The organism is Geosporobacter ferrireducens (assembly GCF_001750685.1).
Lineage (GTDB): Bacteria > Bacillota > Clostridia > Peptostreptococcales > Thermotaleaceae > Geosporobacter > Geosporobacter ferrireducens.
Genome location: NZ_CP017269.1, coordinates 749,729 through 1,211,101, shown reverse-complemented (window position 1 = coordinate 1,211,101; position 461,373 = coordinate 749,729). Strand labels below are relative to the sequence as shown.

General features: G+C 38.1%; 458 protein-coding genes, 22 tRNA genes, 3 rRNA genes, 2 pseudogenes, 10 riboswitches and 6 other annotated features (1 of these 501 running past the window's edge). Of the genes and pseudogenes, 398 read left to right on the top strand and 87 right to left on the bottom strand.

Annotated elements, in window-relative coordinates; all coding sequences use genetic code 11:
• Positions 1-221: 221 nt before the first annotated feature.
• The 31 genes from Gferi_RS06170 to Gferi_RS06025 all read left to right on the top strand — a co-directional run bounded on the left by Gferi_RS06170 (position 222) and on the right by Gferi_RS06025 (position 27,581).
• A complete protein-coding gene (locus tag Gferi_RS06170; RefSeq protein ID WP_069974751.1) occupies positions 222-566 on the top strand; it encodes a hypothetical protein in 345 nt (114 codons plus the stop codon).
• Positions 563-826: a zinc ribbon domain-containing protein gene (locus tag Gferi_RS06165; RefSeq protein WP_069974750.1), complete on the top strand. Its 264-nt coding sequence runs from the start codon at positions 563-565 to the stop codon at positions 824-826. The genes Gferi_RS06170 and Gferi_RS06165 overlap by 4 nt, the downstream gene beginning before the upstream one ends.
• Positions 823-2,250: an ATP-binding protein gene (locus tag Gferi_RS06160; protein WP_069974749.1), complete on the top strand. Its 1,428-nt coding sequence runs from the start codon at positions 823-825 to the stop codon at positions 2,248-2,250. Before Gferi_RS06165 ends, Gferi_RS06160 begins: the two co-directional genes overlap by 4 nt.
• Complete coding sequence (locus Gferi_RS06155) at positions 2,247-3,614, top strand: sigma-54-dependent transcriptional regulator (RefSeq protein ID WP_069974748.1); 1,368 nt, start codon at positions 2,247-2,249, stop codon at positions 3,612-3,614. The genes Gferi_RS06160 and Gferi_RS06155 overlap by 4 nt, the downstream gene beginning before the upstream one ends.
• Positions 3,615-3,895: 281 nt before the next feature.
• Positions 3,896-4,321, top strand: a complete 426-nt coding sequence (locus Gferi_RS28595) for a zinc ribbon domain-containing protein (RefSeq protein WP_069974747.1) — start codon at positions 3,896-3,898, stop codon at positions 4,319-4,321.
• Between the two features lie 14 nt (positions 4,322-4,335).
• Positions 4,336-4,713, top strand: a complete 378-nt coding sequence (locus Gferi_RS06145) for a hypothetical protein (protein WP_069974746.1) — start codon at positions 4,336-4,338, stop codon at positions 4,711-4,713.
• 235 nt (positions 4,714-4,948) lie between these two features.
• Complete coding sequence (thiS, locus tag Gferi_RS06140) at positions 4,949-5,164, top strand: sulfur carrier protein ThiS (RefSeq protein ID WP_069974745.1); 216 nt, start codon at positions 4,949-4,951, stop codon at positions 5,162-5,164.
• Positions 5,154-5,963: a HesA/MoeB/ThiF family protein gene (locus Gferi_RS06135; protein WP_069974744.1), complete on the top strand. Its 810-nt coding sequence runs from the start codon at positions 5,154-5,156 to the stop codon at positions 5,961-5,963. Before thiS ends, Gferi_RS06135 begins: the two co-directional genes overlap by 11 nt.
• Positions 5,964-5,990: 27 nt before the next feature.
• Positions 5,991-6,401 (top strand): M67 family metallopeptidase, encoded by a 411-nt coding sequence (locus Gferi_RS06130; RefSeq protein WP_330389604.1) that lies wholly within the window; start codon positions 5,991-5,993, stop codon positions 6,399-6,401.
• Positions 6,402-6,421: 20 nt separating this feature from the next.
• Complete coding sequence (locus Gferi_RS06125; protein ID WP_069974743.1) at positions 6,422-8,716, top strand: sulfurtransferase TusA family protein; 2,295 nt, start codon at positions 6,422-6,424, stop codon at positions 8,714-8,716.
• Positions 8,717-8,730: 14 nt separating this feature from the next.
• Positions 8,731-8,877: a hypothetical protein gene (locus Gferi_RS27995; RefSeq protein WP_156782334.1), complete on the top strand. Its 147-nt coding sequence runs from the start codon at positions 8,731-8,733 to the stop codon at positions 8,875-8,877.
• On the top strand, positions 8,856-10,088 hold the full coding sequence (locus Gferi_RS06120; RefSeq protein ID WP_069974742.1) for an O-acetylhomoserine aminocarboxypropyltransferase/cysteine synthase family protein: 1,233 nt from the start codon (positions 8,856-8,858) through the stop codon (positions 10,086-10,088). The genes Gferi_RS27995 and Gferi_RS06120 overlap by 22 nt, the downstream gene beginning before the upstream one ends.
• 49 nt (positions 10,089-10,137) lie before the next feature.
• Complete coding sequence (locus tag Gferi_RS06115) at positions 10,138-10,731, top strand: hypothetical protein (protein ID WP_156782333.1); 594 nt, start codon at positions 10,138-10,140, stop codon at positions 10,729-10,731.
• Positions 10,732-10,743: 12 nt separating this feature from the next.
• Positions 10,744-12,174 (top strand): SLC13 family permease, encoded by a 1,431-nt coding sequence (locus Gferi_RS06110; protein WP_069974740.1) that lies wholly within the window; start codon positions 10,744-10,746, stop codon positions 12,172-12,174.
• Between the two features lie 11 nt (positions 12,175-12,185).
• The gene (cysC, locus tag Gferi_RS06105) at positions 12,186-12,785 is read left to right on the top strand and encodes an adenylyl-sulfate kinase (protein WP_069974739.1); all 600 of its coding nucleotides are present in this window, start codon (positions 12,186-12,188) and stop codon (positions 12,783-12,785) included.
• A gap of 44 nt (positions 12,786-12,829) precedes the next feature.
• Positions 12,830-14,518: an adenylyl-sulfate reductase subunit alpha gene (locus tag Gferi_RS06100; protein ID WP_330389603.1), complete on the top strand. Its 1,689-nt coding sequence runs from the start codon at positions 12,830-12,832 to the stop codon at positions 14,516-14,518.
• Complete coding sequence (locus Gferi_RS06095; protein WP_069974737.1) at positions 14,502-14,816, top strand: 4Fe-4S dicluster domain-containing protein; 315 nt, start codon at positions 14,502-14,504, stop codon at positions 14,814-14,816. Before Gferi_RS06100 ends, Gferi_RS06095 begins: the two co-directional genes overlap by 17 nt.
• A gap of 14 nt (positions 14,817-14,830) precedes the next feature.
• Entirely contained in the window at positions 14,831-15,712 is an 882-nt protein-coding gene (cysD, locus tag Gferi_RS06090; RefSeq protein ID WP_069974736.1) for a sulfate adenylyltransferase subunit CysD, read from the top strand.
• Positions 15,713-15,777: 65 nt separating this feature from the next.
• Complete coding sequence (locus Gferi_RS06085; protein ID WP_069974735.1) at positions 15,778-17,616, top strand: GTP-binding protein; 1,839 nt, start codon at positions 15,778-15,780, stop codon at positions 17,614-17,616.
• 369 nt (positions 17,617-17,985) lie between these two features.
• Complete coding sequence (locus tag Gferi_RS06080) at positions 17,986-19,149, top strand: radical SAM/SPASM domain-containing protein (protein ID WP_069974734.1); 1,164 nt, start codon at positions 17,986-17,988, stop codon at positions 19,147-19,149.
• Complete coding sequence (locus Gferi_RS06075) at positions 19,146-20,141, top strand: radical SAM/SPASM domain-containing protein (protein WP_069974733.1); 996 nt, start codon at positions 19,146-19,148, stop codon at positions 20,139-20,141. Before Gferi_RS06080 ends, Gferi_RS06075 begins: the two co-directional genes overlap by 4 nt.
• Before the next feature lie 12 nt (positions 20,142-20,153).
• Positions 20,154-20,603, top strand: coding sequence for a siroheme decarboxylase subunit alpha (gene ahbA / locus Gferi_RS06070; RefSeq protein ID WP_069974732.1), 450 nt, complete (start codon positions 20,154-20,156; stop codon positions 20,601-20,603).
• 18 nt (positions 20,604-20,621) lie between these two features.
• The gene (gene ahbB / locus Gferi_RS06065) at positions 20,622-21,107 is read left to right on the top strand and encodes a siroheme decarboxylase subunit beta (protein ID WP_069974731.1); all 486 of its coding nucleotides are present in this window, start codon (positions 20,622-20,624) and stop codon (positions 21,105-21,107) included.
• 41 nt (positions 21,108-21,148) lie between these two features.
• Entirely contained in the window at positions 21,149-21,847 is a 699-nt protein-coding gene (locus Gferi_RS06060; protein ID WP_069974730.1) for a response regulator transcription factor, read from the top strand.
• A complete protein-coding gene (locus Gferi_RS06055; protein WP_069974729.1) occupies positions 21,848-23,242 on the top strand; it encodes a sensor histidine kinase in 1,395 nt (464 codons plus the stop codon).
• Positions 23,243-23,637: 395 nt separating this feature from the next.
• On the top strand, positions 23,638-24,804 hold the full coding sequence (locus Gferi_RS06050; RefSeq protein ID WP_069974728.1) for a hypothetical protein: 1,167 nt from the start codon (positions 23,638-23,640) through the stop codon (positions 24,802-24,804).
• 61 nt (positions 24,805-24,865) lie between these two features.
• Positions 24,866-25,699, top strand: coding sequence for a double zinc ribbon domain-containing protein (locus tag Gferi_RS06045; RefSeq protein WP_069974727.1), 834 nt, complete (start codon positions 24,866-24,868; stop codon positions 25,697-25,699).
• Between the two features lie 17 nt (positions 25,700-25,716).
• On the top strand, positions 25,717-26,229 hold the full coding sequence (locus Gferi_RS06040) for a cytochrome b/b6 domain-containing protein (protein ID WP_069974726.1): 513 nt from the start codon (positions 25,717-25,719) through the stop codon (positions 26,227-26,229).
• On the top strand, positions 26,207-26,518 hold the full coding sequence (locus tag Gferi_RS06035) for a hypothetical protein (RefSeq protein ID WP_069974725.1): 312 nt from the start codon (positions 26,207-26,209) through the stop codon (positions 26,516-26,518). The genes Gferi_RS06040 and Gferi_RS06035 overlap by 23 nt, the downstream gene beginning before the upstream one ends.
• Positions 26,508-26,852: a hypothetical protein gene (locus Gferi_RS06030; protein WP_069974724.1), complete on the top strand. Its 345-nt coding sequence runs from the start codon at positions 26,508-26,510 to the stop codon at positions 26,850-26,852. The genes Gferi_RS06035 and Gferi_RS06030 overlap by 11 nt, the downstream gene beginning before the upstream one ends.
• A gap of 15 nt (positions 26,853-26,867) precedes the next feature.
• Entirely contained in the window at positions 26,868-27,581 is a 714-nt protein-coding gene (locus tag Gferi_RS06025) for a hypothetical protein (protein ID WP_069974723.1), read from the top strand.
• Between the two features lie 215 nt (positions 27,582-27,796).
• Here Gferi_RS06025 and Gferi_RS06020 read toward each other — a convergent pair whose 3' ends face one another.
• Together Gferi_RS06020 and Gferi_RS06015 are read right to left on the bottom strand one after the other, a co-directional pair.
• A complete protein-coding gene (locus Gferi_RS06020; RefSeq protein WP_069974722.1) occupies positions 27,797-28,114 on the bottom strand; it encodes a hypothetical protein in 318 nt (105 codons plus the stop codon).
• 28 nt (positions 28,115-28,142) lie between these two features.
• Complete coding sequence (locus tag Gferi_RS06015) at positions 28,143-29,288, bottom strand: ParM/StbA family protein (RefSeq protein WP_069974721.1); 1,146 nt, start codon at positions 29,286-29,288, stop codon at positions 28,143-28,145.
• A 224-nt stretch (positions 29,289-29,512) separates the two neighbouring features.
• Here Gferi_RS06015 and Gferi_RS06010 point away from each other — a divergent pair, with 224 nt between their 5' ends.
• On the top strand, positions 29,513-29,779 hold the full coding sequence (locus Gferi_RS06010) for a zinc ribbon domain-containing protein (RefSeq protein ID WP_069974720.1): 267 nt from the start codon (positions 29,513-29,515) through the stop codon (positions 29,777-29,779).
• Positions 29,780-29,809: 30 nt separating this feature from the next.
• Here Gferi_RS06010 and Gferi_RS06005 read toward each other — a convergent pair whose 3' ends face one another.
• Positions 29,810-30,037: an SHOCT domain-containing protein gene (locus Gferi_RS06005; protein ID WP_069974719.1), complete on the bottom strand. Its 228-nt coding sequence runs from the start codon at positions 30,035-30,037 to the stop codon at positions 29,810-29,812.
• A gap of 659 nt (positions 30,038-30,696) precedes the next feature.
• Between Gferi_RS06005 and Gferi_RS05995 the strand changes: the two genes are divergently transcribed.
• From Gferi_RS05995 to Gferi_RS05895, 23 genes are all read left to right on the top strand, one after another.
• Positions 30,697-30,948, top strand: a complete 252-nt coding sequence (locus Gferi_RS05995) for a hypothetical protein (protein WP_156782332.1) — start codon at positions 30,697-30,699, stop codon at positions 30,946-30,948.
• A 99-nt stretch (positions 30,949-31,047) separates the two neighbouring features.
• Entirely contained in the window at positions 31,048-31,806 is a 759-nt protein-coding gene (locus Gferi_RS28590) for a peptidoglycan-binding domain-containing protein (protein WP_069974716.1), read from the top strand.
• 149 nt (positions 31,807-31,955) lie between these two features.
• Complete coding sequence (locus Gferi_RS05985) at positions 31,956-32,282, top strand: nitrous oxide-stimulated promoter family protein (protein WP_069974715.1); 327 nt, start codon at positions 31,956-31,958, stop codon at positions 32,280-32,282.
• A 131-nt stretch (positions 32,283-32,413) separates the two neighbouring features.
• On the top strand, positions 32,414-32,923 hold the full coding sequence (locus Gferi_RS05980) for a hypothetical protein (RefSeq protein ID WP_069974714.1): 510 nt from the start codon (positions 32,414-32,416) through the stop codon (positions 32,921-32,923).
• Between the two features lie 364 nt (positions 32,924-33,287).
• Positions 33,288-33,665, top strand: a complete 378-nt coding sequence (locus tag Gferi_RS05975) for a hypothetical protein (protein WP_069974713.1) — start codon at positions 33,288-33,290, stop codon at positions 33,663-33,665.
• A gap of 47 nt (positions 33,666-33,712) precedes the next feature.
• Entirely contained in the window at positions 33,713-34,135 is a 423-nt protein-coding gene (locus Gferi_RS05970; RefSeq protein WP_156782331.1) for a hypothetical protein, read from the top strand.
• A 397-nt stretch (positions 34,136-34,532) separates the two neighbouring features.
• The gene (locus tag Gferi_RS05965) at positions 34,533-35,042 is read left to right on the top strand and encodes a DUF2318 domain-containing protein (protein ID WP_236932703.1); all 510 of its coding nucleotides are present in this window, start codon (positions 34,533-34,535) and stop codon (positions 35,040-35,042) included.
• An 82-nt stretch (positions 35,043-35,124) separates the two neighbouring features.
• Positions 35,125-36,762, top strand: a complete 1,638-nt coding sequence (locus Gferi_RS05960) for a multicopper oxidase family protein (RefSeq protein ID WP_069974711.1) — start codon at positions 35,125-35,127, stop codon at positions 36,760-36,762.
• Positions 36,763-37,286: 524 nt separating this feature from the next.
• Positions 37,287-37,457: a hypothetical protein gene (locus Gferi_RS27990; RefSeq protein ID WP_156782330.1), complete on the top strand. Its 171-nt coding sequence runs from the start codon at positions 37,287-37,289 to the stop codon at positions 37,455-37,457.
• Between the two features lie 266 nt (positions 37,458-37,723).
• Positions 37,724-38,287, top strand: a complete 564-nt coding sequence (locus tag Gferi_RS05955) for a class I SAM-dependent methyltransferase (RefSeq protein ID WP_069974710.1) — start codon at positions 37,724-37,726, stop codon at positions 38,285-38,287.
• A gap of 97 nt (positions 38,288-38,384) precedes the next feature.
• A complete protein-coding gene (locus tag Gferi_RS05950; RefSeq protein WP_069974709.1) occupies positions 38,385-39,005 on the top strand; it encodes a class I SAM-dependent methyltransferase in 621 nt (206 codons plus the stop codon).
• Positions 39,006-39,103: 98 nt separating this feature from the next.
• Entirely contained in the window at positions 39,104-39,433 is a 330-nt protein-coding gene (locus Gferi_RS05945; RefSeq protein ID WP_069974708.1) for a hypothetical protein, read from the top strand.
• Positions 39,430-39,669 carry a zinc ribbon domain-containing protein gene (locus tag Gferi_RS29415; protein ID WP_069974707.1) on the top strand — a complete coding sequence of 80 codons (240 nt, stop codon included), beginning with the start codon at positions 39,430-39,432 and terminating at the stop codon, positions 39,667-39,669. The genes Gferi_RS05945 and Gferi_RS29415 overlap by 4 nt, the downstream gene beginning before the upstream one ends.
• A gap of 19 nt (positions 39,670-39,688) precedes the next feature.
• Positions 39,689-41,122 carry a two-component system sensor histidine kinase NtrB gene (locus tag Gferi_RS05935; RefSeq protein ID WP_069974706.1) on the top strand — a complete coding sequence of 478 codons (1,434 nt, stop codon included), beginning with the start codon at positions 39,689-39,691 and terminating at the stop codon, positions 41,120-41,122.
• Positions 41,100-42,446 (top strand): sigma-54-dependent transcriptional regulator, encoded by a 1,347-nt coding sequence (locus Gferi_RS05930; protein WP_069974705.1) that lies wholly within the window; start codon positions 41,100-41,102, stop codon positions 42,444-42,446. Before Gferi_RS05935 ends, Gferi_RS05930 begins: the two co-directional genes overlap by 23 nt.
• Positions 42,447-42,996: 550 nt before the next feature.
• Complete coding sequence (locus Gferi_RS28980) at positions 42,997-43,125, top strand: LDCC motif putative metal-binding protein (RefSeq protein ID WP_250637337.1); 129 nt, start codon at positions 42,997-42,999, stop codon at positions 43,123-43,125.
• Positions 43,126-43,940: 815 nt separating this feature from the next.
• Positions 43,941-44,450, top strand: a complete 510-nt coding sequence (locus tag Gferi_RS05925) for a hypothetical protein (RefSeq protein WP_069974704.1) — start codon at positions 43,941-43,943, stop codon at positions 44,448-44,450.
• 170 nt (positions 44,451-44,620) lie between these two features.
• Positions 44,621-45,778: an ABC transporter substrate-binding protein gene (locus Gferi_RS05920; RefSeq protein ID WP_069974703.1), complete on the top strand. Its 1,158-nt coding sequence runs from the start codon at positions 44,621-44,623 to the stop codon at positions 45,776-45,778.
• A 71-nt stretch (positions 45,779-45,849) separates the two neighbouring features.
• On the top strand, positions 45,850-46,728 hold the full coding sequence (locus Gferi_RS05915) for a branched-chain amino acid ABC transporter permease (protein WP_069974702.1): 879 nt from the start codon (positions 45,850-45,852) through the stop codon (positions 46,726-46,728).
• Between the two features lie 10 nt (positions 46,729-46,738).
• Positions 46,739-47,764, top strand: coding sequence for a branched-chain amino acid ABC transporter permease (locus tag Gferi_RS05910; RefSeq protein WP_069974701.1), 1,026 nt, complete (start codon positions 46,739-46,741; stop codon positions 47,762-47,764).
• The gene (locus Gferi_RS05905) at positions 47,703-48,464 is read left to right on the top strand and encodes an ABC transporter ATP-binding protein (protein ID WP_069974700.1); all 762 of its coding nucleotides are present in this window, start codon (positions 47,703-47,705) and stop codon (positions 48,462-48,464) included. The genes Gferi_RS05910 and Gferi_RS05905 overlap by 62 nt, the downstream gene beginning before the upstream one ends.
• 4 nt (positions 48,465-48,468) lie before the next feature.
• Complete coding sequence (locus Gferi_RS05900; RefSeq protein ID WP_069974699.1) at positions 48,469-49,173, top strand: ABC transporter ATP-binding protein; 705 nt, start codon at positions 48,469-48,471, stop codon at positions 49,171-49,173.
• A 27-nt stretch (positions 49,174-49,200) separates the two neighbouring features.
• Positions 49,201-49,683, top strand: coding sequence for an L-2-amino-thiazoline-4-carboxylic acid hydrolase (locus Gferi_RS05895; RefSeq protein ID WP_069974698.1), 483 nt, complete (start codon positions 49,201-49,203; stop codon positions 49,681-49,683).
• 114 nt (positions 49,684-49,797) lie between these two features.
• Here Gferi_RS05895 and Gferi_RS05890 read toward each other — a convergent pair whose 3' ends face one another.
• Positions 49,798-50,937, bottom strand: a complete 1,140-nt coding sequence (locus tag Gferi_RS05890) for an aldo/keto reductase (RefSeq protein WP_069974697.1) — start codon at positions 50,935-50,937, stop codon at positions 49,798-49,800.
• 206 nt (positions 50,938-51,143) lie between these two features.
• Here Gferi_RS05890 and Gferi_RS05885 point away from each other — a divergent pair, with 206 nt between their 5' ends.
• The 4 genes from Gferi_RS05885 (at position 51,144) to Gferi_RS05870 (ending at position 53,865) form a co-directional block, all read left to right on the top strand.
• Positions 51,144-51,611 (top strand): NUDIX domain-containing protein, encoded by a 468-nt coding sequence (locus Gferi_RS05885; protein WP_069974696.1) that lies wholly within the window; start codon positions 51,144-51,146, stop codon positions 51,609-51,611.
• An 81-nt stretch (positions 51,612-51,692) separates the two neighbouring features.
• The gene (locus Gferi_RS05880) at positions 51,693-52,121 is read left to right on the top strand and encodes a nucleoside recognition domain-containing protein (protein ID WP_069974695.1); all 429 of its coding nucleotides are present in this window, start codon (positions 51,693-51,695) and stop codon (positions 52,119-52,121) included.
• A complete protein-coding gene (locus Gferi_RS05875; protein WP_069974694.1) occupies positions 52,115-52,576 on the top strand; it encodes a nucleoside recognition domain-containing protein in 462 nt (153 codons plus the stop codon). Before Gferi_RS05880 ends, Gferi_RS05875 begins: the two co-directional genes overlap by 7 nt.
• Before the next feature lie 263 nt (positions 52,577-52,839).
• The gene (locus tag Gferi_RS05870; RefSeq protein ID WP_069974693.1) at positions 52,840-53,865 is read left to right on the top strand and encodes a S66 family peptidase; all 1,026 of its coding nucleotides are present in this window, start codon (positions 52,840-52,842) and stop codon (positions 53,863-53,865) included.
• Between the two features lie 147 nt (positions 53,866-54,012).
• Here the strand turns inward: Gferi_RS05870 and Gferi_RS05865 are convergent, their stop codons facing one another.
• The 5 genes from Gferi_RS05865 to Gferi_RS05845 form a co-directional block, all read right to left on the bottom strand.
• Complete coding sequence (locus Gferi_RS05865; protein WP_069974692.1) at positions 54,013-54,384, bottom strand: GerW family sporulation protein; 372 nt, start codon at positions 54,382-54,384, stop codon at positions 54,013-54,015.
• A gap of 198 nt (positions 54,385-54,582) precedes the next feature.
• Positions 54,583-55,494, bottom strand: a complete 912-nt coding sequence (locus Gferi_RS05860; RefSeq protein WP_330389600.1) for a pseudouridine-5'-phosphate glycosidase — start codon at positions 55,492-55,494, stop codon at positions 54,583-54,585.
• Positions 55,494-56,585 (bottom strand): PfkB family carbohydrate kinase, encoded by a 1,092-nt coding sequence (locus Gferi_RS05855; protein WP_069974690.1) that lies wholly within the window; start codon positions 56,583-56,585, stop codon positions 55,494-55,496. Before Gferi_RS05855 ends, Gferi_RS05860 begins: the two co-directional genes overlap by 1 nt.
• A 302-nt stretch (positions 56,586-56,887) precedes the next feature.
• Positions 56,888-58,000, bottom strand: coding sequence for an FAD-binding oxidoreductase (locus Gferi_RS05850; RefSeq protein WP_069974689.1), 1,113 nt, complete (start codon positions 57,998-58,000; stop codon positions 56,888-56,890).
• 140 nt (positions 58,001-58,140) lie between these two features.
• Complete coding sequence (locus Gferi_RS05845; RefSeq protein WP_069974688.1) at positions 58,141-58,347, bottom strand: hypothetical protein; 207 nt, start codon at positions 58,345-58,347, stop codon at positions 58,141-58,143.
• Between the two features lie 193 nt (positions 58,348-58,540).
• On the opposite strand from Gferi_RS05845, the gene Gferi_RS05840 reads away from it, so the two are divergent.
• The 3 genes from Gferi_RS05840 (at position 58,541) to Gferi_RS05830 (ending at position 62,674) form a co-directional block, all read left to right on the top strand.
• Positions 58,541-59,392, top strand: a complete 852-nt coding sequence (locus Gferi_RS05840) for a cyanophycinase (protein ID WP_069974687.1) — start codon at positions 58,541-58,543, stop codon at positions 59,390-59,392.
• A gap of 17 nt (positions 59,393-59,409) precedes the next feature.
• The gene (cphA, locus tag Gferi_RS05835; RefSeq protein WP_069974686.1) at positions 59,410-62,046 is read left to right on the top strand and encodes a cyanophycin synthetase; all 2,637 of its coding nucleotides are present in this window, start codon (positions 59,410-59,412) and stop codon (positions 62,044-62,046) included.
• Between the two features lie 202 nt (positions 62,047-62,248).
• A complete protein-coding gene (locus Gferi_RS05830; RefSeq protein WP_069974685.1) occupies positions 62,249-62,674 on the top strand; it encodes a metal-dependent transcriptional regulator in 426 nt (141 codons plus the stop codon).
• An 18-nt stretch (positions 62,675-62,692) separates the two neighbouring features.
• Here the strand turns inward: Gferi_RS05830 and Gferi_RS05825 are convergent, their stop codons facing one another.
• Both Gferi_RS05825 and Gferi_RS05820 read right to left on the bottom strand, forming a co-directional pair.
• On the bottom strand, positions 62,693-63,121 hold the full coding sequence (locus Gferi_RS05825; RefSeq protein ID WP_069974684.1) for a ferritin-like domain-containing protein: 429 nt from the start codon (positions 63,119-63,121) through the stop codon (positions 62,693-62,695).
• A gap of 7 nt (positions 63,122-63,128) precedes the next feature.
• Positions 63,129-63,569, bottom strand: a complete 441-nt coding sequence (locus tag Gferi_RS05820; protein WP_069974683.1) for a hypothetical protein — start codon at positions 63,567-63,569, stop codon at positions 63,129-63,131.
• 228 nt (positions 63,570-63,797) lie between these two features.
• Between Gferi_RS05820 and Gferi_RS05815 the strand changes: the two genes are divergently transcribed.
• The 5 genes from Gferi_RS05815 to Gferi_RS05795 all read left to right on the top strand — a co-directional run bounded on the left by Gferi_RS05815 (position 63,798) and on the right by Gferi_RS05795 (position 67,316).
• The gene (locus Gferi_RS05815; protein WP_069974682.1) at positions 63,798-64,157 is read left to right on the top strand and encodes a LytTR family DNA-binding domain-containing protein; all 360 of its coding nucleotides are present in this window, start codon (positions 63,798-63,800) and stop codon (positions 64,155-64,157) included.
• Between the two features lie 150 nt (positions 64,158-64,307).
• A riboswitch (cobalamin riboswitch) is annotated at positions 64,308-64,486 on the top strand.
• A 155-nt stretch (positions 64,487-64,641) separates the two neighbouring features.
• On the top strand, positions 64,642-65,391 hold the full coding sequence (locus Gferi_RS05810) for an energy-coupling factor ABC transporter permease (RefSeq protein ID WP_069974681.1): 750 nt from the start codon (positions 64,642-64,644) through the stop codon (positions 65,389-65,391).
• A complete protein-coding gene (locus Gferi_RS05805) occupies positions 65,388-65,684 on the top strand; it encodes an energy-coupling factor ABC transporter substrate-binding protein (protein ID WP_069974680.1) in 297 nt (98 codons plus the stop codon). The genes Gferi_RS05810 and Gferi_RS05805 overlap by 4 nt, the downstream gene beginning before the upstream one ends.
• Positions 65,681-66,448, top strand: a complete 768-nt coding sequence (cbiQ, locus tag Gferi_RS05800) for a cobalt ECF transporter T component CbiQ (RefSeq protein WP_069974679.1) — start codon at positions 65,681-65,683, stop codon at positions 66,446-66,448. The genes Gferi_RS05805 and cbiQ overlap by 4 nt, the downstream gene beginning before the upstream one ends.
• Before the next feature lie 31 nt (positions 66,449-66,479).
• Positions 66,480-67,316, top strand: coding sequence for an energy-coupling factor ABC transporter ATP-binding protein (locus Gferi_RS05795; protein ID WP_069974678.1), 837 nt, complete (start codon positions 66,480-66,482; stop codon positions 67,314-67,316).
• A 12-nt stretch (positions 67,317-67,328) separates the two neighbouring features.
• Here Gferi_RS05795 and Gferi_RS05790 read toward each other — a convergent pair whose 3' ends face one another.
• Positions 67,329-68,243 (bottom strand): mechanosensitive ion channel family protein, encoded by a 915-nt coding sequence (locus Gferi_RS05790; protein ID WP_069974677.1) that lies wholly within the window; start codon positions 68,241-68,243, stop codon positions 67,329-67,331.
• A 377-nt stretch (positions 68,244-68,620) separates the two neighbouring features.
• On the opposite strand from Gferi_RS05790, the gene Gferi_RS05785 reads away from it, so the two are divergent.
• From Gferi_RS05785 to Gferi_RS05775, 3 genes are all read left to right on the top strand, one after another.
• Positions 68,621-69,808 (top strand): ABC transporter substrate-binding protein, encoded by a 1,188-nt coding sequence (locus Gferi_RS05785; RefSeq protein WP_330389598.1) that lies wholly within the window; start codon positions 68,621-68,623, stop codon positions 69,806-69,808.
• 152 nt (positions 69,809-69,960) lie between these two features.
• Positions 69,961-70,803 (top strand): hypothetical protein, encoded by an 843-nt coding sequence (locus Gferi_RS05780; RefSeq protein WP_069974676.1) that lies wholly within the window; start codon positions 69,961-69,963, stop codon positions 70,801-70,803.
• An 89-nt stretch (positions 70,804-70,892) separates the two neighbouring features.
• Entirely contained in the window at positions 70,893-71,381 is a 489-nt protein-coding gene (locus Gferi_RS05775; RefSeq protein ID WP_069974675.1) for a hypothetical protein, read from the top strand.
• Positions 71,382-71,469: 88 nt separating this feature from the next.
• On the opposite strand, the gene Gferi_RS05770 is transcribed toward Gferi_RS05775, so the two are convergent.
• Positions 71,470-73,404, bottom strand: a complete 1,935-nt coding sequence (locus Gferi_RS05770; RefSeq protein WP_069974674.1) for a type I glutamate--ammonia ligase — start codon at positions 73,402-73,404, stop codon at positions 71,470-71,472.
• 235 nt (positions 73,405-73,639) lie between these two features.
• Positions 73,640-74,707: a sporulation integral membrane protein YtvI gene (ytvI, locus tag Gferi_RS05765; RefSeq protein ID WP_069974673.1), complete on the bottom strand. Its 1,068-nt coding sequence runs from the start codon at positions 74,705-74,707 to the stop codon at positions 73,640-73,642.
• Positions 74,708-74,951: 244 nt separating this feature from the next.
• Here ytvI and Gferi_RS05760 point away from each other — a divergent pair, with 244 nt between their 5' ends.
• The gene (locus Gferi_RS05760; protein WP_069974672.1) at positions 74,952-75,377 is read left to right on the top strand and encodes a universal stress protein; all 426 of its coding nucleotides are present in this window, start codon (positions 74,952-74,954) and stop codon (positions 75,375-75,377) included.
• Positions 75,378-75,520: 143 nt separating this feature from the next.
• The gene (locus tag Gferi_RS05755) at positions 75,521-76,402 is read left to right on the top strand and encodes a YitT family protein (protein WP_069974671.1); all 882 of its coding nucleotides are present in this window, start codon (positions 75,521-75,523) and stop codon (positions 76,400-76,402) included.
• A gap of 31 nt (positions 76,403-76,433) precedes the next feature.
• On the opposite strand, the gene Gferi_RS05750 is transcribed toward Gferi_RS05755, so the two are convergent.
• Together Gferi_RS05750 and Gferi_RS05745 are read right to left on the bottom strand one after the other, a co-directional pair.
• Complete coding sequence (locus Gferi_RS05750; protein WP_069974670.1) at positions 76,434-77,435, bottom strand: hypothetical protein; 1,002 nt, start codon at positions 77,433-77,435, stop codon at positions 76,434-76,436.
• Between the two features lie 35 nt (positions 77,436-77,470).
• A complete protein-coding gene (locus tag Gferi_RS05745; RefSeq protein ID WP_069974669.1) occupies positions 77,471-78,103 on the bottom strand; it encodes a metallophosphoesterase in 633 nt (210 codons plus the stop codon).
• Positions 78,104-78,186: 83 nt separating this feature from the next.
• Between Gferi_RS05745 and Gferi_RS05740 the strand changes: the two genes are divergently transcribed.
• Entirely contained in the window at positions 78,187-78,621 is a 435-nt protein-coding gene (locus Gferi_RS05740) for a putative ABC transporter permease (protein ID WP_236932702.1), read from the top strand.
• Between the two features lie 45 nt (positions 78,622-78,666).
• Here Gferi_RS05740 and murI read toward each other — a convergent pair whose 3' ends face one another.
• From murI to Gferi_RS05725, 3 genes are all read right to left on the bottom strand, one after another.
• A complete protein-coding gene (gene murI / locus Gferi_RS05735) occupies positions 78,667-79,491 on the bottom strand; it encodes a glutamate racemase (RefSeq protein WP_069974668.1) in 825 nt (274 codons plus the stop codon).
• 145 nt (positions 79,492-79,636) lie between these two features.
• Positions 79,637-80,896, bottom strand: a complete 1,260-nt coding sequence (locus Gferi_RS05730) for a [Fe-Fe] hydrogenase large subunit C-terminal domain-containing protein (protein ID WP_069974667.1) — start codon at positions 80,894-80,896, stop codon at positions 79,637-79,639.
• A 12-nt stretch (positions 80,897-80,908) separates the two neighbouring features.
• On the bottom strand, positions 80,909-81,247 hold the full coding sequence (locus Gferi_RS05725) for a hypothetical protein (RefSeq protein ID WP_069974666.1): 339 nt from the start codon (positions 81,245-81,247) through the stop codon (positions 80,909-80,911).
• A 209-nt stretch (positions 81,248-81,456) separates the two neighbouring features.
• Here Gferi_RS05725 and pepF point away from each other — a divergent pair, with 209 nt between their 5' ends.
• The 7 genes from pepF to Gferi_RS05690 all read left to right on the top strand — a co-directional run bounded on the left by pepF (position 81,457) and on the right by Gferi_RS05690 (position 88,770).
• On the top strand, positions 81,457-83,280 hold the full coding sequence (gene pepF / locus Gferi_RS05720) for an oligoendopeptidase F (RefSeq protein ID WP_069974665.1): 1,824 nt from the start codon (positions 81,457-81,459) through the stop codon (positions 83,278-83,280).
• A 124-nt stretch (positions 83,281-83,404) separates the two neighbouring features.
• The gene (locus tag Gferi_RS05715) at positions 83,405-84,001 is read left to right on the top strand and encodes a DsbA family oxidoreductase (RefSeq protein WP_169832970.1); all 597 of its coding nucleotides are present in this window, start codon (positions 83,405-83,407) and stop codon (positions 83,999-84,001) included.
• A gap of 129 nt (positions 84,002-84,130) precedes the next feature.
• A complete protein-coding gene (locus Gferi_RS05710; RefSeq protein ID WP_069974663.1) occupies positions 84,131-84,562 on the top strand; it encodes an FHA domain-containing protein in 432 nt (143 codons plus the stop codon).
• Between the two features lie 12 nt (positions 84,563-84,574).
• A complete protein-coding gene (locus tag Gferi_RS05705; RefSeq protein WP_069974662.1) occupies positions 84,575-85,822 on the top strand; it encodes an FtsW/RodA/SpoVE family cell cycle protein in 1,248 nt (415 codons plus the stop codon).
• Positions 85,794-87,200: a peptidoglycan D,D-transpeptidase FtsI family protein gene (locus Gferi_RS05700; protein WP_069974661.1), complete on the top strand. Its 1,407-nt coding sequence runs from the start codon at positions 85,794-85,796 to the stop codon at positions 87,198-87,200. The genes Gferi_RS05705 and Gferi_RS05700 overlap by 29 nt, the downstream gene beginning before the upstream one ends.
• Before the next feature lie 42 nt (positions 87,201-87,242).
• A complete protein-coding gene (gene fabI, locus Gferi_RS05695) occupies positions 87,243-88,016 on the top strand; it encodes an enoyl-ACP reductase FabI (protein ID WP_069974660.1) in 774 nt (257 codons plus the stop codon).
• 328 nt (positions 88,017-88,344) lie between these two features.
• Entirely contained in the window at positions 88,345-88,770 is a 426-nt protein-coding gene (locus Gferi_RS05690; protein ID WP_069974659.1) for a hypothetical protein, read from the top strand.
• A gap of 59 nt (positions 88,771-88,829) precedes the next feature.
• Here Gferi_RS05690 and Gferi_RS05685 read toward each other — a convergent pair whose 3' ends face one another.
• Positions 88,830-89,933: an MGDG synthase family glycosyltransferase gene (locus Gferi_RS05685; RefSeq protein WP_069974658.1), complete on the bottom strand. Its 1,104-nt coding sequence runs from the start codon at positions 89,931-89,933 to the stop codon at positions 88,830-88,832.
• A gap of 138 nt (positions 89,934-90,071) precedes the next feature.
• On the opposite strand from Gferi_RS05685, the gene Gferi_RS05680 reads away from it, so the two are divergent.
• On the top strand, positions 90,072-91,682 hold the full coding sequence (locus tag Gferi_RS05680; protein ID WP_083273399.1) for an ATP-binding protein: 1,611 nt from the start codon (positions 90,072-90,074) through the stop codon (positions 91,680-91,682).
• Positions 91,679-92,380 carry a response regulator gene (locus Gferi_RS05675; protein ID WP_069974657.1) on the top strand — a complete coding sequence of 234 codons (702 nt, stop codon included), beginning with the start codon at positions 91,679-91,681 and terminating at the stop codon, positions 92,378-92,380. Before Gferi_RS05680 ends, Gferi_RS05675 begins: the two co-directional genes overlap by 4 nt.
• A 7-nt stretch (positions 92,381-92,387) precedes the next feature.
• On the opposite strand, the gene Gferi_RS05670 is transcribed toward Gferi_RS05675, so the two are convergent.
• Positions 92,388-92,897 carry a D-glycero-alpha-D-manno-heptose-1,7-bisphosphate 7-phosphatase gene (locus Gferi_RS05670; protein ID WP_069974656.1) on the bottom strand — a complete coding sequence of 170 codons (510 nt, stop codon included), beginning with the start codon at positions 92,895-92,897 and terminating at the stop codon, positions 92,388-92,390.
• 172 nt (positions 92,898-93,069) lie between these two features.
• Here Gferi_RS05670 and Gferi_RS05665 point away from each other — a divergent pair, with 172 nt between their 5' ends.
• Positions 93,070-93,702: a hypothetical protein gene (locus Gferi_RS05665; RefSeq protein WP_069974655.1), complete on the top strand. Its 633-nt coding sequence runs from the start codon at positions 93,070-93,072 to the stop codon at positions 93,700-93,702.
• A 42-nt stretch (positions 93,703-93,744) separates the two neighbouring features.
• Here Gferi_RS05665 and Gferi_RS05660 read toward each other — a convergent pair whose 3' ends face one another.
• The gene (locus Gferi_RS05660; protein ID WP_069974654.1) at positions 93,745-94,035 is read right to left on the bottom strand and encodes a hypothetical protein; all 291 of its coding nucleotides are present in this window, start codon (positions 94,033-94,035) and stop codon (positions 93,745-93,747) included.
• 118 nt (positions 94,036-94,153) lie between these two features.
• On the opposite strand from Gferi_RS05660, the gene Gferi_RS05655 reads away from it, so the two are divergent.
• From Gferi_RS05655 to Gferi_RS05640, 4 genes are all read left to right on the top strand, one after another.
• Positions 94,154-94,714, top strand: a complete 561-nt coding sequence (locus Gferi_RS05655; RefSeq protein ID WP_069974653.1) for a hypothetical protein — start codon at positions 94,154-94,156, stop codon at positions 94,712-94,714.
• A 13-nt stretch (positions 94,715-94,727) separates the two neighbouring features.
• A complete protein-coding gene (locus tag Gferi_RS05650) occupies positions 94,728-95,999 on the top strand; it encodes a sensor histidine kinase (RefSeq protein WP_069974652.1) in 1,272 nt (423 codons plus the stop codon).
• A 1-nt stretch (position 96,000) separates the two neighbouring features.
• Positions 96,001-96,900 carry a response regulator gene (locus Gferi_RS05645; RefSeq protein ID WP_069974651.1) on the top strand — a complete coding sequence of 300 codons (900 nt, stop codon included), beginning with the start codon at positions 96,001-96,003 and terminating at the stop codon, positions 96,898-96,900.
• A gap of 137 nt (positions 96,901-97,037) precedes the next feature.
• Positions 97,038-98,315 (top strand): dicarboxylate/amino acid:cation symporter, encoded by a 1,278-nt coding sequence (locus Gferi_RS05640; RefSeq protein WP_069974650.1) that lies wholly within the window; start codon positions 97,038-97,040, stop codon positions 98,313-98,315.
• 45 nt (positions 98,316-98,360) lie between these two features.
• On the opposite strand, the gene Gferi_RS05635 is transcribed toward Gferi_RS05640, so the two are convergent.
• Entirely contained in the window at positions 98,361-99,173 is an 813-nt protein-coding gene (locus tag Gferi_RS05635; protein WP_330389595.1) for an NAD(+)/NADH kinase, read from the bottom strand.
• A gap of 128 nt (positions 99,174-99,301) precedes the next feature.
• Here Gferi_RS05635 and Gferi_RS05630 point away from each other — a divergent pair, with 128 nt between their 5' ends.
• From Gferi_RS05630 to Gferi_RS05620, 3 genes are all read left to right on the top strand, one after another.
• Positions 99,302-99,781: a (deoxy)nucleoside triphosphate pyrophosphohydrolase gene (locus Gferi_RS05630; RefSeq protein ID WP_269466096.1), complete on the top strand. Its 480-nt coding sequence runs from the start codon at positions 99,302-99,304 to the stop codon at positions 99,779-99,781.
• Positions 99,782-99,810: 29 nt separating this feature from the next.
• Entirely contained in the window at positions 99,811-100,725 is a 915-nt protein-coding gene (locus Gferi_RS05625) for an RluA family pseudouridine synthase (RefSeq protein ID WP_236932701.1), read from the top strand.
• Between the two features lie 54 nt (positions 100,726-100,779).
• Positions 100,780-100,855 (top strand) — tRNA-Ala (locus tag Gferi_RS05620).
• Positions 100,856-101,232: 377 nt separating this feature from the next.
• Here the strand turns inward: Gferi_RS05620 and Gferi_RS05615 are convergent.
• From Gferi_RS05615 to Gferi_RS05600, 3 genes are all read right to left on the bottom strand, one after another.
• Entirely contained in the window at positions 101,233-101,589 is a 357-nt protein-coding gene (locus Gferi_RS05615) for a L,D-transpeptidase (protein WP_083273398.1), read from the bottom strand.
• 138 nt (positions 101,590-101,727) lie between these two features.
• Positions 101,728-101,931 (bottom strand): hypothetical protein, encoded by a 204-nt coding sequence (locus Gferi_RS05610; protein WP_069974647.1) that lies wholly within the window; start codon positions 101,929-101,931, stop codon positions 101,728-101,730.
• Between the two features lie 455 nt (positions 101,932-102,386).
• The gene (locus Gferi_RS05600; protein WP_069974645.1) at positions 102,387-102,755 is read right to left on the bottom strand and encodes a hypothetical protein; all 369 of its coding nucleotides are present in this window, start codon (positions 102,753-102,755) and stop codon (positions 102,387-102,389) included.
• A 147-nt stretch (positions 102,756-102,902) separates the two neighbouring features.
• Between Gferi_RS05600 and Gferi_RS05595 the strand changes: the two genes are divergently transcribed.
• The 8 genes from Gferi_RS05595 to ilvB all read left to right on the top strand — a co-directional run bounded on the left by Gferi_RS05595 (position 102,903) and on the right by ilvB (position 110,384).
• Positions 102,903-103,520, top strand: a complete 618-nt coding sequence (locus Gferi_RS05595) for a hypothetical protein (RefSeq protein WP_069974644.1) — start codon at positions 102,903-102,905, stop codon at positions 103,518-103,520.
• Positions 103,521-103,617: 97 nt separating this feature from the next.
• Positions 103,618-103,920, top strand: coding sequence for a hypothetical protein (locus Gferi_RS05590; protein ID WP_069974643.1), 303 nt, complete (start codon positions 103,618-103,620; stop codon positions 103,918-103,920).
• A gap of 158 nt (positions 103,921-104,078) precedes the next feature.
• Positions 104,079-104,492, top strand: a complete 414-nt coding sequence (locus Gferi_RS27985; RefSeq protein ID WP_069974642.1) for a hypothetical protein — start codon at positions 104,079-104,081, stop codon at positions 104,490-104,492.
• Between the two features lie 336 nt (positions 104,493-104,828).
• On the top strand, positions 104,829-105,134 hold the full coding sequence (locus Gferi_RS29410) for a DUF5658 family protein (protein WP_069974641.1): 306 nt from the start codon (positions 104,829-104,831) through the stop codon (positions 105,132-105,134).
• Between the two features lie 225 nt (positions 105,135-105,359).
• Positions 105,360-105,636 (top strand) — a binding site (T-box leader).
• 66 nt (positions 105,637-105,702) lie between these two features.
• Positions 105,703-105,969, top strand: coding sequence for an ACT domain-containing protein (locus Gferi_RS05575; protein ID WP_069974640.1), 267 nt, complete (start codon positions 105,703-105,705; stop codon positions 105,967-105,969).
• Between the two features lie 56 nt (positions 105,970-106,025).
• Positions 106,026-107,018 carry a ketol-acid reductoisomerase gene (gene ilvC / locus Gferi_RS05570; protein WP_069974639.1) on the top strand — a complete coding sequence of 331 codons (993 nt, stop codon included), beginning with the start codon at positions 106,026-106,028 and terminating at the stop codon, positions 107,016-107,018.
• A 12-nt stretch (positions 107,019-107,030) separates the two neighbouring features.
• Positions 107,031-108,689: a dihydroxy-acid dehydratase gene (gene ilvD / locus Gferi_RS05565; RefSeq protein ID WP_069974638.1), complete on the top strand. Its 1,659-nt coding sequence runs from the start codon at positions 107,031-107,033 to the stop codon at positions 108,687-108,689.
• Between the two features lie 39 nt (positions 108,690-108,728).
• On the top strand, positions 108,729-110,384 hold the full coding sequence (gene ilvB / locus Gferi_RS05560) for a biosynthetic-type acetolactate synthase large subunit (protein ID WP_069974637.1): 1,656 nt from the start codon (positions 108,729-108,731) through the stop codon (positions 110,382-110,384).
• 160 nt (positions 110,385-110,544) lie between these two features.
• On the opposite strand, the gene Gferi_RS05555 is transcribed toward ilvB, so the two are convergent.
• Together Gferi_RS05555 and Gferi_RS05550 are read right to left on the bottom strand one after the other, a co-directional pair.
• Complete coding sequence (locus Gferi_RS05555) at positions 110,545-111,294, bottom strand: TSUP family transporter (RefSeq protein ID WP_069974636.1); 750 nt, start codon at positions 111,292-111,294, stop codon at positions 110,545-110,547.
• A 136-nt stretch (positions 111,295-111,430) separates the two neighbouring features.
• Positions 111,431-112,342 (bottom strand): radical SAM protein, encoded by a 912-nt coding sequence (locus Gferi_RS05550; RefSeq protein WP_069974635.1) that lies wholly within the window; start codon positions 112,340-112,342, stop codon positions 111,431-111,433.
• Positions 112,343-112,695: 353 nt separating this feature from the next.
• Here Gferi_RS05550 and Gferi_RS05545 point away from each other — a divergent pair, with 353 nt between their 5' ends.
• Genes Gferi_RS05545 through Gferi_RS05535 form a run of 3 tightly spaced genes read left to right on the top strand, consistent with a single transcriptional unit; the run spans position 112,696 to position 114,691 of the window.
• Positions 112,696-113,520, top strand: a complete 825-nt coding sequence (locus tag Gferi_RS05545; protein WP_069974634.1) for a motility protein A — start codon at positions 112,696-112,698, stop codon at positions 113,518-113,520.
• On the top strand, positions 113,504-114,208 hold the full coding sequence (locus tag Gferi_RS05540) for an OmpA/MotB family protein (protein WP_069974633.1): 705 nt from the start codon (positions 113,504-113,506) through the stop codon (positions 114,206-114,208). Before Gferi_RS05545 ends, Gferi_RS05540 begins: the two co-directional genes overlap by 17 nt.
• Before the next feature lie 21 nt (positions 114,209-114,229).
• Positions 114,230-114,691, top strand: a complete 462-nt coding sequence (locus Gferi_RS05535) for an NUDIX hydrolase (protein WP_069974632.1) — start codon at positions 114,230-114,232, stop codon at positions 114,689-114,691.
• Between the two features lie 48 nt (positions 114,692-114,739).
• Here the strand turns inward: Gferi_RS05535 and Gferi_RS05530 are convergent, their stop codons facing one another.
• A complete protein-coding gene (locus tag Gferi_RS05530) occupies positions 114,740-115,690 on the bottom strand; it encodes an MraY family glycosyltransferase (RefSeq protein WP_069974631.1) in 951 nt (316 codons plus the stop codon).
• A gap of 231 nt (positions 115,691-115,921) precedes the next feature.
• On the opposite strand from Gferi_RS05530, the gene Gferi_RS29115 reads away from it, so the two are divergent.
• The 8 genes from Gferi_RS29115 to Gferi_RS05490 all read left to right on the top strand — a co-directional run bounded on the left by Gferi_RS29115 (position 115,922) and on the right by Gferi_RS05490 (position 125,830).
• Positions 115,922-116,467, top strand: coding sequence for a gamma carbonic anhydrase family protein (locus Gferi_RS29115; protein ID WP_069974630.1), 546 nt, complete (start codon positions 115,922-115,924; stop codon positions 116,465-116,467).
• A gap of 597 nt (positions 116,468-117,064) precedes the next feature.
• Positions 117,065-118,909 (top strand): ABC transporter ATP-binding protein, encoded by a 1,845-nt coding sequence (locus Gferi_RS05520; protein WP_069981316.1) that lies wholly within the window; start codon positions 117,065-117,067, stop codon positions 118,907-118,909.
• A gap of 16 nt (positions 118,910-118,925) precedes the next feature.
• Positions 118,926-120,755, top strand: coding sequence for an ABC transporter ATP-binding protein (locus Gferi_RS05515; protein WP_069974629.1), 1,830 nt, complete (start codon positions 118,926-118,928; stop codon positions 120,753-120,755).
• A 135-nt stretch (positions 120,756-120,890) separates the two neighbouring features.
• Positions 120,891-122,447: a spore germination protein gene (locus Gferi_RS05510; protein WP_236932700.1), complete on the top strand. Its 1,557-nt coding sequence runs from the start codon at positions 120,891-120,893 to the stop codon at positions 122,445-122,447.
• Between the two features lie 6 nt (positions 122,448-122,453).
• Positions 122,454-123,608, top strand: a complete 1,155-nt coding sequence (locus Gferi_RS05505; protein WP_236932746.1) for a Ger(x)C family spore germination protein — start codon at positions 122,454-122,456, stop codon at positions 123,606-123,608.
• A gap of 3 nt (positions 123,609-123,611) precedes the next feature.
• Complete coding sequence (locus tag Gferi_RS05500) at positions 123,612-123,824, top strand: hypothetical protein (protein ID WP_069974627.1); 213 nt, start codon at positions 123,612-123,614, stop codon at positions 123,822-123,824.
• A 16-nt stretch (positions 123,825-123,840) separates the two neighbouring features.
• Positions 123,841-124,947 carry a GerAB/ArcD/ProY family transporter gene (locus Gferi_RS05495; RefSeq protein ID WP_069974626.1) on the top strand — a complete coding sequence of 369 codons (1,107 nt, stop codon included), beginning with the start codon at positions 123,841-123,843 and terminating at the stop codon, positions 124,945-124,947.
• Positions 124,948-125,011: 64 nt separating this feature from the next.
• Positions 125,012-125,830 carry a divergent polysaccharide deacetylase family protein gene (locus tag Gferi_RS05490; RefSeq protein WP_156782329.1) on the top strand — a complete coding sequence of 273 codons (819 nt, stop codon included), beginning with the start codon at positions 125,012-125,014 and terminating at the stop codon, positions 125,828-125,830.
• Between the two features lie 49 nt (positions 125,831-125,879).
• On the opposite strand, the gene trhA is transcribed toward Gferi_RS05490, so the two are convergent.
• Positions 125,880-126,533: a PAQR family membrane homeostasis protein TrhA gene (trhA, locus tag Gferi_RS05485; protein ID WP_069974625.1), complete on the bottom strand. Its 654-nt coding sequence runs from the start codon at positions 126,531-126,533 to the stop codon at positions 125,880-125,882.
• A 222-nt stretch (positions 126,534-126,755) separates the two neighbouring features.
• Here trhA and Gferi_RS05480 point away from each other — a divergent pair, with 222 nt between their 5' ends.
• The 8 genes from Gferi_RS05480 (at position 126,756) to Gferi_RS05445 (ending at position 137,951) form a co-directional block, all read left to right on the top strand.
• Positions 126,756-128,375 carry an S-layer homology domain-containing protein gene (locus Gferi_RS05480; RefSeq protein ID WP_069974624.1) on the top strand — a complete coding sequence of 540 codons (1,620 nt, stop codon included), beginning with the start codon at positions 126,756-126,758 and terminating at the stop codon, positions 128,373-128,375.
• Positions 128,376-128,638: 263 nt separating this feature from the next.
• Positions 128,639-130,516, top strand: a complete 1,878-nt coding sequence (locus tag Gferi_RS05475) for a sigma-54 interaction domain-containing protein (protein ID WP_069974623.1) — start codon at positions 128,639-128,641, stop codon at positions 130,514-130,516.
• 229 nt (positions 130,517-130,745) lie between these two features.
• On the top strand, positions 130,746-132,092 hold the full coding sequence (lysA, locus tag Gferi_RS05470; RefSeq protein WP_069974622.1) for a diaminopimelate decarboxylase: 1,347 nt from the start codon (positions 130,746-130,748) through the stop codon (positions 132,090-132,092).
• Positions 132,093-132,293: 201 nt separating this feature from the next.
• Entirely contained in the window at positions 132,294-132,914 is a 621-nt protein-coding gene (locus tag Gferi_RS05465) for a nucleoside recognition domain-containing protein (protein WP_069974621.1), read from the top strand.
• A gap of 11 nt (positions 132,915-132,925) precedes the next feature.
• Positions 132,926-133,465, top strand: a complete 540-nt coding sequence (locus tag Gferi_RS05460; protein WP_069974620.1) for a spore maturation protein — start codon at positions 132,926-132,928, stop codon at positions 133,463-133,465.
• 78 nt (positions 133,466-133,543) lie between these two features.
• Positions 133,544-134,473, top strand: a complete 930-nt coding sequence (locus Gferi_RS05455; protein ID WP_069974619.1) for a S66 peptidase family protein — start codon at positions 133,544-133,546, stop codon at positions 134,471-134,473.
• A gap of 165 nt (positions 134,474-134,638) precedes the next feature.
• The gene (locus tag Gferi_RS05450) at positions 134,639-136,402 is read left to right on the top strand and encodes a M3 family oligoendopeptidase (protein WP_069974618.1); all 1,764 of its coding nucleotides are present in this window, start codon (positions 134,639-134,641) and stop codon (positions 136,400-136,402) included.
• A gap of 172 nt (positions 136,403-136,574) precedes the next feature.
• Positions 136,575-137,951, top strand: a complete 1,377-nt coding sequence (locus Gferi_RS05445; RefSeq protein ID WP_069974617.1) for a polysaccharide deacetylase family protein — start codon at positions 136,575-136,577, stop codon at positions 137,949-137,951.
• A gap of 49 nt (positions 137,952-138,000) precedes the next feature.
• Here Gferi_RS05445 and Gferi_RS05440 read toward each other — a convergent pair whose 3' ends face one another.
• Both Gferi_RS05440 and Gferi_RS05435 read right to left on the bottom strand, forming a co-directional pair.
• The gene (locus Gferi_RS05440; protein ID WP_069974616.1) at positions 138,001-138,765 is read right to left on the bottom strand and encodes a protein-glutamine gamma-glutamyltransferase; all 765 of its coding nucleotides are present in this window, start codon (positions 138,763-138,765) and stop codon (positions 138,001-138,003) included.
• The gene (locus Gferi_RS05435; protein WP_083273396.1) at positions 138,762-139,946 is read right to left on the bottom strand and encodes a hypothetical protein; all 1,185 of its coding nucleotides are present in this window, start codon (positions 139,944-139,946) and stop codon (positions 138,762-138,764) included. The genes Gferi_RS05440 and Gferi_RS05435 overlap by 4 nt, the downstream gene beginning before the upstream one ends.
• Before the next feature lie 177 nt (positions 139,947-140,123).
• Between Gferi_RS05435 and Gferi_RS05430 the strand changes: the two genes are divergently transcribed.
• The gene (locus Gferi_RS05430; protein WP_083273395.1) at positions 140,124-141,035 is read left to right on the top strand and encodes a CAP domain-containing protein; all 912 of its coding nucleotides are present in this window, start codon (positions 140,124-140,126) and stop codon (positions 141,033-141,035) included.
• A gap of 142 nt (positions 141,036-141,177) precedes the next feature.
• On the opposite strand, the gene Gferi_RS27980 is transcribed toward Gferi_RS05430, so the two are convergent.
• Positions 141,178-141,354: a hypothetical protein gene (locus tag Gferi_RS27980; protein ID WP_156782328.1), complete on the bottom strand. Its 177-nt coding sequence runs from the start codon at positions 141,352-141,354 to the stop codon at positions 141,178-141,180.
• Between the two features lie 278 nt (positions 141,355-141,632).
• Positions 141,633-141,758, top strand: a riboswitch (cyclic di-AMP (ydaO/yuaA leader).
• 116 nt (positions 141,759-141,874) lie between these two features.
• On the opposite strand from Gferi_RS27980, the gene Gferi_RS05425 reads away from it, so the two are divergent.
• The 7 genes from Gferi_RS05425 (at position 141,875) to Gferi_RS05395 (ending at position 148,101) form a co-directional block, all read left to right on the top strand.
• Positions 141,875-143,725 (top strand): ATP-binding protein, encoded by a 1,851-nt coding sequence (locus tag Gferi_RS05425; RefSeq protein WP_069974614.1) that lies wholly within the window; start codon positions 141,875-141,877, stop codon positions 143,723-143,725.
• Positions 143,726-143,743: 18 nt separating this feature from the next.
• Entirely contained in the window at positions 143,744-144,115 is a 372-nt protein-coding gene (locus Gferi_RS05420) for a response regulator (protein WP_069974613.1), read from the top strand.
• 2 nt (positions 144,116-144,117) lie between these two features.
• Positions 144,118-144,801, top strand: coding sequence for a sigma-54-dependent transcriptional regulator (locus tag Gferi_RS05415; protein WP_069974612.1), 684 nt, complete (start codon positions 144,118-144,120; stop codon positions 144,799-144,801).
• On the top strand, positions 144,791-145,234 hold the full coding sequence (locus Gferi_RS05410; RefSeq protein ID WP_069974611.1) for a potassium channel family protein: 444 nt from the start codon (positions 144,791-144,793) through the stop codon (positions 145,232-145,234). The genes Gferi_RS05415 and Gferi_RS05410 overlap by 11 nt, the downstream gene beginning before the upstream one ends.
• The gene (locus Gferi_RS05405; protein ID WP_069974610.1) at positions 145,231-145,896 is read left to right on the top strand and encodes a potassium channel family protein; all 666 of its coding nucleotides are present in this window, start codon (positions 145,231-145,233) and stop codon (positions 145,894-145,896) included. The genes Gferi_RS05410 and Gferi_RS05405 overlap by 4 nt, the downstream gene beginning before the upstream one ends.
• A gap of 1 nt (position 145,897) precedes the next feature.
• Positions 145,898-147,388, top strand: coding sequence for a TrkH family potassium uptake protein (locus Gferi_RS05400; protein ID WP_069974609.1), 1,491 nt, complete (start codon positions 145,898-145,900; stop codon positions 147,386-147,388).
• Between the two features lie 62 nt (positions 147,389-147,450).
• Positions 147,451-148,101: a potassium channel family protein gene (locus Gferi_RS05395; RefSeq protein WP_069974608.1), complete on the top strand. Its 651-nt coding sequence runs from the start codon at positions 147,451-147,453 to the stop codon at positions 148,099-148,101.
• Positions 148,102-148,177: 76 nt separating this feature from the next.
• Here the strand turns inward: Gferi_RS05395 and Gferi_RS05390 are convergent, their stop codons facing one another.
• Together Gferi_RS05390 and Gferi_RS05385 are read right to left on the bottom strand one after the other, a co-directional pair.
• Positions 148,178-148,759 (bottom strand): response regulator, encoded by a 582-nt coding sequence (locus Gferi_RS05390; protein WP_069974607.1) that lies wholly within the window; start codon positions 148,757-148,759, stop codon positions 148,178-148,180.
• Between the two features lie 41 nt (positions 148,760-148,800).
• A complete protein-coding gene (locus Gferi_RS05385; protein ID WP_083273393.1) occupies positions 148,801-150,642 on the bottom strand; it encodes an ATP-binding protein in 1,842 nt (613 codons plus the stop codon).
• 337 nt (positions 150,643-150,979) lie between these two features.
• Here Gferi_RS05385 and Gferi_RS05380 point away from each other — a divergent pair, with 337 nt between their 5' ends.
• Both Gferi_RS05380 and Gferi_RS05375 read left to right on the top strand, forming a co-directional pair.
• A complete protein-coding gene (locus Gferi_RS05380) occupies positions 150,980-151,609 on the top strand; it encodes a hypothetical protein (RefSeq protein WP_069981312.1) in 630 nt (209 codons plus the stop codon).
• Positions 151,610-151,716: 107 nt separating this feature from the next.
• Positions 151,717-152,325: a DNA-3-methyladenine glycosylase family protein gene (locus Gferi_RS05375; protein WP_069974605.1), complete on the top strand. Its 609-nt coding sequence runs from the start codon at positions 151,717-151,719 to the stop codon at positions 152,323-152,325.
• 120 nt (positions 152,326-152,445) lie between these two features.
• Here the strand turns inward: Gferi_RS05375 and Gferi_RS05370 are convergent, their stop codons facing one another.
• Positions 152,446-152,658 (bottom strand): hypothetical protein, encoded by a 213-nt coding sequence (locus Gferi_RS05370; protein ID WP_069974604.1) that lies wholly within the window; start codon positions 152,656-152,658, stop codon positions 152,446-152,448.
• 207 nt (positions 152,659-152,865) lie between these two features.
• On the opposite strand from Gferi_RS05370, the gene Gferi_RS05365 reads away from it, so the two are divergent.
• The 22 genes from Gferi_RS05365 to hcp all read left to right on the top strand — a co-directional run bounded on the left by Gferi_RS05365 (position 152,866) and on the right by hcp (position 176,187).
• A complete protein-coding gene (locus Gferi_RS05365) occupies positions 152,866-154,089 on the top strand; it encodes an FprA family A-type flavoprotein (protein ID WP_069974603.1) in 1,224 nt (407 codons plus the stop codon).
• Positions 154,090-154,468: 379 nt separating this feature from the next.
• The gene (locus Gferi_RS05360; protein ID WP_069974602.1) at positions 154,469-155,170 is read left to right on the top strand and encodes a Crp/Fnr family transcriptional regulator; all 702 of its coding nucleotides are present in this window, start codon (positions 154,469-154,471) and stop codon (positions 155,168-155,170) included.
• A gap of 169 nt (positions 155,171-155,339) precedes the next feature.
• On the top strand, positions 155,340-155,597 hold the full coding sequence (locus tag Gferi_RS05355) for a hypothetical protein (RefSeq protein WP_069974601.1): 258 nt from the start codon (positions 155,340-155,342) through the stop codon (positions 155,595-155,597).
• Between the two features lie 241 nt (positions 155,598-155,838).
• Positions 155,839-156,087, top strand: coding sequence for a hypothetical protein (locus Gferi_RS05350; protein ID WP_069974600.1), 249 nt, complete (start codon positions 155,839-155,841; stop codon positions 156,085-156,087).
• On the top strand, positions 156,087-156,449 hold the full coding sequence (locus Gferi_RS05345) for a spore coat protein (RefSeq protein ID WP_069974599.1): 363 nt from the start codon (positions 156,087-156,089) through the stop codon (positions 156,447-156,449). Before Gferi_RS05350 ends, Gferi_RS05345 begins: the two co-directional genes overlap by 1 nt.
• Positions 156,450-156,640: 191 nt before the next feature.
• Positions 156,641-156,847: a DUF1657 domain-containing protein gene (locus Gferi_RS05340; RefSeq protein ID WP_069974598.1), complete on the top strand. Its 207-nt coding sequence runs from the start codon at positions 156,641-156,643 to the stop codon at positions 156,845-156,847.
• A 144-nt stretch (positions 156,848-156,991) separates the two neighbouring features.
• Positions 156,992-157,147 carry a hypothetical protein gene (locus Gferi_RS27975; protein WP_156782327.1) on the top strand — a complete coding sequence of 52 codons (156 nt, stop codon included), beginning with the start codon at positions 156,992-156,994 and terminating at the stop codon, positions 157,145-157,147.
• Positions 157,148-157,406: 259 nt separating this feature from the next.
• Positions 157,407-158,135 carry a GntR family transcriptional regulator gene (locus tag Gferi_RS05335; protein WP_069974597.1) on the top strand — a complete coding sequence of 243 codons (729 nt, stop codon included), beginning with the start codon at positions 157,407-157,409 and terminating at the stop codon, positions 158,133-158,135.
• Positions 158,136-158,265: 130 nt separating this feature from the next.
• Positions 158,266-159,516, top strand: a complete 1,251-nt coding sequence (kamA, locus tag Gferi_RS05330) for a lysine 2,3-aminomutase (protein ID WP_069974596.1) — start codon at positions 158,266-158,268, stop codon at positions 159,514-159,516.
• A gap of 6 nt (positions 159,517-159,522) precedes the next feature.
• A riboswitch (cyclic di-AMP (ydaO/yuaA leader) is annotated at positions 159,523-159,656 on the top strand.
• Between the two features lie 63 nt (positions 159,657-159,719).
• Positions 159,720-160,352: a GNAT family N-acetyltransferase gene (locus Gferi_RS05325; protein WP_069974595.1), complete on the top strand. Its 633-nt coding sequence runs from the start codon at positions 159,720-159,722 to the stop codon at positions 160,350-160,352.
• A gap of 399 nt (positions 160,353-160,751) precedes the next feature.
• Positions 160,752-160,879, top strand: a riboswitch (cyclic di-AMP (ydaO/yuaA leader).
• 127 nt (positions 160,880-161,006) lie between these two features.
• Positions 161,007-161,453 (top strand): CBS domain-containing protein, encoded by a 447-nt coding sequence (locus tag Gferi_RS05320; RefSeq protein ID WP_069974594.1) that lies wholly within the window; start codon positions 161,007-161,009, stop codon positions 161,451-161,453.
• Between the two features lie 247 nt (positions 161,454-161,700).
• On the top strand, positions 161,701-162,351 hold the full coding sequence (locus Gferi_RS05315; RefSeq protein WP_069974593.1) for a potassium channel family protein: 651 nt from the start codon (positions 161,701-161,703) through the stop codon (positions 162,349-162,351).
• Between the two features lie 271 nt (positions 162,352-162,622).
• Complete coding sequence (locus tag Gferi_RS05310) at positions 162,623-162,928, top strand: PadR family transcriptional regulator (RefSeq protein WP_069974592.1); 306 nt, start codon at positions 162,623-162,625, stop codon at positions 162,926-162,928.
• Between the two features lie 39 nt (positions 162,929-162,967).
• A complete protein-coding gene (locus Gferi_RS05305; protein ID WP_069974591.1) occupies positions 162,968-164,761 on the top strand; it encodes an ABC transporter ATP-binding protein in 1,794 nt (597 codons plus the stop codon).
• Entirely contained in the window at positions 164,761-166,557 is a 1,797-nt protein-coding gene (locus Gferi_RS05300) for an ABC transporter ATP-binding protein (RefSeq protein ID WP_069974590.1), read from the top strand. Before Gferi_RS05305 ends, Gferi_RS05300 begins: the two co-directional genes overlap by 1 nt.
• Positions 166,558-166,568: 11 nt before the next feature.
• Positions 166,569-167,987, top strand: a complete 1,419-nt coding sequence (locus Gferi_RS05295) for a sensor histidine kinase (protein WP_069974589.1) — start codon at positions 166,569-166,571, stop codon at positions 167,985-167,987.
• Positions 167,968-168,606: a response regulator gene (locus Gferi_RS05290; protein ID WP_069974588.1), complete on the top strand. Its 639-nt coding sequence runs from the start codon at positions 167,968-167,970 to the stop codon at positions 168,604-168,606. The genes Gferi_RS05295 and Gferi_RS05290 overlap by 20 nt, the downstream gene beginning before the upstream one ends.
• Positions 168,607-168,756: 150 nt before the next feature.
• The gene (locus Gferi_RS05285; RefSeq protein WP_069974587.1) at positions 168,757-169,107 is read left to right on the top strand and encodes an FMN-binding protein; all 351 of its coding nucleotides are present in this window, start codon (positions 168,757-168,759) and stop codon (positions 169,105-169,107) included.
• Between the two features lie 73 nt (positions 169,108-169,180).
• Complete coding sequence (locus tag Gferi_RS05280) at positions 169,181-170,590, top strand: FAD-dependent oxidoreductase (protein WP_069974586.1); 1,410 nt, start codon at positions 169,181-169,183, stop codon at positions 170,588-170,590.
• Between the two features lie 903 nt (positions 170,591-171,493).
• Positions 171,494-173,194 carry a bifunctional diguanylate cyclase/phosphohydrolase gene (locus Gferi_RS05270; RefSeq protein ID WP_069974584.1) on the top strand — a complete coding sequence of 567 codons (1,701 nt, stop codon included), beginning with the start codon at positions 171,494-171,496 and terminating at the stop codon, positions 173,192-173,194.
• Positions 173,195-173,596: 402 nt separating this feature from the next.
• Positions 173,597-174,298, top strand: coding sequence for an iron-sulfur cluster repair di-iron protein (gene ric, locus Gferi_RS05265; protein ID WP_069974583.1), 702 nt, complete (start codon positions 173,597-173,599; stop codon positions 174,296-174,298).
• Between the two features lie 227 nt (positions 174,299-174,525).
• Positions 174,526-176,187 carry a hydroxylamine reductase gene (hcp, locus tag Gferi_RS05260; RefSeq protein ID WP_069974582.1) on the top strand — a complete coding sequence of 554 codons (1,662 nt, stop codon included), beginning with the start codon at positions 174,526-174,528 and terminating at the stop codon, positions 176,185-176,187.
• A gap of 61 nt (positions 176,188-176,248) precedes the next feature.
• Here the strand turns inward: hcp and cooS are convergent, their stop codons facing one another.
• Positions 176,249-178,381, bottom strand: a complete 2,133-nt coding sequence (cooS, locus tag Gferi_RS05255) for an anaerobic carbon-monoxide dehydrogenase catalytic subunit (protein ID WP_069974581.1) — start codon at positions 178,379-178,381, stop codon at positions 176,249-176,251.
• Between the two features lie 182 nt (positions 178,382-178,563).
• Here cooS and Gferi_RS05250 point away from each other — a divergent pair, with 182 nt between their 5' ends.
• The 4 genes from Gferi_RS05250 (at position 178,564) to Gferi_RS05235 (ending at position 181,016) form a co-directional block, all read left to right on the top strand.
• On the top strand, positions 178,564-179,781 hold the full coding sequence (locus Gferi_RS05250; protein WP_069974580.1) for an NAD(P)/FAD-dependent oxidoreductase: 1,218 nt from the start codon (positions 178,564-178,566) through the stop codon (positions 179,779-179,781).
• Positions 179,782-179,803: 22 nt separating this feature from the next.
• On the top strand, positions 179,804-180,016 hold the full coding sequence (locus tag Gferi_RS05245; protein ID WP_069974579.1) for a DUF1450 domain-containing protein: 213 nt from the start codon (positions 179,804-179,806) through the stop codon (positions 180,014-180,016).
• Positions 180,017-180,236: 220 nt separating this feature from the next.
• Positions 180,237-180,578: a CGGC domain-containing protein gene (locus Gferi_RS05240; protein ID WP_069974578.1), complete on the top strand. Its 342-nt coding sequence runs from the start codon at positions 180,237-180,239 to the stop codon at positions 180,576-180,578.
• 99 nt (positions 180,579-180,677) lie between these two features.
• The gene (locus tag Gferi_RS05235) at positions 180,678-181,016 is read left to right on the top strand and encodes a cupin domain-containing protein (RefSeq protein ID WP_069974577.1); all 339 of its coding nucleotides are present in this window, start codon (positions 180,678-180,680) and stop codon (positions 181,014-181,016) included.
• A 76-nt stretch (positions 181,017-181,092) separates the two neighbouring features.
• Here Gferi_RS05235 and Gferi_RS05230 read toward each other — a convergent pair whose 3' ends face one another.
• Positions 181,093-181,773 (bottom strand): Crp/Fnr family transcriptional regulator, encoded by a 681-nt coding sequence (locus tag Gferi_RS05230; RefSeq protein WP_069974576.1) that lies wholly within the window; start codon positions 181,771-181,773, stop codon positions 181,093-181,095.
• A gap of 207 nt (positions 181,774-181,980) precedes the next feature.
• On the opposite strand from Gferi_RS05230, the gene Gferi_RS05225 reads away from it, so the two are divergent.
• The 9 genes from Gferi_RS05225 to sstT all read left to right on the top strand — a co-directional run bounded on the left by Gferi_RS05225 (position 181,981) and on the right by sstT (position 193,806).
• Positions 181,981-186,030: an acyl-CoA dehydratase activase gene (locus Gferi_RS05225; RefSeq protein ID WP_069981311.1), complete on the top strand. Its 4,050-nt coding sequence runs from the start codon at positions 181,981-181,983 to the stop codon at positions 186,028-186,030.
• A 1-nt stretch (position 186,031) separates the two neighbouring features.
• Positions 186,032-186,748, top strand: a complete 717-nt coding sequence (locus Gferi_RS05220; protein WP_236932699.1) for an ABC transporter ATP-binding protein — start codon at positions 186,032-186,034, stop codon at positions 186,746-186,748.
• A gap of 29 nt (positions 186,749-186,777) precedes the next feature.
• Entirely contained in the window at positions 186,778-187,788 is a 1,011-nt protein-coding gene (locus Gferi_RS05215; RefSeq protein ID WP_069974574.1) for an ABC transporter substrate-binding protein, read from the top strand.
• Positions 187,763-188,515: an ABC transporter permease gene (locus Gferi_RS05210; RefSeq protein ID WP_069974573.1), complete on the top strand. Its 753-nt coding sequence runs from the start codon at positions 187,763-187,765 to the stop codon at positions 188,513-188,515. Before Gferi_RS05215 ends, Gferi_RS05210 begins: the two co-directional genes overlap by 26 nt.
• 64 nt (positions 188,516-188,579) lie before the next feature.
• Positions 188,580-188,701: riboswitch (molybdenum cofactor riboswitch) on the top strand.
• A gap of 136 nt (positions 188,702-188,837) precedes the next feature.
• Positions 188,838-189,089 (top strand): hypothetical protein, encoded by a 252-nt coding sequence (locus tag Gferi_RS05205; protein ID WP_069974572.1) that lies wholly within the window; start codon positions 188,838-188,840, stop codon positions 189,087-189,089.
• 178 nt (positions 189,090-189,267) lie between these two features.
• Positions 189,268-189,401: riboswitch (molybdenum cofactor riboswitch) on the top strand.
• Between the two features lie 257 nt (positions 189,402-189,658).
• Positions 189,659-190,360, top strand: coding sequence for an ABC transporter permease (locus Gferi_RS05200; protein WP_069974571.1), 702 nt, complete (start codon positions 189,659-189,661; stop codon positions 190,358-190,360).
• A complete protein-coding gene (locus tag Gferi_RS05195) occupies positions 190,361-191,095 on the top strand; it encodes an ABC transporter ATP-binding protein (RefSeq protein ID WP_069974570.1) in 735 nt (244 codons plus the stop codon).
• 17 nt (positions 191,096-191,112) lie between these two features.
• On the top strand, positions 191,113-192,246 hold the full coding sequence (locus Gferi_RS05190) for a substrate-binding domain-containing protein (protein WP_083273389.1): 1,134 nt from the start codon (positions 191,113-191,115) through the stop codon (positions 192,244-192,246).
• 327 nt (positions 192,247-192,573) lie between these two features.
• Positions 192,574-193,806, top strand: a complete 1,233-nt coding sequence (gene sstT / locus Gferi_RS05185) for a serine/threonine transporter SstT (RefSeq protein ID WP_069974569.1) — start codon at positions 192,574-192,576, stop codon at positions 193,804-193,806.
• Positions 193,807-194,042: 236 nt separating this feature from the next.
• Here the strand turns inward: sstT and Gferi_RS05180 are convergent, their stop codons facing one another.
• Complete coding sequence (locus tag Gferi_RS05180) at positions 194,043-194,432, bottom strand: ACT domain-containing protein (protein WP_069974568.1); 390 nt, start codon at positions 194,430-194,432, stop codon at positions 194,043-194,045.
• Between the two features lie 275 nt (positions 194,433-194,707).
• A riboswitch (guanidine-I (ykkC/yxkD leader) is annotated at positions 194,708-194,804 on the bottom strand.
• Positions 194,805-195,203: 399 nt separating this feature from the next.
• On the opposite strand from Gferi_RS05180, the gene Gferi_RS05175 reads away from it, so the two are divergent.
• From Gferi_RS05175 to nadR, 3 genes are read left to right on the top strand one after another with little or no spacing between them, the layout of a single operon-like run.
• On the top strand, positions 195,204-196,121 hold the full coding sequence (locus tag Gferi_RS05175) for an NUDIX hydrolase (protein ID WP_069974567.1): 918 nt from the start codon (positions 195,204-195,206) through the stop codon (positions 196,119-196,121).
• Positions 196,122-196,153: 32 nt separating this feature from the next.
• Positions 196,154-196,873, top strand: coding sequence for a nicotinamide riboside transporter PnuC (pnuC, locus tag Gferi_RS05170; protein ID WP_207645798.1), 720 nt, complete (start codon positions 196,154-196,156; stop codon positions 196,871-196,873).
• The gene (gene nadR, locus Gferi_RS05165) at positions 196,866-197,894 is read left to right on the top strand and encodes a multifunctional transcriptional regulator/nicotinamide-nucleotide adenylyltransferase/ribosylnicotinamide kinase NadR (protein ID WP_069974566.1); all 1,029 of its coding nucleotides are present in this window, start codon (positions 196,866-196,868) and stop codon (positions 197,892-197,894) included. Before pnuC ends, nadR begins: the two co-directional genes overlap by 8 nt.
• A gap of 20 nt (positions 197,895-197,914) precedes the next feature.
• On the opposite strand, the gene Gferi_RS29405 is transcribed toward nadR, so the two are convergent.
• On the bottom strand, positions 197,915-198,076 hold the full coding sequence (locus Gferi_RS29405; protein ID WP_207645797.1) for an AraC family transcriptional regulator: 162 nt from the start codon (positions 198,074-198,076) through the stop codon (positions 197,915-197,917).
• Between the two features lie 106 nt (positions 198,077-198,182).
• Between Gferi_RS29405 and dpaL the strand changes: the two genes are divergently transcribed.
• The 3 genes from dpaL (at position 198,183) to Gferi_RS05150 (ending at position 201,480) form a co-directional block, all read left to right on the top strand.
• Positions 198,183-199,409 carry a diaminopropionate ammonia-lyase gene (gene dpaL, locus Gferi_RS05160; protein ID WP_069974565.1) on the top strand — a complete coding sequence of 409 codons (1,227 nt, stop codon included), beginning with the start codon at positions 198,183-198,185 and terminating at the stop codon, positions 199,407-199,409.
• A gap of 26 nt (positions 199,410-199,435) precedes the next feature.
• Positions 199,436-200,608: a YgeY family selenium metabolism-linked hydrolase gene (locus tag Gferi_RS05155; RefSeq protein ID WP_069974564.1), complete on the top strand. Its 1,173-nt coding sequence runs from the start codon at positions 199,436-199,438 to the stop codon at positions 200,606-200,608.
• Positions 200,609-200,979: 371 nt separating this feature from the next.
• Positions 200,980-201,480 carry a GNAT family N-acetyltransferase gene (locus Gferi_RS05150; protein ID WP_069974563.1) on the top strand — a complete coding sequence of 167 codons (501 nt, stop codon included), beginning with the start codon at positions 200,980-200,982 and terminating at the stop codon, positions 201,478-201,480.
• Between the two features lie 34 nt (positions 201,481-201,514).
• On the opposite strand, the gene Gferi_RS05145 is transcribed toward Gferi_RS05150, so the two are convergent.
• Complete coding sequence (locus Gferi_RS05145; RefSeq protein WP_069974562.1) at positions 201,515-202,393, bottom strand: PHP domain-containing protein; 879 nt, start codon at positions 202,391-202,393, stop codon at positions 201,515-201,517.
• 201 nt (positions 202,394-202,594) lie between these two features.
• Positions 202,595-202,658: riboswitch (Fluoride riboswitch) on the top strand.
• Positions 202,659-202,788: 130 nt separating this feature from the next.
• Here Gferi_RS05145 and Gferi_RS05140 point away from each other — a divergent pair.
• The 3 genes from Gferi_RS05140 (at position 202,789) to Gferi_RS05130 (ending at position 205,863) form a co-directional block, all read left to right on the top strand.
• Positions 202,789-204,546: a dynamin family protein gene (locus Gferi_RS05140; RefSeq protein WP_069974561.1), complete on the top strand. Its 1,758-nt coding sequence runs from the start codon at positions 202,789-202,791 to the stop codon at positions 204,544-204,546.
• A 16-nt stretch (positions 204,547-204,562) separates the two neighbouring features.
• Positions 204,563-204,952 (top strand): hypothetical protein, encoded by a 390-nt coding sequence (locus Gferi_RS05135; RefSeq protein WP_069974560.1) that lies wholly within the window; start codon positions 204,563-204,565, stop codon positions 204,950-204,952.
• A 71-nt stretch (positions 204,953-205,023) separates the two neighbouring features.
• Positions 205,024-205,863, top strand: coding sequence for a hypothetical protein (locus Gferi_RS05130; protein WP_069974559.1), 840 nt, complete (start codon positions 205,024-205,026; stop codon positions 205,861-205,863).
• 80 nt (positions 205,864-205,943) lie between these two features.
• On the opposite strand, the gene crcB is transcribed toward Gferi_RS05130, so the two are convergent.
• Entirely contained in the window at positions 205,944-206,369 is a 426-nt protein-coding gene (crcB, locus tag Gferi_RS05125; protein WP_069974558.1) for a fluoride efflux transporter CrcB, read from the bottom strand.
• Between the two features lie 60 nt (positions 206,370-206,429).
• A riboswitch (Fluoride riboswitch) is annotated at positions 206,430-206,492 on the bottom strand.
• A gap of 597 nt (positions 206,493-207,089) precedes the next feature.
• Here crcB and Gferi_RS05120 point away from each other — a divergent pair.
• The 6 genes and pseudogenes from Gferi_RS05120 (at position 207,090) to Gferi_RS05100 (ending at position 210,049) form a co-directional block, all read left to right on the top strand.
• Complete coding sequence (locus tag Gferi_RS05120) at positions 207,090-207,383, top strand: HTH domain-containing protein (protein WP_069974557.1); 294 nt, start codon at positions 207,090-207,092, stop codon at positions 207,381-207,383.
• 8 nt (positions 207,384-207,391) lie between these two features.
• Positions 207,392-207,529, top strand: a pseudogene (locus Gferi_RS29400) (helix-turn-helix domain-containing protein); the annotation flags it as partial.
• Positions 207,530-207,631: 102 nt separating this feature from the next.
• Positions 207,632-208,837, top strand: coding sequence for a BglG family transcription antiterminator (locus Gferi_RS05115; protein ID WP_236932698.1), 1,206 nt, complete (start codon positions 207,632-207,634; stop codon positions 208,835-208,837).
• 106 nt (positions 208,838-208,943) lie between these two features.
• Positions 208,944-209,351 (top strand): NUDIX hydrolase, encoded by a 408-nt coding sequence (locus Gferi_RS05110; protein WP_236932697.1) that lies wholly within the window; start codon positions 208,944-208,946, stop codon positions 209,349-209,351.
• A 60-nt stretch (positions 209,352-209,411) separates the two neighbouring features.
• Positions 209,412-209,639, top strand: a complete 228-nt coding sequence (locus tag Gferi_RS05105; RefSeq protein ID WP_069974554.1) for a hypothetical protein — start codon at positions 209,412-209,414, stop codon at positions 209,637-209,639.
• A gap of 32 nt (positions 209,640-209,671) precedes the next feature.
• Complete coding sequence (locus Gferi_RS05100; RefSeq protein ID WP_069974553.1) at positions 209,672-210,049, top strand: hypothetical protein; 378 nt, start codon at positions 209,672-209,674, stop codon at positions 210,047-210,049.
• 146 nt (positions 210,050-210,195) lie between these two features.
• Here Gferi_RS05100 and Gferi_RS05095 read toward each other — a convergent pair whose 3' ends face one another.
• Both Gferi_RS05095 and Gferi_RS05090 read right to left on the bottom strand, forming a co-directional pair.
• The gene (locus Gferi_RS05095) at positions 210,196-211,464 is read right to left on the bottom strand and encodes an IS110 family RNA-guided transposase (RefSeq protein WP_069974552.1); all 1,269 of its coding nucleotides are present in this window, start codon (positions 211,462-211,464) and stop codon (positions 210,196-210,198) included.
• A 345-nt stretch (positions 211,465-211,809) separates the two neighbouring features.
• Positions 211,810-213,516, bottom strand: a complete 1,707-nt coding sequence (locus Gferi_RS05090) for a diguanylate cyclase (protein WP_330389591.1) — start codon at positions 213,514-213,516, stop codon at positions 211,810-211,812.
• Positions 213,517-214,140: 624 nt separating this feature from the next.
• On the opposite strand from Gferi_RS05090, the gene Gferi_RS05085 reads away from it, so the two are divergent.
• From Gferi_RS05085 to Gferi_RS05070, 5 genes are all read left to right on the top strand, one after another.
• Entirely contained in the window at positions 214,141-215,031 is an 891-nt protein-coding gene (locus Gferi_RS05085; protein ID WP_069974550.1) for an SPL family radical SAM protein, read from the top strand.
• A gap of 121 nt (positions 215,032-215,152) precedes the next feature.
• Entirely contained in the window at positions 215,153-215,308 is a 156-nt protein-coding gene (locus Gferi_RS29395; RefSeq protein ID WP_169833047.1) for a hypothetical protein, read from the top strand.
• A gap of 8 nt (positions 215,309-215,316) precedes the next feature.
• Positions 215,317-215,499 carry a hypothetical protein gene (locus Gferi_RS05080; protein ID WP_069974549.1) on the top strand — a complete coding sequence of 61 codons (183 nt, stop codon included), beginning with the start codon at positions 215,317-215,319 and terminating at the stop codon, positions 215,497-215,499.
• Between the two features lie 174 nt (positions 215,500-215,673).
• Positions 215,674-216,585: a bifunctional helix-turn-helix transcriptional regulator/GNAT family N-acetyltransferase gene (locus tag Gferi_RS05075; protein WP_069974548.1), complete on the top strand. Its 912-nt coding sequence runs from the start codon at positions 215,674-215,676 to the stop codon at positions 216,583-216,585.
• Positions 216,586-216,772: 187 nt separating this feature from the next.
• Complete coding sequence (locus Gferi_RS05070; RefSeq protein WP_069974547.1) at positions 216,773-217,735, top strand: D-aminoacyl-tRNA deacylase; 963 nt, start codon at positions 216,773-216,775, stop codon at positions 217,733-217,735.
• 39 nt (positions 217,736-217,774) lie between these two features.
• Here Gferi_RS05070 and Gferi_RS05065 read toward each other — a convergent pair whose 3' ends face one another.
• The gene (locus Gferi_RS05065) at positions 217,775-218,746 is read right to left on the bottom strand and encodes an arsenic resistance protein (RefSeq protein WP_069974546.1); all 972 of its coding nucleotides are present in this window, start codon (positions 218,744-218,746) and stop codon (positions 217,775-217,777) included.
• Positions 218,747-219,319: 573 nt separating this feature from the next.
• Between Gferi_RS05065 and Gferi_RS05060 the strand changes: the two genes are divergently transcribed.
• From Gferi_RS05060 to Gferi_RS05040, 4 genes are all read left to right on the top strand, one after another.
• Complete coding sequence (locus Gferi_RS05060; protein WP_069974545.1) at positions 219,320-220,477, top strand: iron-containing alcohol dehydrogenase; 1,158 nt, start codon at positions 219,320-219,322, stop codon at positions 220,475-220,477.
• Positions 220,478-220,792: 315 nt separating this feature from the next.
• Complete coding sequence (locus tag Gferi_RS05055) at positions 220,793-221,140, top strand: PadR family transcriptional regulator (protein ID WP_069974544.1); 348 nt, start codon at positions 220,793-220,795, stop codon at positions 221,138-221,140.
• Positions 221,127-222,494 (top strand): FtsW/RodA/SpoVE family cell cycle protein, encoded by a 1,368-nt coding sequence (locus Gferi_RS05050; RefSeq protein WP_069974543.1) that lies wholly within the window; start codon positions 221,127-221,129, stop codon positions 222,492-222,494. The genes Gferi_RS05055 and Gferi_RS05050 overlap by 14 nt, the downstream gene beginning before the upstream one ends.
• A gap of 390 nt (positions 222,495-222,884) precedes the next feature.
• On the top strand, positions 222,885-223,379 hold the full coding sequence (locus Gferi_RS05040; protein WP_069974541.1) for a GNAT family N-acetyltransferase: 495 nt from the start codon (positions 222,885-222,887) through the stop codon (positions 223,377-223,379).
• Positions 223,380-223,428: 49 nt separating this feature from the next.
• Here the strand turns inward: Gferi_RS05040 and Gferi_RS05035 are convergent, their stop codons facing one another.
• Positions 223,429-224,322 (bottom strand): AraC family transcriptional regulator, encoded by an 894-nt coding sequence (locus Gferi_RS05035; protein ID WP_069974540.1) that lies wholly within the window; start codon positions 224,320-224,322, stop codon positions 223,429-223,431.
• A gap of 110 nt (positions 224,323-224,432) precedes the next feature.
• On the opposite strand from Gferi_RS05035, the gene Gferi_RS05030 reads away from it, so the two are divergent.
• Both Gferi_RS05030 and Gferi_RS05025 read left to right on the top strand, forming a co-directional pair.
• A complete protein-coding gene (locus Gferi_RS05030; protein WP_069974539.1) occupies positions 224,433-225,614 on the top strand; it encodes an MFS transporter in 1,182 nt (393 codons plus the stop codon).
• Complete coding sequence (locus tag Gferi_RS05025) at positions 225,607-226,521, top strand: PHP domain-containing protein (RefSeq protein WP_069974538.1); 915 nt, start codon at positions 225,607-225,609, stop codon at positions 226,519-226,521. The genes Gferi_RS05030 and Gferi_RS05025 overlap by 8 nt, the downstream gene beginning before the upstream one ends.
• 303 nt (positions 226,522-226,824) lie before the next feature.
• Here the strand turns inward: Gferi_RS05025 and Gferi_RS29390 are convergent, their stop codons facing one another.
• Together Gferi_RS29390 and Gferi_RS05020 are read right to left on the bottom strand one after the other, a co-directional pair.
• Positions 226,825-226,977 carry a helix-turn-helix domain-containing protein gene (locus Gferi_RS29390; protein WP_169832969.1) on the bottom strand — a complete coding sequence of 51 codons (153 nt, stop codon included), beginning with the start codon at positions 226,975-226,977 and terminating at the stop codon, positions 226,825-226,827.
• 26 nt (positions 226,978-227,003) lie between these two features.
• The gene (locus tag Gferi_RS05020) at positions 227,004-227,243 is read right to left on the bottom strand and encodes a helix-turn-helix domain-containing protein (protein WP_069974537.1); all 240 of its coding nucleotides are present in this window, start codon (positions 227,241-227,243) and stop codon (positions 227,004-227,006) included.
• Between the two features lie 191 nt (positions 227,244-227,434).
• Here Gferi_RS05020 and Gferi_RS05015 point away from each other — a divergent pair, with 191 nt between their 5' ends.
• Together Gferi_RS05015 and Gferi_RS05010 are read left to right on the top strand one after the other, a co-directional pair.
• Positions 227,435-228,973 carry an AbgT family transporter gene (locus Gferi_RS05015; protein ID WP_069974536.1) on the top strand — a complete coding sequence of 513 codons (1,539 nt, stop codon included), beginning with the start codon at positions 227,435-227,437 and terminating at the stop codon, positions 228,971-228,973.
• Positions 228,974-229,096: 123 nt separating this feature from the next.
• On the top strand, positions 229,097-230,308 hold the full coding sequence (locus tag Gferi_RS05010) for a M20 metallopeptidase family protein (protein WP_069974535.1): 1,212 nt from the start codon (positions 229,097-229,099) through the stop codon (positions 230,306-230,308).
• Positions 230,309-230,403: 95 nt separating this feature from the next.
• Here Gferi_RS05010 and Gferi_RS05005 read toward each other — a convergent pair whose 3' ends face one another.
• Positions 230,404-230,592 carry a hypothetical protein gene (locus Gferi_RS05005; RefSeq protein ID WP_069974534.1) on the bottom strand — a complete coding sequence of 63 codons (189 nt, stop codon included), beginning with the start codon at positions 230,590-230,592 and terminating at the stop codon, positions 230,404-230,406.
• Positions 230,593-231,101: 509 nt separating this feature from the next.
• Between Gferi_RS05005 and Gferi_RS05000 the strand changes: the two genes are divergently transcribed.
• The 23 genes from Gferi_RS05000 (at position 231,102) to Gferi_RS04890 (ending at position 257,903) form a co-directional block, all read left to right on the top strand.
• On the top strand, positions 231,102-231,698 hold the full coding sequence (locus Gferi_RS05000; protein WP_069974533.1) for an LptM family lipoprotein: 597 nt from the start codon (positions 231,102-231,104) through the stop codon (positions 231,696-231,698).
• Between the two features lie 282 nt (positions 231,699-231,980).
• The gene (locus Gferi_RS04995) at positions 231,981-233,036 is read left to right on the top strand and encodes a C45 family autoproteolytic acyltransferase/hydolase (RefSeq protein ID WP_069974532.1); all 1,056 of its coding nucleotides are present in this window, start codon (positions 231,981-231,983) and stop codon (positions 233,034-233,036) included.
• Between the two features lie 447 nt (positions 233,037-233,483).
• Positions 233,484-234,032: a CD3072 family TudS-related putative desulfidase gene (locus tag Gferi_RS04990; protein WP_069974531.1), complete on the top strand. Its 549-nt coding sequence runs from the start codon at positions 233,484-233,486 to the stop codon at positions 234,030-234,032.
• A 344-nt stretch (positions 234,033-234,376) separates the two neighbouring features.
• Entirely contained in the window at positions 234,377-234,946 is a 570-nt protein-coding gene (locus Gferi_RS04985; protein ID WP_069974530.1) for a hypothetical protein, read from the top strand.
• A gap of 663 nt (positions 234,947-235,609) precedes the next feature.
• Positions 235,610-235,906: a hypothetical protein gene (locus Gferi_RS04980; RefSeq protein ID WP_236932696.1), complete on the top strand. Its 297-nt coding sequence runs from the start codon at positions 235,610-235,612 to the stop codon at positions 235,904-235,906.
• Between the two features lie 124 nt (positions 235,907-236,030).
• Positions 236,031-237,494, top strand: a complete 1,464-nt coding sequence (locus Gferi_RS04975) for an Msr family ABC-F type ribosomal protection protein (RefSeq protein WP_069974529.1) — start codon at positions 236,031-236,033, stop codon at positions 237,492-237,494.
• Positions 237,495-237,774: 280 nt separating this feature from the next.
• A complete protein-coding gene (locus Gferi_RS04970; RefSeq protein ID WP_069974528.1) occupies positions 237,775-238,491 on the top strand; it encodes a tyrosine-protein phosphatase in 717 nt (238 codons plus the stop codon).
• Positions 238,492-238,860: 369 nt separating this feature from the next.
• Positions 238,861-239,457: a DJ-1/PfpI family protein gene (locus Gferi_RS04965; protein ID WP_069974527.1), complete on the top strand. Its 597-nt coding sequence runs from the start codon at positions 238,861-238,863 to the stop codon at positions 239,455-239,457.
• 319 nt (positions 239,458-239,776) lie between these two features.
• Positions 239,777-240,625 carry a site-specific tyrosine recombinase/integron integrase gene (gene xerA / locus Gferi_RS04960; protein ID WP_069974526.1) on the top strand — a complete coding sequence of 283 codons (849 nt, stop codon included), beginning with the start codon at positions 239,777-239,779 and terminating at the stop codon, positions 240,623-240,625.
• Positions 240,618-241,805 (top strand): IS91 family transposase, encoded by a 1,188-nt coding sequence (locus Gferi_RS04955; protein ID WP_069974525.1) that lies wholly within the window; start codon positions 240,618-240,620, stop codon positions 241,803-241,805. The genes xerA and Gferi_RS04955 overlap by 8 nt, the downstream gene beginning before the upstream one ends.
• A gap of 703 nt (positions 241,806-242,508) precedes the next feature.
• A complete protein-coding gene (locus tag Gferi_RS04950) occupies positions 242,509-243,102 on the top strand; it encodes a hypothetical protein (protein WP_069974524.1) in 594 nt (197 codons plus the stop codon).
• A gap of 352 nt (positions 243,103-243,454) precedes the next feature.
• Positions 243,455-244,321 carry an aminoglycoside 6-adenylyltransferase gene (locus Gferi_RS04945; protein WP_069974523.1) on the top strand — a complete coding sequence of 289 codons (867 nt, stop codon included), beginning with the start codon at positions 243,455-243,457 and terminating at the stop codon, positions 244,319-244,321.
• A gap of 300 nt (positions 244,322-244,621) precedes the next feature.
• Positions 244,622-245,254 (top strand): hypothetical protein, encoded by a 633-nt coding sequence (locus Gferi_RS04940; protein WP_069974522.1) that lies wholly within the window; start codon positions 244,622-244,624, stop codon positions 245,252-245,254.
• Positions 245,255-245,611: 357 nt separating this feature from the next.
• Positions 245,612-246,073 (top strand): hypothetical protein, encoded by a 462-nt coding sequence (locus Gferi_RS04935; RefSeq protein ID WP_069974521.1) that lies wholly within the window; start codon positions 245,612-245,614, stop codon positions 246,071-246,073.
• A 189-nt stretch (positions 246,074-246,262) separates the two neighbouring features.
• Entirely contained in the window at positions 246,263-247,102 is an 840-nt protein-coding gene (locus Gferi_RS04930) for a GNAT family N-acetyltransferase (protein ID WP_083273382.1), read from the top strand.
• Between the two features lie 121 nt (positions 247,103-247,223).
• The gene (locus Gferi_RS04925; RefSeq protein ID WP_069974520.1) at positions 247,224-248,933 is read left to right on the top strand and encodes a sensor histidine kinase; all 1,710 of its coding nucleotides are present in this window, start codon (positions 247,224-247,226) and stop codon (positions 248,931-248,933) included.
• 3 nt (positions 248,934-248,936) lie between these two features.
• The gene (locus Gferi_RS04920; protein ID WP_069974519.1) at positions 248,937-249,602 is read left to right on the top strand and encodes a response regulator; all 666 of its coding nucleotides are present in this window, start codon (positions 248,937-248,939) and stop codon (positions 249,600-249,602) included.
• A 164-nt stretch (positions 249,603-249,766) separates the two neighbouring features.
• Complete coding sequence (locus Gferi_RS04915) at positions 249,767-251,104, top strand: radical SAM/SPASM domain-containing protein (protein ID WP_069974518.1); 1,338 nt, start codon at positions 249,767-249,769, stop codon at positions 251,102-251,104.
• A 24-nt stretch (positions 251,105-251,128) separates the two neighbouring features.
• Complete coding sequence (locus tag Gferi_RS04910) at positions 251,129-251,359, top strand: Nif11-like leader peptide family natural product precursor (protein ID WP_069974517.1); 231 nt, start codon at positions 251,129-251,131, stop codon at positions 251,357-251,359.
• 60 nt (positions 251,360-251,419) lie between these two features.
• A complete protein-coding gene (locus Gferi_RS04905; protein WP_069974516.1) occupies positions 251,420-252,364 on the top strand; it encodes a radical SAM protein in 945 nt (314 codons plus the stop codon).
• Positions 252,365-252,406: 42 nt separating this feature from the next.
• Positions 252,407-253,243 (top strand): hypothetical protein, encoded by an 837-nt coding sequence (locus Gferi_RS04900; protein WP_069974515.1) that lies wholly within the window; start codon positions 252,407-252,409, stop codon positions 253,241-253,243.
• A 5-nt stretch (positions 253,244-253,248) separates the two neighbouring features.
• The gene (locus Gferi_RS04895; RefSeq protein ID WP_083273381.1) at positions 253,249-255,396 is read left to right on the top strand and encodes an NHLP family bacteriocin export ABC transporter peptidase/permease/ATPase subunit; all 2,148 of its coding nucleotides are present in this window, start codon (positions 253,249-253,251) and stop codon (positions 255,394-255,396) included.
• 191 nt (positions 255,397-255,587) lie between these two features.
• A complete protein-coding gene (locus tag Gferi_RS04890) occupies positions 255,588-257,903 on the top strand; it encodes an NHLP bacteriocin export ABC transporter permease/ATPase subunit (protein ID WP_169832968.1) in 2,316 nt (771 codons plus the stop codon).
• Positions 257,904-257,945: 42 nt separating this feature from the next.
• Here the strand turns inward: Gferi_RS04890 and Gferi_RS04885 are convergent, their stop codons facing one another.
• Positions 257,946-258,632: a Crp/Fnr family transcriptional regulator gene (locus Gferi_RS04885; protein WP_069974513.1), complete on the bottom strand. Its 687-nt coding sequence runs from the start codon at positions 258,630-258,632 to the stop codon at positions 257,946-257,948.
• 97 nt (positions 258,633-258,729) lie between these two features.
• On the opposite strand from Gferi_RS04885, the gene Gferi_RS04880 reads away from it, so the two are divergent.
• The 13 genes from Gferi_RS04880 (at position 258,730) to Gferi_RS27970 (ending at position 268,896) form a co-directional block, all read left to right on the top strand.
• Positions 258,730-259,053: a cupin domain-containing protein gene (locus Gferi_RS04880; protein WP_069974512.1), complete on the top strand. Its 324-nt coding sequence runs from the start codon at positions 258,730-258,732 to the stop codon at positions 259,051-259,053.
• A gap of 10 nt (positions 259,054-259,063) precedes the next feature.
• The gene (locus Gferi_RS04875) at positions 259,064-259,546 is read left to right on the top strand and encodes a permease (protein WP_069974511.1); all 483 of its coding nucleotides are present in this window, start codon (positions 259,064-259,066) and stop codon (positions 259,544-259,546) included.
• Complete coding sequence (locus tag Gferi_RS04870; RefSeq protein ID WP_069974510.1) at positions 259,543-260,271, top strand: permease; 729 nt, start codon at positions 259,543-259,545, stop codon at positions 260,269-260,271. Before Gferi_RS04875 ends, Gferi_RS04870 begins: the two co-directional genes overlap by 4 nt.
• A 490-nt stretch (positions 260,272-260,761) precedes the next feature.
• Positions 260,762-261,337 carry a GNAT family N-acetyltransferase gene (locus Gferi_RS04865; protein ID WP_069974509.1) on the top strand — a complete coding sequence of 192 codons (576 nt, stop codon included), beginning with the start codon at positions 260,762-260,764 and terminating at the stop codon, positions 261,335-261,337.
• A gap of 104 nt (positions 261,338-261,441) precedes the next feature.
• On the top strand, positions 261,442-262,278 hold the full coding sequence (locus Gferi_RS04860) for a prenyltransferase/squalene oxidase repeat-containing protein (RefSeq protein WP_069974508.1): 837 nt from the start codon (positions 261,442-261,444) through the stop codon (positions 262,276-262,278).
• Positions 262,279-262,468: 190 nt separating this feature from the next.
• Positions 262,469-263,050, top strand: coding sequence for a hypothetical protein (locus Gferi_RS04855; protein WP_069974507.1), 582 nt, complete (start codon positions 262,469-262,471; stop codon positions 263,048-263,050).
• A 370-nt stretch (positions 263,051-263,420) separates the two neighbouring features.
• Entirely contained in the window at positions 263,421-264,035 is a 615-nt protein-coding gene (locus Gferi_RS04850; RefSeq protein WP_069974506.1) for a dienelactone hydrolase family protein, read from the top strand.
• Positions 264,036-264,702: 667 nt separating this feature from the next.
• Positions 264,703-265,185 (top strand): cysteine hydrolase family protein, encoded by a 483-nt coding sequence (locus Gferi_RS04845; protein ID WP_069974505.1) that lies wholly within the window; start codon positions 264,703-264,705, stop codon positions 265,183-265,185.
• Between the two features lie 114 nt (positions 265,186-265,299).
• On the top strand, positions 265,300-265,629 hold the full coding sequence (locus Gferi_RS04840; protein ID WP_069974504.1) for a hypothetical protein: 330 nt from the start codon (positions 265,300-265,302) through the stop codon (positions 265,627-265,629).
• A complete protein-coding gene (locus tag Gferi_RS04835) occupies positions 265,630-266,502 on the top strand; it encodes a hypothetical protein (protein ID WP_069974503.1) in 873 nt (290 codons plus the stop codon).
• A 127-nt stretch (positions 266,503-266,629) separates the two neighbouring features.
• Positions 266,630-267,286, top strand: coding sequence for a GNAT family N-acetyltransferase (locus Gferi_RS04830; RefSeq protein ID WP_069974502.1), 657 nt, complete (start codon positions 266,630-266,632; stop codon positions 267,284-267,286).
• A gap of 416 nt (positions 267,287-267,702) precedes the next feature.
• Complete coding sequence (locus Gferi_RS04825; protein ID WP_069974501.1) at positions 267,703-268,089, top strand: hypothetical protein; 387 nt, start codon at positions 267,703-267,705, stop codon at positions 268,087-268,089.
• Between the two features lie 633 nt (positions 268,090-268,722).
• Positions 268,723-268,896 carry a hypothetical protein gene (locus Gferi_RS27970; protein WP_156782325.1) on the top strand — a complete coding sequence of 58 codons (174 nt, stop codon included), beginning with the start codon at positions 268,723-268,725 and terminating at the stop codon, positions 268,894-268,896.
• A gap of 147 nt (positions 268,897-269,043) precedes the next feature.
• On the opposite strand, the gene Gferi_RS04820 is transcribed toward Gferi_RS27970, so the two are convergent.
• Positions 269,044-269,412, bottom strand: a complete 369-nt coding sequence (locus Gferi_RS04820; protein ID WP_083273378.1) for an ABC transporter permease — start codon at positions 269,410-269,412, stop codon at positions 269,044-269,046.
• 451 nt (positions 269,413-269,863) lie between these two features.
• Between Gferi_RS04820 and Gferi_RS04815 the strand changes: the two genes are divergently transcribed.
• From Gferi_RS04815 to Gferi_RS27965, 9 genes and pseudogenes are all read left to right on the top strand, one after another.
• Positions 269,864-270,565: a lysophospholipid acyltransferase family protein gene (locus tag Gferi_RS04815; protein WP_069974500.1), complete on the top strand. Its 702-nt coding sequence runs from the start codon at positions 269,864-269,866 to the stop codon at positions 270,563-270,565.
• 559 nt (positions 270,566-271,124) lie between these two features.
• Positions 271,125-271,583 (top strand): VOC family protein, encoded by a 459-nt coding sequence (locus Gferi_RS04810; protein WP_069974499.1) that lies wholly within the window; start codon positions 271,125-271,127, stop codon positions 271,581-271,583.
• 372 nt (positions 271,584-271,955) lie between these two features.
• Complete coding sequence (locus Gferi_RS04805) at positions 271,956-272,495, top strand: nitroreductase family protein (protein ID WP_069974498.1); 540 nt, start codon at positions 271,956-271,958, stop codon at positions 272,493-272,495.
• A 350-nt stretch (positions 272,496-272,845) separates the two neighbouring features.
• Positions 272,846-273,364, top strand: a complete 519-nt coding sequence (locus Gferi_RS04800) for a methyltransferase family protein (protein WP_069974497.1) — start codon at positions 272,846-272,848, stop codon at positions 273,362-273,364.
• A gap of 60 nt (positions 273,365-273,424) precedes the next feature.
• The gene (locus Gferi_RS04795; RefSeq protein WP_069974496.1) at positions 273,425-274,144 is read left to right on the top strand and encodes a metallophosphoesterase family protein; all 720 of its coding nucleotides are present in this window, start codon (positions 273,425-273,427) and stop codon (positions 274,142-274,144) included.
• Between the two features lie 212 nt (positions 274,145-274,356).
• A pseudogene (locus tag Gferi_RS27475) lies at positions 274,357-274,803 on the top strand (IS1595 family transposase); the annotation flags it as partial.
• 94 nt (positions 274,804-274,897) lie between these two features.
• On the top strand, positions 274,898-275,407 hold the full coding sequence (locus Gferi_RS04785) for a 2'-5' RNA ligase family protein (RefSeq protein WP_069974495.1): 510 nt from the start codon (positions 274,898-274,900) through the stop codon (positions 275,405-275,407).
• Between the two features lie 186 nt (positions 275,408-275,593).
• On the top strand, positions 275,594-276,151 hold the full coding sequence (locus Gferi_RS04780; protein ID WP_069974494.1) for a class I SAM-dependent methyltransferase: 558 nt from the start codon (positions 275,594-275,596) through the stop codon (positions 276,149-276,151).
• Between the two features lie 51 nt (positions 276,152-276,202).
• A complete protein-coding gene (locus Gferi_RS27965) occupies positions 276,203-276,385 on the top strand; it encodes a hypothetical protein (RefSeq protein ID WP_156782324.1) in 183 nt (60 codons plus the stop codon).
• 151 nt (positions 276,386-276,536) lie between these two features.
• Here Gferi_RS27965 and Gferi_RS04775 read toward each other — a convergent pair whose 3' ends face one another.
• Entirely contained in the window at positions 276,537-276,905 is a 369-nt protein-coding gene (locus tag Gferi_RS04775) for an ABC transporter permease (RefSeq protein WP_083273377.1), read from the bottom strand.
• 347 nt (positions 276,906-277,252) lie between these two features.
• On the opposite strand from Gferi_RS04775, the gene Gferi_RS04770 reads away from it, so the two are divergent.
• The 4 genes from Gferi_RS04770 (at position 277,253) to Gferi_RS04755 (ending at position 280,476) form a co-directional block, all read left to right on the top strand.
• Positions 277,253-278,005: a flavodoxin family protein gene (locus tag Gferi_RS04770; protein ID WP_069974492.1), complete on the top strand. Its 753-nt coding sequence runs from the start codon at positions 277,253-277,255 to the stop codon at positions 278,003-278,005.
• Between the two features lie 243 nt (positions 278,006-278,248).
• The gene (locus Gferi_RS04765) at positions 278,249-278,710 is read left to right on the top strand and encodes a flavodoxin family protein (RefSeq protein ID WP_069974491.1); all 462 of its coding nucleotides are present in this window, start codon (positions 278,249-278,251) and stop codon (positions 278,708-278,710) included.
• Between the two features lie 676 nt (positions 278,711-279,386).
• Positions 279,387-279,701 (top strand): Imm50 family immunity protein, encoded by a 315-nt coding sequence (locus Gferi_RS04760; RefSeq protein WP_083273376.1) that lies wholly within the window; start codon positions 279,387-279,389, stop codon positions 279,699-279,701.
• A 247-nt stretch (positions 279,702-279,948) separates the two neighbouring features.
• A complete protein-coding gene (locus Gferi_RS04755) occupies positions 279,949-280,476 on the top strand; it encodes a GNAT family N-acetyltransferase (RefSeq protein WP_069974489.1) in 528 nt (175 codons plus the stop codon).
• 420 nt (positions 280,477-280,896) lie between these two features.
• Here the strand turns inward: Gferi_RS04755 and Gferi_RS04750 are convergent, their stop codons facing one another.
• The 5 genes from Gferi_RS04750 to Gferi_RS04730 all read right to left on the bottom strand — a co-directional run bounded on the left by Gferi_RS04750 (position 280,897) and on the right by Gferi_RS04730 (position 284,948).
• Positions 280,897-281,736: an ABC transporter permease gene (locus tag Gferi_RS04750; protein WP_236932695.1), complete on the bottom strand. Its 840-nt coding sequence runs from the start codon at positions 281,734-281,736 to the stop codon at positions 280,897-280,899.
• A complete protein-coding gene (locus Gferi_RS04745; protein WP_330389587.1) occupies positions 281,726-282,025 on the bottom strand; it encodes a hypothetical protein in 300 nt (99 codons plus the stop codon). The genes Gferi_RS04750 and Gferi_RS04745 overlap by 11 nt, the downstream gene beginning before the upstream one ends.
• 31 nt (positions 282,026-282,056) lie before the next feature.
• Entirely contained in the window at positions 282,057-282,815 is a 759-nt protein-coding gene (locus tag Gferi_RS04740; RefSeq protein WP_069974487.1) for a hypothetical protein, read from the bottom strand.
• Positions 282,808-283,353, bottom strand: a complete 546-nt coding sequence (locus Gferi_RS04735; protein ID WP_236932694.1) for an RNA polymerase sigma factor — start codon at positions 283,351-283,353, stop codon at positions 282,808-282,810. The genes Gferi_RS04740 and Gferi_RS04735 overlap by 8 nt, the downstream gene beginning before the upstream one ends.
• A 173-nt stretch (positions 283,354-283,526) precedes the next feature.
• On the bottom strand, positions 283,527-284,948 hold the full coding sequence (locus tag Gferi_RS04730; RefSeq protein ID WP_069974485.1) for a recombinase family protein: 1,422 nt from the start codon (positions 284,946-284,948) through the stop codon (positions 283,527-283,529).
• 193 nt (positions 284,949-285,141) lie between these two features.
• Here Gferi_RS04730 and Gferi_RS04725 point away from each other — a divergent pair, with 193 nt between their 5' ends.
• Entirely contained in the window at positions 285,142-285,939 is a 798-nt protein-coding gene (locus tag Gferi_RS04725; protein ID WP_069974484.1) for a lipid II flippase Amj family protein, read from the top strand.
• An 86-nt stretch (positions 285,940-286,025) separates the two neighbouring features.
• Entirely contained in the window at positions 286,026-286,715 is a 690-nt protein-coding gene (locus tag Gferi_RS04720) for a DUF421 domain-containing protein (protein WP_069974483.1), read from the top strand.
• A gap of 16 nt (positions 286,716-286,731) precedes the next feature.
• On the opposite strand, the gene Gferi_RS04715 is transcribed toward Gferi_RS04720, so the two are convergent.
• Positions 286,732-287,448 (bottom strand): ABC transporter ATP-binding protein, encoded by a 717-nt coding sequence (locus Gferi_RS04715; RefSeq protein ID WP_083273374.1) that lies wholly within the window; start codon positions 287,446-287,448, stop codon positions 286,732-286,734.
• Positions 287,449-287,716: 268 nt separating this feature from the next.
• Between Gferi_RS04715 and Gferi_RS27960 the strand changes: the two genes are divergently transcribed.
• From Gferi_RS27960 to Gferi_RS04705, 3 genes are all read left to right on the top strand, one after another.
• Positions 287,717-287,890, top strand: coding sequence for a hypothetical protein (locus Gferi_RS27960; protein ID WP_156782323.1), 174 nt, complete (start codon positions 287,717-287,719; stop codon positions 287,888-287,890).
• 107 nt (positions 287,891-287,997) lie between these two features.
• Entirely contained in the window at positions 287,998-288,501 is a 504-nt protein-coding gene (locus tag Gferi_RS04710) for a MarR family winged helix-turn-helix transcriptional regulator (RefSeq protein WP_069974482.1), read from the top strand.
• 35 nt (positions 288,502-288,536) lie between these two features.
• The gene (locus Gferi_RS04705) at positions 288,537-289,115 is read left to right on the top strand and encodes a hypothetical protein (protein ID WP_069974481.1); all 579 of its coding nucleotides are present in this window, start codon (positions 288,537-288,539) and stop codon (positions 289,113-289,115) included.
• A gap of 36 nt (positions 289,116-289,151) precedes the next feature.
• Here the strand turns inward: Gferi_RS04705 and Gferi_RS04700 are convergent, their stop codons facing one another.
• Positions 289,152-290,327 carry a dicarboxylate/amino acid:cation symporter gene (locus tag Gferi_RS04700; protein WP_069974480.1) on the bottom strand — a complete coding sequence of 392 codons (1,176 nt, stop codon included), beginning with the start codon at positions 290,325-290,327 and terminating at the stop codon, positions 289,152-289,154.
• 260 nt (positions 290,328-290,587) lie between these two features.
• On the opposite strand from Gferi_RS04700, the gene Gferi_RS04695 reads away from it, so the two are divergent.
• The 13 genes from Gferi_RS04695 to Gferi_RS04635 all read left to right on the top strand — a co-directional run bounded on the left by Gferi_RS04695 (position 290,588) and on the right by Gferi_RS04635 (position 304,608).
• Positions 290,588-292,573: a molybdopterin-containing oxidoreductase family protein gene (locus Gferi_RS04695; protein WP_069974479.1), complete on the top strand. Its 1,986-nt coding sequence runs from the start codon at positions 290,588-290,590 to the stop codon at positions 292,571-292,573.
• 363 nt (positions 292,574-292,936) lie between these two features.
• A complete protein-coding gene (locus tag Gferi_RS04690; protein WP_069981304.1) occupies positions 292,937-293,857 on the top strand; it encodes a cation diffusion facilitator family transporter in 921 nt (306 codons plus the stop codon).
• An 89-nt stretch (positions 293,858-293,946) separates the two neighbouring features.
• The gene (locus Gferi_RS04685) at positions 293,947-294,699 is read left to right on the top strand and encodes a tRNA threonylcarbamoyladenosine dehydratase (RefSeq protein ID WP_069974478.1); all 753 of its coding nucleotides are present in this window, start codon (positions 293,947-293,949) and stop codon (positions 294,697-294,699) included.
• A gap of 234 nt (positions 294,700-294,933) precedes the next feature.
• Positions 294,934-295,767, top strand: a complete 834-nt coding sequence (locus Gferi_RS04680; protein ID WP_069974477.1) for a peptidoglycan-binding domain-containing protein — start codon at positions 294,934-294,936, stop codon at positions 295,765-295,767.
• A gap of 783 nt (positions 295,768-296,550) precedes the next feature.
• Complete coding sequence (locus Gferi_RS04675; protein ID WP_156782322.1) at positions 296,551-296,964, top strand: hypothetical protein; 414 nt, start codon at positions 296,551-296,553, stop codon at positions 296,962-296,964.
• A gap of 16 nt (positions 296,965-296,980) precedes the next feature.
• The gene (locus Gferi_RS04670; protein ID WP_069974475.1) at positions 296,981-298,165 is read left to right on the top strand and encodes an FprA family A-type flavoprotein; all 1,185 of its coding nucleotides are present in this window, start codon (positions 296,981-296,983) and stop codon (positions 298,163-298,165) included.
• A gap of 111 nt (positions 298,166-298,276) precedes the next feature.
• Positions 298,277-299,179, top strand: a complete 903-nt coding sequence (sleB, locus tag Gferi_RS04665) for a spore cortex-lytic enzyme (protein WP_069974474.1) — start codon at positions 298,277-298,279, stop codon at positions 299,177-299,179.
• Positions 299,180-299,191: 12 nt separating this feature from the next.
• A complete protein-coding gene (gene ypeB, locus Gferi_RS04660; protein ID WP_069974473.1) occupies positions 299,192-300,538 on the top strand; it encodes a germination protein YpeB in 1,347 nt (448 codons plus the stop codon).
• Positions 300,539-300,659: 121 nt separating this feature from the next.
• Positions 300,660-301,862 carry an MFS transporter gene (locus tag Gferi_RS04655; RefSeq protein WP_169832967.1) on the top strand — a complete coding sequence of 401 codons (1,203 nt, stop codon included), beginning with the start codon at positions 300,660-300,662 and terminating at the stop codon, positions 301,860-301,862.
• 86 nt (positions 301,863-301,948) lie between these two features.
• Positions 301,949-302,767 (top strand): methyl-accepting chemotaxis protein, encoded by an 819-nt coding sequence (locus tag Gferi_RS04650; RefSeq protein ID WP_069974472.1) that lies wholly within the window; start codon positions 301,949-301,951, stop codon positions 302,765-302,767.
• A gap of 134 nt (positions 302,768-302,901) precedes the next feature.
• Positions 302,902-303,186, top strand: a complete 285-nt coding sequence (locus tag Gferi_RS04645; protein WP_069974471.1) for a hypothetical protein — start codon at positions 302,902-302,904, stop codon at positions 303,184-303,186.
• Between the two features lie 205 nt (positions 303,187-303,391).
• The gene (locus tag Gferi_RS04640; protein ID WP_069974470.1) at positions 303,392-303,757 is read left to right on the top strand and encodes a demethoxyubiquinone hydroxylase family protein; all 366 of its coding nucleotides are present in this window, start codon (positions 303,392-303,394) and stop codon (positions 303,755-303,757) included.
• Positions 303,758-303,771: 14 nt separating this feature from the next.
• Complete coding sequence (locus Gferi_RS04635) at positions 303,772-304,608, top strand: family 1 encapsulin nanocompartment shell protein (RefSeq protein WP_069974469.1); 837 nt, start codon at positions 303,772-303,774, stop codon at positions 304,606-304,608.
• 210 nt (positions 304,609-304,818) lie between these two features.
• On the opposite strand, the gene Gferi_RS04630 is transcribed toward Gferi_RS04635, so the two are convergent.
• Complete coding sequence (locus Gferi_RS04630) at positions 304,819-305,016, bottom strand: DUF378 domain-containing protein (protein ID WP_069974468.1); 198 nt, start codon at positions 305,014-305,016, stop codon at positions 304,819-304,821.
• A gap of 226 nt (positions 305,017-305,242) precedes the next feature.
• Here Gferi_RS04630 and Gferi_RS04625 point away from each other — a divergent pair.
• A tRNA-Gly gene (locus tag Gferi_RS04625) sits at positions 305,243-305,316 on the top strand.
• Between the two features lie 129 nt (positions 305,317-305,445).
• Here Gferi_RS04625 and Gferi_RS04620 read toward each other — a convergent pair.
• Positions 305,446-306,015: a glycerol-3-phosphate responsive antiterminator gene (locus Gferi_RS04620; protein ID WP_069974467.1), complete on the bottom strand. Its 570-nt coding sequence runs from the start codon at positions 306,013-306,015 to the stop codon at positions 305,446-305,448.
• 370 nt (positions 306,016-306,385) lie between these two features.
• On the opposite strand from Gferi_RS04620, the gene Gferi_RS04615 reads away from it, so the two are divergent.
• The 17 genes from Gferi_RS04615 (at position 306,386) to Gferi_RS04535 (ending at position 328,352) form a co-directional block, all read left to right on the top strand.
• On the top strand, positions 306,386-307,162 hold the full coding sequence (locus Gferi_RS04615; RefSeq protein WP_156782321.1) for an SDR family NAD(P)-dependent oxidoreductase: 777 nt from the start codon (positions 306,386-306,388) through the stop codon (positions 307,160-307,162).
• Positions 307,163-307,218: 56 nt separating this feature from the next.
• Positions 307,219-308,652, top strand: coding sequence for an FGGY-family carbohydrate kinase (locus tag Gferi_RS04610; protein ID WP_069974466.1), 1,434 nt, complete (start codon positions 307,219-307,221; stop codon positions 308,650-308,652).
• Positions 308,653-308,926: 274 nt separating this feature from the next.
• Entirely contained in the window at positions 308,927-310,372 is a 1,446-nt protein-coding gene (locus tag Gferi_RS04605) for an FAD-binding oxidoreductase (protein ID WP_156782320.1), read from the top strand.
• Positions 310,373-310,384: 12 nt separating this feature from the next.
• Positions 310,385-311,209, top strand: coding sequence for an electron transfer flavoprotein subunit beta/FixA family protein (locus Gferi_RS04600; protein WP_083273369.1), 825 nt, complete (start codon positions 310,385-310,387; stop codon positions 311,207-311,209).
• The gene (locus tag Gferi_RS04595; RefSeq protein WP_069974464.1) at positions 311,206-312,162 is read left to right on the top strand and encodes an electron transfer flavoprotein subunit alpha/FixB family protein; all 957 of its coding nucleotides are present in this window, start codon (positions 311,206-311,208) and stop codon (positions 312,160-312,162) included. Before Gferi_RS04600 ends, Gferi_RS04595 begins: the two co-directional genes overlap by 4 nt.
• Before the next feature lie 12 nt (positions 312,163-312,174).
• On the top strand, positions 312,175-313,653 hold the full coding sequence (locus Gferi_RS04590) for an FAD-binding oxidoreductase (protein ID WP_069974463.1): 1,479 nt from the start codon (positions 312,175-312,177) through the stop codon (positions 313,651-313,653).
• Positions 313,654-313,689: 36 nt separating this feature from the next.
• The gene (locus Gferi_RS04585) at positions 313,690-314,478 is read left to right on the top strand and encodes an electron transfer flavoprotein subunit beta/FixA family protein (protein ID WP_069974462.1); all 789 of its coding nucleotides are present in this window, start codon (positions 313,690-313,692) and stop codon (positions 314,476-314,478) included.
• A 47-nt stretch (positions 314,479-314,525) separates the two neighbouring features.
• Complete coding sequence (locus tag Gferi_RS04580) at positions 314,526-315,722, top strand: electron transfer flavoprotein subunit alpha (protein ID WP_069974461.1); 1,197 nt, start codon at positions 314,526-314,528, stop codon at positions 315,720-315,722.
• Positions 315,723-315,904: 182 nt separating this feature from the next.
• On the top strand, positions 315,905-317,470 hold the full coding sequence (locus Gferi_RS04575) for a BCCT family transporter (RefSeq protein ID WP_069974460.1): 1,566 nt from the start codon (positions 315,905-315,907) through the stop codon (positions 317,468-317,470).
• Between the two features lie 465 nt (positions 317,471-317,935).
• The gene (locus Gferi_RS04570; protein ID WP_069974459.1) at positions 317,936-319,678 is read left to right on the top strand and encodes a sigma-54 interaction domain-containing protein; all 1,743 of its coding nucleotides are present in this window, start codon (positions 317,936-317,938) and stop codon (positions 319,676-319,678) included.
• A gap of 479 nt (positions 319,679-320,157) precedes the next feature.
• Positions 320,158-320,958, top strand: a complete 801-nt coding sequence (locus Gferi_RS04565; RefSeq protein ID WP_069974458.1) for a methyltetrahydrofolate cobalamin methyltransferase — start codon at positions 320,158-320,160, stop codon at positions 320,956-320,958.
• An 18-nt stretch (positions 320,959-320,976) separates the two neighbouring features.
• On the top strand, positions 320,977-321,612 hold the full coding sequence (locus Gferi_RS04560; RefSeq protein ID WP_069974457.1) for a cobalamin B12-binding domain-containing protein: 636 nt from the start codon (positions 320,977-320,979) through the stop codon (positions 321,610-321,612).
• Positions 321,613-321,698: 86 nt separating this feature from the next.
• A complete protein-coding gene (locus Gferi_RS04555) occupies positions 321,699-322,916 on the top strand; it encodes an NAD/NADP-dependent octopine/nopaline dehydrogenase family protein (protein ID WP_069974456.1) in 1,218 nt (405 codons plus the stop codon).
• A gap of 38 nt (positions 322,917-322,954) precedes the next feature.
• A complete protein-coding gene (locus Gferi_RS04550) occupies positions 322,955-324,391 on the top strand; it encodes a trimethylamine methyltransferase family protein (protein WP_069974455.1) in 1,437 nt (478 codons plus the stop codon).
• Between the two features lie 112 nt (positions 324,392-324,503).
• Positions 324,504-325,292 carry an aspartate/glutamate racemase family protein gene (locus Gferi_RS04545; protein WP_069974454.1) on the top strand — a complete coding sequence of 263 codons (789 nt, stop codon included), beginning with the start codon at positions 324,504-324,506 and terminating at the stop codon, positions 325,290-325,292.
• 40 nt (positions 325,293-325,332) lie between these two features.
• Positions 325,333-326,934 (top strand): BCCT family transporter, encoded by a 1,602-nt coding sequence (locus Gferi_RS04540; RefSeq protein WP_069974453.1) that lies wholly within the window; start codon positions 325,333-325,335, stop codon positions 326,932-326,934.
• Complete coding sequence (locus Gferi_RS04535) at positions 326,934-328,352, top strand: trimethylamine methyltransferase family protein (RefSeq protein WP_169832966.1); 1,419 nt, start codon at positions 326,934-326,936, stop codon at positions 328,350-328,352. Before Gferi_RS04540 ends, Gferi_RS04535 begins: the two co-directional genes overlap by 1 nt.
• 255 nt (positions 328,353-328,607) lie before the next feature.
• Here the strand turns inward: Gferi_RS04535 and Gferi_RS04530 are convergent, their stop codons facing one another.
• Genes Gferi_RS04530 through Gferi_RS04505 form a run of 6 tightly spaced genes read right to left on the bottom strand, consistent with a single transcriptional unit; the run spans position 328,608 to position 333,880 of the window.
• Positions 328,608-328,871: an HPr family phosphocarrier protein gene (locus Gferi_RS04530; protein ID WP_069974451.1), complete on the bottom strand. Its 264-nt coding sequence runs from the start codon at positions 328,869-328,871 to the stop codon at positions 328,608-328,610.
• 40 nt (positions 328,872-328,911) lie between these two features.
• Entirely contained in the window at positions 328,912-329,589 is a 678-nt protein-coding gene (locus Gferi_RS04525) for a transaldolase family protein (RefSeq protein WP_069974450.1), read from the bottom strand.
• A 38-nt stretch (positions 329,590-329,627) separates the two neighbouring features.
• Positions 329,628-329,825: a hypothetical protein gene (locus Gferi_RS04520; RefSeq protein WP_069974449.1), complete on the bottom strand. Its 198-nt coding sequence runs from the start codon at positions 329,823-329,825 to the stop codon at positions 329,628-329,630.
• A 19-nt stretch (positions 329,826-329,844) separates the two neighbouring features.
• Complete coding sequence (locus tag Gferi_RS04515; RefSeq protein ID WP_083273367.1) at positions 329,845-330,714, bottom strand: SDR family oxidoreductase; 870 nt, start codon at positions 330,712-330,714, stop codon at positions 329,845-329,847.
• Positions 330,715-330,734: 20 nt separating this feature from the next.
• Complete coding sequence (locus tag Gferi_RS04510; RefSeq protein ID WP_069974447.1) at positions 330,735-331,577, bottom strand: glycyl-radical enzyme activating protein; 843 nt, start codon at positions 331,575-331,577, stop codon at positions 330,735-330,737.
• An 11-nt stretch (positions 331,578-331,588) separates the two neighbouring features.
• Positions 331,589-333,880, bottom strand: coding sequence for a formate C-acetyltransferase (locus Gferi_RS04505; RefSeq protein WP_249762094.1), 2,292 nt, complete (start codon positions 333,878-333,880; stop codon positions 331,589-331,591).
• 373 nt (positions 333,881-334,253) lie between these two features.
• Between Gferi_RS04505 and Gferi_RS04500 the strand changes: the two genes are divergently transcribed.
• The 7 genes from Gferi_RS04500 to Gferi_RS04470 all read left to right on the top strand — a co-directional run bounded on the left by Gferi_RS04500 (position 334,254) and on the right by Gferi_RS04470 (position 341,617).
• Positions 334,254-336,284, top strand: a complete 2,031-nt coding sequence (locus tag Gferi_RS04500; RefSeq protein ID WP_069974446.1) for a BglG family transcription antiterminator — start codon at positions 334,254-334,256, stop codon at positions 336,282-336,284.
• Positions 336,277-336,723, top strand: a complete 447-nt coding sequence (locus Gferi_RS04495; RefSeq protein ID WP_069974445.1) for a PTS sugar transporter subunit IIA — start codon at positions 336,277-336,279, stop codon at positions 336,721-336,723. The genes Gferi_RS04500 and Gferi_RS04495 overlap by 8 nt, the downstream gene beginning before the upstream one ends.
• 381 nt (positions 336,724-337,104) lie before the next feature.
• Positions 337,105-338,172, top strand: coding sequence for a PTS fructose transporter subunit EIIC (locus Gferi_RS04490; protein WP_069974444.1), 1,068 nt, complete (start codon positions 337,105-337,107; stop codon positions 338,170-338,172).
• A 33-nt stretch (positions 338,173-338,205) separates the two neighbouring features.
• On the top strand, positions 338,206-338,523 hold the full coding sequence (locus Gferi_RS04485) for a PTS fructose-like transporter subunit IIB (RefSeq protein ID WP_069974443.1): 318 nt from the start codon (positions 338,206-338,208) through the stop codon (positions 338,521-338,523).
• A gap of 104 nt (positions 338,524-338,627) precedes the next feature.
• Entirely contained in the window at positions 338,628-339,656 is a 1,029-nt protein-coding gene (locus Gferi_RS04480) for a Gfo/Idh/MocA family protein (RefSeq protein WP_069974442.1), read from the top strand.
• 284 nt (positions 339,657-339,940) lie between these two features.
• On the top strand, positions 339,941-340,831 hold the full coding sequence (locus Gferi_RS04475; protein ID WP_069974441.1) for a Cof-type HAD-IIB family hydrolase: 891 nt from the start codon (positions 339,941-339,943) through the stop codon (positions 340,829-340,831).
• Positions 340,832-340,855: 24 nt separating this feature from the next.
• Positions 340,856-341,617 (top strand): DeoR/GlpR family DNA-binding transcription regulator, encoded by a 762-nt coding sequence (locus tag Gferi_RS04470; RefSeq protein ID WP_069974440.1) that lies wholly within the window; start codon positions 340,856-340,858, stop codon positions 341,615-341,617.
• A gap of 16 nt (positions 341,618-341,633) precedes the next feature.
• On the opposite strand, the gene Gferi_RS04465 is transcribed toward Gferi_RS04470, so the two are convergent.
• Together Gferi_RS04465 and Gferi_RS04460 are read right to left on the bottom strand one after the other, a co-directional pair.
• Entirely contained in the window at positions 341,634-342,914 is a 1,281-nt protein-coding gene (locus Gferi_RS04465) for an ArsB/NhaD family transporter (protein WP_069974439.1), read from the bottom strand.
• A gap of 207 nt (positions 342,915-343,121) precedes the next feature.
• Positions 343,122-343,604 (bottom strand): hypothetical protein, encoded by a 483-nt coding sequence (locus Gferi_RS04460; protein WP_236932693.1) that lies wholly within the window; start codon positions 343,602-343,604, stop codon positions 343,122-343,124.
• A gap of 188 nt (positions 343,605-343,792) precedes the next feature.
• Between Gferi_RS04460 and Gferi_RS04455 the strand changes: the two genes are divergently transcribed.
• Entirely contained in the window at positions 343,793-344,434 is a 642-nt protein-coding gene (locus tag Gferi_RS04455; RefSeq protein WP_236932692.1) for an MBL fold metallo-hydrolase, read from the top strand.
• 39 nt (positions 344,435-344,473) lie between these two features.
• On the opposite strand, the gene Gferi_RS04450 is transcribed toward Gferi_RS04455, so the two are convergent.
• Positions 344,474-344,617 carry a polynucleotide phosphorylase gene (locus Gferi_RS04450; RefSeq protein ID WP_069974437.1) on the bottom strand — a complete coding sequence of 48 codons (144 nt, stop codon included), beginning with the start codon at positions 344,615-344,617 and terminating at the stop codon, positions 344,474-344,476.
• Positions 344,618-344,752: 135 nt separating this feature from the next.
• Between Gferi_RS04450 and pepT the strand changes: the two genes are divergently transcribed.
• Positions 344,753-345,970, top strand: a complete 1,218-nt coding sequence (pepT, locus tag Gferi_RS04445; RefSeq protein ID WP_334292698.1) for a peptidase T — start codon at positions 344,753-344,755, stop codon at positions 345,968-345,970.
• A 125-nt stretch (positions 345,971-346,095) separates the two neighbouring features.
• Complete coding sequence (locus Gferi_RS28445; RefSeq protein WP_169832965.1) at positions 346,096-346,272, top strand: hypothetical protein; 177 nt, start codon at positions 346,096-346,098, stop codon at positions 346,270-346,272.
• A 156-nt stretch (positions 346,273-346,428) separates the two neighbouring features.
• Here the strand turns inward: Gferi_RS28445 and Gferi_RS04435 are convergent, their stop codons facing one another.
• Both Gferi_RS04435 and Gferi_RS04430 read right to left on the bottom strand, forming a co-directional pair.
• Complete coding sequence (locus Gferi_RS04435) at positions 346,429-347,709, bottom strand: MFS transporter (RefSeq protein ID WP_069974434.1); 1,281 nt, start codon at positions 347,707-347,709, stop codon at positions 346,429-346,431.
• A gap of 124 nt (positions 347,710-347,833) precedes the next feature.
• The gene (locus tag Gferi_RS04430; RefSeq protein ID WP_069974433.1) at positions 347,834-349,066 is read right to left on the bottom strand and encodes a MerR family transcriptional regulator; all 1,233 of its coding nucleotides are present in this window, start codon (positions 349,064-349,066) and stop codon (positions 347,834-347,836) included.
• 122 nt (positions 349,067-349,188) lie between these two features.
• On the opposite strand from Gferi_RS04430, the gene Gferi_RS04425 reads away from it, so the two are divergent.
• The 7 genes from Gferi_RS04425 (at position 349,189) to Gferi_RS04395 (ending at position 355,074) form a co-directional block, all read left to right on the top strand.
• Positions 349,189-349,707 (top strand): sigma-70 family RNA polymerase sigma factor, encoded by a 519-nt coding sequence (locus tag Gferi_RS04425; protein ID WP_069974432.1) that lies wholly within the window; start codon positions 349,189-349,191, stop codon positions 349,705-349,707.
• Positions 349,704-350,990 carry a DUF4179 domain-containing protein gene (locus Gferi_RS04420; RefSeq protein ID WP_069974431.1) on the top strand — a complete coding sequence of 429 codons (1,287 nt, stop codon included), beginning with the start codon at positions 349,704-349,706 and terminating at the stop codon, positions 350,988-350,990. The genes Gferi_RS04425 and Gferi_RS04420 overlap by 4 nt, the downstream gene beginning before the upstream one ends.
• Before the next feature lie 200 nt (positions 350,991-351,190).
• Positions 351,191-351,946, top strand: a complete 756-nt coding sequence (locus tag Gferi_RS04415; protein ID WP_069974430.1) for a DeoR/GlpR family DNA-binding transcription regulator — start codon at positions 351,191-351,193, stop codon at positions 351,944-351,946.
• 13 nt (positions 351,947-351,959) lie between these two features.
• Positions 351,960-352,889: a 1-phosphofructokinase gene (pfkB, locus tag Gferi_RS04410; RefSeq protein ID WP_069974429.1), complete on the top strand. Its 930-nt coding sequence runs from the start codon at positions 351,960-351,962 to the stop codon at positions 352,887-352,889.
• Positions 352,890-352,904: 15 nt separating this feature from the next.
• Complete coding sequence (locus tag Gferi_RS04405) at positions 352,905-353,351, top strand: PTS sugar transporter subunit IIA (protein ID WP_069974428.1); 447 nt, start codon at positions 352,905-352,907, stop codon at positions 353,349-353,351.
• Between the two features lie 26 nt (positions 353,352-353,377).
• The gene (locus tag Gferi_RS04400; protein ID WP_069974427.1) at positions 353,378-354,736 is read left to right on the top strand and encodes a PTS fructose transporter subunit IIC; all 1,359 of its coding nucleotides are present in this window, start codon (positions 353,378-353,380) and stop codon (positions 354,734-354,736) included.
• A gap of 74 nt (positions 354,737-354,810) precedes the next feature.
• Positions 354,811-355,074, top strand: a complete 264-nt coding sequence (locus Gferi_RS04395; RefSeq protein ID WP_069974426.1) for an HPr family phosphocarrier protein — start codon at positions 354,811-354,813, stop codon at positions 355,072-355,074.
• Positions 355,075-355,122: 48 nt separating this feature from the next.
• Here Gferi_RS04395 and Gferi_RS04390 read toward each other — a convergent pair whose 3' ends face one another.
• Positions 355,123-356,121, bottom strand: coding sequence for an ABC transporter substrate-binding protein (locus Gferi_RS04390; protein ID WP_069974425.1), 999 nt, complete (start codon positions 356,119-356,121; stop codon positions 355,123-355,125).
• 244 nt (positions 356,122-356,365) lie between these two features.
• On the opposite strand from Gferi_RS04390, the gene Gferi_RS04385 reads away from it, so the two are divergent.
• The 13 genes from Gferi_RS04385 to Gferi_RS04325 all read left to right on the top strand — a co-directional run bounded on the left by Gferi_RS04385 (position 356,366) and on the right by Gferi_RS04325 (position 368,443).
• Positions 356,366-356,557 carry a hypothetical protein gene (locus tag Gferi_RS04385; protein WP_069974424.1) on the top strand — a complete coding sequence of 64 codons (192 nt, stop codon included), beginning with the start codon at positions 356,366-356,368 and terminating at the stop codon, positions 356,555-356,557.
• A gap of 114 nt (positions 356,558-356,671) precedes the next feature.
• Positions 356,672-357,577: a helix-turn-helix transcriptional regulator gene (locus tag Gferi_RS04380; RefSeq protein ID WP_069974423.1), complete on the top strand. Its 906-nt coding sequence runs from the start codon at positions 356,672-356,674 to the stop codon at positions 357,575-357,577.
• A 101-nt stretch (positions 357,578-357,678) separates the two neighbouring features.
• Positions 357,679-358,095, top strand: coding sequence for a pyridoxamine 5'-phosphate oxidase family protein (locus Gferi_RS04375; RefSeq protein ID WP_069974422.1), 417 nt, complete (start codon positions 357,679-357,681; stop codon positions 358,093-358,095).
• A 960-nt stretch (positions 358,096-359,055) separates the two neighbouring features.
• Positions 359,056-359,400 carry a hypothetical protein gene (locus Gferi_RS04370; RefSeq protein ID WP_069974421.1) on the top strand — a complete coding sequence of 115 codons (345 nt, stop codon included), beginning with the start codon at positions 359,056-359,058 and terminating at the stop codon, positions 359,398-359,400.
• A 16-nt stretch (positions 359,401-359,416) separates the two neighbouring features.
• Positions 359,417-359,905, top strand: a complete 489-nt coding sequence (locus Gferi_RS04365; protein ID WP_069974420.1) for a flavin reductase family protein — start codon at positions 359,417-359,419, stop codon at positions 359,903-359,905.
• Positions 359,906-360,067: 162 nt separating this feature from the next.
• Entirely contained in the window at positions 360,068-360,838 is a 771-nt protein-coding gene (locus Gferi_RS04360) for a hypothetical protein (protein ID WP_156782319.1), read from the top strand.
• Positions 360,839-360,863: 25 nt separating this feature from the next.
• Entirely contained in the window at positions 360,864-361,586 is a 723-nt protein-coding gene (locus Gferi_RS04355; RefSeq protein ID WP_069974418.1) for a PRC-barrel domain-containing protein, read from the top strand.
• Positions 361,587-361,760: 174 nt separating this feature from the next.
• Positions 361,761-362,291 (top strand): CDP-diacylglycerol--glycerol-3-phosphate 3-phosphatidyltransferase, encoded by a 531-nt coding sequence (gene pgsA / locus Gferi_RS04350; protein WP_069974417.1) that lies wholly within the window; start codon positions 361,761-361,763, stop codon positions 362,289-362,291.
• Positions 362,292-362,340: 49 nt separating this feature from the next.
• Positions 362,341-362,564, top strand: a binding site (T-box leader).
• A 49-nt stretch (positions 362,565-362,613) separates the two neighbouring features.
• A complete protein-coding gene (locus Gferi_RS04345; protein WP_069974416.1) occupies positions 362,614-362,856 on the top strand; it encodes a hypothetical protein in 243 nt (80 codons plus the stop codon).
• Positions 362,838-365,501: a valine--tRNA ligase gene (locus Gferi_RS04340; RefSeq protein WP_069974415.1), complete on the top strand. Its 2,664-nt coding sequence runs from the start codon at positions 362,838-362,840 to the stop codon at positions 365,499-365,501. Before Gferi_RS04345 ends, Gferi_RS04340 begins: the two co-directional genes overlap by 19 nt.
• Before the next feature lie 135 nt (positions 365,502-365,636).
• Positions 365,637-366,938 (top strand): bifunctional folylpolyglutamate synthase/dihydrofolate synthase, encoded by a 1,302-nt coding sequence (locus Gferi_RS04335; protein WP_236932691.1) that lies wholly within the window; start codon positions 365,637-365,639, stop codon positions 366,936-366,938.
• Positions 366,939-367,048: 110 nt separating this feature from the next.
• Positions 367,049-367,252, top strand: a complete 204-nt coding sequence (locus tag Gferi_RS04330; RefSeq protein WP_069974413.1) for a hypothetical protein — start codon at positions 367,049-367,051, stop codon at positions 367,250-367,252.
• A 258-nt stretch (positions 367,253-367,510) separates the two neighbouring features.
• Positions 367,511-368,443: a YncE family protein gene (locus Gferi_RS04325; protein ID WP_169832964.1), complete on the top strand. Its 933-nt coding sequence runs from the start codon at positions 367,511-367,513 to the stop codon at positions 368,441-368,443.
• Positions 368,444-368,474: 31 nt separating this feature from the next.
• On the opposite strand, the gene Gferi_RS04320 is transcribed toward Gferi_RS04325, so the two are convergent.
• Complete coding sequence (locus Gferi_RS04320; protein WP_069974411.1) at positions 368,475-369,002, bottom strand: DUF4364 family protein; 528 nt, start codon at positions 369,000-369,002, stop codon at positions 368,475-368,477.
• Positions 369,003-369,142: 140 nt separating this feature from the next.
• Entirely contained in the window at positions 369,143-369,346 is a 204-nt protein-coding gene (locus Gferi_RS04315; protein ID WP_069974410.1) for an alpha/beta-type small acid-soluble spore protein, read from the bottom strand.
• A 339-nt stretch (positions 369,347-369,685) separates the two neighbouring features.
• Here Gferi_RS04315 and Gferi_RS04310 point away from each other — a divergent pair, with 339 nt between their 5' ends.
• Entirely contained in the window at positions 369,686-370,375 is a 690-nt protein-coding gene (locus tag Gferi_RS04310; protein ID WP_069974409.1) for a 4Fe-4S double cluster binding domain-containing protein, read from the top strand.
• Between the two features lie 38 nt (positions 370,376-370,413).
• Here the strand turns inward: Gferi_RS04310 and Gferi_RS04305 are convergent, their stop codons facing one another.
• Positions 370,414-370,602: a hypothetical protein gene (locus Gferi_RS04305; protein ID WP_069974408.1), complete on the bottom strand. Its 189-nt coding sequence runs from the start codon at positions 370,600-370,602 to the stop codon at positions 370,414-370,416.
• Between the two features lie 199 nt (positions 370,603-370,801).
• Between Gferi_RS04305 and Gferi_RS04300 the strand changes: the two genes are divergently transcribed.
• Complete coding sequence (locus Gferi_RS04300; protein ID WP_069974407.1) at positions 370,802-371,896, top strand: polysaccharide deacetylase family protein; 1,095 nt, start codon at positions 370,802-370,804, stop codon at positions 371,894-371,896.
• 25 nt (positions 371,897-371,921) lie between these two features.
• On the opposite strand, the gene Gferi_RS04295 is transcribed toward Gferi_RS04300, so the two are convergent.
• The gene (locus Gferi_RS04295) at positions 371,922-372,851 is read right to left on the bottom strand and encodes a Na/Pi cotransporter family protein (protein ID WP_069974406.1); all 930 of its coding nucleotides are present in this window, start codon (positions 372,849-372,851) and stop codon (positions 371,922-371,924) included.
• Between the two features lie 156 nt (positions 372,852-373,007).
• On the opposite strand from Gferi_RS04295, the gene Gferi_RS04290 reads away from it, so the two are divergent.
• The 10 genes from Gferi_RS04290 (at position 373,008) to hpt (ending at position 385,376) form a co-directional block, all read left to right on the top strand.
• Positions 373,008-373,784 (top strand): polysaccharide deacetylase family protein, encoded by a 777-nt coding sequence (locus tag Gferi_RS04290; protein ID WP_069974405.1) that lies wholly within the window; start codon positions 373,008-373,010, stop codon positions 373,782-373,784.
• Between the two features lie 109 nt (positions 373,785-373,893).
• Positions 373,894-374,093 (top strand) — a binding site (T-box leader).
• A 111-nt stretch (positions 374,094-374,204) separates the two neighbouring features.
• Positions 374,205-375,713 (top strand): sodium-dependent transporter, encoded by a 1,509-nt coding sequence (locus tag Gferi_RS04285; RefSeq protein WP_069973765.1) that lies wholly within the window; start codon positions 374,205-374,207, stop codon positions 375,711-375,713.
• Positions 375,714-375,970: 257 nt separating this feature from the next.
• Positions 375,971-376,825 (top strand): Mur ligase family protein, encoded by an 855-nt coding sequence (locus Gferi_RS04280; RefSeq protein WP_069974404.1) that lies wholly within the window; start codon positions 375,971-375,973, stop codon positions 376,823-376,825.
• 129 nt (positions 376,826-376,954) lie between these two features.
• Positions 376,955-377,605, top strand: a complete 651-nt coding sequence (locus Gferi_RS04275) for a single-stranded DNA-binding protein (protein ID WP_069974403.1) — start codon at positions 376,955-376,957, stop codon at positions 377,603-377,605.
• A 140-nt stretch (positions 377,606-377,745) separates the two neighbouring features.
• The gene (locus Gferi_RS28440; RefSeq protein WP_169832944.1) at positions 377,746-377,883 is read left to right on the top strand and encodes a hypothetical protein; all 138 of its coding nucleotides are present in this window, start codon (positions 377,746-377,748) and stop codon (positions 377,881-377,883) included.
• 108 nt (positions 377,884-377,991) lie between these two features.
• A complete protein-coding gene (locus tag Gferi_RS04270) occupies positions 377,992-379,860 on the top strand; it encodes a TaqI-like C-terminal specificity domain-containing protein (protein ID WP_069974402.1) in 1,869 nt (622 codons plus the stop codon).
• 100 nt (positions 379,861-379,960) lie between these two features.
• Positions 379,961-380,893, top strand: a complete 933-nt coding sequence (gene pfkB, locus Gferi_RS04265; protein ID WP_069974401.1) for a 1-phosphofructokinase — start codon at positions 379,961-379,963, stop codon at positions 380,891-380,893.
• 61 nt (positions 380,894-380,954) lie between these two features.
• Positions 380,955-382,724, top strand: coding sequence for a sigma-54 interaction domain-containing protein (locus tag Gferi_RS04260; RefSeq protein WP_069974400.1), 1,770 nt, complete (start codon positions 380,955-380,957; stop codon positions 382,722-382,724).
• Positions 382,725-383,406: 682 nt separating this feature from the next.
• Positions 383,407-384,693, top strand: a complete 1,287-nt coding sequence (locus Gferi_RS04255; RefSeq protein WP_069974399.1) for an L-cysteine desulfidase family protein — start codon at positions 383,407-383,409, stop codon at positions 384,691-384,693.
• A 152-nt stretch (positions 384,694-384,845) separates the two neighbouring features.
• A complete protein-coding gene (hpt, locus tag Gferi_RS04250; protein ID WP_069974398.1) occupies positions 384,846-385,376 on the top strand; it encodes a hypoxanthine phosphoribosyltransferase in 531 nt (176 codons plus the stop codon).
• 52 nt (positions 385,377-385,428) lie between these two features.
• On the opposite strand, the gene dapD is transcribed toward hpt, so the two are convergent.
• From dapD to Gferi_RS04225, 5 genes are read right to left on the bottom strand one after another with little or no spacing between them, the layout of a single operon-like run.
• Positions 385,429-386,166 (bottom strand): 2,3,4,5-tetrahydropyridine-2,6-dicarboxylate N-acetyltransferase, encoded by a 738-nt coding sequence (dapD, locus tag Gferi_RS04245; protein ID WP_069974397.1) that lies wholly within the window; start codon positions 386,164-386,166, stop codon positions 385,429-385,431.
• A 40-nt stretch (positions 386,167-386,206) separates the two neighbouring features.
• A complete protein-coding gene (dapB, locus tag Gferi_RS04240; protein WP_069974396.1) occupies positions 386,207-386,962 on the bottom strand; it encodes a 4-hydroxy-tetrahydrodipicolinate reductase in 756 nt (251 codons plus the stop codon).
• A 13-nt stretch (positions 386,963-386,975) separates the two neighbouring features.
• Positions 386,976-387,857: a 4-hydroxy-tetrahydrodipicolinate synthase gene (gene dapA / locus Gferi_RS04235; protein ID WP_069974395.1), complete on the bottom strand. Its 882-nt coding sequence runs from the start codon at positions 387,855-387,857 to the stop codon at positions 386,976-386,978.
• 60 nt (positions 387,858-387,917) lie between these two features.
• The gene (locus Gferi_RS04230) at positions 387,918-388,916 is read right to left on the bottom strand and encodes an aspartate-semialdehyde dehydrogenase (RefSeq protein ID WP_069974394.1); all 999 of its coding nucleotides are present in this window, start codon (positions 388,914-388,916) and stop codon (positions 387,918-387,920) included.
• A gap of 29 nt (positions 388,917-388,945) precedes the next feature.
• Positions 388,946-389,713, bottom strand: coding sequence for a DeoR/GlpR family DNA-binding transcription regulator (locus tag Gferi_RS04225; protein WP_069974393.1), 768 nt, complete (start codon positions 389,711-389,713; stop codon positions 388,946-388,948).
• 282 nt (positions 389,714-389,995) lie between these two features.
• Positions 389,996-390,188, bottom strand: a riboswitch (Lysine riboswitch).
• Between the two features lie 255 nt (positions 390,189-390,443).
• Here Gferi_RS04225 and Gferi_RS04220 point away from each other — a divergent pair.
• The 18 genes from Gferi_RS04220 to thrS all read left to right on the top strand — a co-directional run bounded on the left by Gferi_RS04220 (position 390,444) and on the right by thrS (position 402,728).
• Positions 390,444-391,640 (top strand): M20 metallopeptidase family protein, encoded by a 1,197-nt coding sequence (locus tag Gferi_RS04220; protein WP_083273363.1) that lies wholly within the window; start codon positions 390,444-390,446, stop codon positions 391,638-391,640.
• A 13-nt stretch (positions 391,641-391,653) separates the two neighbouring features.
• The gene (locus tag Gferi_RS04215) at positions 391,654-392,604 is read left to right on the top strand and encodes a type II CAAX endopeptidase family protein (RefSeq protein WP_169832962.1); all 951 of its coding nucleotides are present in this window, start codon (positions 391,654-391,656) and stop codon (positions 392,602-392,604) included.
• Positions 392,605-392,836: 232 nt separating this feature from the next.
• A complete protein-coding gene (locus Gferi_RS04210) occupies positions 392,837-393,370 on the top strand; it encodes a mismatch-specific DNA-glycosylase (RefSeq protein WP_069974391.1) in 534 nt (177 codons plus the stop codon).
• Between the two features lie 59 nt (positions 393,371-393,429).
• A complete protein-coding gene (locus Gferi_RS04205) occupies positions 393,430-393,642 on the top strand; it encodes a small, acid-soluble spore protein, alpha/beta type (RefSeq protein ID WP_069974390.1) in 213 nt (70 codons plus the stop codon).
• An 81-nt stretch (positions 393,643-393,723) separates the two neighbouring features.
• The gene (locus tag Gferi_RS04200; RefSeq protein ID WP_069974389.1) at positions 393,724-394,416 is read left to right on the top strand and encodes an SOS response-associated peptidase; all 693 of its coding nucleotides are present in this window, start codon (positions 393,724-393,726) and stop codon (positions 394,414-394,416) included.
• Positions 394,417-394,459: 43 nt separating this feature from the next.
• The gene (locus Gferi_RS04195) at positions 394,460-395,200 is read left to right on the top strand and encodes an SIR2 family NAD-dependent protein deacylase (protein ID WP_069974388.1); all 741 of its coding nucleotides are present in this window, start codon (positions 394,460-394,462) and stop codon (positions 395,198-395,200) included.
• 12 nt (positions 395,201-395,212) lie between these two features.
• Entirely contained in the window at positions 395,213-395,953 is a 741-nt protein-coding gene (locus tag Gferi_RS04190; RefSeq protein ID WP_236932690.1) for a class I SAM-dependent DNA methyltransferase, read from the top strand.
• A gap of 110 nt (positions 395,954-396,063) precedes the next feature.
• Positions 396,064-396,264, top strand: a complete 201-nt coding sequence (locus Gferi_RS04185) for a cold-shock protein (protein ID WP_069974387.1) — start codon at positions 396,064-396,066, stop codon at positions 396,262-396,264.
• A gap of 149 nt (positions 396,265-396,413) precedes the next feature.
• A complete protein-coding gene (gene hslO / locus Gferi_RS04180; RefSeq protein ID WP_069974386.1) occupies positions 396,414-397,298 on the top strand; it encodes an Hsp33 family molecular chaperone HslO in 885 nt (294 codons plus the stop codon).
• A gap of 141 nt (positions 397,299-397,439) precedes the next feature.
• A tRNA-Val gene (locus Gferi_RS04175) sits at positions 397,440-397,515 on the top strand.
• A 7-nt stretch (positions 397,516-397,522) separates the two neighbouring features.
• Positions 397,523-397,599: transfer RNA gene (locus tag Gferi_RS04170), tRNA-Asp, on the top strand.
• A gap of 4 nt (positions 397,600-397,603) precedes the next feature.
• Positions 397,604-397,679 (top strand) — tRNA-Phe (locus tag Gferi_RS04165).
• A gap of 17 nt (positions 397,680-397,696) precedes the next feature.
• A tRNA-Gly gene (locus tag Gferi_RS04160) sits at positions 397,697-397,771 on the top strand.
• A 4-nt stretch (positions 397,772-397,775) separates the two neighbouring features.
• Positions 397,776-397,850 (top strand) — tRNA-Cys (locus tag Gferi_RS04155).
• 85 nt (positions 397,851-397,935) lie between these two features.
• A complete protein-coding gene (locus Gferi_RS04150) occupies positions 397,936-398,688 on the top strand; it encodes a DUF6873 family GME fold protein (protein ID WP_083273361.1) in 753 nt (250 codons plus the stop codon).
• A 93-nt stretch (positions 398,689-398,781) separates the two neighbouring features.
• A complete protein-coding gene (gene ytxC / locus Gferi_RS04145; protein WP_069974385.1) occupies positions 398,782-399,693 on the top strand; it encodes a putative sporulation protein YtxC in 912 nt (303 codons plus the stop codon).
• 135 nt (positions 399,694-399,828) lie between these two features.
• Positions 399,829-400,431 (top strand): DUF445 domain-containing protein, encoded by a 603-nt coding sequence (locus Gferi_RS04140; RefSeq protein ID WP_069974384.1) that lies wholly within the window; start codon positions 399,829-399,831, stop codon positions 400,429-400,431.
• Between the two features lie 82 nt (positions 400,432-400,513).
• Positions 400,514-400,729: a binding site (T-box leader), on the top strand.
• Positions 400,730-400,814: 85 nt separating this feature from the next.
• Positions 400,815-402,728: a threonine--tRNA ligase gene (gene thrS, locus Gferi_RS04135; RefSeq protein ID WP_207645796.1), complete on the top strand. Its 1,914-nt coding sequence runs from the start codon at positions 400,815-400,817 to the stop codon at positions 402,726-402,728.
• Between the two features lie 45 nt (positions 402,729-402,773).
• Here the strand turns inward: thrS and ftsH are convergent, their stop codons facing one another.
• Positions 402,774-404,342, bottom strand: coding sequence for an ATP-dependent zinc metalloprotease FtsH (ftsH, locus tag Gferi_RS04130; protein ID WP_069974383.1), 1,569 nt, complete (start codon positions 404,340-404,342; stop codon positions 402,774-402,776).
• 146 nt (positions 404,343-404,488) lie between these two features.
• On the opposite strand from ftsH, the gene pepV reads away from it, so the two are divergent.
• The 20 genes from pepV to Gferi_RS04030 all read left to right on the top strand — a co-directional run bounded on the left by pepV (position 404,489) and on the right by Gferi_RS04030 (position 427,204).
• On the top strand, positions 404,489-405,886 hold the full coding sequence (pepV, locus tag Gferi_RS04125) for a dipeptidase PepV (protein WP_069974382.1): 1,398 nt from the start codon (positions 404,489-404,491) through the stop codon (positions 405,884-405,886).
• Between the two features lie 325 nt (positions 405,887-406,211).
• The gene (locus tag Gferi_RS04115; RefSeq protein WP_069974380.1) at positions 406,212-407,372 is read left to right on the top strand and encodes a DUF3798 domain-containing protein; all 1,161 of its coding nucleotides are present in this window, start codon (positions 406,212-406,214) and stop codon (positions 407,370-407,372) included.
• A 115-nt stretch (positions 407,373-407,487) separates the two neighbouring features.
• A complete protein-coding gene (locus tag Gferi_RS04110) occupies positions 407,488-409,095 on the top strand; it encodes a sugar ABC transporter ATP-binding protein (RefSeq protein WP_207645795.1) in 1,608 nt (535 codons plus the stop codon).
• Complete coding sequence (locus tag Gferi_RS04105) at positions 409,092-410,135, top strand: ABC transporter permease subunit (RefSeq protein WP_069974379.1); 1,044 nt, start codon at positions 409,092-409,094, stop codon at positions 410,133-410,135. Before Gferi_RS04110 ends, Gferi_RS04105 begins: the two co-directional genes overlap by 4 nt.
• Position 410,136: 1 nt before the next feature.
• Positions 410,137-411,435, top strand: coding sequence for an ABC transporter permease subunit (locus tag Gferi_RS04100; protein WP_236932689.1), 1,299 nt, complete (start codon positions 410,137-410,139; stop codon positions 411,433-411,435).
• Between the two features lie 221 nt (positions 411,436-411,656).
• Positions 411,657-412,187 (top strand): translation initiation factor IF-3, encoded by a 531-nt coding sequence (gene infC, locus Gferi_RS04095; RefSeq protein WP_069974378.1) that lies wholly within the window; start codon positions 411,657-411,659, stop codon positions 412,185-412,187.
• 23 nt (positions 412,188-412,210) lie between these two features.
• The gene (gene rpmI / locus Gferi_RS04090; RefSeq protein ID WP_069974377.1) at positions 412,211-412,408 is read left to right on the top strand and encodes a 50S ribosomal protein L35; all 198 of its coding nucleotides are present in this window, start codon (positions 412,211-412,213) and stop codon (positions 412,406-412,408) included.
• A gap of 27 nt (positions 412,409-412,435) precedes the next feature.
• Entirely contained in the window at positions 412,436-412,795 is a 360-nt protein-coding gene (rplT, locus tag Gferi_RS04085) for a 50S ribosomal protein L20 (protein WP_069974376.1), read from the top strand.
• A 218-nt stretch (positions 412,796-413,013) separates the two neighbouring features.
• Complete coding sequence (locus Gferi_RS04080) at positions 413,014-414,318, top strand: TrkH family potassium uptake protein (RefSeq protein WP_069981293.1); 1,305 nt, start codon at positions 413,014-413,016, stop codon at positions 414,316-414,318.
• A 12-nt stretch (positions 414,319-414,330) separates the two neighbouring features.
• The gene (locus Gferi_RS04075) at positions 414,331-414,981 is read left to right on the top strand and encodes a potassium channel family protein (protein ID WP_069974375.1); all 651 of its coding nucleotides are present in this window, start codon (positions 414,331-414,333) and stop codon (positions 414,979-414,981) included.
• 18 nt (positions 414,982-414,999) lie between these two features.
• Positions 415,000-415,803 carry a TrmH family RNA methyltransferase gene (locus Gferi_RS04070; RefSeq protein ID WP_083273358.1) on the top strand — a complete coding sequence of 268 codons (804 nt, stop codon included), beginning with the start codon at positions 415,000-415,002 and terminating at the stop codon, positions 415,801-415,803.
• Positions 415,804-415,920: 117 nt separating this feature from the next.
• Positions 415,921-416,013, top strand: coding sequence for a YqzL family protein (locus Gferi_RS29385; protein WP_083273357.1), 93 nt, complete (start codon positions 415,921-415,923; stop codon positions 416,011-416,013).
• A 10-nt stretch (positions 416,014-416,023) separates the two neighbouring features.
• Positions 416,024-416,244: a binding site (T-box leader), on the top strand.
• 106 nt (positions 416,245-416,350) lie between these two features.
• Entirely contained in the window at positions 416,351-417,370 is a 1,020-nt protein-coding gene (pheS, locus tag Gferi_RS04065) for a phenylalanine--tRNA ligase subunit alpha (RefSeq protein WP_069981291.1), read from the top strand.
• A 27-nt stretch (positions 417,371-417,397) separates the two neighbouring features.
• Positions 417,398-419,794 carry a phenylalanine--tRNA ligase subunit beta gene (gene pheT / locus Gferi_RS04060; protein WP_069974374.1) on the top strand — a complete coding sequence of 799 codons (2,397 nt, stop codon included), beginning with the start codon at positions 417,398-417,400 and terminating at the stop codon, positions 419,792-419,794.
• 247 nt (positions 419,795-420,041) lie between these two features.
• The gene (gene zapA, locus Gferi_RS04055; protein WP_069974373.1) at positions 420,042-420,614 is read left to right on the top strand and encodes a cell division protein ZapA; all 573 of its coding nucleotides are present in this window, start codon (positions 420,042-420,044) and stop codon (positions 420,612-420,614) included.
• 91 nt (positions 420,615-420,705) lie between these two features.
• Positions 420,706-423,180 carry a DUF3656 domain-containing U32 family peptidase gene (locus tag Gferi_RS04050; RefSeq protein ID WP_069974372.1) on the top strand — a complete coding sequence of 825 codons (2,475 nt, stop codon included), beginning with the start codon at positions 420,706-420,708 and terminating at the stop codon, positions 423,178-423,180.
• Positions 423,181-423,218: 38 nt separating this feature from the next.
• The gene (locus tag Gferi_RS04045; protein WP_069974371.1) at positions 423,219-425,597 is read left to right on the top strand and encodes an endonuclease MutS2; all 2,379 of its coding nucleotides are present in this window, start codon (positions 423,219-423,221) and stop codon (positions 425,595-425,597) included.
• A 19-nt stretch (positions 425,598-425,616) separates the two neighbouring features.
• On the top strand, positions 425,617-425,982 hold the full coding sequence (locus tag Gferi_RS04040; protein WP_069974370.1) for a hypothetical protein: 366 nt from the start codon (positions 425,617-425,619) through the stop codon (positions 425,980-425,982).
• Between the two features lie 144 nt (positions 425,983-426,126).
• On the top strand, positions 426,127-426,591 hold the full coding sequence (locus Gferi_RS04035) for a DUF523 domain-containing protein (protein WP_069974369.1): 465 nt from the start codon (positions 426,127-426,129) through the stop codon (positions 426,589-426,591).
• A 31-nt stretch (positions 426,592-426,622) separates the two neighbouring features.
• A complete protein-coding gene (locus Gferi_RS04030; RefSeq protein WP_069974368.1) occupies positions 426,623-427,204 on the top strand; it encodes a GerMN domain-containing protein in 582 nt (193 codons plus the stop codon).
• A 31-nt stretch (positions 427,205-427,235) separates the two neighbouring features.
• On the opposite strand, the gene Gferi_RS04025 is transcribed toward Gferi_RS04030, so the two are convergent.
• On the bottom strand, positions 427,236-428,666 hold the full coding sequence (locus tag Gferi_RS04025) for a rhomboid family intramembrane serine protease (protein ID WP_069974367.1): 1,431 nt from the start codon (positions 428,664-428,666) through the stop codon (positions 427,236-427,238).
• Positions 428,667-428,788: 122 nt separating this feature from the next.
• Positions 428,789-429,009: a binding site (T-box leader), on the top strand.
• Positions 429,010-429,067: 58 nt separating this feature from the next.
• On the opposite strand from Gferi_RS04025, the gene argS reads away from it, so the two are divergent.
• Both argS and Gferi_RS04015 read left to right on the top strand, forming a co-directional pair.
• Positions 429,068-430,768, top strand: a complete 1,701-nt coding sequence (gene argS / locus Gferi_RS04020; protein WP_069974366.1) for an arginine--tRNA ligase — start codon at positions 429,068-429,070, stop codon at positions 430,766-430,768.
• A 54-nt stretch (positions 430,769-430,822) separates the two neighbouring features.
• Entirely contained in the window at positions 430,823-431,689 is an 867-nt protein-coding gene (locus tag Gferi_RS04015; protein ID WP_069974365.1) for a radical SAM protein, read from the top strand.
• A 51-nt stretch (positions 431,690-431,740) separates the two neighbouring features.
• Here the strand turns inward: Gferi_RS04015 and Gferi_RS04010 are convergent, their stop codons facing one another.
• Positions 431,741-431,935, bottom strand: a complete 195-nt coding sequence (locus tag Gferi_RS04010) for a hypothetical protein (RefSeq protein WP_069974364.1) — start codon at positions 431,933-431,935, stop codon at positions 431,741-431,743.
• A 190-nt stretch (positions 431,936-432,125) separates the two neighbouring features.
• Entirely contained in the window at positions 432,126-432,725 is a 600-nt protein-coding gene (locus tag Gferi_RS04005) for a zinc dependent phospholipase C family protein (protein ID WP_069974363.1), read from the bottom strand.
• Positions 432,726-432,906: 181 nt separating this feature from the next.
• Between Gferi_RS04005 and Gferi_RS04000 the strand changes: the two genes are divergently transcribed.
• The 31 genes from Gferi_RS04000 (at position 432,907) to Gferi_RS27955 (ending at position 452,349) form a co-directional block, all read left to right on the top strand.
• On the top strand, positions 432,907-433,422 hold the full coding sequence (locus tag Gferi_RS04000) for an amidase domain-containing protein (RefSeq protein WP_069974362.1): 516 nt from the start codon (positions 432,907-432,909) through the stop codon (positions 433,420-433,422).
• A 144-nt stretch (positions 433,423-433,566) separates the two neighbouring features.
• Positions 433,567-435,327 (top strand): B12-binding domain-containing radical SAM protein, encoded by a 1,761-nt coding sequence (locus Gferi_RS03995; protein WP_069974361.1) that lies wholly within the window; start codon positions 433,567-433,569, stop codon positions 435,325-435,327.
• An 11-nt stretch (positions 435,328-435,338) separates the two neighbouring features.
• Positions 435,339-436,091 (top strand): hypothetical protein, encoded by a 753-nt coding sequence (locus Gferi_RS03990; RefSeq protein WP_069974360.1) that lies wholly within the window; start codon positions 435,339-435,341, stop codon positions 436,089-436,091.
• Positions 436,092-436,144: 53 nt separating this feature from the next.
• Positions 436,145-436,969 (top strand): NAD(+)/NADH kinase, encoded by an 825-nt coding sequence (locus Gferi_RS03985; RefSeq protein ID WP_236932743.1) that lies wholly within the window; start codon positions 436,145-436,147, stop codon positions 436,967-436,969.
• Between the two features lie 11 nt (positions 436,970-436,980).
• Positions 436,981-437,466, top strand: coding sequence for a GNAT family N-acetyltransferase (locus Gferi_RS03980; RefSeq protein ID WP_069974358.1), 486 nt, complete (start codon positions 436,981-436,983; stop codon positions 437,464-437,466).
• A gap of 50 nt (positions 437,467-437,516) precedes the next feature.
• Positions 437,517-438,656 (top strand): tetratricopeptide repeat protein, encoded by a 1,140-nt coding sequence (locus tag Gferi_RS03975; protein ID WP_069974357.1) that lies wholly within the window; start codon positions 437,517-437,519, stop codon positions 438,654-438,656.
• 242 nt (positions 438,657-438,898) lie between these two features.
• Complete coding sequence (locus Gferi_RS03970) at positions 438,899-439,810, top strand: bifunctional enoyl-CoA hydratase/phosphate acetyltransferase (protein ID WP_069974356.1); 912 nt, start codon at positions 438,899-438,901, stop codon at positions 439,808-439,810.
• A gap of 24 nt (positions 439,811-439,834) precedes the next feature.
• Positions 439,835-441,610 (top strand): indolepyruvate ferredoxin oxidoreductase subunit alpha, encoded by a 1,776-nt coding sequence (iorA, locus tag Gferi_RS03965; RefSeq protein ID WP_069974355.1) that lies wholly within the window; start codon positions 439,835-439,837, stop codon positions 441,608-441,610.
• 1 nt (position 441,611) lies between these two features.
• A complete protein-coding gene (locus Gferi_RS03960; RefSeq protein ID WP_069974354.1) occupies positions 441,612-442,190 on the top strand; it encodes an indolepyruvate oxidoreductase subunit beta in 579 nt (192 codons plus the stop codon).
• A 325-nt stretch (positions 442,191-442,515) separates the two neighbouring features.
• Positions 442,516-443,217, top strand: coding sequence for a cysteate racemase (cuyB, locus tag Gferi_RS03955; RefSeq protein WP_069974353.1), 702 nt, complete (start codon positions 442,516-442,518; stop codon positions 443,215-443,217).
• A 551-nt stretch (positions 443,218-443,768) separates the two neighbouring features.
• A 16S ribosomal RNA gene (locus Gferi_RS03950) occupies positions 443,769-445,287 on the top strand.
• Between the two features lie 108 nt (positions 445,288-445,395).
• Positions 445,396-448,458: ribosomal RNA gene (locus Gferi_RS03945) — 23S ribosomal RNA — on the top strand.
• Between the two features lie 133 nt (positions 448,459-448,591).
• A 5S ribosomal RNA gene (gene rrf / locus Gferi_RS03940) occupies positions 448,592-448,708 on the top strand.
• The 16S, 23S and 5S rRNA genes sit together here with 15 tRNA genes alongside, the layout of an rRNA operon.
• A 9-nt stretch (positions 448,709-448,717) precedes the next feature.
• A tRNA-Asn gene (locus tag Gferi_RS03935) sits at positions 448,718-448,792 on the top strand.
• Between the two features lie 6 nt (positions 448,793-448,798).
• Positions 448,799-448,886 (top strand) — tRNA-Leu (locus tag Gferi_RS03930).
• 8 nt (positions 448,887-448,894) lie between these two features.
• Positions 448,895-448,970: transfer RNA gene (locus Gferi_RS03925), tRNA-Met, on the top strand.
• Between the two features lie 5 nt (positions 448,971-448,975).
• Positions 448,976-449,052, top strand: a tRNA-Met gene (locus Gferi_RS03920).
• A gap of 10 nt (positions 449,053-449,062) precedes the next feature.
• Positions 449,063-449,137 (top strand) — tRNA-Glu (locus tag Gferi_RS03915).
• 7 nt (positions 449,138-449,144) lie between these two features.
• Positions 449,145-449,220, top strand: a tRNA-Val gene (locus Gferi_RS03910).
• A 7-nt stretch (positions 449,221-449,227) separates the two neighbouring features.
• Positions 449,228-449,304: transfer RNA gene (locus tag Gferi_RS03905), tRNA-Asp, on the top strand.
• Between the two features lie 19 nt (positions 449,305-449,323).
• Positions 449,324-449,398: transfer RNA gene (locus Gferi_RS03900), tRNA-Thr, on the top strand.
• A gap of 9 nt (positions 449,399-449,407) precedes the next feature.
• Positions 449,408-449,492, top strand: a tRNA-Tyr gene (locus Gferi_RS03895).
• A gap of 5 nt (positions 449,493-449,497) precedes the next feature.
• Positions 449,498-449,571, top strand: a tRNA-Gly gene (locus Gferi_RS03890).
• An 8-nt stretch (positions 449,572-449,579) separates the two neighbouring features.
• Positions 449,580-449,655, top strand: a tRNA-His gene (locus Gferi_RS03885).
• A gap of 10 nt (positions 449,656-449,665) precedes the next feature.
• Positions 449,666-449,741 (top strand) — tRNA-Gln (locus Gferi_RS03880).
• 4 nt (positions 449,742-449,745) lie between these two features.
• Positions 449,746-449,821, top strand: a tRNA-Lys gene (locus tag Gferi_RS03875).
• A gap of 5 nt (positions 449,822-449,826) precedes the next feature.
• Positions 449,827-449,901: transfer RNA gene (locus Gferi_RS03870), tRNA-Cys, on the top strand.
• A 19-nt stretch (positions 449,902-449,920) separates the two neighbouring features.
• A tRNA-Arg gene (locus Gferi_RS03865) sits at positions 449,921-449,997 on the top strand.
• A 269-nt stretch (positions 449,998-450,266) separates the two neighbouring features.
• Positions 450,267-451,160, top strand: a complete 894-nt coding sequence (locus Gferi_RS03860; protein ID WP_456297975.1) for a ParA family protein — start codon at positions 450,267-450,269, stop codon at positions 451,158-451,160.
• A complete protein-coding gene (locus tag Gferi_RS03855) occupies positions 451,153-452,058 on the top strand; it encodes a ParB/RepB/Spo0J family partition protein (RefSeq protein ID WP_069974351.1) in 906 nt (301 codons plus the stop codon). Before Gferi_RS03860 ends, Gferi_RS03855 begins: the two co-directional genes overlap by 8 nt.
• A gap of 108 nt (positions 452,059-452,166) precedes the next feature.
• Positions 452,167-452,349, top strand: coding sequence for a hypothetical protein (locus tag Gferi_RS27955; RefSeq protein WP_156782318.1), 183 nt, complete (start codon positions 452,167-452,169; stop codon positions 452,347-452,349).
• A gap of 205 nt (positions 452,350-452,554) precedes the next feature.
• Here Gferi_RS27955 and Gferi_RS03850 read toward each other — a convergent pair whose 3' ends face one another.
• Positions 452,555-454,018, bottom strand: a complete 1,464-nt coding sequence (locus Gferi_RS03850; RefSeq protein WP_069974350.1) for an ISNCY family transposase — start codon at positions 454,016-454,018, stop codon at positions 452,555-452,557.
• 168 nt (positions 454,019-454,186) lie between these two features.
• Here Gferi_RS03850 and Gferi_RS03845 point away from each other — a divergent pair, with 168 nt between their 5' ends.
• The 10 genes from Gferi_RS03845 to Gferi_RS03805 form a co-directional block, all read left to right on the top strand.
• The gene (locus Gferi_RS03845; RefSeq protein WP_069974349.1) at positions 454,187-455,170 is read left to right on the top strand and encodes a DUF3991 and TOPRIM domain-containing protein; all 984 of its coding nucleotides are present in this window, start codon (positions 454,187-454,189) and stop codon (positions 455,168-455,170) included.
• A 21-nt stretch (positions 455,171-455,191) separates the two neighbouring features.
• The gene (locus Gferi_RS03840) at positions 455,192-455,968 is read left to right on the top strand and encodes a BRO family protein (protein ID WP_236932688.1); all 777 of its coding nucleotides are present in this window, start codon (positions 455,192-455,194) and stop codon (positions 455,966-455,968) included.
• Between the two features lie 80 nt (positions 455,969-456,048).
• Entirely contained in the window at positions 456,049-456,525 is a 477-nt protein-coding gene (locus Gferi_RS03835; protein WP_069974348.1) for a PcfB family protein, read from the top strand.
• Positions 456,522-458,291 (top strand): VirD4-like conjugal transfer protein, CD1115 family, encoded by a 1,770-nt coding sequence (locus Gferi_RS03830; protein ID WP_069974347.1) that lies wholly within the window; start codon positions 456,522-456,524, stop codon positions 458,289-458,291. The genes Gferi_RS03835 and Gferi_RS03830 overlap by 4 nt, the downstream gene beginning before the upstream one ends.
• A gap of 163 nt (positions 458,292-458,454) precedes the next feature.
• Positions 458,455-458,670: a Maff2 family mobile element protein gene (locus tag Gferi_RS03825; protein ID WP_069974346.1), complete on the top strand. Its 216-nt coding sequence runs from the start codon at positions 458,455-458,457 to the stop codon at positions 458,668-458,670.
• A gap of 11 nt (positions 458,671-458,681) precedes the next feature.
• Positions 458,682-459,545, top strand: coding sequence for a VirB6/TrbL-like conjugal transfer protein, CD1112 family (locus Gferi_RS03820; RefSeq protein ID WP_069974345.1), 864 nt, complete (start codon positions 458,682-458,684; stop codon positions 459,543-459,545).
• Positions 459,546-459,606: 61 nt separating this feature from the next.
• Positions 459,607-459,816 (top strand): hypothetical protein, encoded by a 210-nt coding sequence (locus Gferi_RS03815; protein WP_069974344.1) that lies wholly within the window; start codon positions 459,607-459,609, stop codon positions 459,814-459,816.
• Positions 459,817-459,854: 38 nt separating this feature from the next.
• The gene (locus Gferi_RS28760; protein ID WP_236932687.1) at positions 459,855-460,283 is read left to right on the top strand and encodes a hypothetical protein; all 429 of its coding nucleotides are present in this window, start codon (positions 459,855-459,857) and stop codon (positions 460,281-460,283) included.
• Positions 460,284-460,327: 44 nt separating this feature from the next.
• Positions 460,328-460,777 (top strand): PrgI family protein, encoded by a 450-nt coding sequence (locus Gferi_RS27465; protein WP_083273353.1) that lies wholly within the window; start codon positions 460,328-460,330, stop codon positions 460,775-460,777.
• Positions 460,659-461,373: the 5' portion of a VirB4-like conjugal transfer ATPase, CD1110 family gene (locus Gferi_RS03805; RefSeq protein WP_069974343.1), read on the top strand. The gene runs 1,757 nt beyond the window's last position; the window shows 715 of its 2,472 coding nt (coding positions 1-715); its start codon is at positions 460,659-460,661; its stop codon lies beyond the right edge, outside the window. Before Gferi_RS27465 ends, Gferi_RS03805 begins: the two co-directional genes overlap by 119 nt.

Below are 461,373 nucleotides of genomic sequence, written 5' to 3'. Positions count from 1 at the left end.
AAATATGGGCACATGTGTTTAATCTCCTCATTTAATTATAAATTTGAAATGTAGTATTTGAATTGGCATGATTATTGCAAGATAATTATCTAAGAGAGCAATTGATTGTGGAATATTATGCTTGATTTTTATACTATTTAAATAGGGACAATTTAGATATATAGAGATTAGGATTATTATGGAAGTATTTACTTATAAGATAAATGAGAGGAGGCGTTTTAATGAATGGGCGAAGGTTGATATTGTTTACGCTATTATTCATTCTTGTTATTATATTTATCTATAATTATCTATTCACACCGCTGTATTTTCAATATGGAGGGAGAATGGGTATGGGTATGCATGGGAGAATGGGAATAAATAGTACCTATAAGTACTATGTAGATTTTAGATATATATTGCTAATTGCGATAATCATCGCGGGAATGCTGCTATTTGATTTTCTTCAGTCGCAAAGTACAGTAAATAAATGTAGAAGATGTGGATTTGAAATTGAAAGTGATTTATGGAAAATATGTCCCATATGCGGAGCAAGCCTAAAAGGAAATCGGGGGGATGTTAAATGACTTTATTGTTTTTAATAGTAATTTCTATTCTAATATACTATGTCTTTATTTATAGAGACAATAATATGGATTTTTTTTCAATAAAGAAGGTCAAGAGATGTCCTAACTGTGGAAATACCGTAGAGAAAACATTTAACGTCTGTCCAATTTGTAAAGAAACGCTAAAGAAGAGTTGTGTAAATTGTGGAGAAAAAGTGGATGTTTTTTGGAAATACTGTCCTTATTGTGAAAAAGAAATTGAAAAGGGGATAAATGAATGAAGTCATTTATCAGAAGGTTTGCCTATGAAATTATCATCTTTATTCTCATGACAGCTGTAAGTATCATTCATTTTTATGCAATCGATTTTAGTGGAAAGCCATTTCATAATTTTTATAGACTCTTATATACCATTCCAATACTTTTAGCAGCTTTCAAGTATGGTTTTAAAGGTGGTGTTATCACCCCCATTATAACAGGACTGATATATTCTCCACACATCTTGCTGTCAACAGGGATTGGCAGTCAGACATATAATGAACTCCTTGACATAACACTTTTCTTTGTAGTGGGTATCATAACAGGAACCTTGGTTGAAAAGCGAAATATCAGGCTTATGAAACTGGAAAATCAACTGAAACAATATGTATTACTGGAAGAATATACAAATGGTATTATAGAAAGCATCAAATTAGGTGTGATTGTTGTGAATAATGATATGCTGATTACAATTATAAATCAAGGAGCGAAGGAAGTATTAAATATAAATGAAGACTATTTGGGAAAGGATTTGCATGAAGTTTTTATCTGTTGTGATCGTATAAAGGAGAAAATAAAAACAGCGATTCATCAGAATCATATAATCGAAAATAATGAATTTGTTGTTAAAAAAGAAGAAGAAAAAGAATTAAATATCAAGGTTAGTGTATTTCCTTTAACCTTTCAGGATATTAGCAAGGGAGCAGTTATTACTGTTGATGATATAACGGAAATGAAAAAGCTACAGTATCATATTCAAAGAAATGACAAATTAGCGGCACTAGGTGAATTGTCAACTGGAGTTGCTCATGAAATCAGAAATCCTCTGGCAATTATTAAAGCAGTAGGACAGACAATGAAAAGCGAAATACAAGATAATAAGGAAGCTTTGAAGGAGTTAGAAATCATTGATGAGGAAGTAGAAAGAGCAAATAAAATTGTTACTACATTAATGAAGTTTGCAAAACCAAATAAGAATATAATGGAATATTGCATGATCAATAATGTTATAGATGACATTTTGATGATTATGAATAAATATATTGTACAGAATGAAGTAAGTATTGTATTTAACAGAATGGCTGATTCCCAAGAAATAAAGGTTGATAAAGAATTGTTGAAACAAGCTTTCATGAATATAATCTTTAATGGGGTAGATGCTATGGCAAGAGGCGGTATTCTTAAAATTGCTACTGAGAATCTTGAAAACAAATGGATTAAAATCCGATTTGAGGATACAGGCATGGGTATTGAAGAAAAGCATTTAGAAAAAATATTTAATCCTTTTTTTACTACAAAAGATGAAGGGACCGGCCTCGGTCTTTCTATTGTTCATAGAATCATCGAAGACCATAATGGGCTCATAAATGTTTCCAGCAAAGCAGGACAAGGAACCATTTTTGAAATATTGCTGCCTGCTGGAGAGGGGGTAGGATCTAATCGATGAAGAAAATATTGATTGCAGACGATGAAAAGAATATGCGATGGGTTTTAGCCAAAAATTTAAAGGAAGTCGGACTTGCTGTGATAGAAGCAAAAGATGGAGAAGAGGCCTTCCATCAATTTTTAGATACAGAACCGGATATGGTAATCGTAGATTATAGGATGCCTAAAATTGATGGAATGGAAGTTCTACGAAGAATTGGCACGATTAATGAAAAAACTCCTGTGATTATGATAACGGCTCATGGTAATATGGAAGCGGCGGTTGAAGCCATGAAGCTAGGGGCTATTGATTATGTCTCTAAGCCCTTTGATATCGAAGAATTGATGATCAAAGTAAAGAAAGCACTCAATCTAAATGAATTAAACCAAGAGATTACCTATTTGCGGAACACCATTGCAGAGACCTTTGATAAAAAGATAATCGGCAGCACTAAAAGAATGTATCAGATTTTTGAATTGGTCGAAAAAATTGCAGATACAAATGCAACAGTACTCATTACAGGGGAGAGTGGAACAGGAAAAGAGCTCATTGCCAGTGCAATTCACAATAAAAGTTCCAGAAAAAACAAGCCCTATATTCGGGTTAACTGTGGCGCAATTCCGGAAAACCTCTTAGAAAGTGAATTGTTTGGATATGAGAAAGGCGCTTTTACAGGTGCGATGAATAGGAAACAGGGACGATTCGATAGGGCTCAAGGAGGAACAATATTTCTAGACGAAATTGGGGAATTGAGTATGGCGCTCCAGGTTAAACTTCTCAGGGTTCTGCAGGAAAGGGAATTTGAAAGGGTAGGAGGAACTGAGCTCATCAAGGCAGATGTGAGAATCGTGGCCGCAACCAATAGAAATCTGGAAAAAATGGTTGAAGAAGGCAGTTTTCGCGAAGATTTATTATATAGGTTAAAGGTTATACCGATACAGATCCCTCCTTTGAGAGAAAGAAAAGAAGACATTCCTGTGCTTATTGACTTTTTTATCGATAAATACGCAAAGGAAATGAATAAAGGAGATGTTCAGTTGAATAGAGATGTTATGGAAATACTTATGAACTATGACTTTCCGGGTAACATCAGAGAACTTGAAAATATAATTGAACGAATGGTAATACTGTCATCGGGAGGATGTATTACTACAGCTTTGCTGTCTGTGGAAGTCGTTAAAGGAGCATATTTAAATAAACAGGATATTTTTATACTCCCGGAAGAAGGCATTATACTGGAAGAACTGGAGAAAAGTTTAGTTCGGCAAGCATTGGAACGGGTTGGCGGTAACCAAACACAGGCAGCGCGTCTACTAGGCATATCCAGACATGCATTAATCTACAGGATAGAAAAATTTAATCTTAGTAATGGCGAAAGCAGCTAATAAGCTGCTTTTTGTTATTCTTTAGCACTATATTGGATATGTGGATTTTTCTACAGAGGGGTGTGCAAATTTGAACACTCGATAAATTTAGCATTAATAAAAAACTAGTTAGCAAAATCTATTTTGTAGATAAGCGGAATATAAGCACTGGTGAATCTCAGAAATAAAGTATTTTACTTATGATTATGAAATTAACAAATAATTTTTCAGCAGTTTTACAGTTGGCATGATTGTTGCGATAGTATATCGTCGTAAAAGATTAGTCCAAAGGGGGTGAAAAAATGAATAAAAATCCTTTTGTAAAGCTGATTGTGGTTGTATTGCTGGCGATTTTAGGACTATGGCTTATACAAGCCGTACTATATGGTACAGGCTTTGGATTTGGCGTAGGGTTTAGAGGGAACTATGGAGGTGGTCATATGTACATGGGGACAGGTTATGGCTATGGAGGATCCAGTGCTTATTTATTAATGCTTATGATTAAAGTGCTGTTTGTCGTATTTATTGTAGCATTAGCAGCAGGGGTTATCCTTTGGATTAAAAGCAATCTATTTACATCAGAAGATGTAGCGATTATCAAAAACAGTTTTTCAGGCAACCGAAACCTTATCAGCAAAGAAACTTGCAGCATTTGCGGGAAAGAATTGAATGCTGAGTGGAAGGTATGTCCACACTGTGGAAAAGAAAAAGAAGCAAAGGACGCATAAAGGAGGGAATGATTATGGAAAGAAATCCATGGCTTAAGCTTGCAGCAGTTGCGCTTATAGGAATACTCATCAGCTTTGGAATACTGTGGGGAATTAATGAATTTAACAAGAACTATTATTATGGCGGAATGCATACGGGATATGGCTATAATATGAATAGGATGTCGAATAATGATATGTACTACATGAATACGAACGGCATGAATATGCAAGGAAACATAAACATGAATGGTATGGCAATGATGCCTATGAACGACATGAACATGCAAGGAAGCGTGAATATGCAGGGCAATATGAATGGAATGGGCATGATGCCTATGAATGGTATGAACATGCAGGGTGGCATGGGCATGAAAGGAATGGGTATGATGGGCGGTATGAAAATGCACTAGCAGTAACTGAAACCTGGTATATTCCAGGTTTCTTTTTTTAAAAGAGTAGACTATAGTTTATGCGTCTATCCATAACATTCAAAAAATATTTTCTCTGTTGCTATATGTATTGTTTTTTTTTTATAAAAAGTTTTCTCAATTACATTGACAATGTTTAGAATTGGTGATAAATTCTATTAAATAAATCAAACTAAACAGATAAGAAAAGTCGGAATTAATTTGAGGAGGTCTTTAAATGAAAATTATTGTTAACGGAGAAGAGAAGAGACTTGAAAAAGAAGTGAATATATTAGAAATTCTGAAGATACAGGATGTAAAGATGCCAGAGACGGTCTCAATAGAATTGAATGGAGAAATTGTTGATAGAGATGATTTCACTAACACGATCGTCAAAGAGAATGATACAATAGAGCTTCTATATTTTATGGGAGGTGGCTCTATTGGATTTTAACGATCAGCAAATAGAGCGATATTCAAGACATATAATTCTATCTGAGGTTGGTGCAGAAGGTCAGCAAAAACTATTGAATTCTAAAGTCCTTGTGATAGGAACTGGAGGTCTCGGTGCACCTGCAGCTATGTTCTTGGCAGCAGCTGGAATCGGTACGATAGGCTTAGCAGATGGTGATAAGGTAGAGCTATCAAATCTGCAGAGACAGATTATCCATCAAACTAAAGACGTAGGCAAATTAAAGGTGGTATCTGGAAAAGAGACGATCAATGAAATGAACCCAGATGTAAATACAATTACCTATGACACATTTGTAAATGCCTCAAACATATTGGACATCATTAGAGATCAAGAATATGACTTCGTCATTGATGGCACGGATAACTTTGCTGCTAAATTCTTAATTAATGATGCCTGTGTTATTGGAAAAAAGCCCTTTTCCCATGCAGGAATTATAGGATTCAATGGTCAGCTAACGACCTATATTCCAGACAATAACACGCCTTGCTATCGGTGTATTTTTAAAGAGCCACCACCAGAAGGTGCTGTTCCTACCTGTAGCCAAGCGGGTGTATTGGGTGTTATGGGTGGTGTGATCGGTACGCTTCAAGCTACAGAAGCAATTAAATATATAGTAGGACTTGGAAAAAACTTAGCCGGATATCTGTTGACCTATGATGCTATTCATATGGAATTTAGAAAAATACGGATAAAACATAATGCAAGGTGTGGTATATGTGGTAAGGAACCTGCTATAAAAAGTCTGATAGATTACAAAGGACCTGTTTGCGGCTTTTAAATAGATACCTCGAAAGGGTGAGTTCTCATGATCGTAAAAATATCAAAAGAACACTATAACCAAATCCTAGAACATGCAAGAAATGAATTTCCACTGGAATGCTGCGGACTGCTGGCAGGGGTTAAAACAGAAAATGAAACTTCAATAGAAAAAATATATCTATTGAAGAATATAGACCAAAGCAGTGAGCATTTTTCTATGGATCCGAGGGAACAGTTTGCCACCCTTAAGCAAATGAGGACAGAGGGATATATGCTAGTAGGTAATTATCATTCCCACCCATATACACCCTCTAGACCCTCCGAAGAAGACAAACGATTGGCATATGATCCAAATATGATTTACGGAATACTCTCTCTGAAGGGGGAGCCTGTACTTAATTTTTTTAAAATAATAGAGAATAAATCAGTAGAAAAGCTAGTGTGTTTACCTATCTAGTTTATGAAGGAGGCAGTGCCGTGATAAAAATACCTCAGCAGGTCATAGAAGAAGAAAAAAATTACAGAGCTAAAGTAGAGGATCTAAAGAAGGGCCTCATAGAACCAGAAAGATTCAAACCCTATAGAGTTTCAATGGGAATATATGAACAAAGAGATAATGATACTTACATGATTCGCACGAGAATTCCGTCGGGTGTGATTCAGTTAAGCCAATTAAAAAAAATCAGCGAATTAGCTAAAGCATATTCACATGGATATATTCACTTTACAACAAGACAGGACATTCAATTTCATAAGGTCACTATAGAAGATACAGTAGAAATTATGGAAGCCCTCTTAGAAGTAGGAATCGTTACAAAGGGAACTGGCGGGAATACAGCAAGAAATATAGCATGCTCACCACTATCAGGAGTTTCTAAGGATGATGTTTTTGATGTGACATCCTATGCACTTGCTGCAACAGAATATTCCCTTAAGGATCCTACAATATTTAATCTTCCTAGAAAATACAAAATAGCCTTCTCAAGTTCGCCAGAAGATACTGGAAATGCAACAATTGCAGACTTGGGATTTATAGCTAAAACACTAAATGGTAAGAAAGGTTTTGAAGTATATGGTGCGGGAGGACTGGGTGGAAGTCCAAATGTATCTATAAAATTAGAAGATTTCATTCCAATTTCAGAAGTTTTGTATCATGTGCAAGCTATGAAAGATCTATTTGAAGAGGAAGGCGATAGGACGAATAAAAATAAGGCACGTATCCGATATATTCTGCAAAGATTAGGTGAGGAAGGATTCAAAGCAAGGTATCAAGAGATTTTGCAAAAGGTAAAACTTGAGAAAAATATAAAAGTCTCAATTTATGAGGAAATTCCGAGTAAATCGATAGGAAAACAAGTAAATGTTTTAAATCCTTTAGTAGTGGAGCAAAAAGCAGAGGGATTCTATTCTATATATGTTCATCCACAAAATGGAAATCTTCCGGTAGAGAATCTTGATAAAGTGATTGAATTTATTGATGCACTAGAATATGAACCTTCAATCCGTCTAAGCAATACACAGGGTTTTTTTGTTAGGGATTTAAAGGGTAGTGACGCTGAAAAACTGCTGGATATCATTCTAAAATTCAATACACCTTTTAACATTGACAACTCTATTGCATGTGCAGGTGCTGCCACTTGCAAGCTTGGCTTAGGACTGTCACAAAATCTCCTAACAGCCATTGTAAAGAGATTTAAGGATGAAGAGGAAGATATAAAAGCTCAGCTTCCAAAAGTATTTATATCAGGATGTCCAAACTCCTGCGGACAGCATCAAAAAGGTGAAATTGGACTTTATGGGAAAGCGAAAAGAGCAGTGGATGGACTTGTACCTATGTATGGAATATCTTTTGGAGGTGCTGTGGGGGTAGGAAAAGCAGTTTTAGGTACAGAATATGGGTCAATTCCAGCCAAAAAGATACCGGAGTTCTTCTATCAATTAGCCTATTTAAAAAGTAAGAAAAGAATAATAAATTTCACAGAATTTGTAGACCGAAACTTGGAAGAGGTAAAGGAGCTTATTCAGCAGTTTTCCACTATAGAATCCGAATCTGAAAATCCTGACCTTTACTATGATTTTGGGGCAGATGAAAAATTTTCTCTGAAGGGCAGAGGACCAGGAGAATGTAGTGCAGGAGTCTTAGATGTCATCAAGTTAGATATCGCTAATGCCCAATCTCATATCAATGATTTCATAAAGACGAAGAAATCTGCAAAGCTTTATGAAGCCAGTGTTTCGGCGACAAGAGCACTTCTTATATTAAAGGGTATTGATACTGCGAAGGAAAGATTAATTTTCAAAGAATTTGTACAGCATTTTATAGATACAGGTTATGTAAAAGAAGATGTAAAAGTCCTCATAGATCATCTACTGGACTACAAACTTGGCGATTTGAATAGTGTAGAAAGCCATTACGAAGATGTAAAATATTTAATCGATAGGGTAAGTCAGATGTATGAGTCATTAAATTCAAAACTTGAAATTACCTTACCCAAAGAAAAGGAAACTCTAGAAATAAAAGAAGCTGCTGGGAATAACAAAGAAAAATCTCTTCATGTGGTTGATTTGAAAGGGATAAAGTGTCCGATGAATTTTGTAAAAGCCAAAATAGAAATATCCAAAATTCAGTCTAAGGAGACCATCGGTTTTTATTTAGATGATGGTCATCCTATAAAAAATGTTCCTAATAGCCTTGAGGCAGAAGGCCATGAAATTGTTGAAATCAATGAAAACTTCGAGAGATATAATCTATTGGTTGTTAAGAAAAAGTAGGGAGGAGATGCTGTATGCTTTACGATAACATTCTTCAGACGATGGGGAATATACCTACAATTAAATTAAATAACCTGGCAGGAAGTGATGCTGCAGATATCTATTTAAAACTTGATTTGAGGAGTAAGAAGGTGAAAAGATGGAATTTCAAACAAAATTAATTCATGGTAATTGGAGTGGAGACAGCAAAACAGGAGCGACAAACGTACCTCTTTATTACTCAAATGCTTTTATCTATAAATCTGCAAAAGAACTTGAAAATATTTTCGCAGGCAGGGAAACGGGCTATGTATATAGTCGTATCGGCAATCCTACTGTGGAAGCCTTTGAAAAAAGAATTGCAGCTGCTGAAGACGGTGTGGCAGCTGTAGCCACATCCTCGGGGATGTCTGCGATATACCTTGCTATGATGAATATTTTAAAACCTGGAGATGAGATGATTGCATCTTCAGGAATATTTGGAGGAACCTATAATCTTTTCAAACATCTAGAAGACTATAGTATTCATGTAAAATTTTTAGGGAAGCTTGATGAGGAAACATTAAACAGTGCAATCACAGACAGAACAAAAGTAGTATTTGCTGAAACTATTGGTAATCCAAAGCTAGATGTTTTAGATATTGAGACTGTATCAATGATCTGTCAAAAAAAGAATGTGATCTTTGCTGTAGATTCAACAATAACTTCACCTTATCTTATGAGACCTATTGAATATGGAGCGGATATTGTCATTCACTCTACATCTAAATATATCAATGGAAATTCAAGTGCTATCGGAGGAATTGTTGTAGATGGTGGAAGCAAGAAATATAGGGACGATAAGTTTACAGGTTTCCAGCAGTATGTGAAACGTTATGGCAAGTTTGCATATACAGCGAAACTTCGAAATGAAATCGGAAAAGATATAGGTGCGGTAATGTCGCCTATGAACAGCTTTCTAAATCTAGTGGGAATTGAATCCCTAGGATTGAGAATGACAGCTCACTGTCAAAATGCTATTGGGCTGGCTGAGTATCTGCTTACACATGACAAAATTCTTCATGTGAATTATCCGCTGCTAGAACATTCAAGTTATTATGACATTGCTAAGAAGTATTATAAAAAGGGAGCAAGTGCAATCCTAACATGTAGATTAGGAAGCAAAGAAAATGCTTTTAACTTCATCGATAATCTTAAACTTATTTCGAACTTAGTAAATATAGGTGATGCTCGAACGTTAATTGTGCATCCGGCTTCTACTATCTGTATCCATAATACTTATGAAGAAAAAGAACAAATGGGTGTTTATGAGGACTTAGTAAGAATATCTGTGGGAATAGAAGAACTGACAGATATTTTAGAAGACATCGATCAGGCGCTTAAAAAAGTATAGTGGGAGGAAGCGTATAATGCACACCATTAATATATATGGGAAGACACCCATGGAATCAATATTAAGTTCTGCTGAAGATGTAATTACGAAGTACCAGGCTAATTATATACTCTTATCCTTCCAATATGATGTAGATCACACAGACAGAAAAAAAACTGTAGAAACGATAAAAAAGTATTTTGACATTTTTCTGCTTTTAAAATCGGATATACCTAACGATAAACAACGCATAGAGGAATATTTTTCATATGGTGTGCATGGAATTTATTTTGATATTAGCGTAAATATCTACACAAGGGAGCAGGCCGAGATCATGAGCTTTGCTGTAGAACTATTTACCCGTGGATGGATTTTTGCAAGCTCAAGAAATGATGAGACTATGATTGAGGAGTTATTATCACTAAAAATTGTACCTATAATTTCCAGGCACGATGATAGGCTTATTGAGTTTATAAAAACCCACGAAGATTTTAATAAACTCTCTCCTGGTCTATTAAAATCAATACCCTTGTTTGATCAGAGTCAGAGTGAATACTCTTTGACAGACAAAATTAAAATGAAAATGCTTTTAGAAACGCTAAACTTAAGACAAAAGCTTATGATCAAAAGTGTTGATGAGTCCTTAAGCTCTAGTGGACTTTAGGAGGACATAATCGTGAATAACAAAGTCTATATAGACAGAAGGCCATTAATTACATTGTTTTTAATAGAATACAAGAATGCGATTTTACTGTTATTTTCCTTTGTATTATTCTTTATATTTGTTACAAGTAAAAATATTCCAGAAGGGATGTCCATACAAGCCTATCAGGCATTAGTAATTTTTCTATTTGCCAACTTTCTGTGGATAACCAATGTAATCCCTCTTGCCATTACAAGTCTTATGGTAATGGGGCTTTTAGCCACATTTAATGTACTGGCAGAAGATAAGGTGTACTCCTTTTTTGGAAATAAAGCCGTCTTTTTTATCATAGGTGCCTTTATTATATCCGCTGGTATTACAACCTCCGGGCTCAATAAAAGAATTTCCTATTATATATTATCAAAATTTGGGAATAAACCCCATACACTGGTGCTTTCGATTTTTTTCTTATCAGCTTTTCTATCCCATATTATGCCGGAACATGCTGTGGCAGCCATGCTTTTTCCTATATTAATGTCAATCAGTAAGCGGTTGGAGCTAAAACGTGATTCTATATTGGGAAAATATATGTTTTTTTCATTGGCATGGGGGAGTGTTCTGGGGGGGGTTGTAACCTTCCTAGGAGGGGCAAGAAATCCCCTTGCTATAGGGATATTGGAAGAGACTACAGGGCAGAGCATAGGATTTTTAGAATGGATGGTGGCCGTTGCTCCGCCCATCTATCTTATCATGGGAATGGTTGCTATATACCTTAAGAAGAAGGTAAGTGTGTCAACAAGAGATATAGAAATATTGAAAGATTTATTTTCAGAGGGTGGAGAAAGAATAAGTAAAATTCATTTAAAAGAAATAAAAGCCCTTATTATATTGGCTGGCACCATTTATATGTGGATATTTGAAAGCAGCCGCTTTGGTATAGCCAATGTGGCACTTATCAGTGCAGCACTGTTTTTCGTATTAAATGTAATCAGCTGGGAAGATGCTAGGAAAGAGATTAATTGGGGCGCAATTTTTATGTATGGTGGGGCTATTGCGCTAGGCAAAGCTTTAGAGCAAACTGGTTTATTAGAATATATCAATCAAAACTACATTTCAAATATGAAATTTTCCACTTTAGGATTTATGATGGTCGTTTTTTCATTAAGTGTATTTCTTACAGAAGGAGTTTCAAACGCAGCAGTTGTTGTAATTTTACTGCCGGTGGTTATAAAAACGGCAATTTCTCTTAGCTTTCCCCCAGGTCTAGCCGTATATTTAGTAGCTTTACCATCTGGATTGGCTTTTATGTTTCCTATGAGTTCACCGCCTAATGCGATAGCCTTTTCTTCTGGTTATATAAAATCCGGTGAGACCCTACGAATCGGATTTGTTTTGAACATTATCTCGATAGTCGTTGTTACTGTCTTTGCTTTAACTTATTGGCGTATAATTGGCGTATATTAGGAGGTTTATTCATGAGTGACATTAAAAATATTCTTTGGCATGATACAAGTATAAAAAGGGAAGATCGTGAAGCTGTTCTAAAGCAAAGAGGTACTGTATTATGGTTTACCGGTTTATCAGGTTCAGGTAAATCTACAGTAGCCAATGCTGTGGAAAAAAGGTTATTTGAAGAACGTAAATTAACCTATCTTTTGGATGGCGATAACATCCGACACGGTTTAAATAGAGATTTGGGCTTTGACGTTGCTGACCGAATGGAAAATATCAGAAGAATTGCTGAAGTTAGTAAGCTTTTCATAGATGCTGGCCTGATTACGCTGACTGCTTTCATTTCCCCATTTCGTGAAGATAGGAATAAGGTGAGAGAACTTCTTGGAGAACGGTTTATAGAAGTGTTTGTGGATTGTCCTTTAGAGGTTTGTGAAGATAGAGATCCAAAGGGACTTTATAAAAAAGCCAGAGCAGGGAAAATAAAAGATTTTACAGGTATAGATTCCCTATATGAAAAGCCTACAAGTCCTGAAATAATTATTCGTACAGATGCTTTAAGTGTGGATGCATGCGCAAATGAAATTATTCATTACTTAGAGGTAAAGAAATTTATTAGATGAGGACTACGCGCTAAGGTATGCATTTTGAAAAAGGAGTGATTGTCTTGGAATTCGATGTAAGAACTATAGATATGGATATACTTATTATCGGCGGAGGAACAGCTGGATGCTTTAGCGCACTCACCATTACTGATAATTCTAATCTAAAGGTAGTTATTGCGGATAAGGCTAATATAAAAAGAAGCGGCTGCTTAGCCGCAGGGGTAAATGCGTTAAACGCGTACATTGGTAAAGGTGAGACCGCGGAGTCCTTTGTGGAATATGTAAAAAAGGATGCTGAGGGTATTATTCGTGAGGATTTAGTTTATAGCATTGCAAAACGGCTCAATGAAGTAACCAAGCATCTTGAAGTACTTGGGCTTCCTATTCTGAAGGATGAAAAGGGTGCGTATGTGCAGAGAGGAAAAAGAAGCATTAAGATTAACGGCGAAAACATTAAGCCACTTCTTGCCAAAGCAGTTATGGAAAGAGAAAATGTTACCGTTTTAAATCACATAAATATTGTGGACTATCTACTTCAAGAGGGCCATGTAATCGGTGCTATAGGTTTTGCACTAAAAGAAAATGTTATTTACGAAATATATGCTAAAAAGACAATATGTGCAACGGGTGGTGCTTCCGGACTTTATAGACCTAACAATACCACTTTTTCCAGACATAAAATGTGGTATTGTCCCTTTAATACAGGTGCTGGATACGCAATGGGCATCCGGGCAGGGGCTGAAATGACCTCCTTTGAGATGCGATTCATTGCGTTAAGGTGTAAAGATACCATAGCACCTACGGGTACAATCGCACAAGGAATAGAAGCAGTACAAGTGAACGCCAAAGGTGAAGCATACGTAGAAAAATACGGAAAACCTACAACGCATATGAGACTGTACGCTACCGTTATGGAGAATTTAAAAGGAAATGGGCCTTGTTTTTTGAAAACAGAAGGAATAACGCCTGAACAGGAAAAGGAATTATACAGGGCTTATTTAAACATGGCACCAGCTCAAACCTTAAAATGGCTCGAAAACAATAGGGGGCCAGCTCATGAGAATGTTGAAATTGAGGGGACAGAACCCTACATTGTAGGAGGTCATACAGCAAGTGGCTATTGGATAGATGGGGATAGAAAAACTACATTAAAAAATCTCTATGCCATAGGAGATGTAGCGGGTGGAAGTCCTAAAAAATATGTAACAGGATGTCTTGCTGAAGGTGAAATTGCTGCAATATCAGCTTTGAATACGATTGAAGATGTGCACATCCGTAAACTGGATAGGAAAGAGATAAGTGAAAGAGTTGCGTATTTTTCTCATTTTTTTTATAACAATGAAACTTTATATAGCATTGAAGAAGTGGAAGAGGCTATGCAAAAGATGATGGACGAATATGCTGGCGGTATATCCACTGCTTATATGTATAACACCACAAAATTAGGCATTGCAGAAAAGCGTATTGAAGAGCTTCTGGGCATAGCAAATACCCTAAAGGCCAGCAGCTTGGACGGATTATTAGCTATATTTGAAATCATCGATCGGTTATATGTGTGTAAAGTACTGATTAAGCACTTGGAAGCTCGAAAAGAAACAAGATGGAGATGTTATCAAGAATATATTGATTTTCCACAAAAAGATAACGAAAAGTGGATGCAGTATGTCAACTCTGTTTATAAAGAGGGAGGGGTAGAAATTATTTTCAGGGAATTAGTTAGGAGGGACGAAGCTTATGAGCATAAAGATTAACAAAGATAAGTGTATGTCCTGTAGCAAATGCTACAATGTCTGTCCGGGCAGCCTTATCGATCAAGATGATAGGCGCAAGGCTTTTATAAAATATCCGCAAGCATGTTGGGGATGTACGGCCTGTCTAAAGGAGTGTGCAGCAGGTGCAATCCAATATTACTTAGGCGCAGATATTGGCGGTAAGGGCGGCTTTCTGTATACATCGGACCATGGAGAAACCTTGGATTGGCATATTGTAAGCCCGGAGGGTAAAAAACATCTTATAAAACTTAATAAGAAAGAGTCTAATCGATACTAAGAGGGAGAATGAAAATGGATCATCTGACTAAGCTAGAAAATAAATCTATTCATATTTTAAGAGAAGCCTATGCAAATTTTAAGGACTTAGGAATGCTCTGGTCTATTGGTAAAGACAGTACAGTTTTACTGCATCTCGCCAGAAAGACTTTTTTCGGACATGTTCCATTTCCGTTGATTCATATAGATACCCATTATAAAATCCCTGAAATGATAGCCTATCGGGATAACTATGCAAAACAATGGAAGCTGGATATGATCTATGGAGAAAATACAGAAGCCTTAAAGTCTAGAATGACCTTTCCGAATGGAAACTGTTCCAGATTGGAGTGCTGCAGACTATTAAAAGCTGAAGCCCTAAAATCTACTCTAAACGCAACAGGAACAAGATATAGATTAAATCATGAAATAGGTGAATACGAAATAGAAAAAAATCCGAGACCTTTCACAGGAGTTATTGTAGGTGTGCGCTCCGATGAGGAAGGATCGAGATCGAAGGAGCGATATTTTTCCCCTAGGGATCACAAAAATGATTGGCATATTGGAGATCAACCGCCCGAATTTTGGAACCAATATAAGACAGACTTTGCACCAGGCACTCATGTGCGCATACATCCTCTTCTGGATTGGACGGAATTAGATCTCTGGGAATACATTCAAAGAGAAAATATACCCATGGTATCTCTTTATTTTGATAAAGGGGAGGGTAAGCGATATAGATCTCTTGGCTGCTGGACATGTACCCAACCGGTGGAATCGACGGCTCGTACAGTAGAAGAAATTGTTGAAGAACTAAGATCGGGCAAATTTTCTAATATTGCTGAGAGAAGTGGAAGGGCTCAAGATAAAGAAGATGGTGGAGGTTTAGAAGAGCTAAGAAAAGATGGATATATGTAAATAAAATTCAAAGTATATTTGAAAGAGATCTCACGTTATCATAATAAAAAGGGATGGGATTGATCATGCACAACAATCAAAATAGAAGCGAATCTGCAAAAATAATAAATGAAAACATGAATATCGTTATCGTTGGACACGTAGACCATGGGAAAAGTACGATCATTGGGCGGCTTTTAGCCGATACCAACTCACTGCCAGAAGGAAAGTTAGAGCAGGTAAAAGAAACCTGTAGACGAAATGCCAAGCCCTTTGAATATGCTTTTTTGTTAGATGCCTTAAAAGATGAACAGGCACAGGGAATTACCATAGATACTGCCAGAGTGTTTTTTAAAACTAAAAAAAGAAAATATATCATTATAGATGCGCCTGGACATATTGAATTTTTAAAGAATATGGTTACGGGTGCAGCCAGAGCCGAAGCTGCCCTGCTGGTTATAGATGCACAGGAAGGTATCATGGAGAATTCCAAGAGGCATGGATATCTCTTATCGATGTTGGGTATCAAGCAGGTTGTGGTTTTAGTCAATAAAATGGATCTAATTGATTATAATCAGAGGAGATACGAACAAATAGTAGAAGAGTATAGGGCTTTTCTTTCACAAATTGGTGTAGAAGCAGATTTGTTCATTCCTATTAGCGGTTTTATGGGAGATAATGTTGCCTCAATTTCTAATAAAATGCCATGGTACAATGGAAATACGGTACTAGAAAAATTAGATTTACTGAACAATCAAAAGGGTGTCAAAGACCAAGTATTTAGAATGCCTGTACAGAGTATATATAAGTTTACAGCTGGTGGAGACGATCGAAGAATTATCGCTGGAACGATTGATACAGGAAAAATAAGGGTAGGAAATGAGGTGATTTTTTATCCTAGCGGGAAAAAATCTAAGGTAAAGTCCATTGAGCGTTTTAATGCCTCAAGAATAAATGAGGATATAGCTGGAAGCGCCACTGGTTTTACGCTTGAGGAACAGATATATGTTACAAGAGGAGAACTGGCCTGCATCATCGATGAAAGAAAACCGGAAGTGTCCACAAGAATAAAGACAAAGCTATTCTGGTTGGGAAAAGAGAACTTGAGCAGCAACAGAGGTTACTATATAAAAGTAGGTACCCAAAGAGTCAGAGCCGATCTTGAAGAGGTTATAACTGTATTGGATGCATCTACCTTATCGACCACAACACGGCAATATGTACAAAGACATGAGGTGGCGGAAGTAATTTTTAAGCTGGAAAAAGAGATAGCCTTTGACAGGGCCGAAAATCTAACAGAAACCTCAAGATTTGTACTTGTAGATAACTATGAGATTTCCGGTGGAGGAATTGTTGTAGATAGTTTAGAAGATGGAAAAGACTGGTTAAGAGAAAAAGTAGACAGAAGGAACATAAAGTGGATTGAAAGCGCTGTTACAAAGGAAGAACGAGGGATTCGATACGCACAAAAACCCATTATGATACTGATTTCCGGTAAGAAGGAGTTAGGTAAGAAGGATATTGCAAGATATATTGAAAGAGGGCTTTTTATAGAGGGAAGAAATGTGTATTATCTTGGCATCGGAAATGTTCTCTATGGAATAGACGCAGATATAAAGGAAGAAAATTCCATGGAGGATAGGGAAGCGCATTTTAGAAGATTTGCTGAAATATCGAATATAATGCTTGATGCAGGGGATATATTGATTGCTACAGCGGATGATATACAGGAGAGTGATATGAATATCATCAATACGGTTATCGATTCAAGTGATGTAAAACTGTTATGGGTTGGAGCTGTAAACGATCACAATCTTCCAATTGCTCTACATGTAGAAGAAAATGAAATAAAAGAGGAGATATATTTAAAAGTTAAAAAGATGTTGCTAGACGCTAAAGTACTTTTTGATCCTTTGAATTACTAAGTATTGTAATAACGATGATAAGTGAAATCGTTATTGGGATATAAATTAATATACAACAGAAGACCTAGGGGGTTCCTAGGTCTTCTGTTGTATATGCTACAGTTAGTGATTGAAATTTAACAGTTAGATATCTAATATAAGAACCATTCGGCTTAAATTAAAGCTTGATTATGCTGGCACAATCATTGCATTGTAAGTGCTTAGTAATGAAGGGCGCTTTATTACATTGGGTTTAATGATAACTCCTCAAAAAGGGGGCTGATTATAGTGGAGCCTCCATAATATCTCCACATCTTTATATTATAATAAGTTGGAATGTGAGAAGAATATAATATGGTAAAGATTAGGCAATAGAATAGGAGAATGAACATGTTGGATATAACGAAAATATTATCTGGAAATATAGAAGATGACTCTGAACGCTATTCAAGAGATTGCAATAAAACAGTATCTGGAACGAGAAAAAACTTCGGACCAGTGGTAGCATGGAATATAACCCAGCGATGCAACTTTCGCTGCCAGCATTGCTATTCCAGCTCAAACTGTGAAGAGGATGAAAGTGTATTAACATTAAATGAAATAAAAAGAATAATAGACGAGTTTAAAGAAAATAATGTGCCCGTTATCTTACTCTCAGGCGGAGAACCCCTTATGAGGGAAGATATATTTGATATTATAGCGTATATAACCACAAGCGGTATACGCGTAAGTCTTTCAACAAACGGAAGTTTAATTGATAAAGATACCGCCATGAAATTAAAAAAAATGGGAATTGGTTATGTTGGAATTAGCATTGATGGAACGAAAGAAAACAATGATTTTTTTAGAGGCGTGCCTGGGGCATTTGACAGTGCAGTGAAAGCGATTGAGAACTGCCATGATGTAGGCCAGAAAGTAGGCATTCGGTTTACAATGCAAAAAAACAACTATAAAGAGATTCCCAATGTTTTTGCCTTAGTAGAGGAAATGAAAGTAAATAGAATATGCTTCTACCATTTGGTTCCTTCTGGAAGAGGGAAAGATATAACAGACCAAATGCTATCTTATAAAGAAACCAAGGAGGCAATAGATTTCCTTTATGCCTATTCAAAAAAAACAGTTGAAGGAAAAAGCAGCATTAAAGAAATTTTAACGGTTGCCAATCATGCCGATGGTCCATACATTTATCAGAAGGTTCAAAAAGAAAATCCGGAAAGAGCAGAAAGTATATTAAAACTGTTAATGAGAAATAGAGGCAATAGATCCGGTATGGCTATTGCAAATGTAGATTGGCAGGGGAATGTTTATCCTGATCAATTTAGTCGATTTTTAAAGCTAGGAAGCCTAAGAGATAGTAGCTTTTCAAATATATGGAATGATGATCAAGCGATCCTGACTCAGCTTAGAAATAGAGAAAAGTTAATCAAAGGGAAATGTTCTGATTGTAGATGGTTTGAAATTTGCAATGGAAATCTAAGAGCAAGAGCCTATCATATCTTAGGAGATACTTGGGCTGCAGATCCAGCTTGTTATTTGGAGGATGATGAAATTTGATAATATCATGGAATATCACAAAGCGTTGCAACCTTTATTGTGATCATTGTTATCGTGATTCAAGCTCAGACTATTTCACCGGAGAATTGAGCACTAAGGAAGGAAAGAAGCTTATCGAAGAAATTTCAGAAGCAGGATTTAAAATCTTAGTTTTGAGTGGTGGTGAACCGCTCATGCGAAAGGATGTATTTGAGCTTGCTCATTATGCTAAACAAGTGGGATTAAAGCCGGTGATGGGGACAAATGGAACTTTAATTACACAAGACACTGCTAAGCAATTAAAAAACTCAGGGATTGAGGCTGCAGCGATTAGTATTGATCACATTTGTGAAGAAAAGCATGATTTATTTAGAAACGCTGCAGGTTGCTTTCAAAAAGCACTGGAAGGTGCGAATAACTGTATTCAGGCAGGTATCAGAGTACAAATTAATACAACGATCACAAAAGAAAATAAAGATTATATACTAGATATAACCGACTTGGCTAGAAAGATAGGTGCTACATCCCATCATCCGTTTTTTCTTGTAGAAGTCGGAAGAGGAGAACAGATTAGTCATGTATCTTTAGAAAATAATGAGTATATACAGCTGATAAATTCAATTTTGGATAAGCAGTTAGAAACAGATATAGAATTAAAGCCTACTTGTGCACCACAATTTATGGCCTTTGCAAAACATAGGGAAATGAAAATGAGGTTTTCCAGAGGATGTATTGCAGGTATAGGGTACTGTTGTATTCTCCCAAATGGAGATGTGCACATTTGTCCTTATTTGCCTGTGAAAGCCGGAAGTGTGAAAGAGTTACCCTTCGACCAGCTTTGGAAGGATAGTACGGTATTTAACAGTTTAAGAAATTTTGATAACTATAAAGGAAAATGCGGGAACTGCGCAAATCTTTCAGTTTGCGGAGGATGTAGAGCAAGAGCTTACACAAAAACAGGAGATTATTTAGCAGAAGATCCTGTTTCTAACTATTGTTTTATGCGTAATTAAGGAGATGGTAGAATGACAGAGATAGAAAAATTGGTTTTGAACGAGCTGCAAAAGGGAATTCCCCTGGTTGAGAGGCCTTTCATGATAATAGGTGAGAAGCTTCGTATAAGTGAAGACGCGGTTATTGATATTGTTAATGTTTTGAAGCGGAAAGATTACATTCGACGTTTTGGCGGAATTCTAGACGTAAACAAGCTGGATGTTAAAAGCATCCTCATTGGAATGAAGGTTGAACCTCAGGATATAAAAAGAGTGACGACTTTGATTAATGCATATAAGGGGGTTACGCACAACTATGAACGTAAAGATGACTATAATCTCTGGTTCACATTAATGGAACAATCGCAGAAGAAATTGAATGAAACCATAGCGGAAATAAGAGTGAAAACCGGAGTGAAAGAAATGTTATGTCTACCCTCTATTAAAAAGTATAAAACCAGTGTATTTTTTAGATTTGACTAGACAATGAAAGGATGATGTATGCTGGATAAATTAGATAAAAAAATATTAACCGAGATTTCAAAAGATCTTAGCATATCAAAAGATTTTTTTGGGGAAATAGCTTCGAAACTAGGAATTTCTAAAGGCGAAGTAATAGAACGTTTAAAGCGAATGCAGTATGCCGGTATCCTTAAAAGAATAGCACCCGTGGTAAAACATTATAACACAGGATACGTATTTAATGCAATGATCGTGTGGGCTGTCGATGATGAGACGGATAAAAGTAAAATTAGCATGCTAATGAAGGCATATGAAAACATTAGTCATGTTTATGAAAGAGAAAAAGGTCCGAATTGGCCCTATAATATGTATACCATGATACATGGTAGAAGCTGTGAAGAGATTAAATCGGTTGTTGCAGCATTATCTAAATGTATTGATAGTGAAGTTTATAAGGTTTTATTTACGAAAAGACAATGGAAAAAAGCAAGTCCGGATATGGAATACCTTTTTTCAGATGAGTGATAGATATATTTTTCAATAACACGATAATAGGGAGGCTGGTTATGGCGTCTTCGAATATTAAAATACTTGTGATAGAAGATGAAGAAAAACTTTCTGATGTTGTGAAATCATATCTTGAAAACAGTGGATATTCAGTAAGAACAGCTTATAACGGCAAAGAAGCGCTAAAGATGTTTGATCAAGTAAATCCTTCTTTGATAATATTGGATTTAATGCTGCCGGATGTTTCTGGTGAAGAAATTTGTCGAACTATAAGGCGAAAATCTACAGTTCCTATTGTTATGCTTACCGCAAAAGTAGAGGAAGAAGATATTATTGCAGGTCTTGATATTGGAGCTGATGATTATATTACAAAACCATTCAGACCCAGACAGTTGGTTGCTCGAGTAGCTGCACTTCTTAGAAGAAGTTTAATTGATAAAACTGATAGAGCTGAGATTTTAGTATTTAATGAGGATTTAGTTGTGGATAGTCAGAAGCACGAAGTTAAAAAACAAGGAAAGGCCATAAATCTTACACCCAATGAATATAAAATTCTATTAACTTTAATTAAGAATAGCCAAAAAGCTTTTACAAGAGAGGAACTAATATCGATAGCGCTAGAAGGAAATTTCGAAGGTTTTGACAGAACGATTGATTCTCATATAAAAAATTTGAGGCAGAAGATTGAAACAAATCCAAAACAACCTCAATATATTTTAACTGTTCACGGAGTCGGGTACAGGTTTGGTGGTGAATAAATGAAATTTGGCTTGAAAGCAAAACTGTCTCTGTCCAACATTATCCTTGTGACAATATGTGTAGCTTTGATCAGTATATTTGCGAATATCTTTTTAGAGGAGCACTTTATTGAATATATTATGCAGAATCAAGAGCATAAGATTGAGCATGTTGTTAGTTTGATTCAAGACCAATACGAAGAAAATATCGGATGGAATCAGAAGTCGATTACTAAAACCGGTATCAATGCATTAGAGCAGGGATTGATTGTGAAAGTGAAGGATGATAAAGATAACATCATATGGGATGCTGTCAGTTATGATCCAGTACAGTGTGAGAATATCCTATCACATATGTCAGAGAATATGAACAGTCGGTACCCTAAATGGCAGGGTGGATATGTGGAAAAGCAATATCCGGTGTATTTTGAACAAGAACAGGTAGGTATTGTGGAAATCGGATACTATGGCCCCTTTTATTATACGGATAATGATTTGCATTTCATCAGGAAAATTAATAGAATGCTCATCAGTATAGGGACATTATCCCTAATTTTTGCACTATTCGTGGGAAACTATATGGGGAATAGATTGATTACTCCCATTTTGAGAGTCATTAGGACTGCTCAAATGATTGCTAAAGGATATTTTGGAGACAGAAGCCGTGAAAAATCTAATACAAAAGAAATTAATGAATTGATTAGAGTCATAAATGATCTTGCGGAAACTCTAGAAAATCAAGATCGGTTGAGAAAAAAAATAACTGCTGATGTAGCCCATGAACTACGAACACCTTTAGCAACGCTGCAAAGTCATATGGATGCTATGATAGAAGGTATTTGGGATATTAATGTTGAAAGATTGAAAAGTTGTAACGAAGAAATCAGCAGACTCATCAATATGGTTGGAGATTTACAAGAGCTTGCAAAGGTAGAAGGGGAGAATTTAATTTTAAATAAGGTAGAATTTGATATTTCAGAATTAGTACAGAAAATGATTATGAATTTTGATAAGCAGTTTAAAAATAAGCAAGTAGAAATAGAGTTTTTTGGGGATAAAACAATGGTTGTTGCAGACAAAGATAAAATAAGTCAGGTAATTATCAATCTGATGTCAAATGCTCTAAAATACACACAAACAGGAGGAATGGCCGCCATATGGATACACAATAACGATGAAATAATATCGTTACGGATAAAAGATAGTGGAATCGGGATTTCCAAAGAGGACCTCCCACATATCTTTGAAAGATTTTATCGCGCGGAAAAATCTAGGAACCGCCTAACTGGTGGTTCTGGGATCGGTCTTGCAATTGTAAAGGCCATTGTGGAAGCCCATAAAGGAACCATCATGGTACGAAGCAATTTGAATCAGGGTACAGAATTTGTCATAACGCTCCCGAAACAGGTAAACTAGTAGATTTACCTGTTTTTTATTGCTCGGAAAAAGGTTAAGAAAACTTAACAACATACATACTTAGATGGGACAAACTGTCGAAATTAATAAAAAAAAAGAAAAGTTTGTCCCAAAATCCATAAAATCTCCACATAAATTTTGTATAATGGGGACACATCCAATTCGAAGAGATTATACTAGGATGCAGAATAGAAAGGAGGAATCATGCTATGAATAAGAACATAAAAATATTAATTGCTGTTGCAGTAATTGTAGTCATAGCAGCCGTAGGATATGCTATTCACCACGCACTAAATCCTACTTCAATGCCAATGTAATGATATGAATAACTCTTAAAAGGCAGTATTGATCCAATAGTATTTGCTAATCTAAAAGCTTGAGGAGGAAAATACATTATGAAAAAGTTTCTAAACGGGCTTCTGGTGGTGTTTCTATTGGTGATTATTATTGGTGGAATAGGATATATCGGATATAGCACCTTGTTTATGAACCATGGAGGAATGAATGAGTCGCTAGATAACACGAGTGCATCAAATAGCACTGCAGACAACACTCCCGCCAATCAAAACCAGCAAAATATGCAGCATGGCTCCATGAATAACACCCCTCAAACCAATAATAATCAGCAGACAAACAGTAACCAAGGAGTACCCGAAATTGTAAATATTACTTTGCAAAATAAGGAAAGCCTAAAGAAGACAATATCTTTGCTAAATGAATCCATTAGCTATATGACATTAGATCCCTATGCACCTACTTCAAAAACACAGGAAAACATGGGAAAGATGGCAAATAATCAGTCGCAGACTGGTAACCAGGCAGAAAGTAATCGGGGCAATGAAATGCCTGCAGAAACTAACGCCGGCGGGACAACTATTAATATCTTTCCTCCAGGGAGTGCAGCTGCCAATCCGGCAGATCTCCAGAATCAGAACAATATGATGAATAATATGGGCACGACCTATGATCCAAATAAGATGGAACAATTACATTCAGGTCTATATAAACTAGCTGTTGGGATGCAGTTATTGACACAGCTGGACAATGAATTATCTTTTCAAGCGGAACAGGCTAGCGTAAATGTGCAAATACCTATGCAGTATTATTCAACGCAATATACATTGACATTGCAAAATAAAAGTAAGTTAAATCAGGCATTAGGATATATTAACGAGTCTGGAAATTTAGTAAACATCAACCCATATGTTTCTGAAAATGGTCTTATATATGACAAGGATAGAATGCAGCAGATTCATCAAAGTGTATTTAAACTAGCGCAAGGTGTAGGGCTGCTGAACAAACTCAATGACGACTTCATGAAACAGGCTGTGGTGATGAGCAATATGGCGCAACAATATGCTAACAATAACAACTCAGCTGCTATAAGCCATGGGTCTGTCCCTTCAGGTCTGTTGGATGGAATATTTAACAATATAAATGCATCTATGATTATCAATATCATTCTTATTGTATTCATCGCCGCATTTCTGTTTGGTATATTAGGTTTTGTTTTTAGTTTAGTAAAAACCTCAAATATCAAAACAAGGGAAGATGAAGCTTAACAACGAGGTATTAAAACTGACATCGTTTATGCTATGGTGACAGGAGAGGAGATGAGAAAGAATGTGGGAGACAATAAAGAATGATCCCCTGTTGAAAGTCATAACGATCCTAATCTTTGGTGTTTTGGGATTTGGATTTGCATTCAATATCATGTTTGGTAGAAATATTGGAGGCATGGGGCATGACGGTATGGGAGGAGCTTATCCTTTAGAGAATACATTGGCTTATATATTATCAATCGCTGTAAAGATACTGCTTATTGCGATCGTATTAGCAGCAATCATCACAGTATTTAAGGCAAGCAAAAAATATTTAGTTGAAGGGAATGCTATAAAAATGCCTGAATCCTTTAAAAACGATCCAGTACTCAAAGGGGCGTCTGTTTTATTACTTTCCTTGCTTGCTTTAGGAGTAATAACGGTGCTATTTAACAGTATGTTTGGTTTTAGTCCTCGATTTTACTACGCGCAAGGTAATGGATATGGATTTGGTGGAACCAGTCTAATGTTTATTTTAGCAAGATTACTGCTGTTGATATCCGGTATTGGATTCGTGGTGGCAATAGTTTTCTCCCTCAGAGAAAACCATAAAAAGCTGAATATAAAAAATATAAGCTTATTAAAATCTAAGGAACAGGCCCAGGTGATATGCAGCACTTGTCAAAACAAGACAGTAGAAGAACATGAATTTTGTCCAAACTGTGGAAAGAAACTTAAGGAAAAATGCAGTAACTGTCAGTCTGAATTGAAAGCAGCTTGGAAATGCTGCCCTAATTGTGGAAATGAAAGACTGGAAGATGGTATTTTGAAGGATTTAAATATTCAAGACAGCATGAATGCAGCACAAGTAAAGTCAAATACAACGGAAAAAGCAGAAGAAAAAGAAGATCAATAAACTGAGGGGTAATGACTATGAATATACGATTTGACTTTGTTATGCACTGGATATTTGCCATTGTTTGGGCGCTGCTGGCAATAAGCGGATTTGCAATGGCAGGTGCTAAATATGGATGGATTGTAAACTTTGATTATGTGACCGCTGACTATGTACATCGCTTAGCAGCTGCAATATTCGTGGTTATTACACTCATATCAATTTTTTATGAAATATACAGAGCTATGAAAAACGATACAAAATATCTGGCATGGTTTATTATCGGTAAGAGCGGATATCAATTGTTTACCTTTGTAACATCGCTAATACTCATCGTCACAGGTATTTTAATCTGGGTACATGAAGGTATTGGCATGGCAGGAATGGGTTTTGCGTTGTTCATCCACGAATATGTATCTTATATAGCTTTGGCAAGCGTAATCTGGCACATTTATAAAAAATGCCATGTGCTATTACCTCTGAAAAAGGCAGAAGGAAAGAAAACGAATAAGCAAGGGGGTAAGGCAGATGCTGCAAAAGATTTGGGTTAGACTCTTTATATGGTTTATGACAATCTTCTTCTTCTTCCTTGCCTCAGCTGTAATAATTTCTATGTTTAAGCCCGGTCCTACAGAAAATGAAGTCATGCTGTTTATGATGGGAATGATGAGTGCTATGGACAATTCTATGATGGGAGCAGCAATGAATATTATTCATGATAATCTCCTATTATCTGTTATCAATTTAACCACAGCAATGGCATTACCCATTATCATATTTTCTATCATGGTAGGCTTAGGACTGAGATTGACGCTGCGGAGGGATAGCAATGCTTCATAAGAAAAAACTCTATTTTTGGAGATTAGCCTTTATATTTGCTGCATTCGTTGTTATCACACTGGTTTTATTATGGAGCCAACCTCAAGCTGTGAATTCTGCTATGATGAATGAAAGCATGGGAGATACAATGAAAAGCATGCATGCTTCAAACATTACGATTTATAATTTGTTTACAAGAGCTGAAATACAAGACAAGATGCAGGAGATGCATAGTCATCATCAAAATCAGGCAACTCTTGTCTACAAGCTACACTTTCTGACCACCAGTACAGTATTTCTTTTGCTTCCACTTATTATAGGTGGTTCAATAATTTTGGCAATAGTCTGGATATGATGCGAGGTGATGTGGGTGAATATATTAGGTTCATTGGGACAAATATACATGTTCGTCCTATTAGCACTATTGTTTTTAGGTACCGGCTTTGCCATCTGGGGATTTCTACAATTCTTTGGAGAGAAAAATAAGAAAAAACCAAACGTAGGAGGAGGTATTCCGGCAGGCAAACCACAAGATAATCTTCTAAAGGGAGAAAACACAACAACAATGAAAAAGGGAGGTTTTATCATGGGTAACAATGGATGGTTTAAATTAGCAGTATTTTCTTTTGTGGGAATATTAATTAGTGTAGCCGTATTAGGCTTAGTTTCTGCAAACGGATCATCAGCAAACAATATTCACCTGCAACATCAGCAGCAAGACCAGTATCAGAATGCAATGGGCAGTATGAATAATGGCATGCCGATGGGTAATATGAGTGGTAATATGCAGATGCAGGGTGGTATGAGCGTTAATATGCCAATGCAAGGATATATGCCGACACAAGGGAATATGCCAATGGATTATAATACAATGATGATGCAGCAAATCTATCAAATGCAAATGCAGATGAACCAAATTCAGCAGCAGTTAAATATGATGAATGGAAACACGCAGATGCAAGGCGGAATGAGCAGTACGCCTCAGAGTGGAAGTATGAGTAGTATGCCTTCAGGTGGAGGTATGGGTATGATGAACATGGGTGGTATGTCTTCCGGTGGCGGCGGAGGCATGGGAATGATGTAAATCCTCAAAAAGATAAGCCTTTTGGTTTTCCTTTTTGCCATAGAAGTTATTACCTGAAAATGTATTTAATGATACCAAAAAGTGAAATAGAGCTGATTAAAATGCCTAGCTTCATAAAAAAGACCTAACACCTTTGTAATATTGATAGGGTGTTGGGTCTTTTTAACGAATTGATTTCAGCTATAGAATTATATGATTTACAAAATTGACTAGTATTATACTGAAAGCATTTTTTTCTTTTCTTTCTGCTCTTCTTTAAAAGCAGCAAGATTTGATTCTTGCCAATCATATAAACTATCCAAAAATGAAGCTTCGTCTATATATTGATTATCTTGGGGAATTTGATTTTTTTCAAAGCTGAGATGCTGTTCAGTGATAGGATGATTATCCTTAATGTAATCATATACCAACATAACAAGTTCTTCAGCTAATCTTTGATCATCCTGCATTCTTTCAAACCATTCAATAACTTCTTTAGAAGTAGAAGAAGGCAAGGTTATAGTGTAGTTATATTTGGAGAATCTTTCAAACATAGATAACCTCCTTTGTGCATATCCAAAATTAGTCCACCATTGTAGCAGCTGCAAATCCGAGAGCAGAATTATTATGAATTTCATTTTTAATTTTATTTGCATTTTTCCATGCACCGATAGCATTTAACATAACCGCATTATTACTGAAGATCATAGGTATTCTGTGCAAATGCTTTTGAATCATTTCTTTAAAGAGTAAGGAACCACCGCCGCATAGAATGATTAATCCAATGTCCGGCAGTTGAATACCGGATGCTGCTGTTTTTGAAGTAAACTCTTCGACGAGTTGTCTGCCCTCATAATCAATCAGTTGCTTACAAATTTCATGGAGATTCGAAATTTCTTGGCCGTAAATCAGTAATTTTTCATTACGAATGATAGTATTGTCCAGTTTATGTCTAGGGACGGTTACCTTATATTCCGTTTTTAAATAATCTATAATTCGGTTTAATGGGTCAATGGTTCCTTTGTCAATTCCGAAAAAAGTTCTGAGCTCAAAGTTTTGAATAACTGTGATATCGGAGGTTAATGCGCCCACATCAAATCCAAGGATTGTTCGTTCAGAATAGTTTCTCTCATATTCATCCAGCAGTTCACCGCTATCGTCGTACATAATTGCATTGATTGCACATAAACCTTCCGGTTGAACAGTTATACCGACGATTTCAAATTCAACCTCAATACTATTGAATATAGGGTTTAAGAATTTTACAGAATGCGTTCCTTTAAGCTTTTGCTCTAGTAGAGAAACACTTTCTCTATTATTTTTAAAATATTCTTCAGTGGGAAGCATGGTACCTAGAACAATTTTTTCGTGAATTTTTCTCGTATTAGGTTTTAACAAAGAGAGTGCTATGGATGTAAGAAGAACAATCAGTGTGTCTGTGTCATTGGCTTTGCCTGTATGGCGGTCTGCAACGGTTCGTTCTTTTAAGATGCCTTTATTAAAATTGTAAGCCATTCCTCCAACAAAATACTTACCAAGGTATTCGTTTTTATTTTTAACTTCTACCTCTAATAAATTCAAAGGATATCTTGTATCTTCCTGTACAATCCTTCTTTCATGCCAAGGAGCAAGAATATTCATGATAAATAATTCTCTTTTGGAAGGCCCTATGATTTTAAATGCATCATTTCCCAGATCGGCCCCTACTGTTAAAATGTTGTTTTTCATTTGCTACTCCCCCTTCTATTACCCAATGTTAATTAACTAAAACTTGATAGGAATATTATACATTTTATAATAAGGCCAATCAATATTTTAGAAATTAAGTTAAAATTTTACAAAATAAAATAAAAGATGTTATTTAGAAACAAAAAAAGACAAGAATCTCTTTTGACTATCAGAGAAAAAAAAAATATACTATAGTTAAAGTCAAATTTTCAGGGGGGAATATTGTGGAAAAACAGCAAAAAATGCAAAAAAGTTTTTTGCCTAATGTTTGTACCAATTGTGGTGAAATGCTGCAAGAAGATTGGAGCTTTTGTCCCTTCTGTAATAAAAAAGTAGAAAAAAAGGCGTGTAAATTTTGTGAAATGGAATTGAGAGCAAGTTGGAGCTATTGTCCCTACTGCAGCAAGAATCAGAACGAGACGGATAAGCATAAATATGAATATGGTAATGAGTGGTTACGAGAAATACTCAATAACAATAACGACCATTAAAAATGACGGGGTATATATCCCGCCATATTTTTATTCAAGATTTCTTTTAATTTTTAAATACTCTTCTTCAGATATTTCTCCTTTAGCATATCGCTCTTTTAGAATTTCCATAGGTTTATTTGCAATTAAATTAGGCGCATGAGGGTGATCATTATTATAGTTATTTAGCTCAGTTGGTTTTTGGGGAAAAGCGACTCTGAGTAAATAAACAAACCCCCATATAATTAGAATTGCAAAAAGAAGAGGAAAAAGAAACATACACGAACACCTCCTTTGCTTAAATCTTTTCTTTATTATAGAGGATTAATATGGAGATTTTATGAACATGAAAATAAATTATTTAAATTATACGATATACTTTAATAAGTATATCAAACAATAAGTTTGCACGAGTAGTAAAAAAGCAAAGAAGTCTTAAGTGGCTTCTTTGCTTTTTTGCTTTATATGCTACAGTAAGTGATTGAAATTCAACAGTAGAATATTTGATCTGAAAGTTACTTAGCAAAAACACCCCAACATCTAAAGCATGAGTACCTTGGCACAAAACTTGCTTTATTATACTAAAGCAGCATCACCTATATATCTATTTATTGTCAGCCTTATCACCATTATTACACAAATCAATATTGGGAGGATCATCTTTTTGACAAGTGGATATGGACTATTAGGAAAAATGATTATAAGTGGACTTGTAATATTTCCTATGGAATTTTTTATATAATAGGAAAGTCCTACTTTTCCTATTATATAAAAAATAGGGGTTGTAGGGGATGAAATCCCCTGCCGTACTAAAGAGGGTACTCAGACTGCGATAACAGTCGTCGAAGGGAACCTAGGGTTTAATGTAAGCATTTTGGCTGGAGCAGGTATATATTTATTTCTATTTATTTATGATCCATTGAAAAAAGGAGGCGAGTATGATGGTTAAGATTTTTATTTGTACAGAGTGTAAAAGCAATAAATGTGGTCAAGAGAGAGCGATTGAAATATATGAAGAATTTAGAAACTATACCCATGCAGTTGGGGAAATCGAGTTGATTATGACGAAATGTCAATGCAAAGAAGGTTGTAAAGGACATACTATTCAGATTGATCAAGAGCTGTATGTCGGTATTGAGGCAGATGAGATTAAAGAACTGCTGTATCTTCACTTTGGGCAAAAAAGATAAGAGAAGAACGTGATAGGTAAATAGCAATGTAATGAAAATCTGGAAAGGAGGTGATGGACAAGCAGACTAGGAAATATCTGATAAGAATAAGGGGGAAAAATGAAAAAGAAGCAACTATTAACAGGGATGATAAGCCTTGTTTTACTCATCAATCCAATTGAAGCAGCCAGTACTTATGCAGCGGATAAAACTGCGGAAAATAGCACATTGCGATCAGGTATGAAGGGACAAGCCGTTGTAAATCCCCAGCAAAAGCTTAAAGAACTAGGTTATTTTGAATATAAAGTAACGGGTTATTTTGGAGAGATTACAAAAACATCAGTGAAAGATTTCCAAGAGACTCAAAACCTGAGAGTAGATGGTATTGCAGGCTCAGCAACTCTAATGCTTTTAAACAGCAATGGCAAGAATAATCCGGTCATAGTATCAAGAGGCATGGATACTTCAAATGTTTCTGAGTGGAGTTGGTTTGGAAAGATTAAGAATATAGTTCCGAGGGGTACTGTTTTTAAAACTATCGATGTGGAAACTGGTAAAGAATTTAATGCAAAACGCACCTATGGGACAAATCATGCAGATTCTGAGACATTAACTAAAGAAGATACAGCTATAATGAAGGAACTATATGGCCAGAAATGGTCATGGGATAGACGAGCTATTATTGTCGAGATAGGAGATCAGAGGCTTCCAGCTTCTATGGCGGGAATGCCTCATGGAACACAGTTTATAAAAGATAATAACATGGAAGGTCATTTTGACATACATTTTCTAGGAAGTAAAACCCATGGAACAAACAGGGTTGATCCATGGCATCAGAAGACAGTTCAAACTGCTCAGAGTAATATAGATAAGAAGTAAGACTAATGAATACCTAGATTTTGTGGAAACAAAATCTAGGTATTCATAGGATGAAGTTCAGATATCTAATAATGGTAATTCCGATGAAGCTAAGAAATCCTTAGATTTATGATTACTTAATAATATGATAGTATGGGGTAGATGCAGAAATGAAGAAAGATATATCTATACTGCTTGATTTTATTTATGTTTACTGTGAACACATTCATGGAGAAGCAAAGAAGTCTCCTGTCCTGTATAAAAATTTGGACTTAGAAAAAACGGTATGTCTTTGTAAGGAATGTAGCGATTTAGCTATATATGCAATAGATAGACGTATGGACTGTCCATTTATTCATAAACCACCTTGCAAAAAATGTGAAATCAGATGCTATTCTGAAGACTATAGAGAGGAAATCAGAAAGGTAATGAGATACTCAGGAACTTACTTTATTAGAAGAGGAAGAATTGATTATCTCATAAAATATTTTCTTTAACTTGAGATTGATTTTATGCTATGATTTAAGATTTATACTAAATCAAAGCTATGATAGCGTAAGCCAATTGAACACAAGTTTTCAGCCTAATAATGTTTACAAGGCAACATTTAGGTGAATCTCAGCGGCAGATGAGTGTCCAGAATAAAGTAGATAATAGTAACGTACAATGTTTAAACTGTGGACAACTATTAGAACATAACCACAAGTTTTGTCCGATCTGTGGCCAAGGCGTAAAAATTCTGGTTACGGATAAAGATTCTTTTATACATCTATCAGATAGGAAAGTTAATATCATAAGCAAAAAGTCTGAGAACAAAGAGGAGTTGAAAAAGGCTGAAATCAGTGAATCTACAGATGATTTTTCAGAACAAGATCAAGGTGCGTTATATGAGGCGCCATCTGATATACAAGAGAACAATGAGATGAATGACCTAAAAGATACAGATTTAAAACAAAGCGGAGATGGAATAGCAAGAGAGACCTACGACAATATCTTTAATATTTGTAGTAGCGAAGATATCGACGAAAACCAGGAAATAGTGAGAGAGAATACCATATTAAAAGCAGAGGAGCTACAAAAAAGCTATAGAGGTAAAACGAGCAATAAGAAAAATAGGCGTAAGGAGCCGTTAAAATAAGATAAATTTCATATTAGAATACATGTCCTGGTAGATATCTGCCAGGTCTTATTTTGAAAATTTCTTCTTTATAATACAAGCTGTTATATCAGATAATGTGTTGAATATTCCACAGGCTTCTGTAGAAATTTGTACAGGAGAGATTTTATAGGCTGAAAGATAAGACAGTAGGTACTAAAGATTTTGAAAAGGAGGAATTGAAATAAGTACGAATCTAAGACGACTTTATAATGAATATTAGTGTTTCCAAAGGCTTTAGGATATAGAAGGGAAAAAACACTTATAAGCATTAAAATTGGCATGACTATTGCTACAAATGTAATCGTAATCAGAATGATCTAGGGAAAGGAGGTGAAGGTAAAGAATGAAAGGAAATGCTTTTATTAAGATGGCTGTAATTTCTTTGGTTGCAATCCTAGGATTGTGGGTGCTTCAAGGAGTATTATTCAGTCCAGGAGTAAATGTAGGGTATAACATAAGAGGACATATGGGAGGTGGATATATGTATATGGGAACAGGCTTTGCATACGGAGGTACAATATCATATTTACTATTGCTTATGGTGAAAGTACTGTTTGTAGTGTTTACTATCAGTTTGGTAGCAGGAATAATCCTTTGGATCAAGAACAACTTGTTTACAAGGGAAGAGATAGAGACAATCAAAGGGACCTTTACTGGGAACAAGCAGATAGCTAATATACAAGATAGCGTAATCCAAAGTCATGAAGTTAGCGTTGAATAGAAGATTTACTTTATTATAAAACAAAAAATTACAAAATGGGAGGAATAATGATGACAAAGAATCCATGGTTTAAACTAGCTGCAATATCTCTTACAGGAATTGTAATTAGCTTTGCTGTATTATGGGGTATCAATGAATTTAGCAGATATAACAACATGAATATGGGTTATAACAACATGAATGCAGGGTATGGCAATAACATGAATATGGGCTACGATAACAACATGAATATGATGCCAATGAACAATGTGAACGGCATGAATATGCAAGGCAACATGAACATGCAAGGTGGTATGAATATGAACGGCGGAATGAATATGATGCCAATGAACAATATGAGTGGCATGAACATGCAAGGTAGTATGAGCATGAACGGCGGAATGAATATGATGCCAATGAACAATATGAACGGTATGAACATGCAAGGTAGTATGGGTATGATGGGCAACATGATGGGCGGCATGATGTAAGTTAATAAGAAAGAAATAAATATACTTGGCGGGTTACAGCTAAGTATATTTATTTTTCAAGATAAAATATCATTAGTAAGTTCAAACTGAATGAATAAGCACCTAATACAAACAACCAACAGATGGGTCAAATGCCGTTATATTATATTTATACTGCCAATGAAGATAATGTTCCAATATCTTATAATAAATGGACGATTGACAGGAGATTTTAAAATATTGGAGTTTTTGTTTTACAAATTATGTCGTAAGCTTAATGTAATATTTTTATATTATAGATATTTCATTATTTTTTATGAAAAATTTAGCAAAAGATTTTCTATACCCCTTATCTCCATATAATCTCCATATATTTTTAATATAATATTTGCAAACTAGAATTTAGGAGGCGAGAAAAATGAAGAAAGAGACGAAGAACTATAAGAAAAGTAAATCTACGAATTTATATTTCATAATAGCTTCTATTATATTGTTAATAGGGGTAGGATACTACACTTCTAACATTAAAACCGATAAGGCAATTGAAATATCCATGGATTTCGCAGGAAACTTGATTATTAAAAAGGTTGAGATATCAGAAAAAGTGAGTTTCTATCCTTACAAAGATGGAGATACCTATATGGAAGTATTAGCTGTTAAAGCATCCGATGGTACCATTAGAACAGCGTTGAATACATGCCAGATATGTTTTGATTCGGGTAGAGGCTACTATTTACAACAGGGAGATACAGTAGTCTGCCAAAACTGTGGAAATGTATTTAAGATAGATGATATAGAAAAGGTTAAAAATGGTTGTAATCCTGTTCCGGTTATGGATGAAAATAAAATAGAGGATGGAGAAATTATAACAATTGCTAAAGAGTTTTTGAGTGAGAATAGGGAGTTTTTTATCAATTGGAAGAAATAGTAGCTGCATTATAAAACACCTATCATACTAAGAAAAATTAAATAGGACAGAAATGTAATTAAATAAAAACGGGGGAGTAGAAATGAGCAACAGATTAATTACTGTGTTAGCAATAGCAGCAACCATCGTCATGTTTTTTTCATTTGTTACATTCCAGCGCAATCAGGCTTTAATGGTCAACCTAAAAATGGGACAATATAATTATCAAATCAATAATAATACAAATCAAGATAGGGTTGGAGATCAAGGAAAAACCTCTCAACTGAATACTTTGAATAGTCATGATTATTCTAAAGGGATTGTTAAACCTAAGGAGGGGCAAACTATAAAGAGATTTTTGCTGGTAGCCAAGGAAACGAATCTTGAAATAAAAGAGGGAGTTACTATCCCTGTATGGACATATAATGGGACCGTTCCTGGTGAGGAGATCCGAGTAACAGAAGGTGATTTTGTTCAGGTTGAGTTAAAGAATGCACTAACTGAACCAGTGACAATTCATTGGCATGGATATCCGCTAGATTCGGTCATGGATGGGGTACCAGGTTTTAATCAAGATGCAGTAAGGCCTGGAGAAACCTTTGTATATGAATTTTCTGCTGATGTACCCGGAACCTATTGGTATCACTCTCATCAGGAAGGATCCAAGCAGGTTGATAAAGGATTATACGGAGCATTGATCGTAGAACCTAAAAATAAGAGTAAGATAGATAAAGATTATACCTTGATTTTGGATGAATGGATGGAGAATTCCATGGAAGAAATGAGTGGGATGGAAAACGATGGCGGTCATGGAAGTATGGATATGTCTAATTCTGAAGAAAATGATCCAGTTATGGAAGAAGAGGAAATGATGGCCTATGCCTATGATATCTATACTGTTAATGGGAAGTCGGGTGGATTAATCAAACCAATTGGTGTAAAGAAAGGCGATGTAGTAAGACTCAGATTTATTAATGCTGGATATAGATCCCATGGAATACACATTCCAGGTCAAGATATAAAGATTGTAAGTACAGATGGACAAGATATTCATGGCGCAGATTTAATTAAGGATCAGATAATCTTAATAGCTCCTGGAGAAAGATATGACATAGAGTTCACAGTCACATCCGATGAAAACTTTATCATTGATGTACATGATGATAACGCATATAATGATCAGCTACAAATCCCCGTAGTGATTGCTGATGGAAATGGAATGACAAGAATAGAAGAAGAGTTGGTGGAATATTCTCTGTTTAGTTTAGAGAACTATGGCCAATTTGGAACAGGAAGATTTACATTAGATCAATTATATGATATTGATTATACGGTTCAGTTAGATGCTTCAGGAAACGACAAAGGGATGAGATACACAATTAATGATAAGACTTTTGATGAACTGCCATTGCTTAAGTTAAGAACAGGAAATACGGTGAAATTTACCTATGTTAATAATAGCAAAGTGGATCATCCAATGCATTTGCATGGACATTTTTTCCAAATCCTTTCGAAAAATGATATTCCAGTTGCCGGTGCTGCTATTATGAAGGATACCCTACTGGTAAAACCAGGAGAGAAATTCGTAGTGGCCTTTGAAGCCGATAATTCTGGTAGATGGGTACAACATTGTCATGAATTGCATCATGCTGCTGCTGGAATGATGCAGGGAATTGAATACGAGGATTTTGTGCCAAACTATATATCTAATCCTCAGGATACGTATAATAAACCTGAGTAAGTTTTCACAAAAATAAGGTAGATGACTATTCTTGAATTAGTATGTTAAGTTACTAAATAAGACGCTTTTAAAATAATAAGAGACTCTAGCTAAAACTGGAGTTTCTTATCATTTTGATATAGAAGAGAATGAAGCTATGGAAAATCTGTATCTGTAAAGAAGCTTATTTAAGCTTTTATTTGGATCAACTTATTTTCTTTAATTATACCTGCTTATTAAATGAAGAAAGATATATTTTTATATGAGAAATTATTACTGAATAAAAAAATGATGAAAAATCCAGCGTATTGTTACTCTTGGTATAATATAAGCAAAAGAGGAGAATAGAGAGTAAAATGGCATGGATATTGCATTGTTTTTATGCAAGTGATTTTGATACTAAAGTAAGGAGATGGACACAGTGGAAACATTCAAAAGAATTGTTGTTTCATCAACGATTATAGTTTTACTCATAGGATTTTCTGTAGGTGTTTTGAATATACACCATTTCATTTAAAGGATAACCGAAGAAAGGAGTGATTAAATTGATTATAGGATTAAGGATACTATATTTATTCTTTATAGGATATATGATTTATCGTATGGTCAAAGGGGGAGGATGTTGTGGTGGACATAGACATCAAGGGCATAAGGATTCAAAGATAGATGAAAAAAAGACTATTACTGAAGAAGAAAAGAAAAAGCAATTGATGTAATTTAGTGAGAGTACAATTTATCCAAAAAAAAGAAATATACAACAGGCAAGTAGTGAAGAAGTTCAATATGCTACAACAGGTGTTGTAAATACCTCAGAATATTCCAGAACTCAATGAAGAATAGCGTGAAATATAAAGATCCATTTGTTTGTAGTATTATTAGCAGTAAAATTTATTAAACTATTTATTGGAAGTATTTTTGCGATTGGAGTTCTAGGCTGCATTTCACTTCGAAAGCAAGCTGTATACAATGTGAGGTGAATGATATGAATTATGAACAAAGGTTATTTTTAAAAAACTTTATACAACAACCTGACATAATAGGATCAATAGCGCCTAGTTCAAAATATCTATGTTTTAGCATGCTGAAAAACATTAACTTTGAAAGCAGTAAATGTATTGTTGAATATGGGTCAGGGACTGGTATATTCACGAAGGAAATAATACGTAGAAAGAAGAAGGATACTTTATTTATATCCTTTGAATTAAACAAAGATATGTTTAGTAGATTGAAAAGTCTACACTCCCCTAAGGATAATATATACATTATAAATGATTCAGCTGAAAATATGATGGATTATTTAACGCAGCAGGGGTTTAACGAGGTAGATTATATTATATCAGGGTTACCCTTTACTGTTTTACCTAGGAAAGTAAGTTTGAGAATACTTAATAATACCTTCCAGGTGCTTAGCAATAAGGGAGATTTTATAACGTTTCAATACTCATTACATTTTTTAAGTACTTTAAAAGAGATATTTCCTAAAGTAAAGCTAGGGATTCAGCTATTGAATATTCCGCCAGCTTTTATCTATTACTGTAAAAAATAGAATCTTCAACTAGCGAATAATAAGAGTGCAATGAAAAGGTGGACTTTGCTATCTTTTGGAATATTATTTTTAATTATGAGAGATTGGTGGAGGTGCGATGAACAGTCAAACTGAGAAAATTAGAAAACGATACAATCGAGTTGCCAGATTCTACGACGTTATGGAAAAACCTATGGAAGCAATGGCGTTAAAATCATGGAGATTAGAACTAATGAAAGAGCTTGATGGAAAAGTATTAGAGGTAGGCGTAGGTACCGGTAAAAACATTGAATACTATCCTTCCGGCTTGGATATCACAGCGATTGATTTTAGCGAGAAAATGCTGGAAAGAGCTAAAAGAAAGGCAAAGACATTAAATAAGAATGTGGAACTCTATCATATGGATGTTCAGAATCTGGAATTTGCTGATGGTACATTTGACACGATATTTACTACCTGTGTATTTTGCTCTGTACCTGACCCAATTCAGGGATTAAAAGAGATGGGAAGAGTATGTAAGTCTGATGGGAAGATTATGATGATTGAACATGTAAGAAGTGAAAAACTGATATTGGGTTTACTGATGGATGTGTTTAATCCGATTGTAGTAAATCTATATGGTGCCAATATTAACAGAAGAACTGTTCAAAATATTCATAAAGCAGGATTCTCGAAAATAGAGGTATCTAATCTATATAGCGACATTGTAAAAAAAATTATGATCTACCCTGAAAGGTGAAAAAATCTCACATTTTAGGGTATTTTTCATATAATTAAATTGTTTTAAAGTTTACACATTTATGTAGCATATCACACATTTTGGGGGGGCATAGTATAATGATCGAATCTATCCACAAAATCAATAAAACAAAAAAATACTCGAAATATATAAAAAAAGCAATATCAATTATTCTAATTGCTATGCTTACTATTTATATAGGCCACAAAATAGATTTCAAATATGGAAGTATATGTGGTACCGGATTTCTTGGAATAAAAATGCTAGGTATAGTCATTGGAATTATACTTTTTACCCTTGCTATATTTGATTTTAATAAGAAGAGATATGAAAAAATATATTGCTTGCAGTGTTCCGCAGAAATAGAAGATAATTGGGAGATCTGCCCTTATTGCGGAATAGAAAGAAGAGGTGAAAATGAAATATGATACTCATTGGAATGATCCTGCTGACTATGGCTATTTACTATATCTATGAAAAACGTTGTAATTGTGATATCCATATAGAAAATACTTTATGCTACAATTGTGGATATGAGATCAAAGAAGATTTTCATTACTGCCCCCAATGTAAAGAATCACTAAAGAAAAAATGTTCCGGTTGCGGCAAAACGATAAATATTCAATGGAGACATTGTCCTTATTGCGATAAAATAGACATATAACTGTTAAGAGGGTGTTTCGATGAAGTCAAAGAATAGATACAAATGGTTTATCGTCTTTAGTATATTTATCATCACTTTATTACATTATTTCACCTTGCCATCTATATGGGCATTCCATGATTTTTATCGCAGATTATATTATATACCGATTATATTGGCTGCTTTTAAATTTAAGCTGAAAGGGGCGTTTCTCTCTTCTATATCTGTAATATTGCTCTATGCACCTCATTTACTAATTTATTTCGGCAAGTTAAATATTAATGTGATTAATCAACTGTTAGAAGCATCTATGTTTATTATCATCGGAGGTATCACGGGCGCACTGGTAGAATCCGAATCAAGGGTAAAGAGACTATTAGAATTACAGATTACCAAATTGACAGATCTTGAAAATTATACAGAAAACATTTTGAACAGTATTTTGGAAGGTGTAGTGGCAATTGATGGAAATTTAAAGATCCAATCTATCAACAAAGAGGGAAAGCATATATTGTGTTATGAGGAAAACCTAAATAAGAAATATATTTATGAGTATTTTGAAGAAGCGGAGAAGATTAAAGGAATTTTATCAAAAGCAATGGAATATGAAGGACAAATTCAAAAATATGAAACCTATAATTATAAAAATAGGGATCAGAAGATAATACTGAAAATCCATGGATATCCACTATTGAATAACTTAAACAAATTAGAGGGTATGGTACTGATTATTGAAGATATAACACAAATTGAAAAGCTTGAGCATCAGATACGGCGTGCAGATAAATTGTCAGCTGTAGGAGAATTAGCATCAGGAATTGCCCATGAAGTCCGTAATCCTCTTGGAATTATTAAAACCATAACCCAAACCATCTCTAAAGAAATTAAAGATGAAGAAATGAAAGAGGGTCTGCAAATCATTGAATCAGAAATAGATCGGGCCAATAAGGTGATCCAAGGACTATTAGATTTTGCCAAACCAAGTGTTTTTCATAGCAAGCACCAAAGCATCGACAAGATTATTACAGATGTAGTAAGGATCGTCAATAAATATGCGGAGCAGCATAAAGTAAGAATACAAAGTGAATGTGTGAAGGATGAGATCATTTTTGTTGATGCGGATATACTGAAACAAGCTTTCGTCAATATTATAATCAATGGAATACAGGCGATGTCACAAGGTGGAAAATTTAGTATTAGATTAAATTCAGATGAAAACTGGGTTAAGATTTCTTTTACAGACGAGGGGCTTGGGATAGATGCTGAAAAATTGGAAAAGGTATTTGAACCATTTTTTACAACAAAAGAAAAGGGAACGGGTTTAGGATTGGCCATAACGCATCGCATCATTGAGGAGCACGGAGGATATATAGAGATTGAGAGTACAAAAGATGTAGGAACGACTATAGATGTTTATTTACCCAAGGATCGAATACAAGGAGATGAGATAGATGAAGAAAATACTAATCGCTGATGATGAAAAAAATATGATTTGGGCGATGAAAAAAGCACTAAAAGATGAGAGATATCGACTGATTACTGCTTCGGATGGAGAAGAAGCAGTTAAGACTGTACAAGCTGAAGAACCGGATTTAATCTTATTAGATTTACGCATGCCAAAGATGGATGGCATGGAAGCATTAAGAGAAATAAGAAAAATCAATGATAAGATACCGATCATCATGCTAACTGCCCACGGAACAATGGAGAGTGCCATTGAAGCAATGAAACTGGGAGCATTAGATTATCTATCGAAACCATTCGATATTGACGAATTAAAAATAATTATTGAAAAAGCCCTTAATATTGGGAATATGCAGCAGCAGATAGAATTTTTAACAGAGGAGCTGCAGCGAAGTACTGGAAAAAGCATTATAGGTACCAGTGATAAAATAAAGGCTGTACTGGAGATCGTAAATCGGGTGGCTGTTAGCAATGCAACGGTACTGATTACCGGTGAAAGTGGGACGGGAAAGGAGCTCATTGCCAATGCAATCCATCACAATAGTAATCGAAAGGACAAGCCATATATAAAAGTAAACTGTGGAGCACTGCCTGAAGGATTATTAGAGAGCGAACTTTTTGGACATGAAAAAGGAGCTTTTACCGGTGCGATTGCAAGAAAGCCGGGGAGGTTTGAAAGGGCGGAGGGAGGTACAATTTTCCTAGATGAGGTAGGGGAGCTTACACCAGCTGTACAAGTAAAACTTCTTCGTGTATTACAGGAGAAGGAATTTGAGCGGGTTGGCGGAGTAGAAACCATAAAGGCAGACGTACGGGTGATTGCTGCAACAAATAGGGATTTAAAAGAAATGGTAGCACAGGGAACTTTTCGGGAGGATTTATTCTATCGGCTGAATGTTATACCTATCGAACTGCCGCCTTTACGTGAGCGGAAGGTAGATATACCGCCGCTGATTGATTATTTTGCAGAAAAACTTTGCAAAGAAATGGGGAGAAGCAAGATTCGCTTTGATCAAGAGGCTATAGATATCTTAGTAAATTATCCATGGCAAGGAAATATTAGAGAACTTGAGAATGTGATTGAAAGAATTGTTATTCTGAATCAAGGAGAACAGGTTGTAAAAGAAGTATTACCTAAAGAAATAATATTTCAGAATAGTGAAGTGAAAGATTTTATACTGCCTGAAGAGGGAATTCAGCTAGAACAGCTTGAGAAAAGTTTTATTGAACAGGCACTTGAACGAACAGATCATAATCAAACACAAGCAGCAAAACTGTTGGGAATAACAAGGCATACCCTAATATATAGAATGGAGAAGCATGGAATTAAATAAACTTATTTGCTTTAGAGGTTTGTTTAGAATAAAGTTCGATATAATTTCTGCTTATATTATGAAGTGATAATGTTTTAAAGGTCTTCATTTTAAAATATGTATATGTAGCTAGTGAGCTTTTCACTAGCTTCTTTTTATGTGGAAGTCTTTAAATATAGAGCGGTTGTTTGCTAAATGAAGGATATCGGAGGACAATCAAACAAATGCAGCATATGGCACAATGGATGTGGGATTGGGGACGAATAAAGAAAATAGAATCTCAATAACGCATTTGAATATATGAGAAAGAAATTCATTCGGTTGCTTCGCGTTGCGATTTTATGGGCTAACAGGCAGATAATATGAAAAAATCTGGATCAAAATGATTTTGGCGCAGGTATTGCATTGTAGATATGCAATACCAAAAGGAGAATGATTCTGAGCGAGAGGCCAAAAAGGATCATGGGATCATCTAGTTATCTATATATGGTTGTTGTATTGACGATATTTGTCCTTACTGCGAATATAAAATAACAAATAGAAAAGTGAATATCACAAAGGAGGGACTAAAATGAAAAAATGGTTTAAGAACTTTCTCAAAAAGCTGGAGGAGGTAAACCAGAAAAACTTTGGTAGCAAAAGATTAGATTGCTGTAATGTAAATCAAAAGAGTAGTCAGTCAAAACCTAGCAAACAATAATCTTTTAAGAATGAAGAAAAATTTTCTTACGAGATTTCCAATTGTATTCGGGACAGGATTGCATGTTCATAAGGAATGTTTTAAAGCATTAAAGAACAAGAATCCTAATATGGATGTTTTAGTAACATTGGGTTCATTACCACCTTATACTCTAGCTTTTTATAGGGTCTTACTATCTCTATATTCATTATAATTTTCATTTTATCTTCTAATATAGTTCGTACAAAGTTTTGCCTTCTAAAAATCGGTACATGGAAATGTGACCTTTCTTGAGTCATTTCCTATGTGCCGTTTTTTTTCTTTAACAGCAGTTTAGAGATTTATATGTAGCGGAGAAATAAAGCTGGATCGGATAACTGTAGGAAATCCTACAATCAATGTGGCAAATGCCTATTTGGATCTACAGTATTTAATATGAATCGTATGAAATAAAACAGAAATCCATATAGTACTACTCTACTATGGCAGAAACAGAGAGATTTACAGCAATGAAATATAAAATCAAGAAAAAATATATTTTGGCATAGGTTTTGCTAGTGCATATAGATGTGTGATTGAGGATCCTGATTTATATTTGGAACGACGAGGGCGTCGATCCCTATATCCCCATATTAGACTTACGTAGTGAACGGTGCCCTCATCGTTCCGCTGAATCTTAGATTTCTCAGTCATACACCTATGTACAAGAATTATTTAGCCGCTTTGAAAGGAGGACACAACATAGAATAAGAAGTAGAGACTGTTCCAATACAAGTAATTTAAATTATAGGATACAACAGTAGACGGTATAGTATAAAAACTAGGAGGAAAAATACATGCTCAAAAAGTTAATTCCGATGTATATCATTTATGTTATTTATTTTTTAGGGATTGGTATGGTTTCAAGCGGTATCGTACTGATGCCTTTTAATTATGTCCGGTATTCCATTATACTGTCAACTGGATTGATACTATTCAGTTCGGGATCTTATATTAATGAGTTTATCATCGACAAGAAAGAAGCATCATTAGGGAAAGTAATACGCCTGATTATAGTTTCTCTTACTTTGGCAATCGGGATCGGTATGATCAGTGGAGGAATCTCTCACTTTAAAGAAAGTCCTGTTTATGTGTCCTATCTTATTCCGCTGGGAATCGTGATATCCTTTATCAGTTATACCATTAAGAACGGCTATGCACTCAATAAGAAGGAAAGAATGATATTCATTACTGGAATCCTGACTGTTGGATTGGTTGCTCATGTAGGTCTATCTACTATGGCAAATAACTATTTAGCGAATACGGATGCACCGCAAGGCGGAGATGTATTTATGAAAAAGCATTAGAGGATAAGATATAATTTTCTATTTGCTACATCCTCTATCCATTAAAAGATTTCAATAACAAAAATTTATAGTTGACTGAATCATTTTTCGCTGATAAAATAAAACCATTATTTCCGATTGGAATAGTATAAATTAATGAAACGGCAAAATAAAATTAGGAGGATGAAGTCATGAAGAAAACCCGTAAGTCCATTATTTTCGTTACACTCATATTAATCATGTCGCTGGTACTGGCGGCCTGTTCCCAACCAAGCAATACTTCCGGTGGGGAGAAGGATGCAGCGAAAGAGAGCATCACCATTGCAGTTACAGGCCCCTTATCAGGTGATTATGCACAGTATGGTGAAGCTTTTAGAAAAGGAACCGCATTAAAGGTAAAAGAAATCAATGAAAATGGTGGAATTGATGGAAAAGAAGTAAAAATTCTTCTGATGGACGATAAAAACGATCCGAAAGAAGCTGCAAATGTTGCACAACGCCTTGTGGAAGATAAAAATGTAGTAGGGGTTATTGGCCACTTTTCAAGTACAGCCAGTTTAGCAACAGCTCCTATTTATCAAAAGGCAGGATTGGTAGAATTCTCCCCGACAGCATCACATCCTGATTTTACAAAACAGGGAACGTATATGTTCAGAAATATTAATACACAAGCGATTGAAGGCCCTATTGTAGCAGATATGGTAGTCAATGGCATGCAGGGCAAGAAAATTGCAGTGATCTACATTAATAATGACTGGGGGATTACAGCAAAGGATAACTTTACCAGTGCGGCGAAGGAGTTGGGTGCTGAAATCGTAGCAGAGGAAACTTTCATCGGTGGCCAAACAAAAGACTTTACACCAACGCTGACTAAAATCAATGAAAAGAAGCCGGATGTATTATTTTTAGCAGCTTTTTATTCAGAAACAGGGATGATTGCACAGCAGATGAAGCAGCTAGGATATGATATCCCTATGGCAGGTTTGAGTTCTCTCTATAATGAAGAGTTAATTAAATTAGCTGGTGATGCAGTAGAAGGCTTATACTTATCTACGAACTTCTTCCCCGGAGATACCAATCCATTGGTTCAGGATTTTATAGCAAACTTTAAGGCTGGTTATAATGCGGATCCGGATCAATTTGCAGCAGTTGCTTATGATACCATGGGAATGATGATCGAAGCGATTAAAACAGCAGGGACAGATAGAACTGCAATCCGTGATGCCTTGGCGGAAATGAAAGATTATCCGGGTGTAACGGGAAATACTACCTTTAATGAGAATAGAGATGTTGTGAAAAGTCTGAAAGTACTTCAAATAAAGGATGGCAAGTTTACGATTGTTGAATAGATGAAGAAAGGGTTTATCCGCTGAAAAGGGGATAAACCTTCATTCAACTTCATTCAAATGGGAGTGAGAAAATGCTACTACAGCAAATGATTAATGGCATTACCCTTGGAAGTGCATATGCATTAACTGCTATTGGTTATACAATGGTATTTGGTATTTTGGAACTCGTGAACTTTTCTCACGGAGCAGTATATATGTTTGGCGCTTTTATATGTATGATGTTGATTACAGCATTTAAAATCAATTTTTTTATGGCATTCCTTTTGAGCTTAGTAATAACAGGGGTGTTGGGTATACTGATTGATAAAATATGCTTATACCCATTAAGGATAAAAAATGCACCAAAGGTTACAAGCTTAATTAGTACCATTGGAGTCTCTATATTTCTGCAAAACATGGTGATGTTGCTGTGGGGGTCTGAAACCAAAAACTTTCCCATGGTTTTAAATCTTGGAACGACAAATATAATGGGAGTCAAGATATCTTATTTTCAACTATTGATTATGGCCGTCTGTTTTATATTGATGGCCACCCTAACGGTGATTATTCAAAAAACCAAAATGGGAAAAGCCATGCGGGCGACTGCGCAGAATATGGAAGCTGCAAAACTGATGGGAATCCATGTAGATCAGGTAATTTCATTTACATTTTTTTTAGGTGCGGCTCTGGCTGCCGTGGCAGGGATTATGATTGGCATGTATTATCAGACGGTAGACCCTATGATGGGATTTATGACAGGGTTAAAGGCATTTGCAGCTGCTGTATTAGGCGGTATCGGGGTACTTCCTGGTGCAGTGATTGGCGGATTGTTGATCGGGGTCATCGAGACGCTGTCTGCAGGATATATTCATGGAGGCTATCGTGATGCCATCGCATTTGCAATTCTCATTGCCGTGCTGATGGTAAAACCCACAGGACTGCTAGGAAGACAGGTTCAGAAGAAAGTGTAGGTGATTTTCCATGATTGAATATCTCAAAAACAAAAACATTCTGTGGATTCTTTTAATCTTTTTGATAAGTCTGGTTTTCTTCGTTCTTCCTTTTTTAGGACTAAGCAATTTTGTCTTAAGAATGCTTATAATGGTTGGCATTTATATAATTCTGGGCCTTAGTTTAAATCTCATTACAGGATTTACCGGACAGTTATCTCTGGGACATGCAGCTTTTTATGGCATTGGGGCATATACATCAGCTATTTTAAGTACCCGTTATGGAATGGGATTTGGTATCACTGCACCATTAAGTGGCCTTATGGCTGCATTCTTAGGGTTCTTATTAGGAATCCCTACGCTAAAATTGCAAGGGGCATACCTGGCTATTGTAACTTTAGGCTTTGGGGAGATCATTAGAATCACAGCTTTGAACTGGATGCAGTTAACCAGAGGACCGATGGGAATTCCAGGGATCCCTGCCATTAGCATATTTGGATATGAATTGCAAAGCAATTTAGGATATTATTATGTGATTTGCATACTGGCAATGATTACGGTTTTACTGATTTCAAGAATCGTAAACTCTAGAGTTGGCAGGGCCTTTATGGCGATTCGAGAAGATGAGCTGGCCGCGCAATATATGGGTATATATACAACAAACTATAAGATTTTGGCATTTTCGATGGGTGCATTCTTGGCAGGCGTTGCTGGGAGTTTTTATGCCCACTATGTAAGCTATATTGATCCTCAAAGCTTTACTTTTGATGAATCCATACAGATTCTAAGTATTGTCATCCTTGGCGGAATGGGCAGCATTCCAGGGACGATCCTAGGTGCGGCTATTTTAGTGACCGCTCCGGAACTATTGCGGTCATTACAAGATTATCGTATGGTTATCTATGGTCTCATCTTGATTTTGATGATGTTGATCAGACCGCAAGGCATTCTGGGAGGTGTACGATTCACTCAAAGGAAAGGAGGGGAAATTCAAAATGATTCTTTTAGAGGTAAAGAATATCAGCAAGCAGTTTGGGGGTCTAAAAGCAGTAGATAATGTGGACTTATATGTAAGAGAAGGTGAGATTGTCAGCTTAATTGGCCCAAATGGTGCAGGAAAAACGACTTTTTTTAACATATTGACAGGCTTATATTCTCCTACTTCCGGGAGTATCCACTTCGACGGAATTCAAATTGACGGGCAGTCTCCGGAGAAGGTAACGACACTTGGAATGGCTAGAACTTTCCAGAATATAAGACTTTTTCCGAACATGAGTGTTCTTGAAAATGTGATGCTTGGCATGCATTCAAAAACAAAGAATGGCATCCTCGCCAGCATATTACGTACAAAAGCTTTTCAAAAAGAAGAAAAGAGAAGCAGGGAAAAAGCAATAGAACTGTTGACGGCGGTAGGGTTAGAAGAAAAATATGACGAGGATGCAAAAAACCTTTCCTATGGAGAACAGCGAAGACTTGAAATTATTAGAGCACTGGCTTCCGAACCAAAGCTCCTGCTGCTGGATGAGCCAGCTGCAGGAATGAACCCACAAGAAACCTGTGATCTGAATGGATATATCAGCCAAATAAGAAATACGGGTGTTACTGTATTGTTGATTGAACATGACATGAAGCTTGTGATGAATATTTCTGATAGAATTTATGTGCTGGATCATGGAGCAAAGATTGCAGAGGGAACACCCCTGGAGATTCGCACCAATAGAAATGTAATAGAAGCCTATTTGGGAAAGGGGGCGTAAGATTATGCTGGCTTTGTCCAATGTTCAAGCCTTCTATGGAAATATCCAAGCACTAAAAGGGATTTCCCTGGAAATAAAGGAAAAAGAAATCGTAAGCCTGATTGGCAGCAATGGTGCAGGAAAAACGACAATACTAAAAGCCATTGCGGGGTTGATGAAGCCAAGGACAGGGGAAATCACTTTTCAAGGGAAGGAGATCACCAACAAATCTGCTTCAGAAATCGTAAAGCTAGGAATTTCTCTGTCACCGGAAGGCAGGCAGGTTTTTCCCAGGATGACAGTCCTTGAAAATTTGGAGATGGGTGCTTTTACACGAAATGATAAAGCTGAACTTGACGAATCCTTTGAAAGGATTTATGCCTTATTTCCCAGATTATATGAGAGAAAACAGCAGACAGCAGGAACATTAAGCGGTGGGGAACAGCAGATGCTTGCCATTGGAAGAGCGTTAATGAGTAAGCCTAGACTGCTGCTGTTGGATGAACCCTCCTTGGGACTGGCTCCTTTGCTGGTAGAGACAATCTTTCAATTGATTAAGGAAATAAACGAGCAGGGAACAACAATTCTGTTGATTGAGCAAAATGCGAGAATGGCCTTAATGATTGCCCATCGGTGTTATGTTCTGGAAACAGGTAAAATTGTTTTAGCAGATGAAGCAAAAACATTATTAGAGAGTGATGCAGTGAAAAAGGCCTATTTAGGCGAATAAACAGAAACTTAAAGGAGGACAATGACAATGTGTGATAAAATATACTCACAACAAGAGTTAACAGATGCTTTTAGAGCTGCTATTGAGGATCGGGCAAGATGGTTTTATCTGCTGCTGAAATATGCGAAGGAAGAAAATGCGGATGTAGATAAGATCGCGGAGAAAGCAATTAAGGAATTTGGAAATATGAAGGGGATCGCTATTGGAGAAGCAAAAACCGCCTTGGATTTTGCGAATGCCATCCTATCAGGTCATCCGAGAGAAGCCTTTGCCATGGAGCCGGTAAAACTGGATGAAAATGAAAGTGTGATTAAATTTAGGTATTGTGCATTGGTGGAAGCTTGGAAGAAGCTGGGATGTAGTCCGGAGGAAGTAGCAAAGCTGTGTGAATTAGCAAGCTTTGGGGATTACGGTATGATTGAATGTTTCCCTCATTTGGATCTTGAGTTTAAACAACTGCTTAGCAAGGGACAGGACTGCTGTGAAATGGTAATCACGAAGAAAAAATAGGATTTTCATTCTAAAAAATACGCTTAGCATGCCGGCATGCTAAGCGTATTTTTGTAACTTTTTTAATTCGGCCACTAAATTTTTATTTTTTAAAGATACAGCTTCTTAAGCGGACTATTTTTTTGATAGGGTCTTGTGAACATCCTTTAGGTGCTCTATGATATCGATGTTTTGTGGACAGACTTCCATACATTTACCGCAGGCAGCACAGGCGGATGCCCGTTCATTTTCTTTTAACCAGTTGTTATAGGTTTGAATGGAAGGGTCTATTAAATTATACATAAATACGTCATTGTAGAGGGTAAAATTTCGTGGAATGTTCACTCCCACAGGACAGGGCATACAATACTCACAGCCTGTGCAATTCACTTTGATCATCTGCTGGTACTTTTCTTTGACTGCATCAATGATCTTCAGATCTGCTTCGGTTAATGTATTGGGGTAGGCATCCTCTACGATCTTAATATTTTCCTCTACTTGCTCCATTGTACTCATACCGCTCAATACCAGTGTTACCTCTGGTTGATTGCATACCCAGCGCAGTGCCCATTCAGCAGGGGTTCTCTGAACTTCAGACTGTGCCCATAATGTCATGATATCATCCGGTGGATTTATGGTAAGACGGCCGCCTTTTAAGGGTTCCATGATAATGACAGGAATATTTTTATCATTGGCATAGCCTAACCCTTCTATTCCGGCCTGATAAGCAGTATCTGTGTAATTTAGCTGAATCTGACAAAAATCCCAATCATAGGCATCCGCGATTTCTTTGAATAAGTCTACCTCATCATGGAAAGAGAAACCTGCATACTTAATACGGCCGTCTTTTTTTGCTGCATCCAGAAAGTCTAGTACCTCTAGGTTTTTTATTTTTTCCCATACCTCTTTATGTAATCCATGTAATAAATAACAGTCAATCCAATCGGTATCTAGATTTTTTAACTGTTGATTCAGATACTTATCAAAATCTTCGTAGCTATTAGTAAGCCATACCGGGAGTTTCGTTGCCAGATAAACCTTCTCACGATAACCATCTGCCAGTGCTTTGCTTACAAAGCGCTCACTATTACCTTTATGATAAAAAAAGGCAGTGTCCACATAATTTACCCCTAGATCAATACTTTTTCTTAGCATGGATATAGCTTCAGCTTCATGGATCTTGCTATCATCACCATCTAAAATAGGCAGACGCATACAGCCAAAGCCTAAAACAGAAACATCAAAACCTTCTTTTCCAAATTTCCTATATTGCATGATACACCCCTCCAATTCTTATGTGCAGATAAAAACGATCATCGATTATAATATCGTTTTTATACATCTATTTCCAGTATAGCATAACCGAATTTAAAGAAAGATAGGTTTACCAATAAATTAAAGGAAAAAACAGAATATTCTATGGGAAAATGCAGTGATGTGTGGCATAATAAGGATAGGAAAAGGGATAAAGGGTGAGCGTTATGTATATTCGTGTTCGGGCAGCAGCAATAATTTTTAACCGCAATCATGAACTGTTGCTGGTATTTCATCGAGATCCAGAAACAAAAGAGGAGTGGCTGACCCTTCCAGGTGGAGGGTTAGAAGGAGATGAAAGTGTTACAGACGCATTGGTTAGAGAAGTTCGGGAAGAGTGCTGTATTAAGTGTATGCCAGGAAAACTGGTTTATGTAAGGGAATATATTGATTGGAAAAAGAATATCCATCATGTAGGGCTCTTCTTTACGGCAGAAGCAGAAAATGAAGCCGTAAAGACGGGGATTGATCCGGAAGTAGAGGATCAGTTTATTGTTGAATCAAGATTCTATTCTAAAGAGGAAATAGAGAAAACCACTATAGCCGTATATCCTGAAACCATCAAATATCAATTATGGCGGGATGCTGAAAAAAACTTTACTGGGCATACCATTTATCTGGGACAACAGCGATAATTTTGTGGTATAATTTTTTGTAGGGACTCGAAATAATTTTACAATATTATAGTAGGAAAATGTAGAGAAGGGTGAGATCAAATGCTGGGAAATTCGATAAAAAGTGGCTTGAAAAAGGGGTTTGAGACTACCTGGATGCTTGGGAAAATCATTGTTCCCATTTATTTTTTTGTGACCTTTTTAAAGTATACACCGGTTATTGATTGGATTGCAGAGGTGTTTGAGCCACTTATGCAGATTTTTCATTTGCCTGGAGAGGCAGCAATTGTTCTGGTTATAGGAAATGTGTCAACCCTATATGGTGCCATTGGCGCAATGAAAGCCATGAGCTTGACACCGCTGGAGGCGACGATTATAGCAATTATGCTGTCTTTTTCACACAGTTTGTTTATGGAGACAGCGATTACGAAAAAGCTGGGTATGAAGCTGTCAAATGTACTTTTTATAAGAATGGGTTTAGCAGTAATCGCTGGCCTGATTGTATCAAGGGTAGGTGAAATTTTATGGTAGAAGTTTTAAAGGAAGCTATATTGGGGAGCATAAAATCTGTTTATTCCATTGCTAAAATTGTTATTCCCCTGATGGTAGTCATGCAGCTGGCAAAAGATTATAAAGTCCTAGATAAAATTTCTACAGGACTAGATTTTATTGTAAAGCCCTTTCGGATGTCAAAGGAGGCTACTTTTCCATTATTGGTGGGTTTGATCTTTGGATTATCCTATGGCGCAGGAGTTATTTTGCAAAGTGCAAAAGAGGGAAATTTATCAAAAAAGGATACGACTCTGATTGGTGTATTTCTAATTGCCTGTCACGCTGTTATAGAAGATACTTTGATTTTTGCGGCTATCGGAGCCAATGGCTGGCTGCTGCTGGGAAGCAGAACTGCTATGGCTATCCTGGTAACATTAGTAATTTCCAGAACGATGAAGGATCATAAGAATGAACTCAGCAAGAACCCGCTGTAAGATTGACTTAGCAGCGGGTTCCTGTTTTGCGGGGATTTTTTTCAGAGAGCAACTCTCTTTATATAAAAACTTCCAAGTGGAAGTTTTCACCTTGATTATCCGTTAAATTTGCCATACAAATATATAACAAATCTTAATCTTTACTGCATATGTTTATTTAGACGCTATTACTGAGGAAAAGTTGCATAGGATAAAAAAATATCAGATATACAATAAATTCCATTTTTAGTATAATAATTAAAGTGATAGAAAGGAGTGTTAAGATGCTGAGATATCCTGAGCCTTTAAAAAAAGGTGATCTTATTGGAATCATAGCACCATCTTCGGGTGTGACAGGACCCTTTATTCGGAAGCTGGAGTACGGAATTAGACAAATGGTTGCAAGAGGCTATCATTGTATAGAAACACCGCTGGTAAGAAATCAGTACAAGGCTGCCAGTGGATCAGGGGAACAGCGCGCTGCAGAATTTATGAAGTTTTATACTGATCCGGTAACCAAAGCCATCATTCCCCCTTGGGGAGGAGAACTCTTGGTAGATATCCTGCCTTATCTGGACTTTGAGACTTTGAGGGATATGCCGCCAAAGTGGATTATGGGTTTTTCAGATACCAGCACCTTGCTGTTTGTTATGACTTTAAAATTGAATATAGCTACGGCACACGGCCCTAACTTTATGGATTTTAGCAATGAATCTCCCCATGAATCAGTATTGGCTGCTTTAAACATTTTAGCCACAGAAGCAGGAGAAAGTTTCGAACAGCATAGTCTTACCCATTATCAAAAAGAATGGCTGCCTGTTACAGAAACGAAGTTTCCAGCCTATCATTTGACGGAAAAAGTGGAATGGAAAATGCTAGGCAATAAAAAAGAAGTCAAGTTTGAAGGTCGGCTGCTGGGAGGCTGCATGGATGTGCTTTGCAAGTTAATCGGGACACAGTATGCGCCGGTAGGAGAGTACATAGAACAATGTCAGGAAGGTATTGTGTGGTACTTTGAAAGCTGCGAAATGAACGCAACAGATATTTATAGAACTTTATGGCAAATGAAGCAGTGTGATTGGTTTAAAAACTGTAAGGGTATACTCTACGGCAGAGTGGAAGGGTATGCGGATACAGAAGACTTTACCTATGTAGATGCCCTGCAGGCAGCTTTCGGAGAGTTAAACATCCCGGTTTTATATGATACGGATATTGGACACATGCCGCCACAGCTTACTCTGATCAATGGGGCGCAGGCAAAGATACATTATAAATCTGGAAGTGCAAGTATACGTCAATTATTTACATAGGATTTATTATAAGCGTGGTATGGATAAATCAACCGGATTGCATGGTTTGCAACATACATTCCGATGAATTCTCTATATACCAAGCGATAGAGACGAATGAGCGTGTTCCCCTGCTCAATAAAAAGAATAAGCGGAAAAATCTGCCGCTTATTCTTCGCCTTTGGAAATCCCGCCCTTTTTGATCTTTATTTTTGATACAATTTCAGGCACCCTATCCATTAGCTTTTCTAATCCGTTTGAACTCTTGATTGGAAGCATTTCTACGCTGTCACCCTTAATAACGAGAATTGCAGCAGGTGCAACTTTTGCACCGACACCTCCGCCTGCGCCCATTCCCTTAATGCCTTTCTCATCGCTGCCATTGCCACCACCAGTTCCTACGCCGAAGGTTAGATTGATAATAGGAACTAGTGTGATTTCACCGATTCCTATGGCTTCACCTATTACTGTTTTTGAGGTTAAGAATTGTTCCAAATTTTCAAATAGGGTATTTACATTTTCATTTAAATTAAGCGTCATAATATTTTTTCTCCTTCCTTCAAGCTTTTTTCCTTCAAATTAGGGAAGTGGCCAAGCTTGTAACCCCAATCTTTTTTCTTTTCTTCTATTGTTGCCTTATTTTTCTTTTTATTATCTTTTTGTATGGATTAATGGAAAGTATAATAGTCTATTAGAAATTAAATAAAAAAGACTCTTTCATAAGAAGAGCCTTTTTTATTATAGTCTTGCGTAGGCAGCTGCGATTTGGGCACCTACTCTTGCATTATTATAAACCAATTCAATATTTGATTGCAGGCTTTTACCCTCAGTAATCCCTTTGATCTTTGAAAGCAGGAACGGTGTGATTTGCTTTCCTTTGATTCCTTGTTCATTGGCTTCTTTTAATGCATCTGCAATAGCCTGATCAATCAGCTGCCGATTCATCTCATGTTCCAATGGAATAGGATTACCGATAATCATACCGCCATGGAGATTTAAATTCCATTTTGCCTTCATTGCAGCAGCAACTTCTTCAACTGTATCAACACGGTAATCTACCGGATAACCACTTTTTCTTGTGAAGAAGGCCGGGAAATCGGCGGTCTGAAAGCCAACAACAGGAACACCATGGGTTTCCAGATACTCTAATGTTAAGCCGATATCCAATATTGATTTGGCACCGGCGCAGACAACGGCTACGTCTGTGTGGGCCAGTTCCATTAGGTCAGCAGAAATATCGAAGGTTTCCTGGGCACCTCGATGGACCCCTCCGATCCCGCCGGTAACGAATACCTTAATGCCTGCCAGTGCAGCGATGATCATTGTAGAAGCTACCGTTGTGGCACCATTAAGCTCCTTTGCCAGTACGAAAGGAAGATCTCTGCGGCTGACCTTTAGAATATCTTCTCCCTTGCCCATATAATTCAATTCTTCTTCTGTCAGTCCAACCTTCATTTTTCCCTGAAGAATGCCAATCGTTGCCGGAACTGCACCGTTTTCCCTGATTAACGCTTCTACTTTTTTCGCCGTTTCAATATTTTGAGGATAGGGCATCCCATGGGAAATGATGGTAGATTCTAAAGCTACTACTGGCTTTTTATCGGCCAAGGCCTTTTTTATTTCTGATTTTATTTCTAGGTACTTTTCCATTATAGATTCAACTCCCTTAGTTTTTTTTGTACAGTATCAATACTCATCAGTGGATGAATCGTGTCCTCGTGGGATAACGCCACAATAGATGCAGCTGTAGCAAAGTGGGCAGTGTCTTTCAATGACATCTGCTGCGTATGGCAGTAGGCCAAAGCGGCCATGAAGGCATCACCGGCACCAGTGGCATTCACAGGAGAAACCTTAGGAGATTGCAGCAAATATTGCTCTGATGGTTCTCCACAATACAATCCATCTTCCCCCAGTGTAATAAATACCCGCTTAACGCCCTTAGAAAAAAAATAAATGGCTGCGGTTTTCAAATCTGCTTCTGAACGAATGGAGGCACCGGAAAGGATTTCTGCTTCCATGCGATTTGGCTTAATCGTATGAAAGAGACCAATCTTATCTTTTACCTTCTCTGCCTTTGTTGTGGAAACGGGATCTAAGAAAAAATCAGTACTGTGAAAATGTTGAAGCAGGTAGGTTAGGGTATCTTCCGGAAGATTGGTGTCTAAAATGGCAACGGATGCATGGTCAATGATATGAGCTTTTTCACGAATATATTCTACAGATATCTTTTCCTGTATCTTCATATCTGCAATGGCAGCAAACATATCACCATTATGATCAAGTATGCATAAGTAGGTTGAGGTAGGAAAATCCTTGGAAAAATAGCAGTGATCCATATCAATTCCTGATTTTTTACATTCCTTCAGCAGATTTTCTCCATGCAAATCTTCTCCTAAAGCGGACAGCAATTTTACTGCAACACCTAACTTTGAAAGATTTTCAGCGATATTTCTGCCTACACCACCTGGGGAAGTCTTGATATTACCTGGATTAGAGTCTCTAGGAATAAGCTTGATTTTTGGAAAACCATGAATATCTATATTCGCACCACCGATTACGACTACATAATCCTGTGCTTTCAACAGATAACCTTTGCCAAGAATATAGCCTTTCTTCATGAGATTGGTGATATGCACGGCAGCAGAGGACCGGGTAATCCCAAGTATATCTGCCAATTCCTGTTGAGAAATCTGAGGATTTTTTTTGAGTAGTTCTAATATTTCCTTTTCTCTGGATGTCATAGGTCCACCAACTTTTGTTTATTTTATAAGCTAATGCTTAATGATAGTATAGCAGAAAAAATAAGATTTGTGAAGGGGTTTGATGTTTATGGTTTTGGAAAGTCAGGTATGTACTTATAGATTCCTGCATCAGTAGGGACGACCTGTGGTCGTCCGGCGGTGGTATGTATAACGGGCGACCACAGGTCGCCCCTACGGGAAATCTACTTTTGATATTTTTGAGTTCGAAAAGCGGTATTGTAGGGGAGAACAGTGTTCTCCCGGTCATGATATACCCTTTATCAATGATGTAGCAAAAAATGCTAATCAGTTTCAATACCCCCAGATTTTTCCGAAACGAAGGGTCGCAGCAGATAACTGGCTACCTTTAGCGGACTAATACGCTTGGTGTGAAACAGTCGATGACCAAAGGAACCATTTAGCGATTTTACGAAGAAATCATATTGCGAATTGCTCAATTGCTCCATTGTCTTCCTTAAAATAATAGATTGCTCATAACTGCGTTTAAGCGGGATCGTAAGTTTTTCATAGTTGCCTAAGCCACATAAATCATAAGCTGCATAAATACCAGTCAAGAGTGATGTCAGTTGTCCAAATCCAAGAAATGGCATAATAGAGCCAAAGCAATTGCCAACAAAAAAGGTGTTGCCGATGCGGGGAGATTTACAGCTTCCGATAATATAGTTCCGAATCTGAAAACCGTCTACAATTTTTAAATCTTGTTGAAATTCAAAACATATCCTTTGATAAAAGCGTTGCCATAGGGCTTCTATATCCTGTTCCATATTTTCAGGATAATCAGGATATGCAATTACAAGATTTCCTTCTGTATCAGAAAAAGGAATAAAGTATCCGTAGCCTTTTGGGGCAATATGATGATCTAACCAAGCGGCGGTCGTATAACGATCAAATTTTCCTTTAACAATACAGCCTTTGAGTGAGACTGTTAGATCTTGATGATAATTTTGTACTTTTGCTGCATATGCTGCATCTCCTGTAGCCATGATTACATGGGTATACTCTTGAAGCAACTCTTCGTAGGACTTATCGGAATTAAAAATAATCTCTGTTTTTGTTAATTGACCTTCCAGCTGTTTCTCGAAGGAATGATCATGGCGGCCTCTGAGATTATTAAAACCCAATGCTCCTGTAATTAGCGCATGATTATGCTGTGAATGAAGATGCAGAGTTTTGATGTTACCCGTAGGTTTCAAAAAAATGCCGTGCTTTTCGGATAGATAAGCCAGATCATCACGAATGGGTCTAGAAAGTATAGCAAGCATGATCTCACCATTGATAAACCGATCACCCACCTGATTTCTACGTTCAAAGACCGTGGAAAAGAGACCTTGCTTTTCTAATGTGATGGCGCAAGCTAGGCCTGACAAACCTGCTCCCATAATTGCGATTTTCATTTGCAACACCTCCTAATTCACTACTAGTATCTGTACTGTTTTATAATCTATCCCATGTAAAATAATAAAGAAAAAACAAAATAGGCTCAGCTGCATCTATAGATGCAGCTGAGCCTATTTTGAACAATATTTTATTAATTTTATTCTGTAATTTCATAGGTAAAAGGATAGACGGATGAAACATCTTTCTTCAACTTATTTGCAAAATGCTGTGCATCGATTTCCTCAATGACCTTATTATCTTTAAGCACTTTTACATTCCATACTTCTCCATCTTCTTTAACCAGCAATTCCGCTGGATAAACGGAACCATCATCAAATTTTATTTTACCGCGTTTCCAAGGCATGATTGCATCGCTCCCTTCTATCTTTATTATGGAGGATCAATGATGAAAGTATGAATACAAAAATAAGTTATGAAAGTATAGATTAGACAAAAAAGAAAATAATAAATAAATGTATGGAAAGAGCAAAATTTTGGAAAAAATATCAAATAACTGTAGCAATTCAATGCGCATAAGGAGTGCAGGAGGATGAGAAATGATAGTACATAAGGATACTTATCTAGTAGTTATCGGTGGAGCTGAAGATAAAAAAATGGATAAAGTAATCCTGAAAAAATTGGTAGAATTAAGCAATAAAAAAGACCCAAGGTTTGTGCTTATTACTACCGCTACCCAACAGCCCGAAGAAGCGGGGGAACAATACAAAAAAGTTTTTAAAAGTTTAGGAATTGAAACAACGATTGTTTTAAATATTGAAAACCGGGATGATGCCAATGATGATGAAATCAATGGCCAAATGTTAAAGGGAGATTGTATTTTTTTTACAGGTGGAGATCAATTGAGGATTTCTTCTATTCTTGGAGGAACCAAGATCCATGAAAATCTGCATAAAGCTGTAGATCTGGGAAAAGTAATAGCCGGCACCAGCGCAGGTGCATCTATGATGAGTGAAATTATGGTAGTAGAGGGTGTAGACAAAGAAGCACCCAGCCGTTGTACGATCAAGATGGCGCCAGGTATGGGGCTAATCGAAGGGGTTATCATTGACCAACATTTCAATCAACGGGGAAGAATTGGAAGGTTGCTTTCTGCAATTGCCCAAAATCCTCATTCGCTGGGTATTGGCATAGATGAAAATACAGCGATCATTCTGGATAATAAGGGTGAATTTCAGGTTGCAGGTTCTGGTGTAGTTACAGTGATTGATGGAAGATCTATAACATTTACCAATACCTGCGAGCAGTATCCTAATGAGCCTTTGGCGATCACTGAAGTAAAGCTCCATGTCCTGCCTAGTGGATATGGCTATAGCCTGGCTAAGAAATATCCAATCATTAAGACAGAATTTTGCAATAATAAAAAAAAGAATGAAAAAGCTGCACAGTAACTATAGGAGGAATACAGATGAAAATCTTAAATGTAAGAGCATTAAGAGGCAGAAATTTGTATAGTCATAATCCTATCATCAAGATGACGGTAGATTTGGAAGAATTATACGATACGCCTACTTGTGACATTCCCGGGTTTAATGAAAGACTGATTTCTATCTTACCGGGTTTGAAAGAACACAAATGCTCAGAAGGCTACAAGGGAGGCTTTGTAGTCCGTTTAAAAAGAGGAACGTACCTTGCTCACGTAATGGAACATACAGCAATTGAACTGCAGCAATTAATGGGCTATAAAGTTCGATTTGGAAAAGCACGAAGGGAGAGTGCCCCTTCTATATATAACATAATTTATACCTATTATAACGAAATGGCTGGCACAGAAGCCGGATTCATGGCTTTTGAGATTCTTGACCATATTTTGAAAGGATTACCTGTTCAAATAGAAGAACGATTAGAAAACATTCGGAAAAAAGCAGTTGAATTGGACTTAGGGCCTAGTACAGAAGCGATAGAGCTGGAAGCGCGCAAGAGGAAAATTCCTGTAATCAGAATAGGTGATGGCAGCCTGCTGCAGCTGGGTTATGGAGCTAAACGAAAGCTGGTCCAAGCAACCCTGACAGAGCGGGCTAGTTGTATTTCCGTAGATATATCCTGTGATAAATGGATGACGAATTTTTTCATGAGACAAAATGGAATTCCTGTTCCTGAGGGGAGAATTGCAAAAAACGAGTTTGAGGTTCTGGAAGTGGCTAGAGAAATGGGATATCCTGTAGTGGTTAAACCCTATAATGGAAATCAAGGAAAGGGTGTTTCTTTAAATATCAATAGTGATGAAGATGTACTGACAGCCTATCAAGCCGTAAAAGAATATACAGATCAGGCACTTGTAGAAAAGTATATAGAAGGAAGGCATTATCGGATTCTGGTTGTAAAAGATAAAGTAGTAGCAGCTTCAGAAAGAATTCCAGCCCATGTTGTGGGAGACGGAGTTCATACGATTGCTCAATTGATCGAGCAGGAAAATAGAAATCCACTGAGAGGAGAAGGTCATGAAAAACCACTGACAAAAATCAAAGTGGATGAAGTGATGATGCTGCTTCTGAAGAAAAATCAAAGAACTTTAGAAGAGATTCCTTCTGAAGGCGAGCGAGTATACCTACGGGAAAACGATAATCTCAGTACAGGGGGCATTGCAGTAGATGTGACAGACTTTATCCATGAAGATATCAAAACAATCTGTGTGAGAGCAGCAGAATTGATTGAACTGGATGTAGCAGGCATTGATATCACCACAACAGATATTACAAAACCTTTGTCTGTTACAGGCGGTGCTTTAATCGAAATTAATGCTGCACCGGGGATTCGAATGCATCATTATCCTTCTTCAGGGATTTCAAGAAATGTAGCTGAAGAAATTGTTAAATCATTATTCCCGGACGAGAAAGCCTATCATATGCCATTAGTCTCTGTAACAGGAACCAATGGTAAAACAACAACGACACGCATGATTGGTGCTATTTTAAAGGAAGCGGGACATTATGTAGGGATGACTACTACTGGGGGAATCTATATAAATGATCAGTGTATTGAAAAAGGTGATACTACCGGCCCGGGCAGTGCCTTACAAATACTAATGAATAGAAAAGTAACCGCTGCAGTATTAGAAACAGCTAGAGGCGGGATTGTCAATAGAGGCTTAGGATATGACTTGGCAGATGTAGGTGTGATTACCAATATTACTGATGATCATTTAGGGATAGACGGAATTGAAACCATGGAAGATCTAGCTCATACCAAGGCATTAATCGTGGAAGCCATAAAAGATGATGGATATGCGGTTATAAACGCAGATGATGAATACTGCTTATCTGTTCGTGATAAAGCTTATGGGAACTTGATTCTTTTCTCCAAGGACAGCAACAATAAATATGTAGTGAAACATATCAAAGACGGAGGCCGCGTAGTATATATAAAGGATAATATTATCTACTTGGTTACAGACAAAGACAAGATTCCTGTAGTAAATGTAGAAAATATTCCTGCAACCTATGGAGGAATATTAACCCATAATGTTGAAAACAGCTTGGCAGCAGCAGCTGCTGCGTGGGGACTAGGGATCAGTTCAGAAATAATCAATCGTGCATTGATCAATTTCAAATGTGATGAAAATCAAAATCCGGGAAGATTTAATATGTATGATGTAGCAGATTTCAAGGTTGTTGTGGACTATGGCCATAACTTTGATGGCTACAAAAAAGTTATTGAGGGATTAAGAAAAATGAAGATCAATCGCCTGATTGGCGTGATTGGTGTCCCAGGAGACCGGCTGGATGCTAGCATCAAGGAGGTTGGAATTCTTTCCGGACAGAGTTTTGACCATATTTTTATCAAAGAAGATAGAGATAAACGAGGCAGAAATTGCGGTGAAGTAGCAGAAATTCTTTACGATGGCTGCATCAGGGGTGGTGCAGATCCAAAGCGGTTAGAGATTGAAATTCTTGAAGAAGCAGCATTGGAAAAAGCTATGAAAATGGCACAAGCAGGTGATATTGTCATCATATTCTATGAAGATCGGGAGATCGTGATGAAGACCGTTGAAGCCTTTAACCAGAAGCAAACATCGGTGATACAAGCTAGCAGTATGCACAGATAATTTTAATTGTAAAAGTAAAGATGTATGAAGTAAGCATATTTTTTAAAAAAATAAATATCTTTGTAATGGATAGCATTTGATGCATCTGTTCTTTATTCACTCATCCTTGGGGAACTAGCTCCAAGGATGAGTTATGTTATCCCACACAATGCATAACTGTTTTAATTATAAAAAGAAATTCTTAAAGGGGGAGGCTTATAGAATGACACCTGATTTAGAAAGCTATTTAGAGGAAATTTATCAAATGTCACTAGAAAAAACCACCTTTACACCTCGAGAAATCGGAAAGCGCATTCAAGCCACGCCAGCGCTATTGTTTCGAGTTTTAAAAAGACTGCACAGAGAAGGGTACATTCAATACGATCGATATGGTACGATAGGATTGACCAACGAAGGAAAATCATTAGGAAAATTGATTATCAAGAGGAATAGTATTTTGCAGGAATTTTTATTCATCATTAATAGCGGAAGCGATCCATCAGAAGAGGCGGTGCTATTAGAAAGCCATCTAAAAGCAAGTACCATTTATGCTATTGAAAATTTAGTAGAGTTCTTCAAGCAAGAGAAGGATATAATGGAGCGATTTATCCGTTACTGTGAAATACAGCGAGAAAAAAAGGAGGAGTGATAGGCTCCTCTCTTCTGATTATCTACAATAGCGGTTCAATATACCCTCCAGCATTCGCGCATGACGTCCTTCATCCTTAGCGGATTCATTAAAGTAATCTCGAGCAGCGAGCAATCCCAATTCTTCTGCTTTTGCAGCGGCCTTAAGTTTTTCTTCATTTGCAAAAACTTCGCCCTCTAGCATTTGACGAATATTGTCAAAAATATTTTCTTGTATCATACCATTAAGCTCTGCGAAATGAGCTGCATGCTCCGCTTCTTCCCAAGCCATTGTCTTTAAGACTTCAGCTGCTTCAGGATAACCTTGTCTTTGAGCTAAACGAGCCATTGCCAGGTACATTCCCACTTCACTAGTTTCGCCAGTGAAGTTTTGCTTTACAATACGTTCTATTGCTGTACCTTTTGTTTCTCCTAAAGTATTTTCTACTGCTAAATTGATTCTTTCCATGAAACGATCATCCTCTCTTTCTTTTCTGAAAAGCGGCGTAGATCTGATCCGCTATATCGGGCTTTATCTTTTTGATATCATTGAGATAAATAAAGGAACTACCCTTGTATTCTTGTGCGTCGCCCAGTAAAACAACCTCTAAGGCACTTCTAATGATATTAATAACACATTCTTCATCATGATACAGGTTACAGTTTTTGCATTGATGGAGGAGAAATCCCAATACATCGACTAGAACGTCGTCGTCGTATACCTTTGTGTCTTGATAAGGTATTGCATCATAACCTCCATCAATAAATTCGCTTTGTTGTCTGATTGCAATAAGAAGCGATTTCTTCGAATAGCCTATCAAACATTGCTCTTTAGAACAGGTACCGCAGAGATTTTCAGAAAGACAGCACCTGCCTACTTCTTCAATCAATGCTTCAAAGTTTATTGTTTGTGCCAATTTATTTACCTCCTTTATTTCTATGATAAAAATATAACATGAATTATTGGTACCCATTATTTTTACTAAACCTACATATATTAACAAAAAAACTAAAAGTTTTCCAAATTTCACTCGTATGATTAGAAGAAGATTTGCTTTTGATTTAAGTTGTAGCAGTTTTGGGATTTTGATATAATAAGAGAAAATCGGATTTTGTAAGGATGAAAAGCGTAGGAGTTGGATAAAATGGAAGAGATCAAAGAAACAAAATTAATACATGGAAAGGTATGCGTTAAGAGTGGCATGGAACGGCTATTTATGCCGAAGAAAAACATCATTATGTTTGTGAAAAATGGGCGTAAAACAGATATGGTTACTGTGGAAGGTACATATAGTTTAAACACCAGTTTAAATTCCATTGAAAAAAAATTGGATAACCGACATTTCTTCAGATCCCATCAATCCTATATTATTAATCTAATGATGATCAATAAAATTGTTACTACAGAGTTGGAAACCCATGTGGAGATGGAGAATACAGAAGAAAAGGCATTGATCACCAAACAAAATGAAAAGAAGCTATATAGTTTTATAGAAGTTCTATAATCATTTAGATGCATTTAAGGCATATAAAGATGAGAATATGCAAAAAAAACCGTTAAATAGAAGAGAAATTTGGGCAAATAGTAGTCGAAAACAGGAGAATATGCAAGATTGTTGAATAGTTGATTTAAATCCAATATAATAATAGATGAAAATAAAACATCAAATATAGGTGCCTCTTTTGGAGGAGAATAGGGAAATCCGGTTAAACTCCGGTGCAGCCCCCGCTACTGTAAGCGTATACGAAACCTCAGCAGGTCACCCAAGATGGGGAAGACGAGGAAGTAGGATAAAACGCGAGCCAGGAAACCTGCCTATGTTTACTTTGGGACCTTCGGAGGGAAGGAAGTATGGTATAAAATCACATGAAGTGATGAACTATCGTAAATCTAACGCTCCACGTTAGTTTTTTTTATTGTCTTTTTTACAGTTTGAAAGCGGTAAGCTTTCATTACAGATATCTAAAGGAAATGAAGGGGGAGGAAAAATGCATTTTAAAAAGTATATTCGTTACACTTCAGTTTTTGCATTTATTGCAGTATTATTTAGTACACAAAAGGTCTATGCTATGCACATTATGGAAGGGTTTTTGCCACCGATGTGGGCTGCGCTATGGTTGGTTGTATCCTTACCATTTATATGGATGGGGATACAATCTATAAAAAGAATCACCAATGAGAGTGCAAACATGAAAATGCTTTTAGGTCTTTGTGGTGCCTTTGCTTTCGTACTTTCTTCCTTAAAGCTTCCTTCTGTAACGGGAAGTTGTTCTCACCCAACAGGAGTAGGCTTGAGTGCGATATTATTTGGGCCTGCTGCTACCAGTATATTGGCTTTGATTGTTTTGCTATTTCAGGCAATTTTACTGGCTCATGGGGGATTGACAACCTTAGGAGCAAATGTATTCTCTATGGGGATTGCAGGGCCAATAACTTCTTATCTATTGTTTAGAACCCTTAATAAGGCAGGAACATCCAAGGCAATCAGTGTTTTTGCTGCTGCGGCTTGTGGAAACTTAGTTACTTATATAGTTACATCCATTCAATTAGGATTGGCTTTTCCGGGAGAAGTAGGAATGATAGCAGCGATAGGAAAATTCATGGGGATTTTCGCTTTGACGCAGGTACCCCTAGCGATTAGTGAAGGATTATTGACCGTTGTTATTTATAACTTATTAACATCCCATCATGAAAAGGAACTCAATCAATTGACACTGATAAAGGGGGAAAAAGTATGAAGCTCGGGAAGAAAAATATGATTCTACTCCTAATGGTAGTAATAATTTCTATTATTCCACTATTGATTTTGCCTGATGCAGAATACGGTGGAGCAGATGGAGAAGCAGAAGAGATGATTACGATGCTGCAGCCTGATTATGAGCCATGGTTTGAAGCCCTTTGGGAACCCCCCAGCGGAGAGATTGAAAGCTTACTTTTTGCTCTGCAGGCTGCAATTGGAACGGGTATTATTACTTACTATTTAGGTTATATGGCAGGGAAAAATAAAAGCAAAGCGGTGACAAATTCATGATCTCTATTGATCACTATGCTTATATGAATCGATTAAAGCAGATTCATCCGATGGAGAAATTTGCATTGTCTATGGGAACCCTCGTTATATGCATGTTTTTCAAGACATGGTTATTACATTTTTCTGTAATAGCCTTTATGTCGTTTTTGATCCTATATTATGCAAAAATTCCTTTCAAAGCTTACTTTAAACTCATGCTTGTGCCATTGGCATTTTTATCTGTAGGAGTTCTGGGAATTGCTGTAACGATAACAAGAAACCCTTCTCTGCTCACCTATGGCTTCAAAGTGGGAAATTGGATGATTGGAGTGGAGAAGCAGGGCTTTGATCAGGCTGTGCTAACCTTCTCAAGAGCTTATGCGTCAGTGACATGCCTATACTTTTTAGCACTAACGACGCCTATGGTAGATGTAATATGGATATTAAAGCAAATGAGAGTGCCCCGTATTCTTACAGAAATGATGACAATTATTTATCGATTCATTTTTGTTCTTTTAGAAACTGCATCGATGATGTACTTATCACAGGAATGTCGATTGGGATATGCTTCCATTAGCAAAAGTTATCACTCCCTCGGACAGTTAGTATCTAATCTTTTCATAAAGAGCTTTCAACGATCTCAGGAGCTTTTTACTGCTTTATCTACAAGGGGATACACAGGAAGCTTAGAAGTATTAGAGGAAGAATATGTTTACTGTAGCAAAAATATTCGGTTCATTATAATAGCAGAAATATTTTTCATTGGATTGGCAATCTTGTTATAATATATAGGGAAAAAGTAATGGAGGGGATTTTTTGACACAATACATTATTCAGACAAAGGAATTGGAATTTTCATACCCAGATGGAACCAAAGCCCTCAATAATATGTCGATTGCCTTTGAACAAGGAAAAAAAATTGCTATTATTGGCCCCAATGGTGCAGGGAAAACAACCCTGTTTCTAACGTTGAATGGCGTACACAGAGCCACCGGTGGGAAAATATACTATCACAATCAGCCGATTTCCTATGGAAAGAAGGAGCTGCTTGCTTTAAGAAAGAATGTGGGCATTGTTTTTCAGGATCCCAATATTCAATTATTCTCTGCTAATGTTTTTCAAGAGGTATCCTTTGGCCCGATAAACCTCGGTATGCCGAAGGCTATGATTAAGGAAAAGGTAATGGAGGCACTATCTAAAACCGACATTACATACTTAAAGGACCGCCCCACTCATTTTTTAAGTGGAGGACAGAAAAAGCGGGTTTCCATTGCAGATATCCTTGCAATGGAGCCAGAGGTGATTTTCTTAGATGAGCCAACAGCCTTTGTAGATCCGAAAACCAGTGAAGAGTTAATGAATTTTTTTGACCTGCTGAATCATGAAGGCAAAACGATTGTCTTGTCTACCCATGATATAGACAAGGTATACCCTTGGGCGGACTATGTTTTTGTTATGAAGGATGGAACGCTCTTTGCAGAAGGAGTCCCCGAGGAGATTTTTCAAAACGAAAAAGTGCTCTGCGAGGCAGATTTACAGAAACCCTGGATCATAGAGGTCTATGAAGCCTTATTAAAGAGCAAGCCCTATTTGAAAGAGTTTGCAGTGCCAAAATCAAAACAAGAATTGTTTGAATTAATGGAAAAACCTTAATAAAACGGATGATCACTTTTTCGGAAGATCATCCGTTTCAATTTTTTCCAGTAAATCACTTTGCGTATTCAACTCTGTAGAAGTAGGCTGATTTATCCGTATCGTAGGATATGCAATGCGAATTTGTTTTTGACGGAATACTTTTAAAATATGCTCATAGGCCCTGTTGCGTAAAAGCCATTGGGAATGAGGATTAACGACACCTGTAATGATATATTTGGCACCGCCTTCTTTGCCATCCAGAGACATAATTCCATAAAGGCTGAATTCAGCATAGCTGATATTGCCAATGCGATAGAGCTTATCTGCATAGGTTTCATTAATATAACTGCAAACCTCTCTTAACGTGCTCTCCACCAACTGATGATCTTCTTCAAAGGGGACTACCACTTCTAAAATCACCCTGGCTCTCTCTTTAAAATAATTTTTTAAGGTTTTGATTTCCCCATTGGGAATATATACTTTTTTCATAGACCACTCTCGAATAGCAGTGGCCCGTAGTCCAATTTCTTCTACAGTTCCTAAGTATTGCTCATTAATGCTTACAAAATCTCCTACTCTCATTTGCCGCTCAAAAAGAATAAAAAAACCATTGATAATATCTTTAATTAGATTTTGAGCACCCAATCCAGCCACTAATGTAATGATTCCAGCACCGGTAAGTACAGTAGTTTTACGAATTAAACCAAATTCACTCAATATATTTAGTACTGCAAAGGTTAATATAAAGTAGGAAAAGAGGGAGTCAATAATACTTTTGATCGTTTTTTCGCGCTGTTCATTGAACTTTGTGATTTCTATTGCTTTGCTGGTGAGAATCATGACAAACCTTATGAGAAAAAAAGAAATTATCAGTATGAGTAGAGATGTAGCAAAGGGTTTAATATTATCTATAAAGTTGAATTTTTGAATAATTGATAAGTCCATAGATGTCACCTCAAGTAGAAACAGTTGCATATCATCTATATTTTCTGCATTCTCTCAGAAGCCTATTCTGTATATCTTCTCTTTTCTGATGTGCAGGTATATCTAAGGCAAAACCATGCATATATTCTAATGGAAGTGTGTACTACTTGGATAAAAGCGGTATGAATGATTTTATATATAAAATTAATGCTTTATAGGTACATACATATTGCATTTCATTAAACGAATATGCTAAAATACTTTAATAGAATTAATATTTAAGAAATTGTAACATTTTCGTTAAGAATACTTCACAAATAAAGGGGGTATTGAGAACAAAAACGAGAACTGGCTTTACATATACATATAAAGTTTTGAGTGAAAAAGGGGGAGAAAATGTGAAAAAGCTAAACAAAAAGATGTCTTTGATCATTGCATTGATGTTGGTAGTGGTATTGACGTTTACTGGATGTGCAAAACCGGCACCTCAAAGTGCAGATCAACCTGCTTCAGCAGAATCGGATGTCATTAAGATTGGGGTTTTTCAGCCGCTTACAGGAGCAAATGCAGCAGGCGGGGCAATTGAGCTGGAAGGTGTAAAATTAGCTAACGAACTATACCCAACAGTATTAGGGAAAAAAGTTGAATTGGTGATTGTTGATAATAAATCAGACAAAGTTGAAGCGGCTAGTGCAGCGGCTCGTTTGATTGAAAAGGATAAAGTTTCAGCAATCATCGGCAGCTGGGGAAGTTCTTTATCAATGGCAGCGGGAGATGCAGTAAAAAATGCTAAAATCCCTGCAGTAGGTGCATCTTGCACAAATCCATTGGTAACATTAAACAATGATTATTATTTCAGAGTTTGTTTCATCGATCCATTCCAAGGAACAGTTATGGCAAACTATGCAATCAATAGACTTGGTGCAAAGAAGGCTGCGATCATCCAAGAAGTATCCTCTGACTACTCTGTGGGTCTTGCGAAATTCTTCACAGACGCATTCAAAGAGCTCACGGGAGATGAAAATGCTATCGTTGGCAGCGCGAGCTATAACACAAACGATCAAGATTTTACTGCTCAGTTAACAAACATCAAGCAATTAAATCCTGACGTAATCTTTGCTCCAGGAAACTTTACAGAATCAGCGTTATTGATTAAGCAAGCAAAACAGCTTGGCATCAATATTCCGATTCTTGGTGGCGATACTTGGGAAACACCTGAATTTATTGATATCGGCCTAGAAGCTGTAGAAGGAGCTGTATTCTCTACCTTCTTTACTTCTGAAGTACCAATTACTGAGAAATCAAAAGAGTTCTTAGATGCTTATAGAAAGAAATACAACCAGGAGCCTGCATCTGTTACTGCTCTTGGGTTTGATGCATACTTAGTTATACTGGATGCTATTGAAAGAGCGAACACAACAGATTCTGTCGCGATTAGAGATGCTATTGCCCAAACAACAGATTTTATGGGTGCAGCAGGAATTATTACCCTTGATCAAAATGGAGATGCAGTAAAGAGTGCGGTTATCAAGGTTGTAAAAGATGGTAAATTTACTTACCTAGATACAGTTGAACCAGTAAAATAAGATAATAATATTAATAAATAAAAAGTCTCTACAAATCGTAGAGGCTTTTTATTTATTAGGAATCTTTTTCATTCATTAAGGAACCTTTTCATAGGCTCTAAAATAAAATGTATTGAAAAATCTGACAGGAGCCTATAATTGGAGGAATGAAAATGAAGGCAGTGAACAATGGAAATGATTCTATTCTGATAAGGCTGTTCATTGGTTGTATTGTTTCTCTTGTTATCATTCTGCTGATGCTGAATAATCAGTCAGGTATGATGCGTCATTTGGAAGCAGAAACCTATTATAAGTTGCAATCCTCCATGAACAGATTAAAAGAGCAGCCGGACCATTTGAATCAGGAAATTTCAAGAATTATTGAAGAATATCAAGAAAAAAAGGAAGAAATACAGAAAACGACAATCGCAAACAGTATTAGAGGATTTTTGATTACAATCGCAATTATATTAGCTACCGTAAGCAATATTATTAAAAATATTAAGAATATTTTAAAGGAGATTTTGGGAAAAAGTAAAACGGATAAGGAACATGAAAAGAAAGGTGAGCATACCGAAAAAGGAAGAGAATGCCTGATTCCTATGCCTGCAGATAAGGATTGGTATATGTCAAAGGAGATTCAACGGCTTTTAGAGGAAATCAATCGGTTGGAAAAAAGTAAATTATCAGAAGAAATGCAGTTGTTGATTCAACAAACGATCACTTTATTGGTAGGACAGCTGGTACAGATTTTTAACCAAACTTCCAGTTTTACAAAACAATTATCCCATGACCGGGAGAATTTGATCTCCGGAATCACTGAAATGAAGAAAGGAATTGAACAGGTAACACAGGTCATAGAGAAAAAGAATGGTCATAGTACTGAGTATAGTGATGAAGAGATGATTGCAGCCATGGGACAAATGAATACTGTAATAGAAGAGATCGGTGAGCTATTAGTAGGAATGGAACAGAGAATCCAAGATTTGACACAACGGTTCGAACATCATGAGTAGATATTGTTCGGAGGAGGCAAATTTAATAGTATAACTTCTTTTTTACCTTCAAAAACTAAAGATACTATGAAATGGAAGGGGAGAAAGAATTGGAATTTCACGAAATGAATGATCAAAATGTAAGCAGTACCATTATACACGCCTGTAAACAAAATGACAGAAAGTTAAAGCATAAATTAATTGAAGCTAGTGATAGGGATCCTCGAATTCCTGCAAAGGTAGTTGAAAGCCTATATGAGTTGGTAGACTACGACCTTAATTTTGTTATTGATGTCTTAACTCACTGTTCCGAAAGAGAGCATATGTACGTATTAAAGGAGGCCCAGGATCCGGAAAATATTATAAAACTATTTGATGAATATAGTCGAAAAGAATTAGAAAATCTGAAGCTGGAAGATATCGTAGAGGGCAGAGACGTAGATGTGATCTGGGAAGTGAAAGAAGGACTGCAGATAGATGCGCTTAGCAGAGCCTATTTGCAGCGATGCTTACTGACCATTGCCTATCATTTGGGATATCATGAAGAATTGAAATCTTTCTTTGAAGAAGAAAAAAGAAAGTATATGATGCTGCATTAGAGAATAGCAGACAAGCATTAGGAGAACAAGTAATAAAAAAGCAGTCCGAGGACTGCTTTTTAAATGGATTTAAAACCTATAGACGAGTCTATAGAATCTCAAATAAGTTTCTCTTATAAACGATATATAAGGATTTTAATTCACTCATTTTACTGCTCATTTCCTGTTGCAGTGTTGAAACAGTGTCGAAGTCTTCAGCGTCAATGCCCTCACGAATTCTTGTGAAGAGAGATTTTTGGCTTAAACTATCTTTCATCAAATAATTTCTTAGTTGATTGATTTTCTCCCAAGTAACCACATCTAAATCAGTTACATTTTCACCACCGTGCAGCTTTTTACAGATTCTTACGAATTCCATATTATCAGGAATAATACGCTTATATAATTCTGTAGTCCACTGAGAGCGTGTAGCAATTTTATAGGAGTTAATGATTTCTTCAGTAAATACACCACCAGCGGATAAAATTGCCTTTTTATTAGGATAAAGATCTAAGCCTAGAAGATTCTCCCATACGGTTGCAGGTGGTTTGCCGAAGAGCGTATTTCTTTCATCGGCTGTATAATGCTCGAAAACATCATCCTCGCTGCGATAAGCTCTTTCTGTTTCCAAGTAGAAGCTGGATTGACCTGGTTTCTTAGAGAAATCTGCTTCCAGTTCTTTTGAAGTTTTTCCTGATTTCAACGCAGCCTTGATACCATCTAACATTGCTTGATAAGCAGATGCCAATACTAGGTAAGTATTGCTGGTAGGATTGGGTGCTCTAAGTTCAAAACGAGTTGCTAAAGGCTTGTCGATATCCCGTACGAGACCTGCTAGAACCGTTCTATTTCTAGATGGAAGTTCTGCACTGTGTCCAACAGAAGAAACAATACATACCGGTGCTTCGAAACCTGGCTTTAAACGATTGAGTGCATCATTACTAGAAGTTACAAAGGGATTTACCACCTCGTAGTTCTTCAATAAACCCATTAAAGCCCCCCAACCGATAGGACTCATAAATTCTTCCTTCATGTTAACCGGAGAGAACAAGTTTTTGATCTTGCCATTCTTCAGCTTTACAGCTACGCCCATATGAGTATGCTCACCGCTTCCGGCAACACCCTCAATTGGCTTAGCCATAAAAGTAACATCTAAACCATGACAGGTAAATACGTCCTTTACAACATCTCTAGCGATTAATTCGTTATCAGCAGCCTGAAGGGCAGTACTATATTTCCAGTCAATTTCAAGCTGTTCCATTACATGGTCATAATGGCCGTTTCCAGATAATTTTGCTTTTACACCGCCTACTTCTTTATGGCCCATTTCAGATTCTAATCCATAGGCATCCAACATAACAAGGGATTGCTCTAAAGCTGTACGGACGGGACCAATAGTTCTTTTCCAATACTGTTCCTGTAAAACTTGAGAAGTAGACAGTTTCTCGATATCTGGCTTATCTTCAGGTGTTCTTACCCAGAACTCCAGCTCTGTAGCGGAGGTAATAATAGCTTTCTCAATATCGTCAACAGAATCTATGCCGATTGATTCCAGTACATATGGGGATTCTTTTATAGCATCGATGATTTGTGTTTGAAAGTTTTCGACGGATCTTTGTAAAATGGCTCTTGAATCCACGCGAATATTATTATGAACGAGGAAGGAAGGGATTCTCAAGGTGCCAACAGGAAGACCTGTTTGTTCATCTATATTATCATAATTATAATCTACAAACCAATTTACACTTGTGTCAGGAATGATGTCGACCCTAGCATCATTTAATGATGCGATTTCAGGTAATACAACGCTGGAACCGTCAGTTTGCACGCCAAAAGTTAAAAATTCTTGCATATCTTTTATCGCCAGCTCAATAGGTACTTTTTCATCGGTATCATTGCCGCCTAGGTCAATACCTACCAAAGAAACGAATTGAATTTCAGGGTGCTGCTTCAGAATCCCCGCAATTTCATCAGGAGTATGCTTTGGAGCAGGAATCAGAAACAATAGTTTATGCTTCTCTGAACTTAATAAATCCTTTAACATGAAATCACCTCTTTTTTAGTTTATAGTATTATAATGAATAATTATAGCATATATTACATATTTGTAAATATAAAAAAAAACTGAAAAACGTTTTCAAAACTATAAAATTTGTTTTAAAATTAATTGAATATATAGTTAATTTTTTGCATAAAGACTAATAAATATTAAATAAATTACATAATTATACATAATGAAAAACGGACAATCGAAAGCTTAAATAAATAAACGTTTGCCTTTAATTTTTCCACCGGGGAAGAATACCCACTTTTTGTAGTGTGATTAATACAATTGCAGAAATAGGACCTATAATTAATCCAATAACTCCAAAGGCCTTCAAGCCAATATACATAGCTAACAGGGTAACCAAAGGATATAGGCCGATTTGATTGCCAAGAACTTTTGGCTCTAAAAGCTGACGGATCAAGATGATCAATCCATAGAGAATCCCTAGATAAATAGCAGTTTGATAGGAGCCGGTTAAAGCCTTCCACACAATCAACGGTACATAAACCGAGCCGGATCCTAATATAGGCAAGGCATCTATGATACTTGCTAATAACGCTAGAAGCACAGAATAATCGATACCAATCAAGGTTAAGCCTACTGCACTCTCGATAAAGGTAAATGACATAAGGATGAGCTGCGCTTTTATATATCCAGTAAGGGCAAATAGCAGATCATGCTTTAGTATTTTTATGGTAGAACGTTGCCTTAATGGTATTTGCGCTACTACAAATCTTGTGATTTCTTTTTTGTCCCGTACAATAAAAAAAGTGGAGATCATAGTAACTAATAAGAAGACAAAAAAGCTTGGAATTCCCGAAAGGAAGCTCATCAGAGAAGAGATGATTTTCCCTATTAGTAGGGTAAGATTATTTAATAGGCTGTTTAAACCATTAATAATGGACTGCGCAATATCCGGCGGCAATTTGAAATAAAGGTTTTGCATACGGCTGACGAATTCAATACTTTGAAAATAAAGTCTTTCTGAATACTCAGGAAGTTTGATGGAGAGCTTTGTAAGTTCTACCACAATAATCCCACCGATCAATGCGATGAGAGATCCAACCAGTAGAACAAACATTCCTGTAGAGAATAATGCAGCGAGTCCGCGTGGAAGCTTTAATCGAGTATGTAAAAAATCCACAAGGGGCTCAATCATTGAGGCGATAGCCCAACCCAGTAAAAAAGGAAGGATATAAAATAACAAGGTAGTAGCAAAAAAGTATATAGCTAGTATGGTTAGCCCAATCACTGCGAATCGACCGAATAGAGGCAAATATTTTCTTATATCATTATACATAGCAACACTCCTAATAAGATGATTATCTAATTATATGATAAAATGGGAAGGCTTACAACTTCCAACAACCTTCATTCTTCCCAGATTTAAGCGAATTAACAATTTTATATATAATTAGGGCACCTTATGATAAAATTTATCAATTATATAAACGATATAGATTAAAAGATTTGGGGCAGGGTATAAAAATGATATAAAGAGAGGAATGAATCGTAGACTTAACATAAGAGAGGAGGCTGGTGGTATGAAAAAAATATTGATTGCCATTGATGGTTCTGAGCATTCTCAAAAGGCGTTGGAGGAAGGCAGAAAATTCGCAGAAGCATTTTGCAGCGAAGTAATTCTCTTGAATGTTGTAAATGATTTTAAGCACAATTATTTTCATGAAAGTGTATACTTATATGAGCAAACCAAAGAATCTTTTGAACAACAGGGAAAAAATATTATTGAAAAGGCAGGATCGGTATTTGATGGCTTCTGTGGAACACTAATTACTGAAATAAAAATCGGAGATCCTGCAGAGCAAATTATTAATGCAATCGAGACCATAGACCCGGATTTGATCGTAATGGGAAGCAAGGGATTGACAGGAATTAAAAAAGTAGTTATTGGCAGTGTGTCTGACAAGGTACTACATCATACGAACAAACCTATATTAATTGTAAGATAGTGTGTAGATGGAAAGAAGGGCAAACGGCAATGCCCTTCTTTTTTACGCTGTTTTATATAAACTTAACAATTTAGTTACACTTTCCTGCATACAATTCGGTATAATAGTTTTTGTTAATAAAAAATAAAGGCAGGGAGTAAAAAATGAAGAAAGATTATCAAAAACATTTACTGGATGGTATTTACCTAATAGTAGGTTGTGCGTTATTAGCTTTTGCCATTACATCTATATTAAAGCCTAATGGGTTAATTACAGGGGGAATTACAGGACTTTCGATTATTTTGGATCAATTAACGGGGATCAAATACACGTATCTTTATTATGGATTGACTATGCTGGTGCTAATAAGTGCATGGCTGTTGATGGGTAAACGGGAAGCAGGAAAGATTATACTACTTTCTGTTTTGTTTCCCTTGGTTCTGATATGTTTTGAAGCAGCCAATGTAGACTTTATTGAAAATGATACCATTCTCGCTTCTATATATTACGGGATCATCGCTGGGGCCGGTTGTGGATTAATTCTCAAACGGGGTTTTTCCATGGGTGGAACGGATACGATTGCGAAGCTCATACATTATAGGCTGTTTCCATTTATCAGTATTAGTCAGATTTTATTTGGGATTGACTTAGCCGTCATCATGTCTTCCGCATTAATTTATGACCGAAATGTAGCCCTTTATGCTATACTTACCCAAATTATTATGATAAAGGCCATTGACCTAGTACTCTTTGGTTTTGGCTCCAAAAACGTTAAAATAGAAATTATTAGTGAAAAGAACGATGAGATTGTAGATTATATTTTGAACACTATTAAAAGAGGAATCAGCACCTATGAGATAAAAGGTGGATATACCAACGCTACAAGACAAAAAATTATTTCTGTCTGCTCGCCACGTGAAACCATGCTGATAAAGATGTTTATCGCACAGATTGACCCAAATGCTTTTGTAGATGTGCTGCCGGTTATTTCTGTATGGGGAAAAGGAATCGGTTTTGAAAGCCTTTTAGAAGATGCTCAGGTATAAAAAATACGCTCTTAAGAGCGTATTTTTTATGCTACATAGATTCATTAATTTTTCGCTCTATCTCAAAAAGTCTATCCAATGTATCTTTTGACAACTGCTTTAATAGGTTATCACGGTAGGCGACACAAGTTTTTTCCTTGTCGAACTTTGATCGGATGCCGCCGATATGGGTCCAGGATATTTTTTTATTTCTGTGATACAGATCCAGATCAACCAACCGTTTACCCTGACTATCGTACTCTAAAGCCATAAGCGTCTTTTTGATCTCAATAGGTTCCAGCATAGTAAAGAGCTTAACTTGGTAAGCTACTACGGAGAAAAGCATTAGGGCATGGTCCTTCGTCCAAGATTCTCCAAGGATCATCCCCGCCTCCATTTCAGATAGGGCAATCTGCAGTCTTTCTAGGTGCTCGTGGTATAGACCTTTGGAATCATAAATATTGATACGCAGCTCATACCATTCCTTGCTTTTTAATCCATAGGTAATAAAAATCAGTCCTTCATTTCTTAACCGGTGAGCCAGACCATTGACGGACATGGATACCAGTAAATTCGGATGGATAAAATCCTTGGATAGCAAGTTGTGATTAATAGCTTTGTTGGTAAGAGAAATGATGGTATCGTCCACTTCCCCTTGATCGATAGCATCGAGCCAGTTTAGTGCACGAGAGGGATATTCTCGTTGGATTTGTTCCAAGGCTTCTTTGCCATCACCAGCTACTCTAAGTACCAAAGAAGCAGGTCCTAACTGGATGCGGCAAATCTGGTCCGAAATTTTTTGATTGATAAACTCCATCAGTATAATAGAGGAAGCTAAGGGAACTAGGAGAATACTTTGAGCATCTTCTACCCTGGTATGGGTCAGATTTGGAGGGGTAAGAAAAATGATTGTACTATTTTCCGTTGAATACTCCAGCGCTTCTTCGAAAGAATGTAAAGTCCCTTGAAGACTGTTATGAATAAAATCTTGCAATAGGTGGATATTCTCGGTACGAATAAATAAAAATCTTGGGCCCATGCGTATATAAATCATGTTAAAGACCTCCGTATTTTAAATTATAGTTGAATTTACATGCCAATTTTTCGATTTGTTATACGACGAAGACTATTTGTAGCCATAGGGTAGGGAATATAAAAAATCTGCCTGGTGAGTGCCGATATTACATGGATATTATAAATTCCATTTAAATATACATATTTTCCGCGATCCCCTTCTTCCAGATGAAGATTATGCCCATACAAATAGATATCAGCCTGCCTTGGAAGTTTCTCGAAAAAATGGGCAACGCCTATGGTTAGATTTTCAAGCTGAAGGGTTGTGCCTTCATGAAGAATCTTAACATCCTTCCAAAGACTTTGAATGGTGTCGGGGCAGTCATGATTTCCAGGAATAATATAAAAGTCAAAAGCATTCATCTTTTTAAGGTGACTAAAAAAGCTTCGTGCACTCTCTGTATAATTCATTTTCTTTTCCTGCAAATACTCTAGCTTAATGTTATCAACAAGGTCTCCTGTATGGATAATATACTTTGGTGAAAGTTGTTGGATGATCTTATATAAATAAGGATAGATTTCGCTAGGGGTATCGGATATATGGAGAATTAGCGGTTCAGTGACATTGTTTAGAGCTTCCGGTATAAAAGGAATCCCTAAGAAGTAGGAAAAATACTTAGCAAAAGGGCTGTTTTTGATTCGTTTCATAGAGAATGCCTCCTTCTACTTATAAGATTATTCTAAGGAAGAATCTACGTCAAGTAGAAGCTGTATATAGGAATAAATAAGGTATGAAAGTTATGAAAAAATGTAAAAATAAAATCATGATACTACGATTTGTAATTTACGGATTTTTAGGATGGTGTATAGAGATTTTTTGGACAGGAATCGGATCGGCTTTGACAGGAGACAAACGCTTTCGTGGATATACCTATCTTTGGATGTTTCCTATTTATGGTTCGGCTGTTTTTTTGGAGTTCCTGCATGATAGAATTTTCCATTGGCCAATGTTGGTGAGAGGAGGCGTATGGGTTTTAGTTATTTATATCATAGAATATGCTTCTGGATGGTTTTTACGAAATTCTCTAGGGGAATGTCCATGGGATTATTCAGGAGCAAGGTATGCTGTAAAGGGATTGATTCGTCTGGACTATGCGCCGGCATGGCTAGCAGCAGGCTTTATTTTCGAAAGAATTCATTTGTTTTTGGATAAGATATTACTATAGATATGAAAAGCGGCCAGTTTCGTCTGACCGCTTTTATATCCATCACTACTTGCAATCCAATATGTCCAGGTCAAAATTTTTAAAGTCTACTTTAACACTTTCTTTACCAAAAATAGAATTAATCATATTCATAAAGTTTTCAGAAAGGTCACTGGCATAGAAGATACTTTCTGTTTTCGGATTTTCAGCAAAAAGGTTACCTTCTGAAAGCGCTGTGTGAATGCTGTGAACGATTTCGAAAGAAGGATCGATGATCTGCAGTTGTGGATATAGCTTTTCGATGGTAGGCTGAATCAAAGGATAGTGGGTACAGCCTAAAACAAGGGTATCTAAAGAATTTTCCTGAACAAATTCATCTAAATAGTGCTTTACAGAAAGCTCCATAATGCCATGGTCGATAATACCCTCTTCAATCAAAGGAACAAATATGGGACAAGCTTTATCATAAAGGTTTAAATCTTGATTATATTTTGAGATATTTTTAATGTAGGTTTTCTGCTGAATAGTTACCTTTGTACCAATGATCCCAATATGGTTGCTGCTATTATGCTCTCGTGCCACTTTTTTAGCGGCGGGTTCAATAATACCGATAACAGGAACTCCTTTACAATATTCCAATAACTCGTCCAAACAGGTCGCTGTAATGGTATTGCAGGCAATGACAAGCATTTTCACATTTTTGTTCAATAAAAAATCGACGATTTGCTTTGTAAAACTGGTGATTGTTGATTTTGCTTTGGAACCGTAAGGCGTTCGTGCTGTATCACCAAAATAAATCAATCTTTCCTTTGGCAGCCGTCGCATGATGTGGGGTACTGCCGTCAATCCCCCAACCCCTGAATCAAAAATGCCAATCGGCCGATTATCCATGTTACTCCTCCTAATAAGTGGTTATGTATAGAAACAAGGAAACAATATAAATATACTACACCATTATATTAAAGGAATCAATTGTTTATGAATGGACTGTAAAAAATTACATCAAAGACAATGAAAGAGGTGACGAATCACCTCTTTATCTTTTAGATTTATTTTCAGGAGATTGCATTTTCCCTTTTAAATTTACAATGCAATCTTCTATGTCTGCGTATCCTAGGATAAAATCTTCTGCAAGAGATCTGCAGGTTGGGGAACCACAAGCACCACAGTCTAGATTTGGCAGGATACCATGAACTGCATCGATCTGCTCCATTTTTTTCATGGCTTCCAGCAGATTATCATCCAGCTTATGGACATTTCTGGGAAGAATTTTTTCCGTAAACAAAAACGGTGCAAAATCAGTGACTGGCAGTACATAGTTATTGCGCATATTCCTTTCTGCCAGGCTTCGGACCTTTTTTCTAGCAATGAAAGAATTTTCCAGCGTAAGGCAGCCTCCTACACATCCATTGGTACAGGCTGTACATTCCAAAAAATCTATTCCTGTAATTCTTTCATTTTCAATCTCATCTAAAATACCAATTACATTTTCGATACCGTCTACACTAAGGTAATGTTCTATCCCTAAAGCCTGACATTCGCCTCCAGCCCTAGCCCACCCAATGCCTTTGCCCGAGTCATAATAGGGTATTTCTGATGTAAGATTTTTAAGATTTTTTTGAATACAAGGATAGACGGACTGGATGGATAGTACACGATCTACATTGGACCGAAGAATACCTAAGGGATTTCTAACGCTGGTGACCTTTGCAGGACAGGGGCTGATATAATAAATACCAATCTCCCTTGGATGGAGTCCTGTTTTTTCCGCTGCTTGCTGTCTAGCAATGATTGCAGCAATCTCCATTGGAGATTCTATAGGAAGAATATTTTCAATCAAACTTGGAAAACGAATTTGAATTAATCGGACGATTGCAGGACAATTAGAAGAAATCAACGGTCGTCTGGGAGGATCTTTAAGCAGCTGCAATGTATACTGGGTCACATAATCAGCGCCTCTCGACTCCTCAAATACTGCATCAAATCCCATCATCTGAACTGCTGACAGTATTTTAGAAGGTTTTATGGTTTCATCAAATTGACTGAGAAGCGTTGTAGAAGGAATTGCAATTTTGTATAAAAAGTCATGCAGATGTTCTTTGGAATCATTAACACTTTTTTTTGCATGATGAGGACAAGCAAGAATACATACACCACAATCAATACAGCGGTCATTGATAATGTGTGCCTTGCCTCCTTTAACGCGGATGGCCTCCGTAGGACAGCCCTTAATGCAATTGGTGCAGCCAATACAGAGATCTTCCTCTAAAATAACAGAATGACAATATCTATCCATGGGAATTCCCCCCTAATCCATTAAACCATAGTGATATAGCAGTCCACAGCTTTTATATAGATTATATCTCGTACCCATTAAAATAATGCCCAGCCCATCAGCAAGATCGATGATCCCCTGAGAAGGTTTTTTGTCTCTCACAAAAACAATGCCTTTGATATCAAGCATTTCAGCAGTTCTGACCACCTGCAGATTCATTAGACCTGTTAGCAGCAGAGAATTTTCTGCGGGAAATCTTAACACGTCGCTTAATAAATCGGAGGCCTTGCCATGTTGAAAAGTCATGTCTAAATCTTTACAGTGGGTATATACTTCTGCATCTAGGACTTCGATGATTCTGGACAATTTCAAAATAACACCCCCAATAGAATTATTATACTATAGTCTTAAATTATTTTAAATATACTGAAAAAAGTTTACAATATATACATGACTTGCAGGAAACTCTGGTAAAAAGTTGGAATGATCAGAAATTTTGGGTATAATAATAGAAATTATAAGCTTAATCATTATTGCCCATAATAAAAATTTATGTTCATAAATGAAGGGAGGGAGTGGCAATGCCACAACATGAACCAGAAGCAAAACAAGCTCAGAAGGTACAGGAGCGTAAGGCAATAGACCAGCAGTATAAATGGCGGTTAGAGAAGCTGTATGCAGATGATGCTGCTTGGGAGAAAGATTTTACAACCGTAAAGGAACTATTGAAGGAATCAGTGAAAATAGCCGGTTCACTAGGAGAATCTGCAGAAAAGCTGTATGCTGCGCTTCATTTTACCGATGAGATCTCAAGAAAGATAGAAAATGTTTTTATCTATGCCAGAATGAAAAAAGACGAGGACAATCGAGTTACAAAGTATCAGGAAATGAGTGATAAAGCGCAAGGGCTCAGCGTAGAAGTGCAAAGTAGTTTGTCTTTCTTAGTACCGGAGATTCTAAGTATACCGGAGGAAAAGATTAAAGCTTTTCTTGAAGAACATGAAGAACTAAAATTGTACCAGTTTTATTTAGAGGAGATTTTGCGTCAGAAAGAACATATTCTTACGAAAGAAGAAGAGCAGATTTTAGCGCAGGCAGGAGAGTTGGCTGCGGCTCCAAGAAATATTTTTTCAATGATCAATAATGCAGACATTAAATTTCCGACGATCAAAGATGAAATGGGGGAAGAAGTAGAGGTAACAAAAGGGCGTTATGTGAAATTATTAGAAAGCAGCGACCGCAGGGTTCGTCATGATGCTTTTAAAGCACTATACAATTCTTATGAGAAACAAAAAAATACAATAGCAGCAACTCTGAATTACAGCGTAAAAAAGGATGTTTTTTATGGAAAGGTTAGAAAATATCCTTCCGCACTACAGGCTTCTTTAGATGAAGATAATATATCTCTGCAAGTATATGATAATCTGATTGAAACCATCCATGAATATTTGCCTGACATGTACCGTTACGTAAAGCTGCGAAAACGTGCGCTAGGTTTGGATGCATTACATATGTATGATCTATATACGCCGATCGTTAAGGATGTAAAGATGGAAGTACCCTATGAGGATGCTTTAAAGCAGGTTTCTGAAGGATTAAAACCTCTGGGCGGGGAGTATGTATCCCTATTGCAAAAAGGATTTACAGAAGGTTGGATTGACGTTTATGAAAATGAAGGGAAGACCAGCGGCGCTTATTCTTGGGGCAGTTATGATAGTCCGCCCTATGTGCTGCTGAACTATCAAAATACCATCCATGATGTATTTACTTTAGCGCATGAGATGGGTCATTCTCTACACTCATACTATGCCCGTACTACACAACCTTATCCTTACGCAGGCTATAAGATTTTTGTAGCTGAAGTGGCTTCAACAGTAAATGAAGCGCTGTTAATGCAGGATTTGTTAAAGAAAACAGGAGATAAAAATGTGCGGGCTTACCTGTTGAATCATTATCTAGAACAATTCCGGGGAACTGTGTTCCGGCAAACTATGTTTGCAGAATTTGAAAAAGAGGTCCATGAGCGGGTGGAGCGGGGAGAAGCACTGACACCCGAAGCACTTTGCGCATACTATGGTGAGCTGAATCAAAAATATTATGGTCCGGAAATCACTATGGATGAAGAGATAAAGATGGAATGGGCAAGAATTCCACATTTCTATAATGCTTTCTATGTGTATAAGTATGCTACCGGATATGCAGCAGCCATTTCCCTGTCGCAGCAGATTTTACAAGAAGGAGAGCCCGCAGTAAAACGATACATTGATTTCTTGAAAAAAGGCGGTTCGGACTATCCGATTCAGCTGTTGCAGGGAGCTGGGGTAGATATGACTACCACCGATCCGATACATAGTGCATTGAAGGTGTTCCAACAGCTTGTAGAAGAATTAGAGCAGCTGCTTTAAAGAAAAATATATATGATATTTGTTAAAAGGCCCATGGGCCTTTTAATATTTCCAACATGGTTTTTAAAATTAATGAATGATTCAGAGATAGGGGGGTAATAGTATTACAGAACGGATGAAAGGGGTGGGGTTTCTGAAGGAAATAATCTTTATCTTCGATTATATTTGCCCTTACTGCTACCTGATGCTGCCGGAAATTGAAAGGCTATACGCGGAACACATGATAAAAGTGAATTGGATTCCAACAGAAATCTATCCGGAAACGCCTTTGGAAGGTACAGATTTAAAAACTTTTTTGGGGGTAAGGAAGGCTGAAAAAGCACATAAGCTGATTAGAGAACAGGCAAAAAGTAAAAATCTAGTGTTCTATCTGCCGAAGTTAATTTATAACACGAGAAGGGCAAGACTGTTAACTGCTTATGCGGTGAATAAGGTACCTATAGAGGAAATCCTTCATGCATTCTATAACAGTGTATTTATCTATAATGAAAATATTGGAGCGTGGCAGGTGCTTCAGAAGATTTGCATGCAACTGGGACTTTCTTATGAAGATTTTTTTCGGCAGTTGGAGCAGCAAAAACTTGATTTTATCATAAAAGGTTGGGAAGAAATTCTGAATCGCTATCCGATTGAGGTGGTGCCTACGATTGCCTGTGGTGAAAATATACTGGCGGAGGGTGTATGCAGCTACGAGGAACTGGTAAAAATGATAAATGAATAAGCGGATTTCTGGATGACTTTAGAGAGGACTTTTGAAAATCCTTTATAAAGTCATTCTTTTGTATATAATAATTTAGTATAATAAGAATATAAGGCTCATAGAATTTGACGGACAAAGGCAGGTGATGGGATGTTTAATATATTGTCCTTAGTATTTCGTTATTTATTTATATTGATCATTTATTTGTTTATCTTCGGCATCATACGTCTCATCTATTTGGACATTAAGAGCATTGGCGGAAGTGTAATTCAAGAGGATACTTACTTAAAGCTGATCAACCGAAAAGATACATTGCCTTTTAAAGTTAAGGAAGTTTATCCATTGGCAGCCAGTGTGATTATTGGGAGGAAAAATGAAAGCGATATTGTAATTAAAGATCCGTTTATTTCTAACCAGCATGCCCAGATCAGCCTGGATGAAGGTTCTTACTTCTTAGAGGATTTAGATAGTGCCAATGGTACATATCTTAACGGTGAGCGAATTATGGATGCGGTAAAATTGCAAAATGGAGATCGTATCAAAATTGGACAAATTGAATTTTTATATGTGTCCAATGATTAATGAGGTGTAAACATGCTTAAAAGAATATTTAGCTATAAAAACCCACAAAACTTAATTGTTCTGATGAATATACTGGCACTGGTGCTGATTTTTCTTTATAAAGAACAGTACGACAGACTAATCTTAGCTGCAGGAATCCTGTTAATGTTCATCATTTATATTTCAAATTATGTTTTGTTGAAGACTTCCTCTGGAGATCATTATATCTTTCTAATTATGGGAATGTTGATCAGCATTGGAATCATTATGATTTACAGGATTAATCCTACCGTTGGGTTTAAGCAGATCATTTGGTTTGGAATAAGTATGATTGCCTATTTTTTATCCTATATCATCATAAAAAAAGGCAAGGGTTGGCAGCATTGGACGAAATACTATGCGGCTTTATCTTTAGTGCTGTTCTTACTGACATTGGTTTTTGGCACAAAGATTAAAGGTGCCACCAATTGGATTCGTATAGGGAACCATAGCTTTCAGCCAGCAGAAATGATTAAGCTGGTATTTATTTTTTTCCTGGCATCCTATTATGTAAATAAAGATAAGCTTTTTAACAAATATATTTTTTTAGGAATCGTATACAGTCATATGGCTTTCCTGTTTATTCAACGGGATTTGGGTACTGCAATGCTGTTCTTCTTAGTTTTTATGACCATTTTTTATATTTACGAAGAAGAAAGAAAACTGATTTATTATAATTTACTGGGTGCAGGCATAACTGCTTTTTTCAGTTTTTTGGCCGTGAATCACGTTCGGATTCGTGTTGAGACATGGATTGATCCATGGCGTTATATTGATACCAAAGGTTATCAGATTACCCAGTCCCTTTTTGCCATCGGCTCTGGTGGTTTTTTTGGTACAGGAGTAGGAATGGGGCATCCGGAGTTTATACCAGAGGTTCATACAGATTTTATTTTTTCAGCGATATGTGAGGAAATGGGCATATTTGGGGGAATCGCCGTAATCATGCTATTTTTGATTATTGTTTACCGTGGATTTAAAATTGCCCTGAACCAGCAGGATAAATTTTTCAGGATCGCAGCTTTAGGAATCACCGCTATGCTTGGCTTCCAAGCATTTATCATTATGGGGGGTGTAATGAAGGTAATCCCTCTTACTGGTGTAACACTACCCTTTGTCAGTTATGGCGGAAGCTCTTTGCTGTCTAGTTTTGCGGCTTTAGGTATTCTTCAGGTGGCATCAGAGGAGATTGAATCGGAACAGGAGGAAACCCATGGACATCGAATCCAAGAGGATCATTAAAGTACTGATAGCCCTTTGTACATTATTTGTAGGACTTATTGTATATCTGAGTTATTTTGAAACTTTTCAGGCGGCAAGAATTGTAACCAACAGTTACAATAAAAGACAATGGCTGAATGAAGAATATGTTTTGCGGGGCACTATTACCGACCGCAATGGCAAAGCACTGGCATATAGTGAGAAAATTGAAGATAAGCAGGTAAGACAGTATAAATACGGCAGTCTATACAGCCATGTCATTGGGTATAGCTCTAAAGAATATGGCAAGGCAGGATTAGAAGCCTCATACAATAGCCAGCTCCTCAATATATCTGATAATAATCCTTTGCTGGAGATTCGGGATAAAATAACGGGGCCGCGGGAAAAAGGGAATAATTTACGGTTAACGGTCATACATGAATTGCAGACTTCTGCGGAAAAGCAGCTGCGGGGAAAGAAAGGCGCCATTGTAGTAATGGAACCCAAGTCAGGTGAAATACTTGCCATGGTTAGTAAACCTGATTTTAACCCGGCTACCCTTCGTGAAGATTGGGAGGAAATCGTAGAGGATAAAGACAGTCCGTTGTTAAATCGGGCGGCGATGGGATTATATACACCGGGTTCTGTGTTTAAAGTGATCACGGCTACCGCTGCAATGCAGCAGCCGGACCTTCCTAAAACCTATCGATGTGAGGGATCAACCAATATTGAGGGATATATTTTGCGTGATTACCAGGAAACGGCCCATGGAGAGGTTGATCTGGAAAAGGCTTTAGTAGAATCCTGTAACGTAGCATTTAGTCAAATAGGCATAAACATCGGTGAAGACGCTCTTAGGGAAGAAGCGGAGCGATATATGTTTAACCGTGAGATTCCCTTTGCGCTGATAACAAAATCTTCCCAATTCCCCAATAAGGAGTTGATGAATAAACCCGAGTTAGGGGCAACGGCCATTGGCCAGGGTAAGCTCCTGACTACACCGCTCAATATGGCTTTGGCAGCTTCTGCGATTGCCAATGAGGGAAAAATGGTGAAACCGGTATTGGTAAAGGAAGTGATTTCACCGGAAGGCAGGACTGTAAAGTCCAGCAGTGCTGAAACCCTTTCACGGGTTTGTACACCTATGGTGGCAGAACAGCTCACAGCCATGATGATTCAGGCAGTAGAGAAGGGTACAGGAAAAAATGCCCGCATCCAAAACATTAAGGTAGCGGGAAAAACAGGGACTGCTGAAAATGAAACCGGAAAAGCTCATGCTTGGTTCATTGGTTTTGCGCCGGCAGATAACCCGAAGGTAGCTGTTGCAGTTGTATTGGAAAATGTCGGATCTACCGGAGGAAAAAGTGCAGCACCGATTGCTAGAGAAATGATGAACGAGGCATTAAACAAACTTCGATAGAGATCTTTAATAAATACAAGGTATAGGAAAGGGGAGCATAAAATGCAACAATTGTTAAAGGGTAAAAATATTTTGGTGATGGGTGTGGCCAATAAGTGGAGTATTGCTTGGGGAATTGCGCAAAAGCTTCATGAGGCCGGAGCCTGTCTAGCCTTTACATATCAGGGACAAAAAAGTGAAGAAAATATACGAAAGCTAATTCACGGTACTATGCCGGAAGCACCGCTCATTCCCTGTGATGTACAAAATGATCAAGATATCGAGGCTACTTTTCAACAAGTTGGAGAGAAGTTTGGGATGCTGCATGGGATTATACACAGCATTGCCCATGCGAAAAAAGAAGAACTGGAAGGATGTTACTTTGATACCTCCCGGGAAGGATATTTAATGGCGCAGGAAATCAGTGCCTATTCTTTGGTTGCTGTAACCAAATATGCAAAACCATTGATGACAGGTGGAGGAAGCATTGTTACCCTAACCTATCTGGGGGGCGAACGGGTGATAAAGAATTATAATGTGATGGGTGTAGCAAAAGCAGCACTGGAAGCCAGTGTCAAATATCTGGCTGTTGATCTGGGAAAAGAAAATATCCGTGTCAATGCTATATCTGCAGGGCCCATTAAAACGCTGGCAGCCAAGGGGATAAAAAACTTTTCAACGATGCTGAACGAATTTGAAGAAAAATCTCCTATGGGGAGATTGATTCTGACAGAAGAGGTAGGGAATACTGCCCTTTTCCTATGCAGTTCCTTGAGCAGCGGGATTACCGGTGAAAATATTCATGTAGATTGCGGCTATCATATATTAGGTTATTAAGAAACATAAATATGTAAATAAGAAAATTCATCTATCTATTATTTATGTAGACATTCTTAGAAAATTAAGATCAATAAAATTATTGAAAGGCTCACTGTTTTTTTAAAAACCAGCGAGCCTTTTGCTTTTCTAAAAAAGTGAAAAGTCACAGAGAAATTTACATAATTTTTAAAAAAATACAATTATTACCTATAAGTTTATGGTAAAATATTCATATCAATGATTACATTTTAATAAATTCTTCTATACGTTTGACTGAGTTGAAGAAAGACTTTCTGTAAACTGAATATACATAATCCAAGACACGGTTATATTAAGGGGGAAGGTTATGAAAAATAAGAAAGCACTTGTGTTGCTCATGGCAATGATAATATTTGTATTGACATTTAACGTATTTCAAGAAAGTAAACAGCTAGACGCAGCAGATGCACAGAAAAGATATAAAGATCTGGCAGAAGAAATAGAATTAAAACTAGATGCGACAGATATTCAGAGAAGTTATGAAGACTTGCCAAAAGAAATAAAAACAAAGATAGATATGCTGAAAACTAGTGAAAATAAAGAATTGCTAGATAATGATATCTTGTCGCAATATGAGCCGGTTCATGCATGTCATAGCGGTCCAGAACACCAGGAATGTAAGCTGACAGCAGGACAAAAAGAATCTTGCGGATGCTATGGCGGTATGTGGTACTGCTGTTGCGGAAAAAAGATGAATTTTGTGTATCTATACTGTCCAAAGCATAGGGGTTAAGAAAGGCTTGGAAATTTCATAGAAAAAGCATTGGCGTATCAAGTACACCAATGCTTTTTTTATGAAAGATTCAGAAGAAATTCTACAATTGCTTTTGTAGAATCCGGTTTACGGAGCCTGTGCATGTTTTGCTGGATGATGCCATATTTTTCTTTGTCTTCTTTTAACAGACTGATGCAGGAGATCAAGGAGTTGGGGCTTGTGGCCACCATGCCAATACCATTGTTTAAAATAAATTCTGTATTCCGTTCTTCTTGCCCGGGCAAATTCCAGGTTACAATAATGGGCAGCTCTTTTATAAGGGACTCGGTGACCGTAATGCCGCCAGGCTTCGTAATAATGATATCCGATACAGACATAAACTCATCAATGTTGTTTACATAGCCGAAGACTTTAAGATTGTCCCTGTTGATCTGGGAAAGATAGCGGTAAAGCTCCTCATTTTTACCAGCGATGGCAATAATTTGTATATCAATATTATAAGTAAAAAGATAATTCAAAGTTTCTGTAATATTGCCCAAGCCCAATCCGCCGCCCATGATCAAGGCCGTAAAAGTATTTTCTACGCCAAGTTTGGCACATAGTTGATTTCGATCTAATTGGGCTTTGAATTTTTCATCAACCGGGATCCCCAGAAATCTGCCTTTTTCAGGTGGAATCTGCCAATATTGGAATTCATGGATGAAGTTTTCTGAAGGAAGAATGTAATAATCCACCTCTTTGTTGATCCAGCTAGGATGGATTGCATAGTCTGTAAGGATGGATATAATAGGGATATTGATCTTGTTTTTTCTTTTTAACACAGATAAGGCTTCCGCCGGGAAAGGGTGGGTACACACAATCACATCCGGCTTAAAATCATCTATGAGGCGCAGCAATTTCTTGGAAAGCAGTACCTTATTAAGAAATTCACTGACATCAGTAATAGAGCTGTCTGTGTATTCTGAACGTTTATAAATAAAACCATATAGTGCAGGAATATATTTTATGGATTTGATATATGCTTCAAAAACAATTTTATGAAGATGGGGATGCATATAGTTGAACGTATCAATGATTTCCACATTATGTCCCGGATCGTGATTCTTCAATTGATCAGCAACCGTTTTTGCTACTTGGTTATGGCCTTCACCTGCAGAAACTGTGAAGAATAAAAAATTCATTGAATTCACCTCCTAAGTTATTATTATAGCATTTTTTTGGCAATATTAGCAGACTTTATGGAGAATTAAAAGCATAGAACACATCTTGTATTGCATTCACCCTATATTATATAATTGCATTAAATAACTAAAGCAGGGGTGAGCCCTATAAAACGATATGGTAAAGCAACCTTACGAATTAAAATCATTGTTTTTACAACATTGACAGTTATGGTACTACTGGCAGGGATTGGCACATTCAGTCTATGGTATATTGATAATAGTATTCACAACGTATTGGGTAAAAACGCCATGAATGTTGCAAAGACTGTATCCTTGATCCGGGATATTCAGATTCACGTGGGCCAGGCAAGGGGAGAGTGGGTAATTCAGCCCCTTGTAGAAGAAATTCGAAGGGCTACCAGTGCTGAATATATCGTGGTTATGGACATGCAGGGCATTCGGTATGCACATCCGGCCTTTAGTAAAATCGGAAAAATATTTTTAGGCGGCGATGAGAAACAAGCCTTCCTTGGAAAATCCTATATCTCTAAAGGAGAAGGTTCAACAGGACCTTCTATCAAAGCATATGCGCCGATTTTTCGGGATGGACAGCAGGTTGGTGTCGTTGTTGTAAGTATGCTCTATCCTCATTTCACAAAATTTCTGACAGAGATAGAAAGCGGTTTTTACTACATACTGTTAGGCGGATTTGTGCTTACAATATTTGGTGCTGCCATGCTGGCGAAGAATATTAAGAACCAGATTATGGGATTGGAGCCGGAAGAAATCGCAAAACTGTTAAAGGAAAGACATATTATTCTTCAAACAGTCAAAGAAGGGATTATTGCTGTGGATAATCAGTATCGAATTACCATGATCAATGGAGAAGGAAAAAAGATTCTGAAGTTAACGGAAGATGTCATTGGCAGGGATATCCGGGAAATTGTCCACAACAGTCATATGCCGGAGGTAATTGTATCGGGTATTCCGGAGCATGATCGAGAACATATTTTGGATAACCATCGTGCCATTGTAGCCAATACCCTCCCTATCAACATAAAGGGAGAAGTGGTAGGTGCCGTATCCAGTTTCCGGGATTTAACTGAACTGCGCGGCCTTGCGGAACAACTTACGGGAGTAAAACGCTTTATCGATGCATTGAGAGCACAAAATCATGAGTTTTTAAATAAGCTTCATACCATATACGGATTGCTTCAATTAAAGTCTTATGATGAAGCAATAAAATATATTGATAGCATTAGCGAAATACAGGAGGAAATGTTGGGTTTTCTGGCGAAAAATATTAAGGATGACGCTATTTCAGGCCTGCTGCTGGCAAAGTACAATAAGATGCAGGAGTTAAAAATTGATTTTACCATGGACCCCAGCAGCAAGCTCAGCCGTACTGAGGCCTTGGATACCAACATGCTGGTTACCATCATTGGAAATCTTTTAGAAAATGCCATTGATGCCGTAAGTGGTATGGAGAAAGGCAAAAGAAAGGTAAGTCTTACCTTAAATGATGAAGAAGAGGAACTGGAAATTATTGTGACGGATACGGGAGAAGGAATTGATGATATCCACCTCAGTAAGATTTTTGAATTTGGGTTTACTACAAAGGTTGGAGAAAATAAAGGTGTAGGATTGGCTTTAGTAAAGCAAATTCTGGATAGTCTGGAAGGGACCATATGGATAGATAGTCAAACGGATGTAGGTACAGAAGCAATTATAAGTATTCCAAAAAAATATAAAGTGGTGAGTCAATGAAAGAGATTAGTGTGTTGATTGTTGAAGATGATCCGATGGTGCAGGAAATCAATAAGAGATTTATAGCTAAATTAAAAGATTTTCGTGTGCTTGCAGTTGCCAGCCATGGGGAAGAGGCTTTAAAAATGCTGGAGACAGTAAAACCCCAGTTGATTCTTTTAGATATTTTTATGCCGAGGGTGGATGGATTGACTACTTTAAAGGAAATACGAAAAAGAGGGGTTAATTCAGATGTGATACTCATTACTGCAGATAAGAGTGTGCAAACCGTTCAGGAAGCTATCCGATACGGTGTAGTGGACTACATCATAAAGCCCTTTAAATTTGACCGTTTTAAAGAGGCGCTGCAAAACTACAAGCGATTCAAAGAAAAGCTTCAAGAAACGGAAGTATTTCAACAGAAAGATTTAGACAGTATTTTATATGCTTCTCAGGAACAAGAAGAAAATCCGCTGCCGAAAGGATTAAACCAGGTAACGCTGGATTCCATCCTTAACTATTTAAGACAGCATACTGAATATCTTACCTCTATGGAATTGGCTCAGGCTGTAGGAATTGCAAGAGTTACCGCCAGAAGATATATGGAATATCTGGCAGAAAAAAGGATTGTAGATATTGAGTTGGAATACGGAAGTGTGGGAAGACCCATACATAAATTTCGTATAAGTGAAGATCAAAATAGTATCAGTACAGACTGATACTATTTTACTGTACATGGGAAAGGATTAAGTTTGCTGCTTCCAGAAGATTATTCACTTGGAAGTCAGCTTTTTTATAAGGAGCACCAATTTTGACAGTTTTACAGCCGGCTTGCAGGCCTGCATCGATATCCATTTCCCGATCTCCAACCATATAAGAAGCGTTTAAATCAATTTTATGCTCCTTAGCAATCTTAAGAATCATGCCTGGCTTAGGTTTTCGACATTGGCATTTGGTCTTAAAATGAGGGCAATATTCTACTCCGTGAATGATTACTTCCTGCTGAGATAACTCTGTGACCATGCGTTCATGAATTCCCTGCAAATCTTCATGGGTAAAATATCCCATCTCAATTCCTCCTTGATTGGTTACTACATAAACATGAAAGCCTGCTTCATTAAACATCTTTATAGCTTGTGCAGTCCAAGGATAAAGCTTTAAATCCTCAGGCTTATTGACCGGATCTTTATTATCATTAATGACACCATCTCGATCCAAAAAAACTGCTTTTTGCATTTACATACCTCCTGACAAATGACCAATTTTATACCGTTATTATTCTCTGGATTATAGATACATATTACATCCTATTCCTCATCAGTATATGATAAAATAGGACGTATGAAAAGCAAAGACGAAGGTTAAGTTAAAAACAATATTTCTAATCAAACATGCAGGCGGTGATCAAATGAGCAAAAAAATTCTAGAAAGCATCAAAGGCGCTTCCTTGGAAGCCATATTGGATATAGAAGATTTTACGACCCTGGACTGGGTATGGGTCAATCGTGAACTACTCCCAGACATTGTACTAAATCTGAAGTTGGATGAAGTAATTGGTGAAGAAGCTTTGGAGAAGCTTCAGCAGGTTAATGATGAAGAGGTTTTTAAAGTATTGGAGGAGCCTTTCCGGCAAAAAGGGTATTTGCCTATGCACCAGCTCATATTTGCAAATCTGGAGGAAGGCTATAAGCCTACAGAGGATATCCAGACAATTATTTTTATTAAGGCAAAAAAATATAAACAACTGTCGATTATCCTGTCCAAACAATACGAGTGGGTTCTGAAATCCATGGCAATGGACACCTACTTTCGCATGGGATTGGAGTATGATAGTCTGCAGGAGACCTATGAGGATCTCTATGAAGGAAATGGCAGAATGATTGAGCAACTTTTATCAGAAGGAGAAGTCTCCTATTTGACAGGAAGGTGGCAATATATACGGAAAACCAATGAATTATACTTTTATAAAGTTAACGAATACCATAACCGTTGGACGGAAGGAGAAGCACTCTCTAAATTCCGGGAATTACAACAACGATAAAATACTGCTATAGAATAACCGGCAATACTGCCGGTTATTCTTCTAAATAAAGAAATCGTTGGAAACAGGACCTCTAGAATGAATTGCTTTTTTTAAAATAATCATGTCCATATCTTCACGGCTTTCGACTATATGGAGGTAAATGGTTTCACATTTGCTGCATTGTACATACTGCTTAAAATCCTTCTGTTCCCGGTCGAAAAAAAGATAGGAGGTATAGCCTTCCGCATCCTTCCATTTTACTTCTCCATTATCTTGGATATCATATTGATAAACATAAGTAACTTCATCCTTTAAAATTAGTTTTCCATTGGTGCAATTAGGACAGTACATGAAAAGCCTCCCTTACAAAATTCTATATCCTTCAGTATCTGTAATTTTTCTTAATCTATTCCATAATTAATGCTATAATAGAGTATATATGCAATGTTTGTGTCGGAAGGAGATTATCATGCAGCAAAGTATACAAATTATGAAAAGAGTAGTCTCTGAGCTGGAGAAGGCGGCTGCCACGGGGAACAAAGTACGGACAGAGGCCTTAGTCAATGAAATGATGGATGTATGCGTAAAACTCAAGCAAGTAATTGACGAGAAAAAAAGTGTACAAAAAAATATTCGAACAAATGAAATCAATGAAATTTCCTTTTTATATAAACCGGTTTTAAAGAGAAACTATTATGAGGGAACTTATCTTGAAGAATTTGCCCAGAAGCGCACATCAGATTTGAAAGATGCTAAAGCCTTAGATTCACATAATAAATTCTGGCAAACCCATGAGGTGATTCGAGGAAATGTTTTTGGTTCTGTTCCGGAAGAGTTGATTCATAAGGATGCAGCAAGAAAGCTTATGGGGTATGGATGGGATCGGGTATCTGTAATTGTACTGGAAATTAAGCAGCGGGATTGCTCGATGAAAGAGTTTGCTGAATATTGCGAATTGAATTTTGATAAATTTTTGATTGTAAGGGAAAAATCCACAGGAGCAGAGTTGATTTTACACTACAAAGTATAAAGTAGGTGTGATTTTGGAGCTGGACCAAAAAAAAGTTGAAAAGATATTTGCTACTTGTATTCTAACTGTATTTTTAGGACAGATTTATTTAAATCCATTTTCTTCGAGATTTAGATTTTCTTTTAGTGTGACAGCATTATCTTTAATGTTGTTGTACTTTAAGGACATATCCATAAATTTGGCTACCAGTATGGTAGGACTCTTTATGTTTATATTCCGGTCCTTTGTATACATTGCTGGTAATCCAGAAGCTACCTTTGCACAGGCTTTTGAAATACACTATCCTGTGGTACTTTTTTATGTATTTTTTGGAATCCTCTTTGATATGCTACAGATACGGGAAAAGATAAACAAGATTGAGATTTTTCTGTTGTCCCTATGGTTTTGTGACAGCATGGCCAATATCATTGAGATTGCTTTACGAAATGAACCCATAGAATACCCTTTTGAGGGAGTGATTCTTGCCATTATTCTTATGGGTGCGCTGAGATCGATTCTTACCCTTTTGATTTATACCCTATCCATATACTATATGCAGCGTTTCGAGCGAGAACGAAAGGAAAATAAGTATCGTGAGCTAATTCTTTTTATATCCAGTCTCAAAACAGAATTGTTTTTTTTACGAAAGTCTATTGCCGATATTGAGGAAGCGATGAAACGAAGCTATCATCTTTACGAAAGACTTCAAACAACGGAATTGAAAGATGATGCTCTACTGGTAGCAAAGGATATTCATGAAATTAAAAAAGATTATATGCGGGTGGTAGCAGGCATTGAAAAGGTTTTGTCAGAAGAGCATGAGGACCTCTCTATGGATATAAGAGATATTTTTGCTATCATTAACGACAATACTAAGAAGCTCATTTCTTCCAAAAACAAAAACATCATTCTGCGGTTTAAATACAAACATAACTTTCAGACAAAGGATTTTTATCAATTGATTTCTATTCTAAATAACCTGATCATTAATGCGATAGAAGCCATTAATGAGGTAGGAATTATCACAATTACTGAAGAAATAGAAAAGACAAATTGTGTATTTCGTGTGATTGATAATGGCAGTGGTATAGATAGAGAAGAATTAGAATATATTTTTGAGCCAGGATTTTCTACAAAGTTTAATCCCATGACAGGGGAAATGTCTACCGGTATCGGATTAACCCATGTTAAGCATATTGTAGAAAATCATTTTCAAGGTGAAATCTCTGTATCGTCTAGAAAGGATGCCAAGACTGTTTTTATTATAAAAATCCCCACAACGAAAATTATGAACAGGAAGTGGTAATATGCAATATAACTTCTATATTGTGGATGATGACAGGAGTATCCGGCAAATATTAAAAAATATTATTTGCCAATACAATCTGGGAGATGTAATCGGGGAGGCAGATCATGGCATAACGGCAGTTCATGATATACCCATTTTAAACCCCCATATCGTATTGGTGGACTTACTGTTGCCAGTGATGGATGGTATAGCCATTGTATCTGAATTAAAGGCAAGCAACAGTAAGGCACATTTTATTATGATTTCTCAAGTAACTGCAAAGGAAATGGTTTCCAAGGCTTATACCAATGGCATTGAATTCTTTATTAATAAACCGATTAATGTGATTGAGGTTTTATCCGTTATCAATAAAGTAAAGGAAAAAATGAAGATGCAGGAAGTGATCCAATCCTTTGAAAAAGCTATGCAAGGAATCAATATGCTAAAGGGCTTGACGGCGCATCAGGAGTCTACTGGCTATAGCGATAAGGATAAGATCAAAAAAATACTCTCTCAATTGGGTATTATTGGGGAAGCCGGGAGCAATGACATTGTGGAACTGCTTCTAATGTTGATGGAAACGGATGAAAACAGCAGAAATCATATGCTTAACCAAAAAATGTCAGAGTTGTACAATCGATTAAATCTCCGCTATGTACATCAGTATGAAATAACTTCGAATACCGCTGCAATTGAACAGAGAATTCGCAGAGCGATTAATAAAGCCCTCAGCAACATTGCCAACCTTGGAATTGAAGATTATGGAAATGAATTATTCACTCGTTTTAGTAATACTATATTTGACTTTGGCGAGATTAGAAAACAGATGGACTTTATTCGAGGAAAAACAGCTTATGGAGGGAAAATTAGTGTTAAAAAGTTTTTAGAAGGTATTTTTGTAATTCTTAAAAATGAATAAAATTCTTGCATGACTTTCATAATTTGAAATTTTAAAACTAAAACCTGTATGTTTTAGTTTTTTTTTGTAGTTTTCAGTAGGATAGCGTTTACTATTACGATATCTTAATAAATTATTATAAAAAGGAGGATGACTATATGAGCAACAAAAAAATGGGTTTAACTACCAAAATTTTTATCGGTCTTATCATCGGTCTTATCGTAGGTCTTATTCTTAACAAGATGGGCCCATCCCATTTCAGAGACAAGATTTTAGTAGATGGAATCTTTACATTAGTGGGGACTGTGTTCTTGAATGCAATTAAAATGATGGTTGTTCCATTAGTATTTGTATCCCTTGTAAACGGTGCTGCTTCTATGTCTGATATTAAAAAATTAGGCAGAGTAGGAACCAAGACACTAGGATTTTACCTGGTTACTACAGCAATTGCAATTACCATTGCTATTGTACTGTCTACGATTGTAAATCCTGGTATTGGATTAGACATGTCTTCATTAGTAAAGAGTGAACCGACAATTGCTGAGGCCAAGCCTTTGGTGAAGGTTATCACAGATATGGTTCCGGGAAATCCAATAGCAGCTATGGCAAGCGGTGAAATGCTTCAAATTATTGTATTTGCTCTACTGTTTGGTACAGGATTGGCTGCAATTGGAAAGAAAGTAAAGCCGATTGTTGAAATGTTTGACCACCTAAATGATCTGATGATGAAAATGGTTGGTCTAGTAATGTTGCTTGCTCCATACGGGGTATTCTGCTTAATCGCCAAGACTTTCTCAGGATTAGGATTTGCAGCGATGAAGCCATTAGCAGCCTACATGCTTTGTGTATTAGGCGCGCTAGCATTACATGCGATATTCACTTATACCGGATTACTGGTAGCATTTACAAAATTAAATCCAATTACTTTCTTCAAAAAGTTTTCTGCAGCAATGAGTGTTGCTTTTTCAACTGCCAGCTCTGGTGCTACACTTCCTGTAACATTGGAAGTAGTTGAAGAAAAACTGGGGGTTAGCAAAGGAATTTCTTCTTTTACTATACCGCTAGGTGCTACAATCAACATGGACGGTACAGCAATCATGCAAGGTGCAGCAACAATATTTATTGCACAGGTATATGGCATTGATTTAGGATTAAATGCAATCTTAACCGTAATTTTGACAGCCACATTGGCTTCTGTAGGTACAGCAGGAGTACCTGGCGTTGGTCTGATCATGCTATCCATGGTACTTCAAGCAGTAGGCTTACCGATCGAAGGTATTGCATTGATTATCGGTATCGATAGAATCCTTGACATGGCAAGAACAGCGATCAACATTACAGGAGATGCTGTATGTACATTGATCATTGCGAAGTCTGAGGGAGAACTAAACGAAGCGATCTACAATGCTGACGTAGAAGAAAAATCTATTGTATAATGAATAAAAAAATAAAGGAGATGAGCCATCATCTCCTTTATTTTTTTACAAGAACTTTTCTTTAACCTTATTCCAAAAATCATAATTTTTCAAGCGCAGCAATTTGGTCTTCATCTTAGACATTTTCAAATAAATTTCTACAATCTCATTGTATTTGTGCTCCATGCCGTCAGTTACGATCAAAATAGAGTTTTCAAAGGTATATTCAGGATGAATCTTAATCGCTGTTTCTTTGGGAACGATAACACTGGAGGTAAAGGAGCGGTATGCAATCGTATTGATGGGTGCAATCGGTGTGATCTGTAAAAGATTTAACCGGGGATCGACAATACTCCCTCCCAGGGAATAGTTATATGCAGTACTGCCCGTAGGTGTAGCCACAAGGATACCGTCACCGCTAAATTTCTCAACGAAGCTTTCATCTAAGCTGATATTTAGATGAATCGTTCTCGACTTGTCTCCCTTAATCGTAATTTCGTTAATTCCCATGATCTCTATACAGCTGGTGCGTGTACAAACAAGGGCTTCTACAGGATGGAGTTCCTGGATCACATAATCTCCCTTCTGATAACGGAAAATGAATTCATCCAGCTGGTAGGGGGAAAGCTCCTGGAAGAAGCCAAGATGTCCCGTATTGATCCCTATAATGGGAATGTCTGGAAATCTATATTCGTGAAGTGTCCTTAAAAAAGAGCCGTCTCCACCAATACAAACAACTAAGTCTGCTTTATAATCAAAGGTTTCAGATATGGTAAAACCATTTTTTTCTAACTTCTCTCTTAAAATTCTACCCGTTTCTTTTGAGATGGGTCTGTCGTTTGATACAATATTAATGAGACAATTATTATTATTCATCATGCCTTACCCCATTTTCATATTCGGAAATTTTTAGTATATTGTAACATATTTAGTATGAATCTTAAAGAAATTTATATTCTTTTTATCTTATGCAAAAGCTTTTGAAAAGGTTGTAAAGAAGTGAACAAATGGATATGCTAAGGTATATGAATGAAGGAGAGGAAGCTATGGAGCCGTTGGTTGTCACCGCTGCAGTTATTCGAAAAGAACGTAAAATTCTGATTGCCCAGAGGCTAGCTCATGGGGACCATCATCTGCAGTGGGAATTTCCCGGAGGAAAGCTGGAAATTGGGGAGACACCGGAAGAATGCTTGCGCAGAGAGATTTTAGAGGAGTTAAACTTAGAGATTAAGGTATTGGACATTTTCAAAGTCGTCTATCATGCTTACAAGAGTAAAACTATATTATTGCTTTGCTATCTTTGTGATTTTATTGGTGGTGAGGGGGCAGCATTGGCATGTAATGATTTTAGATGGATCAGTCTAGAGGAATTTTTGGAATTTTCTTATGTAGAAGCGGATTTGCCCATTGTGGAAAAAATATTAAAGTTAGATGAAATGCTGTTCGAAATTGACGAATTTGGACGGACGCCCTATAATAGGATATGATGTGAAACTAAGGACGGCAGGTGAATGATTTGAAAGAAAACAAACAACAGGAAGTTGCAGGAAGGCTTGTTTTTGAAATAGATAGAGAACACGAGGGAATGGAGTTGAAGGAGATCCTATATGATCAGATGAGGCTATCCAGCCGGCTGGTCAGAAAGCTAAAGCGTACAAAAAATATATTGGTGAATGGAAATAAAATTGCTTTTCATGCCAGGCTGCGCAAAGGGGATCGTGTGGAAGTGATCATGGAAGAGGAAAGCAATCAATTTGAACCACAGAATATTCCTATTGATGTGGTTTACGAAGATATGGATCTGTTAATACTGAATAAACAACCTGGCTTAGTGGTTCATCCGACGAAAGGACATCCTATAGGAACATTGGCCAACGCAATTGTTTACTATATGCAAGAACGAGGAGAATCCTTTAAAATCCGATTCGTCAACCGTCTGGACCGGGATACCTCAGGGCTCATCATTATTGCGAAAAACCCTTATATCCAACAGGAGCTTTCGAAACAAATGATTGATAATCAAGTGGAAAAGAGGTACCTGGCAGTAATAAAAGGGTGCTTGGAGACGGAAAAAGGAACGGTGGATGCGCCCATCGGGAGACCGTACCCTGAGGATATCACCAGAAAGGTATATGCGGGCGGACAGCCTTCTATAACACACTATGAGGCAGTGGAACAGCTGAAGGATGCTACTGTGGTAAGACTCCTCCTGGAAACCGGGCGTACCCATCAAATAAGGGTACATATGAGCTATATTGGGCATCCTATCCTTGGAGATGAATTATATGGTGGAAAAGCGGATATCCTCATTGAAAGACAGGCGCTCCATGCAGAAATTTTACGTTTTTTACACCCCAGAACTGGGGAGCCGATGGAGGTAAAAGCCTCTATTCCCGCAGATATTTTGGAGCTAATTACAAAACTGTCCTAGGAATTACCTATTGACATTTTGTCCGCCTGTGATTAAAATAGTATTATCGGTATTGGGGCATTAGCGCAGCTGGGAGCGCACCACACTGGCAGTGTGGGGGTCAGGGGTTCGAATCCCCTATGCTCCACCAAATACGAAGATAACTACTCATAAATTGAGTAGTTTAATTATTTTTTGAAGGAAATTATTGGGATAAAGTAGAAGCTTGCTAGACGAGTACATGGATTTTTATAACTGTGAAGGAAAGCATCAATCTCCTGATCATCAGATCCCATATAACGTCTATATGGCTGCTTAACATGTCTAAAAATATATAAGAAGGAGGATTAACTTAGCAGGCGCAATTTTGTGTCTTGACAAAGGGATCCATTACAGTATCCTCTCGGCTTCCCCGAGATGATACTCGATGCTGAAAAAGAAGAAGGTATTAGGAAAACCAGAGAAGTTCTGGAATACCTTACAAAGTAATTACGGGGATATTTTATATAGATTTACGCTTCTTAATGTTTATAGAATCTTTACAATCGTTCCAATTGGAACTAGATTATAAAGTTCAGTAACATCTTTATTATGCATTCTTATACAGCCATGAGATACAGCGTTTCCGATAGATGAAGGATTATTTGTTCCATGAATTCCAATGTGAGGTTTGCTTAAGCCCATCCATCTTGCACCGAAAGGTCCGCCAGGATTTACAGATTTGTTTACAATCTTAAATGTGCCCTTAGGCGTAGGTGTAGATGTCTTACCAACAGCGACAGGATAAGACTTGAACCATTGGTCATTACGGTATAAGGTTAGGGTTCGAGAAGTTGTATTAACAGTAATGCGATAAGTTTGTGCAGTGCGCAAATAGTCATACACTTTGATCACTCCCTAATTTAGTGTGAAGGTAGTATATTTAGTTGGGTCATGGCAGGATTGCAGCATGATGCTAATGAATGCATTACGGTATTTTATGTATAAGGAATAAGAAGGGGTGATCCTCCTATTCCTTAAAATTTACCATGGTTTAAAGAATCCTCCAATTATTGGTTGGCAGAAAAGAATGACTAATAACAAGAAGAAGAATAGTAATTCATCATCTGCTTTAAATATTTTTTTAAAAGGTCCTTTGAATAGTATTACAAGTAATAAGAAGAAAAATAATAGTGAGGATTTTTGATCAGGAGTGCATCCAAAGAGCCCACCTAATGCATCACTCATACATTTCCACCTCCTTTGCTATCTATTAATACCAATTAGGATTATCGTTTTGGTAATATATAATATTCAAATCAAAAGAGAGTGTACTTATAATGATGTGCGATGCAGAGAAAAAAATTTTTCTGACCAAAAGTATGTAATGGGTATAGTGATATGCCGGTAATAGAATTTTAACGCAGCATTTTTTTAGAAAAAAATAAAAAATAAAATGTGCCAAAAATAATTCCAAAGCGAATATCGGGATCAATTACTTTTTGTCTGATAAAAAAATAGAGTGCTAGAAATGAGATTATTGCTAGGAGTTTGAGGTCAAATCTATCATTAAATAATTTTCTCAAATTAAATTTATTGTCAATAAAATATAGAAATATATTAATAATAACAACACTCAAAACACACTTAGTAATAGCCATTAAAAAATACAAAGATATCAACTCCATTTCTTACAGCAGTGATTAAAAGCTTGCTATATACATTAGAATCCCCACAACGGCCAATATCAGCATCATGATCAGGGAAAAACTGTATCGGTCGCTTTTTCTTCTATGTCTTTTGGCGTTGACCAAGAGACCAATGATGCAAAGAATGCTTAGAAGGATCATTAGATAGAAAGACCATTGAACAAGACTATAATTCCAAGTTTCACGGACTTGAATTTTAAAAAATCTATCAAAGAAGGTTGCCATCTGGGGTTTAGCACGATCGGTGATAGCTAGAATAAAAAACATAATAATCCAAGCTGCAGCACCCAGCCAATGAACCAAACGGACCAGAATATCAGGCCCTTTTCTTCGCTCTATAAACTCTCTATTTTTTTGCTCCATTTCCAACATCCTCTCTTATGAAAAATCTTTGAAACATTTTACCATATTTATCGGTCAATTCGTATAGTGAATATAGTAAAATAATAAATACGAAGGTCAAATAGGGAAACAGAAAGAAACAAAGGGAGCTGCAAGGGGGATTTGGACTTGAATTTTAAATTTTTATACAGTGTCGTTATGTTGGCAGTTTTGGTAGGAAATTTAATGGTTAGTGGTATCAAAAAAATGCAAGGAGAAGTTTTCTTTCCTGATTCTACTATTTTTAATATTATAATTGGAGTTTTAGGAATTGGTTTTCAAATAAGGCTGTTGGACTTAGACTTTACCGATAGAATATCGTGGGGGTACGTAGGGAGTTTCCTTTTAATTTCACTGCCATTCTTTTTTATGTCCATAAGAAAGAGAACAGTTACCATCTATGATATAGCAGGAGACAAATTGGAGAAAATAGTGCTGGATACCTTTCAACAATACAAACTGGTATTGGAAAAGAAAAGTGGGACGTCAGAATTTATACTGCTGCTGGGAGAGTCTGAAACGACTATTAAATTAGAACAAGGAACGATTAAACGCAGTAAATGGGATCTGTCGATTGCAGGATATCGAAAGATTCCAAATCTGGATTTGATTCTAGAAGATATTCAAAAGGCTGTAGATCAGGAAAGTATTCCTGAAATGGGATACAGAGGGCTAATGGATCTGTGCATGGCTGCAGGAATTTGTACGGCTGCATTATGGTTTCGTAGATTTTTATATTTGCCATAATCCTGAAAAAGCCTTAAGGAACAATTATATATTTTTTTCGTCAAATAAATATAGTAGGGACATATTAGCAATACTATAAACCAGGGAGATGATTGTTATGAATAGACTTATTCCTATTTTGCTTGTAATTATTATTGTTTTTGCAGCAGCAACCTATTTACTCCACCGGATCTTTCTGAGAAGGAGATGGATAAAATATATTCCTGGAATAGCTGCACTTGGTACATGCATTTATCATGTTATAATGATTCGAACCGGGCAATATAACGGATTTGAAGATCTAGCCAGAATACTAATGGGTATCATGCTTTTTTCAGGATTTATAGGTGGACTGCTGACTGGATTGATTTTAGATTTTATAAGAATAAACACCACTCAATATAATACTAAAGACATTTGAACTACTCCCACCTACGCTTCGCTTAGAGGTGGGAGATTCCTACGAACACGATAAAAACTGAGAGAAGACCTCTCAGTTTTTATTTTTATGAAAGAACAACCATCTAGACGCAGACGAAGGTACTGATATTTCTCAAATCTGTTCCGAAGAATACCCAATTGAATCCTGTCCATCGGAAGCCTGATACGGAGGTAGGCCCTACGAACACTAGAAAAGTCCAAAATGCCTGCCCTGTCGTCAACCAAATAAAAGTGAATCTAAAGAGACAAGGTCGAATAGCCCCGGGATCAACGAAGAAGAGTGTAGGTGGCTGCGCTGGTATAAAAGCAGGAGGAGGTGTCGTTGGTGGTGCTGTCGGTGGTGTGAATGGTGGTGTCACTGGTGGTGTGATTGGTGGTATGAATGGCGGTGTCACTGGTGGTGTGATTGGTGGTATGAATGGTGGTGCAATTGGTGGTCTAAAAGGTGGTCTAAAAGGTGGTCTAAAAGGAGGCCTAAAAGGCGGCCTAAATGGAGGTCCAAAAGGCGGACCAAAAGGAAACCTTGGTTGCTGCATCGATTCTACATTTTGATCATCTTGATCATATTTATCCATAAAATCACTCCTTTTTTATGCTAGGGAAATAGTGGTTTTTTCTATTTGTATGAAAGTAGCAATAAAGAGCATCCACTAATGTTCCTTCTAATGCATCATATTCAAAGAGGTATAAAATCGTGACAAGCATAGGTGGATAATCTCAAGAATAAACAAAAATACTGTTTTTTCCATAAATTACATTATTTATCCAGAGAGCTTTTTATATGAAGTTAAATACTATAAATGATTTCAAATGATAAGGTGTATGTAAAGAGGATTAAGTTAAGTCAAAAGTAGAAATGGTTACATATACTATAGCGGGGTGTTATGGATGAGACCCAATAATCTATGCCAAATCACTATTATCATTTTATGTCTTACAATTCTAGATGTTATATTTACAATATATGGATTGCAGCTTGGTATGATTGAGGAGGCAAATCCAATTCTACAACCGATGTTTGAAAAGATGCCGCTATGGACAGGTCTTGGAATTGTTTTTTTCGTTTATATACAGTTATGGTTTTTATACAAGATAAGAGAACGGGTCAGATGGCTTTTTTTAGGTCTATGGCTTCTGTGTATTGTCAAAGTATCTGTTATAACCTTGCACTTTAATTGGTTATTTAGTATATAGATCTATGCTTTAAAAAACGACTATGGCGCCCTCTGCCCGTTTCATTTACAGTAGGAAACGCAGTTCCTTCCCTACGCAGCTTCATGATTAGGAGCGCAATCTATAAGTAAATGACGATAAGTAAAAACATAGAAAAATTAGTAAATTTAAAAAACTTTTATTATATGGCTTGACATAATGTAAAATAGGTAGTAAAATTAATCTTAATTATTTTAAGTGAATATTTAAACAGTTATGAGGGAGAGAAAAATACCGGGTCTTTGATTACAGAGAGCTGACGTTGGCTGAGAGTTAGCATCGAAGTGGTATAGAATAATCACTCCTGAACTGCCGAATCGAAAAGGTTGCTTAGTAGATAAGGCCGGTTTCTATGATGATAGAAGTGCCACCGTTATATGGCTAAGGTTAAAAGAAATTATTTTTTTCGACCTGAAGAGGCGATTTATGTGAGTAAATCGTGAATAAGGGTGGTACCACGGGTGATCAATCTCCCGTCCCTAGAGTATAAAATATTTTATATTCTAGGGACGGGAGATTTTTAATTTTGGTGAATAGGAGGAATGTAAGCATGAATAAAACAATTTGTGCACTGGTCAATAATGAGCCCGAGGTATTGATGCGAATTACAGGATTGATGAGAAGAAAAGGCTTTTGTATGAAAAAAATCGTTATGGAAGAGAGTACAGAGCCTAATAAGGCACTATTAACCATTACACTGCCAGAAGAACAGCAAAATATTACCCTAGCTATCCACCAGATGGAAAAGCTTGTGGATGTATATAGTGTAAGAGAATTAGTATCATTAGGTTTTACTGGAATGGAAGTTGGAAATTAGTGTTTTGCCAATAATTTAAAAAATATAAATCATACAAATTTAAGGGGGAAAAAAACATGGCAAAGATGTACTATGAACAAGATGGAAATTTACAATACCTTGAGGGTAAGAGAGTTGCAGTGATTGGTTATGGGAGTCAAGGGCATGCCCATGCACTCAATTTAAAAGAAAGTGGCGTAAATGTGGTTGTTGGTCTTTATGAAGGAAGCAAATCCAAGGTGAAAGCAGAAAACGACGGATTGGAAGTGTTACCCGTAGCTGAAGCAGTAAAGGGTAGTGATGTAGTGATGATCCTAGTACCTGATGAAAAACAAGGAAAGCTCTATAAAGAAGCAATTGAGCCTAATTTAGAAGAAGGGAATGCACTTGCTTTTGCTCATGGTTTTAATATTCACTTTAGTCAAATTGTACCACCACCTTATGTAGATGTTTTCATGGTTGCACCAAAGGGACCTGGACATCTAGTAAGAAGACTATACACAGAAGGTTGTGCAGTGCCAGCACTCTTTGCAGTCTATCAAGATGCTACAGGCAACGCTAGAGAATTAGCACTTGCCTACGCAAAAGGAATTGGTTCTACCAGAGCAGGTGTTCTTGAGACAACTTTTAAAGAAGAAACGGAAACCGACCTGTTTGGAGAGCAAGCTGTACTTTGCGGAGGTGCTACAGAGTTAATTAAAGCAGGCTTTGATACATTGGTAGAAGCTGGGTATCAACCAGAAGTTGCATACTTTGAATGTCTTCATGAACTGAAGCTGATTGTGGATTTGCTTTATGAGGGTGGATTAGAGAGAATGCGTTATAGTGTTAGTGATACAGCGGAGTATGGGGATTACATGGTTGGCAAACGCATTGTCACAGAAGAAACCCGTAAGGAAATGAAAAAAGTTCTTCAAGAGATTCAAAGAGGACAGTTTGCAAAAAATTGGATATTAGAAAATATGTCTAATAGAGCCGAATTTAATGCCATAAAGAGACAAGAACTAGAGCATCCGATTGTAGAAGTAGGAAAGAAACTGAGAAGCATGATGCCGTGGTTAAAGAAATAGGAGGGAAATAGGATGCGAAGCAACAGTGTAAAGGCAGGTGTGGAGAAAGCACCCCATAGATCTTTGTTTAAGGCATTGGGTCTAACAGACGAAGAAATCAAAAAACCATTTATAGGGATAGCGAATGCTTTTAGTGAAGTTGTTCCAGGCCATCGACACCTCAATGAGATTGTTCAATCGGTAAAGAACGGTGTCCTAATGGAAGGTGGAACACCCATGGAGTTTCCGGTTATCGGTGTATGTGACGGAATCGCCATGAATCATGAGGGGATGAAATACTCTTTAGCCAGCAGAGAACTGATTGCTGACAGCATCGAGATCATGGTGAAAGCCCATGGTTTTGACGGTATTGTTCTGGTACCCAACTGCGATAAAATTGTGCCAGGGATGTTAATGGCCGCTGCACGGCTGGATATTCCAGCCATCGTCATTAGTGGCGGACCTATGCTGGCTGGAAAAGTAAATGGCAAGAAAGTAGATCTTAGCACTGTATTTGAAGCCGTAGGTGCAGTGAAAGCAGGACGAATGACAGAGGAAGAACTCTATCGTTTGGAAGAACAAGCTTGCCCTGGATGCGGTTCCTGTGCAGGGATGTTTACTGCTAACTCTATGAATTGTATGACTGAAGCCCTCGGAATGGCACTGCCTGGCAACGGTACAATCCCTGCAGTTTATGCAGAAAGAACGAGGCTGGCTAAATATACAGGTATGAAGATTATGGAATTGGTAAGAGATCAGGTATCTGCGAGAAGTATATTAACAGCACAGGCATTTGACAATGCTTTGAGAGTAGATATGGCATTAGGATGCTCAACCAATACGATTCTTCATCTGACAGCCATTGCCCATGAAGCGGATGTACCGGTAGACTTAGATAAAATTCATGTAATCAGCGAGACGACACCAAACCTGTGCAGATTGAGTCCTGGGGGGATCCATCATATAGAGGATTTGTATGCAGCTGGAGGAATTATGGCTGTTATGCATGAACTGGGAAAAAAAGGATTCTTAGAGAATGATGCATGGACTGTTTCTAACAAAAAATTGGGAGAGCTCTTTGCACACTATCAAGTAAATGATTATGAAGTAATCCGGCCGATCGAAGAACCCTATAGTCTCACTGGAGGCATTGCGGTTCTTCGAGGAAATCTGGCACCAGATGGAGCTGTAGTGAAGAAATCAGCAGTTGTTCCAGAAATGATGCAGCATAAAGGAAAAGCCAGAGTATTTGAAGGCGAAGAGGCGGTTGTAGCGGCAATTCTTGGAGGAAAAATTCAAGCAGGCGATGTGGTAGTGATTCGTTATGAGGGACCAAAAGGGGGTCCGGGAATGCGTGAAATGTTGACACCGACCTCTGCATTGGCAGGAATGGGATTAGATAAAAGCGTGGCATTGATTACAGATGGAAGATTTTCTGGGGCTACCAGAGGTGCTTCTATCGGTCATGTTTCACCAGAAGCACAGGCCGGCGGACCCATTGCACTGGTAGAAGAAGGAGATTGGATTGAGATTGATATCCCTGCTGGAAAGCTGGAGCTTTTAGTAGATGAGCAGGTTTTAGCGGAAAGAAGACAAGGCTTTAAACCAAAGGATGTCAAATATGCAGGATATTTAGGGAAGTATGCCAGTATGGTTACCTCTGCAGCCACTGGTGCTGTTTGTAAATGGTAACAGCTTGGAGAAGACAAGTAGACGAAAGCGGGTGAGTCAATGAAATGCAGTGGTGCAGAAATTCTTCTGCAGTGTCTTAAAAAACAAGGTGTAGATACAATCTTTGGATATCCGGGAGGGGCGGTCATTCCTTTATATGATGCTCTCTATGATTATAGAGATTCATTCTTCCATGTGCTCACCTGCCATGAACAGGGAGCTGTCCATGCTGCAGACGGTTATGCAAGAGCCAGTGGCAGAGTAGGCGTATGTTTTGCAACCTCTGGCCCTGGGGCTACCAACACAGTAACAGGTATCGCAACTGCCTATGCAGATTCGGTACCTTTGGTAGTCATTACCGGTCAAGTAGCTTCTAGCTTGCTCGGTAGAGATTCATTTCAAGAAGTAGATATCACAGGAATTACAATGCCCATCACAAAGCACAGCTATATGGCTAGAAACATTGAAAAACTTCCGGAAATTGTGGCAGAGGCATTTCAAATTGCAGCCTCTGGAAGACCGGGACCTGTCCTCATCGATATTCCAAAGGATGTTTTCATGACACAGATAGAATATACTGACGAGGCAGTAGTATTAGGAAAGCCACAAGAGACGAAGAAAGATTCTGTTGATATCCGGGAAGCTGCAGAAATCGTTAATCAAGCTCAGCGGCCGGTCATCTATAGTGGTGGAGGGATCATTTTATCGGAAGCTTACGAAGAATTGCTAAAGCTTTCGGAGTATGGCTCCATCCCTGTTGTCAACACCTTAATGGGATTAGGGAGTTTTCCAAGAAATCACTCCCTCTCACTAGGAATGGTAGGCATGCATGGATTTCCTGAGGCCAATCTAGCTGTGACCCACAGTGATTTGGTGATTGCCATCGGTGCAAGATTTAGCGATAGAGTTATTGGTGTGGTAGATCAATTTGCTCCGAAGGCAAAGGTTATCCATATTGATGCAGATAAAGTGGAAATCGGTAAAAACAAAGAAGTTCATCTGTCTTTGGTGGGAGATGTAAAAGAGATTTTAAAAGCATTAATTCAAAAAGTTGAAAAGAAATCTAGACAGGCATGGCTGGCTGAAATAGGGGCATGGAAGAGACCTATACAGAGTAAATATGATACATTGACAGCAAAGGAGATCCTAACCACAGCCAATCGTATGACGCATCCGGATACCATTGTAACCACTGAAGTAGGGCAGCATCAAATGTGGACGGCTCAATATTGGAAGTTCCAAAAACCTAGAACCTTTCTATCGTCAGGAGGCCTAGGAACCATGGGTTATGGATTAGGAGCAGCCATTGGTGCGCAAACAGCCTATCCGGATCAGCGGGTACTGCATATGGCAGGAGACGGAAGTTTCCGGATGAATTGCAACGAGTTGGCTACAGTAGCAAAGTACAATTTGCCGATTATAACAATCTTATTTAATAATGGTGTACTGGGAATGGTACGTCAATGGCAAATGCATTTCTGCAACGAACGATATTCAGAAACGGATTTGGCAAGTACTGTTGATTATATCAAACTGGCAGATGCCTATGGTATTCGCGGGAAACGGGTTGAAAATATAGGAGATTTTGAGAAGGCGCTGCAGGAAGCACTGCAAGAGTGTAAACCGATGTTGATCGAATGTGTCATCAGCAAAGATGAACATGTATTTCCGATTGTACCTCCTGGAAAGCCTATTCATGACTATATATTAGAGTAAAGGGGTAGAAAGATGGAATCTTATGTTTTTTATCAAGGGGAGATTGTAGAGAAATTAAGAAACTGTTCTTCGGGCTGACAACGGGAAGAAATCCAAAGTATGCCCATTTTTGCACACCGGTATATTAAATCATAAAACCCGCCAAATAAGCGGGTTTTTGTTATAAATTAAATGAAAGTTTAATAATAAAGGAAATAGAGATCAGAATAAAAATAGGCTTGATCAATTTTGCACCGCTGCTAATGGCTAATCGAGTACCTACCAAAGCCCCTAAAATCATCGAGATGGCTAAAGGAATACCGATACTATAAATAACCTTGCCATGGAGGGCAAATACGATAAAGGAGGTAACACCACTGCAGGCATTGAGAATTTTAGCATTTCCACAGCTTTGTAAAAAGTTAAAGCCGAGAAAACTAATAAAGGAAAAGATTAAAAAGGATCCGGCGCCAGGACCAAAGAAGCCGTCATAAAAGCCAAGAATGAGGGCAATGGCACCACCGATCAGTATATTTTTTTTGGACATTCCTGTAAAATTATCTTCACTGCCGATATCTTTTTTTAAAATGGTATAGCCACATACAACCAATAGTAAAACAAGAACAATCGCATTTAGAATTCTTTGGTCAATCATTAAAACAGTATTTACACCCAACACAGCACCTAGAATTGTACAAGGTACCATATACAATAAAAGTTCCTTGTGAATATTCTTTGATCGGATAAAGCCAATAGAACTGGAAACCGTTCCGAACATGGCACCGAACTTATTCGTACCCAACGCAAAGTGTGGCGGAACTCCAAAGGCAAAAAGGGCAGGAATGCTAATCAAGCCGCCTCCTCCGGCAATGGAATCCACAAACTGGGCAAGAAAGCCAAAAAAACAAAGATATAAGATTTTCAGATCCATGAATGTAAATCCTCCGCTGCAAATATGTCTTAAGATAATTGTAACGGATTTAGAGAAAAAAGTCATCAAAAAAGGATTTGCCTGATTCGCAAATCCTTTTGATTATTACTTGCTGCGTTCATATTACTTTGGCGTATCATAAAGAATGAGTCAGCCGTTGAAGTCCTGCTGCTTTAGCTGCTGATACAGCTTGACGATATTCTTGCTTTGTGATGCCTCGGCTTAATTCTGGATAGGAATAAGCTTTATGTTCAGGATAATACTGCGCCATGATATTCACATAGGTATCTTTACTAAGTTCTTTTGCAATGAAATTCATGATCTTATCCGTATCTGCCAAATTTTCCGGGAGCACCAAATGACGAATCATCAATCCCTGATAGGCTATGTCATTTTCATCAGCCTTGACACTGCCTACCTGGTGATACATTTCCTTTATAGCTTCTTTCGCAATGGTATAGTAATTCTTTACACCCATATAACGATAGGCTTTTTCATCATCTGCAAATTTCAGATCAGGAAGATAGATATCTACAATCCCATCTAAGAATTTAAGTGAATCGGTTAAATCATAACCATTGCTGTTATAAACAATAGGGATTTGAAGCCCCTTATTCGCCGCAATAAGAATAGCTTCAACAATTTGTGGAATGATATGACTTGGTGAAACCAAATTGATGTTATGACAACGCCTGCGCTGCAGCATCAGCATAAGATCTGCCAGTTTATGGGCATCTATTTCCTCACCTAGCCCACAGTAACTGATTTCGTAATTTTGACAAAAGACGCATTTTAAGTTGCAGTGAGAAAAAAATATGGTGCCAGAGCCCCAATCTCCTACCAGTTCTTTCTCTTCTCCGAAATGAGGCTCTGCTCCGGAAACAACAGCATTCTCCAGGGTTTTGCAGTATCCCTTTTCACCGGCTGTACGATTGACCTGGCACTGATGAGGACAGAGAACACAATCTTTCAACATTTCTTTTAGTTGAAGTACTCTTTTTTCTAATTCACCGCTTTTTAATAAATACAGATAACTGGGTTGCCGCATACGAATCATCCTTTTCAAATTTATATAAGCCGCGATAAAGCCATTACAATTCTGTGTTAGATAGCGGAGTTATGGGGACGGTTCGTCTGGCACAGATGTTTTTTATGTGCCTGAGGAACTGTCCCCGTGGCGTAGAGGATGTAATCTATTGATTGAGGCTTATCTATTATTTATATCTAAGACTAGATTCTGTTATTATTTAAGTATTTATGAGTAAAAAAGTATTATTTACTAAAGAATGTTAAAGAGATACTAAAGTGATTCTAAAGTACCGTTTTTTTCCTTTTGCAACAATATACTCAAAAATATGGTACAATCATTATTGAGTATAAAACATGATTAGGAGGCAGCCCATGAAAATTGAAGGCAAGGATCAATACATAAAGATTACAGTAATCGGCATTTTGGTACTACTGATCGTACATTCTTTGCTGGGGAGTATATCTTTTAAGGCTTTTTTTAATCTTACAGCACTAGAGATTATCTTTGCAGGGATCATTTTGTCTGTGATTATCAGTTTCTCATTTGATACCTTAATTGTAACTGTAAAAATGATACATGCCAGCTTTACCGATAAAATTGATTATGCAGGAGATATTCACAAGCTTCATCAGCTGAGTGCAAAGGTGAAACGGGAAGGCGTTTTATCGATTCAGTCAGAAATCGAATTGGAAACACAAACCTTCTTAAGAGATGCCATGATTCTATTGAATGATTATAAAAAGCCTGAGGTCATACGGGATATTTTGGAAAAAGATATGGAATCTAGAAGGGCAAATTTATACCGGCCTTATAATGTACTTAAAATGATTTCTCATATTGCCCCGTCTTTTGGACTAATTGGCACCTTAATCGGGATGATTGGATTACTTTCTAATATGGATAAAACAGATATGATCATGAACAATATGGCCTATGCTTTAGTGAGCACTCTGTATGGAGGACTGATCGCAAACTTTGTTGCAGTACCACTGATGGGCCGGCTAAAAGAATATATTGATAGAAATATGCTGCGGTGGGCTATGATCATGGAAGGGATACTGCTGATTGCACAGAATGATTCACCTAGAAATGTATTTGATAAAATGAACGTAATGTTAAAAGAAAGTGAGCGGTTAGAATATCCAAGAAGTAGAGTGGAAGAGAGGAATTGGACTACCTATGAGCTGGAATCCTGAGGATGAAAAACATGAAATAGAGTTTTCAAGTACTTGGCTGATTACTTACAGTGATATGATCACGATTATTTTGTGCTTTTTTATTATTTTCTTCACCTTTTCAACCAAGGAGCTTTCAGCCCTTTATCAGATTCGAAACTCTCTTACAGAAGAGGTAGAGCAGCTCCATACAGAAAATATAAAGTTAAAAAATGAAAAGGAATCTCTGGCAGCGCAGCTTTTTGGACTACAGGATCTAAAAAATGATTTTAAGACCTCAAAAGAAGATTTTATCAGCTTTTTAAGAGATAAAAATTTAATGGATGCAGTAGATATACTAGAAAATGAGAGAGGATTATTAATCCGCTTCAAGGATAGTATTCTTTTTGATAGTGGAAAAGCGGCCCTTTCTGAGGATGGTTATATGATCCTTCACAAGGTAGGCGATAAGCTAAAAACCATCAATAACAGTATCATCGTCGAAGGTTATACGGATAATGTTCCGATCAACACACCAGAATTTCCTTCCAACTGGGAACTGTCTGTAGCCAGATCTATCAATGTGGTTAAATTTCTTACGGAAAAAAAAGGGATACATAAGGAACGGGTATCTGTTAGCGGATTTGGAGAACATAATCCTATTGATACAAACCAAACACCGAAAGGGAGAGCGAACAACAGAAGAATCGAAATTACGATTGTGAATTAAAGTAATAGAGGTGAAATAAATATGAAGCTTTCAACCATTTGTTATATTGAGCAAGGGGATCAATACCTGATGCTGCATCGCATTAAAAAAGAAAATGATGTGCACCATGGAAAATGGATTGGATTGGGAGGAAAGATGGAGACTGGAGAAACTCCTGAAGAATGTATTATCCGGGAGGTTAAAGAAGAAAGCGGCTTAACAATCCATGCCCCTGTGCTTAAAGGAATTTTAACTTTTCCAAAATTTAAAGATGACGAGGATTGGTATGTTTTCCTATTTACTGCAAACCGATTTACGGGGAAGATCATTGAATCTGCAGAGGGTGTTTTGCAGTGGGTAGATAAAAAGGAAGTGTTGAATCTTGATCTATGGGAGGGTGATCGGCTGTTTCTCCAATGGATGGAAGAAAATAAATTTTTCTCCGGAAAAATTATTTATGAAAAAGGGTGCTTGATAAAAAGTAAAGTAAACTTTTATGAATAAAAACAATATAGAACTCAGACATAATAAGGCTGTCTATACAGACAGCCTTTATACATTCAGTAATAGCAATATAATGGAAGTTAAACTGAAGCAGACACTGATCAAGTAAAGAAAAGCAACCACTTGTTTTTGATTGAGACCCGAGGAAAGAAGACGGTAGTGTATTTGACTTCTATCCGCTTTATAGACGGGCTTACCCTCTAAGAAGCGCTTGAACACTACCATAATGTTGTCAAAAATCGGTACCCCCAAGGCCAGAACCGGGATGGAAATCGAAATGAAGGTTGCTTGTTTAAAGGCACCGTCAAGGGAAATAACAGCCAGCATAAATCCTAGAAAATTTGCACCGGAATCTCCCATAAAAATCTGGGCCGGATACTTGTTATACTTTAGAAAACCAAGAGCGACGCCAACCAGCAGGATGGATAACATAGCAGAGTCAAATTGACCTTTTGCCAGGGCAACGATAAAGAGTGTAGAAGCAGATATGGCGGATATGCCGCCTGCCAGCCCGTCCATGCCGTCTGAAAAATTAATGACGGTAGTAACACCAAATATCCAGGTGATGGTGAGTATAAACTGCAGCCAGGTGGGCAATAGAATATATTCATGGGTGAGGGGATTCGTAAATCCGTAAAATATAATACCGGACTTGTAGATTAGTGCAGCAGCGCCCAGCTGTATCCATAATCTAGGAAATACAGGGAATTCTTTTTTCCGCGTCTTATACCAGTCATCTACCATACCGATTAAGAGAATGGAAAAAGAACCAAGGAGGATAGCTATAGACGTTTTATTAAAAGCATGTATAAAGAGAAAATAACAAAAGAGAAAAGCTGTATACATTGCAACGCCCCCAAAAAGGGAAATGGGTTCCTTATGAATTTTTCTCTCCGTTGGTCTGTCAACAAAATCAATTTTAATGGACAAACGGCGGAAATAAGGAATCGTTAAACGTACAATCAGATATGCGGTTACAAAAGCAGCAAAGTATTTCATATAAATTTCCTCTCCCGTTATTTGCTTAGTTTTCATTTATCTAATAATGAAAAAAGGATTTTCCATATTCATTATATAGGACAGGACTGTGGGATTCAACCGGAAACAGAAGAAATATACATTTCATTACAGTTTTCAGAAAAGAATAATGAAATCGAATGAAGATTTAAATCGGATGATCGTGTATAATATAAAACAAAAAAGGACTGTTTTGAAAGGAGAATATTACATATGATACAAGAATTTGAAGGAATTCAGCCTAAACTAGACAGTAAAACTTATATCGCTGATGGAGGAAAGGTTATCGGGGATGTGACCATGAAGGAATTTAGCAGTGTGTGGTACAACACTGTAGTAAGAGGAGATGTGAATCGAATAGAAATCGGTCGCTATACAAATATTCAGGATAACAGTGTAGTACATGTAGCGGATGAGCATCCTACCATCGTGGGTGATTTTGTAACTGTAGGGCACAATGCCATCCTTCACGGCTGTACCATAGAGGATCATTGCCTGATTGGTATGGGGGCCATTATACTAAATGGTGCAGTGGTGGGACGGGGGAGCATTATTGCTGCCGGAGCATTAGTTAGAGAAAATCAAATCATACCGCCCAATTCTATGGTAGTAGGAATGCCTGGTAAAGTAGTAAAAACAGTAGAAAGCATGGATACCATTCATGCCCAGGCCCTTAAATATAAGACGCTGTGGACAGAGAGGTACGGTTTCTTACCGGACGGTGGCGGAGAGCGCTATGGTGGAGAAAAGATTATATAGTTTATTAAGCTTGCTATATAAATAAACACTAAGTATATTGCAGTCAGTCACAAAGTAGCGGAGTCAGGGGGACGGTTCGAGCGTCACTGAAGCATAGCGAAGGTCCGGAGGGAAGACGATGGAACTGTCCCCCTGGCGAAGCGGATGTAATGCACTTAGTGTGACTTATATAGCTTCTAAAAGTATAATAACGGGGAAATCTAAGTAGTACATAAAATTTTATAATAATTGAAAAATAATTGAATAATTAAAAGAAAAGGATTATACTATAATAGAGAATCCAAATTTTTCTAAAAAGGAGGTCGTGTACATGAAAATTTTTATGAATGGTTTTAAGTCTTTTGAAAAATCATATATTCGTCACACGGCCTATGGGTGGTTAAATAGATTTTAAGCCGCTTTTATGTGTAAGAGAAATGGGTATTTATACCATGGGTTGTGTTTGTGATTCCCCATGGTATTTTTTATTTGCATTGGATAAATCAATTCGAGTGTGAAATAGAAAATATTGTCTCTCATGCCATGGGGAATTATGCCTATGGCTTTTTTAAAAGCAAGAAAAAGACAAATAGAATTTTGCATAAGGGATGTGAAAACATGCGGCAGAAACTAAAACAGCTTTGGAGGTACATGGAGGGCAGCAAGGGACTGTATATTGGCGCAATTTTAAGTATTGGGATTTCTACTATTTTTACGCTGATCAATCCGTTGGTAATACGTATTACGATTGACTCAATTATTGGTGAAGAGGCGATACAAGCACCTCTCTGGGTACAGACGTTTGTCGAAAGATTGGGCGGTAAAAGCCTATTAATGCATAATTTGTGGGTTGCAGCCTTGGCATTGGTTTTATTAAATAGTGTCAACGGGCTCTTCTTATATGCAAAGGGAAAGTGGTCGGCAAAAGCATCAGAAGAAATTGCGAGAAACCTTCGTGAAAGATTGTTTAATCATCTGCAGCATCTACCCTATGACTACCATGTAAAGGCAGAAACGGGAGATTTGATTCAACGCTGCACCTCTGATGTAGAGACCATCCGCAGATTTTTAGCCGTGCAATTGGTTGAAGTAGGGCGTACGCTGTTTATGCTGGACTTTGCCTTATTTATTATGCTTTCATTGGATGTGGCACTTACGCTGGTTTCGATGATTGTTGTTCCAATTATTTTTGTATCTGCTTTAATTTTCTTTATGAAGGTGCAAAAAGCTTTTCAACTGTCTGATGAGGCTGAAGGCAGGCTTTCTACGGTGCTGCAGGAAAACCTTACAGGGATTCGTGTAGTTAGGGCTTTCGGGCGGCAAGCCTTTGAAGCAGAAAAGTTCGAAAAGAGCAATACAGAATATAGAGATTTAACCTATAATTTGATACGCTTGCTAGCCTGGTATTGGTCGCTGTCTGATTTACTGACCATGCTGCAAATCGGGGCAGTAGTGGTAACCGGGGCCTATTGGGCGTCGATCGGACGTATTACATTAGGAACCCTTGTGGTATTTACTACTTATGAAACGATGCTTTTATGGCCTATACGGCAGATGGGGAGAATTCTGACAGATATGGGAAAAACCATGGTCTCTGTAGGCCGGATTGAAGAAATTTTCCAGCAGCCCCTTGAAGATATGCAAACCGATGGGAAAAAGCCAAAAATTGAAGGAAACATCCGGTTTGAGAATGTATCCTTTTCATACGGGGGGGAAAGGCCCGTATTAAAAAACATATCTTTTCAGGTGGAAAAAGGCAAAACAGCAGCCATTCTAGGTGCAACCGGTTCAGGAAAATCCTCTTTGGTACACCTGCTGCTGAGATTATATGATTATCAAGAGGGTTCTATTACCATAGACGGAGTTGAATTGAGAGAAATTGATAAAAAATGGCTTCGTAGGAATATTGGAATTGTATTGCAGGAACCTTTTCTATTTTCAAAAACAATCAAAGAAAATATTGGACTGGCAAAACCGGAGAGTGCAGAGCAGGAGATTTTTCTTGCTGCCCGTGCAGCTGCTATTCATGAAGGTATTTTGGAATTTGAAAAAGGTTATGAAACAGCTGTAGGGGAGCGGGGGGTCACGCTGTCAGGAGGGCAGAAACAACGGGTAGCCATAGCCAGAAGTTTGGTGCAGGACAGTCCGGTACTAATTTTCGATGACTCCCTCAGTGCCGTAGATACAGAAACAGAGGAGGAGATCCGAAAGGCCCTTAGAGAGAGAAATAAGAGCAGAACCACCTTCATTATATCCCATAGAATCACGACGGTTTCAGAAGCTGATATGATTTTAGTGCTAAACCACGGAGAGATTATTCAAAAAGGCACCCATGATACGTTAGTGAGTCAGCCGGGTTTATATCAGCGTATTTGGGCGATACAAAACCTATTAGAAGAGGAACTGCTGCAGGAAAAACCGAAAGGCACTCCATCGGAACAGGATATCGTCATATCTTCATAGGAGGGGATCAACAGCTATGAGTGTGTTAAAGGAACAAGAATTTACAAAACAATTTGATATGCAGCTGTGGAAAAGGCTGCTGGCTTATGCAAAACCCTACAAGAAACATCTAATGCTCCTTGCATTGATTATGATGGCGGTAGCGGGGGTAGACGTGATCTTTCCGCTAATGACAAAATATGCGATTGATCATTTTGTTGTGCCGGGAACCATAGAGGGGATAAGCCGCTTTATAGGGGGATATGTTTTATTAGTGATCCTGCAAACCTTTAATGTGTGGCAGCTGATTGCCGTTGCAGGAAAGATTGAAATGGGTGTCTGTTATGACATTCGGAAAATAGGTTTCCAAAAACTGCAGGAACTTTCTTTTTCCTATTATGACAAAACAGCGGTGGGTTGGATCATGGCCCGTATGACTTCAGATATTCAGAGGCTTAGTGAGATTATCTCCTGGGGTCTGGTAGATTTGGTTTGGGGAGGTACCTTAATGACAGCCATCATGGGCGTATTATTCTTTCTGAACTGGAAGCTCGCCCTAATAACCTTGGTTGTTGCCCCTTTCCTCGTGATAATCAGCCTCTTTTTTCAAAGAAAAATACTTGCTTCCTATCGTCAGGTTAGAAAGGTCAACTCCCGAATTACAGGTGCCTTCAATGAGGGGATTATGGGCGCAAAGACCTCCAAGACCCTTGTACGGGAAGAAGAAAATCTGAAGGATTTTCAGATTTTGACGAACGAAATGTATGCTTCTTCTGTAAGGGCTGCTATTTTTTCAGCTGTCTTTCTGCCGGTTGTGCTGACATTAGGCAGTGTTGGAACCGGTTTGGCTATCTGGTTTGGAGGAAGAGGCGTGCTGCTGAAAACAATCAGCTATGGTACATTGGTGGCTTTTATATCCTACACCATTCAATTTTTTGAGCCGGTTAGAGAGTTGGCAAGGATTATCGCAGAGCTGCAGGCAGCACAAGCTTCGGCTGAGCGGGTATTGTCTATGATTGATAGTGAGCCGGAGATTATCGATGAAGAACGTGTAGTAAAAGCCTATGGGGATTTGTTTCACCCCAAAAAGGAAAACTGGCCGGAAATAGAGGGAAATATTTGCTTTCAGAATGTCTCCTTTACCTACAAAGAAGGTGAGAAGGTTTTAGAGAATTTCAGCCTGGAGGTAAAAGCAGGAGAGAATATTGCTTTGGTAGGGGAAACGGGATCTGGAAAGAGTACCATTGTCAATTTGTTGTGCCGGTTTTATGAGCCTACAGAGGGACAGATTTTAATTGATGGGACGGATTATCGGGAACGGTCCCAATTGTGGCTGCAGTCTAATCTGGGATATGTACTCCAGACTCCCCATTTGTTCAGCGGAACCATTCGGGAGAACATTCAATACGGCAGACTCGATGCTACAGAGGAGGAAATCGTCCAGGCAGCAAAGTTAGTGAATGCCCACGAATTCATTATCAGAATGGAAAATAGCTATAATACACAGGTTGGTGAAGGCGGAAACCGCTTGTCAACAGGAGAAAAACAGCTGATTTCTTTTGCCAGAGCTATTTTGGCGAACCCTAAAATATTCGTGCTGGATGAAGCTACCTCCTCCATCGATACAGAGACAGAACAAATGATCCAGCAGGCGATTGAAAAGGTCCTTCGCGGCAGAACGAGCTTTATCATTGCCCATAGGTTATCTACCATTCGTTCGGCCCACCGGATATTAGTAATCCGGGAGGGCAAGATACTTGAGTCGGGAACCCATGGACAGCTAATCAAGAAAAAGGGATATTATTATGATCTATATACCAATCAGTTTAAAGAAGAAAAGGAAATTCAGATGATGAAAGCACAGTAGTATCCTATAGAAGAAGGCCCTGCCGGAGAAAGTCTCCGGCAGGGCCTTCTTCTATAGGATACTTGCCGGTCATAGCGCATGAAACCAAAAGAGATGGAAATACTAGACTATACAAAAATAAATAAGAGGAATGGCATGATGTTTAGGATATTGAAAGAAATACTTTTCAGCGCAAAAGAAGCTATAGGCCCAGAAAAGAGAAAACAGGAAAAATTAGAAAAATCTCTCCAGCGGAATATACAAAGGCTGAAACAAATTTTTAAGCATGATGATACCGTTGTTTTCCGAGAGGTAGTGAATGAGAGACTACACCCCTCTAGCTTTGTTATCCTTTTTACAGAGGGAATGGTTAACAAGCAGATATTGAGCGAACACCTTCTGGAACCTCTGATGGGCGCCTCAGAAAAGGATCATCTCTCCCATAAAAACTTTCTTGATGAATTGACCAACAAGGTAATGCAGTCAGGGCACATTAAGAAATCCGATACTTTAGAGGAGGTCATTACAGCCATCCTTTACGGTGAGGCGGTGTTGCTGGCCGAGGGAATGGATGAAGCGCTGATTGCCAATACAAAAGGATGGCAAAGCCGACCTATCACTGAGCCTCAATCAGAAAGTATGGTGAGGGGGCCTCGGGAAGGCTTTACAGAATCCATGATTGTTAATATTTCTATGCTGAAGAGAAAAATCAAGAGTCCTGACTTGAAGTTTCGCTTTATAGAGATTGGGGAAAGAACGAAAACAAGGGTGTGTGTCAGTTATTTAGAGAACATAGCAAATGAAAAGATCGTTCAAGAGGTCTTTAGACGATTAAATGAAATCAAGATTGATGGCATACTGGATTCCGGCTATATAGAGGAGTTGATTAAGGACGCACCCCTGTCCCCATGGAAAACCATCGGAGATACAGAACGCCCCGATGTGACAGCAGGAAAGCTGTTGGAGGGGAGGATTGCCCTGATTTGTGACGGCAGCCCCTTTGTCCTAACGATACCCTTTATAGTCATTGAGTATTTTCAAGCTAACGAAGATTATTATGGTAATTACTTTTTTGCCAGCTTTAATCGAATACTTCGAATCTTTGCCTTTTTTCTATCTACCAGTGTTCCTGCTATTTACGTGGCATTGGTGACCTATCATCAGGAAATGATTCCTACGCCTTTGGTGATCAGTATCGCAGCAGCAAGGGAAGGGGTGCCTTTTCCGACGATTGTGCAAGCCTTTGCCATGCTGATCGCCTTTGAACTTCTGCGAGAGGCAGGGGTTCGGTTACCGCGACCTATCGGGCAAGCCATCAGTATTGTAGGGGCATTGATTTTAGGAGAATCAGCGGTGCGCGCTCAACTGGTCAGTGCGCCCATGGTTATCGTGACTGCCTTAACGGCGATTAGCAGCTTTCTCGTTCCCAAGATGATGGGAGAATTAATTATAACGAGGTTTATGCTATTAACCCTGGCTGGGGTTTTTGGTCTCTATGGATATATGTTTGGGGTATTTGGGGTCATGATTCATCTGATGGCGATCCGATCCTTCGGAATTCCTTATATGTTGAATATATCCTCATTGAACAAGCAGGATCTCAAAGATACGGCCATACGGGCACCTTGGTGGTATATGTATTATCGCCCAAAGCTAATTGGGGATAAAAATGCTGCCCGTAAGGAAAACACAAAGATGCAGGAAAGGAGATAGATCTTGGTGATAGGAAAGAATAAATGCTTTCTTGCAGGTATTATACTTATGAGCTTATGTACAGTAGCAACAGGCTGCTGGAGCTATAAGGAATTAGACGAAATGGCGATTGTTGCGGGTATGGCGGTAGATAAAGTGGATGATAAGTTTCTATTAACTGTAGAAGTCGTCAGTCCTCAGCTGGAAGCAGAGGGAGCTAAGTTCGAATCGGTTCTTTTTGATAGTGCAGGGAGAGCTGTCTTTGATGGGATACGAAATATCATTCGAAAAAGTGGAAAAAAATTATTTTGGAGCCATGCAAAAATTTTGATCATAAGTAAAACTGCTGCAGAGGAAGGCCTCGTTCCGGTACTGGACTGGGTGGGTCGGGATGTAGAGGTAAGAGGGGATATGTGGATTCTGGTTTCCGAGGAAGAGACAGCACAGGAAATCTTGAAAGGGGAAAAGGGACTTTATGATATTCTTTCCTTTCAAATACAGGACGTACTGTGGGCGGAAGAACACCTGGCACGATTTCCCCCTATGGAGTTATGGGAGTTTCTTAATGATATTGGGGAGGAGGGCGGCGGTGCCGTTGCAACTGGCGTTTATTTGGTACCCCACAATGGAGGGAAAATTCCCCAGGTGTCCGGCAGTGCTCTCTTTAAAGGGGCCAGGCTGGTAGGTTGGCTGGATGATATTGAAACACGAGACATGCTTTGGATAAGAGATGAAGTCCAAGGAGGCTTGGTAATAGTAGAGGAAGTTGGCAAAGAGCAAACAAAGGTGTCAATGGAGATATTTAACAGCCGGACAAAAGTAAAGCCTGCTTATGAAGATGGAAAACTGAGGATGAAGATCAATATCGATCTAGAGATGGGAATCGCAGAGCTTAGTACTACAAAGGATTACTTTACAGAAGAAGGGATAACATTTTTGGAAAATGCAACAGAAAGAATCCTGCAAGAACAGATCAAGGGTACGATTCGGAAGGTGCAGCGGGAATATGGTACCGATGTATTTAAATTTGGTCAAACCATCAAGCGGGAAATGCCAGATCGGTGGAGGCAGATGAAAGAGGATTGGAATGATCTGTATCCCGGTTTAGATACGGAAGTAAATGTAAAAGCAAAAATTAAAAGTACAGCCCTTATGGGTAAGTCTATCCAGGTAGGTGAGTAGAAGATGGTAGTCATCTTAGTTATGCTACTATACTTGATCATTGGGTTTTACGAGATTTTCCCCCTTGCTAGGGATGGAGAACACAGAAAAATTTGGTTATATGGCGCCTTATTTTTAGGAGCCTTTGTCATCAGCCTACTGCTGTCATTGAATATCAAGCCACCAAGTCCGGCAAAGCCAATCCAGCAGCTGGTTGAAGTATTTGTTAAAAAATAGCTAAGGGGGGCTGATTATGAACCGAGAAGTGATTTCAGATAAGCAAGGTATTGTGCTGTTGATTCTGTTTATCAGCGGAAGTTCTGTGGTACTGCCTACGGCAGCAGAGGCAAAAAGCGATCTGTGGATAGCCATTTTACTAGCTTTAGTAGTTTCTGGGATCCCTGTGGCTATCTATGCAAGAATACTTTATCTGTTTCCCACAAAGGATTTGTTTGATATTGTAGAAGATATATTTGGAAAGGTTGCGGGAAAGATATTTGTGCTATTATATACCTGGTTTGCCTTTCACCTCAGTGTACTGGTCTTACGGAATTTCGGAGATTTTATCTCCATTGTAGGCCTAAACGGTACTCCGATGATCGTTCCTATGGCTGTTATAGGAATTTTGACAATATGGGGCATCCGAGAGGGGATTGAGGTACTGGGTCGTTGGGCAGAGTTTTTTTTACCTGTTTCTGGTGTACTTGTGGCAACGGCGATCCTTTTGTTGATTCCAGAGATGGATATTAACCGTATTAGGCCTATATTATATGAAGGCATGGGGCCAGTGTATAGGGGTGCTTTCAGCGCATTTTCCTTTCCCTTTGCTGAGACAGTGATCTTTTTGATGGCTTTTGATGTATTAAAGCGGAAAAATTCCGCGTATAAAGTATACTTTACGGGACTGGTGCTTGGAGGGATGATTATATGGGCTACCTCTATCACAGAATTACTGGTATTAACTCCTGCCACCTATGAGGCCGTATATTTTCCTGCATACATGACTGTATTTAGACTGAATGTCGGTGAATTTCTGCAAAGGATGGAAATCATTGTATCCATCACTTTCTTAATTGGTGGGTTTGTGAAAATAAGTATATGCCTGCTGGCGGCAACTAAGGGGATAACGAAGCTGTTTAATTTCACGGATTATCGGTTTGCAGTAACGCCTATAGGTTTATTGATGATCAATACCGCTTTTTTCATCTATGGCAGTATTATGGAGGGAGTGGAATGGGCATCGAAGGTATGGCCCTATTATGCCCTTCCATTTCAGGTGTTTTTACCCTTGTTGATCTGGATTGCAGCGGAATTGAAGAATTACAGAAGGCAGAAGTTAAATCGTTCAGGAGGGCATTGACAAAGGAACACAGATGACATAAACAGCACCTGGGAAAAATAGAATAACCTAGGGGGTGTTATTTGTGCTGGTGATTATAGATAAAAAAACAATTTATATTATGGGGATACTCATCCTTTCAATTGTTACGGGTGGAATAATGCTTTTTATAAAATCCAGCGTGCCTGTTACAACGGAGAATAGCGCAGAAGGATATATTGCTTTGGTTATAGATGATTTGGGAAATAATGCAGAGGGAACTAAGGAATTATTAAGTTTAGATATTCCTATGACGGTAGCCGTGATGCCTTTTAGACCCTACAGCCGTCAAGATGCGGAAGCTGCCCATCAAGCAGGCATGGAGGTCATCATGCATGTACCCATGCAGCCTGAAAAAGGAAAACCGGAGTGGCTTGGACCAAAAGGGATTACGGAGGATCTAAGTCAGGAAGAAATAACAGAACGGATTTATCAAGGTTTAGAAGAGATACAATATGCTGCAGGGATGAATAATCATATGGGGTCAAAGGCAATGCAGGATGAAAGAATTGTCAAGATATTGATGGAAGTAGCTAAAAATAAAAACCTTTTTTTTATAGATAGCAAGACCACGATGAAATCTGTAGCAGCCATTGTTGCAACTGATTTAGAAGTTCCCTATCTTGAGAGAGATGTATTTTTAGACCATGTAAAAAGTAAGGATGAAATTAGAAACAGTTTAAAAAAATTAGGAGATATAGCACTAAGCAGAGGATATGCAGTTGGGATTGGCCATGTAGGGGAGCAAGGTGGGAAGATTACCATGGAACAAATAAAAGCAATGATACCTGAATTAGAAAAAAAGGGCATACGGTTTGTCTATAGCTCTCAATTATTGGAGTTAAGTACATATAAAGAAAAATAGAAAAGCTGCTTGAAGAAGTTAAACTCCTTCAAGCAGCTTTTTACATCTCTTAACCCAGATATAAAACGTATCGATACATCAACCAGAAATGACAAAAACTTCCGCCCAATACAAAAAGGTGAAAAATTTCATGAAAGCCGAAAATTCTTGAATTGATTTTTGGCCACTTTGTACCGTAGATTACAGCACCAATGCTGTATAGAAGCCCCCCTGCTACCATCCAGATGATTCCGCCTACAGGGACAGTCCGAACCAAAGGAATAAAAGCAATAACCACGATCCAGCCCATAATCGTATAGATGGATGTGGACAGCCAACGGGGAGCTCCCATCCATACAGCCTTCATAATGATACCGGAAAGGGCGATGACCCAAACGCTGCTGAGCAGACTCCATCCCCATACGCCTCTAAGAGCTACTAAACAAATAGGAGTATAGGTACCGGCGATTAGTACATAAATCATCATGTGATCAATTTTTCTAAGGATTCGGATACCCTTTTCTGAAATGTTCAACAGATGATATAAAGAGCTGGCTGTGTAGAGTAAAATCATACTGGCACCAAAAATAGAAAAGGCTACGATATGCCATACCGTTGCATGGACAACCGCATAGTACACCAGTAGGATTAAGGCCAGTATCGACAAAATTGCTCCAGCCAGATGGGTTAATCCACTGACCGGTTCACGTAGTTTTACAGTCATATCATCCACTCCTGTCTAAGGGAAATTTAAGTATTTACTTATCATTATATACGAGTTAGGTGGAGTTTCATACTAAAAATTGTTAATTTTAATTGAGTATTGATAAACTGTCATCAGCAGGCAGGGAAAGCAAGGGAGACAGACGATTAGCAGATTTTTCCCGTTGCTTTATTAGTAAGGGGGATTTATGATTTTGGTAGGACAAATTAAAGGGGGAAATAGATGGGGAAGCTTTTTTCTAACAAATTAATCAAAAGCATAGGAATATTGCTGTTGATTTTAACTTTTTTACCCTATGGACAAGCTAGTGCATCGAAAACAAAATTCAATATGAGCTATTTGTATTTTGGGAGTACCAACCAGTATATAAGCTTTGTTGATAAGACAAAAGGTTCTTTGAATGTAGTATCCCCTAGTTATTTTGATTTAAATGAGGATGGGAGCTTGAAGCTGACTGCCAAAATAGACAGCAATTTTATCAAGGAGATGCATCGACGAAAAATCAAAGTGGTGCCTTTCCTGAGCAATCATTGGAGTCGAGAGGTTGCCCGGGCAGCGCTAAAAAATCGTGAGAGATTAGCTCAAGAAATTGCTGATGCAGTAGTAAAGTATAATCTGGACGGAATTAATGCCGATCTGGAAAATATCACGGAAGAAGACCAGGAAGATTATGTAGATTTTATAAAATTGTTAAGACAAAAGCTGCCTAAAGAAAAAGAGCTTTCTGTAGCAGTAATGGCAAATCCTAACGGAAGGGGAACCGGGATCAATGGAGGCCATGATTATAAAGGTTTAGCCCAGCACAGCGACTATTTAATGGTTATGGCTTATGATGAAAGCTATAGAGGGGGACCGGCAGGACCTGTAGCCAGCATGAACTTTGTAGAAAAATCTATACAGTATGCGGTAAAACAAGTACCAGCCGACAAGGTTGTTCTTGGAATTCCATTCTACGGACGGTATTGGAATGCAGCCGAGTCTACAGGAGGTTATGGGATTCATTTATCACAAATCGATGCGCTGCTTAGCAAATATAAGCATGTAGTGACTTTTGATGATAAGAGTAAATCTCCGAAAGCCACTTTTACCATAAAAGCTGAAGATGAAAAGTTTTCAGTGCTTGGAAGAGAGCTTGAACCGGGAAACTATACTGTATGGTATGAAAACGAAGAATCCATTAAATACAAGCTGCGTTTGGTACAGAAATATAATATCAAAGGTACCGGCAGCTGGAGCCTGGGACAGGAAAATGCTCAGGTTTGGAACTATTATCACTTGTGGCTGAATGGCCGGTACTATTCAGATATCGACAACCATTGGGCGCAGGATGCTATCTTGGAAATGGACATTAGAGGCTGGATGAAAGGAACCTCCAGTACCCAGTTTTCACCAAGCCGTACTTTAAATAGAGCAGAGACCGTTGAAATTTTAGTAAAGGCTATGGGTCTGCAGGATAAAACTGTAAGCAGCCAATCTTTTAAAGATGTACCGAAGAGTCATTGGGCTTGGCGGGAAATAGAGATCGCAAAAGAATATGGTATGATCCAAGGAAAAGGAAATGGAATCTTTGCACCTGGTGAAGTATTAACACGGGAGCAAGTGGCTGCCATGTTGGATAATCTTTTACCGGAAGAAGCAACAGCAACGCAGCAAAACCGGTTTAAGGATATGACTCCTTTGGATTGGTCCTATGGAGCTGTATCTATGATGAGCAATCGGGGCGTTATCAATGGCTTTGAGGACGGAACCTTCAGACCGAAGGAAAAGATCACGCGAGCACAGATGGCGGCCATGATGCAAAAAATGATTCCGCTGCTGGAGAACATTCCTTTAAACCAGTAGAAAAAATCTGCAGGCTTTAGTGCTTGCAGATTTTTTTATTGTCTAAGAGCAATTTTTTCATGAAAAACATGTTGCTGTCCATCCGGACGTAAGGTTAATGGTGCAGTGAGAAAGCCTATAATTGTCAAATTAAGGTTTTAGAATATTTAGGTTATCCAAATAAAGGAATATAGCCATATATGTTATAATATACACAGGAAAATCTCATCTTTTGTAAAAACAACAGATGGAGGATAAAAGCATTATATCGAAGGGGTGAAAAGATGTTTACGCATAATTCCTATATTCATCAGTTTACGGATATGATGTCAGAGGGTTTTATTTTTATAGATCATCAGGGAAACATCCAGATATATAATCGGAAGGCAAAGGAAATTTTTGGCGTTATACACAATCAGGGAATCGGACATGAAGCCGGAAGACTGGAGCCAGATGACATTGTGATCATTGCAGACAATTGTTTAGGTAAGGATGACGGAGGTTTAACACCAAAGGACTTATCTATACTAGGGATCAGAGATAAAGGTCTGGAAATGGGAGATAGTATCATTGCAATAGGAGTCTATAAAGGAGAGAAGATTTTACCAGTCTACAAATATCGGAAGGGACATGAAAACTGGGATACGCTGAACCTGGAAGCGTACTATTGTGACCTGGATATAGATGTGAGTATTGATAATCGAAATCGAGAGATACACATTTGCGTCAACCAACAGGATTTTTACATTGAATTTGTCAATTCTATCGGACATATCGTAATTGTAGAAGGACAAACCCAAAAGGTGAAGTTTTACCAGTCGAGGGGTTATACGGTAAGGGGAGAAAGCATTGGAGATATTCTGAAAGGAAAACCCTACCGGGCAAAGGGGAAGGGAACAGAAGAATTGAATGTAATTGGCAAAAACATTTTTGAGATACACATGGGAGGACCCACGATCAATGAATTTTATGATGCGGCTACTGGAAAGGATTTGCATTATCGGGATAAATTCCGTGAAATCAATGGAAGGTCCACTTTATGTACCCTATTGCCTGTAGATCATGAAGGAAAGCGTATGGGTGCGGTATTAAAGGTAGAAGATATTTCAGAGCTTCGAAGGGTCATTCGAGAAAGAGATGAAGCGCTAAAGAGTGTAGATGAAATGGAACGGAAGCTTCGGGACCATAAAACCGAAAACTACTTGTTCCCGGAAATAACCGGGGAGAGTCAGGAACTTTTCTACGCAAAAAAATTAGCCTATAAAGCCTCAAAAACAAACTCTACAGTACTGCTTTTGGGGGAAAGCGGTACGGGGAAGACGCTATTTGCACGGGCCATTCATGATGAGAGTAAATATCATAATCAGCCATTTGTTCATATCAATTGTGCCTCTATTCCTGAAAATCTACTGGAAAGTGAGCTTTTTGGCTATGAAAAAGGTGCTTTTACCGGTGCGAAAAATGAGGGGAAAATAGGTCTATTTGAGGCAGCTAGAGGTGGGACAATCTTTTTGGATGAAATCGGAGAACTGACACCTTATCTTCAAGGGAAGCTGCTGCAAGCATTGCAAAGTAAAACCTTTATCCCTGTAGGCGGAACAAAAACGATTACAGTGGAGGTTAGAATTATTGCGGCTACAAATAAAAATTTAGAGGAAGAAATGCTTCAGGGCAGATTTCGAGAGGATTTATATTATCGTATTAATGTATTTCCCATCATGATTCCACCGCTCCGACAAAGAAAGCAAGATATCCACTCTTTGGTTTATGCGCTTCTTCCAAAAATTTGTGAACGAATTGGAAGCGGGAAGAAAGCTATCTCAGGAGAAGCATTGCAGGCTTTGGTTTATTATGACTGGCCCGGAAATATCCGGGAACTGGAAAATGTCTTGGAAAGAGCAGCCAACATTGCAGAAGGAAGTACCATTTTATCTAGCCATCTGGCAATCCCAAGAGATAAAAGACAGATATCCGAAAAGTCAAACCAGATTCGCTCGATAAAGGAGGTTTTAGAGGAAACAGAAAGAAAAGCGATTGAAAGGGCGCTTAGAATTTCCGGAGGAAAAAAACAGGCAGCTATGAAGGCCTTGGGGATCGGCAAAACACAATTCTATGAGAAATTGAAGAAATATAAATTAGATAGTTCGGAAAACAGGAATTAAGTTCGGAAATCCGTAATACTATGCTTGGACTGCATTTTTCTACATTTCTAATAAAATTATAATAGAATAGCTCTGCGATGATTCCGGAAAATCGGAAATTTAAAATGGATGAATTTTTAAAAGCAAGTAACGATGCCATTTGAATGAGATGTAATACATTGGCATAATACTTGCTTTTTTAGATTAAGATAATTTTAAATAAGGAATATTAGCAGAGGGAGATGAAGAGATGATGGAAAGAATTGTCGATGGAGGCAGATTTATTTTTGACGGATGCAATACGGTTAAACTGGCAGAAAAATATGGAACTCCTCTGTATGTGATGTCGGAAAATATTATTAGAAGCAGATGTAGAGAGGTACGGGGAGACTTTATTGATAAATATGAAAATGTAAGGGCAGTCTATGCGGGAAAAGCCTTCCTGACAATGACGATGTGCAAGATTATTGAAAGCGAAGGTTTGGGATTAGATGTTGTATCCGGAGGAGAATTATATACTGCTGTAAAGGCCGGATTTCCTATGGAAAATGTGATATTCCATGGCAATAACAAAACACCGGAAGAACTTCAGTTAGGTGTTAATCATAATGTGGGAAGATTTGTGATAGACAACCTGTATGAATTGGAGCTTTTACAGGCAATTGCCAAGGAATCCGATAAAAAGGTAAAAGTTCTTTTTAGGGTATCTCCAGGTGTTCAAGGAAAAACGCACAAATATATCAGTACAGGTCAAAAAGACTCAAAGTTTGGCATTTCCCTTGATATGGAAATCATTACAGATGCTGTAAAAAAAGCTATGGATTATAGTCACATAGAATTGAAAGGATTTCATTTTCATCTAGGATCCCAATTGTTTGAAAATCATATTTATGTTACAGGTATACAAACGATCGTACAGTTAATGAAATATATGCAGGAAGAGATCGGTTTTTCCGCAGAGGAATTGAATGTAGGAGGAGGATTTGGAATATATTATACAGAGGCAGATCAGCCAAAGGCCTTAGCTTTTTTTGTAGATACGATAATGGCGACGGCAAAAGCGGCGTGCAGCGAAGCCGGCTTAAAGCTGCCACAGGTCATCATCGAACCGGGCAGATGGATTGTAGGGGAGGCCGGAATTACACTTTACACAGTGGGTGTGGTTAAAGAAATTCCTGGAATTCGGACCTATGTAGGTGTAGATGGAGGAATGCCGGATAACCCTAGACCGGCTCTATATGATGCGAAATATGAAGCAATTGTAGCAAATAAGGCGGATCAACCGCTAGAACAAACCGTAACGATAGCTGGTAAGTGCTGTGAATCAGGAGATATCCTTATATGGGATTTACAAGTACCAAAAATTGAACCGGGTGATTTGCTTGCAGTACTTCATACGGGAGCCTATAACTATTCTATGGCAAGCAATTATAACCGTATTCCAAAGCCTGCTGTTGTACTGGTGTCCGACGGAAAGGCTGGCGTAATTGTAGAGAGAGAAAATTACGAGGATTTGTTACGCCAGGAAAGAATTCCACAGTATCTGATGAAAGAAGAGCAGGAGAGTATTGAAAAATGTGCTATTACAGTACTGTAGGTAATGGTTTTCATTTTACGGGCGGATTTCTGACAACAGTGGAAAACTACTGCTTCAAGAAATAAGATAATGATTTTTTCAGAGAGAGGAGGCTCAAATATAAAACTTCATATAGCTTATAAGCTGCAGGAGGTGGCATTTTCAAAAAACAAAACTAAATCAAGAATTTTTTAAGAAGAAGAAAAGGGGGATGAAACTGCTATGATTAATGTTATTTGGTTTTTATTATTGGCGACGGGAATTATTGTTGGGGCAATCAATGGAAACATGGATGCAGTGACTGAAGCAGCAATCAATAGTGCAAAAACAGGAGTAGACTTATCTTTAGGACTTATAGGTGTTATGGCCTTATGGCTTGGAATCATGAAAATAGCTGAAGAATCCGGTATTATTAAATCTGTTGCGAAGGCACTCCGATTTATAATGGTGCCTTTATTTCCAGACGTTCCTTCCGATCATCCTGCTATGGGAGCAATGATTATGAACATGGCGGCAAATGTACTGGGGCTGGGAAATGCTGCTACGCCATTGGGATTAAAAGCGATGCAGGAACTACAAAAGCTAAATCCTAATAAGGATACAGCTACAAATGCAATGTGTACTTTCTTAGCTATCAATACTTCTTCTGTAACGCTTATTCCAGCATCTGTAATTGCATTAAGAGCTTCCGCAGAATCTGCAAATGCCGCTGAAATCATTGGACCAACCATTGTTGCAACAGTGGCATCAACAGCAGCTGCGATAATAGCAGTTAAGCTTTTGCAAAAACTGCCAGCATTTCAGATCAAACCAGAGCAATTTGAAGAAGCTGTAAAGGAATAGGGGGAAAGATTATGTTTATGGAAATTATTTCAGGAATTTCAACATATGCAATACCGTTTATATTACTGGCAATACCTACATATGCATTTGTTAAAAAAGTTAAAGTTTATGAATCCTTTACGGATGGTGCAAAAGAAGGGTTTGAAACAGCCGTTAGAATCATACCTTATTTGGTAGCTATGTTGGTAGCTATCGGAGTGTTTAGAGCGTCAGGAGCAATGGATGTTGTAACAAGTATTTTGAGTCCTATTACAAACCTAATCGGTATGCCTGCCGAAGTGTTGCCGATGGCATTGATGAGACCTTTATCAGGCGGAGGTGCAACTGGAATTATGAGTGATTTAATAACGAATCACGGCCCAGATTCATTAATTGGACGTATGGCATCGATCATGATGGGTTCAACAGAAACAACCTTCTATGTATTGGCAGTTTATTTTGGAGCTGTAGCGATCAAAAAGACAAGGCATGCCCTGCCTGCGGGCTTAATAGCCGATGGAGTAGGACTCATTACAGCAGTAATTGTTACGAGGCTAATGTTTGGCGCATAGGAAACGATAATACCATAGAATATCATTGAGGGCTGTCATATGGCCCTCAATGATTTAGTGTATAGGGGGAAAACAGAGATGGTAAGAGGAAAGGCGTTAAAATTTGGAGATACCATTGGTGTAGTTGCACCAGCTAGTCCTACGCCGAAGGAAAGGGTAAAACTAGCTCAAGAGCAGCTGGAAGTCCTAGGGTTTAAGGTGAAAATGGGAAAAAGCTGCTATGCTGCCCGGGGATATTTATCTGGAAGTGATAAGAGCAGAGCAGAAGACCTAAATCAAATGTTTATGGATCCAGCTGTCGATGGCATTATGTGTTTGAGAGGAGGCTATGGTACTCCTAAAATTTTAAATCTACTGGATTATAATATGATTCGTAATAATCCCAAGGTATTTATAGGCTATAGTGATATTACAACAATCCATACTGCTATCCAGCAAAAATGTGAACTGATTACTTTTCATGGACCTATGGCCTCATCGGATCTAGCCGATGGAATTGATGATTTTTCTAAGAACTCTCTACTAAAGGCAGTGATGCAGCCGGAACCCATGGGAGATATACAAAACCCTCATGGCGAAGTAGTCCAATGTCTAAAGGAAGGTAAAGCAGAGGGACAGCTAATTGGGGGAAATCTTGCGCTGATTGCAGCAACGATGGGAACGCCCTATGAGATTAATACAAAAGGAAAAATATTATTTTTAGAAGATATTGGAGAAGAACCTTACCGGGTTGACAGAATGCTGACACAATTAGCGTTGGCAGGTAAATTTGAGGATGCTGCAGGCATCATCCTTGGAGATTGGAATGATTGTGAGCCTAAAAACCCATTAGAGAGTTTGAGTCTCATAGAGGTTTTTGAAGAGATCCTCTTGCCTTATCAAAAACCTACTGTACTGAATTTTAAGATCGGCCACTGCACCCCAAAAATAACAGTTCCTATAGGCGTAAATGCTTTATTGGATGCAGGGCAGAGAAAATTAATCATTACAGAGGCGGCTGTTCAATAAATAAATCCTGTTGTTGAGAGACAACAGGATTTGCTTATTTTTATAAATAAAATTACCATAGAAATATTTGGTATTTTAAAGAGCATAATATATAATAGAGGTTAGGCTTGTGAAGTAAGAAATTTCAAACAAAATGCTAGATTGATTTTAGGAGGTTTGAAGCTTATGAGATGGAATTTGGATGCGCTATATCCAAGCTTTAGTGGTGAGAATTTTAAAGAAGATTTAAAAAGCTGCAGAGAAATGATTGATAAAATGAAGGAATGGACAGAAAAGCATCTATGTAATGATGAAAATTCACAAAAGAAGATGGAAACTTTTTTGCATATGGAAAATGAATTTCTTCAGCAGTTTACTAGAATTTACAACTTTGCTGAATTGACACTAAGCGTAGAGGCAAAGAATGAAACAGCAATGCAAGTGGTAGAACAGCTGGAAAATGATTTAACGGAGCTAACAAAGCCCCAGGTTCTGTTTCAGAAGTGGTTAGCAGCATTAGAAAACTTAGAAGAATTGATTTCGGCCTCAAAATTTCTAAAAGAACATGAATATTATCTTCAGGAATTGTGTGAAAAAAGTCAATATTTATTAAGTGAGCAGGAGGAGCTGCTGATTGCAAAAATGAAAAATACAGGGTCCGGTGCATGGACTAAGCTGCAGGAACTATTAACCTCCACCCTGTTAGTAGATATTGAGAAAGATGGAGAAACGAAGCAATTGCCGTTGCCAGTGGTGAGAAACATGGCTTATGAGGGTGACCCGGCTATAAGAAGAAACGCTTATGATGCAGAATTAAAAGCTTATGAAAAAATTGAGGTTTCTTCTGCTGCTTGCCTGAACGGAATTAAAGGTGAAGTCATTACGTTAAGTAAAATCCGTGGATATGCTTCTCCTTTAAAGAAAACTCTCTTAGATTCGAGAATGGAGCAAGAAACCTTAGAGGCAATGCTTGCGGCCATACAGGAAAAACTTCCGTCCTTTCATCGCTACTATCAGAAAAAGGCAGAATTGTTAGGCCATGGAAAGGGGCTGCCCTTTTACGATCTATTTGCTCCTATGGGAGAAGTGAATATGCGTTTTAGCTATGAAGAAGCAAGAGCCTTTATTGTGAATAACTTTAAAAGCTTTAGCAACAGATTATCAGACTATGCAGAAAAGGCATTTGAAAGGCAATGGATTGATGCGGAACCGAGAGAAGGAAAGCGAGGAGGGGCTTTTTGTGCAAATCTTCACAGCATCAAGGAGAGCAGAATTCTAGCAAACTTTACAGGAAGCTTTAATGATGTTATGACACTAGCCCATGAACTGGGTCATGGATACCATGGGGAATGCTTAAAAGAGGAAACCCATTTAAACAGCGACTACCCAATGCCCATCGCGGAAACTGCCTCTATCTTCTGTGAAACCATCATAAAAGATGCTGCCTTAAAGCAGGCTTCTAAAGAAGAATCTTTCTCTATATTGGAAAGCAGTTTATCAGGAGCAGGACAGGTAATCGTGGATATATACAGCCGGTATTTGTTTGAAAGTGAGCTTTTCTACAAAAGAGAATCAGGCTCTCTCTCCGTACGGGAACTAAAAGAGATGATGCTTGAAGCGCAGAGGCTGGCCTATGGGCAGGGATTGGATCATCAATGGCTTCATCCGTATATGTGGGTTGTTAAACCTCACTACTATAGTGCAGAATACAATTTCTACAATTTTCCCTATGCCTTTGGCCTATTATTTGCAAAGGGACTTTATGCAAAATATCTGGAAATGGGCAGTGAATTTGTAGAAATTTATGATAAATTATTAGCGGTAACAGGGAAAAATAGCATTGCAGCGGTAGGTCGCATAGTGGACGTGGATGTGCGAAGTAAAGATTTTTGGCTGGCATCCTTACGATTATTAGAAGCGGACATAGAAAAATTCATAGCACTCAAATAAGACAAAAAAATCAGCTCTGCAGGATATCTTCCTGCAGAGCTGATTTTTTCTATAATGAATCTATGTAATACAATTGTAACGAAAATGTCAAATAGTGTCTATAGCGTATAAAATATCCTATATGCTATTCTATAATTATCTAATAATAGAAAAGGGCTAAGGGGTAACCGCTATGAACTTATTAACAAGGGGAATGAAACGGATTTCTGTGTTAAGTCTTATTTTTTTTGTATTAATTGCAATTGTTGGAAGCCAAAGCTATGCACAGCGGACTGCCAGCAGTTGGGCCCGCGCTGCCGTGGATGGCATGGAGCAAAATGGGGTTGCGGATCAAAGAATCATGGGAAATCTCAGACAAAATATTTCAAGGGAAGAATTTGCGTTACTGACTGTAAATCTATATCAAAAATCCACTTGTAAACCTTTAAAGCAGCCGAAAGAAGAACCTTTCCATGATATTGCCTCCAGCAGTTATCGGCGAGAGATTGGCCAAGCTTATGAGTTAGGATTGGTAAAGGGCATTGGTGAAGGCAAGTATAATCCGAGGGGTACAATTACGAGACAAGAGATTGCAGTATTGCTTTATAATACGTTAAAGATCTTGGCGCCTAATGATGATTTTGATATAAATGATGATTTGATTTTTGAGGACAACCAGGAAATCGCATACTGGGCAAGGCCAGCCATTGTCTACCTTTACAAAAAAGATATTATGAAAGGAACCGGAAATTTGAGGATTGACCCAAAGGGAAATACAACACGGGAACAGGCACTTACCCTTGTATATAAATTGGCGATGGAGAAGAAATTTATTCAACACCTGGAAGGCATGGAGTATGCTCAAAAGGTTCCTGTGCTGGTATATCATCATTTGTTAAAGAATGAAGAAAATAAACAGTTTCTTAATAACTCCGCCGTATTGTCTGTGGAGAGGTTTGAGGAGCAAATGAAGATGCTTTATGACAATGGGTATAAAACGATAACCTTAGGACAATTAGAAAGCTTTGTAAAAGGACATATTAGACTGCCTAAGAAAAGTGTTGTGATTACCTTTGATGATGGATACCTAAGCAATTATCTCTACGCCTACCCAATTTTAAAGCAGTATGGCTATACCGCAGCCATATTTATGATCACAGAGGTGATTCCTAGTTCTCCCCAGCACTTTAATCCTGACAAATTAAACTATATGAGCTGGATTGAGATGGAGAAGAGTGAAGATTGCTTTGAATTTCCTGCTCATACCCATGGACTGCATCACCTTAATAATAAAAACATCAGTTTTCTTGTAAGCCAGCCAAAAGAAATTATAGAAAAAGATTTAGCACTAAATAGACAGCTATTGAACACAACGTATTTTGCCTATCCATATGGCCAATATAACCGGACGACGATCGGTATACTCAAGCAGCTGGGATACAGCATGGCTTTTAATACAAAACCAGGATATGTAAAATCTGGAGATGCACCTTATGAGCTTAAAAGATTTAGTATTAGTCCTGCAGTAACTATGGAAGAGTTTAAAAAGATTGTTGAAACTAGCAAATAATATAAAAATAGCGAAGAAACTGTTCTTTATTGAACAGTTTCTCTTTTTGTTATACAGAAACAAAACGATTATACAGAGAAGCGAGACGCACAAAGTCTAAACGATTAACAGAATTCATCAAATATGCAGATTCGGTAGCGCCCGGTCTTCTATTTTGATTTAAAGCGGCAATGATTCCATCTATTGTCTTTATGCCAATCCCATGGCCATAATAAAATCCGTTACCCAAATCAATTGCATTTTCTCCTTGCCATTCAGGAGTCGAAGGGTTTACATCTGGATTTCTAACATATCTACAGTCGCCGGGCAAGTAATCTATAGGGTTTCTAAAATAGCTAATACCAAGATTGTTATCTAAGTTCTGCCAATTCATCAAGTTTATTCTAGGGAATAGTCTATTAAAGATTTCATCAGGAAATACATTTAGAACGGCTTTAAAGTAAACAATGACAATTGCCGTAGCACATTCGGTTCCATATCTGGATCCGTTTCTGAAAATATCTCGAATGGCTTCCGATGGAGGAACTCCTTCTTTTGTTGAAAAGCCGCCGTCTTCATCGCGGTTCCAATAAGCTGGATTACACACGGATCTACGAAAAGTACGAAAAGAAAGGCCGCTATAAAAGAGTTCCCTAGAAGCACTCACCACATTTGCCCGTAGCTCTAGTTCAAATTTAAAGTGATCTAAAGATTGGTACCGGTAAACTTGATTGCTGGAAGATAGTATTTCAATGACTTTTCTTTCTACACTATTGGTTGGATACTGATTGACAAAATCGTTTGGAAGGGTAGTATTACCTGCATATATGGTCATAGTCCCCCTCCTGTTCTAGCTTTAGCTATTTTTATTTGCTCAGCAATAGGATATTGGAGCCACATTTTCCACGAGGAAAGGTTCATTTGATGAAGTGAAAATGAGAAGTCTGAGAGTAAAACCTTATGGTTCATATCCAGCTTATTAAATGCATCTAGAAGTTGGTAATCTTTATTTGTTAAGGACTCCAGAACGCTGTTTTTATCTCTATAAAGTGTTTTACATAAGTATTTGGCTTCTAGAACGATAACATAGGGGATAGGGCTATTGCGCTGTTGCATACTTTCGCCTGTATAGTGTAGAAAGGGACTATTATCATGGAGCCAGTTAACAATGTAGGAATACTGTTGTTCTGCATCTATATGATTACTTTTATGCAATCCCGGCACAAAACCTAAAAGTTTGCGGGCAAATTCTGCATCTTTTTTATGACCTGACTTTAGACGATTCGCTATTAAAACCAAGCTCTGAGGATCACGGGCTTCAAAGAATGCCCAGACTAAATCATGGTTTAGGCGGCCACTTCTATTTCTTTCGAAAATCATGTCTGCTACTGTAGAAAGAATCGTCTTTTCATGGAAGAGTTCTATTAGAAATACTGCTGCGATATCTATTACTGCATCATGATCGCTGTGTAAGCCATCATGTACAGATCCTGTTTCTACAATCCATTTGAGTGCAGAATGAACAGCGTGGATATCATCACAGGAGGAGAAATCAATAGAGTGATTTTCCATTTTGCGTGACAATATATCATCGGTCAAGATGAGGGCTATTTTGTTACGAAGGTTTAGACCTTCAAATAGAGCCAACTCTCTAATGTGGTCACGAAGTTTAAATAAAGCAGAAAAGGATATATCTTCATCATTTACCACATTCAGCGCTTCCTGCGTATTTGTTTCTATCAATTTATGAAAAGCATCAGTTACTTGATTCAGTTCCCGGAGCGTGATAGATTTGTTGACATTGTACGCTGTATCTAATTTTCCTACTGATAAATAATATTCCGAGAGATCGGTATTATTTGCCACAGTTTTTGAGGGAGGCAGCAGGAATTTATTGCTGTAGTTGTTTGGGTAATATATATTATTTGTCATTGGATAGTAGGGATATGTTGCAGGCCGCATGTCGGAATAATAGGCGTTATAAGGGAAAGGCCTAGGCGTGTAATATGGAAACATCTATTTATCACCCCACACATTTTTAATATCAATTCATAATATGAGAAAGTTAAAAATGTGTTCATATGGAGAAGGTTTTTTTATTTATCATTACTTTACTTATTTGCTAAATCTTACATTATCCTAAAAAATTATTAATTTTCACGGGTCGGAAATAATATTAATGAGGTGATGAAAATGAAAAAAATGCTAATAATATTTGTTGCAGTCATGCTAATATTTACAGCATGTGCTCCCCAACAGAGACCCCAACAAAGACCGCAAGAAGGACAACAAGAAAGAGCGGCTACACCCCAGCAGGATCTAGAGACTAATGAATCATCAATTACACAAATGGAAAGGGTGAGAAACTGTAGAATTACGGACAGTACCGTAGATGTTAAGGCAGGTACAGGAGAAGGATTTCGGACAATTGGAACCCTTCGTCAAAATCAAGAAGTAAATGTACTGGATCAAGTGGGCGACTGGTATATTATTCAAATGAATAACAATGAAGTAGGCGCTATAGATGCAACAAAGGCGACTCCTATCATAAAGGAAGGAGATAACCTGGGAAATCAGCCGGTACAGCAACCGCAAGTTGCACAGCAGCCCAATGAAGCACAGCAGCAAAGGATACCGCAGCAAGAAGCCCAACAGACACCACAAACGCAACAAGGCCAACAGCCGCAAACGCAGCAGGCACCTGCCACTCAGAGACTGAGTACGCAAGAACAACAGATGGTAGACTTAGTAAACCGGGAAAGAGCAAAGAATGGGCTGGCAGCTCTAACCGTAGATTTAGAAGTTGCAAAAGTAGCAGGAATCAAGTCGCAGGATATGGTGGATAATAACTACTTTAGCCACAATTCACCAACCTATGGAAGTCCTTTTGATATGTTAAAAAAATTCGGAATTAGTTATTTGCATGCAGGAGAAAATCTAGCAGGAAATGCTACGGTAGAAAAAGCGCACAATGCGTTGATGAATTCAAGCGGTCACAGGCAAAATATTCTTAGTCCGAATTTTACCCATATAGGGATTGGCGTAAGACCGAGTGGGAAATACGGATATATCTATACGCAAATGTTTATTAGTAAGCCTAGATAAAGCAAAACCTATTCAAAATAAAAGTCCAAAAGAGAAGATGACTTCCTTTGGATTTTTATTTTTATTATTAACATAGGGCAAATCAGGATTGCGACTTTAGGCATATTTGTACATTCTTTGTTATTCTGTAAGTATTATAAGGTTATCGCAGGTACCCTTTATAGCATGATTGTGTGTATGCATAGATGGCAGAGTTAATTAATCGACCGATGGATTGTACATTGGGATCCTGTAAATTCCAATGAGATTCTTCAATTAATATGTACATTGCATTTCTAAGAATACTAATCTCATCTAATAAATCAAATGATCTGTACAAAAAAACACCTCCTATTGATCTATATTTATGAATAACTACAAAAAATATTTCATAAAATGAAGATTTTTATTGTGGAGTACTTTATTCTAAGGATATATAAATTTTAAGATAAATATGAACAAATAATTCAAGCAATGATACCTATCGAATTAACGAGATCGAGAGAAAATTATGAAGGAATCGATACGTAATTTCGTTGAATCGAATCCAACATATTGGATGATTAAATATACGCTAAAGGACTGTATTTGACCATTACACGTCATAGGACTATAATCTAACATGATACGCTTAGTTCCATATGGAAGCGGGGGAACCAAATCATGGGGCGAATTCCGAAAGGATAGGATAACTCTTTCAATCCGAGCCCGTCAGCTAACCTCGTAGGCGTTGAAAGAGGAGACCTAGTGGCGTTATTTGGAACCATAGATCTCTATGGTTTTTTATTATTACTAAATATAATAGTTGAATACATTGTTAAGCATAATAATTAAAAATGAGGATATTCGAAGGTGACATTATGAAAAAAGGAATAAAGTTTAAAATCATTGGTGCTTTTATTCTTGTATTTATGGTTTTAGCTGTTAGCAGCATTTGGTCAATAACAACCTTTAACCGTTTGAGTAATTCGATAGAGAATATTATGCAGTCGAATTACAGGAGTATTGTTGCGGCTCAAAATATGATTGTGGCCTTAGAACGGCAGGATAGTGCTGAATTGGCATATATGTTTTCTTCAGATCAAGTTGCAACCCAGAATTTTAGGGAGAATGAGATTGAATTTTTGAAGTGGTTATCCCGGGCAGAGGATAATATTACTGAGCCTGGAGAGAAGGCGAACTTGGATCAGATCCACAGACTATATACGAAATATATTGATGAATTTGCAATGTTAGTAGATATGCAAACGAACAAAGGAGCCGGTGAAGCAAGAGAATATTACTATAACGAGATTCTGCCCCTCTTTGAAGAGACCAAGGATGCCTGTAGATATCTTCAAAATTTAAACCAGGAGGGAATGATTTTACGAAAAGATACAGCCCACAGTATTTCAACCAATGCTTCTTTCTATACTATAATCGTTTCATCCGTTACGATACTAATTGGTTTAGGAATAGCCATTTATTTAACCAATAAGATTGTAAATCCGGTATATGATCTTATTGAAAAAACAAGAAAAATTGCGGAGGGAGATTATAAGCAGCAGCTTGATATTAATGGAAGGGATGAAATCGCTGAACTTGCTCAAGAATTTAATGTAATGGCAAAAAAACTGCAATCCTTTGATCAATTAAATGTAAAAAAGCTAATGGATGAAAAACAAAAGGCTGAAGCAATTGTTGAAAGCATCAGTGATGGGATTATTGTTACCAATGATGAACACAAGCTGCTATTGGTAAACAGAGCTGCGGAAACAGCATTGGGAATACGGGAAAAGGAAGTACTCAATAAGCATTTTCTTGAAGTAATTAAAAGGGAGGCTGTTTTTAATATTATCGATAAAGTTAAAAGTAAAGACAATATGGATAATTTTAAAAAATATACAGATATAACAATTAATCATGAAAATGAAAAAAAGCATTATCGAATGAATGTAACGCCTATCCGCACGAGAGATGGGGAGAATATAGGGGTTGTAACGTTGCTTCAAGATGTAACGAAACTGAAGGAGGTCGATCAAATTAAATCAGATTTTGTCTCTACTGTATCCCATGAATTCCGAACACCATTAACATCCATTGGAATGGGGGTAGGTCTATTGCTTGATGAGACTCCCGGTTCCATTAATAGAGATCAAAAAGAACTGCTGGAAGTGATTCAAGAAGACAGTGAACGACTAAAAAATCTGGTGAGTGATTTGCTGGATCTATCGAGAATAGAATCTGGAAAAATACAGATGGATATGGAAGTACATCATATAAAAGATATGGCAGAGAGTGCAGTAAAGCCATTCCATATGATTGCAAAAGATAAAAAAATTGATATTCAGATCAATATAAGAGAGGAGCTTTCAACGGTCAAAGCTGATTATAATAAGATTTCCTTAGTCTTAACCAATCTTATTGGAAATGCGCTTAAATACACCCCTGCAGACGGAACCGGAAAAATTGAAATATCCGCCCGGGAAACGGCCAATAAGATGTTAATATCTGTTTCTGATAATGGGAAGGGCATTCCAGAGGATTATCAACAGAAGATATTTGAGAAATTTATCCAGGTGAAAGATGATAATGGAGAGACACCCGGCGGAACCGGTTTGGGTTTAGCTATTAGCAAAGAAATTATCCATGCCCACGGTGGAGAAATATGGGTTAAGAGTCAGCCAGATGAAGGCAGTATTTTTTATTTCACTTTGAATTTAGGGAGATAAGGGTAAAGGGGATCGAACATGAAAAAGATATTGATCGTAGATGATGAGAAAAATATAATTCTAACCCTTAAAATGTATCTGCAAAAAAGTGGTTATGAAACACAAGTGGCAATCAATGGCATTGAGGCAATAGATATCGCGCAAGATTACATGCCGGACTTGATTTTTTTGGATATTGTACTTCCAAAAATGAGCGGATATTTGGTCTGCGAAGCATTAAAAGATCAAGTTTCAACGAAAAATATTCCCATCATTTTTATGAGCGCCAAGACGCAAAGAGAAGATATTGAAAAAGCTTTAGCGGTAGGAGGCAGTGATTACATTACGAAGCCTTTTACTCCAGATCAAATAAAAAAAATATTAGATAAGTATTTAAAGGAGGCTATATAAATATGGATAAAAAAATTTTAGTGGTTGATGATGAAAAAAATATCAGAATGACCTTAACGCACTGTTTGAGAGATCAAGTTTGTAAAATAGACATTGCTGTAAATGGGGAAGAAGCACTGCAGAAGCTTATGTCCGCAGATTATGATCTTGTGTTATTAGATATCAAGATGCCTGGACTCACAGGAATGCAGGTACTGGAAAAGATGAGAGAAAAGGGCAGCCGTGTAGATGTCATCATGATGACGGCCTATGGAACGATTGAAAGAGCTGTTGAAGCTATGAAGCTAGGAGCGATCGACTTTATCAGCAAACCCTTTACACCAGAAGAAATCAGAAATATTGTAAAGGAAGTTTTAGACAGGCAGACTTTGAAGGAAGACAAGTTAGAGTCTTTTAAGGATATCATCGGCTTTGCCAAAAAATGCATTATTGAAGGTTCGTATGGCAAAGCAGAAGGATTCTTAAAAAAAGCGATAGCCATGGAAGTAGACGCTCCGGAGCCGCATAACTTATTAGGTATATTGGCTGAATACGGAAAGGAAATACAGAAAGCACAGATGCACTATCGTGCTGCCTTAGCATTAGACCCATCCTATGAACCTGCATCCAAGAACCTGGAGAGAACTGCTCAATGGAAGTATACACAAAGAGGTATGGAGCTAGGAGATGACAAAAATGACAACTAAGCAGGAGCGGGACGAATATATCATTATTGTGGGCTGCGGCAGATTAGGCTCTCATCTGGCTAGACTGCTTTCAAAGGCTAGAAAAAGTGTTGTAGTCATCGATAAGAATGAATATGCTTTTCACCGTCTATCCAATGATTTTAGCGGCTTTACTCTTGAAGCGGACGCCATTGAAATCGATTCACTGCTCCGCGCTAAAATCGATAAGGCCGATGTTGTCGTTGCCACTACTGATGATGACAATACCAATGTTATGATTGCTCAGATTGCTAAGACAATCTATCATGTGCCAAAAGTGATTGCTCGTTTATTTGAGCCTTCAAGACAGCAGATATATGAACAGCTGGACATTGAAACCCTTTGCCCCACAATTCTTTCGGCAGAAGCATTGAGGAATAATATTATTGGAGAGGAAACGGAGGACCTGAAATGAATATTGTAATCGTAGGCGGAGGAAAGCAGGTGCACTTCCTAACGAAATCCTTTGTTTCCAAGGGATATAGTGTTACCATCATTAATCATGATGCAGAATACTGCAAGAAGCTTGCACGCATGCATCAGGCAAACATCGTTCATGGAGATGGAACAAAGCCCTATATTTTAGAAGATGCAGGAGTAGCCTATGCGGATATGGTGATTGCCTTGACGACGGAAGATCCGAATAATCTGGTAATCTGCCAGATTGCAGAAAAAATGTTTAAGGTTAAAAAGACCTTTGCTATGGTAAATGATCCTAAAAATATTGATATATTCAGAAAGCTGGGAGTAAATAATGTAATCAGCACGGCAGATATTATTTCTTCCTTCATTGAACAAAAGATCTCTGTAGATGATATTACGAACCTGTTCCCGATTGAAGAGGGAAAGGTTACCGCAATGGAGATTGAAGTAAGCCCGGATTTTCCGACGGTTGGAAAGAGACTTAAGGAAATCGAGTTTCCGAGAGATGTGACCATAGGCTGTATTATCAGAAGGGAGCAGGCTGTGATCCCAAGGGGAGATACGGTTGTTGAAGAAGACGATAAGCTCATTATTCTATGTCTTCCGATGGTGCAGTCGGATGTACTAAAAACAATAAGAGGAAGGACAGATTAAGGTGTTATACATCGAACAGCTAAAAGACAGATACCAGTTGATCATTGGCTATGTAGGAACGATTATTATAGGGATAGGACTAGCTTTATTGATACCGTTGCTGCTTCTGCCTATTTATAGAACAGAAATACATGAGGTCAGGTACTTTGTGGTTCCCTCTCTGATTGCAATCGTGCTAGGCTATGGTATGAGAAGGGTTATGAAATACGGGGAAGAGGCCACACTGACTCTGCATGAGGGCGGTGTGATTGTTCTCATGGCTTGGGTTAGTGCTGCCATATTCTCCTCCATGCCTTTTATACTCTCCGGAAAGTTGAATTTTACCCAGGCTATGTTTGAAGCTGTCAGTGGATTAACGACTACGGGACTTTCGGTGGTTGATGTTACAGAGACTTCCCACATATTTTTGCTTTGGAGAAGTCTGATGCAGTTTATTGGCGGGGCAGGTCTTGCCGTCATCATGTTGTCTGCTATTATTGGTCCCCATGGATTAGGCTTGTATCATGCAGAGGGGAGATCAGACAAATTACTGCCCAATGTAGCAAGATCTACAAAGTTAATTATGATTATTTATATAGGATATATTACCTCGGGAGTGATTCTATATATCTTAGCGGGTATGCCGTGGTTTGATGCAGTTAATCATTCGATTTCGGCTGTATCTACAGGCGGCTTTTCAACAAATCCTGATAGCATTGGTGCCTATGAAAGCTTGCCTATTGAACTCATTACAATTATTTTAATGTTTTTCGGAACAACAAACTTTGCTGCCCATTATTTACTCTTAAAGGGTGAAGTAAAAAGATTTTTTCAAATTGGTGAGATACGTTTTATGTTTCTTGCTTTGGCGGTTGCTATACCATTTACGGTATATTTTTCTCTTTTGAAATTATATGGTGCTGCAGGAAAAGGGATTCGTGTAGCTATTTTTGAGTTAACATCTGCCTTGACTACAACAGGATATTCGACAGTAGGATATGGTGATTGGGACAGCTTTGCAATATTTATCATGATTACGATCATGATTATCGGTGGAGGTGCGGGTTCTACAGCTGGCGGACTCAAGCAGTATAGAGTATATATTATGTTAAAATCCCTTGTATGGAACATCAAAGGATACCTGCTACCCCAAAATGTGGTCAGACAAAACTATGTGATTCGTCCGGAAGGGAAGTATTATGTGTCTCCAAATCATGCTTTAGAGATATGTAACTTTGCCATGCTGTACATGATTACCTATGCTGCAGGTGTGCTTGTAATGCTTGCTCATGGATACTCCTTGCAGGATTCGATGTTTGAGTATGCCTCGACTTTAGGTACAGTCGGCCTTTCTGTAGGGATTACGGCGCCAGATCTGCCGGGTATGGTATTGTGGGCACAAATTGCCGGAATGATGCTGGGGAGGCTGGAATTTTTAGTAGTGTTCTTTGCAGGTTTGAAAATAATCAAGGATATAAGAATTATTACAAAGCGAAAACCTAAAATAAGCTAACACAATGGTTAAGCCAGGAAACGAAAATCTATAACGAGCACTTACGATTAAGGGGGAATACAATGAAACAATTTGTAGTAATCGGCTGTGGAAGGTTTGGCTCCAGTGTAGCTAGAGCGCTTTATGGACTGGGTCATGATGTACTGGCAGTTGATCGAGATGAGGATGTGATACAGGAATTAGCAGATTCCGTTACCCATGCAGTACAATTGGATGCTACAGATGAAGCGGCATTAAAGTCTCTTGGTGTAAGGAATTTCGATGTGGCAGTAATTACCATTGGCTCAGATATACAATCTTCTATTTTGATTACCTTATTGGTAAAAGAGTTAGGTGTGGACTATGTATTGGCCAAGGCACAAAACGAGCTTCATGCAAAAATCCTTTATAAAACCGGAGCAGACCGGGTTGTGCTCCCGGAAAGGGAGATGGGGGTAAGGGTGGCGCACAATCTTGTTTCCTCGAATATCCTAGACTACATTGAGCTTGCACCGGATTATAGTATTGTTGAAATAACACCGTTAAAGGGATGGATTGGAAAAAGTCTTCAAACTATAAATGTGAGAGATAAATTTGGTGTAAATATAATGGCAATTAAAAGCAAGTCAAAAATCAATATTTCACCAAGTGCTCAAGATATTATCTGCGATGATGATATCCTGGTGGTAGTAGGCAATAATGATGATATACAGAAAATAGAAAAGAAAGCATAGTGGTATTGCAAAAAAATTCCTATATGAAGCTATAGGAATTTTTCGTTTCTTTATAAATTCATAGGGATAGATAGGACTAGTCCCGTCCTTCAAACACTTTATGAATATCCGCAAATTTCTTGGCATCGGCAGTGTTTCCTAGAAGACCATAGGTTTGCGATAACAAGGCATAAATTTGTCCATTGGAAGGATCTAAGGAAAGTGCTTTCTTCAAGATAGCTAGAGCACCTTCAAAATCACGAAGGGCAATTTTTTCATTACATAATGCTAGCAGGTTTTCGACAGAAGTATTCTGATTTTGCATTTCTGTGATTTCTGTTAAGACTTGTTTGATCCGGTTCGTTGTAAAAGGTTTTTGCAAATACGCAACAGCTCCCATTTGTGTACACTCAACAGCATTTTTGATTGTTGCGAAGGCAGTTATGATAATAACTGGTGTTTGAATTCCAAGTTCCCTTATCTGGCGTAGTACTTCTGTACCGCTGATTTTAGGCATTTTAATATCCAAAAATGCTAGATCAAAAACATCTGTTTGAAAGGCTTCTAGAGCCTCCGACCCATTTTCTACACTGATAACAACAAAACCTTCATGCTCAAGGCAGGTAGCTAGCAAGCATCTTATATTTTTTGTATCATCGGCTACAAGGACTTTTTTCATTGGAAGATCACCCCACATTGATCATTCATTTAAGTTTTTATTTAGGTATTTACGCGATAGACAGGGAGTGTAAAAGTAAAACAACTGCCTGCATCAAGCATGCTTTCGCACCAGATTTCTCCACCATGCGCAGTTACAATTTCCTTTGCAATGGATAAACCGAGACCAGTTCCCCTTATCTCGAGATCTGAGTTTTCAACCTGTACAAATTGCTCAAAAATCCTATCCAAATATTCCTCAGGAATACCAATTCCAGTATCTTTTACAGAAATATATACTTTATCATTCTGCTTATAAACCTGTATAGAAATTATATCATTTGCTTTTGTATACTTAATAGCATTTCCTATCAAGTTATTGAGGACCCATGTAATTTTTTCTTGATCAACGCACACTTTAGGTAATTTCTGCTCAACTGAATACTGCAGATCTATCTTTTTATTTGCTGCTTGTATATAAAAGGGTTTGATTGTACTTTTAATAATGCTATCAATTTCAGCAGGCAGCATATCGTAGACAAATCTCGCAGATTCAAGTTTTGACAGATACAATAAGTCATCTACTAAGTTGGCTAATCTTTGGCCGTCCTCCTCCATAGACGATAGAACATTTTTTTGTGCAGTATTTAGTTTACCTAAGGTACAGTCTGTTAACAAGCTTGTGCCCATCATGATCGACGTTAGCGGTGTTTTAAATTCATGAGAAATTGTAGATATGAAATTAGTTTTCATTTTTTCCAGCTCTTTTAATTCAGTCACATTTTGAAAAAGAACGACAATGCCATTCATCTTAGATTCGATATCCTTAACTTTATTGACGATGATATTAAAGTAGTAATGCTCTTTTCCAAACTCCAGATAAAAAATATTTTCCTTATGCTGAGTATTGCTTTCAGATAATATAGATGAGATATAGTCATACAATTCACTCATTCTTACGATTTCAAGAAAATGTTTTTTATGCACCTGGGTTTCTTTTGCCTGAAAGACACTTTCAAATGCTTTGTTAACAACTAGAATTCTGTAGTCATTGTCTAAAACCATCAGCGGATCAGCTATACTCTTTATAATAGCCAATGATTTGCTCTTTTCCATCATTACTTCTCCTAGTGTACTTCGTTCAAATAGCAGAAGCTTTTCTGTCATTTTATTAAACTCTGCAGATAACTGTCCAATTTCATCATCGGATACAACATCAATTCGCGTATCGAGATTTCCAGCTTGAACTTCTTTCATAGATTTCGTTAAATGCTCAACAGGTCTAGTGAATTTGTTGGCGAAGAATCTTGATGTAAAAAAACCACCTACAGCGGCGATCACAGAGGTAAACAGAATTAAATAGGTAGAGGTCTGGGCATTTTCAGTTGTCCTAGCTTTTCCACGAAACATAGCAGTTTCATTTATATCCCATAACGTCTGTAGATCGTCTTTTAACAGTAAGAAAATTGGATGAATGACAGTCGTATAATATTCCATTATATAGGTCTGATTTTTTTCATCAGAGAGTTCTGAGAGCTGATGAAATGCGTTAATATATTTCATATAATGCTCTTTTATTTGATCTACCAGTTCCCGTTCCCCTGCTTCTGTAATATTATTTTGTTCTTTGTAATACCACATCAGGAATTTATCAATATTTGCATTGAAATCATTTAAACCAAGTTCCCGGTTTCCGCTGGTATAGGTTAGTATAGCGCTGTCTTGTCTTTCGAGAGCTTCAATCATATTATTTATAATTTTTAAGCTTTCATAGTTATCAGTCATTAGACCGTCAATTGTTTTGCTAAGATTATAAAAGTTTAATACAGAAACTATTCCTAAAATAGCAATCATTATTACGAGACAAAGATAGATAATGGAGAACTTTTGCCGTAAATTTTTCATTATTTCACCTGCTTGTAGTATGGATTTCTTAGATTAAGTATATATGAATTAGACTTATACTTCAAATCTGCATACTTCAAAATAATAAATATAAGTATTTGATTTTAAAGGTTTTGATATGTAAAATAATGCCATAAAATGCTATAATGTTTTTATCGACAAGTTGCCATGTTTTAATCTAGACATGGGACGCTGGCAAATAAGCGATAGGAGCAAACATGATATTTTTGTATCCTATGGTTTATATTAAAATCAAAATAAGAGATGGACAAGGGCTGGAAGAATAGGTGTTTGAAAAATGGGATTATGGGCGAAAAAAATAAGAAAGAGGTGTAAAATGAGCGGGAATTCTTTTGTAGTGGTTAAGGTTCAGAAAGTTGGGAGTAATTATAGTAAACTCTATTATCATCAGGATAAAGAAAATGCATTAGTTGTTATTTTTCCCGGTGAAGATTATTCTTGCGATAAGCCGCTGCTCTATTATGCAAGAAAAGCAGCAGTAAGAGAAGAAAAAGATGTATTATGCTTAAGCTATAAGAGAAAGTTAACATGGAGAGATACCGGACAATATCCAATTGCTTTAGAAGCAGACGCAAGCTTAGATGTAATCAACAAATGCATGAGTAAAAGTTATAAAAATATTTATTTCGTAAGCAAAGGGATAGGTACGGAAGTAGCTGGAAACATTTCTGAAAGGTTGGGATATGAAAAAATCACAAATATTTTTTTGGCACCTACTAAAGAGGGAATTAAACATATCGTAAATTCAAAAAGTATGGTGATTGTGGGTACGCGAGATGAAATTTTCACACAGGAACAAATAGATCAGTTGAAACAACATAGTAACGTACAATTGGTTTTGATCGATGAGGCGAATCATTATTTAGAGAGTACCGGCAGCCTAGATGAAAGTATAAAAATGTTAAATCAGATAGCCAATTTATATGTTAATACTTTTAAAGCTTAGTATATATTTATTCCGTGTCAGCCTGTTATGGGGTGAAGGCTTATTTACAGGTTATCGTGGAGGCATTAAATGAGAAAAGAAATTGCTGAAGATGGAGACGATAAAAAATGCGGATATTTCAATATGGACAAAAAGAAATAGAGTATTTAAAACGAAAAGATAAGAAGCTGGGTGCAGCTATGGATAAGATTGGCATGATAGCCCGTGAGATTACACCTGATCCTTTTACAGCACTTGTTTCAAGCGTGGTGGGACAACAGATCTCGAGCAAGGCTGCTGAAACGGTATGGAACAGATTATCTGAGCTGCTGGGGGACATAACGCCGGAGCGGATTAGTAAAACGAATTTAGCTGACATCAAAGATTGCGGCATGTCTGAGCGAAAGGCTGGATATATAAAAGGAATCGCAGAAGCAGCTATATCTGGAAAGGTGGATTTTAGTACACTTCATACTATGACCGACGAGGCGGTCATAGAAAAGCTTTCTTCACTTCATGGAGTAGGTGTTTGGACTGCCGAAATGATACTCATTTTTTCACTTGGGCGCCCGGATGTAGTGAGCTACAAAGATTTAGCCATATGTAGAGGCATGATGAATCTATACAATCTTAAAACGCTTCCAAAGGAAAAGTTTGAGCGGTACAGGAAGCGGTATTCTCCCTATGGTTCTGTTGCATCATTATATCTGTGGGAACTTTCAGCAGAGAAAAAATAAAGATGTCGTATTTAAAAGCCCTAGGCAGCCTACTCAGCTGTCCAGGGCTTTTAAACAAAAATAATGTTTAAATCTGATATTTGAGGATGGGTGCATAAACTTTTTAAGTCGCAGAATTTATCAGGTATTTTGCCATGAGCCATCTTCTGTACATACGGTTTCGGAACCATCCTCATTTTTTATGACGGATCCGACCGCATGGCGCATACCTGCATAAACACAGAAAGGATCTTTTCCTGCATTTCCTGCAGGTTTTTCAGAAGTAGCTTCTACGTCGTCTGGAGGGGTTATAATATTTACGAAAATATCTTCATGTTTTTTATGAAATTTCATCCTATCACTCCTTTTGCATTTATATCAAGCTTTTGCTAGAAAGCCTACTATAAATATGTGTAATAAGCCGCTAAAAGATACAGTGCCGACAGATTAAAACATATAAATTTTTCTGCATATTTGACTGCAGTCACAGTGTTCATTTAAAAATCCTTTTACAATGGAATTAACAAATTAAAGCATTTAAGAAACGAGGAGGAGATATAGATGAAAAAGCATGTTGAAATAGCAGAAAAAGCATATTGGGTAGGATACGTAGACAATAGAAAGGTTCCATTCCATAGATTGGTTTTAGAAAAAGGAACAACATATAATGCATATTTGCTGGATACAGAGAAGCCTACACTCATTGATACGGTAGATATAGAATTTGGAAAAACTTTTGTGGAAAATTTAAGCAGTATGATGGATCTAGAGAAGTTGGAATATGTGGTGATCAATCACGTAGAACCGGATCACGCAGGAGGGCTGCCCGCACTCATGAGCAAAGCGAAAAATGCAAAAATTGTCACTACGGCCTTAGGTGCAGAGGAACTAAAAAATATGTTTAGGCTTCATAACAGAGAATTTGTTATTGTTCATGATGGGATGAAATTAGATATAGGGGGAAAGACTTTACAATTCGTTGAAACGCCGTTTTTACACACAGAAGAGACTATGGTTACCTACTGCATAGAAGATAAGATATTATATCCATGCGATCAATTTAGTTCCCATGTTGCCACATATGAATTATTCGAGGATCTAACTACGGAATCTATTACAGAAGATTTCAATGTTTATTATCAATTAATCATGCATCCTCATAGACCCTATGTACAGGATATGATCAAAAAAATTAGAAATTTAGATATTCAAATGATAGCACCTTCTCATGGGTATATTTTAAGACGCAATGTGGGGAACTATATCAATGCCTATGATGAGATGAGCAGACCAAAAGAAAATAAGAAAGCAGCTATACTGTTTAGTACTATGACAGGTAATACCACCAAGATTGCAAAGGGTATTGCAGCGGTGATGGAACAAAAATCCATAAAAACAAGAATCATGAATGTAGGCAATGCGGACTTAGGGGCTGTAATTGATGTAATCAAAGAATCAGATGCAGTTTTCTTCGGAAGTTCAACCAGATATGCAGATATGGTAGGAAAGATGGAACCTATATTAAAAGAATTAAAACATATGGATTTATCTTCTAAGCTGGCAGTGGCCTTTGGCTCCTACGGGTGGAGCGGAGAAGCTGTAGAAGTTATTCAAGATTATCTGAAGGATACAAATATGAAGACGATAGACCGTTCTTATCTTATTAAGGCCACAGGTATGGATAACCTGCAGGTTCCAATTCGAATTAAGTTTTCTCCAGAGGGACAAGAAGAGCAGGTATTATATCCCTCTGTACGTGCCATAGCAGATTTGTTAATTGGGTAAGGATATCTCAAAGCATAAATTTGTATTTTTAAAACAGCATCTACTTTATGGTATAGGGCAGGCCTTGTGTCTGTTCCTTCATTTTCAGGGCATCACATAAATTGATCCCTGCACAAGTCTAAAACAGGAATGCAGGGATCGGTGCCTCGTTGGTCTGGGTATAAATTAGAATCCTCAGTTATATATTTGCAACTTGTTAATATCTGGAAGCGATCAAAAATAAAGCTTTGTTTTATCAAAATAGGTGTGGGTATACTATTATTAAACCTTTTTAGCCAGGCTTAAATTTAACCTAGTATAGCAAGAAGTCCCCACCTCTAAGCATTAGCGTAGGTGGTGGGAGTATATCACAATACAGATTTTTAAAGGGGTATGATCGATGAAGGCATGTTGCGAAAGATGTGAAACGAAGTTATGTGCAAGCAAGGTTTCAATATTTGCGGCTTTGAACAACGAAGAGTTGTTTGAGATTGTAAAAATGACAGGGCATAGAAATTATCATAAAGGAGAAACTATATTCTTAGAAGATACGGAAGCCAAAACATTATACCTTGTGAATGAAGGTAAGATAAAGATATATAAATATACAAAGGATGGAAAGGAACAAATTTTACACATATTGTCAGAAGGAGATTTTTTTGGAGAACTAAATCTTTTTAAAACAGGTAAATATAGTTTTAATGCAGAAGCAATTGCGCCGACAAAGCTTTGCACTTTAACGAAAGAAAAAATGCGGGAGCTGATCCTTGCAAAACCGGAGATAGGACTTAAGATTTTAGAAGTAGTAGGAGAACGATTAGCAAAAGTAGAAACATTGGTACAAAATTTAGCAACGAATGATGTTGAAGCACGGATTGCTTATCTTTTACTGGATCTAAAAGAGCGATATGGAAGAAAGCTTTCTGACGGGACGGAAATAAAACTTCCGCTGACAAGAGAAGAGATGTCTAATTATACTGGAATTGCCAGAGAGACCATGAGCAGAAAACTAAAGAAATTTGAAGAAGAAGGAATTCTCAAATTAGTAGGTATAAAGAAGATTATCATAACAGATGAAGAGAAATTAGAAGACTATCTCTAAAGGTTTCCAGATGATCTAATTTAATTGATACTTAGTTGTGCTAAAAATTTCTATAGCAGATTAAGTAACAGGATGAATAATTTGCAATCTATAATTTTTAGATATCTGCAGATAATATTTTATGTAGGCATAAAGCTTACTAAACTTTTAAATAGGAGGATTCAACTATATGAATATGAAAAACACTCCTAGCTTAAAAAGTTCAAAAGCTGTAGATCAACAAGAAATCCAGAATGCAAAGCAGAGTATGAATAACGGCATGAGTACCGGGCAAGAAACAATGGGGAATATGACAGCCGGTATCATGGGTGGAGGAACTTCAAATCTTAGTAGTTCTACTGCGGTTGGACAGCAAGAAGTTCAAAATGTAAGACGGAAAATTCAGGAAAGTGGAACCAAAAATCTTAAAAATACAGGATTGCAGTAATTAAGGAATCCCCTGGACGAAAGCGAAGTCTAGGGGATTTTGAACTTCTGATAACCATTTTATATTCATATTCAGTTAAGGGGACTATAGAAAATTTATAGAAAGCAAACAGGAACATTGGTTTAAAAGTCTGTATAAACTGGGAGAAGTCGGACAAAATAAGTTTGAAAATATGCTTGATTACATATCTTGACAAGGTAGACAAAGGTACACTTTAATTGTAAAAAACAGGAGGGTAAACATGAAAAATATTGCCACAAAAGAGTTGAATTATGTAAAAGATTTTCTGTCATGGGAATTGCTAAGTGCAAAAAAATGCTACCAATATGCACAGCAGGAGACAAATCCCCAGAGAAAACAGTTATTTATGGATACGGTTAATGTACATCAACAGAACTATATGAGCCTGTTGAATTATATCAATCAGTTAAATAATGAAAAAAATAATACCAATACAATGAATATGAATCAGGGAGGGCAGGTGCACTAATGAACACAGAGCAGATTGTAATTTCAAAAACCGGCGTGCAGAAAATAGGAAAAACAGTTTCCAATGAATTGCCTCAGGTCAAAGACCCGAGTATTAATATACGAGATGAATTAAATGATGTATTATTGATGGAGAAGCATAATCTGGTGAGCTATCAAACCGGGATTAATGAAATGATTAACGATGATTTAAGGCAGATTGTTATTAGTAACAGGGATCAAATACAAAAGACACACACAAGATTTTTTGATGAGCTATTTAATCTAGGAGAATATCAGGCGAATATGGCTATGAATAATGAGATTGCAGATGTAGTAGATACTTTTACAGGCTATAAAGTACAATTCCCATCTCAACAATAATAAAGCAGGGATAATAAAAGGCGCTTAGAGAAGGAAAATTAAAAAGAACGGAAAAATTGGCCGTTACAAATTTTTACAAATGATATTTAGAGAAAAAATCACATAAGATAAATAAAAAAGACAAATAATAAACCTGTAGATTTTTTAAAATCTGTTTTAAAAATAAACTAAAAGTAAAAGGATGTGCTGAAATGACAGTCGGAACACAGCTCCAACAAACCATTGCAGGAGTGGAAAGCGCAGCTGCTACACTAAAAACATTTGCACTACAAACAGAAGACCAACAAGCCAAAAAAGAGTTTCAGCAGTTAGCACAAACAATGGAGAGTGCAGTAAAAACCCTGGAAAAAAGAAGACAGTATATTGAGCAGCAAGAACCTCAATACAAGCAACAATAAAATTATAATAAGGGAATGGATGAATACTTTATAGGCGTATCACAAAGTATCTTCCATCCCTTTTTAAAATTATCTATAGGATCTGACTTAGCAGATACGAATATTTTATTTATCCCATCTCATACTAACGAGGAGGTGATGTTCATGGAACGGGATCATATGAAATTAAATAGATTACATATACATGGATTGCAGAATTATTATGAACTGGAGGCAGGGACAATTCCAAGCAAAAGGGATATTCAAGAGACCATTAACAGATTAAAAAAAGATAGAAGCGGTAGAGAAGAAAGAGAGTAGGTGTTCAAAGGAGGCTGCTCTCTTTTTTCATTGAGGAAACAAAGTCGGAAGAAATGATGATTTTTGTAATTTTATATATTCTGTTAGGGTTAAGATTTAAAAATGAGATAGATTGCAGTGATTTGACAAGAAGCAAAAAATATATCATAATGCTTGTATAGACAAGTAAACAAGAATTATAATGTAATAAAATCCATCAAACATCCTAAATTATAAAATTATATAAACATATTGCCAGATGATTAAAGGAGAGACCGGAATGAGTACATTGAATAAAGACAGTTATCTTCCTTATTACTTGCAGATTAAAGATATTCTTAAAGAAAGAATTATGAATAAGGCCTATCACGTAAATATGCTGATACCCTCTGAAAATGATCTTTGCGGGGAATTTCACGTTACAAGGGCTACCATACGGAATGCATTGAACGAGTTGAAAAAAGAGGGTTTGATTTATACTGCGAAAGGAAAAGGATCTATAGTAAGTCCCCCGAAAATAGAGCAAAGTCTACTGAAATTCTATAGTTTTGGGCGAGAATTTAGTGATACAAACGAGACGATTGTTTCAAAGTTTTTGAATAAAGCAGTGATAGGGGCTTCGCCTGCAATTTCTAGAAAACTCAACACGAAGCCAAACACAGAAGTATTTGAAATTATCAGAGTAAGAATATTTAACGATTTGCCATTAATATTAGAGACTTCATATATTCCAGTTCATATTGCACCAGATATGCTTGAAAACAACATGGAAGAAGAATCTATATACGATCTTTTGGAGAGCAAGTACGGTGTTAAAATTGTTAAAGCAAAGGAATATATTGAACCTCAGGTATCTAATGATTATGAATCTAAATATTTAGATATTGTTTATCATTCTCCGGTATTTTATACAGAAAGAATCTCATTGACCTATGGTGAAAAACCTATTGAGCTTAGAAAGAGTATCATTCGGGGAGATAAGTTTAAGTTCTATACAGAACTGTATTAGAAGGGGTAAAGGGATCCGACAGTATTTGAATTGTTGGGTCTGGTAGTCAGAGGATATGAAAACTTTAGGCGGCGGGAAGGATGCGAATACATCCTTTAAATATAAACGCTTTTAAAAGGGAGGAATGAAAATGAGACACTATAGTGAGGTAGAATTATGGAGAGGTGTCACAGAAGAGCAATGGAGTGATTGGCGTTGGCAGGTGCAAAATAGAATTGACAATGTAGAAGATCTAAAAAAAGTGATTCACTTAACAACAGAAGAAGAAGAGGGAATCATAAAGTCTCTTGAAATACTGAGAATGGGGATTACGCCATACTATGCGTTACTGATGGATAAGGATGACCCGAACTGTCCTGTGAGAAAGCAGGCAGTACCAACAATGCATGAAACATTTAAGAGTGATGCAGACATGGATGATCCGCTTCATGAGGACACGGATTCACCTGTTCCAGGATTGACCCATAGATACCCTGATAGAGTGCTGCTGTTGATTACAGACATGTGCTCTATGTACTGCCGGCACTGTACAAGACGAAGATTCGCAGGTCAACAGGATGATATGATGCCAATGGATCGCATTGATGCAGCCATTGCGTATATCAAAAATACACCTGTGATAAGAGACGTACTGCTATCAGGAGGAGACTGCTTGCTGGTAAGTGATGACCGTCTTGAATACATCATTCGCAAGCTAAGAGAAATACCTCATGTAGAAGTGATTAGATTGGGGTCCAGAACACCTGTGGTATTGCCCCAAAGAATTACGCCAGACCTTGTAAATATGATGAAGAAGTATCATCCAATTTGGTTAAATACGCATTTTAATCATTCCAGGGAAATGACGCCGGAAGCGAAAAAAGCACTTGCATTATTGGCTGATGCAGGAATTCCGCTAGGAAATCAAACCGTACTGCTTAGGGGGGTAAATGACTGCGTTCATATTATGCGTGATCTTGTGCATAATTTAGTAAAGATGAGGGTAAGGCCTTATTATATCTATCAATGCGATCTGTCTGTAGGAATTGAACACTTTAGAACGCCAGTAGCAAAAGGAATAGAGATTATTGAGGGATTAAGGGGACATACATCAGGATATGCTGTACCGACTTTTGTTGTAGACGCACCTGGTGGCGGGGGTAAAATTCCCGTAATGCCACAATATCTTATTTCTCAATCACCGGAAAAAGTAATTCTAAGAAATTTTGAAGGAGTTATTACCACATATACGCAGCCGGAGCCATACAAGACAGTATGTCAATGTCCCGTATGCAAAGGTGAAAGGACGCATAAAGTTACAGGTGTAGGAGGATTATTGCAAGGGAACCAAACGGCATTAGAACCGGTAGATTTAGAAAGGAATAAAAGGAAGCATATTTAACATAAAAACAATGAAACGCTGAATTCCTAGATTAAGGAAACGGGGGAACCAATTATGGGGTGAATCTCACAGGTGAGTAGGGTTAGTCTTCTTTCGACCCGAATCCGTCAGCTAACTTCGTAAGCGTGGAAAGAGGAAAATGTGATGATATTATCCATACCTGCATTTTCCTTAAGAAAGATTAATAGAGGAGATGAATCGTTATGGATGTTGTTGATAATAACCGGATTATTTATAGGCGGGAGAATAATGTGATCGTGCTGGATTCAATTAGGGTGAGAAGTGCAACAGAAGAAGATTTAGGACCGATTTATGAGGTCGCATGTTCTGTAGGACATGAAGAAAAGAATGCACACCAGGGATTTCTAATGGATGATTATACAGAGAAACCTAAATACTATCAGAGCTTTTTCAAAAAAAAGATAGCAAATCTGGAACATTTTTATGTAGCAGAAGAAAATGGAGCCGTGGTGGGCTTTATAATGGCATATAAGAAAAAAGATTGGCTTGAAGAGAATCCAGACTGGATAAGCGATATTGTATGGAGTCCAGAATTTGATATAGATCGGATAGATGACTTTATTGTAGTTGACAAGATTGCGGTAAGCGCGGAAAATACAAGCCAAGGGATAGGGAGCATGATGCATAACTATCTGCTTGCGTGTTTAAATAGTAAAGGTATTCGAGATATTTTCCAAGAGGTAATTGTTAGCCCTACACCGAATTTCGCTTCCCTTGCCTTTAAGCATAAACAGGATTTTTCCTTAGCTGGGGTTCGATATGAAGATCATAACAAACAGCTATATACAGATTTAATCTATCACAAATCAATATAGCTTTTTAAACGAGACAAAAAGTAGTGTGCTTAACCAATTTCTTTTATAATTGAATGAAAGATCAAGATAAAAGGGACGAGATCCAAATAATAATCTGAATAAAGCGCGAGAGATTGGTAGATTACAGCGAGCTCACAGAATAGGACAGTAGAGTCATTATTACACAGGTGACTTTATTGTCCTTTTATTGTGTATATTAAGTGAAGAATGCACCCTGATTTGCTGCACCGTAGCCCATTGTTATATGCATATGAGAAATCGATTATTTAAGAGGAATAGCCTAAGAAGACAATTTAATTACATTTAATTGGGTACCTTGGGAGTAGCCGAGATCATAGCTGATGAATTTCCCTTTGACGTTACTATGAGATAAGAATATAATAATGAAGTATGTAAGAACTGAAAAGTTTGCCGAATTCCAACATGGAAGCGGGGGAACCAACTATTGGGGCGAATTCCGAAAGGATCGGATACTCTTTCAATCCAAGCCCGTCAGCTAACCTCGTAGGTGTAGAAAGAGAGACATGGTAGATATTTTGGACCCTGGTTTCTCCATGGTTTTTTTGTTTTTATAAATCAATTTATCAATTTATATATAAGAATAATAAGATACTGGCTTGAAAATGCCAGTGAATTCGTTTAGGAGAGGATACCGTGAATGTTGCATTTTTCTTGACACCAAAAAAAGATGTTATTTATACTACCATCAACGCAACAATGCGACAGATTTTAGAAAGGATGGAGTATCACAGATATACTGCAATTCCTATAATCGATGAGGAAGGGAAATATGTAGGAACGCTTACCGAAGGAGATTTGCTTTGGAAGCTGAAAGATACACCGGAGTTAACATTCCTTGATACAAGTAAAATTATGCTAAAAGACATTCCGCTGCATAGGCAAAACAAACCCGTTTCAATCAATGCTTCCATCGAGGATTTAATCAGTTTATCGGTCAATCAAAATTTTGTACCGGTGATTGATGACCAACAGATATTTATTGGAATCATAAAGCGAAGTGATATCATTAATTATTGCTATCGGTTAGCATTTCATAAGCATCAAAATATAGAAATAGATACAAAAACGGATACCCGGTGAGGCTTCATTCAATACACACTAAGCTGATATACTCTTTATGCAGTATTTCTTATGGAATTTGGATTTATCATGATATTAGTTCCGGCGTACAATAATCTAAATACAATGGGAACACTAAGAATAAAAGGAAAGATTTTATCAATTGCACGGAGCAGTACTCCTGGAAATGGTCAGTAGCGTATTGACAATTGTAGGTGTAAGTGGTCATCCGAAAGAAAAAGTAATCGTAGGATAAAGGAGTGTATGTATGAAGCAATATGTAGTAATCGGATGTGGAAGATTTGGATCAAGCGTTGCACGAGCTCTCTATGGAATGGGTTATGATGTAATGGCAATCGATCGGGATGAAGACGTAGTACAAGATATAGCAGATTCGGTTACCCATGCAGTGCAGGCGGATGTGACTGACGAAGCCTCTATTAAAGCATTAGGTATAAGGAATTTTGACGTGGCAATTATTGCGATTGGTTCCGACATACAATCCTCTATATTAGCCACCCTTATTGTAAAAGAATTAGGGGTGAAGTATGTTGTAGCTAAAGCGCAGAATCAGCTGCACGGCAACGTATTGGCAAAGACTGGTGCTGACCGTATTGTATATCCTGAAAGAGATATGGGCGTTCGAGTTGCTCATAATTTAGGCTCCTCTAACATTCTGGATTATATTGACCTATCTCCTGAATATAGTATCTTAGAAATCAATGCATTGACGGAATGGGAAGGGAAGAGCCTAGAGACGCTAAATATACGGGGTAAATATGGAATTAATGTAATGGCGATTAAGCAAGGAACAGAGATTAATATTACACCCAGTCCAACGGATAAGATAAAGAAGAATGACGTAATGGTAGTCATAGGACATAACAAGGATCTGCAAAAACTGGCAGAGAGGTCATAATTAGGAAAAACTCCCGATAAATATTTAAATTATTTTAAGTTGAATAAATAAAAGAGTTGATAAACCGTATGCTAACGGATTTTATGGGAAGAAACAGCTTGTCTCTTCTAGGTTGGAGGCAAGATAATATTTATTAAGGGGATGCACATTGTGCATCCCCTTTAAAATGCATCTTATAATGAATAAAGACTATTGCCAGATGGGGAGTGAAGAAGTATAATATTTATATCGAAATACGATATCGACATTCGATAAAAGAAAGGTGATGTTGATGAAAGATAAAGTCTTAAGAAAGCTCTTTTTAGGTTTCATTCAAATTCATATACTCCATCATGCATCTAAAGAACCGGTATTTGGCCTATGGATGATAGAAGAATTGCAGGAGCATGGTTATGAAATAAGTGCAGGAACCTTATATCCAATTTTCCACAATCTTGAAAAGAACGGACTGTTAACTGCCAGTGAAAAAGTAATCGAAGGAAAAGTAAGAAAATATTATGGTATTACTGCTGAAGGAAAAGAAGTACTAAAGCTGGCTAAGGAAAAGGCTATGGAACTAATCGATGAACTGGAGTAACAGAAGGAAGCATTGCTTTACATAAAGGGGGATAGTGTTATGGAATTTAATTTTTTTCAATTACCGGAGGAGAATCCGCTAAGGATTAAGTCCTATCTCAAAAAATATAAAAAACAGTTTATTATTCAAGCCGTTGCCGGCATCCTGTACAATACTGTGATTGTGGCTGGTCCTATTCTTCTGGGAAAAGCGCTGGATGCAGCTGGAACCTTAGAAAAACATGGAGTCAGCCGGGAAAATATTCGAAGACTAGTTATGTATTGTCTTTTATTTGTGGGGATTACCATCTTTTTCCAGTATGCCCGATATGTAAAGCGGTGGTACTTAAGAGACATGAGCAACAGAATAGCTTGTGATATGAGAGCGGGAATTTTATCAAAAACATTAGAACAGTCTATGACGCGGTTAGACCGTGAATCTGTGGGAGATTTAATGTCAAGAACCGTTGGAGACGTAGAGCAGGTCGTATCTACCATGCAATCCACGATTAATGAAGCATGGGATACATGGCTGCTAATGATCTCTTACTATGCAGTATTACTCTATTACGATCCCATGATCACATTAGTGTGCTCCATACCAATACCTATAGCCATTTATGCGGCTGAGGCTGTACGTCATCCCCTCTACCGCTTTTCGACAAACTCTAGAAAATCAGCTTCCGTTGTTAGTTCCCATCTACAGAAAACTTTAAATGGATTAACTACTCTAAGGCTATTTGGACGGGAAGATATTGAGAATGAAAGGTTAAAAGCCTACAGTAGGGATCAAATGCACTGGAATATAAAAACCAGCCTCCTGCAAACGGGGATGATGCCGGTATATTCTACCCTTGCTTCATTAGGGGTTATCGGAGTAATCGGTTTAGGCGGAAACCAGGTAATCAGTGGAAGATGGTCACTGGGACAGTTTACAGCATTTCTTATGATGTTTATTGCTATGTCTACAAGAACTTGGGTAGCAGCGAGAGTATTCAACCAATTCCATACAGCAAAAGCATCATGGGACCGGATTAAGGAAAAGTTGAATGCTGCTGTTCTGAATGAAGAAATTTCAGTGACTCGAGAGAAGGAACAAATCGATGTGCCGGATATCAAAATAGAAAACATGGATTTTAAATATACAAATAATACTCAGAATGTATTAAAAAATATTAGCTTTACTGGCAAAAAAGGAATGATGGTCGGCATTACCGGTCCTGTTGGAGCAGGAAAAAGTGCTCTGGCGACGGTTCTGACGGGACTATATCCATACGAAGGAAGTATCAAAATCTTTGGTAGAGAGCTAAGTGACCTGGATTCTAGGGAGCGTAAAGCAATGATTGCTTGTTCAGGGCAAGATGCCTTCCTATTTTCTTCCAGCATAGAAGAAAACATTGCATTTAAAGTACTGGATGAGGATTCACCGGAGTATGAAAGGTTACAGAAGATATTATATATTACTGCCCTGAGTGATGATATAGAGCTATTCCCAAATGGGATACAGACAGTAGTAGGAGAAAAAGGTATACGGATCTCCGGTGGACAGAAGCAAAGGATATCTATAGCTAGAGCTTTGTACGCAGATACGCCTGTTATCATATTGGATGATCCCTTTTCTGCGGTTGATATAGGCACTGAGCAGAGAATGATTGAAAGAATGCGCCAGGAATTGAAGGATAAAACCATATTTCTGTTTTCCCATCGTTTAGAGATATTTAAGCATATTGATCAAATACTCGTGCTAGACCAAGGAAGATTACTGGAACAAGGAGATCATTGCACATTGATGCAAGCCGATGGGATTTATCAGAAAATATTCAATGCGCAAAAGTGGATGGAGGGTGAAAAATAATGGCAATGCCTCAGGTTAACAGCGAAAAACAGCATCCATTTTCTGTTATACGAATGGTTTTAAAAAACACCTGGAAGCGGTTAAGGAGATTCTATCTGTTATTGATTTTGACTGCCCTTTCTCTTACTTTACTTGAGTTGTTACCGCCTATGCTCCTAAAGAGAATACTGGATGTTCATTTAAAGAACGGACAGATGGATCAAGTATGGAGGGCTGCATTTTACTATCTTGCTGCTTCTATAGGCAGCAGCCTTTTTACCTTTGCCCAAACTTATTTAACAACCTATATAGGGCAGAATATACTTATTGATTTGCGGCTCCTTATGGCTGAACATATTTCAAAGCTGCCAATGAATTATTATAATAAAACACCTGTCGGCGAAATTATGAGCTATATGAGCTCGGATGTAGACTCTGTAAATACACTTTTCTCATCCGGCTTAATCGGTGGATTTAGTGATCTAATGAAAGTTTTTGGAATCGCTGCAGCGATGTATTTAATAAGCCCGAGATTATTTTTTATAGCATTACTGGCAATTCCAGTAATATTTATTATAGCGAATTATTTTAGAAAAAATATTTTAAGGGCCCAGATGGAAATTCGTAAAGCCGTAGGGAAAATAAATGCCTATTTACAAGAGCTCTTTAATGGTATTCGCGTCGTTAAGTTTTATGGAAAGGAAGGTCAGTATGAGAATAAATTTCAGGACCCATTAAGAGAACATTTAAAATCAATTAATTATGCTGCTGTTTTTGACGCCTATTTCCCTTGTGTAACGCAAATCATTAGAGCAATTACTATTGCTGTGATTATACTGTTAGGTGCGAAAACAAGCAGTTTTGATGCTACAGTCGTCACCATAGGAAGCCTTGCAGCCTTTGCGGATCTGGTTGGTCGCTTATTAAGCCCTGTTGAGGCTTTGAGCCAAGAATTCCAAACAATACAACAAGCTATGGCAGGGCTAAAGCGCATAACAGGTTTCTTAGGAGAAGAAGTTGAGGACAAAGGGGAGCTGCAATATCTGGATAACCGGTTATCACTAGAAAAAAATGGAGCCGAGATAAAGATTAAAGACATTCGTTTTGGATATGCACCTGATAAAGAAATTTTAAAAGGAGTGTCCCTAGCCCTAGGGAAAGGAAAGAAAGTTGCAATTATCGGTAGGACAGGAGCAGGAAAGACAAGTCTTATGAACTTGATTGCTGGATTGTATAAGCCCTTTGCAGGTGAAATTAGTATATCTGGCATGGACCCTTACCGTTTGCGGGCATCGGATAGAAGAAAGCTAATCGGTATCGTGCCGCAAAATGCCCAGATTTTTGAAGGCACAATAAAAGAAAATATAACTTTGAGAGATGAACAGATTGCACAGGAAGAGATAGAAAAAGCTGCAAAATTAGTGGGTTTGCATGAGTTTATCATTTCTCTTGCCGATGGATACGACACCCCAGTAGGGATTCAGGGAATAAAGTTATCTTTTGGGCAAGCACAACTAATAGCCTTAGCAAGGGCGGTTGTGTCTGACCCTCCTGTACTGTTGTTAGATGAACCAACTTCCGGCATGGATGCGCTGACAGAACGTGTTATTTTTAATGCCTTTAGAGCCATTGGAGAAAAGAGAACCATTGTTACCATCAGTCATCGTTTATCGGGAATTATTGATGCAGATGAGGTTTATATAATGGCTTCGGGCAAGATCGTTCAGTCTGGAAGTCCGGATAAGTTAGCACGGGAAAAGGGATGGTACAGCATATTTAAGGAGTTGGAAGACTTGGGGTGGAGATTGGATACTTAAGGAGAATGCATATGAATATATATACCGGTAATCAATATATACTGTTGTTTTTTGTCTACGGCCTTGCTTTTTATTCTATGGGCATTTGTGCATTGATACAAAATACAAAGGGCGAAAGTAATTTTCCTCTTCTAAAATCGATAAAATATCTAGGGTATTTTGGAATCAGCCATGGTACAACAGAATGGTTGCTGATGATTATTATTGCGCAGATTTATCCGGAGTATGAGATTGCTTTAATCCAATCAGCCATAATACTAAATGCATTGTCTTTTACATTTCTCTATGTATTTGGTATAAAGCTCTTGGAATATAGTGAGCGGGTAAAAAATATTCTGAAAGGGCTGCCTTGGATGATTTTTCTAGTATGGCTAGCCGTTTATTTTATTATGCCGCTATTCCATAACGGAGATCTATGGGCAAGACAATGGTTTAAAAGTATGACCAGCAGATATTTCATAGGTCTGCCTGCAGGTTTAATAACTGCAATTGCCCTATATAGAAATGCGAAAACCATGATGGATATGGGGCTGACAAAGATGGCCTTTAAATTAAAAGGGTTGGCTTTACTTTTTGCTGTTTATGCCATCCTAGCAGGTTTAATTGTAAAAAAAGTAGATATTTTTCCTGCAATGTTTATTAACAAAGAGTTGTTCAGACAAATTTTTGGTGTTCCTGTGGAGCTTGGAAGAACTGTTGCTGCATCGGGTATAACAATTTTATTTATTAGTATTATTGATGTTTTCCAATGGGAAACAAATAGGAAGATTGCTATGCTAAATGAGCAGCAGGCAGCGAGTCGGGAAAGGAGAAGGCTCGGGCATGAATTACATGATGTAGTTTTACAAGACTTATTTGCAGTGGGATTACAATTGGAGAGTATGTTAGATGATGACAATTTTAATTCTCAAAGAGCGCATATACAGAGCATGAAGAACAGCTTAAATAACACAATTCTTAAAATACGCGATTTTCTAGGAAAAGTATCTTCTAGAAAAATGGAGATAGAGGATCTCAAATATAAGATACACGAACTTGTTCATAATTATGGAAAGACGGGCAATGTTGGAATAGAACTTCTATATCAGATACCGGATATTACTTTGGGACATCTCTCATCTGAGAAATTAATACAGATTTACTATATCATACAGGAAGCAATCAATAATGCGATCAAGCATGCCGATGCTACGCATATTGCTGTTACCATAAATACAACATTAAAATGCGTGGTTGCAACCGTGAAAGATAATGGGAAAGGATTCGATAAAAATAAAATGAGCCATACAGACGGTTATGGACTATTTTCAATGAGAGAACGAGCAAAGGCGATCAATGGTATGCTGGAAATAGACAGCAATCAAAAAGGTACGATGATCGTTTTAAGTATTCCTTGGGAGGAGCATAAAGATGGAAGCAAAGAGTATTAAAGTACTATTAGTGGATGATCATGCCATTGTAAGATGGGGAATAAGTACGCTGATTGAGAAAAAACCGGGATTCGTAGTTTGTGGAGAAGCCGGATCACTGACAGAAGCCTATCAAAAGATGGAAGCATTAAAGCCTGAAATTGTGCTGCTTGACTTAAAATTGCCCGACGGTGACGGTGCTACCGGTTGTCGGCAAATAAAAAAAATATCGCCGGATACGAAGATAATAGTACTTACAGCATATGCAGATGATTTACTGCTGCTTGAAACCATTAAAGCCGGTGCAGATGGATATTTGCTTAAAAATATAGATAGCAAAGCGATCATTTCTGCAATAGAGAATGTGGCTAAAGGAGCATCTATACTTGACCCTGCTATGGTTGGAAAAGTGATGAACGTCGTTAGGACAAACAGTGAATTTACAGAAGGATTAACTGTACAGGAACAGAAGATATTGGATTTAATCGGGTTAGGAAAAACAAACAAAGAGATTGCTGAGGAATTGTTTATAGCTGAAAAAACAGTAAGGAATTATGTCAGTAAAATCATGAAAAAGATAGATGTTACAAATAGAACTGAAGCTGCATTATATTGGTCAAAACAAAAGTCCCTCAAATGAGGGACTTTTGTCCTTTGAATTGAGGACGTTTGACAAATATCGCTATAAAGATTTCAATGATATGATATTTTTATAACAAGCATTGGCAGTATTTTAAGAAAACAGTATTTATGCAGTTTATTCAACTTATTTTTAAAGGGAGGAAAGCAGATGTTTAAGAAAAGAATGGCTATTATTATGGCACTACTTATAGTGGCAGCAGTAGGCACTGGATGCTCCGCTAAAGCAGGAAAATATGCGGATGGAACATATACTGGAACTGGGGAAGGAAAATATGGTCCAATAAAAATGGAAGTTATTGTAGAAAAGGGAAACATAAAAGCGGTTAACGCACTAGAGCACAGCGAGACACCGGGATTATCCGATCCGGTATTTGAAAAAATTTCAAAAGCTATTGTTGAAAAACAAACTCCAGAGGTAGATGCTGTAAGCGGAGGAACGGTTACGAGTCAGGGTATTATTGATGCGGCAAAAGATGCATTGAAAAGTGCAGTAAAGTAGATGTGGTCTAGACCTGCACAGGGTAAGCGGCTAACCCAATGAAAACCCTCAAAACTAAAAAGGAGTGAAAAAAATGCGTCGTTTAGGAATGGCAATCGTACTAATTCTTGTATTAATCACTGGTATTTTAGCAGGCTGTAGCACACCGGCAAGCCAACCACAGCCAGCACAGAGCAGTAAGGATCTTTCAACAGATGTATTAGTAATTGGCGGTGGTGGTGCAGGCCTTGTATCGGCAATCACAGCTGCTGAAAATGGAGCAAACGTTGTCTTAGTTGAGAAGATGCCAGCAGTGGGTGGAAATACAATTATATCGGCTACTGGAATTACCGCTTCCGATACCCAGCTACATAAGGATTCGGGGATATCCTTTACAGTAGAAGATCATTATAAAAGAACAATAGAAACAGGAAAAGGGCTGGCAGACGAAAAATTAGTGAGAATTCTTGTTGAGAATAGTAGTGATGCCTATGATTGGCTGGTTTCTTTAGGATTAAGCTACAAGATCCAGAGTGCGGAAGAGCCTTTCTGGATCGTCCCTACAGAAGGACACTATGGTGCTGAACTGATTAAAGCTTATCAGGCTGAAGCCGGAAAACATAAAAACTTAGAGATTAAGCTGAATACAAAGGCAACTGAGTTAGTTACAGAGGAAGGTAAAATAGTGGGAGCAAAGGTGCAAGGGCAAGACGGAGAGTATGTAATCAAGGCGAAGGCAGTTATATTGGCTACTGGAGGATTGAACAATGCACCTGATATGATTGCAGAATATAACCCGAACTATAAGGGTGTTCATGCAGAAATGACAACACCTGGACCAACAGGAGACGGTATAAAAATGGCCGTTGAAGTTGGCGCTAAATTAAGAGATATGGATCTCTTCCAAATGAGACCACTTTCTTCTAATGGAAATTGGTATAGAGAAACAATTATTACAGAAGAAGGAAAAGGCGGTATTCTAGTGAATCTAGATGGAGACAGATTCGTTGACGAAACCATGAAAATTTGGGATTTGGCTTCAGAAATACTAAAGCAAAAAGAAGGAACAGCCTATATCATATTTGACACGGATGTATATGATACCAAAGATGGTAAGAAAGCTTTTGATTTAGGTAAGGGAATAAAAGCCGATACAATCGAAGAGCTTGCAGTACAACTTGGGTTAGACCCTGCAAAGCTAAAAGATACTGTCGATGCATATAATGCAGGACAAGATCCATTTAATCGAAAAGCAATGGGTAAGATTACTGCAGCACCTTTCTATGGAGTAAAAACACTGCCATCAAGCCATTACACTATGGGTGGTGTAAGTATAAATGAAAATGCACAAGTCCTAAAGGAAGATGGCACTACTATTGAAGGGCTATACGCGGCTGGTGAAATTGTTGGAGGCCTGTATGGTGCAGGGCGTGTTGCAGGAAACAATACGCTAGATGATATCGTATTTGGTAAAATCGCAGCAAAGCATGCAATAGGAAAATAGATTATTTCTTGATAGAAGAAATGAATATTTTTCCCCTAAATATAATCTAACCAGAAAAACGCAGACCAATAACAAATGGTCTGCGTTTTTCTTTTCTTTCTTTGTCATAGGAAGAACCTGCATTAGGTAAATGATTTACTAATAGAATGAAAATCTTAACTCAATTGTCTGAGATTCGTGCAGAATGTCTAATATATCGATGAAAAACTGCAGCTACTCGCTGAAAACGACAATAAACGACACAATTTTCCTAATCTTTCATTTAGAATAGATATTGATTTTAATTTATTACAGTAATATAATTGATTGGTCATGAAATCAACCTTTAAAATAGTTGACAGCAGGCCAAAACCTATAGAGGGAGGATAATAGAGATGCTGAGAATGCCATTATTGGTATTGTTTTTGAGAGCTATCCCCGAGGGAATTATCCTTATGCTTTCATGCTATGCATTGTCAAATACAGTTATAAATAAAAATAAGATTTTTTTATCAGGAATTCTTCTTGGGATTAGTGTTTATATTATTAGATTCATGCCTATCCGTTATGGTATTCATACAATACTATGCCTTATAGTATATATGCTTATGGCTGTCAAATTGAACAATATAAGCATACTTAAGTCGATTCATGCATGCATCATATCTATCATTGTACTTTTCATTTGTGACTGGATAATGACAGTTTTTTATATAAATATATTAAATATATCCTTTGAAGAGGTGCTAAAAGTGCCTGTTAAAAGTGCACTATATAGTATGCCTTCATTATGCATAGCTCTATCGATTAGTCTAACGGTTTTTTATATACAGAAAAGAAAGCTTAAACAGAAAATATAATAGTATGTTAGTAGATATATTTTCGATTAATTTAAGACTAATTTGTAATTATGGATGTGAAGAAATGTATCAATTTGAGAATAAACTTAAAGAAAAAATCTATGAAATGATAGCAGTGGTTAAATTATTTTCATTATTATTTTGCGGAATCATTATTTTAGGAGAATATCATGTTTGGTTTCAGAATGATCCTAATTGGTTTATAAATCCTGCCATACCTGCCATTATAACTTGTATTGGGGCTTTGGTACTAGCTTACAAGGCATGGATATTTGAGTACAATAACGATAAGCTATCTGAAGGGCCTGAAATAGCAGATTTTATCGAAGTTGTGGTGTTTATGTATTTTTTCTCGCTGTTAATTATGTTAACTGGAGCCCATGAAAGCCCTTATAAGTCTCTGTTTTTGTTTATAAGCATAACGACAACCATGCGATTCGGAATGAACTATGGTTTAATCGTTGCTTTTATAAGTTCGGGGTTTTTATTGTCTGTAGATTATATGGCTCTGCCGGCAAATAAAGTAAATCAGTTTTTCGAAGCAGATTTGATACTTTCAGGGATATTTATATTAACTACATGGTTTTTAGGCTGCTATGCTAATATCGAAAAAGAGTATAAGCATGAAATGGCAATATTGGCAAATTCAGATGAACTAACAGGAGTTTATAATCACAGGTATTTTCAGGAGACCCTATCAAGAGAGCTAGAAATATCTGAAAAAATCAATTTCCCAGTTGCATTGCTTTTAATAGATATCGATTATTTTAAAAATTATAATGACTTATATGGACATCAGGCTGGAGATCAAGCTTTGGAAAAAATAGGAAAACTATTAAAAAATGTTATTAGAAATAAGGATATAGTAGCGAGATACGGAGGCGAAGAATTTGCAATTATATTGCCGAATACAACTGAAGAGCAGGCAATAAGCATAGCTGAAAGGGTGCGCACAACAATAGAATGTACGTCATTTGAGGGTGAAGAAAACTTACCTAAGGGAAGTTTAACCGTATCTGTAGGTGTATCAGTCTTTCCTGCAAAGGCTAAAACAAAAACTGAACTCATTAATAGTTCAGATGATGCACTTTATAGAGCTAAGTTTTTCAATAAAAATAGAGTAGAAATATATACCTCCATTTTAGAGGAATTGAAAAAAGACATTCAAGATGAGCATATAGATACAATCAGTTCAATCAAGACATTAATCAGCGTAATTAATGCAAAAGACCGTTATACCTATGGACACACAGAAAGGGTAGTAATCTATTGTAAAATGATTGCAAATAAATTGGGGTTAACACAAAAAGAAGAAAAGATCCTAAAGTATGGCGCCTACTTACACGATATCGGAAAAATTGAGATAAGCAAGGAAATATTAAATAAAAAGATGCCTCTAACAGAAGAAGAATGGAATATGCTAAAAAAACATCCGGAATGCGGAGTCGAGATCATAAAATCAGTTGATTCGCTAAACGATGTAGTTCCACTGATTTTAAATCATCATGAGAGATATGATGGAAATGGATATCCACAGGGTTTAAAGGGCGAGGACATACCTTATCTTACAAGAATTTTAACAATAGCTGATAGTTTTGATGCCATGACTTCAAATCGTCCGTATAGAGATAGAAAAAGTTATGAAGAAGCTGTGGAAGAGTTGAAAAGATGTAGTGCTATACACTTTGATCCATACCTGGTAAAGGTTTTTGTTGAAATGATAGAAGCAAATAAAGACAGTGAAGAGAATTTCAGATCGGTTTGATATTAAAGGAAAAGTAAAACGACGACAAGCGGTATATTTCCTATAAATTGTAGTAAGACATATGATAGGGGCGCTTTATTTGTAAAAAAAATAATGCAAACCGATAAAGCAACATTAAGAATAAATAAGAATAAAACAAATGAGGACAATTATAGCAGAGCGTGAATTATTTGGCATAAGTTATGAAGTTTTTAATGATTATGTAGTATATTTTTATGCGCAATATTGCTTTTTTTGCATTAGAGATTTCTGTACATTGATCAATATAGAGGGGAAAACTGCTGAAATAATGGGAATACCGGTATTACACTAATTTTTTATATTTTGACTCCAATCACATCTTTATTTCTTACTTCCTTTTATAATTAAGTTAAAGATCAAGACAAAGAGGAGGAGTTTAGAATGATAAAAACATTTAATAAAGCGCAAAAAATTGGTGAAATTGCAACCATATTCCCTAAGGCTACAGAAATATTTATGGCGTATGAAATTGATTTTTGCTGTGGAGGAGATCGGGCACTGGAGGTTGTAATTAAAGAACAAAATATCCATGAGGAAGAATTACTCGGTAGACTGAACGATGCTTATGCTGCCTTTGATAAACTGGCAAGTGAAAGTAGAGATTGGCGAATGGCTTCATCTGCAGAGTTAATTGATTTTATTGTAAATAAACATCATACGTTTATGAGAGAAGAACTGCCTACGACAGAAAAGCTGCTGAATAAGATATTAAGAGTCCATTATGTAGAAAATGGAGAGATTCTTTCAAGGCTTCACAAGTTATTTAATAATCTTAAATCTGAAATCGAAGAGCATCTGATTAAAGAAGAGGAGATTCTTTTTCCGCTGATAAAAAAATATGAAAAAAATCCAACGGATGAAACGAAAGAAGATATTTTTAGAGTGATGAATGAAACCGAAAACGAGCATGACAAGGCTGGAGATATCCTAAAAGAAATGAGAAAAATAACAGATGGATATCAGGTGCCTGAATTAGGCTGCAGTTCTTTTGAAAGAACTTATGAAAAATTAAAAGCTATAGAATCAGACCTATTCCATCATATCCACCTAGAAAATAATATTCTTTTCGAAACACTCAAATAGTGTTTAAAAAAAGTATAGATATGTATTCAAAAACCTATATGTAAGTCTAAATTGCCCATAAAAGTGCCAAAAACAGTTGTGATTGGTGTTTTTATGGGTTGTTATTATGATCTCAGGAGATTTTTGTATTTAAAATGATTATGAATAAAAATAGGTGGTATAAATAGGATAACGTTTTTTCACAACTGAAAAATTCTGTTAAAGTATTCAAAGGAGGGAAAAGAAGAATGGAGAATAATATGTTTTGTTTTCAGTGCGAACAAACCTTAGGGGGTAAAGGGTGTACCAGGCATGGTATATGTGGAAAAAGTCCCGAGGTTGCAGGGCTTCAGGACTTGCTCATACATATGCTGCGGGGAGTTGGATTTTATGGGCAGAAAGCTCTGGAAAAAGGACGAAAAATTGATCAAGACACAAATAAATTTGTAATAGATGCCATTTTTTCTACTTTAACCAATGTAAACTTTGATCCGGAAAGATTTGTACAGTACATAGAAAAAGCCGCAGAAATAAAAGCATACATGAAAGAACTCGCTGGAGAAATAGACGGAGTTATTCCAGCGGCTGCAGAATATACTCCACCTATGACCCGGGAAGAGATGTTGAAAGAGGCTAAAAAATTCGGTGTAATGGCAGATACAAGCTTAAATGAAGATATTCGATCTCTGCGCGAGCTTTTAACCTATGGTATGAAGGGTATGGGGGCCTATGGCCATCATGCGCATATATTAGGCAGAATGGATGACACCGTGAGTCATTTCTTCTATAAAGGATTAGCGGCTACTATAGATAACAGCTTATCTGTAGATGATTTAGTTAAATTAAACATGGAATTTGGTCAGGTGAATTTTAAGTGTATGGAGCTTCTGGATCGTGCCAATACAGAGACCTATGGACATCCGGTACCGACAGAAGTATTGATTACGAAGAAGAAGGGGCCATTTATTGTTGTATCCGGACATGACCTGAAGGATCTGAAGCAGCTGCTGGAGCAAACAGAAGGAAAAGGAATCAACATTTATACCCATGGAGAAATGCTGCCGACTCACGCTTATCCAGAACTCAAAAAATATCCGCATCTAGTGGGTAACTTTGGCGGGGCCTGGCAGGATCAGCAAAAAGAATTCGATGGATTGCCTGGCGCAATATTAATGACCACAAACTGTCTCCAAAAGCCTAGGGATAGCTATAAGGATAGAATATTTACTTCCAGTATTGTAGGCTTTCCAGATACAGCGCACATAAAAGAAATAGACGGGATAAAGGATTTTTCACCAATCATTGAAAAAGCTTTAGAGCTTGGCGGATGGCAGGAAGATGAGGAAGATCAGAAGATCTTAGTTGGATTTGGGCACAATACGGTATTAGGTGTAGCAGATAAAGTAATCGATGCAGTAAAGAGCGGTGCTATAAGACATTTCTTCTTAATTGGAGGGTGTGACGGTGCGAAACCGGGAAGAAACTATTATACAGAGTTTGCGGAAAAGGCACCGGAGGACACCATTATTCTAACGCTGGCCTGTGGCAAGTTTAGATTTAATAAGAAAGAGTTTGGTACTATAGGGGAATTGCCTAGATTATTAGATATGGGACAGTGTAACGATGCTTACTCAGCCATTAAAGTAGCCGTTGCCTTATCCGAAGCTTTTGAATGCAGCGTAAATGAACTGCCTCTTTCTTTGATTCTTTCCTGGTATGAGCAGAAAGCTGTATGCATCTTATTAACGCTATTGTCACTAGGTATAAAAAATATTCATCTCGGACCTTCTCTACCAGCATTTGTATCACCCAATGTGTTGCAAGTGTTAGTAGACAACTTCAATATTACACCTATCTCTAATGTTGAAGCGGATATGAGTGCAATCTTAGAAGCAGCAGCGACGGCTTAATATAGAGCGTAGAAAAAGACTATCCTCCGATAGTCTTTTTCTGCGATCTTAGATTATTTAACTAATTCAAACCTAATTCCTTGCGCTTCTTTTCAATATGATCCACATAAATCCGGATCGTTTTTTCTGCATCCATTTCTACTACAACTTTACCAAGTCCCAGGGTTTCCGTAGTCTCTGTCAGGGTTTTTACTACCACATCACTGCCGGTAATCGATGGTACGGGAGCTACATGCACCAGCCAGCCTAAAGCCACTGCAGTGCAGGCATCTGCTACTGCCTTTTGCTCCAGGTATTCCGGTGCACCAATGACCAAGGGCAGCTTATTGGTATCCACATCTAAGGCATCTGCCAGCTCTTTGGCTGTATGGGTCATCTTGCCGATATCTACACAGGCACCATAGGTCAGTACCGGTGGGATGCCCAGCTTCTTGCACACTGCCTTTAAGCCCTCACCGCATTCCTCTGCCGCCTTTGGATTGGTAAGGCCTGTATACTCCATGACACTGGAGGTACAGCCTCCGGACAGCACCAGGATATTGTTTTCGATCAAGCCCTTGGTGATCCTGAAGATGTTGCTGCCTCCCTGTCCATATCTTGCTGTAGTACATCCTACAATGGTTGCAATGCCACGAATATTTCCATTGGCAATTTGCTCGATCAATGGTTTAAAGCTTCCGCCCAAGGCTTTCTTCACAGATTCCGTACTAAAGCCTACCATACAGTCGGATACATGGGGCGGAATATAAGTTTTTCTGTTCTCGGATTTACGCTGCTTGAAGGCTTCTATAGCCATATCCAAAGCCTTTACTGCCTGCTCATTCATTTTTTCCGGAACAAAATCCAAGGTATCCGTTCCCTGCAGCTTAATGACCGGATGGGTGCTTAAGAGCTTTGTACCAAACCGTTTTGCAAAGAGGGGCATAGTGGGTACCGTACAGTTGTAGTCAAACATGAACAAATCTACTACACCGGTAGCCAGCAGGTATTCCTGGGAGAGCCACTCACCTTCCTGACCGCCATAGCCCTTCCGGTTGTGCATCCCTTCATAATTAATCAACTGCTGTCCTTCACAAACATGTCCTAAAATCTGAATACCGTCGGCACCCGCAGCTTTTGCCTTTTGCTGCCATTCATCGGTGGATGCCAGATCAATGGCTACATGGGCAAGCAGGGGCATGTGTCCGTTGGTAATCACATTGATCATATTTTCCTTCAGCAGACCCATGTTTTGCTGCTTCATGGCGATTTCTTGGGTACCCATCAGGATTTCTTGAATGATATCCAGCAGGAACAGACCTTGATACTCATTGGCAACCCCAAGACGTACACTGTTTAATAAAAATTCCACAGGATCAGAAGTGAAATTGGTCATGCAGCGGGTCTGTGCATAGGCCACCTCACTATACCCGCCTCCTGGGAATAAGCCAAGCTGTCTCCAAAGCTCCTTTCTTTTCGTAGGGGCAAAGGCTTCAACGGTTTTAGATTCTATATGATAAGGTGCATGAATATCATTCATTACCCAGTCTGCAAAATCTACAGCCAACGCATTGATTGGCTTATTGGCATTCAGACCTGCCATATCTGCATACTTTTTCAGCTTTTCAGGGTCTCTGATTTTCAAACCGCTTTCAGGATGCTCTCCGGCAGCCTTCAGCGTTCTGGCTGCCTGATGGCAGTGGAAAATATTTGCCGAAGTACCGATGGTAACATGCCGATAAACAAAGTTTCTGGAGACCATCGTATGGGCATCAACCCCACAGACCCCTCTGGGAGCCTTGGAACTGATTCTGCAAGGGCCATTGGCGCAGAGCTGGCAGGATAAACCTTCAATACAGAACTTACACTGGGTAGGCTGCTGCTGGCTGAAACGGTCAAATACATTGGTCATCCCTGCATCGTGAACTACCTGATACATCTCCCGCATGGCCGGGTCGATAATCACATTCAAAGGATAGCCTTCCTTAGACTGATCATCCTTTTGGATATGTTCCCGCTGCCACCTATGTACTTCCTCCATATCCGGCATTTTGTCAATCTTATCATAATCTACAGAAACGCTATTATGGATATCTTCATGTAAACTTGGATCATTATAATCTTTAGCCGTAAGATCCGCAGCAAAAGTTTTATTGTCTCCCCGCATCCTTTCAGCACTTCGTTCATATGACTTTTCAACATCTTTATCTGACATATATACGCCTCCTTAATTTCAAATACAATTTAACCTTTACTATTTTTCCAAAGAATAGCAAAGAATATGCAATAGGGTGTTAGTAGAACAAAGAAGAAATATATTTTCTATTACTGAATAGGTATGTATCCGTCAGATCGTAGCACACTAAATTTGAAATGAATGAAAAAGGAGTGAAGGTTTTGGCAGAAAAGATTGTGGTTATAGGAAATGGCATTGCTGCGGTTACTGCTGTAAAAGCAATGCGGGAGATTGATAAAGAATGTGAAATCCATTTGTTGGGAGAAGAAAGATTCTATCCATATAATCGTATCCGCCTTTCAAAAGGATTACTCTCTACATTGGAAGAGGACAAGATCTTACTTCAAAAAAAGGAGTGGTACGAAGAAAACGGCATCAGACTATACCGAGGAATTAAGATAATTTCGATAGATATTGAGAATAAATCTGTTGCAACTTCAGATGGAAATAATCTTCATTATACAAAACTGCTGTTTGCAAATGGAGCACGAAACTTTGTGCCGCCCATACCTGGCATAGATAAGGAAGGTGTGTATACACTAAAAACACTTGAGAATGCATGGGATATCACTGAACATGTAAGAGATAAAAACACAATCCTAAACATTGGTGGAGGAATTCAAGGACTTGAAACTGCATGGAGTTTATCACAAATGGGAAAGAAGATTATTATCGCTGAACTCCTACCTAGGCTGATGCCGAGACAGTTGGATGAAAAGGCGTCTAAAATACTAGAAAAGGTAGTTAAGTCTTTTGGCATAGAAATTATGATAGGTACTCAAATCACTGAAATAACGGGTACGGATAAAGTTCTGGGCTTTAAGACATCGGCGGGACAGTCTGATCAATGTGACATGGTCCTCTATTCCGTAGGGGTCAAGCCTAATATTGAAATATTAAAAGAGACACCGGTCCTAACAAATAAGGGCATTGTTGTAAATGAAAAAATGGAGACAAACGTTAGCGATATCTATGCGGCGGGAGATATTGCTGAGTACCATAGCGAAATATACGGATTATGGAATATCGCAATAGGACATGGAAAAGTTGCTGGATATAATATAATGGGAAAAAACAGTACCTATGAGCACATCGTACCAGTAACGACGTTAAATGCTTTTAATCTATCTCTATTTTCGATGGGAATCGTTGAAGAAGATCAGGCAACGAATATCGTATTAGAGGATCAGTCGGAAGAAAATATCTATAATAAAGTATATATCAAAAATAATAAGGTCATAGGTGCTATTGTAATCGGCGATATTAGACATTCACCGGCCCTTAAGACTGCCATAGAGAAAGAAATAGATTTAGGTGATGTTGATTTAAATCGGGTATCTTTTGGTGAGCTGCTAGAAATAATAAAAGAGAGAAAATAAAAAAGCAAGGAGTGTAATCGTGATGGCAGAAATCAAATTTTGTGAGAACAATTTTGGTCATGGAACCGACGAAATTGTAGATAAATTAAAGAATGAAGGTATAGAGCCAGAGGTTGAATCCTGCTTAGGATATTGTGGGGATTGTGCAGTAGGGCCCTTTGCATTAGTAGATGATGAATTGGTTCAAGCAGATACCGCAGAGGAGTTATACGAAAAAATAAGAGCGCAATTATGATGATGAGATGATGAAAACCACCTATTAAGGTGGTTTTTTAATGAAGGTGAATCAATATCTATTATGTATCATAGAAGTCGAATAAAATTTACAGAAAAAAATTTATTTGTGATTATAATCACTTAATAAATTTAGAATACATGATATTTTAAATTAAATAATAAAGTGCCAAAGTAGCGTATAAGGTATGCTCTTGTTTTAATGTGGGGGTGGGATTAAAATGAAAATTGCAATTTTAGTAAATGAAGACACAATGAATCGCTGCACTGGAAAAGGCTGCTTTACCGCATTTTATCAAAGAATTGATGCTTTTTCGGGGTATGATGCCGAGGCCGAGCTAGTGGGCTTCACCCATGCGGGGGGAGCTTTAGAATACAAAATCGAAAAGCTGGTCAATAATGGTGTGGAGGTGGTACATCTTTCATCCTGCCTCAGAGCAAAGTATCCGGATTACGAAGGTTTAGCCCATCGTCTTGCTCAACATTTTAAGGTTGTGGGCTATACTCATGGATCAGAAAAAGGCAAGCGCAGAAACACAATTCATTTGGAAAAAAAGACGTAATGAAATTTACAAAAAACAAAAAGTAACCCAGGATACAGAAACCGTATCAAGGAAATGATAGTATTATTTATGAAATTAAAATATGAAGGAGGGTTCCCTATGGAGCAACTGATTAAAAACATTGAACTTTCAAAAGTACTGGATATGGAGTCACTAGTTACATATCTGGAAGGACAGGTTATTAGCAGAACTTTAGCACAAGGAAAAAATCTGAGCTTAACTTTATTTGCATTTGATAAGGGAGAAGAAATAAGCTCCCACTCTTCAAGTGGAGATGCGATGGTTTACTTGCTTGATGGAGAAGCGGATATAACAATAGGAGAAGCGCATTTTAACGTAAAAAAGGGCGAAACGATTGTGATGCCGGCAGGGGTGCCCCATGCATTATTAGCTAAAGAACAATTCAAAATGCTTTTAGTTGTAGTATTTAGACCATAAAAATATTAGCAAAATTAAATACGTAAAAAAACAGCTCCATTGATTGATCCAATCAGATGTGGAGTTGTTTTTTTATTCAAAAAGAACAGAGTGCTTCAAGCTTTTCTAAACTGTGTATTTCAATGATTCTCTTGTGAAAGGAAATAATTCCCTGTAGCTGTAAATTCTTAAGTTCCCTGGATAAGGTAGGTCTAGATACATTTATATGCTCAGCCAGAGACTTTTTTGTGAATTTTAGTTTAATGGTATTGCTTTTTTGTTTTTTCTGTTCCAGTATTAGGAAATATGCAATTTTGGAAGGAACAGAATTTAAAGAGAGTATTTCGATGGTGTTATTTAAGGCCAAAACCCTATTGGAGACAGATTCCAGAAACTTAGACATAATCTTTTCATCCTTGGAAAACAGTTTCAAAAGGCTGCATTTATTTATCAAAAAAATATGACTGTTCTCGCAAGTGGAGATCGTGGAAGGATAACAATCGATATTTGCAAATAAGGATGCATCTGCAATAAGATCGTAGGAATATCTCCTGTTTACTGTTATTGCTTTTCCCGATGCAAATATCTTCTGAACATCTACACTTCCATCCAATATAATTCCAAGTGTGTCGGATGGGTGGTGGGGCGAAAATACCACTTCATTTTTTTTGTAGAATTTTATAGTGTATGTAACATCGGATAAAAGGTGAGATACCTCATCCATAGATAAATGATTAAAAAGAACACAATGGGTTAGAGCGTTTATGAGGTTATGCATACTTTTACCCTCCTAAAAAATTTTTTTAGACCAGAAAATATGAAATGTGTATCGTGAGATACTTTTTTATTAGAAATTTAAGTATATAATCACTTTATAGTATAAATGAAAATGATTATCAAAGTCAATTCATCTCGATAAGATATACTTCAATTTTCAACAAGGATATGCTTGTTGAAATTAGAATCAGGAAATGGAGGGCTTGCTTTGTATAGTTTAGGAATAGATATTGGATATTCTTCTATAAAATTCGTACTAATCAATAAAAATTATGAAGTGATGGATCGTACCTATATTTTGCATAAGGGAAGCGTTAAGGAAGAAATAGACCAATATATAAAGCAAATAACAAGTAAATACGGATATAACATAATGACTGGAGCGGTTACAGGACAAGGAAGTAAATTTATATCTGAAAAACAAGGAATTACTTGGATGAATGAAGTGACTGCTTTGGTTGAAGGAAGCAGACATCTTCATTCAGGTATCCATTCGGTGATAGAGATTGGCGGACAGAGTTCAAAATATATAACGAATATGAGTCAATCAGATAATTCCGGTATAAAGATTTCCATTAACTCAAATTGCTCAGCCGGAACGGGTTCATTTTTAGAAGAACAGGTATCCAGATTGGGAATCAGACTCGAAGATTATTCTGCCTTTGCAGAAAAGGCTGCTTCTATACCCAGGATCGCTGGCAGGTGCAGTGTATTTGCGAAAACAGATATTATACATCATCAACAGGAAGGGATAGATGCAAAGGATATACTGCTTGGACTCGCTTATGCACTGGTAAAAAACTATAGAGCCAATGTGATAAAGAAAAATCCGGTTGTAAAGCCTATATTATTTACGGGAGGGGTTGCGTACAACAAAGCAATAGCAAGGGCCTTAAAAGATATTCTCCAGCTTGAAGATGATGAAATCATAATACCTGGCGATTGCGGCAATGTTGCCGCTTTAGGTGCAGCCATCATAGGATTTAGAGATAAACTGCCTCTGGATTTATCCATGATAAAAACAGTAATACAGGAAACCGGAGAGAAATTAAACTTAACAGAAGATGCAGTTGTATTTCCCCCATTAAAAGCCTATGGCAAAGAGGACAGTCTGAATAAACATATCTGCAAGGCAGTGGACTTAGACACTGAAATTAGTGGTTATATAGGACTGGATATCGGTTCAACCAGTACAAATGTTGTGCTGATGGATCAGGAAAGTTATGTTATTGGGTTTAAATACTTAAGAACGCTGGGAGATCCTGTTGAAGCAGTAAGAAAAGGACTCTTGGAAATTAGAAAAGATATTGGAAAGGATATAAGGGTTCTGGGAGTAGGTGCTACTGGTTCAGGCAGATATCTGGCAGGCAGCTTTGTTGGGGCCGACGTCATTATAGACGAAATAACAGCGCAGGCAAAAGCAGCATATACCCTGGATAAAGAGGTGGATACAATCGTAGAAATCGGCGGACAGGATTCTAAATTCATAAAGCTGGAAAATGGAGCTGTGTCGGATTTTGAGATGAATAGGGTTTGTGCTGCGGGAACCGGATCATTTATTGAAGAGCAGGCAAAAAAGCTCAACATACCCATAAGCGAATTTGGAAATTTGGCTATACAATCTGATAATCCGGTGGATTTAGGGGACCGATGTACTGTTTTTATAGAGACCAATATTGCAGCAAGTTTGAGTAATGAAGCAAAAATCGAAGATATCGCAGCAGGTTTAGCTTACTCGATTGTAAAAAATTATTTAAACAAAGTGGTTGGAAAAAAAGAGATTGGCAAGAAAGTATTTTTTCAAGGGGGAGTAGCATATAACCAAGCGGTTTTAAATGCATTTAGAGCGATATTAGGAGATAAGCTGGAAGTACCGGAGTTTTTCAGTGTAACAGGAGCTTATGGTGCTGCAATTTTAGCAAAGGATGCAATGCAAGAATCCCATTCATTATTCAGAGGCTTTGATTATGTTGAAAGTCATGATTTTAAAAAAGCTGCCCCGATGGAAATAAAGCAGGCAAACAACAGTACAAAAGTATTTGAAGAAACTGAAAAATATTATTTAGAGGGGTATGAAAAAACCATAGATCCCAACAAGAAAACGGTAGGGATTCCCAGGGTGCTTTTCTTACACAAGTTATTTCCTTTATTTAATAGTTTTTTTAAGGAATTAGGATTTAATGTTATCCTATCAGACAACAGCAGTGACAAAACGGTGGAATTAAGCCAAGAATTTTCAATGGAGGAAACCTGCTATCCGATCAAACTGATCAATGGTCACGTAGCCCAACTAATGGAGAAGAAAGTAGATTATATATTTTTACCCAGCCTTTATACCATGTCTCATCCAATATCAACCACAAGACAAAACTATGGATGTGTATATATGCAGTGTTTTCCAAAGCTCATCAATAAAACCATGGAATTGGAGCGTCAAGGGATTGAATTATTATCCCCTGCGCTTTCCTTTGAATTTGGCAAGAAGTATATAATGAAAACGCTGATGAAGCTAGGGCAAAAACTGGAGAGAAATCCAGTTCAGACAGGACTGGCATTAGCAAAAGGAATGAAAAGCTTAAAAGACTTTGAATTGAAGGTTGAGAGATTAGGAGAGGAAACAATAAAAAGTTTAGGCAAGGATGAAAAAGCCTTTGTAATTGTCACAAGAGCTTACGGTATAGCGGATCCAGTGTTAAATATGGGCATTCCAGAGAAACTGGAAAAATTAGGATATAAGGTTTTAACCCTGTCAAATTTACCAGCCCATGATCATGATACTTCAAAGGAACATCCGAATATGTATTGGCCATTTGGACAGCATATATTATCTGGCGCACAGATCATTAAACAGCATCCCAATTTATATCCAATATATATAACAAACCATGGCTGCGGGCCCGATACTGTATTGGCCCACTATTTCAAGGAAGAAATGAAAGGGAAGCCTTATCTGAATATAGAAGTAGATGAACACTTTTCAAGTGTAGGTGTATTAACCCGAATAGAAGCATTTGTAAACAGTTTGAAAGCAGAAAAGGGTCAAAGTAATGAAGCCTTAATGCTTAAGCAGTATTCCCAGAGTGTAGTTCACAAGGCCACAAACATTCAACCCAAATTGGATGGAATAGATAAAACAACTGTATTATATTTGCCGTATATGTATCCATATTCTCAGATACTGGCTGCTTACTTGAAGACCAAAGGCTATGAAGCACGGGTACTTCCGCTGACAACTAAGAAAACCTTGGATTTAGGGCGAAAATATACATTGTCTAAGGAATATCTTTCCTTTACAGGACTGTTAGGAGATGTGTTAAACAAAGCAGTAAAATTAAAGGAATCAAATGAAAAATACGGATTTATTATTCCTACATCCGAAGGTGCAGAGGTAAACGGACAATACTATAGATTGCTTAGAGATAAATTAGATGAAGAAAACCTGCATCCGGTAGAGATCATAGCTCCATTTGTTGAAGATGTTATAAAAGACAGTACAATTTCTAAAGATATATTCTTGATGCTTTTAGGAGGAGACTTAATAAATCTTGCACCAAGCAATCAAAGGAAAAAATATTTTGATAAGGTTTATAATCTGATAACAAGAGCAGAATTGTCCATTGATAACCTGAAAAATATGGCAAAAAAAATTCAAAAAGACATGGAAAAACTTAACCACTCCAAGAAAATCTTTGTAGTAGGAGAGGTAAATGTTCTGTTTAACGACTTTATGAATAACCATGCCTTCAAAAGGCTGGAGGAACAAGGGACACTCCTGCTGTATGCTCCCCTAAGTGAATATATGTGGTTTGTATGGAGAGATTATTTATCGCAAAAGGGCAATAAAAAAGAGATAGCCGCCCACAATGCACTCAATCAATTTTCCGGCTATATCAAAGAGATCGCTGAAATATTTGTAAGGGATAAGTTCTTTGAAAAAGATATAGAAAGTCTTGTGAGAAACGCAGATAAATATTTAGGGTTCTACTCAGGGGGAAATGGCAGATACAGGATAGCTAAAATATTAGGAGACTTGAGCTATGTAGAAGGAGTCATCACGGTTTCCTCCATGTATGAAAATACCAATACGATTTTGAACATATTATCCCAGGATGAAAACAAAGCCTTAAGATTACCCGTATTAAATATGACCTTCGATGGAAATGAGAATGAGATAGATCAGTCTAAAATAGATTCTTTTACCTATTATGCACTTCAGGAAAATAATAGAGGGAAAACAAATAATAAAAGGGGGGCCTAGATTGAAACTAGAGGGAGTCAATAAAAATTATGAAGAAATAAGGGTGTTGCACAATCTAAATTTAACAATAGAAGATAAAGAAATAACCTGTATTTTAGGACCTTCCGGGTGTGGTAAATCGACCCTGCTGAATATAATGGCAGGAATTATCAAGCCTGATGCAGGTAGCGTAAAAGGTGATAAAAAGAAGGTAGGATATGTTTTTCAAGAGGATAGATTGCTTCCATGGAAAACCGTATACGAAAACATTAAGATTGTTAATAAAAAAGCCTCAGATTTAAAATTAAAAAGTTTAATTAATATTGTCGGACTGAATCATTTTGAAAATAAGTATCCCGCCCAATTAAGCGGGGGCATGCGGCAAAGATGCTCTATAGCAAGGGCTTTTAATTTTGAATCAGAAATGTTGTTAATGGATGAGCCTTTCAAGTCATTAGACTACGATCTTAGAATGAATATGGTAAAAAGCCTAATTGATATATGGCATAAATGGAATAATTCCATTGTCTTTGTTACCCATGAAATAGATGAGGCCCTATTGTTGGGAAATAAAATTGTCGTTCTCACTAAAAACCCTTGTACCGTTGAAGAAATCATAAATATAAATATCCCACAAAGATTGAGAAACCTGGAAGATAGAGAATTAATTAATATAAGGACGAAACTGATAAGAATTCTTTCAAAACAAAAGAAAGCACATACCTATAAAAGTGCTTAAAAATTTTAGAAAATGAGGAGTGTACAGCAATGAAAAGAGTAATTAGTATGATGCTAATTTTTAGTTTTGCATTTGTAATACTATCTGGATGCACGTCCAAGGTGAACAATGCATTAGAAACACCGGCAGTAAATGTAAAAGAGACAGAAAATGTAAGTATTCAGGTAGCTGCCCCTTCCGGAGCACCAACCCTCAGTATGATAAGAATGTTCAAAGAAATTCCTTCTTTTGGAGACCATATAGAGGTAAGCTATGAATCAGTGAAATCACCAGATTTGATGGCATCAAGAATTCTTTCAGGAGAAATTGACATTGCAGTAGTTCCTACTAACTTGGCAGCTGCACTTTTCAACAAGGGAGCAGACTACAAGCTGGCAGCATCCAGTGTATGGGGAGTACTTTACGTTGTTGGAAATGAAAAGATGGATGGTTGGGAAGCATTAAGAGGAAAAGAAATATATACGATGGGAAGAGGACTTACACCAGATATTGTATTCAGATATCTTCTTTCAAGTAATGGTATAAATCCAGATACGGATGTAACGTTAACTTACATGGGAGAAGCCACAGAACTTGCTTCAGCTTTCATAGCAGGAAAGAGTGCGGTCTCTGTTATCCCGGAGCCTGTATTGTCTAATGTAATGACGAAAAAAGAAGATACGGAAATATTACTGGATCTGCAAGAAGAATGGAGTAAGTTAAATAAGGGAGACTCAAGCTATCCTCAAGCCTCTCTAATCATAAAAAACGAAATTATTGAAAAAAATCCTGAATTTGTCGAAGCATTTTTGCAAGCGTATGAAAACAGCATTCAATGGTTGTATGGAAATGCTGAAAAGGCAGGAGAATACAACGAAGAGCTGCAGACAGGGTTAACGAAGGGAGCTGTAGTGAAAGGCCTTCAAAGGTCTAACATTGAATATCGCAGTGCAAAGGCTGCCAGGGAGGCCATTGAAGCATATTTAAAAGTTCTATTTGAATATTCACCGGAGACAATAGGAGGGAAGCTTCCAGATGAAGGCTTCTATCTTGAAAAATAAAAAGACAAAAGAACTGCTCTATACAACTGTATCGATAATAGTACTGCTGCTATTTTGGAAGATTGTATCAATAATTGTAGATAAAGAAATTTTAATACCTTCCCCTGAGAATACGCTAACTGAGATCATAAGAATCATGAGAATGCCAGATTTTGCAGCATCTGTCACAAATACATTAAAAAGAACCCTGCTGGGATTTATGATTGCATTAGGCGCAGGAATTAGTTTAGGTATGCTGGGCGGTTTTTCAAAACCAGTTTATTATCTGCTAAGGCCCTTTGTGCTGATTCATAAAGCAGTACCTACGATGGCCATGATATTACTTGCCCTCATATGGCTGGAGTCAGAAAGAGCCCCTATTTTAGTAGGTTTTGTGGTAATATTTCCAGTAATATATGAAAATGTGGTCCAGGGAATCAGAAATGTAGATGTCAAATTGGTTGAGATGATGGATATCTATAAGATCAATGTTGTAAACCGGTTAAAGGATTTATATATTCCCTCTATCCGGTCCTACCTTTATGGTGGGATGTCTGCAGCTATGGGTTTAAATCTTAAAATAATAATAGCAGCTGAAGTACTAAGCCAGCCCAAAGTATCCATGGGTACTCATTTTCAAATTGAAAAAGCAAATCTTAATACTGCGGGCGTATTTGCATGGTCTCTCATAACGATATTTTTGGCAGGAATTTTAGAGCAAGCACTTAAGATTGTAAAAAAGAATTGAAATAGTGAGGGTCCCTCACTAATGGTTAATTGACAGAAAACCAACAATATTCTATAATTTAATTAAGGTGAATAATCTCCGAGCTTATGCTCCTGTGGATATACAAATCTATGGAAATTAAGCCGATAGGGTGTAAATGGAAACGTTTATGCCTCCCAGGCGGAAAGGAGAAGGTGATACATAAAAGCGTTTGGCTTATGTTTTTTGAAATAGGGTTGAACGCTACGAAAGATTAAAACTCCTACCGTAATGGAAGGAGTTTTTTTATGGAAAGTATGCATATCCCATATAAAGCGGTTTGACAACTAAAGGGGTGAGATTCTTGGAAAACATAAAATCAGATGGTACATATAAGGAAGTTCTTTATCGTCAACTGCTGCAGCCAATTTTTCAGCAGCTTTGTGCAGGAGAAACGCTCGTGGAAGCCTGTACCACTTTGATTGGAAATACCTATGCTTCTGAACTGTATGCGCTGAGTATCAAGCAGCATGAGATTTTAAAGCAATTAGGATATGAGATAAAAAGGGTCACTATATCGCCAACAAAGGGAACGATAACAATTATAGTCAAGTAGCAATTTAAACCGGTATAGAGAGGTATTTATAACATAATGCTTAAAATGTTTCTGAATATTTTACAGATAATTTAAAAAATAATTTACTTTTGACAAAAATGCAAATATAATGATATTAGGCATGTACCAAATTTTGATGAAAGTAGTATTATCTTAGGGAAATTCCATTAAAAACCAAATAGTAATTATTTTCCGAGTTATATCTTCTAAAGAATGATTTCCATGAAGGTATCACCGATGGTTTATCCAAAAGGGTTTAGTGAGAAATTGCCAAGCCTCCCGTTTTAGGAAAGGAAAATACTATTAGATACAAGCGTGGGCCTATTGTGCTTTACTTGGTAATAGAACAATCCTTTTTGAGGATTGTTTTTTTATATAATAGGAAAGTTTTGCTTTTCTATTATATAAAAAAAGGGGTTGTAGGGGATGAAATCCCCTGACGTACTAAGGAGGGTGCTCAGACTGCGATAGCAGTCGTCGAAGGGAACCTAGGGTTCCCTAGCGAAAGCGTCGTAGACGCTCTTTTTATGGGCAAACAAAGTAGGACAACTTACTAAAGGGGGAACACCATGGATTATTTCAAACAAGCTTTTATTATGGCGATTAAGATGCTATTATCCTTTGATCCTGAGTTGTACGGAATTGTATTTCTCTCACTAAAGATTTCTGCAATTGCAGTAATCATCAGTGCGCTCATAGCCATTCCTATAGGTACAATTATTTCGATAAAGGAATTCAAAGGGAAGTCCCTAGTTATAAACGTCATTAATACCTTAATGGGTATACCGCCTGTTGTCGTAGGTCTTATCGTATATGTACTGCTTTCCCACCAATTTGGCCTTTTAGGCAGCTTTAGACTGTTATTTACACAAACAGCTATGGTGATCGCCCAGATTATGCTTGCTGTACCCATTATTATCGGATTAACCATTGTAGCCATTCATGGAATTAACCCTATTATCCGAACCACAGCAATAAGCCTTGGAGCAGATAAACACCAGCTGCTGTGGACGCTGATCAAAGAAGCCAGATATTCTATAGGTGCATCCATTATTGTAGCTTTTGGCAGGCTCTTAGCTGAAGTGGGTGCCGTCATGATGGTAGGGGGAAATGTACGATTTCAGACGAGAGTGATGACAACAGCAATAGCACTACACAAAGGGATGGGAGAATTTCAGCAAGCACTTGCCTTGGGTATGATACTACTGTTTATTGCTCTGCTCATAAACTCACTATTAGATGCAGCCCGCAGAGGGAAGGGGTGGATTTAGATGAGCCCTGTTTTTGAGATTCAAGGATTAGTCAAGGGGTTTAACGGCAAAACAGTTTTAGATATTGAACATCTTTCGATAGGGAGTAAAGCTGTTACAGCAATTATTGGACCCAGCGGTGCAGGGAAAAGTACCCTGCTGTCTATTCTGAATGGACTGATGAAAGCGGATGTCGGCAGCCTTATCTTTGAAGGTCAGGATATGATTGAAGGCGTTAAACTGGGTGATCCTCTCAGAAGGTCTATGGCGATGGTTTTTCAAAATCCAGTCATGTTTCAGGGCACAGTCTATGATAATATAGCCTATAGCCTAAAAATAAGAAAAGCTCCGGAAAATGATATTAAAGAAAAAGTTAATGAAATATTAGAACTAATAGGGTTAAAGCATATTGCACTTCAGAAAGCAGGGACGATTTCCGGCGGAGAGGCACAGAGAATAGCGCTGGCGAGAGCCATGGTTTTTAGACCAAAGGTGCTGCTTCTGGATGAACCTACAGCCAGCCTTGATCCTGCTAATGTTATGCAGATTGAGAAGCTCATTGTACATGCCAAAAAAGAATTTGGGACATCCGTTATACTGGTAACCCACAATATGTTTCAAGCAAGAAGGCTGGCAGATTATACTGTTTTTATGCTGAATGGAAACATTGTAGAAAGTGGAGATAATGAAAGGATATTTACCAATCCTGCCAATGAAAAAACGAAGGCATTCATCTCGGGTGAGATGGTATATTAAAAAGGGGGAATCGTGTAATGAAAAAGACAAAGCTGACTAAACTCATTGTAACTTTTTTACTTGTTTTCGGCTTGGTTGCGAATATTTTTACTCTATCCTATGGACAGGCTGTTGAAGCCCTAAAGGCTGGAGATCTGGCAAAAACAACGGTAAATGTAAATGTTCGTCTGGGTGCTTCTACAAACAGCAAGATTCAGACTGTAGCAGTGAAGGGAACCCAGATAACGATTGAAGAAAAGGTAAATAACTGGTATAAGGTAAAGCTTTCAAACGGTAAAACCGGCTATATATTTGGAAAATACTTAGATAAAGTGGTACCAACGACTACGCCGGCAGCTGCGTCAAAACAACCGGCACCTATAACACCTCAAAAAACTGAAACGACTTCTGCAACAACAGGGAAAGTAGAATCTACAATGATTCTTGCTACAACTACAAGCACGAAGGATACAGGTCTTTTGGACGTACTTGTTCCAGCCTTTGATAAAAAGTATGGGGTACAGACAAAAGTGATTTCTGTAGGTACTGGTGAAGCGATTGAAATGGCAAAACAGGGAAATGCAGATGTGATTTTAGTCCACGCCAGAAGTTCCGAAGATGCATTTGTTGAAAGCGGATATGGTGTCAACCGTAAAGATGTAATGTATAATTATTATTTTATTGTAGGACCTAAGGATGATCCGGCAAAGATCGCAGAAACTAAGAATGCAGAAACGGCTATGAAAAAGATATTTGATGAAAAGGCGGATTTTGTATCTAGAGGAGATCAATCAGGCACCCATAAAAAAGAGGTCAGCATCTGGGATAAATACAAATTGAAGCCGCAAGGGAATAAATGGTATAAAGAATCAGGCCAGGGAATGGGCGACACCCTCATGATGGCAAGCGAGTTAGGTGCATATACCTTAGTTGACAGCGGGACCTGGTATGCTTTTGCAGATAAAGTGAATTTGAAAGTAGTATTGGAGGGAGACCCAATATTATTTAATCCTTACGGCGTCATTGCTGTAAATCCGGAAAAATATCCTAAAATCCATTACAATGCTGCCATGGCATTTATAGATTTTATCACTTCTGATGAAGGCCAGAATATTATTAAAGAATACAAGAAAAATGGACAAAACCTGTTTGTACCGGATGCAAAAAAATAATGAGGATAAAGGGACAGAAAAAAATCTGTCTCTTTATTATTTGTCTCCCTTTTATTGACTTCCTCTAAAATATGCACTCGATACAGGATTGTTGCTAATGTTGCCAAAATTATTGAATTTGTCACAATAAGGCATAAGCTGGGTACCTGATTGCCGCAAAGTATTAGTATTTAGCTATAGTTTTTACTTTTCAAGGCCTAAGCTTTGTGATAAACTTATCTCTGTGTCATATGTACAAGGAACAACCTGTACTATATCGACATATAGAAAGTGATTGTTCGCTATTCATTGTTACAATCATATCTTATCAACAGGAGGGAAAAAACTATGAGCAATCTAATGAAAAAGTGGAATCAGCTTAGCCTGGTAAAACGAATAATTGTAGGTTTGATTATTGGTATTATCTTGGCATTAGCGGTTCCTGGAGCAGCAAAACCTGTAGTTATTTTAGGTTCTTTATTTGTAGGTGCGTTAAAGGCGATTGCACCCATACTGGTATTCTTCTTGGTAATGTCAGCCATCTCTCAACACAAGAGTGGTCATCAAACCAATATGAAGTCTATTATTACGCTTTACCTTATAGGTACATTCTTAGCAGGATTTATAGCTGTTGTTGCAAGCTTTATCTTCCCAGTAAGCCTATTACTTACCTCTGGCACTGAGAGTGTTGCAGCACCAGGAGGGATTACAGAAGTTCTAAAAACATTGCTTATGAATATTGTGGATAATCCAGTAAGAGCACTTTATAATGCCAATTATATCGGCATATTGTCCTGGGCAGTACTTCTTGGATTTGCTTTAAGAAATGCGCCCGATACGACGAAAACAATGATTTCTAATTTTTCAGATGCAGTATCTCAAATGGTTAAATGGGTCATAAACTTTGCACCATTAGGAATCATGGGGCTTGTATTTGATTCTATTGCAACAGGAGGAATAGAATCATTACGCAGTTACGGACAGTTATTGGCTGTTTTGATTGGCTGCATGGTTTTTGTAGCGCTTGTTATCAATCCAATTATTGCATTCATCATGCTTCGTAAAAACCCATATCCCCTTGTGTTTAAGTGTTTGCGGGAAAGTGGTATTACAGCATTCTTTACACGCAGTTCAGCTGCAAATATTCCCGTAAATATGAGTCTGTGTGAAAAACTAGGGTTGGATAAGGATACCTATTCAGTATCTATTCCATTAGGCGCTACGATCAATATGGCTGGTGCAGCGGTTACCATTTCCGTATTGACTCTTGCTGCGGTACATACCCTTGGGATTCAGGTGGATATTCCTACAGCAATCATCCTCAGTGTATTGTCTGCTGTAAGTGCTTGCGGGGCTTCAGGGGTAGCAGGTGGTTCCCTATTGTTGATTCCTCTGGCATGCAGTTTGTTTGGAATTTCAAATGAGGTAGCCATGCAAGTAGTTGGTGTAGGCTTTATCGTAGGTGTTTTGCAAGATTCTTTCGAAACATCTCTGAACTCATCTACAGACGTACTTTTCACAGCGGTAGCTGAATTTGCAAAGTGGCGTAAAAGAGGAAGAGAAATCGTCATAAATAAGTAGAAATCAAGGTTAAGCGCGAAGCTGCGACAGTATAATGTCCACGTGCGTTAAGCATAGAAAAAGTAAATTTTTAATATAAATTTACTTTTCTAAATAGGATGGTTTTAATTTAGATATTTTTATATAGAGTAAAGATCAGAGTGATAAAGTGATTTTTGTATCTATTCTAAGGCTGCTTGAAAAAGCAGCCTTATTTTTATTTCAATGCACCAGTTTTATTTTGATATTACCCAATCCTATTTTATAACTTCATATCCTTCATTAGTCAATGCGAATAAAGCATTATCTAAATCTATATTCTTAACAAGAATATAGTCTGTATCATATGTAGAGATAGCAAAAATACTTATTCTTTTTTGTGCGAGTACTGTACTAACTGAAGAGAGAATTCCTATCAAAGAAAAATCCAATGGTCCTATGATTTTCAAAATACGCCAATCTTTTTCAGCTACGATACCGTTAGGGATGTTATCTTCATCACACACAATGGATACTTCATCTGATGTTTTTGTTGCAGAAAAAAATTTGCTTTCCTTTGCCCATTCGGGAATTGATTCAGTTTTATCTAACCTGCAAACTCCATACTTCCCATTTAGCAATTCCATAGTTAATATTTTTTTTGACATATACTTTTTCACCCTTTCTTTAATGGTTGAAATTATTTTTGTTCATTCAGTTGATACAGAATTTACAGATGTGTGACTGTGAAATTTAATTTTACTCGGGACGACACGAGGCCGTCCCCTACAATACCAGATTTTCGTAGAGGCAGGTCTTGTGTCTGCCGCTTCATCTTAAGCATTTACAGAAAGCTATTGAAACGAAAGAATCGTTTATTCTCTGCAGTCAGGAAAATAAATAAAAATAAAAAAGCCAACAGGAAATATTATTCTTAAATAAACTCTCCCAGGCTTTTATCCTTCCGTGTACACAATGAAATGTGCGTTTTCTCTTGGACCTGTCCAGCTAAACACTGCGGAACCCTAGAAAACTATATATGAAGTATGAAATTATCGTTGTTATGGGTTGCAACTTATGATTGAATTTTAACATAGAATTGATTTTAGATCAACTGTTAAGCTAAAGATTTAAGAAAATTACCGACAATTCCTATGAGGGATTAGAAGATTTTCAAATACATATAATTTAATTAGATTCTGACAACGTCTTTATGTATGTATGATAATATGCAGGTTTTATTAGAGCTTGAGGATGGTAAAACTCAATTGAAATGGAGTTATAGTACGGCTTAAGGCGTACTATAGCTCCATTTATTTTTAAAAGATTTTAAAAAAGTAAATGGATGATATTGACAAACTGAAATGATAGTATTAAAATGATATTAACAAAATAATAATAACAAATATCTGATCTATTTCATAATATGGAGGGATTGTATGACCACTGTTAACGAAAAAATAAAGTTTTGTGGGCAAGATGAGAAAGAGTTTTTAAAGAATTATAATGCTAACGATTATGATAGACCTTCCGTTACAGTAGACATATTATTGTTCACAATAGTAAATGGTGAGCAGGAAAACTACAGGACGTTACCGGAAAAACAGTTAAAAGTTCTATTTGTTAAGAGAGCGCATCATCCGTTTATGGGAAAATGGGCTCTGCCTGGGGGATTTGTAGGAATTAAAGAAACCCTGAACGATACTGCCTATAGGGTATTAAAAGAGGAAGCAAATGTAGATCGTGTATACTTAGAACAACTTTATACATGGGGTGAGGTAGACAGAGACCCTAGAACCCGAGTAATTAGCAGTTCTTATATGTCATTAGTCAATAATGATCAATTTAATATACAACCAGGGAATACGCAGAATGAGGCTCAATGGTTTAACTTAAAGAGTAAAGTCATTAAGGAGAGTAGAGAAACCACAGAACAAGGTGAGATACGCGAAGAGCTAATTGAAATAAGTTTCACGAATAAGCAGGAGCAGTTTTCAGCAGCAGTGAAGAAGCGAGTTATAACGGAAAAACACTACAGGAAAGCAGATTGGGAAATTATTCATTCTGATCATATTGCCTTTGATCATGCGAAGATCATTCAATATGGCATTGAAAGATTAAAGAACAAACTTGAATACACAGATACTGCATTTAACTTGATGAATGAAAAATTTACGCTGACGGAGTTACAACAGGTATATGAAACGATACTGGATAAACCTCTGTTAAAAGCAAATTTTAGAAGAAAAATAGCAAACATGGTCATTGAGACTAGCGAATATACAAAAGATGCAGGACATAGGCCCTCTAAACTTTATGTATTTAATACTAGATGGCATGATCTGGACGGAATATAATGCGCAATGCCTATCCTAAAGGGGGAGTTTTTGTGGGAAAAAGAATAATGGAGCGGTTGGTCAAAGGCCTGAAAGACTGGAGTTTATTTGAAAAAATGTGGTTATCTATTTTTACATTTGTAACAATCTATTTATACTTTTCCTGGGAAGATACAATATTAGGTCTTATAGCTTCTCTTACGGGGATGCTGTGTGTCGTTCTGGTTGCGAAAGGAAAAATTTCAAATTATTATCCGGGGACAGTGAATGTTATTCTATATGCCTATATTGCATATGAGCAAAAGTATTATGGAGAAGTTATGCTGAATCTGCTGTATTTCTTACCCATGCAGTTTATCGGCTTTTATCTATGGAAAAATAATAAAGTTCAACGGACTGCTGCAGAGAAAGTAAAAATAGAAATGATGTCAAATAATGCAAGAATCCTATGGACAGTGGTTTCCTGTGCTGGAATATTTGGTTATGGGCTTATATTGAAACGTATGGGAGGAAATCTGCCATTTGTTGATGCAACCTCAACCGTTTTATCGATTATTGCCATGGTTCTAATGGCAAAGAGATATGTTGAACAATGGATATTATGGATTATCGTTGATGTGGTCTCCGTTATTATGTGGTTTGTGGTTTTAGCGAAAGGTGGAAATGATATTTCCATACTTATTATGTGGACTGCATATCTAGTGAATGCAATATATGGTCAAATAAACTGGATGAAACTTCATCAGGAGCAAATGAGGGTGTGCTATGAATAGTGTTGGCTTTATAGGGGGAAAATTCTTACCGCTGCATATGGGGCATGTTTATGCTATTGTAAAGGCAGCTTGCATGTGTGATGAATTATATGTGGTCTTATCCTATAGTAAGGCTAGGGATGCCGCATTGTGTAAAGACTTAAAAGTAAAAGAAATGTCCCGGGAGATAAGGCATAGATGGTTAACACAGCTGACAAGAGATATGGAAAATGTTCGGGTGATAAAAGTAGAAGATACGTACGATAGCGATGAAACCTATAATTGGGAAGAAGGAGCCTGGCAAATTAAAAAAGCTATAGGAAAACCCATTAATTATATCTTCAGTTCAGAAAATAGCTATGGAGAAATTTTTACAAGATTATATCCGGAAGCAAAACATGTGGTTATAGACAGCGCAAGACACAGATATCCCATTTCGGCAACAAAAATAAGAGCTGAAGGAGTGTATAAGCATTGGGAGATGCTTCCTGATTTTGTAAGGTCATATTTTATTAAAAAAGTAGTCATAGTAGGAACTGAAAGTTGCGGAAAATCCACACTGACGCAATATCTGGCAAAGCTTTATAACACAACCTATGTAGAAGAGTATGGCCGGACAATATGCGAAGAATTGGGAGGTTATGAAGATATCCTTACAAAAGATATTTTTTCGCAAATTGCTTATAAACATAAAGTGTTAGAATATGAAGCGTACAAGAAAGCCAACAAAGTGGTCTTTATTGATACAGAAGCCATTGTTACCCAATATTATTCAGAGTTATGTCTTGGAGAAAGTAATCCCGTAGTGGATAGTGTAGCTGAAGATCAAGACTATGATTTGTGGATCTACTTGGAACCGGATGTTCAATGGGTTAATGATGGACTGCGAACATATGGTGAAGAGAAAACCAGACATGAGAATAATCTAAAACTCAAAGAAATGCTAAAAAACAGAAAAATTGAATTTGTCAGTGTGCGTGGAACTTATATAGAAAGATTAAATAAATCTGTAGATCTAGTAAATAAGCTCTTAGAAATTTGAGAATTGGACAAAATATTAGATCAATCAATGCCTTCAGACAATGTAGTACAATAGTTTGGGAATTCTTTTGGCGTATAATTTGTTTGTTTACGAAATTTTTCAATATAATAACTTACACTGCCAAATCCAACTTCAGCAGCAATTTCTGTAATAGATAAATTACTCTTTCTTAATAATATCACGATATTATTTGCTGATAAATTGATAGAAACTTCATTTAAATCACTCTATAATAATAACATAATTATATTTTGTATTAAATTAAAATATTGTCTGGAGGTGACTGGTATGAGAGAAGTGAATGCAATTCAATATGTTGCAAATGAGAATGGGAGAAAAATAAATAGCAAGAGAACATCTGTAGAATTTTTGGATAAGGAAGTCGTTAACAAGGTTAGATGTTTCCATAAAAGCTTTCCGGAATATGCGGTAACACCACTTCAAAGCTTAAATGCGCTGGCTAAAAAATTAGGTGTTAGCAGTATATGGGTGAAAGATGAATCCTATAGGTTTGGGCTCAATGCTTTTAAGGTATTGGGAGGGTCTTATGCAGTAGGTAAGTATTTGGCAGAAAGACTAAATATGGATATTTCAGAGCTTTCTTTTGAAAAATTAAAATCTGAAGAAATAAAAGAAAAGCTTGGAGAAATTACTTTTGTTACGGCAACAGATGGCAATCACGGAAGAGGAATTGCTTGGGCTGCAAGACAATTGGGACAAAAGGCAGTTGTATTTATGCCGAAAGGGTCTTCAATAATAAGATTAAATAACATAAAAAATGAAGGAGCAGAAGCGAGTATAACCGGCCTAAATTATGACGACGCGGTAAGGCTAGCCAGCAAATACGCAGAAGAACACAATGGTGTACTGGTACAGGATAGTTCTTGGGAAGGTTATGAAAAAATTCCAACTTGGATTATGCAAGGCTATGCCACACTTATTGATGAAGCGATAGAGCAGATAAAGGATGAGGACAAAGATAATCCCACTCATGTATTTCTTCAAGCAGGAGTTGGCTCTTTTGCAGGAAGTGTATTGGGATATTTAGAAGCTGTATTTGGAGAAGACAGACCGATTACCACTATTGTTGAACCAAATGAAGCTGCATGTATATATAAATCGGTTAAAGCGAATGATGGAAAGCCCCATGCAGTAACCGGTTATATGCCGACGATTATGGCAGGGCTGGCCTGCGGGGAGCCAAGCACTGTTGCCTGGGGAATATTAAGAGACTATGCGGATATGTATATATCTTGTGCTGATTCTGCAGCAGCAAGGGGAATGCGGATACTTGGAAATCCATTGGCAGATGATCCTAAAGTCATATCTGGAGAATCTGGGGCAGTGGGTTTGGGAGTTTTAAGCTTAATTTTGCAAGACAATCATCTAAAAGAAATGGCTGAAAAATTAAATATAAACAAAGATTCAAAGATTCTTCTTATAAGTACTGAAGGAGATACCGATCCGGAAGGTTATAGAGAAATCGTGTGGGATGGCATGTACCCATCTTTTTAACAAAATGGTATAGGGGGTTAAGAATTATGATAAAACAGATTATGAATGCGCTGGCTGCATCGAAAGCAGAATTAGTGAAATTTACTCAGGATTTGGTCAGAATAAAAAGTTATTCTGGTCATGAAGAAGAAATTGTAAAGTTTATAGCGAAAAAAATGAATGAGCTGGGATATGATGAAGTAATTATAGATGCTATGGGGAATGTGGTAGGAAGAATTGGAAACGGTGAGAAGGTGATTATGTTTGACTCCCATATTGATACAGTTGAAGTGAAGGACGAAGAAAAGTGGGATGTTCCACCTTTCAGCGGTGAGATTGTAGACGGAAAACTCTATGGCAGGGGCTCTGTAGACATGAAATCTGGAGCTGCTGCCTCGATATATGCCGGTGCAATCGCAAAGAGATTAGGATTGGATGCCGGAAAGACTATTTTCGTTTCTTGTACTGTATTTGAGGAAGATTGTGATGGAGAAAACCTAAAGTATTTCTTTAAAGCATATAAACTAAAGCCGGACTACTTTATTACTTGTGAGCCATCTGACAATAAAATAGTTACGGGTCATAAAGGTAAAGCACAAATTTCTATTAAGACGAAAGGGATTTCCGCCCACGGCTCGGCACCTGAAAAAGGCAAGAATGCAATTTATGAAATGGCTGAAATCATTCAACGGGTAGAAAAGACGAATGAGGAGCTCATGAAAAAAGACGGACCAAGAAGAACCCTTGTGATGTCCCGAATCTCATCTGTAAGTGTATCTTTAAATGCTGTACCCTCAGCATGTGAAGTATACTTGGATAGAAGAATGGTAGTAGGAGAGACTGAAGACACAATCAAAACAGAAATGGATAAGATCATAGAGGGCAAAAATGCATCATGGGAAATAGGGACAATTTATAGAAAAAGCTGGACAGGTATGGAGATTAAGTATGAGCCTTTTCACTTAGCATGGAAAATTGACTTAAGCCATGAGCTTTCAAGAGCATGCATTGAATCATATCAAGAGAACTTTGGAAGTGCTCCAGCGTATGATTATTGGGATTTTAGTACCAATGCAGTAACAACGGTAAGTATGGGCATACCTACAATAGGATTTGGACCAGGCGTATATAAGTTAGCCCATTGTCGGAACGAAAACTGTGAAGTAAGTAAAATTGTCGATGCGTGCAGCTTTTATGCAACAGTAATTCATAAATTATAAACTGAAAGTTATTAGCTAAAGAAATTCGGAAACATGCAGCTATGCATGGAGGAACGCTTCTTTTTCTGGAGGACATGCAGACTGTCCCGAATATGAGGCAGGCAGGTTTGTCCCTACGATCCTGGCTGGATAACCGGGATTATCAGATAACAAAAAATGCTGTGGGGAGAAACAGTAATATATTGATATGGATGGAAAAATTTAGTATAATATGAGTAATTTAGTGAGTGTGCCTAAACAATTAGTTGTGAGCGGTACAGGGAATATTCCTACACGCATTAAAAAACCTTGCGGAGTCACTGATCAGGTGATTCTGCGGGGTTTTTTTATTTTCTGGAAAAGGTATTGGGATATCAAAAGGAGGTTATAAAATGTTGATCAAGGAAATTCTCGATAATCCCCAAAATATTGAGTTAGTTAAAGCAACAACTTCTGATGCAGAGGCAATACTGGAAATGCAGATAGCATGCTTCACACCCCATTTTGAGCATTATCAAGATTATGCAACAAGCCCTGTAAAGGAACCCCTTGAAAAAATGATTTTTCGCATCAACTATGAAAAAGGCAGCTATTTTAAAATCATGGCTGATAGTGTACATGTGGGATGCTTATGGATTTATGAAAAACATTCACAAATTTATCGAATTGGGATCATCTACATTTTACCTCAATTCCAATGCAAAGGGATTGGGAAAAAAGCATTGGAAACAGCTGAACACTTATTTCCTGAGGCAAAAGTTTGGGAACTTGAGTGTCCTGAAGATATAGTGATTAATCGCATTTGTTATGAAAAAATAGGATATCGGTACACTGGAGAAACAAAAGTTATCAATGAAAAGTTAACACTTCTATATTATCAGAAAGATATTTGAAGCTATTAGAATTAAGAAGCTTTGGCGTAGATGTCTATATCATATTATTTGGAAGCCATGGTTCTAATATCTCATATGGTATTTTTGCGTCAATGATGCTTTCTCCAATTTTAACATTGGGTTTAATTTTTCCGTGATAATCACTTCCGCCTGATGCATAAAGTTTGTTTTCATTACAATAGTTGAGCAGATACTTTGTCGTATCAGTTGTATGTAGAGAATGGTAACATTCTATTCCGTCAAGTGCATTTAATGACATCATTGAATTCAGAAATTCTTCATGATCATCTACAAAATATCCATAAAGATGGGCAAGGAATGCCCTACCCCCTGCTTTTTTAATAAGAGCAGCAGCTTCCTGTATTGTGGGATAATTTTTCATTGGATCAAGAAAAAATGGACTGTTCCCATTAGTGACGCAAGTTCTGTAAAAGGCATTGACACTTTCCCATATTTCTTTAGTGAAGTATTTTTCATTTTCAGGGTATTTTCTAAGATCAGAATGCATTATCTGTGTTGCAAAATATTTACCGCCTTTAACGGATAGATTATCACTATATTTAAGATTAAGATCTCTGCATACTTCCATCATTTTTTTGAGGTAAGCATTTTCTCTTTCCAGGAATTTTTCATCTGATACGATTCCTGCTGAACTTATTGTATCAAGGTCTATACCGTATCCTAATATTTCAATAGGTTTCCCCTTGTGGACAACAGAAAACTCACAGCCAGGAATAATTTTACCCTCAAAATAGTTGTTTACTTTCATCTCTCTCAACTTTTTATAAGCGCCAATGGAGTCATGATCTGTAATCGATATATATTTTAGACCTAATTGCTGTGCCTTGATAAGAATATCTTCAGGTTCATCTGAACCATCTGATGAGGTTGTATGAATGTGCAGATCTATCATTTAACCCAGCCCCTTGTTTTTATTTATACAACTTTATTTTATATCACTTTACAAATGATGGCAAATGCAAATAGATCCTTTCCTACCAAGATCCATAAAACAAATGGTCTTCAGTTAAACTTTAAGGATTATCTAATTGTAATCTAGCGTTAAGTAGGATATAATATACTTGTAAAATTGATTGAACAGAGTGACAATATGAATGGTAAAGGTGATGGAGCTCACCATAAACATTGCTGCGGCAATTAATGGCTCCTACTAAGGATATCTTTAGTAGGAGCCTCTTTATGTTTTTGGAAAGAAAATGATTCTTTCTTAAGTGTTAAAGTATCTCATTCATTGAATACTATCTATGAGACAGAAAATGGATCATACCAGGGTTGGGAGTGATATCATTGCTTAAACAGTTTAATGTGTTGATCAAAGAATACTCAGATATTGCGAATGACCTTGCAGCTTTGGCAGAAAGGCTTGAAAATCCTGCACTGTTTAACAGTTTCAAGAGACAGTCGGAAAAAATAAAAAATACAGAATTTCATGTGGTTGTCATAGGTCAATTCAAAAGAGGTAAGTCTACCTTAATCAACTACTTTTTAGGTAGCGATATCTTGCCTACTGGAGTAATACCCATAACGTCTATCATTACGAGGATCAGATATGCTTTATCTCCAAAGGCTGCTATACACTATAAGGATCATAGGAGCATGGCGACCGATATAAGACAAATCGATGAATATATTTCAGAGCAAAAGAACCCTAAAAACGTAAAAGATATAGATATTATTGAGATATACTACCCGTCGGACATTCTTAAGAATGGGGTTGTATTGATAGACACACCAGGCATTGGCTCGATCCACAAGCACAATACAGACGAAGCCTATCGCTATTTGCCAGAAGCTGATGCAGCGATCTTTCTTACTTCATCTGATGCACCAGTTGGCGAACTGGAAATGAAGTTTCTACAGGATGCAAAGGAATATTTTCATAAGATATTCTTTCTTCAGAACAAAATCGATTATCTTAGTCTGAAAGAAAAACGTGAAAGTATAGCCTTTTCAAAGGAAATGATCTCAAAGGTTTTAGAATCAGATATAAAACTATATCCGATCTCTGCAAAGCAAGCCTATGAGGCTAAACAAAGCGGAGAAACCAATCGCCTTATAGAAAGTGGTATGAAAGCATTTGAAGAGGATATGGAAATATTTCTACTAAAGGAAAAGGGACACTATCTCCTGACAAGCTATGAAGAGAAGCTTTATGGAATGATCAAGGAATTGGAGGAAAATATTGATTTTAAGACTACTATACTCAATAGTCCTGTTCAAACTTTAGAGCAGCAGCTAAGCCTTTTTAGAGGTAAAGTAAAAGACACAGCAACATTAAAGAAGGAAGCGTTAGCTCTAGTTGAAGCAGATCTAAAAGAGATTATTGAAGATTTGGAAGCTCAGATAAAGGAGTTTCGGGCAGTACAAGCTGAAGAAATCAAAGAAAGACTCGAAAGTATATTTGACCAAAACAAAGAAATGAATGGGAAGGATCTACCAAAACTACTAAGTCAAAAGCTTGAGAACTTTGTGGAGGAAGCCTATACAGATTGGGACAAACGGCAGATAGAAAGCTTAAAACAAGCCTATCATGGGATTATTGTGCGATTTACCGGCAAGCTAAACCAAGGAATTGACCTGGTAAATGAAATAACCTATGCAGTATTTAAACTGCGTCTTGCAGAGCCCATTGGTGAATTTGACCTAATAGATAAGGATACCTTCTACTTCAAGTTTGGAAGCTCCAGTCCTGCATTCCTAGGTCCAAGACTAAGGGATTTCCTTTTCCTGATGCCAAAGGGATGGCGAAATAGAATCATCCTTTCAGATATTATGAAAAGGGTTGATGAGGAACTAGAGAAAAACGGAAACAATCTAAAGTGGGATTATGTCAGCAAAATAAAAGACAGCAAGTATATATTTGAACGGGCCTATCAAGGACATATCGATGATACCGTTGCGAATATACAGGGAATTATTCAAAAGACGATGGAACTTAGAAGTCAAAAGAAAGAAGATATACAAACCCAATTGCTTTACTATGAGCAGTTAAGGGATCATTTGTCATCAATCAAGATAAGAATGGAAGGCTTGAAAGAAGCTTAATAGACGGAGGTTATCCATGAACAATATTTTAGAGCAGCTGGATGAAGAGTATAGAGAAAGGACAAAGGCATATATGGAGGAACAGGGCTTTTCAGAAGATGCGGCGATAAGAAATTTGATGATACTAGGATTGAGTTTTTATTATAGTCAATCGCAAATTCATGAGGTGATGCGAGAAGATGATGCAGATATCCTGTTGCGCAGAGCACTGATGGAGGCCAATGCAAAATACAGCTCCTTAAAATTCAATTATTATGAAATAAAAAAAGACTACGAACGTATGAAGCTTCAGGTCTCTGGCCTAATCCATGAAAATAGGCAGTACCAAGTCAGCTATCAACATGTGGTAGATATCGTTGAGGAATATCGTAAGGAACTAGAGATCTATAAAAAAGAAAACGCATAAATTGACAAGAAGAAAATAGTTTATTTATTAGTTAAAAATTATATATTTAAGATTTTCGAGGAGGAATATATATGCCTTCTGATATGTTTAAATGGGCGAGGAGAATAGAGGGATTTGAGGATATTCCTAATCATTTTAAGGAATATTTCCAGGTTTTTGTTAAAGATGATGGTTTGCCATATACTATTCTGGCACCTGAACACAGGCGGGGGAGAAGAAAGGCCAATGAGAAGATGATTTGCATACATGAAAAGTACATCAGTTATTTGGAGAGGAATAATCATAAGATTGTACACAAAGTCTATCCACTGGAAGATATTATCCAAATTGAGCATGGAAAAATACTGCTGTACTCATGGATTAAAATTAGTGCGTGTATTGATAATGCTCTGGACTGCTTTATTGTTGAATATAACACAGTTACTGAGTTTTTGTTTGCGGAAGTGATTACTATAATTAGAACCTCTATAGGTACACTAAATGAATTATTATATAAAAAAGAAAAAAGTGATATAGACAAAATTGAGCTTTTAGAATATAAGTTTAAAAATTATGCCCGATACTGTTTGCTTCCTGAGTCAGAAGTTATTGGTCTCGTTTTTCAACAAAAAATTAAGAAAAGGTGTCTAGGCTTCCTTCATAAGAACATCTCACCGACACACCTAGTGATGTTGACGAATAAGGAACTAATTATTATAAAAGAGGATGACAAAATGACTAAATCTACAAGCGCCTATTGTCAAATATATAACTATATACCCTTAAATAAAATAAAGATGCTTACAGTAAATAGAGATAGTGGGACAATGATTATGCTAAGGATTCAACTCATAAATGAAACCCGAGTTCAGATAAAATATGAACCGGCTCAAGAAAATGCCCTTTATCAAATGACCAATTTATTTCATTGAGGGTCTTCCACTTGGCCTGTATAAAAAATAATAGAAAATAAAGGCCCTTTATTCTCTGATTATTTTTGAATATATTTCTTCTATAAGTTCCGCTGAGGGCTTTCTACATATTGTGGATGGGTTAAATGAATCGCTATCTTGGCAATTTCATACCCGATCCAAACTGCAGCAATTCCCAAAGTAATATTCATAGTTGTATTCAAAATGGCAAGCCTGTAGTTTGATTTCTTAAGCATTTCTAAAGTTTCAAAAGATAAAGCGGAAAAAGTAGTGAAGGCACCCATCATCCCCGTACCCAGAAAGAGTTTTATAAGTGGCACTAAGTCTTTACTTTCTGTGGCATAACACATGATTATTCCAAGTAAAAATGAACCTAGAATGTTAACGATAAGTGTTCCGTAGGGCAGGTTTTCTTGAAAGTGTCTGCAAGCCCAATCAGAAAGCCAAAAACGAAAATTACTCCCTAGAAAACCACCCAGTCCTAGTATCAGGATTTTTAATTTCATGAAACAGCCTCCCTTAAAGGTTATCTTTTTCAAAAACAAACAAAACTCCTACTAAAGTAAACTTTAGTAGGAGCCATCAATTGCTAAGCAATATTAGTGGTGAGCCCCATCACCTATTGAAATTATAGTAAAATTATACACTAAATCCTTTAGGAATGAAATGAATATTTTTAAAATTAAAAGAAATATTCTGCAGAATATAAAAATTGATTTAGACCAGATGCACATTAATAGAAAAAGAGGAGGCCCTATGTGTCTTCCCGAAAAAGAAGCGGACAGATACGCAGGTCTGCCCCTGCAGTTTTAGATGGATAATAGGCTTTCTTAGTCACGGACCTATATGGTAGAGCGATTGTCAAAAGGCGGACTATCTGGCAAATTCTTTGCCGGCCCGGTTAAAGGCTGCTTAAAAAAGCAGTCTATTTTTTATATAATTAGGAAAGTTCTACTTTTCTATTATATAAAAAATAGGGGTTGTAGGGGATGGAATCCCCTGCCGCCTTCAGGAAGGTGCTCAGACAGCTTTGCTGTCGTCGAAGGAAACCTAGGGTTTCCTAGCGAAAGCGTCGTAGACGCTCTTTTTATCTCTATTTACTGGGCAAGTACTTTGTAATGGAGCTTTTTTGCCACATTCATTGAAAGGATTTTGTGTAATACTAAGAAACTAAGTCCGTATAATTAAATCAAAGGAACCAAAATTTCAGGCAAAGAGGGATGAGAATGGTACCGTTGACTAAAAGGCAAAAGGACATAGTAGAATACCTGACAGGCACTGATGATTATGCAAAAATAAAAACACTTTCCCATGAATTTGGAGTAAGTGAGCGGACTGTCAGGTATGACCTTGATGTTATCGAATGCTACCTGAAAAGTGAGGGTTTCGAGCTTGTTAAAAAGCCAGGGGTAGGAATCAAAATACAAACCTGCCGGACATCGTTAAAAGGCTCTCTCGTATTCTCTCAGACCTTACCCATAGGATCTTCTCCCCGGAGGAAAGAAGTTTTCTTATTATAATATACCTCATGACTTCACCGGGAGGTATTACCATAGATAATCTGGCAAACCTGCTGCAGGTCAGTAAAAACACTATTTTATCAGATCTTACCGAGGTAGAAAAAAACCTCTCCGAATTTCACATTTCATTAAACAGAAAAACCAATTACGGTCTGTCAGCAGCGGGAGAAGAGGAAAACATAAGAAATTCTTTTACCTGCCTTTACTATGAGGGTATCAGGAAAAAATTCATTATAAGGGATCAAATAATGGATTTATTAAACATTTCACGATTTAACATACAAAACATCATCTGCTCTATGGAACGGAGAATGGATACATCCTATTCCGATATCTCAAAGGAGGAGCTTGAAATATCTATAGGATACACATTGAACAGGGCTGAAAATGGCAGACATATTTACTACAGTGAGGATGTGAGAACTAAATATGCCAACAAAAGGGAATACAGCACCCTGTTAAACATGCTAGATTCTGCTGGTTGCTCCAGTCTTCTCAACGAGAGTGACCGCTGCTACATAGTCAGAATGTTTATGGGGGCCAAAATAATTAATGCCATAGAATCAAAGGAAAATTCACCTGAAGATGAGGAAGCAAAGATAATTTCAAAGCAGATCATTCAGGATGCAGAGGAGTACCTTGGAATAGACTTCAGCGATGACTATGAATTAATAAATGGTCTGGCACTGCATCTGAAAGTAGCTTTTCACAGGCTAAGGAACGATCTTCTTATAGAAAATCCTCTAACGGATCAGATAAAATATAGAATTCCTTTCATATATGAAATATCATCTAAAATACTTGGAAAATATGAAAAAATGCTGGACCTCAGCTTTCCTGATTCAGAAACAGCGTATATAGCAATGTATCTTGGAGCGGGATTTGAGAAAAAGACCCAAAATGGATTTATGCCAAGGGTATTGGTTGTCTGCGGCAGCGGATTTGCTACTTCTGGAATTCTGAGCACAAGGCTTGGAATAATGCTTCCGGAACTTAAAATAACGGGACCGGTTACAATAGATTTAATTCCCGAGAAGTTGAGTCGAAACACAATCGACTTTATAATATCCACAGTAGATTTAAAGGTAGACGGATATGAGGTTATAAAGGTTAACCCACTGCTGGATGTTTCTGATATAGAAGAGATTAAAAGTCTCATATTTAAAAATACATATAAAAAGCAGTGCGACTATCTTATAAAAAGATATGATATCCACCGGGACAGTAAAGTATTTATCAAAAACCTTCTGTCAGAGGACAATGCAAAGTTTAATGTAGAAGCGGATAACTGGAGGAATGCTGTAAAAATTGCAGCAGCGCCGCTGGTGAAGAAACAATATATTTCCCGGGAATATGTTCAATCCATAATAAAGGCAGTTGAAAGGCTGGGACATTATACTATAATAAAATCTATATTGAAGGCTGAAGCTGAAAGGGCTTTGGAATCATTTTAAAAATTTTATTAAGCGGCAGAAAATGACGATATTTCTATTAAAAGATTTGGGAAAGTAGAGAATAGTCATATTTAGTGTTATAAGTTAGGATTTAAAGGGGTGGATTATGGTAGTTAATTTTCATGAGATAGGCAGTATCAAGGAAGAGCGATTGAAATTTGTTGTTATTCCGGCAAGGTACAAAAATAAGTGGATTTTTGTAAGACATAAAGACCGGGAAACCTGGGAGATGCCAGGCGGTCACATTGAAGCCGGAGAGTGCATTATTGAAGCTGCAAGACGAGAGTTGTTTGAAGAGTCTGGAGCAGTGGAATTTGAGGTAGAACCCCTATGTGATTATTCTGTCTCAAGGGAGGATGTTACTACATACGGCAGGTTATTTATAAGTAATGTTACCAAGCTGGGACCTTTGCCGGAAACGGAAATTGGCGAAGTTAGATTGTTTGACGATATACCGGAAAGCCTAACTTATCCAGCTATACAAGGTTTATTATTTAAGGTGTTGGAGAAATAAATATAAAATGAAAGAATCCCCTTGGAAAAAGGGGATTTTATAGTTTAGAGAAGAAATTTTATGTCTAAATCTAAAGCATTTAAAAGATTAGTTGGAACTACTATGGCAAAAGACGCTGGCAATAGCAAAGGTTTAAGTCATCTGTATATTCTAATATGGATTTTTACTATGCTTACTACCATGTTAGAATATTGGGCTGTTATTAAGAAAAAAGTTATTTATCAAAAAATGGCTTTACTAGATACTAGTATGCAGAGGGTATACTTTAGCGGAAATAGAAGAAAATAAATTCAGAAAATACTTTAGAAGGGTGATGGAAATTGGAACTACGAGAAAATGTTATTATACCGCTAGGTTATGGAAAGTATGTCCGATCGGATAAAATAGTCGCCATAGAACCGATTGAAGAAGAGCGGGGACCGGGACGTAGGACGAGGGTTTATATAGAGGATATGAAAACTCCTATGATTGCTTCTAGAACGGAAAATTCCATTCTAGCAAGCATTGTAGAAATACCAAGGGAAGTTTTGGAAGCTACGGCAGCAATGGAACTCCTCCAGGATATATTGGATGACCTTGAAAGAATTGGTCCCATGCTTCGGGCAAGTATAAAAAAAGAAGCGGAACTGGATCTAAATAAGATTGAAAAGAGAATCGAAGAGATATTAAAGCATGAGATAGAACTCGAATCTAGATAATTGTGCGACAAAGACCAGCTAACTGATGTCAAGAGTAAATTTAAAATAACGATTTACTGATAAGGGGCATAGGAATCAGCCCTTTTATTCTGCCGAACTTTTTAAAAGAGCTAAAGTAAAATATTCAGTTTAGCTAATACATTTCTCTAGGCTACTATCTTCACATTAGACCGATGCATTTTCACTTGCTCTTCAGGCGTGATTAAGACAAATGGATTCTCATTTTTAAGTACAGAAAATATGATCCTTACGAGTTTGTTCATCACTGCTCCTAAAGCTTGTTTTTTAGCTTTGATCTGTATCTTTTTGTGATAGTAGTCATAAATAACTTTGTTGACGTACTGCCCGTTAGGGTTTTGTCTAATGGCTACTGTGGCTGCAATATAGAGTGCCTTGCGAATAAATCTAGATCCTCGCTTTGTAAATTTATTCTTTGTCCCAATGAAGTTACCTGATTGTTTAACGGATGGGTCAATGCCACAATAGGCTACAAGCTGCTTAGAACTTTGAAACCTTGCAATGCTTCCAATCTCTCCAGCTATGATAGGAGCTAGATTTTTACCTATACCAGGAATACTACGAAGTAGCTGAATTGCAGGTATGTTGATTGCTAAAGCCTCTATCTTTTTATCTATCAAATCAAGTTGTTCATTAATATGCTTTAAATGATTTGCATAGACAATGATGATTTGTTCATAGGCAGTTAATAGAATTCCAGTCTCCTTCCCTTCCTGTGCACTCTTCAGAATGAGTTCATATTTTTTCGTAGCATAGGCCATAGATGTTCTCGAGGTAGTTCTGACGATTTGAACAATATCATCTTTGGTTCCTTCTAGAAAAGATGTTGGAGACGGATAACGAACTAATAATTCTAGGGATGTTTTACAGGAAATACTTTTAAAAACCTTTGTAAATCCGGGCATAACCTGTTCGATAGCAGCTTTTAACTGATTCATTACACTAACTCTTTGCTCTGAAAGATGATAATGGGTACGGGTTAATATCTTTAGGTTCTCAAGGTACTCATCCTGCATTTGATGTTCTTTTAAGTTCATAAAGAAGTACATCTTTGCAAGTTCCTCAGCGTCTACCTTATCTGTTTTGACTTTCCTAACCGTGGAATTTTTGATAGAATGAGATAGGAGAGGGTTAATTAAATATACCTTCAAGTTATGGCGTGTGAAGAAGTGGACGAGGCGATTTGAATAGTGACCAGTGGATTCTAAGACGATTACTGGTTTCCTATTAAAGGCTTTCTCCACTTTTTCTATTTGGTTGATGACTGAAGCTAGTCCTTCTCCTGTGTTTAAAGCCTTAAATGGTTTGAGATAAGTTTCACCTGTTGGAGAAAGCGCAGCATAGTAGCAAAAGTCTTTTGCCACATCAGCCCCTATTACTGGAAATTCTCCTTTCATATGAAATTCCTCCTTAGTATAGTTTTGAAGGATTATCCATTCCATTCCCTAGAGATTACAGCCTTGCGCGTTAAACGGGAATAAGTGATCCCAACCAGCCAAAACGTATATGCTTTTGAAATGGAATAATAGTCTGAATGTCGGGTATAGAAAATTCTTCCCTGGGACGGTTACATTTATATCCTTCAAAATGCATATACCCTTTTTGATGATTGTTCGGACTTTTAAAATCTTAAAATGAATAATCCTTCTAACTACATATTACAAGGGACGGTTCTCAATTGTCGCATTTTTCTTTATTCAGGGATATTTTGCGACAATCAAGAACCATCCCTTTGTCGCGTTTTATTCAGTTGTTAAGGGCTTCCAAATGCTTACTTGGTTCTTTCCTTTCTGCTTTGATTCTAGTGATGCTTTATCTGCATTTTTTATAAGTGCCTCTTTATCATAATGAACATCAGCCAGAGAACAGATGCCTACGCTAATGGTTATGTTAAAGGACTTAGACATAGTCTTAAATTTATTTAATACCCATTTATCAGCAATCCACCTTTTAAAGCTTTTACGAAGTATATTGTCATCTTTAAACGAGCTTTCTCCTAGGGCTTCTTCATCTGTCTTTTCCTTTTCATCCTCTATTTTAAACTCATGAGCCGAAATCGTATTTTTTATTCTTTCCATAATCGTACTTGCCTCTTTAATATCCGTATTAGGCAAGATAATAGAAAATTCATCGCCGCCGTATCTCGCTATTATATCATTTGGACGCAGATTATTTTGCATAACATCTGTGATCTTCTTTAACAGAAGATCTCCAACAGGATGTCCATAGGTATCGTTATACTGTTTAAAATTGTCAATATCGAGCATTACCAGAGAGAGGTGTGCATTATATAGTTCGGCCTGTTTAACATATTCATCAAGGACTTCTTGAAAATAACGGTAATTATACATATTTGTCAGGCCATCTCTTAAAGCCAAATTTTCTATATTTTTATATAACAAGGCATTTTCCAAAGCAGTAGACAAAGGCGTAACCGCACTATTAATAAGTTCTATTTCGTCCTTTGATAATACATTCTCTGCATGAACATGTAAAATTCCTATACAGTTTTTCATAGATAAAAGTGGAATTGAATATGCATACCCATCATTTATTTTTATCCCCACAGGATATTTTTTATGAAAGGCTTCCTCTATAGTTCCATTAAGTTCTAAAAGCTGTTGGTTTTTTTCAACAATTCCATAAGATGCAATAATCTTTAGGCTGTTCGATTCTTCATCAGATACGGCTAGAACACATGACTGTGCGCCTATAACTTCTGCTATTGTTTTTACACCTATCTCAGCTACTTTATTTAAATCTACGGAAGCGGTTATTTTCTTCGTCAGCTCAAAGAGAACCTGATTGTTTTGGTTTTCTTTTTTTAGCTTTTCCGTTAGTCGGGCATTGTTGATTGCTAGTCCGATTTCACCCGATATTGTATTGATCAGTTTAAAATCCGAATCTGTAAAATATGAAATTTTTTCACTTCCTAAAACCAATACACCCAGTACTCTTTCATACATTTTGATGGGGATTGTGATTTGAGCCTTTGTATTGTCTACACACCGTATATATCGATAATCCCGTTTGACATTTTGTGTCAGCATTCCCTCACCTTTATGAACGGTCCAGCCCACTAGGCCTTCTCCGATTCTAAAGCTTTTCTTTTCAATATTTTTTTCTGAAATATTAGAATGTGATTTTAATGTAAGTTCATCACCATCTAGCAAAAATATTAGTCCAAAATCAGCATTCGTATGAGTCGTAAGCCTGGCCAATATTATATCTAAGAGCTCCTGAAGAGAGGCGGAGGTATGTATTGCCAGTGCTGTATCATATAAAATTCTATTTTCAAATTGTAATATTCTCATTTTCCTGCCAATCTTATCTATTTCATCAAAGATGGATATAATATTTACCAACTTTAGATCTCCAAGAGATTTTTCATTATTAATACATAGGGAGTCTCCTTGAATTTCTTTTATTTTTTTATAAAGCTTTGTCACCTTACGCATCAAATATATGGCTGGAAAAAAGGCAAAAGACACTATAGCAAAAATAAAAAGAAACAAAGTGCCGGACTGCCAATTTTCAAATGAGGGTATTATTTTTTGCTGTATTAAAATAATTGACAAAATTGTAATGGATAGAGTAAAGATGATAAGACTTAAATATATTTTAAATATTAAATTTTTACGCACTATGCTTTACCGCTCCTTTTCATGGCAAATTCCTTTAAATAGTATATATACATTTTTAAAGAGCTTGGACCCTATAATAACGAAATTTAACTTTCTGTAGACTATCTAAAATAGTAATTAAGGCAAAAGGAATAATATCTATCATTATTCTACATGTTTTTCTATATGTCTACAATTATTTTCTACTATCACGTAAAAATATGAATAACCGTTTTAAATGCAAGCAGTTATATGGAAAATTAGTAATTGCAACATAAATACCATAGTGAAAGAGGAGGGGAAGTTTCGCTTGTCTTCTTTTTATCACTATGCTACTCTTAAACAGAGATGTTAAGTGGTATCGATAGCAAGAACAAAGAGATATCATATAAATTAAATGCGAAGGGGTAAAGCTTTTTAAATGCTTTATGAGATAGTGGGGTAGGATAAATGGCGAATTACAAAGAAATCAGTTGTTCTGTAGCTTGCAATAAGCTAAAAAGAAAGATTCCATTTGCATGGGACTTGAATATATATCGTGGATGTGAGCATGGATGCAAATATTGCTATGCTATGTACTCACACAAATATTTAGATTCTGAACAATATTTTGAAGATATATATGTAAAAACGAATATTGTAGAGGCATTAGAAAAACAATTAAGGAGTTCTTCCTGGAAAAGAGAGGTAGTTAATATCGGCGGTGTAACCGACAGCTATCAGCCAATAGAAAAGCAATACAAATTGATGCCAGAGATTTTGAGGCTTATGATAAAATATAAAACCCCCTGCATAATCTCTACAAAATCAGATTTAGTTTTAAGGGATTATGATTTAATTGCAGAACTAGCGAATATTACATATGTTAATATTGCAGCGACGATCACCTGTATGGATGAAAATATTCGCAGAAAGATTGAACCTAATGGTGCTCCTTCACTTAAAAGATTTGAAATCCTTAAAGCGTTTTCAAAAACAAATGCATCTACAGGACTTCATTTTATGCCCATTATTCCATTTCTTACAGATGGATTTGAAAATATAGATTGCTTATATTCTCATACTTCTGATTGCAATGTTGATTATGTTTTGCCTGGAGTCCTTTATTTAAGAGGAAAAACCAGGGAAGTGTTTTTTGACTTTGTAAAACAGGAATTCCCCAATTTATATGAGCCGCTACAAACCTTGTACAAAAAAGGCGGAGCCGGTAAAGAATATAAGGATAAACTATATATAATGATAAATGAATTAAAGGATAAATATGGACTTTCCAGTAGTTATAGTAAGCCTATGAAAGAAAAAATGAGTAAGTCCTCAAGTAAGCAGTTATCTTTTTTCTAAGCGTTCATATTAATATTTTTTAAGCAATCCCAGGAAGACGAGGTAGGTTTGGGACCTTTTAGTATAGCAAATTATACAGGAGGACTTCACCGTAACCGTTGATAAGATAAACAAAACACCAATGTCATTTATTTTGCAGTATACGCAACAAACGCCTAAAGGGTACCTACTAAATGATTTGAACCTCGTGACCACCGAATTAGTAGTGAAGGATGATTTAGGTAATGTTTACGAAGGACAAGGCAATGGGGGCATGGACATATCCCAGGGATTATAAATTGGAGTATGACCTTTGGGAAGTTAGATGAAAAAGCAACAAAATTAATTGTTACACCAAAAATATATTTTTCTACCAATCGAGGTGAGGTTTCCTTTGATGAGAAGGGGAATGAGACAAAATTAGAACCAATACAAACAATGGAAGATAGAGAGGTTATCTTAGAGGATATTGTTGTTGAGTTACATTAGAGACGCAGTGCGACAGGGGGCACTGCTCTTAATCATATATTCAGAATGACTTTCTTATGGAAACGTGTTAAAATACAAAATGGGATAATGTTGATTTTATCTAAAGATTAAGTCTTTCAGTACTGCCGGTTAGTAAAGTATGAATCTACTAATTGCTTCGTTGGAGGTGTGATTATGATTTCTGCAGATATGATTGCTGAGATTATGGGATTTAATAGATTCTATTCAAATATTTTAAATCTCCTGAACAAGCAGATTATGGCTGAAGGATATTCCTTAACAGAAACTAGAGTGCTCTTTGAGATTGGAAAAACAGACAGATGTACTGCTAACATATTAGTAAATCAACTTGATATCGATAGGAGCTATATGAGCCGTATGATTGCGAGGTTTGAAAAAAAAGGCATTATAGATAAAACCCAATCACCTACAGACAGCAGGATCAACTATATCAGACTTACTGAAAAAGGCAGACATGACTTTAACCGGCTAAACGACATGCAGAGTGAGCAAATCACTCATCTGTTTCACAAAATGAATGAAGAGGATCAAAAACTTATTTTTGATGCAATGATTATGATTAAGAATAAATTATCAGATGTTACAGATGTTATCAGTATCCGGCCATTTACCCCAAGCGACATAGAATATGTTATTTCACGGCATAAGACGTTGTACTATGCCGAACGGCATCTATCAAATGTATTTTTTAATTACGTTGACCGGATTGTTTACCAATTTGCAAATAATTTTAACCCGAAAACGGATTGTTTGAATATTCTCGAATGTAATGGAAATCCTGCCGGGAGTATTGCTGTAGTGAAGGCAGAAGATAAGATTGCCCAAATACGTTTCTTTATGCTGGAACCGGAGATGCGCGGTAGAGGATATGGTAACAAACTCATGGATATGGCCCTTGACTTCTGCAGAGAAAAGAAATACAAACATGTCTTTCTATTAACAATCAGTGCACAGGTGATCGCAAGGCACATTTATGAACGTCGCGGATTCAGGAAAACTGACAGCTATGACAAGTCAGAATGGGGAGAGAGCGTGGTGGAAGAACGCTGGGATTTAGAGTTGTGATAAGCCAATAATAAAAAATAGCATATTTATGTTTAAACACAAGAACTTGATAAATCTTCTTGTGTTTTTTTATTGTATAGATAACGAAAATTAGTTGACTGAGTCCTGGAAATTAACTATAATAAATTGTAGACTCAGTCAACTAATTATGCTAGATACAAGAACCGTAGAAAAGGAGAGGTATAATATGTTAAAAAACAAAAAAGCAGTATATTATATTTGCAATAATGATTCTTGGGGACATGTCAGTATGCATGTGTGGAATATTCTAGAGCAAGAAGGTTATCTGAAGGAGCAGGCTGGAATTACCTTTGCAGGAAAAGAGGTCATGAAATACATAGATCAAAATAATAATGAATTTTACTTTGTTCCCATGAGTACAGCTGTATGCTTGGATTATCCGCATTTTCTGCCGGAAATGAATCGGTACTTTAGTGATTTTGATATCTCTGGCATGGTTACTTGGCATGAAGGTTCGAATGCACCCTCCAATGTATTAACCGTTCACTCTTTGGGAGATGTAAATTCAGGTGTATTTGGAGCTGTGAAACCAAGATATATGCGTAATCTAATGCTGGCAATGAATCGGAACAAAAAAGAGCTGGGTTTGGATGATTATCAGGTTGTTACAGAAGCAACGCACTGGTCAGGTGTACATGAGGAGCAGGGTGCCCCCCATCTATTGACGAAATATCCGGTGGCGATGATGGATATTGAAATTGGAAGCGATGAAAGCAGTTGGAATAATATTACAGCGTGTAAGGCTCTGGCACATTCTCTGACACAAATATTTGTAGATGATGAAAAAAGAGTACATAATTTGCTTTGTATCGGAGGGGTTCATTTTGATCCGAATTTTGCAGAGGCAGTTTTTACAGAATGGGGCAATGAGGCTTTCGGAGTATCTCATATCATGGCAAACCAATGGCTGGTATCAGGTGCATATGAAAATGAAACTGGTTTTGAACGGGCATGTGCCTGCATTGACTCTATTGATGGTGGCATAGAAGCAATTGTATTCCATGATAAATTAAAAGGCTGCTATAAAGATTTGGTACGCAAGCTAAGCGAAAAGTATCAGATTCCTATTTACAGACATCAAAAATTGAGAAATCCGGAAGAGATGGAATTCACACAGGGGATTAAATAAAATAAGGGGATGTTTCGGCATCTCCTTTTTGTAAGTGTTTTAGGAATAAGCTCTAATATATCTACCTCTCATTCTTAACAATACTTGTGATACAGCAGTCAAAACAGGCAATTCAATAAGTGGACCAATGATTAAAGCTAAGGCAATCATGGGTTGATCAGGAAATGATGCCACTGCAATCGCTAAAGCAATAGGAGAGTTTCGGGCAAGCGTAGTAAGATTAAAAGCTGCCGCATCCTCATATTTAAATTTTAAATAGCGGCTAACCAGCTGCCCTATAACAAAGTTCGCCGCAAAGAATATGAGCACAGGAACCAGCAATATCAGCATAATTTTAGGGTGATCTAAAAGTATAGTGCTTTGAGATGCAAACATTGCTATAATAGCAAGATTTAAGAATATCATCTGATTCAGACCGATTTTAGATAATATTTTCTCCTTTAGCCATGCATCATTTTTAAATCTTAAGGCCAGTCTTCGGAGAAGATTAGATGAAATAATTGGAATAATTAAAACCAGGAATACCCCATAAAACAGGCTTATAGGATCGATGGTTATGACAGAGCCGCCCAATATAAGTAAATATAAGGGCAATAATGTTAACTGCAAAATAAAATTAAGGGGCAGGATAGACGTACCTAAAGCGACATTTCCTTTTGAAATACCCGTAAAAACAAGATACCAATCGGTACATGGAGTAACCATTAGCATCATAAAACCAATCCAGAGCGGAGGCGTTTCACGTAGGAAAACATAGCCTAAAGCCCATGCAAATAATGGAGTCCATATAAAATTTATACAGAGACTGGCAACGGTAAAATGGATTTTAGTAAAAGAATTTTTTATATCTGATAGAGGGATTTGTATAAAAACTCCCGTTAACATAATCATGAGAAAAGGGATAATAAGGTGTTCAGCATAAAGCTGAAAGAAAGATATTTGTCCTAATGTTACACCAATAAATACAGAAGTTAATACAATAAGCGATTGATATTTTTCAGTAAAGTTCATGACGGCCTCCTGGGATAGATATTTTTCATAAAGAGTTTATCATAAAATTGCAATTACAAAAAGATGTGATGAAAACAAATATCATTTAATGGTGATAAGCAATTTCAATCGACAAAATGAAAATGACTGCTCAAAGGATAACAGCGATCTAAGTCAGTATCATATACACTCATATTTTAGAACAGTTATAAAATTTCAAAAAAACAAGTGCGACAGGGGTACAGTTCTTAATTGCCGTACTTTTCTTTATTTAGGAGTATTTTGCGACAATCGAGAACTGTCCCCTTGTCGTGGTAATAGAGTGTATGCGGAACCATATCAAATTTACTATATTTCGACTTTTAGTATGATAAAAGGAAGGCGGTATGGGGGTGTTCTGTAAGTTTTTTATTACCAGGTTATTTTGTTCAGGAGTACCTATATTACGTTTACTATTTCTGTTATATTATAATTAGAATATTATAATGATTCAGTTTAGTTGTTTTGGAAGAGTAGTATCTGAAACAATATTAGCTCCTGTTTTCTAGATCCACAGATGTCAATAATAATATAAAATAAGGGGGAGGAGAAAAAATGATTGGTCTTTTTGATTTTATATTACCCACAAAGATAAGATACGGTGCAGGCATCATTAAAGTATTAGGGGAAGAACTGGCCTTATTAAAAGCAAAAAAGATAATGATAATAACGGATAAAGGTCTTGTGAATGCAGGCATGGTAAAAAAGATTACGGAAATCATTGAAAAAGAAGGTATGAACTTCATCCTATATGATGAAATTGAGGCAAATCCAAAGGATTATAATGTAGAAGCATGTGCGCAAAAAGCTAAAGAGGAATCCATTGATACCTTAGTAGCCTTTGGCGGTGGAAGTCCAATAGATGCCGCAAAAGCGGTAGCCGTTTTAGCAAAGCAAGGCGGAAAGGCAAGGAATTATCAGGGAAAGGGGAAAATCAAAGATGATTGCCTGCCTTTACTAACCATCCCTACAACAGCTGGCACTGGCAGTGAGGTAACCTTTTCTTCGGTTATAACAGATACACAGGAAAAGTTTAAATTTACGATAAAAAGTACGGCAATAGCAGCCAAAACAGCAATAATAGACCCTGAACTTACGCTGACGGTTCCACCTAGTATTACAGCTGCTACGGGTGTAGATGCGTTAACCCATGCGATAGAAGGCTATACAGCAAACTGCACGGAACCTATTGCTGAAGCCGTAGGCTTATATGCAGTTGAATACATATCCCAAAACATTGTGGAAGCTGTTAAGAATGGTGGAAATATAGAAGCCAGGGATAAAATGATGATGGGAAGCCTTTTGGCCGGATTATCTTTTAGTCATGCGGATGTTGCGTCCGTGCACTGTATGGCAGAAGCACTGGGCAGTATTTACGATGCACCTCATGGCATGTGCAATGCCATACTGCTCCCTTATGTGATGGAGTACAGCCTGTCCGCAGCAGAATTTAAATATGCCAGGATAGCGAGAGCTATGGGTATAGAAGAAAAAGATGATTTTAAAGCCGCGATGAAAGGCATAGAACATATTAAAAACTTGTCAAAGAAAATAGGTTTACCAGGGATAAAGTCATTGAATGTGAATCCTGAGGATTTTGAACTGTTAGCAGAAATGTCTGTAAAAAATGGTTCTAATGAGAGCAATCCAAGAGAAATAACTAAAGATGCCTATGTTATGCTATTTAACAAGGCATATACGGATGGGGACTAATATTTGAGAAAAAAGTGAACTTTTTTTGCAATATAGTTGACACCGGTTAAAAATATGATAGCTTATGTATACTTAATTTTTACAAATTAGAGTACTCTAATATGGTCCTTGACTAAACAAATATAATAGCATTTTTAAACAACTGCCTCTTCTGATGAAAAATCACAGGGGGCTTCTTCTATTTTTGGAAGAAGTGCTAAAGTATACCATTTAAATTAGATCGCATCTTTTTTATTTGATTTGTTGTTGACATATATAGATGATCTACATATAATTTATATATAGATCATCTATATATAGAAAGGAGAGGGAGTTATGACTATTAACAAAAGTTTGCTGACCGGTAGCACAACAATGCTGATATTAAAATTACTTGAAGATCAGGATATGTATGGATATCAGATGATTGAAGAACTTGCAAAAAGATCAGATAATACATTTTCGTTAAAGGCGGGGACACTTTATCCCTTGTTGCATACCCTCGAGGAGCAGGAAATGATAAGCTCTTATGAGGAAAATGTAGATAGTGCAAGGGTGAGAAAATATTATAGCATCACCAAAAAAGGCAAGGGAATGCTCTCTGAGAAAAAAAACGAATGGCAAGCTTATATTTCTGCTGTTAATCAGGTTTTGCAAGGAGGTAAAAATTTTGAAACAATCTAGTAAAATAAGTGAGTACCTAAAGGCTGTTTGTGAGCAAATAAGATGGAAAAAGGCCCATGAGGTCATTTCAAAAGAAATTGAAGATCATATTATTGATCAAAAGAATGCATTTGTAGTTAATGGATTAGATGAAGAAACAGCAACAGAAAGAGCAATAGCGGAGATGGGGGACCCAATTCTTGTTGGATCAGAATTCGATAGAACCCATAGACCCAAAATTGAATGGAGCATAATTATATTAACTGGTATTACACTTTTGATGGGGCTTGCTATTAGAATATTTATTAGCTATGATTTTGATATGCAGTGGATACTGAATAAGAGTATCATTAGCATAATACTCGGTATAGGATGTATGATAATTGTCTATTTTTTAGATTTTACAACTATAGGGAAATACCCTAGAGCCTTCTATTTTAGTATTCTTGCCATAACAATTGGAATTATGATCGTATCGCCGGCGGTCAATGGACGATATCAGCATGTTGAGTTTATATTATTGCTTTTTCCAACAGCTTTTGCAGGAATAATTTACAGCATGAGATCTAAAGGGTACCTGGGAATTATTTTGAGCGGAGGGTATGTAGTTGTACCTATATTTATAGGTAGGCTTATCCCAAGTTTATCAAGCGCCATTTTATATTCGGTGGCTTGCCTTATATTAATAACATTAGCTATTTTAAAGGGATGGTTTTATGTCAATAAGTTAAAAGCGATGTTGCTGGTTTACATACCAACTGTTATTATAGCGATGACTAATATTTATATATATATTTCTAAACCTTATCGTTTGAACAGACTACGACATGCTTTTAATCCGTCTCTCGATCCGATGGGTGGAGGATATTTAGGAGCAATAATAAAAGATATAATTAAAGGAGCTAAATTTTTTGACCAAGGAGAATTGACGTATTCTAATGGCGTTAAAGCGGTATTGCCGCAAATACATACTAATAGTTTGTTAACATATTTAATTCATGAGTTTGGCTGGATTTCGTTTATTATCATAATGACAGTTATTTTGACATTAATCATTCGTTTTTTAAGGCTTTGTTCTAAGCAAAAAAGTGTTTTGGGAAAATTGGTATCTACATCTGTTTTGATAACTTTTACAATTCAGGTTGTACTTTATGTAGTATTTAATTTAGGGTTTCCACTATATTCTCCACTGACGTTGCCACTTATTTCTTATGATACAACAGGTACAATAATAAATATGATTCTAATTGGAATAATGCTTTCAGTGTTTAAATCAGGCTATTTAGTTCGGGATAATACGATAACAATGAGAAGAAAGAATAATTTGTTTGAAGTCAATGATGGCAAAATAATTATAAACTTGAAGAGTAAGTAGTAATAAAAATGATTAAAATAGACATGCCCTTGATACATGGCCGTTGCAAGGATAGCTAGGATGATTACACTGGTCATAAGCAAGTCTAATATTGTAGCAGCTCTTGTAGGGATTGGAAATTTCGTTATGATTACAAGCAGGTGAACTATGCCCGATTTTCCGGGAACACAGAACTTATTACCTAATTCTTGTGTGTCCGGAAAATCGGGCATAGTTCAGAACTCTGAGAACTTAGAGACAGGACATGCATCTGAAAAATTGTGTCTATATGTAGTAAATAATTTAAATTGTTTATTTCATATCCAAATAATTGTATATGTGGGATAATATAACTGTTAAATACGCCCGCGGTTCCAAATAAAAATATCAATTCAATAGGAGGAATATTTAATGAACTTTACATTTGAAAATTTAAAACTTGAACATCAAGAAGCTGTTGTTAGCATTTTAAACTATTATATTGAAGAAACATTTGCTGCTTATAGAGAAGAAGCTGTTAAAAATGAACATTTTCTAAAATTTATAGACGATTCAGAGGTTCATTGTGGATACGCTATTAAAAATAGTCAAAATGGAGTTGTTGGGTTTTGCTTATTAGAACCTTATGGGTCTTATTCTACATTTTCAGAAGTAGCTGAAATAATGTATTTTATTCATCCTGATTATACGGGTAAAGGGGTTGGTACTCTTGCCTTAGAAAAACTTGAAGTTGAAGCGAAAAAAAGAGGTATCAAAAAATTATTAGCAGATATTTCATCAGAGAATATCTGCAGTATTAAATTTCATGAGAAAAATGGGTTTGTTGAATATGGTCGGCTCAAAAATATAGGAAAGAAGTTTAATAAGTATTTTAGTGTTGTGTATATGGGAAAGGAAATCGGTTAATGTATAATTCACAGCGAATACACAACCATTTTGATATATAAATTCATTTTTATCGTTTTCTATAATTTCTGGGAGTACATTTAAAAAAACGTTTAAACATTTGTGAAAAATTACTGGGACTGTCAAAACCACATTGAATGGAAATTTCTGAAATACTACTGTTGGGAGTTTGCAAAAGCATAGTAGCGCCCTGCATCACCCGATATTTTATTAAGTACTGTATGGGAGAAATCTGTATTCCTCGCTGGAAACATCGTAGACATTCGCGTTCTCCTATATCTGCCGATTTTGCAATTTGTGCCAATGTCAAGTCTTCTGAATAATGTTCATGTATAAAGTCCAGCATTTTTCGAATGCGGGTGCTATCTTGATTAAGTTCGGTATTCCACTTTTTTATTTCTTGCTCATATTGCTGATACAGAGTGAGGCATATATGCGATAAATTCTCTCTGATTGTAAATTCATATCCTGTTGGTTCGAAAGCGATCGCTTCAAATGTATGAATAAAATCAGTTATTATATTTTTTCCCCAATTAAAAGCAAGAGCTATGTGGCAGCTGTCAAGAGCCACACAATTGACAAGGGGAGTGATATATTTCTGAGCGAATACAGATTTATCTTGGCCAGTGATAAGAGTAGGGTGAAAAACCAAAGAATGAATCTCACAATGCATTTCTGCTGCTGCAAAATGCAATATATTGGAGTTAATAAAAATAGCTTCGCCTTGTTGTAAGCGAAATGTCTTTCCTGGTACTTTCAGTTTCAGTTGACCCGACAGCAAATATATAATCTCCATTTCCTCATGCCAATGCCATGGGATAACGTCGTCAGCACTTTCTGTATGTTGTGAACAATATCCGGCACATGGAAAATCAAATGTACCATGTGGCTGAAGCTCCCTTCCATTCCTGTTAAGGTTTAATCCGCATTTTTGAAGTGCCATACGAATATCTCCTTTGTCGATATTCTTATATTATACGTCCAAAATCTAATTGTATCAAGATTATTAAGACGATATTATTATAATAAAAAATAAAACGTAAGGAGAAAAAGATGTTTCAATTATTGCTTGTAATTATCTATATTACTTTTATCAGTCTAGGGCTGCCGGATTCTCTTCTAGGCTCTGCCTGGCCTAGTATGTATTTAGGACTTAAAGTGCCAATATCATATGCTGGAATCATATCTATGATTATAGCTGGGTGTACTATCATTTCCAGTTTACTGAGTGATCGGTTAGTCCGAAAAATTGGGACAGGATGGATAACAGCTATCAGCGTGGGAACGACGGCAACGGCGCTGTTTGGCTTTTCTATTTCACATGCATTTGTATCGCTATGTATATGGGCCGTTCCCTATGGATTAGGAGCAGGTTCAGTAGATGCCGTGTTGAATAACTTTGTTGCGTTGCACTATAAAGCAAAGCACATGAGCTGGCTTCATTGTTTCTGGGGTATAGGCGCTACCCTTGGTCCCTATATTATGGGGGTAAGTTTAACAGGGAATTTAGGCTGGCATTATGGTTATCGCACGATTTCTTTGATCCAGATTGCTTTAACTGCAATACTTCTTTTTTCGCTGCCATTGTGGAAAAAGAACCTTGACCAAAAGGAAGATAAACATAATGCCTCTTCGTCTTTAAAATACAAACAGCTTATCGGACTCCCCGGTGCCAAGCAGACTTTAATTGCTTTGTTTTGCTACTGCTCTTTAGAACAGGTGACAGGGTTGTGGGGAAGCAGTTATATGGTCTTGAAAAAAGGTATTACTTCAGAGGCTGCAGCTTCGTTCATTTCTTTGTTTTATCTCGGTATTACAGGAGGACGCTTTCTTAGTGGACTACTTACCTTAAAATTAAATACGAAAGGTATGATACGGTTAGGACAGGGACTGATAATACTTGGTGTAGCATTATTATTTGTTTCTATAAATCGCACAGTCATGTCTACCGGACTGATATTGATTGGCCTTGGTTGTGCGCCAATCTATCCTAGCTTATTGCATCAGACTCCGGAACGCTTTGGTAAAAATGCTTCTCAATCGATGATGGGCTTACAGATGGCGTGTGCCTACATTGGTAGCACCTTTTCTCCTCCCTTGATTGGATTATTAACCGAGAAAATCAGTATTACAATTTTCCCGCTGTTTCAGTTGATGTTTACTGTCGCAATGATTTTACTGATTGAATATTGTAACCGCAAGTCTCATTCAGATAGGAGGACAGTAAATGAATAATTCGATTGATTTACATATGCACAGTAGGTACAGCGATGATGGTGAATTCACACCAACAGAGTTGGTGGAGAAATGTGTTGCAAGTGGTATTCAGGCTATGTCTATTACAGATCATAATACGGTTCGGGCAAATGCTGAAGCACAAAGGGCAGCTAAGAAAAAGGGAATTAGTTATATTCCCGGTATAGAAATTGATTGCGTTTTCCAAAACAAAAATTTTCATGTACTTGGCTATGATATTGACTATCAGAATAGTGACTTTGTTAGAATTGAAAAAAATATTGATGATCAAAGCTTTGATGCTTCTTTGAAAATGCTTGCGGAAACTCAAGCGTTAGGTTTTCGCATAACAGAAAATGATATGTGGGAAGTTTCAAAGAATAATTTTTGGCAGGGAAGTTGGACCGGTGAGATGTTTGCCGAAGTATTACTGAATAAGCCTGAATACAATAATCATCCATTATTACGTCCTTATCGTTCAGGTGGTGTAAAAAGCAATAATCCCTATGTTAATTTTTATTGGGACTATTATTCACAGGGGAAATCTTGTTATGTTAAAATTGAGTACCCTCCTTTAGAAGACGTAGTAAATATTATTCACCGAAATGGCGGGAAAGCGGTCTTGGCACATCCAAATGTAAACCTGAAAGATCATTACGATCTGTTACATCCCCTTATATGTACAGGAATAGATGGAATAGAAGCTTTTAGTAGTTACCATACACCATCACAAGCTTTTCATTTTTTTAGAGAGGCTAAGGATTTTAAACTATTTGTTACTTGCGGAAGTGATTTTCACGGAAAAACAAAACCTACCATTTCATTAGGACAACATGGGTGTTTAATTTCCGAGAATGAGTTAATAAGTAGTTTGAAAAAGTACTTTATCTTAGACATAGATAAATGACTGAACGATGCCCGATTTGCTAGACACACAAGAATTAGGTAATGACTCCTGTGCGTCTAGCAAATCGGGCACCGTTCAAAAAGCTATAGGCGATAGGTACTTGATCTAATTGTTTCCTAGTCAGGCTTATTATTTTGGTGCATTTTTTTCAGTCTCAGTATTTCCACAGCTGCGTCAACGCCGTATTTGATGATCTTGTCCAATGCTTCTTCAGAAAGAGGTTCTTCTTCATGAATAATCTTCTCATCTATAAGCCTTCTTAAGAGTTTATTTTCGATTTCTTTATAATTTCTATAATTAATATTATTTTTTTTCTAAACTGCCTTTCTGTAATACAATCTGATTTTTCACATCGATACTCCCTAAAAGATAATCAGTAGAGCAGCCTAAAGCCCGTGAAATTTTAGTTACTATTTCAGCTTTTGGTTCTCTAAGATTATTTTCATGTCGTGACAAACCAGCCTCAGTTATACCTGTTTTTTCTAGTCATTATCAGTTAAGTTATGAAATAAATCAGAGTCAAAGAAATCTTTCATCTCAATCCCTAAACCAAAGCAAATGTAATATATGGTCTTAACAGTAGGATTTTTGCTTTTGCCATGGACAACATCGTTGAGAGTTGATTGGGTTATACCCGCCATTGTAGATAGTTTATTTAGAGTTATATTATTTTCCTCACATAGTTGCAATATTCTTTGAGAAATTGCCTTTTTTATAGTCATAATACACCTCTTAACACTTTTTTAAAAAGTATAACAAAATACCAATAAAAGAATTACCGACATATCGTTGACAACTAAAACGAACTATATTATAATTTATAACGATATATCGTTATAAAAAGTCGACTTACATTTTACTTTTTCCAAATTATTCATACAATACATATTTTGGAAAGGAAGGTTAAAAAACTATGGTAATGTCAGGTGTGAAAGGTACAGAAAAAAAGACATTTTTTTACCGGATTTTAGATGGCGTAGAAAGGGCGGGAAATAAATTACCCCATCCCTTTACCCTATTTATCCTGCTATGTGCAGCCGTTATTGCAATCTCTTTTATTGCAGCAAGAATGGAGCTATCGGTACAACATCCCACCAGCGGAGAAGAAGTTATAGTAAAAAGTCTCATGAGTGCAGAAGGCATTCGTTACATGATTCTAAACATGGTCAAAAACTTTTCGGATTTTGCACCTCTTGGGCTGGTATTAACCATGATGCTGGGGGTAGGGATGGCAGAAGAAGCAGGACTTATGACAGCCTTTATGAAAAAATTCATGGTTGGGGCCAGTGACAGAATGCTGCTAATTAGTATTTTCTTAGTAGGTATTTGCGGTAACATTGCCTCTGATGCAGCAGCAGTCATCGTCCCCTCCATAGCAGGAGCCATTTTTTATGCCACAAAACGTAATCCGCTTGTGGGGATTGCTGCAGGTTATGCAGCCGCCTGTGCAGGTTTTTCTGCCAACCTATTGATTGCAGGGACAGATGCTCTATTAGCCGGTATAACAGAAGAAGCTGCAAAAATCATAGATCCAAACATCACCGTTAACCCGACTGTCAACTACTACTTTATGGTTGCATCTACCCTCATCCTAACCTTTGCTGGAGTATGGGTAACCAATAAATATGTCATTCCCTTAGCAGGAGACTATATCTCCAAAGGTACCATAAAAGAAGACCAAAATTTAGAAATAACAAAAGCAGAAAAAACCGGATTGAGGAAGGCCGGTATTGTCACCTTGGTTTACTGGGGACTTATGATCATCAGCCTCATTCCCAAAAACTCACCCCTTAGAAGTGATAATGGCACCATCATTCCCTCTCCTTTTATTAGTGGAATCGTTCCTTTTATTTTCCTATGGTTTGTCATTGCAGGTATTGCCTACGGAAAAGCAGTTGGTGCCATACGGTCCGAAGCAGATATCCCAAGACTGATGGCCAATGCAATGAAGGGAATGGCCGGATACATTGTTTTAGTATTTGTTATTGCACAGTTTGTTAACTACTTTAATTGGACAAACCTGGGTATGGTGATATCTGTTACCTTGACAAAGGCATTGTCAGCCTTAAACTTCACAGGGCTTCCCATGATCATTGGGGTTTTAATCATCAGTACCATCATCAACATATTTATAGGAAGCGGTTCCGCAAAATGGGCACTACTGGCACCCGTATTTGTCCCCATGTTTATGATGCTCGACTATTCGCCATCCTTTGCCCAGCTAGCCTATAGAATAGGGGACTCTACCACCAATGCCATTACGCCTTTGTTTCCCTATTTTCCAATACTACTGGGCTTTATGAAAAAATACGATGACAGTGCGGGGGTTGGAACAGCCATGTCCTATATATTACCCTACACATTAGTCTTTGGTGCAGTATGGATTCTGCAACTAATCATTTGGTTCCTGCTAGCTTTACCACTAGGACCTGGAAGCAGTATATTTATGTAAATACCTTCTACCGAGAAAAAGACGGCAGGCATGGGATTGAAATACAAAAGAGATAAAATACATAGGAGAGAAAAATAAAAGAAAAATAAGATACAGCAAGTACAATAAAGGGGAGAAAAACAGATGAAGGAAATACAAGAATTAACGAAAAAATATGAAGAATTAATAATAAAGTATAGAAGAGATTTTCATCAACATCCGGAGTTAGCCTATCAAGAAAAAAGAACGGCTGAAAAAGTAGCAGAGGTTTTAGAGGGCTTAGGGATGGAGGTCAAAAGAAATGTTGGCAAAACAGGGGTTGTTGGTATCTTAAGCGGGAGAGAAAAAGGAAAAGTACTTGCCTTGAGGGCGGATATGGATGCCTTACCAATACAGGAAGAGACAGGATTAGCATTCTCCTCAGTCAACAAAGATGTGATGCATGCCTGTGGTCATGATATGCATACCGCCATCCTATTAGGTTGTGCCCATGTTTTGACAGAACTCAAGGAAGAACTAAAAGGAACCATCAAATTCATCTTTCAGCCGGCAGAAGAGAACAACCCTGTCGGGGGAGCACCAGGAATGATCGATGATGGCGTTTTAGAAAACCCCAAAGTGGATGCCATGCTGGCCCTCCATGTTTGGCCCCAATTACAAACAGGGACAGCTGCCATAAAAACAGGCACTATTATGGGTGCCTCCGATAGAATCTTTATAAGCATAAAGGGAAAAAGCAGTCATGGTTCCCAACCGGAAAACGGCATCGATAGCGTTGCTATCGCCTCAAATGTTGTTTCTGTCCTACAATCCATAGTAGCTAGAAACATAGGCCCATTAGACGCGGCAGTCATTTCCATCTGCAAAATCTATGGAGGTACGAAATATAATGTAATTGCCGATAAAGTGCAATTAGAGGGTACCGTTAGAACGGTTGATCCAGATATCCGAAATGCCATGCCAAAGAGAATAGAAAACCTAATAAAGGGAGTTACCTCAGCGATGGGAGGAGAATATGCCTTTAAATATGTAAAAGGCTATCCGCCAACAATCAATGATTCCCATATGACAAATCTCGTATTTAGGGCCATGCAGCATGTGCTGGGAAATGATGCACTTATTGCTCCCACATCAGCCCTTGGAGGAGAAGACTTTGCCTTCTTTGCCACAAAGGTTCCTTCAGCTTATTTTTGGTTGGGCTGCAGAGACAGAACAATTCCTTTTGAGGAAGCCGCACCTATTCATAATCCAAAATTCAATCCGGATGAAAAAGCCCTGCCGATAGGAGTAGCATTGATGGTACAAGCAGCACTGGATTTTTGTGAAAGCAGCAAAAGTCTAGCGACGGTTATCTAGCTGTTTCGAAAAATGCCAAGCACTTAACTTGTGATCTCCTTTTTTGAGAGAATTATTCCATTGTCTTAAACGAATGAAAATATTATTTTTCCAGATCAATAGGCTGCTTGAAAAAGCAGCCTATTCGTACTGCCGATTGTCGGAATAGTGGCAGGAATGATGACTTTCTGTAGGATCTGTAATCTTGCGGCACCAAAGGTTTGCAGCATTTTTACCTTATCTGAAGCTACTTCCCTAAAACCACCATAGACACCAAGTACCGTAACGACAATGGATACAGCCATTGTCTTTTATTACGATACCAAACTTGATTTATGGTTTTTACTAAGAGATCGCAAGTCATACCAAACCATTCAGTTTGAATTGAGCCTTTATCGATATAGATAGATGAAAGGTCTAGGATTTTGACGGTAAGAGCTAGTCTACGGTGTTAAACGGCTTTTTTATACATCAACATAAAGAAGACGGAGACAGGGTTGCTATAGGATAAATACCTTCACGAACAGACAAGTCCCTGCCCCTTTATATTGTAAAAGCCGTAGCAGTGGAAGGATTGGGATAGACTGTAAAAATTTGTATGAAAAATGAAGGAAATAGTAGCTAAATGTAGAATAATTTATACAGGAACTGTTAGGCCATGAGAGCTCTGAAACCATACGCAAAGGTCGCGGCGTCCTGCTGCGGATTATGGAAGAACATCTTAAGCGCTTTGATAATTCACATTTGTTTGATGTTGTGAATCAATGATTATTTATATAACATGAAGATAAATCAGGATTTGGAGGTAATGTAGATGAAAAAAATTCTGAGTTTGGTTCTTATATTATTCTTGATTATAGCAATAACTGCTTGTGGAAATAAGGAAGTTGAAGAGAAAATGTTATGGGATAGAATCCCTATGGTAATGGTTGAAGAACAGCTTTATCTGGATACGGGTGAGAAAATGCCAGTTGAAATAGATGATTCGGCTATTATAGGTACAATTACTTCGGAAGTTGATGGTTCGGAAATTCCTACTCAAAATGGTCAAAGTAATTTTGGCTGTGTTGGTGCAGCATATGCTTATTGTGATGATGGTATTGTTGTTATGATAAATAATGAATGGCAATTTTTCAGAAAAGAAACAGACAAATTATCCTTAGAAAAAGTAATAGAATTATCTAAAAAGGGTAATGAACTTTCGTGGGAAGATTTTGAAAAATATCATAGCATTGATATTGGCAGTGGATTATATATTCGACACTATGATATTGATAAAAATTATTATCTGCTTATTGGTGGTGGTAGCATAGATGAAAAGCCCATGTACATTCGCTTGGTAAAAGCAAATAATTTAGACAACTATATTGATATTAGAATAGACAACATAGACGATTTCATTTCTAAGTAAGTTATTGACAATTTCACAAAGTAATAGGATGAAGATGTTTTTATAAGGCCGCAGCATCCGTGCTGCTCTTGCCCCGAGGGCCATAGTCCGCCGCCTAACAATGCACTCAAGTTCACTTTGGCTGTTTGGGGTAATATCTTCGAAGAAGGCAAAGCAAATTTCTCAGCCCAAGATAAGAGTTATCTAAGGCTGAGAAACATCTTGAGTGCGGGGACGTTAGGCGAGATAGGACGTAGCTCTAGGGTGTTAACCCGAGCCGTCAAAAAGAAAGGAGAAAACCTAATGAAAAATGCTAAAGAGTTTAAACTAATTGAGTGCCGGGGTACTCCCTATGAAATCGGCCGGCAGTGGGGGGAAGGTTGTAAAGAAAACATTTTAAAAATCTCGGAGAACATTTGCAATAGTATGGCGCTTTTTTACAAAGCCTCAAAGAAAGAGGTCGTCTCCAATGCTATGAAGTTTCTCCCTGCAGTTCAAGAGTTTGATCCTTATCTGGTTGAAATAATGCGGGGGCAGGCTGACGCTACCGGGCTTAGTTTGGAAGAAATATTTACTCAGAAGTGCTTTAATGAGCTTACTTTCTACTACAACAATATTTCAGGCTTGTGCACCTCCTTTGCGGCAACAGGAAAGGCAACACAAGACGGGAAAACCATTCTGGGGCAAAACATAGATTTTTTGCCTGGAACACCGATAGATTTATTAAAAATTCATCATGCCAATGGCCTCGTACAATTCATATTAAGCTTTTCAAACTCCAGTGAATTCACACTTTCATCTGCCGGAATCGGTATATGCGCAAATGCTACCATAGGTCAAGACTACTCATTTAATATTCCAGTAGGCTGTTATCTTCCCCGAGTGATGAGAGAAAAAAATATCCACGATGCCATAGATATTCTTAAACAAGTTGTCCGTGGCCTTGGCTACTATCATTTAGCGGACATAAACGGGCATATGTCCGGTATTGAGAGTATTCATAACGATTTTGAACTTCTATACCCAGAAAGGGATATGTTGTTGCATTCAAATCATTATCTTACAGAACGTTTCAAGGAAGTGGACACTGCACTGCAATTACAGCCCGACAGCTACCATCGCTTAGACAGAATTCGCAGTTTATTGGACCAGCATTATGGTCACATAAATACTGAAATCATTATGAAAATCCTGGCCGATCACGACCACCATCCCGATTCCATATGCCGCCACTTTAATCCCACGGTCCCAACATCATCGACAACAGTTGCTTCGTTTATCATGGTTCCAGCTGAAGGGGCAATATATATAGCCGCTGGCCACCCCTGTGAGTATGAATATGTACGGTATGAGTTTTAGAAGACAAAACAAAAAATGATAATAACACCGCGGGTCGCGTCCTACATCGCCTAACAGCAGGTTTGGGAAATTGCTTTTCCGGACAAGAAGATCACTCGTCCTCCAAATCAACTTCGCAAACCCGCGACCCTGTTGTGACACATTCTTCTTATAATATGTAAACTGTGAAAGAAGCCTATTAATGACTATTTCGATGTTTCTTCCAAATGTACCATAACAAAATGAGTTAGGTTGTAGGATCAACTAACATGCATTTCCATAGGGGCGCAAGAAGTGCAGTCATGAAGAAAGTCTCTGCTTGTACCGTTAAGCAGGGTTAGCACCACTCAGAGGTAAGGCTATAGGGCTCAACTCGACGACGGTGGGAATGCGGGAAGTTAGGTGAACAGCACAACAGGGAAAAAACAGAGAACTTAAGATACAAAAATAAAGGATGAGAGGTGCTTTATGTTCAACGATGTAAGAAGTAAAAAAATAGTATTCGTATGTCATTGCGTTCTAAATCAAAATTCAATCTCTGATGGAACAGCTGACTTTCCAGGTACAAATGAGGAAATTGTAAAAAGACTGATGGAAGCAAAAGTAGGTGTTGTACAGATGCCATGCCCTGAATTGATGTGTTTAGGGCTTGATCGTGGCGACATCAAAGGTGCAGAGCGACCTGTTGTTGTTGAAAATACAAGGATAAGAAAAGAACTGCTCAAGGATGAACAACTGCAAACTATCGATAGACTTGTTGAGAACACGGTTTATCAAATTGAAGAATACTTGAAGCATGGTTTCCAGATTTCTGGTGTTGTTGGCATAAATAGATCTCCGAGCTGCGGTGTAAACACTACTTCAGAAAATGATGAAGAAGTTGTAGGTGAAGGGATTTTCATTAAGGCACTTAGAACATCGTTAAAGAACAGGAATATTGAATTGAACATAGTAGGAATTAAGAGTTCCAAAATGGATGAGGCAATAGAGTCAATTGATACTCTGTTGAATGCATAGGGCAAACCATCTGAGTGTTGAGCTGTCACCTAACAATGCATTTGCATAAAGGTGCTGGAAGCACGTGTCAAGGGCAGGGGCAGTACCACATCTTCGAAGCTCCGCTATGGGGTATTCCTTTGGTGTACAATTCGAAGGTGTGGAAAATGCGGAAGGTCAGCCGAAATACACTGAAAGAGTCAGTATAACATGTGAAGACTGTTTAAAAAGAGCATTGAGGAGGAAATAATGCAAAGTAAAATTATTAGTTTTAAAAAGTCAACTCTAGTATTTTCAATGATTGCAATAATACTTATTTTAGATTGAAAGAAAAAAACTAGCATTCTTAGTGAGAGGTAATTTGTATGAGGAAGATTATAGTATCATTTTTTACAATTATTTGCATTGTCGGATTATTAATATCATGTGCTGAAAAATATGATAATCAAAGCATAAAATTTTCATTTGACGATAATGGAAAGTATACAGGTTTTTCAAATCTACCAACGAAGTATACTGTAGAAGATGCTAAAAAAGATGGATGTTTTGTTAAACAAGATTCAAAGGACATTGCAAATAAAGAATTGTGGAACAGTTTTATTGAAGACGCATCAAAAGGTAAAAATACTAGTATTCGCATAGTTAAATTTTATACAGAAACAGAAGATGATACCATTGTGTATTTTAACGATTTATTTTTCGATGATGATTATTACTATTTATTTGATAGCAGTTCTGAAAACCAAAAAAAGCAACCGTACCAATACTTGTTAATGCTAGAAGGAAAGTTTGGGAATCCATTAAGAGATAGTAGGGTTGTTGTATTAACTAATGACAATACTTTGAAATTTAATGATGTCATGAAGTCGTTGGTATCAAGTAATATGGAGTACATAAAAAGCGTTTCACCATATCGGCTGGTTATGTTTGAATAACAAATTTTTAATATCAATTAGCAGTTTTCGTGTTTTCCGTGGCCTAACAGAGTGTTTCCAACATTCATCAGCATCTTGGGTCAGGCTTCGCGAGAGCTGATAAACGTCGTGAACACTCTAATATTACGTGTTTATTAGTTCTTCATAAAAGTGCAAGGGTTTTGTATGAGAATAGTATTTTTAAGCGTATATCTAGTTTATTGTTGACCATTAAAAATATGGGGACAAATCTTGCTAATGTAAGGGCATATTGATAATTATTTTCATATGTGTTATACTAAGAGCAAATATTTTGAAAAGAGGTATGTGAATGTTTATTTATAGAATGAGACTCCGTTATTTAGTTTAATACAAATAACTAAATAGAGATAAGGTGTGAAAAAGCCTATTGCTTTAGGTTTGTTTGTTATACCTTATTTTAGGATTCTTGCAATGAACATTCATACACTTTTAAATTGTATCCTATTATAGACATTAAGCTTAGACTGCCTTCGTGTAGTTTTTGATGTCCCATATTTTTTATAGAGATATAAGGGTTGCAGATGGATTATGTTCATTTGCAGCCCTTTTTAACGTTGAATGGTCATTTTCAAGAATTCACATCAGATTAATAAATGAGGTGAATTTGATAGAATACTAAATAATCAAGGAATTGTTATAAAGGTGATTCCAGGATCGAAGTATCTTAAAGAATTACGGGAAACAATTCATAGTGGTAAGGATGTCTCTGATTATTCTAATGGTAAAGTGATCAATTATTTTAGACAAAAGCTAGATGTTAAAGAGATTCAAAATATCAACTATTCTTTTGATGTTAAAAAAGAGCTTTTACCATATTTCGTTAGTATGACACCATTAACTTGGGGACAGAGTGCTGATAGATTAAATGATATATATGAAAAGAATACATCTACTATAACTGTAGATTTAACATTAATAATTGGCATGAAGAAAAAATAACTTAAAATGTAAAGGAGGTACACTTATGTATTATATATTCATATAATCCTTCCTGCTTAAATCGCAGGGTTTTCCCTGCGAACAGGTGAATGAAAACATGCGATTTTAGACAGGAGGAAGGAAAATGGAATTAATAATAAAAGCAAAAGACGTTCGTGTAGAATACACAGGGCGTGACGTGTTAGATATAGCTGAATTGGTGTTATATGATTATGACCGTATTGGTCTGGTGGGAGAAAATGGTGCAGGAAAAAGTACCTTACTCAAGGTACTTTTGGGTGAATTAACCCCACCGGGATGTAAAATCCATCGTCTTGGAGAGTTTGCCTATATCCCTCAGCTAGATGAAGCAGCTTTGCAGGAGGTAAAAGATTTTGCACTTATGAGCAAACTCGGCGTTGAACAACTAGAGGTAAAGACCATGAGCGGTGGTGAAGAAACAAGACTTAAAATAGCACAAGCTCTTTCAGAACAGGTGCATGGTATTTTGGCAGATGAACCCACCAGTTATTTAGACCATGAAGGAATCAATTTTTTAATCAGACAGTTAAAATATTTTTCTGGTGCATTGTTAGTTATCAGCCATGATCGCTATTTCCTTGATGAGGTGGTAGATAAGATATGGGAACTGAAAGACGGAAAAATCATGGAGTATTGGGGAAACTACTCTGATTATCTTCGCCAGAAAGAGGAAGAGCGTAAAAATCAGGCAGCAAAATACGAACAGTTTGTAGCGGAACGAGACCGACTGGAACAGGCTGCTGAGGACAAGCGAAAACAAGCACGTAAAATAGATCAGAAAGTAAAAGGTGCTGCTAAGAAAAACAGTTCTGAAAGCGGTGGACGTCTGGCACATCAGAAAACAGTGGGAAGTAAGCAAAAAAAACTGTATAATGCTGCTAAGTCTATGGAACACAGAATTGCAGCTTTGAGCGATGTGGAAGCTCCAGAAAACACCCGCACAATTTGTTTTCGACAAAGTACTGCATTAGAACTCCATAATCCATATCCGATCATTGGAACAGAAATAAGTAAAAGGTTTGAAGATAAGTTGTTGTTTGAAAAGGCATCTTTTAGCATTCCACTTGCAGCAAAGGTGGCATTGATTGGAGGTAATGGTACAGGAAAAACAACCTTAATACAAATGATCTTAAACCGTGAAGATGGAATCTCCATTTCTCCTAAGGCAAAGATAGGTTATTTTGCCCAAAATGGCTATAAGTATAATCGTAATCAGGAAGTTATGAAATTCATGCAGGAGGATTGTGATTACAATGTTTCCGAAATACGTTCAGTACTAGCCTCAATGAACTTTCTACAGAATGATATTAACAAAACATTATCGGTTTTAAGCGGCGGTGAAATTATCAAGTTGTTGTTAGCCAAAATGTTTCTTGGCAAGTATAATATCTTGCTAATGGACGAACCAAGCAACTACCTTGATTTACCAAGTTTAGAGGCTTTAGAAAAGCTAATGAAAGGGTATGCAGGGACAATTTTATTTATCACCCACGATAAACGGTTGATTGATAATGTGGCGGATTTGGTTTATGAAATAAAAGACAGAAGCTTGAATCTGGTAAGGTAGTTTGAAGTAACTAGAAAACTTAGGTTGGTGAGACTGTAAAAAAGTTTGTGGATCTATCATTCAGTAGACCCGCAAACTTTTTATAATTGCAGAGTAGGGGTTTTCATCCAATGATAAAGATGCGCATTTTTCAATTATCTCCACTTTATGATCCTCTTCTCAAGATAGTTCCCAGATTTACTCTAGGAGCTTTAAATATGTGATAAAATAAGTGATATATAGCCATAGAAAATGTGAATATGGTATTTCTGGATTACCTTTATCGGAAGGAAGTGATTATATGCGTAGATTCTTATTAAGCAGCACGCTTAACACACGCGATATAGGAGGTTATCCCACAGATTGTGGCAATGTAACCGCATATAAGGTGTTTTTGCGTAGCGATGCTCCAATTAAAGTATCCGACGATGACATAAAAATATTATTATCTAATAATATAACAACAATTGTTGATTTAAGAAGCGATAATGAGGTTCAAGATAGACCTTGTGCTCTTAAAAGTCATAAAAACTTCGAATACTATCATTGTAAGATTTATGGAGATGGACATTTACCTACAAGTGTTGAAGCTGTTCCAGAATCATACTTTGAAATGGTGGATGAGCAAACAAGCGTACTTAATATCATGAGAGTATTTGCGAAAGCTAAAGACGGTGTTCTCTACCATTGTACAGCAGGGAAAGATAGAACTGGAGTAATTTCAGCATTACTTTTGTTATTAGCCGGTGTTTGTAAAACAGATATTTTAGCTGATTATCAACTTTCCCAAGCATACTTAAGCTCTATGTTGCAACAGTTCTGTAATAGCAATAAGAATATTGACGTGAATATTATAACTCCGAAAATAGAGTACATGGAAAAATTTCTGAACATGTTCCAACAAAAATATAATTCAGCAGAAGCGTATTTTTTACAAATTGGTTTAAGTGATAGTGAAATATTACAATTAAAAATAAAATTGAATAGAAATGCAATAAGTCCCAATGCAGCAAAATAGTAATACGGATAGCACAATTTGAGAAAAAACTTTAATGTCTTTAGAGATACCAGATTGTTCCAAAAATCTGGTATAATATGAATGTAGTAACCAGACTTCGAGAACACTCAGGACGTTATAAGAAATTAACTCATTCATATCGGCTATTCCTTTGGGGGCAAAACATTCAGTATATATTGAATAATTCATATTCTATATATCAATCGGCCAGGTCTTTCTTTTGGATACTTTTTTAGAGGCGGAGGATCCATAGGAGCAACGACGGAAGGAATAGCAGAATTTTATATTAACGGATATAATGAGCGTGCTTTTATTTCTATGAACAGATAAAACTGCCTTGCATGCAGTTTTTAAATAGGAGGAGAAAGTATGAATCATCAGTGGAAGATAGGGATATTACTTTTTAATGAAGTTGAGGTAATGGACTTTGCTGGACCATTTGAGGTATTATCCATTACAACTTATCCAGGGTCCAATGTTAAACCATTTGACGTTAAGACGGTTGCTCAAACAAAAGAAACAGTTAGGGCTCGCTACGGACTTCAAGTTTTACCTGATTATAGCTTTGCCGATAATCCTAACTTCGATGTCTTGATTATCCCTGGTGGATATGGTGCGGAAGAGATTGAAATCCATAATGATATAGTTATTCGTTGGATAAAAGATCAAATGAATAAGGTTACATTAATCGCATCTGTATGCACTGGTGCATTTTTACTGGCTAAAGCGGGTTTGTTAGACGGTAAAAGAGCTACAACTCACTGGATGGATATTGATAGGTTAGAGAGGGAATTCCAAAAGGTTATAGTGCAACGAGGTGTTAAGTATGTTGACGAGGGTTCAATACTAACATCTGGGGGGATCTCAGCCGGAATTAATATGTCGTTTTATCTGATTATAAAACTTATTGGAGAAGAGATTGCCAGGACAACAGCTAAGAGAATGGAGTATGATATTAGTATTTAGTTTTGGGAAACGGGCGGCTTCGTCTAACAAAGGGTTTGCAAGATCGGAGATAGAGTAACCCGACGTTGCAAATTCTCAGAACGCTACCGGAAATCCTTTCGAACCAAGTGTTGACTTGTAAATGAATAATTATTGGAAATAGGTTTAGTGTACATTTGTTTTATTGAACTAAACCGCTATCGCGGTGGCTGCTGACCCCTTTAAACCTACTTAGAATATAAAAATAAAGTGGTATCTTGATTAAAGATGCCACTTTATTCATATCAACACTTCCTTTAATATTTAACTATCCCGAGAAAAATAGAGAGGAAGTGTTAGTATGTCTGAATTAAGATTAAGAATGCAAACGGACATGGAGCTTAGGGGGTATAGTCCAATTACTGTAAAGTACTATGTAGCTCATGTGAGCCGTTTTGCCAAGTATTTTGGTAAGTCCCCAGATCTATTAGGTGAAGATGAAATTCGTCAATATTTACACCATTGTATCATAAATAAAGGTTTGAGTGAAGGAACTGTCAATACGATTCATAGTGCTCTGAAGTTCTTCTTTTCTAAAACTCTTACGAGAGAATGGAATGTAGAAAAACTTTCAAGAATTAAAGAGCCTAAGAAACTGCCTGTTGTTTTGTCTCAGTCTGAGGTAAAATCCATTCTTGATGCAGTATCTAATCTTAAACATAAAGCAATCCTTATGACTATTTATGCTGCAGGTCTTAGGGTCAGCGAAGCTGCAAAACTTAAGGTTTCTGATATTGATAGTAAGAACATGCAAATTTCTGTTCGCTGTGGAAAAGGTAAAAAAGACAGATATACACTTTTGTCTAAGACCAATCTTGATATTTTACGAGAATATTGGATGCGATATCATCCTAGTGATTATCTGTTTATGGGCGCAGATGGTAAAAGTCCCATTACTGCACGTACCATTCAAAGAGTATTTGAAGATGCCAAAGATAGGGTCGGAATTAAGAAGAATGCTTCTGTACATACCCTAAGACATAGTTTTGCTACCCATCTTTTGGAGGCAGGAACCGACATTTGCTACATTCAGAGACTTCTTGGTCATACTTCCATCAATACCACAACCATTTACTTGCATTTAAGAAGAATGGATTTGCTAAATATAGTAAGTCCCCTAGACTCTTTAACAGGTGTAAATAATGGTTGAGCTACAAGATATATTCAATCAATATGGACAGGGCTATAGGGAAAAACATAGATTGCCCAATCATATATTAAAGGCGATGTCTGCCATTGCGTCCTGTAGAACCCATACCCTTGGCGGGCATGTTGATGAGTGCGATAGCTGTGGTCACATAAGGGTTTCATATAATTCCTGCCGGAATAGGCATTGTCCTAAGTGTCAGACCCTTACAAAAGAAAGATGGATTGAAAACAGAAAGAAGGACTTGTTACCCGTAGGGTATTTTCATGTGGTATTTACCATGCCTGAAGAATTAAATTTCATGACCCTATTGAACCAAAGAGAAATATATTCCATTCTTTTTAAAGCAGTATCGGAAACCCTTCTGGAACTAGGTAGAGATGCAAAATATTTGGGTGGTGAGATTGGATTTATCTCTATTCTCCATACATGGGGACAAAATTTAATGGATCATCCTCATATTCATTGTATTGTTCCTGGGGGTGGACTGTCCCATGACGGTAGTCGGTGGATCAGTGCGAGAAAAAATTTTTTCATTCCAGTAAAGGTTTTATCAAGAAAGTTTCGTGGTAAGTTCCTGTATTATCTTAAACGTATTTATTCTGAAAAAAAGTTGAAGCTTGTAGGAGATGTTAAGATTCTTAAGAATGAAGTGGATTTTAAATACTTCGTTGGCAAATTGTACAAAAAAGAATGGGTGGTATATTGCAAACCTCCTTTTCAGAGTGCGGAGCACGTACTTGAGTACCTTGGACGCTATACCCATCGGGTAGCCATTTCAAATCATCGAATTGTAAAGCTTGATAATGGACAGGTTACATTCCGTTGGAGGAACTATCGTGATGGAAACAAGAAAAAACTTATGACTCTTACTGTTGAGGAGTTCATCCGTAGGTTTTTAATCCATATTCTACCCAGTAGATTTGTAAAAATTAGACATTATGGGATTTTAAGCAATCGAAATCGAAAGATAAAGATTACGAAGTGCAAGGTAATGATGGGTGTCGTTTTAAGGAAAGATGATAACGCCGTAGTTAAGCTAAGTGTAGCAGAGCTACTTTTAAAATTAACAGGTGTAGATATTACTAGATGTCCTTGCTGTGAAAAGGGAAAAATGCTTACAAAAGAAAAGCCAATTCCTAAAAATTGTTCACCGCCAGAAAGAGAAATCAAAACGGCATAAATCAATATTTCTGGGGGAGGGGGGAACTATACCCTTTTATAGGAAAATAGTGTAAAATATTAATATAGTAAGGCTGAAACTAATAAGTTTCTACTACGAAAATATGAAAATTGGTCCTTTATGGAGGATGAAAAATATTGAAATCCCATAGGTAGTGGTGACGCGGCTTCGTTCTATATTATGTTTCGGAAATTGAGCAATTGTAAATTCTACCAACACTTTTAATCTTGATTAAGGGTGTTGGTTTTAATAGGCTCAACTTCCGAATACAATGCTATTCATAATGCGACATAGTGGTGGAGTGTGGACCTATGCGTCCACCCGTTAATTTTGCCGTCTCTTTGGGCAGACACACAGGTCTACCCCTATCGCTATCCTTATGTGAGAGACAATGTAGGGGCGCACAGTGTGCGCCCGCTAATGATATGCATCGGGAGAACAATGTTCTCCCCTACAGGAAATAACAGCCTGTCGGTATGTGATGCATGAAACACTCCCTGTGGTGTTCCCCTGTATGTCGCATCATTTATATGTTCTGGATGTGGAGTAGTTTTTGATAGTGTTAATTTAAAGTGCAGAGGAGACGGAGGGCGCTTTCATTAAGGATCAAGGGCGTTGGTGTCAATTGGATTACCTGGTATTTTGAATATCAGTAGAATATGCGTAGCTATAGATTATTTATAATTTTTCAGGAGGAATAAAAATGAGAAGATCAATAATTTTAGTTATTTTAATTTTGGTGAGTATTTGTCTATCGGCGTGTACCCAGATACAAATATCTCAAGAAACATATGCTTTCAAAGACAAAAGTAACATAAGCATAGATGACCGTAATTTTGTATTAGAAGATACTCCTCAAAACATTGCGGAAGAAACTGTAATAAAGGATTTTTTATATACGATTACTGCTGAATTTGATGCTAAGTACGACATTTTATCAGACATAGAACCACACAAAATTTCAATAGAAAATCAAAAGAAGCAATTTGAAGACAATATTTATACCCAATCATATATCATACATAGAATTTCAACATTATCAGAAAAAGAATACAGTGAGCAAAAATTAGATAATGGTGAACAAAATCCTTTGTATTATTATGGGTGGAAGGAATGTATTGAAAAATACAAGTTAACCGAATATGAAATAATCAATATAAAATTCACACAAACTCTTTCGAAAAGAGCAATCGAATATGGAGCACAATGGGGGAACGGAACATTTAGTAGAAGTTTTATTGTTGGGAAAACTGCTGATGATAATGATTATAGGATCTTTGATTTTGGTTTCATGTAACTGTTCTGCATAAAGATAGTAGGCATAATAACTATATACAGTGGTGTCTCTCACTATCTCTATAATGTGCCATGAGAAAGATAGGTTGTGGTATCAACTAACATGACCATTCCCGCTTGGATACAAGAAGTACCGTCACGAAGCAGCTTCAGCACCATACCTTCTCACTGGGGGCAGTACCACCAAGGGGCATTCCTTAAGAGTCCGGTTCGAATGTGCCGGGAATGGCAGGAACGTTATAAGAAATAGTGATGTCGGGGTTGTTTTTTGGGGGTCTATTATGAAAGACAAGGCTAATACATAATAGCAGGGTAATACGAATTAAACACTGATTAATGAAGGAGATTAAGTAATGAGGACGGAAAAAGAGATGATGGACATAGTCCTAAATACTGCAAAGGAAGATGCGCGTATTCGTGCCGTAGTCATGAATGGTTCACGAGTAAGCAATCCTTCAAATAAAGATTGTTTCCAGGATTATGATATAGTTTACTTTGTAAATGACTTTGAATTTTTTGCATGCAATCATTCCTGGATTGATATTTTCGGAGAAAGAATTATGCTAGAAATGCCTTCCTATAAGGACTATGAAGTCTCTGAGTATAACGGTAGGTTTAACTATCAAATGCTTTTTAAAGATGGTAACAGAATAGATTTAACCTTCGCTTCAATTGAAAATATTGATAATGTTATTGAAAATGACAGAGTTGGAATTACATTACTTGATAAGGATGGTCTATTACAAGGCGTAGAATTTTCAGGAGTTGAAGTGTATTTTATATCTAAACCAACGAAAAAAGCTTTTGAAAACTCATGTAATTCGTTTTGGTGGATTCTTCAAAATGTAGCAAAAGGAATTAAAAGGAGAGAACTTCCTTATGCAATCAAAATGCTTAATATAGCTAGAAACGATTTAGATGCTGTTGTATCTTGGTATATTGGGATGAAACATGATTTTAAAGTTTCAACTGGTAAAATGGGTAAATACCTTGAAAGATATCTTGATGAAAACCTATGGAATTTATATAAGGATACCTTTCCAACTGGAAACTATGAAGACATTTGGAAGTCTTTGTTTTGTGCATGTAAATTATATAGATTATTAGCTACAGAGATTTCAAACCAATTTTCTTATTGTTATCCTTACCATGATGACAAATTGATGTCAGAATATCTACAACATGTAAAAAACTTACCTGACAACCTTATTTTCATTTGACCGAAAATCCTCAATTGTCGTATTCAGCGGTTATAGATAATGATGATGAGATCTCAAAAATCTTGAGAGAATATTATGATGCGGGATTACAATGCTTTAATGAAATAATTAAAATAATATATGCACAAATTGAGAATGACAGACATATCCGGGCGTTCTGCCCGGTTTTATAAGGGTTTGATGTTGTAGCTTTATTAATACACATTTGTAAAACTGCGAAGTAAAGATTATATAAATATATAACCTGCAGATAAATAGTAATTTGTAGGTGGAATTTATAAAATAGGAAGGAAGAAATAAATGGAGTTTGAAGTTATTAGAAAACTTTTTAATATAAAACAGAATGATGGCTTTTCAGAAAATGATATACGTAAAGCTTGTGAAAAACATGGAAGTTTACCTTTTATATTACAAGAATATTACAGACAATTAGGTAATTACAAGCAGATAAATCAAACGCAGAATATTTTATGCCAGCCAAGTGAATTGATTGAAGCTAAAGAATATCTTATATTTTACAAGGAAAATCAGTATGTTGTTCAATGGGCTATAAAAAAGAGTGATTTGAACAAAGATAATCCACCTGTTTATTGCTCATGGAATGAAAATGAGTTTAAACTTGAAAGTGAAAATTTACTTGATTTTTTATATGCAATGGCATTTTTCCAGGCGGCTAGTTGGGGGCTTGAATATTGTAGTGAAGATTTATATATGATTAGCGAGGAACAGGCTCAGATCATTAGAAATCGATACAAAAAGATAGATTATGAATTACATCAGTGGATGAATATCTCATATTATGGAAATTGTGATGATGAGGTAATTTGTATGATTGAGAATAGTGATTACGATATGCTTTACGCATCTTCTAACCAACAACATTTTGATGAAATGAAAGAATTTATAGATAAATTAGAACTTGATTCTTATTAGATATAAGATATTCAGATTTGTGGATAAGGATCATCAAATTATACAAATTTCAATTTGCCTAAACGAATCAAAAAGGCTGCTTGAAAAGAGTCTTTATCTATTTATCTCCATTTCATTAATTTCTTCTCTAAATAAGCAATCCTTTGACGCACACCTAGCAGCTAATCATATAGGTGGCAGGCTACTTTATGGTCGTTTTCCTTCAACACTGGTTCTTCCATTTCACATATCTTGTCCTTCTTCGTAAAGCAGCGTGTTTGGAATCGGCAGCCTCTTGAAAGCAAGTAAGGACCGTCCCGACTTGCCACCGACTTGCTCTATATCTTACCAATCTAATTGAGTGTAGGGAGATTTAATATGGATCATAAGTTTCAAGACGAAGGTAAAACAATTTATGATTTTATATATGAGTTTTATGTAAAGTGCCCTCAATGTGAAAAGTTTGCGGTTGTCAAATCATTTCCAGATGAAAAAGGCTCATTTCTTTTTTATGAGAAAAGGTCGTTGATTTGTGGTTTCTGCGGATTTATAAAGGTATATAAGAATTCACCGGGTATTATTGGAAGCGATTACCCTCTCTGGTTAGAATCAAACTGTTGTGGTGAAAAACTTTGGGCATATAATTTGGAACACTTAGAATACATTGAGCGTTTTGTTTATGCAAGTATTCGAGAGGGTTATTGTGATGAGCATGGATGGAAGAATAATAGTATGGTTAGCCGATTGCCTAAGTGGATAAAGAATGGTAAAAACAGGGATGAGATTTTAAGATGCATCGAGAAAATGAGACGATCTGTTCCAGAAAAGGCGAGGGCTTAAATTGTTAAATAGCTGGAAACATCAAAGATAAGATATAATTATACCCCTGTTGAAGATATATACTTACTGATTTTAAAAATCGCGCCAACTGCCAAGTTCTCAAATCCCAGGAATGTTCTACGAAATACAGCACAAAAGACCGCCCATTTAACCCGGTAAAGTGGAAGAAAGTACTGAGGGGGATTAACTATGCGAATTTCATTTAATAATGGGAACGATAAAAATTATCAACATAAGCTAAATAAACTTTTAAAAGATATCTTTTTAGATTTCCAATTTTGGTATGACCTGAATTTGTGGGATGAAAATTATGAGAGTTATTCAATTATCGAAAATGGAGAGATAATATCCAATATTTGCGTTTTTAAGACGAAGTTATTGTTTAACCAAAAACAATATTCTGCTTTATCAATTGGGGCAGTAGCAACAAAAAAAGAGTGTAGAGGCAGGGGATTATCAAGGATATTGATGGAGCACATTATTGAAAAATATCAGGATCTTCCAATGTATTTATCTGCAAATAATGGAGTTGTAAATTTCTATCCAAAGTTCGGTTTTGAGCGGACTTTTGAAAAGTTACCTGTTTGTGAATTTGAGATAAAAAATGACATAAAACCAGTTAAGCTACAATACGACGATCCAAAGGTCTGGAATTATATTCACAAGCGGGTTAATTTTTCACATAAACTAGACTGCTTAAATACTGCCAGTATTAATATCTTTCATTTATACTGGGGTTATCTTAAAGATTCTATCTATGAAATACCTGAACTTGATACTTTAATAATAGCAGAGCAAAAGGAATCAACACTGAAGTTGATAGGTGTCTACTTACTTAGAAATATTAACTTTACCCAACTTGCTAAATTTCTTCCATTTAGTAACGTTACTAAGGTGGAATTTGGGTTTATGCCTTATTGGTCAGATATTGAATATGTTATGCAGGAATATGAAACTGACCCCATATTTATTAGGGGTATAAATTGTGATTTAGGTGAGTTTAAGTTTCCGGAACTATCTATCACATGACTCAGCCTAACCATTAATTTTGGGACTGCCCATGGAGCCCCCTTTGTGCTAATATAAAAATATACAAGATTATACAAAATATGACAATAAAGGAATAAAACACAGTAGAAGGGGATCGTACATGGAGTATCAATATATTCCTTACATATGGCCACTGATTTTATCTGCATGCATAACACTATCTCTTGGTGCATATGCGATGCTGAGACGGCGAAAAGCAAAGGGCGCCAATAGCTTTATACTCAGTATGGTTGTTATTACAATATGGTCTTCTGCCAATGCGCTGGAAATGGCAGGCACTACCTTCTCCACCAAGTTATTTTGGGCGAATGTACAGTATATTGCCTACTGCTATTCTCCCGTGACATTGATGTTTTTGTGCCTGGAATTTACCGGATATGACCGTTGGATTCGCAATCGAAAGGCTCTATGGATTGCAGTGATACCTACAATGATCATCTTACTTGTATGGACTGATGGATTACACGGTTTGATAAGATATGATATGTATATGGATTACAGCGGCTCATTCCCTGTAATTAGTAAAAAATACGGTCCTGTTTTTTTTGTCCATGCATTCTATTCCCAGCTTCTGAACATATTGGCATGGATACTTTTGATCAAGGCAGTGTTCTTTAAGAATACTGTTTATAGAAGACAAGCACTTTCCTTACTTTTTGGATTAAGCTTGATTATCATACCGAATATCATGTATATTTCAGGTTTAAGTCCTGTGAAACGATTTGATATTACACCACTTTTTTTCGGTCCCGCCGGATTGATTGTTTCCTGGGGAATATTCCGCTACAAGCTGTTTGATGTAATTCCCGTAGCACGGGCTACAGTGATTGAAACGATGGATGCGGGAATCATTGTTCTGGATCTGCAGGATAGAGTCTTGGATATCAATCCTGCCTTTGAAAGGATAGTGGGCTGCACAGCTTCAAGGGCAACAATAAAGCCGGTTGAAGAGGTCTGCAGGGAAATCCCTGAGCTGCTAAGGGCTTGCAAGGATAGGGGTATCAGCCAAACGGAGTTTTCAATTCATACAAGGGAAAAGCAAAGAGTATATGAAGTACTGCTTTCCCCCCTTGCTGACAGGAAGGGTAATCTCATAGGCCGACTGGCCGTCATCTATGAGATTACAGAAAAGAAACAGGTACAGCAGACGTTTTTAGAACAGCAGTGGGCCCTTGCCGTTATTGAAGAACGGGAGAGAATGGCTCGTGATATGCATGACAATCTGGGACAAGTGCTGGGATTTATCAGCCTTCAAGCCCAGGGTATCAAGCAGGAGCTTAAGAATGCAGGGATCGACAGTGTTTCAGCCGAACTTGAGAAGCTGGCGCATGCAGCTCAATCTGCCCATAGCGATATAAGAGAATATATCCATACTGTAAGGAATGCAAAGCATAGGGAAAAGAACTTTATCACTGCATTGAAAAAGGATTTATCAAGCTTTGAAGAGCAGACCGGTTTGAATGTAAGGCTGGAAATACCGGGAGAATTAACTATGGAAGAATTTAGGCCGAATACACGGATTCATATACTGAACATTGTCAAGGAAGCACTGAACAATATTCGAAAACATGCAGACGCCCATCATACAGGAATCATTTTTTCATTGGAGAAGGAGCAATTGTGTATAACGATTGAGGATGATGGAAGGGGATTTGATGTAAATCAGCAGGATAACAGCATCAAAGGCAAGTTTGGATTAAACATTATGAGGGAACGTGCGGGGGAAATTGGTGCAGACATTGAAATAAGTTCAGCTGTGGGAAAGGGAAGCAGGATTGTATTGCGTGTACCGATTACTGAGGAGGGATAGAATATGCAAATGAAATTAATGCTGGTGGATGATCATCCCCTGTTTATTGAAGGGCTTCAATATCTTCTGGGAACCCATGAGATTGATGTAATCGGGGTAGCAAATAACGGCAGGGAAGCCTTTGAAAAAGCCAGTATACTAAAACCGGACATTATTTTAATGGATATTCGGATGCCCGGGGGCAGCGGATTGGACGCACTAAAGCTTATCAAGGCAGAAATGCCGGATATCAAGGTTGTAATGCTGACTACATCCGATGAGGATGATGATCTGTTTGATGCAGTAAAGTGTGGTGCGTCAGGATACTTATTGAAAAATACCAACGCTCAGAATCTGGTGGATATGCTTTCTTCTCTGGAAAAGAACGAGGTTCCGCTTTCTCCGGGTCTTGCTGCCAGATTGCTGAAGGAGTTCAGACGCAATACAAGCAATCAGATGACTCAGGAAATATCAGAGGATGCAATGCATGGACAGCTCACAGACCGACAGCTGGAGGTCCTGGAGATGGTGGCAAAGGGAGTAACCTATAAAGAAACAGGGGAGATATTGGGACTCTCTGAACGTACTGTTAAGTATCATATGGGAAGAATTCTCGAGCTATTACACCTGGAAAACAGGGCTCAGGTGATTGCCTATGCAGCCCGTATGGGGCTTACAGAATATAAATAACCGGCAGTACTATTCAATACTATCAAAAAGTACAGTCTGATATAAAAAAGACTGTACTTTTATTTTTTTTGAAACTGTACTTAGACACATTGTCAGAAAACATCGAAAAATATTACAATAAATACAACGAAGGCATAGTCCTCAAAAGAAGAAGGTGCTGAATCATGGTGTTATTGGATGAAGAAATATATATATTGCCCTATGAAAACGCTTTGGACAAAAAACTTATTTATGCACCTGTTCGAGGGTGGGTAGAGCTGATTGAGAAGAATACGGCAGATCGAATCATCTGCAGCAGCATTGATTCGCAAGAAGACTTAAAGGAAAACCCAAATTTCAATAGCTTAATCAAAGAGCTTCAAAAAATGCCTCTCAAGGACTTGGATGTGATGCAAAAGGGTCTCCCTATGCTGAATATCGATTTGTCGACGGGATGCAATATGCGATGCATTTATTGCTATGCAGGACGTGGAGAGGGAGACTATAAGTATCAGCAAAAAGAACATATAGATATGATTCTCGATGCCTATTTTCATCATTTATACACATCCCCCTGCTATAAAGAAGGCACCGACTGTTCCATTGCCTTTACAAACGATGCAGAGCCTACCTTTGCTCCGGATTTGCTTCGATACACGGTTATGACAGCTATTGAGAAGGCAAAAGTATTTAAAATAAAGCCAATTTTTATATTGCCTACGAATGGTGCTTTTCATGATGATCTGAGGACCTTCATTATCCAATATTTTCATACTGTATCCATATCCTTTGAAGGTTTGCCCTGGGTTCAGAATCTCCACCGGCCGCTTGCCAACGGAGAACCTTCATTTCAGCGTGTATTTGAAAACAGTAAAGCCTTATTCCAAAGCGGGAAGAAAGTGTGCTTCAGTGGTGTTGTGACCAGGCACAATCTTTATCATTTAAAGGATACGATCGATTTTTTTCATGAACACTTTCCCGGCAGTATGGTTTCTTTCGGGCAGGTCAATCTAATAGGCAGGGCTTCTGCGGAGCAAATGGAATTGGCCGTCGAGCAGCAGAGCTTCGACGAACAGCTGCTTTGTGCAATCCAATATGCTGAAAGTACCTCCATAAAAGTACAAGTAAAGCATGGGAGTACCCATCTCAACCCCAGAAGGCATTATTGCTCATCTACTGCCAAACCCAACTGGAGTATGAGCCTAAACGGAGATATGTATGCATGTATGGAGGAAAAAAGTGAGTCCATGAAAATTGGATGGTTTGATTTCAACCAAAAACAGCTGTATTTTAATGACGAGAAGATTCGAAGCCTTGGAGAGAAGAATGTGGACTGCAACAGCAGATGTAAGGAATGCTTTGCAAAATATCTTTGTGCAGGAGGCTGTATAAGCAAAGGAGATAGCCAGGCAGCCCTTTGCGAGGGTATAAGACAAAGATGCCTCCATTTTATCAACAAGGCTTATGAAGATAAAAGACTAAAGAAGGAAGCACAACGGCTATTCAAAATTTTAGAAGAATAATTCATTATATGAGGAGGTGAGAATATGTCAGAAGCATTAAAAAGTCTAGTTGAAAAAGTAAGTGCAGATGAAAATCTGCAGAAGCAATTTAAAGCGTGCAAAACAAAGGAAGAGCAAGTTGCTCTTGCGAAAGACCTGGGCTATAACATTACAGTCAAGGAGCTGGAGGATGCCAGCAAGGTTTCCGATGACCAGCTGGATCAAGTGGCTGGCGGCTACGGTAATTGCACAGTGTATGTTTCGGTCATTTTCTAATGTTGAATATAATAAGCACACAGCCGTGTGCTTATTATATTTACTGAAAGGTGGTGCAAAATGGACAACTTATTAAGATTAGGTTTAATATATACGCTTGCATGCAACGCAAGTTGTGCACACTGTTGTTTCGAAAGTCATCCCAAGCTTCAGTCGAAGATGAAGGCGGAGGAGGCACTTCATTATATTGACCAGGCATTCGAAAGCAAGGCCTTTGACAAAGTGGGCATCTCCGGCGGAGAAGCTTTGTTCTATGAGGATGAGGTGGTAAGGATTATAGAATATGCCCGCAGACTTGGCTTTAAAACTTCACTGACAACCAATGGCTTCTGGGGAAGAACCCTCGAGGATGCATTGCATAAGCTAAAGCTCCTTAAGGAAAAGGGGTTAAATGAGCTTGTACTCAGTACAGATGAATTTCACCAGCCCTTTGTACCCTATGGGTATATAGAAAACATACTTACAGCAAATGAAAGCGTTCAAATTCCCCTGAAAATATATGAGATACTGGTCAAAGGCTCAGCGATGCACCCGCTTCAGATGAAGTACAGCCACTGCAGCTGGCACAAGGGTGCCTGTGTACCGATGGGGAGAGCAAAGGAAATTCCATCCGGTGAACTTATTTATGGTGATTATAGCGGAAGGTGCACCGATATGGATAAGTTGACCATCCTGCCCGACGGCTCCTGCTATCCCTGCTGCAGTCCTGGAATTAAGGTGAGCGCGATGCGGTTTGGGTCAGCCTATGAATTATCATTGGATGAACTGCTAAAAGCTAAGGAAAATTCTGTATTTTTAAATATCATGACATGGAGGGGGCCAAAGTGGCTGAAGGAAGCTGGGGAAGCCAGAGGCTGCTTTCTGAAAAATAAACAGAATGAATATGTTTCAATGTGTCATTTATGCCACGAAATTGCCGAAGATGAGGACTTTCTTCGAAATATGGAGCCTTTCATGAAGGATTTTCTATTGAGCCTTCAATACGCAAAATATCTAAAAGTATAGCTTATATTTCTGCAGCCATAAATAAGGATGAGGAGTAGTGCCATGGACAATAATCTGTTTAGAAAAGAAGCTATTTCGGAGATAACCTCCCCTGACAGCTTAGATCAGGCTATAAGAATTACAGACCGGAAAATTCACCTTATGACCTTTGGAATAGTTTTTATTATACTAGCAGGAATTTTTTGGGGTTTTAATGGTTCAATTCCCGTAATTTTACAAGGAAGTGGAATCATTATGCCGGATGGGGGCATGCATTATATCATTTCGCAGCAGCAAGGAATTGTCCGGGACATACTGGTTAAGCAGGGGGAGTATGTCCGTGATGGAGAAATTGTAGGCAGCCTGGAAGTAGTGGATGAGAGTGGGAATACGAAGCGGATGGATATCATTGCAGGGATTAATGGACGGGTATCAGAGGTACGGTCGCTGTCCGGAGATTTTGTAGAAAGCAAGGAAAAGCTATTCAGCGTAGTATCCGTGGTAGAGAACCAGAATATACTGGAGGCAATCATTTTTGTTCCAATAGAGCAGGGAAAAAATTTAAGACAGGGACTCGATGTCCATATTCAGCCTTCTAATGTGAATAAGGAAGAATATGGTTTTATCAAGGGAGTGGTGCAGCAGGTATCCGAGTATCCTGTGAGCAGGAAAAGACTCCTGGCCCTTCTGGGATCGGAGGCTTTGGTATCTCGTTTTTCAGATGGACAGGTAGTGCTCGAGGTTGAGGTTGACCTTATCTTAAATGATAAAACCATGAGCGGCTATCAATGGTCAACGCCAAATGGACCTCCCTTTAATATTTATGAAGGAACATTATGCTATGCGGATTTTATACTGGAAATGAAGAAACCCATTGATTTAGTCATATACGGGAGGTGAGCCCAGTGTCAAAGTCTATTAAAAGGGTCCCGACCGTACTGCAAATGGAAGCCGTTGAATGTGGAGCTGCATCTCTGACAATGGTACTAGGCTATTTCAAGAAGTTTGTTTCGTTGGAGGAGGTTCGTGAAAAATGCGGTGTAAACCGGGATGGAAGCAAGGCCAGCAATCTGTTGAAGGCTGCTCGGTCTTATGGGTTAAACGCCCAGGGTTACCGTAAGGATACGGAGTCCGTGGTTGATCTTACCATGCCTTTGATCATCCACTGGAATATGAACCACTTTTTAGTACTGGAAGGCTGTCACAACGGTAAATACTATCTCAATGATCCGGCTGGTGGGCGACGAACCGTCGACAGGGATCTTTTCAATCGATCCTTTACGGGTATAGCCATTGCATTTGAAAAAAAACGGGAATTTCAGCCCTCAGGAAGCAGGCAGATGACCCTTGATCATTTTAAGAAGCTGCTGAACAAATACAAACCGGAGATAGCTTATACAAGCTTTTTAGGATTTATGATGACCTTGCCTACCCTATTCACAGCTTGGCTGGCTAAGGTATTTCTGGATGAAATATGGCTCAATGGGCGGACTCACTGGCTCTTAGGAGTGCTTTTGGGCTTGTTGGCCGTTGCAGGGCTCAGGGGTTTGTCAAACTATATCTATCGTATTCTTAACTATCGTCTTTTGGAAAAAATTAGACTGAGCGAGAACAGCAGACTGATTTGGAAGACGATACACCTGCCGGCGAATTTTTTTATGCAGCGTTATGCCGGAGATGTGAGTGCCAGAGTAAAAAATGTGGATAATGTGACAGCCTTTATAGCAATCGATTTGATTAATGGGTTTGCAGCCTGGATGGCTATAATTGTATTTATTGTTGCTTTGTTTCATTATAACCGTTTGCTCACCTTCTTGATCCTGACTTTGTTTATCATAAATTTGGTTATTTTAGCATGGAATACGAAGGTTCAAGAAGGCATGAACAACCGCATCAGTATGTCCAATATGAAGCTTATGGGGGCTTCGATATCCGATATTCAGTTGATTGAGACGATCAAAACGACCAGCTCCGAGCAGGCCTTTTTTGAAAAGTGGGCCGGATATCAAGGGAAACTGATTAATGAGAAGCAGGAAGCAAGCGCCGATATCCAAGGGCTCATGAACCTTCCGCTGCTTATGTCGATGCTTGCGACGGTTGCTGTGCTCTATACAGGCGGTTATTTAATCATACATGGAGATTTGACTGTAGGTGCCCTGGTTGCATTTCAGAGTATTATGGCCAGTTTTTTTGCTTCCAGTACAACTCTAAATGAGGTGGGCATGAAGCTTCCTAAAATACTGGCCGATATGAAACGGATTGAAGATATTTATTACTACCCCGATCTTCAATCGAAGGAAGCATCGGAAGAGGTGGATTTGGATGGTGGAGTTATTTTTGAAGGGAGTCTAAAGGTAGAAAATCTAACCTTTGGATTCACTCCCTTTGAAGATCCCTTAATCCGGGATTTTTCACTGGAGCTTAAGCCAGGCCAGCGTATAGCGCTGGTAGGAGGATCGGGTTGTGGAAAATCTACGATTGCCAAGCTTATTTCCGGTATATACAAACCATGGTCCGGAGAAATATATCTCGATGAAAGGCCGGTACGGACTTTGCCAAAGAGCATAGTCAATAAAGCCATCGCTATGGTGGATCAAGAGATTGTATTGTTTGAAGGAACGGTTGGTGAAAATATTTCCTTATGGCAGCAGGATATAGATGAAGTAAAGCTGATACAGGCTGCTAAAAATGCTTGTATTCATGGTGATATCATATCGCGGGGAGGATATGAGCATAGAATGCTTGAAGAGGGACAGGATTTTAGTGGAGGACAGCGGCAGCGCATGGAGATTGCCAGAGTGCTTCTACAGGATCCCTCCGTTCTTATTTTGGATGAGGCCACCAGCGCTCTTGATCCCGCGACAGAGCTCGAGATTGATAAGAACCTGCGCAGGCTTGGCTATACCTGCATCATCGTAGCACACCGGCTAAGCACAATCCGGGACTGTGATGAAATAATCGTACTGGATAAGGGAAAAATCGTCCAAAGGGGAAATCATGACAGCTTGCTGGAACAGGAAGGCCTTTATAGGGAATTAATCAAAGCTATGTAGGAGGGCATATGAATATAGAGTCTTTGAATCACCGTAATCCTGTGGAGCTTAAAGAAAATATGGGGTACTATGTCCTTTCCGGGACCTTAAACCTTTTTCTGGTTAAACATGAGGATAACTCAGAAATACAATATAGACGCCATTTTTTGTCGAGTGCTTCAGAGGGGGAGACCGTCTATGGAGGAAGGGCCGTGAAGGAAGGCAGACAGTATAAGCTTATTGCCGTTGGAACTGCCGATGCCAAAATAGAGTTCTTTGTCATAGATCAGGCTCCTATGGGTTTTCAAAAAGAGCTTCTTGCGAAGGTGGAGGAAATCGAAGCACAAACAAAGCAAAAAGAGGAGCAATATAAAAAAAAGAAACGAAATGAAGCAGCCTTGCTTAGCGCCGCCGTAAACATATTGGCCGATAACGAAAGCAAGGCGGCTTATCAGCAATCCTACAATAATTATTATAAGGTCTGTCAGATAGTAAGAAGTGCCTTAAAAATCAAAGTTGCGGAGCCAAAGCAGCTTGATGGGAATCCGCTTCAGCCCTATGCGCTTATGAAGGCATATTTTCAAAAAATGAACATGAGATATAGAAGTGTCAAGCTTGACAAGGATTGGTGGAAATATACCGACGGCATGCTGATAGCCTTTAATGGGAATAAGCAGCCCGTTGCTCTTTTGCAAAAGGGGAGAGGCTGCTATGAGCTGGTAGACCCGCAGCTGGGCATATCGGTCCCTGTAGATGAGAAAACAGCAGACGGATTATTCAAGGATGCTTTTATGATCTATCGCCCATTGCCTGATAAGGAAATGAGCGGCAGGGATTTGATAGGCTTTGGCTTGGAAAGGATTGACAAAAAGGATATCCTTCTTTTTGCCCTGAGTTTACTGGGTATTGGATTATTGGGGATGGCTGCACCTCTCCTGATCGGTTTGACAATAGATTGGATTATTCCCATGGGGAATATTCATTTGCTTTCTCAGGCAGGAATCCTATTGGCTGTTGTAGCCATAACCTCTTTTTTGTTTAACCTGGCCAGAGGATTTACTATGCTAAGGGTAGAAGGGCAGCTTGACGTGGATATGCAGACAGCTGTCTGGGACCGATTGCTTAATTTGCCCTTAAGCTTTTTCAAACAATTTACCTCGGCAGAATTGGCCTCCAGGGCCCTGGGCATTACCATGATAAGAGATATTATTTCCGGACCTGTAATGGCCTTGTTGCTAACCGGCATTTATTCTTTGTTCAGCTGGCTGGTGCTTTTCTATTATAATGTTTCGCTAGCGGTTGTTGCCAGCTTAATGCTGGGGATATGTATCTCAGTCAATTATTTCATAGCAAAAAAGGAAATCGTATATGAGAGCCAAATAAATCAATTAACAAATAAATTGGCAGGCTTGTCCTTTCAACTGATTAAAGGGGCTGTTAAAATACAGCAATCCGGAGCGATTGAAAGGGCATATTATAGGTGGGCAAAAGAACAGGCTGAAAAACATAGGGCTATGCAAAACAAAGGCAGGGTGATCTCCTGGATGGAGACATTCAATGGACTGTTTTTACCGGCTTCATTAGGAATGATCTATTATCTGGTTACGATGCAGCCGGGCTTTTCTCTTCTGGTAGGACAGTATATAGGCTTTAACGCTGCATATATGATGTTCGTATCCGCCGTATTTAGTATTTTTAGTTCGATGCATGTTCTCTTCCAGGTGCTGCCTTTATATGACCGGGGTAAAATAATATTGCAAACCATCCCCGAAATGAAAGAAGACAAACGAATACTGGATAAACCGACGGGTAAAATAGAAGTTGACCATCTTCAATTCCGTTATGCACAGGATGGTTCTGAAATACTGAAGGATATTTCTTTAGAAATACAACCGGGAGAGTATGTGGGTATCGTAGGAATCTCCGGAAGCGGGAAGTCCACACTTCTGCGGCTTCTACTAGGGTTTGAAGTCATTTACAAGGGCAAGATAACCTATGATGATCAAGATATCACCAGCCTTGACTTGCGGGATTTGCGAAAGAAAATAGGCGTCGTACTGCAGACAGGAAAGCTGATGACAGGCAGCATCTATCACAATATTGTTGGGTCCAACCTTCATCTTACAGTAGAGGAGGCCTGGAAGGCTGCAAGGGTTGCCGGTATAGATGAGGATATAAAGGCCATGCCTATGGGCATGCATACAGTTATTATGGAAGGGGCAGGCACGATTTCCGGGGGTCAGAAACAGAGGATTCTCATTGCACGGGCTGTGGTGAACAAGCCTAAGATACTCTTCTTTGACGAGGCAACCAGTGCTTTGGATAACATTACTCAGGCCAAAATCAAGGAAAGTCTTGACCATTTTGCAGCGACCCGTATCGTCATTGCCCATAGACTTAGTACCGTAAAAAACTGCGATAGGATCATTGTATTGGATCAGGGTATCATAAAAGAAGCAGGGGATTATGAGACACTGATGGAAAGAAAAGGAGTCTTTTACAAACTGGCGCAAAGACAATTGGCATAGGGTGTCACGGGGACAGGGGTTGTGACATCCTATTTGTTATGGCTAATACAAAGCACATTTCTCTATTGATTTAAGGTTTTTGATGTATATGGTTTTGTTATCGTAATCGATGAGATTTTCTTTTTTCATTTTCATAAGCTCCCTGGAAAGAGATGGTCGCTGGACGCCGATGGAGTCTGCCCACTCTCTTTTTTTCATTCCAATCTTTATTTCTAGGGATTTTTGAGCGCTATATTGTAGTAGTAAAAACTCGCAGATTTTTTGACGGATCGTTTTTAGAACTACTTGGGTTATCTTAGAGCTTAAGGTGAGGCTCTTGTTGGATATAAGCTTGAGAAAACCATACAAAAAAGCCTGATTGGTTTGACACAGCTGAATAATCGTTTCCTTGGGAATACATAAAATGACTGCATCTTTTTTTACTACGATGGTCATAGGAACTATATTTATATCACCGAAGATCAGATTATCTCCAAAGGTGTCCCCTGGATTGAATACTGTGATGGTCAGAATCTTTCCTGATGGATCGATCTTTTGAATTTCTACCGTTCCCTTTAGCACTACATTCAGCGTAGTACAGAAATCACCCTGCATGAAGATGATACTACTCTTTTTATAACTGCTGATAAAATAATCTACACGATTAAAAAATTCTATTAGGTGCTTAGGCTCAAAACTGCTAAAAAGTTCCATTCTCCTCAGAACATGAGTGTACTCTTTTAAGTTCATATAAAACCTCTTTTCAGTTTTGGTAACCAATGTTACCGTTTTTGTTTGTAATATTGATTATACTATTGGTAATAAGAAAATGAAAGGAGAGAATCCAATGATTGAGAAAAAATTCAGCTTTACTAGAGGGAATGAGAAAATGATTGAAAAGGTGATCAGTGACGAGAATGTGATGATCAACCACATGGTCTTGCCACAAGGTACCGGACTGCCAGAGCATTATTCAAATTCCAATGTCTATATGATTATTGTAAGAGGACAAATGTCAATAAAGCTTGGAGAACAAGAGGTACAGATTTATGATGCTGGGGATATTATAAACATTCCATTTAATATAAAAATGTTGGTAACTAATGCCCATGAAGATGTATTGGAGTTCTTTGTTGTAAAAGCACCCCATCCTGACACTATGGTAAAGTAGGTGGATAATAATGGACCCTTTTACAGTCATTCTATGGATTGTAACCCTTACTTTCTTTTTAGTTTCTATCAAAAAAGATAAAAATAAAACGATCAATTCAATGAAATCAGCAAAAAGCATGATGGGAAATATGGGAGGAGAAATATTGGCTATATTGCTGTTGATTGGGCTGATTCTAACATTTTTACCATCTGAAACCATCAATAAGCTAATGGGAGAAGAAAACATTTTGCGTTCAACTGTTGCTTCAGCGCTTGTAGGAACGGTTACATTAATCCCCGCATTTGTCGCATTTCCGTTAGTAGGGTCTTTTGTCAACAATGGTGCAAATCTAATACCTGTTGCAGCATTCCTAACAACTCTTACAATGGTGGGCTTTGTAACATTTCCATTAGAAAAAAGAGAATTTGGAGTTAAGTTTGCACTCGTAAGAAACCTGTTTAGTTTTTTCGCTGCCCTGCTGATTGCATTGACGATTGGGGTGATGGTATGAATATGGCGCATGAGTTAAAGAAAAACAAGCTTTTGCTTGTAGTGGTGATCGTCTATGCCGCTTTACTAATTACACAACCAGATAGGGGTATGACCGCAGTCAATAATAGCAAGTACTATATTATTGAAATGCTAGAAATAATGCCTGTGATATTTATCCTTACAGCGTTAATTGAAGCATGGATTCCGAGAGAAGTTATCATGAAACACTTTAGTAAGGATGCAGGGTTAAGGGGAGCTATCGTATCATTTTTATTGGGAAGCTTTTCTGCAGGACCAATCTATGCTGCCTTTCCGGTCTGTAAAACATTATTAAAAAAGGGTGCAAGTATTTCCAGCATTGTTATTATTCTGAGTTCATGGGCAGTTGTGAAAGTACCGATGCTGATTAATGAGGCAAAGTTTTTAGGGCTTAGATTCATGGGAGTTAGATGGATTAGTACAACAATAAGTATATTCATTATGGCGTATGTTATATCTCTTGTGGTGAAGGTGCAGGATATCCCTAATACAAAAGAACCAACTCATCAGGATGTAGATTTTACGATCAGAGAAGAATACTGCATAAGCTGCGGTATCTGTACGAGGCTTTTACCACAAAATTTTATACTAAAAGATGGAAAAGTGAAGATCATCTCAAGGGAGAACCTAGAAGAACATATCAGTGAAGTTGCCTCCAAATGTCCTGCAGGGGCAATCGGATATGGTAAAAATGAGGTAGTATAAGAAGACATGGAAGATATGGGGACGCTTCGATTGTCGTATTAAATAATGCCTTTAGTCAATAAATTCGCCGTTATGAATATAGTTTGCTTAAACTGAGTAGAGGCTGCTTAAAAAAGCAGCCTCTACTCAATTATCTCCATTTCATTAATTTCTTTTACCAAGCCATTCAGTTTGAATTGAGTCTTTATTGATATAGATAGATGAATGGCCTTGGAGATAAGCGCTAGTATACGTGTTAAACGGCTTTTTTATACATCAACATGAAGAAGACAGAGTATGGGATAAGTACTTTCATGAACAGACAAGTCCCTGCCCCTCTGTCTTGAAAAAACCGTAACAGTGGAAGGATTGGGATAGACTGTAAAAATTTGTATTGAAGTGAAGGGAACAGCAGCAAAATGTAGAATAATTTGAATAGGAACTGTTAGGCCATGAGAGCTCCAAAACGACAGAGGTATATACCCATGTTTCAAATATAAGGAGGATGAAAATGATTAAAGGACAACAAATAACTATTGAACCATCAAAACTAAGTGATAAAAGAAAAGTATATGAATGGTTGTGTTTGTCAGAAACAGCTAAGAGTCATATGGGACCCCCTAATTTTGAAGATACTCCAATACCGAGTTGGGAAGAATACTGTGAGGATTTTAAAGATTATTATTTTGACGGCTCAAAACCAAAGTGTGGACAACTATGGATTATAAAATACAGAAATGAAGAGATAGGAGCCATATGCTATTCATCATTTCATTTAAAAGGTAAGAGTGCTGAACTTGATATATGGATGGGAACTGAAAAGAACTGTGGAAGAGGTTTTGGTTCTGAGTCTATTAAGATTTTTTGTGATTATCTAATGCAAAATCATGGGATTGAGAGATTTATTATTAGACCATCAAAAAGAAATGTACGTGCTGTAAGAGCATATGAAAAAGCCGGATTTATGAAAGTTTCAGATGAAGATAAGCAGAAAGTTGTGAAAGAGTATTTACTTGATGACTATTTAGATATCTATGGACAAGGTGATTACGGGATAGGTGACGATGTTGTGTTAATAAGCGTTTGAGGATTCGTCATCCATTACGAAAATTGTAAAAGACGAAGAAAGCTATTTGGCTTATGCGAGATATAAATTAGGGCATAGTGCAATACGAAATGGAGTGAAAAGAAATGGCTATAGACAAGCAATATTTATTAGATTTTGAAGCGATATTGTCACACAGGCATGATAATGGTGCAGACTATTGGACTACTCCCGACAAACGCCTAATAAAAGGGTCACCTTTCTCCACTCTTGACTGCGCACTTTATCTGCTAGAATTGGGCATGGAACCTACCGAGCCTTTACTGAAAGAGTGCGCCGACTTAATATTTAGTGCATGGAAAGAAGATGGAAGTTTTAAGTTGTATCCGCAAGGCTCTATTTACCCATGCCATACCGCTCACGCTGCCAATGTGCTTTGCCACATGGGGTTTGCTTACGATACTAGATTGCAAAAAACTTTCCAACACCTTTTAGATACCCAATACATCGATGGCGGTTGGCGTTGCAATAAGTTTAGCTTTGGTCGAGGTCCGGAAACTCAGTATTCAAATCCGTTCCCAACACTTACTGTCCTGAACGCATTCCGCTTTAGTGACTATCTTAACAAAGAACCAGCGCTTGACAGGGCTGTGGATTTCTTGCTTGAACATTGGACAATCCGGAAACCGATTGGCCCATGCCACTACGGAATGGGCACATTGTTCATGCAGGTAGAATATCCCTTTCGTAACTACAATCTTTTTGTTTACGTCTATGTGTTATCCTTTTACGACCGCACAAAAGGGGACAAACGGTTTCTGGAAGCCTTAAAAGCGCTGGAATCCAAAACGGTGGATGGTCAGATTGTTGTTGAGCGCATTGTTCCGAAGCTAGCCAAGTTTTCTTTCTGTAAAAAAGGTGAACCAAGTGCATTGGCAACAATACGCTATCACGAAATCTTAAAAAACCTTGGCATAAAATGATATAATCAAGCAAGAAATCAACGTTATTCCTCATGCATATTTTATAGATTTTATTTGAGACGCAGCCGTCGGTGGCTGCTCTGGCTTCTTGGGGTGCGGAACTTTACATAACAATGTTTTTCCGTAAAGGTTGCTACCCTCAAAGGAAGATCATGCTAAAGAATATTAGGCAGTGAAAAGAGGTTAAAAAATGAAATCATTCTGCAGGATACTGGCAATTTGTTTATGTGCTCTATTGCTGAGCTCATGTAATATTGTAAGGGACAATGAACAGGTTAATATTGAAAAGTCCACGGTAGAAACTGGTATGCCAACAAACATACCTAATGAAGACAATAATAGTTATGAAGGAACTTATCAATATGATTATACAGATGATACCGAGGATTTGATTGAGGATCACTATATAGTTCTACGGCGTGTGGAAGGTAAACTTGAAGGTATATACTATGGAACAAGTGATGATTTTGATCAAGCTCGGGAGGGGTATTTTCCAGGGTTTTATGTATCAAATATGATTGGCCTCTCGATTGATAAGAGTGAAATTGCATTTGATATTAAGCTGAAGCAAAGCGATTTGTTTAGTAAACCAATTGAATTGAAGTATAGAAGTAGCGAGGAAGTTTCAAAAAGCGATAACCTGATATGGGTAAACAGTCATATTGTTGAGGGGTCAGATAAGAATGCGAAGCACTTCCAAGGAGAAATTGCTGATGAAGAAATACGGTTACTGATAGACGGGGAGTTGCGTATCTTCAAAAAAATTAAGTAAGTTCTTAAGACTAAACCAATGTTTTACTAGGGTGCTGACCTCCACGCCAGCTCTAAAGTCAGGGGTGCTGTAGAATAAATACTTTCATGAACAGATAACTCCCTGCCCCTTTATCTTGCAAAAGCCGTAACCGTGGAAAGAGTGAGATAGACTGTAAAAATTTGTATCAAAGTGAAGGGAACAGCAGCAAAATGTAGAATAATTTGAATAGGAACTATTATGCCATGAGAGCTCCATAACGACAGCGGTGTATACCCATGTTTCAAATGTTAGCTTGAGCAGAATAAAAAGTCCTTTAGATACCCTGTTGAATAAGTAGAAATTGTGGTGCTATCCAAGTACTGTGAAGAATATAAAAGGAGATAAATTAATGCTTTCATTTGTAAACAATTCGGAGACAGCTGTAGTAATTATTCATGAGATATATGGTATAAATGAAAATATAAAATTAAAGTGTAGTGATTTATTTAGTCAAGGCTATGATGTTTTCTGCCCTAACCTATTAGGTAGCGATTACTGTTATAACTATAATCAGGAAGAAGATGCATACGTTAACTTTATTCAGTTTGTAGGTATTGAAAAGTCAGTAGAACAAATACAACCTATATTAAGGGAGTTGCGAAAAAAATATAAGTATCTATTTATAATTGGTTACAGTATCGGAGCAACAATATCATGGCTATGTAGTGTCTTAGGTTATTGTGATGGTATCGTATGTTTTTATGGTTCGAGAATAAGAGATTTTGTATCAATCAATGTTAGATGCCCAATAGCATTATATTTTGCTAAAAGTGAGAAATCATTTGATGTAGAAGAGCTGATAGTTGAATTAAGGCGTAAACAAAATATTGAGGTTATCAATATATATAATGGTGAACACGGATTTGCAGACCAGTATTCTGAAAAGTTTAATTTGGAATCATATCTGAAATCTTATAAAGATATGACAAAATTTATTGAAAGAATTAAAAGTCAAAATGTTTAAGGTTTAGGTATAATTAGATGGGTCAAGTGCCTAGATTAGCTAACAGAGTGTTCCCAACATTCATCAGCATCTTGGGTTGGGCTTCATGAGAGCTGATCATCCCCAAAATTTTTTGAATCAAATCCACCGATGTAATCTTCATTGCAGACAAACCGTTTTGTAGACAAAGTATCACATCGAAATTTTCTTCGAATGTAAGATTATTTTAGGCTTATTTTTATATGATTTTATTATAAAAAATATCCGTCTCTAAAACGTAAAATTTTTAAAAAATACAGAAATTTGTTTTTAGTTTTATATTTAGTGAAATATTACAATTAAAAATAAAATTGAATAGAAGTGTAATAAGTCCCAATGCAGCAAAATTCTTTGAAATTAATTCAGACTTTATAAAGAATAATGAAGCATTTGATGTTATTGAACCTTTGTGGTGAAGTGTGAGCATCTATGACGGTGAAGATAAGTACATTAAAGATTTATCAAAGTTTACAAAAGAGCAGAAGTATGTATTTGCAATAGAATGACATTGCCCGGTGCGGTAGTTCCGTACGCCGCTTAACCGGCGTGTCTACCGTGACAGTAACATTGTGGACTGGTGATAAGGCTATATTAGGGCGTTGCTTGGTTGAAAGAATAAAAAATATATAAAATGACAGGAGGTAATACATTGAAAGTAGCATTATTAATAGTAGATATGCAAAAAGGTTGTCGAGAAGAGACACCGTGCAAGTCGGCATTTGATAGCTCAGTAGAATATATAAATGAGATTAGCCAGTACTTTCGCAAAAAGAATTATCCGGTTGTGATCATAAAAGATGTTGAGGTTGGTTCGCCTGGCTCAGAAGAATTTGAGTGTGTAGATGCACTAGCTATTTCTGATAATGATATTGTAATCCATAAGCAACATTGCAATGCATTCTGGGAAACAGAACTTGATAATGTATTAAAGAATGAAAGGATAGATGGCATTATAGTTAGTGGATTTGCTGCAGAACATTGTGTTCTTTTTACCTATAATGGAGCTAGAGAAAGAGGGTATAATGTATTTCTGTTACAGAATGGCATAGCTGGTTTAGATGAAGAAGAAATCAGACGGATCCAATTATTGCGACCAATAGTAAACTATCAAGCCCTTGAATATTTCTTATAAGAAAGCTTTTTATATGTTTGTTAATTTTGTGTAGATGGTAACTTCTGTCCACAACATCACTTAACAGGTTGTTGCCAACATTCATCAGCCTTGTGGTTGAGAAAAGGATAACATATGGGTTCTTTAGAAACTATAAAAGATGAAGTAAAGCGAAAGGCAACAGTAATACAAATCGGCAGATTCAAGCCAGATAATGATTTATCATCTTCATGGTTTGGAAAGGTCATGCTTTGTTTGCCGGGTGAAGAGTGGCCAACTTGCAAAGAAAAACCGATGAATGCATTATGTCAGATAAATTTAACACAACTTCCTTCTCAAATTCAGTTCCTTACTGGCGAAGAGCCATTAGCTGAATTATTGGCTCTTGCAGCAACAGTTACTTCTTCAAACCCGTTAAAACATCATACCGCCCGTCCTGGGCGGTTTAGTGAAGGGGAAAGTTAGATGATTATTAAGACATGCTTTGAGTTTTTATGGAAAGGTTTAATCATTGGTAGTCTAAATTTGTTTTCACTTATACTAGCCGGAGCAGTACTAACAAATCTAGGGTTAAAGTTTCCAGAAGTTAAAAGTAGTTATGGCTATATCACATTTATAATGTTTTTATCTGGCTTTATTGTTTCAGTTATTTTTGGGATAGTTGCCAAGAAGTTGAGTTTATCCAAATTACGAGTTTTTATCGTGTTATTTGTAATGCTTGTACTGAACTCTGTTACCCAAATTCTTGAAGCATTTTATTTTGCACCAGGAATAGTAAATATTGAAGTGGCACCAGCGATATTTGGACAGCAAGTTATTATGTGGTTATTTATTAGCGCAGGTATTGCTTTCTTATATAGGTTTAAAAGCGAAGACGATATAGGTTTTAAAATTCAATCTAGAAGTTGGATTGATTGGATTGTTAGAATCATAATAAGTTCAGGTAGCTATGTTTTATTTTATTATGTTTTTGGAAGTATCAATGCCCTTTTATTTACTGGTGAGTATTATTTATCACAGGTTAATGGACTACAAATACCTAGTGCCACGGAGATAATAGTCTTAGAGACAATTAGAGCTATAATATTAGTTCTTTCAATATTACCAGTAATATTAAATCTAAAAATCCAGAAGAAAGAAGTAATGATAACGGTTGGCATGGTACTGTTTATTATCGGTGGACTCCTACCTATGCTTCAGCAGTTTAATTCATTACCAACAGTGCTTATTGTTGCCAGTACAGTTGAAATGTTTTTTCAGTTCTTTTTAACCGGAGTTGTGACAACATACATCATTTTATATGATAAGGGGCTGCCGTCCGTGGCAGCCTCTGAATAGAGGGTTGCCATAACACATGTCTTCACTGGGTATGAACACCAAGGCTCAGCCACGTCTGCAATTCAGGACGTTATCATTGCCTGCTGGTTTTCAAAACAGAGAATATTTATAGAGGGGTTGATATCTAATGAATAGAAAAGATGTAGTGTTACGAAACGAAACTGTATCGGATTATAAGACGGTTGAAGAACTGACAAGAGAAGCATTTTGGAATCATCATGTGCCTGGATGTAATGAACACTATCTATTACACATTATGAGAAAGGCTGATGCGTTTATCCCCGAATTGGATATTGTCGCAGAAGTGAATGGGAAAATAGTTGGTAATATCGTTTACACCAAAGCAAAAATTGTTGATGATAACGGTGATTATCATAATGTGATTTCTTTTGGCCCAATTTCTGTTTTGCCTGATTTTCAAGGAAAAGGAATTGGTAGGATTTTAATAGAACATACTACGACATTGGCAAAAGAGCTTGGTTACACAGCAATACTTATTTACGGGGATCCAGATTATTACAGTAGATTTGGTTTTGTTGCTGCAGAAAACTATAAAATTAGAACATCTGACAATATGTATGCAGTTCCACTGCAGGTGCTTGAATTATACCCTAGAGCTTTGTCTAACATAAGTGGTCGTTTCTTAGAAGATGAAATCTATGAGATAGACGAGATGGCAGCTAAAGAATTTGATAAAGGATTTTTACCTAAAGAACTACTCAGTGACCTTCCAACACAAATAAGATTTCGCCAGTTGGTGGAAATGAGGACGCCAATATTATGAGCATAATCTAAACGTCATTGGCATCTTCCGTGTGCAGCATCACATAACGATGCGCTCAAGTTCGCTTTAGCTGTGTGGGGTCATGCCTTCGAAGAAGCCAAAGCACATTTCTGAACCAAGCCAAGTAGGTATAGGTATTATTTACAGGTGGGATTACCGAACCCTATTCGCAAATACCACCAGATTATAACTATAAAGCGAACCACATCCCTTTACTGGGAACGAAGTTCCGCCAAGGGAAAGGGTGAAGCGAGTACGGTTCAAAGATGTCGCAAACACGGGAATGCTATGTGACATCTCTAGGCTAGGTTTATAGGGTATAAAAAAATATATGCCGTAAAATACATGAAATTCGAAATGAAAGCATTTGCTTAATATTAAGTTGCTGAGCCAAATGAATAGGGGGATGGTACCTAATGAATTACCAAGAATGCATAATAGGTTTATGGAATGATATGGATAAGCAGAACTGGAGTAATATAAGTAAATATTTTGATGATGAGGCAATAATTAATTGGAATAATACCAATGAAAGGTTTAATGTACAAGAATTTATTAGAGTTAACGAAGAATACCCAGGGGACTGGAACATTAGAATTGAACGATTAGAATGCATTGATAGCTTAGTAATTTCTGTTGTGAAAGTACAACTAAAAAATGAGGACATATCATTCCACGCAACATCATTTTTCGAGTTTAATAATGAGAAAATTAAAGTGCTGAATGAATACTGGGGAGATGATGGAAAAGCTCCGCAATGGAGAATTGAAAAGCAAATTGGTAGACCAATTACACCAATCTAAAATACTTAATAATTTTTTTAAAAAACGACTTAAATATTTTAAAAAAATGTGACCGAATTTCAAACGACTCTCAGCCCAAACGTCCATGTACCCATGTGAGTATATGGAAGCTTTCGTGCTCACGAGAAATCTTGTTAAGACAGGAGATGTTGTCTTTTAGCAGGCAGCTGTCCGTTAGATGAGTTAGAAAAGCATTTAGAGATTGAAGACTTATATACAATCGAACATTATTTCAAATGTGGATGTGGAAAAATTTATTATACCGGATGTTGCATTCGGGGAAGACCAATACTTGATGTTGTAAATTCATTATCAGGGAATATTAAAATTAAAATTTCGGGACGTCATGGATTGTATTTTGAGGAAACCACCAAGACAGGAAGTTTTATAAAAAGTTATTTAAAAAATGATCAACTTCTAAAAATGCTTTTGGAAGTTGAATAATGAAGAATGCGGAAACGTTGAAGGCAACACAATCGCAATTATGTTGCCTTCGTAAAAAACTATAAAAACATTGATATAACTAAGATAGAAGGTGATCTTACCAATCACCTTCTTATTTTGTTGTTTTTGAATGCAACATATTATATGATATTAATGTAATATGTTGCATCATGAAAAAGGAGGAGTTTCATGCATATCATAGGATTTTTTATATCCGTCATTTTGTTTGCTTTCCTAGGTAGCCTTATTGGGGATGGTGGAATCTATGGGGGCATGGTAGTAGGAGCTTTATTTATTATCTGTGCCCAACTTGGAGAAATCATTCGATTAATGAAGAAGTCAAAATTTATTGATGAGGAGTAATTTGAATGAATACGGTGGAACCCATTCGTGAGAAGAAGAAAATCGATGATATAAAGACGAGGGGAGGTTTCGAGTGTTTCATTAGATAGCATTTGCAATCCAGTATTCACATATAGATTATAAGGCTGCTTAAAAAGCAGCCTTTATCTATCTCCATTTTATTAATTTCTTTTCTAAATAAGCAACCCCTTGGTACATGACTGTAGCCAAAATAGCTAGGATGATCACACTGGTCATAACAAGGTCTAATCTAAATACCTGGCTGCCATAGACAATGAGGTATCCGATACCAGCCCGGGACACCATCAGCTCTCCAACGATAACCCCTACCCAGGAAAGACCTGCATTGATCTTTACGGCACTGACAATGGTCGGAATACTTGCAGGAATGATGACTTTCTGTAGTATCTGCAATCTGGTGGCACCGAAAGTCTGCAGCATTTTTATTTTATCCCCATCAACCTCTTTAAAACCGCTATAAACACCTAGTATCGTTACTACAGTGGATACAGCCATTGTCTTTTGTTACGATACTAGAGTGACATTAGAAATGCTATGGAGAAGGGAACTAAATAATAGGTATAAAACCCCGTTTTAATATATTATAGGCACAAAAACGATCCATTCGTTTACATGCTTTATATAAACAACAAGTTTCTAAATTGTTCTTTAGGGAATAGGTGTTAGATAAAAATTTATATGTAAGATAATACCATTTAGGTATATAATAAGCTTGTATAGGTGGTATTTGCGACACAGTGATGTCAGGAAGTCTGAAAGTTATATACAATTGCCTATTCATTTCAGAGCTGTTTTCTTGGGTCTATAGTATTTAGTTGGGAGCTAATTAAGTCTTGTATCAATTTCGCAAATTGGGGTCACCTAAATTAGTAGGAATTACTGTTAGACATTTTAGGTGTTTCAATACATAATTTCAAGTATAGAAACATTCAGGAGGAGTAAGCAAATGATATCTACTATAACGGCAAAAATTATAAATATTTTACCGGATAAATTTGGCACATACATATCTAAAAAAGCTGTTGATAAATACCTGGAAAAATATGCAAATATAAACATAGAGGGAAGTGAAAACTTAAAGGGAATAAAAACACCAACTATTTTTATATGTAATCATTTAAGCAATTCTGATGGATTAGTTTTAGACAAGGCTTTAAAGGAGATTGATCCAACTTTTGTAGCAGGTGTAAAGCTGTCAAATAATGCTGTTACAAGTATAGGGCTTAATGTGATAAAGACTACAAATATAAAACCTGAAACTTCTGATAAAGAGGGTCTTAAGAAAATTATTACGCTTGTTAACCAAGGTGAAAGTTTATTGATTTTCCCAGAAGGAACTAGAAGTAGAGTTGGTAGTTTGATAGAGGCAAAGAAAGGAATCTTTCTTATAGCAAGAATGACAGGAGCTCCTATTGTACCTATTGGATTATATGGGACAGAAAAACTATTACCTATAAATAAAGAAGGAGATATGAGTGCGGAAACCTTTAATTACGCAGATGTTTATATCAAAATTGGAAAACAATTTGAATTTCCCAAAAGAGAAAAAGAGCAAGATAAAAAAGAGTATGAAGATTTTGCCACAAAATATATAATGAAGAAAATAGGAGAATTATTACCTGAGAATTATAGAGGAGTATATAAATAAGTAGACTGAAAACAGTCTGACTGATTAGGTTTCTAACATCGTTAGTAATCGAAGCCACATAGGCAAGTGGGGACTGTCCCCACTTGCCTATAGGATAAATACTTTCATGAACTGACAAACCCTGCCCTCTTGTCTTGTAAAAACAATAAAAGTGGAAGCATTGGGATAGATTGTAAAAAAATGTATCAAATTGAAGGGAATAGCAGCAAAATGTAGAATAATTTGAACAGGAACTGTTAGGTCGTGAGAGCTCTAAAACGACAGAGGTGTATCCCATGTATCAAATGTTAGCTTGCGCAGAATAAAAAGTCTTTTAGACACCCTGTTGAATAAGTAGAAATTGTAGTGCTCTTCAAGTATTGTAGGTATAAGTATTATTTATAGGTGGTATTTCCGAACCATATTCGCAAATACCACCAGATTATAACTATAAAGCGAACTATGGGATGGGTTCGCGAATCCAATAGTTATATGACAGAAAAGACTAGAAAATTTCCGCTGGCGGTAAGCCTCAAGTAATAAGCAGATATACTGGAAATAGAAAGTGAGTGGGGTTGTTATGGCAAATAATATTAAATATGTCCATACTAATTTAATTGCAAAGGATTGGAAGAAATTAGCTGACTTTTACATACAGGTACTTAATTGCAAACCGGTACCTCCTGAAAGAGATTTATCTGGGAATTGGATAGACAAATTAACTGGAATTCCTGATGTGAAAGTACGTGGAATTCACTTAAGCTTACTTGGATTTGATAACGGTCCAACATTAGAGATTTTTGAGTATTCTCCGGAATCTATTGATACAGATATAAACTATATTAATCGAAAAGGGTTTGGACATATAGCTTTTCATGTAGATTCAGTAGAAGAAATTTTAAAAATAATATTAGCATATGGTGGAAGTCAATTAGGAGAAGTTATAAAGAAAGATTATGGAGAGATTGGAATATTAACAGCAGTTTATGTAACTGATCCAGAAGGTAATTTCATTGAGATCCAAAATTGGAAAAAGTAAAATCAAAAAAGATGTTGTTAGTAATGGTGAGTAATCTCAAAATTGTTGTCTATTGGCGGCTTCCGTCTTTTCCATCATATAACAATGCACTCAAGTTCGCTTTGGCTTTGTTTGGGTCAAGCCTTCGAAGAAGCCAAAGCACATTCCTCAGCCTAAGATAGGAGCTATCTAAGGCTGAGAAACGTCTTGAGTGCGAGGACGTTATGTGCCATCCTTATTAAAGAAAGTGGAGGCAGTAGGTAAAAGCAGATTTGAAAAAAATAGTAATATTAGATTGAAAGTGCAAATTTGAAGTTAAGGATATATATTATGAAAGTACTATACTTTAAGTAAATAGAGTTAAAATAATCAGATTTAGGGGGATATTTAAGTATGCTTAAACAAATACAAACACGAAGAAGCATAAGAAAATATGTTAATAAACCAGTAGAAGAGGAAAAAATAGTTCAGCTACTAGAGAGTGCGAGATTGGCACCTTCTGGTAGCAATACACAGCCTTGGCATTTCATTATAGTAAAATCAGAGTTAAATAGGCAAAAACTAAGTGAAGTATCACATAATCAAAACTGGATGCTTTCTGCCCCAGTTTTCATTGTATGTGTTGCAGATATGCGCTCTAGAATAAAAGAAGATATTGATGTATCAATTGATGAGAGTAGTCCCCATCAGGAACTGAAACAGATAATAAGAGATACAACAATTGCAATAGAGCATATTGTGCTTGAAGCTGAGAATTTAGGCTTAGGGACTTGCTGGGTGGCATGGTTTACTCAAGAAGAAATTAGACCAATTTTAAATATCCCTTCTGACAAATATGTTGTTAGCATTCTCACTGTTGGGTATAGTGACGAAATGCCGAGTGCACGTCCACGCAAAAAACTGGAGGAAATCGTACATAAAGAAAGTTGGTAGCAATATTTAGTTTGCATTATGAAAAAATATATACAGTTAATAAATTAGAAAATAAAAGGCTTAATTTTTTCAATAGGATAGAGATAGCGGACAGTACATAACAAGCCATTCCCACAAGGATGCAAGATGCACGGTCAAGAAGAGAGTCTCTGTAGGCACCGTCACAGAGCAAGGTCAGCACCACACCTTCTCACTGGGTGCAAGCACCGCCAAGGGAGTATTCCTTTGGGGTCCAGTTCGAAGGCGTCGGGAATTGCAGGACGGTCTACGACATATCGTGCAAAGGCTGCGCCGTCCTGGTGTGGATGAAAAACAAAAGTTACAAATTAAGAAGCTAAAGAGAGGATAAAATGAATGCGTTTTTGATAGTGATACCAATTATTCTTATTAGGTATGGTCTTTTAAATGTGATAAACAAAGAAGCACTTAAACGTGCAAGTTTCTTTGCTCCGTTAGTTGGAAGAGAAAAGGTAGCATTCTGGGTTTATCAAATTACAACCGCCTTTATCTTACTATATTTATTACTACTCAAGATCAAAACTGACTCTGTGTGGTTTTACGTAGGTCTGATAATATATAGTTTAGGGCTTATTTTGTATGCTGTATCTATAGTAAATTATGCTAAGCCTAAAATGAACGGAATAAATTTAAATGGGTTATATCAAGTATCACGCAACCCTATGTACGTTGCATATTTTATATATTTCTTAGGGTGTGTGTTTTTAACTCGTTCATGGGTATTGCTTGTGTTATTAATAAGTTTTCAAATATCAGCACACTGGATTATTCTTTCAGAAGAAAGATGGTGTATTAGGAAATTTGGAGAAGAATATATAAAATATATGAATAAAGTAAGACGTTATATTTGATAGATATGATATAACTCAATTATTCAAGTCCCAACTTATCTATAAGAAGGAGAGTGGACTATGAAAATAGCAGTGATTTCTGACATTCATGCAAACGTAGAAGCTTTTAAGGCAGTTATTGACCATATGAAACAACAAGGGGTTGAGAAAGTTATTTTTCTTGGAGATTTAGTAATGAACGGACCCTGCCCCAAGGAAGTATTAACAATGATAAATGATTTGAATCCCATTGTTTGGATAAAAGGAAACACTGATAATTGGTTTGAAGAGATAGATAGCAACTTCAAACCAAATAATGAAAGAGAAGAATATATCTATTCGCTTTATCAGTATGCTAACGAAAGACTAAACAATGAAGAAATAAGAATGTTACTTTCTAAGCCAGAAAAGCAACTGATTGAAATAGAAGGTGTACGAATACTCTGTGTACATGGCTCTCATAAATCAATTTCAGAACCAATAGGTATTATGACACCATTGGTGAATATTGAACAGCTTGTAACGGAGATTGATGCTGATATATTGCTTTGTGGACATACACATATGCCATATTATGCATCGTTTAAGGGGAAGAAAATAATCAATGTAGGAGCTGTAAGTTTATCATTAGACGGAGAGGCAAAAGCTTCTTATGAAATATTAGAAATCAAGCAGAAGAATATAATCTGCACAAGCTTTAAGATAGACTATGATCTGGAAAAAACAATAAATTGTGCTATATTAAATAAATTTCCATATGTTGATTTATATATTAAAAGGCTGAACGAAGCAAAATTCTAGGATTTCCACTAAGTAAGGAATGACATCTAAATGTATAGGAATCAATGTTCTACTTATATATTCCTATATTAGGACTGTGGTTGTACACATGATGTGATAGGAGATACTATGTTGGCGTGTAAGGAACACTAACACTAGATATACTTATATTTGCTGCATCTGGCTGCCGTAGCATGAATGTTAATTCTTAAAGCAAGCAAGGACCGTCCCGAATTGCCGCTGCTATTGATAGGCAGGGTAATCTAATTATGGCATTATTATGTAAAGGTAGAATGACACATCAAGAATTAGAGAGGGTCTATGAAGGTCGCATAGGGGATAACTCTATATTTTGCACGGATAGTCATAAGAGTTATGTTCAATTTGCCAAAGACTTTTCATTGGAACACAAGCGTATAAAAAGAGGAAAACATAAAGAAGGGATATACCCTATTCAACATATTAATGCTATACACAGCAAATTTAAAAAGTGGATGGATAGGTTTAATGGTGTTGCAACTAAATATATTAGTAATTATATGTACTGGTTCAAATGGCTACGATTATTTGAAAATGATAAAAAAATAGTTAAAAGCAAGAACTTTATAGTACAGTGCAATGTAGCCCGTGCTTATACAAAAATATCAGATTTTAAAAAGAGAAAACCAGCATTTGTATAATTATATACATTTTAGAAAATAACGTTACAATTAGTATACCTTTATACTTTCAAAGGTCATATAAAGGTATCGAGATTTTGTTAGGAGTGATTTTTTGAAAAGGGCAATAATTTTATTTCCAAGTTTCGATAATATTAATATTATTAAAAGTATAAGAGAAAAGTATGACCCACTTGCAAACTGCATTGCCCCACATATCACTATTGTTTTTCCATTTGACAGTGATATATTAACAGATGATTTGAAATTGCATTTTAATAAGGTGTTAAAAGGAATAAAAAAGTTTAATGTTCAATTAAAGGATTTTACAGGGGACTTTAGAGATGGGTATTTGTTTCTTAATGTAAAGAAGGGAAATGACAATATAATTGAACTGCATGATAAATTATACAGTGGAATATTAGAGAGTTTTTTATTTAGGAAAGTAACGTATTGCCCTCACTTAACTGTCGGTAGATTACATCAACAGATTGAGTTTGATAAAGCACTTGATGAATTAAGTTGTTATGACGAAAGTTTTGAAACCGTAATTGATAAAATATATATAGAAAATATTGATATTATTGAACATTCTACAATTGAATTCTCATTTGATTTAGAATAAATTTTTCATATAAGGGAAGCCATAAATGATATATTATCAACATTATTTTAAAACATAGCCATGAAATAAAATAAATGGTTAAATGAAATATCACGCATAGACTGCCTTGTCGTGTGACGGGTATAAAGGGAAAATAGCTCTATAGAAAAATTAAGTGAGCTAAATAATAGATATGGGGGATTTTCATTGAAAGTTATATTGGGCGCAGGGCAAACAAGATTTGATGGATGGATGGCAACACAAGAAAGTGAATTAAATCTTCTTTCAATAGATGACTGGAAAAGAATGTTTTTACCGGAGAGTGTAGATGCTTTTTTGGCTGAACATGTGTGGGAACATCTTACGCTTGAACAAGGGATTGAAGCAGCAAAGAATTGTTATGCGTACTTGAAACCCGGTGGATATTTAAGATGTGCGGTACCGGACAAGAATTTCAGAAATGAATGGTATCAAAACATGGTACAGGTTGGGGGGCCTGGACCAACTGACCATCCAGCAGCAACCCATAAGATTGTTTATGATTGGGAAACTTTTGCGAGTGTGTTTGAAAATGTAGGATTTGAAGTCAAATTACTTGAATATTGTGATGATTATGGTGACTTTCATTATATATATTGGAATGAAGCTGATGGCAAGATTGGAAGATCATTTAGATTTGATACAAGGAACTCAGTTGAGAAGTTAAGGATGATTTCATTAATTATTGATGCAAAGAAGCCATTAGTAATAAAAAGCGGTTTGTAGGGTATTATTTCAAGATAGCCACATCCATGTGGCTATTGCTTTGCAGAAAAAATGGCATATCACAGAACACCGCATGCTTACTACACCGCTTCGTCGGTTCCGGGAATGCATGCCGTTGCATTGGTTGTTTTTGATAAAAATGAAATCGGAAATGGATTTTGGGAATCTGTTGGATTCTTAAGGCGTGATGACTTAGTTTATAGAAATAGAATCATAAACGATAGAAATTTGTAGTTAGTAAAACCTGTAAAGACGTGGGGACGTTTCGATTGTCTTGCTATTTAATGTCTTTAGTTCAATGGTTCAAACATGAATTCCATTTTATATTATTATCTGCTTTAAGTAATTAAGTAGAAGGCTGCTTGAAAAAGCAGCCTTTACCTATCTATCTCCATTTCATCAATTTCTTCTCTAAATAAGCAACCCCTTGGTACATAAACGTAGCTAAAATAGCTAGGATAATCACACTGGTTATAACCAAATCCAGTCTAAATACTTGGCTACCATAGACGATGAGGTATCCGATCCCAGCACGGGATACCATCAGCTCTCCAACGATAACCCCTACCCAGGATAGACCTACATTGATCTTTACGGCACTGACAATTGTAGGAATACTGGCAGGAATGATAACTTTCTGTAGGATTTGTAGCCTAGTGGCACCAAAGGTTTGCAGCATTTTTATCTTATCGCCATCAACCTCTTTGAATCCTCCATAAACGCCAAGTATCGTTACGACAATGGATACAGTCATTGTCTTTTGTTACGATACCATAATAGAGTCAGAGATTTTACAAATAACTGGGCAACTATTAATAAAAAATGCAATAATATATATTGATGTCTTATAATCATGAAAATAAAGATTAGACGAGTGGTCTACCTTCCTAAGAAAGTTTTTGATTTGATTTTCTACAGAGAATACTAGATGAGAAAAATACAAAGAAGATTATAAGGTTTTTTTTGGAATATACGCTAGAAGAATTATATTTTTACCTTGCAGGAAATACCAAAACTATATAGAAATATTTGATTCAATAGTATATCAATGATTGATAATATAAAATATGAATCTATGATGTTGGTGAGGAAGTGGAAAATGTGAGAGTTTCTGTAGTGCATGGAAGTCAGCGAAATGGGAATACGGAAAAAACGATTGAGATTGTCAAAGAGAAATTGAATTCCTTTGGAGAACATGAATTTATTGACTTCTATTTGCCAAAAGATTTACCTTCGTTCTGTAGTGGATGTTTCCTGTGTCTTGATAAAGGCAATTATGGAGGTGAGTATTGCCCCCATGCTAAACATACCCATCCTATTTTAGAAGCAATGAAAAGCTCAGATGGTTTAATTATAGCCTCACCTGTTTACTCTTTAGCTGAAACTGGGCAAGTTAAAGTTTTTTTGGATCATTTTGGATGTATTTTTATGAGCCATAGACCATTGGCGGAAATGTTTTCTAAGACTGCCCTTATAATATCAACAACCGCTGGTACAGGTACCAAACATGTAATAAAACCAATAGAAAGAAGCTTAAGTTACTGGGGAATTCCGAAGGTATATAAATGTGGCTTAACTCTTTGGGAAAAAAATTGGAGTGAAATGCCGTCTGAAAAACAAGCTAAATATAGAGTACGTCTAGAGAATAAGGCATCTGACTTTCATTATTCAATGGAACGTAAAAACAAGCGTATTCCTTTAAAAATGAGAATCTTATTTAGGATGTTTAGAAATCTCATGAATAGCTATCCTGATGGTCATCAAGATAAAGAGTACTGGAGAGAAAAAGGTTGGTTACAGGAAAAACGACCATGGAAAGATACTCTAATAAATTCTAATATTGAAAGCATATGACGAGATATATGAAAGACACTTTTGCAGCACAACGCCTAATCGGCATATAAGAAAGATTATTTGTTAAAGTAAAATGTGGATATGAGAGAAATGCCAAGCGTATATCTATTACTCGATAAGTTTCCTCAAGCCTACGGAGGCGTATCTACAGAATATATACCATAAGGAATGGGATTTTCATATTTTTTCATAATCAAGCACCTAAAATCAATGAACTAAAATGGATAAAAGGGGGGTGATAGTATGTATAAAAAAGTATTGATTATATGTAGATCAGTCCATCATAATAATACTTTAAGTATTGCGAAGGCTATAGGAGAAGAATTGAATGCAGAAATCATCAAACCGAGTGAGTTTAATAACAAAACTATTTCTGATTATGATTTGATTGGATTTGGCTCAGGAATATATAATGGTAAACACCATCAAAGCATATTAAATCTTATTGATGAGTTAAAGGCTCAAAATCATAAGCATACTTTTATCTTTTCGACTTCGACGATCCCTGTTGAGGCAATGCATAAAAACTTAAAGAAAAGTTTAATAGCAAAAGAATTTCAAATAGTGGGAGAGTATTATTGCAAAGGCTTTATGAACTATAGTTTTACCAAACACTTAGGAGGTTTCAATAAGGGTAGACCGAACGATAAAGATTTAGAAAAAGCTCGGGACTTTGCTAAAAAGCTCATGAATAATAATATGTAAACTATTAAACAGATCAATGGAGCGTAGAGGTACTAGGATATAGAAGAAACGCAATGATAAAAGATAAAGGACGGATAAAACGTTGGGGATTATAGTGCTAGTACCCAATGTTTTTTATCTTTACTACATGATTCTTTTCTCAAAATATGCACCCCTTGGTACATGATAGTGGATAGGACTGCTAGGATTATATCGCTGGTCATAATCAAGTCCAGTCTAAATACCTGACTACCGTAAACGATTAAGTAGCCGATATTCTAAATTGTTTATAAGGGAATAATTTATTGAATTAAATTTTTAGTGTAAAATAATACCATTTAGTCGTATAATATTCTTGTTAGGCGATGCTTACGAAAACATAATGTCGATAAGCTGAAAGTTATCGGATACTGGTGAATGCAGATTTCAAAAGTTTTTGATAAATGATTGGAGAACAAATTTATGAAATTTAATTTTTATCTATAAGTGGTGTTGGAGGCAGACTGATTAAGGCTTACTATAATGCAGAGACAGATTCTATTCTCCAAAAAGCTGATCAAATCAGTTTAGTTTACCCACAGGAGAAGGATTGCAGGGCTGTTGTAGTTGAGGTTGGGCGTGATGTAGACGGAGAATATTTAATCTTATTTCCATTATATCAAGGGAGCATATATACAGGTGAAGTTGCACAAAAGATATTTTATCTGTTTATGGATATTGGCCTTCGTTTCATGATGATATTATCAAAGAAGTTACGCTAGGCATTGATGGTATTGCAATGAATATTCTTATGCAATCGAAACCGGAAGATGTTGAGAAAGAGTGCATGGTTAAGCTAAAATTTTTAGGAGTAGAGGATATGAATTTGGAAGGTTGGTACTCATGCAATATTGTTTTGGATATTGAATTTGAATATGAGAGAGAAAATATAAAGTCCATGATTTGCGCCAGTCTAGGACTGACTGGTTGTATTGTTTCAAAGAGTATGTCTGCAGAGATTAAATTCTTCTAAAGAGATTTTTGTGTATGGGCATAGAGAATAACGTCCGATAACAATATACAATATAGTTCCAACAATTCCACCGGCTCAAGGAAGTTGCAAATGCAAAATGCTCAATGCAACACATTAGTAATTCTGTTACACAAGCAAATATCTCAAAGCAATACCAAGAACTTTTAATATATTAAAATCAGTATTGCACTGTTATGTATTATTACAGAGATTATTTATACTTTACGTTAATTGGGGGGATACACATATGAATATCATTTTTGAATTAGGAAAAGTAAGTGATATTGATGAATTAGAGCAGCTTTATAACGATTTGAATGATCATTTAGCAAAGGGAATAAACTATCCTGGATGGATAAAGGGGATATACCCTATTCGACAAAATGCAGTAGAGGGAATTAAAAATGGTAATCTCTATGTCGCAAAACATAATGGGAAAATTGTTGGCTCTGTTATTTTAAGTCATGAACCTGTACCTGCATATCATACAGTTAAGTGGGAGTTTGAATCTGATTATTCAGATGTTTTTGTTATATATACATTCGTAGTTCACCCACAATTTTTAAAATGTGGTGTAGGAAAAGCATTAATGGACTTTTCTATTGAACACAGTGTTAAGTCACACGCTAAGTCAATTAGATTGGATGTTTACGAAGGAAATATCCCTGCCATTCATTTGTACGAAAAATGTGGTTTTAAATATATTGATACAGTTGACTTGGGCCTTGGAAATTACGGGTTAAATTGGTTCAAACTATATGAAAAATTACTATAAGATAATGAACGTAAGCTTCTCATAATTTATTCTAACATTATGAGTACGAATGCAACACAATGTAAATTATGTTGCGTTATGAAAAAGGAGGAGTTTCATGCATATCATAGGATTTTTTATATCAGTCGCTTTGTTTACTTTCCTAGGTAGCCTTGCTGGAGATGGTGGAATCGAATCTATGGAGGCATGGTAGTAGGAGCTTATTTATTATCTGTGCCAAACTTGGAGAGATCATTCGATTAATGAAGAAGTCGAAATTTATTGATGAGGAATAATTTAGAGGGATAAGGTGGAACCCATTCGTGATAAGAAGACCGATGCTATAAAGATGAGCGGTCGCTTCGTGCATACCCTTAAATAGTATTTTCAACCCAGTATTCCAATATAGATTATAAGGCTGCTTGAAAAAGCAGCCTATTCCTATCTCCATTTCATTAATTTTTTCTCTAAATAAGCAACCCCTTGATACATGACCGTAGCTAAGATGGCTAAGATGATGACACTGGTCATAACCAGATCCAGTCTAAACACCTGACTACCATAGACAATGAGGTATCCTATACCAGCCCGGGATACCATGAGTTCCCCTACGATAACCCCTACCCAGGATAACCCTACATTGATCTTTACTGCACTTACGATTGTCGGAATACTGGCAGGAATGATGACTTTCTGTAATATCTGCAGCCTTGTGGCACCAAAGGTTTGCAGCATTTTGATTTTATCGCCATCAACCTCCTTGAATCCCCCATAAACACCAAGAATCGTTACGACAATGGATACAGCCATTGCTGTAACGATAATTCCTGTGATGCCTGCACCTGCCCAGAGGATGATGATGGGGGCTAGTGCTGTTTTCGGCAATGCATTTAGGACTACCATATAAGGGTCCAGCACTTCTGAAACAAAATCTGACCACCATAGGAGGATCGCTATTAATGTTCCAAAGATTGTACCGGCGACAAACCCAACCACTGTTTCGAAGGTACTAATCGCCACATGGCGATAAAGAGAACCGTCCGCTATCAGTCTGAGAAAAAGATTCCACATCTGTGACGGGTAGCTTGTAAGAAATGTATCAACGAGTTTTGTTCTGGCTGCAATCTCCCAAAATGCAAAAAAAACTACCAGCAAGGAAACCTGAGTGATGATGACCGCCCTTTTCCTTTTTTTCACTTTGCATAGAAATTCATGATGCTCTGCAGAGACTCCCGGATATTTTTTTTCCATCTCATTAATACACTTGCCGTTATTTAACATGTATATCGAGCTCCTTCCATATGGTATTAAAATAATGTCTGAATTCAGGAGCTTCCCTAGAAGTCAACGGTGTTCTTTCAACATCTAGGGTTAATTTAATTTCATGGATGCTTTTAATGGTTGCGGGTCTTTTGCTCAGTACGATTACACGATCGGACATGCTAATGGCTTCTGAAATGTCATGAGTTACCATAATCGCTGTCTTGCCTTCCTTTTTTAAAATTTTTCCGATTTCATCAGCTACGGCAGAGTTTATAATGTCTGAAACAAAAATATAACGGGCAGACACAATGGCCTGCCCATACAAGGAAATATATATTTTATTGAGACACATTGACGATGTGAAATTCTTTCACCATCTCATCAAACCTTACGCCATGGCCTTCCGCTGCTTCCAGGAAATAGTGCTGCGTAATGATGAAGCTTCCCTGACTTCCATTAGATACTACATATACTTTTATAATGGCACTATCCCAGTTCTGGCCATCTATACCCCTAACAACCCAACCATTAATCGGTTCATTTACCTGCTGCGGCGCATAGACCTTCTCAAACTTATCTCTAATCTGTGCGTCCAGGTCTTTTATGATATCCTCCGGAGCTCTATCGGCTACTTGTTCAATTTCCATGGAAACTTCAGGGAAATTTCCTTCAACTGGAGTTTTCATAACAATTCTATCTTTATCCTTTCCTTCTATGAATGCATATCTTTCTTCATCGATATAAATTACATATTGGGATTTACTTGGCTGCTGCAGATTAACATTGGTTTTCTCCTTATTGCCTTCGATTTCCTGAGTGATCTGTTTCTGAGGTGCAAACAATTCTTTGATTTGATCAATGACTGCATGTCCCATCTCAGTTTGTGCGCCAATAAATAGCAGGACTGCTGCAGCAGCTGCCGCGATAAATGCTGTATGGCGATTTTTTTTCTTTGGTTTCATAACTTTTAGTTCCCCCTTTGTTTTTTCAGTGAACAGTTCTTTTTCAATATGATTCCATACATCCTGTCTGTCTGCTTGTGTAATCTTTGTACCATTTTCTAAAGCCTTTTTGATTTGATCGTCCAGATTATTCATATTTTTCCCTCCCATTCTCGATAGTTTCCAGAGCAGCTTTAAGTTTTTCTCTCCCTTTATAGAGGCGGGACTTAACTGTATTTAGATTTAAATCTAAAATATGGGCAATTTCTTTTTCTGCAAAGCCTTGCAAATATTTTAAAACCACGGGAATGCGATAGAGATCTTCTAAAGATAAAATCATTTCATGCAAATCACTAAAGGTTTCTTTTGCTACTGGATCAATCATGACATCTTCCAGTAAAGGAGGATCTACCAATAGCAATGCAGATCCTTTTTTCAGTATGCGATTGCATTCATTGATTAAAATTCTATAAAACCAGGGTTCAAAAGGCTTATTGATATCATAGCTTGAAAGATTAAGATAAACGCGGATAAATGCTTCTTGTACTGCATCTTTTGCCGTTTCTTTATTCCTGGTAATTGCGGCTGCGGAACGAAGTGCCCTGTCAAAATGTTCATCATACAACTGCTTAAAGGCTTCCTTGTCGCCGTTTATGATATTCTGTATAACCCCTTTGTCCATTATTCCTTTCACTTCCTCTCTGCTTTGCCTTAGTTACCCTGTTCACTTATACATACCCGCCAAAAAGTCAAAAAGTTTTTTGTGGGCGCGAATATTTATAAAAGTATGATTGGAAATATTTGTTATAGTATTGATTGAATCACTCATTTTTAAAATCTGGATTGAGTCTATTCAAAAAAATAGGATTATTCTCGTAGAGTGAGTTGGGGAGGCATTTTCTTATATAATGAGACAGAGCGCAGGAAGCCGGTGGTAATTTTGCGTCGTTCCTGGCAGGTAGCAAATTTCCATATTTGGTGAAAATCATAAGCATTCTTTTTTAGCATTTCCATTGTCACAGATTTGGCCCTAACCGTCTTACTTTGGTTTTCTATGATGGCAATTTGCTTTTGAAGTTCATTTTCTCTATGGGTAACTGCTTCGATTCGTTTTTCAATCTCATCCAGTGAAAAGCTGCCTTTTCCATAGGCATCATACCAGCGCAGCCGTTCATGATCTACCTGAACTAATTCTTTTTTAAGCACTTCAATATCGCCCTCAAAATCTCTAGTGCTTATGTCTTTCAGATATCGTTCGATCTCGCGATCTAATGCTGCATAGTCTTCTTTTTGATACTTTAATTGTGCTAAGATGTATTCTTCCAAGTCTTTACTGTTTTTATAGCCTAAACTGCAATGTGGGGCAGTACGCATATGGTCAGGACTTCCATGGTAGGTATAGCAGGTATAATAGCGTGTTCCTTGCATCTTGCGCTCAAAAACCTTTGCGCCGCATTCTCCGCAGCAGAGGATGCCACCTAAGAGAGAAGAAGAGGGTTTGCGCCAGTTTTGGCCCCTTTCTGCAATGATTGCCTGTGCCGATGAAAAAAGATCTTTCTCGATAATCTTCGGGTGTACGCCCTGAAATACTTGATTTTTATAGGGCATCATTCCTGCATAGAGAGGATTGGTTAAGTAGGTGCGAATCTTAGAGGGTGAAAAGGGGCGGTTTTGCTTACTTTTGTATCCTTGTCGGTTTAACCTGTTGGCGATTGCATTCATGCCCATTCCATCAAGGTAATATTGAAAGATTTTTCGAATGATCAAAGCTTCATATTCATTGATGACGAGCTGTTGGTCGATGTAGTCATAGCCTAAAGGAACCGGACCGCCGCGCCATTTGCCTTGACGCGCTTGCTCTCTTTTGCCCAGGCGGGCACGTTCTGTAATACTTTCCCGTTCAAGCTGGGCAAATACAGCGATGATTCCCAGCATGGCTTTTCCAAAGCTGAGGGTAGTGTCGAAGTTTTCCAGTGTTGAAACAAAGCCAACCTGATTGGGCTCAAATATATCCTCGATTAGATGCAAAACATCTTTTTGAGAACGGGATAGACGGTCAAGCTTATAAACCAATACGAGATCAAAATTATTAATATGGCTCAATAGCCGCTTAAGTGCCGGACGATTCAGATTTTTGCCTGAATAGCCTTCATCGATATAGATATCCTGGATTTGCCAGTCTTTTGACAGGCAAAAGGCTTTTAGCTTTTCTTGCTGGGCAGAGATCGAATAGCCTTCTTTGGCTTGTTCTTCAGTGCTTACCCGTATATATACAGCTGCTTTTTTCATGATGATCACCTCTTGCATTATTATATTTGAGTAAATTAGGGAACATGCAAAATGGATTTCTGGCGCAATCCTTTATAGGGGTGGAATATGTTGGTAGTTTTAGACTATAATAAGAGCATGGGGAATACCTGTGAAGCGGGTGGCAGGATAGATAGATCCCTCTTGATGAAGTGGATCAGAAAGGTGTAAGCGTATGATTTTTGGAGATGGTTTACTTTGGAAGTTAACATTACTAACGATTATTATTCATTTGGTAGATACGCTGTCTTATTCGGTTCGGTTAAATTCAGTAAAAAGCGGGCAATTTGCCCTGTCTTTGTCCCTCTTTAATCTGATCGTATTGGTATCCAGAACCGCAAATACCTTTCAAGGGCCTTTGATTGGAAAGATGATCGATACGAGCATTCAGTTCCGCTATGATCCATTATTGGAAATCCGAACTGTAATCGCAGGATCGACCATAGGTACGGTTATTGGAATTTTGATGGTACCGACTTTTTTAAAGATTTTTTCCAAAGCGGTAGCAAAGCTGGAAGCAGTTGGCTCTGTACCCGCTATTGTGGTTCAGGCACTGAGTATTGGTAATATTCGAAGAATCGCCGGAAGTACGGTAAAACCTTCCAGGAGCATGCTGCATGGGTTACGGTTTAAGAATATTCCAAAGAGACTGCTGCTGCTCAATGCCTTCATTACAGGGATATATGCTATTGGTGTCCTGGCTGCTTATTATGCAGCTATCTATGTTCCGGAAAATCGGTTGGCTGCTGCCGGTTCATCAGGCATGATCAATGGGATTGCCAGTATTCTATTGACGATGTTCATCGATCCAAAGGCAGCGATTATTACAGATGAAGCCTATCGTGGAAAACGACAGTATGGAGATGTGAAGGCGCTGGTGATTATTTTAATCGGAACAAAGTTTCTGGGAACGCTTTTAGGCCAGGTGCTGCTAGTGCCTGCAGCAAAGCTCATAGCAACTTTTTATCTGTAGCATCTTTATAAAGTGTGGAATAAGAGGTTTATTTCCTACAAATTCTAATATGAAAGAGAAACTCTCTTTTGGGAAGGACTGCGCTTATGAACACTTATCTCATGATTGCTTTTCGTATTGTGTCGATTATGCTTTTACTTTTGGCATCTACGCTGCTTATTATGGGGAAAAGGCCGATTGGGGAGTTGCCGGTATTTGACTTATTGACCTTGGTCGTTATGGGTTCTATTGTAGGGGCAGATATCGCCCAGCCTGAAATTAAACACTTGCCTACAGCCTTTGCTGTTGTAGTCTTAGCAGTTATGCAGAGATGTATAAGTTTTTTAATTGTTAAGAGTACAAAAGCACGAAGGATGATAACCTTTGAACCCACTATTGTAATACAGGATGGGCAGATTTTATTAAAGAATTTGAAGAGCGTGCACTATACAGTTGACGACCTACTCATGCTCCTACGGGAGAAAAATGTATTTACACTCAATCAAATTGATTTTTGTATTGTGGAGGCCAGCGGAAATATCTCTGTACTCAAGAAAGCTCCCTATGAGACACCGACTGTTCAAGAATTAGGGGTTTCAACTGGAAAAGAGAGAGGTTTGCCTTTGGCAGTTATTTTGGAAGGAAAATTTCAAAGAAAGAATATGATGCAGCTTAATAAAGAGGAAGAAGAAATTATAAAGTATATTCGTATGTTTGGCTATAGTCGTCCGGAAGAGATTTTTGTTGCCCTGATGGACCCGTACGGACAGCTTCATATATCGCCTTATGAGAAATAGGCAAAAAGGGCGGAAGTTATGCATCCTTCTGCCCTTTTTGCTGTTGTTCTTTATTTTCTTTTGTATCAGGGACACCCCGCTTTCCTACAGCGATCTCATAAGCAATCTGTACAATTGTTTTTAAGGCTTCTTTTTTCATCACATCCATATAACAAACTATGATTAGATCAAGATTTATAGAACAAGCAAACATTATATCTTCTGCCACAGCCAATTTTGTCTGGTAGTCCAATGCTGTAAAAGGCTCATCCAGCAGCAGAAGATCCGGTTCGACAGCCAGTGTTCTAATGAGGGCTACCCGTTGACGCATACCCCCTGATAATTGGCTGGGATAGTAGTGCTTGAATTCACCCAAGCCATAAAGTTCTAACAATTTCTCCGCTTTTGCCTTTGTTTGGGGATTTAATTTATTTTGAATCTCTAACCCGATCAAAACATTGTTTAAGATCGTACGCCATTCAAATAGATGATCTTTTTGAAACATGTAACCAATAGATTTATTTGGTTCGCTTACTGCTTTTCCGTTTACCACTACCTTGCCCGATGAAGGCGTGATCAATCCCGATATGATCGATAAGGCAGTTGATTTTCCACAGCCGCTCGGACCTACAATGATTACTATTTCGCCCTTATATACATTAAAGGATAAATCCTTGATTGCTAATGTTTCACCATCTAATGTGTGATAATTCATAGAAACATTTTCGATCTCTACAACCTTTTCAACTGTCATAGCTTATCCCTCCCATGCTGTAGGTTCAATATAATTTCATAGTATTCTATACAAAAAATATATGTGCTTGATTCGACAAGTTAAAATACAATAGATGCTTATTTGATAAAGGTGTGTGACTGGAAAGTTTAATATATCACTTTGCAGTCAATTTTGATAGGGACATACTGGCGGAATCTAAGAAATTTTCAAAAAATTTATTGTGATTGCAGGAATATTAACATTCATGTAAGAAATAGTATAGGAGAAAACAAGAGGGGGGTTTTGTATGACAATAGAGGATAAGGTAGTGAATCAGGAAATCAATAAAGCAGTGCTGAAAAAAATAATCAGAGATTTCATAAGTTGTGCCGAAAACCTTTTAGATGCAGAGAAAATCACCCAAATACAGTATCATGAATTGGTAGATCAGAAAATGGAGTTTTTAAAAATGTGCAAATAACTTGAATGATGAAACGAATATATTGTATTGAAGAGCGAAAAGGATATATAATGGGTAGTAGGATTATTCAGTAATAACGAAATGTGACAGATATGGCGGTGTATACATTGAACAAGAAGAATATTGTTGAGAATCACAAATTTGTACATATCTTAAAGGGTTTATATAAATCAATGGAAAGAGAATGGGATATTAAAGCCCATCAGTATGACTTAACCAATGCCCATCAGCATGTCCTTTGGATTCTTTATCTTGAAGATGGAATGAAACTCTCTGAGTTGGCAGCAAGGGGACTTTGGAATTTATCTACAACCCATGATATCGTAAATCGCATGGTGAAAAAGGGCTTGATCAGCAAGGAAAAGGATATTCGAGACGGCAGGATTACCAGGATATATATTACAGAACTAGGGGTTCAACAAAGAAATGCGATGAGATCAGATTTAGAAAAGTCAGAGGTTTTTCGTTTGATGAAAGCATTTCATAAAATGGAAGAACAAGATCAGGAAAAGCTTCAAGAACTGATTTTAACTTTATCGAGGGAAGTACTGGATGCTGAGTATATGAAATACATGGAAATTTCCAGTCAACAGTTAGAAAAAGAATCCTAAAGTAAAATAAAAGATTTATCTATGGGGGTCATAGCTTGATAGATTGGGCAATTAAAAAATTTCATAAACGTTCATTTTTATATAATTGCCTTTGGACTGCCTTTGGGTTGGTTGTTCTATCCTATATTTTGTATAGTGGTTATGTAGCACAGGATGATTATCATAAATACTTTAAACCGCAGCAATATAGTTATAACCAATTTTTGAAAAAAGCACAATTATTACAAACGGAAATACATAATGGCATGAACCTTTTAGAATCCATAAATGAGGCAGATAAAACGGAGGAAATCAAGGGTGAGATTTTATCTAAAATAAGTGAATTGCAGCATGCCAGCATGCAGACAAAAAACGAGATGATCAAGGTATATGGACATCAGGAGCCTGCGATTAGAGAAGATGTGAAGCGTGTTCATGAAAAAATGGTACAGATGATGGATCTTTACTTTACCGGATATGAAGCGCTCAAGGAAGGAATCATGGAAGATGATCAAAAAAAATTGCTGCGATTTGTAAAAGATTGGGACCGGATTAATAGTCAAAAACAAATGGTGGATCAAATGATCGCAGATTTATGGAAAACAAGGAAAGCGAATATCCAAATAATAAAATGAGTTAAAGGAAGGAAGCCTTTAACTCATTTTATTATTTTAGTGGAGATTTGTTAGTCTATGACCGGAGATTCTGTTTACCACTAGAGCAATCGCACCGTCACCGGTAACATTGGCAGCAGTACCAAAACTATCCTGTGCCAGATATAAAGCAATCATCAAGGATGTAAGGGTTGGTGAAAAATTCAGCATGGTCTCGAGCAAGCCCAAGGCAGCCATAATGGCTCCGCCAGGCACTCCCGGTGCAGCTACCATAGTGATCCCAAGCATCAAGATAAAGGGAAATACAGATGAAAAAGTAGTCGTCATACCATTGAGCATCATAACGGCCATGGCACAACTTACCAGTGTAATGGTACTGCCAGAGAGATGGATCGTTGCACAAAGGGGTACAACAAAATCGGCTACCCCGTCTTGAATCCCATTTACTTTTGTTTGTTTCAGGGTTACAGGTATTGTTGCAGCAGAGGATTGGGTACCAATAGCTGTAAAATAAGCAGGAAGCATATTTTTAAGCAGCCTGAAAGGATTTCCTCCAGCAACCGCAGCACCAATAATGTATTGAAGTACAATGATGGTAATATGTAGCAGAATGATCATCACAAATACACGGGCAAAAACTGACATGATGGTTGCTACCTGTCCAGCATAGGTCATATTCGCAAAGATCCCAAATATATGATAGGGAAGGAGTGGGATGATAATATTTGTAATGAGTTTTTCAATGATCCCTTGAAATTCATTCATGAAGTTTCTTATCGTATTGCCCTGTGTGACTGCAATGCCCAATCCAAGAACAAAAGCAATTAGCAATGCGGACATGACCGCCATAATAGGGGGCATATCGATTCGAAAGAAAGGTTCTACCAGTGCTTCTTCAGGATTTGCGGCATCTATTGCCATCTGACCTACCTGAAGCACATTTGGCAATACGATGGAACTGGTGAAATAAGCAATTGTGCCTGAAAAAATAGTAGAAAAATATGCGATCCCTGCTGTGACGGCCAAGAGCCTCCCTGCACCTGTACCCAATTCACCAATACCAGGTGCAACAAAACCAATGATGATCAGTGGAATAGAGAAGCCCAAGAACTTACCAAAAATCGCATTAAAAGTAGCAAAGATACCGATAATTTGAACCGGCGCGAAACTGCCAATGAGAATACCTAATACAATGGCTAAGATGAGCTTAGGCAGTAAACCTAATTTTATCATTTGTAATACCTCCTTAATTAAATTGATGGCTTTCGCTTATTATGCCACAGTAAAAAATCTTTATGTCTTTTATTGGACCCTATTTCAGACTTATAGACTAGGATGCCCAATAAAAAGTATTAATAATCATAAGAAACAACTTGAGATTTCTGCTATAAAATGCTACCCTAAATGTGACTTTCCAATTTTGAATGGATGAAATCTTTGGAAGATAATTAATTTTATCAGGATAAATATTGTATAGAGAAGGGTGAAAAGAAATGGAAAGAAAATATATCCAATTTGCATGTTCTCTGGACTGCTTTGATGGTTGTGCGTTTACAGCAGAAGTGTTGGATGGAGAAGTCGTTCGAATTGAGGGGAACCAAGAACATCCCCTGACGAAGGGATATGTATGTAAAAAGGGTGCTCAACATTTGGAGCGGATGTATCATCCGGAAAGAATCTTGCGCCCATTAAAAAAAGTAGGAACCAAATGGCAGGAGATCAGCTGGGATGACGCTTTAGAGGAGATTAGTGATAAGTTAAAAGATATAAGATCCAAGGACAACACTTTATCCGTACTCCATTACTATGACTCAGGATACGGTGGCATAAGTAAGATGGTGGATAAAATGTTCTTTAACTATTATGGGAGCATCACTGTACCAAGAGGAAGCTTATGCTGGGGTGCAGGTATTGCTGCTCAACAGTATGATTTTGGAGAAAGCCGGGGACACCATCCGAGGGATCACTTGCATGCAAAGACCATTCTGCTGTGGGGAAGAAATCCACACAATACAAACATTCATTTAATGGAGTATCTAACACAGGCAAAAAAACAGGGTACAAAGATAGTTTTGATAGATCCGATACAGACAAAGTCTGCACAGGTTGCTACTGAGCATATTGGCGTCAAGCCGGGAACCGATGGCGCACTAGCCCTGGGAATGGCACACTGTTTGATTGAACAGGATATGGTGGATCATGAATTTATTCATAATCATGTGATTGGTTATGAAAATTTTAAAGACTATGTAAAGACTTTTACACCAGGGAGAGTGGCAGATATCACTGGGGTTGATGCAGATACGATTTACCGCTTGGCAGCGTACTATGGAAAGGATAAACCCTCCTGTATCATATTAGGCTATGGATTGCAGCGGTACAGCAATGGTGGCAATACGGTTCGCTGTATTGATGCATTAGGTGCTATAACCGGAAATATCGGTATTTCTGGAGGGGGTGTTAATTATGCAAATAGATTGCTTGCTGATTATATTGGAGGAGAAGTGCCTAAAAGTGCAGCAACTGGTAAAAAACACAGAAGCTTCAGCAGAGCTTTTTTTGGACAGTATCTCGAAGAAGAAAATGAGTTTCCGATCAAAGCTGTATTTGTCACAAAGGCAAACCCACTGGTGCAAGGGCCAAACTTAGAGAGGATGATTCGTGCTTTTAAAAAGATCGAATATAAAGTGGTATTTGATATGTTTATGACAGATACGGGGAAACAGGCTGATTTATTCATACCTTGTACCCATGTGATGGAGGAAGATGACATCTTTTTATCTTCGATGTTTACCCCTTATTTAAACTATTCTCAAAAAGCCGTAGAGCCAAGAGCAGGAATCATAGGGGAATATGAGTTCTTTAGAGCATTGGCGAAAAAAATGGATCTGGAGCAGTATCCGGATATAGAGAAGGATGAATTTTTGAGAAGGGCAGTAAAACCTCTAGAGGACGCTTTTCAAATAACCTTTGAGGATTTGAAAAAAACATTTTTTACCATACCTTATCGGGAAATAGCTTGGTCGGAAAGAAATTTTTCTACGCCTTCAGGGAAATACGAGCTCTATTCACGACAGGCAGAGCAGGATGGTCTTAGCCCACTGCCACAATATATTCCAGCTATGGAAGGAGCAATTGAATATCCACTTCGCCTGATAACGCCGCATCCAAAGGATTCGCTCCATTCTCAGCACTTTGCATTTAAAAATAAAATGCCAAATGTTTACATAAATGAGGCTACAGCGAATAAATATGGCTTAAAGCAAGGGGATTTCGCAAAAATTACTACAAAGCAAGGAAGCTTGCTTGTAAAGGTAGAGATTGACAACAATGTGGGAATAGATTTACTGATGATTTACGAAGGCTGGTGGCATCAAAGCGGCTCTGTTAACCTTCTGACAGAAGCACTTATCTCCGATATGGGGGAACAAGCTGCATATTATGATTGTTTCTGCAATATTAAACCGGAAGCATTATAGAAACAGGCGAATAGCCTGTTTTTTATATAATAGGAAAGTTTTACTTTTCTATTATATAAAAAATAGGGGTTGTAGGGGATGAAATCCCCTGCCGTACTAAGGAGGGTGCTCAGACTGCGATAGCAGTCGTCGAAGGGAACCTAGGGTTTCCTAGCGAAAGCGTCGGAGACGCTCTTTTTAGTGATAATGATGATAATCAAAATCAGGTAGTATTGAGATTAAGCTCAAATATATTATCAATTGATAATATATCCCATGATAATTAAAAATGAAAATATTTTAATATTAAGGGTTGCAAATGTTTTAAATAATAATATAATGGTATATATCATATCAACTGATAATAAGGAGCTGACATCTGCTATGATCGTAGACGAGAAGGATCGCCTAAGACTTGGAAATAAGATTATAATGATAACAATCCTGCTCAACGTGCTGCTGACGATTATGAAAGTTGGGGCGGGATACCTTGGAAAAAGTACGGCCACTATAGCTGATGGTCTCCATTCGGCTTCAGATATCATTACCTCTGTTGGGGTTATCGTGGGAATGTTGCTGGCATCGAAGCCAAGAGATGAAAAACATCAATACGGTCACGAAAAAGCTGAGTCTATTGCTGGATTTCTTCTAGCCTTGGTGCTAACCTTTACAGGACTCAAAATTGGATATGAATCGTTAACGATTATGATTAGCGGTACCTTTGCAGTCCCTGAACTTTATACAGCTGCAATTGCTGCTGTATCGATTGCAATTAAAGAATACCAATTTCGCATTACATCCGCCGCTGCAAAGAAATTAAACAGTAATGCGATGATGGGAGATGCCTGGCATCATCGTTCCGATGCATTATCTTCTGTAGCTGCATTATTGGGGATATTAGGTGCTCGTATGGGATATGTGTTCTTAGATCCTTTGGCCGGCGCAATCGTTTCTCTCATCGTAGTAAAAATCGGAATACAGCTTTTACTAGCCGGAATTGATGAACTAATGGATGGAGCCTTAGATGAAGCGCAAATGAATACAGTGCATAGCAAACTTAAAGATATCGATGGTATTGGTTGTATTACGGAAATTCGGGGAAGGAAGCATGGCTCAAAAGCATATGTGGATGTGAAAATCTGTGTGGATCCCCATATTTCTGTCTATAAAGGACATAATATTGGAGAAGAGGTAGAAGCACTTATTAAAGAGAATATAGAAAATGTTAAAGATGTAATTGTTCATGTAGATCCTTGTACAAGGGAATTGGAAGTCATGTCACCTTGTAAAACCTGCAATAAATAGGTTGATTTTAAAGCAAATAATATATATAATTATTATTTGTATACGGAGACGATTGATTGAAATAGATGAATTACAGAGGAGGAAAAAACATGGGATTACATGCATTTTCCCGTACAGAGCTTGTTATTGGCACTGAAAATCTAGAAAAGCTAAAAAATACTAAAATAGCTGTATTTGGTATTGGCGGTGTTGGTACTTATGCCGTAGAGGGCTTGGCTAGATCCGGTGTGGGAAAGTTTGTATTGGTGGATGATGACGATATATGTTTAACCAATATTAATAGACAAATCCATGCGATGCGTAGTACCGTTGGAAAGTCTAAGGTGGAAATGATGAAAGCAAGAGTGCTGGACATCAATCCAAAGGCTGAGGTGGAAACCTATAAAATGTTGTATAATGCTGAAACTGCAGAACAGCTTTTATCAGCAGATTATGATTATGTGGTGGATGCAATCGATATGGTATCGGCAAAGCTGGATTTAGTAGAGCGCTGCAGCAAAATGAATCTCCCTATCATCAGCAGCATGGGAGCTGGAAATAAATTGGATCCAACGCGCTTTGAAGTAACAGATATTTTTAAAACGACAATCTGCCCATTGGCGAAGGTAATGCGTAAAGAGCTGCGAAAAAGAGGCGTTGAGAAGCTAAAGGTGGTTTATTCAAAGGAAGAGCCTATTGAACCCAAGGTAATTCCATCTGACTGCAAGACAGATTGTATCTGTCCCAATAAAGACAGAACCTGTACGGTTAGACATCAAATACCGGGCAGCGTAGCTTTTGTTCCTTCTGTAGCAGGTTTAATTATTGCTTCGGTGGTAATAAGAGATTTAACTGGTTTATAATTATGACGAAGTCCTTGGAAATCGAGGACTTTTTTCTTTTTTTTGCCGATGGTTGTGACGCAAAAATATACGAAAAGTTTCAGGTAATTTCAACCATTTCAGTAAAAAATATTGCTTTATGTAAACTATAAATGGTATAGTAAAAAACATAGGAATTAGGTACTAACAAATTATTTTTCGAATAGGGTGTATACATTGTGGTGGGGCCCCATCGGGAATAAGGAGGAAAGACTAATGAAAAAAGCTTTAAGTGTCTTGATGCTAGTGGTTGTATTTTTAGGGTTTGGATCAGGTGTAGTCGATGCAAAAAGCTATGTGTTTTCACAAAAAGTGTATAAGCTTGGTACACGTCACAATGATGTGAAGGTTATCCAAGAAGCGTTAAAAAAGGATGGCAGTTTTAAACAAGCCAATACGACTACATACTATGGTACCATTACGGAAAGCGCCGTAAAAAGCTTTCAGAAGAAAAATGGACTGAAGGCTGATGGTATTGTAGGAACTGCTACGATCAAGAAAATGACAGATCTTGGGTTGGTAAATGTAAATACCCCGCAAACAACCCCACAAACGACCAGCAGGGGGACAGTGCAAAGACAAAAGGCTGGTGAATACCTTGATTGGTGGACAGAAGTACAAGAGATCATTGCCCACGGAGATGTATTGTTGGTCGAGGATGTAGAAACTGGGAAAACCTTTAATGTGAAGGTTACTGCAGGAACAAACCACGCTGATGTAGAGACGGTAACAAAAGAGGATACAGCTACCTTGAGAAGTATTTGGGGAGGCTTTAGCTGGGATCGAAGAGCGGTACTGGTTCACAAAGGAAATCGTGTAATTGCTGCATCTATGAATGGAATGCCTCATGCTGGAGTGGAGAGTCTTCCTGGTGGTAATGTTGTTTCAAACAGAAGTGCAGGCTTTGGTCAGGGTATCAACTATGACTTCGTCAAAGGCAATAATATGGACGGACATATGTGTCTACACTTTAAAAATAGTTTAACCCATGGAAGTAATAAGCAAGATCCACAACATCAAGCAAACGTAAAAAAAGCAGCAGGATTATAATTTTGTAAAATTAAGGCCCTAACTTTTAGGGTCTTTTTTGATATAATAGGAAAGTTTTACTTTTCTATTATATCAAAAAAGGGGTTGTAGGGGATGAAATCCCCTGCCGTACTAAGGAGGGTGCTCAGACTGCGATAGCAGTCGTCGAAGGGAACCTAGGGTTCCCTAGCGAAAGCGTCGTAGACGCTCTTTTTATATGGATTTATGTTTCTAAAGATGAATGTACATAGTGAAGCACCTATGTGGCTTCCGAATAATCAAGCAGGCAGACACAAGGCCTGCCCCTATATAATCAGGCGTCTTAATGACAGATCTATAACTAAAGAACAATATCAAATTACTAGATCGGATACTGTTGTCGCTGTTGCTGTAAAAATGACAATAAATCTAAGAATTTGTAATGGAAATGTAATTGATTAAACAAACTTGGATGTGGTATAAATATAATAGATAAAATAAAATATATTTATTTATCAATTATATCGCTGTGATGAATAGGATGTAAAAATCACGTCAACAATACAGAAGTTATTATAGAAATCATAAGGAAGAGTAGGAGAATGATCTATGAACAAAGTCAAAACTTTAATTATCGGTTTTATGTTTTTTATTTTGATATCCAGCTTTACAATCGGAGTTGCAAATATCAGCAAAATTTTAACTTACTAAAATGATGGCCTGCAGGTCATCATTTTTTTTAGAAAAACCCTTAAAATCGGAAGAATATGTTTTTATTGGAAGGAGAATATAATACTAACAATGGATAGGAATGGAGGAATCCTTTTGAAAGAATTTAATGTGATTATAGATAATACGATAAAACTGGTAGGCAGTAATATGGTTGAAAGGATTATCACAGACACTGGATATTTTGATAGTGTAGAAGATATCAGCGGTCAGTTAAATGTTGAAAATACCATGGGATTTAATGTGTTTTCTATCGTACCTATGATCCATGAAGAAGGAGATATGAAAAACCAAGAAGATCATATAATTCCCGGTAACAACGAGGGAATGGAGGATCTGTTATATCGAAGTGTAGAAAACTATCTGGAGATTGCATTGGAAGAAATCTTAGAAGAATTAAAAGTGCAGCTTGCCGTTCAGAATGTTACCTCGAACTATAGTATTATTGATGTAGAAGATGGGGTAAATGCAATTCTCTATCTTTATTTTGGAGACTATTATTTACATTAGGAAGGGGTTGGCTTTGTTGGCAACGAGAGAATTAAAAAAAGGGATTTATTGGGTAGGTGCTGTAGATTGGGATATAAGAGAATTTCACGGGCCTTCCTACAGCACGCATCAAGGGACAAGCTACAATGCATATCTAATCGTAGATGAGAAAATTACATTGGTAGATATAGTAGATGTACACTTTGTTGATGTAATGATTGAGCATATCAAAGAAGTTATTGATCCGGAGAAAATCGATTATATCATTATTAATCATGTAGAACCGGACCATTCTGGCGGTTTTCCAAAGCTTATGGCCTTAGCACCTAATGCAAGAGTATTTTGTTCAAAAAATGGCAAGGATGCCATGGAACAGCATTATTTTGGGGACTATCAATATGAGATTGTAAAAACTGGTGATGTACTCTCTCTAGGGCAGCGAAGCATCCAGTTTATCGAAGCACCTATGCTACATTGGCCGGATAGTATGTTTTCTTACATAGAAGAAGAGGCACTGCTCATGCCTAATGATGCATTTGGGCAGCATTATGCATCTTCTATGCTCTTTGATGACGAAAATGACATGTGTACTGTAATGGAGGAAGCCAAAAAATATTATGCAAACATCCTTATGCCATTTAGTCCTTTAGTAGTGAAAAAGATTGAAGAAATCATAAAAATGAATTTTAAAATTGATATGATTGCTCCGAGCCATGGGATCGTGTGGAGAAGTCATCACGAAAAAATCATTGAGGCTTATATGAAATGGGGTAAAGGGGAAACCCATAGGAAGGCCATCGTTGTTTATGAGACCATGTGGAACAGTACGGAGAGAATGGCAAGAGCAATCATTGAGGGACTTGTCAGTGAGGGGGTGGATGCACGATTATATAGAGTATCTGTCTCTGATGTCAATGATATTATCAAGGAAGTATTAGATGCAAAGGCACTGCTTGTGGCATCTTCTACCATTAATAATACGATGATTGCAAATATGGCATATTTTCTTGAAGAATTAATGGGATTGAAACCCCGAAATAAAATTGGTGCTGCTTTTGGATCCTACGGATGGGGCAAGGGTGCCGTTGTAAATATTGAGAAGAAATTGAAAGAGGCGGGTATTCAGCTGGTAAAAGAGGGTTTGCAGATCAAATATGTTCCAACAGAAGAAGCTTTGAAAGCCTGTTATGAATTCGGAAAAGATATCGGAAGAATGATATAGTGAAGAAGGAGGGACTTGGAGAAAGTTTCCTCCTTCTTTTTTTACCAATTGCAGTAGACGGGAATAATTGATTTCTCTCCAACAGAAAATAAGAAAAGAGGAGGGAAATCCATGAAAAAAGCAACTAAAATCTTATGCTTTACATTGATGATAACTTTCTTAATCAGCATCCTATTTATGGACTCTATTTATGCGAGGACGATTTTTTGGGGTTCCAGGGGAAATGATGTACGAGAAGTACAGCAAAAACTGAAAAACTGGGGATATTTAGCAGGTGCAGCGGATGGTATCTATGGTGCGCAAACCTATCGTGCGATTATTGCTTTCCAGCGAAAACATGGTCTGAAAGCAGATGGAATCGTAGGTGCTCGGACAAGACGTGCTTTAGGGATTACTGCACCTGCTGCTGCAGCTGGAGGCGGAACTGCAAAGTTTAATGAGACCGTTCGGATTGCGCAGCAAAAGCTTAAGCAATGGAACTACTACAAAGGTGCTGTAGATGGACTGTATGGTCCTCAAACTGGGAAAGCCGTAAGGGATTTTCAAAGAAAGAATGGTTTAGCGGTAGACGGTGTGATCGGGCCACAGACTAGGAAGGCACTAGGAATGCCTACAGGAGCACAAACCGCCTATACCCCTACCAGTAGAGGAGTTACAAGAAATGACGATGTACGGTTAATGGCTATGGCAATTAATGGTGAAGCCCGCGGAGAACCCTACACCGGACAAGTGGCAGTAGGTGCAGTTATTTTAAACCGTGTGAGACATCCTTCCTTTCCAAATACCATTGCCGGGGTTATTTACGAGCCGCTGGCTTTTACTGCAGTGGCAGACAAACAGATATACTTAGCACCAAATGAGTCTGCGTTCCGCGCAGCAAGAGATGCATTAAACGGATGGGACCCCACGGGTGGCGCCATATACTACTGGAATCCTGCCACTGCTACCAGTAAGTGGATTTGGACCAGAGAGCCCAGTGTAAAAATTGGCAAGCACTGGTTTGCACATCGATAGGGGGTGGAGAAAATGAAAAATGGATTTATTATATTGTTGGCAGTAGCACTGGTTGGTGTGGGGATTTGGGGATATAATCAATATGAGCAAAATGAACAGCACATGACTTACTTAGAAAACCAATTTCATAGAATGTTTTATGATATGGTTGCAGATGTACAAAACATACAGGTTAACTTAGCCAAAACCATGGTTACAGGAACCCCAAAGCAAAATGTGCTGCTTTTTACAGAAACCATGAGACTTTCCTATGACGCACAGGAAAAATTGAGCCAATTGCCGATTGAACATGCCCATGTAAGTAAAACAAGAAAATTTTTAAGTCAGGTAGGAGATATGAGCTTAGCGCTGGCACGAAAAAATCTTGAGGGAAATCCGCTCAACACAGAAGAAATGAGTACGTTGCAAGAACTCCATAACTATGCAAACCTTCTTTCTCAGAGTCTTATTGAGCTGCAAGGAAATATTGCCAATGATGGCATAAGAATAGGAGAACTTCAGCGTAAGGCGACAGCAAAGCTGGATAAGGTCAATGAGAACATGATTACAACAAGATTTGTTGATATGGAAGAACGGATGAAGGAATATCCGGAGCTTATTTATGATGGCCCATTTTCAGAACATAAGTCAAGGCAAAAACCAAAGCTGGAAGGTCAAGAGATTAAGCCGGATGCGATAAAAAATATCGCTGAGAAATTTGCAGGGAATGGTGTTCAATATGAAGCAACGATTCTGGGAGATATGAACAACAGTACAATACCAGCTTATGTGATAGATTTACAGCCTACAAATGATCGTAATCAAAGCAATCTTTCCATGTCTATCAGTAAGGTAGGAGGAAAGGTCTTATGGATGCTGGATACACGAAACGTGGAGAAGGCAAGATTATCAGAAAAACAAGGAGTTGAGATTGCACAGCAGTTTCTGCAAAAAAGAGGATTCCCCAATATGATTCCAACCTATTCGATAAAAACAGATGGACAGATGGTAATTAACTTTGCATACCAACAGGAAGATATTGTCGTATATCCTGATTTGATAAAGGTTAAAGTCGGGTTAGACCGGGGTGATGTTATAGGCTATGAAGCAGAAGGCTTCTGGTTTAATCATCATGAAAGAACCTTTGAAACGCCTGGTGTCAGTCCTTCGGAAGCTAGAGAAAGGATTAGTGTTCAAGCAGAGGCTGAAGAACCAAGGCTTGTGATTGTTCCCACTGAGGGTGGCAGCGAAGTATTATGTTATGAATTCAAAGTAGACTATCTTGAGGATACATTCTTAATATATATCAATGCACAAACAGGAGAAGAACAAAAAATTTTACAAGTTATCATCAAAGATGAAGGTGTGTTGATGATGTAAGGAGAAGCTGATCAGTTGATCAGCTTTCTCTATGTTAAATAAAGCGTAAAGAAACCATATTTACATACCTATAGAGAATGGCGTATAATGAAATCCTGAAGAGAAAATGGGGGATTTTTATATGTTGGAAAACAAAAGAATGGGAAACATGTTGATAATTCTGATTTTTGGATTGATGTTACTTCAGGGATTTATGGACAATATGCGGGGAGTTCTAATACCATCCATTCGTGAATTTTTCCAGATTGATTATACCAGCTTGGCATGGATGATGTTAATAAGTACACTGGGGTATATTGGTGCAACCTTTAGTGGGGGACTTTTAATAGAGCATATCGGACAGCAAAAGGTGATTTTTATTGGCTTGACGGGACTGGCAGCAGGAGCTTTTGGAATTTCTTCTGCATGGAATTTTTTTGCACTCATCTTTTTTATGTTTATTCTAGGGTCTGGTATTGGATTTATCAATATAGGTGCCAGTACGATTACACCGATACTGTTTGTAAAAAATCAGGCGATCATGATGAACCTATTGCATTTCTTCTATGGTTTTGGTGCAACCCTTGGACCAAGATATGCGGGAATTTTATTGGCCTCAAACTATTTATGGAGAGATGTGTACCGGTATAGTATTCTGGTGATCGGTGTCTTGGGCGTCTATTTTCTGACCTGCAGTTTTCCTAAGGTGGAAAGAAGCGAAAAAAAGCAAAAAGTTGCTATTCAACAAATTGCATCAGATAAAAGGATTATTTTGTTCTCCATGTTGTTAGGATTTTATGTTGCCGGGGAAATTGGAATAGCCAATTGGTTTGTTAATTATTTACAGCAGGGAAGAGATATGACTCCCTTACAGAGTGCTTCCTATCTATCACTTTTTTTCATGATTTTTACCTTTGGTCGATTGGTTGGAGGATTTATTGCAGAAAAACTTGGTTATATGCGTAGTATCATTCTTTATGTGGCGATGGCGATCTTTTGCCTGGGAATTGGGATATTTGGCAGCAAGCCCTTTATCATCATGATTTCAGTGAGCGGTTTTTTCTTCTCAATTGTATATCCTACGGTGATGGCATTGCTGATTAAAACCTTTGATAGCGGGATTAATTCCATCCTGGGATTCGTAATGGCTTTTTCCAGTATGATTAATATGCTGGCAAACTGGATGGTAGGAAAAACAAATGACTTATTTGGAGTAGCTATCGGCTTCTATCTGGTACTTTTTTATATGAGCATTGTACTCCTCCTGCTCTTGCTATTAAGCAGAAATATAAAAAGCTTATCGGATAACAATAAAAATATGCTGTCAAATGATGAAACATTATAAAGAAGCAGAGCTATCTTAGCAGGATTTTGATGTATCTGTGGAGAAGTATTTTTGAAAATCTACTTCACCAGAGGAGGGGAGACTCCGTGCACGAAATATTAAAAAAGTATATGGATATAGCTCAAGCGATCAATCATTTTACAGAGGATGACTTGGCTGTGGGAGTATGTGATACAGAGAAAATACTAGCATATATTCCAGGAAATAACGTGGATATAAAACTAAAAGAAGGTGAACCTTTAAATACCAATTTAGTTTTGTATAAGGCAATTTACGAAAATAAAAAGGTATCCAGGGTGATCCCAAAGGAGTTGTTTGGCAGTCCATTGGCAGCTACTGCCTATCCGATCAAAGATGAAAATGGACGTACGATTGGCGCCATCGGTACAGTTAAAAATATTAGCAATAAGGAAGAAATGCTTGCGATGATGCAGATGTTATCGGAATCACTTGGTGAAATATCTCGCTCCCTTGGGCAGATTTCCGGCAGTGCAGGGGAAATCACATCTTCTGGAGAACTGGTGATAGATTCTGTAAATGACACCCTTATAAAGGCTAGAGAAACAGATCAGGTTCTTGGATTTGTGCAGCAGGTCGCAAAACAGACAAATTTATTGGGGTTAAATGCAGCGATTGAAGCAGCTAGAGCAGGTGAGGCCGGGAGAGGTTTTCAAGTGGTTGCGGAGGAAATCAGAAAGCTGGCGATTTCCAGTAATGAATCTGTAGAAAAAGTAGGAAAAGTAATAAAGGAGATTCAAGGCGGTGTTTCACAGGTACTCCAATTGGTTGAGAAAAATGGTGCATTAACTGAGGAACAGGCAGCAGGAACTCAGGAAATTGCTGCACAAATTCATGCACTGACAAGTCTTTCTGAGAAATTAAAGGAATTTGCTAATCGACTATAAGACCAGGTATCTGGTCTTTTTTGTTCGAGAAAACTGTAACAAAATATTTATAGGTGCATACTATGTTAGTGCAAAAGAATCACTGAAGACAGGGATTCTAATTTTGATGACAGCCTATAAAGAGGGGGATGAGAATGGCAAAGGACTTAAATAAAATCAATAAAAAGTTGGCAGAAGCTGCTGGAAGCATCAACCCGACAGATGATCAAATGGCACAATTCGCAAAAATGGTAGGTAAATATAAGAACAGGAGTATGGAAGAGATTGAGGCAGAAGTAAATCAAATGATGGGTACCTTTACCCGTGCACAGAAAGATGATTTTATCCGAAAATTGCAAATGCTTAAGCAAATGCAGGGATTATTAGACAAAAATCAAATGAAAAAAGTGGATATGTTCATACGGTTATTGTCTCAATAAGTTTTAAATAAAAGAAGTAGGCTAAAATGGTGCTTACTTCTTTTATTTCAGGTTTATTGATCTTTATGCAATATAGCTACTTCGCTTTTGAACAATTATTAGAATGAAAAAGGAATTTTAGTAAAAAAGAAGAATATCTGAATTATCAGTGGGTATAATGTAAAAGTAAAATTAGTAATAAATTAGTAATAAGGAGGTTTTTGCTATGCCTAGTTTTCCAAATCCATTTGCAGGCAACGTAGACAGAAAGATATCCAAGGAGGAGTTAGTACAGGCGATCCGGCTGGATATTGCCGGGGAATTAGAAGCAATCTATGTTTATGATGCCCACGTACAGGCAACCGATGATCCCATTGCAAAGAGAGTTCTTGCAGATATACGGGATGAAGAGAAAGCACACGTTGGGGAATTAATGGCCTTACTGCGAATACTTGACCCTAAAGAAGGGGATCTCTTTGAAGAGGGACAAGAAGAAGTAAGAGAGATGCTTGCAGAGCTTGGAATAGAGGAAAAGAAAATCGAGTATAAATCGAATGTAGTACATACTGTAGGCAGTTTATTAGAAGAATAGAGGAGGGAAAGCCTATGGATTATTTATTAAGAGATGATTCGCCTTTTAGCAGCGAGCTTTGGAACAGTGTAGACGAAATGGTAGTAAAGATAGCTAAAGAGCAGTTGATTGCTAGAAGATTTATTAATATTCTAGGGCCTTTAGGTGCCGGAATAGACAGCATGAATGTGGATGCCTTCGACGTAGATATGGAGAGTAAGGTAGATTTTAATGGCGAAGAGGAAGATACACCTATTAAGGTAAAAAACAGAAGATATGTTACGATTCCAATGATTTATAAGGACTTATCTTTAGCATGGAGAGACGTGGAAAAGAGCAGACAAATGGGCCTGCCTTTGGATTTGTCTCCAGTGGCTATAGCTGCTACAGCTATCTGTAATAAAGAAGATGATGTTGTCTTTAACGGCAATCCTGCGTATGGCTATGAAGGGCTAACAACTGTAACAGGCAGGCAGGTTGTTAAAATGGCAGATTGGGCTGAAGGAGAGAATCCCTTGAGCGATGTAGCTGCAGGTATGGAAGCCTTAGTAAGAAAAGGGTTCTATGGACCTTATGTATTGGTAGTAAGTCCAGACCTTTATCTAAAAATGCATCGGATTCAACCGGGAACCGGTGTCATGGAGATTACCAGGGTAAAAGAACTGGTAGGAGGAAAGATCTATCAAACTCCAGTACTGGGAAATAATAAAGCTGTATTGATCTCCAGAGGATCTCAAAATATGGATATTGTCATTGGACAGGATCTTGTAACTGCATATATAGGACCGGAGCAATTAAATCATAGCTTAAGAATACTTGAGACTTTACTGCTGAGAGTGAAAAGACCAGAGGCAATTGTTACATTTGAATGATAGAAGAGAGGGACTTCGAAGAAGTCCCTGAGGTTGTTGAAAAAGTCAACAATATCCAGACTGTTCAAAATTCCTTAGATTCGAGGCGCAAGAAAATCTAGCGACCGCAGCGTATACAGTAATACGTAAGGATGCTGGATTTTTGCAGCAACGAAGAAGATAAGGGATTTTCAACAGTTTGAGGGACTTCGAAGAAGTCCCTCTCTTATTTTATCGAACTCTTTCTCTTTCTCTGAATAAGAAGCTGATGGCATATACACCAGCAAGACCGACCAGAGAATAGATTATCCTACTTACAAGTGCTCCCTGCCCACCGAACAGAGCTGCAACTAGATCAAATCGGAACAATCCAATTAATCCCCAGTTCAGTGCTCCGATGATAACTAACAAAAGAGCTAATCGATCCATTCTGTCAACTCCTTTTTACTGTTAATGATGTTTCCTTATTATTATTCCAAGGTTTATAAGAAACATACGAATGTATAAGAAATATCCTCATGAATCATACCCTGTACAACATTAAAATGAGCATGTATGGGAAATATATTCATTGGAAAGGAATATAGAAAAAATAAAAATTACCATCGTTGACAGATCAAGGAAATGGATTTATAATAAAATCAAAGTAATCCTTGCGGGCATAGCTTAATGGCAGAGTCCCGGCTTCCCAAGCCGGTTGTGCGGGTTCGATTCCCGTTGCCCGCTCCAATAGTTGAAGTAAATGGTTAACAGTTTAAAAAAGAAGCATCAGTTTGCTAATTCAGCAAACTGATGCTTTATTTTTTTTATTGCTGCTTTTATAGCTACTGCAAAAGTTATGTTTAATAAATACGGTGATTATAATGACCAAACCTCTGGGTTTGTAGATGAAATTGCATTGGCACCGGCTTTTAGAGCGGCAACAACATCTTCTTTTTCACAAACTAGTCCACCAGCAATCAATGGCAAATTAACCTTTTGCATGACCCAGCCAATGACTTTTGGCATACATCCTGGCAAAATTTCAATGCAATCAGGATTTGAAACAGCAATCTGCTTATCGATATTATGAAAGGTCATAGAATCTATTAAAAAAAATCTATGTATTGTATAAAAACCGTGTGATTTTGCTGCTTTAATCATCGGGGCTTTTGTGCTTATAATTCCATCGGCGGTGGTGTGTTTTTTCAGAAAGCTGATAACGACCTCACTGTGTGAAGAGCCATCTAACAAATCAACATGAATAAATGCCAGTTTGCCATGATTTTTGATCCTTTGTACGATCTCACCAATATTCAAAATATTCCCATAGAGTACAAAAACAATATTGCACTCTGATTGGATGACTTGCTCTAAACCTTTATGATCCTTAATTCCGGCAATAATCGGATATTCCTCGATCGCATTCAAAAAACTACTATTTAGCATAGAAATCACCCTCGTTTGTTTGAAATATTTTCAATATTCTAAATAATTACCAATGTATTTAATTATACAATAGAATATTAAACAATAAAAGATATTTATATCGTGAGAAGTTTAACATACCTGGTATAAATAATTAGGACTTTGTTTACAACCAATAAAATTAGTCGAAATATTTTAACTATATAGAACAGTCAAAAACTATTGACAATTATTTTGGAATTTTGTATATTATATTTAGATTAGTTACTAGAGTTGAGAGAAAAGTAACTTCCGGATGGAAGTCTGCTTTTCTCTCTTTTTTGTGGAGATTTTATATAAATAAATCCTTTAAAATCATAGTTTGAAGGATCATTAAAAAGGGGGCGTAAAAATGAACATGTCAGATTTTTCAATGGAATTTTTTTCACTGAAAGGAAAAAATGCAATTGTGACCGGTGGAAATACGGGACTTGGGAAAGCCTTTTCCTTAGCTCTGGCAAAGGGAGGTGCCAATTTGTTTATACCAAGTATTATGGAGGATGATGGAAGTACAAAGGAATTAATAGAAAATGAAGGTATAAAAATGGAATCCATGAAAATTGATATTACAGAGACAGGTGCACCGAAGAAAATAATTGATGCATGTGTAAAAGCCTTTGGTTCTGTAGATATTTTAGTAAATAGTGCGGGTATATGCAATATAGCAGAAGTACTTGATTTTGGAAGAAAAGAATGGGACCCAATGATCAGCATCAATTTAACAGCAGCTTTTGAATTAAGCTATGAAGCAGCTAAGCAGATGATTCCACAAAGAAGTGGTAAAATCATTAATATTTGTTCCATGTTTTCATTTTTGGGAGGTCAGTGGTCTCCGGCATATGCTGCTGCAAAACATGGATTAGCAGGATTTACGAAGGCCTATTGCGATGAACTAGCACAATATAATATTCAAGTAAATGGAATTGCTCCAGGATATTATGCAACAGAGATTACTAAAAAAACAAGGAGTAATCCTGATACGAATAAAAAGGTACTTGATCATATTCCCGCAAACCGTTGGGGTGAACCTATGGATTTGATGGGTACAGTTGTTTTCCTGGCAAGCAGAGCTTCTGACTATGTAAATGGACATATCTTAGCTGTAGACGGCGGATATTTAGTGCGCTAAGAGGGTTGCTAAGATTACTGAAGTACTATTTAAAATATAAAGGTGAAGTGATTGGGATGAAAAGAAAATATATTATTGGTATTGATGGGGGTTCACAGAGTTCAAAGGTAGTGATATATGATCTAGAAGGAAATGTTGTTTGTGAAGGAAAGCAGGATTTAAGACCGATGCATTTACCAAAGCCTGGGATTGTAGAACATCCTGGCGATGATCTGTGGGATTCTATTGTAATAGCATGTAAAAGAGCCATGACGTGTTTTCAGGGAGAACCTAAGGATATTATTGGGATAGGCTTATGCACCATTCGTTTTTGTAGAGCTTTGTTAAAAGCAGATGGTACATTAGCATCTCCTGTAATGAGTTGGATGGATACAAGAGTATCTAAGCCCTATGAAGATAATAATCCTGCAGTAAAATATGTCACCACCAGTTCAGGATATATTACCCATAGATTTACCGGAGAATTTAAAGATACGGCTGCAAACTATCAAGGAGTATGGCCGATGGATACAGATACATGGCAATGGACTAAGGATGAAACAGTAGTTAAGCAGGTGGGCATGCCAAGGGAAATGTTATTTGAATTGCAAATGCCTGGAACCATATTAGGGCATATAACAGAGAGCGCAGCGAAAGAAACGGGTATTCCTAAGGGAATCCCGGTAGTAGCAACTGCTAATGACAAAGCAGTTGAAGCACTAGGCGCCGGATCATTATCTGAAAAAACTGCACTGATTTCACTAGGAACCTACATAGCATCTATGGTACATGGCTATGAAAATCTGAAAGATTCTAACCATTTTTGGACGAACTTTGCTTCAATCCCGAATCAATACCTATATGAGAGTTATGGCATCCGCAGAGGAATGTGGACAGTAAGCTGGTTTAAGGATCTTTTAGGAGATGAGATAGCTTTAAAAGCCAAGGTTTTAGGTATTCAGCCAGAGGAACTTTTGAATAGGGAAGCTCAGCTAATACCTGCTGGAAGTGATGGTTTAATGACAGTTTTAGATTGGCTGGCACCTACGGATGCTCCTTTTAAAAAAGGAATCATGATTGGTTTTGATGGTCGCCATACAAGAGCCCATATATATCGATCCATCTTAGAAGCGATTGCACTGACCATGAAAAATCGTGCAGATGCTATGTGTAATGAACTGAAAATTGAACTGGATCGTATTATTATTTCCGGTGGGGGAGCTAACAGTGAATTGTTTATGCAAATATTTGCTGATGTATTTGGTTTATCTGCATCCAGAAATGTAATTAGTGGTTCTGCAAGCTTAGGTTCGGCTATTTGTGTAGCTGTAGCCATGGGTGTGTATGATAGTTATGCTAACGCAATAGATAAGATGGTGAAAGTCCGGGATACATTTGATCCAAACCCAGAAAATACTGTGCTATATAAGAGACTTAACGATGCAGCATATAAAAAGATTACAGAATATACGGATGAGATATTAAAAAAGTCCTATCCAATTTTTCTCTAATCTTAGATAAGGTAAGTCCTGTTACTCCTTGTGGAAATAGATCCAGCATAAAATGAAAGAGAGAATTACTTTAAGAAGAATGCGTAAAAATTATTGATTTTTATCAAAATATTCTGTATAATAAGTTTAGTTACTAGAGTGAAGAGAAAAGTAACTTCCTTGTGGGAGTCTGCTTTTCTCTTTTTTTTGTACAAATTATTATATGCAGAAAGTTTCTTCAAGGATAATAATTTAATTGTTAACAAATAAACGATAATGAAAGAGAGGCGCTTATATGATTTCATCAGACAGAGAAGAAATTGTACAGAATTTAAAAAATATCATACCAGGAGAACAGGTAATCACAGATGGGGAAGTGTTAAAGAAAAGCAGCATAGATCGATTTAGAAAGTATGAGGATATTTGTGGTGTGTATACGCAACCCATCCCTGCTGCTGTAGTTAAGGTTAGAAGCACCGAAGAAGTTTCGGAAGTATTAAAATATCTCAATAAAAACAAGCTGAATGCAGTACCTAGAACGGGGTGGTCCGCTACGGAGGGAGGACTGGAAACTGTTATTGAGAATTCTGTAGTTATAGACGGGTCAGAGATGAATGCCATTATTCATATTGATACATATAATATGCTGGCAACTGCTCAATGTGGAGTATGTCTTGAAGATCTTGAAAACTTACTGCGGGAGCAAGGGTATACTACGGGTCATTCACCCCAATCAAAACCACTGGCTCAGATGGGTGGATTGGTTGCAACTAGAAGTATAGGCCAGTTTTCAACATTATATGGCGGCATTGAAGATATGGTAGTAGGCCTAGAGGCTGTATTTCCCAATGGAGAAATCACAAGGATCAAGAGTGTTCCTCGACGCGCTGCTGGTCCGGATATCCGGCATGTCATTATTGGCAACGAGGGTGCACTTTGTTTCATTACAGAAGTTACAGTGAAGATTTTTAAATATCTGCCTGAAAATAATTTATTCTACGGATATACGCTGGACAATATGAAAACTGGATTTGAAATTCTACGAGAGGTTATGGTAGCCGGATATAAGCCTTCTGTAGCTCGTTTATATAATCCAGAGGATGGTGCATATCATTTTTCTCATTTTGCAGATGGCAAATGTGTTCTAATATTTATGACGGAAGGACCAAAAGCCATATCGGAAGCCACTGGAAAAGCAATTGAGGAAATTGTAAGAAAATATAAAGAATGTGAACTGGTAGATACCAGGTTAATAAAAAATTGGTTTGAGCACTTAAATTGGGATGCAAAGAAAGTAGCAGAAGAAAGAATTGAAATAGCAGAAACACAAAATATTGGATTTACTACAGAAGTTTCTGGCAACTGGGACATTATTCATGAAATATATGAAGTGTGTTGTAACAGAGTTAAAAATGAAATTCCTGACATTACTTTAATGGGTGGTCATTCATCCCATAGTTATTTAAACGGAACCAATATGTATTTTGTATATTACTATAACCTGGTGGATATTCAGCCAGAGGAAGAAATATCAAAATATCATTATCCAATCAATAAAATTATAGTAGAAGAGACACTAAGATTAGGGGGATCTATGGTTCATCATCATGGGGTAGGTAAGCACAGGACACTTTGGATAAAGGGGGAATATGAAAGCTCCTATTATATTCTTGAAACTTTGAAAAAAGCCTTTGATCCAAATGGAATAATGAATGCAGGTACAATTATTCCATTGGAATAATGATGGGATATCATGATGAATATTATTGTATGTTTTAAGGTTGTACCTGATCTGGATATGCTATCTTATAGTGATTGGGTTGTTGACAATCACTATAAGATAGATACGAGTTTTGTAAAAAATATGATAAACCCCTATGATGAAAGTGCTCTTGAACTGATATTAAAATTTAAAGATTTAGTCCAGAACGAGAAAATAGCTTTGGCGCTTACAGCATTAACAATCGGAGATAGCCGTTCGAACCGGGTTTTAAAAAATCTATTTGCACTAAAGTATGACAAGGCTGTAAGAGTAGATTGCGAGGCGGATATCCGCTTCAATGTACCCTTTATCACAGAAATTATAGCCAGATATCTTGAAAACAATGAGAAACAGCAAATCATTGTATTAGGCAGTCAAAGTGGAGAAGGAGATAATGGAAGAACGCCGTTTTTGCTTGCGGAAAGATTAGGTATCCCCTGTGTTTCAGGTGTAGTTAATATTGAGCCAACAGGCGAGGAGGATTATTTAAAAATAACTTCTGATACAGAGGACGTTATTATGGAACAAGTTCTAAGAACGCCGCTGATTCTAGCAGTAGGGAATGTTCAGAATTCATATATGCGTGTACCAACCTTAAAAGAAAAAATGGCATCTAAAGATAAAGAAGTAGAAACGATTTATTTAGAGGATTTAGGCATAGAAAAAGCGTCTATAGAAGCAGAAAATGATCTTGAGCTTGTAGATCTATATTATGAGAAGGAAGAGCGTGTATGTCACTTTATTACTGGACATAGCGCGGCAGATAAAGCACAGGTTCTATTTAAGAAATATTTGAAGGAGAAGTTGAACCTATGAAAACAGCGGTCGTATTAAATGGATGCTCACCCTCTCTAGATCAACAAATAGAGGAAATCAATGGATTTTTAAGCTCTTATTTGAGCAGTGATTTTGAAATTGAAGTATGGATTTTAACACATCAAAAAATCAATAAGGCAGAGCTTAAAGGCATAATACAAACTGATTATATTGGATTGGTTCAGACAAATACCGGCTACTTGCCCGAAGATTTTTTAGATGCCCTCCAGCGGATGTTTTCAATCCGCAAGCCAGAATTAATCGTTTTTGGAAGCAGTTCTTATGCTAAAGAATTGTCTGCTCGATTGGCGTATAGATTAAAAGGCTCTTCTTGTATCGGGGTTAATAGCTGTCGAATAAAAGATGGGAAGTTTCTTGTAGAGAAAGAAGTTTATTCTAATCATTTAACTGCTAGGTTTATATTGAAAAAAGTACCCTGTTGTATATCGATTACTAAAGGATTTAGAACTGAGAGAGACATATTAGAGTGCCTGCCGGAATTTGAAGTCATTAGCAGTGATGCTGAAAAAGTGTATTCATGGATCAAATCATATCACAGCTGTCAAAAGGAAAATGCAGCAGGCTTGGAAACTGCCAGCGTTGTGGTTGCTGTAGGAAGAGGGATAGGGTGCAAAGAAAATATAGGGAGCATAGCAGCCTTCGCAGAGAGTATGAATGCAAAGTTAGGTGCCAGCCGACCTGTTGTGATGAGTGCATGGACAGAAATGGATAAATTAATCGGAGCTTCTGGTACTATTACAGCACCGAGCGTATGCATTGCTCTTGGAATTTCTGGTGCGGCGGCTTTTGCTGTGGGTATCGAAAAAAGCACATGGATTGTGGCTGTTAATAAAGACGAAAAGGCTCCTATTTTTAAGATGGCTGATATAGGTATTATAGATGACTATAATGAGGTTGTACAGGAATTAACCAAATTATTAAGCAAAAAGTAGGATGGAGAGACTATGAGAATTGAGAAATTAATAAAATCATTTGAAAGGTCATATGATGAATATTTGGAAGATGAGTCAAAAATGAAGGGTACGGCAGCTAGTATCTCTTTTCCGGAAACAAAAGAAGAGGTGTCCAGCATTATTCAGTCCCTCTCGGTTTCTCGTATTCCAATAACGGTTCAGGGTGGCAAAACAGGTATATGTGGTGGAGCTGTTCCGAATACGGGGCACATTATGAATTTAAGGAATATGAGTAATATTATTCAATATCAAGAGAAGAACGGAAGCCACTATGTTACCGTTCAGCCTGGAATAACCATAGAAGAACTAAATAAGCAATTGTATAAACGTAATTTATTTTGGCCGCCAGAGCCTACAGAGACTTCAGCTACTGTAGGGGGCGTAATTGCTACAAAGGCTCAAGGGATACATAAGTGTTTATATGGAGAGACCAACGACTATATTGAAGAGATCAGTTATGTAGATCACCACGGACAAATATTTACGCTGAAAAGAGGAGAAAGAAAATTCAATCGTAATCAATGCATGTTGCCGAACGGAAATGTAATAACACTTGATACCAATACAATGGGAATAAAAGAAAATCATGATTTGATAGATATTTTTATTGGAAGTGAAGGAATGTTTGGTGTAATCGTTGAGGCTACACTCGAAGTTTTAAATAGGCCTAAAGAAATCTGGGGAATTGTCTTTTTCTTTCAATTGGCTTCAGATATCTATCATTTTATAGAAAATATGAAGAACACAGATCATCAAGTAGGCACTGCTAGCCTTGCTGCGATTGAATATATGGACAAAACAGCTTTAAAGCATGTACATGAGTTAAAGCAGGTAGCGACAAAACTAAAGGACCTACCGGACGTTAGTGGAGAAACCGTTGGTATAGTATATTTGGAAATTTTCGGAGACTTGGAAGCTGACATAGAAAAAATTGCCGAAAAACTCATGGAATTGGCAGTTGAATCTGTAAGTGATCCGGATACTGCATGGGCGGTTTCTGGAGAAATAGAAATTGAGAAAACAAGAGCATTGAGACATGCAGTGCCTGAATCCATCAATGTTGCAGTTGAAAGGGCAAGATTAAAAGATAACCGGATAACAAAGTTAGGAACAGATATAGCATTTAAAGAAAAATCATTTGAGGAACTTGTTAACTGCTATCAGACAGATGCAGATGAAGCCGCATTAGATATAGTCGTTTTTGGACATATATCCGATAATCATCTTCATGTCAATATAGTTCCTAAGAGCTATGAAGACTATTGCAAAGGGAGAAGGCTCATCGAAAAATGGTCAGCCCAAGCTGCAGCGAATAGATGTAAAATTTTCACAGAACATGGTGTTGGAAAGCTTAAGAAAGAACTTTATCAGAGGATAACGAGTAAAGCGATATTAAATGAACTGAAGCACTTAAAAAAACAGATGGATCCTATTGGAATATGGAATCCGGGAAATATGTTTGACCAATGAATGCTCTCAATAGTATTTCAGAAAAGAGGGTTTATATTGAAGATAGCTGTTTGTATTAAACAGGTACCGGCAAGTAGTGAGATAGAGACAGATCAAAATACAGGTGTATTGATCAGAGATCGTGGCCCCACAAGGATTAATCCATATGATCTTTCTGCAATAGAAGCAGCATTACAATTGAAGGAAGCCTATAATGGCTCTGTTACGTCCTTTACTATGGGACCTAAAAGTGCTGAGGCGGTGATTGCCTATAGTTTTTCCATGGGAGCCGATGATGGCGTACTGCTTTCAGATGCAAGATTTGCAGGCGCAGACGTTTATGCAACCGCATATACCTTAGCCCAGGGGATTTGTGTGAGTGATCATTATGATCTGATCCTATGCGGAAGTCAGACAACGGATGGTGATACTGGTCAAGTAGGTCCTGCACTAGCTGAGCAGCTAGGGATTCCGCACATCTATGGTGTGACTGCTGTTGATTCTATTAATGAAACCCAAATACTTTTAACGCAGCAACTAGGAAATAAAAATATGCAATTAAAGGCTGCTATGCCATGTCTGCTAGTTATCCATCCCGATGCTTTTCGTCCGCGGCTGCCATCCTTAAAGCTGAAACTAATGGCGGCAAAAAAAGAAGTTAAAAAACTATCGATGCAGGATATGCAGGAAAAGAATATCCTTAAATATGGCCTGAAAGGTTCACCGACACAGGTAGAACGAGTTTTCTTGCCGGAAAGAACAACGTACCGGCAGGTTTTAACAGGGGATGGGGATACACTGGCCTTAGAAATTTATAATTGTGTAAAGCAAGGTCGGTTAATATAGGTTGATTCTATAAACATGAAAAGTCTTTTTTAAAATGAGGTGATGAATTGCAGGAGCTGCAAGTAGATAATCATCGATGTACACTTTGTGGCAAATGTATATCCGCATGTTTTTATGATGCACTGGAGATGGATGATCGCAAACTGCTCAGTCATGACACCTGTACGCTATGCGGCATGTGTATAGACATTTGTCCGGAAGCAGCCTTAGCTATCAGTAAAATAAAAATGAATGATATGAATAAGGCAGAGTGGAACGGTATTTTAGTATATGTTGAACATGATCAGGGAGAAATACATCCCATAACTTATGAACTAATTGGGAAGGCTTTGGAATTAGCAAAAGTAGTGTGCTATAAAGTGTACTGTTTATTTATCGGATATAGGATTGCAGAAAAAGCTAAAATACTGATGCACTATGAGGTTGAACAAGTTTTTATGTACGATCACGCGTCTTTTAAATACTACAAGGAAGATATCTATACAAATGCCTTTGAAGACTGCATAAAAAACCATTTAAAGCCCTCTATTGTTTTAATAGGTGGAACCGAAATTGGAAAATCACTTGCTCCGTCTATTGCTACAAGATTTCATACAGGACTTACTGCAGATTGTACAGAGTTAAAAATAAGGGAGAATTCTGATTTGGTACAGATCAGACCAGCCTTTGGTGGAAATATCATGGCACAGATTATTACAGAAAACCACCGACCACAATTTGCCACGGTTAGATATAAGGTAATGAGCGAAGCAGAGCCACAACTCCAATTAAGAGATAATTTGCTACAGTGTTCTATAGAAGATGAAAAACTGAAATCAAAAATCGAAATTTTAGGAGTTAATGACCTGGCTAAAACAGAGAGCATTTCAGATGCAAAAATATTAGTTGTTGTTGGGCAGGGATTCCAGCGTAAAGAAGATCTATCATTAGCTCAGGAGTTAGCGGATCTACTGAACGGAAAAGTGGCATCATCAAGAACATTGGTTGAAAAAGGGTGGATGCCTTATGAGAAGCAAATCGGATTATCCGGAAAAACTGTAAAACCGGAAATAATCATCACCTGTGGTGTTTCTGGATCTATTCAGTTCATTTCCGGAATGAAGGGAAGTAAGAATATTATTGCCATAAATACAGATATAAACAGTCCTATTTTCAAAATTGCCCATCAGCCTATTTGTGGTGATCTATATGAGATACTTCCGAGGCTAATTAAAAAGATTAAGTCAGGCAGTGGTAAGGATTAGCTTTTGGCTCGTAGTTCTCAGGAAAACGTAATCCTTTTAATATTTAGATTTAAAAATTAAGTGAAAATCTTATTGTTACTGGGAAAGGGGGGATATTCAAAGTTTGAGCTATACTGGCATATATCTTGCTAGCTTTAAGATTGTGCTAAAGTAACAAACTATTATTATGAGGAGGTTGTAGCATGGGTACACAATCAAAAAACAACAGCATTAGACCATTGGTATTCTTCCCAGCATTCATTTTATTAGTATTAGCAATTATTTTGAACTTTGCAAGTCCGGAAGCTTTTTTAAAAGTTACTACAACAGCAAAGGATTTTATGACGGTTCAATGTGGCTGGATGTTTAGTTGGGCAGGTGTTTTATGTTTGTTAGTAATGATTGGTGCGTATTTTTCACCTTTAGGAAATGTAAGAATAGGTGGAGAGGATGCAAAACCGCTGCTTAAAAAAACATCTTGGTTTGCAATAACATTATGTACAACGATTGCTGCAGGGATTCTATTCTGGGGAACTGCAGAGCCTATCTGGCATTTGGCATATCCGCCAGAATCTTTAGGGATAGAACCAATGTCGCCGGCAGCAGCTAAGTTTGCAATGGAAACACTTTATCTGCATTGGACATTTATACCCTACGCATTTTACGCAGTACCAACCGTTGTGTTTGCTTTCGCATACTATAATATGAAACGTCCCTTCAGCGTAGGTTCACAAATATCTCCTATCATAGGCAAATATGATCAAAGCAAGTTAGATATGGTAATTGATGCTGTGATTTTATTTGCAGTTGCAGCAGGCATTTCTGCTTCCTTTGGAACAGCTGTTATGAATATGGGCGGTGGAATTAATGCACTGCTGGGCATTAATAACGATAAAAGTTTATGGATCGTTATTACCATCATTGGTACAATTGCCTTTATCATTTCATCTGGTACAGGATTGATGAAGGGAATTAGGATTCTATCGGATATCAACGTATATATTTACTATGTCATATTAGGTGTACTAGTGCTTTTAGGGCCAACTGTATATATGTTTAGTTCCGGCACGGAAGCATTCGGTGGATTCTTATCTGGAATATTCAATAAGGCATTGTTTACGGGTACTGCAGCCGGAGATGAATGGGCAACAGGCTGGACAACGTTTTACTGGTCAAACTGGATGGCCTGGGCTCCGGTAACCGCTGTATTCTTAGCCAGGATTGCATATGGTTACAAGGTAAAAGAAGTCATAACAATGAATTTTGTAATTCCAAGTATATTCAGTGCAGTATGGATGACGATTCTAGGTGGCAGTGCAATCAACTTCCAAGTGACTGGTAAGGTAGATATATTAGCAATTATGAATGAACAAGGATCAGCGGCAGCAGGATATGCAGTACTGGGAAATTTACCTCTATCTGGCTTGTTGATTGGTATTTACCTGCTTGCTGTAATTATTTCCTTTATAACAGCAACAGACTCGACGACCAATGCAATGGCAAGTATTTGTACCACTGGAATCACTGAAGGAGCACAGGAAGCTCCACTATACCTTAAAGTAACCTGGGGTGTAGCTGTTGGTGCAATTGCACTGATATTCATTGCAACTCTTGGGATTGATGGCATAAAGATGCTTTCATACTTAGGAGGCTTCCCTGCATTATTCCTAGGAATATTAAGCATAGTTTCATTAGGTTATATTATGAAGGATCCATATAAGTTTGATGTAGTTAGTAAGTCTAAGAAGAAAGAAGAAGCCGGAAATTAGCAAAAAAAAAAAAGAAAAATAAAAAAAATAAAAAAAGTTAGAATTTGATACATACATAGTATACAGGAAATTTTTTAAAATGTGTATAGTTAATTAACCTATTACAAATATTTACGATCCTTGAAGGGATATTGAATCAGCTTTCTAGGATTTTAAAAAACTTTAATCTTGTATTAAGTTCAAAAAAGAGCATGCCAATTGTATTCAAATGAAGGCGTCCTTAGTGATACTGTTTCCGCAGCAGATATAGATAGGACGTCTCTTCATTTTCAAGACATTGCACATAGTAATGCATAAACTGGCAGGAAAATAAATGCATAATTCTATCAATTTAAGATGAAAACCTTAGAAGCATGAAGGAAAAACAAAATAATTATGGAATAAAATATAAAAAACTAAATGTTTTACATCCACTTGGCAATAAAGAAAAAATTCAGGAAAACACAAAATACGGGGTGGTTAAGCATGCTAACAACATTACAAAGTATGCAGCAGGTTTTTCAACAATTAGCTGAAGCTACATCGAATTTACTGAACTTAGATATTGAAGTTATTGATACGAATTTAACTAGAATTGCAGGGACAGGTATATTAAAAGATACAGTAGGTCAAAAGGTAACCCGTAAAGGAATGATCGCTAATTTAATAAATAAAACGAAGGAAAAAAGATTGGTTGTTAATAACCCGGGGGAAGAACCATTTTGTATGAATTGCTCTTTTTACGGAAACTGTTTGTATAAAAAAGCTGTATATTCCTCAATTATATTTGAGGGAGAAATCATAGGCGTAATAGGGGTTGTTACTTTTGAAGGAGATAATAATTTTCTACAGCATACAACGAATGATCTACTGATGTTTATAGAAGAGATAGGCAAATTGATTTGTGCAAAAATTGCTGAAAGCAATGTGAAGCAGCATATCAGTTACTATGATATTATTCACAATTCGATTATTAATGAATTGGATATGGGTGTTATTCTCCTAGATAAGGAAGAAAAAATAATAAATTTAAATGAATTTATTGAGAATAGACTCAATATGAATCGTTCTATTATGATTGGACAATTCATATTTGACGTTTTGCCCAGGATAAATTTAGAGACCAGGAACAATGATTATCAGAAAATTACTATAGGACATAGTCATTATTTATGTCATATTAAAAAAGTCTGTATTGGAAAAAATGTAGAGAGTACAATTATAAATCTTCTAGAGGATCATCAAAGCAGTAGAGAGAACTATAGAAGGGTAAGTACGAAGAACCATGCAATCATTGGAAAAGACAGAAAATTTACTGTTTTTATGGATAGAGTAAGGCAAGTGGCAGCTACAGAATCAACAGTACTTTTAGTTGGTGAAACGGGAACAGGAAAAGAACTCTTTTCAGAATATATCTATAAGAACAGTCTAAGAAGAAATAATAATTTTACAGTCATAAATTGCAGCGCTATTCCTGAAGGATTGGTAGAAAGTGAATTGTTTGGGTATGAAAAGGGAGCATTTACGGGTGCTACAAGCACTGGAAAAGATGGAAAATTTTTTGCAGCGAACAAGGGAACTGTTTTTTTAGATGAAATCGAAGCCATTCCTTTACATGTTCAGCCTAAGCTTCTAAGGGTTTTGGAGAATAGAACCATTGAGAAGATTGGTAGTATAAAAGAAAATCCTATAGATATCAGAGTGATAGCAGCTACAAATGTAGATTTGAAAAGCTTGGTTGAAAAGGGAAAATTTAGAGAAGATCTTTTTCATAGATTGAATGTGATCACCCTTTTTATACCGCCTTTGAGAGAACGGAAAGAAGATATCTTATTGCTTTCTCAATATTTTATTAGTATGTATGCGAATAAGCTTAGTAAAAAGATTATTGATTTGGATAATGAAGTAAAGGATATATTTGTTCAGTATGAGTGGAAAGGTAATGTAAGAGAACTAAAAAATGCTATTGAATATGCGGTAAGTATCGAATATACAGAGTATATTACAAGGCAGTCTTTACCTTATCAGATAAACTTGAATGAGGAACCTGCAAAAAAGATAAAAACAATGGCTGATATAGAGAAGGAACATATTATAAAAGTACTCAATCATTTTGGTTGGAGTGATGAGGGAAAGATACTTGCAGCAAACAGCCTGGGTATAAGTCGGTCTACAATATATAGAAAGATTAAAGAGTACAAAATAAAACCTGTTGGATACTATTCATAGATACAAGACTGTTGAAGGGATAAAAGGGCACTTAAATGCATTTTACATGAATTAAAAAGTTCATATATTGTTTCATTTTGACATCTGTATTCCGATTGAAAGCGAAGAAAACTATCTTTGAAAAGGTTTTTACACTATCTTAAAGTGACATAGATTTATATCATTTTGACATGGAAAAGCATGTAAAGCTAGCTTTAAGATATGGATTTGAGGGGTCGCAGGCTAAAAAAACTGGAACCTTCACTATTTAAGTGCAGGTTCTCCATCGATGAATATTAGCGTTTTATTAGTCAATAAGAGAAACTGAGGATTACATGAGATTTTTACAGCATCTCATGCAACCCTCAGTTTTTTTCGTTTAGCGGGAAAGATACTGTATCGTAAAAGTTTGAATTGGCATGCTTGTTGCAAAATATATCACTGTGAAACAAATAGTTTACGAATAGAGACTAAAAAAAGTACAAGAGGAGGTGTGCGTTGTGATTATAGTAGGCGAAAAAATAAATACCAGCTTGAAAGGTGTAACAGAAGCCGTCATAAATAGGGATGAAAAGTTCATTCAGGAGCTGGCAAAGGTTCAAGCTGACGGAGGGGCAGATTATATAGACGTCAATTGCGGAACTCTCATAAACGAAGAGGAGGTAGCTCTACCCTGGCTGGTAAGGACAGTACAACAAGTGGTGGATTTGCCATGTTGTATTGACAGTCCGAACCCTAAAGCATTAGAGGCAGCCCTAAAAGTGCATAAGGGAAAAGCCCTAATCAATTCTATTACAAATGAGAATGAGAGATTTACCCAGATAGGACCATTAATTGGGAATTATGAGGCCGCTATCGTAGCACTCGTAATAGACGATGCCTTCGGTATGCCTAAGGATGCTGATACGAGGGTACAGGTTGGGAAAGAACTTATTGAAAAATTAAAGATTATGGGTATCCGTGAATCGGATATATTTATTGACCCATTGATCCAACCGATTAGTTCTTCCGGAGAAATGGGAAATATTGCCCTAGACACAATCCTGGGGATTAAGGAAAGCTTTCAAGAGGTGCATTTTATGTGTGGATTGAGTAATATCTCCTATGGGCTTCCAAAGAGAGGCTTACTCAATGCTACGTTTTTGAGTCTATGTATGATGGCTGGACTCGACGGCGCGATTCTAGATCCGGGAAATAAAAGAATGATGGCGATGATCTACGCTACCGAAGCGCTGCTGAATAAGGATAAGTTTGCAAAAAAATATTTAAAAGCTTTTAGAAAAGGGAGTCTTGAATTTTAGAATAAGGGGGAAGAAAAGATGGAGGATATGATTACACGAATCAAAGAATGTGTTATTGAAGGAGATGAAGATTCAGTCATTATGTTGATTGATCAAGCTCTTGATGCTTTAGTACCTGTAAACAGGATCATGACAGAAGGTCTTACGGAAGCCATGAATGTGGTGGGAAAACAAATGGAGTGTGGAGACCTGTTTATACCTGAAGTACTGATGTGTGCAGAAACCATGAAGGCAGGTATGGAATATCTTAAGCCCAAAATGGGAGATGCAGAGATGAAGACCCTTGGGAAAATCGTTATAGGGACTGTAGCAGGTGATTTACACGATATTGGTAAGAATCTGATTAAAATGATGTTTGAGGTAAGTGGCTTTGAAGTTATAGATATAGGTATAGATCAAGGGCCAGATAAGTTCTTAGAGATTTACGAAAAGGAAAAACCTGATATTATCGGCTTATCAGCACTTTTGACCACAACGATGGTTTCTATGCAGGAAACTGTAGAGCTATTAAGAAAAAATGAAGTATCAGCAAAAATTATTGTAGGAGGGGCACCTGTAACTGCCGAGTTTGCAAAAACGATAAATGCTGATGGATACTCAGATGATGCAGGCGGTGCCATTTCACTATGTAAAAAGCTTTTAAATATAGCCTAAGTGTTGTATACCAGTGAGCGTTAAGAAGTATTTAAGGGATTATTTAAAGAGTTTGAATAAATATTGATGGAGTGGAGGAATAAGACATGGAGAGAATGAGTTATTTGAAGGATATGCCTATCGCAGTTCTGGGTGCAGGGGCTGTAGGAAAGGCTCAAGCGGGGGATTGTGCACTTGCAGGCAAAAAGGTCAGAATTTGCGATTTAGAACCCTTTGCCGCAAAAACTCTTTTTGGTGTAGAACGCCAAGGAATAAATTTCTATGGACAGCAGTTAAATTTATATGGTTTTAAACGAGAAGGGATCGCAAGATTTGAAAAAGTAACGACCTCCATCGAGGAAGCTATAAAAGGTGCAGGAATTATTTTGGTTACAACTCCTGCAATGGGTCACGAACCTTTCTTTAAGGCCATGATTCCCCATTTAGAGGATGGCCAGGTTATACATATCTACCCTGATAACTATGGTTCTTTACTATTAAGAAAAATGATGCGGGAAGCTGGATGCACGAAGAAGGTTATCGTAGGTGGTTGGTCCTCCTCGCCATATGGTTCAAGAGTAGATATCAAAGGCGGCGTTGTTCTTCCAAGCATTCGTGTATATTATCGAGCCATCACATTAAGAGGTGCCAGTCTCCCCAGTTGTGATCAGGCAGATTTTCTAGAGAGTGTTAAATATATACCATCCATGGATGCAATCACAAATGGAGATGGACCTGTAGGTGGGGACACCGTTTTAGACACTGGCTTTAGCAATGTCAACCCCATTCTTCATTGCCCAGGTACGATTCTAGGTGTAGGAACAATGGAAAATTGGGGATTGATTTACGGTGAGAACAAATATGACTTCTCTATTTATTCTCATGCTTATTGTCCATCTATTTCTAAGGTACAATACAGTCTTTATCAAGAAGAATGTGCGATTGCTAAAGCTGCAGGAGTCGGAATCCAGGAATTCAAAAAGGAACAATTTTTCTCAAGAGAAAATATCTTAGGTTGTGAATATATGGGAGAAGATTATGTAATTCCATTTGACCAAATTGATGAAATTCAAATTGGAACAGGCCCATTTACCATGGAGAATCGATACATCACAGAGGATATACCTGTGGGTTGTCATGTTTATCATGAACTTGGCAAAAAACTTGGTGTTGCTACGCCTGTTATTGATTCTATGATTAACTTAGCATCTGCCATGCTGGAAAGAGATTTTTATGCTGACGGATATACATTAGAATACTTGGGACTTGGAGAGATGGGCAAAGAAGAAATGCTAGATTACCTTCATAATGGAACGCTAAAATAGATGAATAATGGATTGATTAATAAAGTGAGGGATCTCCTATGAAAAAATATAATATTGAAAGAAATATCAAGTTCGCTGTTTTATCAGATGAGGCCATAGAACAAATCAATGAAGCCAGCTTAACCATCATGGAACAACTAGGAATGAAGATATCAGGAGAAAGAACCTTGAAACTGCTCCATGAGAATGGTTGTTATACGGATGAAAATGGAATTACGCGAATATCGAGGGATCTGGTAAGAAAGGCATTAGAGACCGTTCCCAAAGAGGTAATTATCTATGATAGAAATAAGAATCCTCATATGATATTAAACAGTAAAAACAATCTGTATTTTGGTACCCATGCAGACCAACTGGAAATACTGGATATAGAAACTGACAGTGTAAGACCTTTCTTAAAGAAAGATACAGAATTGATGTGTAAGATTGCTCAAAATCTAAAGAATATTGATTTTGTCCTTTCTGTAGGGCTTTCCAGTGATGTTGATCCCAAGGTACAATCTGTAATAAGCTTTATTGAAACCCTTAAATACTTTGAAAAACCGATTAATTTTTCAACCAATGATATTGACACGATTCAGGAAATCATAGATATAGCGGCTTTGGTTGCAGGCGGAAAAGAGGTGTTACAAGAAAAACCATTTATTTTTAATTATTGCGAGCCGATACCACCACTGACCCATCCTGCTGAAAGCACGGAAAAGCTTTATCTAAGTGCCATCAATAAGATACCGGTGGTTTATATGCCTTATTGTATGATGGGCGGTACAGCACCAATGAACATGGCTACAACATTGGCTCAATGTTATTCAGAAATCCTCACGGGAATTGTGGTTACACAACTCATCAACCCAGGAGCTCCGTTTATAATCGGTGCAATGCCTTCTATATTTGATATGAAAACCAGTATAGGCAGTTATGCAGCGCCAGAGTTCCACTTAATGATCGCGGCAGCTTCAGAGATGGCAGATTATTATAATCTACCTTTCTATGGTACGGCAGCCTGCAGCGATTCAAAAAGTCTTGATGCTCAAGCTTTTGCAGAAGTGAGTATGCAGGTTTTCTCAACATTTTTGAGCAAAGCCAACGTCGTTCATGATGTTGGAATCATGGACCATTGTAATAGTGTATCGCCTGTAATGGTAGTTATTGCAGATGAAATCATTGAGGCAGCCAAGCATTATGCTAGAGGCATTAAAGTTGATGATGCGACACTCAATCTGGATTTGATTTCAAGAGTAGGTCACGGAGGACATTATCTAAACGAAAAGGAAACCTTCAAGAAATTCAAACAAGTTTGGTATCCAAGCCTATTCAGCAGAAGAATGAAGAATCCAGATCAGTCAGAAGTACATTCTATAGCAAAAGAATGGATAAATAAAATAATGGAAAATCATCCAGGCTCAACTTTAGATGCTGCAATCTTGGAGAAATTAGATGAAATACAACAAAAGTACATGGATTCAGTAAAGTAAGATATTAGTCAAAGAAACGACCTGCCTTTCTTTAGTAGGTGCTGCCAGGAGTCAGATTGTAGCTTTTATGGGATGGCAGGTTGTTTTTCAAAATTATTAAGGGGGAAATAAAATGTTTTATCAAGGCAGAGACAGAGATATCAACTATATTGTAACGCGAAAAAATCATACCTGCTATGGTATGGGATTAGGCATTATGGTGCTGGATGATGCCTATCCGGGTTTTCCGGGAGATGTACGAAATGCCAGCGCTTTTGGGTACCCAATACAATATGAAATTGCTGAAGGGGTAGACAACTATACATTGGTATGGGAACAGGACAAATCGCCCTGCAGAGAACCAATTCTAAGAGCAGCTAAGAAACTGGAAAGAATGGGTTGCAAGGCAATTGCAGCAGAGTGTGGATACTTTGCGTATTTCCAAAAAGATGTAGCAGGGCATGTAGATGTGCCTGTATTTATGTCAAGCCTGCTGCAGGTACCTTTTATGCAGCAATTAATTGGACCTAAGAATTATGTAGGAATCGTTTGCGCACAAAAAAGGTTTTTAACCGATGCACATCTTGAAAATGTTGGCATTGATCTTAATAGTAATTTTTTGATAGCGGGTGCACAGGATGAGTATGGCTGCCCTCAGTTCGATAGTTTATGGGATCATGAAAAGCGGCCGCAAATTCCTGAAAGCTACTATGACCAATCAGAAAAAGACATGATCAAGATTTGCAAAGCTTTTGTAGAAAAAAATCCAAGGATTAGAGCAATTATGCTGGAATGCACCGGTATGCAGCCTTTTGCCAGAGCTGTACAAAGAGCAGTGGATATGCCTGTGTTCAGTTGGGGAACATTGTTAGATTATGCCTATTCTGTAGTAAACCATAGAGATTATTACGGGCACGTCTAGAAAATAAGATGATTAAAATAATAATGGGAGGTCAGGGTATATGAAAGATAATAATAATGAGATCAATACCTTAGAAGGAGAAAACCATTCCCAGAAAAAGTTTGGATTAAGGTGGGGTGTCATCATTGCACCTGTTAGTATATTTGCGGCACTTATAGTACTTGGATTTACAGACTCTTCTGCATTTTTAAAGGTATTATGGGGTATTTTTGAAAAACTAATGGTTAGCTTAGGGTGGCTGGTAGATTTAGGCTGTCTATCTTTTGTAATTTTTTTAGCTGTTCTTTGTTTTCATCCTGTAGGTAAAATTAAATTTGGCGGAAAAGATGCGAAACCGCGATATAGTACTTGGAACTGGTGGGCGATATCCATATGTGCAGGGATTGGAACGGGGATTGTATTCTGGGCTGCTCCGGAGCCTTTGTTGTTTTCAATGGAACCGGCACCAGGTGTGGAAATGATTGCAGGAAGCAGGGATGCAATCATCTGGGCAATGAGAACCTCATTTTTGCATTGGACCTTTACACCCTATGCCATCTATATAACTATAGGTGTAATAGTTGGGTATGCATATTATAATATGCGAAAACCCTATAATATTAGTTCCGGCTTTGTTCCAATGATCGGAGATAAGGCACTGGGAAATACCTTTTCAACTACAGTCGATGCTCTAACGGTATTCGCTATTACCGGTGGGGTTGCTGGATCATTAGGATATGGACTCTTGCAGATCGGCAGTGGATTAAAGTATGTATTTGGCATTGAACCAGGTCCTGTTGTTTGGGTGGGGATTGCGATGATCATTATTGTAGCCTACAACATATCTAGTATTTCTGGATTAGATAAGGGAATAAAGTGGCTTAGTGATAAAAACGCATGGGCATTTATCGTTTTTATGATCTTTGCGCTTATATTCGGACCAACTAGTTACATATTGAACCTTACAACTCAATCCATGGGAGCATTTCTTAATAATTTCCTTGAAGCCATGACATTTACTGATCCATTTCCCGATAGTGGATTATGGCCCCAATGGTGGGATATGTACTGGTTTGTAGACTGGCTTTCCTTCGGGCCTATCGTAGGATTATTTCTGATAAAACTGTGCTATGGAAGAACGATACGGGAATTTATTGTTGTCAACTGGCTGCTGCCCTCAGTATTTGGAATGATCTGGTTTGGAGTTTTTGGCGGTTTGACTCTGAACGCCCAATTTAATCTGGGTTATGATCTGTATGGCTTTATGCAGGCAAATGGCCTAGAATCTGTTATGTTAAAGATATTTGATTTTCTGCCTCTTGCAACAATTCTACGGCCTTTGATGATCATCCTAATCATACTATCTTTTGTTACATTGGCTGATTCTATGACCTCGACTGTGTCTTTAATGACCTTAAAGAATAATATGAATGTAAAAGAAGCACCAGCAGTGATTAAACTTTGTTGGGGGCTTTTAATGGGCCTTACTTCAATTATATTTGTATTAAATGGAGGGCTGGAAGGAATAAAGGTAGTAAAAACACTAGCAGGATTTCCCATATTATTTATCGAAATAGCTATGATGGTAGGCTTTATTGTCTATATGTACAATAAGCCTAAAGAAGAAATCGAAGAAAAGGTGGAAAAGTCGGAGGTGGTATAGTGGTAAATGAGAAGATTGAAGTATTACATAGAGCTTCTATCGATATTTTGAGCCAGATTGGAATAGAGTTTCAGCACGAGGAAACTAAAAAAATACTGCTAGATGCTGGTATAGAAGTAAAAAATAATCGCGCTTATTTTACAGAGGAACAAATTAATGAATATATGTCAAAAGCGCCTAAAGAATTTATTGTTTACGCAAGGGATGAGGCTTTTAACATGCGGCTCAATACAGAAGAGCTAAATTTTACTCCGGGCTATGGATGTCCTAAAATAATGGAAGTAGATGGAAAAATAAGAAATGCTCTATTTGATGACTATTTGAAATTTGCAGAATTGGTACATGTCAGCCCAGCTTTTAAAATAAATGGTGGAATTCTTGTACAGCCAAATGATATAGACGCCAAGCTAAGTGCTGCAGCAATGGTATACACCACAATGAAACGTTCCTCAAAGTGTATTATGGGTGTATCCGGTAATCAGGAAAGTACAGAACATATTATGCATCTTGCTTCAATATTGTTTGGAGGCCGCGAAGAATTAAAGAAAAAGCCCAGAATCATAACCCTCATTTCTACTTTAAGTCCTCTTAAGATAGACAGAAATGCCCTTGAAACATTATATGTTTGTACACAATATAATCAACCTATAGCCATTGCACCAGGACCTATGGCCGGAGGAACAGGCCCCATATCGCCAGCGGGTAATATAGCAATGGCAAATGCTGAAATATTAGGCACCCTTGTGCTTACACAGATTTTAAACCCAGGAAATCCAGTGATCTATACATTCGCAGCAACTACAATGGATATGAGAACCTGCAATGTATCTATCGGATCTCCAGGTTTTACGCTTCAGGCAAAATATGGTGCAAGGCTTGCAAAAAAATATGGGCTGCCGTGCAGGAGCGGAGGCGGTATGACGGACGCTAATGGAATTACTGCGCAAAGTGGATTTGAAAGCATGATGTCGCTTTTTGAGGCATACCAGGAAAAAGCAAACTTTGTAATGCACAGTGCAGGAATATTGGATTCTTTTTCTTCCATGAGCTATGAAAAATTCGTAATGGATTTAGAAATAATTGATCGATTGAAATATTATTTTAAGGAATTAGAAGTAAATGAAACTACTCTAGCCTTAGATGCAATAAAAGATGTTGTTGAAGGAACAACCTTCATAGAACATATCCATACTGTTCAACGATGTAGAAAAGATCCATGGTTTCCCTCAATAAGTATCAGAAGAAGGTTAATGCCTGGAGAAGACCCAAATCAAGTCCTATATGATTCGATGCATAATAGGTTAGAAGAAATGCTGCGAGCCTATAAAAAACCTGAAATTGATGGAAGCATTGAAAAACAGTTAGATGATTACATGCTACATTTGGGAATGAATAAGGAGATAATAGGAAAGATTTAAACATGATAAAGTTACTTTGGAGCGAATACCGGTTTCTCAAACAATTTTTATCTATTATATTTCCGCTGTTCGCTCTAAAATTAATTTATATAAGATACAGCCATCGATTTTTGTAAAATAGTTGCAGAATCGTCGAAGGGAACCTAGGGTTCCCTAGCGAAAGCGTCGTAGACGCTCTTTTTATAGAAATTCGTTTGAGTTCAGTAGAAAAGTAAAAAATAGCGGAAGGAAAATCCCTCTGCTATTTTTACGGTTTTATTCTTCTCCGAATTTAGATTCTATCAGATCTGTGATTGCTGCTATTGCTTCTGCCTCATCAGGTCCGCTTGCTACCAGGGTAAAGACAGCATCCTGCACAAGACCTAAACTCATGATACTCATGATAGATTTTGCATTCCCCGTATAGCCGTTATAGAGAAGCTGAATGTCTGATTGAAATTTTGCTGCAGTTTTTACTAAAATTGAAGCAGGCCGTGCATGTAAGCCTTGTTTATTAAGTATTTTCAGTTCTTTTTCCATTCCATTTCCTCCCACTTGATATATTTAAGGGTTATATGAGTTACAGATCTGAAACTAGCTTATTCTTTCCGTATACACCTTCCCAATCGCAGCTAAACCGGTCAATGCTCCAATCTGTCAATGGGTGCTGCAGCAATCCGTCCATGAGCTCACCGTTAATGGTAACGGAATGGGCACCTGCCAAAGCAACTCCATGAATTTGTTGAATGTTTTTAAAAGATGCGGCCAGTACTTTTGTTTCCAGCTTATAGGTATTAAAAAGTTCTACAATTTCTGCTACCACGCCTACGCCATCTCCTGCAATATTATCAATCCGATTCACATAGGGTGCTACGTAGCTGGCGCCGGCAACGGCTGCCATCAAAGCTTGCTGTGCAGTAAGTATAGCCGTAGCGGTGACCTGAATTTCCTTCGAAGTTAAGATTTTTATCGCTTTAATCCCTTCAGCAGTAACTGGAATTTTCACATAAATATTTCCTGCCACAATTTCATGAAGATATTCGCCCTCTTTTACAATCTCCGCTGCAGTTTTTCCTAAGGTTTGTACATGTAGCATGGAAGCATTTCCAATGATATTTCGAATGTCTCTTAATATTTCAAAAAAGGGCCTGTTTTCCTTTGCAATAATTGTAGGATTTGTTGTAACACCACATACAGGGTAGAGGTCATAGGCCCGTTGAATGGCTTGAACATCCGCAGTATCTAATAAGTATTGCATTGTATCACTCCTTAATTTATCTATAATAACAAACAAGTTTAATAGCTGCTAGTGGATAGATTCCCGGTAATGATTTCAACTGCACCGCTAGTCCCTAATCTGTTTGCGCCGGCTTGAAGCATTTTTACTGCATTCTCAAAGGTACGGATACCACCCGCAGCCTTTACACCAATGCTTGGGCCTACAGTTTCTCTAAGCAACTGAACATCCTCAAGAGTAAATGAATGCACTTGCATTTTATTGCTCCTCTCTTTTTTAAATTTTAAGCTTAAATTCCTCCAAGCATTTTTTGATACTGTCTTTTGTATCAGCGAACCCTATGCCATAAGTTTTAATTTTTTCATTGCTGAGTCGAGCGTCTCTAGGATGATCCTTATATTTTTCTAAGTCCATCTCCAGCAGATGATCTATTCTTTCTTCCAGGCCTACTTCTTTTAATATGAGCTTGGATACATCATAACGGCTCAGGTGATTTTGGCTTCCAATATGGTAGGTACCGTAGGGAATTTCAAATATTTTAGGGATTTGATCGATCACATCATATACATAGGTTAGACCACGATATTCATTTGAAGTGACCTTGATTTTTTCTCCTTTTAATACAGCAGATAAGGTATCCCAAAGAATATTTGGAGACATGCCGCAGTTTCTTTCTGGAAGTCCATACAACCATGTAAACCGCAATACCCAAAGTTCATCGAGGATATCCCTCAATTTTTCTTCAGCCTCCAGCTTCGTTTGGCCGTAAACTGTATCCGGAATAGGACAATCTTCTTCTCGATAAGGTCCTGGAGAAGTATTGCCATTGAAGACTTGCTCCGTACTGATAAAAATCATTTTGGCATTTACGGCTTTGGCTGCTTCTGCCACATGTTGGGCGCCCTTAACATTAATATTGTGGGCAATCTCGGGATTATTGTTACAGAAGTCCGTACTGGCTACAGCTGCAGCATGAAGAACATAATCAGGTTTAAATTGGTGAAATGCTTCCATTGCCTGATCGCGATTAGTAATATCTAGCTGAGGTACATCCGTAGAAAGAATATCATAGGTATGTTGATAGGTTTTTGTTAATCGAGTACAGAAAAAACCATTTCCGCCAGTTAAAAGTAATCTTTTCATCATTACCACTCCTTAAATATATTCTATAAACCGCCTACAATGACCTTAAAACCTGCTTGTTCAAAGCAAATTTTTATTCTGTGTAAATCTTCTGGGGAAGGAGGAGAAAGGTCCTCTAAAGCATAGGCTTTGCCGATAGACTTATACTTTGTGCTTCCGTACTGATGGAAAGGAAGCAGGTGAACCTCTTTGACAGCGAGATCTTTTGTAAACATGATGATTTCTTCTATGTTTTCTATATCCATGGTATAGCCAGGGATTAGCGGAATTCTAGGAATCACATGAATTCCTTTGTGAACCAATCTTTTAAAATTATCCAGGATGATGTTCCTATCACCATGAAGAATTCTAGATGCTTTTTCTGGACACATAATCTTCAGGTCAAACAAGACCCGATCTAAGTGATCTGAAACCCTGTCCAGAATATCCCAGCTGCAGAAGCCTGAGGTTTCTATAGCTGTGTCAATCCCTAAGTATTCCAATTGCTTTAGCAATGCTATGGCAAACTTACCTTGGCATAGGGGCTCACCTCCAGATAAGGTTACACCGCCCTCGGTACAGTCGTAAAAAAGAATGTCTTTTTTGATTTCATAGATTAATTCTTCTATAGTATACTCTTTTCCTGCCTGTTCGAGGGCCATGGTGGGACAAAAAGAGGGATCCTTTTCACAACTACGGCAGGAGACGCTGCTGCACTGGATACAAAGGGATTCCCGACGCATTAGTTCCGGAGAAAAGCTTTGAGATTCAGGATTTGAGCACCAGGGACACCGAAGGGGACAGCCTTTAAAAAAGATCAGTGTTCGTATACCACCTCCATCATGAATACTATATCTTTGAATATTAAGAATCAATGCTTTTTCCATTTTTTCACTTCCTATAAAGTATGCTCTCTTCGGTTAATGATATCATCTTGAATGGCCTTATTCAGCTCAATAAAAATCGCGCTGTAGCCAGCAACGCGGACTACAAGGTTTTTATACTTATCCGGGTTCTTCTGGGCATCTTTCAGTAGTTCTACAGAGATGACATTAAATTGTATATGTTGAAGCTTTAGCCGCATAAATGCCTGTAGGTAACCTATCATTTTTTTAATACCCTCTTCACCCTCTAAGGCAGAAGGGCTGAACTTTACATTTAACAAGCTGCCATTCGATAGCAGATAATGATCCAGTTTGCTCACACTCTTTAGGCTAGCCGTAGGACCTAAGCGATCTCGACCGACCATGGGGGAGAGACCGCCGTCGGCCAGCTGTTCCTTTGCCAATCGTCCATCGGGTGTTGCACCTACTGCTTCCCCCAGGGGAATATGGGCAGAAACAGTGTAGGATCCCGGTTGAAATATGCCTCCCCGTGCATTGGTATACTTCTCAACTTCTGTACAATAGTGGGTAAGAATCTCACTGCCCAGATAATCCACTGCATCGATGTCATTTCCATATTTGTCAAACCGATGAATGAATCGCTGACGAAGGGTCTCTTGTCCAGCGTAGTTGTTTTCTAATAGTTCAACTAGCTGAGATAGATTCATCCCATTATCCTCGAAAATAAGCTTTTTCACTACATGAAGAGAATCAGCCAAATTGGCGATACCGATACCCTGTACCCCTGAAAAATTATAGATTGCTCCCCCTTGAGAGACATCCAAACCCTTATCCATACAACCATCAATAAAAGCAGAGAGGAAGGGTGTTGGGACAAGTTCTCCGTGGGCATGATCGATAATATTAGAACCTTCAACCATATCTTTTATATACAGCGTTACATTCTCTTTGATAGCGTCCAATAAGCTATCAAAGCAATCCGGTTGACTAGCCTGTCCCTGCAAAGTTAGTTCCATAACCCGTAAAAGGTTAAAGAGGGCAATATCGTGGAGTCCGTAAGTTTTACCGGGTATGGATAGTTCCACACATCCAACTACTGCATAGTCCCGCGCATCTTTTAAAGCGACACCTCTGTTTAAAAAGGCGGGAATAATGACTTCGTCATTGAATACCTGAGGAATACCTGTGCCTAGCCGAATGGTTTCAGAAGCTTTGATCAAAAACTCCCTGGGTGTTTTCTCGTGAATACGTACACCTAAGTTTGGCTGCGGAAGCTTGATATCTGCATAAGTCTCCAGCATGAGGTAGGAAAGCTCGTTTACTGCATCTCTACCTTTTTGATCCACACCCCCTAAAATAATATTGTAACCGATTGGGAAACCAGCAAAAAATTTAGCACTTTCTTCGCTCCTCAAAGCTACAATGGTATTGAATTTGATCATCAAATTCTGCAATAGTTCTTTTACTAATAAAGAGTCTTCTTTGGCATCTATCGTGTTTTGATAAAAGGGATACATGTATTGATCGAAACGGCCCGGCGAAATCGAACTGGCGTTAGACTCCTGTTGAAGGATGATGTTGATATACCAAAATAACTGTAAGGCTTCATAGAAGCTGTGAGGTGGTTCTTTTGCAATTTTATTGGAAATCCTGGCAATCTCTAATAATTCATCTCTTCGATCCAGATCAACTTCCACAGCAGCTAAGGAAGAAGCAAGCTGTGCATATCGATTGATGTGGCGTTGGGTGGCCAGTAGGCTAATGTGGACTGCATCATAAAATGGATTAAAGGGATCTTTCTTGTTTTTGCTTGCGGCTTCAGCAATCATACAGTCTAATCCATCATTTAATACTTTTTCAAAGCTTGGAATAATATGGCCTTGACCCTTATCTGTTTGATTTAGCTTAATGATCTTTTTTTTGCGTGTTTGTTGAATGTGATCAGGGATTTTTTTTTCGATACGATCTTCTAAAGACCGATCCTTCCAATAAGGAAATAATTCGGATCTAAAAAGCACCTTATCTGCTCCCGTGATATCAAATTGATCCTGGGGTCTTGTAGGCAGGGTATCCAGCTCTTGTAGAATCCAATAAGGAGACATTTCAGGAGAAATTACGCCAGCACGCGGTTGAATGGTTCTGCCACCTACAATTAACTCCCCTCTTTCAATGTTGATATTCACATGATCAAGGATGTGCGCCAAGGCTTTTGCCCGTCGAACCACAGTAGGCTCTCCCTCTGTAAACTTCCAGGATTCAGTATAAAGAATTGCTCTTTCTAGGGATATTTCTCTTCTCTTTTGAAAAAGCTGCTCCTTCAATTCAGAAATTCTTTTTGAAATCAAAACACAAACCTCCTTTACGCAGACAAATAGATCGTTTCTAACAAAATAGCTGACGGAAATAATACTTTGTAAATTAAATATTGTTGTATATCGATTTTTATTATTGAGTATTGTTTTGTATTATTATATAATGTGAAAATAGAAAATACAATAACCAATATGAGAATATTTTCTTAGAAGATCACGAATTTGTAGTTTCGATTTTAGAGATGTACTTAGAGAAGTGATCAAGCAAATAGATGGATATTTCCGGATTAATGTGGTAGTAAAAGTAAACATTCAAATATATGAATATTTAATAATCCATGCTATATTAAAATAAACCCACCAAAGTTGAAAAAATATCAGGCCATGACGATCTATGCTAGGAGTGATGAAAATTAGAGCGAAAGAAGATATAAAAAAGAAAATATTTTTCATCCTATTGGATCGGAAGCATCCAATAACTGTCGCTGCCCTAGCAGATGAAATATGCATGTCTGAAAAAACGATAAGAAACTATCTAAAGATTTTGCAAAAGGAGTTACAGGATGAAGGGGTTACACTGCGGATGAAACCCAGCTTAGGTGTATTATTAGATATTTCAGAAGAAGAAAGAGACCTACTGCAGATAGGTATTTATGTCAATCGAGATGTATTTCAGGATTATACCCCAGAGTACAGGCATCATTATATTTTGAATACTTTGCTGAAGAACAAACACACCTATACCATTCAATTACTAGCCGACGATTTATTCTGCAGCAAAAGCACCATTGTGAATGATCTTTTTGAGATTGAAAAATGGCTGGATCGGCGAGGCTTACAGCTGAAGCGAAAACAAAATCAAGGACTGTGGATTGAAGGACATGAAAAGAACTATAGGCGTGCAATGATGGATTTATTTGTTGAAACCAATGGAAATCAAAATACAGAACTGGATTTGGTTCTTGAGAAATTAGATTATCGTATTGATTTGCTTAATTTTAAAAAAATCAAGCAGCTTTTTCCCAGAATCGATTTGTTCAAGATTCAAGATGTGATTCAACAAGCGGAGCAGAAGCTGGGATATTATTTTACCGATCAGGCTTTTACAAATTTGATCACCCATATTGCTATTACAGTTGAAAGAGTAAAGCATCACAAAGAAATTAAAATGGAAAAAGATTTGCTACAGAACTTAAAAGCAAAATGTGAGTTTGATGTGGCTGCATGGGTAATCCAAAAGCTTAGTGATGATTTTGGAATTCATTTCTCTGAGGATGAAACAGGATATATCTCCCTACACATGTTGGGGGCAAAGATTCAAGCGGATATGGATGCCACTCATTATGATATCTTGTTAGATGCCCAAAATGAAGAGTATATTTGTATTGCCAAGGAGATTATTACCCTTGCAGGCGATATTTTAGATGTTGATTTGTCTAAGGATTGGTTGCTTCTAACGGCACTGGTACTGCATTTAAGGCCAACCGTTATACGGCTAAAATATGGATTGAAGCTGAGAAATCCTATGCTGCAGACGATAAAAGAAGAGTACACCAGTATTTTTGGTGCTGCTTGGGCCTGCAGCAGCATCTTTGAAAAAAAGCTAGGAATCTCTATCAATGAAGATGAAGTGGGATATATTGCGATTCACATTGCAGTAGCAGTAGGCCGGCAAAGCCATAAGGTGAGGACTCTGATTGTATGTGCTAGTGGGATGGGTACATCTCAGCTGATTGCTACGCGGCTGAATAAAACCTTTCAAGAATTGGATATTATTGCAACGATTCCTTTAGGTGCCATGAGTGAGGACCTGGTAAACAAAGCAGATCTCATCATATCTACCATACCGGGAATATTAAATAGCCATAATGTGGTGTATGTGAGTGCTATGCTGGATGCTACCGATGTACTGAAGATTAAAAGTACTCTTGGTAAAATTCAATTCCAAAACCAAAAATCCGAGAAGGTAATTCAAACTACTGAAAAATCTTTGATGCATAAGGTTATTGATAAAGAACTTTGCTTTATTGATGAAAAAAGAAATGATTTTATAGAGATTATTCATCACTATGGAAAAATCATGGAGAATAAAGGTTATGCAAAACCAGGATTTTGTGAGAATATATTGGAACGTGAGTATAAGGCATCTACTGTGATTGGAAAGGGGATTGCAATCCCTCATGCTACTACAGAATATGTACTTCAATCAAAAATTTGTATCATCAAATTAAAAAATCCTGTGAACTGGATGGGGCATAAGCTAAACCTGATTATCATATTGGGTTTGAAATTTGATGAGGTAGGGATTACGAGAGGCTTCTTTAAGAATCTTTATGAAATATTGAATGACAAAAAGCTGATCCATCGTATATTGGAAGCGAATCGTAGGGATGAAATCATAGAAGTATTTATTAACGGAGGGATACAAAATGAATGATTTGATAACGAAGGAAATGATTTTGTTAGATTTAGATGTGAACACTAAGGGTGAAGTGATTGAAAAGCTAGCGCAGGTTTTACAAGTGCATGATCGACTTCATGATTTTGGAGGATTCATTGACCAGGTTCATAAACGAGAAGAAACCTTTCCTACTAGCTTAGGCTATAATTTTGCAATTCCCCATGGAAAATGCAATGCAGTAAAGACTGCAGCCTTAGCCTTTGCAAGATTAAATAAAGAAGTTCAATGGAGTGATGAAGAGAAAGCAAAATATGTTTTTCTAATCGCCGTATCTGAGCAAGAAGCAGGAGATACCCATCTTAAGATATTAGCTCAGCTTTCAAGATCGATCATGCGAGAAGAATTCAGAGAAAAGTTAGAAGCATCTACCAGTGTTCATGACATTATAAATTTATTGAGCTTCCAAACGCAATAAAGAACATTACATTTTATTTTTAACCTTGTGAGTTTATTATGCGCGTAATAATTCTATAGAAAAGTTGTGTTTGCGAAGCCTATAGTGGTTTCGCATATTACAGCAAAACAAGAAAACGTTTTATCCAGAAAATAGAAAAAAAGATCATCCTGAGCCCACAAAGGTTAAGTGCACATAACCTTCTATTGGGAAAGATGACCAAAGTACTCATACTCAGTATACCATGACCTATAACAAAAAAATATATATATTTCATTTTAAATTTTGCGACTAATAGGAGCGAAGATGGATTTTTGATGTTTCAAATAAGGTGATGATTTTACGTTAAAGGTTATACAGTATTGAGAAAGATAAAATAAATAAGGGGGTTCTATGATATAAATGGAAGATTTAAAAAATATATTAAAAAACACAAGACAGCATTTGATGACAGGTGTTTCCTATATGATTCCATTCGTAGTTGCTGGCGGTATTTTATTGGCACTATCCGTAGTACTTTATGGACAAGGTGCTGTACCGGATAGTGGCTGGAAAAAGGATCTATTCTTTATTGGTGTAAGAGGATTCCAGTTGATGATTCCGATTTTAGCTGGATACATCGCCTATTCTATTGCAGAAAGGCCAGCCATTGCACCGGCAGCCATCGCAGCCTATGTTGGGAATGAAATGGGTGCAGGCTTTTTCGGTGCAATCATCGCCGGTTTAGTGGGTGGAATTGTGGTTCATTACTTGAAAAAAATTAAAGTACCGCCTGTATTTAGATCGGTTATGCCAATTTTCGTTATTCCAATCATTGGTACATTCATTACTGCCGGTTCAATGCAGTGGATTATCGGTGCACCGATTGCAGCATTATCAAAAGGATTGACTGACTGGCTGCAGGGAATGCAAAGTGGAAGTATTATCATGCTTGCGATTATTATGGGAATGATGGATGCATTTGATATGGGTGGTCCTGTAAATAAGGTAGCCTATGCATTTACGATCATGGCAGTATCAGAAGGTTTGTGCAATATCGCGGGTATCAATGCGGTTGGTGTTTGCGTAGCGCCTATAGGGTTAGGCTTGGCAACCTTCCTGGCACCTAAAAAGTACACCCATGCAGAGCGGGAAGCAGGCAGAGCTGCAATATTAATGGGTAGTGTAGGGATTACGGAAGGCGCTATTCCTTTTGCAGCAGCGGACCCACTAAGAGTTTTACCGGCTCAGATGATCGGTACCGCTATTGGCTGTGCAGCTGCAGCGATTTTAGGTGCAGAAAACATGGTGGCTTGGGGTGGACTAATCGTTTTACCTGCTGTAACAGGAAAGTTTGGATACGTAGCGGCTATCATTATCGGCTCTATCAGCACAGCACTATTAGTAAATTTATTAAAGAAACCTGTTGAGGAAAGAGAAGATAGTGAAATGGGTATCAGTGATCAAGAAATAGATTTAAGCTTTGAGTAAATATCATTCAAATAGGCTATGGAGGGAATAAAAATGAAAATTGTTGCAGTTACAGCTTGTCCTTCAGGGGTTGCACATACATATATGTCAGCAGAAGCCTTGGAAAGAGCAGCAAAGGCAAAAGGAATTGCGGTAAAGGTAGAAACCCAGGGATCGATTGGTATTGAGAACAAGCTTACCGTAGAAGACATTAGAGATGCAGATATTGTTTTATTGACAAATGATATTGGTCTAAAGGAAACTGAGAGGTTCCAGGGAAAGCCTATTGTAAAAGTTGGTGTAAGCGACTTAGTTAAAAAAGCCGACAAGATCGTTGAAAAAATAGAAGTATTTATTCAAAGCAAGAAATAATTAGAAATTAGGTATAAAAAGACATCTTTATAATAGATGAAGGTCTATTAAAAGATGTTCTTTTTATCTAAAAAGCAGTATGATTAAAGAAGGAGGGGATTTATATGAAACAAATAAACTTTGCAATCATTGGGTTTGGAGGAATCGCCAGAACCCATGCCTTGGCAGTCTATGATGCCAACCTTAGATATGCTTTACCTTATCAATTAAATCTAACTCATGTGGTCACACGAAAGCCCATGGATATTCCATTAGCAGGAGCAAAGAATGTAACAGACATCGAAGCAGTATTAGCAGATCCTACAATTCACTTTATTGATATTTGTACCCCCAATGATTCACACTTAGAAATAGTGACAAAGGCAGTATCCTATGGGAAATCCATTTACTGTGAGAAGCCTTTATCCTCTAACTATCCGGATGCATTAGAAATGGTAAAACTCGTTCAGGAGGGGAATATACTAAATGCTGTGGCATTGATGTGTCGTTTTATGCCTGCTGTCCATTTACTTAAAAAAGAATTGGAAAAAAGGACGATTGGAGAGGTTATCGATTTTAAAATTCGTACATACCACAAGAGTTATCTCAGTGAGAAGAAGAAAGGAACATGGAGAACTTTAGCTCAGGATGGAAAAGGAGCTCTATTGGATTTAGGCGTGCATTTGATCGATTTAGTGCAATTTACCCTTGGAGACATTCAGAAAGCAACCCATAATGAAAGGATTTATTTCAAAGACAGAAGCCAGGTAGATGAAATTACTGATAGTGTATTAATGTTGGAAGACGGTACGATGGGCCATCTGGAGGTTTCAAGGGTTTTTGCTGAAAGAGAGCAAACCGATCGTTTTGAAATTTATGGTACAAAGGGAAGTATAAAAATTAACTTTTTAAAGCCTTACGAGATAGAAATTTATCGATTTGATCAGAATACAACAGAAATCAAGAAGGTTGATGAAAGGGATGAAATCATGCAGTATTATATCGGTGAAAGGGGTTCTTTAGGATTCTTTCAGAACTGCCATACCGCATCCTTGATCCATTTTGCCAATCGAATCGTTGGTCATAGTCCTTTCAATATTGCAGCAACCTTTGAAGATGCATTAAAATGCCAGCGAATTATAGATTGCGAATAAAGGAATAGTTTAGAGAGCAGAATTCCAGTAATAATATTTTAAAGGAATTGCTTTAATAGATTTGCCTGGCTTTGCTTGTATTATACAATGGCCAGGTTTTTTTCTGTCTATCCATAGGGTAATTGGGTTAAAATAGATTAAAAGACTTTATTTATTTGTATTGTTGTATATTGATTTTTATTGATATATAATAGGCTTGATAAATCTATTTCATGGAGAGCCATTTAATCGTGGCACTGATGTAGGATTGCTATAAAAGACATAAATTGCATAAGGAGGACTCTATGTTTAGAATGATTGCATTAGATATGGATGGTACACTATTGGATCATCAGCAACAGATTTCCAAAGAAAATATTCGTGCCATAGAAAGAGCTAAGGAAAAGGGCGTTAAAGTAGTTCTTTCTACGGGGAGAACGCTATCTGGGATTGATGATTACCTAGATCAATTGGGATTGCGAAGGGAAGAAGAACATTCGGTTACATGCAGCGGTGCTTATGTAGTGAATAACATCAATACAAAAACTGTGGAAGAAAACTACCTTCAATATAATGAATTCCAGCGAATTCTAGAGATATTTGATCCATATCAGATTCAGTATAATTTTTATACAAAGGATAGAATTTATACCCAGTCCACTAATTTCACGACGCATATTGATGCTATGGCTAATAAGCTGCCTATGGAAATCATCAATTTTGGGGAACTAAGCAAGGACATAAAGATTATCAAAATGACACTCATTAATGAAGATATTTGTGTAAAAGATGAAATTACATCCATATATCCAGATTTGCCTATAGAAGATGAAAAAGTATTTACGAGAATAAATCATCGATTTGATAGAAAGCTGTTTCATGACATCACGAAATTTTCAAAAGAACTCTTAGAAAAATATACAGTGTTAAAAACAACGCCCTATCATATTGAGATACTGAATAAGGAGTCGCATAAGGGAAATGGTGTGAAAAGACTAGCTGAGTTATATGACATCAAAAAGGAAGAGATTATCTGCGTTGGAGACTCGGGGAATGACCGTCAAATGATTGAATATGCAGGTCTTGGTGTAGCTATGGGGAATGCAACGGAAGAAATAAAGCAGATCGCAGATTATGTAACTAACTCAAATCAAGAGCATGGTGTAGCCCATGTGATTGAAAAGTTTATTCTGTAAATTCTACCGTAAGGAGTGGATAAATTGTTTGCAGAAGAGAGACTGGAGAAGATTATTCGTTTACTGAATGATCGGGGAAAGGTTGTTGTAAAAGAATTAAGTGAAATCTTCGAAGTAACAGAGGACTGTATTAGAAAAGACTTAAAAACCCTTGAGAAAGACGGCCTGATCAAGAGGACCTACGGTGGGGCTGTATTAAACCGGCAGTCTGCGGCTAACAGCAATATCGTTAATCGGAGAAGTTTAAACATAGAAGCAAAAAGAACGATTGCAGAGAAAGCTTTTGAAATCATAATGCCGAATGAAACGATTTTCTTGGATATTTCTACAACGAATATTTTGATTGCAGAGAAGCTCGCCGGTGGCAATAAGAGAGTGACTGTGGTAACAAATATGATTGATGTAATCAATGCATTTTCCAAGAGTGATCATGTGAAAGTCATCGGAACAGGAGGCGTGTATTATAAGGAACTAGACGGATTTGTAGGTTCTACGGCGATCGAGACTATTTCTAGATATAAAGTAGACAAGGCATTTATCGGCAGTGTGGGCGTAAATATTTTCGATAAAAGTGTCACGACCTTTGATATAGAAGACGGAAACACGAAGAGAGCAATTATCAGTGCGGGAAAATCAGTTTATTTGGTGATGGAGAGCAAAAAGTTCTATATGGATGGCGTCTACAAATTTGCAGATTTATTCGATATCGATGCAGTTATTGTAGATACGGATCCGGAAGAACAAATCCTTAAGGAACTAGAAAAAGCGGATGTGGAAATCATATAACCACTCCGCTTTTTACTTACATTAAATAGAATACATACATATAAGCCGTAGCAATTATAATGGATATCAGCATCAAAGGGAAGCCGATTTTCATATATTCCATGAAGGATATCTTATGACGGTGTTTTTCCAGGATTCCGGCTACCACCACGTTTGCTGATGCGCCTACCAAGGTACCGTTGCCTCCAAGACATGCGCCTAGGGCTAGGGCCCACCATAGCGGAGTAATATTGAGAGTAGAAAGTTTTCCGATACTCTGAATTAAAGGAATCATGGTTGCAACAAAAGGGATATTATCTAAAAAGGCAGAAGCGATTCCAGAAATCCATAGGATCAGGAGTCCTGTAAACATGAGGTTGCCTTGCGTTATATCGATAACACCCTTAGCAATCATCTCAATAACACCCTTTTCCTCTAAAGCACCAACCAATATAAATAGGAAAACAAAAAAGAAAATTGTCAGCCATTCAATTTCATGAAAGATTTCTTCAGGGTCGGTTTTGCTAATCAGTAGAAGCAATGAAGCTCCTGCTAATGCAACAGTGGCGGTTTCCATTCCGACAAACTGATGCAGCCCAAAGCCGATGATGGTAAGGGATAACACACTAAGGGATTTGATCATTAGCGGTTTATCTTTCAATGCCCGATGCTCATCGAAACCCATAATTTTTGCCTTAAGTTCATCCTTCACGTGAAGCTGAGACTTAAAAATTACTTTTAATATTAAGATGGTTACAATATATATGACGAAGGCGGCAGGTGCAAGGTTGATGATGAAATCCATAAAACCCAGTCCGGTTTCACTGCCGATCATGATATTTGGAGGGTCACCGATCAAGGTTGCCGTACCGCCGATATTGGCAGACAGAATTTGTGCCATCATAAAAGGGATGGGATTGATCTCCAAAGCCTCTGTGATTACCAGAGTTACCGGTGCAACCAACAGCACAGTGGTAACATTGTCTAGTAAGGCAGAGGATATGGCTGTAATGGCTGAAAGAATGAATAAAATGCGCCAAGGATCACCCTTCGTCAATTTTGCCGACTTAATCGCTACATATTCAAAAAGTCCTGTTCGCTTTAGGATGTTGACAATGATCATCATGCCAATCAACAATCCGATGGTATGAAAATCAATGGCTTCGATGGCCTTATCCAATCCGATGATGTGAAACAGCACCATAAGGACCGCACCAAAAAAAGCGATGGTAGTACGATTGATCTTCTCAGAAATAATAATGCCATAGGTGGCAATAAAGATTACAATTGCCAGTAGTGTGTAAAAAGAAGTCGACAAGGATATTCCCCCTTCGGTATATGAAACAAAGATACAGCAATGTATCTATTTTACTCCTTTTTATACAAAGTGAAAAAGGGAGAATAATTGGATTTTGATAGAGATATCCACGTTTATGCCGATTATAGGAAACTATAGTGCAGTAGACCAGTGGGCCGTTATATTTCTGCGTTATACGCTGACTATTGAGAAAAAGGAAAGATCCGGCTACAGCGTATCCGGATCTTTTTCAAAATATACACGTTCACTTACATCTTTCGTTACAGAAATTAAATTTTTTAACTGATCAATGGTCTCTTCAATTTTATCTGCCTGAAGCCGGGATACATTGTAGTATAAATATAGGTCTTCAAAGTTACGCATAAGACAGTTTAGGTTTTTATTGATTTCAATAAATTTATTAAACTTTTTACTATTTTTTGCATTTTTCATTTGTGCCAAGTCATGACGAATAATTTCAATGACATCTTCTTGAGATTCATAAGAGCCTACGTTGAGTGGATAGGGGGCGCGCCGCTGGAGAAAGAACTTGCCTTTTTTATTGATATGATAAACGTATTTGACAAGAGTACCCTCAACATCAAAGCTGACATAATGCATGATGCCGTAGATTACTTCAACTTCCCCCCCCAATTGTCTGAGCTTTATTTCGTGAATGTCCTGCTCTAAATCTAGGAATTGTTTTTTCAAGATCATCTACCCCTTTTTTCATAAAGATGAATATGATTATACTTGTATCATAATATACCTGCTATTAAAGAACAATAGGCCCATAAAATAAATTCTACTCGTTGAAGATTATGGAAAAATTTACTATAATGATATTGTTACAATGCTGGAAAGATGGATAAAAATAAATATAGATAAAGGAGGTAGTTATGATGAAATTTGAAAGATTCATTGTTGGGATGGGAGAAGCTAATGGATATGTCATTTACGACGAGAACACACTAGATGCGTTGATTATTGATCCAGGAGATGAAGAAACGGTCTTTATAAAATATATCCAAAAACATGGATTAAAGCCTAAAGAAATTGTACTCACCCATTATCATTATGATCATATCGGTGCAGTAGATGTGTTAAAAGAAAAATATAATTGCCCTGTCTCTATTCATAAAAAGGATGCTGCAGGTCTGCAGGACCCAAAGATCAATCATTCCTTTAGAGGATACAGAAGGCCTGTAGCCATCGCACCAGACAGGATACTATCTGACGGAGACATCATCCAGGCAGGTTCAGTAGTACTGACAGTGATTCATACACCAGGCCATACGCCTGGGAGTGTGTGTCTAATGGTAAAGGATGAAAATATGGTTTTTACGGGAGATACGATTTTTGATGATGACTTGGGAAGAACTGATTTAGAAGGTGGCAGTGCAGAATCTATGAGAAGATCTATGGTCAATAAGGTTTCTAAATGGAGCGATGAGATACGTATTTATCCAGGACACGCTGATTCTGCTACAATGGCATTTGTCAGAGCTAAAAATACGGAATATCTAGATATGTTGAGATAAGAGCTTATAGCTGGAAAAAAGATAAAAAGCACATGCTTTTTATCTTTCCATCACCATAAAATAAGTCTGTTTTCCAAAGTCGGTATTAAATTGCTTTTCAAATTCTCTTAAACGTTCTTCCTGGTCTTCTGTAAGATTCGCATAATTAAGCGCTTTCAATGGATTTAAATATTGCTCCTGCATAAACAACCTCCTCTCTGGTAACAGTATAACCTGAAGCAGGAGGTTCAATTCTGCAATTATCTAACAATATGTGGGAATTTCACAATGATAAATAATACATAGAATACGAAAGGAGAAAATAAAGTGGAAAATGTAATGGATAGATTTTTACGATATGTTCAATATGATACAAAATCCGATGAAACTGGAAAAAATTGTCCCAGTACAGAGAAACAAAAAGTATTTGGGGAGCTTCTGGTAACAGAACTTCAGGCGATTGGACTACATGAGGTTTCTATGGATGAGAATGGGTATGTGATGGCAACACTTCCTGGTAATGTTGATAAAGAAGTACCTGTGATCGGCTTTATCGCGCATATGGATACGAGTCCTGACTTTTCAGGGGAAAATGTAAAGGCAAGGGTCGTAAAAGATTATGACGGAAAAGACATTATGCTGAACGAAGAAGAAAATATCATGCTATCTCCCACAGACTTTCCGGAGTTGAGAGATTATATCGGCAAGGATTTGATTACGACCGATGGAACTACGCTCTTAGGTGCGGACAATAAAGCAGGCATTGCAGAAATTATTACTGCCGCTGAATTTCTCATTCAGCATCCTGAAATTCCCCATGGCACGATTAAGATTGGTTTTACTCCAGATGAAGAAATCGGAAGGGGTGCAGATTTATTTGACGTGAATAAGTTTGGCGCACGATATGCTTATACAGTAGATGGCGGACCTATTGGAGAGCTGGAATATGAGAATTTTAATGCTGCAGGAGCAAAAATAACGATCAGGGGAAGAAACGTTCATCCAGGTTCAGCAAAGAATAAGATGATAAATTCGATGCTCATTGCAGTAGAGTTAGCAGCCATGCTGCCGCAGAAGGAGACACCGGCACACACAGAGGGCTATGAAGGTTTTTATCATTTAACCAGTTTGAACGGAGATGTAGAACAAACGAAAATGAGCTATATTATCAGAGAATTTGACACAGAAAAATTTACCGATAGAAAACGGATAATGCAGGATGCAGTAGATCAATTAAATCAAAAATATGGAGAGAATACAGTTGTATTAGAATTAAAGGATCAATACTATAATATGCGTGAGAAGATAGAAGCAGTTAAGCATGTGGTGGATGCTGCTTATGAAGCGATGAAAGCTGTCGGCGTAGAACCAATGATTACCCCTGTACGGGGCGGTACGGATGGCGCAAAACTGTCTTATATGGGACTGCCAACACCAAACATCTTCACCGGGGGACATAATTTTCACGGCAGATATGAGTATATCCCTACCTTTACTATGGAAAAGGCTGTAGAAGTTATTGTAAAGATTGCAGAGATCTATAGCAGAAAGGGTTAAAATACTGGAAAAGTGACCCTGCTCTTTGAAAAAATAAACCAATTATTTCCTAAGATACCTGGACTGAAAATGATCATAATAAGACTATGAGGGATGGAATGCCACGTAAAGAAGGAGGAAATGTTGTGGAGAAACGTTATGTGATTCGAACCGATGCATTTATCTCAGAGCCTATGAGTAGAGAAGAGGCGATTCAACAAGTAAAAAATTATGATCAACAGGGAATTTCTGCTTATATTGTATCAGAGGAAGAAAGTAAAAGGATCAAACCGGGTGAGTTTCAAACACCGAAATGGAGTTAGGAGAGTGAGCGAAAGCTCACTTTTATTTTATGGATAGGGTTATTGATTTCCGATATGTTGGATAATGCGGTGTAAGGGTTCTATCATGAAAAACTGGCGACCGAAGGTCGCCAGCTCATGGCGTATCTTTTATTTGCTGTATATAGAGCAACAACACTATTGCTTAAGAGAAACCGGCGATAATTCCTCCCCTTGTAGATCTTTCGTTATACGAGATATGGAAGGTACAAAAAATATTAAACCATAGACCAAAAGACAGGATGTGATGAAAAAAGCAGATGAAGGAATTTTGCCGATCAGATTTCCGATGATGATGCCAGCCAGGGGAATAAGACCAAGAGAGAGGCTGGTGGATATGCCATGGAACTTGCCCCTTAAAGATTCAGGGATCATCTCTTGAAAATAAGTAGCTACACGAATGTTAAGGGCAGCAGAAAAAACACCTGTTATCATGAGCATGATAGCAAAATAAAAAAAAGTATAAGTTGTGACAGTTAGAGAGAGGAGCAAGGGTGCAGAAAATAAAAAAATGGCTGTATTGATGCTGAAAATGGAGAAGAATATAATTCGTTTTCCTGCTATCAATTTTGGATACTTGGAAAAACAAAGAGTAGCTATGCAAAATCCCATGCCGAAGCCTCCTTCAATGATACCAAATTGAAGTGGAGTAATATCAAAATCAGTTTTTAATACATAAGGTGTGACGATAGCAAAGAGGGGGTCCCACAGAAAGTTAACAAAGGTAAAGAGAAAAAGCAGTGTCACCAAATGTATATTTTTTGAAAGATAGGCACTGATTTCCCGAAAGTCTTGAATATAAGAGAATTTTTGTTTTTGATTCTCATCAAAGCGATTGGCACACTCATAATGAATAAAGGACTCAAATAGGGCAGAGAAGAGGAAGGACATGCCATTTAACAAAAAGACAAAGGGTACCCCGAGCAGGGAGACCAATATTCCTCCGAAAATCATTCCCAGAAGATTTGTAAATCGCTCTACGAGGAGATTGGAGGAAGTAGCCCACTGCAGTTCTTCGAAGTTAAGGATTTCGGGAATCATACTGCGCACAGCAATCGAAAGCGTGGCCGTAGAAATAGAAAGAACGCAGGTAGCCAGAAGGATGTGAATAGGCGTCAGTAGTTGATTGAATAATAGATAGGTCAAGAGTAAAACGGTACTTCCTGAAAGGATATCAGCATAGATCATGATTTTTTTCTTGTTATATCGATCGACAAAGCCTCCGAGCATCGTCCCCGAAACAACCGCTGGTGCTAGTCCAAATACCATAACCCAGGAAAGGATCTTGCCATTGTTACTTCCAGGGAGAGAGAGAATATACCAAGTCAAACTAATCTGATAGACGGCATTACCCAGTAGAGAAATCAGCTTACCGCCTAAGATGAATGTGAAATTTTTATTTTTTATAAAATTCTTCATTGTGATCACCATCCTGTGTAGTCTTTTGCTTTATTGTAGCGGATGGTTCAATGCCAAGGTCAATGGCAATTATCAGACTTTTATAAGCAAAAATCATAAAACCATGGGGTTAACCCCATGGTTTCTAACACTTTTTGCCATAATAAATAAATGCATGTACTTGATTTCCAACCATCAAAGGCTCGCTGGGAGCATCAAATTCCTCGATGAGGCCTAATTCTTCCAACAGTAAAAAACGAAAAGGTGAATCACATAACATTTTCTGGAGCGGTTCCATTTGATAATAGGGCCATTGAGCTTTGGGTAGATTGGAAAATAAAACAGCTTTTTTTCCCATATAGATATAAGAACCTATGAGTTTGCCTGCTGATTTTACCCGGTCTGCAATCTGAGATACTAAAAGCTTATCATTATTTAAGTTATAGATCGCAGAGCTCCAGTAATCAATAACGAAATCTAAAGAGGCAGAAGCGATAGGCAGTCTTTCGAAATCAGCGCAAAGAAAAATGAATTGATTATGACCACTTTCTTTTTCCAGATAATCTTTTACGATCTGTATTCTTTCCAGGTTATGGTCGCAAATAATATAATAAGCAGTGGGGGGAATATGATTTAAAAATTGCTTTAGAAAAAATCCGGAGCCAGTACCTAGTTCAAGAATAATGCTATTTTCCAGCGGCTCTGTTTTTAGAAGCTGAATGGATCTCTGAATCGTATGATACATAAAGGAGATATATTTGGGAGAATTCATATCTACGTATTCCTGGAGGGTTTCTGCTCCACCTTTAGTCGGGATGATCTTTTTCTTGTCTTCCTCCGTGAGGGAAACAAAGATACCTTCAGAGATCTCTCCATAGTATCCGCAAGTACAAGTGAAATTCCCTTTTAGGATCATGTTTTGCTCAAGAAGCCCATTGGATATAGTGAGAGAGCTGCCACAGTCTGGACATGCTAAATGCTGCAGAAATAGCAAAGGGAGTCCTAACAGACTTCTGACAGGAGACGGTGTTGAGGCAATTGCACTAATTTTTTCTTCAAGGCATTTTTGCTTTTTTTCCAATTCTGCCTGTTGTTGGATTAACTGCTGGCGTTTATGGTTTAGCAAAGCTTTGTAGTGGTTTCTGTCTTCCTGGGTTTTTAAGGTAGTTAATCGCTTATAGCTAAATATTTTTTGTATTTCTGTTAGTGTAAACCCCAAAGTCTTTAGCTCGAGCAGTTCTTCCAGATCCTGACTATCTTTTTCAGAAAAAATATAGTGGCTGCCTTTTTTACGTGGAAGCAGTAGACTCAATGCCATGTAATGCCTAACTGCATCAACAGATATATGATGGTTTTGTGCAAATACTCCGATTTTCATCTTGATCTACTCCTTAACTGCTTCATTAGGTATAGGATACCATATTTTTCAAAACATAAAAATGAGAAATCTTTGAACTTTTTCGTGGGGATATCCATCTTATAGAGAAGGGAGGTGTTGGATTGGATATTGAGTTTTTAATTAAAAAAGCAAAAAAAGGAGATCGGGAAGCTTTGCTGACCTTGATTATGGAGCGGAAAAATGAACACTATAGGTTGGCATATGCCTATTTAAATAATCAGGAAGACGCTTTAGATGCCATGGAAGATATGATTCTTCGGATATACGACAAAATTCATCAGCTTAAGAAACCGAAAGCTTTTTACAGCTGGAGCAATACGATACTGGTAAATTGCTGCAGAGATATTCTAAGAAAAAAGAAAAAACTCGTCCTATTAGAAAGCTATGGGGAAGAAGTTTATATGGAGTGTTATGAACAAAGTGAGCAGCAATTGGATTTAGAAAAATATCTTGTCCGCTTAAATCCTGACCAGCAGGAAGCATTAAGGCTTCGCTATTTTCTGGATTTAGACTACCAGACAATCGCAGAACTTACCAGCGTACCATTAGGAACGGTAAAATCCAGAATTGCAAATGGATTGAAAAAGTTAAAAGAAAGTTTTGGAGGTGTATATGAATGAGAGACTTAGAGGAATTACTCCGGCAAAGGCAAAAAGATCTTGAAAATCTAGAAGCGCCTCCCATATTAGAAGAAAGATTAAGGGGGGCACTATCTGCAAAAAAGCGGAAAAACAACAGGGGACTTGTTGCCGTATTATTGATCTGTCTATTCTTAGTATCTTATAATTTCGATACACTTGCTTTTTATGGTAAGAGGATTTTAGGTTTTGAAGAGCTTATGTGGGGAACCCTAAAGGATCTAAATGAATTGGGAGAAGGACAGCCGGTCAATGAAAGCTATACCTTTGGTAACGGTGTTACCATAACGCTCGATGGAATCATGGTAGATGATAACCAGCTGCTGGCATTTTATACAATAAAGGACCCATCGGGCAAGGTAGATCAGGTTCGTTCTTATACAGTTGAGTATCGGGGTATTTTTGGAAAGTATACAATGCGTAGCGGACAAGGAATTCTAAATGAGGATAATACTGAGTTTAAGAATATCGATTCCTTTGAGCCGCCAAAAGCGTTTGAAAAAACACTGAAGTTTTATTTTCCGCTAAAATATGGTGATACTTATGAAGAAGGCATGATAGAGATTAAACTAGACAGACGGAAAGCGATGGGATTTATGATCAAAGATAAGATTCGCCAGACGATAACGGTAGATGGCACCCATATTCATTTTGACACCATAACCGCTACTCCAACACAAACCGTGATTACCGGCTCTGTAGGATCCAGGTTTGATTTAGTAAAGGAAGCCATATCTGGCGAACGGACACGGGTACAGGTGTTGACGGAGCTATATGCAGATGGTAAAAAAATAGAGCAGACAGGATCTGGAATGAGTACCACATTAGAAAGAATAACCTTTGATGTTATATTTGATGCATTGCCCAAAGGGGTTAAAAAACTTGAAATTAAACTGGCAGAGCTGACGAAAACGAAGGATATTCATACAGCGGTAGTTCTGAAAGATGGTATGGAGACGGAAAAACTTGAGATAGAAGGGCAGGAAGTTCTAGTTAAGGAAGTCAGAACGGAAGGAAGCAGTACCTATGTTACCATAGATACCCGGGAGGATATCATTTTTAGAAAGATATATTTAGAAGCAGATGGGAAAGAGATTCCTTTAGAAAAGATGATGGAAGAAAAACTTGAAAAGTTAGTTACAGGTGAAATTCGCCGTGAAAGGGTTTTACATTTCAAGGGAAATGGAGAAAATATGAAGCTGTTGTTTAAGCGAATTTGTTATACGCAAGCCTATAATAAGAGAATAGAAATTTCTGTGCAGTAATAAAGAAAATCCATCTGAAATCAGGTGGATTTTTTGCTGTCAAAAAAACAATCAAAAACGGTCAAACCCACTGGAAAAATAGTGGATATTATAGTTGACAGAAAAAAACGACAATGATATAATCAAAAACAATCAAATAAATTCACAATCAATCAAAAACGATCACTTTTCGAAATTAGGTATCTAACGGAGGGGATAATTTGTTTATAGAGGAGAGAAAAGCTAGAATTTTAGAAATATTAGACAATAAAAACCGTGTAAAAGTAGATGAATTAACAGAGAAGTTACAAGTATCGGAATCTACCATTCGAAGGGATTTACAGGATTTAGAATATGCCGGCTTGTTAAAAAGAACCCATGGAGGAGCTGTAAAAGCAGAAAATACAGGCTTTGAACCAACTATGGATGAAAAAGAAGAAGCTTATAAAGAAGAAAAACTAGAAATCGGGAAGAAGGCGGCAGCACTCATTAAGGATAATGAAACCATTATCTTGGATGCTGGAACAACGACTTTACAAATTGCAAAAAGTATTAGTGCCAAAAACGTAACCGTCTTAACCAATTCGATGGTGATTGCTTTAGAACTCACGCAAAAGAGGGATGTAGAAGTAGTTGTGACGGGAGGCTATACCAGAAAAGAGACATTATCTATTGTTGGCCCTTTGACAGATAAAATTATTCAAAACTTCAGAGTGGATAAAGCTTTTATTGGAGCCAATGGGATTACGATTCAGGATGGATGTACAACACCCAATATGAGTGAAGCGCATACAAAAAGCATTATGATCCAATCGTCAAAGGAAGTATATATTGTAGCAGACCATAGTAAGTTCGGAAAAGTGTGTTTTTCACAAATTGCAAAACTGGATGAGATCAATGGAATTATAACAGACAAAAGAGTAGAACCACAGGTAGTAGAAAAATTTTCGCTTCAAGGTGTTGAAATCATCTATTAGTAAGGAGGATATAATGATAGCAACAATTACACTCAATGCAGCAATAGACAAGACTATTGAAATTGACAGTTTCACGCCTGGTAGTGTAAATAGGGTCTTAAAGAGCCATATGGAACCGGGAGGCAAGGGGATTAACGTATCAAAGGTTGTAAAAGCACTTGGAGGATCTACGATTGCCTTGGGTTTTGTTGGAGGAGATTCAGGAAAATGGATTGATGAAAGCTTAAGCGCTTTGGAGATTGAAACAGATTTTGTCCTAATAAATCAGGAAACAAGAACGAATATTAAGATTATCGATACAGCAAAAAAACAAATTACAGACATCAATGATCAAGGGAAAGAAGTAGAAGAAATCTGGGTAGAAAGACTCTATGACAAAGTAAGGCTTTGGGCAGAAGCAAGCAATGTAATGGTCTTTTCCGGCAGCTTGCTCCCAAATATATCTTCTGACATATATCAAAAGCTTATTCAGATCGCTAAGGAAAAGGGCTGCAAGACAATCCTGGATGCAGACGGTCAGGCGCTGCTTGATGGTGCTAAGGCAGCGCCCTATATGGTAAAACCGAACATTCATGAATTGGAAAATACCTTCGGTGTTAAATTAAAGAATGAGCAAGATATTATTAAGTGTTGCCAATTTTTTTTAGAGCAGGGTATTGGGATTGTAGTTATTTCTATGGGGGCAGAGGGTGCTTTAATGATTACAAAAGACGGTGCATGGAAGACAGAGAAAATAAAGGTGGCTGTAAAAAATACTGTTGGTGCAGGGGATTCGATGGTAGGGGCCTTTGCGTATGGTATCGATAAGGGATACGCCCCAGTGGAGATTTTAAGCTTAGCAGTGGCTACGGCTACAGTTCACGTAGAACAGGGAACTGTATTCAGCCAATACTCAGTCATAGAGCAATATAAAAAAAGAGTTAAAATCTTAGAGATAAGATAGGAAGGGTGAAAGCAGATGCAGATTACGGATATGCTGGAAAAAGATTTAATGATCTTAGAATTAAAGGCAAGAAACAAAGAAGAAGTAGTAGGAGAATTAGTAGAGGCATTGGTAAAAAAAGAGATAGTCAGCAGTAAAGATAGCTTTGTCAATACCGTGATGGAGAGAGAAAAAATGTCTTCTACAGGTATAGGGATGGGAATTGCTATACCCCATGGGAAATCCAATGTAGTTTCTAAACCATCTATCGTATTTGGTAAATCTGTAGAAGGAATTGATTATCAATCTTTAGATGGAGAGCCTAGCTATATTTTCTTTCTGATTGCTGTACCTGAGGATTCCAACAACGAGCATCTTAAAGTATTGAGTCAATTGTCAAGAAGACTAATGCACGAAGAAGTTAGAAAAAAGCTGATGGCTTCGAAAAAAGAAGCTGAAGTAATAAGTGCATTTCAGGAGTAAATAATAATGAAAAGGGGGATTTGAAAATGAAATTAGTAGCAATTACATCATGCCCAACAGGAATTGCCCATACCTACATGGCAGCAGAAGCATTAGAAAATGCAGCTAAGAAAAAAGGCATTACCTTGAAAGTAGAAACTCAGGGTTCTGTAGGGGTGGAAAATGAACTGACGGCTGAAGAAATTAGAGAGGCGCATGCAGTAATTATCGCAGCTGGGGCAAACGTTTCTAAAGAAAGATTTGCAGGAAAAGCGATTCTGGAAGTTGAAGTAGCCCAAGCAATTAAAGATGCAGGAAGCATTATTGAAAGAGCTATGGCGCTTGAGAAAAAAGATTTAGTACAGCAAGTGGAATCGATTAAGCAAGAAAGAAGCGGGGAAAGAACAGGCTTCTATAAGCATTTGATGTCAGGTGTTTCTTTTATGCTCCCTTTGGTTGTAGCCGGAGGTCTAATCATTGCACTTTCCTTCGTATTTGGTATTGAAGCTTTCAAAGAAGAGGGAACTTTGGCTGCGGCACTTATGCAAATTGGCGGCTCAGCTGCATTTGCATTAATGGTCCCGATCCTGGCAGGATATATTTCTTTTTCTATTGCGGATAGACCTGGTTTAGCACCTGGCTTAATCGGTGGTACCCTTGCAGCACAAGTTGGTGCTGGATTTTTAGGTGGTATTGTTGCTGGTTTTATTGCAGGTTATACTGCTGATTTTCTTAAGAAAGTCATTCGTTTACCAAAATCTCTTGAAGGTTTAAAGCCGATTTTGTTATTACCCTTCTTATCGTCTTTATTTGTAGGTATTATGATGATTTACGTGATTGGAGTGCCTGTAAAGGGTGTATCCGATGCATTAATAGGCTGGCTGCAAAACTTAAGTGGAACAAATGCACTACTGCTGGGAGCTATCTTAGGTGCTATGATGGCCTTTGATATGGGTGGCCCCGTGAACAAAGCAGCATATACCTTTGCAGTTGGTTTACTTGGGTCTAATATTTTTGAGCCTCAGGCAGCAGTTATGGCAGCCGGTATGACACCACCCCTTGGTCTGGCTTTGGCAACCCTTCTATTTAAGAATAAATTTAGCGCTGCCGAAAGAGAAGCGGGAAAAGCAGCATGGGTACTGGGGATTTCATTTATTACTGAAGGTGCAATTCCATTTGCAGCAGCAGATCCAATTCGGGTAGTGCCCTCTATTATCACAGGTTCAGCAGTAGCTGGTGCCCTTTCTATGCTATTTAAGGCTACTTTAAGAGCACCTCACGGTGGAATATTTGTATTACCGATACCAAATGCAGTCGGGAACCTAGGCGGATATATAGTAGCGATTGCAGCAGGAACAATTATTACTGCATTACTATTAGGCGTGTTGAAGAAAAAAGTAGATTAAAAAGAATTTTAAATTATTGGCATAATAGAATTCTTTCTATTATGTTATTGGGTCAAGAGAAAGGAGAGCGATTAATGGTTCTGAAAGAAGTTGAAATAAAGAATGAAGCAGGATTGCATGCGAGACCGGCTACTTTGCTGATAAAAACAGCTGCCCAATTTAAAAGTGATGTAGTACTTATAACCGGAAATAAAGAGGTAAATGCAAAAAGTATTATGGGGATTATGGCAATGGGAGCCGTAAAAGGTGAAAAAATAGAGGTAAGAGCTGACGGGTTAGACGAAAAAGAAGCATTAGAGGCGATCGTTTCTCTATTTGAAACAAATTTTGGAGAGTAATATCTGTTAAAAGAAAATCCACCCAATATTAGGTGGATTTTCTTTGGCCTATTTCATTGCTTTTTCTGCAAATTCGGTGGTTACAATAGCATCATAAGAGGCTCTTTTATCTAGTTCACCAGCCTGCTCCATGATGTCCATAAGGTGATTTAATCCATCCTCTGTCAGAACTAGGTCAGGTTTCCAGGTATCCTGCTGCTTATACCGCTCTGCAACTCTGGTTAGGATATCCAAATCCGATTCAGGAAAATGCGGTGCGATAGACTTTGCAATTTCTTCCGGGGTATGGGATGCGGTCCATTTCATGCCCTTATAAATTGCATTCGTAAACTTTTGAATGATTTCTGGATTTTTCTCGATATAGCTCTTCTTTGCTGAATATACGGTATAAGGAATATATCCTCCTTCAGCCCCGATGGATGCTACGATATAACCTCTGCCTTCTTTTTCAACAAGGGAGGCTGCCGGTTCGAAAAGTGCAACATAATCCCCTTCGCCACCGGTAAAGGCGCCAGCCATAACTGCGAATTGAACATCTGTACGTACTTCTGTGTCTTTTTCCGGATCAATGCCGTGTTTCCGTAAGACATATTGAAGCGTCATATTGGGCACGCCGCCTTTGCGTCCGCCGATAATGCTTTTGCCTCGAACAGCATCAAATGTAAAGTTAGGCATGGGTTCTCTGGCAAGGAAGAAAGATCCATCCCGTTGCGTTAATTGCGCAAAGTTAACTGCGTAGTCTGCGGCGCCCTGATTGTAGACATAGATTGATGCTTCCGGTCCCATAAATCCTATATCTACTTGATCGGATAGCAGTGCAGCCATAACTTTATCAGCACCTTGACCATTGATGAGCTCTACTTCAAGGCCTTCCTCTGCAAAAAACCCCTCTGAAATCGCTACGTACTGGGGTGCATAAAAGACAGAATGGGTTACTTCCGACAGTTTTATCTTGATTAATTCTTTGTTTGAACTACAGCCTGTAAAAACCATAGATACAAGCAATGTAAAGATCAGGATAAAAGTAATAGCTTTTAGTTTTCTCACAAGAATCCCTCCAAAATGGATTATTATTCTTCATATAATTTCAATATATTCAGTGAGAAAATTAATGGTTACAAGTTTTATCAGAATGGTATAAATATATAAGAGTAAAATACTGTAGGGACAAGCATAGGAACAATTATAGGGTAATCCTGAAAACCGGATAAATTTTTGTGCAATAATTGTAATATTTTATAAGGATCAGGAATAGAATGAAGAAGATTGATGAAAATGGAGGGATCATGAAATGGAAGAACATCTCTTAAGGGAATTGCTGATGGATTTTATCAGATTTTGCGATCAACTATTGCTCGAAGGTAAAATAGCAGAAAATCAGTATGAACAGATGGTCGTACAGAAAAAGGAATTTTTAGATAATTATCAGACTTTAATTGACAGTAAGTGTTACAAAAACAGTAAGTTTATGGTAGACTTTTAAATATGGGAAAGGGAAACGTGGGTTTTTCTGAGTGAAGCCGGAAAAACTTGGTTAGAATTGTTTGAAAACATTCCAGAAAAGTATGAAATCCCTTTGTTAAGGGGGGTGTATTGTATGAAAATAGACAGGCTTCTTGGAATAATAACCATACTTTTAAACAATAAGAGAATAACAGCAAAGGATTTAGCTGAAAAATTTGAGGTATCTATTCGCACGATTTATCGGGATATTGAAAATATTTGTTTAGCCGGTATACCGGTAGTTACCTATCAAGGCGGTGGAGGAGGAATTGGTATTGCCGAGGGTTATAAACTGGATAAAAGCATATTAACGAATGATGAGCTTGACAATATTATAATCGGTCTAAAAAGTATTGAAAGCATATCAAACAATACCAATATTGAACTTCTTTTGGAAAAGCTGTCCCCAAAACAAGAGGATATTATATCAGTTAGCAATAATATTTATATTGATTTGACTTCTTTTTATAAAACCAATCTGTCTCAAAAGATAAACCTATTACGGGAGGCAATTAACAGGAATCTAGAGGTTTATTTTGATTATTTTTCCAGCAAAGGCTTCTCACAAAGGCACATTGAGCCCTACTTTATCACTTTTAAATGGTCTGCATGGTATGTTTTTGGATACTGCAAATTAAGAAATGATTTTCGCCTTTTTAAGCTTAATAGGATCAGTGATCTTAAAATAACCGATAGGACATTTAGACCGCGGGATATTCCTGAAGAAAGACTGAATCTCGATAACTATTTTAATAGTGAAAAAATAATAACAATGCTCGTTGATCGTTCTTATGAATATAAAATTGTCGATCAATATGGAGTAGGGTCCTATGAAATTACAGAAGATAACCGCATCAAATTCAAATTAATTTACACGAATTACCAGTATGCAATGGAGTTTATACTTAGTCTTGGTGACAAAGTACATATTCTATCCCCAGATTCAATAATTGAGGATCTGAAAAAGAATTCAAAAAATATTTTGAATATGTATAAATGAACATGACATACTGTTGGCATGTTCATTATGTTATTCTGATAAAAATAAAGCACAGCTTGTGAGAGACTTGTTCTAATTCACGGGAAGAGGAGGATGAATTTATGAAAAACAATATCAGAAAAAAAGCAATGGATATTGTCTCAAATGCAGAAACAACTGTATTAAGCTCAATTGATGAAGGAGGGTGGCCAAGGGCTGTTACCATGTCAAATATTAAAGCAGAAGGATTAGAAACGATTTGGTTTGCAACAGGAACAACTTCTGCAAAGGTAAAGCACTATAAAGAAAACAATAAAGCCAGTGTTTGTTATAGTGCTGGAAACAATGGGATTACTTTAATTGGAGATATGGAAATTGTTGATGACATGGATGTAAAAAAAGCCCTATGGACAGATTGGTTTATAGCTCATTTTCCTGGTGGCGTAACAGATCCTGAGTATTGTATATTAAAATTTGTTACAAAGGATGCAGTGTTGTGGATTGATAATGTTTTTGAGAAATTTTCCTCGGAATCATAGGTTAGTCTGGAGTATAAAGATCGGGAAATCTTAGTTGGATTTTAATCAAATACTTGTATAGATTTACACTTCTAAAAAGGAATATAAATGTAGGGAACGACCTCCTGTGTCGTTCCGGAAAGCGGGCAGACCTGGATGTCTGCCCGCTGTATTTTCTGAAAGAGCTAGATTTTATTTAAATGAAAGATGAATCTCTAGCTTTTTATTTTTTATTTAAAATAGAAAGTCTACATTTTTCATGACTCACAGAAGAATACGAAAGAAGAGTAATATGGAAAATTTTACATTTAAAAATCATGATATAGGCAATATTATGCTAAAATATACCTAAGATGTGTACGGGAATATATGGAAAGACACAGAAAATACTGAGAGAGGGTACCTATTCTAAGTACCAAAAATAGCTGCATACCAGAGAAAGGAATAAAACCAATACAGAGAATAAGAGGAGATATATTGAAATCTGCAGTAGTAAAGTTGAATTTAAGATTCCTGAGAACCCCAACAGAAGGGTCCATGCCAATAAGAATAGGCGTAGAGGAATTTGAAGCTCTTTCCAATGGCTGATAAGCTCAATTGCCGTATAAACAGACAAATAACATAAAAGTATAAAACCAACTGTGGCGAGAACAATTCCCATATATCTATGATTTGCGATGAGTTGCAGGGAATGAACGAACAAACTATCGGCCTGTGTATAAGAGTACCATACGATTTGCGGATACATGAATGAAACCTTACCCAGTAAACTACTGGTAATGCCTATAAAAACAAAAAAAAAGTATAGGAAGGAATGATTTTGTCTCCGCACCTTTACCTGCCTCCACAATAAAAGATTACTATCAATCTATGCGATCGTGAAAAAAAATATTATTAAATGTTAATACTATGAATATATCTTATATCAAAACAGGATTCCATTTAGTGATTGTAAAATGAGTTAAAAGGCAGGGGTTTAATATGAATTATAATATCAGCATTGATGAAGGAAAACATAAGTATGGCTATATAAAGGGAAAAATTGAAAATTACAATTGGTATGCATTAGTACACAAGGAGAAAATCGATATAGGAATTGATCCTCTAAATCTTCAGAGTGGTTTAGGGAGAGTATCAAGACTATGCATTTATAAAGAAGTCATAGAACACGGAGGAAATCCCTATCTTCCAACCTCCAGCATCAGGAGATTTATCTATGCCAATTATAAAAGGGAATGGGACGTATTGAGTAGCGAATGTATGGATATGACAAAAGAACTGGTTAATTATCTGGAAAGAAGGTATTCGCTTAGAATCGTGAAATGATCGGGGGACTGAAAAGATGGAAAACGATAGTATTAAAGTTGGTTTGAGAAAGATTCCAAATCCTATAGGTTTGGTAACAGCTCAGTTTAATGAGAAAAAAGATGTAACGACGGTAGCTTGGATTTCAAAGGTTTCAAATATACCGCCTCTTGTGATGGTTAGTATTGCACCGGAGCGGTATATCCACGATTTAATAAAACAGTCTGGTGAATTTACGCTAGCTATTCTTGCTGAAAAACAGGAGCAATTGGCATTATACTGTGGAAGCAAGACTGGGTACGATGTAGACAAGTTTCAGGAAGCGAAAATTATGACAGAAAAACCCTTTTATGTAAAGGCTCCCCTTATTCAGAACGCTGTTGTTAATCTGGAATGTAAGGTTCAAGACCTATATACAGCAGGAGACCATACACTCTTTATTGGCGAAGTTTTAGCTGCATATCATAATGAAGATGTTGTAAAGCCACTGGTACTGACGGATAAGATCAGCAGTTTGCAATTTTAACAGGCAGAAAGGATGCCTGTTTTTTTATTGAGAATAAAAACTAGTTCTATAGCCCCAAAAAAAGGAAAATAAGAGGATTTAGTCGAAAGGTGTAGAAAGAACTCTAGGACAATATCTGTTCAAATTTATTGAGATAGGAGGGATTATATTGGGGTCGTGTTATTGATAATTACCGTGAATGTCTTGTTCTATTTGTTGTATAATGCAGTTTTTTGTAAGGTTGGAATTAGCAGAAAATTATTTATCAACAGTACATTTTTTGGTACAACAACAGGATTTACTTTTCCATTCGTGGCTACTTACTATAACCTAAAGAATGCTATTATTTTATATTTTATCATCCTTTGTGTTTTCCTGTTCTTTTTAAATGGTCAAAAGTATGCAGGCATTTTGGTTGGTAGTAGTATGCTTATATTGGGAAATACATTGCTTGATCGTCAGGAATCCTTAGATGCAATTGCAATAGAACCAAATGCAGAGGCTATCGCCATGACAGAAGTTGTCACAGGGATAGAGTCATTTCAACAGGAGGACCAGGCGTTCATAGAGGATTCTGAAGAAGGTGAAGAAAAGGAATTGCTCGGAGAATACTTTGATCCTGAGATTTCACTGGAAACCTCTCCTGATTTACCAGAAGAAGAACCTTCTGGGATAGTAGAAATCCAGAGGGATTTACCTTATTATATTGATAAAGCCTTCGAATATAAGACACAAGGAAGAAATGTAGAAGCCTTGGAAAGCTTCATGCATATTCTACAAACATCAAAAGAGGTTAATACGAGGTTTTTAAGCTGCATTCATATTGCTGCTATATACAAGGATATGGATCAAAAACAGCAAGCGCAAGACATCTTGTATTATTTTATAAAAGATAATACAAGTGCAATTGATCTAAGTCTTTTGCGGCAGGCTGCGGCACTGTTAAATACTTGATTCAAACATAACAGGAGGGGAAAGCATGAAAAGCTTAAAGGAAATTATTAATCTTCCCATTATCAGCGTATTTGAAGGGCAAGAGGTAGGGCGAATAAAAAACGTAGTAGTCAATCCAGAAAACGGAACGGTAGAGTATTTTGTAGTAGATGATAAATCTATGTTTCAGATCAAAGTTGTTCCAATGAGCAAGATCATGGGAATCGGAGATGAAGCTTTGATGATTGAAACTGCTGAATTATTGATAGATGCACAACAGGAGCCAAAAGTTGTAGATTTGTTGAATAAAAATGTGGGTGTGGTTAAGAGTAAAGTATTTACCAAAAAAGGAAAAAATCTTGGTTTGATCCGAGAAATTTTTATTGATGATGAATGTGGAAAAATTATTGGTTGTGAAATAGAAAATGATGGACAGCTCAAGTTCTTTGATTCTAGATCTATTATTACCTATGGGAAAGAAGTTACAATTGTAGAACACGAGCTCCAGGATCAACTAAAGGAATCACTTGCAGCATTACTGGATGGGGGAAAGGTAGAAATAAAGGACATTGTAGAAGTTGAAGTGTCAGCTACTACAGAAGCTTTTCAGAAAAAACAACGTGAGTATCTGATTGGAAGAGAAGTGTCCAAGACAATTATGGACGGAGAAACGATGCTGGCCTATGAAGGGGAAATGATTACTGAAGAATTGATCCACAAGATGGAGAATGCCGGCAAGTTTTTAGAATTGACATTACATGTGAAGTAATTGGAGAGAACTATCTTAGTAGTATAAGATAGTTCTTTTTTATTATTGAGCTTTTAAAAAGATTTTTTAGAGTAAAGGATAATTTGAAGGATTATTGAGGAAAAATAACGAAAGATAAGTTATAATTTGATTAGAAGAATATAACAAATAATTCTGAATCATAAGGAGTGCTTCATGAATATACCAAATATTTTAACGATCCTCCGTTTCCTACTTATCCCGGTATTTATCTATGTTTTTTATTCTGGAGCGGCTAATAGCATTGTCTTAGCTTTTTATGTCTTTCTATTGGCAGGAATTACGGATATATTAGATGGATATATTGCGAGAAAATATAATAGGATTACCAAGTGGGGGCAAGCCATGGATCCATTGGCTGACAAGTTGATGCAGATGACTGTACTAGCCTGTTTAACTCACCGTCAATATATTCCCTTATGGGTGATCCTAATTATCGGAGCCAAAGAAACCTTGTTGATTCTTGGCTCGCTGGTGTTATACCATTATGGCAACAAGCTGGTTATCCCCTCCAATAACTTTGGAAAGATGGCTACAGTACTTTTTTATGGGGCTATATTTGCTGTTGTATTTCAAATGCCCTATCATATCATTTGGGTTATAGCAGCAGTCGTAGTAACACTAATGGCACTGGTTAAATATATAATCGGCTTTAAAAAGCTCCAAAACAAAAATTTTGTTGGGTAAGTCTTGACTTTTGCATAATATGGGATATAATGATGAAAAAATGAAAATTTATAAAGCGTTGAAGAAGAGAAGTAGTCGATTGTCTGCCTTTAGAGAGAGAAATCCGTGGCTGAAAGATTTCTTGGTAAGGATTGTCGAAGGTAGCTTCTGAGCAACTGAATTGAGAAGGTATGAAGGTAGATTCAGTCGGGTGATTCCGATAAAAATTATTAAGTGCCGGCAGTATATGCCGGAATTAAGGTGGTACCGCGAAATAACTCTTTCGTCCTTAACTTGGGAATGAAGGGGTTTTTTATTTTACCAGAAAGCTCGAGGTGGTATAGTGTTCTTTGTAGGAATTGTGTTTCTGTTTTTCGGAGGCTTCTTTGTATATGGAAGTAGATGGATTGTAAGGATAATAGGCAAAAACGATCAGCATACGGTTGTCATCATTAAGACGATTGGAATGATTATGACATTGCTGGCTTTTTGGCTGATTCTATCCGGAGAATTCCCAAGAACATTAGAATTTATAAGAATATTTAGCAGACAGAAAGGAGTGCTGTTATGTCAGCGAAGAATTTAGAAAAAACCTATAGCCCTCAAGAATTTGAAAAAAAGGTATATGAAAATTGGATGGCGAAGGGTTATTTTCATGCAGTAGTAAATCCAGAGAAAACACCCTATACGATTGTATTGCCGCCACCTAATATTACAGGGCAGCTGCATATGGGACATGCGTTAGACCATACGCTGCAGGACATATTAATTCGATGGAAGCGAATGCAGGGATATGAGGCTCTTTGGCTTCCCGGAACAGATCATGCCAGTATAGCTACGGAAGTAAAGGTAGTTGAGAAAATCCAAAAAGAAGAAGGCCTAAGCAAGCAAGATGTCGGAAGAGAAGGCTTTTTACAAAGAGCCTGGGCTTGGAAGGATGAATATGGTGGAAAAATCGTAGAGCAAATGCAAAAGCTCGGTAATTCCTGTGACTGGGAAAGAGAGCGGTTTACCATGGATGAAGGTTGTAGCAAGGCAGTTACGGAAGTATTTATTAAATTACACGAAAAGGGATATATTTATCGAGGAAATCGACTCATTAACTGGTGCCCTGATTGTAAAACATCTTTGTCCGATGCAGAAGTAGAGCACGAGGAGAAACAAGGGCATTTTTGGCATGTCAAATACCCTGTAAAGGATTCTGATGAATATATTGAGATTGCTACTACAAGACCAGAAACCATGTTGGGAGATACAGCTGTAGCTGTTCATCCAAAGGACGAACGATACAAGCATCTTATCGGAAAAACATTGATTTTACCAATTGTTAATAGAGAGATTCCGGTGATAGCGGATGATTATGTCGATCAGGAATTTGGAACTGGAGCAGTTAAAATTACTCCAGCCCATGACCCTAATGATTTTGAAGTAGGTTTGCGTCATAATCTACAGCAGATTACGGTAATGCATGATGATGCGACCATGAATGAACAAGCGGGAAAGTACGCAGGAATGGACCGTTACGAATGTAGAAAAGCGTTAGTAAAGGATCTGCAGGACCAAGGCTATCTGATGGCTACAAAGGAACACCAGCATAATGTAGGAATATGCTATCGATGTAGCACGATAGTAGAACCAAGACTTTCAGATCAATGGTTTGTACAAATGGAAGAATTGGCTAAGCCTGCAATAGAAGCCGTACAAAGTGGTGCTATTAAATTTGTACCAGAACGCTTTAGCAAGACCTATCTGCATTGGCTGGAAAATATACGGGACTGGTGTATCTCAAGACAGTTGTGGTGGGGACATCGTATACCTGCTTATTATTGTCAGGATTGTGGAGAAATCACCGTAGCCGCCAAAGCACCTGAAAGCTGTTCGAAATGCAGCAGTCATCAGTTTAAGCAGGATGAGGATGTATTGGATACATGGTTCAGTTCAGCACTATGGCCTTTCTCAACTTTGGGTTGGCCGGAGAATACTGAAGAATTAAAGTATTTTTATCCCACGGATGTATTGGTGACAGGATATGATATTATTTTCTTCTGGGTTGTTCGGATGGCTTTTTCTGGATTGGAGCAAATGAAAAAGGTACCCTTTAAATATGTTTTTGTTCATGGCCTCGTAAGGGATGCGCAAGGAAGAAAAATGAGTAAATCCTTGGGAAACGGCATAGATCCGCTGGATATTATCGATCAGTATGGTGCCGATGCCCTACGGATGACCCTTGCTACTGGAAACAGTCCTGGTAATGATATGCGTTTTTATATGGAACGGGTAGAAGCCAGTCGGAATTTTGCAAACAAGCTCTGGAATGCTACGAGATTTGTACTAATGAACCTAGAGGATGTAAATTTTGACCGCAGTCAGGCAATGGCAAATTTAACTTTGGCAGACCAATGGATTTTATCTAGAATGAACAAAGTTATCAAAGAAATTACAGATAACTTGGATAAGTTTGAACTGGGAATGGCAGTACAAAAAGTATACGATTTTACTTGGAGTGAGTATTGTGATTGGTATATCGAGCTGGTAAAACCACGTTTATATGGTGAGGATATAGCTTCAAAGAAGACGGCACTTTATACCCTTACACTTGTATTAGAAAATATACTTAAACTATTGCATCCTTTTATGCCTTTTATTACAGAGGAGATTTGGCAGCATCTGCCTACCACGAAGGAAGAGAGCATTATGGTGGCACCATGGCCTAAAACGGACACAGAATTAGATTTTACGGTACAGGAGCAGGCTATGGATCTAGTAATGGACGCTATCCGCAGTATTCGAAATATCCGTGCAGAGATGAATGTAATACCTTCTAGAAAAGCTAAAGTAATTCTTGTTGCATCAGCAGAAAGTGCCTATGTGTCAATGGAAATGGGCAAAAACTACTTTTTAACCCTGGCTGGAGCTTCCGAAGTAGTACTGCAAAAAGACAAAAAAGATATACCAGAGGATGCAGTATCAGCGATTGTACCAGGGGTTGAAATCTTCTTGCCTTTAGATGATCTGGTAGATTTGGAAAAAGAAATTGACAGACTTGAAAAAGAAAGAGCAAAATTGGAAGGTGAGCTGAAGCGCGTAACTGGAAAATTATCCAATGAAGGTTTTCTGGCAAAGGCACCTGCCTCTTTGATAGATGAAGAAAAAGGCAAGCAGGCATCTTACCAACAGATGATGGATAAGGTACTGGAAAGACTGAAAGCCATGAAGAGCAAGAAGAAATAATATAACCTAAAGACCAGGACAAATGTAGGGAAGGTTCTATATGTCGTCTCGGAAAAGCGGGCAGACAAGTAGGTCTGCCCCTACATAAATACATTTTACTTGTAAAGCGAAGATCAATAACATACAGGGGGCGTTATGATGAACTATCAAGAGGCACTAGAATATATTTCAAGTGTTTATAAATTCGGCAGTAAATTGGGATTGGAAAATATAAAATATCTATTAAATCTAATGGGTAATCCCCATGAAGGGCTTAAAGTAATCCATGTAGCCGGTACAAATGGGAAAGGTTCTACATCTTCCTTTATTAGTTCTGTATTGGTAGAACAAGGCTATAAAGTAGGTTTATATACATCTCCTTTTTTAGAAGAATTCACTGAAAGAATAAGAGTGAACGGTATGAACATACCTAAAGGGGAATTGGCGGAAATCACTGCATTTACCAAAGAAAAAGTTGAGGAAATGCTTGCTTCAGGAATGAATCATCCTACTGAGTTTGAAGTGGTTACGGCCATCGGCTTTGAGTATTTTAAACGGCAAATGGTTGACTACCTTGTGTTGGAAGTCGGATTGGGAGGACGGGGAGATTCTACAAATGTGATTGATGATCCTCTTGTTTCTGTCATTACACCGATTGATTTTGATCATATAGAATATCTGGGAAATACACTGGACAAAATCGCCTATGAAAAGGCAGGTATCATAAAGAAAAACAGTTTTGTTGTATCTTACCCACAAAAAGAGGAAGCGATGAAGGTTATACAGGAGGTTTCTGCACAACAACATTCAAATCTTCGTGTGGCCGCCATAGATCGTATTGAACTCTTAAAATACGATGAAGAAGGCCAATGCTTCAATACTTATTGCGGAGAAGAAAAGTTTGAAAATTTATCCATCTCCCTCCTAGGAGAGCATCAAACCCAAAATGCTACTGTGGCGCTAACGGCTTTGAACGTGTTAATGGACGAACATCACATTCCAATCTCGAGGGAAGCGCTTTATGAAGGTTTTAAAAAGGCGGTTTGGCCGGGGCGATTGGAGATTATGAAGAAAAATCCAACCGTGCTTATTGATGGAGCCCATAATATCCATGGAATTATTGCCCTAAAAAAGGCACTGACAAAACTTTACGCGCATAAGAAAATACTGCTTGTGATAGCAATATTGGGAGATAAGGATGTTAGTGGAATGTTAAGTGAGATGATACCTTTGGCGGATCAAGTTGTTCTTACACAGCCCAATAACGAGAGAGCTCTGCCTGTAGATAAGCTGGCAGAAAAAGTGATGCTGTACAACAAGCCTATAAGGAAAGAAGCAGAAATACCTCAGGCCGTAGAGGCTGCCTTTGAGTTGGCTGGAGAAGAGGATGTTATTGTTTTCTGTGGTTCCCTATATATGATTGGAGATGTAAGAACAATTTTGCGTACTAGAAAATGATGAAAAATATTTAGGGTGCCGATGCTTTTTAACAGCATATAATAGAAAGCTTGTCATATTTTTCTTTCCTACGCATATATTTGGAAATATATGAGAATGGAGGGGACAGAATGACAGTGATCTTATTCAGACCCTTTAAGAGAATGAATGATAGAGAGCTGATCGAAAAGATCTATAGTACCTTTGATCATCTGAAGAAAGGCCCTGATAATAGAGAAATTTCCCATTTGTGTGACCAACTGATTCGAGAGGCGAAAATTCGAAAATTAGAGTGTCCTAAGGAAATACTATACGAGCGGATTTTCTACCGATAATAGAAATTTAATTTTGAATAGATTTTGATTGGGAAAATCTGTATTATTCTGAAGCGCGAATCGTTTCAAGATTATCGCTTTCTATTATACGCCGTGGCATATGCCACGGCGTTTCATTTTGGAACATTATGAATTCACCTCGTCCTGGTGTTTATTTAAAAAACATCTCACAACAATAGAAGAAGTGCATATGATGATAATAAATTAATTTTATTATGAAAACTGTCTTTTCTACGAGGTGATGGGATGGGAAATGGCATGGAAAGCAAAGTTTATATTTGTAATACAGGAGAAGATTCTATTTCGATTGTTGACTTGAATAAGTTGCAGCAAATCGGAAAGATTGGATTGCAGCAGGGTATAACTCTGAGGGGTATTCGAAAGCCAACCCTTGGACCACACCATATGGTAATAGACTATAACAAACAGTATATTTATACTGCAAATTCCCATAATGCTACGATTAGTATTGTAGATATAATAAAAAACAAAGTGATTGATGATATATGCGTAGGCAGCTGCCCTACTCATTTACAGATGTGTAAAAAAAATAAAACTCTCTATGTGGTGAATAGTGATTCAAATTCAGTTTCTGCCATTGATTTAGAAACCAGCGCGCCTTTAGCGCAGATTCCAGTAGGTGCCATGCCCCATGATATGAAGCTTAGTCTGGATGAGAAGAAGCTATATGTGGTAAACGTAGATGCTCATTCTTTGACAGTGATTGATACAAACAGTAACGAACAAGAAAGGACAATTTTGACACCTCCTCAGCCCTATCATATTACCCTTAGCAGAGATGGAAAACTGCTTTATATTATCAATACCGGATATACATTAATGGAAAAGGGTAGTATATCTGTGGTTGAATTGACCAACTACAGCATTATTCACAGGATCACTGTTGGTAAAATGCCGATGGAGGCAGTAATTGATGATCAGGGACTCTATTTATATATAGCTGATACAGAGATGAATGCAATTAATGTTTTGGAAATTCAGAGCCAAAAAGTAATAGAGCGAATTGATGTTGGAAGGATGCCGGGTTGTATTGGAAAGAGTGCAGATGGAAGATATTTGCTGACTGCGAATATACAGGATAACACGCTCTCGGTGGTAGACTTAATGAATCTAAAGCTATTGGAACAGATTCCTGTAGGGATTGAACCCAATGGAATGTTATGTATATAAAAGTCCTTTATTTTAGAAAAATAAAGGACTTTTACTGGATTAGAAGATGTATAATCTCACCATAAAGTTTAGGTGCATCTTGCTTCCATTTATCGCAAATCTCTTTTGCATATTTATTTGATACTACATTCAGCTTTAAATCAATAAGTACAATATCATTTTCGATTACTTTTAGATCAACAACATATTCATTTTCTTTTTTCTTCGTATAGTCTGCCAGTATTTGCATTTCCTTTAGAAGTATTTGTTTCTTCATTTCTACAGCATGATCTAAGGTGTTTGTCAACTCATCAGAAAGACGATCCCGAAAAAATTGAAGGGTATTTTTGCCCTTTTCTGTTATAAGGTAAAAAAAATTACCCTCACTTTCACTATACTCCAACATGCTGGAAGAAACCAATTCACCTAAAAATTGTTGCAGTAAAAAATAGTTCATATAATCCCTTTCCATTACAAACTGAGTAAACTGTGTATTGGTCAAAGGAATTTCAAAGCGATCTAATATATATAGCAATAAAAGTTTATGTTCGGCTAACTGTTGTGTATTATTATAAAACATTCTCTCACCTGCTTTTGATAATCTATAAACTGTATTTTGTTTCCATCACTTATTATGATTATAGCATACAAAATTGATTTTTGAATCATAAAATTAAAAGGAGAAAGGTTTGAACCTTTCTCCTTTTAATTTTATTAGAACTACTTTCCAGCTAAGCTTCTTTCAGCTGTTTCAACCAATCTTTTAGTCATATAACCGCCAACATATCCATTTTGTCGTGCAGTTAAGTTTCCTTTATCTATTGATTCATAGTTAGAAATTCCAAGCTCTCCAGCAATCTCAAGTTTCATTTGATTTAATGCTGTTCTTGCTTCGGGTACGACAGCTCTATTTCTGTTTGCCATAAAATTTCCCTCCTATTGGTTAGTAGTTATTATCCGTTATCAACATCTTTTGATGTTGTACTATTAATTTAACCACTGAAATCATGAAATATGTTAGTATATTATGTAATAAGGTATAATATCTGGTTAAGATGCATATGAATATTAGATTGACAAAATTTAACTAAATAGAGTGCGTTTTTTAAAAAATTTTAATAGCGGAGTCATGGGGACAGTTCGTCTGGCACAGATGTTTTTTATGTGCCTGAGGAACTGTCCCCGTGGCATAGCGGATGTAACCTATTTATTGCAACTTATAAGAGTACATTTTTTAAAAATTTTTAATGGGGGGAAGAATGAATGGAAAAAGCAGATGGACTAAAACAAAAAATTTTAGAGTGGGGTGCTGCAAAAGTCGGATATGCAGATTTAAGCATGTTGTTACCGGAAGAATATATGCACCTAAAGACCGGGATTTCTATAGCTATTAGACTTTCTGATGAAATCATTAGTCAAATTCAAAAATCACCTACTCATACTTATTTTCATCATTACAGAACGGTAAATGCCTTCATCGATCAGGTAACATTAAAAATTGCTACTGTGCTGCAAAATGATGGATATTTAGTTATGCCTATTGCAGCTTCACAATCCCTAAATATAGACGGAAAAACTTATAAAGGTGTGTTTCCACATAAAACTGTAGCTACAAGAGCAGGTCTAGGATGGATTGGCAAAAGTGCCTGTCTGATTACTCCAGAATTCGGTCCTAGAGTTCGATTAGGAACCGTTCTAACCGATTGGATACCGAAGTACGATGTGCCTATGGATACATCGCAGTGCGGAAACTGCAGAAAGTGCGTTGAAAACTGCCCTGCACTAGCCATTCGTGGAAATCAATGGGAGCCTGGAATCCCACGGGAAGAACTCTTCGATGCGCAAGCCTGTAGTACCCATATGCATCAGCATTATCAACATATCGGAAGAGGTTCGGTCTGCGGAATCTGCGTAAAATCCTGTCCTATGGGCAGAAAAATAATAAAAAGATAATAAAAAGATAATAAAAAGATAGGGTAGATTGCTCTACCCTATGTTAATTTTCGATGCATTTTTAATTTTACATCTTTCCGGATTCCATGAAAATGGCCACTTTCTAACTGCGCTTTTTGTGACTTAGCCTCTTTATGAAAATGTCTGTCTTCGATTTTATAGGTTCTTCTGCCTAACTCAGTTCTTTCACCTTTTACCGTAGTATATTGGCTTCTGATAATAGACAAGTGCAAACACTTCCTTTCTATCGGCTGAATAGCATTGGAATCCTTCTTTATTAGTATGGATGGGAAAAGAATAAAATATTCTTTAGATCAAAACGGAATGGAATAAAATACTAATTACTCTGGTTTATAATCAGCTGGTTTCTTGGATTATACTGGTATATAATGAATTTTAGGAAAAACAATTGGAGGGGGCCTATAGATGAAAACAAATGAGAAATTAATTGCTATGGCTATTGCAGCAATGATCGGCATCACTGGGTGCAACAGCTCTGCTTCACAAAATACTGTAAAAGAGACCGAGAAACCGATTGTTCAGGAAGTTGTTACTCCAGAAGAGGCACAAATTCAGGAACCTATAAAAGAGATCGATTTACAGCAGGTTAAACCGAATGAGGCTGGACAAATTATGGTACTCATGTATCATCACATTGCAGAACCTGAGGCAGAATGGGCAAGAACACCAGAGAATTTTAGGAGAGATTTAGAAGTATTATATGAAAAAGGTTATCGGCCTATTTCTTTAAAAGATTATGCAACGGGTAATATTACTACGGAAGCAGGATATACCCCTGTCGTATTGACTTTTGATGATGGAAGGCAAAACAACTTCAATATGCTGCAAAAAGAAAATGGAGAATGGATCATTGACCCTGACAGTGCCGTAGGAATATTAGAAAAATTTCATGAAGAGCATCCTGATTTCCCAATGAAGGCAACTTTCTTTATCAATGACAATATACCCTTCGGACAAAAGGAGCACCTAGAATTTAAATTAAAATACTTAATAGAAAAAGGACTGGACATAGGAAATCATACTGCTACCCATGTAGACTTTACGAAGGCGGATGCAGATAGAATTCAAAAGGAGCTGGCAGGAATCGTGAATCTAGTGGGAAAAGTACTGCCGGATTATAGGATTGATACCTTGGCATTGCCTTTTGGATCTAAACCCAAAGATAAAAGTCTAATGTCCTATTTAGAAAAAGGAATCCATGAAGGCATTACTTATCAAAATATAGCCATCCTGGAGGTGGGCTGGGATCCTTACAAATCACCCTATCATAAGGACTTTAATTCCTTAGCAATACACAGAGTACGTGCCAGTGATCTTGAAAAATACGTAAAAGGCGTAGGCTTATACGATTGGCTGACACAATTTGAAAAAGGCAGCCGTATCCGCTACGTATCTGATGGAGATCCCAATACGGTGACAGTACCGGAGAAGTATCAGGAGGTATTGGACCCCAATAAGGTTGGAGAAAGAAGCATTCGGACCTATACTATAGAGGAATAAGGAAATGATAAGATAGCATCTACAGCTATCTTATTATTTTTTTTGATAAGTTTACTAATAAAGACAGAAAGGGCAGCAACAATAAGAGGGTTAGTAGATTGAACAAGGTATGCGCATTGGCAATCTGACGTACTGTAAGGTCAGGAGAGAGCTTTACGACAAAGGAAGCGATTAAGTCAATGAACGGAAATAGTATGATGGTTCCGAAAAAATTAAAAAGCAGATGGATGATGGCGGCTCGTTTTCCATTTTTGTCAGTGGCAAAGCTTGAAAGCAATGTGGTTACACAGGTGCCGATATTCTGTCCCATCAATATCGGAAGAGCTTGAGAAAGATTTATAAGACCTTGGTAAGATAATCCCTGCAGTAGTGCAATACCTGTGCTGCTGCTTTGTATAATGCCTGTGGTTAAAGCCCCTAGAAGAATACCTAATAGTTTATGGTCTCCTACAGAAAACAGCATATGTTGAAATCCCAATAGATTTTTTAGAGGATAGAGGGAAACGATCATAACACGTATTCCTAAAAACAATAGTGCAAAACCGATTAGAAATCTACCGAGTTCTTTCATAATCACTGTAAGCTTCAAATGATAAAGTAAAATTCCTAAGAACAGAACATGGGGAATTATTACAAAAAAATCATAGCTAACAAGCTGTGCTGTGATGGTTGTTCCCAGATTCGCACCCATAATTACAGCTGCAGCCTGATAAAGGTTTAGCACACCTCCGTTGACGAGACTTACAACCATTACTGTGGTGCCACTGCTGCTTTGCGTAAGGGCAGTGATCAGAACTCCGCAAAGAATCCCTAAGAGAGGGTTAGCCGTTAGCGTAGATAAAATACCCTTTAATCTCCTCGTGGCAAGAGCTAAAATTCCATCAGACATCATGTTCATACCTAGAAAAAAAATTGAAATACCGGCTAGCGCACCAGCAGTGATTTTTAGGAGCATAACATTTCCTCCCTATAGCGTTGTCACTATTATGTTATATTTATTTTTTAGAGGGAATATGCTGAGAAGAATAAATATTTTCAGGAATATCAGGACAATTTTCGAATAAATTTAGTATTATAGTAGCGATGCATATACAGAAAGGGGGATAAAGGAATGAGAATTATCGTCATTCGCAAAAGCGTTTTATTAGGTTTATTGATATTCATTATGGTATTAGGCACAACGCTGATGTATTCACAGAATATGGGAAATCACATTCTCAGCGTTATGAATAAAGATAAGCTGCTACCGATTTATTGTGTAGATACAGAAGAAAAAAAGGTAGCCATCAGCTTTGATGCTGCATGGGGAGACCAGTTCACCGATGGTATATTGGAAATTTTAGATCGATATAATGTAAAAGCTACTTTTTTTCTAGTAGGCTTTTGGGTAGATAAGTATCCTGATATGGTAAAAAAGATTCACGAGAAAGGGCATGATGTAGAAAATCATTCTACCACCCATCCTCACATGTCAAAACTGTCTACGGAACAAATTGCCCATGAATTAAATACAACCAGCGATAAGATTGAGAATTTGATTGGTGTACGACCTACACTGTTTAGACCTCCCTTTGGAGACTATAGTAATAAAGTAATAGAAACTGTCATGGCAAATAAGCATTATGTGATTCAATGGGATGTAGATTCTTTGGATTGGAAGGAGTTAGGAACTCAACCTGTGGTAGATCGTGTAACAAGAAACGTAAAAAAAGGCTCTATTGTGTTATTTCATAATAATGCAAAATACATATTAGAGTATTTGCCATTAGTGATAGAGCGATTGCAAAAACAAGGCTATGAAATTGTACCGATCTCTCAGATCATTATGAAGGAAAATTATTATATTGATCATACAGGAATGCAAAGAAAAATGAATGTACCACAATAATACAGCGGATTACTGAACATACTTAAAAAATAAATTTTCCATATAAACAAAAATTTCAAGTTGACAGTTTGTGTATAATTCTATAAAATCATGTATAAACATAATATTATGAAATGCAAAGATGGAGAATAGTAAAGGTGTGATGTTTCACAGAAAGCGGATTGGTGATGAGAGATCTGCAAACTAGCTTCTTGAACCCGCTCCGGAGCATATGACGAGCAAGTCATTACGTTGAATCACGTTACGATTAATAAAGTGAGCCGGGAACGGCTAATTAGGGTGGTACCGCGGGTAACTCTCGTCCCTTTACAGGGACGGGAGTTTTTTTACTTTTTTTCAGAAAAGTTCATTGGAAAGTGCCGGCAAACAATGAACTTTTAGAATAATACTATTATAAATAACTAAAAAAGGAGGGTGTTTATGAGTCAACAAAAAGAGCAATGGGGAAGCCGATGGGGCTTTATTGCAGCTTCTATCGGAATGGCAATCGGTACGGGTAATGTTTGGAGGTTCCCGAGGGTAGCTGCAGCCAATGGTGGAGGACCTTTTATCATCGCATGGACAATTGCCCTATTTGTTTGGGTACTTCCGCTCCTAATGGGAGAGATGGTAATGGGACGCCGTACAGGGCTGGGTACAATCGGTGCATTCAGAGATTATATGGGCAAGAAATATACCTGGATGGGTACGTGGATTGCAGCAGTCTGTTTACTCATTATGTTCTATTACTCCGTAATCATGGGCTGGTGTGTAAAGTATTTTACACTAGCGGTATCAGGAGCTTTCCAACCGGGAATGGGAACAGAAGCAACACAGGCAATTTGGAATGCCTTCACAACAACACCATCACAAACCATATTCTTTCATTTTATCTCAATGAGTATAGCTGGAATCATCATATATAAAGGGGTTACAAACGGAATAGAAAAAGCAAGTAAAATCATGATACCGACCCTATTTGGACTATTACTCATCGCATTATTCAGAGCGGTCACATTGCCGGGGGCAGCAAAGGGTTTGGAATTCTTATTTAGTCCAAAGCTGCATATGCTGACAGAACCAAAGATATGGCTGGCAGCCTTTACCCAAGCTGCATGGTCAACAGGAGCAGGATGGGGATTTATCATTACTTATGCAGTGTATACAAAGAAGAAGGAAGATATAGCAGGAAACTGTATGATCATGGGCTTTAGCGATAACGTAGGGGCCCTGATCTGTGGAATGACCGTACTGCCGGCAATTTTTGCATTGTCACCGTCAACAGAGTTTGCAGATGCGGCCCTATCGGCAGGAAATACAGGACTGACCTTTATCTATCTGGCGCAGTTATTCCCGACGATGCCATTTGGAAATATACTAGCGGGCATATTCTTCTTTGCAATGTCCATCGCAGCATTATCCTCCCTATTGCCAATGATAGAAGTAGGGGTAAGAAACATCATGGATGCAGGAGTAGAGCGAAAGAAAGCAACATTAATCGTAATCATCGTTGGATTCTTGGCAGGAGTACCATCGGCCTACAGTTTAAATATCAATGACAACCAAGACTGGGTATGGGGAGTAGGCTTGCTGTTAAGCGGACTGTTTGTAGCCATAGCACTGATGAAGAAAGGACTTGAAAAAGTAAGAAACAACGACATCAACACCCCATGGTCAGATTACAAGATAGGAAAATGGTGGAGTGTATGTGTGGCCTTATTCCCGGTATTTACCGTAGTGATTATCGGCTGGTGGATCTGGCAGGCGATTACCTGGTACCCGGGGAACTGGTGGGATCCAAGAGAAATCTTTAGTGTAGGAACGATAATCGTACAGTTTGCAGTACTCATTGGCATTGCACTGCTGACGAACAATTGGCTGGCCAATAAGATTGGGCAGGGACATGACATTATGGAATCAGCCTTAGAGGATACGAGGGGGTCGAAATAATATGTCAACGACATCGATTGTTATGATGATGATTACCTTAGGATTTTATGGAGGTGGGTTTATATACCTTCTGAATAAGGCTTTCCTATCGAAAAAAAGCAACCAATAATCGAACTTAACTTGAAAAATTAGGATTATATTTATATTTTAGGAAAGTGTGGGTTTGTCCACACTTTCCTTTTTTCTGTTTAATCATACATATTTAAGCAGATGAACTGAGAAAAATAATAATAGAGATCATCGAAGGAAACGAGGTGATGAAATTGAGTGATCACGAATTACAATGGATAGAGAACACTTCTGGCCTAAGGGAATGGATAGACATTAAAAACCGACGTCATGATTATCCTAGTGAAAAATTGAGATTTATAGGCGTTTTAGAGGCCAATGAAAAAACTGTTACGGCACAAATGATGGCCTATATGCTAGAAAGCTCCGGGTTCTCTGTGGATATTAAAAATACCACTGAGCTATTCTATAACACTACAGGAGAAGAAAATCACCTATTCATGCTGGAAGAATATTTTGAATATTTACAAGAACAAGTCAAGAAAAAAAAGGATATTATTATTTTTCAGATGAATACAGACTTTATAAAAGCGTATCCATTACTGCAGACGCCCTTTGATGTTTTTATACATACAATGTTAGGTATGGATAGCATAAGCATCGGTGAAGAATTAAAAGAGAAGATCGAATCCAGTAAAGTTTTAATCAATCATCTGCCAAAGGAGAGTATTATCGCAGTGAATATGGATGATTGTATCTGTACAGATTTTCTAGAGGTACTAAAGGATCGGATGGTTATTACCTATGGATTATCGGCTAAGGCTACAGTAACTGCTTCTAGCATTGAAACCACACCTTTTTTAAAATTTTATTGCTGTATCCAACGGGGAATTACAACAAAAAATGGTATAGAGATTGAACCGCTGGAATTTCCAGTAGAGATAAAGTTGGCAGAAAAAAATAATGTATATAGTGTATTAGCTGCTGCAACCGGTGTTATGGTTTTTGGTGTGCCACCGGATGGAATTACCTCAGAAATATTCTTGTTTTCAGGAGAAGACAGAAGGATAGAAAATGAGAAAAAAATATATATAAGCTATTGAAAAAGAGAAAAAGCAGATTTTTCTCTTTTTTTATTTCTTTATTCATAATCTCGTCCTAGCACGAATAAATATAGTTGTAGATTAACCCTGAATAAGTACATAAGAATCGGGAAGGAGCGTGGGGGTTAAATGTCAGATAAAATCATTGATACGAATGTCGTGACCGTTCTGGGGGAAGTGGACTCTGATTTAAGATTTAGCCATGAAATGTATGGAGAGGGATTTTACACCTTGGATATAAAGGTACCCAGATTGAGCGATCATAGTGATGTACTACCGGTTACTGTTTCGGAGCGTATTCTGGTAGACCTGAATTTGACATTGGGAACCATGGTTAAGGTCGACGGGCAGCTGAGGTCCTATAACAAATATATGGATGGCAGCAATAAGCTGGTGTTAACAATTTTTGCGAGGGACATGACGATCTATAGCGGTGAAGAAGAATTAAAAAACCCAAATCAGATTTTTTTGAACGGTTATATTTGTAAGCATCCAGTTTATCGAACAACACCCTTTGGCAGAGAAATAACGGATATGCTTGTTGCTGTCAACAGACCCTATAATAAATCCGACTATATCCCATGTATTGCATGGGGCAGAAATGCTAGGTTCTCTGAGAAACTGAAAGTGGGAGATCATATTAAAATCTGGGGAAGAGTACAGAGCCGTGAATATCAGAAGAGACTAAATGAAGAGGAGCTGATTACAAAAATGGCTTATGAGGTCTCTATTTCTAAAATGGAGATCGTAGAAGAGGATAATAATCGAGAGGTAAACTAAAGCAATCCTACATACATATTATAAAGCACATCTTTGTACAGTACAGTCTATTGGTACCGTATAAAGATGTGCTTTACTATTTGCGGGAAGAGGATGAATAGGCTATAATGAGGCTAAGATAAAATAGAGGAGGGATGGGTTTGAATTATATATTGGTTGGTGCTGTCATTCTACTGATTATATTGGTAACCATACAATACTCCCTCAACAAAATCATTATGCTGTTGAAGGAAATTCGAGATTTATTGTATAAACTGGATATTAAAGACAAAATTTAATAGCAGCAACTAGAAAAAAAGTACATTTTGCGATAATGTACTTTTTTTACAAGGAAAAAAGAGTGTAGAAGCGAATAAGTAAAATATGTTCTAAAAAGGGTGAATGTTATGAAAAATCTAAGGCGGGATATTATTCACATAAAAAAATATTTGAAAGAAAAATATACCAATGTTCAGGAAGAGACTTTATTTCATTCATTTTTTTCTTTAGTATTGGAAGGATTTTTTTTACCTAAAAATAAGGTTTTTCACAACAGCCTATTTAAAGAAGCAGAAGTAAACCATCTAAAACATTTCATAGCAACACTGATGACGGAAGATATAGCGATAGAGAATGTACTGGGATGGATTTATCAATTCTTTCATGAAGGAAACGGCAAGCAGGAGAGATTTTCTCAGTATTATACAGAGAACTGGATTGTAAAGTATATTGTAGACAACAGCCTGGATCAGTTTTTCATTCAACATCCAGAAAAATCCTTAAAGGATGTAAGGATTTTGGAGCCCTGCTGCGGAAGCGGTAATTTCATTTTTTATATGATTGATAAGTTAATCGATATATATCAACATAGAGAGGGATTAAGCCCAAAAGAGAGTCTGCCTCTTATTATACAGCATAATCTGGCGGTTGTAGATCTGGATGAAACAGCATTAGAGATCTTTCAAATTTCTTTGGGGCATAAGCTTCGTACTTTAGATTATGCAGGTCTGGAAAGCAAACTGCAGGTTATACATGGGAATTATTTAGAGGCAGACTTCTGTGCACCATATGATTTGATCTTAGGAAATCCTCCCTATTTGGAAAATCGAAAAATTAATAAATATCTTGATAAAGAGATCTTAAAGGAAAGCTTTGAGACGGCAAAGGGACGATTTGACCTTGTTAGTGTATTCATAGAAAAAAGTATTCAGAACTTGAACGAAAAAGGAATTCTTGGATATATTGTACCTGCAAGTATTCTGTTAAACAATAATTTTGCGGAAATCCGACAAAAAATATTGAAAACCTGTGCTATTTCCCAGGTAATAAACCTAGGTGAAGGAATTTTTTCGAATGTTTCTATGGATATGTGTATTCTAATTCTTGTAAAAAACAAGGATGACAATAGAAAAAATAATTTAATTCTTGCAAAAAATCTAAGACAGGCAGCAAATAAAAAAAGGGGATTAAAAGAGAGCAATTTTAAAAAAATCAGACAATCTTATTATTATAATACATTAAAAAATGTATTTGACATTCATTCAAGTACGGAAGTCTTTCAATTAAGAGATCGTATCAGAGAAAGTTACCCTCCCCTTAAAGAGAATTGTGAAATTATTGCAGGAATTGCTACCGGCAATATTAGAAATAAATTAATTTCCAATAGAAAGGAAAATGGGCATCAGGTACCTATTTTAGAAGGAAAAGATATTTGGCGTTACGGTTACCAATGGAAAGGTTTATATCTGCTGAATGATCGCAGTTCTATTGACCGGAGCCTTGGAGAATATGCTACTTTTATGAGAGAGGAGTTTATATTGCAGCCCAAGTTGATGATAAGACAGACAGCAGACCGGTTTATAGCAGCTTATGATGATCAGAACTATTTTCTATTAAATACTCTCTACGCTTGTTTGTCCAGAAATGAAAAATTAGAATTAAAATATATACTTGCCCTGCTGAATTCTAAACTGCTTAATTTCCTTTATCACAGCCTTATTCATGAGGGAAAGAAGCTATTTCCACAAATGAAAATTTATCATATTCAGAATAGTCCGATTAAAATAGAAAATTTAGGTACACAGAAGCATTTTATTGGATATGTAAATCATATAGAATATTTAAATAAAGAGTATAATTGTCATAAATACAAACATTCTTCAATTGAGAAAGAAATTACTAAACAACAACATAAGCTGGATTACTTAGTTTATCAGTTATTTGAGCTGACACATAGGGAAATAGAGGAAATTGAAAGCATTTATGCAGAAATATAGACAAAATCCGCGTAAAAAGTCTTTGCATCATAGGATGTTTTCACTTATAATATAATTTGTACTTTTTGTTTGAAATTTGTAGGCATGAGAAGGAGATTGTATGATTACGACAGTTACTTTGAATCCGGCCATCGATCGGTCTTATATCATCAAGGATTTTAAACCAAATAAAAAATATACTATTGATGATGTAAAAGTGTCTGCCGGAGGGAAAGGGCTGAACGTAGCAAGGGTGGCTGCTCTGTTAGGAGAAAATGTTAATGCTACGGGCCTGTTAGGTGGCAGATCTGGACAATTTATCAGAGAAGAGTTGGAAAAGCTTAATATTCATACTTCCTTTGTATGGATTCAGGAGGCTTCGAGAATCTTCACTGCTATTGTAGATCCATTGAATCAAACAGAGACCATTATGGATGAAAAGGGGCCTATGGTTTCAAAAAAAGAACTCAATGCTTTTGTAAAAGAATTTGTAAAGGTCTTAAAATACAGTGAAGTCATTGTGGCATCAGGTACTGTGCCTCCAGGACTTCCAAAAACGATTTATGGGGATATGGTGAAGATTGCCAGAGACAACAATGTCCGCATGATTATTGATGCCAGTGGAAGTTACTTAGAAGAAGCCATAAAGGCTAAACCCTTTATGATAAAACCGAATTTAGAAGAATTGCAAGAATTAGCAGGCTATGATTTAGATTGTGAATATAAAATTATATATGAGTCAAAATACATATGCAGACAAGGAATTCAAGTAGTGGCGATTTCTCTTGGAGAAAAAGGAGCTATTTTTACGACGCCAGAAGGAATTTATAAGATATGTGCACCTAAGATATCGGCTATTAACACCATTGGTTGTGGAGATGCTTTTGTTGCAGGATTTGCTGTTGCGCTTTACCGCAATCAAGATATTAAGGAAGCCTTCAAATATGCAGTGGCGGCGGGAAGTGCCAATGCCTTGGAAGAAAAAGTAGGATATATTAGCAGAGAACTGGTAAATAAATTTAATGATGAGATAAAAATTAAAAGGCTGGACTAAAAGTTTGGCCTTTTTTTTGATATACTAATTGTAGAAAATAGACAGAAAAGGAATGGTAGCGATGGATCTGTCTCGAATTGCTTCCAGCGTACAACATATTGCGGAGGTTATAGCCAGTGTAATCAAAGTAGATGTAACCATTGTAGATCATAAACTGAATAGAATTGCTGCAACAGGCTGTTATGTGGAGCAAATTGGAACAAGACTAAATGAGAACTCTGTATTTAGCTATGCGTTACAGCAGGGAGAAGGGTTTATGATCGAAAACCCCGGTGAGCATGGTGCTTGTCTGCGATGTACGGAAAAAATGCATTGCCGCGAGTATGCACAGGTATGTTGTCCTATCAAAATAGAGAAAAAAGTTATTGGTGTCATCGGCTTAATTGCCTTCAGCAGAGAGCAAAAGCATGCAGTACTGCACAATAAAGATAATCTGATGGAGTTTTTAAATCGGATGTCAGATTTGATTGCTGCAAAGTTAGTAGAAGAGGAAAAAACTGAAAGAATAAAGCTTTTGGCAAGAGAGTTGGAAACCATATTGGATGCGGTAGACAGTGGAATTATTGCGGTGAACCAAGAAGGAAGATGCATTCATTTTAATCGAAAAGCAGAAGAATTTTTTGGTATCGGAGAAGGCCTTCTGGAAAGAATGAAAATACAACAACTTTTAGAGAATATTTCTTTCGAGGAGCTATTAAAAAAGCGTTGCCGATTAACGAATAAAGAATTTGCTTATTACAGAGATGGGCACAGAATGCGTGGGATTTTTAATGCAAATCCTATCCTGATGGAGAATGAAGCTGTTGGCATTGTCTTTAGTTTTATGAAAATATCAGAAGCACTAAAGACTGTAAACGATATTACTACAGGAATGATCGAAACCAGCCTGGAAAATATTATTGGCAATAGTAGTTGTTTAGTGAGAGTGAAAAAAGAGGCCGAAAGAGCCGCCCAATCAACCTCTACGATACTGATTCAGGGAGAGAGTGGTACTGGTAAAGAGCTTTTTGCCAGAGCCATTCACTATCATAGTAGTAGAAGAAAAGAACCCTTTATTCCGATTAATTGTGCAGCCATTCCAGAGCAGCTGTTAGAGAGCGAGCTTTTTGGATATGAAGAAGGTGCTTTTACAGGAGCAAAGCGCGGTGGAAAGTCAGGAAAATTTGAATTGGCGAATCGAGGGACGATTTTTTTAGACGAAATTGGAGATATGCCATTGCATTTACAAACGAAGCTTTTAAGAGTCCTTCAAGAAAGTGTAATTGAAAAGGTGGGGGCTAAGGATTATATTTCGATAAATGTGCGTGTAATTGCTGCTACCAACAAGAATTTAGAAGAAAAAGTGAATGATGGAGAATTTCGAAAAGATCTCTTTTATCGCTTGAATGTGATTCCTATCAACATTCCGCCTTTACGGGACCGGCAGGAAGACATTCCTATACTGGTAAAGGCACTTTTAGAAAAATGCAATCGCAAGCTGGAGAAAAACGTCAAAGGGATGGATTCTAATGCTTTAAGTCGGTTGATTACCTATCCTTGGCCGGGGAATGTCAGAGAATTAGAAAATACGATAGAATATGCGGTCAATATGTGCAGTGGGGAAAAGATCGTAGATGGAGACCTGCCGAATCGGTTAAAGCGTAAAGAGATAGTAAGCATGATTTTTAGAGAGGAAAATATGATCATGCCAATCAAAGAGTTAGAGCGGCAAGAAATTCAAAAAGCATTAAAAGCTTTTGGCGGATCCAAGCAAGCCATTGACAAAGCAGCTGAGGTACTGGGAATTAGTCGTGCCACTCTCTATCGAAAAATGAAGGATTATCAATTATAAGAATCTCAAAATGATATAAAATCTCATTTTGAGATTTTTTAATGCCAAACTGGTCTCATTTTGAGACGAGTTTATTTGCTGCTATTGAAATACCAATGCTTTTCATGTGGCACAGATTTTGCAAAAGTACAAATAGAGAGGGTTTTTCGAATTGTCCTGCATGTTTTATACTTTTTTATTTCTATGGCGCAGTAGTTGTATAATGGGACATATTGGTGGAGTGTGGACCTATGTGTCCACCCGTTAATTTTGCCGTCTCTTTGGGCAGACACACAGGTCTGCCCTTACCGCTATCCTTATGTTGGAGACAATGTAGGGGAGCACAGTGTGCGCCCGCTAATGATATGCATCGGGAGAACAATGTTCTCCCCTACAGGAAATAACAGCCTGTCGGTATGTGATGCATGGAACACTCCCTGTGGTGTTCCTCTGTTGTGACGCATCATCCTGATACCTGCTTGCAGAGGTGGACGACCCGGCCCACCCGAATAGTGTAACGGTGAGGAGGGTCGGAGAGGGGCCCGCCGATCTTACAAAAGAAACGATGAGCATGTAGGGACGAACAGTGTTCGTCCGTCGATAGGTATCTATATAACGGGAGAACGCTGTTCTCCCCTACGATTAAACCATAGGAAACCAACCTATAGATTTAACGTACAAAGAAGAGAGAGGAGAAATGGATATGAATCTAAAAGCTCAAATTATTAATACATTAAAAGCCGAAGTAGTTCCGGCATTAGGATGTACAGAGCCTGTAGCTGTAGCATTGGCTTGTGCAAAGGCAAGGGAGCTTATTAACAACGAGGAGATCAGCAACGTAAATATTCTGGTCAGCCCCAATATCTATAAAAACGGTTTGTGTGTTGGAATACCTTATACAGATGAAGTGGGCCTGCAGATTGCCGGCGCATTAGGGATTGTAGGAGGAAAGCCTGAGAAAGAGCTTCAGGTATTAGAAAAACTAGGAGATCGTGAAATCCAACTGGCTAAAGAGATGGTAAAAAGAAAGATTGTCTGCCTTGAAATCAAAGATACGCAAGAGAAGGTTTATGTAGAAGTGACCATTCAATCAAAGCAAAGTTCTGCAAAGGTGATAATATCAGAAAAACATAATCAATTTGTATATTTAGAACAGAATGGTACGGTGCTTTTGAATTCTATGACAAATGAAACACTAGAAAAAGTAAATGTCTCTGAATTATATCGGACATCGATCTTTGAAATTATTGCTGCAATAGAAAGTATCGATTGGCAAGAGTTGGCCTTTCTTTTAGATGGTCTGGAGATGAATGCGCAGGTGGCAAAGGCTGCATTGGAGAACTCGATGGGCATGGGTGTGGGTAGGGGATTCCTTGATAATATGAATAAAGGAATTCTATCTGATGATTTGATAAACTATGCTATGATGTTGACGGCAGCAGGAGCAGATGCACGAATGTCAGGAGCGCCTATTCCCGTTATGAGCAGTAACGGCAGTGGAAATCATGGCTTAACAGCGATTTTGCCTATCGCTGCTTATCAGAAAAAATTCGATGCTACAAAGGAAAGCTATGCAAGGGCATTGGCGATTAGTCATATTGTTACTGGATATATCAAGCATTACACCGGAAGACTATCAGCCCTTTGCGGCTGCGGGGTTGCAGCAGCTACTGGAGCTTCAGTAGCCATTGCATGGCTGATGGGGGCGGATGAAGAAAAAATAAATGGCACGATCAAAAACATGGTGGCCAATATCGCCGGGATGGTTTGCGACGGTGCTAAAGTAGGCTGCGCACTAAAGCTTGCTACAGCTGCCGCCACTGCAATACAATCGGCTTTGCTGGCCATGCAGTGCGTGATTGTACCAGCAAAAAACGGAATTGTAGGCTTAACTGCTGAGGAATCTATAAAAAATTTGGGACAGCTTGGGATTGAAGGCATGACGGTTACAGATGATGTAATTTTAGGGATTATGCAAAATATGCAATAAGCTGCCGGTATATTTTAATTCTCTTGAAATGTTAAATAATCTGCGAGCAGACAGGGTATTCTATTTGACAAAGAAATTGATTTCGATTAGAATAGTTATTAATTATAGCAGAAATTGATGGAAAATGAAGGATTATGGAGGGAATTAGAAAAATGGATATAGAGAAAAAAAGAAAAGAGGTTCTGTTTACCAGAGAAGATATACATAAGCGGGTACAGGAACTGGGAAATCAAATTGCTGTAGATTATCAAGGCAAAAAACTTCTGGTAGTATCTCTATTAAAGGGAAGTTTTATCTTTACAGCGGATTTAGTGCGGGAGATTGATGCGCCAGTGAAAATTGCGTTTATGGCAACCTCAAGTTATGGACATGGCACAGAATCTACCGGACAAGTGGAAATTCTATATGATGTTCAAGAAAGTGTAGAGGGTTATGATATCCTAGTAGTAGATGATATTGCAGATACAGGTCTAACGATGAAATTTGTTTTAGAGCATCTCCGCAAGAAGAATCCTGCCAGCATCAAGAGCTGTGTGTTATTGGACAAGCCTTCCAGAAGAAAGACTGTATTAGAGGCAGATTATATCGGCTATACCATCCCTGATAAATTCATTGTCGGTTATGGGTTAAACTATGGAGATTATTACCGAAACATTCCCTATGTTTTTGCTTTTGTAGATTAAAAATGAAGATGCCAATAGCGTAAAAATCGCTATTGGCATTTTTTATTTGTTACTATCCTCTTAAATCGTCCAGAAGCTTTGTTTTATCAGCTGTTTGTGCATCCTTTTCTTTGATGATCCGTGCGGGAATACCAGCTACCACACAATCAGGCGGGACATCCCTTGTAACTACGGAGCCAGCGGCAACCACCGCGCTTTTTCCTACCTTTACACCTTCCAAGATTACTGCATTGGCGCCAATCATTACATTATCCTCAATAATCACTGGTGTTGCACTTGGAGGCTCCAATACACCAGCTAGAACAGCGCCTGCACCTACATGAACATTTTTTCCTACAGTAGCTCTGGCTCCAAGCACCGCATTCATATCGATCATTGTACCATCTCCGATTTCAGAACCAATATTGATAACGGCACCCATCATAATCACTGCATGGTTTCCAATCTTTACACGATCTCGGATAATAGCGCCTGGTTCGATACGGGCATTGATTTTTTTCAGATCCAGCATAGGGATGGCAGAATTTCTTCTATCATTTTCAAGAACATAGTTTGAAATATGCTCTTGATAGGTTTCTAAGAATTTTGCAACCGTTTCATGCTCTCCAAATAGTACCCAGAAATTATCATGGCCAAATTTTTGAACACCTTCTTGTGAAAAGGCTGCTAGAGAACCATCCACATAGACTTTTACCGGGGTAGATTTTTTTGCTTCTTTTATATAACGAGCAATGGCGTAAGGATCAGTTAAGTCCAGTCCTTTATTTTCTAGTTCTCTTTCCGTCGTCATTAGTATATTCAATCCTTTCATTAAAAAATATAATCGATTTTTATTTAATCAGGTCTTTCATATTATAATAACCATTTTTTTGACCTGTAATAAATTTCGCTGCTCGAATAGCACCTAAGGCAAATATGTCTTTAGACAGCGCTGTATGTTTTATTTCTATAATCTCATCAGGACCAGCGAATATGACGGTATGTTCACCGACGATCGTTCCACCCCGTACTGCGTGTATGCCGATATGGTTTTCTGTACGTTGATCTTCATTGCCGTGTCTTCCATAGATATACTCTTTTTTTTGTTCAAAAGTTTCATTTAATGCATTAGCAATCATGAAGGCGGTTCCACTAGGGGAATCTACCTTTTTGTTATGGTGCTTTTCGATGATTTCGATATCAAATGTATTTCCTAAAGCATTTGCGGCTTGTGCAGCTAAGTCGATGATTACATTTACACCTACCGCCATATTTGAGGATTGGAAGACTGGAATGGATTTTGATGCCTCGACAAAAAGGGTCATTTCTTCTCCACTTAAACCAGTAGTTGCAGTAACCATAGGCGTTTTTGTTTCTACGCAAAAGGCCAAGGTATTTCGTATAGAACTAGGATGAGAAAAATCGATTAGTACATCTCCTTTTTCTAAGCAGGAAAATATGTTGGAGTATACAGGAAAAGTATTGTCAAATTTGTCAATTTCACGATCAATTCCTGCAACGACTTCCATACTTTTCTCTTCGTTTATCAATTTGGCTAAAACTCTGCCCATTTTTCCGTTGCATCCGTTTAATATTACACGTATCAAAGGAGCACCTCCTTTATTTGATTAAACCATACTCTTGCATCCTGGATTTCAATATCTGTAGATTAGCGCTCTCCATCTCTGTAAGGGGAAGACGGAGATCCCCTACAGCGTAACCCATGAGATTCATCGCTGCCTTAACAGGAATGGGGTTTACCTCAATAAACAGTGCATCAATCAAAGGTTTCATTGCCAATTGCAGAGCGCAAGCACCCGCAATATCACCATCAATAAATTTTTGAACCATATCATGGGTATCCTTTGGTGCCACATTGGCCACTACAGAGATCACACCGGAACCTCTTAGAGACATTAGAGGCACGATCATATCATCGTTGCCGGAGTAGATATAAAAGTCTTCTGGAACAAGCCGTGCGATTTCTGCAACCTGAGAGATATTTCCGCTGGCTTCTTTTACACCCTGGATGTTCGGATGCTTTGCAAGTGCTGCCAGGGTAGCAGGTGAAATGTTGAGACCTGTTCTTCCAGGTACATTGTAAATGATAATAGGAATATTTACTGCATCGGCAATGGTTGTAAAATGGGTGATTAAGCCTTTCTGCGTAGCTTTGTTGTAGTAAGGGGTAATGACCAGCAGCCCATCAGCACCTACTGATTCTGCATATTTGCTCATTTCTACTGCATGAGACGTACAGTTGCTGCCTGTTCCTGCGATAACAGGAATTCTTCCATTGATTTTTTCTACGACAAAGCGGATTGCCTCTTTTTGTTCCTCATCGCTCATGGTAGAAGATTCGCCAGTAGTTCCACAAACGATGATTGCATCTGTACCTTGCTCTACATGCCAATTGAGAAGCTCTTCTGTTTTAGGATAATTAATTTTGCCTTCTTGGAATGGTGTGACCAGCGCTACGCCGGAACCGGTAAACAAAGCCATTATACTCATCCTTTCCAAATATTTAATATCATTATACTTTTTTTCATCAGGACGGGTGTGTTACTGTAGACCCTTTATAAGCAGCTCTGCAATTTGAATGGCATTGGTGGCAGCACCCTTACGAATGTTGTCGGCGACAACCCAAAGATTAAGACCGTTTTCTACGCTGAAATCTCTTCGGATTCTACCTACGTAGACCTCATCCGTACCTGCTGCGGTTCTTGCTAAAGGATAAAGATTGCTGCTTGGATCATCTTGAACAACGATTCCTGGACTCTGGCCAAGCAGTTCTACGATCTCTTTCAATTCAAAGGCCTTTTCCAGCTCTACATTGATAGATTCACTATGACAATTAACGATAGGAACGCGAACGGTCGTAGCAGTGATTTTAAGGTCATAGTCACCTAGAATTTTTTGTGTTTCCAGAATCATTTTCATTTCTTCTTTTGTATAGCCATTCTCTTGGAATACATCAATATGAGGAAGACAATTGTTTGCAATCGGATGGGGATAGGCTGCCATGAGATCATTGCCTTTTAAACCTTCTTCCAAATCAACGACACCTTTTACACCTGTACCTGAAACGGATTGATAGGTAGAGTAAATAATCCGCTTGATGCCATAACTTTCATGGAGTGGTTTTAAGGAAACAACTGCTTGAATGGTAGAGCAATTTGGATTTGCAATAATTCCTTTATTCCAGGAAATATCTTGAGGATTCACTTCGGGAACGACTAGTGGAACATTTTCATCCATCCGCCATGCGCTGCTATTGTCAACTACTGTTACACCCTTGGAAGCGGCGATTGGGGCAAATATCTTACTGATATCCCCTCCAGCAGAGAATAAAGCAATATCAATAGGGCGATCAAAAGAAGCCTCTGTAAGTTCTTCAACAATATATTCTTTGCCTTTACAAATTACTTTTTCACCAGCAGATTTTGCGGATGCAAAGAGATAAAGATTTTCATATGCAAAATCTCTTTCTTCTAAAACCTTCAAAAATGTTCTTCCTACCATTCCTGTAGCACCTACTACAGCTAAATTAACTTTTCTCATTGTTTATCCTCCCTTTGTTATATGTTCTATTATAGTGTTTTTGCAATTTCGATACGAATGCCTGCCTTAGCTAGACGATGAAGCTCATCCTTGTCTGCCTGATCATCGGTAATTAACAAATCGACAGGAGTAAGGTCGCTTACTTTAGCAAAAGTAGATCGGCCAATTTTACGATAATCTGCAATAATGATATTTTGTCTTGTGCATTGGATAACTGTTTTTACAAAATCAGCACTGTCTAAAGTGGAAGTACTGACGCCGAAGGTGCTGTTAATACCTGCACAAGGAATAAATGATTTGTCAAAGTAGTAGTTGCGCAGTTCATTGACGGCACGGGAACCTAAAATATTGCCGCGAAAGTTTTTAATTCTTCCACCAATAAGAATCGTCTCAATGCTGGGGAGTAAAGAAAGTTCTTTTGCAATATCCAAGGAATTGGTTACAACAGTTACATTTCTATCCCTGATGATTGGAATCATTAATAGGGCAATGGTACTTCCCATAAGCATAACGGTATCACCAGTTTCAACAAGTTCAGCAGCCCTATGAGCAATTTTCTTTTTTTCCTCAAAGGCTTCATTTTTTCCAGTTTCCATACTGGGAATCCAGCGGGTTTTTTCTACTTTAACGGCACCACCATGGGTTTTCTTTAACAAACCCTGTTCCTCAAGTGCATTTAAATCCCTGCGAATGGTGTAAATAGAAACCTCAAAACGATCTACTAACTGCTGTAGGTTTACGATTCCTTCTCTTTCAATCAGCTCTTGTATTTTTTTTCTCCGTGCCTCTGTTATCAAAAATCATCACTCCATCTCTTCATCTATTATGATGAACATTTGCTAATATTATTATAATATAGTTGTGAAAATTTGGTTACATTTATCTTACATAATTATCAAATATTTGTAAAGCAAAAAAATACAAAAAAGTGAAGGATGGGTGTATAAATATTGAATCAAGAGGCACACCATACTTCACCGGATAATGAAAGCAGTATCAATATAAATAAAAACGGCATAAGAGTAAAAGGGTACTCCCAGCCGTTCAAAGAAACGCCAATAGAATACAACTTTCACCCTGTGTGAAGTAGCACTCCATCGGTAAAGTGGGTGATTTACCGATGACAGTCCCATGTTTATTCAACACGGTCCCAGCAACTGATCCGTAGGGAGCAGGTCAGCGCTTCGGCGATTGCACCTTTCCATTGAACATCATGCGGCTCCCTAGCCTATTTCAATGTACTATTTGCCCATCGCAGCCTCTAAAACACAACAAATTAGTTGAGTAATATCTATTCAGTTTAATGTATCTTAACACAAGAGATTAGTTGTGTCAACCAAAATAAGGATAGTTTTTGCAAAATTCTATCGCATACTTCAACCTTGCAGCATGAGCTAAAGGATTGGAATATGCGATAAAAAAGTAAATTTGAGAAAAGGTGGGAAATATTTTTTCTTCCCAGGCTAAATGAAAAAGGATACAATAGTTTTATAATGATTATAACAATATACAAGAGGTGGAATGAATATGATTTCGATTGAACGGAATATTGCTGCATTAGGGGAAGAACTGCGTAAAATAGCCAGAGACTTGCACCAAATCCCTGAAAGCGGCTTTGAGGAATACAAAACCAGCGCCTATATTATCGAAAAATTAAAAAGCATCGGTGTGGAAGTTTATTCTGGCATTGCACAGACTGGTGTAATAGGCTTGCTAAGAGGGAGTGAAAACAAGGAGACTATTGCCTTTCGGGCAGATATGGATGCACTTTCTGTAGAGGAGAAAACCAATTTGCCTTACGCATCAAAGCATTCTGGAATGATGCATGCTTGCGGACATGATGCACATATGACGATTTTGCTGGGACTTGCAAAATACCTAGTAGAGCACAGAAAAAATCTCAAGCAGAATATTGTTTTTTTATTCCAGCCGGCAGAAGAAGGACCTGGTGGTGCAGAGCCTATGATTCAGGCAGGTGTATTAGAACAGTTTCATATCGATAAAATACTAGGTCTGCATGTGTTCCCTGAGGTTGATGCAGGCCGTGTTGCTGCAAGGCCAGGACCGATGATGGCACAGGCAGGTGAATTCGATATTTTGATAAAGGGAAGAAGTGGTCACGGAGCGATTCCACATATGGCAAAAGATGCTATTGTAGCGGCTGCTACCTTGGTAAGCAGCTTCCAGTCTATTGTCAGCAGAAGCATAGATCCTATGGAAGGGGCTATTGTAACCATTGGGAAGATGTGGGGTGGAGAAAGAAGAAATATTATTGCTGGCGAAGTGCATCTGGAAGGAACCGTCAGAGCTTTTAGAGAAGAGGTTTTTGAAAATATCAAAAGAAGAATGAAGCTGATTATTCAAGGCATTGAAACAGCTTATGAGTGTTCTATAGAATTAGTATTTCGGGACATGTATCCTGCAGTAACAAATGATGAGAAACTATTTGAGGATTTTGTTGAAGCTGTGGGAAAGGAGCACGTGGACGTTATTGCACCCCAAATGATTGCAGAAGATTTTTCATACTTTCAAAAAGAAATTCCGGGATTGTTTTTCTTCTTGGGCGTGAAAAATGAAAAACTAAACTGCATCTATCCATTGCATAATTGTTTATTCCAGTATCCTGAAGAAACTCTAATGACCGGCTTGCAGGTATATATTCAATATTTAAGACATGTGGGGGTGGTGGCTCCAGAACCAGATGCGGAAATTTTTGCTGGGTAAAGGAGTGGATAATTTGACAAGGAATAAGGGGATAGGCATTCGCGGCATTAACATAGTATATTTGTTAACAGCTTTATTGCTGATTAGCCTTGGAGCTGCTTATCAAGAAAAAGATGTTTTAAAAGGTTTACTATTTACTGAATATGTTTTGGTCCTGCTTCCGCCACTGATCTATATTAAGTTGAAGGGTGACAGCTTCAAACGGGTATTAAGGTTAAACGCCCTTCGGTTAAAGCATGCAGTGATGGTGATTTTTATTACCATTTTAAGTTATCCCGTTGCACTGTTTTTCAATTTAGTGGGAATGACTTTGTTAAGCACTTTTGGTGAGATTATTCAGCCACCTATTCCTACTGCAGAGAATTTCCGGGAATACTTTATATTGATGCTTGTCATTTCCGTTTCAGCAGGAATTTGCGAGGAAGTATACTTTAGAGGTCTAATCCTAAGAGGTTACGAGGGATTAGGAATAGCCAATGCAATTGTTATTTCCTCTGTGCTCTTCGGTGTTTTCCATTTTAATCTGCAAAATCTTTTAGGGCCTATTGTATTAGGGTTAATCTTTGGTTATTTAGTCTATCGAACGGATTCTATTTTTGCAGGAATATTAGGCCATATCACCAATAATGGTGTGGCAGTTACTCTAGGATATATCGCAAATGTTGCCAATGAAAGACTGATGGATCAGCCTGTTGACCCTATTCAAGAGGCGTTGCCGGGAACCTTGCAGTTGATTGGAGCCACTTTTTTAGTGGGAGTATGGGCGACCGTGTCAGGTTTACTGGCTTACCTTTTGTTAAGAGTTATCATCAGAGAAACGGAAGGGAGAACGCAAGGACATGTGGAGGAACCCGTGTCAAAGTCGAAAGTTTCCTTTTTTGCCTTTATACCGGTAATTTTGACATTACTGCTCTTTGCTTACATTGGATATCTTCAAATTCTGCAGATGGGCATGGTTAAATAAAAAAAGCGCCTTTGTTTATCAGACAGAGGCGCTAAATTGTCTTTAATATTAATACGTTAATATTAAAGGCGGAGTGGGAAAATCATAGTTTTACAACCAAAATAAGCGTACCATTTTTTGTTGGATGAATCAATCAATTAAATAAAAAGTTACATAAATTTAAAAAGTATAGAAAGATTTGTATTTGTACAAGCTTATGCTATAATGCATCTTTTGTAAAAGGGGTATACCTATGGATCTAGAGAAACAAACAAATGAAAAACCGCTGCCGGATATTATCGCTGAAAATTTAGACATACTTTTTGTTGGCTTTAATCCAGGACTGCAGTCAGCGGCACAAAGACATCACTATGCAGGAAAAAGCAACCGTTTTTGGCGCTTTCTTTACGAATCTGGACTGACACCTGTACAGCTTAAGCCGCAGGAAGATAGGAAACTGCTGGATTATAGATATGGATCTACCAATATTGTGGACCGGGAAACACGGAATGCTGAAGAAATTCGTGACGAAGAATATGATATAGGGAGAGAACATTTAAAGCAGCTGATATTGAAATATAAACCGAAAATTGTCTGCTACGTGGGAATAGGTGTTTATAAAAAATTTTCCAATAGAAAGGATGTTGTAACGGGATTGCAACAAAATTCAGTAGTAGGAGGGGTCAGGGATTATGTGTGTTCCTCTACCAGCGGATTAAACAGCAAGCCGATGGAAGAGCAAATCACTTGTTTTAAAGAATTATTAAAATTATTAAAAGAGATATAATAGAAATAGTATAAAAAGGTTACCCCTTACCCATAATACAGGTGAGGGGAGGGGTAAAAATGTCCAAGAAAAATAGTGCAAAGAATAAGAAACAGAAAATCGAAACGATTGAAGACGTATGGAAGTATGAAATTGCTGAAGAATTGGGATTATTAAATAAAGTCAAGCAAGCAGGATGGGGCGGACTGACTGCTAAGGAAACAGGGAGAATTGGCGGATTGATTACTGTAAAAAAGAAACAAATGAAAAAAGGCCAAAGTACGCAAGCGTAAAAAGAGGGATAGATTTTTTCTATCCTCTTTTTATGTGATCATATATAATAAATATAGTGAGGATAGATAGGAGGGTTTTTCGTGTGTGGAAGGTATTATCTTGCAGCGAAATTGCGGGATTTGATGGAATGGTATGGGATAGAGAGTACGGATATTGACTATGTTCCACGGTATAACATTGCACCTACCCAGTATGCACCTGTAATTTTAGGCGGGGAGAAGAGAATATTGAAGCTGTTTCGATGGGGACTGGTTCCTTCTTGGTCAAAAGATTTGGGGGTAGGGCAAAAAATGATCAATGCCCGATCTGAAACATTATCTGAAAAGCCGAGTTTCCGTGAAGCCTTTAAAAAACGCCGATGTATTGTACCTGCCAGCGGTTTTTATGAATGGAATAAAGCTGAGAGTAAAAGAATACCTTATCGTTTTTATGTGCCTAACAGACCGATCTTATCTATGGCAGGCTTATGGGATATATGGAGGTCTGAAACGGGAGAAAACACCTATTCCTTTACGATCATTACGACAGAACCAAATGAAACCATAAAACCCTATCACCACCGGATGGCTGTGCTGCTGGAGCCTGATGAAGAGAACTTATGGTTAGATGAAAATATACAGGATATAAAACGGTTAAGCAATTTACTAAAACCTTATGAAGGAGAAAGACTAGAAAAACAAAGGGTTTCGGAGGCCGTTAACTCTGTGAGAAATGATTTTGCAACACTTTTAGACCCAGTCGAAGAGAGTGTTCAATTAAGGTTTGACCTATAAGGGAATATGTTTGTATCGGTTGTTCGTGAATGGAGGTATGTAAATGGATGCTCAAATTCAAAAGGCAGTAGAATACATAAGAGAAAGTAAAGGAATTATGGTATTGACGGGCGCTGGTATTTCTACAGAGAGTGGTATTCCAGACTTTCGAAGCCCTGGAACCGGATTGTGGGAGCAAATAGATCCAATGGAGGCTCTTTCTACAAAAGTCCTATTCAATCATCCGGAAAAGTTTTATCGTCAAGGATTTAAAATACTTACCGCTATGAAGGATGCAGTTCCGAATATTGCGCATATTATTCTCGCAAAGATGGAGGAAGAGGGTATCATAGATTTGATTGTTACCCAAAACATCGACAATCTTCATCAGAAGGCGGGATCGAAGAAGGTATATGAAGTCCATGGACATGTCCGAAGTGGAAGCTGTCTGAATTGTAAAGAAGAGATGCCTATAGACAGGATGGCGCAAAAAGTAGAAGATAAAGAGATCCCACCACGCTGTAATAACTGTGGCGGGATTGTACGACCCAATGTAGTAATGTTCGGAGATTCCCTGCCGCCATGTTTTGATATGGCGATGGATGCGGTCGGTAAGCATGATTTACTGATTGTAATCGGCTCCAGTTTAGAAGTTGGACCTGTCAATTATTTAGCGTATCTATGCAAAAAGCTGATGATCATAAATCTAGGTTCAACAGCTTACGATTATCGGGGGGATTTGATTATTCATCAAAAAGCAGGAGAAACCCTGATGAAAATCTATGAGACATTAAAGAAAGAATAGAGGGGAATACACTTGGAAAACTACAGCGGTTTTGCTTACGTATATGACAGATTGATGCAAGATGTAGACTATGATGGATGGACAGATTATATTGAAGAGATTTTTCAAAAATATAAAGCATCTCCTGTAAATATTGCTGACTTAGCCTGTGGCACCGGAAATATAACAAATCGTTTGGCACAGCGTCGATATAATCTTATAGGAGTAGATCTTTCAGAGGATATGCTGCAGATTGCACAAGAAAAGGCCGCATCTATAGGTGTTGAGGTAATCTATTTAAACCAAGACATTCGAGAATTATTGCTGCCTACAGAGTTAGATGCAATTTTGTGTATCTGTGATGGGATTAACTATATTATCGATGAAATGGACTTAATGGAAGTATTTCGAGCCGTGTATCAGCATCTAAAAAAGGATGGACTCTTTATATTTGATATCAGCTCACAGTATAAGCTGTCCCATGTTTTAGGACAGAATACATTTGCGGAAAATTACGAGGAGGTATCCTACATCTGGGAGAATTATTTCGATGAGAACAGACAAATCTGTGACTTCGATCTGACGATTTTTATGAAGGAGAAGGATCTCTATAGAAAACACGAAGAGAGTCATAGTCAAAAAGCTTATCGGGAGGATGAGGTTTTGAGTTTTGTCAAGCAGATAGGATTTAAAAGGACAGATGTTTTCGACGCTTTTTCTTTTAATAAACCTAAGAAGAACAGTGAACGGCTGTACTTTGTATGTCAAAAATAATTGTGAGAGAGTATACACAGATTAAGGTTTGACAGGAAAATATAGCTATGATAAACTAAATTTGTAAAAACGTAGGAACCATTTGGATGAATAGTTAGGAGGATGCTTTAATGGAAAAAGGTACAGTAAAGTGGTTTAACAATGAAAAGGGTTACGGTTTTATCTCAAGAGAAAATGGAGAAGATGTTTTTGTTCACTTCTCAGCAATCAACACTGAGGGATATAAATCTCTTGAAGAAGGTCAAGCAGTTGAGTTCGAGGTAGTTAAAGGTGACAAAGGACCTCAAGCTACAAACGTAGTAAAACTATAAATTCGTTTTGATGAGTCCGTAGCGACGTAAGCCCTGATAGAATCAGGGCTTTTATTATGAACTTCCTTAAGGTATATTTTAATGGAAGGTTTATTAAGGCAGGTTTCAAACCATACTATATTTGTATACGCTTTAGTAGGAGGTAGAAAATGAAAGATTATGTGATCAGAGCAGTAGGCGCAGACAGCAGTATACGTGCTTTTGTAGGAATTACAACAGGATTGGTAGAAAAGGCTAGACAAATTCATGATACTACACCAGTTGCTACAGCTGCACTAGGGCGAACTCTAACTGCTACGGTGATGATGGGACTTATGTTGAAGGGAAAGGATAGCAAGATTTCTGTTCAAATCAAAGGAAACGGGCCTGCAAAACAGATATTAGCAGTAGCTGATGAGCGGGGACATGTAAAAGGATATATATCCAACCCTTATGTAGAGTTACCCCTTAGAGCTGATGGGAAGTTGGATGTAGGGGGTGCTGTTGGCACTGAGGGTAATATGGTTGTTATTAAAGATTTAGGCTTAAAGGAGCCTTATGTAGGACAATCTGCGCTGATTTCAGGTGAAATCGCTGAAGATTTTACTGCTTATTTTGCGAATTCAGAGCAACAACCCTCAGCAGTAGCCTTAGGGGTTTTGGTGGATAGAGACAGAACAGTTAAATCTGCAGGAGGCTTTATCATTCAACTATTACCGGGAGCTTCGGAGGAAGTCATTCAAAAACTTGAAAAAAGGCTGCAGAATCTTGAGTCCATATCCAGTTTAATTGATAGAGAAATGACAGGGGAAGAAATTTTAGAACATATATTGCAAGGGTTTTCTGTAGAAATTTTAGAGAAGAAAGAAGTGGAACTAGTATGTGATTGTTCTACCGAAAGATTGGAAAAGGCTTTGTTGAGTATAGGAGAAAAGGATTTAAGTGAAATCATTGAAGAAGATGGTGAGGCAGAACTGACCTGCCACTTTTGCAATACCAAATATCATTTTGATAAGCCCCATTTAGAAAGGCTTTATCAGAGTGCACGGAGATAGAGATGCTAGAAAATATAAATGAAACAGCAAAAAATGGAGAAAACTTTATAATAAATTGATAAACTGCCGGGTTTTGCCTAAAAGCAGCATTGACTAATTTGAATAAATGTAGTATTATATATTTTGTCAGTTTTATGGTGTGGTCGCATAGCTCAGCTGGGAGAGCACCTGCCTTACAAGCAGGGGGTCATAGGTTCGATCCCTATTGCGACCACCATTAAAATGGCCCGGTAGTTCAGTTGGTTAGAATGCCAGCCTGTCACGCTGGAGGTCGAGGGTTCGAGCCCCTTCCGGGTCGCCATATTGCCCAGATAGCTCAGTCGGTAGAGCAGGGGACTGAAAATCCCCGTGTCGGTGGTTCGATTCCGCCTCTGGGCACCATTACATAAGAAATATTAGCGGAAGTGGCTCAGGGGTAGAGCATCGCCTTGCCAAGGCGAGGGTCGCGGGTTCGAATCCCGTCTTCCGCTCCAATAGGGCGGCATAGCCAAGTGGTAAGGCAGAGGTCTGCAAAACCTTTATTCCCCAGTTCAAATCTGGGTGCCGCCTCCAATTTTATACATAAATATCGTTACAAAGATCCTACTCTTAGGGTCTTTTTTGCATATAATATGCCAATAGATGAGGTGGATGGTTTATGATGGCTAAAGTTTCTTTAAACCCCTTTATTTCTAAAGAAAAAGTTTCACATGTTATTGTAGATGGAAGAATATCTAAGGAGACAATGAATAATTTTGCGGAGATGGGTATACATATAGTAAAAACTCCCTGTTGTAGGGATTTGTACCCGCAAATTGCCGGACATCCGGACATTTTGCTTCATCCTGTCACAAAAAAGGATTTTGTTGTGGCACCCAATGTATTTACATATATGGAGAGAGCGTTGGGGCCTCTGGGATACAATGTAATTCCTGGGGAAAAGGTGCTTTCAAGGAACTATCCTGACAATATCGCATATAATGTAGCAAGAATTTCTAACTTTGCCTTGCATCATACGAAATTTACTGATCCAGTTCTTAGCAACTTACTACAAGAATATGAAATACCACTAATCCATATAAAACAAGGATATTCAAAATGTGCTGTCTGTGCCATAACAGATCAAGCAGTCATAACAGCTGATAGGGGTATAGCCAAAGCCGTAGAAAAGTTAGGTGTAGAAGTGTTACTGATAACTCCCGGATACATAGTTTTACCGGATATGGAATATGGGTTTATTGGAGGAAGTACAGGGTTTGTTGGTAATAACAAACTGGCTTTTTATGGAAGCATTTATAAACATCCTGACAGTAGAAGAATTACTGATTTTCTTGCGGCGTATCATATAGAACCGATTTTTTTAGGAGACGAAATGCTAAGAGATTTTGGTTCAATTATACCTCTTAATTGAAATGGCAGTATAAACAATAAATGTAATCTCTTGTTTTGAATATCACTTCTTATTACACATATACTACTGATAGGGTAGAAAGGAGTGAATAGGGTGAATCTACTTACCGTTATACTAAAAGACCATTCAAGTTATATTGAAGAACGATTGAAAAAGGAAATTACAGCCTTTGAAAAAGAAGGCATTGTCATTAAAAAACGAGAAGAAATCCAGGGAAAAAATATAATTGTAACCTATCAATTACTAGAATCGAGCCTAACGACCTATAGCAAAGAAGACTTTAAAAATATATTTAAGCATTATATGGCAAATGCTTTTTCCGATATAATTGTCTATGATATGGAATCTAAACTCATTCATAAAATACTTACAGACCATTATTATTATTTCACGCCACAGGAGAAGCAATCCATATTAAAACATGTGGACGGTGTATTGGACAGCGAAGAAATCCGATATCATGATGGGATTACTTACAAGATTAGTAGAAAAGCCAAAATACTACATCAAATTATGGATTTTCTCAAAGAAAATCAAACAATCCATATGGATGGGTTTGTAAGATTCCGGCTGAAAACCTATCTCTATGAGCTGGAGGAAGGCATTGACAAAGCAGTAGAAGAATTCCTGATGGAAAAAGAGTATGATGAATTCATACGATTGCTTCGCTACTTTGTAGATATTCAGGAAGCTAAAATTGATACAGCCAACGTATTGATTAGTGAAGATGGAAAGTACGTTTTGTATGATCATGTAAATCGAATGATTAATAGTGAATATCTTGATGATTTAGCTACGGAAATGGCAGATAAGGACATCAGTTATGATGATTTATTGATTTCTTCACTGATTACATTGGCGCCAAAAAAAATTGTGATACACTTTGCAGGAAAGGTAAAAAATAAGGAGATTATTGAAACAATAAAAAATGTTTTTTCAAACCGTGTGTATATTTGTAATGGTTGTCAATTATGTACCCTTGTGCAGCGTGCAAAGAAAGAGTAGAGTTGTCTCTACTCTTTCTTCATAAAAGGATTTTTCTGTTGGTAAGCACATTGAATTTGATCGTGAGGTATGGTATACTTTTTGAGGTTCCCGCTGAGACTAAGAATGGGATACACTAAATAGAGGTGAAAAAACTTGGTATGGGTTAAATTACTTATTTTAGCATCTATTGGAGCGATTATTGGATGGACAACCAATATATTGGCAATTAAACTGATTTTTCGGCCCCTAGAGCCGATAGAGATCCCAGTTGTGCATTTTAAGATTCAGGGATTGATTCCAAAAAGAAAATCAGAGATAGCGAGAAGTATTGGAGAGATTGTAGAAAAAGAATTGATATCCATTGAAGAAATCATAGATAAGTTTATTCAAAACGAAAATAAAAGTGAAATTATTTTTACCATAAAAAGGCGTGTGAAAAAAGTGGCAGAGCAGAAGCTGCCTACATTTATACCCAGCTCGATTAAATCAATGATTCTCGATTACATTGATGATATTATTGATAAGGAAGCAGAGATCGCAATTACAGAGTTAATAGAAAACATGATACATAAAGCTACCAGTACTGTAAAAATTGCAGATATTATCGAAGAAAAAGTAAATAATTTCCAAATGGACCAGCTCGAGTATATTATTCTTGCTATCGCGCAAAAAGAATTAAAACATATTGAGGTATTAGGGGGCGTGATCGGTTTTGTAATCGGATTGGTTCAGGGTATTGTGATTCTAGCGTTTTAAAAATATTGGACATCTATAATTTACTGAATAAAATCTTGACAGAATGTGAAAATATTCTTATAATAAAAAAACAATGATATATATTAAAACGGTGAAGAGGAAGAGTAGGATAGACCCAGTCAGTAGAGATAGGATGCCCAGGCTGCAAGCATTCTTTGATATGGATATAGGAAAACCCCCTCTGAGTTGAATCTGAGTAGTCTAATGGCAAAAAGATTTACGGGTTGGCAACGTTACTGTCAATAAGTGGATTGAATCAATTAGGGTGGAACCGCGGGAGCTAACTCTCGTCCCTTTGCTAACAGCATAGGGATGAGAGTTTTTTACTTTTTTATGTGTGTAAACCTGCTTAACATAATTTTGAAGAGATAGGAGGAGTTCAAATGGAACAAATTAAAATTACTCTGAAAGATGGTTCTGTTAAAGAATTTCCAAAGGGTACTACAATCATGGCAATGGCAGAAGCCATTAGTTCGAGACTTGCAAAGGAAGCCGTTGGGGGAGAAGTCAACGGAATTGTTGTAGATTTAAAATATCCTGTAAATGAAGATGCAGAGGTGAGTATATTAAAGTTTGAGGATGAACAAGGCCCTCATGTATTTAGACATACCAGTTCTCATATTCTTGCCCAAGCAGTACAGCGTCTATATCCGGGATCAAAGCTGGCTATTGGCCCATCTATCGATAATGGCTTTTACTATGATATAGATTCTGAACATCGATTTACGCAAGAGGACTTAGAAAAAATTGAAAAAGAGATGGAGAAGATCGTTCAGGAAAATTTAGAGATTGAAAGATTTGAACTGCCAAGAGATCAAGCCATTGAATTAATGAAAGATAAAGGAGAATCCTACAAGGTAGAATTAATCCAAGATCTCCCAGAGGACGCAGTTATCTCTTTTTATAAACAAGGAGATTTTGTTGATTTATGCGCAGGACCCCACTTGCCAAGTACAAAACTTGTAAAAGCAATCAAATTACTAAGTGTTGCCGGAGCCTACTGGCGTGGTGACGAGAAAAATAAAATGCTTCAAAGAATCTATGGTACATCTTTCCCAAAACAAAAAATGTTAGAGGAATATCTCCATCGTTTAGAAGAAGCAAAAAAGAGGGACCATCGAAAGATCGGAAAAGAACTGGATTTGTTCAGCATTCAAGATGAGGGACCGGGGTTTCCTTTCTTCCATCCTAAAGGAATGATGATTCGAAACATATTGGAAGACTTCTGGAGAAAAGCCCATGTAAAGAGAGGGTATACAGAGATAAAAACCCCGATTATCTTAAATGAACAGCTTTGGCATACCTCCGGACACTGGGATCACTACAAGGATAATATGTATTTTACGAAGATTGATGAGGGTGATTATGCAGTAAAGCCTATGAATTGTCCAGGATCTATGTTGGTTTACAGGAGAAAGATGCACAGCTATAGAGATCTTCCTATTCGTATGGCAGAATTGGGATTGGTGCATAGACATGAATTATCTGGAGCACTGCATGGTTTGATGCGTGTGAGATGTTTTACACAGGATGATGCACATATCTTTATGCTGCCTAACCAAATAAAAGATGAAATCAAAGGTGTAATTGATTTTGTTGACTATGTCTATAGCATCTTTGGCTTTAAATATCATATAGAACTTTCAACAAGACCAGAAAAATCTATGGGCACAGATGAAGAATGGAATTTAGCCATCGGGGCATTGAAGGATGCGTTACAAGAAAAGAATCTTCCATATAAGCTAAATGAAGGAGATGGTGCTTTCTACGGTCCGAAAATTGATTTTCATCTAGAGGATTGTATCGGAAGGACATGGCAGTGCGGTACGATCCAATTAGATTTCCAGATGCCTCAACGCTTTGATCTAAGCTATATTGGCAGTGATGGAGAAAAGCATCAGCCAGTTATGATCCATAGGGTTATTTTTGGAAGTATTGAAAGGTTTATCGGTATCCTGGTAGAGCATTTTGCAGGAAAATTCCCAACCTGGCTGGCACCGGTTCAAGTAAAGCTGCTGCCAATTGCCGATAAGTATAAGCCTTATGCTGAAAAGCTCATGGCAGAGATAGCGGATGCAGATATTCGTGTGGAATTAGATGACAGAAATGAAAAAATTGGATATAAGATTCGTGAGGCACAGATGGAGAAGGTTCCATATATGGTGATCATCGGTGAAAAAGAGATGGAAACAGGAATGGTTTCTGTAAGATCGAGAGATCGGGGAGAATTAGGCGCTCAGAATCTTAAAAGCTTTATGGAAACTGTATTGGAAGAAGTAAAAAATAAGTCTTTGTAAAGTTAATAAAAAAGAGTCGTTTATATAAGCTATAAACGACTCTTTTCATGTGGCGATACTATAATTTTTTTGATGATAGGCTTGCATGATGGTGTCTAATTCATCTCCGGTCATTGTTTCTTTTTCTAATAAAGCTTGCGCTACTTCATGAAGCAGATCTGACTGATCCTTAAGATGCTTCAGTGAATCGCTGTAACAAGCATCAATAATATTTTTTATCTCTGTATCAATCATCCCATAACAGCTTTTGATGATAGATGGTTCGAAAACCCGGTTGCCTAAATTGCTCATACCGTATTCACAGACCATCTGATAAGCTAGATTATTTGCTTTTTTTAAATCATCCTTAGCACCTGTAGAGACTTCACCGAAGATAATTTCTTCGGCTGCTCTGCCGCCTAAGAGTACTTTAATCTTATTGTAGAGTTCTTCTTTTGTAATGAGATATCTGTCTTCTTCGGGGGCATACATGACATACCCCAATGCCTCTCCTCTGGGAATGATTGAAATTTTGGTTACCAAATCTGTATTCAAAATCTTACCAACTAATGCATGCCCTGCTTCATGGTAAGATACTGTTTTCTTTTCTTTCTCCAAGATTACTGCATTTTTCTTTTGCAGACCGGCAATAACCTTTTCTATGGCTTGGTTAAATTCATCAATTCCAATTTGTTTTTTATTGTTTCTTACCGCTAGAATAGCTGCTTCATTTGCAATGTTAGAAAGATGAGCTCCCGACATGCCATGGGTTCTCTTAGCCAAGTTCTTAATATCCACCTTGGCATCAATGGGTTTATTTTTTATATGCACTTTAAAAATCTCTTCTCGTGCACGGACGTCTGGATTTCCAATAAACATATGGCGGTCAAATCTTCCAGGTCGCAATAGCGCTTCATCTAATAAATCTAATCGATTGGTAGCGCCGACTACGATAACCGTTTGAGATGAACTAAAGCCATCCATTTCAATCAACAGCTGATTGAGTGTCTGGTCCTTTTCATTATTACTCTCTGTAGTCCTTTTTGCACCAATTGCATCAATTTCGTCGATAAAAATAACACTAGGAGCCTCTTTTTTTGCCTTTTCGAATAGGGTCCTTACTCTTTTTGCACCGACACCTACATATTTTTCAACAAATTCGGAACCACTGGCTGGAAAAAAAGCTGAATCTGTTTCTCCGGCGATTGCTTGTGCTAATAAAGTTTTTCCAGTACCCGGAGGTCCATAAAATAGAATGCCTTTTGGAATTTTTGCACCCATGGAATGATATTTTTCCGGATTATTGATAAAGTCAATAATCTCCACCAGTTCTTCCTTTACTTCTTCAAGCCCAGCCACATCGACAAAGCGTGTTGAAGGCCGGTCTGTCCGATTGTTTTTCTTGTCATCCTTCTCCTTTTTTTCATTTTTTATATGGGCAGGTTCCAACTCTGGAGATTGATTCATGCGCATATAGTAGAGAAACAGGCTGGTACTAGCAAAGATAAGCGTCAGCCTGGTAAGACTGCCAAGCCTACCTAAGATGGGGCTTCCAGCGTAGGAACCTAATGTCAGTGCAATCGTAGCAAAGATACTGATATAGAGTGCTGCCAGCACAATTTTCTTCTTTTTCAAAATACTTCATCACCTTCTTTCTCTTCCGTTTGTTTTTAGTTTGCCCAAAGAGATAAAAATATAAATAATAAATATTGCTTGAAAGGAAAAAAATTTTTAATATGGAATAAGTCTATGTAGAAGAAAAATAAGGGAGGACTGATAAGATGTTGGAACAAAAAATTTTATCTATGGAGCATGAAATCATACAATCAACTCAAGAAATTTTGCGAATTAAGAGCGTGAAGGAGAAGGCGGAAAAGGGAAAACCCTTTGGAAACGGAATTAATGAAGCACTTCAATATGCTTTAAGGCTTGCTAAGGATTTTGGATTTGAAACAAAAAATTTTGATGGCTATGCCGGACATGCTGAGTTTGGAAGCGGCGAAGAAATTATTGGTGTTCTTGTACATTTGGATGTGGTACCGGAAGGTACGAATTGGTCCTTTCCGCCCTATAGTGCAGAAATTCATGACGGAAAAATATATGCAAGAGGTGCAATTGATGACAAGGGCCCTGCCATTGCAGCGCTCTATGCGATGAAGGCGATTAAGGATTTGAATCTGGACATCAATAAAAAAATCCGTATTATTTTTGGCACCGATGAAGAGAGTGGATGGGGCTGTATGAAGCATTATTTCGAAAAAGAAAAGGCACCTAGCTGTGCATTTACACCAGATGCCGAATTCCCTGTAATCCATGGCGAAAAAGGAATTGTAATTTTTGATTTGGTGAAAGAACTGAGAGGGGATAGCTTTGATAATGGGCTGAAAATCAAATCTATCAAGGGTGGAAATCGTGCAAATATGGTACCGGATTACTGTGAAGCACAATTAATATGTGCTGAAGAAGAATTGGAAGAGGTTCGGGAGAATCTGGCAAAAACCTTAAGCAATACAGGCTATAGTATGGAAATTACGGAAAAAAATAATATTATCACTGTCAAATCCTATGGTATTTCAGCTCATGGAAGTACACCGGAACAAGGGAAAAATGCGATTTCACAACTATTGGTCTTTTTGAGCCGGCTTCAATTACAGAACGGTGAGGGCAGTAAATTTGTGAAACTCTATGCAGATAAAATTGGTATGGAGTTCAATGGAGAATCCATAGGTTGTGGTTTTGAAGATGATGCTTCCGGAAAGCTGGTCTTTAATGTTGGAGTGATTGATTTTACAGAGCAATCAGTGCGTGTAACGGTAAATATTCGATATCCCATCACCTATCACTTAGATGCTATTTATGAAGGGATGAAGGAAGTCCTTGGAGAAAGTGGTGTTGAAATCTGTGAACTGGATCATATGAAACCGATTTATATGCCGAAGGATCATGAGTTGGTACAACGTTTGATGAAAGTGTATCGGGAGATCACAGGAGATCAGGCAGAGCCCATCACGATCGGTGGGGGAACCTACGCGAGAGCGATGGAAAATGCAGTAGCTTTCGGTCCTCTGTTTCCGGGACAACCGGAACTTGCTCATCAGAAAGATGAGTATATCGCTATCGGCCATTTGATGAAAATTACCAATATCTATGCACAAGCTTTATACGAGCTGGCTAAATAAGAGGGGGGGCAGAAATGTCCCCTCTCTTATTTCCATATAAGGAAAGCGATACCATCACTATTTTTAATATACATAAATTAATGAATATAAAAAAAATTAAAAAAGTTATAACAATATTGAAGGATTTTTATGGACAATATAGAATAATATTCTTCATATGTAATCTAACTGTAATATTTCATGAAAATAAGGATTTGTTTGCATGAAATAGGCAGTGCTTGGCATATGCATAGAGCAAGAGATGTTTATAGAAGGGGAAGCATAAAAAAAGAAAAGCTGTCTCTTTCTTTAAATAAAAAATATAAATTAAATGGGGGGAATTAAAGTGCTAAAAAGAAGTTTAGCAATAATGCTGGCAGTAATGATGATGTTGAGTTTAGCTGCTTGTGGTTCAAAACCAGCTGATCAACCTGCTGCCCAAGATCCTGCTCCGGCAGAAGAAAGTTTTAAAATCGGAATCATGACCGGTACTGTATCTCAAAATGAAGAAGAGTATCGTGCGGCTGAAAACGTAAAAGCAAAATATGGTGACATGATTGTTCTGCAAACTTATCCGGATAGCTTCATGAAAGAACAGGAAACAACGATTGCAAACATTATGAGTATGGCTTCTGATCCAGAAGTAAAAGCCATTGTTGTTTGCCAGGCAGTTCCAGGGATCTCTGCAGCAATTGATAGATCCAGAGAGATAAGATCTGACTTATTATTCATCGTAGGCTCTCCACAAGAAGACCCAGATATGATCTCATCGAAGGCAGATGTAGTACTGCAGGCTGATGAACTAGGTATGGGTTATGCAGTTATTGAGCAGGCGAAGAAGATGGGTGCCAATACTTTCGTACACTACTCCTTCCCAAGACACATGTCTTATCAGCTTCTTGCAATGAGAAGAGAGCTTTTCAAAGAGAAGTGTGCAGAGCTAGATATCAAATTTGTTGATGCAACAGCTCCAGATCCAACATCAGATGCTGGTGTATCCGGTGCACAACAATTTATTCTTGAAGATGTGCCTAGAAAAGTTACTGAGTTAGGAAAAGAAACGGCTTTCTTTAGCACAAACTGTTCAATGCAAGAGCCATTGATCAGGTCTGTATTAGAACAAGGTGCATTATATCCGCAGCAATGCTGTCCAAGTCCATACCATGGATATCCAGGAGCATTGGGAATCGAAATTCCTGAAGATAAAGCTGGAAATATTGGTTATCTTGTTGAACAAATTACAACAAAACTTGCTGAAAAAGGTGGTACCGGCAGATTCTCAACATGGCCTGTACCAGTAAATATGATGTTTGTTGAAGCTGGAGCCGAATATGCGAAGGCATACTTGGAAGGCAACTTCACAGACAGAGTTGACGCAGCACAATTAGAAAAAGCCTTCACTGAATATGCAAAAGCACCTATGACGATTACTACATATAAGGATGAGGCAACCGGTGCTGAAACAAAGAACTACTTCATGGTTCTTTCTGACTACATTACATTCTAGTAAAGCCTATAAGGTTGCTGTTTAGGCAGCAACCTTATTTATCTTATATTAAACTGCGATTTTGATTTTTTTATTTAATTATGGTCATAAAAATCATGAAGGAGGGTATTGATAGGTGGGTACAAAGACGATCCTGGAAATGAAAAACATCGAAAAAGAATATTTTGGAAACAAGGTTCTAAAAGGAGTCAGCCTGACAGTAAAACCCGGTGAGATACATGCCCTGCTGGGAGAAAACGGTGCGGGAAAATCCACCTTGATGAACATTTTATTTGGTATGCCCGTGATCCATTCTACAGGAGGTTTTAGTGGGGAAGTCATTTTTGACGGGGCTCCTGTTTCAATGAAATCGCCTAAGGAAGCGATGGATCTTGGGATTGGAATGGTACATCAGGAATTTATGCTGATTCCCGGCTTTACTGTAACGGAGAATATTAAGTTAAATAGGGAGATCACCAAACATAATCTTTTTAGTAGAATTATGGGTGATAAACTGAAGACTTTAGATACAGAGCAGATGAATAAAGATGCAAGAAAGGCACTGGATACTTTAGGTATCGGTATTGATGAATGGATAACGGTAGCAGGCTTGCCTGTCGGATACATGCAGTTTATAGAAATTGCCAGAGAAATTGACAAGAGCAATATGAAGCTCTTGGTATTTGATGAGCCAACGGCAGTTTTGGCAGAAAGTGAAGCAGATACGCTGTTAGCAGCTATGAAAAAAATCGCAGCTTCTGGTATTGCTATTCTTTTTATTACCCACCGGCTGGACGAGGTGATGAGTACTGCGGATCATGTTACAATCCTTCGTGACGGCGAATTGGTAGCGACTATGAAAAAAGAAGAAACCAATGTGATGCAGCTGGCGGAGTTAATGGTTGGAAGAAAGGTTGAGAAGTTAGGTAAAGAGAAAAAGCATAATGGAAACAGTGAAGAAACAATTTTAGAACTCAAAAACTTTCATGTAGCAATGCCTGGTGAAGAGGTAAAAGGTATTGATTTGACAGTCCGAAGAGGCGAGATTATTGGACTGGGAGGATTAGCCGGACAGGGAAAAATCGGCATTGCCAACGGAATCATGGGTTTGTATCCTGCTGAAGGTAACGTGACGTTGGAGGGGAAAAAGATTGAACTAAATAATCCGAAGGCATCCCTGAACAATCACCTGGCGTTTGTATCTGAAGACAGAAGAGGCGTAGGCTTGCTGTTAGATACATCTATCGAGCTAAACATCGTCATTACAGCGATGCAGGCACAAAAGAAGTATCTAAAGCGTCTCGGATTTTTTGATCAGATGGATGGAAAAGTCATTCGGGAACATGCACTTAAGATGATTGAAGATTTGGACATACGCTGCAGAGGTCCGCAACAGATTACAAGGCGGCTGAGTGGTGGAAACCAGCAAAAAGTTTGTATTGCAAGAGCACTGACCCTAGAGCCAAATATCCTTTTTGTCTCTGAGCCGACTCGGGGAATCGATATTGGTGCAAAGAAGTTGGTATTGGATTTACTGGTTAAACTTAACCGGGACTTAGGCATGACCATCGTTATGACTTCCAGTGAATTAGGAGAGCTGCGTTCAATCTGTGACCGAATTGCCATTATCACTGAGGGGAAAATTGAATGTATCCTGGAATCAGATGCAAGTGATGCGGATTTCGGTTTGGCAATGGCCGGGGAATATAAGAAACTTCGCAGCAAGGAGGCCGTAATATCATGAGAGAAAAACTGAAACTTTTGATTCAAACAATTGGATTGCCTAGAATTATTATTATATGCTTTTTAGCTTCGTTAATTTTTGGCGCAATTGTATATAAAATCCCATTGGATGCATTGACAACAGACACACTGGTTCGTTTTGGCATGAATGGAGTTCTTGTACTGGCTATGGTTCCCTGTATTCAGTCGGGAACAGGACTGAACTTTGGTTTGCCTTTAGGTATTATTTGCGGTATCCTATCAGGGCTCATTAGTATTGAAATGAATTTAGTTGGATTTCAGGCTATTTTTACAGCAATCGTGATTTCCATACCTCTATCTGCAATCTGCGGTTATTTTTACGGCATATTGCTAAACAAGGTAAAAGGATCAGAGATGATGGTAGGAAACTATGTGGGCTTTTCCGTAGTATCCTTAATGTGTATTGGCTGGCTGGTACTTCCTTTTAAAAATGGAGAGATTATCTGGCCGATCTCTGGTAAAGGATTACGGACGACGATTGCGCTTACATCCAGATATGACAGGATTTTAAATGACTTTATGGCCTTTAAAATCGGGGGTGTTGTAATACCGACAGGACTCATTTTATTTTTCTTTGTATCCTGCTTCCTGATGTGGATGTTTATGCGCAGCAAAATGGGAGTTGCACTGAAGGCGGTGGGAGACAACCCGAGATTTGCAACTGCTTCAGGGATTCATGTAGATCGGGCTAGATTAATTGGAACGGTTCTTTCAACTGTGCTTGGCGGTATTGGTATTATCATTTACGCCCAGAGCTTTGGGTTCTTCCAATTATACCAAGCGCCTTTATACATGGCATTTCCGCCAGTCGCTGCGATTTTAATCGGGGGAGCCTCCACCAGAAATGCAAAGATTAGTCATGTACTTATGGGAACCCTTTTGTTTCAAGCACTGCTTACGGTAGCATTACCGGTAGCCAATAAGCTGGTATCAGAAGGAAACTTATCAGAAGTAGCAAGAATTATCGTAAGTAATGGGATTATCCTATATGCATTAACACAAGCTGGCGGAGGTGAGTAGGATGAGTGAAATGAACACAAAGATAGAAATTGCAACCAACCAAAAAACTGATTATGGGAAAAAAGTTAGACAACTATTATTAGACAATGTGGTACCGATCCTATTCATTATTATCTGTCTGATCGGTGTAAAACTGGCAAAACAACCGCCGCTGTACATATTAAATGAGCTGGTTGCCCGTGTAGCCAGGAACTCCTTCATTGTACTGGCATTGATTATACCTGTATTGGCCGGAATGGGACTGAACTTTGCTATCGTATTGGGCGCTATGGCAGGGCAAATTGCAATTATTGCAGTAACCCACTGGAAAATTACCGGATTGGCCGGTTTTGCCACCACCATAGTAATGTGTACACCCTTTGCCATTGTTTTTGGATATTTGACAGGGAAACTGTTAAACAAGACAAAAGGTCAGGAAATGATCACCAGTATGATTTTAGGCTTCTTTGCCAATGGTCTATATCAGCTTGTATTTCTTTTTTTCATAGGAACAATCATACCGATGAAGAATAAAGTACTGGTCTTGACTACTGGAATCGGAATTAAAAATACAATTGATTTAATGGCAATTAAATATTCGTTAGACAATATTTTCAAATTAAGTATGAGTAAAACTTTATTTATTTTCGGGGTATTATGTGCTGTAGGTATGGTGATGTATTATGTTTATAAGGTGATTCTGAAGAAGTCTAAAATGCAGAATCCCGTGAAGTATTATGTTTATCTTGTAATCTGTGCAGTGATAAGCGTGACCGGCTTTGCATTAATGAATACGAAGTCTGTATATAACATGGTAATGCTGCCGATTATAACTTTTGCAGTTATTGGAATGCTATGTTTATTTAATGTATTTATTGTGAAGACTAAGTTAGGACAGGAATTTAGAACCGTGGGCCAAGATATGCATATCGCCAAGGTGTCTGGGATTCATGTGGATAAGGTACGGGTCATAGCAATTATTATATCTACTGTTTTAGCAGCATGGGGGCAGATCATCTTCTTGCAGAATATGGGGACGCTCAACACCTATGGAAGTCATGAACAGGTAGGGATGTTTGCAGCAGCGGCACTTTTAATCGGTGGGGCATCTGTAACAAAGGCTACTATCGGCCAGGCATTAACGGGAACATTGCTTCTGCACACTTTGTTCATCGTCTCTCCGCAAGCCGGTAAGAACTTACTGGGTAGTGCGGAGATTGGAGAATACTTTAGATCCTTTGTGGCTTACGGCGTAATTGGTGTATCATTAGGACTTCATGCATGGAAGCATCAGGTTCAAGCTAAAAGAAAAACGTCATAGTATAATTAAACAAAAAATACATAATAGCGTTGACAATCAAGAAATGACATGATACAATCTATTGGTAACAGAAAGTAGAAGACTTTCCGCTTCTCACCTTACAACAAGGGTTCGTAAGGTTCATATGGACTTGCAGCTTATATTTTGTTTGATAAGTTTATGGTCTTGTGAGGCGGATGTGTTAAGCATCCGCCTTTTATATATGCATATTGTGACGATTCATTAAATGGAGGTGGAGAATTATTAAAGAATTAGAAATTAATGAAGAGATTCGGGACAGAGAAGTACGACTTATTGATGCGGATGGCGAGCAATTAGGTATTGTACCAACTAAAAAAGCCATGGAGATTGCTGCTGAAAAACGACTAGACCTTGTAAAGATTGCACCGCAAGCGAAGCCGCCGGTGTGCAGAATTATGGATTTTGGAAAGTATAAATATGAGCTTTCCAAAAAAGAAAAAGAGGCAAAGAAGAAGCAGAAAATCGTCAGCGTAAAGGAAGTACGTTTGAGTCCTAATATTGAAGAACATGATTTAGGTGTAAAGGCAAGCAATGCCGTAAAATTTTTATCCAGTGGTGATAAGGTAAAAGTTACTCTAAGATTTAGAGGAAGAGAAGCTGGGTATGTGGATCTGGGCTATGCAGTTATGGATAAATTTACACAGCTGATCTCAGAAGCAGGCATCGTAGAAAAGAAGCCTATTTTAGAGGGAAAAAGCATGATAATGATCTTAACACCCAAAAATGCTTAGATGATAGAGGGGAGGAAACAATAATGCCAAAAATGAAAACCCATCGTGGAGCTGCTAAGAGATTTTCTTTAACTAAAAAAGGTCGCGTAAAGAGATCAAAGGCCTACAAAAGCCACATCTTAACAAAAAAATCTGCAAAAAGAAAAAGAAATCTTCGTAAAGCTACTGTAATGACAAAAGCAGATGAAAGAAGAGTTAGAATTTTATTACCATACGCATAAAAAAGAATTGTAAAGGAGGTAGAAAACATGGCAAGAGTGAAAAAAGCAATTAATGCGAAGAAAAAGCATAAAAAGATATTAAAACTTGCAAAGGGCTATTATGGTGCAAAAAGCAAGCTTTTCAGACCTGCTAATGAAGCTGTAATGAGATCCTTACGGTTTGCATATATTGGACGTAAGCTGAGAAAAAGAGATTTTAGAAAGCTATGGATTGCCAGAATTAACGCTGGAGCGAGAATGAATGGAATCTCCTACAGCCGGTTAATCAATGGGTTGAAAATGGCTGGTATTGAAGTAAATAGAAAAATGCTGGCTGAAATGGCTATTTATGATGAGGCAGGTTTTAAGCAATTAGTAGACGTAGCAAAACAAAAACTTAATGCATAATAAAATGGACTCTGCAAAGAGTCTGTTTTTTTATTGGCGTTCACTCATATCTTCAGTGAAACTGTATACAATAATAGAATATCAGGCTTCCTTTGTAAAAAATGATTGAAAGTGCTATAATAATAAAATGAAGAATAATAGGAAAATGTTGGACAGAGGTGAGTACTATCGAAGTAAATAGAAGAATCGAGCGATTGAAGCTCAATCCTGCACAAATTATGGTGTTGGGCTTTGCAAGCGTTATATTGATCGGAAGTATTCTGCTGAATCTACCGATTGCATCAAGGAATGGAGAAAGTATTGGATTTGTAAACGCACTTTTTACAGCGACTTCCGCTGTTTGCGTAACAGGCTTAGTTGTTGTAGATACGGGCACCTATTGGACTGTATTTGGACAAACGGTAATTCTTTTTTTGATCCAAATCGGCGGATTAGGATTTATGACCCTAGCAACACTGATCTTTTTCATTTTGGGTAAAAAAATTACATTAAGAGAGAGACTGGTAATGCAGGAGGCGCTAAATCAGTTTAAAATATCAGGTATTGTAAGACTTACCCAGTATATTCTGGTTGCAACCTTTCTAATCGAAGGAATAGGGGCGATTCTCCTATCCATTCGATTTATTCCTATTTTCGGGGTTTCCAAGGGAATTGCCTATAGTATTTTCCATTCAATTTCTGCTTTCTGTAATGCGGGTTTTGACTTAATGGGCGATTTTACAAGTCTTACATCCTTTGTCAATGATCCGTTGGTCAATGTAGTTGTTTGGATTCTGATTGTGATTGGTGGATTAGGTTTTACTGTGGTAGTAGATTGCTTACAGAAAAAAAGATTTTCCCGGTTTTCTTTACATACGAAAATGGTTTTATCTATTTCAGCTGCTTTAATTGGTCTCGGATTTATTATGATCTTAATCTTAGAGTATAGCAATCCGGCAACCATGGGCAATCTACCATTGAGAGGCAAGCTCTTGTCTGGTATGTTTCATGGCATCACACCCCGTACGGCAGGGTTTAATACCCTTCCTACAGATCAGCTGACAACAGCCTCAATTTTTCTAACGATCGTACTGATGTTTATCGGTGGATCTTCAGCTTCTACGGCAGGAGGGGTAAAAACCACTACAGCCGGGGTAGTAATCTGGACCATTGTATCGGTAATTAAAGGAAATGATGATACGGAGATTTTTCAAAAGAGAATTCCTAGGGATATCATCAATCGTTCTCTAGCTGTAATCGGCATAGCTATGCTTCTTATTGTGTTGATGACCATGGTATTATCGATCACAGAAAAGGATTTTAGCTTTGTAGAGATATTTTTCGAAGCTACTTCTGCCTTCGGCACTGTAGGATTGTCCTTGGGCATTACACCTTCTCTCAGTTTGTCAGGCAGGATACTGGTTTCTATTACCATGTTTGCAGGGAGAGTAGGACCGCTTACCTTAGCATTGGCAGTGGCAAGACAGCAGAAGAAGAAAAAGGGATTGATCAAATATCCTGAAGAAAAAGTAATTGTTGGATAAAGGGGTGTAGCAATGAAGCAATTTGCAGTGATTGGATGTGGAAGATTTGGCTCTAGTGTGGCGAGAACCTTATACGGATTAGGCTATGACGTATTGGCTATTGATGAAAATGAAGATGTGATCCAAAACATATCGGATTCTGTAACCCATGCAGTACAAGCGGATGCTACTGACGAGGCTTCTGTTAAATCACTAGGCATACGAAATTTTGACGTAGCCGTAATTACCATTGGTTCTGACATACAATCATCTATTCTTATTACACTGATTGTTAAGGAATTAGGTGTAAAGTATGTGGTAGCAAAAGCGCAAAATGAACTTCATGCAAAAGTGCTTTATAAGATTGGTGCAGATCGCGTAGTATTTCCTGAAAGAGACATGGGCGTTCGTGTTGCACACAATTTAGTATCTTCTAATATACTGGACTACATTGAATTGGCGCCGGACTATAGTATCGTAGAAATCTCTGCCTTAAAGGATTGGGAAGGTAAAACGCTTAGTGAACTCAATATGCGCGCTAAATACGGCATCAATGTCATGGCGATTAAGCATGGTGCAGAAATTAACATATCACCAAATGCACTGGACATCATCCGAAAAGACGATGTACTGGTTGTGATTGGACATAATGATGATGTACAGAAGCTTGAAAACAAGGCATAAGAACCTGGGGTGAGTTTATTGATCGTAGAAATATTTTCCGCAGAGAATGCTGTGATCAAGCATATTAAACAGCTATCAAGGCGAAAATATAGAGACAAGCATAAAGAATACATGATAGAAGGTGTACGTATTCTTTGTGATGCTCTTGAAAATAGGCAAAGGATTAAGTATGCTGTATTTTGTGATGCTTTGTACCGTGCTGCAGGTGGAGAAAATCTGTTGAAACAGTTAGCTGAACAGGGTGTGAAGGTATATCACACGACTGAAAAACTTTATGGAGAGATTGCAGAAACTGAATCTCCCCAAGGGATCATGGCAATACTTCCGAGAATAGAGATGTGTCTAGAGCAATTGCCAAAGAAAAAAAATAGTTTTTATGTATTGCTTGATAGAATACAAGACCCTGGCAATCTGGGTACGATTATAAGAACTGCAGATAGTGCAGGCGTAGATGCAATACTGCTGACCAAGGGATGTGTAGACCTATATAATCCTAAAACCATACGGGCAACAATGGGATCGATTTTTCACCTGCCGATTTTTATGCTGGAAGATTCCCAAGAAGGTATCAGCTTTCTAAAAAATAATCAGATTAAAATTTTAACCACTAGTCTTGATGCTGTATCCTATCACTATGAAGTAGATTATCGGCAGGATGTGGTGATTGTAGTAGGAAATGAAGCCAATGGTGTATCTTCTACCTGGATGGATGCGGCGGATGCTTTAGTGAAGATACCTATTCCGGGTAAAGCAGAATCCTTGAATGTGTCGGTAGCAGCATCCATTGTATTATATGAAGCAGTAAGGCAGCGGATGAGGTAGCTATTATCTGAAAATTAAAAAATATTATAAAAATGGATTCTGTTAATTCTTGTAAACCTCTTTTTCATGTGCTATAATGTTTATAAAATAGGCTACGGAAAAGGGGTGTAGGCAGTTATGTTTGCTACTGCGGAATTATTCTGGAAGCTTTTTATGTTAACAGGAAATATAAACGCCTATCTGGTTTATAAGGAATTAGTAACAAACTAACTGAATTGTGAGATCTGTTATGATGGAGAAAAGTAGGTTATAGGAAGACTTACAGAGAAGAAATGTCAAAGGCTGAGAGCATTTCGAAGTTGTAATGTAACCGAAGTTCGCTCTTGAACTATAGAATTGAAGTAGCAGTAGGTTCTATCGGTCGACGCCGTTACGTCTAAGGAGTGGTTGAAAGCTTTTCAGCTATTAGGGTGGTACCGCGGAGAAATCTTCGTCCCTTTCGGGATTGAAGATTTTTTTATTTTTGGAAAAAAGGGTTGACTGTTTTAAAAGTGTTTTCTTTGTTGAAAAAATTGAAATATATTTATTGCATGGAAGGAGAATCAAAATGAAACAAAAGCTTGAACAAATTCAACAATCTGCAGAAGCTGCTATAGGGCAGGCGCAATCAATGGAAGAACTGGAGCAGATCCGCGTGCGTTTTCTTGGAAAAAAGGGAGAGTTAACTTCTGTTTTACGAGGAATGGGAGAATTATCTGCGGAGGAGAGACCACTAGTAGGTAAGATCGCCAATGAGGTGAGGGAAGCGATTGAATCTCTGCTAGAGCAAGCGGTCAATCGTGTAAAGGCTATAGAAAAAAATGCAAGACTTATGAAGGAAACCATTGATGTCACCATGCCGGGAAAAGAACTGGAGTTGGGCCATAAACATCCTCTAACGAAGGTATTAGATGAAATAAAGGGCATCTTTATGGGAATGGGCTTTAAAATTGCAGAGGGGCCCGAAGTAGATATGGTCTACTATAATTTTGATGCGTTAAATGCACCAAAAACCCATCCTTCCAGAGATTTATCCGATACTTTCTATATCTCAGATGATATCCTGCTCAGGACACAAACCTCCACCGTGCAGATTCGTACCATGGAAAAAATGAAGCCTCCGATCCGAATTATATCCCCCGGAAGATGTTTCCGAAGAGATACACCGGATGCTACCCACTCTCCAATGTTCCATCAGATAGAAGGGTTAGTGGTAGACAAAAATATCACCATGGCGGATTTAAAAGGGACCTTGGATGTATTTGCAAAGCAGCTTTTTGGTGTGGGTACGAAAACGAAATTCAGACCTCATTATTTTCCTTTCACGGAACCAAGTGCAGAGGTAGATGTTACTTGCTTTAAGTGCCAAGGATCAGGCTGTAGGGTCTGTAAAGGCAGTGGATGGATTGAAATATTAGGTGCAGGCATGGTACACCCAAATGTATTGAAGATCTGCGGAATTGATCCGGAAGAATATAGCGGTTTTGCTTTTGGAATGGGCTTGGATCGTATTGCAATGCTAAGCTTAGGTATCGATGATATCCGATTGTTCTTTGAAAATGACATGCGGTTCATAAACCAATTCTAAATAGATTGCAAAAGGAGGAAGAATAGGATGTTTGTCCCAGTAAAATGGTTGAGAGAATATGTAAATATTGAAGATTTAGATATCAATACATTAAGTGATAAGCTGGTAATGTCTGGCTCAAAGGTTGAGGCAGTAGAACATTTAGGGGAAGAAATTCAAAAAGTAGTTGTTGGCAAAATTCTAGAAATGAATCCTCATCCCAATGCGGATAAGCTGCTTGTAACAAAGGTAGATGTGGGAACAGAAGTGATACAGATTGTCACCGGAGCCAATAATATCAAAGTTGGAGACTATATTCCCATTGTAATGGCCGGGGGAGAATTGCCTGGTGGAGTAAAGATCAAGAAAGGAAAACTGAGGGGAGAAGAATCCAATGGAATGATGTGTTCAGCGAAGGAATTAGGTATCGCAGATAAAGTCATTCCCCAATACCAAAAAGAGGGCATCTTTATTTTGGATCAAGCTTATCCCCTCGGAGAAGATATAAAAAAAGTATTAGGATTTGAGGGTCAGGTCATTGAGTTTGAAATAACACCAAATAGACCTGATTGTCTCAGTATACTGGGGATTGCCAGAGAAACAGCAGCAACCTTTAACCGCCAAATCCAGTATCCGGATGTGAAAATTAAAGAGGAGTATGGAAATATTGCCGAATATGCTTCAATAGAGGTGAGAAATCCGGAATTATGCGGCCGCTATGTAGGTAGGGTTGCTACAGATTTAGTGATTCAACCTTCTCCGGTGTGGCTGCAGCAAAGACTAATGGAAGCCGGGGTAAGACCGATCAACAATATTGTAGATATTACAAACTATGTTATGCTGGAAATGGGCCAACCGCTCCATGCCTTCGATTTAGACCAGTTGGAAGATCATAAAATCATCGTACGGAATGCGGCGGAAGGGGAAGTATTTAAGACCCTTGATGGTGTACAGAGAAATTTGGATGAGAATATGTTAATGATTGCCGATGGAAAGCGTTCTGTTGGTTTGGCTGGTGTAATGGGAGGAGAAAACTCCGAGGTTACAGAGCAGACCAAGAGAATATTAATTGAATCTGCTTATTTTAATGCGGATAATATTCGGGCAACCTCCAAAAAGCTTGGTTTGAGAACAGAGGCATCTGCCCGGTTTGAAAAAGGAATTGACCCAAATGGCTGTCGCTTAGCTGCAGATCGCGTATGCCAGCTGATCGAATTCTTAGGGGCTGGAAAAATTGTTCAAGGAACGATTGACATCTATCCAGAACCCGTAGAAAAAAAGGTCATTGAGGTCAGACCCCATCGAATCAACAATCTGCTGGGTATTTCTCTTTCGCCGGAAGAAATTCAGGATATTTTAAAAAGACTGGGATTAGAAGTAGCTATTGAGTCAAATATAATGAAAGTGACTGTACCTACTTATCGGGCAGATTTATTGAAAGAAATCGACATCGTAGAAGAAGTTGCAAGAATCTACGGTTATGATGAAATACCAAATACTGCACCAAAGGGAAATACGCAGGGTGCAAAAACTAACGGTCAAATCATTGAGGACTACAGTAAGGATATTTTAAATGGGTTGGGATTGAATGAGATTACAACTTATTCATTTGTAAGTCCTAGAAGCTTTGATATGATTCGTATTGCTGAGGATAGCTTTATGCGAAACGTAGTAAAGTTAATCAATCCTTTAGGAGAAGAAAACAGCATTATGCGCACAACATTGATTGCGAATATGTTGGAGGTACTGGCACGAAATTACAACAGAAAAGTTGAGTCCGCAAAGGCTTTTGAGCTGGGAAGAATATTTATACCCTACAGCGTGCCTGTGAATCGTTTGCCGGTAGAGAAGAAGGTTTTAACGCTGGGAATGTATGGAAAAGGTACGGATTTTTATACCTTGAAGGGGACCATCGAAGAACTTTTGGTAAAGCTCGGTGTTGGGAAATGTCAGTATACGCCTGAAAAAAATCATCCATCCTTTCACCCGGGAAGATGTGCCAATATTCAGTATGGAGAGCATATACTAGGCGTACTGGGAGAAGTACACCCGGATGTAACGGAAAATTATGATATTGATGAGAGAACCTATGTGGCGGAACTAGACTTTAATATACTGCTGCAAATTACACGTTTAGACAGATTATATAAACCATTGCCGAAATATCCTGCCATTACAAGAGATATGGCACTGGTATTAGAAGATCGTATTTATGTAAAAGAGATAGAGGATATCATCTGGAATAACGGTGGTACAATCCTAGAAAGCGTAAAGCTTTTTGATGTTTATAAGGGCAAGCAAATACAAGAAGGCTATAAGAGTGTGGCCTACTCCCTGACCTATCGTGCAGCAGATCGTACGTTGGTGGATGAAGAAGTTGCACAAATTCATGATAGAATTGTTAGAACACTGGAAGAAAAACTAAATGCACAGCTGAGAAAATAAATAGAATCCGGCAGGGTGAACTGCCGGATTCTATTTATTTTCCATATTATACCTAGGCACTTACACAGATTCCCATAGAATAGAAAGGAATACAGTATTTATTAGAAGGCATCTTTATATTATAATGGTAATATGGGTATATTGTAGGAACTAGAAAATATTTCGATGGATACACTTAAAAAAGCAGGATATTTTCTTCTTTTAAAGAATTACCAATAAAGAACTCCAGCAAAAAGGAGAGATAAAAATGAGTAATAAGAACAAGGTGATTGTTAGAATATATGGCCAAGAATATACTATGGTTAGTTGTGAGCCAAGAGAATATATGCAAAAAGTTGCCAACTATGTTGATGATAAGATGGAAGATGTAGCAAAGAAGAGTAAAAAATTGAGTACGGCCATGGTTGCAGTGCTGACCTCTTTAAATATAGCCGATGATTATTTTAAAACTAAGGCTCAACTGGAAGGTTTGGAGAAAGAAGCGATGAGACCTTTGAAAGATTTAGAGGATGTTCGTGCGCAGTTGGCAGTTGCCACCTCTCTAATGGAAGAAAAGGGACAAGAGTACCGGGAGATTATTCAGAAAATGGAAGAAGAAATGAAGCAGGTTAGTCAAAATAATGATGATCAACAAAGTTTATTGTTGGAGATTGAACATCTAAACGGTTTACTCCGTGAGAAAGAAACAGAAATGGAGAAGGTATTAAAGTCCAATGAGGAACTTCAGAATAAACTGTTTGAGATGCAGATTAAGTATGTACAGGCAAGAAAGGAATTAGATGCTTTCATCGACACCTTTGATGAGGAGAAAAGAAAGTAAGTTTTTAAATGGGTTATTGCAAGCAGGAAGTAGTGATATAATAATATTACTGCTTTTTATTTTTGGATGGAAAAAATAGGAGTTGAAAAGGATGAATCAAGTTGAATTATTGGCACCGGTAGGCAGTTGGGAGGCATTAGAAGCAGCCGTACAAAATGGGGCAAATGCCGTATATCTAGGAGGTAAGGCTTTTAATGCAAGACAATCTGCAGGAAACTTTGATGAGGAAGAACTAAAAAAAGCGATTGCCTATTGTCATATTCGGGGAGTACAAGTATTTATTACGGTAAATACCCTCATTGGAGATGAAGAATTTGAAGAATTGGGAAAGTATATAACCTTTTTGTATAATCATGATGCGGATGCGATTATTGTTCAGGATTTAGGTGTTGCAAAGCTTGTGCGAGATTTTTTTCCGGATTTTGAACTTCACGCCAGTACCCAGATGTCGGTACACAACCGGGAAGGGGTAGAATTGTTAGCTGGATTGGGTTTCAAAAGGGTTGTATTGGCTAGGGAAATGCCTGTCGACGAGATCCGGCAAATTGCAGAAAGTACAAATGTAGATTTAGAAGTTTTTGTACATGGCGCCTTATGCGTCAGCTACTCGGGTCAATGTCTTATGAGCAGTATGATTGGTGGAAGAAGTGGAAACCGGGGGCGTTGTGCGCAAACCTGTAGAATGCCTTATACCCTTGTGAATATGAAAAATGGGCAGCAGATCAAAAATGATTTTGGCGAATACTTGCTTAGTCCAAGAGATTTAAATACATTAGAGCATGTTGATAAACTCTTGGCAGCAGGGGTAAAATCTTTAAAGATTGAGGGACGGATGAAAAGACCGGAATATGTGGCTACTATCGTTGGAGCTTATCGCAAAGCCATTGATCAATTTTGTGAAAAAGGAATACAACCAAAGCTAGACCAAAGGCTCAAGATTGATGTAGCGCAAATATTTAATCGCAAATTTACGAAGGGATATTTGTTCGGTGACCGGGGACATAAGCTAATGAGCTTTGAAAAGCCTAGTAATCGGGGTATTTATATTGGCGAAACCCTGGGTTATGACAGAAATAAAAGACGATTGAAACTACAGCTGTCAGAAAGTTTAGCTAAAGGTGACGGCATAGAAATTTGGGCTCGCGAAGGAGATAATTCAGGAGCTATCGTAGAGGCTATTTTTAACAATGGAAATAGAAGCGATCAGGGCCAAAAGGGAGATATTATAGAGATTCCCTTTAAAACGCAGGTACAAGGAAAATTGCCTGTATACAAAACTACAGACTTGTCGCTGTTGAAAAGAGCTAAGGAAAGTTATGAAAGAAGAGAAAAGTGTATTCCAGTATATGGACGCTTAAAGGGTGTGATTGGAGAAACCTTGATACTGGATCTCTGGGATGATGAAAACCACTATGTCCAACAGGAAAGTGAATATGTAGTGGAGAGAGCACTAAAGACGGCTACCGGCGAAGTACGAATTCATGAGCAGATGGCAAAGCTAGGAGGAACCGTTTATGAATTGGCGCATTTAGAAATGACCGTTGATTCTGATGCTGTCATTCCTATTGGAGAGCTGAACCGATTGAGAAGAGAAGTTGTAGGGAAAATGGACAGAGCAAGAGAAAAATATCATGACCGAAGACATAGAAAGCTTCAGCAAAGTGATATAAAACTGTGGATAGGAAATAAAAATAACAAAGCAGAGGCGCTGCTAAAGCTCAATGTATCTGTTAGCAATATGGAGCAGTTAGAGGCCGCACTAAAATATAAGGTAGACCGTATCTATTATCGTGAATTTCCTACAATGAAAAAAGCCATAGCGATGGCAAGGGATCATGGGATAAGCTTAGTACCAGCCTTTTCAAGGATTACCAGGGAGGAAGAAATGGACAGTATTCGGGGTTTTGTAGAAAGCTATGGTCAGGACCAGCCAATTATGGTATCTAATCTAGGGATATTAGAAGTGGCAAAAAGGTTCAAACAACAGAGAATCTATACAGATTATTTCTTGAATATTTTTAATAGTGGATCTGTAAAGCTGCTGCAAGAGCTAGGTGTACAAGAAATCACCCTTTCACCTGAGCTCACCCTAAAACAGATTCGCAGAATCCTGGATAACTGCGCGGTTTCTTATGAATTAGTGGTACAGGGTTATTTAATGTTAATGGTAATGGAACATTGTCCGGTGGAGGCCGTCATGAATCCTAAGCAAAAGGAGGGAAACTGCAGCAGGTGTAGAAATAATCAATTTGGATTAAAGGATCGACTAGGAAAGGTTTTTCCTATTATGACTGATGCAAGCTGCAGAACTCATTTGCTCAATGCTCAAAAACTGTGCCTTTTAGGACATCTTTCAGAGCTTGCTGAGGCTGGAATTACAAACTTTCGTCTAGATTTTACCATAGAAGATTCAGAGGAAGTAGAACAAACAATCAAAGCCTATCGTGAAACCCTGGATAACCTGATGAAGCAGCAAGGAATTCTAGGAAAGACAGCAGTGACTTTTTTAGAGAAAATAAGGCAGCAAGGTTTAACAAAAGGACACTTTTTTAGAGGTGTAGAGTAATATAAGAGGCAGTGGATTAGGAGAATAAGGAGGAAGAAATGAATACAAAGACTTTAAGAGTACTTGAATATGAAAAGATAAAAAATATGCTGCTCCAAAAAGTTGAATCCAGTCTTGGCAGAAGTGTTGCTGAGCAGCTGACCCCCTCTGTAAATTTGCAGGAAGTTATTCAATGGCAGAAAGAAACCAGTGAAGCAAGCGGATTACTGATCCAAAAAGGTCAAGTTTCCATGGGCGGTGTCCATGACCTTTCTTATCATATTAAAAGAGCGGAAATTGGATCCTTTCTTTATCCTGGACAGTTGTTAGAGGTAGCTGATACCTTACGGGCGGCAAGAAGACTAAAGAGCATGGTAAAAGATACAAAGGAGGAAGAACGAAGGTATCCGATTATTGAAGAGTATATTAACACCTTATATAGCTTTAAAACCATAGAAGACAGAATAACAGAATGTATTATTAGTGAGGAAGAAATCTCTGACAATGCAAGTCCCGCGTTAAAAAACATTCGAAGACAGATTGAAGCTAAAAATGCAGGAATTCGAAGCCGTCTCAACAGTATCATATCTTCAGCACAAACTCAGAAGTATCTTCAAGAGGCGATTATCACGATCCGTCAGGATCGATACGTAGTACCGGTAAAGCAGGAGCATCGCGCCAATTTTCAAGGATTAATCCATGACCAGTCTTCCAGCGGCGCCACTTTATTTATTGAGCCTATGGCCATCGTGGAGATGAACAATGAACTGAAAGAGCTAAAGTTGAAGGAGAAGGCAGAAATCGAAAGAATCTTAGCAGAACTGACTGCCATGATTGGAGAGAAAACAGAGGAAATCAAGGGAAATCAGAAGATTTTGGCTCATTTGGATTTTTTATTTGCTAAGGGAAAACTTTCTGTCCAAATGCGTGGTGTTGAACCAGAATTAAACGAAGCTGGGAAAATACGAATTAAAAATGGAAGGCATCCATTCTTGGATGCAAAGGCTGTAGTACCTACGAACATATGGATTGGCGAGGACTTCCAAACATTAGTAATCACAGGCCCCAATACAGGAGGCAAAACGGTAACGCTCAAAACGGTGGGACTGTTAACCCTAATGGCTCAATCTGGATTTCATGTACCTGCTGATTTTGGAACAAAGCTTTCAGTTTTCCAACAAGTTTTTGCAGATATTGGTGATGAACAGAGTATTGAGCAGAGCTTGAGTACTTTCTCATCCCATATGACAAATATTGTAGAAATATTGAATCGGGTAGAAAACAAAGCCTTGATTTTATTGGATGAGTTGGGTGCGGGTACCGACCCTACTGAAGGAGCAGCTTTAGCCATTGCTATATTAAATCATCTTTATGTTCTTGGGGCACGAACAATTGCTACTACCCACTATACAGAACTGAAACAGTATGCATTGACTACAAAGGGCGTAAAAAATGCATCAGTGGAATTTGACGTAGAGACTTTAAGCCCTACTTATCGACTTCTCATTGGTGTTCCCGGAAAGTCCAATGCTTTTGAGATTTCAAAAAGACTAGGGTTGGATCAATATATTGTAGATCGGGCCAAGGAATATATTTCAAAAGATGAGATTGAATTTGAGGACTTGCTCACAACGATTGAAAAAAACAAGCAGACTGCAGAACGTGAAAAGGATGAAGCTATCCGCCTAAAACTGATGATTCAGGAGCATAAAGAGGAGTATGAGCGTAAGCTGGAGAAACTTGCGCAGCAGCGGGAAAAGTTGTTGAAGGAGGCAAAAGAAGAAGCAAGAAAAATATTAAAGGAAGCAAAAGAAGAAGCAGAACAGGTGATAAAAGATTTACGAGAGCTTTCCATAGAGCAAGAAGAAAAGGAAAAGAATCGGAAAATTGAAGAGGCGAGAAAAAAACTGCGGGATCAGCTGGATCATATGGGCAGTGGATGGATGACAAATCCTGATAATGTTATCAATACTAAACCTCCGAAGCAGTTGAAATTAGGGGATACGGTTGTCATTCTAACCCTTAACCAAAAAGGAAATGTGGTGACTTTGCCGGATGAGAATGGAGATCTTACAGTTCAGGTAGGAATCATGAAGGTAAATGTCAATATTAATCATCTGCGTTTAGATAAGGAAGAGAAAGAGAAAGCTTCTAAAGTGGGGACGGGAAAAATCATGAAGGCAAAAAGTCAAAGCATTCAGAGCTCTTTGGATCTACGAGGACAAATGTTGGAGGAAGCCTTACTCAACACAGATAAATATCTTGACGATGCATATATTGCAGGGTTAAGGGAAATTACCATTATTCATGGAAAAGGCACAGGGGTATTACGAGATGGTATCAAGCAGCTCTTGAAGGGACATAGACATGTTAAATCCTATCGGGATGGGGCCTATGGAGAAGGTGGGACAGGTGTAACCATTGCTGAATTAAAATAATTGTATTGGAGGAACCTTTATGCTGGGCATATTTGGGGGATTTATTTTACTACTGTTGTCTTTTTATATTCTATATCTGGGATCAGAAATGGGAAATGGCTTCGTTAGCCTGCTGGGAATACTAATTGCTGGAGCCGCAGCAGTATGGATTGCTATTAGCCGTATGAAGCAGGGATTGAAACACCTGGAGAAATATAAGGCGGCACTTCGGGCCTTAGAGGCAAATCCAGAGGATGAGGAGCTTCGACAGAAAGCCTATTTAGCGGGACTGGAGTTTTATAAGAGCAAGCGGGACAATCGAAAGGTTTTACCCCCTGATGAATTTGCGATACAGAATGACCTTTTAAGGGTTACAACAAAAAACGATAAAAAAAAGAAATCGTAGCTGCGACTGACGATCGCAAATATTTGTAGGGAACGATCAGTGATCGTTCCGAAAAGCGGGCAGACACATAGGTCTGTCCCTAGGTTAGTATTATATTGTAGGGGGCGACGACTCTGTCGACCCGAAAAAAGGAGTGAAACTAAAATGATTCTGATTAGTGCATGCTTAGTGGGCATTGATTGTCGATATAATGGGGGAAGTTACTGCGAACAGGAGCTTATGACCCTTGTGGAACAGGGAAAAGCCGTATTAGTTTGCCCGGAACAGTTGGGAGGGATGTCTACACCCAGACCTCCCTGTGAAATTGTAGGTGGTGACGGGACAACGCTGCTGGAAGGACAGACAAGGGTATTAAACTGTCATGGTGAGGATAAATCAGATTTTTTTATAAAGGGGGCGAAAGAAACCTTAAAGATTGCCAAATTATATAAAGCAAAGGGAGCGATTTTAAAGGCAAAAAGTCCATCCTGTGGAAGTGGGCAGATCTATGATGGTACTTTTTCCCGAAAGCTTCAAGCAGGGGATGGCGTTACCGCTGCATTATTGAAAAATAATGGTCTAGTGGTGTTAGATGAGTCGAATTTTAGGGAATATATAGAAAAAATGTAGCTATTAGCGTATTTAGTGGGGGGGAATGCATATGAAAAAAACAATAGCTATTGTAGTATTATGTATTTTAATATTGGGATTAGTATTGACCGGATGCAAAAAGGAAGATCCAGCTGCCGGTCAAGACAAAAATGAGGAGCAAGGCAAACCAGCAGCGGTGGAAAATATCAATGAAGCAACAGAATTATTGGACTATGTTCTCTACTTTAGACATAAGGATAAACCCTTCTTATTTGATGAAGCCTATAGTGTTGAAAAGAATGATGAACGCCTGAAAAATAAAACCATGGAGGAGTTTATCCTTCATGAGGCGATTGAAACGGAGGGCTTTGGCGAATACCTGAATGCAGTGCCTAAAGGAACCAAATTACTATCTGTGGAGCGCCAGCAAAATGTTCTAGTCGTCAATCTTTCAAAGGAATTTGTACAGGGGCAGAAGGGGACTAGTAATGACACGCTTTTATCCATCGCTACCATCGTTAATGCGCTTACAGTACAACCAGAAAATGAGAAGGTACAGATTTTGATTGAGGGAGAAAAGGTAGACACCATTAATGGAATCGACTGTAGAGAACCTTTCCAATACATACAGGGATTATATCCAGATAAATAAAAATAAAACCCGACTAGATCGGGTTTTATTTTTACTGCTGTTGAATTTCTTGCAAGAACTTCTTTGCCATGGAATCACTGGGATTTAATTCTAAGGTTTTTTCCAAATAGGCTGCAGCACCTTCCGGGTCTCCTTCATTATAGGCGATAAAAGCAAGATAGAAGTAGAACTCTGCTGCATTCGGATTTGTTGACAATCCCGCTTCAAATTGCTGACGAGCACGAGGGTAGTTGTTTTGACGCAAATACTGAACACCTTTATGGAGATGATACTCAGAGGTATTTTGATGAATCCTTACACCGATAAAAAGACAGAGTATCATAATATTGATAAGCATCAGTTGTAATAGGATCCGCTTGAGCGTAAAAAGTCTCTCTTTATGAAAACCAAAAGCCCAGCAGGCCAAGAATCCACCTATTAGACCACCGATATGGGCATAGTTATCAATATTGGCATTAGTTAGACCAAAAACAATGTTAATAATCAGGAGCGTTACCAGGTTCATTCCATAACGGGCAGAAAAAATAGCGGGTTTTCGAACCCCAAAATAAAGGTAGGCACCCATCAGACCAAATATGGCACCAGAGGCACCGGCAGAAAGTGCATTGCTAAATAAAAAGCTTCCCAGACTGCCAAAAATTCCTGAGATTAGATAAATCATGAGAAACTTACTGCTGCCGTAAATAAGTTCCACATCTTTCCCTAAAACATTCAATGCATAAGTGTTTAATAGAAGATGAGGCAGGCCAATATGAATAAACATACTGCTAATTAGGCGGTAGTATTCTCCGTTGGCGATAAGGGGATTGTATTTAGCGCCGTATTCAATCAGATGATAAATATCAGTGGTACTTCCCGTCATTTCCATGTAGAGCCAGTACAATAGATTAATGGCTATTAGTACGAAGGTTAGATAAAATCTCTTCTGCCCTAAGTCATAGCCCTTGTTTTTACGTGTACTTCTCTCAATTTCCAATAAATCAAAAGATGCCATGGATTCATGAGGTATATTTGGTACATATGTGGATAAAGAAGAAATTACATTTTCACGATCTTCAAAATTTGAAAAGAGAGTAAGGATTTGATCCGATGGGACAGGACACAATAAAAGCGTTAGATTGATTTTTTCGTCCTTTACCCAGGCATAAAGCTGCTCCAGCCTATCTAATTCATCTTTAGAATAGCTTCTGTCTAACAGGATAATCTGGTAAAAATAGATCTTGGAGAACCTATTTTTCATTTTAACTTCTGAATAAAGATTGTAGAGAACGCTTTTTTGATAATCCAGTGAGCTGCCTATAAAGCGGTCTCCATCTACAAAACTGAGATAATATTTTTCGCGCCACAGCTGTTTGTGTAAAACCAGATCAAATACATCTTCTACAGGTTTGTGAAAATATAAGAAGAACTCCTTATCTTCAATCAAATGTTTCGTCATACAAGCAATGTGTTTTGGAATCAAGTTTAACCCTCCTATAGGTTCCTTACTTGATATTGTATCATAAGATAATAAAAAGAGTAGAATAGTTTCATAAAAAGACTTGATTTGGATAAAAATATATGGTAAATTATTAGTCAAAATAATGCTTTTCGATGATGAGGAGAGTAGATGTCAGGATCTGTCAAAGCGAGCCGGGGATGGTGGAAGTCCGGCACAAGCCTGAGATTGAAACGCACCTCTGAGAATTTTGTTGAATCTTATTAAGCGTAGACAAAACGGAATCCCACCGTTATCAGGGAGTAGAGTGGGTACAGGATATGTACCAATAAGAGTGGTAACACGGGAATTGACTCTCGTCTCTTGCATTTATTAGAGGCGGGAGTTTTTTATTTTACTACATATAAAATCAGGAGGGTTTAAGAATGATTAACTTTAAGAAAGAAATCGCCGACCTTTTATCCCAAAAGATCGAATCTATGAGTGAGAAAGAGATATCTGATCTAATAGAAATACCGCCAAATCCACAGATGGGAGATTTTGCTTTTCCCTGCTTTAAGCTAGCGAAAGCCTTTAGAAAGGCACCGAATCAAATCGCTCAAGAGTTAGCTGAAAGTATTGGAGAGGTGGCCTTGTTTGAGAAAGTACAAAATGAAGGCCCTTATCTAAATTTCTTTATTGACAAAACTACCTATGCAAAATCCCTTATAGAAAATGTATTACAGCAGCCAGAAAAATTTGGTTCATCAGATCAAGGTGCCGGAAAAAGAGTTATTGTAGAATATTCTTCCCCGAATATTGCGAAGCCTTTTCATATCGGACACATTCGAACAACTGTAATAGGACATGCGATCAATAAAATTTATCAGTTTTTGGGCTATGAAACCATCTCGATTAATCATCTTGGAGACTATGGAACACAGTTCGGAAAACTAATTGTAGCTTTCAACAATTGGGGAAATGCATCAGAAGTGGAAGCAGAACCTATTCCTGCACTTCTAAAACTGTATATCAAGTTTCATGAGGAGGCTGAAAAGAATCCTAGTCTAGAGGATGAAGCGAGATTATGGTTTAAACGATTGGAAGATGGAGACGAAGAGGCATTGAAACTATGGCAGTGGTTTAGAGATGAGAGTTTAAAGGAGTTTAACCGAGTTTACGAAATGCTGGGGATTGCCTTTGACTCCTATGCCGGGGAAAGCTTCTATTCTGATAAAATGCCAAGGGTATTAGAGATCATGGAGGAAAAAGGATTGTTAAAAGAGTCTAAGGGTGCTGAAATTGTAGATTTAGAACCCTATGGAATGCCGCCGGCACTGATTCGGAAGAGCGATGGTTCAACCCTTTATATCACGAGAGATATTGCAGCAGCCATTTATAGAAAAGAACATTATAATTTTGATAAAAACATCTACGTCGTAGGAGCACAACAGAATCTTCACTTCCAGCAATGGATGAAAATTATTGAACTGATGGGCAATGAATGGGCTAAGGATTGTGTACATGTTGCTTTTGGAATGGTTGCTTTAGAAGAGGGAACCATGTCCACTCGAAAAGGGAGAGTAGTGTTCTTGGAAGACGTATTGACAAAAGCAGTAGAACGAACAAAAGAAATCATTACTGCAAAAAGTCCAAACCTGGAGAACAAAGACGAAATTGCGAAACAAATCGGTATTGGGGCAGTGGTATTTCAAGAGTTATCCAACAGCCGCATTAAGGACTATGTGTTCTCTTGGGATAAGACCCTGACCTTTGACGGAGAAACAGGACCTTATGTGCAATACACCCACGCAAGAGCCTGCAGTCTATTAAGAAAAGCAGAAGTAAAGCTTACAGATACGATTGACTATAGTCTGCTCTCCAATGAAGATGCTATGAATCTAATCCGTTTAATTCAGCAATTCCCAGGTGTGGTAGAAGATGCTGCTAGAAAATATGAACCTTCCATCATCACACGCCATATTGTAGACGTGGCACAAGCTTTCAACAAATTCTACCATGATTGTCCGATCATTGTAGCAGATCATGAACTGCAAAGATCAAGATTGGCTCTTGTGTTTGCTGCAAAGCAAACTATTCAAAATGGATTGAGCCTTCTGGGTGTTGCTGCACCGGAAAGAATGTAACAAAAAGCCAGTAGATGACTACTGGCTTATTTACAGATAGAAAGGAAATGGACAATGCAATATGAAGGAACCGTCTACAGGCCGCCCAGTGAGGCCTATAGTCTCATCATACAGGTAACCATCGGTTGCTCGTATAATCAATGCAGCTTCTGTAGTATGTACAAAGATAAGAAGTTTCGAATCCGCAGGCTTGAGGAAGTGCTGGATGAGTTAGAGGAGGCGAGAAGGCATTATAGAGAAGTAAAGAGGATTTTTTTAGCTGATGGAGATGCAATGATCTGTAAGGCCGCCTATTTAAAGGAAGTATTAGTTAAAATCAAAAACCTTTTTCCGGAGTGTGAAAGGGTGGGCATTTATAGCAGTCCACAATCTATTATGAATAAGACGATAGAAGAATTGAGCGAACTTAGAAAGCTTGGACTAGGCATCGCTTATCTGGGAATTGAATCAGGCAGTGATAAAATCCTTAAGTACATTCAAAAGGGTACCACTGCAGAGGAAATGATCCTTGCAGGCAGAAAGATTTTGACATCGGGAATAAAGTTGTCAGCTACACTGATTTCAGGACTCGGAGGAAAAGAACACTGGCAGGAGCATGCTATTGAGTCGGCTCGCATTGTCAATGCCATACAACCTCAGTATCTGGGGTTGCTGACACTGCTGCTGGAGCCGGGGGTGTCTTTGGAAGCGCAGGTGAAAAACGGAGAATTCCAGCTATTGACACCTATTGAGATATTGAAAGAGACAAAAATGTTACTGGAGAACTTTGCCCTAAATCATTGTATTTTTCGAAGCAATCATGCGTCGAATTATATTTCTTTGCAGGGGACACTGCCAGAGGATCGACAGCGGTTGATACAGCAATTGGACGAGGCGATTGAACAAAAAGATGACTATAATGAATATTTTAGAAGGCTATAAAGAAACACTGCATTCAACGATGCAGTGTTTTGCTTAATAAAATGATTTGATCTATTTTTCTAAATGCAGAAGGAATTCTTCTTCTGTAGTATTGGCTAGAGCGCTTAGTTGTTTTAAAATACTATCCTTCAGTGAAATAAAGGATTGGATATTTGTGTTTTCGCCTGTATATTCAAGAGCCTTTAATATCATCAACATGTCTCGCTTTGATACTTCTTCAATAGATATTCGGTCAAATTGTTCCATGATTACCACCTTTCCTCAATGATCATTTCATCTTGTTGAATAATTCGGCATAAATCGTCTAAAACCTTCAAAATATGATAAATAAAATTTATAAATCCTATTAAATTTATAATACAAAAGATTTAATTTATAAAAAATTCACATAAGTAGGAGCTGCAATAGATAATAAAAAAACTCCTATGAGGAGTTTTTAAGCCGCTGTTATAATTGGTTGTTTTTCTTTTGCATGCATAGCGTTATAGGTAATGAGCAGTGCGATGGAGGAAGATGCTTTTAGTGCGTGACATACATCGTTCTGAAAGCTGGGCGCATTGCAGGTATACCTGTTAAACAGATCTTCGAGAATCTGAGATAGGGCATCGGCATTTCCGTTTAATTTACAAGTATAATACATGTCTTTGTCAAATAAATAAGGAAGATGTTTAATATGTTCATGAAGCAGGGATTCATACTTTAAGTGTTCTATGAGATGATTTTTATAGGTTTCCCGGTCATGGTGGGGATGACAAAAATAGTCTGAAATATAATGGGTTATAACACCCAACTGAATAGAAAACTGCTTAATAAAGGCTTTGTCCTTTGAAAAAGGCGTATTGGAAAGATGGTAGATTTCATTGCTGATAAAACTTAGTGATTCATTGACGTAGTGAGGGATTTTAGACAGATAGGGTGAAATATCCGGTTTAATGTTGCCATAGATGAAAAAACCCTTATGGAGTTCAATGCCTAAATGGCGCTGCAAATTTGCATGCACTTTTTCCGATATTAGTTTATGACTCTGGATTAGCAAAAGGATCTACCCCTTTCAGAAGAACACTAGATTTGTGAATCTATCACTATTATGGCAGAATAAGTATTTTGATAGTTAAAGCCGTTGTTATAAAAATGTAAAAAGTTTATTAATCCAGCAAAAAGGATTTTCACCAATGTTCATCAGATTGCATAAGATGATAAGAAGGGGGGAATGTAGAATGATTTATTATCCGCAGGCGCAATTGCATCCGTACAACCGGAAGGCAGCAGTAGCATATGCGAGAAAGTGGGCGCTTTCCAGGAACCCAAGATATGCTGACTTTGAAAAAATGGGCGGAGACTGCACTAATTTTGCATCCCAGGTAATTCATGCTGGAGGTTGCCCCATGAATTTTCACCAGTATGGGTGGTATTATAGCAATCTAAATAACAGAGCTCCTGCATGGACTAGTGTAAAATATCTCCATAAGTTTTTGACAACAAATAAATCTACAGGAGCTGTAGTCGTAGAAACCGACATGGACGGAATCGAGCCGGGTGATATTATTCAGTTAAATTTTGGAGACGACGAAGTGTTTGATCATTCTCCTGTGGTAGTAGAGATAAAGCCTGGACCGCGGACGCTTGACAAAATACTGATTGCGGCCCACACCTTCGACCGATTGGACTATCCCGTATCGAATTATAGTTTTAAAAAAATAAGATTTCTTCATATTGTGGGATATAGGAGATAAGGTCTATCTCCTTTTTGTTTTGTCTCAAACAGATCATCAATTCTATCAAGAGGAATAATATGGTATAATGGACTAAGCCATGTTTAAAATGAGGCCTTTTGGCTGAGAATAAAGACAAAGAAATTTAGGGAGAGAACAAATATTATGAAAGTACTGTTAACGACCCTCAATTCAAAATATATTCATTCTTCCTTGGCATTGCGCTATTTATATAGTTTTAATCAGGAAGCTTTTCCAGGGATTATAACCCTGCAAGAATACACCATTAACCATAATCCTGATTATGTCTTGGCAGAAATCTTTAAAGGAAATTATACAATTTTATGCTTTTCTTGCTACATCTGGAATATTGAGGCGACATTAGAAATCGTAAAGAACCTTAAAAAGATCAAGCCTGAGGTTACGATTATTTTGGGAGGGCCAGAGGTCAGTTTTGAAGCAGAAAAGTTGATGAAGCAGCATCCGACTGTGGATTATATTGTGACAGGAGAAGGGGAAATAACCTTTCAAGAATTATTGCTCTATCTGATACATAAAAAAGGAAAGATAGAGGATATGTACGGAATCCTATACCGTCAAGGGAATCATATCCAGCAAAATCAGGAAAGGGAACTGATAAAGAATCTAGATCAAATTCCCTCCCCTTATGATGAAAAGCTAGATGGCTTGGAGAATAGAATTTTATACTATGAAAGTTCACGTGGCTGTCCATACAACTGCAGCTATTGTCTTTCTTCAACGATTAAAGGAGTACGCTTTTTCTCCCTAGAACGGGTAAAACGAGATCTGGATATTTTTTTAAGGGCCAAAGTGAAGCAGGTTAAATTTGTGGACAGAACCTTCAACGCAAAGAAATCGCATTGCCTAGAGATCATGAAGTATCTGCATAAAAGGGACAATGGATATACGAATTTCCATTTTGAAATCACGGCTGATTTGCTGGATGATGAGATACTGGATTTTCTTTCTCAGATTAGAGAGGGGCTCTTTCAATTTGAAGTAGGTGTACAAACTACCTATGAGAAAACCATGCAATCTATTGATCGAAGGGTGAATTTCTCAAAGCTGGAAAAGGCGGTACGAAAAATCTCTACCTTTAAAAATATTCATCTGCATCTGGATCTAATTGCCGGGTTGCCTTATGAGGATCTTGCACGATTCCGAATTTCTTTTGACGAGGTATATGATTTGAAGCCGGAAAAGCTGCAGTTAGGTTTTTTAAAGCTGTTAAAGGGTTCTGCTATCCGCGGGGAAAAAGAGACCCATGGTTATGTTTTTAAAGACGAATCACCCTATGAAATATTGGAAAATAAATATATCCGTTATCGGGAGTTACTAAGATTGAAGATGATAGAAGAAATGGTGGAGATTTATCATAACAGCCATGGTTTTGATGGTGCAATTAGCTTTGTGATGGCTAATTTCTATAAAAGTTCTTATGACTTTTATCATGGGCTGAGTGAGTTTTGGGAGAGAAAAGGGTATCATCATAGTGCCCACCATAAAAATGAGCAATATAGGATTTTAATAGACTTTTATGAAGAAGAATCGTTTCCGCATAAAAGACTATTTTTGGAAATCCTAAAGCTGGATTATTTAAAACAAGGAAAGGGTTCACTGCCTGACTTTTTCCCAGTGGTGGAAATAAAGGACTTTAAAGATCGATGCCATGCTTTCCTACAGTCGCAGGAAAATATTTCCCAATATTTAGAAGGATTTGAAGGAATGCCAGCAAAACAGATTATTAAGCAGGTGCATTTTGAAACTTTTGCTTATGATGTAGTGGAAATCCTAAAAAGTTCAAAAATTGAAGACTTATCAGAGAAAGTAACAACCGTGTTATTTAACTATGAATTAAAGCAAAAAGTTTTTACAAAATCCAAGTTTTATAAAGTAGAAATTTAGGGGGGATCAAGTTGAATATTTTGCAAGATATTTTAGAAACCAATAAGGATGTTTTGAAAAAAAGTATTCCTTTAACGCTGAATAACTGGCCTATATTATTCACAGGATTAGTTTATTCGGTGATTATTCTCTTTTTGTTTCGCATTGCCTTCTTGTTCTGGATTTTGGCAGGAATTTTAGTTACTTTAGTACAGAGTGCATTAATCTCTAATTATTTATATTTGATTGAGAACATTATTCGATATGGTAAGATTTCTATAGAAGACTTTAAACGGGGTTTTACGGTCTATATTTGGAAGATCTATGGAATTATGGTGGTAATCTGGTTTGTTAACTATGGCTTAAGCCTTTTTTTAAGTCCATTATTAAGAATGCAAGTCGCCTTTGTATCGCTAGGAAGCCTGATTCAACTGGCTGCATTTGTCCTTTTAAACTGTCTGCCGGAAGTCATCTATCAGAAGCATTTTATGGCAGGGGAAAGCTTTAGCTATTGTGTGGAATTTATCAAAGAAAACTGGTTGGATTGGTTTGTACCCAATATCCTATTAGGAATATTGTTTTTTGCATTGACAGGAAGGGCACTTACGGCAAATTTATTGATTGGAAACTCTTTGATTCGACCTTCTATAAATGGCATCATCTTTTACCTGGTGGGGCAATTATTCCTATCCTTTATTATGATTTATCGAGGATTATTGTTTCAAGCTTTAAGTGGCAGCACCCGAAGAAAAAGAATGTACATGAGAAATATGTATAGACCGTAAAACATTATGACAGAGGATGAAAAAATGGGAAAATAGGTGATAACTTGAATCGTGTGCTCATTCATTATAATAACAAGAAGGAGAGTATTGAGGTAAGACGAAAACTGGAAAGAATACTTCGAGAGCGGCAAATAGCCATTACAGAGACAAATCCAGATATTGTTGTGGTCATTGGCGGCGATGGAACCATGCTCAGTGCAATACGGCAGTATAGAATGCTGGAAAAGCCATTTATTGGAATTAATACAGGTACATTAGGTTTTTTGCCTACCATGTTGCCCAAGGAACTTGCTAAATTTGCTGATCTACTTCAGAAAGGAAACTTTCACATAGAAAACTATCCCTTGCTAAAGGCCAGAGCTAAAACCATAACAGGAGAAATTCTAGAGGATTATGCCTTCAATGAGATCCTTGTAAAACATCTAGAGCCAAAACTGATGGAGGCAAAGCTCTATGTAAATCGAAAACCTTTTAACTATTTTACAGGGGATGGTTTTATTATATCGACACCTATTGGTGCCACGGGATACGGGATATGGGCAGGAGGGGTAGCTACTCATTCAGAGCTAAAGGTATACCAATTGATTCCCTTACATCCCAATGATAACAGCATTAATCGCCCATTAAAAATACCGATGATTGTTCCTTTAGATACTGTAATGAAATTTGACATAATCAAAGCAGAGAAACGAGAAGTTATTGTTGCTTGTGACGGCATGAAAATGTCAAACAAATATATTTCCGAGCTAGACATTGGTGTTGCAGCGATCAGTGTCAATATTGTACGAATGAATGATTTTGATTATTTTGACTTTTTTAAAAGGAAGATTGTGGATAAAGGTGATTTTCGCACCATTAACGAAGACCAAGGGTTTTAGGGGGACAAGAGATGGACATTGTATATAGAACACTGGAAAAGGAAGATATTCCAAAGGTTATAACCATGTTCTCTGAGCTTGCCAAAGAAGCTGCAGAGGTCTCATTCGCAGAAATCCTTTCAGAAGAGGAGATTGTAGAATGGATAGAAGATGAAGATATATATACATATGCAGCTTTTGAAGGGGAGCTTCTTTTAGGGATGCTTCGCGCCAAAAGGGGAAAAGGTGTACAAAACCATAGTGTATTGTTGACAGTGGCAGTGAAAAGGAGCTATAGAGGAAATCGCATTGCGAAGGATATCATAAACTATGGATTACTGCAGCTAAAGGCACAGGGAGTTAGCCTTGCCCGTGCCTATATTTATAGCGATAACAGGGCATCCATCAATACAATCCTCTCCTGTGATTTTACTTTTTCAGGCTGTGTATATCAGCATCATTACAGCGAAGAACAGCAGAAGTTTATAGACGATCTGATTTTTCACAAGATATTATAATGTAAGCAGCAGGCATAAACAATTACTTAGGACAAATATTGGAGGTTTTTATGTTACACCAAATTGAAAAATATCTAAAGGAACAAGTAGAACGTATTGTTTTTATTGAACTGAGAGAGAATGCGCAACTGATCAAAGATAGATTTGAATATCTCCAAGGAGTTCCTATTCCTATACTTGTGAAGGAACTATCCCAGCATATTGGTCAAGCTGGAGAGAATGCAGAACAGATTGCCATTGATGAAATGATTCGCGGAATGATTTACATCATGGGCTTGGATCATCAATTTAAATTTATTTACATATACCAAAAGTTCTTATATGCGTATGACCCGAAGATTGAGGACTATATTTCCTACGAGGGACTAAAACTGGCAGAACGGGGAGATTTGAATGATGCGCTCATTTATTTCAAAGCACTGCTGCTCCTGAATAAGGATAATATCAACGGATTATTGAACTATGGACGGTGCTGTCAAGATTTAGGTGTAAAGTTTGAAGATCCAAAAATGCAGAAAGACTATATTCACACAGCTATTGCTGCATTTGAAATATTAACGGAAAAATACCCTGACTTTGCATTAGCCTATTATTTCTTAGGGTTCCATTATATTAATGATAAACTCTTTAAGAAAGCACAGATTACATGGGAAGAAGCCATTCAATTAGGGCTGGATGAGGAAAAAGAAAAGGAAATTTTGATACAGTTAGCCAAACTAAGGGACCATATTCAATATGAAGAGGGCTATACACTGATTCTCAATAATCATCCAAAAGAGGGATTAGACAAGCTGCTGCCCCTTGAAGAGATCTTTAAAGACTGGTGGAATCTACTGTTCTTTATTGCATTGGGATACCGGCAGTTGGGGAACTTTCAAGAAGCCGTTGAATATCTGGAAAGGATTATCAAGTTGAATCCATCTCAACCAGATACTTATAATGAACTGGGTATCTGTTATGCTTCTGTAGGCAACTATACGAAAGCGGAAAAGTATCTGAAGAAAGCATTGCAGTTTCAAGAAGATGATAGTGAAATACTGTGTAATCTAGCAATGGTTTATATGGAATTGGGAAGATATGAACTGGCAGAAGAATATCTTAAAGAATCGGCATCCATCAATCCTGATGACGAAATTACAAAACAATGCATGGAGCAGTTAAAACGGCTTCAGACAGGGCACCTTTTTTAAAGGGTGCTTTTTTTAAAAAGTAAAAAATTTTAATAAGTAAAAAAAATAAATAAATTTCTTAGATTAGATGGCCTGAAAGGCTGGCACAACGAAAAAAAATATAGTATAATAATTCTGAATAAGAAATATGGATCGAAGTAAACTATCGGGTACATAAAATTCTTGTAGCAATGGGAATTTTTTTTACCCTACTATTATTAAAAAATTGTAACGTTCAATAAATTTTTTAAAGGAGTGAGAGCATGATCAAAAATTTTAGCCAGCTGTTAGATACTGCAAAAATGCAGAAAAAAATGAGGCTAGCAGTAGCCGCTGCTCAGGATGAAGAAGTTTTGGTAGCCGTCACAAATGCTTCGGAGTTGGGAATCATTGAACCGGTATTGGTTGGGGATGTAGAAAAAATCCATGAGATAGCCCAAGAACATCATTTAAGTATTGACAGCTTCGAGATGATTGATCAAAAGGATTTAGATGAAGCAGCAAGAACAGCTGTTGCACTTGTAAGTTCAGGAAAGGCTGATTTTGTAATGAAGGGGATATTAGATACCCCTATTTTGTTAAAAGCTGTATTAGATAAAGAGATCGGTCTAAGAACCGATAGCCAGCTTAGCCATGTAATGGTTTACCAAGTACCAATCTATCATAAGCTGCTGTTTTTAACCGATGGAGGAATGAACATCGCACCAACCTTAGAAGAGAAAGTAAAGATCACAAAAAATGCAGTGCAAATCGCAAAGGCCATGGGCAACGAGAGAATTAAGGTTGCCTGTTTAGCTGCAAAAGAAAAGATTGACCCTAAAATGCCTGCAACGATTGATGCAGGCCAGCTAAAGGAAATGGCAAACGAGGGTGAATTTGGAGAAAACGTTTTAGTAGATGGTCCCTTGGCATTTGATCTAGCGGTTTCTAAAGAAGCTGCTGAGATTAAAAAGATTGACAGCGAGGTTGCAGGCGATACAGACATACTACTGGTGCCTACGATAGAAGTAGGAAATGGCATTGGTAAAGCGCTGACATATTTGGCCTGTGCCGATTCTGCAGGAATCATCATGGGTGCAAAAGTTCCAATTGTATTGGTATCGAGAGCAGATACCCATGAAGCAAAGCTGAATTCAATTGCATTAGGTAGTGTGATTGCTGCAAATAGGGAATAAGGACGAGACAAGGAGCGTGAAGATATGAAAAAATTTTTGACGGGTAATGAAGCCATGGCTAGAGGTGCTTTTGAAGCGGGTGTCACATTTGCTTCAGCTTATCCCGGAACGCCTAGTACAGAAATCTTAGAGAATATAGGCCCTTTTAAAGAGCACATTTATGCAGAGTGGGCACCGAATGAAAAGGTTGCCTTAGAAGTCGCTATAGGTGCTTCTATCGCAGGAGCAAGATCTGTTGCGGCTATGAAGCACGTAGGAGTAAATGTTGCGGCTGACCCGCTTTTTACCTATGCTTATACCGGTGTGAATGGTGGTCTTGTATTAATATCTGCTGATGATCCAGGCATGCACAGTTCACAAAATGAACAAGATAACCGCTACTATGCAAAATTCTCAAAGGTAGCTATGATCGAAGCAAGTGACAGTCAGGAAGCAAAGGATTTTATGAAGATTGCTTTAGAAATCAGTGAAAAATATGATACGCCTGTATTGTTCCGTGTGACTACCAGAATCTGTCACAGTAAGGGTCTTGTAGAGTTTGGGGAAAGAGAAGAAGTAGGCATCAAGCCTTACAGTAAGAACATACCGAAGTTTGTAGCCACGCCGGCACATGGAAGAGTGCTGCATGTGAAGGTAGAGGAAAGATTGAGACAGTTGGAGGAATTCAGTAATAAGACAGAATTAAACAAAATCGAGTGGAATAGCAAAAAAGTAGGTATTGTAACGGCTGGTGTTGCTTATCAGTATGCTAAAGAAGTATTTGGAGAAGATGCTTCCTATCTAAAGCTGGGATTTACCTATCCACTTCCGATGGATAAAATCAGAGAGTTTGCAGCTCAGGTGGATACCCTTTATGTAATTGAGGAGCTTGAGCCGTACATGGAAGAACAAATGAAGGCTGCAGGTATTTCGTGTATTGGAAAGGACCTTATTCCAAGAATCGGAGAGTTAAATCCTGATATTATTGCCAAGGCAATATTAGGGATTGAAAGAGAGACATTAAATATCAGTGAGGCATCCATCGTAGGTCGTCCTCCGACCATGTGTGCAGGATGTCCGCATAGAGGCTTCTTCTACCAAATTTCTAAAAAGAAAAATGTTATGATCAGTGGAGATATTGGATGTTACACTCTTGGATCTGCGGAACCACTGTCTGCAATGGACAGCTGTATCTGTATGGGGGCCAGTATCAGTGCAGGTCACGGTGCGCAAAAAGCCTTTGAATTTAATGGCGTAGATAAAAAAGTGGTAGGGGTAATTGGAGACTCAACCTTCTTCCATTCCGGTGTAACCAGCTTAATGGATATCGTATATAACCGAGGTACAGCAGTGACAGTGATTTTAGATAATAGAATTACAGGTATGACGGGCCATCAGGAAAATCCAGGTACCGGCTACACGCTGCAGGGAGATAAAACTCATGCCATTAATATTCCATTGCTTTGCGAAGCTGTTGGTGTGAAGAAAGAAAATATACTAGTGATCAATCCTTTAGATCTAAATGCCTGTAATAATGCCATCGATACAGCGCTGAAGGCCACAGAACCTACTGTCATCATAACAGAATGGCCTTGTGTACTAAAGAAGTTCACACCGGAAGATATCGAGAGATTCGGAAATAAAAAGGTGATCTGTAGGGTAGATGAAGAAAAGTGCAAATCTTGTAGAATCTGTACAAAAACAGGCTGCCCTGCAATTGCATTTGATACAAAGGCTGTAATCAATGAAGATATGTGTGCAGGTTGTGAAGTATGCCTCCAAGCTTGTCCCTTCAAAGCAATTGAAAAGGTGGGTGAATAACATGTCAGATGTAAAGAATATTTTATTAGTAGGCGTAGGTGGTCAGGGTATTATATTGGCAAGTAAAATCCTTTCTGAAGGTCTAATTAGTGCAGGATATGATGTAAAGATGTCTGAAGTCCACGGTATGGCACAAAGGGGAGGCAGTGTAACTACCCAGGTTCGTTTTGGTAAAAAGGTTTATTCGCCCATTATTGGGAAAGGGCAGGCGGATATCATCGTTTCTTTTGAAAAAATGGAATCATTAAGATGGATGGAATATCTAAAGCTTGGCGGTAAAGTAGTAGTGAATGATTATGAAATTCCTTCTGCACCGATTCTGGCAGGTGGCGTGAAGTATCCGCAAAATGTGATCGAAACCTTGCAAGAAAAAGCGGAAACTACTGTATTCAAGGCAGCGGATATCGCAAAGGAGTTAGGCAACATTAAGACCATGAATGTGGTTATGGTAGGCGCACTGGTAAAAGCAATGGGTCTAGAAGAAGTAAATTGGGAAAATGTTGTTCGGGAAAATGTAAAAGAAGCCCTTGCGGATATTAATATAGAAGCCTTGAAAAAAGGTATAGAGCAAGTAAAATAAATAATATATTTATATTTAAAAAAGGAAGTGAGTCCGGGAGATTCACTTCCTTTTTTAAAAGTATTCTGTGCAAAAATAAAGATATGGGTATAGATTGCGAAAATATATAAAACTATTTTATAACATAGAGAACGATCCGTGATCGTTCCGGAAAAATCATCAGATAGGGGGAGCGCTCCTATAAAAAATATGTTATTGCTGGGACTATACCACTTAGGTTGGTCAAAAAGATTTATCGTTTAGAAAAGTAGGACATATATAAAAATATAATAGGAATTTGTGCAATTATATAGAATATTTAAATAAACAGAAAGGGAGGAGAAAAATGACGGAAAAAATACTAGGAATATTAGGCGGGATGGGACCAGAAGCTACATCTTACTTTTTTCATCAACTCATCAAGGCAACTCCTGTGAAAAAGGATGGAGACCATATCAAAACCATTATATTTAATAACCCTCAGATACCGGATCGGACTGAAGCGATCCTAGGAAGGGGAGAGAGTCCTGTAGAAGTGATGGCAAAGTCAGCAAGAATATTGGAACAGGTAGAAGTTTCAACGATTTTTATGCCTTGCTTTACCGCACACTATTTTTTTGATGAAGTCCAAGCTCAAATCCATACACCGATGACCAACTTGCTAAAAATTATTCATCATTATATAGAAGAACATCATAAGGATGTTAAAACTGTAGGGATCTTGTGTACGAATGGGACTATAAAGAGTAAGATCTTTGAGAAAGAATTAGAACATTATAATGTAATTTATCCACAGCAAGATATACAAGCAAGTTGTGTAGTAGAAGCAATCTATGGGGAAAAAGGAATCAAAGCAGGATACACAGAAGGAGAACCCGCTGAGCGGTTAACCAAAGCAGCGCAACACCTAAAAGCGCAAGGTGCCCAATTAGTGATCATGGGGTGTACAGAAATTCCGCTTGCCTTTAAGGATGAAAGTATTGATATACCGGTAATCAATTCGATGAAAATTGCAGCGCAGTATTTTGTAAAACAATTTAAGGGGTAGAGACAGCGGAAGGCTGGATTAGAATGAAAGGAATAATAAGAACAATGATGTGAAAAGAATCGTTCTTTTATAAAATCAGGTATAGAGTAATGATGCATGGGCATAATAGAGAATAAGCCGCAGAGAGACTAGCGGCTTTTCTTAATGGGCATTGAAGAAAAGTATCATGAATGATTAGTTGACAGAAGTTATGAAACATGATAATATCTTATTTGCTGTCGCCAAGAGCAACTGCAAATAAGTGGAAATAAAAAAGAGTTGACATAATATGTTTTCCGTGATAAGATAAACCTTGTCGTCACTGCTGAAGATTAACAAAAACTGGTGGTTGACGGGAGCGCAAGAAGATGATAAGATATTCTTTGTCGTCGCCGAAAGAAAGGTACTAAAAACTACCAAGAAAAACGGTGTTGACATAAGATGAGAAATGTGGTAATATATTTAAGTCGGTGTCACTAAGACGCCAAAGCAAATTGGTCTTTGAAAACTAAACAGTGTAAGAATTAAAGCCAGCAATAAATGTTTAAAGCGCATAGCGCAACTCGCAATTTTTATTTGAGAGTTTGATCCTGGCTCAGGATGAACGCTGGCGGCGTGCCTAACACATGCAAGTCGAGCGGGATTGTGGAGTAGCTTGCTACGAAGCAATCTAGCGGCGGACGGGTGAGTAACGCGTGGGCAACCTGCCCTATACAGGGGGATAACACACCGAAAGGTGTGCTAATACCCCATAACACCGATGCTTCGCATGGAGCGTCGGTCAAAGATTTATCGGTATAGGATGGGCCCGCGTCTGATTAGCTAGTTGGTGAGGTAAAGGCTCACCAAGGCGACGATCAGTAGCCGACCTGAGAGGGTGATCGGCCACACTGGAACTGAGACACGGTCCAGACTCCTACGGGAGGCAGCAGTGGGGAATATTGCACAATGGGGGAAACCCTGATGCAGCAACGCCGCGTGAGCGATGAAGGCTTTCGGGTCGTAAAGCTCTGTCCTAAGGGAAGAAGAATGACGGTACCTTAGGAGGAAGCCCCGGCTAACTACGTGCCAGCAGCCGCGGTAATACGTAGGGGGCAAGCGTTATCCGGAATCACTGGGCGTAAAGGGTGCGTAGGCGGCCGATAAAGTCTGGGGTGAAAGGCTACGGCTTAACCGTAGTAAGCCTTGGAAACTTATTGGCTTGAGTGCAGGAGAGGTAAGTGGAATTCCTAGTGTAGCGGTGAAATGCGTAGATATTAGGAGGAACACCAGTGGCGAAGGCGACTTACTGGACTGTAACTGACGCTGAGGCACGAAAGCGTGGGGAGCGAACAGGATTAGATACCCTGGTAGTCCACGCCGTAAACGATGAGTGCTAGGTGTCGGGGGCGACAGCCCTCGGTGCCGCAGCTAACGCATTAAGCACTCCGCCTGGGGAGTACGCTCGCAAGAGTGAAACTCAAAGGAATTGACGGGGACCCGCACAAGCAGCGGAGCATGTGGTTTAATTCGAAGCAACGCGAAGAACCTTACCAGGACTTGACATCCTCCGCATTAGCCGTAACGGGTGAAATCCCTTCGGGGACGGAGAGACAGGTGGTGCATGGTTGTCGTCAGCTCGTGTCGTGAGATGTTGGGTTAAGTCCCGCAACGAGCGCAACCCTTGTCTTTAGTTGCCAGCAGGTGAAGCTGGGCACTCTAGAGAGACTGCCGGGGATAACTCGGAGGAAGGTGGGGATGACGTCAAATCATCATGCCCCTTATGTTCTGGGCTACACACGTGCTACAATGGCTGGTACAACGGGAAGCGAAGGAGTAATCCGGAGCAAATCCTAAAAGCCAGTCTCAGTTCGGATTGTGGGCTGCAACTCGCCCACATGAAGCTGGAGTTGCTAGTAATCGTGGATCAGAATGCCGCGGTGAATGCGTTCCCGGGTCTTGTACACACCGCCCGTCACACCATGGGAGCTCAGGGCACCCGAAGTCAGTGGGCTAACCGAAAGGGAGCAGCTGCCGAAGGTGAAATGAGTGACTGGGGTGAAGTCGTAACAAGGTAGCCGTATCGGAAGGTGCGGCTGGATCACCTCCTTTCTAAGGAGCTAAGGCTTTTTCTTACACTGTCTAGTTTTGAGAGACTAATAGTCTTTCAAATGTACCTTGAAAACTGAACAATGAAGAGAGAATCAAAATACAATTTCTGGTCAAGTTATAAAGAGCATAGGGCGAATGCCTTGGCACCAGGAGCCGAAGAAGGACGCGGTAAGCTGCGATAAGCCTCGGGAAGCCGCAAGCAGGCATTGATCCGGGGATTTCCGAATGGGGGAACCCAGCTGGGGTAATACCCAGTTACCCACTACTCAATCCATAGGTAGTGAGGAGGCATACCAGGGGAACTGAAACATCTAAGTACCCTGAGGAAGAGAAAGAAAACTCGATTCCCTAAGTAGCGGCGAGCGAAAGGGGATTAGCCCAAACCAAGAAGATTTCTTCTTGGGGTTGCGGATATACTCGTTAAGAGATGGCAGTTGTAGTCGAAGCGGTCTGGAAAGGCCCACCATAGGAGGTAAGAGTCCTGTAGATGAAACGACTAAAGTCTTGAGTATACTCCAGAGTACCACGAGACACGTGAAACCTTGTGGGAAGCAGGGGGGACCACCCCCCAAGGCTAAATACTACCTGGTGACCGATAGCGTATAGTACCGTGAGGGAAAGGTGAAAAGAACCCCGGGAGGGGAGTGAAAGAGAACCTGAAACCCTATGTTTACAAGCAGTGAAAGTCCTTTATATGGACGATCGCGTACTTTTTGTAGAACGGGCCAACGAGTTACGGTATGCAGCAAGGTTAAGCTGTTATGCAGCGGAGCCGCAGCGAAAGCGAGTCTTAAGAGGGCGATACAGTTGCATGCCGTAGACCCGAAACCGGGTGACCTATCCATGAGCAGGATGAAGCGGAAGTAAAATTTCGTGGAGGTCCGAACCCATGTCTGTTGAAAAAGGCTGGGATGACTTGTGGATAGCGGAGAAATTCCAATCGAACCCGGAGATAGCTGGTTCTCCCCGAAATAGCTTTAGGGCTAGCCTCAAATGAAGAGATGCGGAGGTAGAGCACTGAATAGCCTAGGGGCCCTCACCGGTTACCAAAGCTTATCAAACTCCGAATGCCGTATTCTTATATTTGGGAGTCAGACTACGTGAGATAAGTTTCGTGGTCAAAAGGGAAACAGCCCAGACCGTCAGCTAAGGTCCCAAAGTACAGGTTAAGTGGAAAAGGATGTGGGATTGCACAGACAACTAGGATGTTGGCTTAGAAGCAGCCACTCATTTAAAGAGTGCGTAATAGCTCACTAGTCGAGTGATCCTGCGCCAAAGATGTCCGGGGCTCAAACCTGTCACCGAAGCTACGGCTTGATGTAGAACCAATAGTATTCTTTAGGAAAATCCCTAACGGGATGAAGGACATCTTCGCGAAAGATTTCGAGCTTACCTAAAAGAGCGAGAAAACTTACGCCAAGATCCAAAAAGCTAAAACCTAGAGGGTAGTACTGGTTCTACATCAGGGGTAGGGGAGCATTGTATGCGGGTAGAAGTCACACCGTAAGGAGTGGTGGACTGCATACAAGAGAGAATGTTGGCATGAGTAGCGAGAGGTGGGTGAGAATCCCACCCGTCGAAAACCTAAGGTTTCCTGAGGAAGGTTCGTCCGCTCAGGGTTAGTCGGGACCTAAGCCGAGGACGAAAGTCGTAGGCGATGGACAACAGGTTGAAATTCCTGTACCACCGAAGATTGTTTGAGCAATGGGGTGACACAGGAGGATAGGTCATGCGCACCGTTGGTCGTGTGCGTCTAAGCCCGTAGGGAGTTAGGATAGGCAAATCCGTTCTAACAATCCTAAAAGGTGATGGGGAGTGAAATTTAAGTAGCGAACTGACTGATTCCACACTGTCAAGAAAAGCCTCTAGTTAGATCTAGGTGCCCGTACCGCAAACCGACACAGGTAGGTGAGGAGAGAATCCTAAGACGAGCGAGAGAACTATTGTTAAGGAACTCGGCAAAATGACCCCGTAACTTCGGGAGAAGGGGTGCCACGGTAGGGTGTTAAAGCCCGAGGTGGCCGCAGAGAATAGGCCCAAGCGACTGTTTAACAAAAACACAGGTCTCTGCTAAGTCGAAAGACGATGTATAGGGGCTGACGCCTGCCCGGTGCTGGAAGGTTAAGGGGACGTGTTAACCGCAAGGTGAAGCACTGAACTTAAGCCCCAGTAAACGGCGGCCGTAACTATAACGGTCCTAAGGTAGCGAAATTCCTTGTCGGGTAAGTTCCGACCCGCACGAAAGGCGTAACGATTTGGGCACTGTCTCAACAATAGACTCGGTGAAATTGTAGTACCAGTGAAGATGCTGGTTACCCGCAGCAGGACGGAAAGACCCCGTGGAGCTTTACTGTAGCCTGACACTGGATTTTGGTATTGCATGTACAGGATAGGTGGGAGACTTGGAAGCTTGGACGCCAGTCTAGGTGGAGTCAACCTTGGGATACCACTCTTGTAATACTGGAGTTCTAACCATAAGCCGTGAATCCGGCTTTGGGACACTGTCAGGTGGGCAGTTTGACTGGGGCGGTCGCCTCCCAAAAAGTAACGGAGGCGCCCAAAGGTTCCCTCAGCGCGGTTGGAAATCGCGCGTAGAGTGTAAAGGCAGAAGGGAGCTTGATTGCGAGACGTACAGGTCGAGCAAGGACGAAAGTCGGGCTTAGTGATCCGGTGGTTCCGAGTGGAAGGGCCATCGCTCAACGGATAAAAGCTACCCCGGGGATAACAGGCTTATCTCCCCCAAGAGTCCACATCGACGGGGAGGTTTGGCACCTCGATGTCGGCTCGTCTCATCCTGGGGCTGTAGTAGGTCCCAAGGGTTGGGCTGTTCGCCCATTAAAGAGGCACGCGAGCTGGGTTCAGAACGTCGTGAGACAGTTCGGTCCCTATCCGCTGTGGGCGCAGGAAATTTGAGAGGAGCTGTCCTTAGTACGAGAGGACCGGGATGGACGTACCTCTGGTGTATCAGTTGTTCCGCCAGGAGCACGGCTGAGTAGCTATGTACGGACGGGATAAGCGCTGAAGGCATCTAAGCGCGAAGCCCCCCTCAAGATTAGATTTCCCATCCGCAAGGAGTAAGACCCCAGATAGACTATCTGGTTGATAGGTCGGAGGTGTAAGGGCAGTAATGTCTTCAGCTGACCGATACTAATAGGTCGAGGACTTGACCAAATGTATTTTCTCTAACTTCATGGTTCAGTTTTGAGGGTATATTGGATAAATTATCTAGCCTTATACACCTTGACAACACATTAAAATTGTGTTAATATATATCTTGTCCTCGTAAAACAGAGGATTAAACAAATCCAGTGACTACAGCGAAGGGGTCACACCTGTTCCCATACCGAACACAGCAGTTAAGCCCTTCAGCGCTGATGGTACTTAGGCGGAAGCGCCTTGGGAGAGTAGGTCGTTGCTGGTTTGGAAACGTTCCAGAGTAGCTCAATGGTGGAGCACCCGGCTGTTAACCGGTAGGTTGAGGGTTCGAGTCCCCCCTCTGGAGCCAACCCCTGCCGGGGTGGCGGAACTGGCAGACGCACAGGACTTAAAATCCTGCGGTCCTCAAGACCGTACCGGTTCGATTCCGGTCCCCGGCACCATATATTATCGCGGAGTGGAGCAGCTGGCAGCTCGTCGGGCTCATAACCCGAAGGTCACAGGTTCAAATCCTGTCTCCGCAACCATTCATGGCGGCGTAGCTTAGTTGGCTAGAGCGTCCGGTTCATACCCGGAAGGTCGGTGGTTCGAGTCCACTCGCCGCTACCATTATTTTTAAGGCCCATTGGTCAAGCGGTCAAGACACCGCCCTTTCACGGCGGTAACCCGGGTTCGATTCCCGGATGGGTCACCAATATCAAGGTCGCATAGCTCAGCTGGGAGAGCACCTGCCTTACAAGCAGGGGGTCATAGGTTCGATCCCTATTGCGACCACCATTAAAATGGCCCGGTAGTTCAGTTGGTTAGAATGCCAGCCTGTCACGCTGGAGGTCGAGGGTTCGAGCCCCTTCCGGGTCGCCATTTTTATATTCAATATCATGCTAGTGTGGCTCAACGGTAGAGCAGCTGACTTGTAATCAGCAGGTTGGGGGTTCGATTCCCTTCACTAGCTCCATTTTTTTCTGGAGGAATTCCCGAGCGGCCAAAGGGGGCGGACTGTAAATCCGTTAGCTGAGCTTTCGGTGGTTCGAATCCACCTTCCTCCACCAAACATGCGGATGTAGTTCAATGGTAGAACTTCAGCCTTCCAAGCTGATAGCGTGGGTTCGATTCCCATCATCCGCTCCATTAATATGGTGGCTGTAGTCAAGCGGTTAAGACACAGGATTGTGGCTCCTGCATTCGTGGGTTCGATTCCCATCAGCCACCCCATTTTATTTATTGGGGTATAGCCAAGTCGGTAAGGCACCAGACTTTGACTCTGGCATCCGTTGGTTCGAGTCCAGCTACCCCAGCCATTATGACCCATTAGCTCAGCAGGTAGAGCACTTGACTTTTAATCAAGGTGTCCCGCGTTCGAGCCGCGGATGGGTCACCAATTACGGCGGCATAGCCAAGTGGTAAGGCAGAGGTCTGCAAAACCTTTACTCCCCAGTTCAAATCTGGGTGCCGCCTCCATTTTATATAAATTTAATATGCGCTCATAGCTCAGTTGGATAGAGTGTCTGACTACGAATCAGAAGGTCGGGAGTTCGAATCTCTCTGGGCGCACCAAAGCATTGAAACATCAACACTTCCAGTGTTGGTGTTTTTCTGTTTTTGGATCTTTTCCGACTTTTCCCGACTGGGCAATAATGGAAATTATAGAAATAAATCATCTATTCTCCCTACAGCTTCTGCTCTCTTTTCTGGCATAACCTGCACACATATATTTGTCGTTTTCAAAGAAACATCTTTATCTAAAAGCTTTGTAGCATAAGTATGCCCATATAGTATAATAACGACGAAACGGTAAAACCGCATTAATAAAGGGTTTTCAGGGTTTGTCGTTATTCTTTTTCATTCTTTTTCCACATGAAAAGCTAACGAAAAAACCACACGGAAAAACCGTTTGTTATGTTAGCACCGAAAACATTTGGGAAAGGAAGGTATACTGTATGGCAACCGTTATAAGCATATCCAATCAAAAAGGCGGAGTCGGAAAGTCAGTTACGACCGCCAGTCTCGGAATCGGGCTTGCCCGGCAGGGCAAAAAGGTCCTGGTAATCGATATCGACCCGCAGGCGTCGCTCACCATCAGTCTCGGCTTTCCAAAGCCGGACGTAATTCCCGTAACACTGGCAACAGTTATGAGTGGAATTATAGAGGATAATCCCCTGCCTCCTACAGCGGGGATTATCCATCATGCGGAAGGCGTTGACCTTATGCCCGCCAGCATTGAGCTTTCCGGTGTGGAAATCTCCCTGGTAAACGCCATGAGCCGTGAAACCATTTTACGTCAATATCTTGAAACTATAAAGCACCTGTATGACCATATTCTTCTGGACACATCTCCATCCCTGGGGATGTTGACCGTCAACGCACTGGCAGCGGTGGATTCTGTCCTGATTCCTGTGCAGGCTGAATACCTGCCCGCAAAAGGGCTGGAGCTGCTGCTGAAAACCATCGCAAGAGTACACAGGCAGATCAATCCCCACCTTGAAATCGGGGGCATCCTGCCTACAATGGTGGATGAACGGACAAACGACGCAAAAGAAATCATAGAATCCCTCAATGAGGCTTACGGAAGCAGGCTCCATATGTTCAGCCATATTCCACGGTCGGTTCGGGCTTCCGAAATCAGCAAAACCGGAAAAAGTATCTATACCTATGACCCACGCGGAAAAGTAGCGGCGGCATATGAGACCCTGACAAGGGAGGTGCTTTCCGTTGGCTAAAACAAAAGGCTCTCTGGCACTTGCCAGTTATGATGATATTTTCCATATAAGCGATACCGTAACAGAAGCAAATGCTGAGAGGGTGGTAGAAATGCCGCTTGGCAAACTATATCCCCCTGAATTTCATCCGTTTCAGGTGCGAAACGATGAGGCTATGAAGAAAACTGCCGAAAGCGTCAAGAAATACGGCGTCCTTGTCCCCGGTCTTGCCCGTCCCCGCGCTGACGGCAATTATGAGCTTGTCGCGGGCAACCGGCGTAAACTTGCCAGTGAACTCGCCGGAAAAGAGACCATGCCGGTTATTGTGCGCGAAATGGATGATGATGAAGCGGTTATTTTTATGGTAGATACCAATCTGGAGCAGCGGGAAAGCCTGCTGCCCAGCGAAAAGGCATGGGCCTACCGTATGAAGCTGGAGGCTTTAAAGCACCGTGGTATCGTGGTGGATGGAATTGATATCGGTACATTATCCGTAACGGTTGTCTCCAAGCAGTCCGGAGAAAGTAAAAGCCAAATTTACCGGCTGATCCGGCTGACGGAGCTTGTGCCCGGGCTGATTGACCTGGTGGACGCGAAGAAAATTGCCTTGAATCCCGCCGTGGAGCTGTCCTATCTCAGCCGTAAGGAGCAGTCAAGCCTGATGGACGCAATGGCGAAGTATGAAGCCACGCCGTCTCTGCCGCAGGCGCAAAGGCTCAAAAAACACAGCCAGTCGGGGGAGCTGACCCTCGAAATGATTGATTCCATTTTGGCAGAGGAAAAAAAGGAATCTGTCAAGGTCACATTGACGGGAAGCCGCCTTAAACAATATTTCCCCCAGGACTATACGCCAAAGCAGATGGAAAAAGTTATTGTGGGACTGTTGGAAAGCTGGCACAAAAGGCAGGCGGTAAGTTAATTGAATAACAGACAAAGCAAAAAACGGGGCGTTCGTCAATGATTGGCGAGCGCCCCGTTTTTTGCTTTGCCACCATAGAAAAACAACACGAAGGGAGGAATTTTTCCAATGAACAGAAAGAACGGCAGCCCGCTCTATACCCCGAAGCGGGAGCCTTTAGGATATAACGATGACCGCGTATACTGCACCGAACGGGAAGCACTATGCGACGGCTGCCCCTATCCAAACCACGGCTTCCTCTGCCGGTTCAGCGACGGCACCTGTCTGAAAACCGAAATGAACCGTATTTAGGTAATTGCGAAACTCTTAAAAAAAAGAGAACCATAAATACCAAATTATAGTAAAGCTGCGGACGCAGACGCAGCAGTGGACATTGAAAAGAGAATAACGACAAACAAAAGCTGTGGATAACTATCCTAATTCAGCATGAATGCATGTAGAAATAAACCCATATTAAAGTGGCATGCAGAAGTCGGCATGACGTATTTAAATACTGCTATGCTGAAATCAAGGGTTTGATGCTTCGTATGTATTTATGTTGGTGTATGCTATCAGCAAGAAGCACAGTAACAAGCTGAGTAATGCCTGCCAAATACAAATCAGCTTCCGAGGTAAGAGCATTTCTTGTTTTTCGCCCTGCGACGCAGAAACTGTCTTTAAAGTGGTTGATGGATTTCTCGACGGTCACGCGTATTTTGTAGGTATCGTCCCATTCTTCGGTTCCACGAACGGTTCCGGGGAAGGTACGAAGATTTTTTTCTGGATAGACATAGAACATACGACCGCAGGGGGAATCGGTACAAGGGTTTTCACAAGAAGTGCGACGTCTGTATTTTCCATCCTCGCATTTTACCCAGGACATCATAGGACAGACAAACTTGAGGGTAGGCATACCGCAGCGAAGATGCGAGTCACTTGTTTCGGGCTTCATTGGAAGTGTAGAATCGTTCGGACAGCATGGCACTCCATCTTCATTAATCGGGCAATCCGGATATTTTAAACCATGTGCGGAATTAAGCGGGATAAATGCTTTGTTAAAACCAAGACCATCTTTGCCAAGCAGCTCATTATAGATATCGATGGAATCAAATGCGGAATCACCAAGAAATACGGATGGCTTTATCAAAGGGTGTTTCTCAAAGAAACCCCGTAGGGTTGGCAGAAGTGCCTTGGAATCTGCCAACGATTTATCTTCATCCGGAGAATCATCTTTCTTGGAAACTTGAATTTCGGGATGCTCAAGGTAGTAATTTTCATCGTAAAAATTAAGATCCCGAACAATACCGAGTCCGTTAGTAATCATGCCGAATTTGTAGGAATAGCAGAAGTGACCATTGATATACATTTGCTTGATGGCAGGGTCAGCTTCGGCGTGAGTTGGCATCGAACCATATGCTGCTTTATACGGATCATAGGAAGCATCAAGTCCCTTTGCGGCTTTCCATGCCTTCAACCTTTTAATTAAAGCGTTGATGAACTTGGGATTGTTTTCCTGAACATACGCTTCAATACCAGAGGTATCGAAGATAGTCATGGACGCAAGCTTACTGTCTATGTCTTGACAGATTGGTTCGGTAAGGTCGACAAGGGCGTCAAACATAGTTTTGAGGTCGTCTTTAAAATCCTGTTTAAAGCGTGTGAACTTTGATGCATCCGGGACCTTATCAAAGCCACAGAATTCGCGGAGCTCCCGTGAATATGTGAGAAATACAATCAGAAGGTTGTCGGTGTGGATGCTGAATATGCGCTGGATAATGAGAGAAAGAACAAATGTGCTTAGAGAGTATTCACGGGGTCTTCCCGTGTGATTTCTGAAATGCATTTTGAAACTCAATGGGATAAGGGCATCAATATCAAGGTGTTCTTCCAACATAGAAAGGAATTTGGGTTTGTCGTTTTCAAAGGATTCGAGGCAGCCTGCGTAAATATTATTGAGTGATAGCTGTTTCGGTTTAATCATTAGTTTATAACTCCTTACTTTTTTGTGATTATGTAACTTAGTAACTACATTTTACCACAATTAAGTGAGGAGTTATATAGATAACTACCCTTGAAGACGCTGAATATTAGCGGCTTTTGGGGTTTAGCAATTAACTATGAACCGTATTGCCGGAAAGGAGACGCCGCCATGCCGTGGGTAACGGAGGAACAGATTGCGCGGGCCAAGCAGGTGGATCTTCTGGATTATCTGCTTGCCAATGAGCCTCATAATCTTAAAAAGACCGGACATGAATACCGCCTGCGCGACCATGACAGCCTGACTGTATCCAACGGCAAATGGCATTGGCACAGCCGTGGCTTTGGAGGCACAACTGCGCTGAACTACCTTGTCAAGGTACGGGGTATGGAATTTACGGAAGCGGTACAACTCCTGGCTTACGATGCCAGTACCGGGCCGCCGCCTTCTATTCCGTCCAGCACGGCGAAGCCACCGCCGCCGAAAAAAGCTAAACCTTTTGTCTTGCCTGCAAAAAGCATCAACAATGACCGCGCCATTGCTTACCTGTTAAGCCGGGGCATTGACCGGGACATTCTTAAACGGTGCGTGGAAGCCGGAACGCTGTATGAGGGGCGAAAGCATCACAATTGCGTGTTTGTCGGGCAAAAGGATAAAAACGGCAAGGCGCGGTTCGCCTGTGTACGCGGCATCACCAGCGGTTTCCGGCAGGATATCAAGGGCAGCGATAAACGGTTTGGCTTCCTGCTTCCAGCTTGCGCTCCACCCGGCGAAATTGTAATGGTGGCTGAGGCTCCTATTGACACCCTATCCATGGCGACACTGCAAAAGAGGAAGGATGCCGGCTGGGAAGGCCGCCACTACCTTTCATTAGGCGGCGTTTCCCCTCTGGCGCTGCTGCAATTCTTACAGCAGCATCCGCAGGTAAACCATATCGTGTTGGGGCTGGATAATGACAAAGCCGGTCTGGAAGCCATTGAAAAAATCAAAGCGGCGGTCTATGAAGATGAAATGCTCCGTGACCGGACACTTTGCATTACCGTTTCCCCTCCGCCTGTAGGCAAGGATTACAACGATACGCTGCTGGCGTCGATCCGGGAACAAAAGGAACAGGAGCAAAGAAGGCGTCCGAACCGGGCGGCGCTTTTTATTTAATAACGAAAGGAGCGCAGAAAAGTGGAAAAAAAACTGCAAGTATTTGAGAACGAGGAGTTTGGCAAAGTACGGGTTCTGGAGATGGACGGCCAGCCGTGGTTTGTGGGTAAGGATGTGGCGGACATTTTGAATTACCGGAATACCCGCGACGCGTTAAAGAAGCATGTGGATGAGGAAGATAAAGCTGATGTCGCAATTCACGACGGCAGCCAAAACCGCAACATGACCGTCATCAACGAATCCGGCTTATACAGCCTCATCCTCTCCAGCAAGCTTCCCCAGGCAAAAAAGTTCAAGCGCTGGGTGACAAGCGAAGTGCTTCCCTCCATCCGCAGGCACGGGGCCTATATCACCGGGGAAACCCTTGAAAAAATGCTCCAGAGCTCCGAATTTACCTCTGAGCTTTTGAACAAGCTGCTTGCGGAGCGGGAGGAAAACACTGTTTTAAGAGAGCATATCGAAGCCCTTGCACCCAAGGCGCGGTATTACGACCTCATCCTGCAAAGCAAAAATGCCGTACAGGTCAGCGTCATTGCCAAGGATTACGGTATGACGGCAGTGTCCTTCAACCGGCTTCTGCATGATCTGGGCATCCAGTTCAAGCTGGGCGGCACCTGGCTTTTGTATCAGGGCCTTGCCGGAAAGGGATACACCTGTTCAAGAACCTATCATGTCAACGAAGAAAGAAGCGTCATGCACACCTACTGGACACAGGCAGGCCGCCTGTTTTTGTACAAAACACTGAAAGAAAACGGCATTATTCCCCTGATGGAGGATTTTAATGCTGCCGGCCTGTAACACCGCCCTCACAACAGGGGCTGCTGTTTTTTTCAGCCTACTTACAGGACGCAAAATTTACGAGGAAAGGAGTTTGAGAGATGCAGGAACATGTCAATGAAAAAACCGTAGCGCTGACCGTAAGAGGCACAAGGCTGACCGGAAGGCTGCTGGCAAGGGCCATGAATGCAGCGCTTCGCAGAATGAAGCAGGCCAGGGACGCACCCCCTCGCGGCAAACAAACGCTAAAGCAGCTTGCCAAGCAGAACGCCGGAATTTCCAATATCGAGATCACCGATCAGAATATCAAAAGCTTTGAGCCCTATGCCCGTAAATACGGCATTGACTACGCTCTAAAAAGGGATGCTGTCTCAACGCCCCCCAAATGGCTGGTATTCTTCAAAGCCCGCGATGCTGACGCCATGACCGCCGCTTTTTCGGAGTTCAGCGCCAAGACACTGAAAAGGAATGCCGCCAAACCCTCCGTGCTGGCACAGCTGAACAGGTTCAAGGAGCTTATCAAGAACACGGTGATCGACCGCGTGAAAAACAAAGACCGGGGGGGACACGAGCGATGAATACCGACAATTTGAGAAAATATGTCCTTCCCAACCTGCCCTATGTACCGGTGTTCTGGTTTGCGGATAAGCTGGGGGAAGCCTGGCGGCTGGCTCCAGGAGAGGATGCGCTGGATAAGCTGATTTACGGGATCGGCATACTGGATGCTGTAATGGCAAAGCCGTTACCCTCTCTTCATCCCCATGACCTGCTGGCAGGTGCTGCCGGAGCCGCTGCTGTCTATGCCACGGTGTATTTCAAAAAGAAAAATGCCAGAAAGTGGCGTAAAGACAGGGAATACGGCTCCGCCCGCTGGGGGACGCCAGCCGATATCAAGCCCTACATGGATGAAAAGCCGGAGCAGAACATCATTTTAACAGCCACCGAGGGGCTGACCATGAACAGCCGACCGAAAAAGCCCAAGTACGCCCGGAATAAGAACGTGATGATTGTGGGCGGTTCCGGCTCCGGCAAGACGAGATTCTGGTTGAAGCCGAATCTCATGCAGCTCCACAGCTCCTATGTCATTACCGACCCCAAGGGCACCCTCATTCTGGAGTGCGGGAGGCTCCTGCAAAAAAACGGCTACCGCATCAAAATTCTCAATACCATCGACTTTAAAAAGTCCATGCACTACAATCCATTTGCCTATATCCGTTCGGAAAAGGATATTTTAAAGCTGGTCACGGCCTTGATTGCCAATACCAAGGGGGAGGGCAAATCCGGTGAGGACTTCTGGGTGAAAGCCGAAACACTTTTGTATTGCGCTTTAATCGGCTACATCCACTATGAGGCACCCGACGAGGAACGCAACCTCAATACGCTGGTGGAAATGATTAACGCCATGGAGGTCCGGGAGGATGACGAATCATTTAAAAATGCCGTGGATTTCATATTTGACGCGCTGGAGGAACGGGAGCCCCAGCATTTCGCCGTGAGGCAATATAAGAAGTACAAATTGGCGGCGGGAAAGACGGCGAAATCCATCCTCATTTCCTGCGGAGCACGGCTTGCTCCCTTCGACATCAAGGAAATGCGTGAGCTGATTGCCTACGACGAAATGGAGCTGGACACCCTGGGTGACCGCAAGACCGCGCTGTTCGTCATTATTTCCGACACCGACGACAGCTTTTCCTTTATCGCCGCCCTCCTGTACAGCCAGATGTTCAATCTCCTGTGTGATAAGGCGGACAACGAATACGGCGGGCGCTTGCCGGTGCATGTACGCTGCCTCCTGGACGAGTTTGCCAACATCGGCCAGATTCCAAAGTTTGAAAAGCTTATTGCCACCATCCGGAGCCGGGAGATTTCCGCCTGCGTCATTTTACAGGCGCAGAGCCAGTTAAAGGCCATCTATAAGGACAATGCCGAAACCATTATCGGCAACATGGATACCCGGATTTTCCTCGGCGGCTCGGAAAAAACCACTCTGAAAGATCTCACCGAAAGTCTTGGGAAAGAGACTATTGACATGCTCAACAGCAGCATTACCAAGGGAAATTCGCCCTCCTACGGCCAGAATTATCAGAAGCTGGGCCGAGAGCTCATGGCGCTGGATGAGCTGGCGGTGATGGACGGCTCCAAGTGCATCCTGCAATTGCGCGGTGTCCGGCCTTTTTTCTCGGACAAATACGACATCACCCAGCACAAGAACTATAAATACCTGTCCGATGCCAATCCCAAAAATATCTTTTCTATCGAACGCTTTCTGTCCACCAGTCTCAAAGTTAAGCCCGACGAGGAATACGAGGTTTACGAGTTTGAGGACAGCGAAGCCGCAGTGTAGCCCTCCTTTGTTCCGTGATTTTCACGGCGCAGGGAGGGCTTTTTTCGTTTCCCGGCCTGTCAGGATTTTCCCTCAGGCTTTCCCTTTGTCCAGCCGGAGCCTTGGCTCCGTTTCATATTGTTATCTATTTCAATAAAACCAAAATAAAGGAGGCATACAACCTATGGAATTCTTCTCAGAAGCCATCAATGTTTTAAAAGTCCTTGTTACCGCGCTAGGCGCGGGCCTTGCCGTGTGGGGCGTCATCAATCTTTTGGAGGGGTACGGCAACGATAATCCGGGGGCGAAATCCCAGGGCATGAAGCAGCTCATGGCGGGTGGCGGCGTGGTGCTCATCGGACTGAAGCTCATTCCCCTGCTGTCCGGCCTGTTCAGTTAAGGGGCTCGAATATGAACAGCCTTCTTGACAAAATTACCGAATGGATGAAGGAGGCTTTAATCGGCGGCATCACCGGCAACTATCAGGGCATGTTCAACGAAGTGAACGCCCGGGTCGGCGATATCGCAAGCCAGGTGGGGCAAACGCCGGAGGGCTGGAACTCCGGCATCTTCTCCATGATTAAGTCTCTTTCGGACACCGTAATCCTCCCCGTCGCCGGGATGATATTGACCTTTGTGCTGTGTTATGAGCTGATCCAGCTCATCATCGAGAAAAACAACATGCACGACTTTGACACCTGGATTTTCTTTAAATGGATTTTCAAGACCTTTGCAGCCACCTACATCCTCACCCATACCTTTGACATCGTCATGGGTGTATTCGACTTGGCCCAGCGGGCAGTGAACGGCAGTGCCGGAATCATATCCGGCAGCCTGAACATCAACCTTGCCATGGACAGCCTGCAAACCCAGTTGAAAGCCATGGAATGGTACGCGCTGCTGGGGCTGTATATGGAATCCGCCATTCTCAGCCTGTGCATGAAAGCCCTGTCAATCTGCATCTTCCTGATCATCTACGGGCGTATGCTGGAAATCTATCTTACCACCTCAGTGGCGGCCATTCCCTTTGCCACTATGGTCAACCGGGAATGGGGCAGCATGGGACAGAACTATTTAAAATCCCTGTTTGCCGTGGCATTCCAGGGCTTTCTCATCATGGTATGTATAGCTATTTATGCGGTTCTGCTGAACAGCACGGTATTTTCAGGCAACATCCACACAGCAATTTGGGGTGTTGTAGGTTACACGGTACTCTTATGCTTTTCCCTGTTCAAGACCGGGAGCCTGTCGAAGTCCATCTTCGGCGCGCACTAAGGAGGGGGCTAATGAGTGCAATTAAACCTATATCCCCAATATATTTATGGAGATGATGCTCATGAGTGAAGAAAAGAATGCATCCCAGGACACTGTTCAAGTTTCTTATCCCCGGTCTTCCAATACGCAGCTGCCAAAAAACTATATGATGTGTAACGGATTTTTAATCAAAGGAGATACGCATGTATCCCTTGCAGCTTCAGGAATCATTGAAGCTGCCGTCCAAGGATTTCTCCATGTGGAAGAAACGGAGGAATACAAGACCGGATAAAATCCTGCAGGAAATACCCAAACACCGGAAAACCGCCGGTGTTTTTACTGTCTGTACCGGAGGTGGTCATTACGGAAGAATTAAAGCTTGACCTGATCAGAGTTGACTGTCGCCCGGATTCTCTTTTTAAGTATGAACTGATTTACAAGGCCGGAAACGCTACAGGTATAGTGGGAGTGTACAGCTTTGATGAGGATTGGTATTACCTGTATAAAGAGGACACAGAACGATACAGAGTAAAGCGGCGCAAGGAGCTTGAAGGCATTGCGCCAGCCTTTACCTACAAGCAGCGGAGAGACAGGCAGGCAGATAAACAGGACAACCGGTCTGAGCATCTTAACACTGCCGATGTAGTACCGCATAAAGTCGCTGAAAAGCTGTCCATACGTTCCCAACTGCGCAGAGCGGCGAAGGGAACGAAAAGTGATATATCCTCTTCCACAAAGAAATCCGGCCTTGAGCATTAGCTTTTTACCACCTCATATCAATGTGAAGAAAAGAAGGTGAATCCATGCCATTTGTACCTGTACCCAAAGACCTTTCCAAGGTCAAAACCAAGGTTGCGCTAAACCTTACCAAACGCCAGCTCATCTGTTTCGGCACGGCAGCGGCTATCGGCGTTCCGGCCTATCTCCTCACCCGAGGGACTTTAGGCAGTGAAGGCGCGATGCTTTTGATGATCGGGCTGATGCTGCCGCTGTTTTTTCTCGCCATGTACGAAAAGGATGGTCAGCCCGCCGAAAAAATACTGCGCAACCTTCTCCGCACCCGGCTCTGGCCGGGCAGGCGTCCATATGCGACAAATAACCTGTATGAAATCATCGAAAAGGAGGGAAAAGCCCTTGCCAACCAAGAAAAAACAGCAGACACGGCAAAAAAAGCGCCTGCCGGGAAACGTCCGTCAAACCAAAAACAGAAAAGCCTTGCAGGGAAAAAAGCCAGCGTCAAAGCCGTCCGGTAACACGGGCGGCTTTGCTGCTTCTGTAAGGATGAAGCTGTTTGGCCGCGCCGACGCGCCGCAGACTGCCCAGCAGTCCATCCCCTATAGGGAAATGTACCGGGACGGCATCTGCCGCGTCACCGACCGGCTGTATACCAAGACCATTGCCTTTCAGGACATCACCTACCAGCTGGCCCAAAACGAGGACAAGACGCAGATATTCGAGAACTACTGCGATTTCCTCAACTATTTCGATTCCTCGGTCAACGTCCAGCTTTCCTTTATCAACCAGTACGGCAATTTAAAAGAGTTTCAGCAGTCCATCGACATTCCTGAACAGGAGGATGAATACAATTCCATCCGCCGCGAGTATGCCGGTATGCTCAAAAACCAGCTTGCCAAGGGCAATAACGGGCTGGTCAAAACCAAATACATCACCTTCGGGATCGAAGCGGATTCCCTCAAAGCCGCCAAGCCCCGCATGGAACGGGTGGAAGCGGATATTCTCGCCAATTTCAAAACCATGGGCGTCAAAGCCCGCGCCTTGAGCGGCCTGGAGCGGCTGGAGGTGTTTCACGGCCAATTCCACCCGGACGGTCAAGAAAAGCTGCGGTTTT

Coding starts and splice junctions, on each gene's coding strand:
- Gferi_RS06170 (WP_069974751.1), top strand. CDS start 222: ATGAATGGGCGAAGGTTGATATTGTTTACGCTATTATTCATTCTTGTT.
- Gferi_RS06165 (WP_069974750.1), top strand. CDS start 563: ATGACTTTATTGTTTTTAATAGTAATTTCTATTCTAATATACTATGTC.
- Gferi_RS06160 (WP_069974749.1), top strand. CDS start 823: ATGAAGTCATTTATCAGAAGGTTTGCCTATGAAATTATCATCTTTATT.
- Gferi_RS06155 (WP_069974748.1), top strand. CDS start 2,247: ATGAAGAAAATATTGATTGCAGACGATGAAAAGAATATGCGATGGGTT.
- Gferi_RS28595 (WP_069974747.1), top strand. CDS start 3,896: ATGAATAAAAATCCTTTTGTAAAGCTGATTGTGGTTGTATTGCTGGCG.
- Gferi_RS06145 (WP_069974746.1), top strand. CDS start 4,336: ATGGAAAGAAATCCATGGCTTAAGCTTGCAGCAGTTGCGCTTATAGGA.
- thiS (WP_069974745.1), top strand. CDS start 4,949: ATGAAAATTATTGTTAACGGAGAAGAGAAGAGACTTGAAAAAGAAGTG.
- Gferi_RS06130 (WP_330389604.1), top strand. CDS start 5,991: ATGATCGTAAAAATATCAAAAGAACACTATAACCAAATCCTAGAACAT.
- Gferi_RS27995 (WP_156782334.1), top strand. CDS start 8,731: ATGCTTTACGATAACATTCTTCAGACGATGGGGAATATACCTACAATT.
- Gferi_RS06120 (WP_069974742.1), top strand. CDS start 8,856: ATGGAATTTCAAACAAAATTAATTCATGGTAATTGGAGTGGAGACAGC.
- Gferi_RS06115 (WP_156782333.1), top strand. CDS start 10,138: ATGGAATCAATATTAAGTTCTGCTGAAGATGTAATTACGAAGTACCAG.
- cysC (WP_069974739.1), top strand. CDS start 12,186: ATGAGTGACATTAAAAATATTCTTTGGCATGATACAAGTATAAAAAGG.
- Gferi_RS06095 (WP_069974737.1), top strand. CDS start 14,502: ATGAGCATAAAGATTAACAAAGATAAGTGTATGTCCTGTAGCAAATGC.
- cysD (WP_069974736.1), top strand. CDS start 14,831: ATGGATCATCTGACTAAGCTAGAAAATAAATCTATTCATATTTTAAGA.
- Gferi_RS06085 (WP_069974735.1), top strand. CDS start 15,778: ATGCACAACAATCAAAATAGAAGCGAATCTGCAAAAATAATAAATGAA.
- Gferi_RS06080 (WP_069974734.1), top strand. CDS start 17,986: ATGTTGGATATAACGAAAATATTATCTGGAAATATAGAAGATGACTCT.
- ahbA (WP_069974732.1), top strand. CDS start 20,154: ATGACAGAGATAGAAAAATTGGTTTTGAACGAGCTGCAAAAGGGAATT.
- ahbB (WP_069974731.1), top strand. CDS start 20,622: ATGCTGGATAAATTAGATAAAAAAATATTAACCGAGATTTCAAAAGAT.
- Gferi_RS06060 (WP_069974730.1), top strand. CDS start 21,149: ATGGCGTCTTCGAATATTAAAATACTTGTGATAGAAGATGAAGAAAAA.
- Gferi_RS06055 (WP_069974729.1), top strand. CDS start 21,848: ATGAAATTTGGCTTGAAAGCAAAACTGTCTCTGTCCAACATTATCCTT.
- Gferi_RS06050 (WP_069974728.1), top strand. CDS start 23,638: ATGAAAAAGTTTCTAAACGGGCTTCTGGTGGTGTTTCTATTGGTGATT.
- Gferi_RS06045 (WP_069974727.1), top strand. CDS start 24,866: ATGTGGGAGACAATAAAGAATGATCCCCTGTTGAAAGTCATAACGATC.
- Gferi_RS06040 (WP_069974726.1), top strand. CDS start 25,717: ATGAATATACGATTTGACTTTGTTATGCACTGGATATTTGCCATTGTT.
- Gferi_RS06035 (WP_069974725.1), top strand. CDS start 26,207: ATGCTGCAAAAGATTTGGGTTAGACTCTTTATATGGTTTATGACAATC.
- Gferi_RS06030 (WP_069974724.1), top strand. CDS start 26,508: ATGCTTCATAAGAAAAAACTCTATTTTTGGAGATTAGCCTTTATATTT.
- Gferi_RS06020 (WP_069974722.1), bottom strand. CDS start 28,114: ATGTTTGAAAGATTCTCCAAATATAACTACACTATAACCTTGCCTTCT.
- Gferi_RS06015 (WP_069974721.1), bottom strand. CDS start 29,288: ATGAAAAACAACATTTTAACAGTAGGGGCCGATCTGGGAAATGATGCA.
- Gferi_RS06005 (WP_069974719.1), bottom strand. CDS start 30,037: ATGTTTCTTTTTCCTCTTCTTTTTGCAATTCTAATTATATGGGGGTTT.
- Gferi_RS05995 (WP_156782332.1), top strand. CDS start 30,697: ATGATGGTTAAGATTTTTATTTGTACAGAGTGTAAAAGCAATAAATGT.
- Gferi_RS28590 (WP_069974716.1), top strand. CDS start 31,048: ATGAAAAAGAAGCAACTATTAACAGGGATGATAAGCCTTGTTTTACTC.
- Gferi_RS05985 (WP_069974715.1), top strand. CDS start 31,956: ATGAAGAAAGATATATCTATACTGCTTGATTTTATTTATGTTTACTGT.
- Gferi_RS05980 (WP_069974714.1), top strand. CDS start 32,414: ATGAGTGTCCAGAATAAAGTAGATAATAGTAACGTACAATGTTTAAAC.
- Gferi_RS05975 (WP_069974713.1), top strand. CDS start 33,288: ATGAAAGGAAATGCTTTTATTAAGATGGCTGTAATTTCTTTGGTTGCA.
- Gferi_RS05970 (WP_156782331.1), top strand. CDS start 33,713: ATGATGACAAAGAATCCATGGTTTAAACTAGCTGCAATATCTCTTACA.
- Gferi_RS05965 (WP_236932703.1), top strand. CDS start 34,533: ATGAAGAAAGAGACGAAGAACTATAAGAAAAGTAAATCTACGAATTTA.
- Gferi_RS05960 (WP_069974711.1), top strand. CDS start 35,125: ATGAGCAACAGATTAATTACTGTGTTAGCAATAGCAGCAACCATCGTC.
- Gferi_RS05955 (WP_069974710.1), top strand. CDS start 37,724: ATGAATTATGAACAAAGGTTATTTTTAAAAAACTTTATACAACAACCT.
- Gferi_RS05950 (WP_069974709.1), top strand. CDS start 38,385: ATGAACAGTCAAACTGAGAAAATTAGAAAACGATACAATCGAGTTGCC.
- Gferi_RS05945 (WP_069974708.1), top strand. CDS start 39,104: ATGATCGAATCTATCCACAAAATCAATAAAACAAAAAAATACTCGAAA.
- Gferi_RS29415 (WP_069974707.1), top strand. CDS start 39,430: ATGATACTCATTGGAATGATCCTGCTGACTATGGCTATTTACTATATC.
- Gferi_RS05935 (WP_069974706.1), top strand. CDS start 39,689: ATGAAGTCAAAGAATAGATACAAATGGTTTATCGTCTTTAGTATATTT.
- Gferi_RS05930 (WP_069974705.1), top strand. CDS start 41,100: ATGAAGAAAATACTAATCGCTGATGATGAAAAAAATATGATTTGGGCG.
- Gferi_RS28980 (WP_250637337.1), top strand. CDS start 42,997: ATGAAAAAATGGTTTAAGAACTTTCTCAAAAAGCTGGAGGAGGTAAAC.
- Gferi_RS05925 (WP_069974704.1), top strand. CDS start 43,941: ATGCTCAAAAAGTTAATTCCGATGTATATCATTTATGTTATTTATTTT.
- Gferi_RS05920 (WP_069974703.1), top strand. CDS start 44,621: ATGAAGAAAACCCGTAAGTCCATTATTTTCGTTACACTCATATTAATC.
- Gferi_RS05915 (WP_069974702.1), top strand. CDS start 45,850: ATGCTACTACAGCAAATGATTAATGGCATTACCCTTGGAAGTGCATAT.
- Gferi_RS05910 (WP_069974701.1), top strand. CDS start 46,739: ATGATTGAATATCTCAAAAACAAAAACATTCTGTGGATTCTTTTAATC.
- Gferi_RS05905 (WP_069974700.1), top strand. CDS start 47,703: ATGATTCTTTTAGAGGTAAAGAATATCAGCAAGCAGTTTGGGGGTCTA.
- Gferi_RS05900 (WP_069974699.1), top strand. CDS start 48,469: ATGCTGGCTTTGTCCAATGTTCAAGCCTTCTATGGAAATATCCAAGCA.
- Gferi_RS05895 (WP_069974698.1), top strand. CDS start 49,201: ATGTGTGATAAAATATACTCACAACAAGAGTTAACAGATGCTTTTAGA.
- Gferi_RS05890 (WP_069974697.1), bottom strand. CDS start 50,937: ATGCAATATAGGAAATTTGGAAAAGAAGGTTTTGATGTTTCTGTTTTA.
- Gferi_RS05885 (WP_069974696.1), top strand. CDS start 51,144: ATGTATATTCGTGTTCGGGCAGCAGCAATAATTTTTAACCGCAATCAT.
- Gferi_RS05880 (WP_069974695.1), top strand. CDS start 51,693: ATGCTGGGAAATTCGATAAAAAGTGGCTTGAAAAAGGGGTTTGAGACT.
- Gferi_RS05875 (WP_069974694.1), top strand. CDS start 52,115: ATGGTAGAAGTTTTAAAGGAAGCTATATTGGGGAGCATAAAATCTGTT.
- Gferi_RS05870 (WP_069974693.1), top strand. CDS start 52,840: ATGCTGAGATATCCTGAGCCTTTAAAAAAAGGTGATCTTATTGGAATC.
- Gferi_RS05865 (WP_069974692.1), bottom strand. CDS start 54,384: ATGACGCTTAATTTAAATGAAAATGTAAATACCCTATTTGAAAATTTG.
- Gferi_RS05860 (WP_330389600.1), bottom strand. CDS start 55,494: ATGGAAAAGTACCTAGAAATAAAATCAGAAATAAAAAAGGCCTTGGCC.
- Gferi_RS05855 (WP_069974690.1), bottom strand. CDS start 56,585: ATGACATCCAGAGAAAAGGAAATATTAGAACTACTCAAAAAAAATCCT.
- Gferi_RS05850 (WP_069974689.1), bottom strand. CDS start 58,000: ATGAAAATCGCAATTATGGGAGCAGGTTTGTCAGGCCTAGCTTGCGCC.
- Gferi_RS05845 (WP_069974688.1), bottom strand. CDS start 58,347: ATGCCTTGGAAACGCGGTAAAATAAAATTTGATGATGGTTCCGTTTAT.
- Gferi_RS05840 (WP_069974687.1), top strand. CDS start 58,541: ATGATAGTACATAAGGATACTTATCTAGTAGTTATCGGTGGAGCTGAA.
- cphA (WP_069974686.1), top strand. CDS start 59,410: ATGAAAATCTTAAATGTAAGAGCATTAAGAGGCAGAAATTTGTATAGT.
- Gferi_RS05830 (WP_069974685.1), top strand. CDS start 62,249: ATGACACCTGATTTAGAAAGCTATTTAGAGGAAATTTATCAAATGTCA.
- Gferi_RS05825 (WP_069974684.1), bottom strand. CDS start 63,121: ATGGAAAGAATCAATTTAGCAGTAGAAAATACTTTAGGAGAAACAAAA.
- Gferi_RS05815 (WP_069974682.1), top strand. CDS start 63,798: ATGGAAGAGATCAAAGAAACAAAATTAATACATGGAAAGGTATGCGTT.
- Gferi_RS05810 (WP_069974681.1), top strand. CDS start 64,642: ATGCATTTTAAAAAGTATATTCGTTACACTTCAGTTTTTGCATTTATT.
- Gferi_RS05805 (WP_069974680.1), top strand. CDS start 65,388: ATGAAGCTCGGGAAGAAAAATATGATTCTACTCCTAATGGTAGTAATA.
- cbiQ (WP_069974679.1), top strand. CDS start 65,681: ATGATCTCTATTGATCACTATGCTTATATGAATCGATTAAAGCAGATT.
- Gferi_RS05790 (WP_069974677.1), bottom strand. CDS start 68,243: ATGGACTTATCAATTATTCAAAAATTCAACTTTATAGATAATATTAAA.
- Gferi_RS05780 (WP_069974676.1), top strand. CDS start 69,961: ATGAAGGCAGTGAACAATGGAAATGATTCTATTCTGATAAGGCTGTTC.
- Gferi_RS05770 (WP_069974674.1), bottom strand. CDS start 73,404: ATGTTAAAGGATTTATTAAGTTCAGAGAAGCATAAACTATTGTTTCTG.
- ytvI (WP_069974673.1), bottom strand. CDS start 74,707: ATGTATAATGATATAAGAAAATATTTGCCTCTATTCGGTCGATTCGCA.
- Gferi_RS05760 (WP_069974672.1), top strand. CDS start 74,952: ATGAAAAAAATATTGATTGCCATTGATGGTTCTGAGCATTCTCAAAAG.
- Gferi_RS05755 (WP_069974671.1), top strand. CDS start 75,521: ATGAAGAAAGATTATCAAAAACATTTACTGGATGGTATTTACCTAATA.
- Gferi_RS05750 (WP_069974670.1), bottom strand. CDS start 77,435: ATGATTTATATACGCATGGGCCCAAGATTTTTATTTATTCGTACCGAG.
- Gferi_RS05745 (WP_069974669.1), bottom strand. CDS start 78,103: ATGAAACGAATCAAAAACAGCCCTTTTGCTAAGTATTTTTCCTACTTC.
- Gferi_RS05740 (WP_236932702.1), top strand. CDS start 78,187: ATGAAAGTTATGAAAAAATGTAAAAATAAAATCATGATACTACGATTT.
- murI (WP_069974668.1), bottom strand. CDS start 79,491: ATGGATAATCGGCCGATTGGCATTTTTGATTCAGGGGTTGGGGGATTG.
- Gferi_RS05730 (WP_069974667.1), bottom strand. CDS start 80,896: ATGGATAGATATTGTCATTCTGTTATTTTAGAGGAAGATCTCTGTATT.
- pepF (WP_069974665.1), top strand. CDS start 81,457: ATGCCACAACATGAACCAGAAGCAAAACAAGCTCAGAAGGTACAGGAG.
- Gferi_RS05710 (WP_069974663.1), top strand. CDS start 84,131: ATGTTTAATATATTGTCCTTAGTATTTCGTTATTTATTTATATTGATC.
- Gferi_RS05705 (WP_069974662.1), top strand. CDS start 84,575: ATGCTTAAAAGAATATTTAGCTATAAAAACCCACAAAACTTAATTGTT.
- Gferi_RS05700 (WP_069974661.1), top strand. CDS start 85,794: ATGGACATCGAATCCAAGAGGATCATTAAAGTACTGATAGCCCTTTGT.
- fabI (WP_069974660.1), top strand. CDS start 87,243: ATGCAACAATTGTTAAAGGGTAAAAATATTTTGGTGATGGGTGTGGCC.
- Gferi_RS05690 (WP_069974659.1), top strand. CDS start 88,345: ATGAAAAATAAGAAAGCACTTGTGTTGCTCATGGCAATGATAATATTT.
- Gferi_RS05685 (WP_069974658.1), bottom strand. CDS start 89,933: ATGAATTTTTTATTCTTCACAGTTTCTGCAGGTGAAGGCCATAACCAA.
- Gferi_RS05675 (WP_069974657.1), top strand. CDS start 91,679: ATGAAAGAGATTAGTGTGTTGATTGTTGAAGATGATCCGATGGTGCAG.
- Gferi_RS05670 (WP_069974656.1), bottom strand. CDS start 92,897: ATGCAAAAAGCAGTTTTTTTGGATCGAGATGGTGTCATTAATGATAAT.
- Gferi_RS05665 (WP_069974655.1), top strand. CDS start 93,070: ATGAGCAAAAAAATTCTAGAAAGCATCAAAGGCGCTTCCTTGGAAGCC.
- Gferi_RS05660 (WP_069974654.1), bottom strand. CDS start 94,035: ATGTACTGTCCTAATTGCACCAATGGAAAACTAATTTTAAAGGATGAA.
- Gferi_RS05655 (WP_069974653.1), top strand. CDS start 94,154: ATGCAGCAAAGTATACAAATTATGAAAAGAGTAGTCTCTGAGCTGGAG.
- Gferi_RS05645 (WP_069974651.1), top strand. CDS start 96,001: ATGCAATATAACTTCTATATTGTGGATGATGACAGGAGTATCCGGCAA.
- Gferi_RS05640 (WP_069974650.1), top strand. CDS start 97,038: ATGAGCAACAAAAAAATGGGTTTAACTACCAAAATTTTTATCGGTCTT.
- Gferi_RS05635 (WP_330389595.1), bottom strand. CDS start 99,173: ATGATGAATAATAATAATTGTCTCATTAATATTGTATCAAACGACAGA.
- Gferi_RS05630 (WP_269466096.1), top strand. CDS start 99,302: ATGGATATGCTAAGGTATATGAATGAAGGAGAGGAAGCTATGGAGCCG.
- Gferi_RS05610 (WP_069974647.1), bottom strand. CDS start 101,931: ATGAGTGATGCATTAGGTGGGCTCTTTGGATGCACTCCTGATCAAAAA.
- Gferi_RS05600 (WP_069974645.1), bottom strand. CDS start 102,755: ATGGAGCAAAAAAATAGAGAGTTTATAGAGCGAAGAAAAGGGCCTGAT.
- Gferi_RS05590 (WP_069974643.1), top strand. CDS start 103,618: ATGAATAGACTTATTCCTATTTTGCTTGTAATTATTATTGTTTTTGCA.
- Gferi_RS29410 (WP_069974641.1), top strand. CDS start 104,829: ATGAGACCCAATAATCTATGCCAAATCACTATTATCATTTTATGTCTT.
- Gferi_RS05575 (WP_069974640.1), top strand. CDS start 105,703: ATGAATAAAACAATTTGTGCACTGGTCAATAATGAGCCCGAGGTATTG.
- ilvC (WP_069974639.1), top strand. CDS start 106,026: ATGGCAAAGATGTACTATGAACAAGATGGAAATTTACAATACCTTGAG.
- ilvD (WP_069974638.1), top strand. CDS start 107,031: ATGCGAAGCAACAGTGTAAAGGCAGGTGTGGAGAAAGCACCCCATAGA.
- ilvB (WP_069974637.1), top strand. CDS start 108,729: ATGAAATGCAGTGGTGCAGAAATTCTTCTGCAGTGTCTTAAAAAACAA.
- Gferi_RS05555 (WP_069974636.1), bottom strand. CDS start 111,294: ATGGATCTGAAAATCTTATATCTTTGTTTTTTTGGCTTTCTTGCCCAG.
- Gferi_RS05550 (WP_069974635.1), bottom strand. CDS start 112,342: ATGCGGCAACCCAGTTATCTGTATTTATTAAAAAGCGGTGAATTAGAA.
- Gferi_RS05545 (WP_069974634.1), top strand. CDS start 112,696: ATGAAAATTGAAGGCAAGGATCAATACATAAAGATTACAGTAATCGGC.
- Gferi_RS05540 (WP_069974633.1), top strand. CDS start 113,504: ATGAGCTGGAATCCTGAGGATGAAAAACATGAAATAGAGTTTTCAAGT.
- Gferi_RS05535 (WP_069974632.1), top strand. CDS start 114,230: ATGAAGCTTTCAACCATTTGTTATATTGAGCAAGGGGATCAATACCTG.
- Gferi_RS05530 (WP_069974631.1), bottom strand. CDS start 115,690: ATGAAATACTTTGCTGCTTTTGTAACCGCATATCTGATTGTACGTTTA.
- Gferi_RS29115 (WP_069974630.1), top strand. CDS start 115,922: ATGATACAAGAATTTGAAGGAATTCAGCCTAAACTAGACAGTAAAACT.
- Gferi_RS05520 (WP_069981316.1), top strand. CDS start 117,065: ATGCGGCAGAAACTAAAACAGCTTTGGAGGTACATGGAGGGCAGCAAG.
- Gferi_RS05515 (WP_069974629.1), top strand. CDS start 118,926: ATGAGTGTGTTAAAGGAACAAGAATTTACAAAACAATTTGATATGCAG.
- Gferi_RS05510 (WP_236932700.1), top strand. CDS start 120,891: ATGATGTTTAGGATATTGAAAGAAATACTTTTCAGCGCAAAAGAAGCT.
- Gferi_RS05500 (WP_069974627.1), top strand. CDS start 123,612: ATGGTAGTCATCTTAGTTATGCTACTATACTTGATCATTGGGTTTTAC.
- Gferi_RS05495 (WP_069974626.1), top strand. CDS start 123,841: ATGAACCGAGAAGTGATTTCAGATAAGCAAGGTATTGTGCTGTTGATT.
- trhA (WP_069974625.1), bottom strand. CDS start 126,533: ATGACTGTAAAACTACGTGAACCGGTCAGTGGATTAACCCATCTGGCT.
- Gferi_RS05480 (WP_069974624.1), top strand. CDS start 126,756: ATGGGGAAGCTTTTTTCTAACAAATTAATCAAAAGCATAGGAATATTG.
- Gferi_RS05475 (WP_069974623.1), top strand. CDS start 128,639: ATGTTTACGCATAATTCCTATATTCATCAGTTTACGGATATGATGTCA.
- lysA (WP_069974622.1), top strand. CDS start 130,746: ATGATGGAAAGAATTGTCGATGGAGGCAGATTTATTTTTGACGGATGC.
- Gferi_RS05465 (WP_069974621.1), top strand. CDS start 132,294: ATGATTAATGTTATTTGGTTTTTATTATTGGCGACGGGAATTATTGTT.
- Gferi_RS05460 (WP_069974620.1), top strand. CDS start 132,926: ATGTTTATGGAAATTATTTCAGGAATTTCAACATATGCAATACCGTTT.
- Gferi_RS05455 (WP_069974619.1), top strand. CDS start 133,544: ATGGTAAGAGGAAAGGCGTTAAAATTTGGAGATACCATTGGTGTAGTT.
- Gferi_RS05450 (WP_069974618.1), top strand. CDS start 134,639: ATGAGATGGAATTTGGATGCGCTATATCCAAGCTTTAGTGGTGAGAAT.
- Gferi_RS05445 (WP_069974617.1), top strand. CDS start 136,575: ATGAACTTATTAACAAGGGGAATGAAACGGATTTCTGTGTTAAGTCTT.
- Gferi_RS05440 (WP_069974616.1), bottom strand. CDS start 138,765: ATGACCATATATGCAGGTAATACTACCCTTCCAAACGATTTTGTCAAT.
- Gferi_RS05435 (WP_083273396.1), bottom strand. CDS start 139,946: ATGTTTCCATATTACACGCCTAGGCCTTTCCCTTATAACGCCTATTAT.
- Gferi_RS05430 (WP_083273395.1), top strand. CDS start 140,124: ATGAAAAAAATGCTAATAATATTTGTTGCAGTCATGCTAATATTTACA.
- Gferi_RS05425 (WP_069974614.1), top strand. CDS start 141,875: ATGAAAAAAGGAATAAAGTTTAAAATCATTGGTGCTTTTATTCTTGTA.
- Gferi_RS05420 (WP_069974613.1), top strand. CDS start 143,744: ATGAAAAAGATATTGATCGTAGATGATGAGAAAAATATAATTCTAACC.
- Gferi_RS05415 (WP_069974612.1), top strand. CDS start 144,118: ATGGATAAAAAAATTTTAGTGGTTGATGATGAAAAAAATATCAGAATG.
- Gferi_RS05410 (WP_069974611.1), top strand. CDS start 144,791: ATGACAACTAAGCAGGAGCGGGACGAATATATCATTATTGTGGGCTGC.
- Gferi_RS05405 (WP_069974610.1), top strand. CDS start 145,231: ATGAATATTGTAATCGTAGGCGGAGGAAAGCAGGTGCACTTCCTAACG.
- Gferi_RS05395 (WP_069974608.1), top strand. CDS start 147,451: ATGAAACAATTTGTAGTAATCGGCTGTGGAAGGTTTGGCTCCAGTGTA.
- Gferi_RS05390 (WP_069974607.1), bottom strand. CDS start 148,759: ATGAAAAAAGTCCTTGTAGCCGATGATACAAAAAATATAAGATGCTTG.
- Gferi_RS05385 (WP_083273393.1), bottom strand. CDS start 150,642: ATGAAAAATTTACGGCAAAAGTTCTCCATTATCTATCTTTGTCTCGTA.
- Gferi_RS05380 (WP_069981312.1), top strand. CDS start 150,980: ATGAGCGGGAATTCTTTTGTAGTGGTTAAGGTTCAGAAAGTTGGGAGT.
- Gferi_RS05375 (WP_069974605.1), top strand. CDS start 151,717: ATGCGGATATTTCAATATGGACAAAAAGAAATAGAGTATTTAAAACGA.
- Gferi_RS05370 (WP_069974604.1), bottom strand. CDS start 152,658: ATGAAATTTCATAAAAAACATGAAGATATTTTCGTAAATATTATAACC.
- Gferi_RS05365 (WP_069974603.1), top strand. CDS start 152,866: ATGAAAAAGCATGTTGAAATAGCAGAAAAAGCATATTGGGTAGGATAC.
- Gferi_RS05360 (WP_069974602.1), top strand. CDS start 154,469: ATGAAGGCATGTTGCGAAAGATGTGAAACGAAGTTATGTGCAAGCAAG.
- Gferi_RS05355 (WP_069974601.1), top strand. CDS start 155,340: ATGAATATGAAAAACACTCCTAGCTTAAAAAGTTCAAAAGCTGTAGAT.
- Gferi_RS05350 (WP_069974600.1), top strand. CDS start 155,839: ATGAAAAATATTGCCACAAAAGAGTTGAATTATGTAAAAGATTTTCTG.
- Gferi_RS05345 (WP_069974599.1), top strand. CDS start 156,087: ATGAACACAGAGCAGATTGTAATTTCAAAAACCGGCGTGCAGAAAATA.
- Gferi_RS05340 (WP_069974598.1), top strand. CDS start 156,641: ATGACAGTCGGAACACAGCTCCAACAAACCATTGCAGGAGTGGAAAGC.
- Gferi_RS27975 (WP_156782327.1), top strand. CDS start 156,992: ATGGAACGGGATCATATGAAATTAAATAGATTACATATACATGGATTG.
- Gferi_RS05335 (WP_069974597.1), top strand. CDS start 157,407: ATGAGTACATTGAATAAAGACAGTTATCTTCCTTATTACTTGCAGATT.
- kamA (WP_069974596.1), top strand. CDS start 158,266: ATGAGACACTATAGTGAGGTAGAATTATGGAGAGGTGTCACAGAAGAG.
- Gferi_RS05325 (WP_069974595.1), top strand. CDS start 159,720: ATGGATGTTGTTGATAATAACCGGATTATTTATAGGCGGGAGAATAAT.
- Gferi_RS05315 (WP_069974593.1), top strand. CDS start 161,701: ATGAAGCAATATGTAGTAATCGGATGTGGAAGATTTGGATCAAGCGTT.
- Gferi_RS05310 (WP_069974592.1), top strand. CDS start 162,623: ATGAAAGATAAAGTCTTAAGAAAGCTCTTTTTAGGTTTCATTCAAATT.
- Gferi_RS05305 (WP_069974591.1), top strand. CDS start 162,968: ATGGAATTTAATTTTTTTCAATTACCGGAGGAGAATCCGCTAAGGATT.
- Gferi_RS05300 (WP_069974590.1), top strand. CDS start 164,761: ATGGCAATGCCTCAGGTTAACAGCGAAAAACAGCATCCATTTTCTGTT.
- Gferi_RS05295 (WP_069974589.1), top strand. CDS start 166,569: ATGAATATATATACCGGTAATCAATATATACTGTTGTTTTTTGTCTAC.
- Gferi_RS05290 (WP_069974588.1), top strand. CDS start 167,968: ATGGAAGCAAAGAGTATTAAAGTACTATTAGTGGATGATCATGCCATT.
- Gferi_RS05285 (WP_069974587.1), top strand. CDS start 168,757: ATGTTTAAGAAAAGAATGGCTATTATTATGGCACTACTTATAGTGGCA.
- Gferi_RS05280 (WP_069974586.1), top strand. CDS start 169,181: ATGCGTCGTTTAGGAATGGCAATCGTACTAATTCTTGTATTAATCACT.
- Gferi_RS05270 (WP_069974584.1), top strand. CDS start 171,494: ATGTATCAATTTGAGAATAAACTTAAAGAAAAAATCTATGAAATGATA.
- ric (WP_069974583.1), top strand. CDS start 173,597: ATGATAAAAACATTTAATAAAGCGCAAAAAATTGGTGAAATTGCAACC.
- hcp (WP_069974582.1), top strand. CDS start 174,526: ATGGAGAATAATATGTTTTGTTTTCAGTGCGAACAAACCTTAGGGGGT.
- cooS (WP_069974581.1), bottom strand. CDS start 178,381: ATGTCAGATAAAGATGTTGAAAAGTCATATGAACGAAGTGCTGAAAGG.
- Gferi_RS05245 (WP_069974579.1), top strand. CDS start 179,804: ATGGCAGAAATCAAATTTTGTGAGAACAATTTTGGTCATGGAACCGAC.
- Gferi_RS05240 (WP_069974578.1), top strand. CDS start 180,237: ATGAAAATTGCAATTTTAGTAAATGAAGACACAATGAATCGCTGCACT.
- Gferi_RS05235 (WP_069974577.1), top strand. CDS start 180,678: ATGGAGCAACTGATTAAAAACATTGAACTTTCAAAAGTACTGGATATG.
- Gferi_RS05230 (WP_069974576.1), bottom strand. CDS start 181,773: ATGCATAACCTCATAAACGCTCTAACCCATTGTGTTCTTTTTAATCAT.
- Gferi_RS05215 (WP_069974574.1), top strand. CDS start 186,778: ATGAAAAGAGTAATTAGTATGATGCTAATTTTTAGTTTTGCATTTGTA.
- Gferi_RS05210 (WP_069974573.1), top strand. CDS start 187,763: ATGAAGGCTTCTATCTTGAAAAATAAAAAGACAAAAGAACTGCTCTAT.
- Gferi_RS05200 (WP_069974571.1), top strand. CDS start 189,659: ATGGATTATTTCAAACAAGCTTTTATTATGGCGATTAAGATGCTATTA.
- Gferi_RS05195 (WP_069974570.1), top strand. CDS start 190,361: ATGAGCCCTGTTTTTGAGATTCAAGGATTAGTCAAGGGGTTTAACGGC.
- Gferi_RS05190 (WP_083273389.1), top strand. CDS start 191,113: ATGAAAAAGACAAAGCTGACTAAACTCATTGTAACTTTTTTACTTGTT.
- sstT (WP_069974569.1), top strand. CDS start 192,574: ATGAGCAATCTAATGAAAAAGTGGAATCAGCTTAGCCTGGTAAAACGA.
- Gferi_RS05180 (WP_069974568.1), bottom strand. CDS start 194,432: ATGTCAAAAAAAATATTAACTATGGAATTGCTAAATGGGAAGTATGGA.
- Gferi_RS05175 (WP_069974567.1), top strand. CDS start 195,204: ATGACCACTGTTAACGAAAAAATAAAGTTTTGTGGGCAAGATGAGAAA.
- nadR (WP_069974566.1), top strand. CDS start 196,866: ATGAATAGTGTTGGCTTTATAGGGGGAAAATTCTTACCGCTGCATATG.
- dpaL (WP_069974565.1), top strand. CDS start 198,183: ATGAGAGAAGTGAATGCAATTCAATATGTTGCAAATGAGAATGGGAGA.
- Gferi_RS05155 (WP_069974564.1), top strand. CDS start 199,436: ATGATAAAACAGATTATGAATGCGCTGGCTGCATCGAAAGCAGAATTA.
- Gferi_RS05150 (WP_069974563.1), top strand. CDS start 200,980: ATGTTGATCAAGGAAATTCTCGATAATCCCCAAAATATTGAGTTAGTT.
- Gferi_RS05145 (WP_069974562.1), bottom strand. CDS start 202,393: ATGATAGATCTGCACATTCATACAACCTCATCAGATGGTTCAGATGAA.
- Gferi_RS05135 (WP_069974560.1), top strand. CDS start 204,563: ATGAACAATATTTTAGAGCAGCTGGATGAAGAGTATAGAGAAAGGACA.
- Gferi_RS05130 (WP_069974559.1), top strand. CDS start 205,024: ATGCCTTCTGATATGTTTAAATGGGCGAGGAGAATAGAGGGATTTGAG.
- crcB (WP_069974558.1), bottom strand. CDS start 206,369: ATGAAATTAAAAATCCTGATACTAGGACTGGGTGGTTTTCTAGGGAGT.
- Gferi_RS05120 (WP_069974557.1), top strand. CDS start 207,090: ATGGTACCGTTGACTAAAAGGCAAAAGGACATAGTAGAATACCTGACA.
- Gferi_RS05115 (WP_236932698.1), top strand. CDS start 207,632: ATGGATTTATTAAACATTTCACGATTTAACATACAAAACATCATCTGC.
- Gferi_RS05110 (WP_236932697.1), top strand. CDS start 208,944: ATGGTAGTTAATTTTCATGAGATAGGCAGTATCAAGGAAGAGCGATTG.
- Gferi_RS05105 (WP_069974554.1), top strand. CDS start 209,412: ATGTCTAAATCTAAAGCATTTAAAAGATTAGTTGGAACTACTATGGCA.
- Gferi_RS05095 (WP_069974552.1), bottom strand. CDS start 211,464: ATGAAAGGAGAATTTCCAGTAATAGGGGCTGATGTGGCAAAAGACTTT.
- Gferi_RS05085 (WP_069974550.1), top strand. CDS start 214,141: ATGGCGAATTACAAAGAAATCAGTTGTTCTGTAGCTTGCAATAAGCTA.
- Gferi_RS29395 (WP_169833047.1), top strand. CDS start 215,153: ATGTCATTTATTTTGCAGTATACGCAACAAACGCCTAAAGGGTACCTA.
- Gferi_RS05080 (WP_069974549.1), top strand. CDS start 215,317: ATGACCTTTGGGAAGTTAGATGAAAAAGCAACAAAATTAATTGTTACA.
- Gferi_RS05075 (WP_069974548.1), top strand. CDS start 215,674: ATGATTTCTGCAGATATGATTGCTGAGATTATGGGATTTAATAGATTC.
- Gferi_RS05070 (WP_069974547.1), top strand. CDS start 216,773: ATGTTAAAAAACAAAAAAGCAGTATATTATATTTGCAATAATGATTCT.
- Gferi_RS05065 (WP_069974546.1), bottom strand. CDS start 218,746: ATGAACTTTACTGAAAAATATCAATCGCTTATTGTATTAACTTCTGTA.
- Gferi_RS05060 (WP_069974545.1), top strand. CDS start 219,320: ATGATTGGTCTTTTTGATTTTATATTACCCACAAAGATAAGATACGGT.
- Gferi_RS05055 (WP_069974544.1), top strand. CDS start 220,793: ATGACTATTAACAAAAGTTTGCTGACCGGTAGCACAACAATGCTGATA.
- Gferi_RS05040 (WP_069974541.1), top strand. CDS start 222,885: ATGAACTTTACATTTGAAAATTTAAAACTTGAACATCAAGAAGCTGTT.
- Gferi_RS05035 (WP_069974540.1), bottom strand. CDS start 224,322: ATGGCACTTCAAAAATGCGGATTAAACCTTAACAGGAATGGAAGGGAG.
- Gferi_RS05030 (WP_069974539.1), top strand. CDS start 224,433: ATGTTTCAATTATTGCTTGTAATTATCTATATTACTTTTATCAGTCTA.
- Gferi_RS05025 (WP_069974538.1), top strand. CDS start 225,607: ATGAATAATTCGATTGATTTACATATGCACAGTAGGTACAGCGATGAT.
- Gferi_RS05020 (WP_069974537.1), bottom strand. CDS start 227,243: ATGACTATAAAAAAGGCAATTTCTCAAAGAATATTGCAACTATGTGAG.
- Gferi_RS05015 (WP_069974536.1), top strand. CDS start 227,435: ATGGTAATGTCAGGTGTGAAAGGTACAGAAAAAAAGACATTTTTTTAC.
- Gferi_RS05010 (WP_069974535.1), top strand. CDS start 229,097: ATGAAGGAAATACAAGAATTAACGAAAAAATATGAAGAATTAATAATA.
- Gferi_RS05005 (WP_069974534.1), bottom strand. CDS start 230,592: ATGGCTGTATCCATTGTCGTTACGGTACTTGGTGTCTATGGTGGTTTT.
- Gferi_RS05000 (WP_069974533.1), top strand. CDS start 231,102: ATGAAAAAAATTCTGAGTTTGGTTCTTATATTATTCTTGATTATAGCA.
- Gferi_RS04995 (WP_069974532.1), top strand. CDS start 231,981: ATGAAAAATGCTAAAGAGTTTAAACTAATTGAGTGCCGGGGTACTCCC.
- Gferi_RS04990 (WP_069974531.1), top strand. CDS start 233,484: ATGTTCAACGATGTAAGAAGTAAAAAAATAGTATTCGTATGTCATTGC.
- Gferi_RS04985 (WP_069974530.1), top strand. CDS start 234,377: ATGAGGAAGATTATAGTATCATTTTTTACAATTATTTGCATTGTCGGA.
- Gferi_RS04975 (WP_069974529.1), top strand. CDS start 236,031: ATGGAATTAATAATAAAAGCAAAAGACGTTCGTGTAGAATACACAGGG.
- Gferi_RS04970 (WP_069974528.1), top strand. CDS start 237,775: ATGCGTAGATTCTTATTAAGCAGCACGCTTAACACACGCGATATAGGA.
- Gferi_RS04965 (WP_069974527.1), top strand. CDS start 238,861: ATGAATCATCAGTGGAAGATAGGGATATTACTTTTTAATGAAGTTGAG.
- xerA (WP_069974526.1), top strand. CDS start 239,777: ATGTCTGAATTAAGATTAAGAATGCAAACGGACATGGAGCTTAGGGGG.
- Gferi_RS04955 (WP_069974525.1), top strand. CDS start 240,618: ATGGTTGAGCTACAAGATATATTCAATCAATATGGACAGGGCTATAGG.
- Gferi_RS04950 (WP_069974524.1), top strand. CDS start 242,509: ATGAGAAGATCAATAATTTTAGTTATTTTAATTTTGGTGAGTATTTGT.
- Gferi_RS04945 (WP_069974523.1), top strand. CDS start 243,455: ATGAGGACGGAAAAAGAGATGATGGACATAGTCCTAAATACTGCAAAG.
- Gferi_RS04940 (WP_069974522.1), top strand. CDS start 244,622: ATGGAGTTTGAAGTTATTAGAAAACTTTTTAATATAAAACAGAATGAT.
- Gferi_RS04935 (WP_069974521.1), top strand. CDS start 245,612: ATGGATCATAAGTTTCAAGACGAAGGTAAAACAATTTATGATTTTATA.
- Gferi_RS04930 (WP_083273382.1), top strand. CDS start 246,263: ATGCGAATTTCATTTAATAATGGGAACGATAAAAATTATCAACATAAG.
- Gferi_RS04925 (WP_069974520.1), top strand. CDS start 247,224: ATGGAGTATCAATATATTCCTTACATATGGCCACTGATTTTATCTGCA.
- Gferi_RS04920 (WP_069974519.1), top strand. CDS start 248,937: ATGCAAATGAAATTAATGCTGGTGGATGATCATCCCCTGTTTATTGAA.
- Gferi_RS04915 (WP_069974518.1), top strand. CDS start 249,767: ATGGTGTTATTGGATGAAGAAATATATATATTGCCCTATGAAAACGCT.
- Gferi_RS04910 (WP_069974517.1), top strand. CDS start 251,129: ATGTCAGAAGCATTAAAAAGTCTAGTTGAAAAAGTAAGTGCAGATGAA.
- Gferi_RS04905 (WP_069974516.1), top strand. CDS start 251,420: ATGGACAACTTATTAAGATTAGGTTTAATATATACGCTTGCATGCAAC.
- Gferi_RS04900 (WP_069974515.1), top strand. CDS start 252,407: ATGGACAATAATCTGTTTAGAAAAGAAGCTATTTCGGAGATAACCTCC.
- Gferi_RS04885 (WP_069974513.1), bottom strand. CDS start 258,632: ATGAACTTAAAAGAGTACACTCATGTTCTGAGGAGAATGGAACTTTTT.
- Gferi_RS04880 (WP_069974512.1), top strand. CDS start 258,730: ATGATTGAGAAAAAATTCAGCTTTACTAGAGGGAATGAGAAAATGATT.
- Gferi_RS04875 (WP_069974511.1), top strand. CDS start 259,064: ATGGACCCTTTTACAGTCATTCTATGGATTGTAACCCTTACTTTCTTT.
- Gferi_RS04870 (WP_069974510.1), top strand. CDS start 259,543: ATGAATATGGCGCATGAGTTAAAGAAAAACAAGCTTTTGCTTGTAGTG.
- Gferi_RS04865 (WP_069974509.1), top strand. CDS start 260,762: ATGATTAAAGGACAACAAATAACTATTGAACCATCAAAACTAAGTGAT.
- Gferi_RS04860 (WP_069974508.1), top strand. CDS start 261,442: ATGGCTATAGACAAGCAATATTTATTAGATTTTGAAGCGATATTGTCA.
- Gferi_RS04855 (WP_069974507.1), top strand. CDS start 262,469: ATGAAATCATTCTGCAGGATACTGGCAATTTGTTTATGTGCTCTATTG.
- Gferi_RS04850 (WP_069974506.1), top strand. CDS start 263,421: ATGCTTTCATTTGTAAACAATTCGGAGACAGCTGTAGTAATTATTCAT.
- Gferi_RS04840 (WP_069974504.1), top strand. CDS start 265,300: ATGGGTTCTTTAGAAACTATAAAAGATGAAGTAAAGCGAAAGGCAACA.
- Gferi_RS04835 (WP_069974503.1), top strand. CDS start 265,630: ATGATTATTAAGACATGCTTTGAGTTTTTATGGAAAGGTTTAATCATT.
- Gferi_RS04830 (WP_069974502.1), top strand. CDS start 266,630: ATGAATAGAAAAGATGTAGTGTTACGAAACGAAACTGTATCGGATTAT.
- Gferi_RS04825 (WP_069974501.1), top strand. CDS start 267,703: ATGAATTACCAAGAATGCATAATAGGTTTATGGAATGATATGGATAAG.
- Gferi_RS27970 (WP_156782325.1), top strand. CDS start 268,723: ATGCATATCATAGGATTTTTTATATCCGTCATTTTGTTTGCTTTCCTA.
- Gferi_RS04820 (WP_083273378.1), bottom strand. CDS start 269,412: ATGGCTGTATCCACTGTAGTAACGATACTAGGTGTTTATAGCGGTTTT.
- Gferi_RS04815 (WP_069974500.1), top strand. CDS start 269,864: ATGATATCTACTATAACGGCAAAAATTATAAATATTTTACCGGATAAA.
- Gferi_RS04810 (WP_069974499.1), top strand. CDS start 271,125: ATGGCAAATAATATTAAATATGTCCATACTAATTTAATTGCAAAGGAT.
- Gferi_RS04805 (WP_069974498.1), top strand. CDS start 271,956: ATGCTTAAACAAATACAAACACGAAGAAGCATAAGAAAATATGTTAAT.
- Gferi_RS04800 (WP_069974497.1), top strand. CDS start 272,846: ATGAATGCGTTTTTGATAGTGATACCAATTATTCTTATTAGGTATGGT.
- Gferi_RS04795 (WP_069974496.1), top strand. CDS start 273,425: ATGAAAATAGCAGTGATTTCTGACATTCATGCAAACGTAGAAGCTTTT.
- Gferi_RS27965 (WP_156782324.1), top strand. CDS start 276,203: ATGGCATATCACAGAACACCGCATGCTTACTACACCGCTTCGTCGGTT.
- Gferi_RS04775 (WP_083273377.1), bottom strand. CDS start 276,905: ATGACTGTATCCATTGTCGTAACGATACTTGGCGTTTATGGAGGATTC.
- Gferi_RS04765 (WP_069974491.1), top strand. CDS start 278,249: ATGTATAAAAAAGTATTGATTATATGTAGATCAGTCCATCATAATAAT.
- Gferi_RS04755 (WP_069974489.1), top strand. CDS start 279,949: ATGAATATCATTTTTGAATTAGGAAAAGTAAGTGATATTGATGAATTA.
- Gferi_RS04750 (WP_236932695.1), bottom strand. CDS start 281,736: ATGTTAAATAACGGCAAGTGTATTAATGAGATGGAAAAAAAATATCCG.
- Gferi_RS04740 (WP_069974487.1), bottom strand. CDS start 282,815: ATGAATAATCTGGACGATCAAATCAAAAAGGCTTTAGAAAATGGTACA.
- Gferi_RS04730 (WP_069974485.1), bottom strand. CDS start 284,948: ATGAAAAAAGCAGCTGTATATATACGGGTAAGCACTGAAGAACAAGCC.
- Gferi_RS04725 (WP_069974484.1), top strand. CDS start 285,142: ATGATTTTTGGAGATGGTTTACTTTGGAAGTTAACATTACTAACGATT.
- Gferi_RS04720 (WP_069974483.1), top strand. CDS start 286,026: ATGAACACTTATCTCATGATTGCTTTTCGTATTGTGTCGATTATGCTT.
- Gferi_RS04715 (WP_083273374.1), bottom strand. CDS start 287,448: ATGACAGTTGAAAAGGTTGTAGAGATCGAAAATGTTTCTATGAATTAT.
- Gferi_RS27960 (WP_156782323.1), top strand. CDS start 287,717: ATGACAATAGAGGATAAGGTAGTGAATCAGGAAATCAATAAAGCAGTG.
- Gferi_RS04700 (WP_069974480.1), bottom strand. CDS start 290,327: ATGATAAAATTAGGTTTACTGCCTAAGCTCATCTTAGCCATTGTATTA.
- Gferi_RS04695 (WP_069974479.1), top strand. CDS start 290,588: ATGGAAAGAAAATATATCCAATTTGCATGTTCTCTGGACTGCTTTGAT.
- Gferi_RS04690 (WP_069981304.1), top strand. CDS start 292,937: ATGATCGTAGACGAGAAGGATCGCCTAAGACTTGGAAATAAGATTATA.
- Gferi_RS04685 (WP_069974478.1), top strand. CDS start 293,947: ATGGGATTACATGCATTTTCCCGTACAGAGCTTGTTATTGGCACTGAA.
- Gferi_RS04680 (WP_069974477.1), top strand. CDS start 294,934: ATGAAAAAAGCTTTAAGTGTCTTGATGCTAGTGGTTGTATTTTTAGGG.
- sleB (WP_069974474.1), top strand. CDS start 298,277: ATGAAAAAAGCAACTAAAATCTTATGCTTTACATTGATGATAACTTTC.
- ypeB (WP_069974473.1), top strand. CDS start 299,192: ATGAAAAATGGATTTATTATATTGTTGGCAGTAGCACTGGTTGGTGTG.
- Gferi_RS04655 (WP_169832967.1), top strand. CDS start 300,660: ATGTTGGAAAACAAAAGAATGGGAAACATGTTGATAATTCTGATTTTT.
- Gferi_RS04645 (WP_069974471.1), top strand. CDS start 302,902: ATGGCAAAGGACTTAAATAAAATCAATAAAAAGTTGGCAGAAGCTGCT.
- Gferi_RS04640 (WP_069974470.1), top strand. CDS start 303,392: ATGCCTAGTTTTCCAAATCCATTTGCAGGCAACGTAGACAGAAAGATA.
- Gferi_RS04635 (WP_069974469.1), top strand. CDS start 303,772: ATGGATTATTTATTAAGAGATGATTCGCCTTTTAGCAGCGAGCTTTGG.
- Gferi_RS04630 (WP_069974468.1), bottom strand. CDS start 305,016: ATGGATCGATTAGCTCTTTTGTTAGTTATCATCGGAGCACTGAACTGG.
- Gferi_RS04620 (WP_069974467.1), bottom strand. CDS start 306,015: ATGCTAAATAGTAGTTTTTTGAATGCGATCGAGGAATATCCGATTATT.
- Gferi_RS04615 (WP_156782321.1), top strand. CDS start 306,386: ATGAACATGTCAGATTTTTCAATGGAATTTTTTTCACTGAAAGGAAAA.
- Gferi_RS04610 (WP_069974466.1), top strand. CDS start 307,219: ATGAAAAGAAAATATATTATTGGTATTGATGGGGGTTCACAGAGTTCA.
- Gferi_RS04605 (WP_156782320.1), top strand. CDS start 308,927: ATGATTTCATCAGACAGAGAAGAAATTGTACAGAATTTAAAAAATATC.
- Gferi_RS04600 (WP_083273369.1), top strand. CDS start 310,385: ATGATGAATATTATTGTATGTTTTAAGGTTGTACCTGATCTGGATATG.
- Gferi_RS04595 (WP_069974464.1), top strand. CDS start 311,206: ATGAAAACAGCGGTCGTATTAAATGGATGCTCACCCTCTCTAGATCAA.
- Gferi_RS04590 (WP_069974463.1), top strand. CDS start 312,175: ATGAGAATTGAGAAATTAATAAAATCATTTGAAAGGTCATATGATGAA.
- Gferi_RS04575 (WP_069974460.1), top strand. CDS start 315,905: ATGGGTACACAATCAAAAAACAACAGCATTAGACCATTGGTATTCTTC.
- Gferi_RS04570 (WP_069974459.1), top strand. CDS start 317,936: ATGCTAACAACATTACAAAGTATGCAGCAGGTTTTTCAACAATTAGCT.
- Gferi_RS04560 (WP_069974457.1), top strand. CDS start 320,977: ATGGAGGATATGATTACACGAATCAAAGAATGTGTTATTGAAGGAGAT.
- Gferi_RS04555 (WP_069974456.1), top strand. CDS start 321,699: ATGGAGAGAATGAGTTATTTGAAGGATATGCCTATCGCAGTTCTGGGT.
- Gferi_RS04550 (WP_069974455.1), top strand. CDS start 322,955: ATGAAAAAATATAATATTGAAAGAAATATCAAGTTCGCTGTTTTATCA.
- Gferi_RS04545 (WP_069974454.1), top strand. CDS start 324,504: ATGTTTTATCAAGGCAGAGACAGAGATATCAACTATATTGTAACGCGA.
- Gferi_RS04540 (WP_069974453.1), top strand. CDS start 325,333: ATGAAAGATAATAATAATGAGATCAATACCTTAGAAGGAGAAAACCAT.
- Gferi_RS04530 (WP_069974451.1), bottom strand. CDS start 328,871: ATGGAAAAAGAACTGAAAATACTTAATAAACAAGGCTTACATGCACGG.
- Gferi_RS04525 (WP_069974450.1), bottom strand. CDS start 329,589: ATGCAATACTTATTAGATACTGCGGATGTTCAAGCCATTCAACGGGCC.
- Gferi_RS04520 (WP_069974449.1), bottom strand. CDS start 329,825: ATGCAAGTGCATTCATTTACTCTTGAGGATGTTCAGTTGCTTAGAGAA.
- Gferi_RS04515 (WP_083273367.1), bottom strand. CDS start 330,714: ATGATGAAAAGATTACTTTTAACTGGCGGAAATGGTTTTTTCTGTACT.
- Gferi_RS04510 (WP_069974447.1), bottom strand. CDS start 331,577: ATGGAAAAAGCATTGATTCTTAATATTCAAAGATATAGTATTCATGAT.
- Gferi_RS04500 (WP_069974446.1), top strand. CDS start 334,254: ATGAAAATTAGAGCGAAAGAAGATATAAAAAAGAAAATATTTTTCATC.
- Gferi_RS04495 (WP_069974445.1), top strand. CDS start 336,277: ATGAATGATTTGATAACGAAGGAAATGATTTTGTTAGATTTAGATGTG.
- Gferi_RS04490 (WP_069974444.1), top strand. CDS start 337,105: ATGGAAGATTTAAAAAATATATTAAAAAACACAAGACAGCATTTGATG.
- Gferi_RS04485 (WP_069974443.1), top strand. CDS start 338,206: ATGAAAATTGTTGCAGTTACAGCTTGTCCTTCAGGGGTTGCACATACA.
- Gferi_RS04480 (WP_069974442.1), top strand. CDS start 338,628: ATGAAACAAATAAACTTTGCAATCATTGGGTTTGGAGGAATCGCCAGA.
- Gferi_RS04475 (WP_069974441.1), top strand. CDS start 339,941: ATGTTTAGAATGATTGCATTAGATATGGATGGTACACTATTGGATCAT.
- Gferi_RS04455 (WP_236932692.1), top strand. CDS start 343,793: ATGATGAAATTTGAAAGATTCATTGTTGGGATGGGAGAAGCTAATGGA.
- Gferi_RS04450 (WP_069974437.1), bottom strand. CDS start 344,617: ATGCAGGAGCAATATTTAAATCCATTGAAAGCGCTTAATTATGCGAAT.
- pepT (WP_334292698.1), top strand. CDS start 344,753: ATGGATAGATTTTTACGATATGTTCAATATGATACAAAATCCGATGAA.
- Gferi_RS04435 (WP_069974434.1), bottom strand. CDS start 347,709: ATGAAGAATTTTATAAAAAATAAAAATTTCACATTCATCTTAGGCGGT.
- Gferi_RS04430 (WP_069974433.1), bottom strand. CDS start 349,066: ATGAAAATCGGAGTATTTGCACAAAACCATCATATATCTGTTGATGCA.
- Gferi_RS04420 (WP_069974431.1), top strand. CDS start 349,704: ATGAGAGACTTAGAGGAATTACTCCGGCAAAGGCAAAAAGATCTTGAA.
- pfkB (WP_069974429.1), top strand. CDS start 351,960: ATGATAGCAACAATTACACTCAATGCAGCAATAGACAAGACTATTGAA.
- Gferi_RS04405 (WP_069974428.1), top strand. CDS start 352,905: ATGCAGATTACGGATATGCTGGAAAAAGATTTAATGATCTTAGAATTA.
- Gferi_RS04400 (WP_069974427.1), top strand. CDS start 353,378: ATGAAATTAGTAGCAATTACATCATGCCCAACAGGAATTGCCCATACC.
- Gferi_RS04395 (WP_069974426.1), top strand. CDS start 354,811: ATGGTTCTGAAAGAAGTTGAAATAAAGAATGAAGCAGGATTGCATGCG.
- Gferi_RS04385 (WP_069974424.1), top strand. CDS start 356,366: ATGGAAGAACATCTCTTAAGGGAATTGCTGATGGATTTTATCAGATTT.
- Gferi_RS04380 (WP_069974423.1), top strand. CDS start 356,672: ATGAAAATAGACAGGCTTCTTGGAATAATAACCATACTTTTAAACAAT.
- Gferi_RS04375 (WP_069974422.1), top strand. CDS start 357,679: ATGAAAAACAATATCAGAAAAAAAGCAATGGATATTGTCTCAAATGCA.
- Gferi_RS04370 (WP_069974421.1), top strand. CDS start 359,056: ATGAATTATAATATCAGCATTGATGAAGGAAAACATAAGTATGGCTAT.
- Gferi_RS04365 (WP_069974420.1), top strand. CDS start 359,417: ATGGAAAACGATAGTATTAAAGTTGGTTTGAGAAAGATTCCAAATCCT.
- Gferi_RS04355 (WP_069974418.1), top strand. CDS start 360,864: ATGAAAAGCTTAAAGGAAATTATTAATCTTCCCATTATCAGCGTATTT.
- pgsA (WP_069974417.1), top strand. CDS start 361,761: ATGAATATACCAAATATTTTAACGATCCTCCGTTTCCTACTTATCCCG.
- Gferi_RS04340 (WP_069974415.1), top strand. CDS start 362,838: ATGTCAGCGAAGAATTTAGAAAAAACCTATAGCCCTCAAGAATTTGAA.
- Gferi_RS04335 (WP_236932691.1), top strand. CDS start 365,637: ATGATGAACTATCAAGAGGCACTAGAATATATTTCAAGTGTTTATAAA.
- Gferi_RS04330 (WP_069974413.1), top strand. CDS start 367,049: ATGACAGTGATCTTATTCAGACCCTTTAAGAGAATGAATGATAGAGAG.
- Gferi_RS04325 (WP_169832964.1), top strand. CDS start 367,511: ATGGAAAGCAAAGTTTATATTTGTAATACAGGAGAAGATTCTATTTCG.
- Gferi_RS04320 (WP_069974411.1), bottom strand. CDS start 369,002: ATGTTTTATAATAATACACAACAGTTAGCCGAACATAAACTTTTATTG.
- Gferi_RS04315 (WP_069974410.1), bottom strand. CDS start 369,346: ATGGCAAACAGAAATAGAGCTGTCGTACCCGAAGCAAGAACAGCATTA.
- Gferi_RS04310 (WP_069974409.1), top strand. CDS start 369,686: ATGGAAAAAGCAGATGGACTAAAACAAAAAATTTTAGAGTGGGGTGCT.
- Gferi_RS04300 (WP_069974407.1), top strand. CDS start 370,802: ATGAAAACAAATGAGAAATTAATTGCTATGGCTATTGCAGCAATGATC.
- Gferi_RS04295 (WP_069974406.1), bottom strand. CDS start 372,851: ATGCTCCTAAAAATCACTGCTGGTGCGCTAGCCGGTATTTCAATTTTT.
- Gferi_RS04290 (WP_069974405.1), top strand. CDS start 373,008: ATGAGAATTATCGTCATTCGCAAAAGCGTTTTATTAGGTTTATTGATA.
- Gferi_RS04285 (WP_069973765.1), top strand. CDS start 374,205: ATGAGTCAACAAAAAGAGCAATGGGGAAGCCGATGGGGCTTTATTGCA.
- Gferi_RS04280 (WP_069974404.1), top strand. CDS start 375,971: ATGAAATTGAGTGATCACGAATTACAATGGATAGAGAACACTTCTGGC.
- Gferi_RS04275 (WP_069974403.1), top strand. CDS start 376,955: ATGTCAGATAAAATCATTGATACGAATGTCGTGACCGTTCTGGGGGAA.
- Gferi_RS04270 (WP_069974402.1), top strand. CDS start 377,992: ATGAAAAATCTAAGGCGGGATATTATTCACATAAAAAAATATTTGAAA.
- pfkB (WP_069974401.1), top strand. CDS start 379,961: ATGATTACGACAGTTACTTTGAATCCGGCCATCGATCGGTCTTATATC.
- Gferi_RS04260 (WP_069974400.1), top strand. CDS start 380,955: ATGGATCTGTCTCGAATTGCTTCCAGCGTACAACATATTGCGGAGGTT.
- Gferi_RS04255 (WP_069974399.1), top strand. CDS start 383,407: ATGAATCTAAAAGCTCAAATTATTAATACATTAAAAGCCGAAGTAGTT.
- hpt (WP_069974398.1), top strand. CDS start 384,846: ATGGATATAGAGAAAAAAAGAAAAGAGGTTCTGTTTACCAGAGAAGAT.
- dapD (WP_069974397.1), bottom strand. CDS start 386,166: ATGACGACGGAAAGAGAACTAGAAAATAAAGGACTGGACTTAACTGAT.
- dapA (WP_069974395.1), bottom strand. CDS start 387,857: ATGGCTTTGTTTACCGGTTCCGGCGTAGCGCTGGTCACACCATTCCAA.
- Gferi_RS04230 (WP_069974394.1), bottom strand. CDS start 388,916: ATGAGAAAAGTTAATTTAGCTGTAGTAGGTGCTACAGGAATGGTAGGA.
- Gferi_RS04220 (WP_083273363.1), top strand. CDS start 390,444: ATGATTTCGATTGAACGGAATATTGCTGCATTAGGGGAAGAACTGCGT.
- Gferi_RS04210 (WP_069974391.1), top strand. CDS start 392,837: ATGGATCTAGAGAAACAAACAAATGAAAAACCGCTGCCGGATATTATC.
- Gferi_RS04205 (WP_069974390.1), top strand. CDS start 393,430: ATGTCCAAGAAAAATAGTGCAAAGAATAAGAAACAGAAAATCGAAACG.
- Gferi_RS04195 (WP_069974388.1), top strand. CDS start 394,460: ATGGATGCTCAAATTCAAAAGGCAGTAGAATACATAAGAGAAAGTAAA.
- Gferi_RS04185 (WP_069974387.1), top strand. CDS start 396,064: ATGGAAAAAGGTACAGTAAAGTGGTTTAACAATGAAAAGGGTTACGGT.
- hslO (WP_069974386.1), top strand. CDS start 396,414: ATGAAAGATTATGTGATCAGAGCAGTAGGCGCAGACAGCAGTATACGT.
- Gferi_RS04150 (WP_083273361.1), top strand. CDS start 397,936: ATGATGGCTAAAGTTTCTTTAAACCCCTTTATTTCTAAAGAAAAAGTT.
- thrS (WP_207645796.1), top strand. CDS start 400,815: ATGGAACAAATTAAAATTACTCTGAAAGATGGTTCTGTTAAAGAATTT.
- pepV (WP_069974382.1), top strand. CDS start 404,489: ATGTTGGAACAAAAAATTTTATCTATGGAGCATGAAATCATACAATCA.
- Gferi_RS04105 (WP_069974379.1), top strand. CDS start 409,092: ATGAGAGAAAAACTGAAACTTTTGATTCAAACAATTGGATTGCCTAGA.
- Gferi_RS04100 (WP_236932689.1), top strand. CDS start 410,137: ATGAGTGAAATGAACACAAAGATAGAAATTGCAACCAACCAAAAAACT.
- rpmI (WP_069974377.1), top strand. CDS start 412,211: ATGCCAAAAATGAAAACCCATCGTGGAGCTGCTAAGAGATTTTCTTTA.
- rplT (WP_069974376.1), top strand. CDS start 412,436: ATGGCAAGAGTGAAAAAAGCAATTAATGCGAAGAAAAAGCATAAAAAG.
- Gferi_RS04080 (WP_069981293.1), top strand. CDS start 413,014: ATGGTGTTGGGCTTTGCAAGCGTTATATTGATCGGAAGTATTCTGCTG.
- Gferi_RS04075 (WP_069974375.1), top strand. CDS start 414,331: ATGAAGCAATTTGCAGTGATTGGATGTGGAAGATTTGGCTCTAGTGTG.
- Gferi_RS29385 (WP_083273357.1), top strand. CDS start 415,921: ATGTTTGCTACTGCGGAATTATTCTGGAAGCTTTTTATGTTAACAGGA.
- pheS (WP_069981291.1), top strand. CDS start 416,351: ATGAAACAAAAGCTTGAACAAATTCAACAATCTGCAGAAGCTGCTATA.
- pheT (WP_069974374.1), top strand. CDS start 417,398: ATGTTTGTCCCAGTAAAATGGTTGAGAGAATATGTAAATATTGAAGAT.
- zapA (WP_069974373.1), top strand. CDS start 420,042: ATGAGTAATAAGAACAAGGTGATTGTTAGAATATATGGCCAAGAATAT.
- Gferi_RS04050 (WP_069974372.1), top strand. CDS start 420,706: ATGAATCAAGTTGAATTATTGGCACCGGTAGGCAGTTGGGAGGCATTA.
- Gferi_RS04045 (WP_069974371.1), top strand. CDS start 423,219: ATGAATACAAAGACTTTAAGAGTACTTGAATATGAAAAGATAAAAAAT.
- Gferi_RS04040 (WP_069974370.1), top strand. CDS start 425,617: ATGCTGGGCATATTTGGGGGATTTATTTTACTACTGTTGTCTTTTTAT.
- Gferi_RS04035 (WP_069974369.1), top strand. CDS start 426,127: ATGATTCTGATTAGTGCATGCTTAGTGGGCATTGATTGTCGATATAAT.
- Gferi_RS04030 (WP_069974368.1), top strand. CDS start 426,623: ATGAAAAAAACAATAGCTATTGTAGTATTATGTATTTTAATATTGGGA.
- argS (WP_069974366.1), top strand. CDS start 429,068: ATGATTAACTTTAAGAAAGAAATCGCCGACCTTTTATCCCAAAAGATC.
- Gferi_RS04015 (WP_069974365.1), top strand. CDS start 430,823: ATGCAATATGAAGGAACCGTCTACAGGCCGCCCAGTGAGGCCTATAGT.
- Gferi_RS04010 (WP_069974364.1), bottom strand. CDS start 431,935: ATGGAACAATTTGACCGAATATCTATTGAAGAAGTATCAAAGCGAGAC.
- Gferi_RS04000 (WP_069974362.1), top strand. CDS start 432,907: ATGATTTATTATCCGCAGGCGCAATTGCATCCGTACAACCGGAAGGCA.
- Gferi_RS03995 (WP_069974361.1), top strand. CDS start 433,567: ATGAAAGTACTGTTAACGACCCTCAATTCAAAATATATTCATTCTTCC.
- Gferi_RS03980 (WP_069974358.1), top strand. CDS start 436,981: ATGGACATTGTATATAGAACACTGGAAAAGGAAGATATTCCAAAGGTT.
- Gferi_RS03975 (WP_069974357.1), top strand. CDS start 437,517: ATGTTACACCAAATTGAAAAATATCTAAAGGAACAAGTAGAACGTATT.
- Gferi_RS03970 (WP_069974356.1), top strand. CDS start 438,899: ATGATCAAAAATTTTAGCCAGCTGTTAGATACTGCAAAAATGCAGAAA.
- iorA (WP_069974355.1), top strand. CDS start 439,835: ATGAAAAAATTTTTGACGGGTAATGAAGCCATGGCTAGAGGTGCTTTT.
- Gferi_RS03960 (WP_069974354.1), top strand. CDS start 441,612: ATGTCAGATGTAAAGAATATTTTATTAGTAGGCGTAGGTGGTCAGGGT.
- cuyB (WP_069974353.1), top strand. CDS start 442,516: ATGACGGAAAAAATACTAGGAATATTAGGCGGGATGGGACCAGAAGCT.
- Gferi_RS27955 (WP_156782318.1), top strand. CDS start 452,167: ATGAACAGAAAGAACGGCAGCCCGCTCTATACCCCGAAGCGGGAGCCT.
- Gferi_RS03850 (WP_069974350.1), bottom strand. CDS start 454,018: ATGATTAAACCGAAACAGCTATCACTCAATAATATTTACGCAGGCTGC.
- Gferi_RS03845 (WP_069974349.1), top strand. CDS start 454,187: ATGCCGTGGGTAACGGAGGAACAGATTGCGCGGGCCAAGCAGGTGGAT.
- Gferi_RS03835 (WP_069974348.1), top strand. CDS start 456,049: ATGCAGGAACATGTCAATGAAAAAACCGTAGCGCTGACCGTAAGAGGC.
- Gferi_RS03830 (WP_069974347.1), top strand. CDS start 456,522: ATGAATACCGACAATTTGAGAAAATATGTCCTTCCCAACCTGCCCTAT.
- Gferi_RS03825 (WP_069974346.1), top strand. CDS start 458,455: ATGGAATTCTTCTCAGAAGCCATCAATGTTTTAAAAGTCCTTGTTACC.
- Gferi_RS03820 (WP_069974345.1), top strand. CDS start 458,682: ATGAACAGCCTTCTTGACAAAATTACCGAATGGATGAAGGAGGCTTTA.
- Gferi_RS03815 (WP_069974344.1), top strand. CDS start 459,607: ATGAGTGAAGAAAAGAATGCATCCCAGGACACTGTTCAAGTTTCTTAT.
- Gferi_RS27465 (WP_083273353.1), top strand. CDS start 460,328: ATGCCATTTGTACCTGTACCCAAAGACCTTTCCAAGGTCAAAACCAAG.